Annotated in this window: 448 protein-coding genes, 7 tRNA genes, 12 pseudogenes, 1 CRISPR repeat array, 4 riboswitches and 1 other annotated feature (1 of these 473 running past the window's edge); of the genes and pseudogenes, 102 read left to right on the top strand and 365 right to left on the bottom strand. The window is 41.1% G+C overall.

Translation table 11 applies throughout. The features are described 5' to 3' along the window. Positions 1 to 12: 12 nt before the first annotated feature. Entirely contained in the window at positions 13 to 723 is a 711-nt protein-coding gene (locus UB51_RS15430; RefSeq protein WP_044878063.1) for a YceI family protein, read from the bottom strand. Between the two features lie 141 nt (positions 724 to 864). Between UB51_RS15430 and UB51_RS15435 the strand changes: the two genes are divergently transcribed. From UB51_RS15435 to yhbH, 3 genes are all read left to right on the top strand, one after another. Then, positions 865 to 1,545 (top strand): response regulator transcription factor, encoded by a 681-nt coding sequence (locus UB51_RS15435; protein ID WP_044878064.1) that lies wholly within the window; start codon positions 865 to 867, stop codon positions 1,543 to 1,545. Continuing rightward, the gene (locus UB51_RS15440; RefSeq protein WP_044878065.1) at positions 1,533 to 2,939 is read left to right on the top strand and encodes a HAMP domain-containing sensor histidine kinase; all 1,407 of its coding nucleotides are present in this window, start codon (positions 1,533 to 1,535) and stop codon (positions 2,937 to 2,939) included. Before UB51_RS15435 ends, UB51_RS15440 begins: the two co-directional genes overlap by 13 nt. A 256-nt stretch (positions 2,940 to 3,195) precedes the next feature. Then, entirely contained in the window at positions 3,196 to 4,350 is a 1,155-nt protein-coding gene (yhbH, locus tag UB51_RS15445) for a sporulation protein YhbH (protein ID WP_044878066.1), read from the top strand. A 147-nt stretch (positions 4,351 to 4,497) separates the two neighbouring features. On the opposite strand, the gene UB51_RS15450 is transcribed toward yhbH, so the two are convergent. Both UB51_RS15450 and UB51_RS15455 read right to left on the bottom strand, forming a co-directional pair. Then, positions 4,498 to 5,151 (bottom strand): deoxynucleoside kinase, encoded by a 654-nt coding sequence (locus UB51_RS15450; protein WP_044878067.1) that lies wholly within the window; start codon positions 5,149 to 5,151, stop codon positions 4,498 to 4,500. Next, the gene (locus tag UB51_RS15455; protein WP_044878068.1) at positions 5,148 to 5,768 is read right to left on the bottom strand and encodes a deoxynucleoside kinase; all 621 of its coding nucleotides are present in this window, start codon (positions 5,766 to 5,768) and stop codon (positions 5,148 to 5,150) included. The genes UB51_RS15450 and UB51_RS15455 overlap by 4 nt, the downstream gene beginning before the upstream one ends. Before the next feature lie 276 nt (positions 5,769 to 6,044). Between UB51_RS15455 and UB51_RS15460 the strand changes: the two genes are divergently transcribed. Next, positions 6,045 to 7,484, top strand: coding sequence for a SpoVR family protein (locus tag UB51_RS15460; RefSeq protein WP_044878069.1), 1,440 nt, complete (start codon positions 6,045 to 6,047; stop codon positions 7,482 to 7,484). Between the two features lie 197 nt (positions 7,485 to 7,681). Here UB51_RS15460 and UB51_RS15465 read toward each other — a convergent pair whose 3' ends face one another. Next, positions 7,682 to 9,577, bottom strand: coding sequence for a PrkA family serine protein kinase (locus UB51_RS15465; RefSeq protein ID WP_044878070.1), 1,896 nt, complete (start codon positions 9,575 to 9,577; stop codon positions 7,682 to 7,684). Between the two features lie 386 nt (positions 9,578 to 9,963). Here UB51_RS15465 and UB51_RS15470 point away from each other — a divergent pair, with 386 nt between their 5' ends. Next, a complete protein-coding gene (locus tag UB51_RS15470) occupies positions 9,964 to 10,731 on the top strand; it encodes a DUF2161 domain-containing phosphodiesterase (RefSeq protein ID WP_044878071.1) in 768 nt (255 codons plus the stop codon). Here the strand turns inward: UB51_RS15470 and UB51_RS15475 are convergent. Together UB51_RS15475 and UB51_RS15480 are read right to left on the bottom strand one after the other, a co-directional pair. Beyond that, the gene (locus tag UB51_RS15475; protein WP_044878072.1) at positions 10,728 to 11,951 is read right to left on the bottom strand and encodes an aminotransferase-like domain-containing protein; all 1,224 of its coding nucleotides are present in this window, start codon (positions 11,949 to 11,951) and stop codon (positions 10,728 to 10,730) included. The genes UB51_RS15470 and UB51_RS15475 overlap by 4 nt on opposite strands. A 101-nt stretch (positions 11,952 to 12,052) precedes the next feature. Beyond that, positions 12,053 to 12,709 carry a response regulator transcription factor gene (locus UB51_RS15480; RefSeq protein ID WP_044878073.1) on the bottom strand — a complete coding sequence of 219 codons (657 nt, stop codon included), beginning with the start codon at positions 12,707 to 12,709 and terminating at the stop codon, positions 12,053 to 12,055. Between the two features lie 174 nt (positions 12,710 to 12,883). On the opposite strand from UB51_RS15480, the gene UB51_RS15485 reads away from it, so the two are divergent. Next, the gene (locus UB51_RS15485) at positions 12,884 to 13,291 is read left to right on the top strand and encodes a hypothetical protein (protein WP_044878074.1); all 408 of its coding nucleotides are present in this window, start codon (positions 12,884 to 12,886) and stop codon (positions 13,289 to 13,291) included. Further along, on the top strand, positions 13,288 to 14,355 hold the full coding sequence (locus tag UB51_RS15490; RefSeq protein WP_044878075.1) for a phosphodiester glycosidase family protein: 1,068 nt from the start codon (positions 13,288 to 13,290) through the stop codon (positions 14,353 to 14,355). Before UB51_RS15485 ends, UB51_RS15490 begins: the two co-directional genes overlap by 4 nt. A 379-nt stretch (positions 14,356 to 14,734) precedes the next feature. Here UB51_RS15490 and UB51_RS15495 read toward each other — a convergent pair whose 3' ends face one another. From UB51_RS15495 to metA, 20 genes are all read right to left on the bottom strand, one after another. Next, a complete protein-coding gene (locus tag UB51_RS15495; protein ID WP_044878076.1) occupies positions 14,735 to 14,986 on the bottom strand; it encodes an AbrB/MazE/SpoVT family DNA-binding domain-containing protein in 252 nt (83 codons plus the stop codon). A 197-nt stretch (positions 14,987 to 15,183) separates the two neighbouring features. Next, positions 15,184 to 15,648, bottom strand: a complete 465-nt coding sequence (trmL, locus tag UB51_RS15500; RefSeq protein WP_044878077.1) for a tRNA (uridine(34)/cytosine(34)/5-carboxymethylaminomethyluridine(34)-2'-O)-methyltransferase TrmL — start codon at positions 15,646 to 15,648, stop codon at positions 15,184 to 15,186. Between the two features lie 163 nt (positions 15,649 to 15,811). Continuing rightward, positions 15,812 to 16,900 carry a 3-phosphoserine/phosphohydroxythreonine transaminase gene (gene serC / locus UB51_RS15505; RefSeq protein ID WP_044878078.1) on the bottom strand — a complete coding sequence of 363 codons (1,089 nt, stop codon included), beginning with the start codon at positions 16,898 to 16,900 and terminating at the stop codon, positions 15,812 to 15,814. A 286-nt stretch (positions 16,901 to 17,186) separates the two neighbouring features. Then, complete coding sequence (glnA, locus tag UB51_RS15510) at positions 17,187 to 18,611, bottom strand: type I glutamate--ammonia ligase (RefSeq protein ID WP_044878079.1); 1,425 nt, start codon at positions 18,609 to 18,611, stop codon at positions 17,187 to 17,189. A 257-nt stretch (positions 18,612 to 18,868) separates the two neighbouring features. Further along, complete coding sequence (aroF, locus tag UB51_RS15515) at positions 18,869 to 19,927, bottom strand: 3-deoxy-7-phosphoheptulonate synthase (protein ID WP_044878080.1); 1,059 nt, start codon at positions 19,925 to 19,927, stop codon at positions 18,869 to 18,871. A gap of 217 nt (positions 19,928 to 20,144) precedes the next feature. Beyond that, positions 20,145 to 21,104 (bottom strand): 4-hydroxy-3-methylbut-2-enyl diphosphate reductase, encoded by a 960-nt coding sequence (locus tag UB51_RS15520; protein WP_044878081.1) that lies wholly within the window; start codon positions 21,102 to 21,104, stop codon positions 20,145 to 20,147. A gap of 46 nt (positions 21,105 to 21,150) precedes the next feature. Then, on the bottom strand, positions 21,151 to 22,620 hold the full coding sequence (locus tag UB51_RS15525; protein ID WP_044878082.1) for a sensor histidine kinase: 1,470 nt from the start codon (positions 22,618 to 22,620) through the stop codon (positions 21,151 to 21,153). Between the two features lie 2 nt (positions 22,621 to 22,622). After that, on the bottom strand, positions 22,623 to 23,312 hold the full coding sequence (locus tag UB51_RS15530) for a response regulator transcription factor (protein WP_044878083.1): 690 nt from the start codon (positions 23,310 to 23,312) through the stop codon (positions 22,623 to 22,625). Positions 23,313 to 23,454: 142 nt separating this feature from the next. Further along, the gene (locus UB51_RS15535) at positions 23,455 to 25,089 is read right to left on the bottom strand and encodes a S1C family serine protease (protein ID WP_044878084.1); all 1,635 of its coding nucleotides are present in this window, start codon (positions 25,087 to 25,089) and stop codon (positions 23,455 to 23,457) included. Between the two features lie 146 nt (positions 25,090 to 25,235). Then, positions 25,236 to 25,886: a response regulator gene (locus UB51_RS15540; RefSeq protein WP_044878085.1), complete on the bottom strand. Its 651-nt coding sequence runs from the start codon at positions 25,884 to 25,886 to the stop codon at positions 25,236 to 25,238. Further along, entirely contained in the window at positions 25,887 to 26,945 is a 1,059-nt protein-coding gene (locus UB51_RS15545; RefSeq protein WP_044878086.1) for a sensor histidine kinase, read from the bottom strand. Positions 26,946 to 26,949: 4 nt separating this feature from the next. After that, complete coding sequence (gene liaF, locus UB51_RS15550) at positions 26,950 to 27,921, bottom strand: cell wall-active antibiotics response protein LiaF (RefSeq protein WP_052675961.1); 972 nt, start codon at positions 27,919 to 27,921, stop codon at positions 26,950 to 26,952. 223 nt (positions 27,922 to 28,144) lie between these two features. Next, complete coding sequence (locus UB51_RS15555; RefSeq protein ID WP_044878088.1) at positions 28,145 to 28,330, bottom strand: hypothetical protein; 186 nt, start codon at positions 28,328 to 28,330, stop codon at positions 28,145 to 28,147. A 132-nt stretch (positions 28,331 to 28,462) separates the two neighbouring features. Further along, on the bottom strand, positions 28,463 to 29,134 hold the full coding sequence (locus tag UB51_RS29455; RefSeq protein WP_324607714.1) for a 3D domain-containing protein: 672 nt from the start codon (positions 29,132 to 29,134) through the stop codon (positions 28,463 to 28,465). Between the two features lie 237 nt (positions 29,135 to 29,371). After that, positions 29,372 to 31,309 carry a threonine--tRNA ligase gene (thrS, locus tag UB51_RS15565; protein ID WP_044878089.1) on the bottom strand — a complete coding sequence of 646 codons (1,938 nt, stop codon included), beginning with the start codon at positions 31,307 to 31,309 and terminating at the stop codon, positions 29,372 to 29,374. A gap of 369 nt (positions 31,310 to 31,678) precedes the next feature. Next, entirely contained in the window at positions 31,679 to 32,584 is a 906-nt protein-coding gene (gene ytxC / locus UB51_RS15570; protein ID WP_044878090.1) for a putative sporulation protein YtxC, read from the bottom strand. A 267-nt stretch (positions 32,585 to 32,851) separates the two neighbouring features. Further along, a complete protein-coding gene (gene mqnC, locus UB51_RS15575) occupies positions 32,852 to 33,988 on the bottom strand; it encodes a cyclic dehypoxanthinyl futalosine synthase (RefSeq protein WP_044878091.1) in 1,137 nt (378 codons plus the stop codon). A 201-nt stretch (positions 33,989 to 34,189) separates the two neighbouring features. Next, on the bottom strand, positions 34,190 to 35,359 hold the full coding sequence (locus tag UB51_RS15580; RefSeq protein WP_044878092.1) for a trans-sulfuration enzyme family protein: 1,170 nt from the start codon (positions 35,357 to 35,359) through the stop codon (positions 34,190 to 34,192). Further along, the gene (locus UB51_RS15585) at positions 35,356 to 36,540 is read right to left on the bottom strand and encodes an aminotransferase class I/II-fold pyridoxal phosphate-dependent enzyme (protein WP_044878093.1); all 1,185 of its coding nucleotides are present in this window, start codon (positions 36,538 to 36,540) and stop codon (positions 35,356 to 35,358) included. Before UB51_RS15585 ends, UB51_RS15580 begins: the two co-directional genes overlap by 4 nt. Before the next feature lie 25 nt (positions 36,541 to 36,565). After that, positions 36,566 to 37,501: a homoserine O-acetyltransferase MetA gene (gene metA, locus UB51_RS15590; protein ID WP_044878094.1), complete on the bottom strand. Its 936-nt coding sequence runs from the start codon at positions 37,499 to 37,501 to the stop codon at positions 36,566 to 36,568. A 121-nt stretch (positions 37,502 to 37,622) separates the two neighbouring features. Further along, a riboswitch (SAM riboswitch) is annotated at positions 37,623 to 37,747 on the bottom strand. A gap of 470 nt (positions 37,748 to 38,217) precedes the next feature. Here metA and corA point away from each other — a divergent pair. Continuing rightward, positions 38,218 to 39,153 carry a magnesium/cobalt transporter CorA gene (gene corA, locus UB51_RS15595; RefSeq protein WP_044878095.1) on the top strand — a complete coding sequence of 312 codons (936 nt, stop codon included), beginning with the start codon at positions 38,218 to 38,220 and terminating at the stop codon, positions 39,151 to 39,153. Between the two features lie 64 nt (positions 39,154 to 39,217). On the opposite strand, the gene UB51_RS15600 is transcribed toward corA, so the two are convergent. The 13 genes from UB51_RS15600 to UB51_RS15660 form a co-directional block, all read right to left on the bottom strand. Further along, positions 39,218 to 40,231 carry an HRDC domain-containing protein gene (locus UB51_RS15600; protein WP_044878096.1) on the bottom strand — a complete coding sequence of 338 codons (1,014 nt, stop codon included), beginning with the start codon at positions 40,229 to 40,231 and terminating at the stop codon, positions 39,218 to 39,220. A 156-nt stretch (positions 40,232 to 40,387) separates the two neighbouring features. Further along, entirely contained in the window at positions 40,388 to 41,263 is an 876-nt protein-coding gene (locus UB51_RS15605; protein ID WP_044878097.1) for an ROK family protein, read from the bottom strand. Between the two features lie 60 nt (positions 41,264 to 41,323). Continuing rightward, positions 41,324 to 42,433: a phosphodiester glycosidase family protein gene (locus UB51_RS15610; RefSeq protein WP_052676123.1), complete on the bottom strand. Its 1,110-nt coding sequence runs from the start codon at positions 42,431 to 42,433 to the stop codon at positions 41,324 to 41,326. A gap of 5 nt (positions 42,434 to 42,438) precedes the next feature. After that, positions 42,439 to 43,326, bottom strand: coding sequence for a 5'-3' exonuclease (locus UB51_RS15615; RefSeq protein ID WP_082063157.1), 888 nt, complete (start codon positions 43,324 to 43,326; stop codon positions 42,439 to 42,441). Positions 43,327 to 43,411: 85 nt separating this feature from the next. After that, complete coding sequence (locus UB51_RS15620) at positions 43,412 to 43,777, bottom strand: arsenate reductase family protein (protein ID WP_044878098.1); 366 nt, start codon at positions 43,775 to 43,777, stop codon at positions 43,412 to 43,414. Between the two features lie 36 nt (positions 43,778 to 43,813). Next, positions 43,814 to 44,800, bottom strand: coding sequence for an RluA family pseudouridine synthase (locus UB51_RS15625; RefSeq protein WP_044878099.1), 987 nt, complete (start codon positions 44,798 to 44,800; stop codon positions 43,814 to 43,816). Continuing rightward, complete coding sequence (locus UB51_RS15630; protein ID WP_044878100.1) at positions 44,797 to 45,369, bottom strand: cob(I)yrinic acid a,c-diamide adenosyltransferase; 573 nt, start codon at positions 45,367 to 45,369, stop codon at positions 44,797 to 44,799. Before UB51_RS15630 ends, UB51_RS15625 begins: the two co-directional genes overlap by 4 nt. A 55-nt stretch (positions 45,370 to 45,424) precedes the next feature. After that, positions 45,425 to 45,961 carry a hypothetical protein gene (locus UB51_RS15635; protein ID WP_052675962.1) on the bottom strand — a complete coding sequence of 179 codons (537 nt, stop codon included), beginning with the start codon at positions 45,959 to 45,961 and terminating at the stop codon, positions 45,425 to 45,427. A 95-nt stretch (positions 45,962 to 46,056) separates the two neighbouring features. Continuing rightward, complete coding sequence (locus tag UB51_RS15640) at positions 46,057 to 46,317, bottom strand: aspartyl-phosphate phosphatase Spo0E family protein (RefSeq protein WP_044878101.1); 261 nt, start codon at positions 46,315 to 46,317, stop codon at positions 46,057 to 46,059. 102 nt (positions 46,318 to 46,419) lie between these two features. Further along, positions 46,420 to 47,628, bottom strand: coding sequence for an aminotransferase class I/II-fold pyridoxal phosphate-dependent enzyme (locus UB51_RS15645; protein WP_044878102.1), 1,209 nt, complete (start codon positions 47,626 to 47,628; stop codon positions 46,420 to 46,422). A gap of 17 nt (positions 47,629 to 47,645) precedes the next feature. Beyond that, complete coding sequence (locus tag UB51_RS15650) at positions 47,646 to 48,146, bottom strand: Lrp/AsnC family transcriptional regulator (RefSeq protein WP_044878103.1); 501 nt, start codon at positions 48,144 to 48,146, stop codon at positions 47,646 to 47,648. A gap of 186 nt (positions 48,147 to 48,332) precedes the next feature. Further along, entirely contained in the window at positions 48,333 to 48,707 is a 375-nt protein-coding gene (locus tag UB51_RS15655) for a spore coat protein (protein WP_445322331.1), read from the bottom strand. 32 nt (positions 48,708 to 48,739) lie between these two features. Beyond that, entirely contained in the window at positions 48,740 to 48,976 is a 237-nt protein-coding gene (locus UB51_RS15660; protein WP_044878105.1) for a hypothetical protein, read from the bottom strand. 112 nt (positions 48,977 to 49,088) lie between these two features. Between UB51_RS15660 and UB51_RS15665 the strand changes: the two genes are divergently transcribed. Continuing rightward, positions 49,089 to 50,315 (top strand): NAD(P)/FAD-dependent oxidoreductase, encoded by a 1,227-nt coding sequence (locus UB51_RS15665; protein ID WP_044878106.1) that lies wholly within the window; start codon positions 49,089 to 49,091, stop codon positions 50,313 to 50,315. Positions 50,316 to 50,409: 94 nt separating this feature from the next. Here the strand turns inward: UB51_RS15665 and UB51_RS15670 are convergent, their stop codons facing one another. The 3 genes from UB51_RS15670 to UB51_RS15680 all read right to left on the bottom strand — a co-directional run bounded on the left by UB51_RS15670 (position 50,410) and on the right by UB51_RS15680 (position 53,951). Then, positions 50,410 to 50,964 carry a hypothetical protein gene (locus UB51_RS15670; RefSeq protein ID WP_052675963.1) on the bottom strand — a complete coding sequence of 185 codons (555 nt, stop codon included), beginning with the start codon at positions 50,962 to 50,964 and terminating at the stop codon, positions 50,410 to 50,412. Positions 50,965 to 51,122: 158 nt separating this feature from the next. Continuing rightward, positions 51,123 to 51,542 carry a DUF350 domain-containing protein gene (locus UB51_RS15675; RefSeq protein WP_044878108.1) on the bottom strand — a complete coding sequence of 140 codons (420 nt, stop codon included), beginning with the start codon at positions 51,540 to 51,542 and terminating at the stop codon, positions 51,123 to 51,125. Between the two features lie 39 nt (positions 51,543 to 51,581). Then, on the bottom strand, positions 51,582 to 53,951 hold the full coding sequence (locus tag UB51_RS15680; RefSeq protein WP_044878109.1) for an endonuclease MutS2: 2,370 nt from the start codon (positions 53,949 to 53,951) through the stop codon (positions 51,582 to 51,584). A 151-nt stretch (positions 53,952 to 54,102) separates the two neighbouring features. On the opposite strand from UB51_RS15680, the gene UB51_RS15685 reads away from it, so the two are divergent. Beyond that, positions 54,103 to 54,459, top strand: a complete 357-nt coding sequence (locus UB51_RS15685; protein WP_044878110.1) for a phage holin family protein — start codon at positions 54,103 to 54,105, stop codon at positions 54,457 to 54,459. Between the two features lie 90 nt (positions 54,460 to 54,549). Here the strand turns inward: UB51_RS15685 and UB51_RS26535 are convergent, their stop codons facing one another. Beyond that, a complete protein-coding gene (locus tag UB51_RS26535) occupies positions 54,550 to 55,656 on the bottom strand; it encodes a GGDEF domain-containing protein (RefSeq protein ID WP_052675964.1) in 1,107 nt (368 codons plus the stop codon). Positions 55,657 to 55,831: 175 nt separating this feature from the next. On the opposite strand from UB51_RS26535, the gene UB51_RS15695 reads away from it, so the two are divergent. Further along, on the top strand, positions 55,832 to 56,218 hold the full coding sequence (locus UB51_RS15695; protein WP_044878111.1) for a cupredoxin domain-containing protein: 387 nt from the start codon (positions 55,832 to 55,834) through the stop codon (positions 56,216 to 56,218). Positions 56,219 to 56,284: 66 nt separating this feature from the next. Here the strand turns inward: UB51_RS15695 and zapA are convergent, their stop codons facing one another. The 4 genes from zapA to abc-f form a co-directional block, all read right to left on the bottom strand. Next, entirely contained in the window at positions 56,285 to 57,763 is a 1,479-nt protein-coding gene (gene zapA / locus UB51_RS15700) for a cell division protein ZapA (protein WP_044878112.1), read from the bottom strand. 141 nt (positions 57,764 to 57,904) lie between these two features. Next, the gene (pheT, locus tag UB51_RS15705) at positions 57,905 to 60,355 is read right to left on the bottom strand and encodes a phenylalanine--tRNA ligase subunit beta (protein ID WP_044878113.1); all 2,451 of its coding nucleotides are present in this window, start codon (positions 60,353 to 60,355) and stop codon (positions 57,905 to 57,907) included. Between the two features lie 27 nt (positions 60,356 to 60,382). Then, positions 60,383 to 61,417 carry a phenylalanine--tRNA ligase subunit alpha gene (gene pheS / locus UB51_RS15710; protein ID WP_044878114.1) on the bottom strand — a complete coding sequence of 345 codons (1,035 nt, stop codon included), beginning with the start codon at positions 61,415 to 61,417 and terminating at the stop codon, positions 60,383 to 60,385. A gap of 115 nt (positions 61,418 to 61,532) precedes the next feature. Further along, positions 61,533 to 61,831: a binding site (T-box leader), on the bottom strand. A gap of 110 nt (positions 61,832 to 61,941) precedes the next feature. Further along, positions 61,942 to 63,789 carry a ribosomal protection-like ABC-F family protein gene (gene abc-f / locus UB51_RS15715; RefSeq protein ID WP_044878115.1) on the bottom strand — a complete coding sequence of 616 codons (1,848 nt, stop codon included), beginning with the start codon at positions 63,787 to 63,789 and terminating at the stop codon, positions 61,942 to 61,944. 884 nt (positions 63,790 to 64,673) lie between these two features. Here abc-f and UB51_RS15730 point away from each other — a divergent pair. After that, positions 64,674 to 64,886: a hypothetical protein gene (locus UB51_RS15730; RefSeq protein WP_044878118.1), complete on the top strand. Its 213-nt coding sequence runs from the start codon at positions 64,674 to 64,676 to the stop codon at positions 64,884 to 64,886. Positions 64,887 to 65,649: 763 nt separating this feature from the next. On the opposite strand, the gene UB51_RS15735 is transcribed toward UB51_RS15730, so the two are convergent. The 4 genes from UB51_RS15735 to UB51_RS15750 form a co-directional block, all read right to left on the bottom strand. After that, complete coding sequence (locus tag UB51_RS15735) at positions 65,650 to 67,134, bottom strand: DUF4179 domain-containing protein (protein WP_044878119.1); 1,485 nt, start codon at positions 67,132 to 67,134, stop codon at positions 65,650 to 65,652. After that, positions 67,127 to 67,696 carry an RNA polymerase sigma factor gene (locus tag UB51_RS15740; protein WP_044878120.1) on the bottom strand — a complete coding sequence of 190 codons (570 nt, stop codon included), beginning with the start codon at positions 67,694 to 67,696 and terminating at the stop codon, positions 67,127 to 67,129. Before UB51_RS15740 ends, UB51_RS15735 begins: the two co-directional genes overlap by 8 nt. Before the next feature lie 1,016 nt (positions 67,697 to 68,712). Then, entirely contained in the window at positions 68,713 to 68,997 is a 285-nt protein-coding gene (locus UB51_RS15745) for a hypothetical protein (protein WP_044878121.1), read from the bottom strand. After that, complete coding sequence (locus tag UB51_RS15750; protein WP_044878122.1) at positions 68,997 to 69,296, bottom strand: DUF2089 family protein; 300 nt, start codon at positions 69,294 to 69,296, stop codon at positions 68,997 to 68,999. The genes UB51_RS15745 and UB51_RS15750 overlap by 1 nt, the downstream gene beginning before the upstream one ends. Before the next feature lie 837 nt (positions 69,297 to 70,133). Here UB51_RS15750 and UB51_RS15755 point away from each other — a divergent pair. The 3 genes and pseudogenes from UB51_RS15755 to UB51_RS29775 all read left to right on the top strand — a co-directional run. After that, positions 70,134 to 70,514, top strand: a complete 381-nt coding sequence (locus tag UB51_RS15755; protein ID WP_044878123.1) for a tyrosine-type recombinase/integrase — start codon at positions 70,134 to 70,136, stop codon at positions 70,512 to 70,514. A 34-nt stretch (positions 70,515 to 70,548) separates the two neighbouring features. Then, positions 70,549 to 71,055 (top strand): site-specific integrase, encoded by a 507-nt coding sequence (locus UB51_RS15760; RefSeq protein ID WP_044878124.1) that lies wholly within the window; start codon positions 70,549 to 70,551, stop codon positions 71,053 to 71,055. A 27-nt stretch (positions 71,056 to 71,082) separates the two neighbouring features. Beyond that, positions 71,083 to 71,373, top strand: a pseudogene (locus UB51_RS29775) (tyrosine-type recombinase/integrase); the annotation flags it as partial. A gap of 72 nt (positions 71,374 to 71,445) precedes the next feature. On the opposite strand, the gene UB51_RS15770 reads toward UB51_RS29775, so the two are convergent. The 17 genes and pseudogenes from UB51_RS15770 to ilvB all read right to left on the bottom strand — a co-directional run bounded on the left by UB51_RS15770 (position 71,446) and on the right by ilvB (position 88,651). Next, positions 71,446 to 71,516, bottom strand: a tRNA-Gly gene (locus UB51_RS15770). A gap of 10 nt (positions 71,517 to 71,526) precedes the next feature. Beyond that, positions 71,527 to 71,600, bottom strand: a tRNA-Pro gene (locus UB51_RS15775). A gap of 285 nt (positions 71,601 to 71,885) precedes the next feature. Further along, a complete protein-coding gene (locus UB51_RS15780; protein ID WP_044878126.1) occupies positions 71,886 to 72,845 on the bottom strand; it encodes an aldolase catalytic domain-containing protein in 960 nt (319 codons plus the stop codon). A 354-nt stretch (positions 72,846 to 73,199) separates the two neighbouring features. After that, the gene (feoB, locus tag UB51_RS15785) at positions 73,200 to 75,248 is read right to left on the bottom strand and encodes a ferrous iron transport protein B (RefSeq protein WP_044878127.1); all 2,049 of its coding nucleotides are present in this window, start codon (positions 75,246 to 75,248) and stop codon (positions 73,200 to 73,202) included. A gap of 21 nt (positions 75,249 to 75,269) precedes the next feature. Next, on the bottom strand, positions 75,270 to 75,500 hold the full coding sequence (locus UB51_RS15790) for a FeoA family protein (RefSeq protein ID WP_044878128.1): 231 nt from the start codon (positions 75,498 to 75,500) through the stop codon (positions 75,270 to 75,272). A gap of 21 nt (positions 75,501 to 75,521) precedes the next feature. Further along, on the bottom strand, positions 75,522 to 75,737 hold the full coding sequence (locus UB51_RS15795) for a FeoA family protein (RefSeq protein ID WP_234405451.1): 216 nt from the start codon (positions 75,735 to 75,737) through the stop codon (positions 75,522 to 75,524). A gap of 338 nt (positions 75,738 to 76,075) precedes the next feature. Further along, positions 76,076 to 77,344 (bottom strand): DUF4129 domain-containing protein, encoded by a 1,269-nt coding sequence (locus tag UB51_RS15800; protein ID WP_044878130.1) that lies wholly within the window; start codon positions 77,342 to 77,344, stop codon positions 76,076 to 76,078. Then, positions 77,341 to 78,462 (bottom strand): DUF58 domain-containing protein, encoded by a 1,122-nt coding sequence (locus UB51_RS15805; RefSeq protein WP_044878131.1) that lies wholly within the window; start codon positions 78,460 to 78,462, stop codon positions 77,341 to 77,343. Before UB51_RS15805 ends, UB51_RS15800 begins: the two co-directional genes overlap by 4 nt. A gap of 2 nt (positions 78,463 to 78,464) precedes the next feature. Then, positions 78,465 to 79,410: pseudogene (locus tag UB51_RS29780) on the bottom strand (AAA family ATPase). 171 nt (positions 79,411 to 79,581) lie between these two features. Beyond that, positions 79,582 to 80,688 carry an ATP-binding protein gene (locus UB51_RS15815; protein ID WP_044878132.1) on the bottom strand — a complete coding sequence of 369 codons (1,107 nt, stop codon included), beginning with the start codon at positions 80,686 to 80,688 and terminating at the stop codon, positions 79,582 to 79,584. A gap of 240 nt (positions 80,689 to 80,928) precedes the next feature. Beyond that, positions 80,929 to 81,336 carry a hypothetical protein gene (locus UB51_RS15820; RefSeq protein WP_044878133.1) on the bottom strand — a complete coding sequence of 136 codons (408 nt, stop codon included), beginning with the start codon at positions 81,334 to 81,336 and terminating at the stop codon, positions 80,929 to 80,931. A gap of 240 nt (positions 81,337 to 81,576) precedes the next feature. Then, positions 81,577 to 82,116, bottom strand: a complete 540-nt coding sequence (locus UB51_RS15825; RefSeq protein WP_044878134.1) for a peroxiredoxin — start codon at positions 82,114 to 82,116, stop codon at positions 81,577 to 81,579. A 157-nt stretch (positions 82,117 to 82,273) separates the two neighbouring features. After that, positions 82,274 to 83,353: a 3-isopropylmalate dehydrogenase gene (gene leuB, locus UB51_RS15830; protein WP_044878135.1), complete on the bottom strand. Its 1,080-nt coding sequence runs from the start codon at positions 83,351 to 83,353 to the stop codon at positions 82,274 to 82,276. A 233-nt stretch (positions 83,354 to 83,586) separates the two neighbouring features. Then, the gene (locus UB51_RS15835) at positions 83,587 to 85,104 is read right to left on the bottom strand and encodes a 2-isopropylmalate synthase (protein ID WP_044878136.1); all 1,518 of its coding nucleotides are present in this window, start codon (positions 85,102 to 85,104) and stop codon (positions 83,587 to 83,589) included. Between the two features lie 184 nt (positions 85,105 to 85,288). Further along, positions 85,289 to 86,284 carry a ketol-acid reductoisomerase gene (gene ilvC, locus UB51_RS15840; protein ID WP_044878137.1) on the bottom strand — a complete coding sequence of 332 codons (996 nt, stop codon included), beginning with the start codon at positions 86,282 to 86,284 and terminating at the stop codon, positions 85,289 to 85,291. A 136-nt stretch (positions 86,285 to 86,420) separates the two neighbouring features. Next, a complete protein-coding gene (gene ilvN, locus UB51_RS15845) occupies positions 86,421 to 86,906 on the bottom strand; it encodes an acetolactate synthase small subunit (protein WP_044878138.1) in 486 nt (161 codons plus the stop codon). Next, positions 86,903 to 88,651, bottom strand: a complete 1,749-nt coding sequence (gene ilvB, locus UB51_RS15850; protein WP_044878139.1) for a biosynthetic-type acetolactate synthase large subunit — start codon at positions 88,649 to 88,651, stop codon at positions 86,903 to 86,905. The genes ilvN and ilvB overlap by 4 nt, the downstream gene beginning before the upstream one ends. 541 nt (positions 88,652 to 89,192) lie before the next feature. Between ilvB and UB51_RS15860 the strand changes: the two genes are divergently transcribed. Beyond that, positions 89,193 to 89,636 (top strand): GNAT family N-acetyltransferase, encoded by a 444-nt coding sequence (locus tag UB51_RS15860; RefSeq protein WP_044878141.1) that lies wholly within the window; start codon positions 89,193 to 89,195, stop codon positions 89,634 to 89,636. A gap of 9 nt (positions 89,637 to 89,645) precedes the next feature. Here UB51_RS15860 and UB51_RS15865 read toward each other — a convergent pair whose 3' ends face one another. The 9 genes from UB51_RS15865 to UB51_RS15905 all read right to left on the bottom strand — a co-directional run bounded on the left by UB51_RS15865 (position 89,646) and on the right by UB51_RS15905 (position 97,821). After that, a complete protein-coding gene (locus UB51_RS15865; protein ID WP_044878142.1) occupies positions 89,646 to 89,957 on the bottom strand; it encodes a hypothetical protein in 312 nt (103 codons plus the stop codon). A gap of 235 nt (positions 89,958 to 90,192) precedes the next feature. Then, the gene (locus UB51_RS15870) at positions 90,193 to 91,155 is read right to left on the bottom strand and encodes an ABC transporter permease (protein ID WP_044878143.1); all 963 of its coding nucleotides are present in this window, start codon (positions 91,153 to 91,155) and stop codon (positions 90,193 to 90,195) included. Then, positions 91,156 to 92,235, bottom strand: coding sequence for an ABC transporter permease (locus tag UB51_RS15875; protein ID WP_044878144.1), 1,080 nt, complete (start codon positions 92,233 to 92,235; stop codon positions 91,156 to 91,158). Beyond that, positions 92,228 to 93,769 (bottom strand): ABC transporter ATP-binding protein, encoded by a 1,542-nt coding sequence (locus UB51_RS15880; protein ID WP_044878145.1) that lies wholly within the window; start codon positions 93,767 to 93,769, stop codon positions 92,228 to 92,230. The genes UB51_RS15875 and UB51_RS15880 overlap by 8 nt, the downstream gene beginning before the upstream one ends. Before the next feature lie 121 nt (positions 93,770 to 93,890). After that, positions 93,891 to 94,919 (bottom strand): BMP family lipoprotein, encoded by a 1,029-nt coding sequence (locus UB51_RS15885; protein WP_044878146.1) that lies wholly within the window; start codon positions 94,917 to 94,919, stop codon positions 93,891 to 93,893. A 277-nt stretch (positions 94,920 to 95,196) separates the two neighbouring features. After that, positions 95,197 to 95,556 (bottom strand): 50S ribosomal protein L20, encoded by a 360-nt coding sequence (gene rplT, locus UB51_RS15890; protein ID WP_044878147.1) that lies wholly within the window; start codon positions 95,554 to 95,556, stop codon positions 95,197 to 95,199. Positions 95,557 to 95,586: 30 nt separating this feature from the next. After that, the gene (gene rpmI, locus UB51_RS15895) at positions 95,587 to 95,787 is read right to left on the bottom strand and encodes a 50S ribosomal protein L35 (RefSeq protein WP_044878148.1); all 201 of its coding nucleotides are present in this window, start codon (positions 95,785 to 95,787) and stop codon (positions 95,587 to 95,589) included. A gap of 18 nt (positions 95,788 to 95,805) precedes the next feature. Further along, positions 95,806 to 96,303: a translation initiation factor IF-3 gene (gene infC, locus UB51_RS15900; RefSeq protein WP_044878149.1), complete on the bottom strand. Its 498-nt coding sequence runs from the start codon at positions 96,301 to 96,303 to the stop codon at positions 95,806 to 95,808. Between the two features lie 276 nt (positions 96,304 to 96,579). Beyond that, positions 96,580 to 97,821, bottom strand: a complete 1,242-nt coding sequence (locus tag UB51_RS15905) for a glycosyltransferase family 2 protein (protein ID WP_044878150.1) — start codon at positions 97,819 to 97,821, stop codon at positions 96,580 to 96,582. A gap of 603 nt (positions 97,822 to 98,424) precedes the next feature. Here UB51_RS15905 and UB51_RS15910 point away from each other — a divergent pair. After that, positions 98,425 to 98,952, top strand: a complete 528-nt coding sequence (locus UB51_RS15910) for a phosphatase PAP2 family protein (protein ID WP_044878151.1) — start codon at positions 98,425 to 98,427, stop codon at positions 98,950 to 98,952. 52 nt (positions 98,953 to 99,004) lie between these two features. Beyond that, a complete protein-coding gene (locus UB51_RS15915) occupies positions 99,005 to 100,138 on the top strand; it encodes a UDP-N-acetylglucosamine--LPS N-acetylglucosamine transferase (RefSeq protein WP_044880201.1) in 1,134 nt (377 codons plus the stop codon). Positions 100,139 to 100,176: 38 nt separating this feature from the next. Here the strand turns inward: UB51_RS15915 and trmB are convergent, their stop codons facing one another. Together trmB and UB51_RS15925 are read right to left on the bottom strand one after the other, a co-directional pair. Further along, positions 100,177 to 100,929: a tRNA (guanosine(46)-N7)-methyltransferase TrmB gene (trmB, locus tag UB51_RS15920; RefSeq protein WP_044878152.1), complete on the bottom strand. Its 753-nt coding sequence runs from the start codon at positions 100,927 to 100,929 to the stop codon at positions 100,177 to 100,179. 204 nt (positions 100,930 to 101,133) lie between these two features. Then, entirely contained in the window at positions 101,134 to 101,322 is a 189-nt protein-coding gene (locus tag UB51_RS15925) for a hypothetical protein (RefSeq protein WP_044878153.1), read from the bottom strand. A gap of 247 nt (positions 101,323 to 101,569) precedes the next feature. On the opposite strand from UB51_RS15925, the gene UB51_RS15930 reads away from it, so the two are divergent. From UB51_RS15930 to UB51_RS15945, 4 genes are read left to right on the top strand one after another with little or no spacing between them, the layout of a single operon-like run. Beyond that, positions 101,570 to 102,523: a tRNA modification radical SAM protein MnmL/YtqA gene (locus UB51_RS15930; RefSeq protein WP_044878154.1), complete on the top strand. Its 954-nt coding sequence runs from the start codon at positions 101,570 to 101,572 to the stop codon at positions 102,521 to 102,523. A 1-nt stretch (position 102,524) separates the two neighbouring features. Then, the gene (locus UB51_RS15935) at positions 102,525 to 103,106 is read left to right on the top strand and encodes a tRNA 5-(aminomethyl)-2-thiouridylate-methyltransferase MnmM (RefSeq protein WP_044878155.1); all 582 of its coding nucleotides are present in this window, start codon (positions 102,525 to 102,527) and stop codon (positions 103,104 to 103,106) included. A gap of 21 nt (positions 103,107 to 103,127) precedes the next feature. Then, the gene (locus UB51_RS15940) at positions 103,128 to 104,096 is read left to right on the top strand and encodes a type I phosphomannose isomerase catalytic subunit (protein ID WP_044880202.1); all 969 of its coding nucleotides are present in this window, start codon (positions 103,128 to 103,130) and stop codon (positions 104,094 to 104,096) included. Between the two features lie 47 nt (positions 104,097 to 104,143). Continuing rightward, the gene (locus UB51_RS15945) at positions 104,144 to 105,073 is read left to right on the top strand and encodes an alpha/beta hydrolase (protein ID WP_199924942.1); all 930 of its coding nucleotides are present in this window, start codon (positions 104,144 to 104,146) and stop codon (positions 105,071 to 105,073) included. A gap of 193 nt (positions 105,074 to 105,266) precedes the next feature. Here UB51_RS15945 and UB51_RS15950 read toward each other — a convergent pair whose 3' ends face one another. Next, the gene (locus UB51_RS15950) at positions 105,267 to 107,048 is read right to left on the bottom strand and encodes a B12-binding domain-containing radical SAM protein (protein WP_044880204.1); all 1,782 of its coding nucleotides are present in this window, start codon (positions 107,046 to 107,048) and stop codon (positions 105,267 to 105,269) included. Between the two features lie 16 nt (positions 107,049 to 107,064). Further along, positions 107,065 to 108,933 carry a DNA helicase RecQ gene (gene recQ, locus UB51_RS15955; protein ID WP_044878156.1) on the bottom strand — a complete coding sequence of 623 codons (1,869 nt, stop codon included), beginning with the start codon at positions 108,931 to 108,933 and terminating at the stop codon, positions 107,065 to 107,067. A gap of 277 nt (positions 108,934 to 109,210) precedes the next feature. Between recQ and UB51_RS15960 the strand changes: the two genes are divergently transcribed. From UB51_RS15960 to UB51_RS15970, 3 genes are all read left to right on the top strand, one after another. Continuing rightward, positions 109,211 to 110,221 (top strand): RluA family pseudouridine synthase, encoded by a 1,011-nt coding sequence (locus tag UB51_RS15960; RefSeq protein ID WP_082063322.1) that lies wholly within the window; start codon positions 109,211 to 109,213, stop codon positions 110,219 to 110,221. 137 nt (positions 110,222 to 110,358) lie between these two features. Further along, positions 110,359 to 110,622: a SemiSWEET family sugar transporter gene (locus UB51_RS15965; RefSeq protein ID WP_044878157.1), complete on the top strand. Its 264-nt coding sequence runs from the start codon at positions 110,359 to 110,361 to the stop codon at positions 110,620 to 110,622. A 116-nt stretch (positions 110,623 to 110,738) separates the two neighbouring features. Then, positions 110,739 to 111,083, top strand: coding sequence for a hypothetical protein (locus UB51_RS15970; RefSeq protein WP_044878158.1), 345 nt, complete (start codon positions 110,739 to 110,741; stop codon positions 111,081 to 111,083). Positions 111,084 to 111,164: 81 nt separating this feature from the next. On the opposite strand, the gene UB51_RS29310 is transcribed toward UB51_RS15970, so the two are convergent. The 6 genes from UB51_RS29310 to UB51_RS15990 all read right to left on the bottom strand — a co-directional run bounded on the left by UB51_RS29310 (position 111,165) and on the right by UB51_RS15990 (position 118,628). After that, on the bottom strand, positions 111,165 to 111,299 hold the full coding sequence (locus UB51_RS29310; protein ID WP_267884707.1) for a hypothetical protein: 135 nt from the start codon (positions 111,297 to 111,299) through the stop codon (positions 111,165 to 111,167). A gap of 142 nt (positions 111,300 to 111,441) precedes the next feature. After that, the gene (locus UB51_RS28325) at positions 111,442 to 111,618 is read right to left on the bottom strand and encodes a hypothetical protein (RefSeq protein ID WP_160297276.1); all 177 of its coding nucleotides are present in this window, start codon (positions 111,616 to 111,618) and stop codon (positions 111,442 to 111,444) included. A gap of 79 nt (positions 111,619 to 111,697) precedes the next feature. Beyond that, positions 111,698 to 112,015, bottom strand: coding sequence for a rhodanese-like domain-containing protein (locus UB51_RS15975; RefSeq protein WP_082063161.1), 318 nt, complete (start codon positions 112,013 to 112,015; stop codon positions 111,698 to 111,700). Positions 112,016 to 112,153: 138 nt separating this feature from the next. Further along, a complete protein-coding gene (gene odhB, locus UB51_RS15980; protein ID WP_044878159.1) occupies positions 112,154 to 113,473 on the bottom strand; it encodes a 2-oxoglutarate dehydrogenase complex dihydrolipoyllysine-residue succinyltransferase in 1,320 nt (439 codons plus the stop codon). 5 nt (positions 113,474 to 113,478) lie between these two features. Then, positions 113,479 to 116,355: a 2-oxoglutarate dehydrogenase E1 component gene (locus UB51_RS15985; RefSeq protein WP_044878160.1), complete on the bottom strand. Its 2,877-nt coding sequence runs from the start codon at positions 116,353 to 116,355 to the stop codon at positions 113,479 to 113,481. A gap of 653 nt (positions 116,356 to 117,008) precedes the next feature. Further along, on the bottom strand, positions 117,009 to 118,628 hold the full coding sequence (locus UB51_RS15990) for an S-layer homology domain-containing protein (RefSeq protein WP_160297277.1): 1,620 nt from the start codon (positions 118,626 to 118,628) through the stop codon (positions 117,009 to 117,011). A 190-nt stretch (positions 118,629 to 118,818) separates the two neighbouring features. Between UB51_RS15990 and UB51_RS15995 the strand changes: the two genes are divergently transcribed. Beyond that, a complete protein-coding gene (locus tag UB51_RS15995; protein ID WP_044878161.1) occupies positions 118,819 to 119,583 on the top strand; it encodes a YwaF family protein in 765 nt (254 codons plus the stop codon). Between the two features lie 73 nt (positions 119,584 to 119,656). On the opposite strand, the gene UB51_RS16000 is transcribed toward UB51_RS15995, so the two are convergent. The 3 genes from UB51_RS16000 to UB51_RS16010 all read right to left on the bottom strand — a co-directional run bounded on the left by UB51_RS16000 (position 119,657) and on the right by UB51_RS16010 (position 122,807). Then, a complete protein-coding gene (locus UB51_RS16000) occupies positions 119,657 to 121,249 on the bottom strand; it encodes a copper amine oxidase N-terminal domain-containing protein (protein ID WP_044878162.1) in 1,593 nt (530 codons plus the stop codon). A 121-nt stretch (positions 121,250 to 121,370) separates the two neighbouring features. Beyond that, a complete protein-coding gene (locus UB51_RS16005; protein ID WP_044878163.1) occupies positions 121,371 to 122,045 on the bottom strand; it encodes a VOC family protein in 675 nt (224 codons plus the stop codon). A 15-nt stretch (positions 122,046 to 122,060) separates the two neighbouring features. Continuing rightward, positions 122,061 to 122,807, bottom strand: a complete 747-nt coding sequence (locus UB51_RS16010) for a GTP cyclohydrolase II (protein ID WP_044878164.1) — start codon at positions 122,805 to 122,807, stop codon at positions 122,061 to 122,063. 170 nt (positions 122,808 to 122,977) lie between these two features. Here UB51_RS16010 and UB51_RS16015 point away from each other — a divergent pair, with 170 nt between their 5' ends. Continuing rightward, positions 122,978 to 123,322: a winged helix-turn-helix transcriptional regulator gene (locus UB51_RS16015; RefSeq protein WP_044878165.1), complete on the top strand. Its 345-nt coding sequence runs from the start codon at positions 122,978 to 122,980 to the stop codon at positions 123,320 to 123,322. Positions 123,323 to 123,459: 137 nt separating this feature from the next. Here UB51_RS16015 and UB51_RS16020 read toward each other — a convergent pair whose 3' ends face one another. Continuing rightward, the gene (locus tag UB51_RS16020; RefSeq protein WP_044878166.1) at positions 123,460 to 123,972 is read right to left on the bottom strand and encodes a GNAT family N-acetyltransferase; all 513 of its coding nucleotides are present in this window, start codon (positions 123,970 to 123,972) and stop codon (positions 123,460 to 123,462) included. A gap of 96 nt (positions 123,973 to 124,068) precedes the next feature. Next, complete coding sequence (locus UB51_RS16025) at positions 124,069 to 124,908, bottom strand: SDR family oxidoreductase (protein ID WP_044878167.1); 840 nt, start codon at positions 124,906 to 124,908, stop codon at positions 124,069 to 124,071. 213 nt (positions 124,909 to 125,121) lie between these two features. Between UB51_RS16025 and UB51_RS16030 the strand changes: the two genes are divergently transcribed. Then, positions 125,122 to 126,210 (top strand): M24 family metallopeptidase, encoded by a 1,089-nt coding sequence (locus tag UB51_RS16030; RefSeq protein WP_044878168.1) that lies wholly within the window; start codon positions 125,122 to 125,124, stop codon positions 126,208 to 126,210. Between the two features lie 144 nt (positions 126,211 to 126,354). Here the strand turns inward: UB51_RS16030 and UB51_RS16035 are convergent, their stop codons facing one another. The 3 genes from UB51_RS16035 to UB51_RS16045 all read right to left on the bottom strand — a co-directional run bounded on the left by UB51_RS16035 (position 126,355) and on the right by UB51_RS16045 (position 130,558). Continuing rightward, the gene (locus tag UB51_RS16035; protein ID WP_044878169.1) at positions 126,355 to 127,038 is read right to left on the bottom strand and encodes a queuosine precursor transporter; all 684 of its coding nucleotides are present in this window, start codon (positions 127,036 to 127,038) and stop codon (positions 126,355 to 126,357) included. A 215-nt stretch (positions 127,039 to 127,253) separates the two neighbouring features. After that, entirely contained in the window at positions 127,254 to 128,813 is a 1,560-nt protein-coding gene (locus tag UB51_RS16040) for an IS1182 family transposase (RefSeq protein WP_044878170.1), read from the bottom strand. 350 nt (positions 128,814 to 129,163) lie between these two features. Next, a complete protein-coding gene (locus tag UB51_RS16045) occupies positions 129,164 to 130,558 on the bottom strand; it encodes an L-cystine transporter (protein ID WP_044878171.1) in 1,395 nt (464 codons plus the stop codon). Between the two features lie 372 nt (positions 130,559 to 130,930). On the opposite strand from UB51_RS16045, the gene UB51_RS16050 reads away from it, so the two are divergent. Next, entirely contained in the window at positions 130,931 to 132,619 is a 1,689-nt protein-coding gene (locus tag UB51_RS16050; RefSeq protein WP_044878172.1) for a methyl-accepting chemotaxis protein, read from the top strand. Positions 132,620 to 132,709: 90 nt separating this feature from the next. On the opposite strand, the gene UB51_RS16055 is transcribed toward UB51_RS16050, so the two are convergent. The 12 genes from UB51_RS16055 to cobD all read right to left on the bottom strand — a co-directional run bounded on the left by UB51_RS16055 (position 132,710) and on the right by cobD (position 145,681). Beyond that, positions 132,710 to 134,290: a cobyric acid synthase gene (locus UB51_RS16055; protein WP_044878173.1), complete on the bottom strand. Its 1,581-nt coding sequence runs from the start codon at positions 134,288 to 134,290 to the stop codon at positions 132,710 to 132,712. A gap of 12 nt (positions 134,291 to 134,302) precedes the next feature. Beyond that, positions 134,303 to 135,109, bottom strand: a complete 807-nt coding sequence (gene cobS / locus UB51_RS16060) for an adenosylcobinamide-GDP ribazoletransferase (RefSeq protein WP_044878174.1) — start codon at positions 135,107 to 135,109, stop codon at positions 134,303 to 134,305. Further along, a complete protein-coding gene (gene cobU / locus UB51_RS16065; protein ID WP_044878175.1) occupies positions 135,106 to 135,678 on the bottom strand; it encodes a bifunctional adenosylcobinamide kinase/adenosylcobinamide-phosphate guanylyltransferase in 573 nt (190 codons plus the stop codon). Before cobU ends, cobS begins: the two co-directional genes overlap by 4 nt. Beyond that, entirely contained in the window at positions 135,675 to 136,745 is a 1,071-nt protein-coding gene (gene cobT / locus UB51_RS16070; RefSeq protein WP_044880208.1) for a nicotinate-nucleotide--dimethylbenzimidazole phosphoribosyltransferase, read from the bottom strand. Before cobT ends, cobU begins: the two co-directional genes overlap by 4 nt. 134 nt (positions 136,746 to 136,879) lie before the next feature. Continuing rightward, positions 136,880 to 137,665: an ABC transporter ATP-binding protein gene (locus UB51_RS16075; RefSeq protein WP_044880209.1), complete on the bottom strand. Its 786-nt coding sequence runs from the start codon at positions 137,663 to 137,665 to the stop codon at positions 136,880 to 136,882. A 195-nt stretch (positions 137,666 to 137,860) separates the two neighbouring features. Next, entirely contained in the window at positions 137,861 to 139,489 is a 1,629-nt protein-coding gene (locus UB51_RS16080; protein ID WP_044878176.1) for an alkaline phosphatase, read from the bottom strand. Positions 139,490 to 139,666: 177 nt separating this feature from the next. Beyond that, positions 139,667 to 140,710, bottom strand: coding sequence for a FecCD family ABC transporter permease (locus tag UB51_RS16085; protein WP_044878177.1), 1,044 nt, complete (start codon positions 140,708 to 140,710; stop codon positions 139,667 to 139,669). Beyond that, the gene (locus UB51_RS16090) at positions 140,710 to 141,711 is read right to left on the bottom strand and encodes an ABC transporter substrate-binding protein (RefSeq protein WP_044878178.1); all 1,002 of its coding nucleotides are present in this window, start codon (positions 141,709 to 141,711) and stop codon (positions 140,710 to 140,712) included. The genes UB51_RS16085 and UB51_RS16090 overlap by 1 nt, the downstream gene beginning before the upstream one ends. Before the next feature lie 185 nt (positions 141,712 to 141,896). After that, a riboswitch (cobalamin riboswitch) is annotated at positions 141,897 to 142,107 on the bottom strand. A 147-nt stretch (positions 142,108 to 142,254) separates the two neighbouring features. Further along, entirely contained in the window at positions 142,255 to 142,872 is a 618-nt protein-coding gene (locus UB51_RS16095) for a histidine phosphatase family protein (protein WP_052675966.1), read from the bottom strand. Further along, positions 142,863 to 143,831, bottom strand: a complete 969-nt coding sequence (cbiB, locus tag UB51_RS16100; protein WP_044880210.1) for an adenosylcobinamide-phosphate synthase CbiB — start codon at positions 143,829 to 143,831, stop codon at positions 142,863 to 142,865. The genes UB51_RS16095 and cbiB overlap by 10 nt, the downstream gene beginning before the upstream one ends. Positions 143,832 to 143,836: 5 nt before the next feature. Beyond that, positions 143,837 to 144,562, bottom strand: coding sequence for an adenosylcobinamide amidohydrolase (locus UB51_RS16105; protein WP_324607717.1), 726 nt, complete (start codon positions 144,560 to 144,562; stop codon positions 143,837 to 143,839). A 33-nt stretch (positions 144,563 to 144,595) separates the two neighbouring features. Further along, positions 144,596 to 145,681, bottom strand: a complete 1,086-nt coding sequence (gene cobD, locus UB51_RS16110; protein WP_044878181.1) for a threonine-phosphate decarboxylase CobD — start codon at positions 145,679 to 145,681, stop codon at positions 144,596 to 144,598. Positions 145,682 to 145,854: 173 nt separating this feature from the next. Here cobD and UB51_RS16115 point away from each other — a divergent pair, with 173 nt between their 5' ends. Further along, the gene (locus UB51_RS16115; protein WP_044878182.1) at positions 145,855 to 146,856 is read left to right on the top strand and encodes a lipoate--protein ligase; all 1,002 of its coding nucleotides are present in this window, start codon (positions 145,855 to 145,857) and stop codon (positions 146,854 to 146,856) included. A 119-nt stretch (positions 146,857 to 146,975) separates the two neighbouring features. Here UB51_RS16115 and UB51_RS16120 read toward each other — a convergent pair whose 3' ends face one another. From UB51_RS16120 to UB51_RS16145, 6 genes are all read right to left on the bottom strand, one after another. Continuing rightward, on the bottom strand, positions 146,976 to 147,236 hold the full coding sequence (locus UB51_RS16120) for a YqkE family protein (protein WP_044878183.1): 261 nt from the start codon (positions 147,234 to 147,236) through the stop codon (positions 146,976 to 146,978). Positions 147,237 to 147,355: 119 nt separating this feature from the next. Continuing rightward, positions 147,356 to 148,435 (bottom strand): HAMP domain-containing sensor histidine kinase, encoded by a 1,080-nt coding sequence (locus UB51_RS16125; RefSeq protein ID WP_234405452.1) that lies wholly within the window; start codon positions 148,433 to 148,435, stop codon positions 147,356 to 147,358. Further along, positions 148,425 to 149,123, bottom strand: coding sequence for a response regulator transcription factor (locus tag UB51_RS16130; RefSeq protein WP_044878184.1), 699 nt, complete (start codon positions 149,121 to 149,123; stop codon positions 148,425 to 148,427). Before UB51_RS16130 ends, UB51_RS16125 begins: the two co-directional genes overlap by 11 nt. A 212-nt stretch (positions 149,124 to 149,335) precedes the next feature. Continuing rightward, positions 149,336 to 149,989 carry a phosphatase PAP2 family protein gene (locus tag UB51_RS16135; RefSeq protein WP_044878185.1) on the bottom strand — a complete coding sequence of 218 codons (654 nt, stop codon included), beginning with the start codon at positions 149,987 to 149,989 and terminating at the stop codon, positions 149,336 to 149,338. Then, positions 149,979 to 150,572: a class I SAM-dependent methyltransferase gene (locus UB51_RS16140; protein WP_044878186.1), complete on the bottom strand. Its 594-nt coding sequence runs from the start codon at positions 150,570 to 150,572 to the stop codon at positions 149,979 to 149,981. The genes UB51_RS16135 and UB51_RS16140 overlap by 11 nt, the downstream gene beginning before the upstream one ends. 250 nt (positions 150,573 to 150,822) lie before the next feature. Continuing rightward, on the bottom strand, positions 150,823 to 151,839 hold the full coding sequence (locus UB51_RS16145) for an alpha/beta hydrolase (RefSeq protein ID WP_234405453.1): 1,017 nt from the start codon (positions 151,837 to 151,839) through the stop codon (positions 150,823 to 150,825). 149 nt (positions 151,840 to 151,988) lie between these two features. Here UB51_RS16145 and UB51_RS16150 point away from each other — a divergent pair, with 149 nt between their 5' ends. Further along, a complete protein-coding gene (locus UB51_RS16150) occupies positions 151,989 to 152,699 on the top strand; it encodes a Dph6-related ATP pyrophosphatase (RefSeq protein ID WP_044878187.1) in 711 nt (236 codons plus the stop codon). A gap of 356 nt (positions 152,700 to 153,055) precedes the next feature. Here UB51_RS16150 and UB51_RS16155 read toward each other — a convergent pair whose 3' ends face one another. From UB51_RS16155 to UB51_RS16205, 11 genes are all read right to left on the bottom strand, one after another. Continuing rightward, positions 153,056 to 154,807: a methyl-accepting chemotaxis protein gene (locus UB51_RS16155; RefSeq protein ID WP_052675967.1), complete on the bottom strand. Its 1,752-nt coding sequence runs from the start codon at positions 154,805 to 154,807 to the stop codon at positions 153,056 to 153,058. 868 nt (positions 154,808 to 155,675) lie between these two features. Then, positions 155,676 to 156,263 carry a DUF4291 domain-containing protein gene (locus tag UB51_RS16160; RefSeq protein WP_044878188.1) on the bottom strand — a complete coding sequence of 196 codons (588 nt, stop codon included), beginning with the start codon at positions 156,261 to 156,263 and terminating at the stop codon, positions 155,676 to 155,678. 76 nt (positions 156,264 to 156,339) lie between these two features. Continuing rightward, positions 156,340 to 157,152, bottom strand: a complete 813-nt coding sequence (locus UB51_RS16165) for a stalk domain-containing protein (RefSeq protein ID WP_044878189.1) — start codon at positions 157,150 to 157,152, stop codon at positions 156,340 to 156,342. 406 nt (positions 157,153 to 157,558) lie between these two features. After that, entirely contained in the window at positions 157,559 to 158,392 is an 834-nt protein-coding gene (locus UB51_RS16170) for a TIGR02452 family protein (protein ID WP_044878190.1), read from the bottom strand. 46 nt (positions 158,393 to 158,438) lie between these two features. After that, positions 158,439 to 158,990, bottom strand: a complete 552-nt coding sequence (locus UB51_RS16175; protein WP_044878191.1) for a riboflavin biosynthesis intermediates N-glycosidase — start codon at positions 158,988 to 158,990, stop codon at positions 158,439 to 158,441. Beyond that, a complete protein-coding gene (locus UB51_RS16180) occupies positions 158,987 to 159,880 on the bottom strand; it encodes an NUDIX domain-containing protein (protein WP_044878192.1) in 894 nt (297 codons plus the stop codon). Before UB51_RS16180 ends, UB51_RS16175 begins: the two co-directional genes overlap by 4 nt. 850 nt (positions 159,881 to 160,730) lie before the next feature. Next, the gene (locus tag UB51_RS16190; protein WP_044878194.1) at positions 160,731 to 161,324 is read right to left on the bottom strand and encodes a DUF1349 domain-containing protein; all 594 of its coding nucleotides are present in this window, start codon (positions 161,322 to 161,324) and stop codon (positions 160,731 to 160,733) included. Between the two features lie 128 nt (positions 161,325 to 161,452). Next, positions 161,453 to 162,160: a DNA alkylation repair protein gene (locus UB51_RS16195; protein WP_044878195.1), complete on the bottom strand. Its 708-nt coding sequence runs from the start codon at positions 162,158 to 162,160 to the stop codon at positions 161,453 to 161,455. A 344-nt stretch (positions 162,161 to 162,504) separates the two neighbouring features. Further along, a complete protein-coding gene (locus UB51_RS16200) occupies positions 162,505 to 163,833 on the bottom strand; it encodes an SMI1/KNR4 family protein (RefSeq protein ID WP_044878196.1) in 1,329 nt (442 codons plus the stop codon). Further along, positions 163,794 to 163,997: a RhuM family protein gene (rhuM, locus tag UB51_RS27230; RefSeq protein ID WP_082063162.1), complete on the bottom strand. Its 204-nt coding sequence runs from the start codon at positions 163,995 to 163,997 to the stop codon at positions 163,794 to 163,796. The genes UB51_RS16200 and rhuM overlap by 40 nt, the downstream gene beginning before the upstream one ends. Positions 163,998 to 164,055: 58 nt before the next feature. Then, entirely contained in the window at positions 164,056 to 164,985 is a 930-nt protein-coding gene (locus UB51_RS16205; protein WP_044878197.1) for a helix-turn-helix transcriptional regulator, read from the bottom strand. Between the two features lie 98 nt (positions 164,986 to 165,083). Here UB51_RS16205 and UB51_RS16210 point away from each other — a divergent pair, with 98 nt between their 5' ends. Both UB51_RS16210 and UB51_RS27940 read left to right on the top strand, forming a co-directional pair. Continuing rightward, positions 165,084 to 165,518, top strand: a complete 435-nt coding sequence (locus UB51_RS16210; protein WP_044878198.1) for a pyridoxamine 5'-phosphate oxidase family protein — start codon at positions 165,084 to 165,086, stop codon at positions 165,516 to 165,518. A gap of 462 nt (positions 165,519 to 165,980) precedes the next feature. After that, positions 165,981 to 166,166: pseudogene (locus UB51_RS27940) on the top strand (IS5/IS1182 family transposase); the annotation flags it as partial. Between the two features lie 190 nt (positions 166,167 to 166,356). Here UB51_RS27940 and UB51_RS16215 read toward each other — a convergent pair. Both UB51_RS16215 and UB51_RS16220 read right to left on the bottom strand, forming a co-directional pair. Further along, complete coding sequence (locus UB51_RS16215; protein ID WP_044878199.1) at positions 166,357 to 169,503, bottom strand: hybrid sensor histidine kinase/response regulator; 3,147 nt, start codon at positions 169,501 to 169,503, stop codon at positions 166,357 to 166,359. A gap of 756 nt (positions 169,504 to 170,259) precedes the next feature. Then, positions 170,260 to 172,107, bottom strand: coding sequence for a P-loop ATPase, Sll1717 family (locus UB51_RS16220; protein WP_044878200.1), 1,848 nt, complete (start codon positions 172,105 to 172,107; stop codon positions 170,260 to 170,262). 517 nt (positions 172,108 to 172,624) lie between these two features. On the opposite strand from UB51_RS16220, the gene UB51_RS16225 reads away from it, so the two are divergent. The 3 genes from UB51_RS16225 (at position 172,625) to UB51_RS16230 (ending at position 175,543) form a co-directional block, all read left to right on the top strand. Then, on the top strand, positions 172,625 to 173,443 hold the full coding sequence (locus tag UB51_RS16225) for an amidohydrolase family protein (protein ID WP_052675968.1): 819 nt from the start codon (positions 172,625 to 172,627) through the stop codon (positions 173,441 to 173,443). Positions 173,444 to 173,461: 18 nt separating this feature from the next. After that, positions 173,462 to 173,737, top strand: a complete 276-nt coding sequence (locus UB51_RS29055; protein ID WP_052675969.1) for a hypothetical protein — start codon at positions 173,462 to 173,464, stop codon at positions 173,735 to 173,737. 156 nt (positions 173,738 to 173,893) lie between these two features. Then, positions 173,894 to 175,543 (top strand): glycoside hydrolase family 19 protein, encoded by a 1,650-nt coding sequence (locus tag UB51_RS16230; protein WP_044878201.1) that lies wholly within the window; start codon positions 173,894 to 173,896, stop codon positions 175,541 to 175,543. A 109-nt stretch (positions 175,544 to 175,652) separates the two neighbouring features. Here UB51_RS16230 and UB51_RS16235 read toward each other — a convergent pair whose 3' ends face one another. Next, positions 175,653 to 176,138 (bottom strand): SRPBCC family protein, encoded by a 486-nt coding sequence (locus UB51_RS16235; RefSeq protein ID WP_044878202.1) that lies wholly within the window; start codon positions 176,136 to 176,138, stop codon positions 175,653 to 175,655. Positions 176,139 to 176,499: 361 nt separating this feature from the next. Next, positions 176,500 to 176,599: riboswitch (purine riboswitch) on the top strand. 165 nt (positions 176,600 to 176,764) lie between these two features. On the opposite strand from UB51_RS16235, the gene UB51_RS16240 reads away from it, so the two are divergent. Continuing rightward, positions 176,765 to 177,964, top strand: a complete 1,200-nt coding sequence (locus tag UB51_RS16240; protein WP_044878203.1) for a NupC/NupG family nucleoside CNT transporter — start codon at positions 176,765 to 176,767, stop codon at positions 177,962 to 177,964. Positions 177,965 to 178,006: 42 nt separating this feature from the next. Beyond that, positions 178,007 to 178,528, top strand: coding sequence for a cupin domain-containing protein (locus UB51_RS16245; protein WP_044878204.1), 522 nt, complete (start codon positions 178,007 to 178,009; stop codon positions 178,526 to 178,528). A 307-nt stretch (positions 178,529 to 178,835) separates the two neighbouring features. On the opposite strand, the gene UB51_RS16250 is transcribed toward UB51_RS16245, so the two are convergent. The 4 genes and pseudogenes from UB51_RS16250 to UB51_RS16270 form a co-directional block, all read right to left on the bottom strand. Then, positions 178,836 to 179,228, bottom strand: coding sequence for a hypothetical protein (locus UB51_RS16250; protein WP_044878205.1), 393 nt, complete (start codon positions 179,226 to 179,228; stop codon positions 178,836 to 178,838). Positions 179,229 to 179,276: 48 nt separating this feature from the next. Next, positions 179,277 to 180,172, bottom strand: a pseudogene (locus tag UB51_RS29060) (Imm51 family immunity protein). A gap of 103 nt (positions 180,173 to 180,275) precedes the next feature. Next, positions 180,276 to 181,097 carry a hypothetical protein gene (locus UB51_RS16265; RefSeq protein WP_044878207.1) on the bottom strand — a complete coding sequence of 274 codons (822 nt, stop codon included), beginning with the start codon at positions 181,095 to 181,097 and terminating at the stop codon, positions 180,276 to 180,278. Then, complete coding sequence (locus UB51_RS16270) at positions 181,098 to 181,997, bottom strand: LysR family transcriptional regulator (protein WP_044878208.1); 900 nt, start codon at positions 181,995 to 181,997, stop codon at positions 181,098 to 181,100. A gap of 120 nt (positions 181,998 to 182,117) precedes the next feature. Here UB51_RS16270 and UB51_RS16275 point away from each other — a divergent pair, with 120 nt between their 5' ends. Continuing rightward, the gene (locus tag UB51_RS16275) at positions 182,118 to 183,308 is read left to right on the top strand and encodes a coenzyme F420-0:L-glutamate ligase (protein WP_044878209.1); all 1,191 of its coding nucleotides are present in this window, start codon (positions 182,118 to 182,120) and stop codon (positions 183,306 to 183,308) included. A 190-nt stretch (positions 183,309 to 183,498) separates the two neighbouring features. Here UB51_RS16275 and UB51_RS16280 read toward each other — a convergent pair whose 3' ends face one another. From UB51_RS16280 to UB51_RS16385, 24 genes and pseudogenes are all read right to left on the bottom strand, one after another. Beyond that, on the bottom strand, positions 183,499 to 186,030 hold the full coding sequence (locus UB51_RS16280; RefSeq protein WP_044878210.1) for a hypothetical protein: 2,532 nt from the start codon (positions 186,028 to 186,030) through the stop codon (positions 183,499 to 183,501). A 304-nt stretch (positions 186,031 to 186,334) separates the two neighbouring features. Beyond that, the gene (locus tag UB51_RS16285; protein ID WP_234405454.1) at positions 186,335 to 187,486 is read right to left on the bottom strand and encodes an efflux RND transporter periplasmic adaptor subunit; all 1,152 of its coding nucleotides are present in this window, start codon (positions 187,484 to 187,486) and stop codon (positions 186,335 to 186,337) included. A 48-nt stretch (positions 187,487 to 187,534) separates the two neighbouring features. Beyond that, a complete protein-coding gene (locus UB51_RS16290) occupies positions 187,535 to 188,368 on the bottom strand; it encodes a carbohydrate ABC transporter permease (protein ID WP_044880215.1) in 834 nt (277 codons plus the stop codon). A gap of 56 nt (positions 188,369 to 188,424) precedes the next feature. Further along, positions 188,425 to 189,318 (bottom strand): carbohydrate ABC transporter permease, encoded by an 894-nt coding sequence (locus tag UB51_RS16295; RefSeq protein WP_044878212.1) that lies wholly within the window; start codon positions 189,316 to 189,318, stop codon positions 188,425 to 188,427. Between the two features lie 87 nt (positions 189,319 to 189,405). After that, positions 189,406 to 189,936: an N-acetylmuramoyl-L-alanine amidase family protein gene (locus tag UB51_RS16300; RefSeq protein ID WP_234405455.1), complete on the bottom strand. Its 531-nt coding sequence runs from the start codon at positions 189,934 to 189,936 to the stop codon at positions 189,406 to 189,408. Positions 189,937 to 190,164: 228 nt separating this feature from the next. Beyond that, positions 190,165 to 190,326, bottom strand: a complete 162-nt coding sequence (locus tag UB51_RS29315; RefSeq protein WP_082063325.1) for a D-alanyl-D-alanine carboxypeptidase family protein — start codon at positions 190,324 to 190,326, stop codon at positions 190,165 to 190,167. A gap of 333 nt (positions 190,327 to 190,659) precedes the next feature. Beyond that, positions 190,660 to 191,985: an ABC transporter substrate-binding protein gene (locus tag UB51_RS16305; protein ID WP_044878213.1), complete on the bottom strand. Its 1,326-nt coding sequence runs from the start codon at positions 191,983 to 191,985 to the stop codon at positions 190,660 to 190,662. A 32-nt stretch (positions 191,986 to 192,017) separates the two neighbouring features. Next, a complete protein-coding gene (locus tag UB51_RS16310; protein ID WP_044878214.1) occupies positions 192,018 to 192,344 on the bottom strand; it encodes an efflux RND transporter periplasmic adaptor subunit in 327 nt (108 codons plus the stop codon). A 76-nt stretch (positions 192,345 to 192,420) separates the two neighbouring features. After that, a complete protein-coding gene (locus tag UB51_RS16315; protein WP_044878215.1) occupies positions 192,421 to 193,155 on the bottom strand; it encodes an N-acetylmuramoyl-L-alanine amidase family protein in 735 nt (244 codons plus the stop codon). A 26-nt stretch (positions 193,156 to 193,181) separates the two neighbouring features. Continuing rightward, a complete protein-coding gene (locus UB51_RS29320) occupies positions 193,182 to 193,343 on the bottom strand; it encodes a D-alanyl-D-alanine carboxypeptidase family protein (protein ID WP_082063326.1) in 162 nt (53 codons plus the stop codon). Between the two features lie 230 nt (positions 193,344 to 193,573). Continuing rightward, positions 193,574 to 194,407: a polysaccharide deacetylase family protein gene (locus UB51_RS16320; RefSeq protein ID WP_044878216.1), complete on the bottom strand. Its 834-nt coding sequence runs from the start codon at positions 194,405 to 194,407 to the stop codon at positions 193,574 to 193,576. 31 nt (positions 194,408 to 194,438) lie between these two features. Beyond that, positions 194,439 to 195,836, bottom strand: coding sequence for an ABC transporter substrate-binding protein (locus UB51_RS16325; RefSeq protein WP_044878217.1), 1,398 nt, complete (start codon positions 195,834 to 195,836; stop codon positions 194,439 to 194,441). A 223-nt stretch (positions 195,837 to 196,059) separates the two neighbouring features. Next, a complete protein-coding gene (locus tag UB51_RS16330) occupies positions 196,060 to 196,962 on the bottom strand; it encodes a hypothetical protein (protein ID WP_044878218.1) in 903 nt (300 codons plus the stop codon). Continuing rightward, positions 196,959 to 198,398: a sensor histidine kinase gene (locus UB51_RS16335; RefSeq protein WP_044878219.1), complete on the bottom strand. Its 1,440-nt coding sequence runs from the start codon at positions 198,396 to 198,398 to the stop codon at positions 196,959 to 196,961. Before UB51_RS16335 ends, UB51_RS16330 begins: the two co-directional genes overlap by 4 nt. Positions 198,399 to 198,401: 3 nt before the next feature. Further along, entirely contained in the window at positions 198,402 to 199,058 is a 657-nt protein-coding gene (locus UB51_RS16340) for a response regulator transcription factor (protein ID WP_044878220.1), read from the bottom strand. Positions 199,059 to 199,318: 260 nt separating this feature from the next. Continuing rightward, positions 199,319 to 202,246: a hypothetical protein gene (locus UB51_RS16345; protein ID WP_044878221.1), complete on the bottom strand. Its 2,928-nt coding sequence runs from the start codon at positions 202,244 to 202,246 to the stop codon at positions 199,319 to 199,321. 130 nt (positions 202,247 to 202,376) lie between these two features. Continuing rightward, entirely contained in the window at positions 202,377 to 202,907 is a 531-nt protein-coding gene (locus tag UB51_RS16350) for a VanZ family protein (protein WP_052675970.1), read from the bottom strand. A 28-nt stretch (positions 202,908 to 202,935) separates the two neighbouring features. After that, positions 202,936 to 203,325, bottom strand: a pseudogene (locus UB51_RS16355) (M15 family metallopeptidase); the annotation flags it as partial. Positions 203,326 to 203,440: 115 nt separating this feature from the next. Then, a complete protein-coding gene (locus tag UB51_RS16360) occupies positions 203,441 to 204,538 on the bottom strand; it encodes a sensor histidine kinase (RefSeq protein WP_044878222.1) in 1,098 nt (365 codons plus the stop codon). After that, positions 204,531 to 205,226, bottom strand: coding sequence for a response regulator transcription factor (locus tag UB51_RS16365; protein WP_044878223.1), 696 nt, complete (start codon positions 205,224 to 205,226; stop codon positions 204,531 to 204,533). Before UB51_RS16365 ends, UB51_RS16360 begins: the two co-directional genes overlap by 8 nt. A 102-nt stretch (positions 205,227 to 205,328) precedes the next feature. Further along, complete coding sequence (locus UB51_RS16370; RefSeq protein WP_044878224.1) at positions 205,329 to 206,645, bottom strand: ABC transporter substrate-binding protein; 1,317 nt, start codon at positions 206,643 to 206,645, stop codon at positions 205,329 to 205,331. A 42-nt stretch (positions 206,646 to 206,687) separates the two neighbouring features. After that, positions 206,688 to 207,848, bottom strand: a complete 1,161-nt coding sequence (locus tag UB51_RS16375) for an efflux RND transporter periplasmic adaptor subunit (protein WP_044878225.1) — start codon at positions 207,846 to 207,848, stop codon at positions 206,688 to 206,690. A 133-nt stretch (positions 207,849 to 207,981) separates the two neighbouring features. Next, positions 207,982 to 208,812, bottom strand: coding sequence for a carbohydrate ABC transporter permease (locus tag UB51_RS16380; protein ID WP_199925042.1), 831 nt, complete (start codon positions 208,810 to 208,812; stop codon positions 207,982 to 207,984). Positions 208,813 to 208,873: 61 nt separating this feature from the next. After that, positions 208,874 to 209,740, bottom strand: coding sequence for a carbohydrate ABC transporter permease (locus UB51_RS16385; RefSeq protein ID WP_044878227.1), 867 nt, complete (start codon positions 209,738 to 209,740; stop codon positions 208,874 to 208,876). Positions 209,741 to 210,313: 573 nt separating this feature from the next. On the opposite strand from UB51_RS16385, the gene UB51_RS16390 reads away from it, so the two are divergent. Together UB51_RS16390 and UB51_RS16395 are read left to right on the top strand one after the other, a co-directional pair. Continuing rightward, positions 210,314 to 210,667, top strand: coding sequence for a hypothetical protein (locus tag UB51_RS16390; protein WP_044878228.1), 354 nt, complete (start codon positions 210,314 to 210,316; stop codon positions 210,665 to 210,667). Between the two features lie 261 nt (positions 210,668 to 210,928). After that, complete coding sequence (locus UB51_RS16395; protein ID WP_044878229.1) at positions 210,929 to 211,837, top strand: Gfo/Idh/MocA family protein; 909 nt, start codon at positions 210,929 to 210,931, stop codon at positions 211,835 to 211,837. Positions 211,838 to 211,955: 118 nt separating this feature from the next. Here UB51_RS16395 and UB51_RS16400 read toward each other — a convergent pair whose 3' ends face one another. The 3 genes from UB51_RS16400 to UB51_RS16410 are packed head-to-tail and all read right to left on the bottom strand — an operon-like array spanning position 211,956 to position 213,422. After that, positions 211,956 to 212,522 (bottom strand): DUF6677 family protein, encoded by a 567-nt coding sequence (locus UB51_RS16400; protein ID WP_044878230.1) that lies wholly within the window; start codon positions 212,520 to 212,522, stop codon positions 211,956 to 211,958. 26 nt (positions 212,523 to 212,548) lie between these two features. Next, entirely contained in the window at positions 212,549 to 212,869 is a 321-nt protein-coding gene (locus UB51_RS16405; protein WP_044878231.1) for a hypothetical protein, read from the bottom strand. Beyond that, positions 212,820 to 213,422, bottom strand: coding sequence for an RNA polymerase sigma factor (locus UB51_RS16410; protein ID WP_044878232.1), 603 nt, complete (start codon positions 213,420 to 213,422; stop codon positions 212,820 to 212,822). Before UB51_RS16410 ends, UB51_RS16405 begins: the two co-directional genes overlap by 50 nt. A 95-nt stretch (positions 213,423 to 213,517) precedes the next feature. Between UB51_RS16410 and UB51_RS27945 the strand changes: the two are divergent. Beyond that, positions 213,518 to 213,727 (top strand): annotated as a pseudogene (locus tag UB51_RS27945) (methylglyoxal synthase); the annotation flags it as partial. A 166-nt stretch (positions 213,728 to 213,893) separates the two neighbouring features. Here UB51_RS27945 and UB51_RS16415 read toward each other — a convergent pair. Next, on the bottom strand, positions 213,894 to 215,312 hold the full coding sequence (locus UB51_RS16415) for an RtcB family protein (RefSeq protein WP_044878233.1): 1,419 nt from the start codon (positions 215,310 to 215,312) through the stop codon (positions 213,894 to 213,896). A gap of 217 nt (positions 215,313 to 215,529) precedes the next feature. On the opposite strand from UB51_RS16415, the gene UB51_RS16420 reads away from it, so the two are divergent. Both UB51_RS16420 and UB51_RS16425 read left to right on the top strand, forming a co-directional pair. Then, positions 215,530 to 216,438 carry a DMT family transporter gene (locus UB51_RS16420; protein ID WP_082063163.1) on the top strand — a complete coding sequence of 303 codons (909 nt, stop codon included), beginning with the start codon at positions 215,530 to 215,532 and terminating at the stop codon, positions 216,436 to 216,438. A gap of 47 nt (positions 216,439 to 216,485) precedes the next feature. Continuing rightward, the gene (locus tag UB51_RS16425) at positions 216,486 to 217,286 is read left to right on the top strand and encodes a Cof-type HAD-IIB family hydrolase (RefSeq protein WP_044878234.1); all 801 of its coding nucleotides are present in this window, start codon (positions 216,486 to 216,488) and stop codon (positions 217,284 to 217,286) included. 56 nt (positions 217,287 to 217,342) lie between these two features. On the opposite strand, the gene UB51_RS16430 is transcribed toward UB51_RS16425, so the two are convergent. The 12 genes from UB51_RS16430 to UB51_RS16485 all read right to left on the bottom strand — a co-directional run bounded on the left by UB51_RS16430 (position 217,343) and on the right by UB51_RS16485 (position 229,457). Then, the gene (locus UB51_RS16430; protein WP_199924943.1) at positions 217,343 to 218,137 is read right to left on the bottom strand and encodes an MBL fold metallo-hydrolase; all 795 of its coding nucleotides are present in this window, start codon (positions 218,135 to 218,137) and stop codon (positions 217,343 to 217,345) included. Positions 218,138 to 218,272: 135 nt separating this feature from the next. After that, entirely contained in the window at positions 218,273 to 219,337 is a 1,065-nt protein-coding gene (locus UB51_RS16435; protein ID WP_044878235.1) for a sulfate ABC transporter substrate-binding protein, read from the bottom strand. Positions 219,338 to 219,370: 33 nt separating this feature from the next. After that, positions 219,371 to 220,435 (bottom strand): sulfate/molybdate ABC transporter ATP-binding protein, encoded by a 1,065-nt coding sequence (locus UB51_RS16440; RefSeq protein ID WP_044878236.1) that lies wholly within the window; start codon positions 220,433 to 220,435, stop codon positions 219,371 to 219,373. A 1-nt stretch (position 220,436) separates the two neighbouring features. After that, a complete protein-coding gene (locus tag UB51_RS16445; protein WP_044878237.1) occupies positions 220,437 to 221,234 on the bottom strand; it encodes a sulfate ABC transporter permease subunit in 798 nt (265 codons plus the stop codon). After that, positions 221,231 to 222,046 carry a sulfate ABC transporter permease subunit CysT gene (cysT, locus tag UB51_RS16450; protein ID WP_044878238.1) on the bottom strand — a complete coding sequence of 272 codons (816 nt, stop codon included), beginning with the start codon at positions 222,044 to 222,046 and terminating at the stop codon, positions 221,231 to 221,233. The genes UB51_RS16445 and cysT overlap by 4 nt, the downstream gene beginning before the upstream one ends. A gap of 378 nt (positions 222,047 to 222,424) precedes the next feature. Continuing rightward, positions 222,425 to 223,006, bottom strand: coding sequence for a TetR/AcrR family transcriptional regulator (locus UB51_RS16455; protein WP_044878239.1), 582 nt, complete (start codon positions 223,004 to 223,006; stop codon positions 222,425 to 222,427). Between the two features lie 5 nt (positions 223,007 to 223,011). Beyond that, positions 223,012 to 223,644, bottom strand: coding sequence for a YigZ family protein (locus UB51_RS16460; protein WP_044878240.1), 633 nt, complete (start codon positions 223,642 to 223,644; stop codon positions 223,012 to 223,014). Between the two features lie 184 nt (positions 223,645 to 223,828). Next, positions 223,829 to 225,184, bottom strand: a complete 1,356-nt coding sequence (locus UB51_RS16465) for a glucose-6-phosphate isomerase (RefSeq protein WP_044878241.1) — start codon at positions 225,182 to 225,184, stop codon at positions 223,829 to 223,831. A 365-nt stretch (positions 225,185 to 225,549) separates the two neighbouring features. Then, positions 225,550 to 225,861: a pyrimidine/purine nucleoside phosphorylase gene (gene ppnP / locus UB51_RS16470; RefSeq protein ID WP_044878242.1), complete on the bottom strand. Its 312-nt coding sequence runs from the start codon at positions 225,859 to 225,861 to the stop codon at positions 225,550 to 225,552. Between the two features lie 41 nt (positions 225,862 to 225,902). Further along, positions 225,903 to 227,945 carry a transketolase gene (tkt, locus tag UB51_RS16475; protein WP_044878243.1) on the bottom strand — a complete coding sequence of 681 codons (2,043 nt, stop codon included), beginning with the start codon at positions 227,943 to 227,945 and terminating at the stop codon, positions 225,903 to 225,905. A 194-nt stretch (positions 227,946 to 228,139) separates the two neighbouring features. Next, positions 228,140 to 228,889, bottom strand: a complete 750-nt coding sequence (locus tag UB51_RS16480; protein ID WP_044878244.1) for an AAA family ATPase — start codon at positions 228,887 to 228,889, stop codon at positions 228,140 to 228,142. A gap of 73 nt (positions 228,890 to 228,962) precedes the next feature. Continuing rightward, entirely contained in the window at positions 228,963 to 229,457 is a 495-nt protein-coding gene (locus UB51_RS16485; protein WP_044878245.1) for a flavin reductase family protein, read from the bottom strand. Positions 229,458 to 229,731: 274 nt separating this feature from the next. Here UB51_RS16485 and UB51_RS16490 point away from each other — a divergent pair, with 274 nt between their 5' ends. Further along, on the top strand, positions 229,732 to 230,670 hold the full coding sequence (locus tag UB51_RS16490) for an alpha/beta hydrolase (RefSeq protein ID WP_044878246.1): 939 nt from the start codon (positions 229,732 to 229,734) through the stop codon (positions 230,668 to 230,670). 31 nt (positions 230,671 to 230,701) lie between these two features. On the opposite strand, the gene UB51_RS16495 is transcribed toward UB51_RS16490, so the two are convergent. From UB51_RS16495 to UB51_RS16565, 15 genes are all read right to left on the bottom strand, one after another. Continuing rightward, a complete protein-coding gene (locus UB51_RS16495) occupies positions 230,702 to 232,888 on the bottom strand; it encodes an MMPL family transporter (protein ID WP_052675971.1) in 2,187 nt (728 codons plus the stop codon). 26 nt (positions 232,889 to 232,914) lie between these two features. Continuing rightward, positions 232,915 to 234,063 (bottom strand): NAD(P)/FAD-dependent oxidoreductase, encoded by a 1,149-nt coding sequence (locus tag UB51_RS16500; protein WP_044878247.1) that lies wholly within the window; start codon positions 234,061 to 234,063, stop codon positions 232,915 to 232,917. Further along, positions 234,051 to 234,806, bottom strand: coding sequence for a methyltransferase domain-containing protein (locus UB51_RS16505; RefSeq protein ID WP_044878248.1), 756 nt, complete (start codon positions 234,804 to 234,806; stop codon positions 234,051 to 234,053). The genes UB51_RS16500 and UB51_RS16505 overlap by 13 nt, the downstream gene beginning before the upstream one ends. Continuing rightward, on the bottom strand, positions 234,793 to 235,947 hold the full coding sequence (locus UB51_RS16510) for a type III polyketide synthase (protein ID WP_044878249.1): 1,155 nt from the start codon (positions 235,945 to 235,947) through the stop codon (positions 234,793 to 234,795). Before UB51_RS16510 ends, UB51_RS16505 begins: the two co-directional genes overlap by 14 nt. 270 nt (positions 235,948 to 236,217) lie before the next feature. After that, entirely contained in the window at positions 236,218 to 236,676 is a 459-nt protein-coding gene (locus UB51_RS16515) for a macro domain-containing protein (RefSeq protein WP_044878250.1), read from the bottom strand. 306 nt (positions 236,677 to 236,982) lie between these two features. Then, positions 236,983 to 239,811 (bottom strand): VWA domain-containing protein, encoded by a 2,829-nt coding sequence (locus UB51_RS16520; RefSeq protein ID WP_052675972.1) that lies wholly within the window; start codon positions 239,809 to 239,811, stop codon positions 236,983 to 236,985. Next, complete coding sequence (locus tag UB51_RS16525) at positions 239,795 to 241,774, bottom strand: vWA domain-containing protein (RefSeq protein ID WP_044878251.1); 1,980 nt, start codon at positions 241,772 to 241,774, stop codon at positions 239,795 to 239,797. The genes UB51_RS16520 and UB51_RS16525 overlap by 17 nt, the downstream gene beginning before the upstream one ends. A 169-nt stretch (positions 241,775 to 241,943) precedes the next feature. Continuing rightward, positions 241,944 to 242,879 (bottom strand): DUF58 domain-containing protein, encoded by a 936-nt coding sequence (locus UB51_RS16530; RefSeq protein ID WP_044878252.1) that lies wholly within the window; start codon positions 242,877 to 242,879, stop codon positions 241,944 to 241,946. Further along, positions 242,876 to 243,865, bottom strand: coding sequence for an AAA family ATPase (locus UB51_RS16535; RefSeq protein WP_044878253.1), 990 nt, complete (start codon positions 243,863 to 243,865; stop codon positions 242,876 to 242,878). The genes UB51_RS16530 and UB51_RS16535 overlap by 4 nt, the downstream gene beginning before the upstream one ends. A 44-nt stretch (positions 243,866 to 243,909) precedes the next feature. Next, positions 243,910 to 245,601: a hypothetical protein gene (locus UB51_RS16540; RefSeq protein ID WP_052675973.1), complete on the bottom strand. Its 1,692-nt coding sequence runs from the start codon at positions 245,599 to 245,601 to the stop codon at positions 243,910 to 243,912. A gap of 46 nt (positions 245,602 to 245,647) precedes the next feature. After that, a complete protein-coding gene (locus UB51_RS16545) occupies positions 245,648 to 246,595 on the bottom strand; it encodes an ABC transporter permease (protein WP_044878254.1) in 948 nt (315 codons plus the stop codon). Next, on the bottom strand, positions 246,582 to 247,520 hold the full coding sequence (locus UB51_RS16550; RefSeq protein ID WP_044878255.1) for an ABC transporter ATP-binding protein: 939 nt from the start codon (positions 247,518 to 247,520) through the stop codon (positions 246,582 to 246,584). The genes UB51_RS16545 and UB51_RS16550 overlap by 14 nt, the downstream gene beginning before the upstream one ends. Beyond that, entirely contained in the window at positions 247,517 to 249,895 is a 2,379-nt protein-coding gene (locus UB51_RS16555; RefSeq protein ID WP_044878256.1) for a DUF7408 domain-containing protein, read from the bottom strand. Before UB51_RS16555 ends, UB51_RS16550 begins: the two co-directional genes overlap by 4 nt. A gap of 254 nt (positions 249,896 to 250,149) precedes the next feature. Next, complete coding sequence (purU, locus tag UB51_RS16560) at positions 250,150 to 251,049, bottom strand: formyltetrahydrofolate deformylase (RefSeq protein WP_044878257.1); 900 nt, start codon at positions 251,047 to 251,049, stop codon at positions 250,150 to 250,152. A 54-nt stretch (positions 251,050 to 251,103) separates the two neighbouring features. Beyond that, positions 251,104 to 252,213: a deoxyribonuclease IV gene (locus UB51_RS16565; protein WP_044878258.1), complete on the bottom strand. Its 1,110-nt coding sequence runs from the start codon at positions 252,211 to 252,213 to the stop codon at positions 251,104 to 251,106. Between the two features lie 127 nt (positions 252,214 to 252,340). Here UB51_RS16565 and UB51_RS16570 point away from each other — a divergent pair, with 127 nt between their 5' ends. Next, entirely contained in the window at positions 252,341 to 252,811 is a 471-nt protein-coding gene (locus UB51_RS16570) for a DUF2621 domain-containing protein (RefSeq protein WP_044878259.1), read from the top strand. A 115-nt stretch (positions 252,812 to 252,926) separates the two neighbouring features. Further along, positions 252,927 to 253,841 carry a TIGR01777 family oxidoreductase gene (locus UB51_RS16575; protein WP_044878260.1) on the top strand — a complete coding sequence of 305 codons (915 nt, stop codon included), beginning with the start codon at positions 252,927 to 252,929 and terminating at the stop codon, positions 253,839 to 253,841. 52 nt (positions 253,842 to 253,893) lie between these two features. Here UB51_RS16575 and UB51_RS16580 read toward each other — a convergent pair whose 3' ends face one another. The 11 genes and pseudogenes from UB51_RS16580 to UB51_RS16630 all read right to left on the bottom strand — a co-directional run bounded on the left by UB51_RS16580 (position 253,894) and on the right by UB51_RS16630 (position 263,160). Continuing rightward, positions 253,894 to 255,657 (bottom strand): DUF6382 domain-containing protein, encoded by a 1,764-nt coding sequence (locus UB51_RS16580; protein ID WP_044880222.1) that lies wholly within the window; start codon positions 255,655 to 255,657, stop codon positions 253,894 to 253,896. A gap of 28 nt (positions 255,658 to 255,685) precedes the next feature. Continuing rightward, positions 255,686 to 256,198 (bottom strand): A24 family peptidase, encoded by a 513-nt coding sequence (locus UB51_RS16585; RefSeq protein ID WP_044878261.1) that lies wholly within the window; start codon positions 256,196 to 256,198, stop codon positions 255,686 to 255,688. 28 nt (positions 256,199 to 256,226) lie between these two features. Further along, on the bottom strand, positions 256,227 to 257,198 hold the full coding sequence (locus UB51_RS16590; protein WP_044878262.1) for a pilus assembly protein: 972 nt from the start codon (positions 257,196 to 257,198) through the stop codon (positions 256,227 to 256,229). After that, on the bottom strand, positions 257,167 to 259,443 hold the full coding sequence (locus UB51_RS16595) for a TadE/TadG family type IV pilus assembly protein (protein WP_044878263.1): 2,277 nt from the start codon (positions 259,441 to 259,443) through the stop codon (positions 257,167 to 257,169). The genes UB51_RS16590 and UB51_RS16595 overlap by 32 nt, the downstream gene beginning before the upstream one ends. 65 nt (positions 259,444 to 259,508) lie before the next feature. Beyond that, positions 259,509 to 260,183: a TadE family protein gene (locus UB51_RS16600; RefSeq protein WP_044878264.1), complete on the bottom strand. Its 675-nt coding sequence runs from the start codon at positions 260,181 to 260,183 to the stop codon at positions 259,509 to 259,511. Beyond that, positions 260,164 to 260,355 (bottom strand): Flp1 family type IVb pilin, encoded by a 192-nt coding sequence (locus UB51_RS16605; RefSeq protein ID WP_044878265.1) that lies wholly within the window; start codon positions 260,353 to 260,355, stop codon positions 260,164 to 260,166. Before UB51_RS16605 ends, UB51_RS16600 begins: the two co-directional genes overlap by 20 nt. 13 nt (positions 260,356 to 260,368) lie before the next feature. Next, a complete protein-coding gene (locus tag UB51_RS16610) occupies positions 260,369 to 261,241 on the bottom strand; it encodes a type II secretion system F family protein (RefSeq protein WP_044878266.1) in 873 nt (290 codons plus the stop codon). Between the two features lie 14 nt (positions 261,242 to 261,255). Next, positions 261,256 to 262,053, bottom strand: a complete 798-nt coding sequence (locus tag UB51_RS16615) for a type II secretion system F family protein (RefSeq protein ID WP_044880223.1) — start codon at positions 262,051 to 262,053, stop codon at positions 261,256 to 261,258. A 32-nt stretch (positions 262,054 to 262,085) separates the two neighbouring features. Next, positions 262,086 to 262,460: pseudogene (locus UB51_RS16620) on the bottom strand (hypothetical protein); the annotation flags it as partial. A gap of 279 nt (positions 262,461 to 262,739) precedes the next feature. Further along, complete coding sequence (locus UB51_RS16625) at positions 262,740 to 262,955, bottom strand: helix-turn-helix domain-containing protein (protein ID WP_044880224.1); 216 nt, start codon at positions 262,953 to 262,955, stop codon at positions 262,740 to 262,742. 10 nt (positions 262,956 to 262,965) lie between these two features. Next, the gene (locus UB51_RS16630) at positions 262,966 to 263,160 is read right to left on the bottom strand and encodes a hypothetical protein (RefSeq protein ID WP_044878268.1); all 195 of its coding nucleotides are present in this window, start codon (positions 263,158 to 263,160) and stop codon (positions 262,966 to 262,968) included. Between the two features lie 401 nt (positions 263,161 to 263,561). On the opposite strand from UB51_RS16630, the gene UB51_RS26545 reads away from it, so the two are divergent. Then, on the top strand, positions 263,562 to 264,314 hold the full coding sequence (locus UB51_RS26545) for a hypothetical protein (protein ID WP_052675976.1): 753 nt from the start codon (positions 263,562 to 263,564) through the stop codon (positions 264,312 to 264,314). Positions 264,315 to 264,328: 14 nt separating this feature from the next. Continuing rightward, positions 264,329 to 264,532 (top strand): hypothetical protein, encoded by a 204-nt coding sequence (locus UB51_RS16640; protein ID WP_044878269.1) that lies wholly within the window; start codon positions 264,329 to 264,331, stop codon positions 264,530 to 264,532. 94 nt (positions 264,533 to 264,626) lie between these two features. On the opposite strand, the gene UB51_RS29785 is transcribed toward UB51_RS16640, so the two are convergent. Continuing rightward, positions 264,627 to 265,100: an S-Ena type endospore appendage gene (locus UB51_RS29785; RefSeq protein WP_445322332.1), complete on the bottom strand. Its 474-nt coding sequence runs from the start codon at positions 265,098 to 265,100 to the stop codon at positions 264,627 to 264,629. A 152-nt stretch (positions 265,101 to 265,252) separates the two neighbouring features. On the opposite strand from UB51_RS29785, the gene UB51_RS16645 reads away from it, so the two are divergent. Further along, the gene (locus UB51_RS16645) at positions 265,253 to 265,630 is read left to right on the top strand and encodes an S-Ena type endospore appendage (RefSeq protein ID WP_044878270.1); all 378 of its coding nucleotides are present in this window, start codon (positions 265,253 to 265,255) and stop codon (positions 265,628 to 265,630) included. A 183-nt stretch (positions 265,631 to 265,813) separates the two neighbouring features. On the opposite strand, the gene UB51_RS16650 is transcribed toward UB51_RS16645, so the two are convergent. The 70 genes from UB51_RS16650 to UB51_RS16985 all read right to left on the bottom strand — a co-directional run bounded on the left by UB51_RS16650 (position 265,814) and on the right by UB51_RS16985 (position 311,694). Then, on the bottom strand, positions 265,814 to 266,227 hold the full coding sequence (locus UB51_RS16650; protein WP_044878271.1) for a GNAT family N-acetyltransferase: 414 nt from the start codon (positions 266,225 to 266,227) through the stop codon (positions 265,814 to 265,816). A 665-nt stretch (positions 266,228 to 266,892) separates the two neighbouring features. Next, positions 266,893 to 267,438 (bottom strand): DUF7010 family protein, encoded by a 546-nt coding sequence (locus UB51_RS16655; RefSeq protein WP_044878272.1) that lies wholly within the window; start codon positions 267,436 to 267,438, stop codon positions 266,893 to 266,895. 149 nt (positions 267,439 to 267,587) lie between these two features. After that, positions 267,588 to 268,124, bottom strand: a complete 537-nt coding sequence (locus UB51_RS16660) for a hypothetical protein (protein WP_044878273.1) — start codon at positions 268,122 to 268,124, stop codon at positions 267,588 to 267,590. Beyond that, positions 268,117 to 268,575: a hypothetical protein gene (locus UB51_RS16665; RefSeq protein ID WP_044878274.1), complete on the bottom strand. Its 459-nt coding sequence runs from the start codon at positions 268,573 to 268,575 to the stop codon at positions 268,117 to 268,119. Before UB51_RS16665 ends, UB51_RS16660 begins: the two co-directional genes overlap by 8 nt. A gap of 134 nt (positions 268,576 to 268,709) precedes the next feature. Then, positions 268,710 to 269,552, bottom strand: a complete 843-nt coding sequence (locus UB51_RS16670; protein WP_052675977.1) for a glycoside hydrolase family 25 protein — start codon at positions 269,550 to 269,552, stop codon at positions 268,710 to 268,712. Further along, entirely contained in the window at positions 269,542 to 269,973 is a 432-nt protein-coding gene (locus UB51_RS16675; RefSeq protein WP_044878275.1) for a phage holin family protein, read from the bottom strand. Before UB51_RS16675 ends, UB51_RS16670 begins: the two co-directional genes overlap by 11 nt. Before the next feature lie 78 nt (positions 269,974 to 270,051). Then, positions 270,052 to 270,306 (bottom strand): hypothetical protein, encoded by a 255-nt coding sequence (locus UB51_RS16680; protein WP_044878276.1) that lies wholly within the window; start codon positions 270,304 to 270,306, stop codon positions 270,052 to 270,054. Between the two features lie 11 nt (positions 270,307 to 270,317). Then, on the bottom strand, positions 270,318 to 271,265 hold the full coding sequence (locus tag UB51_RS16685; RefSeq protein WP_044878277.1) for a phage tail protein: 948 nt from the start codon (positions 271,263 to 271,265) through the stop codon (positions 270,318 to 270,320). Continuing rightward, complete coding sequence (locus tag UB51_RS16690; RefSeq protein ID WP_234405668.1) at positions 271,258 to 271,803, bottom strand: putative phage tail protein; 546 nt, start codon at positions 271,801 to 271,803, stop codon at positions 271,258 to 271,260. The genes UB51_RS16685 and UB51_RS16690 overlap by 8 nt, the downstream gene beginning before the upstream one ends. 5 nt (positions 271,804 to 271,808) lie before the next feature. After that, positions 271,809 to 272,867, bottom strand: coding sequence for a baseplate J/gp47 family protein (locus tag UB51_RS16695; RefSeq protein WP_044878279.1), 1,059 nt, complete (start codon positions 272,865 to 272,867; stop codon positions 271,809 to 271,811). Beyond that, a complete protein-coding gene (locus UB51_RS16700) occupies positions 272,860 to 273,273 on the bottom strand; it encodes a DUF2634 domain-containing protein (RefSeq protein ID WP_044878280.1) in 414 nt (137 codons plus the stop codon). The genes UB51_RS16695 and UB51_RS16700 overlap by 8 nt, the downstream gene beginning before the upstream one ends. Next, positions 273,270 to 273,608: a DUF2577 domain-containing protein gene (locus UB51_RS16705; RefSeq protein WP_044878281.1), complete on the bottom strand. Its 339-nt coding sequence runs from the start codon at positions 273,606 to 273,608 to the stop codon at positions 273,270 to 273,272. Before UB51_RS16705 ends, UB51_RS16700 begins: the two co-directional genes overlap by 4 nt. Continuing rightward, positions 273,608 to 274,573, bottom strand: coding sequence for an XkdQ/YqbQ family protein (locus tag UB51_RS16710; protein WP_044878282.1), 966 nt, complete (start codon positions 274,571 to 274,573; stop codon positions 273,608 to 273,610). Before UB51_RS16710 ends, UB51_RS16705 begins: the two co-directional genes overlap by 1 nt. Positions 274,574 to 274,577: 4 nt before the next feature. Then, the gene (locus UB51_RS16715; RefSeq protein WP_044878283.1) at positions 274,578 to 275,255 is read right to left on the bottom strand and encodes a LysM peptidoglycan-binding domain-containing protein; all 678 of its coding nucleotides are present in this window, start codon (positions 275,253 to 275,255) and stop codon (positions 274,578 to 274,580) included. Further along, on the bottom strand, positions 275,248 to 277,689 hold the full coding sequence (locus UB51_RS16720; protein WP_052675978.1) for a hypothetical protein: 2,442 nt from the start codon (positions 277,687 to 277,689) through the stop codon (positions 275,248 to 275,250). The genes UB51_RS16715 and UB51_RS16720 overlap by 8 nt, the downstream gene beginning before the upstream one ends. Before the next feature lie 266 nt (positions 277,690 to 277,955). Next, positions 277,956 to 278,378 carry a phage tail assembly chaperone gene (locus tag UB51_RS16725; RefSeq protein WP_044878284.1) on the bottom strand — a complete coding sequence of 141 codons (423 nt, stop codon included), beginning with the start codon at positions 278,376 to 278,378 and terminating at the stop codon, positions 277,956 to 277,958. A gap of 23 nt (positions 278,379 to 278,401) precedes the next feature. After that, complete coding sequence (locus UB51_RS16730; RefSeq protein ID WP_044878285.1) at positions 278,402 to 278,866, bottom strand: phage tail tube protein; 465 nt, start codon at positions 278,864 to 278,866, stop codon at positions 278,402 to 278,404. A 1-nt stretch (position 278,867) separates the two neighbouring features. Next, on the bottom strand, positions 278,868 to 280,184 hold the full coding sequence (locus tag UB51_RS16735; RefSeq protein ID WP_044878286.1) for a phage tail sheath family protein: 1,317 nt from the start codon (positions 280,182 to 280,184) through the stop codon (positions 278,868 to 278,870). A gap of 1 nt (position 280,185) precedes the next feature. After that, positions 280,186 to 280,368 carry a hypothetical protein gene (locus tag UB51_RS16740; protein WP_044878287.1) on the bottom strand — a complete coding sequence of 61 codons (183 nt, stop codon included), beginning with the start codon at positions 280,366 to 280,368 and terminating at the stop codon, positions 280,186 to 280,188. Continuing rightward, complete coding sequence (locus UB51_RS16745) at positions 280,361 to 280,786, bottom strand: phage tail terminator family protein (protein ID WP_044878288.1); 426 nt, start codon at positions 280,784 to 280,786, stop codon at positions 280,361 to 280,363. Before UB51_RS16745 ends, UB51_RS16740 begins: the two co-directional genes overlap by 8 nt. 13 nt (positions 280,787 to 280,799) lie before the next feature. Then, on the bottom strand, positions 280,800 to 281,213 hold the full coding sequence (locus UB51_RS16750) for an HK97 gp10 family phage protein (RefSeq protein WP_044878289.1): 414 nt from the start codon (positions 281,211 to 281,213) through the stop codon (positions 280,800 to 280,802). After that, positions 281,213 to 281,569 carry a hypothetical protein gene (locus tag UB51_RS16755; RefSeq protein WP_044878290.1) on the bottom strand — a complete coding sequence of 119 codons (357 nt, stop codon included), beginning with the start codon at positions 281,567 to 281,569 and terminating at the stop codon, positions 281,213 to 281,215. Before UB51_RS16755 ends, UB51_RS16750 begins: the two co-directional genes overlap by 1 nt. After that, on the bottom strand, positions 281,570 to 281,947 hold the full coding sequence (locus tag UB51_RS16760; RefSeq protein WP_044878291.1) for a hypothetical protein: 378 nt from the start codon (positions 281,945 to 281,947) through the stop codon (positions 281,570 to 281,572). A 30-nt stretch (positions 281,948 to 281,977) separates the two neighbouring features. Next, complete coding sequence (locus UB51_RS16765; protein WP_044880228.1) at positions 281,978 to 282,244, bottom strand: hypothetical protein; 267 nt, start codon at positions 282,242 to 282,244, stop codon at positions 281,978 to 281,980. A 12-nt stretch (positions 282,245 to 282,256) separates the two neighbouring features. Next, positions 282,257 to 283,249: a major capsid protein gene (locus UB51_RS16770; RefSeq protein ID WP_044878292.1), complete on the bottom strand. Its 993-nt coding sequence runs from the start codon at positions 283,247 to 283,249 to the stop codon at positions 282,257 to 282,259. 26 nt (positions 283,250 to 283,275) lie between these two features. Then, the gene (locus UB51_RS16775; RefSeq protein ID WP_044878293.1) at positions 283,276 to 283,629 is read right to left on the bottom strand and encodes a hypothetical protein; all 354 of its coding nucleotides are present in this window, start codon (positions 283,627 to 283,629) and stop codon (positions 283,276 to 283,278) included. Positions 283,630 to 283,631: 2 nt separating this feature from the next. After that, entirely contained in the window at positions 283,632 to 284,225 is a 594-nt protein-coding gene (locus UB51_RS16780; RefSeq protein ID WP_044878294.1) for a phage scaffolding protein, read from the bottom strand. A gap of 135 nt (positions 284,226 to 284,360) precedes the next feature. Further along, the gene (locus UB51_RS16785) at positions 284,361 to 284,594 is read right to left on the bottom strand and encodes a hypothetical protein (protein WP_044878295.1); all 234 of its coding nucleotides are present in this window, start codon (positions 284,592 to 284,594) and stop codon (positions 284,361 to 284,363) included. A 2-nt stretch (positions 284,595 to 284,596) separates the two neighbouring features. Beyond that, positions 284,597 to 286,174 (bottom strand): minor capsid protein, encoded by a 1,578-nt coding sequence (locus UB51_RS27250; protein ID WP_082063166.1) that lies wholly within the window; start codon positions 286,172 to 286,174, stop codon positions 284,597 to 284,599. After that, a complete protein-coding gene (locus tag UB51_RS16795; protein WP_234405456.1) occupies positions 286,171 to 287,637 on the bottom strand; it encodes a phage portal protein in 1,467 nt (488 codons plus the stop codon). The genes UB51_RS27250 and UB51_RS16795 overlap by 4 nt, the downstream gene beginning before the upstream one ends. Positions 287,638 to 287,652: 15 nt before the next feature. Further along, positions 287,653 to 288,927, bottom strand: coding sequence for a PBSX family phage terminase large subunit (locus UB51_RS16800; RefSeq protein WP_044878296.1), 1,275 nt, complete (start codon positions 288,925 to 288,927; stop codon positions 287,653 to 287,655). Continuing rightward, on the bottom strand, positions 288,914 to 289,819 hold the full coding sequence (gene terS / locus UB51_RS16805) for a phage terminase small subunit (RefSeq protein ID WP_082063167.1): 906 nt from the start codon (positions 289,817 to 289,819) through the stop codon (positions 288,914 to 288,916). The genes UB51_RS16800 and terS overlap by 14 nt, the downstream gene beginning before the upstream one ends. A 281-nt stretch (positions 289,820 to 290,100) precedes the next feature. Beyond that, a complete protein-coding gene (locus tag UB51_RS16810; RefSeq protein WP_044878297.1) occupies positions 290,101 to 290,316 on the bottom strand; it encodes a hypothetical protein in 216 nt (71 codons plus the stop codon). Positions 290,317 to 290,532: 216 nt separating this feature from the next. Further along, positions 290,533 to 291,405, bottom strand: a complete 873-nt coding sequence (locus UB51_RS16815) for a phosphotransferase family protein (RefSeq protein WP_044878298.1) — start codon at positions 291,403 to 291,405, stop codon at positions 290,533 to 290,535. Positions 291,406 to 291,538: 133 nt separating this feature from the next. Then, positions 291,539 to 292,837 carry a site-specific DNA-methyltransferase gene (locus UB51_RS16820; protein WP_044878299.1) on the bottom strand — a complete coding sequence of 433 codons (1,299 nt, stop codon included), beginning with the start codon at positions 292,835 to 292,837 and terminating at the stop codon, positions 291,539 to 291,541. 200 nt (positions 292,838 to 293,037) lie between these two features. Then, positions 293,038 to 293,712 carry a hypothetical protein gene (locus tag UB51_RS16825; protein ID WP_234405457.1) on the bottom strand — a complete coding sequence of 225 codons (675 nt, stop codon included), beginning with the start codon at positions 293,710 to 293,712 and terminating at the stop codon, positions 293,038 to 293,040. A 54-nt stretch (positions 293,713 to 293,766) separates the two neighbouring features. Next, a complete protein-coding gene (locus tag UB51_RS16830; protein WP_044878301.1) occupies positions 293,767 to 294,051 on the bottom strand; it encodes a hypothetical protein in 285 nt (94 codons plus the stop codon). Positions 294,052 to 294,353: 302 nt separating this feature from the next. Further along, complete coding sequence (locus UB51_RS16835; RefSeq protein WP_052675979.1) at positions 294,354 to 295,106, bottom strand: TRADD-N-associated membrane domain-containing protein; 753 nt, start codon at positions 295,104 to 295,106, stop codon at positions 294,354 to 294,356. A gap of 204 nt (positions 295,107 to 295,310) precedes the next feature. Next, on the bottom strand, positions 295,311 to 295,802 hold the full coding sequence (locus UB51_RS16840; protein ID WP_044878302.1) for a hypothetical protein: 492 nt from the start codon (positions 295,800 to 295,802) through the stop codon (positions 295,311 to 295,313). Between the two features lie 137 nt (positions 295,803 to 295,939). Further along, on the bottom strand, positions 295,940 to 296,356 hold the full coding sequence (locus tag UB51_RS29065) for a hypothetical protein (RefSeq protein ID WP_234405458.1): 417 nt from the start codon (positions 296,354 to 296,356) through the stop codon (positions 295,940 to 295,942). Positions 296,357 to 296,372: 16 nt separating this feature from the next. Next, complete coding sequence (locus UB51_RS28330) at positions 296,373 to 296,540, bottom strand: hypothetical protein (protein ID WP_160297279.1); 168 nt, start codon at positions 296,538 to 296,540, stop codon at positions 296,373 to 296,375. Between the two features lie 28 nt (positions 296,541 to 296,568). Next, positions 296,569 to 296,736 carry a hypothetical protein gene (locus UB51_RS28335; RefSeq protein ID WP_160297280.1) on the bottom strand — a complete coding sequence of 56 codons (168 nt, stop codon included), beginning with the start codon at positions 296,734 to 296,736 and terminating at the stop codon, positions 296,569 to 296,571. Positions 296,737 to 296,799: 63 nt separating this feature from the next. After that, positions 296,800 to 297,321, bottom strand: coding sequence for a LexA family protein (locus UB51_RS26550; protein ID WP_052675980.1), 522 nt, complete (start codon positions 297,319 to 297,321; stop codon positions 296,800 to 296,802). 2 nt (positions 297,322 to 297,323) lie between these two features. After that, positions 297,324 to 297,533: a hypothetical protein gene (locus tag UB51_RS16860; RefSeq protein ID WP_044878303.1), complete on the bottom strand. Its 210-nt coding sequence runs from the start codon at positions 297,531 to 297,533 to the stop codon at positions 297,324 to 297,326. Between the two features lie 45 nt (positions 297,534 to 297,578). Continuing rightward, positions 297,579 to 297,941: a hypothetical protein gene (locus UB51_RS16865; RefSeq protein WP_044878304.1), complete on the bottom strand. Its 363-nt coding sequence runs from the start codon at positions 297,939 to 297,941 to the stop codon at positions 297,579 to 297,581. Next, the gene (locus UB51_RS29070; protein WP_082063168.1) at positions 297,938 to 298,771 is read right to left on the bottom strand and encodes an HNH endonuclease signature motif containing protein; all 834 of its coding nucleotides are present in this window, start codon (positions 298,769 to 298,771) and stop codon (positions 297,938 to 297,940) included. Before UB51_RS29070 ends, UB51_RS16865 begins: the two co-directional genes overlap by 4 nt. Positions 298,772 to 298,773: 2 nt before the next feature. After that, positions 298,774 to 299,004 (bottom strand): hypothetical protein, encoded by a 231-nt coding sequence (locus tag UB51_RS16875; protein ID WP_044878305.1) that lies wholly within the window; start codon positions 299,002 to 299,004, stop codon positions 298,774 to 298,776. Between the two features lie 2 nt (positions 299,005 to 299,006). Beyond that, positions 299,007 to 299,273, bottom strand: a complete 267-nt coding sequence (locus tag UB51_RS16880) for a hypothetical protein (RefSeq protein WP_044878306.1) — start codon at positions 299,271 to 299,273, stop codon at positions 299,007 to 299,009. Positions 299,274 to 299,296: 23 nt separating this feature from the next. Continuing rightward, the gene (locus UB51_RS16885) at positions 299,297 to 299,746 is read right to left on the bottom strand and encodes a DUF5348 domain-containing protein (RefSeq protein ID WP_052675981.1); all 450 of its coding nucleotides are present in this window, start codon (positions 299,744 to 299,746) and stop codon (positions 299,297 to 299,299) included. A gap of 9 nt (positions 299,747 to 299,755) precedes the next feature. After that, entirely contained in the window at positions 299,756 to 300,193 is a 438-nt protein-coding gene (locus UB51_RS29075) for a hypothetical protein (protein WP_234405459.1), read from the bottom strand. A gap of 102 nt (positions 300,194 to 300,295) precedes the next feature. Further along, positions 300,296 to 301,105: a hypothetical protein gene (locus UB51_RS26555; RefSeq protein WP_052675982.1), complete on the bottom strand. Its 810-nt coding sequence runs from the start codon at positions 301,103 to 301,105 to the stop codon at positions 300,296 to 300,298. Between the two features lie 18 nt (positions 301,106 to 301,123). Then, positions 301,124 to 301,549: a RusA family crossover junction endodeoxyribonuclease gene (locus tag UB51_RS16900; protein ID WP_044878307.1), complete on the bottom strand. Its 426-nt coding sequence runs from the start codon at positions 301,547 to 301,549 to the stop codon at positions 301,124 to 301,126. Between the two features lie 113 nt (positions 301,550 to 301,662). Continuing rightward, positions 301,663 to 301,866: a hypothetical protein gene (locus tag UB51_RS16905; protein WP_044878308.1), complete on the bottom strand. Its 204-nt coding sequence runs from the start codon at positions 301,864 to 301,866 to the stop codon at positions 301,663 to 301,665. Beyond that, positions 301,863 to 302,021, bottom strand: coding sequence for a DUF6906 family protein (locus tag UB51_RS28560; protein WP_199924944.1), 159 nt, complete (start codon positions 302,019 to 302,021; stop codon positions 301,863 to 301,865). The genes UB51_RS16905 and UB51_RS28560 overlap by 4 nt, the downstream gene beginning before the upstream one ends. Positions 302,022 to 302,032: 11 nt before the next feature. After that, complete coding sequence (gene dnaB, locus UB51_RS16910) at positions 302,033 to 303,433, bottom strand: replicative DNA helicase (protein WP_044878309.1); 1,401 nt, start codon at positions 303,431 to 303,433, stop codon at positions 302,033 to 302,035. Continuing rightward, positions 303,402 to 303,746 carry a hypothetical protein gene (locus UB51_RS16915; protein ID WP_044878310.1) on the bottom strand — a complete coding sequence of 115 codons (345 nt, stop codon included), beginning with the start codon at positions 303,744 to 303,746 and terminating at the stop codon, positions 303,402 to 303,404. Before UB51_RS16915 ends, dnaB begins: the two co-directional genes overlap by 32 nt. After that, positions 303,739 to 304,653, bottom strand: a complete 915-nt coding sequence (locus UB51_RS16920) for a hypothetical protein (RefSeq protein ID WP_044878311.1) — start codon at positions 304,651 to 304,653, stop codon at positions 303,739 to 303,741. Before UB51_RS16920 ends, UB51_RS16915 begins: the two co-directional genes overlap by 8 nt. Positions 304,654 to 304,685: 32 nt before the next feature. Next, on the bottom strand, positions 304,686 to 304,958 hold the full coding sequence (locus UB51_RS16925) for a hypothetical protein (RefSeq protein ID WP_044878312.1): 273 nt from the start codon (positions 304,956 to 304,958) through the stop codon (positions 304,686 to 304,688). Then, entirely contained in the window at positions 304,955 to 305,149 is a 195-nt protein-coding gene (locus UB51_RS16930) for a hypothetical protein (RefSeq protein WP_044878313.1), read from the bottom strand. The genes UB51_RS16925 and UB51_RS16930 overlap by 4 nt, the downstream gene beginning before the upstream one ends. Before the next feature lie 196 nt (positions 305,150 to 305,345). Further along, positions 305,346 to 306,053 (bottom strand): MBL fold metallo-hydrolase, encoded by a 708-nt coding sequence (locus UB51_RS16940; protein WP_044878315.1) that lies wholly within the window; start codon positions 306,051 to 306,053, stop codon positions 305,346 to 305,348. Then, positions 306,053 to 306,967, bottom strand: a complete 915-nt coding sequence (locus tag UB51_RS16945; RefSeq protein ID WP_044878316.1) for a recombinase RecT — start codon at positions 306,965 to 306,967, stop codon at positions 306,053 to 306,055. The genes UB51_RS16940 and UB51_RS16945 overlap by 1 nt, the downstream gene beginning before the upstream one ends. Beyond that, complete coding sequence (locus UB51_RS16950; RefSeq protein WP_044878317.1) at positions 306,968 to 309,046, bottom strand: AAA family ATPase; 2,079 nt, start codon at positions 309,044 to 309,046, stop codon at positions 306,968 to 306,970. Further along, a complete protein-coding gene (locus UB51_RS16955; protein ID WP_044878318.1) occupies positions 309,043 to 309,375 on the bottom strand; it encodes a hypothetical protein in 333 nt (110 codons plus the stop codon). Before UB51_RS16955 ends, UB51_RS16950 begins: the two co-directional genes overlap by 4 nt. After that, positions 309,372 to 309,821, bottom strand: coding sequence for a hypothetical protein (locus tag UB51_RS29080; RefSeq protein ID WP_234405460.1), 450 nt, complete (start codon positions 309,819 to 309,821; stop codon positions 309,372 to 309,374). Before UB51_RS29080 ends, UB51_RS16955 begins: the two co-directional genes overlap by 4 nt. A gap of 17 nt (positions 309,822 to 309,838) precedes the next feature. After that, the gene (locus tag UB51_RS16965; protein WP_044878319.1) at positions 309,839 to 310,072 is read right to left on the bottom strand and encodes a hypothetical protein; all 234 of its coding nucleotides are present in this window, start codon (positions 310,070 to 310,072) and stop codon (positions 309,839 to 309,841) included. Between the two features lie 116 nt (positions 310,073 to 310,188). Then, positions 310,189 to 310,443 carry a hypothetical protein gene (locus UB51_RS16970; protein ID WP_044878320.1) on the bottom strand — a complete coding sequence of 85 codons (255 nt, stop codon included), beginning with the start codon at positions 310,441 to 310,443 and terminating at the stop codon, positions 310,189 to 310,191. Beyond that, positions 310,440 to 310,709: a hypothetical protein gene (locus tag UB51_RS16975; protein ID WP_044878321.1), complete on the bottom strand. Its 270-nt coding sequence runs from the start codon at positions 310,707 to 310,709 to the stop codon at positions 310,440 to 310,442. The genes UB51_RS16970 and UB51_RS16975 overlap by 4 nt, the downstream gene beginning before the upstream one ends. Positions 310,710 to 310,714: 5 nt before the next feature. Beyond that, positions 310,715 to 310,963 carry a helix-turn-helix domain-containing protein gene (locus tag UB51_RS16980; RefSeq protein WP_044878322.1) on the bottom strand — a complete coding sequence of 83 codons (249 nt, stop codon included), beginning with the start codon at positions 310,961 to 310,963 and terminating at the stop codon, positions 310,715 to 310,717. A gap of 135 nt (positions 310,964 to 311,098) precedes the next feature. Continuing rightward, a complete protein-coding gene (locus tag UB51_RS28340) occupies positions 311,099 to 311,248 on the bottom strand; it encodes a hypothetical protein (RefSeq protein ID WP_160297281.1) in 150 nt (49 codons plus the stop codon). Positions 311,249 to 311,406: 158 nt separating this feature from the next. Continuing rightward, the gene (locus UB51_RS16985; RefSeq protein ID WP_324607718.1) at positions 311,407 to 311,694 is read right to left on the bottom strand and encodes an XRE family transcriptional regulator; all 288 of its coding nucleotides are present in this window, start codon (positions 311,692 to 311,694) and stop codon (positions 311,407 to 311,409) included. 163 nt (positions 311,695 to 311,857) lie between these two features. On the opposite strand from UB51_RS16985, the gene UB51_RS16990 reads away from it, so the two are divergent. The 3 genes from UB51_RS16990 (at position 311,858) to UB51_RS26565 (ending at position 314,654) form a co-directional block, all read left to right on the top strand. Then, positions 311,858 to 312,208 carry a helix-turn-helix domain-containing protein gene (locus tag UB51_RS16990; protein ID WP_044878323.1) on the top strand — a complete coding sequence of 117 codons (351 nt, stop codon included), beginning with the start codon at positions 311,858 to 311,860 and terminating at the stop codon, positions 312,206 to 312,208. 66 nt (positions 312,209 to 312,274) lie between these two features. Next, on the top strand, positions 312,275 to 313,153 hold the full coding sequence (locus UB51_RS26560) for an ImmA/IrrE family metallo-endopeptidase (protein WP_052675983.1): 879 nt from the start codon (positions 312,275 to 312,277) through the stop codon (positions 313,151 to 313,153). Between the two features lie 16 nt (positions 313,154 to 313,169). Continuing rightward, a complete protein-coding gene (locus tag UB51_RS26565) occupies positions 313,170 to 314,654 on the top strand; it encodes a recombinase family protein (protein ID WP_052675984.1) in 1,485 nt (494 codons plus the stop codon). Positions 314,655 to 314,733: 79 nt separating this feature from the next. Here the strand turns inward: UB51_RS26565 and UB51_RS17005 are convergent. From UB51_RS17005 to UB51_RS17015, 4 genes and pseudogenes are all read right to left on the bottom strand, one after another. After that, a pseudogene (locus tag UB51_RS17005) lies at positions 314,734 to 315,627 on the bottom strand (CpaF family protein); the annotation flags it as partial. Further along, positions 315,617 to 316,771, bottom strand: a complete 1,155-nt coding sequence (locus UB51_RS17010) for an AAA family ATPase (protein WP_044878324.1) — start codon at positions 316,769 to 316,771, stop codon at positions 315,617 to 315,619. The pseudogene UB51_RS17005 and the gene UB51_RS17010, both read right to left, overlap by 11 nt. Before the next feature lie 224 nt (positions 316,772 to 316,995). After that, positions 316,996 to 317,226 carry a hypothetical protein gene (locus UB51_RS29085; protein WP_082063173.1) on the bottom strand — a complete coding sequence of 77 codons (231 nt, stop codon included), beginning with the start codon at positions 317,224 to 317,226 and terminating at the stop codon, positions 316,996 to 316,998. 635 nt (positions 317,227 to 317,861) lie between these two features. After that, positions 317,862 to 318,170, bottom strand: coding sequence for a hypothetical protein (locus tag UB51_RS17015; protein WP_044878325.1), 309 nt, complete (start codon positions 318,168 to 318,170; stop codon positions 317,862 to 317,864). Between the two features lie 511 nt (positions 318,171 to 318,681). Here UB51_RS17015 and UB51_RS17020 point away from each other — a divergent pair. Then, positions 318,682 to 320,601, top strand: a complete 1,920-nt coding sequence (locus UB51_RS17020; protein ID WP_044878326.1) for an LTA synthase family protein — start codon at positions 318,682 to 318,684, stop codon at positions 320,599 to 320,601. Here the strand turns inward: UB51_RS17020 and UB51_RS17025 are convergent. Together UB51_RS17025 and UB51_RS17030 are read right to left on the bottom strand one after the other, a co-directional pair. After that, positions 320,598 to 321,011, bottom strand: coding sequence for a thiol-disulfide oxidoreductase DCC family protein (locus UB51_RS17025; RefSeq protein ID WP_044878327.1), 414 nt, complete (start codon positions 321,009 to 321,011; stop codon positions 320,598 to 320,600). The genes UB51_RS17020 and UB51_RS17025 overlap by 4 nt on opposite strands. Before the next feature lie 121 nt (positions 321,012 to 321,132). After that, positions 321,133 to 321,411, bottom strand: a complete 279-nt coding sequence (locus UB51_RS17030; RefSeq protein ID WP_044878328.1) for a hypothetical protein — start codon at positions 321,409 to 321,411, stop codon at positions 321,133 to 321,135. A gap of 365 nt (positions 321,412 to 321,776) precedes the next feature. On the opposite strand from UB51_RS17030, the gene UB51_RS17035 reads away from it, so the two are divergent. Further along, entirely contained in the window at positions 321,777 to 322,259 is a 483-nt protein-coding gene (locus UB51_RS17035) for a glutathione peroxidase (protein WP_044878329.1), read from the top strand. Positions 322,260 to 322,336: 77 nt separating this feature from the next. On the opposite strand, the gene UB51_RS17040 is transcribed toward UB51_RS17035, so the two are convergent. After that, a tRNA-Leu gene (locus UB51_RS17040) sits at positions 322,337 to 322,419 on the bottom strand. Positions 322,420 to 322,685: 266 nt separating this feature from the next. Between UB51_RS17040 and UB51_RS17045 the strand changes: the two genes are divergently transcribed. Next, complete coding sequence (locus UB51_RS17045) at positions 322,686 to 323,324, top strand: urease accessory protein UreF (protein WP_052675985.1); 639 nt, start codon at positions 322,686 to 322,688, stop codon at positions 323,322 to 323,324. A gap of 431 nt (positions 323,325 to 323,755) precedes the next feature. Beyond that, complete coding sequence (locus UB51_RS17050; protein WP_044878330.1) at positions 323,756 to 324,076, top strand: hypothetical protein; 321 nt, start codon at positions 323,756 to 323,758, stop codon at positions 324,074 to 324,076. A 331-nt stretch (positions 324,077 to 324,407) separates the two neighbouring features. Here the strand turns inward: UB51_RS17050 and UB51_RS17055 are convergent. The 5 genes from UB51_RS17055 to UB51_RS17075 all read right to left on the bottom strand — a co-directional run bounded on the left by UB51_RS17055 (position 324,408) and on the right by UB51_RS17075 (position 325,705). Further along, a tRNA-Leu gene (locus UB51_RS17055) sits at positions 324,408 to 324,490 on the bottom strand. A 48-nt stretch (positions 324,491 to 324,538) separates the two neighbouring features. After that, positions 324,539 to 324,610: transfer RNA gene (locus UB51_RS17060), tRNA-Glu, on the bottom strand. Between the two features lie 369 nt (positions 324,611 to 324,979). Then, positions 324,980 to 325,071 (bottom strand) — tRNA-Ser (locus UB51_RS17065). A gap of 10 nt (positions 325,072 to 325,081) precedes the next feature. Then, a tRNA-Asn gene (locus tag UB51_RS17070) sits at positions 325,082 to 325,157 on the bottom strand. 83 nt (positions 325,158 to 325,240) lie between these two features. After that, on the bottom strand, positions 325,241 to 325,705 hold the full coding sequence (locus UB51_RS17075) for a SprT family protein (protein WP_082063330.1): 465 nt from the start codon (positions 325,703 to 325,705) through the stop codon (positions 325,241 to 325,243). Positions 325,706 to 325,893: 188 nt separating this feature from the next. On the opposite strand from UB51_RS17075, the gene UB51_RS17080 reads away from it, so the two are divergent. Together UB51_RS17080 and cmpA are read left to right on the top strand one after the other, a co-directional pair. After that, entirely contained in the window at positions 325,894 to 326,244 is a 351-nt protein-coding gene (locus tag UB51_RS17080; protein WP_044878332.1) for a hypothetical protein, read from the top strand. Between the two features lie 80 nt (positions 326,245 to 326,324). Next, a complete protein-coding gene (gene cmpA, locus UB51_RS27960; protein ID WP_144407029.1) occupies positions 326,325 to 326,438 on the top strand; it encodes a cortex morphogenetic protein CmpA in 114 nt (37 codons plus the stop codon). Between the two features lie 104 nt (positions 326,439 to 326,542). On the opposite strand, the gene UB51_RS17085 is transcribed toward cmpA, so the two are convergent. Both UB51_RS17085 and UB51_RS17090 read right to left on the bottom strand, forming a co-directional pair. Further along, positions 326,543 to 328,714 carry a Tex family protein gene (locus UB51_RS17085; RefSeq protein ID WP_144407120.1) on the bottom strand — a complete coding sequence of 724 codons (2,172 nt, stop codon included), beginning with the start codon at positions 328,712 to 328,714 and terminating at the stop codon, positions 326,543 to 326,545. A gap of 286 nt (positions 328,715 to 329,000) precedes the next feature. Next, on the bottom strand, positions 329,001 to 329,945 hold the full coding sequence (locus UB51_RS17090) for a helix-turn-helix transcriptional regulator (RefSeq protein WP_044878334.1): 945 nt from the start codon (positions 329,943 to 329,945) through the stop codon (positions 329,001 to 329,003). 142 nt (positions 329,946 to 330,087) lie between these two features. Here UB51_RS17090 and UB51_RS17095 point away from each other — a divergent pair, with 142 nt between their 5' ends. Next, positions 330,088 to 330,411 (top strand): hypothetical protein, encoded by a 324-nt coding sequence (locus tag UB51_RS17095; protein ID WP_044878335.1) that lies wholly within the window; start codon positions 330,088 to 330,090, stop codon positions 330,409 to 330,411. Positions 330,412 to 330,539: 128 nt separating this feature from the next. Further along, positions 330,540 to 331,403, top strand: coding sequence for an NAD(P)-dependent oxidoreductase (locus UB51_RS17100; protein ID WP_044878336.1), 864 nt, complete (start codon positions 330,540 to 330,542; stop codon positions 331,401 to 331,403). A gap of 279 nt (positions 331,404 to 331,682) precedes the next feature. Here the strand turns inward: UB51_RS17100 and UB51_RS17105 are convergent, their stop codons facing one another. Then, complete coding sequence (locus tag UB51_RS17105) at positions 331,683 to 332,456, bottom strand: alpha/beta fold hydrolase (RefSeq protein WP_044878337.1); 774 nt, start codon at positions 332,454 to 332,456, stop codon at positions 331,683 to 331,685. A 303-nt stretch (positions 332,457 to 332,759) separates the two neighbouring features. Between UB51_RS17105 and UB51_RS17110 the strand changes: the two genes are divergently transcribed. Further along, the gene (locus UB51_RS17110) at positions 332,760 to 334,373 is read left to right on the top strand and encodes an alkaline phosphatase family protein (protein ID WP_044878338.1); all 1,614 of its coding nucleotides are present in this window, start codon (positions 332,760 to 332,762) and stop codon (positions 334,371 to 334,373) included. A 163-nt stretch (positions 334,374 to 334,536) separates the two neighbouring features. On the opposite strand, the gene UB51_RS17115 is transcribed toward UB51_RS17110, so the two are convergent. The 5 genes from UB51_RS17115 to UB51_RS17135 all read right to left on the bottom strand — a co-directional run bounded on the left by UB51_RS17115 (position 334,537) and on the right by UB51_RS17135 (position 338,422). Continuing rightward, positions 334,537 to 334,887, bottom strand: a complete 351-nt coding sequence (locus UB51_RS17115) for a type II toxin-antitoxin system PemK/MazF family toxin (RefSeq protein WP_044878339.1) — start codon at positions 334,885 to 334,887, stop codon at positions 334,537 to 334,539. Between the two features lie 3 nt (positions 334,888 to 334,890). Beyond that, complete coding sequence (locus tag UB51_RS17120) at positions 334,891 to 335,172, bottom strand: CopG family ribbon-helix-helix protein (RefSeq protein WP_044880246.1); 282 nt, start codon at positions 335,170 to 335,172, stop codon at positions 334,891 to 334,893. Positions 335,173 to 335,377: 205 nt separating this feature from the next. Beyond that, on the bottom strand, positions 335,378 to 336,562 hold the full coding sequence (gene alr, locus UB51_RS17125) for an alanine racemase (protein WP_044880247.1): 1,185 nt from the start codon (positions 336,560 to 336,562) through the stop codon (positions 335,378 to 335,380). 217 nt (positions 336,563 to 336,779) lie between these two features. Further along, on the bottom strand, positions 336,780 to 337,874 hold the full coding sequence (locus UB51_RS17130; protein ID WP_044878340.1) for a LolA family protein: 1,095 nt from the start codon (positions 337,872 to 337,874) through the stop codon (positions 336,780 to 336,782). A 224-nt stretch (positions 337,875 to 338,098) separates the two neighbouring features. Continuing rightward, a complete protein-coding gene (locus UB51_RS17135; RefSeq protein ID WP_044878341.1) occupies positions 338,099 to 338,422 on the bottom strand; it encodes a 2Fe-2S iron-sulfur cluster-binding protein in 324 nt (107 codons plus the stop codon). Positions 338,423 to 338,698: 276 nt separating this feature from the next. Between UB51_RS17135 and UB51_RS17140 the strand changes: the two genes are divergently transcribed. From UB51_RS17140 to UB51_RS17175, 8 genes are all read left to right on the top strand, one after another. Next, positions 338,699 to 339,883, top strand: coding sequence for an IS256 family transposase (locus UB51_RS17140; protein WP_044876240.1), 1,185 nt, complete (start codon positions 338,699 to 338,701; stop codon positions 339,881 to 339,883). Between the two features lie 137 nt (positions 339,884 to 340,020). Then, positions 340,021 to 340,848, top strand: coding sequence for a PPK2 family polyphosphate kinase (locus tag UB51_RS17145; protein WP_044878342.1), 828 nt, complete (start codon positions 340,021 to 340,023; stop codon positions 340,846 to 340,848). 277 nt (positions 340,849 to 341,125) lie between these two features. Beyond that, positions 341,126 to 342,727 carry an ABC transporter substrate-binding protein gene (locus UB51_RS17150; RefSeq protein ID WP_044878343.1) on the top strand — a complete coding sequence of 534 codons (1,602 nt, stop codon included), beginning with the start codon at positions 341,126 to 341,128 and terminating at the stop codon, positions 342,725 to 342,727. A gap of 63 nt (positions 342,728 to 342,790) precedes the next feature. Continuing rightward, on the top strand, positions 342,791 to 343,738 hold the full coding sequence (locus UB51_RS17155; protein WP_044878344.1) for an ABC transporter permease: 948 nt from the start codon (positions 342,791 to 342,793) through the stop codon (positions 343,736 to 343,738). Positions 343,739 to 343,746: 8 nt separating this feature from the next. Next, positions 343,747 to 344,592, top strand: coding sequence for an ABC transporter permease (locus UB51_RS17160; RefSeq protein ID WP_044878345.1), 846 nt, complete (start codon positions 343,747 to 343,749; stop codon positions 344,590 to 344,592). Positions 344,593 to 344,634: 42 nt separating this feature from the next. Continuing rightward, entirely contained in the window at positions 344,635 to 345,642 is a 1,008-nt protein-coding gene (locus UB51_RS17165; protein ID WP_044878346.1) for an ABC transporter ATP-binding protein, read from the top strand. Beyond that, positions 345,639 to 346,625: an ABC transporter ATP-binding protein gene (locus UB51_RS17170; protein WP_044878347.1), complete on the top strand. Its 987-nt coding sequence runs from the start codon at positions 345,639 to 345,641 to the stop codon at positions 346,623 to 346,625. Before UB51_RS17165 ends, UB51_RS17170 begins: the two co-directional genes overlap by 4 nt. Positions 346,626 to 346,716: 91 nt before the next feature. Beyond that, positions 346,717 to 347,166: a hypothetical protein gene (locus tag UB51_RS17175; RefSeq protein WP_044878348.1), complete on the top strand. Its 450-nt coding sequence runs from the start codon at positions 346,717 to 346,719 to the stop codon at positions 347,164 to 347,166. A 528-nt stretch (positions 347,167 to 347,694) separates the two neighbouring features. On the opposite strand, the gene UB51_RS27965 is transcribed toward UB51_RS17175, so the two are convergent. Beyond that, complete coding sequence (locus tag UB51_RS27965) at positions 347,695 to 347,871, bottom strand: helix-turn-helix domain-containing protein (protein ID WP_144407030.1); 177 nt, start codon at positions 347,869 to 347,871, stop codon at positions 347,695 to 347,697. A 163-nt stretch (positions 347,872 to 348,034) separates the two neighbouring features. Here UB51_RS27965 and UB51_RS17180 point away from each other — a divergent pair, with 163 nt between their 5' ends. Continuing rightward, on the top strand, positions 348,035 to 348,868 hold the full coding sequence (locus tag UB51_RS17180; RefSeq protein ID WP_044878349.1) for a hypothetical protein: 834 nt from the start codon (positions 348,035 to 348,037) through the stop codon (positions 348,866 to 348,868). 751 nt (positions 348,869 to 349,619) lie between these two features. Here the strand turns inward: UB51_RS17180 and cysC are convergent. The 9 genes from cysC to UB51_RS17225 form a co-directional block, all read right to left on the bottom strand. After that, entirely contained in the window at positions 349,620 to 350,153 is a 534-nt protein-coding gene (gene cysC / locus UB51_RS17185) for an adenylyl-sulfate kinase (protein WP_234405461.1), read from the bottom strand. Beyond that, complete coding sequence (locus UB51_RS17190; RefSeq protein ID WP_044878351.1) at positions 350,146 to 351,036, bottom strand: STM4011 family radical SAM protein; 891 nt, start codon at positions 351,034 to 351,036, stop codon at positions 350,146 to 350,148. The genes cysC and UB51_RS17190 overlap by 8 nt, the downstream gene beginning before the upstream one ends. Beyond that, positions 351,033 to 352,385, bottom strand: a complete 1,353-nt coding sequence (locus tag UB51_RS17195; protein WP_044880248.1) for an STM4012 family radical SAM protein — start codon at positions 352,383 to 352,385, stop codon at positions 351,033 to 351,035. Before UB51_RS17195 ends, UB51_RS17190 begins: the two co-directional genes overlap by 4 nt. A gap of 23 nt (positions 352,386 to 352,408) precedes the next feature. Further along, the gene (locus UB51_RS17200; protein WP_044880249.1) at positions 352,409 to 353,191 is read right to left on the bottom strand and encodes an STM4013/SEN3800 family hydrolase; all 783 of its coding nucleotides are present in this window, start codon (positions 353,189 to 353,191) and stop codon (positions 352,409 to 352,411) included. 8 nt (positions 353,192 to 353,199) lie between these two features. Next, complete coding sequence (locus UB51_RS17205; RefSeq protein ID WP_324607719.1) at positions 353,200 to 354,486, bottom strand: STM4014 family protein; 1,287 nt, start codon at positions 354,484 to 354,486, stop codon at positions 353,200 to 353,202. After that, a complete protein-coding gene (locus tag UB51_RS17210; RefSeq protein WP_199925043.1) occupies positions 354,459 to 355,295 on the bottom strand; it encodes an STM4015 family protein in 837 nt (278 codons plus the stop codon). The genes UB51_RS17205 and UB51_RS17210 overlap by 28 nt, the downstream gene beginning before the upstream one ends. A 128-nt stretch (positions 355,296 to 355,423) precedes the next feature. Beyond that, positions 355,424 to 356,362: a helix-turn-helix transcriptional regulator gene (locus UB51_RS17215; RefSeq protein ID WP_044878354.1), complete on the bottom strand. Its 939-nt coding sequence runs from the start codon at positions 356,360 to 356,362 to the stop codon at positions 355,424 to 355,426. Positions 356,363 to 356,805: 443 nt separating this feature from the next. After that, the gene (locus UB51_RS17220; RefSeq protein ID WP_044878355.1) at positions 356,806 to 357,825 is read right to left on the bottom strand and encodes a phosphotransferase enzyme family protein; all 1,020 of its coding nucleotides are present in this window, start codon (positions 357,823 to 357,825) and stop codon (positions 356,806 to 356,808) included. A 175-nt stretch (positions 357,826 to 358,000) separates the two neighbouring features. Next, positions 358,001 to 358,267, bottom strand: a complete 267-nt coding sequence (locus tag UB51_RS17225; protein ID WP_044878356.1) for a CD3324 family protein — start codon at positions 358,265 to 358,267, stop codon at positions 358,001 to 358,003. A gap of 515 nt (positions 358,268 to 358,782) precedes the next feature. On the opposite strand from UB51_RS17225, the gene UB51_RS17230 reads away from it, so the two are divergent. Continuing rightward, complete coding sequence (locus UB51_RS17230; RefSeq protein WP_044878357.1) at positions 358,783 to 361,047, top strand: poly(ethylene terephthalate) hydrolase family protein; 2,265 nt, start codon at positions 358,783 to 358,785, stop codon at positions 361,045 to 361,047. Here the strand turns inward: UB51_RS17230 and UB51_RS17235 are convergent. The 7 genes from UB51_RS17235 to UB51_RS17265 all read right to left on the bottom strand — a co-directional run bounded on the left by UB51_RS17235 (position 361,013) and on the right by UB51_RS17265 (position 370,592). Then, on the bottom strand, positions 361,013 to 362,239 hold the full coding sequence (locus UB51_RS17235) for an MFS transporter (protein WP_044878358.1): 1,227 nt from the start codon (positions 362,237 to 362,239) through the stop codon (positions 361,013 to 361,015). The genes UB51_RS17230 and UB51_RS17235 overlap by 35 nt on opposite strands. A 6-nt stretch (positions 362,240 to 362,245) precedes the next feature. Further along, positions 362,246 to 363,298 (bottom strand): ROK family transcriptional regulator, encoded by a 1,053-nt coding sequence (locus tag UB51_RS17240; RefSeq protein ID WP_044878359.1) that lies wholly within the window; start codon positions 363,296 to 363,298, stop codon positions 362,246 to 362,248. A 282-nt stretch (positions 363,299 to 363,580) separates the two neighbouring features. Continuing rightward, entirely contained in the window at positions 363,581 to 364,852 is a 1,272-nt protein-coding gene (locus tag UB51_RS17245; protein WP_044878360.1) for a PTS ascorbate transporter subunit IIC, read from the bottom strand. 27 nt (positions 364,853 to 364,879) lie between these two features. Then, on the bottom strand, positions 364,880 to 365,146 hold the full coding sequence (locus UB51_RS17250; RefSeq protein WP_044878361.1) for a PTS sugar transporter subunit IIB: 267 nt from the start codon (positions 365,144 to 365,146) through the stop codon (positions 364,880 to 364,882). Continuing rightward, positions 365,143 to 367,209 carry a BglG family transcription antiterminator gene (locus UB51_RS17255; protein ID WP_044878362.1) on the bottom strand — a complete coding sequence of 689 codons (2,067 nt, stop codon included), beginning with the start codon at positions 367,207 to 367,209 and terminating at the stop codon, positions 365,143 to 365,145. Before UB51_RS17255 ends, UB51_RS17250 begins: the two co-directional genes overlap by 4 nt. Positions 367,210 to 367,711: 502 nt before the next feature. Then, positions 367,712 to 368,770 (bottom strand): glycosyltransferase family 2 protein, encoded by a 1,059-nt coding sequence (locus UB51_RS17260; protein ID WP_044878363.1) that lies wholly within the window; start codon positions 368,768 to 368,770, stop codon positions 367,712 to 367,714. 478 nt (positions 368,771 to 369,248) lie between these two features. Continuing rightward, complete coding sequence (locus UB51_RS17265; RefSeq protein WP_234405462.1) at positions 369,249 to 370,592, bottom strand: lytic polysaccharide monooxygenase; 1,344 nt, start codon at positions 370,590 to 370,592, stop codon at positions 369,249 to 369,251. 963 nt (positions 370,593 to 371,555) lie between these two features. On the opposite strand from UB51_RS17265, the gene UB51_RS17270 reads away from it, so the two are divergent. Then, positions 371,556 to 372,926, top strand: coding sequence for a transposase (locus tag UB51_RS17270; protein WP_044878364.1), 1,371 nt, complete (start codon positions 371,556 to 371,558; stop codon positions 372,924 to 372,926). A 319-nt stretch (positions 372,927 to 373,245) separates the two neighbouring features. Here the strand turns inward: UB51_RS17270 and UB51_RS17275 are convergent, their stop codons facing one another. Continuing rightward, positions 373,246 to 374,919: an alpha/beta hydrolase family protein gene (locus tag UB51_RS17275; protein ID WP_052675987.1), complete on the bottom strand. Its 1,674-nt coding sequence runs from the start codon at positions 374,917 to 374,919 to the stop codon at positions 373,246 to 373,248. 671 nt (positions 374,920 to 375,590) lie between these two features. On the opposite strand from UB51_RS17275, the gene UB51_RS17280 reads away from it, so the two are divergent. From UB51_RS17280 to UB51_RS17305, 5 genes are all read left to right on the top strand, one after another. Beyond that, entirely contained in the window at positions 375,591 to 376,139 is a 549-nt protein-coding gene (locus UB51_RS17280; protein ID WP_044878365.1) for an SdpA family antimicrobial peptide system protein, read from the top strand. Next, a complete protein-coding gene (locus UB51_RS17285; protein ID WP_052675988.1) occupies positions 376,124 to 377,113 on the top strand; it encodes a sporulation-delaying protein SdpB family protein in 990 nt (329 codons plus the stop codon). The genes UB51_RS17280 and UB51_RS17285 overlap by 16 nt, the downstream gene beginning before the upstream one ends. A gap of 80 nt (positions 377,114 to 377,193) precedes the next feature. Next, complete coding sequence (locus UB51_RS17290) at positions 377,194 to 377,814, top strand: sporulation delaying protein family toxin (protein WP_044878366.1); 621 nt, start codon at positions 377,194 to 377,196, stop codon at positions 377,812 to 377,814. 481 nt (positions 377,815 to 378,295) lie between these two features. Then, positions 378,296 to 378,673 carry a thiol-disulfide oxidoreductase DCC family protein gene (locus UB51_RS17300; protein ID WP_044878368.1) on the top strand — a complete coding sequence of 126 codons (378 nt, stop codon included), beginning with the start codon at positions 378,296 to 378,298 and terminating at the stop codon, positions 378,671 to 378,673. A gap of 225 nt (positions 378,674 to 378,898) precedes the next feature. After that, entirely contained in the window at positions 378,899 to 379,999 is a 1,101-nt protein-coding gene (locus tag UB51_RS17305) for a DUF1648 domain-containing protein (RefSeq protein WP_044878369.1), read from the top strand. 232 nt (positions 380,000 to 380,231) lie between these two features. Here the strand turns inward: UB51_RS17305 and UB51_RS17310 are convergent, their stop codons facing one another. Continuing rightward, a complete protein-coding gene (locus tag UB51_RS17310; protein ID WP_044878370.1) occupies positions 380,232 to 380,585 on the bottom strand; it encodes a hypothetical protein in 354 nt (117 codons plus the stop codon). A 244-nt stretch (positions 380,586 to 380,829) separates the two neighbouring features. Continuing rightward, complete coding sequence (locus tag UB51_RS17315; protein ID WP_044878371.1) at positions 380,830 to 381,447, bottom strand: RNA polymerase sigma factor; 618 nt, start codon at positions 381,445 to 381,447, stop codon at positions 380,830 to 380,832. A 238-nt stretch (positions 381,448 to 381,685) separates the two neighbouring features. Between UB51_RS17315 and UB51_RS17320 the strand changes: the two are divergent. Beyond that, positions 381,686 to 383,048 (top strand): annotated as a pseudogene (locus tag UB51_RS17320) (transposase). Between the two features lie 161 nt (positions 383,049 to 383,209). Continuing rightward, positions 383,210 to 383,570: a CRISPR direct-repeat array (repeat unit 32 nt; unit sequence ATTTCAATCCACGCTCCCGCGTAGGGAGCGAC). A 272-nt stretch (positions 383,571 to 383,842) separates the two neighbouring features. Here UB51_RS17320 and UB51_RS17325 read toward each other — a convergent pair. From UB51_RS17325 to UB51_RS17340, 4 genes are all read right to left on the bottom strand, one after another. Further along, on the bottom strand, positions 383,843 to 384,526 hold the full coding sequence (locus tag UB51_RS17325) for an ABC transporter permease (RefSeq protein WP_044878372.1): 684 nt from the start codon (positions 384,524 to 384,526) through the stop codon (positions 383,843 to 383,845). Continuing rightward, on the bottom strand, positions 384,519 to 385,442 hold the full coding sequence (locus UB51_RS17330; RefSeq protein WP_044878373.1) for an ABC transporter ATP-binding protein: 924 nt from the start codon (positions 385,440 to 385,442) through the stop codon (positions 384,519 to 384,521). The genes UB51_RS17325 and UB51_RS17330 overlap by 8 nt, the downstream gene beginning before the upstream one ends. Before the next feature lie 123 nt (positions 385,443 to 385,565). Next, on the bottom strand, positions 385,566 to 386,501 hold the full coding sequence (locus UB51_RS17335; RefSeq protein ID WP_160297282.1) for a sensor histidine kinase: 936 nt from the start codon (positions 386,499 to 386,501) through the stop codon (positions 385,566 to 385,568). Between the two features lies 1 nt (position 386,502). Next, positions 386,503 to 387,201 carry a response regulator transcription factor gene (locus tag UB51_RS17340; RefSeq protein WP_044878374.1) on the bottom strand — a complete coding sequence of 233 codons (699 nt, stop codon included), beginning with the start codon at positions 387,199 to 387,201 and terminating at the stop codon, positions 386,503 to 386,505. Between the two features lie 175 nt (positions 387,202 to 387,376). Here UB51_RS17340 and UB51_RS17345 point away from each other — a divergent pair, with 175 nt between their 5' ends. Next, positions 387,377 to 388,807, top strand: a complete 1,431-nt coding sequence (locus UB51_RS17345; protein WP_234405463.1) for a glycosyl hydrolase — start codon at positions 387,377 to 387,379, stop codon at positions 388,805 to 388,807. An 87-nt stretch (positions 388,808 to 388,894) separates the two neighbouring features. Here the strand turns inward: UB51_RS17345 and UB51_RS17350 are convergent, their stop codons facing one another. Next, positions 388,895 to 389,626, bottom strand: a complete 732-nt coding sequence (locus UB51_RS17350) for a DUF6081 family protein (RefSeq protein WP_044878375.1) — start codon at positions 389,624 to 389,626, stop codon at positions 388,895 to 388,897. A 28-nt stretch (positions 389,627 to 389,654) separates the two neighbouring features. Beyond that, positions 389,655 to 390,572 (bottom strand): prenyltransferase, encoded by a 918-nt coding sequence (locus UB51_RS17355; RefSeq protein WP_044878376.1) that lies wholly within the window; start codon positions 390,570 to 390,572, stop codon positions 389,655 to 389,657. 185 nt (positions 390,573 to 390,757) lie between these two features. Here UB51_RS17355 and UB51_RS17360 point away from each other — a divergent pair, with 185 nt between their 5' ends. After that, positions 390,758 to 391,780 carry a PHP domain-containing protein gene (locus UB51_RS17360; protein ID WP_044878377.1) on the top strand — a complete coding sequence of 341 codons (1,023 nt, stop codon included), beginning with the start codon at positions 390,758 to 390,760 and terminating at the stop codon, positions 391,778 to 391,780. Positions 391,781 to 391,948: 168 nt separating this feature from the next. On the opposite strand, the gene UB51_RS17365 is transcribed toward UB51_RS17360, so the two are convergent. Both UB51_RS17365 and UB51_RS17370 read right to left on the bottom strand, forming a co-directional pair. After that, complete coding sequence (locus UB51_RS17365; protein WP_044878378.1) at positions 391,949 to 392,158, bottom strand: hypothetical protein; 210 nt, start codon at positions 392,156 to 392,158, stop codon at positions 391,949 to 391,951. Between the two features lie 109 nt (positions 392,159 to 392,267). Next, a complete protein-coding gene (locus UB51_RS17370) occupies positions 392,268 to 393,680 on the bottom strand; it encodes an aminotransferase-like domain-containing protein (RefSeq protein ID WP_044878379.1) in 1,413 nt (470 codons plus the stop codon). Positions 393,681 to 393,839: 159 nt separating this feature from the next. On the opposite strand from UB51_RS17370, the gene UB51_RS17375 reads away from it, so the two are divergent. Beyond that, a complete protein-coding gene (locus UB51_RS17375) occupies positions 393,840 to 394,766 on the top strand; it encodes a DMT family transporter (RefSeq protein WP_044878380.1) in 927 nt (308 codons plus the stop codon). 128 nt (positions 394,767 to 394,894) lie between these two features. Here UB51_RS17375 and UB51_RS17380 read toward each other — a convergent pair whose 3' ends face one another. The 9 genes from UB51_RS17380 to UB51_RS26570 form a co-directional block, all read right to left on the bottom strand. Continuing rightward, positions 394,895 to 396,736 carry a fibronectin type III domain-containing protein gene (locus tag UB51_RS17380; protein ID WP_052675990.1) on the bottom strand — a complete coding sequence of 614 codons (1,842 nt, stop codon included), beginning with the start codon at positions 396,734 to 396,736 and terminating at the stop codon, positions 394,895 to 394,897. A gap of 18 nt (positions 396,737 to 396,754) precedes the next feature. After that, positions 396,755 to 399,526: a glycosyl hydrolase family 18 protein gene (locus UB51_RS17385; protein WP_044878381.1), complete on the bottom strand. Its 2,772-nt coding sequence runs from the start codon at positions 399,524 to 399,526 to the stop codon at positions 396,755 to 396,757. 446 nt (positions 399,527 to 399,972) lie between these two features. Continuing rightward, positions 399,973 to 400,809: a dTDP-4-dehydrorhamnose reductase gene (gene rfbD, locus UB51_RS17390; protein WP_044878382.1), complete on the bottom strand. Its 837-nt coding sequence runs from the start codon at positions 400,807 to 400,809 to the stop codon at positions 399,973 to 399,975. Between the two features lie 365 nt (positions 400,810 to 401,174). Next, complete coding sequence (locus UB51_RS17395) at positions 401,175 to 402,857, bottom strand: glycoside hydrolase family 13 protein (RefSeq protein ID WP_044878383.1); 1,683 nt, start codon at positions 402,855 to 402,857, stop codon at positions 401,175 to 401,177. A gap of 32 nt (positions 402,858 to 402,889) precedes the next feature. After that, positions 402,890 to 403,708, bottom strand: coding sequence for a carbohydrate ABC transporter permease (locus UB51_RS17400; RefSeq protein WP_044878384.1), 819 nt, complete (start codon positions 403,706 to 403,708; stop codon positions 402,890 to 402,892). Next, on the bottom strand, positions 403,708 to 404,574 hold the full coding sequence (locus tag UB51_RS17405) for a carbohydrate ABC transporter permease (protein WP_044878385.1): 867 nt from the start codon (positions 404,572 to 404,574) through the stop codon (positions 403,708 to 403,710). The genes UB51_RS17400 and UB51_RS17405 overlap by 1 nt, the downstream gene beginning before the upstream one ends. A gap of 69 nt (positions 404,575 to 404,643) precedes the next feature. Further along, positions 404,644 to 405,885 (bottom strand): ABC transporter substrate-binding protein, encoded by a 1,242-nt coding sequence (locus UB51_RS17410; protein ID WP_445322333.1) that lies wholly within the window; start codon positions 405,883 to 405,885, stop codon positions 404,644 to 404,646. A gap of 192 nt (positions 405,886 to 406,077) precedes the next feature. After that, positions 406,078 to 407,100 (bottom strand): LacI family DNA-binding transcriptional regulator, encoded by a 1,023-nt coding sequence (locus UB51_RS17415; protein WP_044878387.1) that lies wholly within the window; start codon positions 407,098 to 407,100, stop codon positions 406,078 to 406,080. Between the two features lie 207 nt (positions 407,101 to 407,307). Then, positions 407,308 to 407,769, bottom strand: coding sequence for a hypothetical protein (locus UB51_RS26570; RefSeq protein WP_052675991.1), 462 nt, complete (start codon positions 407,767 to 407,769; stop codon positions 407,308 to 407,310). Between the two features lie 445 nt (positions 407,770 to 408,214). On the opposite strand from UB51_RS26570, the gene UB51_RS17425 reads away from it, so the two are divergent. Next, on the top strand, positions 408,215 to 408,391 hold the full coding sequence (locus UB51_RS17425) for an H-type small acid-soluble spore protein (RefSeq protein WP_044878388.1): 177 nt from the start codon (positions 408,215 to 408,217) through the stop codon (positions 408,389 to 408,391). Positions 408,392 to 408,398: 7 nt separating this feature from the next. Beyond that, positions 408,399 to 408,596: a hypothetical protein gene (locus tag UB51_RS17430; protein ID WP_044878389.1), complete on the top strand. Its 198-nt coding sequence runs from the start codon at positions 408,399 to 408,401 to the stop codon at positions 408,594 to 408,596. A 315-nt stretch (positions 408,597 to 408,911) separates the two neighbouring features. Here UB51_RS17430 and UB51_RS27970 read toward each other — a convergent pair whose 3' ends face one another. Next, a complete protein-coding gene (locus tag UB51_RS27970; RefSeq protein ID WP_144407031.1) occupies positions 408,912 to 409,091 on the bottom strand; it encodes a hypothetical protein in 180 nt (59 codons plus the stop codon). Positions 409,092 to 409,163: 72 nt separating this feature from the next. Then, positions 409,164 to 409,346 (bottom strand): hypothetical protein, encoded by a 183-nt coding sequence (locus UB51_RS17440; RefSeq protein ID WP_044878390.1) that lies wholly within the window; start codon positions 409,344 to 409,346, stop codon positions 409,164 to 409,166. A 305-nt stretch (positions 409,347 to 409,651) separates the two neighbouring features. On the opposite strand from UB51_RS17440, the gene UB51_RS17445 reads away from it, so the two are divergent. Further along, the gene (locus UB51_RS17445) at positions 409,652 to 409,837 is read left to right on the top strand and encodes a hypothetical protein (protein ID WP_082063176.1); all 186 of its coding nucleotides are present in this window, start codon (positions 409,652 to 409,654) and stop codon (positions 409,835 to 409,837) included. A gap of 120 nt (positions 409,838 to 409,957) precedes the next feature. Here UB51_RS17445 and UB51_RS17450 read toward each other — a convergent pair whose 3' ends face one another. The 16 genes from UB51_RS17450 to UB51_RS17525 all read right to left on the bottom strand — a co-directional run bounded on the left by UB51_RS17450 (position 409,958) and on the right by UB51_RS17525 (position 426,788). Further along, complete coding sequence (locus tag UB51_RS17450; protein ID WP_044878391.1) at positions 409,958 to 411,763, bottom strand: ABC transporter ATP-binding protein; 1,806 nt, start codon at positions 411,761 to 411,763, stop codon at positions 409,958 to 409,960. Positions 411,764 to 411,785: 22 nt separating this feature from the next. Then, the gene (locus UB51_RS17455; RefSeq protein WP_044878392.1) at positions 411,786 to 412,268 is read right to left on the bottom strand and encodes a lasso peptide biosynthesis B2 protein; all 483 of its coding nucleotides are present in this window, start codon (positions 412,266 to 412,268) and stop codon (positions 411,786 to 411,788) included. Next, positions 412,268 to 412,561, bottom strand: a complete 294-nt coding sequence (locus UB51_RS17460; RefSeq protein ID WP_044878393.1) for a lasso peptide biosynthesis PqqD family chaperone — start codon at positions 412,559 to 412,561, stop codon at positions 412,268 to 412,270. The genes UB51_RS17455 and UB51_RS17460 overlap by 1 nt, the downstream gene beginning before the upstream one ends. Positions 412,562 to 412,653: 92 nt before the next feature. Next, positions 412,654 to 413,883, bottom strand: coding sequence for a nucleotidyltransferase domain-containing protein (locus UB51_RS17465; protein WP_052675992.1), 1,230 nt, complete (start codon positions 413,881 to 413,883; stop codon positions 412,654 to 412,656). Positions 413,884 to 413,906: 23 nt separating this feature from the next. Then, the gene (locus tag UB51_RS17470; RefSeq protein WP_234405464.1) at positions 413,907 to 415,016 is read right to left on the bottom strand and encodes a glycosyltransferase; all 1,110 of its coding nucleotides are present in this window, start codon (positions 415,014 to 415,016) and stop codon (positions 413,907 to 413,909) included. After that, entirely contained in the window at positions 415,016 to 416,212 is a 1,197-nt protein-coding gene (locus tag UB51_RS17475) for a glycosyltransferase family 4 protein (RefSeq protein ID WP_044878394.1), read from the bottom strand. The genes UB51_RS17470 and UB51_RS17475 overlap by 1 nt, the downstream gene beginning before the upstream one ends. After that, positions 416,209 to 417,399, bottom strand: a complete 1,191-nt coding sequence (locus tag UB51_RS17480; protein ID WP_044878395.1) for a glycosyltransferase family 4 protein — start codon at positions 417,397 to 417,399, stop codon at positions 416,209 to 416,211. The genes UB51_RS17475 and UB51_RS17480 overlap by 4 nt, the downstream gene beginning before the upstream one ends. Positions 417,400 to 417,426: 27 nt before the next feature. Beyond that, positions 417,427 to 418,479, bottom strand: a complete 1,053-nt coding sequence (locus UB51_RS17485) for a glycosyltransferase family 4 protein (RefSeq protein ID WP_044878396.1) — start codon at positions 418,477 to 418,479, stop codon at positions 417,427 to 417,429. Between the two features lie 47 nt (positions 418,480 to 418,526). After that, positions 418,527 to 419,870 carry a lipopolysaccharide biosynthesis protein gene (locus UB51_RS17490; RefSeq protein WP_044878397.1) on the bottom strand — a complete coding sequence of 448 codons (1,344 nt, stop codon included), beginning with the start codon at positions 419,868 to 419,870 and terminating at the stop codon, positions 418,527 to 418,529. 24 nt (positions 419,871 to 419,894) lie between these two features. Continuing rightward, a complete protein-coding gene (locus UB51_RS17495) occupies positions 419,895 to 421,034 on the bottom strand; it encodes a glycosyltransferase family 4 protein (RefSeq protein ID WP_044878398.1) in 1,140 nt (379 codons plus the stop codon). Further along, on the bottom strand, positions 421,031 to 421,816 hold the full coding sequence (locus UB51_RS17500; RefSeq protein WP_044878399.1) for an SGNH/GDSL hydrolase family protein: 786 nt from the start codon (positions 421,814 to 421,816) through the stop codon (positions 421,031 to 421,033). Before UB51_RS17500 ends, UB51_RS17495 begins: the two co-directional genes overlap by 4 nt. Before the next feature lies 1 nt (position 421,817). Next, positions 421,818 to 423,242, bottom strand: a complete 1,425-nt coding sequence (locus UB51_RS17505) for an O-antigen ligase family protein (protein WP_052675993.1) — start codon at positions 423,240 to 423,242, stop codon at positions 421,818 to 421,820. Then, positions 423,221 to 424,144: a glycosyltransferase family 2 protein gene (locus UB51_RS17510; protein ID WP_044878400.1), complete on the bottom strand. Its 924-nt coding sequence runs from the start codon at positions 424,142 to 424,144 to the stop codon at positions 423,221 to 423,223. Before UB51_RS17510 ends, UB51_RS17505 begins: the two co-directional genes overlap by 22 nt. A gap of 65 nt (positions 424,145 to 424,209) precedes the next feature. Then, positions 424,210 to 425,100, bottom strand: a complete 891-nt coding sequence (gene galU / locus UB51_RS17515; RefSeq protein ID WP_044878401.1) for a UTP--glucose-1-phosphate uridylyltransferase GalU — start codon at positions 425,098 to 425,100, stop codon at positions 424,210 to 424,212. A 262-nt stretch (positions 425,101 to 425,362) separates the two neighbouring features. Then, on the bottom strand, positions 425,363 to 426,052 hold the full coding sequence (locus tag UB51_RS17520; protein WP_044878402.1) for a CpsD/CapB family tyrosine-protein kinase: 690 nt from the start codon (positions 426,050 to 426,052) through the stop codon (positions 425,363 to 425,365). Further along, positions 426,033 to 426,788 (bottom strand): YveK family protein, encoded by a 756-nt coding sequence (locus UB51_RS17525; RefSeq protein ID WP_044878403.1) that lies wholly within the window; start codon positions 426,786 to 426,788, stop codon positions 426,033 to 426,035. The genes UB51_RS17520 and UB51_RS17525 overlap by 20 nt, the downstream gene beginning before the upstream one ends. Positions 426,789 to 427,210: 422 nt before the next feature. Here UB51_RS17525 and UB51_RS17530 point away from each other — a divergent pair, with 422 nt between their 5' ends. The 4 genes from UB51_RS17530 (at position 427,211) to UB51_RS17545 (ending at position 430,886) form a co-directional block, all read left to right on the top strand. Then, on the top strand, positions 427,211 to 427,633 hold the full coding sequence (locus UB51_RS17530; protein ID WP_052675994.1) for a VanZ family protein: 423 nt from the start codon (positions 427,211 to 427,213) through the stop codon (positions 427,631 to 427,633). A 141-nt stretch (positions 427,634 to 427,774) separates the two neighbouring features. Next, positions 427,775 to 429,724: an asparagine synthase-related protein gene (locus UB51_RS17535; protein WP_044878404.1), complete on the top strand. Its 1,950-nt coding sequence runs from the start codon at positions 427,775 to 427,777 to the stop codon at positions 429,722 to 429,724. A gap of 15 nt (positions 429,725 to 429,739) precedes the next feature. Continuing rightward, positions 429,740 to 429,865, top strand: coding sequence for a paeninodin family lasso peptide (locus UB51_RS27975; RefSeq protein WP_044878405.1), 126 nt, complete (start codon positions 429,740 to 429,742; stop codon positions 429,863 to 429,865). A 100-nt stretch (positions 429,866 to 429,965) separates the two neighbouring features. Next, positions 429,966 to 430,886: an aldolase gene (locus UB51_RS17545; protein WP_044878406.1), complete on the top strand. Its 921-nt coding sequence runs from the start codon at positions 429,966 to 429,968 to the stop codon at positions 430,884 to 430,886. A gap of 134 nt (positions 430,887 to 431,020) precedes the next feature. On the opposite strand, the gene UB51_RS17550 is transcribed toward UB51_RS17545, so the two are convergent. The 3 genes from UB51_RS17550 to UB51_RS17555 all read right to left on the bottom strand — a co-directional run bounded on the left by UB51_RS17550 (position 431,021) and on the right by UB51_RS17555 (position 435,698). Beyond that, positions 431,021 to 433,960, bottom strand: coding sequence for a hypothetical protein (locus UB51_RS17550; RefSeq protein ID WP_044878407.1), 2,940 nt, complete (start codon positions 433,958 to 433,960; stop codon positions 431,021 to 431,023). 182 nt (positions 433,961 to 434,142) lie between these two features. Continuing rightward, positions 434,143 to 434,289, bottom strand: a complete 147-nt coding sequence (locus UB51_RS28345) for a hypothetical protein (protein WP_160297283.1) — start codon at positions 434,287 to 434,289, stop codon at positions 434,143 to 434,145. A gap of 359 nt (positions 434,290 to 434,648) precedes the next feature. Then, positions 434,649 to 435,698, bottom strand: coding sequence for a 2,3-butanediol dehydrogenase (locus UB51_RS17555; RefSeq protein ID WP_044878408.1), 1,050 nt, complete (start codon positions 435,696 to 435,698; stop codon positions 434,649 to 434,651). A gap of 237 nt (positions 435,699 to 435,935) precedes the next feature. Between UB51_RS17555 and UB51_RS17560 the strand changes: the two genes are divergently transcribed. Continuing rightward, entirely contained in the window at positions 435,936 to 436,964 is a 1,029-nt protein-coding gene (locus UB51_RS17560; RefSeq protein ID WP_044878409.1) for a LacI family DNA-binding transcriptional regulator, read from the top strand. A 242-nt stretch (positions 436,965 to 437,206) separates the two neighbouring features. Here UB51_RS17560 and UB51_RS17565 read toward each other — a convergent pair whose 3' ends face one another. The 4 genes from UB51_RS17565 to UB51_RS17575 all read right to left on the bottom strand — a co-directional run bounded on the left by UB51_RS17565 (position 437,207) and on the right by UB51_RS17575 (position 441,192). Then, positions 437,207 to 438,406 carry a CynX/NimT family MFS transporter gene (locus UB51_RS17565; RefSeq protein WP_044878410.1) on the bottom strand — a complete coding sequence of 400 codons (1,200 nt, stop codon included), beginning with the start codon at positions 438,404 to 438,406 and terminating at the stop codon, positions 437,207 to 437,209. Between the two features lie 103 nt (positions 438,407 to 438,509). Beyond that, positions 438,510 to 438,620 (bottom strand): AsnC family transcriptional regulator, encoded by a 111-nt coding sequence (locus tag UB51_RS29325; RefSeq protein WP_082063179.1) that lies wholly within the window; start codon positions 438,618 to 438,620, stop codon positions 438,510 to 438,512. 367 nt (positions 438,621 to 438,987) lie between these two features. Further along, the gene (locus tag UB51_RS17570; RefSeq protein WP_044878411.1) at positions 438,988 to 439,695 is read right to left on the bottom strand and encodes a GntR family transcriptional regulator; all 708 of its coding nucleotides are present in this window, start codon (positions 439,693 to 439,695) and stop codon (positions 438,988 to 438,990) included. 87 nt (positions 439,696 to 439,782) lie between these two features. Continuing rightward, the gene (locus UB51_RS17575) at positions 439,783 to 441,192 is read right to left on the bottom strand and encodes a glycoside hydrolase family 1 protein (protein WP_044878412.1); all 1,410 of its coding nucleotides are present in this window, start codon (positions 441,190 to 441,192) and stop codon (positions 439,783 to 439,785) included. Between the two features lie 232 nt (positions 441,193 to 441,424). Between UB51_RS17575 and UB51_RS29095 the strand changes: the two are divergent. Then, a pseudogene (locus UB51_RS29095) lies at positions 441,425 to 441,592 on the top strand (VOC family protein); the annotation flags it as partial. Between the two features lie 586 nt (positions 441,593 to 442,178). Here the strand turns inward: UB51_RS29095 and yjcZ are convergent. From yjcZ to UB51_RS29105, 4 genes are all read right to left on the bottom strand, one after another. Continuing rightward, on the bottom strand, positions 442,179 to 442,292 hold the full coding sequence (gene yjcZ, locus UB51_RS27275; protein ID WP_082063180.1) for a sporulation protein YjcZ: 114 nt from the start codon (positions 442,290 to 442,292) through the stop codon (positions 442,179 to 442,181). A 90-nt stretch (positions 442,293 to 442,382) separates the two neighbouring features. Next, entirely contained in the window at positions 442,383 to 442,577 is a 195-nt protein-coding gene (locus tag UB51_RS17585; protein WP_044878413.1) for a hypothetical protein, read from the bottom strand. Positions 442,578 to 442,756: 179 nt separating this feature from the next. Then, entirely contained in the window at positions 442,757 to 443,125 is a 369-nt protein-coding gene (locus UB51_RS29100; RefSeq protein ID WP_234405465.1) for a DNA methyltransferase, read from the bottom strand. A 46-nt stretch (positions 443,126 to 443,171) separates the two neighbouring features. After that, positions 443,172 to 443,492 (bottom strand): class I SAM-dependent methyltransferase, encoded by a 321-nt coding sequence (locus UB51_RS29105; RefSeq protein WP_234405466.1) that lies wholly within the window; start codon positions 443,490 to 443,492, stop codon positions 443,172 to 443,174. Between the two features lie 36 nt (positions 443,493 to 443,528). On the opposite strand from UB51_RS29105, the gene UB51_RS17595 reads away from it, so the two are divergent. Continuing rightward, the gene (locus tag UB51_RS17595; protein WP_044878414.1) at positions 443,529 to 443,738 is read left to right on the top strand and encodes a DUF6199 family natural product biosynthesis protein; all 210 of its coding nucleotides are present in this window, start codon (positions 443,529 to 443,531) and stop codon (positions 443,736 to 443,738) included. 255 nt (positions 443,739 to 443,993) lie between these two features. Here the strand turns inward: UB51_RS17595 and UB51_RS29790 are convergent, their stop codons facing one another. Beyond that, the gene (locus UB51_RS29790) at positions 443,994 to 444,083 is read right to left on the bottom strand and encodes a putative holin-like toxin (protein WP_445322334.1); all 90 of its coding nucleotides are present in this window, start codon (positions 444,081 to 444,083) and stop codon (positions 443,994 to 443,996) included. 143 nt (positions 444,084 to 444,226) lie between these two features. Between UB51_RS29790 and UB51_RS28565 the strand changes: the two genes are divergently transcribed. Then, the gene (locus UB51_RS28565) at positions 444,227 to 444,427 is read left to right on the top strand and encodes a hypothetical protein (RefSeq protein ID WP_044878415.1); all 201 of its coding nucleotides are present in this window, start codon (positions 444,227 to 444,229) and stop codon (positions 444,425 to 444,427) included. Positions 444,428 to 444,467: 40 nt separating this feature from the next. Then, positions 444,468 to 444,767 (top strand): tyrosine-type recombinase/integrase, encoded by a 300-nt coding sequence (locus tag UB51_RS28570; protein WP_234405467.1) that lies wholly within the window; start codon positions 444,468 to 444,470, stop codon positions 444,765 to 444,767. 340 nt (positions 444,768 to 445,107) lie between these two features. Here the strand turns inward: UB51_RS28570 and UB51_RS17610 are convergent, their stop codons facing one another. Beyond that, positions 445,108 to 446,559, bottom strand: coding sequence for an amino acid permease (locus UB51_RS17610; RefSeq protein ID WP_044878416.1), 1,452 nt, complete (start codon positions 446,557 to 446,559; stop codon positions 445,108 to 445,110). 152 nt (positions 446,560 to 446,711) lie between these two features. Next, a riboswitch (Lysine riboswitch) is annotated at positions 446,712 to 446,900 on the bottom strand. Between the two features lie 195 nt (positions 446,901 to 447,095). Between UB51_RS17610 and UB51_RS27985 the strand changes: the two genes are divergently transcribed. Further along, complete coding sequence (locus tag UB51_RS27985; protein ID WP_144407032.1) at positions 447,096 to 447,296, top strand: hypothetical protein; 201 nt, start codon at positions 447,096 to 447,098, stop codon at positions 447,294 to 447,296. 354 nt (positions 447,297 to 447,650) lie between these two features. On the opposite strand, the pseudogene UB51_RS27285 reads toward UB51_RS27985, so the two are convergent. Then, positions 447,651 to 448,493 (bottom strand): annotated as a pseudogene (locus tag UB51_RS27285) (class I SAM-dependent RNA methyltransferase); the annotation flags it as partial. 350 nt (positions 448,494 to 448,843) lie between these two features. Here UB51_RS27285 and UB51_RS17620 point away from each other — a divergent pair. Beyond that, entirely contained in the window at positions 448,844 to 449,821 is a 978-nt protein-coding gene (locus tag UB51_RS17620; protein WP_044878417.1) for a tRNA dihydrouridine synthase, read from the top strand. Positions 449,822 to 450,144: 323 nt separating this feature from the next. Here UB51_RS17620 and UB51_RS29330 read toward each other — a convergent pair whose 3' ends face one another. Both UB51_RS29330 and UB51_RS17625 read right to left on the bottom strand, forming a co-directional pair. Continuing rightward, entirely contained in the window at positions 450,145 to 450,276 is a 132-nt protein-coding gene (locus UB51_RS29330) for a hypothetical protein (protein ID WP_267884708.1), read from the bottom strand. 205 nt (positions 450,277 to 450,481) lie between these two features. After that, positions 450,482 to 451,474 (bottom strand): hypothetical protein, encoded by a 993-nt coding sequence (locus UB51_RS17625; RefSeq protein WP_044878418.1) that lies wholly within the window; start codon positions 451,472 to 451,474, stop codon positions 450,482 to 450,484. Positions 451,475 to 451,826: 352 nt separating this feature from the next. On the opposite strand from UB51_RS17625, the pseudogene UB51_RS29795 reads away from it, so the two are divergent. Continuing rightward, positions 451,827 to 452,024: pseudogene (locus tag UB51_RS29795) on the top strand (IS3 family transposase); the annotation flags it as partial. Positions 452,025 to 452,162: 138 nt separating this feature from the next. On the opposite strand, the gene UB51_RS17630 reads toward UB51_RS29795, so the two are convergent. From UB51_RS17630 to UB51_RS26585, 3 genes are all read right to left on the bottom strand, one after another. Next, positions 452,163 to 452,351 carry a hypothetical protein gene (locus UB51_RS17630; RefSeq protein WP_044878419.1) on the bottom strand — a complete coding sequence of 63 codons (189 nt, stop codon included), beginning with the start codon at positions 452,349 to 452,351 and terminating at the stop codon, positions 452,163 to 452,165. A gap of 183 nt (positions 452,352 to 452,534) precedes the next feature. Then, entirely contained in the window at positions 452,535 to 452,747 is a 213-nt protein-coding gene (locus UB51_RS17635; protein WP_044878420.1) for a DUF3006 family protein, read from the bottom strand. Positions 452,748 to 452,764: 17 nt separating this feature from the next. After that, positions 452,765 to 454,297, bottom strand: a complete 1,533-nt coding sequence (locus UB51_RS26585) for an excalibur calcium-binding domain-containing protein (protein ID WP_052675997.1) — start codon at positions 454,295 to 454,297, stop codon at positions 452,765 to 452,767. 378 nt (positions 454,298 to 454,675) lie between these two features. On the opposite strand from UB51_RS26585, the gene UB51_RS17645 reads away from it, so the two are divergent. After that, the gene (locus tag UB51_RS17645) at positions 454,676 to 454,936 is read left to right on the top strand and encodes a hypothetical protein (protein WP_044878421.1); all 261 of its coding nucleotides are present in this window, start codon (positions 454,676 to 454,678) and stop codon (positions 454,934 to 454,936) included. Between the two features lie 19 nt (positions 454,937 to 454,955). Next, positions 454,956 to 455,489, top strand: coding sequence for a hypothetical protein (locus tag UB51_RS17650; RefSeq protein WP_044878422.1), 534 nt, complete (start codon positions 454,956 to 454,958; stop codon positions 455,487 to 455,489). A 287-nt stretch (positions 455,490 to 455,776) separates the two neighbouring features. Here the strand turns inward: UB51_RS17650 and UB51_RS17655 are convergent, their stop codons facing one another. The 3 genes from UB51_RS17655 to UB51_RS17665 all read right to left on the bottom strand — a co-directional run bounded on the left by UB51_RS17655 (position 455,777) and on the right by UB51_RS17665 (position 457,714). Beyond that, a complete protein-coding gene (locus tag UB51_RS17655; RefSeq protein WP_044878423.1) occupies positions 455,777 to 455,959 on the bottom strand; it encodes a hypothetical protein in 183 nt (60 codons plus the stop codon). A gap of 34 nt (positions 455,960 to 455,993) precedes the next feature. Further along, on the bottom strand, positions 455,994 to 456,644 hold the full coding sequence (locus UB51_RS17660; protein ID WP_144407033.1) for a hypothetical protein: 651 nt from the start codon (positions 456,642 to 456,644) through the stop codon (positions 455,994 to 455,996). A 470-nt stretch (positions 456,645 to 457,114) separates the two neighbouring features. Then, positions 457,115 to 457,714, bottom strand: a complete 600-nt coding sequence (locus UB51_RS17665; RefSeq protein ID WP_044878425.1) for a hypothetical protein — start codon at positions 457,712 to 457,714, stop codon at positions 457,115 to 457,117. A gap of 474 nt (positions 457,715 to 458,188) precedes the next feature. On the opposite strand from UB51_RS17665, the gene UB51_RS17670 reads away from it, so the two are divergent. From UB51_RS17670 to UB51_RS17680, 3 genes are all read left to right on the top strand, one after another. Then, positions 458,189 to 459,067: a tyrosine-type recombinase/integrase gene (locus tag UB51_RS17670; RefSeq protein WP_044878426.1), complete on the top strand. Its 879-nt coding sequence runs from the start codon at positions 458,189 to 458,191 to the stop codon at positions 459,065 to 459,067. A gap of 360 nt (positions 459,068 to 459,427) precedes the next feature. Beyond that, on the top strand, positions 459,428 to 459,913 hold the full coding sequence (locus UB51_RS17675) for a hypothetical protein (RefSeq protein ID WP_044878427.1): 486 nt from the start codon (positions 459,428 to 459,430) through the stop codon (positions 459,911 to 459,913). A 155-nt stretch (positions 459,914 to 460,068) separates the two neighbouring features. Then, on the top strand, positions 460,069 to 461,373 hold the 5' portion of the coding sequence (locus tag UB51_RS17680; protein ID WP_144407034.1) for a hypothetical protein. 42 nt of this gene lie beyond the right edge of the window; the window shows 1,305 of its 1,347 coding nt (coding positions 1-1,305); its start codon is at positions 460,069 to 460,071; its stop codon lies off the right edge, out of view.

Raw genomic sequence — 461,373 nt, forward strand, 5'->3', positions numbered from 1 at the left:
CGAAAGTAAATTTTAGTGTGCCTTAGTTAATACAAGCTCTAACCGAACACCAAGGTCATTCTCCGTATTTAGAACTACCGTATGTGGATTCTTCATACCAAAATCGGAGAAAGTTACATTAGTTGTACCTGATAGCAATAGTTGGTCTTCACGATATGCAACTTCAGAAATGAAGGATACTTCCTTCTCCACTCCTTTTACCGTTAGCTTACCTTTCATTTCAACAAGCACCGGTGTACCTTCTGTCCATTCAGTCGGAATATCAGAGAAAGATTCTGCCTTGAATGATGCTTCCGGATATGTTCCAATAGCTAAGTAGTCATCGCTCTTCACATGCTCATCACGCTGTCCATTACCCGAATCCAGTTGGGCCATATCAATAGACCCTTCGCCTGACATAGAAGCCTTATCATCCACATTAACACTCCAATTACCCTTTACGGCTGTATCCACGAAGTTAACGGTTTCTTTGGATGTTGTCACAGACCAGTAAACCTTGGACGTGTCTTCAATCATCCAATCACCATTTAATTGAGTTGATGTAACCTTTGCACCTGTCGATGCTGTATCTACGGTCTCAGCACTAGAAACTTGACCTTGCACTGGAATCACCGATTCAATCTCTACATTGTTACCCATATACTGATTGAAGAATAAATATCCTCCAATTGCACCCATAACAACGACTACACCTACCACACCTAGTATGTTTTTCTTCTTCATAAATTCCCTCCATTATCTCTATATAGAATTCTTATTTATATATATTAACAAGCTAATAAGTCAGGAAGATGTCAAAGTGCTGCCAATTACAGGATGTGATAGAATAGTCGTACCATTCAGCTGAAGGAGGATATGTAATATATGAAATCCATCTTGATCGTCGAAGATGAAGAAGCAATATCAAGAGTACTAAGCGCGTATTTGAAAAAGGCTGGCTTCAACGTCATTCGCGCTTTAGACGGTCAGCAGGCATTGGATTCATTCGATGAATCCCATCCTTCTCTTATTCTTCTTGATATTATGCTCCCCGAGATAGACGGCTTCGAGCTATTAAATCTCATTCGTACAAAAAGTAGTTGTCCCGTGATTATGTTGACTGCTCGTGAAGGCATTGATGACCGCCTAGCTGGTCTAAACGGGGGCGCTGATGATTATATGACCAAACCTTTTATTCCCGAAGAAGTTGTAGCCCGTGTCAATGCTGTATTGCGTAGACCATCACAATGGTCAGATGGTAAGCGTAAGCGCCATTTCGGAAGTTTATTCGTGGATTACTCGGCTAGACAAATCTACTTAAATGGAGCTGAAGTCAATTTAACTCCACGTGATTTATCACTACTCCTCTTCTTAACAGAGCATCCCAATCAGATATATACGAGAGAACAACTGATTGAGCATGTATGGGGAATGGATTACGAGGGTAGCGATCGAGCTGTAGATCTCTCCATTAAAAGACTTCGTCAGGCACTTTCACATTGGTCCTCAAAGGAAGGAGAAATTAGAACATTAAGAGGAACGGGGTATCAATTATGGACAGGATAAAAAAACAAACCTCTATCTTGTCCTATTGGACTTTTCGCTATTTACTGATCCTATGTATCGGATTGTTAGTGATCGCTATCACTTCTATATGTTGGATTAGACAAGAATCGATGAATAATCGCTTACAAACTACTGCACTGCTTGCACAGGAAATTGCTGACCGTATCGTAAATCCAGACGGCTCCATTGTAGTCGGAGAAAGTCTTCGCGAATTAATTGAGAACCGTAAACGTTTTTTCAAAATGACCAATGAAATGTGTGTCATTGTGACAGATAACAAGGGTAAAATGCTGTTCTCTATGCCTAAGCTGACACAAGAAGATTTACTCCACAAGTTAGATGACGAACTCAATGAATCTCGTAGCCCAGAGTTCAAAGCAGCAAAGGCGCACATTGAATACGGTGGGGAGCCGATTGGTCAAGTTACATTGCTACAAGCAAAAAATGAGCTAAAATACATTCCAACAGAAGAGAAATGGTTCTTTGCCATTATGTTGGTTAGTTTAGCAAGTCTCAGCTGGTTAACCATTTATCTACTTTCACGTAAACTCACAAGGCCTATACGCAGAGTCGTGGATGCTGCGGCACAGATCAGCCGAGGACAATATGATATTCGACTAGAAGCAGATGCTAATGAGCGTGAAATTAACGAACTGCTTCTCTCCTTTCAACAAATGGCAGGACGGCTAAAGCGGTTAGAACATTCACGTGCGATTATGCTTGCGGGAGTTTCACATGAGTTAAAAACCCCAGTCACTTCCATTAAGGGCCTTGTCCATGCCGTTCGTGAGAATGTGGTAAACGGTGAGGAAGCCGATGAATTTCTCGATATTGCCCTCTTAGAAACCGATCGTCTCCAGCGAATGGTCGCTGATTTACTCGATTATAATGCACTAGCTGCTGGCATTGTACAGGTTCGCCATGAACAACTCGCAGCTATTCCACTTATTTCGGAAATTGTTTATCAGTGGAAGCTGACACAAGGAGAACACGTCGATGAACCCAAGCTAATCATGCCTACGAAGCCTTTTAATCTAATGGGTGATCCACTTCGTATCCAACAAATTATTGTTAATTTGCTCAATAACAGTGTACATGCCAAACATCCTAACAGAACTGTTCATATCCAAATTGAGCTTATTGAACATCCTAATGGATCAGCTGAAGTCATCGTAACGGATAACGGCAACGGTATTTGTACGGAGGATCAAGACTTTGTTTTTGAACGATTCTTCCGTAGCGGCAATCAAAAGAACCGCGTCCGTGGACTCGGTCTTGGTCTTACCTTCAGTCGACTACTAGCGGGTGCAATGGGAGGCGATGTAATACTACGAAATAGCTCCGAGAAAGGGAGCAGCTTCGTTCTTTTGTTACCTATTCATGACATCCTTTAACAGCCCAAGAACAGACGGATAAGCCATAGAGAAACTTCTTCTCAAACGCTAAAGCATGGGTGAGTGTTTCATATTAAAGTAATATAATGAGGGTCTCCTATCAAGATGGAGCCCTCTTAGTGTTCTCATAAAATGGATGTATTCAATTATTCTTCTAATTTATTCTCTTATACCATCACATATCGTCCTTCCCCATGAATATACTTTACAACAGACTATACTGTGCCGAGCACATACCATAATGGAGGTGCCTACCATGCCGGAATCACGCTATCCATATAGCTTCGTTGTATCGAAAGAAGACTGGTCTCTACACCGCAAAGGGTACCAAGACCAAGTCCGTCATCAGCAAAAGGTGCGAGATGTGATTAAGCAGAATCTGCCCGACCTGATTACCGAAGAAAATATTATCATGTCTGACGGTAAACAAATTATCAAGGTGCCCATCCGAAGTCTAGACGAATATCGCTTTGTGTATAATTATCAGAAACAAAAACATGTCGGTCAGGGGGATGGAGACAGCCAAGTTGGAGATGTTCTCGGCCGTGACCCCGCCCAAAAGCCAGGCAAAGGTGAGAAGCCTGGTGACCAACCCGGACATGATATTATGGAAGCCGAAGTGAGCATTGAAGACGTGGAAGAAATGCTATTCGATCAGATGGAACTTCCTAATTTAAAACAGAAAGAAAAAGATCAAATGGAGACACAAACCGTTATTTTTAATGATGTTCGCAAGAAAGGCATGATGTCCAACCTCGATAAAAAAAGAACGATTCTTGAAAATTTACGAAGAAATGCTTCAGCTGGTGACCCCGGCATTCATGGCATTAATCCCGATGATCTCAGATACAAAACATGGGACGATGTTGTGACTCCAGATTCCAACGCTGTCATCATCGCTATGATGGATACGTCAGGTTCTATGGGTTCTTTTGAGAAATACTGTGCTCGTAGTTTCTTTTTCTGGATGACCCGCTTCCTACGTCGTCAATATGAGAAAGTTGAAATTGTATTCATCGCTCACCACACAGAAGCTAAAGAGGTTACTGAAGATGAGTTTTTCAATCGTGGGGAAAGTGGCGGGACCATCTGTTCATCTGCTTATCAGAAAGCTCTTGATATCATCGATCAACGGTACCCCACTGCAAGATATAACATCTATCCCTTCCATTTCTCTGACGGAGATAATCTAACTTCGGATAATGAACGGTGCGTCAAGCTGATCGGTGAGCTGCTGAAGGTATCTAATATGTTCGGTTATGGTGAAGTAAACCAATATAATCGTAGCAGTACTCTAATGTCAGCTTACAGAAATATTAAGCTAGACCCATTTATGTACTATGTCATTAAGGAAAAAGGTGAGGTATACCAAGCCTTAAAAGCCTTCTTTCGTAAACGCGAAAATGCCTAAATATGCTGTTCTCCCATTACTAAAGCCCTTAGCTCTCCTAGTAGGAGGACCAAGGGCTTTAATGGTATTAAAATCTAATATTATTATTCATTTCAATCTTTATATTCCGTGTGCTTTAACGTTATCTAGAAGTTGTTCCCACAACCTTTACCTTACTCCGTTCTTGTTGGTAATAGCCTTACTAATTTTCTCAATAATATGATCCATAGAAGCAGAATCATGAACATCATATTCATCAATATTTAGCCGCAGCACTGGACATGCTGTGAAATTGGTTATCCAAGTTGAGTACCTGCTATGCATATGTTCCCAATACGAAGGATCTGTCTGAATTTCCATCTCACGTCCACGCTCCTCAATACGTGTCAGGATGGAGGGGAGACTGCCTTCAAGGTAAACCAGCACATCTGGATGTGGAAAATACGGTGTCATCACCATAGCCTCGAACAGACTTGTGTACGTCTCGTAATCCGTACTAGACATGGTACCTTGATCTGCATGCATCTTGGCAAATATGCCGGTGTCTTCATATATAGAACGGTCCTGAACGAATCCGCCCCCTGCTTCAAAAATGCCTTTTTGTTCTTTAAAGCGTTCTGCTAAGAAATAAATCTGTAAATGAAAACTCCATCTTTCAAAATCATGATAAAATTTCTCCAAATAAGGATTATCATCCACTTGTTCCAGCGATGTTCTAAAGCCAAGACGTTTTGCCAATTCAGCTGTTAATGTAGACTTTCCGACACCTACCGTGCCCGCTACAGTGATCAGCGCATTTTGAGGTATGTTGTATTTATTCATTGTATGAACTCCTTTACATTTGAAGCGATTTGCACGAACTGTTCTCTATTCTCAACAAAATCAATCAAATTGCCATCAATGGTTATAACGGTTGTAGAATCGTCTTTGGCCAGAAATGTCATAGCAGCATCGTAGTCTTCCATTAATTGCTGCAAGTAAGCTGTATCCATCGTCTGTTCAAAAGAACGTCCACGTTTCTTAATCCGCTGTAACAGCGTATCTAAATCCGCCTTAATATAGAGGATGATATTGGGTTTCGGCAAATCATCTGTTAGCAAATGATAAATCTGTCGGTATTTACCCCTTTTTACCCCTGTCAATGTCCGTTCAGAAAATATGAGATTTTTATAAATATGATAATCAGCAATAACCGGCTTGTTCAGATCAATATACTGCAATCTAGTATCTTCTAGCTGCTTGTACCGATTGCAGAGAAAGAACATTTCCGTCTGGAAACTCCATTCATCTATATTGTCATAAAATTTATCAAGAAACGGATTAGCCTCGACAATCTCTTTAATGATTGGGATATTTAATTCTTCAGATAGCATTGAAGCGAGTGTTGTTTTCCCTGCTCCAATCGGACCTTCAACGGCAATAAATGATCCTTGTTTCATTACTTTCCTCCTATGCAGTATTCACACCTGTAACAAACCACAACATATTGTACCATATGAGTAATCTTCCCACGAGAGAAATTCTTGTGAACATAAACAGACTCACTTACTACAAGAAGGGTGAGAACAGCATAATCCCCTCTTGTTCAGAATCACACTGAGGCTGTCTCCCATCGTAAATGGGTTTCAAATCCCCATATTCTCTTCGCATAACCCTTCTTCCTTTACATATATATGATAAGAAGCATTTTTGAATTTAATAAATGGGGGGATCACATGCACCAAGATGAGATGGCCGGTCTGGAGCGCGCCATTGCAGAAATTACGGAGATTGCTGTAGGGTTCGGTCTTGATTTTTATCCCATGCGATATGAAATTTGTCCCGCAGACATCATTTACACCTTCGGAGCCTACGGTATGCCAACACGCTTTAGCCACTGGAGCTTCGGTAAAACTTTTCACAAAATGAAGACGCAATATGACTTCGGCCTCAGCAAAATTTATGAGCTCGTTATCAATTCTAATCCCTGCTATGCCTTTCTTTTAGATGGTAACTCTTTGATTCAGAATAAGCTCATTGTCGCTCATGTGCTTGCACACTGCGATTTTTTCAAGAACAACGCCCGCTTCTCGGCTTCTAATCGCAACATGCTAGAGAGTATGTCCGCCACAGCAGAAAGAATTAGTCGTTACGAAATGGAACATGGGACAGAAGCTGTGGAGTCATTCATAGATGCCGTACTTGGCATTCAAGAGCATGTGGATCCACAGATTATTAAACCACAGCGCCTTGATAAACAGCGGTATATAGAAAGAAAAATTCGAGAGCAACGAGATCCCAGTCGGTCTACCGCCGCTCCTCACGAGTACGATGATATATGGAAGATCAATGAGCCTCAAGAATCTCATATCAAAAAAACATTGGCCGAATTACCATTTCCGCCTGAGCCAGAGAAGGATGTCGTCTGGTTCATTCAAGAATACTCGGAAATACTCGAAGAATGGCAACGGGATATCATGAGTATGCTACGTGATGAAATGTTATATTTCTGGCCGCAAATGGAAACGAAAATCATGAATGAAGGCTGGGCTTCCTACTGGCATCAACGTATCATTCGTGAGTTGGATCTTACTAGTGAGGAAACCATTGAGTTCGCCAAGCTCAATTCATCCGTTGTACAGCCTTCACAGCAGAGTCTCAACCCTTATTATCTGGGACTCAAAATATTTGAAGATATCGAACATCGGTGGGAACATCCTACCAAGGAAGAATTAGAGGTACCTGGTCGAAAACCAGGCCAAGGCCGCGCAAAAATGTTCGAGGTTCGTGAATTCGATTCCGATATCTCGTTTTTACGTAACTATTTAACCAAAAAATTAACAGAAGACCTCGATCTATACGTCTTTGAGAAAAAAGGACCTGAATGGAAAATTACAGATAAATCATGGGAGAATGTTCGTGATCAAATGGTATTATCTAAAGTTAACGGGGGAAGTCCTTACCTAGTCGTAAAAGATGCTAATTACATGCGTACAGGGGAATTAGTATTGAAACATCAATATGAAGGTATTGAGCTTGATCTCAAATATATGGAGCGTACACTCCCTTATGTTTATAAACTATGGGGGAAAAGCGTTCACTTAGAGACCGTAGTTGAAGATAAGAAAGCTATCTTCATGTATGACGGTACGAAACATCATCGTAAATTTATATAGATCCATAAAAGCCCCTCTCATCTTCACTTGAATAAGTGATTGATGAGAGAGGCTCTTGTATGTTTTTCGGTATGTATTATCAACCCCACAACCGAAATCGTTGAAACTTTTACTTTCTCATATTTAAAAAAACTGCCCTAGAGTACGATACTCTCCACAGGCAGCAGTCTTAAAGGAGTTTCTAATTAACGTGACACTTATCTGTTAAGCAAACTACCCACATACCGTAGCAACTCATTAGCACATATAGGGCAATATCCATGGTCATCAATGAGTCTCTTACTGACCTCATTAATTCGTTTCAACTGATTGCCATCAGGTGTCGTAGTTGACGTTGTAATCTTAACGATATCTTTCAGATCTACAAAAAGCTTCTTCTCGATGGCTTCCCGAAGTCTATCGTGATTGTTGTATTCAAATTTCTTCCCTTTACGTGAATACGCAGAGATGCGAATTAGAATTTCTTCACGGAAAGCCTTTTTAGCATTCTCAGATACTCCAATCTGTTCTTCTATGGAACGCATGAGTCTTTCATCTGGATCCATCTCTTCGTCGGTAAGCGGATCACGAATTTTAGACCAATTGCAGAATGCTTCTATGTTATCCAAATAATTCTCGAATAGAGTCTTAGCCGACTCTTCATAAGAATATACAAATGCCCGCTGTATTTCCTTCTTAGCTAACTCATCATATTCTTTACGTGCAACGGCTATAAAATTAAGATACCGATCTCGTTCTTCCTTCGTAATGGAAGCATGCTGATCTAAGCCGTCTTTGATAGCCCGTAATACATCTAGAGCATTAATGCATTGTGTATCCTGCTTAATGAGCGCACTCGAAATCCGGTTAATGACATAGCGGGGGTCGACGCCTGACATCCCTTCCTCCAGATACTCATTCTGCATTTCCTTAAGATCCGCCTCTTTGTAACCTTCCACTTCTTCCCCATCGTACATCCGCATCTTCTTAACGAGATCCATCCCCTGCTTCTTTGTCTCTTTAAGTCTTGTCAGAATAGAGAATATTGCAGCAGACCTAAGCGCATGAGGGGCGATGTGAATATGCAGCATGTCACTTTGCTCAATTAATTTCGTATAAATTTTTTCTTCTTCCGACACCTTCAGATTGTATGGAATAGCCATAACGATCATCCGTGACTGTAAGGCTTCATTCTTTTTGTTGGATATAAAAGACTTATACTCTGATTCGTTCGTGTGAGCAATAATCATCTCATCAGCCGAAATTAACGCAAATCTCCCTGCCTTGAAATTCCCTTCCTGTGTCAATGATAACAAATTCCACAGGAACTTCTCATCGCACTTAAGCATTTCTTGGAACTCCATTAAACCACGATTCGCCTTATTCAGCTCACCGTCGAAACGATAAGCCCGTGGGTCCGACTCCGAACCAAATTCCGTAATCGTTGAGAAATCTATACTCCCTGTAAGATCAGCAATATCTTGCGACTTCGGATCAGAAGGACTGAATGTACCAATCCCTATACGGCCCTCTTCAGAGATGATTACACGGTTTACCCTTACCTGCTCAATATCTCCACCATATTCTGTCTTCAGTCTCATTTGGCAAGAAGGGCACAGGCTTCCTTCAATTCTAACTCCAAGTTCCTTCTCTACTTCAGACCGAAGATCTAGCGGAATCAAATGCAGAGGTTCTTCATGCATCGGGCAGCCTTCAATGGCGTAGACGGCACCCTTATCTGTCTTCGAGAACCTCTCCAGCCCACGCTTCAAGAGTGTAACCAATGTCGATTTACCACCACTGACAGGCCCCATAAGCAGCAATATTCGTTTACGAACATCTAGCCGCCTTGCTGAGGAATGGAAATACTCTTCCACCAGTTTCTCTACCGCTCGATCTAATCCAAAAATCTCCTGTTCAAAAAACTTATACCGCTTATGTCCATTAACCACTTCTGCGCCATATGCTTCGATCATTTCATACACACGAGCATGCGCAGTCATGGCAGGCGTGGGATCAATGCGTAGCAAATCAATATATTGCTTAAATGTGCCACTCCACTCCAACTGTCCGCTCTCTGCCCGATACGCTGCCACGCGTTCGAAAATATCCATGATTGCTACCTCCTATGACTATGTTATGAACTGGCATCACCAAGGATAATCTGCTACGACATCATTTAAACGCCGTACGTTTACCGATGGACGATTTAGAAAGAATGCATTAAATATCATCATTTCTAATCGTTGTGAAAATGTGTCAAGGGTCAACCCCATAGCGTTTAAAAAGTGTATTACATACCTATGCAAGAAAGGACGATTAGTTGACCTCTTTTTTCAATAATCTGGAGTTTGTCTTTTGCTAATGATATATTAAATGATCATCCGTCCATTTCTTTTTCTCAAATCGATTATACAAAGTATTCTAACGAGGCGACAATAAAGTGGTAATATAGAAATACACTATGCTGTATTTAACTTAGAAGAAAGGGGGGCTCGATATGGCTGTCAAGCATGAGACCGAGCTGTATGGCCCTTTGAAAACATTTTTTGAGCAGCACGGATATGTCATCAAAGGAGAAGTCCGACACTGTGATCTCGTTGGTGTACGAGAAGATATGGCTGAACCTCTCATCGTAGAAATGAAAAAGACGTTCAACCTCTCGCTGCTGTTGCAAGGGATAGAACGTCTTAAATTAAGTTCAAATGTATACTTGGCCGTGGAACGGAGCCGGGCTAAGCGTGGAGCTGTCAACCAACGTTGGGGTGACCTATCCAGCCTATGTCAGCGACTGGGACTTGGACTCATCACCATAACCTTTTATAAGACGAAAAATCCAATAGTAGAAATCATTACTCAACCCAATGCATCACTAACATATCCACGGAGCAATAAACGACGGAAGTCACAACTCATTGAAGAATTCCATGAACGGAGCGGTGACTACAATACGGGAGGAAGCAATCGCGCCAAATTGGTCACAGCATACCGTGAGAAGGCGCTACGACTCGCCCACTCTTTAAGAGATGTTGATGCCGTTGGAGTCTCTCCAGCTTATTTACGCAATCTCACGGGACTAAGCAATGCCTCCTCCATCCTTCAGAACAACTATTATGGTTGGTTTGAACGAATTTCACGGGGACGCTACGTCCTAACAGACGTTGGAATTGCTGCTTTAGAGCAATACGTAGATGTGTTAGAGGCATGTTCTACAAGCCCTATCCTATTAACGGAACCTCTCACTATAACAATATCCGAGTCCAATTAGCTCCGAGCTGTAAATTCATTAATGGCCTCACTTATTAGATTCATTCCTAGCCATAACTCATCTCGACCTGGATGGGTGAAATTAAGACGGATGTAATCCATCCCTCCCTTACCTGCATAGCAGAGTCTACCTGGTAAGAAACTAACCCCTTTTCCAATGGAACACTTCAACAGTGCTTCACCCTGAAGTCCAGCCGGAAGCTGCACCCATAGAAACATTCCACCAACAGGAAGCGTATAATAGACACCTTTCCAAGCTGGACGCTTCAATAGCTCTGCCATCAATTTCAGACGAATATTATATTCACGGTTTAGAAGAGCTAAATGTTTATTCCAGTCGAACAATGTCGATTCTAGTAATTGATGTAACAGCCTCTGGTTCAGATTACTAGACTGCCAATCCGCCAGTTGTTTAGCTGTAGCCATAACTTCAATCAATTGCCGATTACCCGCCGCCCAGCCCGTACGTAGTCCAGGGGCTACTGTCTTGCTGAAAGAACCTACATATAACACTTGTCCACCTGCCCCATGACCATCCAAGGCGAAGAGAGAAGGATAACGTTTCGCAAAAGGAGCTTCCTTCTCATTCATGAAATAGAGATCACCATACGAGTCATCTTCCACAATGAGAATTTCATGCTTCTGGCATAACTCAAGTACCTCTTTTCGTCTTTCTAAACTCCATAGAATGCCTGTTGGATTTGCGAAATTAGGAGCGACGAAGAGAACTTTAGGTTGATGCGATTCAATCTGTTGTTGTAAATGTTCGAGGAGAATCCCTTCTTCGTTCCCTTCCACGGGAATAATATTTGCACCCTGCATTCTTAATACTCGTAGACATCCCGGAGACGTAGGATTCTCTACAAGGACTGCATCCCCTGGATCAACATACACTCTGCTCAAAAGATCCATTGCCTGTTGACTGCCTGTTGTAAGTAGAATTCCACTCACGTTTACCTCTATATCTTTATGTAGTCTCCATTCTTCTCTAAGCCAATTACGTAGTGGGGTATACCCTTCTGGGTCACCATATTGTAGAGCCATAGGGTTACTAGATAGAACAGCAGCTGCAGCTGATTTCAGCTGTGTAAGCGGAAACAGGTCTTCTGCTGGTAGCTCTTCTGCAAAAGATATAAATGAATCCTGCCGTGGATATGACTTGATATACTCAAGCGGAGATAACATCATCCATTCCGCTCTCGAAGCAAAAGAGTACCGCATGATTTCTCCTCCTCCATTGAACTGATCTTATCTTTTGGTTAACCCATCAAGCGTATTCGCTATTAGCTTTAAATATGCATAACCCTCACGTAATGGTTGCCTTAAGCGTAAATCTGACTGTGCATCTGCGAATGAAGTGTGAACTTCTCTATGGCTTGTGCCCGTGTTGAAACATTAAGCTTCACATAAATTTTTCGTAAATAATTGTCGATAGATCTTCTGCTAACCTCAATCTCTAAAGCTATTTTATCGTATGTAATTCCTTGAACAATTCGTTCCATTATAAATATTTCCATCTCAGTTAATTCAAATAGCTCTTGCTTGGACATTGGACCAACAATAGGCCAAATACCGTGTCTGAGCCACTCTAGTGGTAATAACGTGAACCCTGCACGCAAACCTTCAATAAGGAGAATAAGCTGTGAAGAAGTTGCCTGTTTGGACAGTACACCACTTGCTCCTAAACTAAACATGGTATGAACCACAGTAAGCCCTTCCTCGTCTGTATATACAATTACCTCACTTTCTGGAGACTGATACCTAATTTGCCCCAGCAATAGCTCTGATCTTCCTTCAGGTAAATCATCATCTAATAATATGAGTTCTGGCTTCAACTCTTTAATTAATTGCATCCCCTCTGCACAAGAGGATACCATCCCCTGAACCCGTAAATGCGCTTGTTCCTCTAAGATTAGTTTAGTTCCTAGCATTCGTGTCGGTTGACTATCCATAATTACAACTCGCCAAACCTTTGGCATTGTAAAAAACCCCCTGAACTTATGATGAATAAACAACAAAAAGATTGTATCTCAATTTTTCCATAATTGGCAATCCCATTCTAGTCATTGTTGTGTCACAAAGTGTTGTTTTGCGAAATGAATAGGGGAATGATAGAATAGAAACTTGATAAAAAAAAGCATTGAGGTGATAAAATGCAATCTTCCACGGAGACCACTTCACATTATAACCAACGCAAAACAACCAAAAGTGGCCCCTCTGTAAAACTATTTTTGCTGGTATGGTTCTTACTGATCGCATTGGGTATTACGGTTACCTATTTATATAGCAATCACTTGAAGCAAGACATGCTCCAGCAATTACAGCGGGAAACACAGAAACAAATGACACTATTAAAAGCTGATTATGAGAAACAGCTAAGCATCATATCTACTGAAGTAGGTGAACTTGATAGCAAGGTGCAGTCTTTCAATGAACTTCTTACATTTACGAAAGATAATGCTACAAGTAAAACCGACAATAGCAACAAGTTATATACTCAGCTGAATGATGTCAAGAATCAGTTGAACACGTTGCAGAAAAAAATGGATCTTCTCAAATGACATTGCAAGTTAAACAAGTCAATCGTTTTTTTCTAATATTAACAGCACCTTTCCTTGGTCTTTTTCTGTGGCTCATCATCAGCTCTGCACCTCTGCAATGGAGTACAGATACCGAGGCATTTGTTCCTACAATAACTTTAGATACACAGACTCAATCGATATCCAAGCAATTAAGCCTAGCCGAGAATACTGCCCAAGGGACTCTGTCCTCCATCCGTAAATCAGCGAAAATTTATCAAAGCACACTAGATACAACATCATCTATCGTTAAACAAGCACGTATACAAGCCCTAATCCCTGAGCGTATCTATAATCAAAAGATTTCTGCAAAGCTAGGCACACCTTATGAACGAGTGAATAGCGACCGTATCTCGATTGAACTTTTCAAAGTGAATACTGGCTATTATCGCGGACATGCCATGAAGGTCAAGCTGAAAGACCCCACAGCGATGCAAATGAGCTTAGGTAATGATACTGTAGGTGGCTCGGAGACGACCTTACAAGCTGTTAAGCGTACTCGTGCCATAGCTGGAATTAATGCTGGAGGCTTTGCAGATGGTGGTGGCAAACGTTATCCTCTTAGTACAACCGTGATGAACGGCCAATATCTAACCGGATTTGAATCCAGTTACAAAGATCTTTCCTTTGTAGGACTTGATCAATCGGGTAAACTTATCGGCGGTAAATTTCACAACAAGCAAGATTTAGATGTACTTGAGCCTTCATTTGGTGCCACATTTGTACCCACATTACTTGAAAATGGTCAAATCGTTCCCATTCCTGTGAAATGGCAAACTTCACCGGTCAGAGCGCCACGTACAGTGATCGGAAACTATAAGGATGACCAAATACTCATTCTTGTCATCGATGGATACAATGAGAATGGAAGTTCCGGCGCTACGTTGAAAGAACTTCAAAGTAAGATGTTCCATTTAGGCGTTCGCAATGCCTATAATTTGGATGGTGGAGGTTCATCTTCCCTTATTCTTAATGACAAAATCATTAATAAACCATCTGATGGTAACCTTCGTCAGCTTCCTACAAATTTCTTATTTTTTAAATAATGAGTTTCTCATTTATTTTTTTGATAAGGCTGGTTATAATAGTAATTATAAGTGCACTTGTAAGTAGTATGAGCAGGAGGTGGCTTTGATGTCTTTCTCGTTAACTTTTTGGATTATCATGCTTGTTCTTGCCTTATTCTTGACAGGCATTCTTACATCCTCTTACAACGAAGATAAAACTAAAGGTCTGTAAGAACCGTAAAGCTTCCTCCTCGTGAGGAAGCTTTTTTTAATTATTTTAACTTTCATCCCTATTTCATTGCTAAACGAATGCCGTCCCTTTAAGGACGACGAAGCCGTTTCTTCTTGTTATGATTGGTTCGGGTTACACTTTATAAAAAAAGCATCGCGAATATTCGCGATGCAACTTTCCATGTGACTATGCTTGTAGCAATTGTGTCATTTCAGACAGACATGGGGCACAGATATAACGATCTTTGAAATCACTTACTTCTTCTATTGAACCACAAAAAACACATTTTGGACGGTAACGCTCCAAAATAATATGTTCTCCTTGCACCAAAATTTCAACTGGGTCCCCTTCATTCATCTGATATCTTTTTCTCAGTGATTTGGGTAAGACAATTCTTCCCAGCTGATCCACCTTACGAACTACACCAGCAGGTTTCATAACGGAAGTAACACCTCTCCTATTAACTATTATATGAATCTTAACAAATTAGAAAGTAGTTCCTAGTACAGGAATCATACTTTCTCAAAAAAAATGAGTCTTTATTAATAGTTCGATATAAGGATGTCGAATCCTGCTATCTAACTATTTTTTTATTATACACATACCTCATAAGCTAAAAATCCTCGACCGTGCTCTTACTCCATGCCTGGAAAATCTAACTGACGCAATGCTTCATAGATGATAATAGCAGCAGAATTAGAAAGATTCAAGGAGCGAACCTTATTTGACATAGGTAAAGTCATGCAAGTATCTGGATTCGCCGCAAGCAACTCTGGGGGTAGTCCTTTAGTCTCTTTACCAAATACGAAGAAGTCCTCATCCTGAAAGCTGAAATCAGTGAACTTCTGATCAACCTTAGTTGTAGCGTAGAAAAAACGACTTCCTGCATACTTTTCTTGAACCTCTGCAAAAGAATCATGGTATTCAACATGAACTGCATGCCAATAATCTAGTCCAGCTCTCTTCAAAGTAGCATCATCTGTTCGAAATCCTAAGGGATGCACCAGATGCAGATGTGCACCTGTTGCGGCACAAGTTCTAGCAATATTACCAGTATTAGCTGGTATTTCGGGTTCAACTAGCACAATATGTAAAGCCATGATGTCCTCATCCACCTATCTTTTCCAACATATTTGAAACATGAACACGGAACGATTACAAAGCATCCCTGAAATCAGAAGGATATAATCGCTTCAAAAAAACCTTCCGCCTTATGGCGGAAGGTTGAAAACTCGAATTAAAAATTCATCACCTTGTTACCTGTTACCCATTGTCCTTGTGGAAGCGTACCATGAAATCAGCCAGAGCCTTACAATTGTCATAAGGAACGGCATTGTAGATTGAAGCACGCAAACCACCTACACTCCGATGTCCCTTAAGACCTATAAAACCCTCCTGCTCCGATTCCTTAATGAACTTGTTCTCTAATTCTTCGGAAGGCAGTCGGAACGTAATATTCATGATAGAACGACTAGCTGGATCAACGGGTCCTCGGTAAAAGCCATCACTGTTATCTATTGTATCATAGATTAGACTAGCTTTCTTCCTATTGTTCGCTTCTATACCTTCAAGTCCACCTTGCTCTTCTACCCATTTAAGAACTTCATTAACCAGATATACAGAGAAGGAAGGCGGTGTATTGTAAAGAGAATTATTTGAAAGATGAGTATCATAACGTAGCATTGACGGTATACCCTTAGGTGAATCATTGATCAATTCTTCCTTAGCAATAACGACCGTCACTCCTGAAGGACCTAAGTTCTTTTGCGCCCCTGCATAAATAAGATCGAACTGAGTAATATCAAGTTTACGACTCAGAATGTCACTAGACATATCAACAATTAGGGGTATATTCCCTGTATCTGGATACGTCTGGTACTGAGTTCCCTCAATAGTCTCATTAGAAGTAACGTGTACATAAGCTGCGTTCTCAGGCACAACAACTTGACTGAAATCAGGAATAGTCATAAACTTGTCAGCTGCTGAAGTAGCCAATACAGCAGTCTCACCTATTAACTTAGCTTCTTTTATGGCTTTGTCAGCCCAGCTACCTGAATGTACATAAGTAGCCACTTTACCTTCGCTCAAGAAATTCATCGGAATCATTGCGAATTGTGTGCTTGCTCCACCTTGCAGGAACAGAACTTTGTAACCTTTCGGATTTCCAAGTAAAGAAAGTAGTCGAGTAATCGCTTCGTTGTGCACCTCTTCGTAGACTTTACCACGGTGGGACATTTCCATAATAGACATGCCTGTGTTGTGGAAATCCACAAATTCAGCTTGTGCACGTTCCAGTACTTCCAATGGCAATGCGGCTGGTCCAGCATTAAAATTATAAGCTCTCTTAGTCACGTATATTCCCCACTCTCTCTTATTCTCGAAATATGATATCGCTATGATAGCAGTAATACTGTAGGCCATCAAGTACGATCTGCACAAACTTACATATAACGATACATTTAATTTATTTATAGGCCTGCTACGTTTTGTTTATCGAACTAAAGCGACACCGTACGAAAAGAATAACTAACCAAGAAGAAACGTATCGTTGAAACTTGTACCTTATTATATTTAAATAAAATCCCTCGGGCATAACCCGAAGGATTTATTCAATAACATTATGACTCCAATATGATTCTTAACAATCGAAGTAAAGACCATATTCATGTGGATGAACACGAATCGCTACTGATTTAGCTTCAGCACGCTTCAGAGAAATGAAGTTGTCGATGAAAGATTTAGTGAACACGTCACCCTCAGTAAGGAATTCGAAATCTGCTTCCAATGAATCTAATGCTTCATCCAAAGTAGCTGGAACACTGCGGATCTTAGATTTCTCATCTTCAGATAGTTCATAGATGTTAGTATCCATAGGACCATACCCAAGCTCAACGGGATCAATCTTTCTCTTGATACCATCTAGACCAGCCATCAGCATAGCTGAGAATGCTAGATAAGGATTTGCAGTAGAGTCAGGTGTACGGAATTCAACACGACAACCTTTAGGTGTTACAGCAGCCACTGGGATACGAATCGCTGCAGAACGGTTACCTTTGGAGTACACCAGATTTACAGGAGCTTCATAACCAGGAACTAAACGTTTGAATGAGTTCGTAGATGGATTAGTCAACGCAATCAATGCAGGAGCATGATATAGAATACCCCCAATATAATGTAACGCCATCTCACTCATGTTAGCATATCCACCTTTTTCATAGAAAAGTGGCGTGTCGCCATTAAAGATGGATTGGTGAACGTGCATTCCGCTTCCGTTATCACCAAAAATAGGTTTTGGCATAAAGGTTGCTACTTTACCATATTGGCGTGCCGTGTTGTGTACAATATATTTATATTTGAGAAGATTATCAGCTGTCTTCTTCAATGTATCGAAACGGAAATTAATCTCTGCTTGACCCGCAGTTGCTACTTCATGGTGATGGCGCTCAATACGTAGTCCTGATTCTTCAAGCAAACGACACATTTCACTACGAATATCTTGTTGTTTGTCTATAGGAGCAACCGGTACGTATCCTCCCTTAACGCCAACCTTGAAACCAAGGTTACCTCCTTCTTCCTTACGATTCGTGTTCCAAGCCGCTTCTTCGGAATCTACAAAGAAAGAAGAACTGTTCATACCACTTTCATAACGTACATCGTCAAAAATAAAGAATTCGGATTCTGGGGCAAAGAATGCTGTAGTTCCTACACCACTTTTTTGTAGAAATTCTTCTGCCTTAGCGGCAATACCACGTGGGTCACGCTCATAGGCTTCACCATCCGGTGTATGAATATTACACATAATATTTAACGTAGGGTGCGCAGTAAAAGCATCAATGAATGTTGATTCTGGATCTGGCATCATAACCATATCTGATTCTTCAATACCACGAAAGCCAGCAATAGAAGAACCGTCAAATGCTACTCCGTTAACAAACGTTTCTTCATCAACTTCGGAAGATGGTAAACTAATGTGGTGAGCACGTCCTGCTAAATCTACAAAACGAAAATCAACCCATTCAATGTTGTTATTCTGGATACTTTTCAATACATTTTCAACTGACATGTCTTTTTTCCTCCCAATTTCCGAACATTAACTAGTATTACCAATTCAAATGTTCATGAACGTTTGTTTTCTGTCGTCATTATAAAACGCACATTTTTCAGCGTCAATATGTATGTAAGGTATTTTTTTTGTTCATGTTAGCTATTCTTACATTTCAATAGAGATCTGCCCTTATTCATCACAAAGAACCCACAATCCCTGATTTTTCAGAGGTGGGCTCATGTAATGATTATTTCAGTTATTAGTTCTGCGGAAAATTAACTTCTACCTGCGAATACTTCAGCAGCTGCCTTCTCAGTATTAAATGTTCTACCCATGATAGGAGCTAATTTCTCAATGTCTTTCAATAGTGCTGCAAACTGATCCGGGAACAGTGATTGCACACCATCACCTGTCATCGAATTGTCTGGATCTGTGTGCATTTCAATAATCATACCATCTGCACCAGCAGCTACGGATGCCTTAGCCATAGGTTCTACCAGCTCTCTGCGTCCCGTACCATGGCTTGGATCGGAAATCACAGGTAAATGACTCAGTTGTTGTAGAACTGGAATAGCGGCTAAGTCTAGTGTGTTACGAGTGTATGATTCAAATGTACGAATGCCTCGTTCGCAAAGCATAACATCAGGGTTCCCGCCAGCAAGAATATACTCCGCTGCATTCAGTAATTCATCATAAGTCGCACTGAAACCTCTCTTTAGTAGCACGGGTCTACCGCATGTTCCGAGCTTCCGAAGCAAATCAAAGTTTTGCATATTCCGAGTTCCAATTTGCAAAATGTCAGCATATTCAGCACAGACATCAACATATTCCGGTGTCATGACCTCAGTAATCGTTAATAAACCATGTTTCTTCCCTGCTTCTGCCATCATAATTAAACCTTCGACACCTACACCTTGGAAACTATATGGCCCCGTGCGTGGCTTGAATGCCCCACCACGAAGAACTTGTCCTCCAGCTGCCTTAACTAATCGCGCTATTTCATCAATCTGCTCAGCCGATTCTACAGCACAAGGACCGCCCATAATGACGATTTCCTCTCCACCAATCTTTACATCCTTTATGTTAATAACGGTGTTCTCCGGATGGAAATCACGGCTAGCCAATTTATAAGATTTAGAAATCTTAACCACATTATCCACACCGTTCATTTGACGAAGATGCTCTGCAAGCTTTGGTGTTACTGAACCAATTAAACCAACAACAGTACGATCCGCACCTCTAGATACATGTACTTGTAACCCTTCCTGTTCAATGACCTTCACAATTTCTTGAACTTGCTCATCTGATGTAGCATTAGACATAATTACGATCATTTTTATTCCGTCCTTTCGAATGTGAGTTATATAATAGAATTACTTCTTCACTTAAACGCTTGTTCGCTTTTATGCTTTTAATCACTAAAGTAAATATAACGCATAAGGCCATTCTCCGTCAAGCCCCATTCCTCCATGAGCATACTATAACAAAGAAAAGACAGACTCGTATTATCAATCTAAGTCTGCCTTCTCATTTCTATGAATAGTATTGTAATTATGATGTAGAAGTACTACTTTTCACCTTCACGGATGGAAGAAGCTTCTTCATATTCACAGTCCGCTTAATCTCCCATGTATCTGGATTCGCTGCATCATACTGCTCAAGATACGCAATGACTTCCTTCGTAATAGGTGTTGGAGTAGATGCGCCTGAGGTTACGGCGACTCTGCTGATCCCTTGTAGCCAAGCCTGATCTATTTCGGTTACATCACCTACACGGTAAGCCTTGACGTTAGCTATTTCTTCTGACACTTGCGCAAGTCGGTTGGAGTTATTACTCCGAGGATCTCCGACAACGATGACTAATTGCGCCTGTCCTGCTTGTTCAGCTACCGCTTCTTGTCTAACTTGAGTAGCCAGACAGATTTCATTATGAACTTCTGCTGTAGGGAATTTTACTAACAATTGCTTCATGATATGCTTAATATCCCATTGGCTCATCGTCGTCTGATTGGTAATCACGATTCGTGTTGTATTAAGAACAAGATCATGGATTTCCTCTTCCTTCTCAATGAGATGAACATGCCCAGGAGCAACACCAAGGGCACCCTCTGGTTCCGGATGATCCTTCTTACCAATATAAATAACCTCGTACCCGTCACTAACCTTTTCTTCTATAAGGACATGCGTCTTCGTCACATCAGGACAAGTTGCATCTACAGTCGTTAATCCTTTGTCACGAGCAATCTTACGTACCTCTGGTGATACGCCATGAGCGGTAAAGATAATGGTTCCTTTGTCTACTTGGTCCAGAATATCCAACCGATTAGAACCATCCAACGTAATAATGCCATCATCTTCAAACGAATTGGTTACATGAGCATTATGCACGATCATACCCAGTATATATATAGGCCGAGGAAGATCTAAATTCTGAGCCGCTTGGCGTGCTAACACCATCGCATCTACGACTCCATAACAGTATCCCCGAGGAGAAATTTTAAGAACCTCCACAAGTCTCACCCTCTTTTCTTTAACTTGCTTTCCCTACTATTATAGCCTATTCAAGGGGAGCATGAAAGATCGTTGGTAACCAGATGATGAATGTCGTTCCTTCACCAAGGCGTGTAACGACTTCCACTGATCCACCCATCTCATCTATAATCCATTTAGCGATAGATAAACCTAATCCTATTCCTTCCGTGACACCTCTGGATTGATCTGCACGATAGAACCGTTCGAATATGAGCGGCACATCATTCTTATCCATCCCAATCCCTGTATCAGATACACGAATTCCGACTTGATCCTGATAACGGAACGCATCTAAAAGCACATGACCTTCAGGCGTATATTTGAATGCATTCTCAATAAAAATGAACAACATTTGCTGTAAGTAATCCTTATTTCCATAGACATACAAACCATTCAGGGTAGATAAATCACCGGTTATCCATTCAACAGCATGGGGTAAAAATTGAGCGCGACGCGCTACTTCTTCAACCAAAACCTCGAGTGGTATAGGCTCCTTATCAAAGGTATGCCCTGTATCTGCCCTTGCTAGTGAGAGCATATCACTCACAAGCCGACTCATTCGTTTGGCTTCATCCGCTATATCCCCAACCGCTTCAATTGACATTTGCTTTAATGCCTCTTCATCTAGATTAGAACGATCTTCGGGTTCCTTACTCCACATTCTCTGCAACAGATCCACATTGCCACGAATCGTAGTAAGCGGTGTTCTCAATTCGTGTGAAGCGTCCGATACAAAACGTCTCTGAGCTGCATAAGAGTCTTCTAATTCTTTGTAGAATCCATCCATTCGTTCCAGCATATTGTTGACAGTTCCAATCAACTGGCCAATTTCGTCTTCTGGACCCTCATACTCGATACGAACGCTAAGATCGGCACCCTTCTGAATCTGATTGGCCGCTTCTATCACTTTGCCGATCGGTCGCATAGATTTGCGAGCAAGAAACAACCCTAAAGTTGTTGCAAAAATAATCATAATCATAGAACCAAGAAACAATATATTCTGTAGTCGAGTAAGCAGAGCCTTTTCAGGTCCAGTAAATGATGCTACTTGAAGAAGTCCAACCATTTGTCCCTTCATAGGTCCTTCCAGCGCGATAATTGCCTGTTGGTATAACATAAAGGGATAACCGTCAATCTGGATATGACTCAATTCACCTTTTAGCTCTTCGCCTTTTGCCATAGGAATAGGTAATTGCATACCCACCCGCTTTAAAATATCATTCGATATAATGTCACCATTGGTATAGTTATATACTTGAATAAATGTTAGAGAATCCTGAAAATCAATTGGAGATTTAAACAAGAAATCATAGGTCCCATCATTTAAACTTAAAATCGTTGTTGGCTTAGTTTTTTTAATTTGCTGATTAATTCTTTTCTCAACTTCAGAATACGAATTATAGTATATTACGCCATAAATAAAGAAGCCAAATACAATAAGCGTAACGGCTAGAATTCCTGTATACCAAGCGGTCAACCGCAGTCGTATGGACATACTTAGTTGTCACCTCTTAGAATGTATCCAGCTCCCCGGATCGTTTGAATAAGCCGAGTCCTTCCATTCTCCTCCATCTTCTGACGAAGCATGGCGATATATACTTCAAGTACGTTCGATTCACCACTATAGTCATATCCCCATATTTTATCCATAATTAAATCTCGAGATAACACACGCTTCGGATTCTGCATGAACAAATTCAGAAGTTCAAATTCCTTAGCTGTCAGTTCTACTCTTTCCCCTGAACGCAACACTTCTCTTGCATCCATATCTAGAATGATATCTGCGTAGGTCAACTTATTGTCTCCAGCTTCATTCTGTTCAGGCTTGCGTCTTAGCAAGGCTCTTACACGGGCTAACATTTCCTCTAGCGCAAATGGCTTAACCAAATAATCATCCGCTCCGAGATCTAATCCCTTCACTCTATGCTCCACTTCGTCCTTCGCTGTAAGCATCAGTATGGGTAACTTGCTACCCCCTTCTCGCATCCGACGACACACTTCAAAGCCATCTACCTTCGGCATCATGACATCCAGTACAACGAGATCAGGTTCTCCTTCAAGGATAATATTAAGTCCCTCTGCCCCATTACTTGCTGTAACAACATCATAACCCTCAAAAGCAAGTCCTCTGCGAAGCATGGATATAATTTTCTCATCATCATCAATAATTAATATAGTCGAACGCATAAATCTAGCCCCTTTAATAACAACTATTTATAAACATTGTTAAGTTTATTCCTATCTCTATTCTAAGATATGATACAGCAATAGCGAAAGGAGAGACACCCTTCCGCTATTGCTATTACAAATTCAAGCTATCACCCTGTTATTATTGTTTTTTAGTTGTCGTTGTATCGAAATCATTTTTATTTCCAATAGTAACAGAAAGATCAATTTCTTTTCCATCCCGAACAATATTTAGAGTAATCTTCGCTCCCACTTCTTTCGTCTGAATGAACTCGATGAGATCCTGACTCGTAGGATACTTCGTATCATTGATCCCTACGATGATATCATACGGACGAACATCTGCAACGTAGGCAGGTGATTTAAAAATAACATCAGAAACGAAGGAACCTTCTTTCACCGTTGACCCCATTTGGTTAGCAACTTCATCTGTCATTGTCATTAAAGTAGCACCAATGAAGGGTACAGGTGTTTTAGGGATCTCTTGATTGCTCTCAAGCTTATCTACAACTTGTGAAATCACACTTGTAGGAATCGCAAATCCAATACCTTGTGCATCTGCGCTTACAGCGACATTAATCCCTATAACTTGACCACTAAGGTTCAGCAATGGTCCACCCGAGTTACCTGGATTAATCGATGCATCCGTTTGAAGTAAATGTTCATATTTACGAGTTCCACTACCGTCTTCTTCATTTATATCAATACTACGCTCCATTGCACTTAGTACACCCGCAGTAACCGTATGATCAAAGCCTTGTGGATTACCAATAGCTACAACCGGCTCACCCACTTTAGCACTATTAGAGTCTCCCAAAGGAACGATTGGGAAATCAGTACCTTCAATCTTCAGAACAGCTAAATCCAGTTCCTTACTTGATCCTAACAGCTTAGCTTCATAAGGTTTTTTATTGTTCTCAAGTGTCACTTGGATCACATCTGCTCCATCAATAACATGTTGATTCGTTAGAATGTAGCCCTCTTTATCGTAGATAAAGCCAGAACCTATACCATGAGGGACTAATTGATCCGCAGTGCCACTGTCAGACGGTGTAGAGGAATCTTCACTATTTCCTCTCCCACCACTACCAAATTGATCTCCGAAGAAATAAGAGAATGGATCAGTAGAATTAGGATTTATCTGTTGTCCTCTTCTGTTACTAGATTTAACTAACGTTGCAATCTTAACAACTGCAGGGCTCGCTTCTTGAACTACTGTGGATACATCGGTTGGCTTCGATAGCGGAAGCGATGTATTGACAGCTGTCGAAGGAGCTACATCTGCCATAGCTTGCTGACTTGGAGGAGTCGATGATGACAACTCATTTCCAGTAAACATATTCGTGTAATCTGCTGTAAACATCAGACCACTAATGACAACCATACCTGCTAGAAAAGAAATCGCGATGCTCTTGAATGAGCTCTTTGGACGTTTACTATATTGCCAATTTCCATTACCGCCGGAACCGTTATTTCCCATACCATTGCCCCCTTTATTCATTTCTCCATCTTGCTCACCACTTGATGCTCGAAATGAATTCACTATGGGCAGAGGTCTCACTGGCTGTGGTGTAGTAATTTCTACATCGTCATCGTACCTACGCGGGTATGAATCTGCTCCGTTATTTGTCCCATTGTCTTTGCCAATGGACTGAAAAGGCCCATAAGAATAATAATATGAAGAACCCGATTCAGAAGATTCCTGGCGTTTGTTCATTTCCCGTTCCAACTCTTCGTCCGAATGTTCGGATCTGTTATTGTTATTACGATCATCCATATATAATACCTCCCATACCCTAACCTCGCTTTGTGGAGGAGGGATATTATTTAACTGTTCTTATCATGTACTATAAACCTTAATGGCACATTAAAAACAATTTAAAGGTAGATAAAACATATGAAATAATTTAAATATGTATCGTACTAAGCCCACCCTTTACGATGGGCAAATATAGCAAGCTGAGTTCGATCATCAAGTTCACATTTCATCAGTAAGTTACTTACGTGTGTTTTAACCGTTTTGATACTTATATGCAATTCCTCTGCAATATCCTTATTATTCTTCCCTTCAGCAATTAATAATAATACTTCCTTCTCTCGTTCCGTTAGACTTGAAGAATCGGTCTGTACCATACGTTGCCTTATTCCACGTGTTAACGCTTGGGAGATATCACCTGTCATGACTGGCATCCCTCTATTTGCACTCTTTAAAGCATAAATCAATTCATCTGCTGACACTGTTTTTAGCACATAACTCACAGCACCTGCATCAATAGCATCTACCACAAGATCATCTTCAAGAAAACTAGTTAAAATCACGATCTTAATATTCGGATGCTCCGCTAGAACTGCTCGTGTCGTCTCCACGCCATTCATGATCGGCATCATCATATCCATTAATATTAAATCTGGAGGGCCTTTAGGGATTCCAGTCCGTAGCATCTCGATCACTTCCTGACCGTTGCTCGCTTCTCCAATCACCTCAAAGGTTGGCTCAAGCATTAAATACGTTTTGAGACCCATTCGGACCATGTCATGATCATCCACAATCAGCACTTTAATCCTATTCTCCATCTACTCCTCCACCTCATTTGATTGGTTATCTTGTTTACTATCACTTTGGCTAAACTTCGGAATATGTACGCGGATTGTAGTTCCTGCACCCTTCTTACTTATAATCTCCACTTGCCCGCCAAGCTTCTCAGCTCGTTCACGCATCGTTAATAAACCATAAGATCCCTGCTTATGTGATTTTCCATCAAAACCCTGTCCATCATCACTAATGCTAAGCACAACCTGATGGGTACCCTCTCGTAGTGACATACTAACCAATACCGCATGTGCATGCTTCACAATGTTCGCCATCGCTTCCTGTATAATGAGAAAGAGTTGATGCTCAATCGCCTCTGACATATCCCCCTGTAGCTCAAGTTCATTCACGCCCTTAAGCCCATTCTGACGACAATAATCAGGGAACCACTTCTCAATAGCTTGAGACAGGCTTTTCCCTTCCAATTCGACTGGACGAAGCTGGGCGATCAGGGCGCGCATTTGCTTTTGGGCCATATGTGACATCTCAATTAATTGCTCTAACACCATTTTGCCTTGCTCTTCATTCTTAACCAGCACTTTAGGTAATGCCGAAGCAGACATATGAATCGCAAAAAGTTGCTGACTCACCGTATCATGTAAATCACGAGCCATACGGCGCCGTTCTTCTAGCACAGCATTCTCTGATGCCTTTTCCTTCTCCATCACTTCCTGCTCACCTAATCGCTGAAGTAACTTCATTTTCTTCTCCACGGTTTCCATCATCATATTGAACTCATGATATACGCGAGCAAAAGATTGGTCCTCCACCACCGGCATCCGAACCGACAAATTACCTTTGGCTACCTGTAGCATATTAAGATCCAGCAAATCTATGCCTCGCTGAATTCGCTGTCCCGCTATATAACCAATCACTACTATGAAAACAACGATACCAAGCGAGTAATATAACCACATCCGATTATCCTTAATCTCAATGTATCCCATGTAGTCGCCCATATAGATGACCCCTGCCATGACTACGCCACTTAGTAAGAAATAGAACAACAGTACCCATTTTGTACTCTTAAATATAGTCACCATCTATTTATCCTACCTTGGTCACTTTAATATCACCAATAAATGCACTCACATTAATGATCACTTTCTTCTGTGCTTCTCTAAAATATGGGGTGGACGATTGTATCGAGCTTATGAATCCGCTACGCGATTCAGATAAAACAGACATATCTCCAATAAAAGAGCTAGAGTTTACCTTTACTCCTAGATCCATATCATCAGGTACATACACTTTGATGTCACCGATAAACGCAGAGATATTAATTTTTGTCTTACCATATGGAATTTGAGCATTTGTAAGATCAATGACTGTATCCCCAATAAATTGTGATACATTCGTTGGTTTGAGTTCGAAATAATCCCGACCCATATGCACATCTCCGATAAAAGTAGACTTATTCACTTTCTCGCGGGAATCAAATCCCTTAGTATCTTCATAACGACTATAACGCCGATGCTCTTCTGCCTCGCTTTCACGACGATGGCGATCCTTAGCTTCTTGTGCTTGTTCCTTCTTCTCGTCCGCAAAAGATATACCGAACTTCTCTTCAAACTGTTGATCGAGTGTCGATTCAGTTGGTGTTTCAGGCAGCTCTGATGGATTCGGTGGGAAGACGTCAGGCTTGATAGGATGCTCCATGTGTTTACTACGCTTTACCCGACGTGGTTTCAATATCACATAAACACCACATATGATTAAAACAGCAGGAATTAGCGACCTAAAAAAATCACCCGGTGATACCCCAATCCAGCCTAATGCACGTGATTGGAAATATCCCCCCACGGCAATCATGATAAATCCCCCAAGAAATGAACCCTTTTCATCATGTGAAGTCACAAGATTCTTGAATCCCATATATACTAAAATAAGCGGCCAATAAGTTGAGATAATGCTCCCAATACTTATGTTGACTATATTCATCTGTTGAAGCAAAAATATTGTACCGATACCGATCAAAACTACTCCGCCAAATATGCGATCTAACCATCCTCTTTTCATCACCATATCCCCTTATCCTTTTCGTTATCTAAATTGTACATCAGATTCATGCTTTACAATAGCGGCGGAGGAATGATCATGTTCTCGGTCTAGAGGCTGAGACAAATGTTAAATTATTACATTGAATTCATGTAACTTTTATACATAAAGAAAGAGGGTATCCCCTAACCAATTACTTGGCTTTGGAGATACCCTCTTTCTAACAAGCTCTGTGAAACTTTATTTAAGAATTAGATTTTTCATTCGGAGTTTTGTAGTTTTCTTGCACTTTGTTTGGTTTCTGGATTTTTGGAGTTGCAGCACCATTATCTTCAGCAAACTCTGCATTGAACTTTTCATCTGGAGTTTTGTAATTTTCTTGCACTTTCTGCTTGCTTTGGTTCTGGTTTTGATTTTGATTGTTAGCCATGAGATCCACCTCCTCTTAAACTGGATATACTGACATACATAAATGGGGCTTATGAAGTTACCCCAGTCCATAGTATGTGGAATTCCCAGTTTATTATGCAGGAGGCGACAAAACATTTATGAATGTTACATTTTATATAGCTTCTTCCAGTACAAATGCTGGCAACGATTTATAGTTTTGAATAGCATCACCTAGTGTTGCTAACATTTTTTCCGTACATTTTCCATTTCCACGCTTAATAATAAGCACATCCACATCTTTCTTGCCCCACTCCTTATAGACCTGCTTAACGGAATTGAAATACAGATCTATCTTTCTCCCCTTAATGGCAGAACCTGTATCTGCAACAATGCCATATCCATATCCCGGGATATATAGAATACTCCCTAGAGGAAACACTTTAGGATCGGCTGCAATCGTGGATACGGTATTTTTGTCGCGCTTCACTTTTACACCTGAGTAGGTGATTCCATATTGAGGATGACTTGGCCTTTTGCCAGTAGACTCATATCCGGGGCTGTACCCTGTCGCTGACACTTTAACGACATCAATAACTTGCTCTGCTCGTGGAGCTGACACCGCTATGGATGGTAATTGTCTCTTAGGTGTTGGCTTTGCTATCGGCTTCTTCGTACCGTTCGTATATATGCTAGCAAATGAGTAATCATTATTGATCTTCTGCATATATGAATCCTCATGAACTCCTTTAATCATCGCAAATGCGTGTGACTTACTTTCCCCTGCAAGCATACCTAGCAATCCAACACATAACAAAATCCTCTGCCATGTTTTTACCTGATTCATAAGTAAATCTCCCCCTTACTAGGGAGGTTACCCTTAATTACAGGTTTATATACATGACAGAGGATTTATTAAACATTATTAAAGGCCCAGAACCAATATTTCTACCGCTATAAGCGGTATTCAATCAAGAAATCTGAGGGCAACAGCGATCGTAACAATAATCCGTCATCGTAGCGGTCTTCCTTCACGACTTTTTCAAGCACTAGTTTTAGTATTGATTCTTAATAAGCACGATAATTAAACAATATGGTTTGAAATTTCTTCTTTTAGAATGGCGATCATCTCAGAAAGTGGTTTAGCTCCGATATCACCTTCGCCTCGCTTACGTACCGATACAGATTGATCATTCATCTCATTCTCACCGATAACGAACATGTAAGGGACCTTCTCAAGCTGTCCTTCACGAATCTTATAACCCAGTTTTTCATTACGAAGATCGGCTTCTACAGAAATACCCGCAAGCTTCAGCTTATCTACCACTTCGTTGGCATAACCTTCAAAAGCTCCTGATACAGGTATAACCTTAACCTGAACTGGAGACAACCATAGCGGCAAGGCTCCCGCAAAGTTCTCAAGCAAGAACGCAGTCATCCGTTCCATTGTTCCTAGAATACCTCGATGGATTACGACAGGACGATGCTTCTGTCCATCATCACCGATATACTCTAGCTCAAAGCGTTCAGGAAGCAAGAAATCAAGCTGTCCAGTTGATAACGTCTCTTCCTTACCAAGTGCAGTCTTCACTTGTACATCTAACTTAGGACCATAGAAAGCAGCTTCTCCTACAGCTTCAAAGAATGGAAGACCCACTTCTTCGACAACTTCACGCAGCATACGCTGAGACATCTCCCACATCTCATCATTAGGGAAGTACTTCTCCGTATCCTCTGGATCACGATAAGACAAGCGGAAGCGATATTCCTTAATACCAAAGTCTTCATATACTTTAGAGATCAATTCAATAACACGCTTAAACTCTTCTTTAATCTGATCTGGTCTACAGAATATATGTGCATCATTCAGTGTCATTGCCCGTACACGGTGTAATCCTGTGAGCGCTCCAGACATTTCATAACGATGTTGCATACCAAGCTCTGCAATACGGATCGGAAGATCACGATAGCTACGCATGTCACTCTTATACACCATCATGTGATGCGGACAGTTCATAGGACGGAGTACCAGTTCCTCGTTATCGAGTACCATTTTCGGGAACATGTCGTCTTGATAGTGCTCCCAGTGACCAGAAGTCTTGTACAACTCAACATTACCCAAAACCGGTGTATATACATGATCGTAACCTAAGCTTTCTTCCAAATCTACAATATAACGTTCCAGTGTACGGCGCAGCTTAGCCCCTTTTGGAAGCCAAAGAGGAAGCCCTTGACCCACAAGTGGTGAGAAAGTAAAAATCTCTAATTCTTTACCTAGTTTACGGTGATCACGTTTCTTAGCTTCTTCTAGAAAGTGCAAATGCTCCTCTAACTGAGCTTTTTTAACAAAAGCTGTTCCGTAAATCCGTTGCAACATTTTATTCTTACTGTCCCCGCGCCAGTAGGCACCAGCTACATTCATAAGTTTAAAAATCTTGATCTTGCTTGTGGATGGTACGTGAGGTCCCCGGCATAAATCGAAAAACTCACCTTGTTCATACATCGAAATAATGCTATCTTCAGGCAAATTATTAATGAGCTCCAGCTTGTATGGATCACCAAGTTCACCGAATATTTGTAGAGCCTCTTCACGACTGATCTCTTTACGAGTAATCGGTAAGTTCTCATTAATAATCCGTTCCATTTCCTTCTCAATCTTCTGCAAGTCCTCCGGGTTAAGAGCATGCTCTAGATCCATATCATAATAGAATCCGTCTTCAATAACGGGTCCAATACCTAAATGAACTTCCTTATTACCAAACAATCGTTTCACCGCTTGGGCCATCAAATGTGCTGTACTGTGACGCATAACCTCTAAGCCCTCGGCAGAATCCAAAGTCACGATTTCAATGAGCGCTCCCTCTTCTAGGGTTGTGGATAAGTCCACTACTTGCCCATTTAACTTACCTGCTACAGCACTCTTCTTAAGCCCACTACTAATCGATGCTGCAACATCTTCAATACTACTACCCTCTGCATACTCTCGAACCGAACCGTCTGGTAATTTGATATTAACTGCCACGTCAATTCCTCCTTCATATTCTATAAAAAGACAACAAAAAAAACACTCATCCCAGTAAGGGACGAGTGTTATACCCGTGGTTCCACCCTAATTCAACAGTTGATATACACTCATTAAAGCTATGTATATTCAAGTCCTTCATCAGCATTATATAACGGAATGACCCGGCAATTCTTACTGTTCAACCAATATTCTCGGCAGAGTTTCATAATCGCAGCTACAAAGGGGTAAACCATAGCTGGTAACCGAAGGGAATTTCAGCCTCTGTTCCCTCTCTCTAAACGGTCCTTGTCTAAATGGCTCATGTCTTTGTCATAGCTTTTGGTGAATTCATCAATCATTATAATTCTGCCTTCACGAATCGTCAAGTTATATCTTCTCTTTTTCTTTGAAGAAAGCTTGGCATTCTGGACAAGACCGACAAATCTCAACTCTTTTATCAAAAATTTGGATGATGGTATTTATCGCTGGCATGTGAGGTTCGCGCGTGTGGATAATCACTTTAGCAGGGCAAACAGAAATGAGTGTGCTTACAACCACATCTTCCATTTCCATATCCTTCTGATCTAATCTTTCCACAATTACGCCATCTTCTGGCTTTTTCTCTAGTGGATTCATGACTTCGTCAAACAATAACAACTCCTGCCCACTCTTATGGATCACATGTACTACAGGAATCTGTGGCTCTTGGAAATATACAAAGTACTTCAGTAAACTTACAAATTCCTCGTACTGTCGATCGACTAAGAATTCATCCACCGCATATTCCACAATTTCTCTTAGTTCGGAGGCGTATTCCCTTTGTCTGAACATAATAAATCCATCCAGATTAAAGGTTGAATACTCCAACAGACATTTTTCTATTGGCTTAATCAGCTTTTTATGTCGACGTTTCCATGAATCATTGGGTGATTCTTCCCCTTTGGCCAATAACGATAAACAATGTTCTACGACGCGTTCGAGTTCCTCCTTACCAGAGAAATCAAATTCTTTATCGAGAAGCCCCTCCACTATTTGTTTTTCCTTAATTTCTAATATGATTTCAGCGACTGCTTCCGCCACCGAATGAAATAAGGAGGATTTCTCATCTCCCATGGATACTTTCTGTTCACTCCCCGTGCATTTCCATACTGATATTCCATCTTGGGTAGCGTGACTCAACTTCAACGATCTGAATTTTTTATGTAGTTCCTTATTTTTCTTTGTAACGATACGGTAGAATGAATCCTCTTCTTGTGAGGAACCTGTCTTAACAGTTATTCTGAACCATTCCATGGAGATCACTCCTTTCGTTATCCTTGTTAAGTATATGGTCTCTGAACAAGGGATATACGGAAGGGGTTAATGGAAAACAAGCTAAGATTTCTCAGGTAGTACTTCTTGCTACGTTTGAAGGGTTCGTTATCGGATTTGTAGCGCTGTCAGCCGATCATAGATAACCTTTATCCCCTTTACTCACATTCCTTCTGTTTCATTTCTTTTCAAAAAATGACGTAAAAAATCCCCGCTCTCAATGAAGAAAGCGGGGTTAAAATATAAAGATTAGTTCTGCATCACGAAATCACGATCAGCATGAGTGCCTTCTTCGAATACTTTTAATATATCGTATCTTGTATTGCGTTGTGCTGGAATTTTACCTGCTTCACGGATCAAGGTAAGAATGGATTCAATGTTCACTTTATGAACAGCTCCCGCTGAAGAAACCACGTTCTCTTCCATCATGGTACTACCGAAATCGTTACAGCCATAGCTCAGAGACAATTTACCTATTTCAGGACCCATCGTTACCCATGAAGACTGTAAGTGTGGCACATTATCAAGTATGATTCGTCCCATTGCTACAGTCTTTAGGTAGGCTTCAGGGGTTTCACGTTCACGGACAAGATTCGTATTATCGGGCTGGAAAGTAAATGGAATGAATGCCAAAAAGCCTTTAGAGTTATACTTATTACTAATACACTCATCTTGGGCTTGACGAATTCGCAGCATGTGCAAAGCTCGTTCTTCCATCGTCTCACCGAATCCAATAACCATCGTTGCACTTGTATTCATGCCTTGTCTGTGTGCAATTTGCATAATATCCATCCACTCACGCCAAGTTCCCTTAAGACGGCTAATCTTCGAACGGATGCGATCATCCAGAATTTCAGCTCCGCCCCCAGGAAGAGAATCTAGTCCAGCTTCATGAAGCAGACGAACGACCTCTTCCAACGACAGACCTCCTGAAACTTCCTGCATCTTAGTAATTTCGGCAGGTGAGAAGGAATGCATCGTAACATTAGGGAAACGTTGCTTAATCGCCTTAAGAAGATCTGTATAATAGCTGAATGGAAGATCTGGATTGGTTCCACCCTGCATTAGAATTTCTGTACCCCCAACATCTTCGGTTTCTTTGATTTTCTGAAAAATCACTTCATCCGGTAATACATATCCTTCAGGTGAACCCGGCTTACGATAAAATGCACAAAAGCGGCAATATGTATCACATATATTGGTATAGTTCACATTACGACCTATAACAAAAGTTGTGATCGGATCCGGATGTTTCCGTTTCATGAGAATATCCGCTGTGTGCCCTAACTTCTCAATCTCATCGCTTTCAAACAATCTAACACTATCTTCCAGTTCAAGGCGTTCGCCTTTTAGTACTCTATCTAGGATACGGTCTACCGTACTCATCGACTGGTAACCTCCCTTAATAAATTTATAGATATTTAGACATGATATCATATGGTGACTTTTCCATATTAACATATTGTGTAGGATAGAAAAACTTAAATCATAAACAATAAACCTCTTCCCAAAATTCAAGAAAAGAAAAAAGGGACTATCTTAAGTCCTGTGTCAGTATAGACACCCACTTTGGACAGCCCTTCTTCCTTATCCTCGTAAAGCTTGGTCAAGATCCTGGATTAAATCCTCAATATGCTCAAGTCCAACCGAGAATCGAAGTAATCCATCAGTAATCCCACGTGCAGCTCGAACTTCAATTGGCATAGCCGCATGAGACATCATGGCTGGGTAAGACAATATACTCTCAACAGCACCTAAACTTACTGCAACTAAAGGTATTTTAACACTGTTTAACACTTGTTTAGCCCGCTCACCAGAGCCCACGTCGAAGGAGACCACTGCCCCATAACCTGTAGACTGCTTCTCATGATTCTCACGCCCTGGATGATTGGTTAAACCAGGATAGTATACGTTCACGATATCACTACGCTCATCTAGCCAAGTTGCTAGCTTCATGGCACTAATCTCACTATGATTCATCCTCGCTTCTAACGTTTTCATTCCACGAATAAGTAGCCAAGAGTCTTGAGGTCCAAGAACCGTACCTAGTCCATTCTGTAATTGCTTCAATTCATTTCCTAGCGAAGCTGTGCGAGCTACGGCTAAACCTGCAAGAACGTCACTGTGACCCCCAAGAAATTTGGTAGCACTATGTAACACAATATCCACACCTTGCTCTATTGGACGCTGAAATAGCGGTGTCATGAACGTATTATCTAGCAGAGTAATGAGCTCATGCTCCTTAGCCCAATTCGTAACCGCAGCAACATCCGTAATTTTCAAGGTAGGATTAGAAGGAGTCTCCATATATACCGCTTTTGTATTAGGTCTCAACGCTGCCTTAACGTTCTCTAGATCTGTCATATCAACAAAGGTAGTCTCAATACCGAGTCTACTTAAAATACTCGTTAATAAGCGGTATGTCCCCCCATAAACGTCTTCCGTCACGATCATGTGGTCTCCCGATGAGAACATCATAAATGTGCTAGAAATCGCCGCCATTCCGGAAGAGTATGCGAATCCTCGTTCCCCACCTTCCAACAAGGCAATATAATCTTCCAATGCTTGACGCGTTGGATTCCCTGAACGACTATAATCATGCTGTGGTGGGTTAAAAATATCTTCATGATGAAACGTTGATGCCTGATATATCGGTACACTCGAAGCTCCAGTAGTACGATCAAATTCTGACCCGAAATGGAGTAATTTCGTTGCAAAGTTCAACTCGTTACGGGACGGATCTTTGGGTTCACTCATCGCTGTTCTCCTCCTTCGATTTCTTGACGAGCTGCATCAAGAGCCCCACCAAGATCTGCAATCAAATCATCCACGTGCTCAATCCCAACCGAAAAGCGAAGAAGACGGTCATCTACGCCAATAGCTTCACGAATCTCAAGTGGAATGTCTGCATGAGTCTGCACAGCTGGATAGGTCATTAAGGATTCTACGCCACCTAAGCTTTCTGCAAAAGCAATCAGACGAATATGTCTTAATAGCGGTTCTACATAGCGGGCATCCTTCACTTTGAATGAGAATATTCCTGTGTTCCCACTACATTGCTTTTTCTGAATATCGTGACCTGGATGATCAGGTAGAACAGGATGGAACACCTCAGCAACAGCTGAGTGAGTGAGCAAATATTGAGCCATTTGGATGGCATTACTTTCATGACGTTCCATCCGAAGTGCTAAAGTCTTCATTCCACGCATTAATTGGTATGCATCCGTTGGACCAAGAACAGCCCCGATGGAATTGTGTAAGAAGAACATTTCTTCAGATAACTCTTGTCCTTTAGTAATAATTAGACCGGCTAGGACATCGTTATGGCCACCCAAATATTTGGTAGCACTGTGAACGATAATATCAGCTCCTAATTCAATTGGACGTTGAAAGAACGGCGTCATCAGCGTGTTATCCACAATGGTAAGTAACTTATGTCGTTGTGCCCATGTACAGACAGCTTCAATATCCGTAATCATCATTAATGGATTCGTCGGCGTCTCTATAAAAACAGCTTTCGTATTAGGGCGTCTGGCGGTCTCCAGAGCATCTAGATCATTCGTATCTACATATGAAGCACTTACGCCGAATTTAGAAAGAATTCGTTCTAATAGACGGTATGTCCCTCCATACAAGTCCAGAGATACAATCAAATGATCCCCCTGTCCAAATAGTGCAAAAACGGTCTGCAATGCAGCCATTCCTGAGCTACATGCGAACCCTGCATCCCCTGATTCTAGTTCAGCAGCGGCATCTTCTAATACTTTACGTGTTGGATTCTTCGTACGAGAATAATCAAATCCTGTGCTCTTCCCAAGTCCAGGATGACGGAATGCAGTAGCTTGATAGATCGGAAAATTAACAGCTCCTGTCACAGGTTCTTCAATTGAACCCATTTGCGCCAATCTACTCTCAATTTGTAATGATTTCTTCTCCATACCATATCCCCCTTATTATCCGTCACTATATTTGTGGCCACACTTCAGCAGTCTCGCCTATATCAAAAGGTGTTTCTTGGTATACATAGTAATTGAGCCAGTTTGCGAATAATAAATTAGCATGCGCTCTCCATACAGCAGGCGGAGTACGATTAGGATCATTGTTAGGATAATAATGTTGTGGAAGTGCCATAGTCATGCCTTTCGCAATGTCCCGTTCATACTCCCATTTCAACGTGAAAGGATCATACTCAGCATGACCGGTAACAAAGATTTGTTTACCATCCTTTGTAGCTACTAAATATATTCCAGCCTCTTCAGACTCAGATAAAATCTCTAATTCATCGATCCCTTCGATATCCTCCCGGCGAACCTCTGTATGACGGGAATGAGGAACATGAAATAATTCATCAAATCCTCTCAACAGTTTCACATTAGGCAAGGCCACTGTATGTGAGAATACGCCAAATATTTTCTCGTCCATATCCCACTTAGGAACGCCGAAATGATGATACAGTCCAGCTTGAGAAGCCCAACAAATGTGGAGAGTTGAAGTAACATGCGTCTTACTCCATTCAAATATTTCTTGTAGCTCACCCCAATAATTAACTTCCTCGAAATCCATTTGCTCGACAGGAGCCCCCGTAATAATCAAACCATCGAATCGACTGTATTTCACTTCATCGAATGTTTTGTAGAAGGTTCTCAAATACTCCTTAGAAGTATTCTTAGACGTATGGGAACTCGGATGAAGTAGCACAATATCTACTTGAAGGGGTGAGTTTCCAAGCAGACGAAGAATTTGAGCTTCTGTTGTTTCTTTCGTAGGCATTAAGTTAAGAATAGCAATACGTAGTGGGCGTATGTCTTGATGATAAGCAAGGCTCTCATCCATGACAAAAATATTTTCCCCCATAAGAATTTCTTTAGCAGGTAAAGCGTCTGGAATCTTGATTGGCATTATGATTACACTCCTTTGGCTGAAGCTGGCGATAACCATATCTGAGGAAAGCCATTTATAAACAAAAATGACCCTTATCCAAATTTAGGAGAAAGGTCATAATTGCTTAATATATGCGCCTCTCTCATCTCTCAGCAAATGAAGCCACCATGGGCATCATTTCCTGCAAGAATTAGCACCGTGCGTCGTTAAACGCCGGTTGCCGGGTTTCATCGGGCCTGTCCCTCCACCTGCTCTTGATAAGATTTCGCTGTATTCATTTATTTTAATATTTAATAAATTAAATTACATTTAACATGTAATTATGACTAACTTTAAATCATCTATCCTGCTTCGTCAAGAACCGAAATTCATTTTCATTTTCCCCACTCACATTTGCCTTACGGATGCATAGTCTATAGACTAGAAATAGATGATTATAATTCTTCTTGTAAGGTCGATGACCCGGCGTTATACTATACAAGTATTGAAACTCGGTAATGAAAGAGGTGACATGGAAGATGGATGGCGACCCCAGGCCTGAGCTGTTTCAACTTGCAGTACAACCGCATACAATGAGAATAAGCTTATCGGTAGTGGGCAATATTCATTTCCATGTGAAGAGTATGTAGCTTATACTTTCTCTTTAAAATCTCCCCCTGATAAAGCATTCTCTTTCGTATGCGCGTAATTGGCGCTTCCCCACGCAACCTTTGGGGATGAAGGAGTGATACTAGATGAAGATACGTTTGGTAAATGAGGGTGTGTTCACCCCAATTGACAACATTGAACTTACATTAACCCCACCTACAGAAGGATTCTACTGGATTGATGCTGACGCACAAGACCTCATAGAGCTACAACCCTTATTCTCACTACATGACTTAGCAGTAGAAGATTGCCTACATGAAGATGAACAACGTCCTAAAATTGAAATATATGAGAGCCATTACTTCATAGTCATCAATAGCATTCGATTCGATGATGAGGAAATATTCTTACGCGCACTTAGCGTATTCTTGGGTAGACATTATATTATTACGATCACGAATCAGAAAATTAATGAACTTCGCACATTAAAACCCATACTTTGGGAACAAGAAGTTAGCGAACCCGATCGATTCCTATATCTACTCATCGACTTAGTTGTAGACAACTATTTCTCCGTTGGTGACCGAATTGAAGCCAAGATTGAGAAATTAGAAGAAGATATCCTGATGCGCACCAAGAAAACTCATCTGATTGAAATTATTGGGCTCCGAAGTGAAATATTATGGCTGAAGAAATCACTCGTGCCACAAAAAGAAGTAATTAATATCCTTAACAAGAAAGATCTCCGACTAATCGACGATCAGTTGCAAAAATATTTTAGTGACATTTATGAAAACACAGTAAAAATATCCGAAACTTTTGAAACGTATCGCGATCTCATGGGTAACTTACGTGAAGCATATCAGTCCAGTATTGACAATCGTGCCAACGAAATCATGAGAGTTCTAACAGCAATTACCATCATATTCATGCCCCTAACACTTATCACTGGTATCTTTGGTATGAACTTCGTCCATATGCCTGAGCTAGAATGGAAATACGGTTATTATGTGGTCCTTGGCTTTATGGTGGCTTTAGGTTTCGGGATGTTCTATATGTTCCGCAAAAAAGATTGGATCTAAATAGTACAACAGATGGACGAAGAAATGCTCTAAATGCAGAAATTTCTTCGTCCTTTTGTTTATGCTAGCTTACGTTTCTCCTAGAGTCCAACATTCTACGAAAGCGGATGCGGATCATCCGTATACGTTCATATAGCAGTTCAGTACTTCCAATCTTTACAGATTCCTTATCCGTCCCATAAACACGTTGCAGTACAGGCTTCAAGAATGTATCCCCTAACTCCTCAAAAGCTGACCATACAGCCACTTGTTCCTCATGATTCATACCCTGTAACTCAATCTCTATCAAGGTCTCTGTACTATACCCCGCCTTCTCTAGCTCCTCCAAAGCTTCAATTAACTCTTTACGTTTCACATTGCATTCTTGTCTTAATTGATCCAAATTCTTCTTCTCTGAAATACCTTGTAGTAGTTTATGATGCATTCTATATTTATCAAGCTCATCTTTATACTTCTGCTCCTTCTGCTTAAATACCCATGCTGTATACACTTCTTCACTTAATGAGGTGTATACCCAATCCAACGGAAACCGATGACGCCGTTCAACGAGAGAAGTAATCTCCAATATATCTGTTCCGTACTCTTCTACTTTATTCACTCCAACTCCAGGTAGTTGTAACAACTCCTCCACGTTATGTGGTATGAAAGTACTAATAAGTCGAAGGACTTTGTTGCTTGCAATGAAATAGGGTGCTTTATGTTCAGTTCCTGCCCTCTTGCGTCTCCATGAACTTAATTGTACATATAGTTCCTCACGTAAATGGAGCTCACTGTAACAATATAACTTCTGCACTGTACTCCCTTTGCCTCGTAGTTCCTCATCTTCATGGAATACACCTTCAATTAAGGGCCTATACCCCTCCACTAACTTCATTGCCAGACCATGTCGATAAATGCACAACATTTCATTCCACGATATCCCTTCATACCATATGCTATCATTTGTTTCATCACCTATAAGTAAATCTCTCCAACCTAGATGCCATATTCCTTCCTCTTCTCCAATCCATACCTGTGCTGCTAATACTTCATCGCTTCCCAATTCCTTCACCAGACGATTCATAAATACGATTTGCATGACACACGCCTCCCTTGTTTCAGTACAACACAAAAAAAGCACCCCTCTTACATAAAAGTAAGAGAGGTGCTTCCTCATTATTTCACTGCTATACTGTTAAACCAATAATAACATAAACTATCCTATCGTCAATCATCTTATACAAAATGGGTGAAATTATGACAACGCCATCTTGGCTAATGCCAATGCACCACAAAGACCTGCATTATCACCCAGTTGTGGCGAGACAATATACTGTTCAATATCGTCATTTAGAGCTGAATGTTGAACATAACCATTCAACAGATTTTTAAGTTCCTTATGAATAAGTGGGAACAACTGTGGCTGCTTCATAACGCCACCACCCATTATAATCTTCTCAGGTGATACAATCAATATGTAATTCATTATGGCTTGGGCTAAGTAATAAGCCTCCATTTGCCATGCAGGATGATCAGCACTTAGTTCAACGGCTGGGACACCCCAACGCTTACTAATGGCCGGACCTGCTGCAAGCCCTTCCAAACAATCTCCATGATAAGGACAGAATCCCTCGTAGGAATCTTCTGGATGACGACGTACTAATATATGACCCATCTCAGGATGAGATAAACCGTGTATTAGCTCTCCATTAACAACTATACCCGCTCCAATGCCAGTACCTACAGTAATATAAAGACAACTGTCTTTTCCCTGTCCAGCACCCCATAGATGTTCACCCAGAGCAGCTCCATTCACATCCGTATCAAAGCCAATAGGAACGTTAAATTGTGAACTCAGATGTCCTACAATATCGTACTGACTCCAATGCGGCTTAGGTGTTGTAGTTATATAACCGTAAGTAGCACTTCCCTTCACAGGGTCGATCGGACCGAATGATCCCACTCCGATAGCTTGTACTCCTTTACCTTCAAAAAAAGAGTCCACCTTTGCCATCGTCTCAGCGGGTGTTGTTGTCGGGAAACTTACCCGTTCCTCAACCTTTCCATCTTCCGTTCCTATTCCACATACAAATTTAGTGCCTCCAGCTTCAATAGCTCCCAGTAAATTCATTCTAAATACCTCCTATATGCTTTAGATACCTGGTGAATTACATCAACAATTCATTTATTTCTATTTATTCAGGCTATTTCCGAAAACTAACGTATTACTTAGCAATCTACCCGCTTTGGTTATAGTTCTTCCATTACCATACATTGCAGAGGAAGCCCCACCGTCCAGATTCATAGCCTGTTTGACACCCATCTTACTCATAATTTCAGCCCATTGTTTCATAGTGGCTCCAGATACAGTTGCAATCATGACTGAGCCATCTGCTTTAACGGCAATACCGCTACGCGCAGCAGAACTACTCAAAATTTTCTGATCCTGAAATCCTTCTCCAGCAGGCGATAAAGAAACCTTACCATCCTTCACGAGGCGTGGTCCCGCTCCAACAGCGGTAACAACATCTTCCCATGGGATAGACTTTCCATTAGGATCTTTATAAGCAACATTCATCTCTACCGTTGCTCCAATCTCGAAACGATCTGCCATTGACTTTTGTGTGCCACTATACACAATAACATAACCTTTTGGAGGAATAGCCACATTATTATTAGACATTATATCTTTCACCTTACCATCCACAATCACAACAGCAATCCCACCCTTAAAGCCTACACGTGCTCCACGATCTTGGGTAAATAATATACTGTTACTTGCGTTGACCGCAGGGGTACGATTGACAAAGGTTGCATACCAGCTCTGAGAACGCCCTTTTGTTCCTGTAACCTTCCCTGTAATACTGATATACAAGTTATCCATTAGCACTGAACCATCGGTTTTGAAGCCGATGGTCGTGCCGTAACGTCCAATATGTGCGACCCTACCATCCACGATCAAATTACCATAAGAATCTGTTGGGCCACCATAAGCTTCGAAGAAAGCCCCATTAATAGCAGCCTGAGCTCCATATGCTTTTACAATAGCGTTGAAATTCTGTGTTGCTCCGACTTGGCCTTTGGCAAGCCCTAAGGTAACAGGCGTACCTTTAGGAATCGTCACTGTCTGAACTGTGAAGGTTCGACCGCTAACGGTTACCTTCTTTGTTTCACTTTTAACTGTGGCTTTAGAAGCGGCATAAGAAGTATCCACACTACCAGACAGTAACCAAGATCCTATAAATAGCATGGCTAACATACCTATGCTTATATTCTTTCTGTTGAGTTTCCCCCAAGACATCTTCACTAAACGACTTCCACTCCTATCAGTCCACATAGACTACTCATTTCAAGCTCTTCAAATTTAGATGTTATGAGAAATTGATCAAGTTCTAGCATACAACCATCCAGTTGGCATTCGATAGGAACGTTACAATGAATCTCGGCAAGTCTACGCGACAAATGTAACATTTCCAGATCATTCTCAATCTTAGTTCGCACACTAGCTGATAACTGATTAAGATTCTCTAGAACGCTCTCTACGGACCCATACTCTTGAATTAGCTTCATCGCCGTCTTCTCACCTATCCCACGTACGCCTGGGTAATTGTCACTAGCATCACCCATCAATGCCTTAACATCAATAATTTGACGAGGAAGTAATTGCTTCTCTTCGTACAAAGATTCGGGTGTATATACTTTGTAATTTCCATGCCCTTTTTTCATAATAATCACACTCGTTTGCGGGCTCACAAGCTGCAATAAATCATGATCCCCCGTTAAGATTGTCACGTTCATATCTTCGCTATAATGTGATGCTAATGTACCTATACAATCATCTGCTTCAAAACCTTGGTAACTAATATTTGGAATACCGAAACTATCCACCACTTCACGAATCAAGGCGAACTGAGGCACAAGATCATCAGGCGCTTCCGATCGATTCCCTTTATAAGCTGCAAATTCCTCGGCACGGAAAGTCCCACCACCAAGATCCCAGCAGCAAACGACATGACTCGGATTAAAAGTCTGTACAGCATCCCAAAAATAACGAACGAAGCCATAGACGGCATTCGTAGGAATTCCAGCCTTAGTCCGGCGGATATAACCGCTAGTAGCTGTTGCAAAATAAGCTCGAAATAATATGGCCATTCCATCGACCAGCATAATAGATTGTTGATTATTGCGTGTCACTCTTTACCGCTCCTTGTATCCTGTAATTCACCTACAATTAAAGTGATTCAACTAGTATATCATAACTATCAAACCCTTGGGGTGTTTAAACATCACCCCACAAATTGTCATATTGATCTTCTTTAAATCCAACTGTAACCTGACTCCCATCTGTCACGATCGGGCGCTTAATAAGCATGCCATTCGAAGAAAGGAGTTCGATCTGTTCATCCGTACTAAGTTCTGCAAGTTTATCTTTTAGACCCATTTGTTTATAGACCTCTCCACTTACATTGAAAAATTTTTTGAGTTCTAAACCACTATTGGGGATAAGTTGCTTCAGCTCTGACACCGTAGGTGGTTCCTCGACGATATGTCGTAGTTCAAGTTCATGTGCATGAGCTTGTAACCATTTCACAGCATTTCGACATGTGCTGCATTTAGGATATTGATACACTGTTAATTTCGCCATATTGTATTATTCCTCCCGTCAAATTCATATTGATCATCACACCGAACCAAGCAATTTATGAAGAAGTTGCTGCATATCTAGCGGTAGAGGAGCCTTAAAGGTCATAAATTGATGCAATATAGGATGAAAAAATGATAATTCATTTGCATGTAAGGCTTGACGCCCCATATATTGATCAAGCTCCCTTACCTCGGTCTCGGTCTGGGTCTCTGTCTTCTCTTCCTGATCTTTCTTTTCACTATAATAAGGGTGTTGATAGAATGTATCTCCGATAAGCGGACAACCTATAGATGTCATATGAACACGAATCTGATGCGTCCGACCACTTTCTAGTTTCAATGTTACCATGGACGCATTCTTATATTTTTCAAGAAGTCTATAACGCGTCAAAGAAGCATACCCCGTTTCCGTCACGATTCTACGATGAGGATCTTCAGGATCTCTATCAATCGGACCGTCAATGATCCCCTCCGAAGGATGAGGCGTACCATGAACTAGCGCAATATAGTTTTTGTCTACTTTATTATCTGCCATTTGCTCAGAAATATGTTGGTGTACATATGGATTCTTAGCAATGACGATAACGCCAGAAGTGTCCTGATCCAGCCTATGTACGGGTCGAAACCGAAACCGTTGTCCTTGTTCAAGCCAATAATGGACCACACCATTAGCAAGCGTATTTGTATAGTGACCCTTTGTAGGATGAACGATCACTCCTGCTTCCTTGTTCACTACTAGCAAATGCTCATCCTCAAACAATATATCAAAAGGAATGGGCTGTGGTAAAATATCATCCGAGGATTCCTGCTCCATTCGGATCTCCACCACATCTCCACTCCTAACTGAAACACTAATATAGACTCTTTCACCATTCAAGTGAATACCTTCTTCGCTCTGTTTCAAACGAGATAGCAATTTACGAGATACACCTAACCTTCGCTGCAATATATCCTTGAGCTTCCATCCCTCTTCTTCTGTGGGAATCACATATGTTATTGGATTATAGTATTGTGATTGTGTCATTTGCCTGATCGAAATACCTTTTTACTACGTACATACTCAATATCAGCCACCCCACTACGCACATTCACCGTTCTAGCTATGACGAAGAAGTAGTCAGATAGACGATTCAGATATTTACGTACTGCAGGATTGATTTCCTTACCCTTTCCTAATGTAACGGTCCTGCGTTCTGCGCGGCGACACACCGTCCGACATACGTGAAGTGTAGACGCGAGCAAAGTTCCTCCGGGTAGAATGAAACGTTCCAGTTGTGGATTCTCTTGTTCACAAGTGTCGAGCCAAAGCTCAAGCCGCTCAGACATCGATTCAGATACTTTGTACTTACTCTCGCTGAGATTCACAAAGGCCAAGTCTGAACCGCAATCGAATAGCTCCTGTTGAATCTCTAGCAGTTGCTCCTTCAGATCAGTAAATTGCTCATCGTCAACCATTAAACTAATCGCTTGTCCAACAAAACTATTTAATTCATCGATTGTTCCATAAGCCTCTACCTGATTATCGTCTTTGGTCACCCTAGCCCCGATTACTGATGTTTCTCCTTCATCACCCGATCGTGTGTAAACTTTCATCTGTATCCCTCCAAAATTGTTTAATATGCATAAATAATGGTTATCATTCTGAGTTTTATTCAGTCAACGCTTTCAATACTTTAACAGCATTCTCTTTAGAATCGGCAGAAGGTACAATCGTAGCGTACAATTCCTCACCGGTGTATTGTAAATCTTGAAAGGCTTTCATCTGAGAAACTGGAATACCATATAGATGCTTCTCTAGCTTGATATTATTCTCAGCATCCAAGGAGCCACCCTCAAATACACCATCTGAATACATTTCTGTATCGAAATACGAATCAAGGGCAATATTTGTCCCCTCTTTACCATATCTCTTCATTTCATTCTCTGGCAAAATGATAATGTCATTCTCACCAGCCGCATACTCCACCATTAACTTCTGCTGAACGAACATCGGAGCGGCTACGATTTGAACCGTAAGCTCCTCCCCTAACTTCTCCTGTAATCTCTGTTCTAGCTCCTCGCTGATCAGAGAAGGGTTAGCTTTATCGTCTGTAATAAAAATCGTTACATCGGCCTTATCCTGTCCACATGCAGTTAGCATGATTAATGCCGACAAAATAACAATGAGCCTACCTATAATTTTCAACGTCTGCTCCCCCTTATAACTAGTTACTCTAATATATCATATCTGCAATAGATATAAAAAGAAGACCCGACATCATCGGATCTTCTTTAATGACACTATTTTTTGGCGCCACATATTCTCATATATTCATTAATTTTTTGGTCTAGCATTATACTGATTTCAATAACAATATCGGAAGTAAATGACTTCTCCTGAGTAAATGTTTGTTCCATTTTACTACGAAGAACTTGGATCTCATCTTCCAGCACATTGTCCCTTAGAGAAGAATCAGTTGCATGCGTTGACCATTTATTACGATTTCCTTCGGCAGCATAACTTCCGAGATATGTGGGTAGATCATAATCAGTACACAACATAAGAGCCCCCCTAGATAGTCTAATTATGCTCACAGAGGAAAATTATAACATAATATCAAATAAATTAAAGAGAAATATTTATGAACTCAAAAATTACATTATTCACTCTTTTTTTAATTGATCCACAAATCGGCCAATTCGATCCAGCGCTTCATTCAATTGAGTAACTGAAGTTGCATATGAACATCGGAGAAATCCATCTCCACCTAGACCAAATACATTGCCAGGTACAGCAGCCACTTTCGCTTCTACAAGTAACCTTTGTGCGAAATCATCTGAAGATAATCCTGTACTCTCAATACTAGGAAAAGCATAGAAGGCACCTTGAGGTTCATGACAATCTAGGCCTATATCACGGAAACCTTGAACAATTAGACGTCTTCTTTGATTGTAAGAATCAACCATACGATCTTTTTCTTCAAGACCATTAGTTAACGCCTCCAAAGCAGCTACTTGACCCATCACTGGAGCGCACATTACAGTATATTGGTGAATTTTGAGCATCGCTGCAATAATATCCTTATGACCACAAGCATAGCCCATTCTCCAACCTGTCATGGCAAATGCCTTCGAGAAACCACTTACTAAGATCGTTCTGTCGATCATTCCTGGAATAGATGCAAAACTAACATGCTTTTCGTTATACGTAAGTTCTGCATAGATTTCATCTGAAATGACGATCAAGTCATGCTTCTCTACCACTTTAGCTATTGGAAGCCAATCCTCATATGTCATAATGGCACCCGTAGGATTACTTGGATAGCTTAGAATCAGTACCTTAGACTTAGATGTAATCCTCGCCTCCAGCGCTTCAGCAGTCAGCTTAAAGCCATTCTCAGCATTCGTCTCAATTCCTACCGGAACGCCTCCTCCAATTGAAGTAATTGGAGAATACGATACATAGCAAGGTTCCGGTATGAGAATTTCATCGCCAGGAACAATGAGTGCTCGAAGGGCTAGATCTATCGCTTCACTGCCCCCAACTGTCACTAAAATTTGCTGCTGCGGTTCGTAAGATACACGAAAACTGTCATACAGATATTTCCCAATAGCTTCACGTAACTCTGGCATACCTGCATTAGAAGTATATCTTGTATATCCACGTTCTAATGAGTAAACACAAGCCTCACGAACATGCCATGGAGTAATAAAGTCTGGCTCTCCTACTCCTAGCGTAATAATGTCTTTGCTAGCAGATACAAGATCAAAAAATTTACGAATACCCGAAGGAGCAATATCCCTAACGAGCGGCGCTAAATATGATTCCATGGATTTGTTATTTTCTTTTGCAAGATCTTCATTTAAGATCATGACACTCACATCTTCCTTCACGGTGAAATCATGAGGCGGTTATCTTCTTCATGTTCGTCTAAGATAATACCATCTTGTTTGTATTTTTTTAGAATAAAGTTGGTTTTGGTGGATAGTACAGAATCAATCGTCGATAACTTCTCAGAAACAAAATTCGCTACATCTCTTAAATTACGCCCTTCTACTTCAACAAGTAAGTCATAAGCGCCCGACATCAAGTATACCGATTTAACCTGAGGAAACAAATAAATACGTTCAGAAATCCCTTCGAATCCACGTCCCCGCTCTGGCGTAATCTGCACTTCAATTAGCGCAGTAACCTTCTCATCTTCTATTTTACTCCAGTTAACAACTGCGGCGTACTTCACAATGACATGATCACTCTCAAGCTCGGCTATTGTCGTCTTGACCTCATCTTCACTTACACCAAGAAGTGTAGACAGTAAAGCAGGGGATCTTCTCGCATCCTCTTTCAAAAGCTCTAACAGCTTCAACTTTAGATCGTTCAGTTCCTTCATAAGTCATCCTCCAGCACTTGCCTCCCACAGGTATTCTTATTCATAATTTCATATTCATGAATGCCTGCGGAAAGAGATTAATACTTATATTACAATAATTAAGAGTTTGTGCATAGAAAAACCATTCCTCTTTTTTATAACTCAAGGAATGGTCCACTAAACATACTTGATAATCTCAAGAAAAAGCTACATGTAATTAGAATTCTGAGAATTAGGTTGTTGCTGAGCCATAGGTTGAAATTGTCCCACTCCGTCTAACGTCTGCTGAACGAATTGGCGAGATTGCTGTTGTGTTTTTTGAGATTGCTGTATCTGCTTGTCAAGTTCTTCACGCAACGCTTTACTAGGGACTACATACTGATTCTGTTGTTGCATTAATTGAAACACTTCTCCCTGTAGCCGTAGTGTATCATTCGTAAGGTGGGTGAACATTTGACGTACCGTGGGACAGGCAGATTCGGTTGTAGCCGTTGTATATTCTCCTACTGTTCTTTTCAAATCGCATAGGATCGTATTTAGTAAATCTTGTTCGGGCAAAGATGCTGAGTTGCTCTGATTCATTATTTTATTTCCTCCTTTTGTTATTTATTTCATTATTGTTGCATATGTGTAGGTGCTACTTGTTGATGCTGCTGTAACGTTTGAACAAGCGTATCTAAATGATGTTCCATACTTTGAATATAGCTTCGGCAGGCCTGTTGAACATTCTGGTTCTGCGAATTAGCCGCTGTGACTGTACATTGTTTAATCAACATATCTTCATTGGAAATAGAATCCATAATATAATCCAATTCTTTATTTGTAAGTGGCTGCATTTGCGTAGACTGCATATTTTTATTTCCCTCCTGAGTAAATAATTTTGGACAAGGAATAGTATATCCAGAGCATATATTTCTATGTGAAAAATTCTCAGTTCGTAATTTATTATAGGGAGCGTTGAAGATGCATTTAAATATAGGATCTCTTGCTTGGTCCACAACCATGCAGGAACTCCCACAATATCCTGTTCTGGATCACGATATCACTTGTGATTGTCTTGTGATTGGTGGGGGAATAGCAGGCGCATTAGTCTCTTACTTACTCTCATTACAGCAAGTGAATACCGTTCTAGTGGATAAAAGAGATATTGGTAAAGGTACAACAGCTGCCAACGCTGGATTACTGCAATTTGCAAATGATAAATCGCTAACCTCCTTCATGCACTCATTCGGTGAAGAGGTAGGCGTATCGTACTATAAAATGTGCAGAGAAGCTCTTAATAAGTTACGCGCCATTCAAGATAAGCTCATATTCGAAACGCAGTTTATACCGCGTAGCAGTTTTTATTTTGCAAGTAGTGAAGAAGACATCACCATACTCAAGGAAGAATACATGAATCTTATGAAGCATGGCTTCGATGTAGAATATTGGAACGAACAGCGAATCGTCTCCTCCTTCCCCTTCTCTAAACATGCTGCGCTTTGCACCCATGGAGATGCGGAGGTGAACGCCATTCAATTGTGCCAAGCACTAGTAGCCAGCGCTCATAAGCAAGGTGTTCCAGTTTTCGTTAATTCAGAAATCAATTCATATGAATATAAACAAGACGGTGTCATATGTCACACCAACAATCACCAAATTTATGCTAAAAAGGTTGTGTTTGCGTTAGGATACGAGACACAGGAGTTCAAACCAGACGCTAATGCGTATTTAAATACCACTTATGCTATCGTAACTAATCCTGTCGTAGATTTGAGTGAATGGCACGAACGATGTCTCATATGGGAAACGGCTCGCCCTTATCTGTATATGAGAACAACTCCTGAAGGTAGAATTGTAGCTGGAGGACTGGATGAAGTCGTTATTGACCCTGAAGATCGAGAAGTAAGACTTATCCATCAGAGCCAAAAGTTGCTCCATGAAGTTAAATCACTATTTCCTAATTTCGGTCCACTTACCATTGACTATTCCTGGGCTTCCATCTTCGGATCAACTCATGATGGACTTCCAATGATTGGCCCACATCCACGATACCCTCACTGCTATTTTATAGAAGGTTATGGAGGTAATGGAACGATCACTAGTATGATTGCAGCGGATTTACTTGCTGATGTTATATCAGGTAACCCCCGACCAGAGATGGAACTGTTCTCCCTTACTAGAACGACTAAACCCTTGCCCAATCGATGACTATACTCGAAGATATACACAGCAGAGTACAAACAATAAACAGCCCTCACCAATGGTAAGGGCTAAATTTCAACTTTATTTATATCGCTAAGACTTAAAGCTTCTTAGCATTTAACCCTTCAATGAAACGTATACGATCTTCATTATTTAATGAGCTCTCAACATGGAAGCAACCGGAGCAAATATACATATTAATCGTAAAAGGTGCACTCAGTATAGGAGCTTGAAGTGCATTAAATACGAAAGGTTTATAGTCTGAATTCGTAACCTTCTGTTGACCTGCAAGTAACATGTATTCGTGACAGTGTGGACATTCAAGCACTTCCAACTGCTCGTCCAACACTTTAGCAACCGTCGCATCATAATCAATCAAGTCATGCGTCGTCTCATATTTATCTAGCGCACGGAAAGCTGCAATGCCCCCATTAATATCCTCATCCCAGTAATCCTCAGAATCTAGATCATCTTCTGGACTGTTCGGGACAAACTTCGGCTCTAGTTGTTGTTGCTCTTCATCCTCATCAAGTCCGATGTTAATCGTACGGTATTCATTTAATTCATTCTGACAATGAGGGCATTCCGCTTCGGGACCTATTTCTTCATCCCATACAATTTCAGTTTGACACCATGGACAAATATTGGTTTGCATAATTAAGCCTCCTAGACATTCATTAAATAAATGATTCCTGTTGCAAAAAAAACTATTGCAGCCACAAATAAAATACGTACCAAATTTTTCATTAGGTAATGCCCTCCTAGAAGTTCTCCTTAAGAGAACTCCTTCCTAAGATAAACTTAGTGTTCAAGTTAATAAATACAAGCTCCAATTAAGTAAGAAAGTGAAATAGAGATCATCATTGAGATTACCCCTACCGCCCGATTATCCTTCTTTATTTCTTCATCAATTGAAAAAACAGGCGTTAAAAACTCAAATAGAAAATAAGAAAGCAACAGTAATAAAAAACCTAAGAAGGTCCATTTCATCGAATCGTAAATCGAAACTTTAGCCTCGATACTGAATCTCAGCACATTACAGATTCCGAATATTTTACCGCCTGTTGCCATAGCTACAGATATATTTCCTCGTTTAATTTCATCCCAGCACTTGTATTTCGTAACCAATTCAAAACATGAGAGAAACACAATTAACGCCAATATTCCCACTGAAAAATAACCAATCAGTGTGCCAATAGGGTGTGCGAGCAATCGATCAATCGCATTAAACATGTATCACATAAACCTCCTTGTATCCAGTTCTGAATCTATCTATTTCAGTTCGGCTACGGTCACTCCGTTTCCACCTTCTCCGTAATTGCCCAATCGATAACTTTTTACATGTTTGTGCTTACGAAGATATTCCTGCATTCCCGTACGTAATATTCCAGTTCCCTTACCGTGAATAATGTAAACCAATGTTAAATTGCCAAGAAAAGCCTCATCGATGAAGCGATCTACTTCCATCAGTGCTTCTTCTAGATTAGACCCCCGTAAATCCAGCTCGGATCGAATATGTTCATCCCTCGTACGATTAAGAGTCGTCACGTTCCGCTGCTTTTGCTGCTGGTTCTCTGTTTTAGCAGAGCTCATCAATTCTAGATCGTCAAGACTTACCTTCATCTTCATAATTCCCATCTGAACAAGAGCTTCTTTGTTCCCTGCAAGTTCGACTACATGGCCTTTCTGGTTCAGACTATACACTCTAACCTCATCCCCTGCTTCAATAGCACGAGGAGCTTTCGTCTGCGTTTTACTGGGGCCCTTCTTCCGAGCCTTCGGCTCCGCTTCCTCAAGCTGTTTACGAATAGCAATCAACTTGTGTTCCTTGACCGCTGCTCCTTCTGCTTGAGCTAACTCTCGCAGTTCTGATATGATCTTCTCCGCTTCTGTACGTGCTTTATCAATAATCACCAAGGCGTCGAATTCCGCTTTCTCCAATAGCTTATCACGTTGCTGCTCCAGCTTCTCAAGCTCACGTTGGTGAAGCGTACGTAATTTCTCCATCTCTTGCCGTAGTTGCTCTGCATGCTCACGTTCATTCTCCGCACCTAAACGATTCTCTTCAAGCGAAGCAATCATATGCTCCACACGCATATCATCCTCTTTCACTTCACCTCGAGCATAATCCAGTATACTCTCTTGTAGCCCAAGACGTTCTGCAATGGCAAAAGCGTTACTTCTTCCTGGTACACCGATCAGTAAGCGATATGTTGGACTCAGCGTGTTTACATCAAACTCCATACTAGCATTAATAATACCTGAGCGTTCATACGCATACGCCTTCAACTCACTATAGTGCGTTGTGGCCACCATACGACATCCAGATCTATGAATATATTCTAGGATAGAGATCGCTAATGCTGAACCTTCTGCAGGGTCTGTACCTGCCCCTACCTCATCAAGAAGCACAAGACTTCGAGGAGTCATTTGCTTCAGAATACGTATAATATTAGTCATGTGACTTGAGAATGTACTCAAATTTTGTTCAATGCTCTGCTCATCACCAATATCTGCATAGATCGCATCGAACATACATAATTGACTACCTTCCTCTGCAGGAATGAATAATCCTGACATCGCCATTAGACTGAGTAGACCGATCGTCTTGAGTGTAACGGTCTTTCCTCCTGTATTCGGTCCCGTCACAATGATCGAGGTGTGCTCACTACCTAACTCAACATCAATCGGAACGACTTGTTCTAGCGGAATTAAGGGGTGTCTCCCTTTCTTCAACTTGAGGTAGCCCTCATTGTTCATCTTCGGCATTGAAGCTTTCATCACATGCGCCAATCGAGCCTTCGCAAATATGAAATCCAAGTCACCTACTAATCCAAGATCAATACCAAGCAACTCGGATTGATCCCCCACTAAAGCAGTTAGTTTCTGCAAAATAACTTCTATCTCTCGCTCTTCCTTCATACGTAATTCACGTAACTTGTTATTCATATTCATGATGGCTTCTGGCTCAATGAATAATGTCGCTCCAGAACCGGATTGATCATGAACGATACCTCCGAAATAAGAACGATGTTCCGCCTTTACCGGAATAACAAAATGATCACCACGAATCGTAACTAGTTGATCCTGTAACATCTTAGAGACTGTTGAAGAACGTATCATAGAATCTAGTTTCTCACGAATCCGCGCCTCTCCAGTTCTTAATTCACGGCGGATTTGCGCTAGTTCAGAACTCGCCGAGTCCATAACCTCCGAACTATCGTCAATACACGCTCTAATAGCATCCTCCATCGGCTTCTGTTCTGAAATTCCATCACTAAGCGTGTATAGAATTCTCACTTCCTGTTCATCGTGAACGCTTGCAACAAAACGCTTGATCCTTCTTGATCCATAAGTCATATTACTAACGAACAGAAGTTCATGCGGATTTAATGTGCCTCCAATACGAGCGCGCTTCAAAGCTTCAGTGATATCTGTAATACCAGCAAAGGAAGGTGTTCCCTTCAATCGATCTACCGTATAAGCTTCATCCGTCGCTTGTAACAATAGTTCAACAGACTCCAACTGAGTAACTGGTTTAAGATCCTCCACTGCCTGCTTTCCCATCGTTGTCTGGGTATAATCGGCACATTTATTTAAAATTTTACGATATTCCAATGTTTTGAAAATTTTATCGTCCAAGAATGTTCACTACTCCTTTCAATCATCAGTTTATTATAACGAAATTAGAACAAATTCGCCATTTACGAACCATCAATACATAACATTTGTAGAAATTGAATACACTAACTCTCGAATACCATAGTTCTAATGTCTAAAGGAGGTCATTTGCATGCATTTCTTAGGGCATGTCGTCCGATTTATTGTAGCTGCAATCGTATTGATGATTGTAGGATGGATCGTACCTCAATTCTCTGTTGGTGGATTCTGGAGCGCATTGATGTTGGCTCTGGTCATCGCCTTACTTAGTTGGGTAGTAGAAGGAATATTCGGCAAAAAGATTAACCCCTTCGGTCGGGGGATTGTCGGATTTATAATCAGTGCCTTGGTAATCTATATTGCTCAATTCGTTGTGAGTGGTATTAGCGTTACTATGCTCGGCGCTATACTCGCTGCACTGGTCATTGGGATTATCGATCTGTTCATTCCGGTCTCCACACCCTACGAAGCCGGTCGCAGCACACGTTAAAATGTACAGCTAGTTTATTTCAACACACACGACAAGCCCCTGTGTAATGACAGGGGCTTGTCTAATATTACCACTTTGCAGCTTTACTTGTCACACACATTCATCTGCTGTTACTACGCGATTCTTCCCCATACGCTTTGCTTCATAAAGTGCCTGATCTGCATTACGAAACAACTTCTCTTTACCATAACCTTGGTGGTATACACATAATCCAATACTGACCGTTATAGGCTTGTTCTCCATATCAGGATGATTCAGTTGTTCAATTCCCTTACGAATATCTTCTGCCATCGTTACAGATTCAGTTGCTGTTTTCTCAGTAAATATAACAGCAAATTCTTCACCACCATAACGTGCTGCGAAATCATTGGGCATCATAAGAGACGCTAACTTATTCGCTGAATCTTCTAATACTAAATCCCCTATCCTATGACCATAGGTATCATTAACCTGTTTGAAATTATCAATATCAATCAGCGCAATAGAAAGAGACAGCTGATTGTTCTCACATTGTTCCAGTAGTACTTCTAAATATTCATGGAATGTTTTGTGATTATATAAACCTGTTAAAGCATCTATTTTTAATAACTTGTCAGAGATCGTCTTTTCAACCATCAGCTGTTGCTCCGATTTAATGACGTTCTCCAAATGTTCTCTGAATTCGTCTATACGAATAAGAATGGTCCTCACAATAATAATACACACGATAAATACACACTCAGTATATACAAACTCATAAATAGGCTTCTCATATATTGGAAGTTCAAGCAAGAAATAAATAACACCATATAACAGGATGCAAGAAACTGAATATCTAAATACTAATTTCCAGTCTAGGTATATCATAGAAACAAGCACAGGCAATAATAAGCCAAATTGCGAGATATGCATCATAGGTCCAATGAAATAAAAGAAATAGGATAATAAAAACCCACACATAACAATCTTCTGTTTATTAAAATTGGTTCCATAATAAAACCAAATTTCCATGGATATCATAAATAACAGCATAATCCCATTAAGAATAACACGCCAATTCAATGAGATATACAATCTGCTTAATTCGACAATGCCTAGTCCCTCAGGCATAATTATAATAAATTGTGCAACTAAAAGCATAACTAACATAATCCAATACGAATTTATTATTTTGCGGTGCCAAGCATTTTCTAGTATGACTTCCGTATGAATTCTCATCCCCTACTTTTATCCAGTATCATGTAATATCCATTATAACTGAATCTATATACCTGTAAATCATTTTGTTACTTCTCGTTCACTAATCCTTCAAATCAACGATATGCGATTGATCTCATAGTAAGGTATAATATTGCTATATTTGTCACATTATTAGTTTAATAGGAGGGAATTCATGAGAAAAACACTTGCAATTATTATATCATGCTTACTTATTCTAACTTTAGCAGCATGTGGAGGTAACAAAGACAACTCAGCTCCAGCAGATAGTGGACTAACGGAAACAGGAGTTGCTCCAAGCGAGGAGTTAGTCATCACGGCAACTAACTATACCTTCGATCAGAAGGAATACCATTTGAAGAAGGATGTACCTGTCAAAATCATTTTTGATAACGCTGAAGGAAACCATGGCGTACTTATACCAGGCTTAAATCTTCAACTTGATCAAAAAAAATCTTCAAAAGTTATTACACCAGATAAAGTCGGCAGATATGAAATAAGCTGCTCTATCTTCTGTGGTCCAGGCCATACAACGATGATTTCAGAAATCGTTGTCGAATAATATAAATCCCCTTATTATCATACCAAGGAATACATCCTTTTCTGAGATAATAAGGGGATTTTCCGTTTAGTTCTTATCCTGTTCAATCAATTCGATCCACTCGTTATATTCACTTTGCAATTTAGCATATTCCTCACGGAGAAGACGATGCTCTTCTTCAATCTGAGCCGCCTGTTCTACCTGCATTTCATGCTCTACTTGCAATAGACGGTACTGATTAGCTACTAGCTCGAATGATTCGCCTATCTCTCGTAGTTCTGTCGATACAGTCTCCTTCTCTCCTTGAAGCACTTCTACCTGTTGCTCTGAAGCCGCGATCTCTTGCTGCCAAATATCCAGCTCTTCTTGTAGCTTCAATTGCTCAACATTCCAGACGGATTGTTGCCTTGTTAGTTCTTCATTCTGATTTTTCCAGGTATGGAGATCTTGGTTAGATACCTGTAGTAATCCTTGCACCTCTTCATATTGTTTAGTGAGATCGACTAATTCGCTCTCAAACGATTGACATCTACGCTTAGCTTGCTCATGCAACTCTTTCTGAACAGTGAGTTCATCATGAAGTGATTTCATTCCCGCTTCAAGGGTCTCATTCTGCTCGGTACTTTCTAGAATCCTTGATTCTAGTTCAGCAATCTCTTCGCTTCGTTTGTCTGCAAGCATCTTCCACGATGTTAATTCAGCCGTTAATTTGTGTACCTCACCTTCCAATTTACGGGAAGAGTCACTATACTCACCAACCGTCTTCTCTAAAGATTGACGTTTACTTTCAGACTTTGTTAAATCATTCTTTATTTGATTCAATTCTGTTTCCAGCTTCGTAACTTTACTTAATAGGGACTGTTGTTCAGTCTTCGAAGCCTGTTCACGATGTACAACCTGCTTATGCTGTTCGGTCAATTGAGTATGTGCCTCTTGACTCTTCTTTAAATCCTGCTCCATATTGCGAAGCTTCACCTGTTGCTGCGAATGATTACTTCGTAATTCAACCATTTGCTTGTCCAAATTCTGAATATTCTGTTTGTGCTTCTGCTCCTGACTCGCCTGACTCTGCACTAACTGATCTTTCTTAAGACTCTCCTCTTTAAGAAGAGACTTATGCTGTTCAAGCTGCTGCATTAGGTCAGCCTTATCCTGTTCAAGTTGCTGTAGAAGTTCATCCTTAGCCTGTTCCAGCTGAGCATAAACTCCCCCTTGTTCCTTGAGCTTACTCTCATATTCTTCCTGCTGCTTCACGAGCCGTTCCTGTTGTTCCACGCGTGTTGCCTGAAGCTGAGAGATCTCAACCCTTAATTCACTCCGCTCACCCGTCAATAATTTCACTTCTTGACGGACTTCCTGCGTTTGAATAGCCTCCTCAGCCATGTGAACAGCTGCTAGCACTGCAATTTTAGGTGTATCTAACCGCGAATGATTCTTCGATATGCTGTTCATCCTTTCATCCACGTAACTAGCAATTTTTTTCATATAATCTGAACTACTTCCAACCAGTTTATAAGAAGTCCCGTAGATTTCCACGGTGACACGTGTACGATCAGGTATATTCACTGTTTCGCCCTCCTTCTCATGGGTGTTTATTCTCGCTGTCCATTTATCATGAATAAGTTCTTATATCCTATATTTACTAGGAAAAAAAGTCACACCGAATCTCTATTTCTATGGATTCGATGTGACTTCGTTTAATTCCTGCTATTTTCTTAATTCAGCTGCAAAAGTTTGTTCAAGAGCTGTAACAACATGACCATGCAACGTAGTCACTTCCTCATCTGTCAACGTACGCTCCTGATGACGATATACAAGTGAAATCGCTACGCTCTTCTTGTTATCGCCAAGTTTACTGCCTGTGTACACATCGAATACTTGCACAGTCTGCAGCAAATCACCTGCGGTTTCACGGATCAACGCTAGAAGAGCACCCGCTTCTACCTGCGAGTCTACAACTACGGCGATATCACGCACAACAGATGGATAGCGAGGCAATTCACGATATCTTACATCATAATGAGTATAGTCATAAAGAGGTTGAAGCAATATTTCTGCCACGTAGACATCTTCCAGACCTCGATCAAGCTGAAGCTGAGGATGAACTTGACCTAGAGTCCCTAATAATACCTTACTCCCCCCATTGTTCTCCAAATAGATGGAAGCTGATCGACCTGGATGATAGCCCTCAGGCTTATTAGCAACATAAGATATGGACTGTTGAAGACCCAGATGCTCAACCAATGTTTCTAGCGCACCCTTAAGATCAAAGAAGTCTACCTTCACCGGATTTACATTCCATTGCTTCTGCCCAAGGTTCCCACTAAGAAGAAATGCAAGTACGGGTATTTCCTTCGGTTGCGTCGTTATTCGTTCTTCCTCAGAGAAAAATACATGACCCATCTCAAATAATGCCAAATCCGATTGTTTGCGGTTGACGTTATATGCCATAGCATCAAGTAATTGAGGGATAATACTCGTACGAAGAACACTACGTTCCTCACTCATAGGCATAGATAATCTAACAGGTCTACTTCCCTCGGTTAACGCGGGGAATACAGCCGCCTGATCAGGGTGAGTAAAAGAGTAACTCATTAACTCCTGCCATCCTCCATGCGTTAGTAATCTACGTAAATCACGTCTTAAAGCTTGTGGCTTCGTATATGCACCAGGCGTTGTTGGTCCTTGAATAGGTGTAGTAGGAATATTGTCATACCCATATAAACGAGCGATCTCTTCTATAATGTCAACGTCACTTCTAATATCGCCACGCCGTGTAGGCACTAGAACTTCGACCAAGCCATGTGCTGTATCCGCACAATCGAAATGGAGGCGAGTCAAAATCGTTTTCACTTCCAACAGTGACAATTCCGTACCCAATACCCGATTCAATTTATCCAGTGTGATCGAAATACTAAGCTCTTGCGTAGGGGTAACTGTGGTTTCAACTACACCTTGATGTACCGAACCGCCGGCATGAACAGCGATTAAATAAGCCGCTCTGTTCAATGCAGAAATAACTACACCCGGATCGACTTCTTTCTCAAAACGTAGGCTCGCTTCAGAACGAAGACCTAATTGACGCGAAGTTTTACGTACTGTACCTCCATCGAATTTAGCCGATTCTAACAGTATATTTACTGTCTTCTCCGTAACTTCAGAATTAGCTCCACCCATGACACCGGCAAGCGCTACTGGCTTCACACCATCTGTAATCAATAGCATGTGAGGCTCAAGCTTCCGCTCTTGTCCGTCCAAAGTCGTTAACGTCTCTCCAGCTTGGGCTAAACGAACATCAATTGCCCCGTTCGCAAGTTTATCAGCATCAAAAGCATGAAGGGGTTGGCCATATTCAAGCATGACGTAATTCGTAATATCTACAATGTTATTAATTGGGCGTACGCCTGCGGCCATAAGCCGATTCTGCAGCCACTGTGGTGAAGTCTTAATGGTTACATTTGTAATATATCTAGCAGCATAGTGGCTACAATGATCAGGCGCACTAACGCTTACTGAGATATGATCTGCAGCTGCATCACTAACTTCCACAAGATCTTTCTCAGGCGTTGGCATCTTCACTTCGCGTCCTAGAATAGCTCCTACTTCGTAGGCAGCACCACGCATGCTAAGACAATCAGAGCGATTCGGTGTTAAATCGAATTCTAGTACATAATCATCTAGACCCAGCACCTGACTTATCGGGGTACCCACCTCTACAGATTCTGGAAGCACTAGAATTCCTTCTTGTTGTTCTTTCGGAAGCAACTTGTCATTGATACCTAATTCTTTAGCTGAACAGATCATACCGTGAGATGCTGCACCACGTAGCTTCGCCTTCTTGATCTCCATACCTCCAGGCATGACAGCTCCCACGAGGGCTACAGGAACCTTCTGACCCGCATCCACATTCTTAGCCCCACACACAATCTGTAAATCCTCGTTCTGTCCTGCATCTACGATACAAATATTTAACTTATCCGCATCAGGGTGTTTCTCCTTGCTCTTCACGTAACCGACAACTACCTTGTCTACGCCCTTATTGCGGTTCTCAATCTCATCGATTTCTATTCCCGCACGTGTAATCTGTTCAGCTAAATCCTCAGCCGTAACATTATCTAGCGCAACATATTCCTTTAACCATGCCGTTGATACCTTCATATCTATCTCCCTTCCTTCTTGTCGAAATTAGATCCGTGCGAATTGCTTTAAGAAACTCATATCACTATTGTAAAAATGACGAATATCGTCAATTCCATATTTCAAAATGGCAATTCGTTCAACACCCATGCCAAAGGCGAATCCACTATACTCTTCCGGATCATAACCACCCATTTCAAGCACCTTCGGGTGAACCATACCGCATCCTAGAATTTCAAGCCAGCCCGTATGCTTACACATCCGGCAACCACTTCCGCCACACTTCACACAGGTAACATCCACTTCAGCACTAGGCTCTGTGAATGGGAAGAAGCTAGGACGCAAACGAATTTGAGTGTTAGGACCGAACATTTCTTGCACGAACTGCTGCAATGTTCCTTTTAGATCACTCATACGAATGTTCTTATCAATAACAAGGCCCTCAATTTGATTGAACTGGAAAGAGTGAGTCGCATCATCATCATCACGACGATATACCTTACCAGGGCAAATGATTTTGACTGGAACCTCACCTTCCATCGCCTGCATTGTACGAATTTGTACTGGAGACGTCTGAGTGCGCATCAATAACTCCTCAGTAATATAGAACGTATCCTGCATATCACGAGCTGGGTGATCCTTAGGAAGATTTAATGCCTCAAAGTTATAATAATCCGTCTCCACTTCAGGTCCTTCAGCGATGCTATAACCCATGCCAATGAAGATTTCTTCCATATCCTGAATAACCTTATTGAGAGGATGGATAGCTCCTTGAGTCATTCTTCTACCTGGCAACGTAACATCCACTTGTTCAGCTTGAAGACGTTGTTCTGTTTCTGCCCGTTGAAAAGCGTTCTGCTTAACCTCAATGACTTCCTCAATCGCTGCGCGAACCTCATTGCCGACTTGCCCTAGAAGAGGTCTTTCTTCAGCACTTAAAGAGCCCATTCCTCGCAAAATCTCTGTTAATGCGCCCTTCTTACCCAAATATTTCACACGTAAATCGTTTAATGTTTGAGGATCTAACACATCCTGCAAATGGGCCAACGCCTCAATCTTTAATTCTTTTAACTTTTCTCTCATAGCCTTTCATGCCCCCTTGATTTCACTTCATTTCAATGAATAATGAACATTCATAACCCATTCCTGCTACAAATAAAAGCAAAGCATTATAACAAAAAAGGCCTCTCCTCCCCAAAAAAGGGACGAAAAGACCGTGGTACCACCCTTGTTAGAAATCATGCTCAGTAGAAGCAAAATAGCCTCTGGCTTCTGCCTATCCAAACATCATTTTCTCACTTTAAACGATTATAACGGATCGTGAACCGATATCCTCTACGCTTACCCTATAATTTAAAAAGTCTAAATTACGAACAAGTTCAAGGAACTGCTCCGGAGGGAACTTCGGTAGCCTGTATCTGTAGAAACGCTCTCAATCTAAAGGCGTTTCCTCCCTGTATAGAGGCACTACTTACTCTTCTCCATCATTGCATTTCATTAATAACAAAAACACACTCTATAGACCATTATTATATGCATAATTGTGAATGCTGGCAAGTCTAGTTCGCTTTTCAATCTTAAAATTATTCTTATATTGAGTATAGAACCTACAGCGCTTCAAGGTCTTTACGAAGCATGCGAATTTTCTCCATTCTTGTAGCATTCTCCTGTTCCGTTCCTTCCTCTTCATTCAGCAATCTTGAGAGCTCCCACGCTAATTCAATTCTTTCATTGTCATTGGATGAATTCCCTACCCGTGACTGCCCCTTCATAGCGATAGATTCTTCCTCTTCTTCAATCGTCCCTTCGAACAACTGTGGCACATGCTCGCTAGATAGCATCAACAATCGATTCGCTAGCTTTCGTACAAGCATTCGGTCATGGGAGACGACAACAAGTGCGCCAGGGTATCCTTGAAGTACATCTTCAATAACTTCACGTGTCGATATATCTAAATAATTCGTTGGTTCATCGAGTACAAGCAGATTGGCCCCACTGAAATAAAGCTGTAAAAAAGCTGCCCGACATCGTTCCCCCATACTTAAGAGTCCTACCTTCTTGAATACATCCTCACGCGAAAAGAGAAAGCACCCTAGAATGGTCCGTGCATGAGTCTCCGTCATATCTGGTAAGCATAACAAGGTTTCCAGTAACGTCTGTTCATCATCCAAGCCATCTAGTTCTTGTGAGAAATAGCCGATCTTCATCGCTGGATGATGCCGAACTTCGCCTGTAATAGGAACTATATGCCCCATCATCAGCTTCAATAGCGTCGATTTCCCTGTACCATTAGCCCCTCTAACCGCAAGCCGATCCCCTCGAGCAAGGACATAATCTAACCTGTTAAACAAAGGACTATGTCCCTCAAATCCATAAGTAACCTGCTCAAGTCTTACTAGATTACGTGCAGCAAAAGAACCCGCCCCCATCTGCATATTTAATTTGGAACCATTTCGTGGTTTCTGTACACTCTCTGCATCAAGTCTTTCCATTTCCTTCTGCTTAGCATGATAACGAGAAGTGTTCTTCTTCGCTTTCGCTTTATAATAACTAACCGCACTTGGCATTTCTTGTTTAGATGCTGCGCTATCCGCTTTATTGAACCACTCCTGATATCTTCGTATCGATTCTTCTAGTGCTTCACGAGCCTGTTGTTGCTTCTTATGAAGTGCTTCTTGTTCCCTCAATTCTCTTTCTTTTTCACGTCGATAATCACTATAATTCCCCTTATATTTCTTCAAGCCCACTTCAGTTAACTCACAAATCCCGGTAGCCACTCGATCTAAGAATGTTCTATCATGAGATACGAACAATACGGTTCCCTCATAGTGTAACAACCATTGCTCCAACCACAACATACTAGACTCATCCAAATGGTTCGTTGGCTCATCTAACATGAGGAACTGGGGTCTGCGAACGAGGAGTGAAGCCAGACGCACTCTCGTTTTTTGACCTCCACTTAACTGGGCGAATGGAACTTCCCATAGCTCAGAGCCAATCTGAAGCATCGTCAAGATCTTCTCTAGTTCAACTTCCCACCTAAAGCCATCTAATTGCTCGTATCGTCCTATCCAATGCCCGTAAGCCTCAAGCAATGATTGACTCTGATCTAAGGAAATATTCTGAAGCTCATTCTCGTATCTTATAAGTTGCTGTTTGATCTCACAGAGTTCTTGACTGTCATGCTGAGCTGCTTGATACGTCGTTAGATCCAATAAGCCATCTCCATGCTGTTCCATAACTCCCCAGTGTTCTACTGGCAAACCACGCTCAACCGTACCTTCATTGGGCTCAACCTCACCTGTTAACATTTGAAAAAGAGTACTTTTCCCCACGCCATTACTTCCAAACAGGGCGATCCTTTCTCCTTCATAAATATCTATGTCTACATGCTCAAAACACAATTTACCATTCCATTCTTTTCCTAAACCCCTACCACGTAAGATGCTCCTCATAAATATCACCCCTTCTTAAATATCAGTAACTATAAACTTCACGGACATTTAACCCTGAAACACAAAAAAACCGCAGGCACAGGCCTACAGTGGGATGTTAAAGATGATATGGCTCAACAAAGAAGGATCGTCAGTAATCCAAAAAGGCCCTTGCCTCATGGTGACGATAACACCTGAATTGGACACACCTATCCTCTCCCCTACACACTGTAGAGACTGCCTGTTTCATTTACATGCAGTTTATAGAGAAATAGATGGTTTACTTCATCGGCGTCGTGGTTACCTCTTCTTTACCTGAATTTATTATACGCTTACATTCTATCAGGCTAAGCTCAATAGTTCAACTTAATTCCTAAATGATCATAAATTATATTTATCGTCTGCCCCATAAGTGGAAACAAGCCAGTCGTTTTCGAATTTTTTGCAAAGAAAAAACCCTTTCGCGAGAAGGGTTTTCGGTACTTTTTGGATAAAAGCGGGTGATGGGAATCGAACCCACGCTATCAGCTTGGGAGGCTGACCGCCCCCGTGTATGTATCAAGACTGCGCGTAATTGGTGCCTGATGAAAGAGGATCCTATCCCAAGTTATAAGGTTGGTAACGTCCGTCGAATCCGAAAAGAAGTTCTTGTTTCTTGGATCGAAGATAGAGAGAAAGCAGAGCTCAGATGAAAATTTTATCTACCAAAGGGAATGTTATAGAAACATTTAAGTTAGGTAACACAACCATTCATATCTGTGATGATTTTATCGTTTCTGATTTCGAGGTTGACACTGTGGTCAAAGAACTTTACGCAATTGGATGGAGGATTCTTACTCAAAGCGCAACAAAGCCTTATAATACTTTTTAGATAGGACAATCCTAAATTTGGAAGGAGCGAACATATGAACAAATTAGTATTAAGCGAAGAATTCTCACACCTCAATTATGAGCAGTCAAATTACCAAATGAACGAGATTGTTGATCCTTTTCTTTATACAAATAATAGTACCATTGAAAATCGAAAGATGATTGATCGTCGAGAACTTCCCAACTACTTAACAGCTAAGGGATATCAAAATTCACCAGTATTTCACTTCGTAGGGTTTATGAATTAATTAATACAAATCCCGATCACGGAAGTATACCAAGCTTCCGTGTGGGAACCAAGAGTTTGTTGGTAGAACGAAAGGAATTTTTGAAGTGGTGGGATGAAACGAACATCAAGGGTAGACAAACATACTCAAATTGATTGAGAGGAGAATAACTAGCCACTAAGCTCGAATATCAGCTTCAGCTATTTGCCAGAGAGTGACTTTAAAGCTTAGTAACGGCGAAACAATAAGCGGAGTGGCAGAAGTATTCACCGCCTCTAATCGTGCCAAAATTCGGACGTCAGAAGGCCCTACGTGGGTGCCTTATGCGGATATTGCTAACATAGAATGGATTGATTAAGATTAATAGAAAGAAAAACAGAGGACTACATTGGCACTATGCCTTTGTGGTCCTCTTGGATTTTTATTTAATCCTTATAAACAAAAGCGAGTCAAATTCTTGAAGTATCGTACCAGTTAGCCATACATGCAGCGCAAACGCCGCACCCCAGATGATAGAAGTTAATGAGTTCTTCCATTAGAGTTGAACAGGCTCGAGAAGGACATTACAAAATTCAAGATTTTGTGCAGATGTACCCGCGGCTACTACCAGACACTGTTAAACAATTAAAAGGCCCTGATTTTCCACTTTCGCTTTTCTATCGAAGGTGCCACACAACTCTTAATTTTATATGTACCGACTGCGATGTTTCCTGTTCTTTTTTTAGTTATACATATTTAGTATTATTTCCCTTTCCTTAATTGCTTTTCTCGCTTCCATTGCTTCTCATTTGTCTTCTTTTGGCATTGGCAATGGTACTTTCCAATCCAGGTCATAGCTCTTTTTTGCCAATTCTGAAGTAAGACTGATCTTTTGAGGGAGTTCTTTCATTTCATAACTTTGCAATTTTATTCGGATATGATTTCTGCCTTGTTCATCCTTTCCTATCATTTTAAAATCTCCACCTGTTACATCGTATATTTTGCCCTTTTCATCCTTTATAGTCCAACCAAAACGATTAATAATTTTATCTGTGTCATCATCCATTAAAATCGTATCTGCTAGATTAATATATGATATATCCTTCAAGTAAGCCTCTAGTAAAATAGTAGCGTGCTTCTCATTCTTTGGAGATGCTTCATTTAATGGTTCGTCAAGTGTTACTGACATGATCTCAATCGTTTTGCCATCCTTATCTACTCTTACAGGTTTTTCGGCAAGCTGTTTTGGCTCAAATGATACGCCCAGCTCATACGGTTCTGTTTTTTCTAAAGAATCCAATACTAGTATATATTGATGATCAGGAGGCAGTGGAGCAAATCCATACTTCCGATTAGAATGACCGTATTCTCCTACGGCTTTGCGTGGAGTATCAAGCACCCTAGTTAAATCTTTTACTTTCTCTCCTTTTTCATTTTCAATATGAAAATTCAGTTTATAATCATCATAGCGAACATAAGGATCAGCTGAATCTACTTTTCCTTTCACTTGTTTGCTTTCCTGTACTAATCTTTTCTTTGCCTCTTCCGTCCATTTCGTTTCATAATCCACACGAGCAGCAGTCGGTGAATGCATAATGCTATTTAGATTGATTTGCAGTCCCTGTGGTGTGGTATACGTCTTATCGATTGCTAGCACCTTTGAAGCCTTAATTGTTTTTTCTAAATCAAAAGGAATCTTTAAGGCCCAATTTCCTTTAACAGAGTCGATCTGATTCCCCTCGAACTGTAATAAAAGCTTCTGTTCTTCTGTTTCCCCGGGTTTTTTTAGAGTGAGATATCCGTAATTTTCTTGGATTTCTATCCCATACGTTTTAGTTTCTTTAATTACATTCCCTTTCAAATCTGTTACCTCTACGTTACTTATGTGAAGTTTATCCGGATGAATAAAGTTCTTTTGCTGATCCTTGATCGAATAAACGGCCACAATTCTCATCGGATCAGCCAATATCTCCTCTATTTCAAGAGTATAGCCCCGATCAGTAACAGAGGCATTTACCTTCTGTGAAAAACCCTCCTGTGCTGCATATTGCAGTTCTTTATCAGAACCATCAAATAAAGATTTAACATAGGCCGCAAAGGTAGGACTCACCGATATTGTTAAAAGCAAAGCGCAGCTAATTGAGACAGTAAGTACCAAAGTGCCTAGTAAACGTGACCTTTTTCTTTTATAGGCTACCACTTGGTCAGGCATCACAAAATTAGGCTGATCCAATTCTCCAGCTACCTTTTTTAGAGTTTGTGTAATCTGTTTGTCAAGATTATTAGTCATGCATGATCGCTCCCATCTCGGAAATTACGTGTGTTTCTTTCTTAACTTGTATTTTTTCAGCAATTAACTTTCTGGCCTTATGTAGCCTTGATTTTACCGTACCCTCAAACACACCAAGGATTTTTGCAATTTCAGCTATACTAAACTCTTCATAATAGTAAAGAATAACTGCAGAGCGATGCTTCGGCGTCATCAACTGAATCGCTTGCCAAATCTGTTGCTCTTTCTCCTTTTGAAGAATACTCTCCAATGGGTTTTGCCCAAGGTCAATAGAGTCCATATATTCTTCCGTTTTTTTCTTTCTACGCACCATATTAAGTGCACGATGTGTCACAATTTTCATAAACCAAGCTCGAAACGATGTCCCTTTTCGTGTATCATATCGATAAAGTGATTGATACGCTTCCCATAGTGCTTCTTGAACGGAATCCTGAGCTAGATGGTAATCATGGACGATCAAAAAAGCGACTCGAAATGCACTAGTTAAGTGAGGTTGAACAAGTGTTTCAAAATCAACTGGACCTCCTTCCTTGGGTATTGGAAAATGATTATTTTCTTGCACTTAAAAGACCTCCTCGTTTTTCCTTTCACTTCTTATTCACCAGTTCTCGTATTTTGGTTCATAAAAAGAGGAAAAAACTTTTCCCTCACTTGGGTGAACTGCTACTTGCGAGGTTATCAATAAATTTTCCCATTTAATCACATATACGAGTGCTGTTAGCTTCGCTGGTACTACCCCGATTAAGAAAAAGAATATGGAATATATTTCTTTTTTGGGGCACTTGTCGGCATTTCATCTATAGACACATCGGCAAATTCGGTTGACAGGTCAAATTGAATAAACCCATAAACCCCAAACTCATTACCTTCTTTGCTTCTAAGCCATAGTTTGAATTTCTCTTCAGCCTTTTTTTGGCGTTAGTTCAGTACGACACAGCGGAAACAATAAACAGAGCTATTAGTGAAATCACCAATCTTTTCATAATAACCGCCTATCTGAAGAAGTTTTCAGACTACATTATCTAGATGTATACTTTAAACTAACCTGTCCGTTAGCTTAATCTCGAACATAAACTACCCTTCCAAAACTGACAAGGTACGGTCCTTACATATAATGTAAGATCAATATTCATTTGGGATCATGTAAATGAAGATTATCATACGCTCAGGAAAATTTTCCTTACCGAAACAAAAAAAATACCCCACCGACCAATTAAGGTTAGCGGGGTATTTACCGATGTTTTCGGATTTCGAAAAAAAACTACACTTCCGCTGATATAATATCCTCGAACTTAATCCACTCCCAATCATCACTGGCAGCCCCTACGTTTTCCTCTTGTCGCTCCGTAGCATCGCTTGTTATACGGGATCTTACGTCCCAACCAGAAAGAACTGGTTGATCTCATAATACGAACGGGCAGGTTAGTTAACAAAGAGTTTCATCATTCATTATCTTTAACTAGTCTAGAAGATAGAAATCAGAAAGGCAAAAACATTTTAAGGAATACCATTTACATGAAAGGAAAGATCATCTAATTCCAAGAGATAGTCTTTTTGTTATTATTCTTTAAAATTAAACTACTTCATATCGTGAGTTTTTATCTTATCCAATTCTTTTTTTCTTTTCTGGTTAAGGGCTTTTCTTCCTGCACTCCATTCTGCAATAAGGAAAAGTAACCCTAATAGTAGATAAAGGATAAACCCTACAGTACTTTCGGTACGATCCGTAACAAACATCCATGTTGAAAACACAATATAGGCTGCTGGTATAATCGCTCCCCAAAAAACGTTGTTCCGAGTTGAGAAAAAGTATTGGACTGCTAATATCCCGACAATAATTAAAAGTCTATATATATCATCCATTATGGTTCTTTCCTTTCTTGTTTGTATTTTTCAATGATCAGTTTTGCGTCCTCTACGCTTATGCGATCATCAATCGAGAGATTTTTGATAAATTTGATGAATTCCTCGTTATCTATAGCGTCATTGATTTTTATTTTCTCGATTAATCTATCGAGCTTTAGCCTTACTGTTGGATAAGACACTTCATATACTTTTGCAATTTCTTTCAATGAACCTGATTTGAGTACAAAATTTTTAATGAATTCCATGTCTTCATTGTCCAAGGATAATATCCAATTCGGCACATTTCTAATATCCATATTCCCCTCCTTTTTCAATAGATTAACACACAGATTTAATAAAATCAAAAATAATTTTAATATTATTAAAATTAATATTTATTAAATGTTTAATTATTTACTTATAGAAGTTAAAGTTAAAGTTATTTTTCTTATATTTGCAGGTGGAGAGAATAGAAACACTTATAAAATGATTCTGTTTTTGGATAGTGTAAAGTTATCAATTTTCCAGATGTTTTTTTGCAGACTTGATGTTTTTCAACAGGCATTTTACGGAAAAGCTGCAGGGGTAGAGTTTGTAATTCATCCATTGTGGAGCGTTATACAGGTTATCTTCCCATACTGGTTCTCCTGATCAGGTACGTGCTGGGTTCTTTGCTTCTGCCTTATCCGTCCACACCCAAAATGTCTTAGCTTTCACATTCAATGGTTGCATCCTCCCCTTTCTTTACTCTCTTGCAACCGTTGACAAAGAGTTTCATATTTTCTCAGAGCTGCTTAGTAATGCGGATGTGTGGGTCCGATCAAATCTATATATTCCGCCCCTTGATGATTTGGGTTTGCAATCGTTCTTGATGATAGTCTGCAAGTCTTATAGATAATTGTTGGAAGTAATCAAGAATCTCATCAGTTGTCTCAGCGTTACAGCGTTCGGATCGGACAACCAATCCCAACTTAGTGGGATCCCTGTATTGCCTTGCGATATTAGAAGTATTAACGGGAAAATAACAATATTTCTATCCCGAATATCTGAAAGCTATGGACAGTCCGTAAAGAAATTCTTAATCCAAATGAAGGACGTTAATGATCTATTAAGTTTTGAAAACCGTTTTTGAATTTTGGAAGGAGAGAGATTAATTGGCGAATTGGGTATCACGAGGAGAAAACAAGTTCAGGCTAATTGCGGAGTTAGGTTATGATGCTAAGGGTGAGCGCATTCGGAAGACTACAACCCTTACACTGGATCATAAGCCTAAGAAAGGAGAACTGGATCTTGCTGCAGCTAAGTTCGAAGAGGACGTAAAGGGAGGTAAATGGATTAAACCCGGAGCTATCGGATTCGAAGATTTTGTTAATGGGAAGTGGAAAGAGAATTACGCTAACGTGAATTTAGGAGATTACACTCGAAAGAATTACATGGCCGTTATCAAAACGCATCTCTTCCCTACTTTTGGTCGCTACCATTTGGACAAGATAACCACCATGCAGATAGTATCCTTCTTTAACCGGATTACGTAGTGTTGAAGCTCGCAAAGATGGTCGAAAGAAACCCTTGGCCACAAATACTATTCTAAACATTTATAAAGCACTAAAGGCAATTATCGATGCAGCTCATGAATGGCATTTGTTAGTGGACAACCCTATGATCGGAGTAAAGCGTCCCGCTGCAGACAAAGCGGAAAAGAGACAACTCAAGACACGTAAAAAGTCATATGACCCAGCAGAAGCAGGTGATGTAATTACAGCCTTGTATTCTGAACCTGCTCAGTGGAAACTTTACTATATCGGCGTGCTACTAGGAGGATTCCGAAGGGGTGAATTCTTAGCCGTAGAATTGGATAACATCAATATGCTGAATGGTGGTTTCCACATAGACAAACAAATTACCTTTGATGAATTCGGAAAATCCGTGGAGGGAGAATTGAAGACAGTCGAGTCTGAAGCATTTGTTCCCATGCCAAGGTGGTACATGAATGAAATAGCATTATACAAACGAGAATGGCTCAAGAACAGAATGTCATGCGCTCCTGGCGATTGGAAAGGCGGAGACAAGCAATAACTATTTCACCCAGGACACGGTGACAAGTATTATCCGAATACTCCATCACGCCGCTGGCGTACGTTCCTAGATGACCATGACCTCCCACGTGTTCGACTACACGATTTGAGACATACTACCGCTATGTTGTTACGTTTATACGGTGCTGACCTTAAAACAGTGCAAGAACTACTCAGACATACCAAACTTGCAACGACATCAGATATCTATATGGAAAGAGGTACAGAAATTAATAGAGGGAGTTCTGATCTCTTTGACATCTTAGATCCCAAGAGAAAAGACCATGGACACCAAACAGACACCACGGAGGTATTTTAGCATGTGTTTGTCGAATTTTTCGCAAAGAAAAAACCCTTGCGGACCAAGGGTTTCAGGCTTTAAAACATATGAAGCGGGTGATGGGAATCGAACCCACGCTATCAGCTTGGAAGGCTGAAGTTCTACCATTGAACTACACCCGCGAAGATCGTATCGGGACGACACGATTTGAACATGCGACCCCCTGGTCCCAAACCAGGTGCTCTACCAAGCTGAGCTACGTCCCGTTGTGCTCTTCGGAAATAAATACTACTTATGAAGACAAGAAATAATATATCATGCTTACCCGATATTTGCAAGCTTTTTTTGACAAGTTAAAATATCAAGAAGAAACGACTTCGTTGCCCTTAAAGGGGCAGTAACCATTTTTCGTAGAAATATACGCAAAGTGTAGTGAAAACTTAACCTTACTTAAATACTTAAAAAAAGGTAATCAATGAGCATATTCCCCTCACTGATACCTCAGTATCTTAACTGTATATGAAACGATACAATATGTTCACAAGCAACTCTTATTTCTGTTCGAATGTTACTTCTGGAGTCGTCAATTTATCATAGAAATCGACTGATTTATCTTTATCTTTAGAAGCCCGTAGAGCCATAGCAGAACGTGGATGCTCGTCCAATGAACCTGTAATCATATAAGGCATAATGTAGCCCCACTCTTCCTTCTCACGTAAAGGAATCATTAGTCGTTCGATGACATCTAGTACAGGACGAAGCTTATAAGGTGTATTCTTCAACTGTGAAACTAACAATTCCGTAGGACAGTTACCCGCTGCACGTCCCATACCATATACCGATGCATCTAGAAGCTCAACACCAAGCTCAGAAGCTACAAGTGTATTAGAGAAAGCAAGTTGCAAATTGTTATGAGCATGTATACCTAGACGCTTGTTCGGAAGGTGAGTCTTAAACTTGTCTACCAAAAATTCAACATCCTTGTGATCCAAACTTCCGTAGGAATCGACAATGTATACAACATCAACAACACTATCTTTAATCATCTCAAAAGCTTCAATTAACTCATTCTCCATCACATTGGACAAAGCCATGATATTTAATGTCGTCTCATAACCACGTTCATGGAACAATGTCACAAGCTGAATCGCTTTATCTACATCTTTAACATAACAAGCCACCCGAATCAGATCAATCATACTATCAGCTCGATTTAGGATGTCACTTTCATCAACGCGTCCAATATCTACTAAAGCAGATAATTTAGTTTTTCCTTTTTGCGGAATGACTTCCCGCAGGAAATCATCGTTCAGGAATCTCCAAGGACCTGCATTCTCAGCACCGCTCAACAACTTAGGAGAGTTCTTGTATCCAATTTCCATATAATCAACCCCAGCCTCATTTAGACCGGCATATAAATTCTGCACAAACTCAACACTGAAGTCCCAATTATTAACTAATCCTCCATCACGAATTGTACAATCAACAATTTTACTGTGGTTTACTTTCATTAATACTTTCTCCTTTCAGCCTTGCAATATTAGTTCATCATACTTTAATGCAGATCGCGATGTAAAGCATTATAAAAACCACCGAATTATTCGTTCGGTGGCTGTGTCTGAGTACAGGAACAATTGGAAGTTTCTTGGAGAGAACATCCTGAACAATTTGATTCTCCCTTGTGTAGACTTTGAACTTTCTTAAAGATAATCCATAACACGAAAAATACAATTAATCCGCCAAGAATCCAATTTATCATCGTCATCTCTTCTTTCTCATAAATTGAGGTTCAACACCGAAATCAGTATTCAATAGATCTCATTCTATTGATAATGAGCACTACGCGGATAGATTGTCCCCTCCGCTCAACTTAACCCTAGCAATCTTCCCCCCTGATAGACGATGAAGGCTACGATCCAAGCCGTTGCCGTCTGATAACCCACCGCAAAGAGTGTCCATTTCCATGAGTTCATTTCTCGCTTAATCGCTGCAAATGCAGCTATACAAGGCATGTAGAGCAACGTAAATGTCATGAAGGCATAAGCCTTCAGCGGGGTGAAATACAGCTGGAGCGAAGCCATAAGCTGTACCGAATCTTCTCCCACTTCACCTAGATTGTTGAGAATACCCATTGTAGCTACAACAGCCTCCTTTGCTACGAAGCCCGTTAGCAACGCAACCGAGGATCTCCAATCTCCAAATCCAAGCGGTGCGAAAAAGGGGGCAATGAAACTGCCTACAGCTCCAAAAATACTGTTACTCACATCGTCAACCTCACTCAAGGAGAAGCTGAATGTTTGTCCAAACCATATAATAACGGATGCAGCAAAGATGACAGTACCCGCTTTTTTAATAAAACCTTTCCCTCGGTCCCACATACGAATCATCAGACCTTTAATTGTAGGAATACGATACGGCGGAAGCTCCATCACAAAAGGTTCGGCTTCTCCTTTAAAGATCGTTTTCTTAAGTAAAATACCCGAAAGTATAGCTACAACCACACCTAGAATATAAAGCGAAAAAATGACTGTACTTTGAGAATTCGCGAAGAATGCAGCTGCAAACAATGCATAAACAGGCAGACGTGCTCCACAAGACATAAATGGTGTCAAAATGATCGTCAATCTTCTGTCCTTCTCATTCTCCAAAGTTCTTGTTGCCATGATGGCTGGAACACTACATCCGATTCCCATAATCATTGGAATAAAGGATTTACCACTAAGTCCTATTTTCCTTAGTAATCGATCCATAATAAAAGCAGCCCTAGACATATAACCACTGTCTTCTAAGATCGCTAGAAAGAAGAATAAAATCATAATCTGGGGTACGAATACAAGAATACTACCAAGACCGGCTATTATACCTCCAACGATGAGTGACTCAAGCCAGTCCGCAGCCCCAGCATGATGTAACAATGTAGTCACAGCATCCGCTAATGAAACATTAATCAATTGATCAATGAAATCGATGGTGAAGTTACCTATAAACCCAAAAGTAATCGTAAACACCACATACATTACCAATAGAAACAGAGGAATCGCCAGAATTCGGTTTGTTAAGATTTTATCTATTTTGTCAGAGACCGTTAACTCTCCCGAAATCCTTTTCTTTTTAACCGACTTACCTACAATCTTAGAAATATACTTGTATCGATAGTCGGCAAAAATGGACTCGATGTCATTGTCGTATTCTTTCTCCAGTTGATCACGTAATGTATCAACAGATTCTAAAGCTTCATTACCCAGTCCAGTTTTGACAATTACCGTTTCATCACCTTCCAATAATTTCACCGCGCCCCAGCGAAGAGGGTAACTATGATATGCCCCTCGATCTGTGATTGCATCCCTTACATCATCTATACTCGCTTCAAGCTTCTCATCAAAAATTTGTAAAGAAGAAGAACTTGGAGTTCCTGTAGCGACACTTTGAGCCACTTGAAGAGCCTTCTCTACTAATTCTCTTGAACCCAAACCTTTGTTAGCTGATGTGGGAATGATCGGGATACCCAATTGTTTCTCTAATCTTGTAATTTCAATCGTATCGCCTTTTGCCTCGAGCGCATCCATCATATTCAGAGCAACGACAACGGGGATACCGAGTTCGATAAGCTGTGTCGTTAAATATAGATTTCTTTCTATATTTGTTGCATCCACAATATTAATGAGTACATCAGGCTTCTCATCCAATATGTAATCTCTTGCAATCATTTCTTCTAATGAATATGGAGATAAAGAGTAAATACCTGGGAGATCTATAATCTGAATATTTTCTTTGAATCTCCTGGCATTACCCACTTTCTTCTCCACGGTTACTCCCGGCCAGTTTCCCACATGCTGCGTACTCCCTGTAACCTCATTGAACATGGTTGTTTTTCCGCAATTCGGATTACCTACAAGTGCAAATCTATAGGACATTTACAATCCTCCTAAGGTTTATCATCGTTTCTGAATCACAATATTATCTGCTTCTGCCTTACGAAAGGTTAACTCGTATCCTCTTATATTCACTTCAATGGGGTCGCCCATAGGAGCTACTTTCCGAACGATGACCTCTGTTCCTCTAGTCACACCCATATCCATTAGACGTCTTCTAACAGGTCCTTCCCCTTTAATTGCTATGATGACGGCTTTATCTCCCGGACTACAGTCTTTTAATGTTAGTTCCATCCTAATCCCTCCATTACTCATCTACACCACAACCCATAATTGCTGTGCAACACCCTTGCCTATCGCTAATCTGGAATCCTTCACACGCACAATCAGGTTGCCACCGTTCTCTGAAATGACTGTAATCTGGGTACCTGGCACCATCCCTAATCCTTCTAGAAATTTCTTAGTAGAATCTTTTCCTCTGCACTCTTTAATGATTGCTGATTTGCCTATAGAGAGCATGGTCAATGGCATAATTTCATCCCTTTCTATCCACGAGGACCTATTTTAAAGTGATATTGATAACCGCTATCAGTAAATGCTGCGCTTATAAATGTAAGTCTCGCTTCTAAAAACTGTCAATTATAAATATCACTTTCTAATAATCACAAAAAAATGTATAAAAGTACCAGAAACCCTGTGTAGCAAGTACTCTTGGAGGTACCACATCGAATTAGACACAAATATTTCATATAATAGACTTACTTTTTGACACAAAAAATGTAACGGAACACAAAAAAACCATGTTGTAATTGGCTCTAAAGCCGTTTCAACATAGTTACTCAATTCTTATTAGCCTGATCCTTATCTCCCTATTCCCCCTTCTTCCAATGATCATGAATGTGTCTTAGTTGAGATTCATCTATCGTCTTATTTCCGTATCGAACGTCATTGTATAACGAAATAACCTCCTGCGCGAGTGATCCCGAGGTCCGGGTTGTCCCTAGCTGACTAGCAACCTCGTTAGGGGTCTGAGATGTAGAATACGATAGCCCATTCTTGATGGCTTTCCTAATCACATTTCGGTAATAATATCTTATTTGATCGCGTCCATTAACTGGAAGTATATCTCTCTGACGAAACATAAACCGAGGACGTGTTGGGATTTCTAATTGTTCAGCTTGATCCACGTAAGGAGGCGCCTGTTCTCTCATAACGGAAGAGGCTATTCCCCATAGACGCTCAATTCTACTCATCCATCTCCGAATGCCTCTCAAGGCAATTCTGCCTATATAATAAGCCGTAATAACGATCAGAATGACTACGAATATTTGAATTATTACATTGACCCATTCCCCACCGTCGCTAGGTGAATAATCTGTCAGTAAAAGTGACAAATCCAATGGATTCTGCTCCTCAGAAGCAGTGATATTATTTGATTCTTGGGATGACGCTAACCACCCGAATAGCCATTGTACGGCTGAACGAAACAACCAATATATCCCTCCAGCGAGCTCACTATACGATGCAATCAAGATTATCGACAATATAATGATGAACATCCAGATGTGATTAATAACCCGGAGTGGACGAAGGGCAACTGATGCCCAACTATCACCAATAGCTGCGGTCTGCAGTTGCCTAGATTGTAAGCTCACCAGATAAGAACAGAGGATCAGCAACGCAGATATGTATAATCCAGCCTTCATAACAATAGATAGTACTGTTGCAGCAAATAAGGAGATGACTATTGTTATCAATAGAGCCATAAGCTGAGCACGAATAGGAAACCTTTCATTCCAATCCTTTAACGAACTACCCCGAAGTGAAGAAATCAACACTAGTATAATAACGATCCATTCGCTCCACGCGGACGTCCACCCTTCTACAGCGATAAAAAAAACAAGGCATACAGCTATGCTACAGAGCCAAGAAGCCCCCCTTTGTTTAACCGATTGGAAACAAATTCTACCGATTATACTGCCAAGCCACATAAGAGCTGCTGCTACCATTGCATTGATATCCATAACATAAATAGATAACAACAATAATAGTGGATAAACTGCCGCTATTTCCAACAAAGCATATAACCCAGACTTAGCATATAACATAACTAGATCTTTCGTTCGTTGACGGCTCATGCCGTCCCCTCCTTGTATTGATCATATGATCTATCTGTCTCTATTGGCATAATCGAAATGCTATGACCACGTGAGCGTAGGTACGCAATTTGCTCCTCCATCTGTGGAGAGACAAAAGCTGTGATTAATAAATAATCCCATGTTTCTTGACAATCTCGTTCCAATTCTTCAACTAAGTATTGTTCAAATGGCTTCTTACATTTCATTTGTACTTCTGCCATAGACTGGAGTATATCTTCTAAATGAGGTTGCCCACCCGCCGGCACCATCCTTATTGAGTTATTATCATCCTTCGAAGACTCCGTATGACCATTATGACCGAATCCCACTTTCATGCCTCGATCAGTAATCCAGACCGCTGCAGTAGCTGCATAAGAGAGTGCCCATTCGACCATTTCTGGATTGCTCACAACATTCCACATATTCGGAGATACTTGAACGTTCACACAAATGAACACTTCAGGGTTCGAGCTGTAACCTTGTTTATATACTTGCAGAGCTTCAGATCGAGCGCTTGCCTTCCAATGAATGCGGTTCATAGGTTCCTGTCCTGTATATTCACGAGTCCCTGTGGTTAAGAATGGGTCCTCAACGACCCAGCGAGATACTTCCAATTCTCCTTGCCATGTTCGATATGAGGGAGGTAGCTCATTTAATTCAAGGAGAGATGGATATACAATGAGAGACATATGCACGGACACCGACTGAGTGGAATTGAAGACGCCCAGCAAATCTCCACCTGTCATTGCTACTGTATCTTGAGTATAGATACCCCGCTGTAACGCTGTAACAGGATGACGACGTATTATTCTATAATAGGGTTGTAACGTAAATACACTTCGATGATTCTGATATATATTTCCTTGGCTAATTTCTCCTGGTTCCACCGACTGGAAATGAAAAGACGCAGGTAACATGGCCTCAATCCGCAACCACAATACGGGAATTCTCTTGGAGTTGAAAATCGTTTCCACCATTTCAAACGAATCACCTTCAAAGCAACGATCAAGGCTCAGAACACGATTATAGGTAATACCTCGTAACACTGGAACACCAGATATTAGCCCTTGAAGCACAACAATGAAAACTGCTGACAGGCACAGCCACAATACTGCCATCGCTATTTCACGCTGCTTTCCAATTGGTCTTCACTAGGAACCGGCAGTGCCTCTATAATCTCCATTAATAACCTCTCTGCTCGCCCTCCTTGCTGTTGGAGACGGTTACGGAATACCAGTCTATGACTCAGCACGAAGGGTGCTAATACTTTAATATCATCTGGTAATACGTAGTCCCTCCCATGAATAGCAGCTCTCGCCTGAACGGCTCTTACCAGGGCCTGAGAGCCTCGTGGACTAACGCCGAGCACCAGATCATTATGCTGTCTGGTAGATTCGCTTATATTGACAATATATCGTAATAAATCTTCATGAATGTGAACAGCCCTGTAAGATTCTTGCATATCTACAATCTGCTCAAGGGTCACTACAGGTTGAATAGACCTTACAGTATCTCCCTGAGTAGTCGTTCGCCGAAGGATATCCAAGCTTCATCCTCATCATAAAGCGGTCCATTTGAGCTTCTGGCAGTGGAAATGTACCTTGATTATCGATCGGATTCTGAGTAGCAAGTACGATAAATGGTCTCTCTAGTTGATGCGTCTCTCCATCTACGCTTATTTGACGTTCCTCCATACATTCAAGCAGACTTGATTGAGTTCTGGGGGTCGCTCGATTAATTTCATCAGCCAACACGAAGTTGGCAAACAATGGCCCTGGGCGAAAGTTAAACTCACCTTCTTTTTGATTATAGAAATGTATCCCTGTTAAATCTGTTGGCAGTAAGTCTGGCGTAAATTGGATACGCTGAAATCTACAAGCCATAGATGCCGATAGCGTTTTTGCTAATCGTGTTTTTCCCGTACCTGGCACATCTTCCAAGAGTACATGACCCGATGCAATAAGCGCTGTTAACAGTAACTCAATCTCGTTTTCTTTACCTACAATAACACGGCCAACGTTGTGCTTGAGTTCGTTAGTTATTGCTTGGATTTGCTTTACCTCCATCTTCCCATCTCCATAGGTAACCGTTTACAATCTCTGGATACTTGTGTAGCTACTTATCCTAAATTTAGGGTTATTATACCATTCGGGAGACACTATTTCATCCACATTAACAATAGAGAACAAGGTGATACTCTCATAAATCACCAAGAATATCACGGCTTTTGATCCCATTCACTTAGCCTTTGGTAGAGAGATGACGAACTTCGTACCTTCCCCTACACTACTATCTACAGAAATAGTTCCACCGTGATTCTTAATGATTCGATAACTCACAGAGAGACCAAGTCCTGTACCACTAAGCTTTGTTGTGAAAAAAGGATCAAACAATCGAGTCAGAGTATTATGATCCATGCCCTTACCATTGTCAGAAATATGAATATCAACGTTATTTCGTTCTTCCTTCACCTCTAGCTTAATCATCCCGACGTGATAATGACCTACATCACCAATAGCATCAAGAGCATTCTTGATAAGATTGAGTATAACCTGCTTAATCTGCTTCACATCAACCAGAATATTCAAGGATAGTTGTCCCTCATCAAGAACGATCTGACAGCCCTTCAAGAGTGCTTCACTTTCTGTTAACAGGACTACTTCTTTCAGTAGGGGGATGACAGGAACGGAAATAGTCTGCGGGGCAGATGGTTTAGAAGAGTTCAAAAATTCGCATATAATGTCATTGGCTCGATCAATTTCCATTAGAATAATCCGTGTATATTCATCCTTACCCAATTGGAGTAAATGTGGCCGAAGTAACTGAATAAAACCTCGAATAGCTGTAAGAGGATTACGAATTTCATGAGCAATAGATGCTGAAATTTTACCTAACATAGCTAATTTATCATTCTGATATGCGGTCTGTTCAATTTGTTTATGTTCGGAAACATCCTTGGCACTAAGTAAAAAATCACCGTCCATTTGATCTCCATAAGTGACTGTTAATAACCAGTAACGTCCATTCTCATCACTTAATTCATGATGTCTTTTCCGATAAAAAATAGTCTCTTTATATATTCGTAGAATCTTCCGTTTATTAAAACGGCTCAACTGTGATTGGCGTAATATTTGCGTTAAACTACACCCCATAATTGAACTGCGAGAAGCGCCTAACAACCTAGCCATTTGTACATTAATAAAGGTCAACATTCCATGTCGGTTAAAGAGAATAATTCCACTGTCAAGATGCTCCAATATGTTTTCGTATTTATCTTTAACCAGCTGTGTCGATTGAAAAGTCTGAAGGGACCCCACCCTTGTTTCTTGGATTTCACTCAACACGATGTTCCTCCCTTATCTGGAATTATGATTTATACTAAGTAATGTCACCTATGTCAGAATTGAATCATCTTTACTTGTTTTTCCTAATTAATCATAGACATTCAGAATGAGCATCGTCAATCAGAGAAACTGTCGAAAAAGAGGGAAACTCAAAAAAAATCCATTTTTTACATATAATAATAAAAAAACCTCTGCAAAAGCAGAGATTTTTAATGTCACTTTATTGAGATCTGGCGAAAATTATGCTTTATGCTGCAAACGTAACCTTCTCTGGCTCATCACAGCTAGTCTTTGTTTTAGCTCTCTTTCCCACTTTTCATCCTCGATCTGCTTAGCAACTGAGAGTAAATCCAGCGCCATATCAATCTGATTCTGAACAATACTATTAGGATCCTCGGTTTCGCGATTGACCACATTTTCGAAGATTTCCTCTTCATCCTCCATGACATAGTCTTGGAAGTCCACTTCGAATGCTCCATCTCCATGGGCATATTCTGCCAGAATTTCGTATTCGTTCTCCACTTTATAATGAACCTCTACCCGGTGACAGACCGGACAAAAAAGCAGGGGAACATTATGGACTTGGGTGCGGTAATGCTTTAACGTTCCTTTCGTACCAACCATACTCGCTCCACAGCAAAAACTCATTGTAGTTCACCCTCCTCTAATATCCACCGTTATTCCTAATTTAAAATATTCGCTATAGTAACAGACAATTCCTTTTTTTCTTATTACAATGTATGTTATATATCAATTGAATTTGTCCGACTTTAAACTATTTTTATAGAATAGATGAAAAACCCCCCTCTACCAGCATTATTAGCAGGCAAGGGGGATGATATTACAATCGAAGTACTGTAAATTAATGAAATAAAGACAAGATAGAAATTATAGGTTCTTGTCGCCTGGTTTCCAGTTCATTGCACATAGTCCGCCTGATTGTAGAGCTTGAAGAACACGAATGGTTTCTTCTACACTACGACCCACATCGTTATGATTAACAACTTGATATTTCAATTCACCTTCTGGATCGATAATGAATAGACCACGAAGTGCAATACCTTCTTCTTCGATAAGAATACCGTAATCACTAGCTACCTTCTTCGTAATATCTGAAGCTAATGGGAAATTAATGTTACCTAGTCCATTATAATCTCTAGGAGTAGTTAACCATGCTTTGTGACTGTGGATAGAATCTGTGCTTGCACCCAATACTTCCGCATCTAGTGCTTTAAATTGATCATAAGCGTCACTTAGTGCTGTAATTTCAGTAGGGCATACAAATGTGAAATCCAATGGATAAAAGAAAAGCACTAACCATTTCCCTTTATAATCGGTCAAACTTACTTTACCGAAATCTTTACCATCACCCGTTACTGTCTCCATTGTGAAGTCCGGAGCTTGTCTACCTACTAAACGTTCTGCCATGCTAAATTCCTCCTTTAAAATATGTAAGAAAAACCCAAAGTTTCTCTTGTTCAGATAGTTAAGAATCACATGCGGATTCTACATTTCAAATGGTATCATTCAGTGAAATCAAAGTCAAGATTATATCTATTATTTTTTTATAATAATTATAATCAAGCTATTTTTTCATGGCCGCAACGATTAAATCGCCCATTTGGCTTGTTCCGATAGCTTTGCTCTTATCCACTGCAATATCACTTGTCCGATGACCTGCATTTAGTACATCAGATACAGCTGCCTCAATCGAATCTGCTGCATCACTATATCCAAAGGTTAAGCGGAACATAAGCGCAACTGACAATATTGTAGCAATAGGATTGGCTAGTTCTTGGCCTGCGATATCAGGTGCAGAACCATGTACCGGCTCGTATAATCCATAACTACCTTCCCCCATAGAAGCCGATGACAACATTCCAATAGAACCTGTTAGCATAGCTGCTTCATCACTCAAAATATCACCGAACATGTTCTCAGTTACGATAACATCAAAACTTGCAGGACGACGTAATAGCTGCATAGCACAGTTATCGACAAGAATGTGCTCTAGCTCAACATCTGGATATTCCGGTGCAACACGGTTTACAACTTCGCGCCATAGCCGAGAGGTTTCAAGAACGTTTGCTTTATCTACGGATGCTAACTTCTTACGACGTTTTTGTGCGATTTCAAAAGCTTGGCGGACGATACGCTCTATTTCCATAACATTGTATGCGCACGTATCTACTGCTTCTTCTCCATGTTCACCTTGACGTCTGAATTTCTCACCGAAGTAAATACCGCCTGTCAATTCACGTACGACCATCAGATCTGTACCTTCAAGAACTTCTGGTTTCAATGTAGAAGCATCCTTCAAACAATCAAATACGACAGCTGGACGAAGATTAGAGAACAATCCAAGTTCTTTACGAATACCAAGCAATCCTGTCTCTGGTCGAAGTTCTTTAGAGTTGTTGTCCCATTTAGGTCCACCAACAGCACCTAGAAGAACTGCATCAGCCTTTTTACAAATATCAAGTGTCTCTAGCGGCAATGGTGTTCCTCTCTCATCAATTGCAATCCCACCGAATAGTGCATGCTCTGTTTCAAACGAATATCCGAATAATTCCTCTGTGCGTTTCAATACTTTCTCTGCTTCTGCAACAACCTCTGGTCCAATGCCATCTCCTGAAATGACTGCTATCTTCTTAACTTCTGACATCATCATCGCTCCTTCTCTATTTAACTACACGAATTGAATTCTCCTCTTATTGTTGTAACATACTTACAATGCATTGACAAAGATATAGAATCTATGAGATTGATAGTTTAAGCCTATAAGAGCAAAAAGTTGGAACTGCTTCTCAGGATATGTCATTAACAAATAAGGCAGGCCCTATCCATGAGCTACTCATGTTGGGCCTGCCTTATTATATTTAGATCATGAAAATTTAATTACAATGTGTTACGCTTCTCAATCAATTTATTAACAGCGTCCACATAAGCACGTGCGCTAGCCTCCAAGATATCAGTGCTTAATCCACGTCCCTGTGCTGCGATATCATTCTGAGCTAGAATAACGTGTACTTCACCTAGTGCATCTTTACCTTGTGAAACTGACTTAATAGAATAATCCTCAAGTCTCACTTCTTCTTGGGTAGCTTTATCAATGGCATTGTATATAGCATCTACCGATCCATTTCCTTCAGCTTCCTCAATAATGACTTGATTCTCTTCTTTTAAGATGTGTACTTTAGCTGTGGGTACAGATTCATTACCATAAGTAACATAAATCGTCTCCAGCTTAAATACTTCCGGTGTATCAATCAGCTTCTCTTCCAATAGCGCAAGAAGATCATCATCAGATACTTCCTTCTTCTTATCAGCAAGCTCTTTGAACTTAGCAAAGGCACGATTCAATTGCTCGTCTTCTAGCTTATAACCGAGCTCATCTAGTTTCTCACGGAATGCATGCCGTCCCGAATGCTTACCAAGGACAAGTTTACTTTCCTTAAGACCAATAGATTCAGGTGTCATAATCTCATATGTTGTCTTTTCCTTCAGCATTCCATCCTGATGAATACCCGATTCATGGGCGAATGCATTAGCGCCGACAATAGCTTTGTTACCTGGAACAACCATCCCTGTTAGCTTACTGACAAGTCTACTTGTGCGGGCAATTTCAGACAATTTCAAGGATGTAGTTGCATTGAAGAATTCCTGACGCGTTGCTAAAGCCATAGCTATTTCTTCAATTGCCGTATTTCCAGCTCGCTCACCAATGCCATTGATCGTGCCTTCAATCTGATCTGCCCCATTCTGAATGGCTGCAAGCGTATTCGCAGTTGCCATTCCTAAGTCATTATGGCAATGAGCACTTAGCTGTATCTTCTCAACGTCAGGTACATTTTCCTTAACATATTTGAAGATAGCACCATACTCGGCTGGATTCAGATATCCAACTGTATCCGGAATGTTAACGACAGAAGCGCCTTCCCTTATAGCCATTCCTACCATTTCGGCCACAAAATCAAGCTCTGTGCGTCCTGCATCCTCCAGTGAAAACTCCACTTTAGAGAAATATTTCTTCGCATAACGAATCGAAGATTGTGCAGTCTCAAGTACCTGATTCTTATCCATACGTAACTTATGTTTGCGATGAATTGGAGAAGTCGCCAGAAAGATGTGAATACATGGATCTTGGGCTCCTTGCAATGCTTCGCGAACAGCCTCAATATCTTGTTCACGAGAACGTGAGAGGCCAATTACAGTCACATTCTTGACGGCCTTTGCTACAGCATTAACCGCTGCTAAATCGCCAGGCGAAGCCGCCGGAAAACCTGCTTCCATCCGGTCAATGCCTAGTTTTTCAAGTTGGTATGCAATCTCTACCTTTTCACGGGTATTTAAGTTCACGCCCGGAGATTGTTCTCCATCTCTCAGCGTAGTGTCAAAAACATAAATTTTGCGCACTACCGGCACCTCCTACAAATAATAATATGTCCATAGAAACTTCCAATGCGGCTCACGCATGTGCACGGCCGCATTGGATAAAGGTTATACTGCTTTAGCCCTCCGCCGCCTTAAAGTAAAGGCTTGACAAAAAGAAGGTAGCTTGTTGAGGATTCTAGATTATATCAAATAATTTCATCAAATATTATTTTTTATCAATCCAATGCATCATTTCACGTAGTTGTGCTCCCACAATTTCGATAGGATGATTAGCTTCATTACGACGAGTCGCTGTCATGAAGGCATTGTTAGATTGATTCTCAAGAATAAAGTCACGTGCAAATTTACCTTGTTGAATATCAGTCAATACAGCTTTCATTGCTTTCTTCGTTTCGTCTGTAACTACACGTGGACCTGTAACATAATCACCATACTCTGCTGTGTTAGAGATGGAATCACGCATGTTAGCCATACCGCCTTCATAAATCATGTCCACGATAAGTTTCATTTCATGCAAACATTCAAAGTATGCCATTTCTGGTGCATATCCTGCTTCTGTCAATGTTTCAAAACCTGCTTTAATTAGAGCTGTTACTCCACCACATAGTACAGCTTGCTCACCGAACAAATCTGTCTCTGTTTCTTCACGGAATGAAGTTTCAATAACACCTGCACGTGTACAGCCGATTCCTTTAGCATATGCAAGACCGATTTCTTTGGCATTACCTGTTGCATCTTGTTCAATTGCGATCAATCCAGGAACCCCAAAACCCTCTACATACGTACGACGAACCATGTGTCCTGGTGATTTAGGAGCAATTAATAGTACGTCTGTACCCTTAGGAGCTGTGATTTGTCCGAAATGGATGTTGAAGCCGTGAGAGAACATCAATGCTGCGCCTTCTTTAAGGTTCGGTTCAATATCATTGTGGTATACAGATGCTTGGGTTTCATCTGGCATAAGGATTTGTACCACATCTGCACGACGAGTTGCTTCAGCTACTGAAAGAACTTCAAAACCATCATTTTTAGCTTTTTCGAATGATTTACCTTCACGTAGACCAATAACAACGCTCAATCCACTATCACGTAAGTTTTGTGCTTGTGCATGACCTTGGCTACCGTAACCGATAACCGCCACTGTTTTTCCTTTCAACACGCTAAGCTCTGCATCTTTTTCATAATAAGTTGTAATTGCCATTTTGTAATTCCTCCTTTAATTTTTAAAAAAACCCTTCATAAAGAGCGGGTGTTTCAAAGGTCCTTAAACTTCTTGCTTATGAACCTCTCAAGCCCCCGCTCTTCAAGCAGGGATTATACATTTATTTCAAATACATTCACACATTACCACGAATCATAGCAGTAACCCCGGTGCGTGACAACTCACGAATACCGTATGGCTTCAACAATTCAATCATCGCGTCAATTTTAATCGTATCTCCAACCACTTGTACCATCATACTGTCACTACCAATGTCCACTACGGATGCACGGAACGTTTCAACTACACCCATAATTTCTGGTCGTTCTGATGTTTCTGATTTCACCTTGATCAAGGCTAACTCACGAGCTACCATCGGTTTATAACCTAGATTAATAACCTTAATAACGTCAATTAACTTATAGAGCTGTTTCTCAATCTGTTCTAGTGTCGTATCATCACCAATCGTGACAATGACCATGCGTGAAAGTCCAACTTCCTCGGATTGACCGACTGTAATACTTTCAATATTGAATCCTCTTCGTCCAAATAATCCCGAAACACGTTGTAACACACCTGGTTGGTCATTTACAAGGACAGCAATCGTATGTCTCATACTCATACTGATTCATCTCCCAACAACATTTGATCAATAGTCGAGCCCTGCGTAACCATTGGATAGACATTCTCGTATTTTTCAACTATGAACTCCACCACAACGGGCCCCGGGGTATCAAGTGCTTCTTGCCATACCTTACGTGCTTCTTCTTTATTACTTGCTCGAAGTCCCTTCACACCGTATGCTTCAGCCAGTTTCACGAAATCTGGACTTCCAGCAAGATCGATATGACTGTATCGAGTATCATAAATAAGCTCTTGCCATTGGCGTACCATCCCAAGCACTTGATTATTAATAATCACGACTTTAACAGGTATATTGTTAATCGCACATATGGCTAATTCCTGAGAACACATCTGAATGCCTCCATCTCCATTAATAGAGATAACCAGACGTTCCGGCTCTGCCATCTGAGCACCTATAGCGGATGGAAGACCAAAGCCCATAGTTCCAAGTCCACCTGATGTAATCCATGACCGTGGGTTATTGAACTTATAGTATTGCGCCGCCCACATTTGATGTTGTCCAACATCCGTTGTAACGATCGCTTCCCCCTTCGTTGTTTCGTTCAGCATTTCAATAACCCACTGCGGTTTCAATACTTCTTCGGAATCTTTATATCTAAAAGGTTGCTCCTGCTTCCATTGTTTAACTTGCGCTCTCCAAGCATCTGCTTTATCTGTACGCTTCACATCACCATTGATCATTTCTAGTGCCGTCTTCACATCACCTACGATGGGAATGTCTGTCGGTACATTTTTGCCTATTTCAGCAGGATCAATGTCAATATGAACAATTTTGGCTAACGGTGCAAATCCATTCAGTTTCCCTGTCACACGGTCATCGAAGCGAGCTCCGATATTAATCAACAAGTCACATTGCTGTATCGCATGATTCGAACCATAAGTTCCATGCATTCCCGGCATTCCTGTCCACAACTCATGTCCACTTGGAAATGCTCCAAGTCCCAGTAGTGTAGTCGTAATTGGAATCTCAGTTTTAGTAACGAACTCGTGAAGAGCTTCATGTGCTCCTGAGTATATAACTCCGCCACCTGCAAGAATGAATGGGCGCTCAGCTTGTTCAATAGCTGCGACTAGCTTATCTAACTGTAATTTATTAGGCACGGTTCGCGGGTTATATCCACGAAGATTAATGGATTCACCTGGTTGGAACAACGTTTTAGCTGCAGATACATCTTTAGGGATATCGATTAGGACTGGTCCTTTACGACCCGTTGATGCGATATGAAAAGCTTCATGGATGACTCTTGGTAAATCCTCAACATCTCTTACCAAGTAACTATGTTTCGTGATTGGCATTGTAATACCTGTAATATCAGCCTCTTGGAATGCATCTGTCCCAATTAGGGTCGTTGCAACGTTACCTGTAATAACTACCATGGGTACGGAGTCCATGTATGCAGTAGCAATACCCGTAACTAAATTCGTTGCCCCAGGTCCAGAAGTAGCAATACATACTCCAACTTTCCCACTTGCTCGCGCATATCCATCCGCGGCGTGGATGGCCCCTTGCTCATGTCGTGTCAATACATGTTTGAAATCATCGAATCCATACATCGCATCATAAATGTAAAGTACGGCACCACCAGGGTAACCAAAAACACATTCAACACCCTCCAATAGAAGACTGCGGAGCAATATTTCCGAGCCACTAATGACTTCCGGCTTCATCCATTTCTCACGTAATTGTTCTGTCGACTGTTTTGCAGGAATTTGCTCACTCATTAGTCATCCTCCTCTCAAAATTACATCCATGTAACATGAATCTAAAACAAAAAACCTTCCATCCTTCACAACAGACTTCTCTCTGTGTGAGGGACGAAAGGTTGTTTCTTCCGTGGTACCACCCATGTTTGCTCTGCATTTCGCAACACAAAGCCTTATCAGGTATAACTTCTTATACCTATGGCCTGTAACGTGGACCATTCGATTCTCCCTAATAAGCAAGATTGCTTTTCAGGAGAACAGCTCCGAGGTGAGCTCGTATAAAAGGGATTCTGGTGGAGGTTTCAGCAAATCCTCTCACTCTCTGAACAAAAGAGCCCTTATAACTTCGTCCTCTTCATTGCCGATGCATATATATTCGTTAAAATGTTACAAACATTATATGATTCATCGACCACTATAGTCAATACCCTTATTTATTATTAAAAAAATGAATCTCTAACCTGACTCTTTCATACCCAAATATGAGCACACCGTTTGCTTTTTCAAACATATGATGGATTAAATTTATCTACAGGCTAAGAAGGGAGGAACAAACGGTATGATTCGCTACCGAAGACCTAAACAGGATGATGCTGTCATTATGCATTTGATTGAAACAGAGCTTGTCCCTCTATCAAGTATGACTCCCAAACAGCTCGATGAGATTAAAAAAGAAATGCCCAAAAGATTGAGTCAAGGGGTCACTTTAGTCGCCTCCTCTTGTTATGAGGGAGATGCTATAGGTTTCGTCCACTTCATGTTACATGGCGATTTATTATATATTGATATGTTGGCCGTTGCACCCGCCGCGAAGCGTAAACGTTGGGGAATTTTACTTATGATTCAAGCAGAGCGCTTTGCGAAATCCCGCGGATGCAAACGATCCAAACTAATGGTGGATACAGTAAATTCAAGCGGTCTCGTCTTTTATTCTAAGTTAGGCTATTCTACTATCCGCTTACACAGCAGTAGTCAATCCTATGAACTCGAGAAATTTCTTTAATATTTAAATTTAAAAGAAAAATGGATTATAACCACCGTATCCATATCCTGGTCCTACACCTGGTGCTCCAACTGGTCCTGCATAAGGAGTACCATATCCGTACCCAGCATAAGGAGCCGTACCGATCGCTAATAAATCGAACAAGACTAACGGGATGATCGCTTTAGTCTGTACCTTTTTACCAACATTTCGTTGTAAGATAAGACGGTTCCCTGAAATACGTACCAGTTTACCAGTTACAAAGCTACCATTTTTTCTAGTGGCTACAATATTTTTTCCTATCAGCTTTTTAACTTCTGTCTTACTCACATGACTTTTCATGTAATCCCTCCTCTCATCCGTTTCATCACAGTCTATTCCAGTAAATCATGAATCGCTTGTTCCATAGCCCTTAAGTGGACCAACTAACCAAATATAATCTATCGGTTCAGGCAAAATATTCACTCATAAAAAAAGCCACATTCCCTAATAGGAATGCAGCTTGAGAGCTATAAATACTTTCTTCTAGCGTTTCTTCGTCATCCATAGATGACTTTTTGAACAACCTCTTATATCTTTATCGTTTACCCGGATCGTAAGGTTCACCTAATGCAGATGGAGCAGAGGATCTTCCTACTGCAGCTACAAGTACAATAATCGTTAACACATACGGTAGCATATAGATAAATTCTTGTGGAACATTTTGCGACCAATCGAACAGACGCACATAGTTACCGATCGCTTGAGAGAATCCAAAGAATACAGCCGCACCAAAAGCACCCAATGGATTCCATTTCCCGAAAATTACTGCAGCTATGGCAATAAATCCTTGGCCTGAAATCGTGTTATGAGTAAAGACACTCGTCGTTGTTAACGTCACTGTAGCTCCACCTAGAGCAGCTAATGCACCACTCATCATAACGCCAATATAGCGCATCCGGTTTACCTTAACACCTACAGTATCTGCAGCACTCGGGTGCTCACCTACTGCGCGCAAACGCATACCGAATGGGGTTTTGAACAGTACGTAATACGAAATAATAACAACTGCGACCGCAATATAGGTTGTTGGATAATGGTGAAAGAAAATCTCACCAATTAAAGGTATCTCTGACAAACCGAAGAAATCGGATTTAATAAATACTTCTGTCAATCGAGTTGTTTCTCCCTCACCATTGAACAGAAGTCTAACCATATAGAGTGTACTCCCTGCAGCCAGAAAGTTAATGACTACTCCACTAACTACTTGATCAGCTTTAAATGTTATAGAAGCTACTGCATGGATAAGGGATGCAATAATCCCTAGCACTATAGCTGCTAAGAGACCGATATATGGAGATGCAGCACCCATTCCAGCACCTTCAGCATAGAAAGTTGCTACCGCAGCGGCAAAAGCTCCAAAGGTCATTAATCCCTCGATACCGATATTAACAACACCAGAACGTTCCGAGAAGACTCCTCCCATAGACGCAAAGATAAGCGCAGTCGAAAAAACGAGTGCCGTGTTGATCAATTGGCCGAGCGTTGTTATCCAATCCATTTACAACACCTTCTCTTTCTTGCGTTTGAGATAGATAGGTTTAAGCACCAACCGTACAATTCCTTGTGCGGCAATAAAGAAAATGATGGAACCTATTACAATTCGGATAAGCTCTGGAGGAACTCCAGCACCGAAACTCATGCCATCCGATCCGTAGGTCAACGTTCCAAACAAACCAGCACCGAGTAATATACCGAAGGGATGGCTCATCCCAATTAGAGATACCGCTATTCCGTCAAATCCTACTCCTGGACTACCTGACATGATGGTTTGGTAATGGAAGACACCCAAGACTTGAAAGGCACCTCCAAGACCTGCAAACACACCACTAACAAACATAGCTTTGACAATATTGCGACTCACATTCATCCCTGCATATTCTGCTGCATTCGGATTCTGTCCAACCGCTCTAAGCTCATAGCCTTGTTTGCTCTTCCACATATACACATAAAAGAAAACGGCAGCTAGTACTGCAAGCCCTGTTCCTAAGTGCATACGTGCATCACTAAACATGACAGACAACCAGTCCATAGATATAGATGCTGTAGGTTGTATATCCATTGATCTTTGTTGACCTTTTAGAAGCATGAAATTATTAACCATATAGTTCCCTAAGTAAAGCGCTGTCCAGTTCAACATAATACAGACAATAACCTCATTCACACCACGCTTGGCTTTTAGATACCCAGCAATACCTGCCCACAATCCTCCACATATACCACCTACAATAATAGCAAGTGGGGCATGAATTAGGGTTGGAAGACCCGTAACTTTGATACCAATAAAAGAAGCAGCTGTCATTCCTACTATATACTGACCTTCTGCACCAATATTGAATAGACCAGCACGAGCAGCAAAACCAACAGCAAGACCCGTCATAATAAGCGGTGTGATCTCACGAATGGTCTCTCCAAAATCATAGCTACTTCCAAAAACGGATGTTAGCAATGAACTATAAGCTACAATCGGATCATAACCACCTAATAGCATAATTAGTGCTCCGACAATAAGACCGAATATAACAGCAACTATAGGAATAATCAGGCTATCTAGGGTGAAAAATTTGAGTATTTTATTCATGTCCCTTACCTCCTGACGTCGTGCTACCAGACATCATTAAGCCTAGTTGCTGATCATTGGTCTCTTCCGGCAATACCTCACCGACAATTCGCCCCTCATAGATGACTAATATTCGATCCGATACATTCATAATCTCATCTAGTTCAAAAGATATAAGCAGTACAGCTTTACCTTGATCACGTTGAGCTATGAGCTGTTGCTGTACAAATTCAATAGCACCTACATCCAAGCCACGCGTAGGTTGAGCCGCAATAAGCAATTCTGGATTTTTATCTATTTCCCGGGCTATAATCGCCTTTTGCTGATTTCCTCCAGATAAGGACCTAGCTTTCGTCTCAGTACTCGGTGTTCTTACATCAAATTGTTTAATTAATCGTTCAGCTTGCTCTGTAATCGCTTGCTGATTTAGGAAACCATGTTTATTGTAAGGAGCCTTATAATACGTTTCTAGCACCATATTGTCACCTACAGAGAAATCAAGAACTAGTCCATGCTTATGTCGATCCTCAGGAATATGAGAGACACCGCTTTCTGTAATCTGACGCGGCTTCCCATTCGTAATTTCAGTACCCATCATCGTAATTGTTCCACTATCCGCTTTTTTGAGTCCTGTCAAAGCTTCAATTAGCTCGCTTTGACCGTTGCCATCAACACCAGCTATACCTAATATTTCTCCAGCCTTTACTTCCATAGTAAGGCCATTTAGAACAGAAATATTATCTTTATTCTTCAGCTTTAAATCCTTAACTGTAAGAACAGGTTCGCCCGGAGACGCAGGCTTCTTATCAACCTTGAATGAAACACTACGGCCGACCATTAATTCGGCTAGTATATTAGGATTCGTATCCACAGTCTTTACTGAATCGATTACTTTACCACGTCGGATAATGGTCACTGTATCAGAAATTTGCATAATTTCTTTCAACTTATGAGTAATCAGAATAATTGATTTTCCTTCATCTACCAAACGTCTCATAATAATCATTAGTTCGGTGATTTCTTGAGGTGTTAATACAGCAGTAGGCTCGTCAAAAATAAGGATATCCGCTCCACGATAAAGCGTCTTCAATATTTCTACACGTTGTTGCATTCCTACTGAAATATCCTGAATCTTCGCATTCGGGTTTACTTTTAGCCCGTACTGATCAGAGAGCTTTTTAATCTTAGCTACCGCTGTTTTGTAATCAACATGAACACCAAGCTTCTTCGGCTCTTTCCCAAGAATAATATTCTCAGTGACTGTAAAGGGTTGGACTAGCTTGAAATGCTGATGCACCATCCCGATTCCTATAGCAATTGCCTTATTGGGGCTATCAATGACTACAGGTTCACCATTTAATTCAATACTTCCTTCATCAGGCTGGTACAGTCCAAATAAAATATTCATTAAAGTGGATTTCCCCGCGCCATTCTCTCCTAGGAGTGCATGTATCTCTCCCTTATGCAATTTTAAGCTAATGGAGTCGTTGGCGACAATGCCAGGAAAACGTTTCGTAATTTGCTTCAACTCAACGACAGGGATTGCTGCATCCATGAGATCACCCTTATTCCTTATTTTCATTTACAAGCTAACACGTAAGAACAAGGCCAGTCATAGCAACCAGCCTTGTTCTATAACACTATTATAGAGCTGCATTCAAAGATTTATTTAATGACTATTCTTGAGGTACTGTGATCTCACCGCTAATAATTTTAGCTTTGTAATCTTCTACTTTAGCTAGAACATCAGCCGGAACATTCTTAGTAGATGTATCTGCAATACCTACTGCATTATCTTTAAGAGAAAGCGTTACAAGACCACCCTTAAATGTACCATCAATAACTTCTTGAGATACTTTTTTCACGGCTTCGTCTACGCGTTTAACCATGGATGTCAATGTAACTTCATCACCAAATTCTATTGATTGGTCTTTATCTACACCAATAACCCATACCTTTTGTCCTGCTTTAACACGTGCAGTAGCTTCATTAAATACACCCGTACCCGTTGCGCCAGCAGCATGGAAAATAATGTCTACACCATCATTGTACATTGTTGCAGCTGCTGCTTTACCTTGGTCAGGCTTATCAAAAGCACCCGTGTAGTTAATAGTTACTTTAGCATCTGGATTAGCAGCTTTTACACCAGCTTCGAAACCTGCTGCAAATCGAGTAATAACCGGAATCTTAGATCCACCAACGAAACCAATTTTGTTGGTTTTAGTCATAGAAGCCGCCACAACACCTACCAAAAAAGATCCTTCCTGTTCAGCAAAAGTAACCGATTGCACGTTAGGTGCATCAACAACACCATCAACAATCGCAAATTTAGCATCCGGATTCTTATCAGCTACTACTTTCACTGCATCACCAAGATCAAATCCAATTCCCCAAGTAAGAGCGTATCCATCCTTTACAAACTTGTTAAGATTAGGGATATAATTATCAGGTGATTTACTTTGTAAATATTGTACATCTGCTCCACCAGCTGCCTTCAAAGCTTGAAGAGCTTCCCAAGCAGATTCGTTAAACGACTTGTCATTAACTCCGCCTACGTCAGTTACCATTCCTACTTTGGCAACTGTTTTAGTCTCACCAGTTGGTGCGCCGCCTTCTGTTGCTTTTTCTTCATTTTTACCACATCCAGCAAGCACTACAGACAATGCCAATACCATTACCAGTGACAAATTAAATAACTTCTTCATTTCTTTTCCCCCTTTAAGAGTTGAGTCTCTAGTATACCCTTTTTCCTTAACAACATGAAAATTATACAATCTATACTATATAAAATCTAGTCCTAACGTAATTTAATGTTACATATTTCCAACATTTATTTATTTGTAAGCGCTTGAGAGCTTTTAATATTACTTAATATGTTAATTCTATGTAACAAAAAATTACATATAAGTATATTTAGTTCAGAATTTCATTCTTCTCAGTAAAAAAACCGCCGATTATGGCGGTTTCTAAAATTAATAACAATTACGCGTTAATCTTCTCTTTAGCTGCAGTAGCAATAGAGTTGAAAGCAGGAAGATCATGCACTGCCAAATCAGCAAGCATTTTACGGTTAACATCAATACCTGCTAATTTCAAACCATGCATCAATTTGCTATAAGACAAGCCGTTCAAACGAGCAGCCGCATTGATACGAACGATCCATAATCTGCGGAAGTTACGTTTGTTCTGACGACGGTCACGGTATGCATATACCAATGATTTCATCACTTGTTCATTTGCTGTTTTAAAAATACGGTGTTTCGATCCAAAATAACCTTTAGCGAGTTTCAATACTTTCTTATGTCTACGACGAACTACAAATCCGCCCTTTACTCTTGCCATATTCGTAAACCTCCCAATAAGTGTTGTTAATTATTTCAAGTTAGACAAACCTTGTTTCAAACGTTTTACATCTCCTGGAGCCATGACTGGGTTTGTGCCAAGCACACGTTTTTGACGTTTGGATTTATGAGACAAAAGATGGTTTTTGAAAGCTTTATAACGCATTACTTTACCAGTTCCGGTAATTTTAAAGCGGCCTTTAAGGCTGCTATGTGTTTTCATTTTAGGCATTATATTTCCTCCTCGGGATTATTGGGGCTTAGAAGCCAAAATCATAATCATGCTGCGACCTTCGAGCTTAGGAAAACGCTCAACTACGGAATACTCAGCAACTTCTTCCTTCACACGTTCCAGAATTTTCTGGCCAATGCTTGCGTGAGCAATCTCACGACCACGGAATCTTACAGAGCACTTCACTTTGTCGCCTTCTTTTAAGAATTTAACAACATTGCGAAGCTTCGTTTGATAATCATGTTCATCGATGTTGGCTCTGAACCATACTTCTTTGATATCCACAACTTTCTGATTCTTACGAGCTTCTTTCTCTTTCTTCTGTTGTTCATAGCGGAACTTACCGTAATCCATGATGCGGCACACCGGTGGTTTTGCCTGAGGCGCCATATTCACCAAATCGAGATTAAGATCCGTTGCCATCTGCAGTGCTTCACGTATCGGTGTAATACCGATTTGTTCTCCTTCTGCGCCTACCAACCGGACCTCTTTGGCCCGAATTTCGTCATTGATCATATGTTCCTTACTGATAACCGTCCACCTCCAGATTCTTTATCTAATATTTATTGTGTAAACAAAATAAAGGGATGCTGGTTCAATCTACCAGCATCCCATATTGATCAATAGTTCATGAAATATTACATTCATAAATCATTGGATCAAATACCAGCCGATATAAAATCGGTCAGGTGAGAAGCCGGTGCTTCTGCTTAAATCCAAATATTCTTCTAACGTACTAAAATAATATATCATACAACATATTGAATGTCAAACTATTTCTATAGTAAATTGTTATACTTGTTTGCTTTGAACGACTTCTTCCAATCTTACCACACGTGTATGCTCTGTATGACTCCATTGTTTGTTGTTCTGTGTGAAGAAAGCGTAGAAAGTAATTGGATACCAAGAAATCAAATAAATAGGGAACAATATTAGATAAGCATACACTTTCTTGAAGGTAACCTTCTCAAGAGCCATGGCAGCCATGAACGTAAGAATACTAGCTCCCACTGCAACAAAACTCAAGCCCAATGGTAAATATCCATAGATGTTAGCAATGTTAGGTCCATTAAATACAGCTGCATCTATACCCATAATGGCTGTCATGAGAAATGTTAGCAATACAATGTATACATTGACGCTATACAGCGCTAAGTCAAACTTAACGAGGTTTCGTTCTTTAATACTTTGCCACAACAAAGGAAAAAAGTAACGCCGTGCAACCGTAAAGTGACCTTGCATCCAACGAAGCCGTTGTCTAGAAGAAGCTTTAAAAGTTAAAGGCTTCTCATCAAATACTTTGGCATCGTAATTGAATTTCGGATAAATCCCTTTTTGAACACTTCGCATTGTAAATTCAAGATCTTCTACAAGGCTTGTTGCTCCCCATCCTATTTCTTTCAACATCTTAGTCTCAAAGCACATTCCTGTGCCCCCTAAGAAATTGGCCATATTCACATTATGACGAGAAAGCTGCCATAACCGATTAATATACCAATAGGAAATACCATAAGCTGCTGTAATCCAAGAATCCTCAGGATTCTTGGTATCAATATAACCCTGAATAACACGTGCTCCACCGCTCAGGTCATCATTCATTTCACTTAAGAAATTAGGTGCAGCTAAATTGTCAGCATCAAACATAACAACAGCATCATATTGACGAGGCATATCCCAAAGTTCCTTCAACATCCACTCAATCGCATAACCTTTACCCCGAAGATTGGTATTCGTACGGACGCATGCTTGTATACCATGTTCACGTACAATATCCGCAGTACCATCTGTGCAATTATCACAAATTACGAACACATCATATAATTCTTTCGGATAGTCTAAATTTTTCAAATTCTCCATTAGAGCCCCAACAACCTGCTCTTCATTATGCGCCGCGACCAATACGGCAAATGATTTGGTAGCAGGAAAATGTGCTTTCTTTTTCTTCCTGTACATACCAAATAGAGAGAATACGAATTGGTACACAGCAATCACGGCCAAGATGACTTGGAGCGTGATAAATAAGGCGTCCATCATAATTCTCTATACCCCCTTTTTAACCCCTACACATCATTTTTTCTATCTCTAGTTTTCTTTTTTCTTTCTGCACTGTTTCTCTTTATGACCCTTTTTATACATGTGCATTGAGATTGCCCTATTTGATTCTGTATGTTTTTTACGTTTTTGTCAAAATCCTTGTAGCACGATCTAAGCCAAAAAAGTCAATAATAATCGTGATCTACAGGTACTGTAAGCTTTCTGTCTCCTAATCGTGAGACCTAGTTCTTATTTTCATCATTTTGCTACCTTTTTATTTCTAAAGTCCCCCCTAATTTAAATTTACTATTCCTAAATAGTAGTATCTATATAATACAAACGGAATAAACAACGAAATTCGGATCTCACCTTAACAATTTAAACTGAATTATTTGCATTTGAATCATTGTACGTGTTAAATAGGGTGAAAGTCAAAAAGTCAGAAATTCCCCCCTCATTTGATTTAGTGTCTAAATTGAAAATAATTTCAAATTTAACTATGATAAAATGATAAAATGAATGATCTGTGTAAAGATTAATTTAAGTACTGTAGCCCACTAACGAACGTGATTTTATGCGTTCAGGCGATAGCGGAGGAATGGCATGAGACGTTTATTCTTGAGATTTCAATTATGGGACCGACACTTATTTCAATGGATCAACGGACGGCTTCATAACCCCTTTCTTAATTTCTGGTTGTACCATCTCACCTTTATGGGTGGAGCATCCTTTACGATTAGTATTAGTCTACTGACCTGGATATTCTTACCTATTCCTTGGAGTACAGCGGGCGCACAAGCAGCGGTGGCACTTGCAGTCAGTCACATTCCTGTAGCCATAGCTAAGAAAATATATCCGCGAGTCAGGCCTTACATTGCTTTACCGGATAGTAAAACATTTCGCAATCCTTTAAGTGATTATTCTTTTCCATCCGGTCATACTACAGCGGCTTTTGCCACTGCACTTCCTTTCATGCTGTCATTTCCGAATTTCGCACCACTTTTTTGTGGCCTCAGTGTACTGGTGGGATTCTCACGAATATACTTAGGATTACACTATCCTTCGGATGTTCTCGCAGGTGTCGCTATTGGAAGTTCTGTAGCGTCAATGACTGTTGCAATATGGTCCTAAAAATAAATATGGTAAAATAATGAAAAAACCTGTAGGGATAGGTGAAAGAAAAGTGACTAAAAAAAGAGTTTTATTATTGTCAGAAGGTTTTGGTGCAGGGCATACTCAAGCCGCCTATGCTCTATCCAGCAGTTTACGCAAACTGTCACCGGATATTCAGACAAAGGTGCTTGAGCTCGGCAGCTTCTTAAATCCCAAAGTTGCTCCTTTAATTATTACAGCCTACAAAAAAACGATCATTTCGCAACCTCGTCTAGTTGGAATGATGTATAGACATCAATATAAGAAATCACTCAATAGGCTTACTACTTTAGCACTACATCGTATCTTTTATACTCATACCAAATATATTGTCAAACAACTGCGACCTGATATCATCGTCTGTACACATCCCATCCCTAGTGCAGTCATTTCTCGATTGAAAAGACTCGGTATTAATGTGCCCTTGTGTACCGTTATTACTGACTACGACGCGCATGGAACATGGATTAGTCCTGAAGTTGATCAGTTCCTAGTTTCCACATCTAACGTAAAGTATAAACTTATGAGACATGGTGTGCCTTTGTCGAATATTCAGGTAACGGGCATCCCGGTTCACCCTGATTTCTGGGAACACCCAAGTAAGGAACATATTCGAGAGGAATTCAAGTTACTCGATATGCCTACTGTACTAGTGATGGCAGGGGGATGGGGAATCATTACGGATGACGTCGTCAATAACACCCTAGTACGATGGGCGGACGACATCCAAATCATTTTTTGCCTGGGGAATAACGATAAAACCCGTACACAAATGGAAAATAATAGTCAATACAACCACCCTAATATCCATTTACTAGGATTCACTCGTGAAGTCGATAAACTTATGGAAATCTCCGATATGCTAATAACTAAACCGGGAGGTATGACTTGTTCAGAAGGATTAGCCAAAGGTATTCCCATGCTATTCCACCACCCTCTACCAGGACAGGAAGAGGAGAACTCTCAATACTTTACTGCGCAGGGATTTGGTGAACCTATCACTTCAATTGAAGTCATTATCAAGTGGATGAACAAACTCATTCATGAATATGATCAGATCCGCTCCCGCCGAAATGAATATCTAGATCAGATCGCTAAGTACCACCCTATGCAAAGTGCTCAAAGCATTATTGATATGCTTGAATTAAACAAGGTGCCCTCCTAATAATAGAGGACACCTTGTTTTGGAGCTTCATACATTAGTTAATCAATCTCAGATTCAGTAAGAGCTGGTTTGTTCTCATTGAGACGATACTTTTGCATTTTCCCCTCATGATACCTTTGTAACGCAATCTCACCCACAATAACTTCACATCGATGGATCTGCATCCCTTTACCTACGAACTTGGATTCATACTCTGTCATGACATTCCATTCCTGAAGACCATCTCTGTGAAGATTCAATGAGATGTTGTTCATCTGTAGACCATAATCAGCAAACGAATTTAATGAAAATTCAAATAACGTTTCTGAGTCTGTCTTAAGATGAATCTCACCATTAGCGTTCAAGAATGATGCATATTTCTCCAAAAAACGAGGATGCGTCAAACGACGTCTTGCATGCTTACTTTTAGGCCATGGGTCACTAAAGTTAAGATATACACGTTCGAGTTCACCTGGGGTGAATACTTCTTCAGCATATTCAACGTTGGCTAAAGCCAATCGAAGATTAGGAGGAAGCTCTATTTGACGTTCAGACCAAGCAGCAATAGCTTTCTCGCTGGCACGGCGAACTAATTCATCATACATATCGATTCCTATGAAATTAATATCTGGGTTATTGTAACTCATTCCACTAATAAATTGACCTTTACCCATTCCAAATTCAACATGAATAGGATTGTCATTCCCAAATAACGCGGACCATTTCCCTTTATGCATTCGAGGGTCCAAAATAACAAGTTCCTTCTGTTCCTCCAGACTTTCCCGAATTCCTTTTCTTCCACGTAAACGCATGTCATTCCTCCACTTTCATTTCTATAAGGGAATCATTCCCGTAAGGTTGAGTAGTCACTATTGCAATATTGTGCCGAACTTATTGACAAATGTAAAGGGTATTATCATATATGACCACAGAAAAAGGAATTCCACTCTCCATTTTAAGGAGTTAACAGAATTCCTTTTTCAATTTATATTTGGAATTGGGGTCCAACAATTTGATTATTCACAGTCTCGTGAGTTGGCATGCTCGAATTTGAATGTCTTCTCAAAAGCAATGCGAATCTTACGACGGGCAGTCGCCTTCACTTCACGGTTTCCATTAAACCCTACACCCGTTAACGCAAGTGCTTCATCCGGCGTAAGTTGTACCGAAATGTTCTTACCCTCTAATTGAGCTATTGAATTCATGAATATCACCTCACGGTATTATTGTGTTCCATGACGCCATGAAATTTGAATTCTATTATAAATATACCCTCTAAGCTGCTATTTGAATCCATTTAAAACATAACATAAAATGTAAGTTCCAACAAGGAACATATCTCCTATTTTCAGCCTTTAATTCCACAGCACTAACATTAACTTTTATCTTTTTTTTTGTTACAATAGATGATGTGTATGTATTCTAGACAAAGCGCTTCAAGAAGGAGTCCTCATGAATTATTCAGCTAGTCCTATTCCACTTCTGTGGAAGGATAAAAAATTTCATACCTGGAATTACGAAATGCACCAACAGTTTAACGATAAAGTTTTTAAGGTCATGCTTGATGCTGGATTCACTTGTCCGAATCGCGACGGTTCTATAGCTAAGGGTGGCTGTACTTTCTGTAGTGCTCGAGGATCTGGAGACTTTGCCGGTAGTCGGCGTGACGACCTCGTGACCCAATTTAACAACATTCGTGATAAGCAGCATTTAAAATGGCCTAATGCACAATATATCGGCTATTTCCAAGCCTATACGAACACCTACGCTCCTGTGGAGCAGTTAAGAGAATACTTTGAAGTTATTTTGGAACAGCCTGGAGTCGTTGGTCTGTCCATCGCGACACGACCTGACTGCTTGCCTGATGATGTAGTCGAATATTTAGCAGAACTGAACGAACGAACCTACCTGTGGGTGGAAATGGGACTTCAGACCATACATGATTCCACTTCAGACCTTATTAATCGGGCTCATGATACACAGTGCTATTTAGACGCAGTAGCTAAGCTACGTAAACATAATATACGTGTCTGTACACATATTATCTACGGACTCCCTGGTGAAGACCATGATATGATGCTAGATACGGGCCGCGCTGTTGCACAGATGGATGTTCAGGGTATCAAAATCCATTTACTACACCTTATGCGCAAAACACCTATGGTGAAGCAATATGAGGCAGGACTACTTCGTTTCCTAGAGAAAGATGACTATGTCAAATTAATCGTCGATACATTAGAGATACTTCCTCCCGAAATAGTCGTTCATCGATTAACAGGTGATGCGCCACGTGACCTTCTGATTGGCCCCATGTGGAGCCTCAAAAAGTGGGAAGTTCTAAATGCCTTCGATGATGAACTTAAACGGCGTGATACTTGGCAAGGAAAGTATTGGAGGAAAGCTTAATATGGGGTTTCTATCCGTCCTTAGCTTTGCTCACAAACTAGTCTCAGAGCGAATTACTTCAGGAGATGTCGTGGTGGATGCTACGATTGGAACGGGCACAGATACACTATTCCTATCCCGCTCAGTAGGACCACGTGGACATGTGTTCGGATTTGATATTCAACAGGAAGCTTTAGTTCTCACTCAACAAAGACTAGATCACAATGCACACATGCCCCTGTCCCCTGTCACATTGTTCGCCCAAAGTCATGCAGATATGAATATAGCCATATCCACTCAGCATCACGGTCATCTCGCTGCAGTGATGTTCAATCTTGGCTACTTACCTTCGGGAACGTCAGATAAACAAATTATTACGATGGCAGACAGCAGTATCATGGCGCTTGATGCAGCACTATCCCTTCTCAAACCCGGCGGTATTATTACAGTGGTTCTGTATCCAGGTCACCCAGGTGGGGAACAAGAGGCAGATGCCGTAACGGCGTGGGCATCTTATATAGAACAATCTGTAGCACAATCGATTATCTATCGACAATTGCAGCGTTCAGATGCCCCCTATGTCATAGCATTGGAGAAAAAATAAAACACCGAGAGGAAGATAATGATGACTAAACCGTATCCGTTACGATTTCAACCTGAATTCAAAGAAAGAGTGTGGGGTGGACGAGCACTGGAGCAATTCGGACTTGAACTACCTGAAGGACACATTGGTGAGGGGTGGATGATCGCTGACCACCCAAACGGTATAAGCATTGTCAATAACGGTAAACTGGCTGGACAAGGTCTTGATCAAATTCGTGAACAATATGGTAAGGAATGGTTTGGAACTAAGGGCTTTTCTGAGGTCAATGGTCGATTCCCACTACTCATTAAATTGTTGGACTGTAACGATGACTTATCTGTGCAAGTCCATCCTACAGATGATTATGAAGGCTTACCAAAGGGTGAATTAGGCAAAACAGAAATGTGGTATGTTCTTGATGCTAAACCAGGTGCCACGATCATATATGGTTTAAATGATGGTGTTACGAGAGAAAGCTTAAAAGAAGCTTTACTACACGGGACTGTTCTTGACTGTCTAAGAGAAGTTCCTGTGGCAACAGGTGATACCTTCTATATCCCTGCTGGCACAGTCCATGCTCTATGTGCTGGAGTAGTGGTTGCCGAGATTCAACAGAATTCCGATACAACCTATCGTCTATATGACTACAATCGTCCAGGATTGGATGGCAAACCTCGTGATATCCACATTGAAGATTCATTGAATGTAACTGCTTATGAAGGCTCTGGAGCTTCCATGATGAAGACAGATGCAACTCAAGCAGGAGAATGGCTTCAACTCGCACACTCACCTTATTTTGTAGTTGAGAAGGGAATTGTGTCTGGAAGTTGGAAGCTTGCGACTCAACCTGAGAGTTTCACCATCCTCGTCATCTGTGAAGGTAGTGGTACGTTGGCTTGGGCTGGAGAATCACAAGACTACAAAGCAGGTGAGTGTTTTCTTCTACCTGCTAATCTAGAACAATATGAGCTTAAGGGAAATGCTACTGTACTTCGCTCATATTTGCCTTAATCCCTTAAAGAAGGTACTTGATTCTCATCGAAAGGAGTAGATATTCTTTGCAACAACAATCATTTACGATGATCAATAATCAACAAATGAATATCCATGTATACGAATGGCTCCCAGAGAATTCTATGCCGATCAAGGGTATTGTTCAAATTGCTCATGGAATGGCAGAAACAGCGAAACGATACGAACGGCTAGCTCTCGTACTTACCGAGATAGGCTATGCAGTCTATGCTCATGACCAACGTGGTCATGGCCAAACTGCATCAACCGTCGAACGCTTGGGAGACTGTGGTATAGATGGATTCAATGGCATGGTACAAGACATTCTAGATCTTAACGGTGTTATAGAAGACAAACACGAGGGTCTTCCCCATTTTTTACTTGGTCACAGTATGGGGTCTTTTCTGACACAGCGTATTATGGAGTGCCATGGGGAATTATTCTCAGGTTATATGCTATCTGGAAGCAATGGTCCTCGTAGTAACCTATCACTGGGGAAAAATTTAGCTCATTTACTCATTAGAATACAAGGTGTATCTCATCATAGTTTACTTATGAACGCCCTCATATTTGGTCAATATAATCGCCACATATCTCCTTCTCGTACTCCATTTGATTGGTTATCTCGAGATGAGAAAGAGGTGGACAAGTACATTAATGACCCATTCTGTGGTGAGGTCTGTACGGCTAGATTCTTCCGTGATTTCTTCAAATTATTACAAGGGATTCAGAAACCCTCTGCCTATGATAGCATTCCAAAACATAAACCTATCTATATGTTTTCTGGCGATGACGACCCGGTTGGAATGTACGGAAAAGGTGTATCTCGCCTCCATGATATATACTGCAAACTAAATATTGCAGACGTTGAATTTCATTTATATCCAGGTGGACGACACGAGATGCTGAATGAAACCAATCGTGATGAAGTCACTGCTGATCTTGTAAATTGGCTAGAGAAGCATGTACAGTGTTGATAAATGATCCGCTACGTGGGAATATCTTCAGTGAACGCTAGATTATGAATTAGAGTCTTAATTCGTTCCACGTAAGTATGAGTTACATAAATCAACAAAAAGGCTGCATAGTCCATAATGGATTGTGCAGCCTTTTCATCTATTTATCATATCAGGAAGATCAATATGGTTACTAAGTATACTCTACTCTCTGCTATGACTGAATCACTTCAGAAGCAATAGTACTAGTAAAGTAAAGTGGACGCTGACTCTCATCTTGTTGGTAGAGAACAATCAATAACGTCTGCTGATCTGATCCTTTAAGCTCAGTACCAGTAACCACCGATTGAATCACTTCCTCTAAATTGAAAGGAAGGTTGTCCACAACCATATGTTTCTGTAGATCACGTTCTTGAAGTCCCAAAGCTGCAAATTCCTGCGACACTTCACTTGGACGCTCAATAAGCATCTTGAGGTGAGCGTTCCATTCCTCTTTAGACAATCTTGAATCCCACCAAATTTTACGTGGCTTGTATTTGTGATTCATGAAATAATCCAGCTTCATAAGCCCTAGAATTATTTCCATACGCTGAACACCGCGATACTCAAGGAATGACTGAAGACGGGTAAACAAATCTTCTAGCTGATGACCAATCTTCTGCCAACCTTGTCCTTCCCAGTAATCACCGAAATCCTGGAAGAAGTCAAATGGTGTCTGGAATTCATACTTCATCAAATACTTCAATGTATGATCCATCCGATGAGCGTTCCAATATTTCTCAAGAACATCCTCGAGCCGCTTCAGATGGATTATATCGGCAAATGAAAGCTTATGACTGCTTAGAATTTCATATGGGGCATTCTCCATATATATATATTGATATTTCTCTGCGTCGTTACGAAGCCCTGTTCCTCTAAGCATTTTGAGAAAACCAAGCTGTAATTCTTCTGGTTCCATAGCAAATACATCATTGAATGTTTTACGGAATGTGTCGTAGTCCTCTTCCGGTAATCCTGCAATAAGATCAAGATGTTGATCAATGTTCCCACTAGCTTTGATCGTATTAACTGTTCTAGACAACTTCGTGAAATTCTGACGACGCTTCACTAATTCGTTCGTTGGATCATTCGTAGACTGAACACCAATCTCAAAACGAAATACCCCTGGTGGAGCATTCTCAGCCAAATAATCTAGCACCTCTGGCCGCATAATGTCAGCTGTAATCTCAAACTGGAATACACAGCCCCCATGGTTCTCAATGAGGAACTCGAACATTTCCATAGCATAACTACGATTGATGTTAAATGTGCGATCTAGAAACTTAATAATTTTGGCCCCATTATCGATCAGGTAAAGGAGATCAGATTTCACATGTTCAATATCGTAATAACGAACTCCTACCTCAATACTGGAAAGGCAAAATTGGCAGTTAAAAGGACAACCTCGACTGGTCTCGAAATAAACAATACGTTTACCTAGATCGGGAATATCTTCTGCGAAACGGTGTGGCGTAGGTAGCGTATTCAAGTCGCTCTTAGGACGAGAAGGATTGATGATAATTTCCTCTTCCTTGCGGTAAGAAGCACCATATACATAATGGAATTTCCGATCCCCTGCAATGGTCTGTAGCAAATGATGAAAGGTTTCCTCACCATCGCCCATTACGATATGATCAATATTCTTCACTCGATCCATCCAATAACTCGTATCATAGGAAACCTCAGGTCCTCCTACAACAACGGTAACTCCAGGCATCACTTTTTTGACGATATCAATAACTTTAATGGTCTCTTCGATATTCCAAATATAGCAGGAGAACCCAATGACATCGGGCTTTCTCTGATACAGATCAGATACAATATTCATCACAGGATCTTTAATCGTATATTCGGCCAATTCAATATCGAACTCTTTCTCGCTATAAGCCTTCAAAAGACGGATGGCCAGCGATGTATGGATATATTTTGCGTTTAAAGTAGACAGTACAACTTTCATCATTCACGACCCTCTTTTATTCATAGTCATCCTCTGTGTAGCTTCCATTATTCTGAGCTTGAAAGAAATCCATGAATGGTTTCCCATATTTACGGAACTTCACTTCACCCACGCCTTTGATATTAAGCATTTCACTTTCAGACTGTGGACATACCACACTCATCTCACGAAGAGTAGCATCATTAAAGATAATATAGGAAGGCACATGCTCTTTACCTGCAAGCTCACGTCGAACAAGACGTAATTGCTCGAATATCGTTTCATTGACAGCAGATGGGGATTGATCACGACTGCGCGAACGGCTACTTCCACTAGCAGCGCCACCTGTTGTACGTGCCGGTCTAGCGACCCTCTGCATCACTTGACGTTGACCCTTCAGCACTTCAGCAGCCAGCGGCTGTAATTTAAGAACGGGATATTGCCCTTCTGATAGAGATAAGTATCCATCAGATGCCATCACATTGATAACTTCTGAAATTTCCTTTTCAGTCATGCTCGACATCGCACCATAGGTAGATAGGCTGTCAAACCCATATTGTAACACTTTTTTGTTACGTGATCCTTTAAGAACTGAAGCTACCATGGATACCCCGAAACGTTCACGCATACGGTGAATACATGAGAATATTTTTTGCGCATTCACCGTCATATCTACGAGTTCCCTCTCATCCGTACAAGAGCTACAGATGCCACAAGTTGCTCCATCATGCACTTCGCCAAAATAGTCTAACATCGCACTCCGAAGACAACGATTGGTATAGCAATAATCTAACATCTGCTGTAACTTACGATAATCGTTGTGCTTACGCTCAGAATCCTGCTGATTCTGCTCAATCAAGAATTTCTGCGTCATAATATCCTGCGCACTAAACAGTAGAATACATTGACTCGGTTCACCGTCACGCCCTGCACGTCCAGCCTCCTGAATGTAAGCTTCCATGTTCTTGGGCATGTTGTAATGAATGACATATCTGACGTTAGACTTATCAATTCCCATACCGAAGGCATTCGTCGCAACCATTACCCGTATATCATCATATAGAAAGGCTTCCTGACTGTTCGCACGCTCTGTATCACTCATCCCAGCGTGATAACGACCTGCTGCAATACCAGCAACCTGTAGCCGCTGATAAAGATCGTCTACATCCTTACGTGTAGCAGAGTAGATGATACCCGACTGATGAGCATGTTCAGCCGTATAGTTCATAGTAAATTCCCGCTTGTTCTCACCTCTAAGTACGGACATTGCCAAATTGTCACGTCCAAGTCCAGTGACAAATACCTGCGGCTCTCTTAAGCGTAGAAGCTTCACTATGTCATCCATGACTTCTGGGGTCGCTGTTGCCGTAAATGCAGCTACAATCGGACGCTGTGGCAATCCCTCTACAAATGGAGAAACGGATAAATAACTTGTCCGAAAATCATGACCCCATTGTGAGACGCAGTGTGCTTCATCGACAGCAACACAGGAAATAGGAAGATTAGCCATCTCATCGCGAAACCAGTCCAGCTCTAGCCGTTCTGGAGCGACGTATAAGAGCTTTAAATCTCCCTGTCTAGCGGCTCGAATTCGCTCATTAACTTCCTTGCCACTAAGTGTGCTATTGATATACGCAGCGGCGATCCCTGCTGTCGTCAATGCATCAACCTGATCCTTCATTAAGGAAATCAGTGGCGATACGACGATTGTTAGTCCTGGCATCATCAATGCAGGAATTTGATAACAGATCGATTTACCACCACCTGTAGGCATAATGCCCAGCGTATCTGTGCTCGAAAGTAGACTGGATACGATATTCCTTTGGCCTTCACGGAAATCCGGATAACCATAATATTTCTGCAGATAACTCTGCGCTTTGTCTATTGTCATCGAATCCATTGTCATTTTACATACTCCTTACTGCACCTTCTAGATCGAATGAACTAAAGGAAAATCCTTTTATTATTAATTTTCTTTGCAATCTATAGAACTTGGGAGCCCAAACTTTAGTTCAATCTATATAGATCTGCAAATTGGTATCGACTATTCTATATATAAGTTTACTGGGCTTTGCAGGATTGAGCAACCTGAGATCTCATATTCAATTTTCCTAATATGGCAATGCATGAACACACATGGTATTATTGGACTGAAAACCAAACAGGATGGAGAAAATACTGAAATGAAGAATAATCAGCGTCCTAGCCAAGGACATCAATCATATAACAAACCTAATTCACCGAAACGAAAAACAAGTGAAGGCAAGCAAGTGAGTAAACATCCACAGACGAACCGTACTAAAACTCAAACACCTAATAAACAATATACGGTTAAGGAACAGGCTGAACTATTGTCCTTCTTACTGAGCCATGTGTCTGGTGTCGGCCGTAATTCCATTAAATCTATGCTTGCCCGTGGGCAAATACTGGTTAATGACAAAGCCGTGACTGCATTTAATTACCCGCTTCAACCAGGCCACACTGTAACTATCTCCAAAGATAGAATTGTTGAAGAAACACCTCTTTTTGGACTTCGTATCATGTATGAGGATGACGACATCATCGTCATTAATAAGGAGTCTGGGCTACTATCTATTGCATCTCCTCAGGAGAATGAAGTGACAGCCTATCGACAGTTAACAACCTATGTACGTGAGAAGAATCCGAACCATCGTATATTTGTGGTGCATCGTCTTGACCGTGATACCTCTGGTGTGATGATGTTCGCTAAGAGTGAGGAGATCCAGCAGAAGTTGCAAAACTCGTGGCAGGACATGGTCAAAGAACGGACCTACGTTGCTCTAGTCGAAGGCAAGATCAAAAGACCAACAGGAACGATTAAATCATGGTTGAAGGAAAATAGTACATTCAAAATGTATTCGAGTATTCATCCGAACGAGGGGCAATTAGCAATTACACATTACAAAGTAGTTCAGTCGAATAGCCATTTCTCATTACTTGAAGTGAATCTCGAAACAGGACGTAAGAATCAGATTCGTGTCCATATGCAGGATATTGGCCATTCTGTTGTAGGTGATAAGAAATATGGTGCCAAAACTAAAGCCATTGGCAGACTCGGACTACATGCGCAAGTGTTAGCGTTCGAACATCCTACCAAAGGTGAAGTCATGACCTTCAAAACGGATACTCCTAAACCTTTCTTACGTACCAGCGCCCCTGTAGAAACAACATAGAACGATATCTTGAATAAAGGAACCTCAACCTACTACTGTAGCGTGAGGTTCCTTTTTTTATATTTCTTTGGCCCATCATTTGCATCCTCAGCGGAGCATCGTGCATATACTGAGCTCAACAGAGGAGGTTTTAGGCTATGATCTATGCTTTGATGCAGCTACTTGGGGGAATCATTCTATCCTTTGGCTGGGTGCCCCAAATTATACAGATTGTCAGAACAAAGTCCGTTCAAGATTTAAATAAGAAGACGTTTATTTTATTGTTTGTGGGGATCAGCTTAATGGAGGTATATGGGGTGCACTTAGCATTAGATGGTGTAGGATACGCCTTCCTCGTTACAAATACACTGTCTTTATGCTTGATCATGCTTATCTTATCCCTCGTTTGGAAATACAGATAACAGTGCTATTCATTACCACATTGCAAAAAAGTATAGAAAAATTGAAATTCCCCTTGTTTTTCTCACTATACCCAGTATAATACTTGGTATAAACTTTAAAAAAGGAGATTATAATCATGATAATGACCCCTACTTTATATGCTTCCTTGTGGACAGATGATTATTTGGATCTTCTTAATTATGCTAAAGAAATTGGAGATCTGGCGTGGCAAGAAGAAATCATTCTTAAACTCGCATCCACTACCGAAGAAACCATTCAATCCCTCATTCTAGATGAGGAGAAGAACGTATTATGGAGCAAATTTGATGCCATTAATGACGAACTACTTGAACTATATGCAACAATAGAACATTCGAAAAACGATGCGGAAAAACTACGCTTATCGCAGAAAGTGTGGGATTTGAAGCTCCAACGGGTTCATATTCATAATAAAATTAAATCAATAGATACTCAAAAATAGAAAAAGAGGCCTACGGTTGAGTGCTTAGCCAAGATGAATGAAAAGTTGCAAATGAATTTAAGGGATTCATTACGTAACTACTTAAAAACTCTGACGGGCTATATTTATATCCATGTCCTTCATACTCATGATGGACATTTTTTCCATCCCCATCTTCATGCTCTTCATCTTACTCATCATTTCTTCCATACACATTGCCATCATCGTCATTTCCATTATATATTCCTCCCCTGCAAACTTTATTTCAAATTCATATGAGAAACATTATCAATTAGAATGAGAGTATGCTACAATAGATTTCGAATCCACTAAAGAAGGAGTCGAACATATGGTCACTACCACAACGAAATATGCTACATTACGGATTGATGATTACTTGGATCTTTTGAATTTTGCTAAGGAAATAAATGACGTTAAATGGCAAAAAGAAATTATCCGTAAACTTAAAAGAATGAACGATTCTTCCCCCTCTCATAATGTATACGAGTGCAGCTAACATAAATAAACATCTGACAGTCACTGTTATCTTCTTCATACAGAAAAACCTCCTACACTCAGGAGGTTTTTCTGTATGAAGAACAGGATTTACTTTTATGTCAACAGTAATAGATTTATTATTTACCGTATTGGACATCGCCTTGCCAATTTAACATACCGCCAGTCATATTAATCACTTCATACCCAAGCTCAGCGAGGTATTCACAGGCTCTTCCACTACGTGCTCCACTTCTGCACACAATGACTGTACGCTGATCCAGATTAAGCTCCTTATAACGCTCAGGAAGTGTCCCTAACGGAATGTGCTTAGCCTCAGAAATATGTCCTGATTCCCACTCCTCATCTTCACGAACATCAATGATTCTGATCTCACCTTGGGCAAGCTTTTCTTGGACCTCTGATGGTTCCCATTCATGAATTGGCATCTCGTTCATCCTATATAACACTCCTCTGATTAGTATATATCCTATTGATTCTTCCCTATTGTAATTCAGCACTGTACTCCATGTAAAATAAGCAGGCCTAGACGGCCTGCTTCTACAAAAAGTTATTAACAATACTTTTAAAGAAAATTAACCTTCTAACAATAACGATTCTGGATCTTCCAACATTTCTTTGATTGCGACCAAGAAACGTACTGCCTCGCTACCGTCTACAATACGATGATCATAAGAAAGTGCAATATACATCATAGGACGATTTTCCATTCTTTCTTGATCGATAGCAATCGGACGTAGTTGAATTTTGTGCATCCCTAGAATGCCCACTTGAGGGGTATTAAGAATAGGGGTAGATAACAGAGAACCGAACACACCACCGTTAGTAATAGTGAAAGTTCCCCCTTGCAGTTCAGAGATAGCAAGTGAATTGTTACGTGCCTTACCTGCCAGATCAACGATTTGCTTCTCGATGTCAGCAAATCCTAGACGATCTGCATCACGAACTACAGGAACTACCAAACCTTCCTTCGCAGATACTGCAATCCCTATGTCAAAATATTTCTTAACAATAATATCTTCCCCATCAATTTCAGCGTTAAGAAGCGGGAATGCTTTGAGTGCTCCTACAACAGCCTTCGTAAAAAAAGACATAAAGCCAAGACTTACATCATGTTTCTCTTGGAAAGCTTGCTTACGACGCTTCCGAAGGTCAAGTATGGCCGTCATGTCCACTTCATTAAATGTAGTGAGCATCGCTGCCGTTCTTTGAGCTTCTACCAGACGCTTCGCAATCGTCACACGACGCCGAGACATCCGTTGTCTCTCCGATGGCTTATCGCCACCCGTCACACTTGCTGATGGTGAGGTAGCAGGTGCCTTAGCTGCAGGTGCTGCCTTACTTCCTTGTGCACCCACTGTAGCCTTAAACGCTTCAGCTGACTTCTCAGAGAAATTACGAACATTCTCTTGATAAATCCGCCCCTTAGTATCCCGATCCTGAACTTGTTCCAGATCAATGCCTCGTTCTCTAGCTAACTTTCTAGCGGAAGGTGAAGCTGCTAAGAAGGTTCCATTATCAGTTGAAGAAGCTTCTTCTCGATTCGCTGGGTTACTCCGAGACGGCGAGCTTTCCACAGGTGGAGCAGTCTGCTGTTGAGCCAGTTGGTTCTCCTTAGTCTCCACAGGCATACTTTTCACAGATGTATTAGATGCTTCGCCACCCGATTGAATTCTACCAATAACTTCACCGATCTGAACTGTGTCTCCTTCTTGTCTGAGAATTTTCTCAACGACACCGTCATGTTCAGCACTAATTTCAAGATTAACTTTATCCGTTTCAAGCTCAAGGAGTACATCTCCTTGGTTAACCGAATTACCTTCCTCTACATGCCATTTAAAAATCGTTCCCTCAGTGATAGACTCACCCATTGCAGGTACTATAATTTCATTCAAATCAGCTACCTCCTCATGGAAATATTGGTATTAGATATGATAGGACGGAGTGCCGATGAAATAATCTGTTGCTGTTCATAGGCATGAACCTTTTGATAACCACTCGCCGTACTTGCTCGTTCTGGCCGACCATTATACGTAATAGGTATTCCTTCTTTAGCAATTTCACGAATACGCGGCTCAATATAACGCCAAGCTCCCATATTTTTAGGTTCTTCTTGAGCCCACACAATTTCTTTCAAATGTGGAAATCTACTAAGTATGCCTTTGAGCTCATGATCTGGGAATGGATAGAGCTGTTCAACTCTCGCAACATGTAGCCACTCTGGACGCTTATTCTCACCTTGATCCAATGCTTCTTCCAACTCAACAGCTATTTTACCTGAACATAAAATTAATCTTTCTACTAACTCAGGTCTGCTAGCAAGTCCTGACTGCTCAACGACAGGTTGAAAGGACCCTGTGCTGAAGTCAGTAGCTGATGAAGCTACTCTTGGATTACGAATGAGACTCTTAGGAGACATAATAACTAATGGACGAGCTTGTTCCGTCTCGGTAAATGCTGCTTGACGACGCAGCAAATGGAAATACTGTGAGGCGCTAGTCAGATTAGCTACTGTCCAGTTATCCTCTCCCGCCAGTTGTAGGAACCGTTCTAATCTTGCACTTGAATGCTCTGGACCTTGTCCTTCATATCCGTGCGGCAGTAACATAACTAAGCTTGATTTCTGTGTCCATTTCGTACGTCCAGCAGATATGAACTGATCCATGATCACTTGGGCACAGTTGGAGAAATCTCCATACTGGGCTTCCCAGATCACTAACGTCTCAGGTGAATATACATTGTATCCATACTCAAAACCTAATACAGAAGCTTCTGAGAGTGGACTGTTATGAATAGCAAATGAAGCTTTCGCTTCTGGAAGTAAATGAAGCGGACAGTAAGTTGCACCTGAAGTCGGATCATGTAGTACTAGATTACGATGAGCAAAGGTCGCCCGTTCTGCATCCTGACCACTAATACGAATCGGTTTGCCATCTGCCAATATTGTGGCAAATGCTAACGTCTCTGCGAGTCCCCAATCTACTTTTTCACCCTCATTTAGAGCCGTTTCACGGCGCTCTAGAATACGCTGTAGCTTCGGATATACGTTGAAACCCACCGGACGCTGTAGTAATCCCTTGTTAATCTCACGTAATTTATTGAGTGGCACAGCTGTAGCTACCTTTTTTTCCTCCGAAGGCACTAACACAGCATATGACTGATGCTTTGCTTCTTGAGCTTCATTATTCTTAATTTCATCATAAGCAGTCTTCAAACGATCTATAACGCCCTGCTTCAATTGTTCAGCTTGGTCTTCACTCAAATAGCCTTCTGATTGAAGTTTAGATGCATATAGGTTACTTACACGCTGATGATTCTTCACTTTATGATACGTTAAAGGTTGTGTAGTTTCTGGATCATCTGTTTCGTTATGACCATATCTGCGATACCCTACAAGATCTATCACGAAGTCTTTTTTGAAACGATTGCGATAGTCACTTGCCAAACGCATGGCGGCAATACATGCTTCAGGATCATCTGCATTAACGTGCACGATTGGAATTTCATATCCTTTGGCTAAATCACTTGCGTAATGTGTTGAACGTGAATCCTTACTTTCGGTAGTAAAACCGAGATTATTATTCACAATAATATGAATCGTACCACCATTCTGATATCCTGGTAGCTTCGTAAAATTTAAGGTTTCGGCTACAATTCCTTCTCCAGGGAAAGCTGCATCACCATGAATAAGAACGGTCGCTGCTTTATTCACATCCTGTTGCGGATAACCCGGTTGTCCCCGATCTTCTTGTGCTGCCCGTGCAAATCCCTCAACGACAGGATTCACAAATTCCAAGTGACTTGGATTGTTGGCTAAAGTGATCCGTGCCTCTAGCTCATTTCCTTCCTTCATCAAACGCTTAGCTCCTAGATGATACTTCACATCGCCAGTCCAACCATAATTAATACCTGTTGAACCTTCGGATGGAATTAACTTCTTATTCGGAGAATGATGAAATTCAGAGAAAATTTTATTATATGGTTTGCCTAACACATGAGCTAATACATTCAAACGTCCGCGGTGTGCCATACCCATCAAGATATGTTTAGCACCGCCGACAATCATGGCATGGATCATCTCATCAAGCATAGGAACAAGTACATCGTTTCCTTCAATAGAGAAACGTTTCTGTCCAACAAAGGTACGATGTAGAAATTCTTCGAATTGTTCCACTTCATACAACCGCTCAAGCAGCGCAGAACGCTCCTCAGAAGTTAAAGAATATGAAGTAGACGCAGCTTCTGCTTGATTATTCAACCAGTTCCGTTCTTCTTCTTCATGTACATGACTGAATTCATAGGCAATGGTACCCGTATATAACTGGCGTAAGCGAAGAATCGCATCCCATCCAGTCAATACATCAGTTGGCGCAAACTCCCATATTAAGGAAGATGGAAACGCTTTTAAATCTTCTCTTGTAAGATTATATTGCTCAGGTTCAAGCAATCTTGTATCGGAAGCGGGTATAAGACCGAGTGGATCGATGTCTGCCGCTAGATGTCCATATGTTCGAATGTTCCACACGAGCTTGCCAGCGTCTACCCCTTTCTTCAACAAATTCCGATCCCATGAAATTCTTTCTGCAGGCACTTTAGATGTCGGCTCCAAATCAGCAATACTAGGAGGAGCTCCCCATAAACTGAATAAGTGTACAAATGTCTCATCCACAGACTCTGGATCATTCATGTACCGTTCATATTGTTCTTGTACGTAACCTAGATTGGGACCGTAATACGTCTGCCAGGGGTCGCTTGTGTTATGCTCATTGGTTATCATTGTCGGATAATACCTCCGTCTTGATTTATAATAGGTCAACACTTGGACGGAAATTGTAAAGATGTTTCTCTACTCATTATAAACAAAAGAATGTAATAGCTAAAATAACCATTTAGTATAGTTATGATCTAAAAAACAGATGGATCACACTAGTATTCAATAACGCTATCAACAAACTTACGTCCAATAAAATAAAAAGGGTATCTCCACACTACGTCAACCGATTTTGTCGAAATGCTGTTTCACATCCTCATGGGAAATGTGGATATTTTCATGCTGAGCCATATCTCCGATGAGATTATATCCAAAGTAGGCGTGTTTCGGCAATGGATTGAGTTACGGCTTCAGCTCTCTCATTCCATCTCATATTTGGAATCGGACTCAGTCTAATATTCATACTCAACTGCGACTTCCTATTATCATTCTACCATATCCCAACTGCAATTGAAGAATATGCCGAAGTCTAATGCTGACTATCAGGGATATGTCGTTCTAGGCGTCTGATCATGAGGAGCTACGGCATGAACCCCTATCAGGGTAACCTAAAACTCTTGTATGTAAACCCAACCTTCACTTCCATCACTACTCTTTGAAAAAGGGAACGCCCATCCATTATGGGCGTTCCCTTCGTATATTAGTCTATGTGATCTCTATTAATTACTAACTCTAGCAAAATTATACCCATCAAAACGTTCAGCGTTATGTAAAGCACTCCAGACATCGGGTGTTTCAGCACCTGTCCACCAATAAGCGAACCCTGCAATATTACGCTGTAATCCCATTTGATATTTGCCGGTAAGTGAACGACTTTCTTCTAACCATATACGGTGCTGTACTGAATTCTGTTGATAGCTAGCTGTATACTGTTGAATTGTCTTATTCCATACTGGCTTCAAACGATAAGTAGCCACTCTACTCGCTTGTTCTCCAAGTGTCATATCCGTTGAATGAATAGTCGATCCGCTACTACTCACTTTCCAATCTCTACTATAGAACGGAAGCGCAAGAATCACCTTTTTTGACGATACCTGCTGTAAAAGAGAGTCCAGTCCGCTCGTGATCCATGGCAACGATGATACCGAACCCGGATTAGGCGCTCCTGACCAATGTTCGTCATAGCCCATTAATAAGATATAATCAGCCGCCTTTCCTAGAGCAGCATAATCAAATACCTCTGTCCAATCTGTTCCTAAATCAGGAGATACGTTAACAGACAACGATACGCCAGCTTTATGAAGCTTATCCGCTAATGTTGAAATAAATATCGTGAAATAAGCCTTATCTTGACCAGACACATTCTCAAAATCTATATTTAGTCCATCTAAGCCATTATCTCTGGCGATTTGGGTCAATTCTACAATTACCTTAGATCGCTTAGTAGAATCAGATAATACTTGATGAGATGCCACAGCATCTGAATGATTGCCTACCATGCCCCAGACTTGTTTATTATTCTTATGAGCCCATTTAACAAGGGATGGATCGACAAGATTCGTAACAGAGCCATCTTTCTTAACGTAAAGCCAACGTGGTGATAACGTATTAATGTTGGACGAGAGAATGGATTGTTTATACTCCTCTGTTGTTTGTCCGTATTGCCAGCCTAGTTGGACACTTCCCTGTAAAGCTGACTCAATCGATGTCATCCAGCTCTTCTGCTGCATCATCCGATATAACAACGTAGCTGTTTCTTGCCTTGTGAGTAAGTGCTTAGGAAGGAAAAAACCTTCCGCTCCGTTCATCAGGCCCAGCTCATGAATAGTCTGAACATCATGTTTGACCCATGAAGCAATATCTTGATCATCACTAAAAGTCGTTGTACTGACACTCGCTGTAGCCTTAAACTTCAGTGCTCTCATCAGCATGACAGCGGCTTCTTCACGAGTAACAGGGTGGTTAGGCTCAAAGTTTGAACTACTTCTACCCGATGTAAGTCCAAGTAAATACCCTGCCTCGACCCATCCATAATACCAACTGCTTTTAGCTACATCCTTAAATGAAGGTATCGTAGACTTCACTTCCTTCATAGCTAACAGCCGTTCCAGCACCGTGATCCATTCCGCGCGAGTAATGGGCTTAGTAGGTTGAAATCTAGTAGCGTCAGTTCCGTTCATCAGGCCCTTGCTATAGACTGCCTGTATAGCACTCTCTGCATAGCTTCCCGAAATATCATTAAATGACTTACTTGATTTAGCTCCCACGGATAGCGGTAGGACGTTTACCATAATAAATACAATACAACAACTCCATATAACTCTAGTGATCTTGTTCACAATAACCCTCATTCCTAATATATAAGGTCTACAACCTCCTTATGCTAACAAAAGAATGGTCATCCCACATCCTTGAAATATTGGTATGTAAGGGTATAAAAGGATGTTTAGAAATGGTATACATATTGTGGTAAAGTCAATAACAAGAATATATCTATCCTACTTATTCAGCTGAAATGAGGAGATCCCTATGTTCCGCTCTTTTTTTGACTATGATCATTCATTACGTTTCCAGATGTTCTCAACATCTCATTGGGTTTCTTTGAGTGTGTTTATGATTCTAGTAGTACTATTGTTTGTGTTCAAGCAGTTTATAAAAAAGAAAATCAGAGTAAAAACCATCATTCGGTGGTCTATTGCTGTTATTCTGATTATGTCTGAGGTCACTTTAGAACTATGGTATCTTGTACAAGGAAGATGGGATATGAAGCATACCCTTCCCCTTGAACTATGTAGTATCACCCTACTTCTTGCCATTGTTATGCTGTTAACACGCAATCGATTACTATACCAAATTGTATTCTTTGCTGGCATTGCAGGTGCTGTTCAAGCTTTACTCACACCCAATCTAATCTATGCTTATCCACACTTTCGATTCAACCAATTCTTCGTCGCACATATCGCCATTATTATCGCCGCATTGTACATGACTTGGATTGAAGAATATAAACCAACTTGGAAGTCTATTGGAATAGTGATGATTGTCCTAAATATACTTGCCCTCCTAGTTGGAGTAATCAACTATTACATAGGGGCTAATTATATGTTCCTAATGCATAAGCCATCTACATCTTCTATTCTTGATTTACTAGGACCACACCCCTACTATTTAATAGCTGAAGAACTTATTGCGCTGTTTACATTTGTCACGCTCCACCTAGCATTCTTTGTGATCCCTAACTTATTCAAGCAATATTCCACAAGAACATCGCGTAATCATAAATTGAATGGGTAGCTTTGTCTGAAGCAAGAAGAAACGGTTACTGCCCTTAAAGGGACGGTAACCGTTTCTCGTAGAAATATACACCTTATTTACGTTCAATCACAATATATTGATCATCTGCATTCAAATTATAGGTTGCTCCTAAAGCCTCTGTAATGAAGCGTAAGGGAACGTAAGCCTCCCTATCCACAATAGTAACAGGTTGAGCCAGTGTCACGGATGCACCATTCACAAGCGCCTGTTTCGAGTTATGTTTAAGGACAATCTTTGAGCCCGTTAAATCTTCCGTTATTGTAGTCGTCTTAGATGCTCCGTCCCACTCTAATTGCGCATCTAGTTGTTCAGCAACATATCTGAGAGGTACCATCGTTGTATTCTTGATACTAAATGCCAATGCATAATATCCATAATCATCATCGTTGTCATCAGCATAATTTACAGTATCTAGGGTGATATACTTGTGGCCAATGCCCATGTCTTCTTTTAGAAAACGGTAGACCTCCGACTTTTGGTCAAAGTTACGAAGAGTCTTTCCTGGTGTCATCCCCATCATATCGTTCAAGTCTAGCTCCATTACCCCTTTACTTGTATCAACCTTATTCACGGTAACGGGTTCATTCACATGCCAGATTTCACTTGTAGAATGGATCTTAAATTGTTTAATCGGCATACCTTCCACATCAGGAATTTGTACCGTTAAATCCATATTCTGTTTACGAATATTTAATTTACTATCCACCATGACATCCATTGAGAGTACCGTGTCTTTACCAAATAACTCATTCAGTTCCGGAGTCTCTGTAAACAAATCCTGAACTTCCTTATCATAATCCACAAGCAACTTATCCAATGATTTCTGTAATTGGTTTGCTAAGTAAATCACGGTAGCTTCCTTATCTTGAATGATGCTCTCCAAGGTACCAAAGGTAGCTGATTCCTTGTACTCACTATAATATCCTTCGTAATCATCAGCATACATTGGAATCAAAGTTTCGATGATCGGATAGTACACATCATACAATGTACCGATTAGCTCTTTCACGCCTTCTTTATCCTTAGATACACTTGTCAGGAATGACTTCACTAGTCCTACTAATTCATCGCCGTGAATTTCCATATGCAATTTTTGAAGATTAACCGCTTCACCGTTCACCTTCTCATTTACAGAAGCAACAGAGATTTTTGCTGGATTAGCCACATTTTTGAAGAAGAACTTGCCTACATCTTTCATTAATGCAAGTGACTTCTCATTAGACAACTCTAGCTCAGACAAATCTGCTCCCTCAATAGCATCAAGTGAAATGGATAGTGGTTGTTTAGCTCCCTCAACCCATAGCAATATAGTCTTCTTATCCATAGAGAGATGGAAAGGAAGCTTGATGCCATCCAAGCTGATTGCGCCTTCAACAGATCCTGTCGAGGAATCTTGCGTAATCGCATGATCAATACTGATAGAGAATGAGTTCAATAAATCAATCATTTTTTTGTCTTCTTTACTGAGATCTGAACTCGTAGGCACAATCTCAAGCGACATTGTTTGTTTAGACTCGGATGATTTAACAGTAAGACTGTCTACCAAAGCCTTGTTAATGTCCAATCCTCCAACTGCTTGACATCCTGCTAACACAACTAACAAGAATGCCATGGATATAGCTAAACCTATCTTAAAACGCTTCATCACATTACCCTCCCCAAGTGGACACTAAAAATGTCTATTTCCCAATTATGCCAGCGGGAGTGGATGTATGTAAAGGTAAATTTTCTCACTACATTATATAAATTATATCTTCTGGCTCTGATTAGCTTGGATGGAATATAATTTGATCTCCATTATTCATAAATGTCAAGTGACCTATTCCTCTAATTGTCAGCTTCACGGGGAAGAACAAGGCTTGTTTATTCGAAAAAAGCCATCTTCTCCCCTGCTTCACGACAATAATTAAACCATTCTCATTACCAAGGGGAGTAAAGTGCTCATCATCCTGTTTCCAATTCGCAATTCCTATATCGTTCATATCACGTACAAATGGTACGACTTCAGGGACCACGATTCCTATTTCACTAATACATAACAAATCTACCTTCATCTTAAAAGGACGTTCTATTGCGTTATCTAGTGAATGGCGGGCGATAAGTTCTACAATATTACCCGAAGGATCATAGAAATAAATAGAGTGTGAATTCCACTCTGGACAATCATATTCTATCTTGTTTGCTTCCTCCGCCAGTGGAATATGATCAGCCATCCAAGCCCGAGCTTCTTCCAACGTATTGTGCGGGATATTCATTGTAAAATGATAAAAAGGATTCTCATGCAACTGTTCATGCTGTTCAAATATAAGTAGGGATTGTCCCACTCTAACCGTAAAGGCATGATCATCACTACCTTCACAGTCACACTGCATAATATCAGTATAAAATGCCTTGGTTTCTTCTAATCGGTTCGTACATAGTGTTATTGTATCAATATGCATGCCATTCAACCTTTGCTATATACTCATTGCTTGGGGGTCATCTGGAATATGCCCTGATTTATTAATTTTTGTGGATAGGTAACGACGATTATAATCACTAATATCTCCCCACAACGAGACATGGTCAATAGCTGAGAGCCCATTCTCACGTAATGCCTTCAGTTTCTTAGGATTATTCGTGATCAGTGTAACAGGGGACTTACGAAGTGTCCTCAATACCCCAATTGCTTCATCATAAGAACGAACATCATCTTCGAAACCTAGAGCATTGTTGGCTTCTACTGTATCATAGCCCTCCTGCTGTAAAATATATGCCAATGATTTAGAGAACAACCCGATACCTCTACCTTCATGATTAGCTAAATAAAATAGAGCACCACTTCCTTGTTCCACAATCATTCTCATGGACTGGTGAAGCTGAAATCCACAGTCACAGCGCTTGCTACCAAAAATATCACCCGTATGACATATGCTATGCATCCGTACTAACGCTTTATCTGAGTGCTCAAAATCACCATATACAAGTACAGAGGATTGTTGATATTCCGCAAGGTTCGCATGCACCAGTTCATTCAGAATATCTTCCTTCGCACTGGACTTACCATTTAGGTTCAGCCATGTATACCATTTGAAATGTACAACCTCTTCATCTAATTGCACTGGAAGTTCTATGGGACCGACAAGGCATAAATCTTGACCTTTCGGATTCGTTATAACATTCATTTTATGAGATAAAAGATTTAATACTTCCGTTGTAATCATATCTATCCTCTACCTCTTTTCTAAACATTTAATAATAATGGTTATCAGTTACTTTATGTAAGTTAGTATATAATCATTATTTGTGTATGTCAAGTAACTAACTTTTTATTCATTACTATATATTTAAAAGTAGTTTAAGGTTATACTATACACATAAAGAGGTGAATGCTATGAATCCATCTGAACTATGTCCTCGATTTGAGAAGGGGATGGAGATTATTAACCGACGCTGGACTGGGTTTATTATTTATAAGCTGTTGTCAGGACCGCAGCGTTTCTCTGCGATCGAGACCTCTATTCCCATTAGCGGCAGACTTTTATCAGAAAGATTAAAGGATTTAGAACAAAGTGGAGTCGTGAAAAGAGAGGTTTTTCCAGAGACTCCTGTACGTATAGAGTACTCCTTGACAGAAAAGGGACGTGCTCTGGAGCCTATCCTTCGAGGAATTGAGCAATGGTCTCAAGCATGGGTAACGATTGATCATGAGTCTAAAGATGACATCGTAGATAGATAAGATGAATACAAGGATCAACGAGGTTCGTCGTCCAAAAGGACAGCCATTCGTTTACCGATGAAATATGGTTGAAAGTTTATACTTTCTAATAATATAAATAGAAGGTACCTACTTAATGCAGATGCCTTCTATTTATATCATTTACTTAACTTCTTACCAACAATGACTAAATCACGCTCTACACCATCAAGTACAGCTACATTTGGAAGGAGTCCCCATTGAATGAAACCATACTTAGTGAGGAGCTTCAGACTCGCTTCATTATGCCCGAATACGAATCCTACTAAATTGGTAATGCCAAGTCTTGGGCATTCAATCATGGCTTTATCCAGCAATATACTACCCACGCCAGCTCCACGATACTCGTCAGCCACATAGATACTAATTTCAGCAGTACCATTATAAGCAGGTCTTCCATAAAAGGATTGAAAACTCATCCAGCCGATCATATGATCACCGTTCTTCATCACCCACAGTGGTCTATGATAGTCATTATGTTCATGAAACCATGTCAATCTGCTGTCCACAGTGACTGGTTCTAAATCAGCTGTGACCACTCTTCCTGATATAGTTGAATTGTAGATAGCAATGATTTCACTTAAATCTTCAATTTGGGCATAATCTATCGTATATTCTTGTAGTCTCAACATTTTCTCCTCCGATATTTAAATAATATATACTCAACTCTAAAATCAGTGCTTGAACAAGTGTAATACTTCGGTAGATATTTTCAGATGAAGATGGACTTATAGTCCAACCTGCTGTTCGCTCCATATCCACAGCTTCTCGGCTTCCTGCATGTTCATTGCACGTGGTTTGAGGGGCTGTATTTCTTTTTTATAATAATACTCACCACTCACTTCGCTCAGCTCAGAAGCTGTAGCTAAATAAATGCCTGTCTCAGCGCCTTGCTCCGGTGTTAAGAAGAAAGGTCTGAGCAGCCTATGTACACTTTTGCCAAACCCCGTCTGACGATCCACGCCAAGACTCGTTCCTACTGCACCTGGGTGTAAACAATTCGCAGTAACATTTGTACCTTTCAGCCTCACAGCTAGCTGTTTGGTGAACAAAATATTAGCCAGCTTCGACCTAGCATACCCCTTCGCCACATTATAACCTCGCTCCAACGTGAGATCTTCAAAATGAATTTTCCCTACTTTGTATACACCAGAAGATACATTCACCACTCTACCCTGCTTAGCCGCTTGAAGTGGACCTAAGAGAAGATTTGTAAGGAGAAAATGCCCTAGATGATTAACTCCAAGTTGCATTTCAAACCCATCCACCGTTAATTGACGTTTCAAAGAGACAACCCCTGCGTTGTTAATCAATACATCTAAAATTGGGTACTTGGCTTCAAATTCAACAGCTAATCGGCGAATACTACCTAGATCGCCTAAATCACATAACATCAGCTCAATCCGCTTCGAGCCACTCTGTCTAATCGTCTCTTCCATAGCCTTTCTACCACGTTCTGCATTTCTGCACACCATAATAACATGAGCACCTCGTCGTGCCAATTCTACTGACGTCGAAAGCCCCATTCCTGAGTTGGCTCCGGTTACTAGGACTATTTTATCATGCATATTGTTATCTTCCTCCCTTACTGATCTTCGATATATGATTTTAGTTGACTTCATTATATAGAAGAAGCTACACGACATCACTTGATTTTTCTTTTTATCGATTAGAAGTCTATAATATAAAAATAACACTTATAGAAGGTGGAACAAATTGCTGAGCTAGCAGCTCAAAATCTTGCAAATACGAATACGAATTAAGAAAGGATATACAATCTTATGAATGAACGATTAACACAACTTGACTCAACCATGCAGCAACAAGGCTTAGATAGCCTGCTGATTACAGATCCCAAGCACGTCTATTACTTAACAGGATTCGCCAGTGATCCACATGAACGATTCTTAGGATTAACCCTTACTCGCGGGGAAGAGCCTGTATTAATCGTGCCAGCACTTGATGAAGAGGCCGCACATGCCGCTTCTTCTGTTCAACATATTGTAAGCCACACCGATACAGATAACCCATACTTACTCCTTCAGCAACATTTGAAGGGGAGCATCCACTCACTAGGAATCGAGAAAGATCAACTTACTGTTGCTAAATTTGAGCTACTACAGCGGTTTCTTCAAGTTCAAAGCTATCAAGATGTTGGTCCTTTGCTTCGAGATATTAGAGTGCTGAAAACACCCGAAGAATTGGTGCGGATGAAACACGCTATTCATCTCATTGAAGAAGTACTCCGTCAAGGTCTGACACAAGTCAAAGTAGGCGTGACCGAAATCGAGCTCGTTGCTGAATTAGAGTATTTGATGAAAAAACTTGGCGCAGATGGCCCTTCTTTTCAAACGATGGTCCTCTCTGGACCTAATACGGCTCTACCGCATGGCTCGGCCGGAACACGTAAAATTCAGGATGGCGATCTATTGATGTTCGATATGGGTGTATTTGCGAATGGTTATGCTTCAGATATTACGCGTACATTCGCTATAGGGGATATTAGCCAAGAACTAACCACTATTTATAACACCGTACTAGAAGCAAATCTTCAAGGAATTCAAGCCATTAAACCAGGTGTAACCTTAGCCTCCATTGACCAAGCAGCACGCAACGTCATTAATCTTGCAGGTTATGGTCCACAGTTCATGCATCGGCTCGGACACGGACTTGGAATGGATGTTCATGAATATCCTTCCGTTCATGGAAGCAACCAAGATCTTGTACAAGCCGGAATGGTATTCACGGTAGAGCCTGGAGTGTATGTGTCAGGGCTTGGCGGCGTACGGATCGAAGATGATATTGTGGTTACTAAAGAGGGCGTAGAAGTATTAACCTCATTCCCTAAAGAACTGACTGTTATAGGCTAGCTGTAATTAGAGAGTCTCCCGCACATAGTCAATCTTCAGTGGAGACGCTCTCCAGATAAGACATAGACTAATATACAGGAATGGCCGACCCAGGAGATGATCCTTGGTCGGCCATTTTGTATAACTTATAAGACACCCACTAACTTACTTATCTTCAGCAAACTTAAAGTTCCGCGCAACATATAGAAAAGGTGTTCCTACAGCCGTCAATACGAACTTGATGAGATATGTGGTGATTAGAATCTCAAACCATATATTCCATTCATATTCACCCGCAAAAGCAATCGTGCAGAAGATTAACGTATCCACAAAGGAGCTAATCATGGTACTGACATTATTCCGAATCCAGAATTGCCCCTTCGTGGGATAATATTTACGAATCCAGCTATACAGCCTCACATCAAGGAATTGACTGATGAAGTAAGCTGTAAGGCTAGCTATAGCTAATCGCGGCATAAGCCCAAATATTTGCTTGAGCGAAGTCTGAGCCATATCTCCCTCTTGCGGTGTAAAGACAAGTGCCATCTGCATGATGACCGTTGTCATTAGCAGGGTAAAGAATCCGAACCATACCGCCTTACGGGCTTCTTCACGACCATACTTCTCATTAAGCAGATCACTGGTCATATAAAGACTGACATACATCGTATTGCCGAGCGTCATGACAATTCCGAACATATCAATCGTCTTCGTGACTTGAATATTAGCAATGACCGTAGCTACACCGATCCAGGCATACAGCCCTTTTTTGCCAAATAGACGGTAACACAATACAAAAAGCGAAAAATTTACGAGCACATAAATGATGCCCCATATGAAATTAAACATGAATAATCCTCCTAGTTTTGATTACGCGGGATGGTTACGAACCGCGGATTGATCACCCCAAAGCGACCAAAACATGTATCACTCTATCACAGAAATGATTCGTTGGCTAGACTGTAACAGAAAAAGGGGCTGTCTCATAAGTAGATTAATTTTCTTATGAGACACTCACTTTTCTAAAAAAGAGACTGATGTCCAAAAAAAGAAGGTCAAGGTAGTTATTCTTGACCTTCTTTTTTGTATTTTTGTTCCATTGCGGCTTGCTTCAGTAGATTATGGGCGAGAGAAAGCCACCCGACCTCAAGGTTAACTTTTTGTAAACCTCGTAGCAGAAAACGCCGGAATCCCCGGTTATTCTTTATTTGTCCAAACACACTTTCAGGTTCCGTCATTCGACGTACAGAAAGTGCATACCCTTCTTCGCTTTGCAAGATTTCCCGTGCCTCATTCTTGTGGCGAAGATATTCTATACTCACTTTCACTTCCCGATTTCCTGGCGCCTTCGTGCAGGCAGCTTTCAGTGGACAGCCTGCGCAACTTGCGCTTCGGTAGTGCCGGTGGCGAATCTCATAACCGCTTTCTGTGATCTCCTTGCTCTCGTAACGAAAATGAAGTATCTGACCTGCCTTACACGTCCAAGTATCTTCGCCTTTATCGTATGTCCAATTGTCGATTTTTCCGATATTCGTCTTCCATGCCTTGCTTTTCTCTTTGTGGTACGTGTTGTATTTGACGACAGCATCAACCTCTTCAGCTTCTAAATAGGCGTAGTTTTCTTCTCCGCCATACCCTGCATCAGCAATGACTGTCTTTGGTAGAACGCCTAATGTGGCTTTTATCTTCTCCAAATGTGGTTTCAGACAACGCGTATCCGTTGGTCTTTGGTGAATACTGTATCCCACAATAAATTGATTTTCTGTCCCGATCTGTACGTTGTATCCGGGTTTCAACTGTCCGTTCCGCATGTGGTCTTCTTTCATCCGCATGAACGTCGCGTCCGGATCCGTTTTGCTGAAACTGTTGCGACTGCCGAGCGTTTCCTGATATCTTTCGTACTTTTGCAGACGAGGGAGCAGATCTTTGCGAAGCGTTCGCACCGCTCTTTTCAGCGGCTTATCTTTTGGACTTTCCAGAAGTCGATTTTCAAGTTGTTGAACGGTTGTCTCTAGCTTATGACTTGTAAGCTCATCTTGCTCACCTAGCTCTGCAAGATCCTGACCTTTATATTCCTGATCTTCATGTTTCTGCGTTTCTTCGATGGCAGCAAACAGGGTCTGTACTTTCTCCTGAAGCTTGGCCTTATGTTTGACGACAGCTTTGCCCCAAACAAATGTGTAGCGATTCGCATTGGCTTCGATCTTAGTGCCATCCACAAAGTAGTGTTCCAACGAAACGTACTTTTCTTCGATGAGAAACTGAAGTACGGCAGTGAATACAGATTCAAGCACGTCTTTCATGCGCTCAGAACGAAAGCGGTTGATGGTGCGGAAGTCCGGGCGTTGTCGTCCGGCTAACCACATCAAAGGAATTTGTTCCCGAATACCTTTGGCGATTAGGCGAGAAGAGTACATGCGCTGAGTGTATGCATAAATGATAACTTTAGTGAGCATTTTGGGGTGATAACTATCCCTGCCGCCGCCAGAGTAAGCAACGTCAAAAATAGAGTCATCCAGCTGATTTACAGCGGTATTTACAAGACGAACGAGGTGATTTGGAGGAATGTCTTCTTCCAAATCCATTGGCAGATAAAGTTGGTCCATGGTATATTGAATGTACAAAGAAATCGCTCCTTTTGAATGGTTGCTGGTACTTCCATTTTATCAAAAAGAGCGATTTCTTTGTGTTGTTGTGGATGAGAAAAGTTGACAATTTATGCTCAAAATAGCGCAGAGGACGGAACGATTTCGGAAAAGCGGTAGCGGTCGCCTTGGTCTCCTAATTTCAACCGCTGAGCGGTTTCAAACCAGAAATTTGGAGACCACAGCGATTGGAGAAACGATCCGTTCGCGGAGCGTCTCTCAGAACATCTAACTTTCGCCTTCAAAAAACAAATGGGGTGTCCCTAGCCATTTTCACGACTTATGGGACAGCCCCTTTTCACGTATTCGATGATTTCAGACCCACTTGCTTAAGCTTGTGCGGTATCTAAATCTATATTTCGTTCATTGTATACTTTGGTATCATTCTCTTTTAATATTTTGCTGGAAATAAGACCTGAAGTCATGGAATCATTCACATTCAGTGCTGTACGTCCCATATCAATTAGAGGTTCCACAGAGATCAGTAGACCCGCTAATGCAACTGGTAGGCCCATCGTAGAAAGGACAATCAACGATGCGAAGGTTGCACCACCCCCGACTCCTGCGACACCGAAGGAGCTAATAACGACAACAAGAATCAATTTCAGAATGAAATCCCAGCTCGTTGGATCAATACCTACTGTTGGAGCAATCATCACAGCGAGCATGGCTGGATAAATTCCGGCACAACCATTCTGACCAATCGTAGCCCCAAAGGTAGCTGACAGATTCGCGATTCCTGTTGATACTCCAAGTTTCTTCGTTTGAGTCTCCACATTAAGTGGAATGGCAGCTGCGCTAGAGCGTGAAGTGAATGCGAATGTCAGCGTAGGCAGTACTTTTCTAAGATATATCAGTGGGTTGAACCCGAACAGTGCAAGCAATACTAAATGAATAATAAACATAACAATCAAAGCGACATAAGAAGCGATTACGAAGTTAAACAGCTTTAATATTTCTTCTACATTCGTCGTAGCGATCGTCTTGGTGATCAACGCCAATATACCGTAAGGAGTCAGTCTTAACACAAGTGTAACCATTCGCATAACAACAGCATACACCGCATCGATCATATCGCGGAAGGTTTGAGCTTGCTTTGGTTTTTTACGATCTAGTCCAAGAACAGCTACACCGATAAAGGCTGAGAAAATAACGACAGCAAGCGTAGATGAACGGCGGGCCCCCGTCATATCCTCAAATGGATTGCTCGGAATAAACTCAAGTATTTGCTGCGGAATCGATTTGTCTTCCACATCGCCAAGTCTCTCCTCTAATTTCAAGCCCTGTGCCTGTTCTCTGTCACCGCTCTGAATCTCAATAGCCTGTAAATTAAAGCTCAGCGTGGTGATAATACTAACAGATGCTGCAATCGCAGTTGTAATAAGGAGAACCGCAATAATAGAAATACTCATTTTCCCAAGATTCTGAACACCATTCAAATTCATGATCGCTGAAATAATTGACACCATGATTAGCGGGATCACGATCATTTGGAGCAATCCAACGTAACCGTAGCCTACCAAGTTGAACCATTCCGTGGACTTACCTATAACATAGGAGTCCGGTTTGAAGCAGAATTGCAGAATGACTCCAAATACGATTCCTAACCCTAATCCTGTAAATACACGCTTAGTGAAGGAAATACGCTTCTTCTGCATCCATACCAGTAACCCAATCAGTACCAGCATGACTACGATATTAATGATAATCCATAAGGTATTCATTATGAATCTTCCCCCTAAATAAAATATATAATTTCATATAACATGTCAGAGCTTTAAGTCGATTCATATCATAACACATAACCTAGTATTTAGGTAGGTTTAATTAAAATACATGAAATTTATGTAATTTTTTTTCTAACACACTTTAGATTTGTAGAAATTCCTCCAAAAATAGATGTAACATATGACTTTTCATTTTCCAAATAATTCTGTAGACTAGTAGTTTAGTTACTTTCTCCTACCTACAGCCTCTATCCTTATTCCTATGTATGCTGAGGTGCCTCCTCACATTCGTAAAAATTTAGGATATAGTCTGTGATATGAAAGAACTAAATTAGAGAAATAATTATGGTTAAGGAGATGGTCAGGCCTATGTTTCGAATTTCGTATTCTATAGGACGTAAGTTTATGCTCACTGTTTTTGCGGTATTGTTGTTATCTTCTTTGCTATTCAGCATATCTTTTTACATCATCTCTATGGATATCTTTAAAGACCATGTCTTGCCTGAAATCGATAAAAATCTTAAGGTGAGCTCTCAGGGTACATACAAAAATTTAGACTCCTCTCAAGCACTTCAAACACAGCAAGGTAATGAGGGGTCCATGTCCACTATCTCATATTATTTCCAACAACAGGTTGAAATATATGGCCTAGACAATATCTATCTAGCTGATATAAAAGACGACAAAGCCATCGTTCTAGCTGCGAATAGTAAATCAGACATTAAAGTGCAACAACCTATTGAGATTCAACAAGCTATGAGAGATGCTATTAAAGGTTCCGAATCTTCAAGTGATGTATACAGCAATCAATATGGAACATTCAAGACTACATATATGCCTTTGGCAGGAAGTACGATGGTGCTTGCCATTAACATGAATGCAGACTTTGTTACACATGAAACGCAAAATATATTTTGGATTTGTATCGTGATTACCCTCATAGTCATGATTCTAGGGCAGAGTATTGCCTACTTTATTGGCCGCCGTATTACACGTCCTATCACACAACTTGCAGCCCATAGTAATCTTTTGGCACAGGGTGATTTACAACAAGATATTGCCGTTAAAGGACATGACGAAGTATCTCAACTGGCTACAAGCTTCCAAACGATGACGCACAATCTAAAAGAAATGATCGAACATGTTCAGCAAACTTCTGTGGAAGTACTGAATGGTTCAGATGAGTTGATTAAACATGCAGAAACAATGAAGGTAATGGTTGGAACTTCAGATTCAGCTCTCAAGGAAATTGATCAAGGGAGCGAGAATATCGCTATCTCTTCAAGAGAAAATTCCAAAGCGATGAATGAGATTACGCAAGGTATTATGCATATTGCCACTTCATCTAGTGAGGTATCAGAACAAGTTGCTCAAGCTTCCAATGAAGCCATCAATGGTAACTCACTAGCTCAACATGCCGTAGAGCAAATGCAGCAGCTTGAACAAACATCTTTGGATTCACTTGAATCATTCCGTACAATGAATCAGCGTTCTCAAGTCATTGGACAAGTGGTGACTGCCATCTCAGAGATTACCACACAGATTCAAATGCTGTCACTAAATGCATCTATTGAAGCCGCAAGAGCTGGCGAGCATGGTCGTGGCTTTGCCGTTGTTGCAGGGGAAGTTCGAAAATTAGCAGAGCAGTCCCGTACCGCAACGCAGCAAATTGAAGAGCATTTATTAATGATTCAGAATGACACTGAAAATTCAGTGAGTACGATGAATCGTGTAAACCAAGAGATCCGTTCAGGTACAGATTTAGTTCAGAACGCTGGAAATGCCTTCAATCAATTGATGACACTCATTCAAAATGTAAATGAGACTATACAGTCCGTATCTGCAGCAACTCAACAAGTATCTGCTGGTGCCGAGGAAGTTAGTGCTTCTGTTGAAGAGGCGGCGTTGATTACATCAAGATCACGTGACAGTATGAGCGAAATTTCCACGACAAGTCATTTACAACTCGTTGAAATGGATGGACACCGCACAACGGTCATGAGACTTCATGAGCATGCGACTCAGCTTCAGAAAGCAATAGAGCAGTTCAAAATATAAAATTAGATATACAAAAAGGGTGTCTCTTCAGGTTATACAGACCTGAGAGGCACCCTTTTATATTACCTTTATGAAGACCTTCCCAATGTTTTACTTATGGATACCCATTATCGAATACACAGCCTTCATATCAACATGGCTACGAACGATATCCGCGACACGGTCAAATTCCTGCTCCTTGCGTGCACTAGTGCTGAAAGTCCGACCTACTGGCGAGAGCCCTTTGTCCACACGAAGACGATTAAGCCAAGCACCTCGGAAAGAGTCATTATGGAATATTCCATGCAGATATGTGCCCCATTTACTCCCGTCAGGTGTTCCCCAGCCTTCACTCTCAACTTGCCCATTTAAACGCTGAAGATGAAATAAGGGCACGGCCTGACCGCGTTCCATGCATACCGTTTCACCCATGTGAATCTCATAACCCTCCACGGCAATAGCCCTACTGTACGCTTCCATGAATAATGCATGTTCTGGAGCAAGGCTTCCTTTTACACGCACCGTTGTTTTCTCCTTCAGAAAAGTAGTCGATACAGGAAGATAGCTAAGCCCTTCCGCGCTACGAGGTTCACCTGCCTCCACTGCATACGGATCATGCAACTCTTCACCAAGCATTTGGTACCCACCGCATATGCCCACGATCTGTGTTGCATTCATCTGTATCGCACGCTCTATGGCCTCTTCAAATCCCTGATTACGAAGATACTCTAAATCTCCGATCGTATCTTTCGTACCAGGTAAAATTATGACATCAGGATGTCCAAGCTCGTCTACTGTTCTCACATAGCGGAGTGCTACATCTTGTTCCTCTCTTAATGGATCAAAGTCCGTAAAGTTAGAGATACGTGGATATTGAATGACGGCAATATCGATGTCATGATTATCGTTATTAAGCATACGTAGTGCTTCAAGGGCAACAGAATCCTCAGCCTCAATCTTTATTTCTTCAATAAAAGGAAGCACACCGAGCACCGGAATCCCCGTCCGTTCCGTTAGCCATTCCAATCCGGGTTCCAGTAAAGATACGTCTCCTCTGAATTTATTGATAATAAATCCTTTCACTCTATCACGCTCATGTGGCTCAAGTAACTCTAAAGTTCCAACTATAAAAGCAAATACTCCTCCACGATCAATATCTGCGATTAGGATCACTGGGGCATCTGCCCAACCTGCCAAATTCATATTGACAATATCATTGTTTTTGAGATTGATTTCTGCCGGACTTCCTGCACCCTCCATCACCACGATGTCATATTGCTCACGCAAACGTCCTAGCGCATCCATCACCATGTCTTTAGCTTTCGTCAAAAACAGACTACGATAATCTGAAGCACTCATCGTCTGTAAGGGAGACCCATGGACTACAATCTGTGAATGCATATCCTTAATGGGTTTGATCAGAATAGGATTCATATCCGTCGTAGCTTGAATTCCACATGCCTCAGCCTGTACCCCTTGCGCGCGGCCGATCTCTTTACCATCCTGCGTCACATAAGAATTGAGAGCCATATTTTGTGACTTATATGGAGCCGTAAGATAGCCATCTTGAGTGAAAATACGGCACAATGCCGTAGTGATGACGCTCTTCCCCACGTCTGAGGCTGTTCCCTGCATCATCAGCACTGTAGCTTGTTTACTACCTTCAGGTTTATTTGACTCTGTGTTCTGCATATTCTCCACTTCCTATATGTGATAATGTAACATTACAAGCAGTAGCAGCATAACCACTTCTAAAAATTCATTGAGTGCCCCGTAGGTATCTCCAGTTAATCCTTCTAACTTCGCGATCATCCGCTTGACCATCCATACACCTGTCATCCATGCGATAAGTGGAAGTAAGATCCAACCTATGAATGAAGTCGTCCATAGATGGTCTCCTGTCCCAATCAACGGAAGCACGATTGCTGCAATGCCTGACAACAGAATCGCCCACAACAAAGTCAAACGTGATTGCCCTTGAGCTAATCCTTTGAAATTCGCAGCTAGACCCTCCTTACCGCGCGCAGTCGGCCAAGCCGACATCGCGTACACCATAAACCAACGACTCCAAATCATAGGTAACAACAGAAGACCCGAGTAACTTCTATCAATAAGAAGGGAATAAATTAACGAAACCTTTAGCATAAGAAGTAACACACACGCCAGAACACCCATCGCTCCGACCCGACTATCCTTCATGATCTCTAGCATTTGATCACGGGAACGGTAACTTAGAAGCCCATCCGCTGTATCCATCCAGCCATCCAAATGCAGTCCACCTGTCACTCCAACCCATAATAGAAGAGTCAAGACAGCGGCCGGAAGTGGAGGAAGTAATAAGGAGAATACCGCAGCACCTAACCATACGAACAAGCCGATAACTGCACCGACGAGTGGATAGAATTTCACACTTTGACGAAACAACTCAGGCGAATAATCAAGATTCCCACGTACGGGGAACCGAGTTAGAAATTGAAAAGCGGCCGTAGCCGCTTGCCCCTGTCTGCTCATAACTTATACTCCAAGCTCTTCAGTTCTATTGGAATCCCTACCGTAACTAAAAATACCTGTGAGCAAATGCGAGCCATTGCCTGATTCATAAACCCAGCAAGATCACGGTACAGTCTCCCAAGCGGATATTCCGGCACGATGCCATCGCCCACTTCATTCGTTACGAGAATGATATGTCCTGGATAAGACGCCACTTGTTCTACGAGCCTCTGTATTTCATCTTTCACCTTCTGGGCCACATCCTGCTGTTCATCTATAGACAACAATACATTGGTTAACCATATTGTGAGACAATCCACCATGATCGTTGGAGCCTTATCACCATTAGAACGATCAATATTTCCCCATTCTTGAAGAAGCTCAGGAAGGCGGATTGGTTCTTCCACTGTTGTCCAAGTATAGTCTGCTTGACTGCGCTCCATCGTATGAAGTGCAATCCGCTCCCTCATCTCATCATCGTAAGCTTGCGCCGTAGCGATATAGATCGCCTCAGGCGCTAATGTCATGCACAGCTTCTCAGCGAAAGTACTCTTCCCACTGCGTGCACCCCCAGTTACGAGAATACTCATCCCCTATTCTCCTGTGTTCCTGATGAAATTCCAGCACTCTCGAAGGTAGCCATTTCACTTACAATTTTACAGGCTGCATCAATAAGATGTAGGCAGATCACTCCACCGGTTCCTTCACCAATTCGCATATCTAAATGTAAGGCAGGACTTAAATTTAGTTGTTCAAGAAGCAAACGATGTCCCTGTTCATGAGAAACATGAGACACGATCATATATTCAGATGCTATGGGTGAGATTCTCTGAGCTATCAAGGCCGCCGCACTAGAAATGAAGCCATCAATAACAACTGGGCAACGATGAGCCGCGGCTCCTAGAATAACACCTACAAGCCCTCCAATCTCAAGCCCACCTACCTTGGCAAGCACATCCAGAGGATCTGATGCATCCGGCGAGTTAACACGAAGTGCTTGCTCTACTACATTTATCTTATGTAACAGCTTCGCATCATCCAACCCTGTTCCTCGTCCGACAGCGTCTTGTACTTCTATGTTCGAAAGAGCACACATCACAGCAGCACTTGCTGTCGTATTACCAATCCCCATTTCTCCCGTTACGAATAGACGAACGCCTCGTTGAACAGCTTCTTGTACAACTTGAACTCCTGTGAGAATGGACTGAATTGCTTCATCATGTGTCATGGCTGGACCTTTAGCCATATTTGCCGTACCATAACGGACCTTTCGACTTAGAAGGTTAGGATGAGACAAATCACTCATAACACCTATATCCACACATGCCACTTCAGCATCTGCATGACGGGCAAGTACATTAACAGCGGCTCCACCCGCTAGGAAATTAAGAATCATCTGTGGCGTCACTTCCTGTGGGAAGGCACTAACGCCCTCTTCACATACCCCATGGTCTGCTGCCATAATAATAACTTCGCGTTTCGTGAACGTTGGCTTCACTTCACCTGTAATTCCCGCAAGTTGAACAGCTAATTTCTCTAGCTTCCCTAAACTACCGGGAGGCACAGTCAAATTGGCAATATGTGCTTGTGCTGCTACCATAGCTTCCGTATCTAGTTGACTTATTACACCAATTTTTTCCATGAAATCATATTTCATCATTCATCATCCTCCAATTAATTTCGTAATATTGTTATATCCAAAATCAAAATCAGTGTTTAAAAAAGTAACGCTGTTAATAGAAGACCGCTACGATGACAGATTGTTCGTAACATCACTGTATATTCCATCGTTCACTTTAGCTTGCGACGAGTAAGAAGCACTTGAGGGACTTCAATATCAGGATGAGTCACAATGACAGGATCTACCTCATACACATCTCGAATGTTGCTGGCAGTAAGTATGTCCTGAGGTGTACCCATTCCTGCAACTTGACCATCTTCTAACACCAACAGCTTGTCACAGAATTGCGCAGCTAAATTCAGGTCATGTAACACAGCAATGACTGTAATACCTGAACTAGCACGCCAGTCCGCCACTAGCTCCATAAATTGAAGTTGATAATGAATATCCAGATATGTAGTAGGTTCATCAAGTAACAGTATTTGCGGCTCCTGCGCCATCACCTTGCCTAGTGCCACTCGCTGTCTTTGTCCTCCACTTAATTCAGCAACGGAACGATCCGAAAGCTCCAGCAACTCTAATTTTGCCATAATCCCCTCAACAAGAATATCAACATTGTCACCTTGATCGCGACCTAGCCAATCCTGAAAAGGAAATCTCCCCATCTCCAGCACATCCCGAACGGGGTAATCCATTGCTGGTAGTCCATCCTGCTCCAGCACCGCCATCATCTGAGAAAGAACTTTACGACTATAGCTTTTAATATCCTTACCTTTGATAGTAATGTTACCCGAGGTGGCTATCTCCACACCTGATAACATCTGTAACAATGTCGATTTACCGCTCCCATTAGGACCAATAATCCCCCACCATTCACCTTCCTGCACAGTCCAATTTACATCTTGAAGTGCCATAAAGCCACCATAACTCTTCTCTACACGATTCACTTGAATCATAGCATTGTTCCTTTCCACATTGCGTATCCCCTACTCCTCATTATAAGTGGAACAAGAACTCATTTCATCCCTTCGAACAATAATCCTCATCCTCGCAACAAGCTGCGGGGAATTTGACGCACTAAAATTAAAAAAAAGCTCAGGTTGTCGAGGCATCCTCATTAACCTGAGCGTGAATAGAGTCATGTAATTATACTATTTGATTAAATCAACAGCTTCTTGCGAAAGCCAAGTCTTACCGCCAATTAATAATGTAAGCGTATTAAGCTTTATCGTCTTACCATCGATTAATGCGATATTTTTATCTAGCGGCAGTTTCAATGTTTGATTCCCTTTTTTTACAACGATAACTGGATTCTCTTTATTCGCATAATCAATTTTGACCGTTGCACCTTTAGCGATAAAGGCAGCACCGGATACATATAATGTTTTTTCTAAGGCTGGCACATCAAGGCCCGAAACATGCTGTATATATTTCCCTATATCCGAATTCATAATAACTCCGCTTCCCATAAAATCAGTAGGTTTGAAGTTTCTCGGGTGATAAGCGAATATACCGACTTCATCAGTCGTGTGGTCTTCCGTCGAAAAAGATACGCCAATTCTCTCTCCGATCATATGTCCAATTACGGGAGAGAGATTATCCTTCAGCCCTACTTTGACGGCTGCCACCTCTTCTTTGGTCAGATCCGTAAGTCCATACTCTTCTTTCAGCACTTTCTTCATATTGGATTCGTTAATTGAACCCTCTATGCCATAGCTAGTATGTTTAACGCCTTTTAAAGCCGATCTCAGATCGTTCATTGTATCATAATTTGTCATATTCAGACCGCCTGTGGCATGATCTGAGGTAGATACGACAACCGTATTGCCATCTTTTTCTGCGAATTCGACCGCCACTTTAAAAGCTTTATCAAAAGCTAAAATTTCGCTTATCATACCAATCGGGTCATTGTCATGACCAAACCAGTCAATTTGGCTCGCTTCCACCATCATGAAAAATCCATTCTCGTTGGTGGCTAGTTTGTCGATAGCTACTTTTGTCATTTCAGCTAGGTTCGGCTGTTCCTTTGGATTAAGGTCAAAATCAGCGTCTAACGCTTCCGATTGAAAAAGACCCCAAATTTTATTCGTTTTCGATTTTAATAACTCATTTTTGTTGGTCACATACTCATAACCGTTAGTCTTTAAAACTTTTGTAAGATCTTCGCCATCTTTTCTATTGTTGTCTTTCTTACCAGGTACAAGGTAGTCTGAACCCCCACCAAGCAATACGTCGACCCCATCATATACCATTTGTTCGGCAATAGACCCCGCAAATTCCCGACTGGCGGCATGACTAGCAAACACAGCAGGTGTAGCATCCGTAAGCTCACATGTAAATACCAATCCCGTTCCTTTTCCCTCGAGTCTAGCCGCTTCAAGTATCGTAGGAAGGGGTTTATTCGCCTCGTTCAGCTTCGTTGGCTCTATGAATGGCATAGTGATCTTATCCGGAAGAATCGAAACCGTTTCGCTCTTAATTTTATGCCCTGTAGCTAAGGCTGTGGCACCTGCAGCGGAATCCGTAGTTAGAGAATCGGCAGAGTAGGTTCTTGACAATCCGGTAAAGTATTTATCTATGAAGAGCGGTTCCCCTCCTTGATACCACCTAGCCAAATTAACACCGTTCAGACTCATTCCGTCCGTAACAAATAGAATAACATTCTTCACAGCATGATCCCCGGCACTCGCATTACTACCATAAGAAACACTGCCGCCAGCAAAAACGCTACATAAAAGCATAAAACTAGAGATACCGCAGAATAACTTTCTTCCTTTCATATCCATGCCCCCTCTACCCTAATTATTGTGTGAATTAGTCTGTTCACCATATTAGACCATCACAGATAGAGTGTAGCGTAGGATGATAAGAATTTACTGTACTTATACGGTACAAAATACAATTTTTCTACAAATCTTGCTTTTAAATCATGATAGAAAAAGAATTGTGCTCGACTTTTATTTATCCATTCGTGCGTTAATTTTATTACGATATAACAAATAAGCAAAGAAAGGCGCCCCCACAAAAGCAGTAACTACACCCAGTGGAATTTCAGTCGGTGCAAGTAAGGAACGGGCAACCGTATCCGCCAACACCATGAATATTCCCCCACCGATCGCAGACAAGGGAACAATTAGCCTATAATCTGGGCCCACAATCAGCCGAATCATATGAGGAATAACTAGGCCGACAAATCCGATAATGCCAGAGACCGACACGGCAGCTGCTGTTAGTAGGGTAGACACTAACAAGACACCCATTTTGAGCCCTTCCACATGAAGTCCTAAATGAGCTGCTTGACGCTCTCCGAGTGATAACAAATTAAGTGACCTAGCTCGACTCCATATGAATATTAATCCGATTAATAAGTATGGGAAAAGGATGGCCGTATACGACCACCCTCGCAAGCTAAGACTTCCCATCGTCCAGAATAAAATTTCGTTAATGGTTTTGTTCGACATCGCTGACAGAAAGGATACAATCGCTCCCAGAAAAGATTGCATCACCACACCTGACAGAATCAGACGATTCGTAGGGATCTTCCCACCTTCTCTTGCTAGAGCCAATACACCCCACAACGTAATTACTCCTGCGACAAAAGCCACAAGAGGCAACGTCCATATACCAAATAGAGAATATTGGAGACCGAAAAAGATAAGAACAGACGCCCCAACAGCCGCACCTGAGGATACCCCAAGGGTATACGGATCGGCTAATGGATTCCTAAGAACACCCTGAAATCCAGAACCCGCTACAGCCAGTGCCGCTCCCACTAACATGCCTAGGATAATCCGAGGAAGTCGCACTTTGATCAATATTTGTTCAAAAGAGGGGCTCCAAGTAGGTGTCACAGCATCTCCAATCCATGGTAGCTGATGCACTAAAATCATAACGATATCTTTAATCGGTAGCTTTACTGAACCAATTCCGAGACAGATCAGTAAAGTTAGCACTAGCAGTATGATCCCTACTCCGCTATAACCCGCTAGCTTCTTGCTCATTATTTAAACAAGTCCGGATAGATAGCTTTTGCTACTTCTTTAAGCCCTGCCGTAGCTCTAGGCCCTGGACGGCTCAGCAAGTTATCATCCAATCCGAATATAGCTTCATTCTTCACAGCCGCTATTTGATCCCAACCACTGCGGCCTTTAATCATGTCATCCAGACCCTTTTTAGTCACATCATCAATGACATTCTTGGAATACAGAATGACATCAGGATTATCCTGTATAATCTTCTCTTCACTAATCTTATTCCAACCTACTGTATCGGAAGCTACGTTAATCCCACCCGCAAGAGTGATCAACTCATCCATAAATTCTCCCTTACCTACGGTCCAACCAGGGGAAAATTCTACATATACCTTCTTCTTTTGCTCGGGTGTAACAGATTTAACAGCTTCAATCACTTCATCACGTTCTTGTTTCATGTGATCCGTCACCACTTTAGCTTGTGCTTGATGATCCGTAATCTGGCCATATAATTCAATATTACTTAAGATATCATCTACTGTCTTGGGGTCTGTCTTAAAGATTCGAATTCCAAGATCACGTAGCTTCTTTACCGCTTCTTCGCTCATTGAAATACCTGTAAATACGATATCCGCTTCAGATGCAATAATAGCTTCCTCATTCGGCTTCATAACACCACCCATCTTAGGCTTGGACACCACAGCCTCCGGATAATCATCATAATCAGACACGCCTACAATTTCGTTATCAAGACCAATAGCGAATAGCGCCTCCGTCTCTGCAGGAGACACGGATACAATACGTTTAGGAGCCTCAGCGAAAGTGAAAGACTCTCCTGTTGAATCCTTTACGGTTAATGGATATACCGTTTTCAATTCCTCTGTTGCCTCTGGCTGTTCCGTAGTCGTTACAGGTTGCTCTACTGCTGGTGCATTCTGTGCTTGTTTGTTGTCTGCACCACATCCAGCAAGTGATAACGCTAGTACGAGTGCAAGTAGACCTGAGGTCCACAACTTCATTAATTTGTTCATAAGATTTCTGATCTCCCTTTCTATCTTGACTGGCTTATAACAACAAAAAAAACCTGATCCATTGTTCACAGAATCAGGGATTACGTCTACAAGACTTTATGTTGCTCATAAATGTCGAGAGTACTCTAGCTGGAGCTTTCACCCGTAAGTACTTATTTGCACACGTAACCCTTTCCACGAAGGACCGTCATTCTTCTCATAAGGCAGGTCTCCTGACTTACAGGTAAATCATATCCTAGCCTTCCCATTCTACCTTAGGGCAGAACAGTGACATATAAGGATATTCCCTGTTACACAGTGGCGGGACCGTACTGGATTTACACCAGCTTCCCTTTTAACCCGATTGAACAGCAAGTTAGAGAACTTACTCTCGGGACCTTAAGAATCAACAATATTAAATTTATTGTTTAAGCTACACATCTCTGTTGATTATAGGTGAAAAGCATAGCTGTTACAACCAAGTTTTTGTTGTTTCACCTTGTTGGTTCAATCTACTCGAGCAAAAATATATGATAATTCACATTCTATACAAATATGGATAGCTCAATATTCACTATGCAAAGTACCTGTCCAGCATCCATCATCTAAAGTAAGTAGCAACCTAACTAAGCTACCTGGTTCCACAGACATATCCCAAAAGGATAGCTGAGGAACACTCATCGTTATCAGCTGCCTAATCACCCCACCATGCGTAACAACGAACACCGATGGGATCGTACGATCTCGCCTATCCTCAAACGTCAATGGGATTAAGCTATTCAGAAAGTCCCTGATTCTTGCCTGAAAAAGATCCCAAGCCTCCCCATTTGGTGGAAAAACCGCCTGTGGGTGATCCAGCCATTCACAATACAGAGGGAGTCCGTTTAACTCTTCATATGTCTTTCCTTCCCAATCTCCAAAGTCCATCTCTCTCAAACGATTATCATAAATGGCAACGTCTAGAAGCTCAGGAGCTACGAAGGCTAGACTCTCTTGGCAACGTTTAAGATCACTACAGGCTACTTTACTAAACGTTCTACCGATGAGCTGTCTTCGCAGGGGGATCAGCTCCGCACGCGCTTCCCTTGTAATACTTATATCGCTGTGCCCTAAGTACCGTTTATCCACATTCCAGTGTGTTTTTCCATGGCGCATCAATAATAGCTCCAACGTCACTGCCATAATGTCCCTCCTACAACCCAGATAAGAAGTAGACCTACAACTATAAATGTCAAAGATGTCAGGATCATGAGTCTAATTGTAGCTTTAATATCACTAGCATTCATAACCCGAGTAGCTTCTCCCATATAAGCTCTGAAAGACACGATCCCTTGGTAACTATTCTCGCCACCCATTCGTATACCTAAGGCTCCAGCAACTGCTGATTCTGGATAGCCACTATTAGGACTAGGATGGAGTCTAGCATCATGCTTTACAGTTCTATACGCTCTCTTATCATCTAGTCGCATTATTCTAGCGCTAAAGATCAGTAATATAGCTGTTATTCTTGCTGGGATATAGTTGGCTATATCATCGAATCTAGCCGAAGCCCAGCCTAAATTCATGTACTTATCATTCTTGTAACCTACCATTGAATCCAACGTATTCACTGCTCGATATGCCATAGCAAGGGGAGCTCCACCAATCAGAGCATAGAATAAAGGAGATACAATGGCATCTACGATATTCTCAGCTACTGTCTCCACCGTTCCACGCACAACTTCTGGCTCCTCCAGATGTTCCGTGTCACGACCAACAATCATGCTAAGTGCCTGTCTAGCAGCAGGTAAGTCACCACGACTGAGGTGACCGAATACTTCCATACCCGCATCTTTTAATCCTTTAATGGCAATGGTTGTAGCTATAAGTATCGATTCTGCTATCCATGCAGCCCACGGATGGATCATATACAACCCTTTCAAAAGTCCCCAAGTCAGGGCAAAAGAACCCCCTACCACAACAATCGGTAAAAGTATGCCTGCCTTTTTTAGTGCTGTAGGACGGCTAAAGAACCTCCGTATCCACTTTTCTATACGTTTTATTGCTTTACCCATAAAAATAACAGGATGGGGTAGCCAGCGCGGGTCACCTATCCATAGATCTATAACATACGCAATTAGCACAATCCATATGGCATTCATAGCCATTATCGAAGACTTGCCCTTGCTGCTAGAAGGCTCTCCTTCACGGTCCCGTAGACAATACGTCCAATAGCCGCCCCTAGATCAGTCGCCGTTCCAGCATATGCATGAGTGGCTTCATATGACTTGTTCTGACTAACTCCAAGCACAATCGCATCCGTAGTCGTTCCCGTCGCAACTAGATCATTTTCAACATCGCGTATATCAAGATCAGCAAGCGCCGCCGCCTTGGCTTCTACCGCTGTCATGACTGCATTTACCATCGCGGCTTGCGTTAATTGACCATCAATCATTAACATGATATTGATCGTTCCCGGTCTGTAAGCAGCAAAAGTAGTCCGCTCTGATCCAGCGCGTGCGCCATTCGATACTCCCGCTGTCGTGCAACAAAAGAGAGAAGCAGCCTCCCCTTTCTCTTCCAACACTGCAGCATGTTCTAACTTAACAGCCGTTAGCAATCCTGCTGTCGATTCAAGAGGGTATTTCCACTCTCCGAGCCAATTCGCAATATCTCGCTCTGGATTATCGCATTCATAGAATCGATCCACGTAAATATTAGTAATGCGGTTAATATACCCCTTACCTCCACCGTGAACTGCACTACTAAGACTATCTAAATGAATTGGCGAATGCAGTAATAGATGTTGATCTTCTCTAGTCAAAGTGAGTTCAGGCCATACTGTAGAATGATATTGCTTCGTTACGCCATCCACAAAAGGTGTTGTCATCATTACAGCTCCTATTCTTGTAATTCTTTTCTCAGATTATTCCTCTAATACGCTTGTCATTTCCTTAAGCAATCTCAGATTAGCTTCATGTCCCTTTACTGCTAATCTGATATACCGTGGTCCAAGCCCAGGATACATCGCGCAACTACGAATGAGTATACCTCGCAATCCTAGTTCACGCTGCATATCTTCAGCACTCCAAGAAGGTGGTAGCTCCACCAATAGGAAATTTGCCTCTCCTGGACTTACCTCGCAGCCCATATCCTTGAGTCCAGTAGTCAGAACATTACGTTCCGAAGAGATTAGATCCATCGTCTTCTGTTCGTATTCCTCACTAATTTGCAGACATATCTCACCTGCTAGCAATGCAAGTCCATTCACACTCCATGTGACTTGTTTTCCCTGCATGAGCTTAATGATATTAGGATGTGCCAATGCGTAGCCTAATCTTAAGCCAGGAATGGCATAGAACTTCGTCATGGAGCGCACTAAGAGAAGATGCGGAAATGGAGTAAGCTCTAGCAGAAGCGAATTCCGCTGTTCTTCTGGAATGAAATCTATAAAGGCTTCGTCCACTACGAGATATGTATCATATTCCTCAGCCGTTTCCGCCAAAGCACGTAACTCTTCCAACTTATACTGCACACCATTCGGATTATTCGGCTGTCCAAGGAATAGAAGGTCAACCTGTTGTATTAACTCCGCGACATCACTCACCGAGGCCGTCCAATCGTGTTCTTTAATGCCATATACAGCGAATACCTCTGCGCCAAACTGCTCCGATAATTGGCGATATTCTGAGAAACACGGCTCCACAATCCCCACCTTCCGTGGATGAAGTGCTAGTAACAGGAGTGCCATACATTCAGCCGCACCATTCCCTACACAGATGGCATCTGTTGCAACATCAAGTTTGGCTGCTAGAATCTCTTTGAACTCACGATGACCGGGATCAGGATAACGGATAATAGAGGCTACAGCGTCCTGAAGTCTCTTTAATACTTCCTGAGGAGGTCCCAACGGATTGATATTGGCACTGAAATCAAGGAAAGTGTCTACTCCTCTTCCATAAAGTTGAGCAGCGCTCTCCAGATCACCACCATGTCCATATACTTCGAGCATTTCTTATTTCCCCCTACGCCATAAATTTAACGATGATCTTGTTATTATCATGCCGCTGATTAACGTACGTCAATGTCTCTTCCATTTTCCCTTTTGTTTCTCCACAACATTTCGTTTACAATTACAATGGATATACTAACTAAGATCAGTTCATATCAATGGAGGCGTTAACCATGCTATTTATCGATAATCAGGGTATTCATGACCCTGCCATTAATCTCGCCATAGAAGAATATGCATTACGGCATTTACCTATGGAAGAAAGCTATTTGCTTTTCTATATTAACCGTCCTTCTATCATTATTGGCAAACATCAAAACACGATTGAGGAAATCAATCAGGAATATTGCAAAGACAACAATGTACAAGTCGTACGTCGTTTATCTGGCGGCGGTGCTGTATACCACGACCTTGGTAACCTTAACTTCAGTTTCATTACCAAGGATGATGGACAATCTTTTCATAACTTCTTGAAATTCACCCAACCCGTCATCGATGCGCTACATCAGATGGGCGTCAATGCTGAAATGACAGGTCGTAACGATCTTCAAGTCGGTGAACAAAAGATTTCGGGTAACGCTCAATTCTCTACACGAGGTCGCATGTTCAGCCATGGTACATTAATGTTTAATCTTAATTTGGATGATGTACAAGCTTCACTACGTGTCAATCCTGAGAAGTTCAAATCCAAGAGTACCAAATCGGTACGTAGCCGTGTAGCTAACATTAGTGATCTGATGGAAGGTACCATGACGATTGAAGAGTTCCGATCCGAACTACTACGTTCGATCTTCGGCATGGACCCCGTGGATATTCCTCAGTACCATTTAACAGATAAAGATTGGGAGAAGATCCACGAGATCTCCAAAGAACACTACCAGAATTGGGAGTGGAACTATGGTAATTCACCTGAGTCAAATGTGAAGCATACAAAGAAATTCCCAGCAGGCATTATCGATATACGCATGAATATCAACGAGGGCCGTATCCATGATATCAAGATTTATGGTGATTTCTTCGGCGTAGGCGATGTTGCTGATATTGAGAATACGTTACGCGATAAGCGTTATCAAGAAGCTGAGGTTAGAGAAGCTTTAGACAAATTTGAGATCAAACACTACTTCGGTAACATCGAACTAGAAGATTTTATCGGGCTGGTATTTCTGGAAGAATAGAATATTTCCAAATAGAAGGAGCGGGTTCCACATAGGAATCTGCTCCTTATTCCTATTACAACAACAAAAGGCTACCCAAGCTCGCGATTGAATGAGCTCTATGGATAGCCAATCTATATTTATTTATATTTGCGCCAATCTTGACTACTATTCTCTAGTAAATGTTCGAAGCTATTTTCCAGCTTCTTCTGTTCAGCTTGACGAGCCTCTTCAATCTTAAGTTGCTCCGTTTCCTTCTTCTTCTTTTCCTCCGCCTTCATCTCATCTGCCTGAGCCTTCAATTGCTCAAGTATTTCACCACTTAGTAAATCCTTTAACGTGGTTGGTGCATAGTCAGAAGCAGGCTTTGGAGAATTTGTAGGTCTTTTCTTCTTTGCCATAGAATCATCTCCATTTCCAACCACATTATATCAGTTTTAGATAGCTCATTCTAGGATTAAAGATGGGCATACCTCATCATTCTCATGATTGTTTGGATTAAATTCTCCTTTTAGTAACGTTATATTGTAGAGTGGGTCTTGTTAATCTCAATACAAAACTTGTAATGGCCCTCATGATGCTCCAGCCAAATTCGTCCGCCATGCAGTTCGACAATATGTTTAGCAATCGAAAGTCCTAGTCCGGAACCGGCCGGCGTATTGTACTCGTATCGGGAGGGCTCCATCTTGTAGAAACGCTCAAATAATTGATGCTCCTGTTCAAGTGAAATGGGTTTACCCACATTCTCAACAGATAGGATGACGTGTTCTTCCTGAGCAGTGAGCTGAACCTTGATTTCCCCGGGACGAATGGAGAATTTCAGGGCATTCGTTAACAGGTTATCAATGGTTCTGACCATTTTTTCAATATCCATGTGAATGAGGAGGGGCAGGGGAGAGATATCTTGTACGATGGTGATCTGCTGCTCGTTCGCAACGGGTTCGAATTCGGAAATGATTTGTTTCAGTAAACTATGATAATCGACTTCTTGAAAAGATAATCGAACATCGCCATTGGTCAGCCGGGTGTATTCAAATAAGTCATCAATCAGTTTCTTTAGCTGTTGAGTTTTGTTATAGGCATTATTAATAAAGCGTGCTTGCTCCGCTTCATCATGGTATTTAGGTGTCTTAAGTAAATCCAGATAGCCGATAATGCTGGTCAATGGAGTTCTTAGATCATGAGAGACGTATGTGATTAGCTCCATTTTCGATTGTTCAATTTGGCGTTCTTTTTCCATTTGCTGCTGTAATTGTTCAGCCATATGATTAATATTGTGTGCAACATTTCCGAGCTCATCTTGCCTAGACAAAGGAATGCGATATTTCAAATTTCCGCCTGCGATGGACTGCAAGCCATCCGTGATGACCCCAAAGTATCGGATGGTACGGCTGGTTAGCACAAAAAAGAAGAAAATGAACAACGCAAAAAAAAGAGTAAAAGATGAGACTTCAAAAAAAGAATCAGGAAATAATCGGCGGGAAATCTCGATAATGGTTCTGGAAATAGAAGTGAGGATAAGGCTGAGAATGCATGCCCAGAGCATTTGAACGCGAATGCTTCGTTTGCCATTCAATACGGACCAAATTTTATTTATCAATCTTATACCCTACTCCCCAGACGGTCTTAATATACGGCGGCTCTCGCGGTTTGATTTCAATTTTCTCACGGATATTCCGAATATGGACCATCACTGTGTTTTCGGAGTAAAAAGCCGTTTGGTCCTTCCAGACCTTTTGATAAATGTTATCTATGTTGAATACTTGCCCCCGATCTGTGGCCAACAATACTAGGATGGAAAATTCAATCGGGGTTAGAGATACCTCTTGGCCGTGAACGGTAATCGTATGCTGCTTCTTATTAATAATAAGATCATCAATAACAATTTCTGATGGGTCTGAGGTATGTCTTGAGGTAATGAATTGCTGCCTTCTTAACTGGGCTTTCACCCTGGCGATTAGCTCTAGAGGATTAAACGGTTTGGTTACATAATCATCTGCCCCCGTTGAAAGACCTGTGATTTTGTCTAGAGGCTCTTCTTTGGCTGAAAGCATAATAATAGGGATGTCAGATTCCTCCCTGATCCGGAGACAGGCATTAATTCCATCCAAATGCGGCATCATCACATCCAGAATGATCAAATGAATCTTCTCACGCTGCAGAATTCCCAGAGCCTGCACACCGTCTTCAGCTTCCAAAACGAGATACCCTTCATTACGTAAATACATATGAAGAACATCCCGAATTTCGGGGTCGTCATCCACGACTAAAATGTTCATGCGTATCATAGGCGGTCTCCTCCACGTATTTTTTTATACCGAAAAGTCAGTTTAACGATCACAACGATAATGATGACTGGGGTAAGGAGCAGCAGCACCTTTATTCCATAATTATAAACCAGAGAGCCCACTTCTTGTACATGATTTCCCACATAAGGTCCCGCCATAAAGAAAAAAATAGTGCAAGGTATCCGAAATGCTGGATCAAGGATAACAGCCTATCATAATCCATTCGATTCACTCCACTCTGAAGCAGGATTACTTTTCGCTTGTGAAGGCATCCATTTACGAACCGCGTAATACAGCATTTCTGCTAAAATAATTCCTCCAACGATGTCCAATATAACATGCTGTTTCACAAAGAGCGTTGAAAGGATAATCGACCATGAAGTGATCTTGACGAGTACTAGGGACCGAAGGGGCCAATTTCTGCAATCAGCCATCCCTTTCAGCATTAAATAACTGCTTAGTACATGAATGCTGGGAAAGCAATTATAAGGACCATCAGTCTGGTAAATCAGTTGTACGAGCCAATTCAATAGGCCATGACCTGTAACCTGCGGGCGCACAATGGAGGTCTGGTAAACATAAAAGGTGATATAGCTCACGATCAGACCGAGACATAAGGTGAGCAGGGTTCGGTAATAAACACGTCTATTTTTCACACAGAACGTAATAAGCATGATGATTATAAAGGGATACCATAACAAATACGGAATAATGAAGGCTGGAACAAAGGGGATTTGTGCATCCAGTTTTGTCATCATACTGCTGACGTTCGAACCGCCGTGGTTTAATATGCCGTAAAAAATGTTTAAGACGGGAATCACCAATATCCATAACAACGGTTTATACTCAGCCATTTTATCTTTCATCCGTTGAGGCTCCTTTTTGACAGACATAAATAAATGCCGGTGGAACGTTCATAGGGACAAACAGAATTTCCTTGATTTCAAAATTATCGCTTAGTTGTTGTTTCATCTGTAAGGAGTATTGAAAAGCAATAAACAGGCCACCGGGCTTAAGTGATAATCGAATTTGTTCGATTAACCGATCTCTCAAAGGTTTAGGAAAGTTATAAAAGGGTAGTCCGCTTAGAATGCAGTCGAATTGAACGATATCTTCTTGTTCCAAGGCAGATTGGATTTCACATCCATCCGTATAACTTGTGAATTTCGGGAATTGATGTTGCAATTTCTTTTGCAGATAGGGATCTTTTTCAAAGAGAACAACTTTGGTGCCTTCACTGACGGCAGCTTGAATATATTTCGTGATTGCCCCTGTACCCGCACCCAGTTCGGCAACGGCCTGCACTTGGTTCCATGGAACAGCATCAATCATTTTTCGGGCTAAATATTTGGAGCTCGGGGTCACACTCCCGATTTGTCCTGGCGAATGTATAAAACGGGATATGAATAGAAGTTTTTCTTGGACTTGTGATTTTATATTTAATACCATATGAGGTTGCCTCCCCTTGTTTAACACTTCTTATGCTATCTAATAAATCTGCAGATAAAGTGAGGGAGATTCTGAATTTATTCTGAAGAATTGCTTGATCATAATATTGCACAAAAAAATGAACCTATGCGAAAAATGGTAAAATGGAGGTATCCCGACCACCATAAAACCAATAACGCAAGGTTCATTTTCATGGACTTACAGCTTAACTGCGTATAAATTCTGGGAACAACACACTGAAGGCCAAAAGTTATCTACTATGTTTCTTTAAGAATTTAAGTGTCTTATCGAATGTTTGTTCTGCGTGTGGAAGGGTAAAATCGAATTGGTACTCATGATTTAAGTCCGTATTTGTTCCGTCAAATAGAACACTTTCTACTTCCACGTCATTCTTTTTGAGAACATCTATAAGTTCTGCTGATTGTGGTGCTAGTGGATCAGCATCTCCAACTGTCAAAAAGGTAGGTGGATAATTAGGTGTTATATGTTTAACTGTAGACAGCTCATCCAGTCTAGAGAAGGAATGGAAATCTTTTTTTCCTGTATATGCCCAAAACACCGACTGAATCCCCTTCTTTATTACTGGAGATGACTGAATACCCATTTTATCCATGTTATAAATCCCACAGTATAAAAGAGCTCCTTTTAACTGTTCTTTATCAACAGAAGATTGAATATCCATTGACTTTGCTAGTGCTTCATTCGTTATAATCGCAATGGTTTGACTGGCGATTTGAGCACCTGCTGAATCACCTCCAATAAATAACTGATTCATATCACCACCGTATTTCGCGATATTGTCCTGCAAATATGTGAGAGCCTGATTAGCTTGTATGATTGGACCCGGATATTGTTGTCCCGGAGCAATGGCATAATTTATATTTGCCACAACATAACCCTCATTGGCTAATGCCATTCCATATTCTTGCGTTTGTTCTTTACTACCTGATACAAAAGCACCTCCATGTATCCACACGATAACGGGGAGCTCTTTCATCATATTTGTCGGATAATAGATATCTAATAGACTATTCTCTATTCCATGTTTATCATAGATAATATCTTTCTCGACATGGACTTGTTTTTTTATTGTTTCCATGTTCTTAGGGGATGCAAAAGAATCAGCTTCGAAAAGTTGCTTGATCATGAAGGTATTAAGTACTGGTGTAAACTGTCCAATTATTAAAACAAGAAATATAGGAATGACAATGATAGAGATAGGAATCATCCATCGTTTTTTCTGATAAAACTTTTTCTTTGTTTTCAATTGATTCAACCCCTTTTTATTAATTATAATTGATACTATATTGCAGCCCCACAACTGGCAGCATAAAGCAATACAAATTGGGACTATCAGTTTAACACAGATCAGGCATCGTTCGTGCAAAAGTCATAAACAACAAGGGGAAGATATGAATGTCAGAAGTTATTGATTGGAAAAATGGTGCTAACGGACATAAGTTTATAGCTTCTTTTAGCGGAGGAAAAGATAGTGTATTAGCACTATATAAAGCAATGAAGGTTGGAGAAGCAGTTGGACTAATCGTGATGTTGGAGGAAGAAGGGAAACGTTCCAGATCGCATGGAATGCCACCAGATCTAATACGTGCCCAAGCTGAATCTATAGGTTTACCTGTATCTACTGCAGCTACAAGTTGGACAGATTATGAAGAAATCTTTATGCGTCTTTTAGAAAAAGCTAAAAATCAGGGAGTAGAAGTGTTAGTAACTGGAGATTTGGATGTGCCTGTTCATGGTTGTTGGCATGATAAGGTTACAAAAAATGCTGGATTAAAGCTTGGGATGCCTCTATGGGAAATGAATCATCGTGAAGTTGTCGAAGAGTTCATAAATCTAGGATTTGTAACGATCATTGTAACTGTAAATTTATCATTAGGAATGAGAGAAGACGATTTAGGGCGAACTTTAACCCATGAATATGTGAAGGAGCTTGAAGCTCGTGGTATTGACCCGTGTGGAGAAGGTGGAGAGTTCCATACCACAGTAATAGATGGTCCAATTTTTAAAACTCCTATTCCCGTTCGTAAATGTGAGATCCTTAAGGATGGAAATTATGCTTTTTTGCCATTAGAGCTAGATAAGATGGCGGATATGGGCACATTATAAATACGGTACAGCATTGACAACGCTGATTATCTTGGAATTATACCTAGGGGAATTGGATTATCCAATTCCCTATTCATTTTTTTAGCTGATTAATAAATCAAAAAAAAGGATTCACTAAGCCTTGCCTTTGATCTGGGCGAAGCTATGGCACGAGTAGAATCCAATCTGCGGCGTGCTCATAAGCAAGTACAAGAAAGCAAGGTTTTTACAAAATCGAACCTTTATGAATCAGTAAAAGACTCCTCTGCACAGGTCGCAGAAGAGTCAGCGGTCAAAAAATAATATACTGTGTTCTCGTCGAAGTTCATTTCAATCTGGTCGATGGTTCGCGTAACATGCCCTTCATACCATTTCTTTTACACGCGAAATCTGCTGATGCCATTGTTCAGATTGCTGGCCAATTCAAGCAGCTGCTCAGATGAACTCGCTACCTCCTCCATCGAGGTAAGCTGCTCCTCGGAGGAAGCGGCGACGCGCTGCGAGTGAAGCGCGGACGAGGAAGAGATGCGCCCAAGCTCATCAAGCGAAGCGGCGATTTGCTCACTGCCGGCCGACATTTGTTCGGAAGCGGCCGATACTTCCTGCACCTGATCGGATACTTGGCGAATAGCCTGAACAATCGCGCGGAAGCTGTCGCCAGCCTCGGTCGTAATCTTCGTCCCAATGTGTGCTTCAGCCGCAGAATACTCTAGCGATTCGACCACTCTGCCGGTTCTGACTCTGATTCCTTCCAGGATCTCTCCGATCTGCCCAGAGGATGACATGGACCGTTCAGCGAGCTTGCGAATCTCATGTGCGACAACTGCGAAGCCTTTACCATGCTCCCCGGCTCGCGCCGCTTCGATTGAGGCATTAAGTGCCAGCAGGTTCGTCTGGCTAGAGACATCCGCGATCATCGAGAGAATATCCCCGATTCGGCCACTCAGTTCCTCAAGCTCCTTCATTGTTCCTACCGTCGAAGATAGATTTACTTCAATCGTCTGCATCTGATCAACAGCGTTCATAACTATAGTGTCGCCGGTTGCAGCCCGTTTTGTCGTATCTGCTGCAAGCTCCGAAACGACGCTGGATGACTCGGCAATTCGCTGGATGCCGATGGCCATCTCCGTCATCGCCTTTTGACATTCCTGCGTGCTTTGGAGTTGCGTATCGGAATCGAATGCTATTTGTTCAATCGCTTCGGATATTTCGTTAGTCGCATGTGCTGTCTGTTCGGCGCTTCTCTGCAAATTTGTCGCCGATTCGGACACTTCGAGCGACGAATGCTGTATGCTGTTCGTCAGCTCGCGCAAGCTGACCATCATGATATTGAATGCCGAAGCTGCCTGGCCGATTTCATTCATGCTTGTTACCGGCAAGGTTACGGTCAAGTCGCCTTGCGCGGCTAGTTTCGACACTTCTGCAAGACGATGAAGTGGACGAAGTGCGATCCGTACCATAAACGCAATGATCACGATGGCAATAACAGAAAATATTCCCCCGCGTATGATGTTGCTCCAGAGCATGCTCGATAAGCTTTTCTGGACGACTGCGTAATCAAAATCGATGCCTAAGATTGCGATGACTTTCCCTTTATCGTCCTTAATCGATGATACATATGTCACCCAAGTACCTTCGACGTCCGTGTAGGAGGGAGTTATCGTGAAATCGTCTTTAATAGCCCGGTCAAGAGCAGTCTCGAATGTGGCGTTCATTTCATATTCCGTACCCGGCAGCGTCGTTTCTATGTCAATTTCAGTTTGCAGATTAACGAGGAATTTTTTGCCGTCTCGTTCGACTTTATCGGGTAACATGAGATAAACGCTGGGAATATTCACATCACTATCCGTCATGGCAAAAAGCTGGTTTCTCAAAAGAACGAAAGCATCCGCGGTTGGAGACTGTTTGTTAACGACAATTTGGCTGGCCTCTTGAATGAGGCTAAGATTTGTTTCTATTTGCCTCTTTAAAACTGTACCGTACCCGTAGAACTGCTCTTCGTATGCCTTTTTTTGCCCTTGGTAGGAGAATACAACGTTTAAGCTGATGATACCGATAAATACGATCGCCAACAACAGATTACTCGTTAGGATCAAGCTTTTTGATTTTGAGATTTTTTTTAAATCCATAAGCCTCTGCTCCTCTCGTTTGTAATGTTACTATTTCTGCCTTCGAAGCTTGAATATCTAGAGAGGAAGACCCGAATGGCATTGTTTACCTCACCGGCTTCCCTACTTCACATAGCTTCCGTGAAAATAGTTGACTTAGCGGTCATCCCTTTCCGGCTCGACGTGCTAGTCAAGATCATGAGACCCTGTCCTGTGATGGTCACGATGAACATTTTTTGTGCGTCAGACAGTCCGACCTATGATGTCAACGCTCTTTAAGTTATCTTGGATCAATGTTTCACCTTGTATAACTTGTCCTTTTCTACATGCCAGGCCCTGGATATTTCATATCGATAATCTCCATACTTGTCTGCAAATCAGATTGTGCCTTCATTATAGGGTTAGCATCTACTTATGCAGTATCGTGACTGTACATTTAGCGTTATGTGACAAGCCATGAGTATATAGATCCGCCTATTTTACCACGATTATCCTGAAGGAAGCGAGAGTAAAACAAAAAGTGTAACGATAGATAAAGTCCCTTAAACCCACTATTTTACATTCATTTCAACATTCCCTAAACTTTCCCCAATAGAATCTTTCGCAGTCATTTATGGTACGGTTCAGCTTAATATCTATAGGGCGAAATTTAAATAGGCCCTTCTCCTTGGGCCTATCTTTGACTTCCATACAGGAAATATATTATCTATTTGCTTTAGCCAATGTATATTCAAGATCCTGTGATACGGTTCTCCTCAACAGAGATAACGGCGAACTTAAATGAAAACTTACTATGATACAGTCAAATTTGTAAAATGCTCATTATGTACGCTTTTTACCATTAAGGTGAACGTAATGACGATCCGACAAACTGAAATTTAGTTTGTTGTCACATATCCAGCCTTATTCTAATTTCGTTGTTTTTAATAGGGTAAATTCTTTCTATTGGTAAATTTTTAGAGTTTAGTTTTCCCTGCTTTCGCTGTACATTCCATTTCTTCACAAGCGGTGTCAAATCCTCAATGCGGTAAATTCCATCGGCCAGAAATTCTTTTAAAGTGGTTCCTTTTAGACCGATTTGAATTGCTGCACGATTTATGGAATTGCCATTTACATTTCTATCGGGATCCCATTGGCAATAAACTGTTGTTTCCTCAAATGCTTTTTCCCATTGAGTTGAACCTTTGTAAATCATTGAGTCTGGTGAAGTTAGCACCGCTTCCCTCAACAATTCATTAAATTTTTCCATATATACATCCAAAGCCAAAATACATTCCTGATTTTTCTTTGTTCCCCAATTAGACCGATACATCATCCACAAAAAGGAAGGTTTTATCCATGTCATGCGATTGAGATTAAAGTTTTCGCCAAAAGTCTGTAAGGCAACTGCTTCTTTTGCAATTACTGGATTATAAGCCTGATAAACCCGAATACATTGTCTATCTGATTGTGCAAATACCTCTTTTATATATTCCATGTTGTCTCCCTAAATTCCGATTTGTCGCACTGCGTCTTATCTGCCTTATGTGTAATGTGTAATGTGTCTATGATGCTCACTTCTTCTCAATAAACTTTCCCTGTTGAAGATTAAAAATCTTCATCGTGGTCTTTGAGTCTCCCTCTTGCTTGTTGTCCTCTAAGGATGCGTCCATTTCGGTCTGCCAATAGAAAAGTTCCCCATTATCATCATTGAACTGGTAACTACCCATGGCAACATGATATTTACCTTGAAATACAGAGCGGTCTTTAAGAGTACCTTTCCAAGCTTCTGTCCATACTCCAGAATCGTTCATATACATTAGATGAGATTCCCTAACATCGACATCTGCTCCGCCTGTGCGCGTGACTATATTAAATAAAGGATTCATTCCATCAGCACGAAAATTCTCAATGTTCCAAGATTCGACATGCCACGGTTGCTCAAAGATTAATTTATATGAACCGTTGGACTGTTTGTCAAAGATGAAGAAATCACCAAGATGTACCCCTCCATCAATTCTCACAAGTACTTCTGGTTCGGAATCCCCATCTACATTCATTTCTTCAAAGGATAAACCATCAAAATAATAGTCCCTCTTTTCATTGCCTTGCTTTCGTATCCAATCTTCAACCATATCCTTTGTAATTCCTGTATGAATGTTTACTAAATGAGTCTCTTTATCCCATGTTACGTCACCGCCCATTGCTTCCGCCAAATCTCGTACTGGGGCAATAACCTTTCCATTTTCAAGTCTAGTTTCTTTAGGACTCAGCGCTTTACCATTAACGAACAGACCAACAGAATTGCTAGCCACAGCAGTTCCGACAAAGATCGTACACGCCCCCAAAATTGGAAGTAACACTCGCAAACTTCTTTTTACTTTCATAGCCCTCTTCTCCTTCTAGAACGATTATATTATTTAGACGCTTTACGTTAATCTAAAGTTTCCTTAAAGACCCCATCCCGCTTCACAATCGTTATCTGAAGCAGTGCTTCCTTGCCGACGGAAAAACCGAAAGTTGCATCGGGCTGGCTGACAGCATTGTCAGCTCTAACACTTTTCTTCCCGTGACAAAATCCCTCGATCCTCCCCTCTGAAACCGTGGGATGTGGTAGGGATAGTCCATGTTTCCGGATAGCAACGTAAAGTGGAACTCTAGAAAAACACCAAAAAAACTTTCAAACCTCATGCAAAACAAGCAATTCCGCAAAAAAACTTGCCCTTATTTATGATACGGTTCACCGTATCATAAGTAGTGCGAATTAAAATGAGCACCTAATCGGCCATTATGTTAGCTGTACCCATTGAACTTCTTTTCAAAAGCATGAATGCACTTACCCTCTTTGGAAGTGTCCAATACCGCAAAGCGAATTTCCGAAAACAGTAATCCCAAGCCTTCATCCTCCAGAAGCTCTCGCCACCATCCTGCCACCTTCACCGGTTCGTTCCGGAAAACGCCGCAGCCGTAGGCACCCAAGATGAGGTTCATATCGCCTTTTTGGGCGAATATTGCTAAGGCCAGTCGCATCCGGTCTTTCATCATACATTCCGCCTTCCGGGGGTCCTCTCCCTTAAGCAGAACCTGCCCATAATTCACGGCGGGCAGAGTCAATACTGAAGCTGTCACCGGCCGCTCTATAAGGTCGAACCGCTGGTCACGGAAAAACACTACGTCAGGCGAATAGATGGCGTGATTAGTATACATCATCGATTTCCAGGCCCGATTAGCCTTGTAGTAGCTTTCATTGCGCAGCTGCGTTTCATATAATCCGCTGGAGGCAGCCAGGCTTTCTTCCTGAGCCATCGCCCCGTTTAAAAATCCTCCTCCGGGATTTTTTGCGCTAGCGAAGTTTAACACGCCGACGCGCCCTTTCCCTGTCTCCGCAAAATCCAAAATCGCCTTTACTGTGGTCTCGTTGGTGACAAAATAAGCGGCTCCTTGCGGCAGCCTAGGCAGCCCGGCGATTCCCCGCACCAGTGTTTCTCCATATTCCGGTGTAATCAGCTCGCTGTTTTCCTCCGAATGCTTTTGTGCAGTGGCGAATTCTACCCGTCGCCCCTTATATTCATAGAAGCCTTGGCGCTGTATTCGTAATGTTTCCTCGGCAATTTCTTTTCGTTTCATTTCATTTCATCCCCTCTTCTTCCATCAATAACAATTCCGGTAGATGTTAATCCCGCAGCAATTCGTCCCTCGCTTCGGTCAGCACAAATCCGAGTAAGTTCCTACCACGCCATTTTATGGGATTCTCCACGTCCGGGTTGGACTGCCCCATGCCGATCCCCCAAATGCGATCCCGTGGGCTGGCTTCGACGAGAATACGGTTTTTCGTTGACTTGAGATATTCGCCAAGCTTCGGATTCTGCGAAAATTTGGCCAAATTGCCTCTCTTAACGATGCCATAGCATTCGTTGTCCCAAGTGTCCTTATCGAAGTTTCTAACTGCACGCCCGTAGGCTTTCATCTCCTTGGGATGCTTAGCTTTCCGAATCGCGTCCAACATTTCGTCATCTCCAAACAGTCTTGCTTTCTCGGACATCATAAACTGCTCGACACAGGAATACTCGTTCCCCTCTACCACGAAAGGGCTCATCCACCATTGGCTGAAGCAGCTTTTGTCGACGCCGCCGTCTTTTGGCGGTGTATGGCCCCAGAAGAACACAAACTTGAACGTTTTGCCCGCGTTATATGCTTTTCTTAACTGCTCAATATTGTATATCATCGATATTCCTCCAAATTTCTCCGAAACAAGCGGGAAGGACGGTGTCCCGCATTTTCAGTATAATGATCGGTCTCCGCCACGAGATACGCCACTTTACGCCGGAAGGCGGCTTTCAGTAGCTCTTTGTCCAAGATCACCTCGTAAACCTGCTGCAGCTCCGTCAAAGTAAAGAGGTGCGGCATCAAGTGTAGCGCAATATCGGTATAATTCACTTTTCCCCGCAGTCGCTCAATAGCGCAAGCGATAATCTTCGCATGATCGAAAGCCAATCCGTCATTCGATACGATGGAGTAGGCGGTTGACATCGAGGTCGGCTTTGACGTCATCGTCCGATCCACAACTGCCGTAAGCTCTTCCTCTTCGCTGCTTAGCTTGAGCTCGTATTCCATCGTTTTCACATACCCATTCTCAATAAGCTCTTTCCGCTCACGCAGGAGCCGATAGGTTACCTTGAACCAGGCTACGCCGACAGCGTCATCCCCTGCTTTCAGCTGTACCTGATCGCTGTTAATTAAGGCCATGTAGCTGCAGCTCATCACCCAGGTGCGAGGGTCCCTTCCAACATCGCTGAAGGTGTACAACTGCTCCAAATATACGTCATCCACACCGGTTTCCTCACGCAGCTCCCTCACCGCCGCCTGCTCCGTCGCCTCATTCGGCCGGACGAAGCCGCCCGGAAGCGCCCAATTGCCCAGGAACGGGTGACCTCCGCGGCGAATGAGCAGAATTCGCAGCTCTTTTTCCGGAAGCTTGCGGTAGCTGTCCGCCTCCGTGTCTGTGACGGTGAATATGACCACGTCCGCCGCCACCGAAGGCCGCTCGTAATCCCCTGCACGGTACTGCTCGAAAAATTCACGTTCCGTAAGTCCATCGCGATCCAATAAATTCAAGGGTCCTCACCTCCATTGTTATTTATTCTAGCCGTACAGCTCTCCGAAATAGTTCCGGTAGGACTCGAACTTCGCCAAGACCTCGTTTACTTTGTGCATTTGTTCCTCCTGGCTTCCTCGCAGCGTGATAAAGGGAATCCGCCGTTCTTTCAAATCGCAATGATTTGCTTATGAAAAATATGCCGCTTCTGATCCCCACTTACGGGCTTCATCTACCCGCCGGTCCGCCGCGCCTAAGCGACACTCATATGCTCGCCGTAAAACTCGCTGGAGTAAAAATGCGTCACTTGCTCGCCCTTCAGCCGCCCCATATTTTATCCACTTTCATTCAATTTCTGAACCTTTACCATCCAGTTATAGTTAGTAACATTTTGATAATAACATTTTATTAATATCAAATATTGCAAAAATGCAAGGGAGATGCAAGAAAAAACGTGAAGATGATTCCCCATAAATCTGGCCCTGCCCCATTGGCCCGTGATGGTGTTCACCATTGCAAAAAGCACCCCTTATCGTCTTCATCGTCCTAAGCATCAGGGTTGTCCAATGTCGACTATATGGGGTGCACTAAGGGCTAGAACTACTATAATGTCAACTATCAAGCATTGGACATAACAGGATAATGGTCGACAAGTAAACGACCGAACCCAGTTAGTCCATTTCAATCCTTGGATCAATCACTCTTTGCTTTCCGGTTATCACAGACAATATTTTTTCTGAATTTCGCAAATGACCTTAACAAGTTAATTTACAGAACCTCCTTTTTTTTGTTACGCTCCATCAAAAAAATAAAAGAGGGTATCCCTCGGTCATATGACTTTGGGACACCCTCTAGTTAAACTGAAATTTGTTACTTGTGTTCTTTCCATTGACATTCAGTAAATTTCATTTCTGTGAAAATGGCTTTAAACGAAGATTCTTCTGGACTGCAAGCATAAATACCAATCTGTATATCGTCGGCTCCTTCAAAAAGGTGTGCAATACGCATTTGCTTATAGTGAATACCATCATAAGAATTTTCAATACAATAATCGCTTTCACGTCGGCTTAATCTGTAATACATAAATTTCTGTGTTGCAGCAATATCCGTAGTTGCCCAATCAGAATATCCTAAGTTCGTTACAACACTTCCCAATTTCTGATATTCTTCATTTTCATATTCGATAGAAGCCTTTATCCAGTTATCACTATTTTGATAGATGATTACGCCGCACTGGTCGAAGCGTTGTTTACTGTCAAATTCAGTTTTCACTAAAAAAGAAAAGTATTTCTCATTGGTTTTTATTAACAGAGCAGGAGCATTATTGTTTTGAAATCCATAATATGTTCTTTGCCAAAAATCTGTTCCAGCTTCTGTTTTAATCACAATTTCTCCATTACTAATGGTATATTCATTAGGCTCATGTACCCAGAATAAGTTATCTTTTTGAAATGTTAACTCCATATTGATTCCTCCATAAGTTCTAATTTATCCATCAGCTGAATTAGAATACATTTCTATTGATATAATTAAACCTTACGGTTCACCATATCCCTTTAAAGGCGAGCTCTTCTTAAATATAAAAGTACTTTCTAACACCTTACATATTTGCGTTTGAAGCCGAGCCGCTCTTTTTCTACTGCCTTTTGTATATTAACGGAAGCATTCAAGAACTTGCTTTTTGCGGTACCCCGATTGACTTCTACCGGACCTACTTCCTTCGCCACTTCGACCGCCTTATCATGAAGCGGCAGATAGGATACCGCCACAGTATATATGAAATTGTTCATCGCGTATTTTGTGCGTTCGGGAGCATCATGAATTGTATTTTTGATAATTTCTAACATATCAGCGATTTTCTCTTCGGAAAATTCACTGTCCGGACGATTACCGAGCAGCCAGCAGTAACAGCTCCAGCCCGCCGACATTCTCAGCTCTATATCGCTTGCAATCCATTTATCAGCAACTTCTTGCGCAATATCCGTTTCTGCCAAAGTTACTGCTACCACAAAATCCGATAGCATATAGAAATAAGCTCCATCAATCCACCGTTCAAAATCCGACTCAGACATTGCCTTCGGATCGGCGATCACCCCCGCAAAGTACATGGCGTCGTAATTCCCTGTGGCATAAAGCTGCTCGGCCAATGATTGATTGCGTTTTATTTTCCTGAAGATGGGCTTCATCTGGCCTGTAGCCACACCAAAAAGCGGTTCGTGTGCGCCATTGGATTGGTATATCTTCTTGGTGCGTTCCTTGCCGAGAGCTTCAAGTTCTTGCATGACCGATTCTAGGTTCATTATTCGCACTCCTTTTTGATGGTTTGTCCTTAGAGATAAGCCGTCTTTACTTGAATATATCATAAAACGGCCTTAATCCAATGAAACCAGAACCAAGACCGCTTGATTTCTTTCGCCCTACTTATGATACGGTTCAGCTTAACGGATCTATCGACGAAAAATCCGCCGCGGCACATAGTTACCAAACGTTTCTTTGTTTGGTCCAGGACTATGATCCTCATACACACAGAAGGCCGTCGAAAGATCTTGTGGTTATTAGACCCACTAACATTTTTACGATTACGATAATCTAAAGTTCGATTTATAGTCATGCATCCGCATTGTATGGATATTGAGTAGTTAAATTATTCTTTGTCAAAATGATCATCTGGCAAATTTAATTCTTTCAAACAACCTATAAATTTTTCCCTGAAATTATTTTTGCTTTTATATTCCGGCCATACAGCCTTATAATAAGGCAATAACTTCTTATGAGGGATAATGCCCCAAAATAAAATAGTGTTTTTCACAACCTCCTTGTCGCCACTCATTAACATCTGTTCAATGGTTTCCCAACTTTCCGATTTGTCATTGCAATTGCGTGTGGCATAGATTGCGGCAGTTTGTATATTCGAGTCGGTGTGGCACAAAAAGGGCGCAAAGTTTTGGAGTGTAATCGCGCCGGATGATTCCAAAACATACCCCACATGACGTAACGTTTCCGGGTCGTGAACCCTGTCAAGACCTTGCAATATCACTTTTATAAATTCTGCTAAATCAAAAGATTTACCGTACCAGTTCAGAATATTTAAAGCTTGTAAATAATCCTCATTTCTTTCAGAATGCAACAGCTCGAGAAGAAAATCTCTTCCCGCGTCAACAGAGGTTTTACAGATTAGCTGAATGGCTGTGGTGCGATCATTTTGTCTTTGCTCAGCAATGCTTTTTAAAAAATCAATGGTTGGCTGGGGGATTTTCTTAAACTTGAACATTGCATCAAGCGCTTTTGATTTGATTTCTTCGTTTGAGGCGTTTTGATAAACCTGCATCAACGCATTTTCATCGCCCGGCATTCTGCTACCAAACCACGCGATATCATAATCCAGAATAATTTCGTCCAGCCAGCGCTCATACCAGTCCAGAAAGTTGTCTTCATAGACAAAGAAAAAGGGATGATCAGGATAAAAATCTGAAGTGTAAACGATTTTCCCCCTGTGTTTTCCTTCAAGTACAAGATACATATCGTATTCGCAGCCTTGTGTACCAATACACAACATGCCGCCCACCACTATATCACGGGCTGCGTCGTATTCCAGATCGGAGATGTCCTCATCATTGATCAGGGGCTCGGTCAGATGGTTCCATTCCTTTTTTGTCATTCTGGGGTGCAGAACACATTTTGTAGTGAGTGCATTTCTATCGGTATAGGAAGTTGCCTTTTCAATCGAATAAATCCCGCAATACGGCCCGGCACCTCCATTTCCGACTTTCGTTAAAAACTGCGTATAAGGCTCCGGGAGTGTGACCTGATTCTTTGCTTGCCAGTCCGCAAGCTCTTTTGCTGTAAGCTTTTCATAAACCCTGTATTTGTGTGAGGATGCTCCAAACACCATAAAAGCCGTATCTTTGCGCATGGCCTTTTCGAGTTTGTTTTTTATTCGATCAAGTTGCGTTTCTTTCTTCCAAAACAACATATTGAATCCCCCTGTTGATTAGCACTTGCTCTGTTTACTATTAGTTCACTCGCTATTTGACCATGTATCGCATTGTGAAGTTTGTTTTGCACCGTAGCGAAAAAATCTTTTGTAATTTCAGCTTTTGAATCATAATCAACAGCAATAACATGGATAGCCGTAATTTTTCGGACTGCTTGCTATCCTTGGACCTTATAAGGAGAAGGTTAATTGCTTTGTATTTCAAAAATATGCTTTTATTGAATCATTGAGCCGTCTCTTCATTTCATTGCGCACATGCTCAGGTTCAATGCATTGGCATTTATCTCCGAAACTCATTAGGATTCCGTAACCATAATCATCTTCAATAAAATCAAGATATGCATAGAATTCGCCATTGCCGAGGGGAGTAATGTTCTCTTCTCCGCAATAATCCAACATCCGGTCGAGGATGGAATGGTTAAGCTGCAATTTTATTTTTTGCATCTTCCTGGACATGGTATCTGTAAACTCTGAAAAAGCCGGGGGAATCTCACGCATGGTAAAGCGGTCTTCCATTCTCTCCAGTTCAGATATGCGGGATAGCTTGAATACCCGAAATTGCTGCCGGTTCAAACAATACCCCTGCACATACCAATGATTTTCTTTCAATAATAGACGATGAGGTTCCAGGGTCCGCATGACCTTGTCTCCTTTAGGGCTTAGATACATAAAAGACAGTATGCTGCAATGCTCCAAGGCTGTTCGAATCACTTCAACTTTGGTCTGCAGATCATTGCTGCCCAGCCAAGCGGATAAGTCAAAAGAGATTTGGTTGGCTTTCAGCGTAATTTCATGCTGTTTATCCTCCGGGATAAAGCTTTTTACTTTGGCCAGGGTAGCAGTGGTTTCCTCACCGGATAATGTATTGGATATAAAGCCAACCCCCATCAGCATAGCGGTAATGTCCTTGACGGTAAAAAAACCTTTTTCTATCTTATACTCATTCATGATCCCAATTCCCCCGCCTACACCGGAGCTGGTCACAATCGGGATACCTGCTTGATTAATTGTTTCAATGTCACGATAAATGGTTCTCAGTGAAACTTCAAACAGCTCGGCCAGCTCTTTCCCGCCCATCTTCTCTCTTTGCAAGAGCAGCATAATGATAGCGATCATTCGTTCCAGCTTCATAAATCATCCCCCTGAAATTTATATACTATGACTGACATAAAAGCTGTCAGCGATACATTGCTATACTAAGTTTATCAAATGCTAAGGAGGAAATATAAGTGGATTACAAGAATGAATTTTACCACACATTAGACAAGACCAACGAAATTGCTCTGGCAACAGCGGTAGCAGGCCTACCCAATGTAAGGATTGTCAACTTCTGCTATGATGCCAGCAAGCCGGGAATCCTGTATTTTGCGACAGATAGGGAGAATCAGAAGGTGGCTGAGTTTGCTCAAAATAACAATGTTGCCTTCACAACCGTCCCCTCTGACGGGTCTTCCGTGCCGCATGCCCGCTCCAATCATGCAGTTGTACATAAGAGCCGGTACACCATAGAAGAGATCAAGGAGCTGTTTATCCAAAAAAATCCAGGATATGATGAGACGCTCGCAGCCATTGGCGACACATTGGATGTTTTTGAAATTCACATCAAGGATGTTTTTGTCATCGTGGATTATAAGACTGCCGGACCGGTTTCTTTTGAGGTATAGCACTGCCAGAAATTCAGCATTCGACGTTTGTTATCGCAGTGTATACGGACTCAAGATAAAACTCTGTTGCTTCGGAAGCATCGGGACCACCAGCCTTTGATTGGATGATCTGATTATACCGAAAAAAAGAAACAGCCTCCTCTAAAAAATAGGAAGCTGTCTCTTTTTGGGTTGAGGGACTTTTTCAGTGGCCTCCAGATACCGCATCGTTCTTTGACCCCAAAAAAGGACGCTGAAGCCCGTTTTCGCTGACTTTTCCGCCGAGGATGGCCCATCCCAAACCCATGTCGGTTAACGCGCTTTTGAAGGTACCTACTCCCTTCCGCACTGTCTGAAATGGCTGGCTTGAGACTAAAGTAGGCTAAGGCGAGCGATTACTCCCTCGGACTCCCCGTCAAATCGTGCATGCGGGTTTCCTTCGCCAGTTCCCCATCTTCAGGAGTGAGTTCTCTTCATTTCTCGCACGAAACCCTAAAATACACGCAGCCAAAAGAGTGTAAAGAATGTCCGTTTAACGATGGACCATGCCAGAAGGTCTTCAAGAAAAAGATCAACGGTAACCCAAGAAAATACACCGTTCCAGCTCGTGGTAGCGACAGTTATTACGATCTGTACAAGAAGAGAACAGCAGTTGAACGCGTGAATGCTGGTGAGTAGCTCGATTCGATATTCTCCGATAACATCGAGTTCACGCTGAAGATTAGCACTTCAAACAAGCTAATCGGGCCTTCTATTTCATCCTCTCTCTATCCAACTTAGCTCCTTCGGGATGAATAGGACATGCCGAAAAATTGCTTTTTACCGCAATTATCTATCCTATATGTACCAGTCACCTAGATTAATCCCCGCTATTCAACCTGTTATGTACATGAAAAGTTACCTTTGTCCCTATACCTAACGTACTTTTGATATGAAGTCCTGTTCCGAAGTGCCGTTTTAATCGCTGATCCGTATTTATCAATCCGACACCTGAACGACTATCTGCTTTTCTTTCTAATATTCGTTGCAATTTAACCTCGTCCATTCCAACCCCATCGTCTTCAACGGTTATCTCTGCATGCGTCTCATAAACAGAAATCCGAATAAAAATCTTTCCCCCACGAATGCGCTTCATAACGCCATGTGTTATCGCATTTTCAACGAGAGGCTGGATCGTAAGAAATGGGACTTTTATTTCCTCGCAGCCATCTATCTCCCAAATAACCTGTAACCTTTCTTCAAACCGAACCTTTTCAATATATAGATAAGAACGCATCAGACTTAACTCCTCTTCGATCGGAACAAGCCTACCCATATCTTGAAATTTAAATTTATTCCTCAGAAAATTGCTGAACTCATCGAGCAAATTACGCATTTTATCCAAATTAATATCGCTTAAAGCTATTACAGCGTTCAACGCATTAAATATAAAATGAGGCTGGATTTGCGCTTGCAGCCATGCAGCTTCTAATCGCAGTTGTTCCCGAACGGATTGTTTAATCGTAGTTAACGCCTCGATCCGTGATTTTATTTCTACTGCTTCCACTGGCTTCGTCACATAATCGTTTGCCCCCGCTATAAAACCGCTCTGAATATCTTTCGGTTGGCTTCTTGCGGTAAGGAGCAATACAGGGAGCTCCGTGAGTGTAAACCGCTCGCGGATCATTCGTGTCAGCTCATAACCGGACATCTGCGGCATCATGATATCGGATATGACCAAATCCCATTCCTTTGTATCCAGTACAGCCAACACTTCTTTACCGCTCGTTACCATCGTTACCTCATATTCGTCCGGCGGTAGTATAGATTCAAGCACTTGAAGATTGACAGGATCATCATCAACAATTAATAGGTGCGGACGATCGCGATCCATTTCTAGTAAAGTTGGTTGTTTCGCAGCTTGCGGGATTCCCACTTTGTCCAAATCGACCGAGGAGGCAATTTCTTGAATCGCCATAGATTGTAATGTATACGGTTTGAATGAGTTGGATACATCATTTTCTTCTTCCGCTTTCAAGTCTGCTAGCTTTAATGAAAATGTAAATGTTGAGCCTTCTCCTAAAGCAGAGGACACATCTAACGCACCTCCATGAAGCTCAACCAGTTGCTTGCTTATACTTAAACCTAACCCAAAGCCACCTTCAATCATGGTCTCACTCGCGCTGGCTTGCTCGTATGGGCGGAAAAGGCGCTTAAGCATGTCCTCGTCCATTCCGATTCCGGTATCGGTAATAACGATATAAGCTCGTCCATCCTTTGCAAAAGCTTGAATCGAAATAACCCCATCATTCGTATATTTCACAGCATTATGAAGTAAATTGAACACGATTTGGATCACCCTATTCTCATCCGCAATTACTGGGGGGAAATCTTCCGAAATCTGATTTGCAATTTGGACAGACTTTACTCCTGCATTAAATTGCAGCATATCCATTACTCCGGTCATGATTGGCTGGATAAATATGGCTCTTTCCTGTAGACGCGGATTGCCTTCCTGTAAACTCATCACATCAATCAAATCGTTCAATATCAATGTCAACCGACGTCCTACGGATAATACCGTTTCAAGCTCCTTGATGCTCCGTTCCTGCAATAAATGCTGTTCCCTTTTTAAAACGGATTGTGACATGTTAAGCATGCTATGCAGCGGATTTTTAAATTCATGCGATGTGTTTGCCAGAAATTGATCCTTATGGTCATTCATTCTTTGCAAGGTTGCAGCAAGCTCTTTGGTGTTCGCATGCATGATAAAGTAGCCCTTAAACCATTCAGAGGCTAAACAACCCATCGCAATAATCATATCGAACGGATAGTAGACAAGACTCAAACCGCTATCCAGCAAGATTAACGACCAAAGAGAATGGTTCATCAACGCAAGAAAAGAGAAAAGCAGTAAAAGATTGCTCTTTAAACATTTTACTTTTTTAAATATTGTAATCAACGTGATAACTGCAGCAATACCAACTAATAGATAATAAACCGGAAAGAGCATAATCACTTGAGATGGATCTAAAAACAAAGTGATGCCGGCAGTCCCTAGATTCATTACTTTATAGACAGGGTACATCCTACGCCAATATGGAAGCTCGCGATGATTCGTACACTGGAGCAAAGCATAGGCTGCAATAACGAAAGCAATATTAGTCAGCCTAAAATCCCAATTAATCCCAATGTAAAATAATTGATGGAACAACTTCTCATCCGTACTAAAGACACTCGTGATCGTTACACATAATGCAAGCAAACTGAAATAAAGCAGCTTCTTTTCCTTATTTCCTAGTAAATACAAAATAAGTGCATAGACAGCATGCATAATAAATATAATCGCTGCCAAAAACTGCATAGAAACGGAAGCTTTCATCTCTTTGGCAATGGCTTCTTCTGAACCAAATTTAATGGATCGGACAATGCCCCCGCTTCGACTATCCACATAATTTGCCGCCTGAATGACGAGTTCGATTACACCGTTTTCGTCTGCTGTAAAGGTTGTAGAATAAGGTAGATCCTTCGAAATATATTCATCCTTTGTTGTCGCCACCTGTCCGGATTTAGTAAGCAATCGACCGTTTACATATAATTCTGATGCAGTGCGTACGCTGGGTACACGAATACTATAATTAAGGTTCTTTGCCGGGTCTACATAAAGACGCAAACGATAAGAACCATACCCGTATAGAGATGGCTTGTCAGCATGCAAAGCTTCATTCCATCCTCCCGGTACCTGAATATGCCTTGGCGCATTATCGCCTAACAATTGTTGCCGACTACCATCTATCAACCATTGCGAGGGATAAAACTCCCATTCCCCATCAAGTAAGAGAATGCTGCCATCTTCTGCATTCCAATTGCGCAAATCGAATTGCCCGTTTTTAATTAGCTCCTGTTTGTGATCACGAAACGATTCCATCCATAAAATACGCGAACCAGATAAAATAGCTAACAGTAACCCTAGTAATAATATAGTATGACTCTTTTTCATTTGGTATTTTGGTGAATGATTTGCCAAGAAGTATTCCTCTCCTAGTCATTTTCTTCTAAGACATTTATGTAGGTCCTAACCCATAGTTTACCTCAATATACATGACAGAGAAACGGACGATAGAGATGTCCTTATGTCTATTATACAGCAATACCTACTTGGAAAACTTTAGTTATTCAAATCGGATATAAAAAAGAATGAACAAAGTATGTCCTTCGTTCATTCCCTCATGACTTGAATTATTTTCACCACACTTTTATCTCTTCAAGGTTAAGTGTTTATTATTTATGATACGGTTCACCGTATCATAAGTAGGGCGAAAACAAAAAGCCCTCCGAGTTAGAGAGCTTTTACCATTGTATCAACCTTTGTACATTTAACTTTTTCATATTGACCTCTGAGCACTGACGAACTTTTTATCACAATGGATTGTGCCAAAGTGTAGATTTTGTCTACTCTCATAAATAGCTAGAGAACATCGGTATAAATCAAAATTTCTACCTAATCATCAATGTGATTGTTCCAAAAGCATCTTGTACAAAGTTTCTTTCGAAATGCTCAAACCCATGACCCCTCAATTTGTTTCAAATCCTGTTAACGCATTTCGTATTGTAACAAAGCAAGCTATTTATATTCCTGTAAGGAAGATCTTACAAAGAAATTCTAGAAGAAGTGGCTGTTACTTGTGAATGGATTCGTCTTTAAGAGTTGAAAGGAAAATGGCACTCCATGTAGGAACCCGAAATAAAGAAGTAGTGCTGCATATGTTTAGTAACAACCTAATTAACCGATGTCTCTTACTTCTTCAGGAACTTTCCTTAACGACCAGTTGGAACTTTTCTCATCGTACTCAATAATTACTGTCTGTAGTTCCTCACCTTCAGTCACAATATCTGTTAAATTATTAATATAAGTTTCCGCCATATTTCTAATATGTATATATGCGGGATAGGACTTTCCATAAAATTTTATTGATCCATATACAAAAGATTTGTTTATACGCTTAACATTAAAAGAAACTACGTCACCTATCTGTGGTTCTTCAAAACGCTTCATGCTGTAATCTAGCTTTTTGCCAACAGATAAAGCACTTTGAAGAGCCTGATGAATCATGATTCTCCATTCATCTGAGATTATTAACCTATCATCCCCCTTATGTTGCCATCTATACATCTGAGATGCTGGCAAGTAGTTTCCTATAAACCCCAATCTATACAAATCATTTAAAACAGAATTAAAATTAGTATCCATAATACTATTACCAAAGAACTTGTTTATCCTTGTTCTTAATTGATTAACAGAAAAAATTGATTTGAATCCAGTAAATATATTAATTATGTCTTCTATTTGTTCAGAAGTATATAAAGCTCTCATTTCTTCTTTGATTTCAACTAGACTATCTATAGAATATTGCTTATGTAAACTAGAAAAAACCGCTTGCGAAAAAGATGTACTATCATTATTAATACTGTTTTGTGCGGATATTATAAATCTTACAATATCGCGTGGTTTGTGCCAGCTATTATTAAGAACATAACTAGAAGGATCAATTTCATGAATGTTTTCCGGAAACCACTGTGCAATAATCTCTTTATCACTTCTAAATTTCTCTTGTTCTTCAGACTCACTTAATGCAATTCTTCTTAATAAAATTTGCATTATAGGATGACTAAATGAATTGGTATTATTGTAGTTCCATTTTAAAGGTATCTCAAAACCAGAGGTAACTTTATTTAATTCTTTTGTTACAATGAATCTTGAAATTGCATTTACAATTTCAGATCTAATAGAACATATTATTTTTATATTGCTCATATTAGATGAAGAAAAAATCGAGTTAAACCTTTTAATTGTAAAAATTAAATCTCTAATTAAATATAAATCCCTTTTAAATACTTCTTGATCTCCGAAATATGCTTCAAGTTCGTCAACAAAAATATGATAAGGGATATCTGTTTTTGTTAGTTTTGATAGAGCATCCTCTGCATCATCAATCAATTTTACAAAACTTGAATAATTGTTTTCCTTCGTATCTTTGCCGAGATCAACCTCCATTTCAGTTGCTATTGACATTCCTGATGGATCTTTGTAAGGAATTCCTATCTTTACTTTATTTGGAATTATGCTTTTTTTGGTATTCAATGGTCCCTTAATGGTAGATACTATTTTCCTAAATTTGATCCAGTATTCATTATCCTCAAACAAACCACCGTTAAATTCTTCATTATCTGCTACTATTCTTTTAAATAACAACCATCTCCATACATATTCAAATTCGGAATTATTTAAAAGCGTATCTTTGTCAATTGTTATTGAGGATAGATTTCTCTTTGAGTATTTCTCAAACTCATCCCTTTTCAAATCAGCAAATTCTTCTTTAAAGAAAACAAATGATGAGCAAGCACTACTATCTCTTTCTTTAATCAAGTTATCCAAGTAGAACAATAGAGCTGTTTTTCCAGTTCCTTTATATCCCGATATAAAACAATGGTTACCATTTAATAATGATTCTAAATTAATGTTTTGAGGTACTATAAATGTTTTAATAAAACCAGATATGCCATCAAAATTTATTTCGTCCTTGGCATCAGGTTTCCCTGAGTATATATCCTTTACTGCTATTTTTCTCATAATAAGTATCTCCCAATGTTATGTCATTATAGAAAACCTAAATCTTCGACAATCGCTTTTATTTCTGGTCGAAGCGAAATATTGTCTTTCAAGAACGATTTCCCTAACCCATCATACTCTAATCACATTACTAATTATACCAAATTATTCTAAAAGGGGATTGAAAAATTTCGCCTCATTTATGGTACGGTTCCCTCCGATTTATCTTAAACCCATGATAAATCTACCTTTAATACAAATACGAGCTTGCTAGGTGATCCGAATGGATTGAAAACAGCTCTGCAATAACCCATGACTGAATCAACAGACCTTGACTTAGGGATTCCAAATAGGATCATCGTTCACGTTGTTACTTTGCTCAGCTATCAAAAATAGTTGAGTTTATTTCTGTTTTATACCATACTTTATTTAGTTGGAAATGTTTCCAAAATTGATGAGATATAGACAAAAACTAATAGTTTTGATAGAAGCAAATCTCTCAATCTGATAAAACAATTGTGTTCAGGGAGGAATGAATATGTCGCCGAAAAAATTGCAGTCTGTACTTTGCACTTTAAGTCTTGTTGTTCTAGTTGTAACCGGGTGTTCAACAGGATCGAACAGCGAAGTAATCGTTGAACCTCTTACTGTGTATGAACCGAAGCCAGAACTAGAATGGGTTCATTCGATTCGTAGTGCTAAAGATACCCGTAAGAAATTATCCGAGTTGTATCAGGATATTACCCTCATTGACATTCACAACCATGCCGCAGAGAATCCAAGTGCTGTGAATGAGTGGACGAAATATGGGATCGACCGGATCGTATTATTCGGGGATATTTCTGAGCCGAGCGCCCAAGCTACCGATCAACTCGCTTGGGAACATTATCGCAAAGACCCGTCACACGTCTATCCATCCTTCGCAGGGTTTCCAATCTATGAAGAAGAAGGCCTATCCATTGTGCAGGAGAAATTAGAGCAGGGTTATCTCAACATCGGAGAGGTCGCTGCGGCATCAAGCTTTTCACCCGTTGTATCTCAAGTGAAGTGGAAAGCCAAACACCCCAACGATGGCAATCTTCCACAAATCTATGAACTGGCAGCCAAATATCACGTCCCTGTCCTGCTACATATCGATCCTCCGAATGGTCAGCCCATTGAACACCTAGAGAAAGCACTGGAACAGCATCTGGATACAACACTTATTTTTGGACATGCCAATGCTTACAATACGCCTGAAAATATTAAGCACTTATTAGACAAGCATCCCAATTTGTACATCGATTTTTTTGCAGGGTTTACCGCTTATAGTCCAGATAGCACCCTTACGCTGAAGGATTTTGTACCTCTAATGTAGCAGTATCCGGATCGGTTTATGTTATCTACTGACTCAGGCTTCGGTTTAGAGCCGGGCCAAGCTGCGGACGCCTTATATGAAACTATTGATCTTCTTTCCGCAGAAACCGCACTGAAAGTCGCTTATCTCAACTATGAACGAATGATTGAACTCCAGCCACCCACGGACACTCAGATCGCGAAGATCAAGGAGCTTGCTTCAAACCTTGGCGAAACCCAAACCTATCGCTTGAACAAACGGATGGCAAATGAACTCATATTTGAGCTAGAGCAAAAAGTAAAGAAAATGAAATAAACCATCGATGCATGGAGTGCAATTCAATTTTACATGATTATCCATAACAAATTATTCAAAATTAATCTAATATAGTCTTTATTGACTATAGATAATAGATTTGGAGTCTATTATAGTAAATAGTGTGATATAACTCACTAGTATAGGAGGATTACTATGAAAAGTAAGTTGACAAGTAACAAGCTAAAGCACGTAAGTATCACTTTACTGTCCGCCTTGTTAGTATTTGCACCTTTGGAAGCGGTTACAAACACTGTCTCCGCAAATGCCGTAGAGCAACAAGAACAGCAAGCTTCATTAACCGCATCGCCTTGGGTGTCCACTCAAGTGTACTTGACAGGTAATAAGGTCAGCTATAACAACAATGTGTACCAGGCTAAATGGTGGACGCAGGGCGATGTACCTGGTGCTTCATCAAGCTCACCTTGGCTGTTACTTGGTCCGGATACGGGGGGCGAGCCAGATCCTACCCCTCCTACAGCTCCAATGAATCTTGTATCAGCGGGGCAAACAGCTAACACGATCACATTGACTTGGGATGCCGCAACAGACAACATTGCTGTGACGGGTTATGATGTTTACCGTAACGAGACGAAGGTCGGCTCCTCGGCCAACGCATCCACGCTGACTTACACCGACACAGACTTGCAGCAGGATACCCAATACACATATTATGTAAAATCAAAAGATGGCGCAAATAACACGACAGCAAGTTCGAGCATCGACGTAAAAACGTCTCTCGGCGAATTAAACTCTGGCCAGAGTCGTGTACTAACCGATGCGCAAGTCACATCGCTATGGGGCGGTATAGATCCACAATTTTCGCCAGCCAATGCGATTGCAGCCGTACAGAGCGCACTACCACAGGCGGAATACGAAGCGCTGTTCCCTATGCGCATCGGCACGCCTGCGTGGCACACATTTGCCGCAAGTAAGCCGTATTACAAACCTGGACAAGTAGACTATTATTCGTATAGTAATCTGATCGCAGCGGTAACCGATGTGGCAAATATCAAGTACAAGCTTGAATACCGGCAGGGAGCTACATGGAACAATCGCGTATTCCGATTAGACAAGACAACAAAGACAGAAACACTTATCTATCAAAATGCTGACTTTAACGCTTCGTGGAACTTGACGGTTCCGATCATCTCCAAAACAGTCGATTTTGGTTCATTTATTAAAGAAGGTTCTGCTGTGGACCGCAAGCGCGAACTGGCGGCTTTCCTCTCCAATATTGCGCACGAAACGGGCGGAGGTTGGGCAACAGCGCCTGGCGGCGAACTCAGTTGGGGATTATTTTGGAATGAAGAAGTATCGTATATCAATTCTACCAACATCGGTTACGTTCAGACTCATGCTGACTTCCCGCCAGTTCCGGGCAAATCATATCATGGACGCGGACCGATTCAATTGAGCTGGAACTACAATTACGGACTCATTAGCGGAATTATTCATGGGAATCAAAATACACTGCTCCAACAACCGGAGCTTATTGTGAACGACGGCAAATTGGGCTTTATGACCGCTATCCTGTTCTGGATGACACCACAACCGCCGAAACCTTCGGCTCATGATGTGATCGTTGGCAATTGGACACCTTCGGCAGCGGAAATATCCAAAGGATTAACACCTGCGGGTTTTGGTATTACCATTATGATCATCAACGGCAGCTTTGAAGGAAACAAAGATGAAACTGACTATCGGGTCGGCCGCCGCGTTGGTCATTACCGTGACATTACGACGAGAATGGGTGTCGATATTACAGGCGAGAAATTGAATACGATCGGCATGAGTCCGTTCTAGAACGGGGCTACACCTGCAAAAGAGGCTGACCTATACGCGTCCCTTCATCAAGCGCATCGCAATTAGCGCTTAATGGAGACGTGTGACGGTCAGCCTCTTTGTATGTCACTTAACTATTTTCAAGGAACTTTTTGATTAGTTGTACATATTGTTCATGCCATCTTTTCCATTCACTGTCCCGTGATTCTAGTGTCCTTCCTTCCAATAATTTGCTAATGACTTCCAAACAAACATGCCACCCAGCAAGATCCTTTGAGGTATGATCCGTAATTTTATTAATCTTTTCTATTAAGACCAAGCGACACCCATTGGGCTCTAGATATAACTCGAAACGAACACGATCCTCACCCCATGTATATTCCAAAATAGAACACATCTTCAGCTCGATAATTTCAAGTTCCTCAAATATATCATCCTGCATATTGAACTTAATAATCCCTCCTTCACGGAGGTCATCGACTCGAAGCTCAGAAAACCATTTCTCCAACTTATCATTCTCAGTCAACGAAGACCATACCTTTTCAACAGAATGCTTTAGATGCCTCTCAAAACATGCGATATATCCGTTTTCAACGCATTGTATGACTGCTAACATATTATTCCTCCTTATCAAAATGATTTCCTAAATTATACAATTTGTTAGACCGAAGTTGTCAAAAAGGCTCAAATCTATCGTAAAACCAGTCGAAAAAAGCAATGCGGGATGACCCCGAAAATATGTCAGTGTCTGTGTGCAACGTACGTCCTCATATTCGTCTATTGATGATCAATCATAAATATTAACATTAATTTGTAATTCAGAGAAGTTTGTATCATATATATCCATTATATTCGATTCTGACCTATATAAACGTTATAAGGAGGATGTTCTTTGTAGCGTTCTTCAGGTGTAGAAGCGATAAATGAAGTCAATACTTTATTATTTTTATACATTCTGCTATAATTCAACCGAACATTAAAAGTGAATAGTTTTCTCTCATATAATCGCAGGAATATGGCCTGCGAGTTTCTACCGAACCCCGTAAAGGCTCGACTATGAGTAGCGATATATTGGTGTTGCAGATTCCTATGCACGATTATTAGGAGTCTGGATTTATTTGAGCCCCAGAAAATATTGTTTACTTCATAGAGTGAACATATTTTCTGGGGCTTTCTGTTGATCTATCGAGAGATTCATTTTTAATGTGTACAACTTAGAAAATTCAAAAGGAGCATACCCCAATGTATTTTATGATTAATGTTCTTGGAATTATTATCTTATTAGGCGGAAGCTATCTTTTGTCGTTCAACAAAAAGGAAGTGGCAGTAAAGCCAATCATGATCTTGCTTGTCTTGCAACTAGCCACAACTTGGTTTATGTTATCGACCGATATTGGCGCAAACGTGATTTCGTGGATTTCCGATTTTTTCTTATGGTTAATCAATAGTTCAATGTCCGGCGTGAATTTCGTATTTGGAGAGTTGGCACCTCTTGATGGTTCCACATTCACGTTCTTTATGAATGTATTAATGCCGATTATTTTTGTTGTGGTATTCTTTGATATATTAACGTACTTTGGCATTTTGCCAGCCCTTATAAATGGGATAGGATGGGTCTTTTCTAAAATTACGAAAACTCCTCGCTTTGAGAGTTTTTATGCTATACAAGTTATGTTCTTAGGGAATAATGAGGCATTGGCGGTAACACGTAGTCAATTAAGTAAAATGAATGACAAACGGTTGTTAACGGTTGCGATGATTAGTATGTCTTGTGTTAGTGCCGGGATGCTAGGTGGATATTTACAACTATTAGACGCAAAATATGTGTTAACGGCCATTCCTTTGAATGCAATCGGTGCGTTGATTATTACCTCTTTAATTAATCCGTATCGTCTTACAAAAGAAGAGGATATCGTTTATTCTCCAACAAAATCTGAAAAAGGCAATTTCTTTGATATGATTTCAAAAAGTATGATGACTGGCGGTAAACTAGCATTAATTATTGCCGTTATGCTTATTGGATTCGTCTCCCTTATTACAGCTATGAACTCCTTCTTAGGATTGTTCAATGCTAACCTCACGCTGGAAAATATCTTTGGGGTGATTTTTTCGCCAATCAGCTTCTTAATGGGCGTTGATTTTTCTCAAATATTCACTGTGGGTCAATTAATGGGTGTGAAAATTGTTCTAAATGAGTTTGTTGCTATGACCAATTTAAGTGAAATTCTCTCTAGCTTAAATCCGCATACCGAAGCTGTAGCTTCTACGTTTCTTGTTTCTTTCTGTAACTTTACGACAATTGGGATTATTCTTGGGAGTATGCAAGCATTATTTGGAGATCAAAAATCTAAATACATCGCAAAGTATACATGGTTATTATTGGTGAGCGGTCTTCTTGTTTCTACTTTAACTGCAATGGTTGTAGGGTTATTCGTTTGGTGATTTTAAGGAATATATTACACATCTAATAGGAGGCATAATGCTATGAAAGAACATGACGCAAAGTACTATGTAACAAAACTTGGACTAGATCCGCATCCAGAGGGTGGGTATTATAAAAGAACATTTGAATCTAAGGAACAAACTTCAGATCGAGAATTAACAGTAAATTTTGATGGGAAAAGAAATCTTTATACAAGTATCTTCTTTCTATTAGGTTCTAATGACATCTCACATTTCCATCGTTTGAAATCGGATGAATTATGGTATTACCACGCTGGAAGTCCTTTAACCGTTCATATTATTGATGAAAATGGGGATTATAAAGAGTTTAAATTAGGAATAAACTTAGATCTAGGCGAAGTCCCACAAGTACAAGTTCCAAAAAATAGTACATTTGGTTCATCTGTTACAGATGAAGATACATTCTCTTTAGTAGGGTGTATGGTTTCGCCTGGGTTTGACTTTCAAGACTTTGAGTTGTTTACACAGGATGAACTTTTGTCTAAATATCCTCAACATAAAGATATAATAATGAAGTTGGCCTATGAATCCATTCCAGTTTAATTTTACTGACTAAAAAAATGAAACAAATAAAAACACCTTCCGTTGAAAAATAATTCAATGTGGAGGTGTTTTTTCTATCATCAAGACATCCGGAAAAGTCTGTTTTGTTCATGCTGTGCTGCATCCTCCTCGTGAAATCGTACCTCATTTTACCATTCTAACCCAAAAACGAACAAAAAATCGATAGATTCAGCTCAAGCATGGGTTCTTGAGTTGTTAGTAGAAAGATATCCGTCATTTAATGTTGTCTTGCTCTCGTGTTCCGAACCTTTGGCGGGGTGTAATGCTCTCCTGTATCTCACTCTACTTATAATACGATTTCTCCATTACCACTAACATCGAAAAAACCTACTCCATGCTTTTGAGCCAGATTCCGTACCGTTTTGTATGCATCATCAGCACATGACCATGCAAAACAAATATAGATGATATCTCGGCCCATGGAATAGTCAGACACCCTGTGATCTTCTGCCTCCTCTAAAGCATCCAATATATCGTCAGAAGGAGCATATGGTCCATTCATTTGTGGAAATGATTCCTTCATATCAAAGAACCAGTTCCGTAGAGCCTCTGACGAAACAGATGGATCATTATAGCTATGCTCCTCTGCCCATTCTGTCTGTTGCTCATACCACTCCATAAAACTCTTCTTGTCTTTAGGTGCAGAAGTTTTCTCAAATACCATCAAATCATAGCTCATTCTACTTCCCCCTATACATAAAATATGAGCATACAGTACATTCCCTGATTAATCTAATTCAGCGCGAGACAATAAATCCCTAATTACAACATCATCCTCACAAGCATCTTTAAACCCCATCATAAAACTTTCTATAGCCTCTTTTTTGTCAGAATAAGCACAGAACATATCCGCTTCTGAATCAAAACGCACTATGTCTACTAAATGCGGCATTCTTTCCTCCAGAAAAACAGCCGCCACAGATCCCCAATCATAACCGTTGCCTTCAAATCCCTCATCAGCCCGTGATTGGAAAATTTCAGCTTTATACGTACCCACATTCAGAATCACGGACACATTACCACTATCATGCTCTACTAACAGAAACGGTTTGATTTTCTCCGCAACATTCATTACGATTCCATCTCCTCAAAAAGATCATAAACTTCCTCATTTACCAAGCCTCGAATAAAGCTCTCAAAATTTTTGGCCAAAAACGTAATTTTGTAATCATCTTCTTGGTCAACATGAATAACCTCGGGTTCCCCATCCCTACCGCATGTTCGATAATCCAACATCACCACATCATGACCTGCAGAAGGACAGTCACAAATAACGACACCAATGTCGGGATAGCCCCATTCTTCAATCATAAACTGGCTACCGAATCCTCCACACAGAGAATATGTCTTCTTACGTCCGATACCCATAATACCCGTAATAGCAATATGATCTATTGCCCATGAGGTTCCTTCCTCTGTAGGGAAGCAAGTGTTGATTGGTATAACGCCGTTACGTAATTTCATCATAGCAATATAGGAAGCTGGCAATGTATAACCTAGTTCTTCTTCTACTGAAGCAATCAACTCGTCTGTAGGCGGCTCAGCAACATATTTTTTTAAAGCATAATCGCGATCAACCCAAAAGTTTGTGAAGTCAAAATCTTCAAAGGGGACTTTGTCCATTACTCTACCTCTATTCGTTTATAGGATACGAAACACTACTAATAAGATGATACATTAATATTAAAACGTGATGAAGCAGTAGATTCAAATATAGTGAAACATTCTATAACCATTGGGCAAAATAATCCTGCACCGCTTGCTTGGAATACCCATCTATCCCCCTCCAGTGTACAATAGCCCAAAAGTCGTTTTTTCCTCCTCTTCCAGGTCTGTCTTCTTCTGCGTTCAAAATCCCGGCATACGCCATTATTTCCATCAAAAAATCACGTTCACCTTTATTAGAGGGTAAAATACCATTCAGTCTTTTCTCTAGTTGCCGTGGAGCATCTGTTGGATCGCAACTTGTAATGGTAGCCAGTATATTTGTAAATATGACCACGTCCTCTTTATTTACTACTATATCTGCCTCTGTTAGCAATTGTTCAAGATCAAGCATGCAATACAGCATATGATTCAAGCGTACTCCGCCCCACTTGATTCTCTCAAAATTCAACACATTGATATCTTCATTCGTATAATCTTCATGAACAGCTACGCCATATGTATCGCAGACATAACACTCGCCAAAACAAGCATAGGTACTGCCATTGTTGTTAGTCGTATACTTCCCGACATTACTCTCAAAAGGATGGGCAACCATTCGATGAGTCAACGCCCAACTAGAGAGTGCGCTTCTCAAGTACACCTTTCTGGTAGACAGACTATGCAAAAAAGCTCGCGCCACAATTTCCTTCGTAATCACCTTATGCAATTCAATTATTCGAAGCACACATTCATCATGGCTCATCGTAATCGGATCAAACATCAGGCCTTTATCTTTCGCATATTCAAAATCTTCCCCCGCGAAAAAGCGCGTGCCGGTATTCTTCCAGCCATTGCTGCTCCAAAAGGTTTTCATTAATATTAGCTTAGCTTTCTTATCCATTCAGAACACACCTGCCTGTTTATTTTCTATAATCTCAACAAATTTTGTTGAAGCTGGTGATAGAGACACACTTTTTAGAAAACATACTCCGATATTTCTCTTTGGTATTTCTTCATTTAGTTGTACTTCATATAATAATCCTTTATTTAAATACTCTTGGGAAAATTCTTTCGTCACACATGCGATCCCTAAATTTATTTTAGCAAACTCCAATAATAAATCATGTGAACCTAATTCAAATTCTGGCGAAATCTTTATACCTCTAGATATCAGATAATCCTCTACATACCTTCTGGAATTTGATTTGGTCTCAAGTAATATTAATGGCAGTTTCACTACTTCATCAAGGCTTAATGGTTTAGATAATATATTCTTATACTTCTCCCCACAAACAAAAATATCATGGATATCAATACATGGTCTTAGTTCTAATGTAGCATCATTAAGCGGAAAATTACAAATTGCAATATCGACCTCTCCTGATTTCAATATAGAACAGAGCTCTAATGTTGTACCATTAACAATCTTAAACTTAATATTCGGATATTTATTATGAAAAACCTCCAAATATGGAAGTAAAAAATATCTGGAAATCGTATCTCCTACACCTATCTTTAATTCCCCTGTCGTTAAGTTCTTAAATTCTAAAATCTTCTCTTCCCCAACATCAATTAAATTAATAGCCGAATTTACATATTCAAATAGAAGACTGCCTTCATTTGTTAAAGATACCCCTTTAGGTGTTCTATTAAAAAGACGTATATCTAATTCTCTTTCTAATTGCATGATTGCCTGACTAACAGCGGGTTGTGTCATATAAAGATCTTTGGCTGCCTTAGAAAAACTTTCACTTTTTCCTACCCTACAAAATACTTTATATAAATCTAATTTACTTATCATATAAGCACCCCTAATACCTATCATTCAATATATTAATTTTACTTATACCACTCAACCGATGTATATTACAAGTACATAAGTAATTTGTATAAACTTTAGTCCTTATAAGGAGCGATTATATTGGAAAGAGTAGTTGGAACCGTTGTTAGAGGTCTTCGTTGTCCCATCATAAATCAAGGGGACAACATAGAGGAAATCGTTGTAGATAGTGTACTAAAAGCTTCAGAAGTTGAAGGCTTTAACATTAATGATAAAGATATCGTTACTGTAACAGAATCAATTGTTGCTCGCGCTCAAGGTAACTACGCTACTATTGATCATATAGCTAAAGATGTTAGTTCAAAATTTGGAGAAGAAACGGTTGGAGTCATATTCCCTATCTTAAGTCGTAATCGTTTTGCAATCTGTCTCCGTGGTATTGCAAAAGGCGCTAAAAAAATTGTTTTAATGTTAAGCTATCCATCTGATGAAGTTGGTAATCACTTAGTGGATCTAGACATGCTTGATGAAAAAGGAGTTAATCCTTGGACAGATGTTCTAACAGAACAACAATTCCGTGATCATTTTGGATACAATAAACATACTTTTACGGGTGTTGATTATATTGATTATTATAAATCGTTAGTTGAAGAATATGGTGTCTCATGTGAAGTTATATTCTCCAATAATCCCAAGACCATTTTAGATTACACAAAAAATGTTCTGACTTGTGATATACATACAAGATTCAGAACAAAAAAAATATTAAAAGCAAATGGTGGAGTCAACATTTATAGTCTCGATGACATATTAGCAGAATCTGTTGACGGCAGTGGATGTAATGAAGCCTATGGTCTACTAGGATCAAATAAATCAACAGAAAATAGTGTTAAACTGTTCCCACGTAATTGCCAACCTATTGTTGATACAATACAACATATGCTCAAAGAAAAGACTGGCAAACATGTTGAAGTCATGATTTATGGCGATGGAGCATTCAAAGACCCAGTAGGTAAAATATGGGAACTCGCTGATCCAGTTGTCTCACCAGCTTACACATCAGGACTTGATGGTACACCTAATGAAGTAAAGTTAAAATATCTTGCTGATAATAACTTTGCTGATTTAAGAGGCGAAGAACTTAAACAAGCGATATCTCAATACATTAACAATAAAGATTCTGATCTTGTAGGATCGATGGAAGCACAAGGTACTACACCTAGAAAACTTACTGATCTTATAGGTTCTCTATCCGATTTAACTTCAGGAAGCGGAGATAAAGGTACACCTGTTGTCTTTATACAAGGTTATTTTGATAACTATACAAAATAATATGAATTAGATGATTGTATATAAAAAATAAGCAATGCTAGCTTTTACTAGTATTGCTTATTTTAGTGCTTCCAAAAGATTAGAATAGAACTAAAGCAACCCTCCATTCGTTTACACTAACTTTCTTTGCGAAAACAATTGGCGGAGCCGAAAACTATGGATATACCCTCAAATTAGTACCGCTTGTACTTTAACTTCCTGCGCTACCAGTGCCATCGGTTGACGTTGTTGGTAATTCTTCGTAAGTAAGTGAATAGGATTGGCTGCCTAGCAACATTCTTTGACCTTGGAACTCATCGTACAGATTCATGCGAATGCCGCCCCCTCTTAATTTTTTGTATAGGTTACTTTTAAACGTTGTTGCGTACGATTTATTATTACCGATGAACAAATCAGTCCCGAGTGTCAACGTCTTCTCCATCGATTGTCCATTCGGATCTATGATTTCCAAGACTAGCTTGTGCTCGTATTCACCTGCTTCGTAAGCTTCATTTTTGGATAAGTTGTACGTTACGACTGTATCCAATGTATCCTCACCTTCCCTAACGGTACCCACTACATTGGTAAGCGAAAGACTGTAAGGGAACAACTCCACACTCCTTAGATTGGACTGCGGCGTTACTCCGGCAGTGTTCAGTGATAATCTAACTGTATTGATATATCCCGTTGATTTACCACCTATAGCTGTCAGTTTACCGTCAGCTACGCCTTCGCCAATATGAAGCACAAGCTCTGAAGTATTCACACTCAATGGAATCTTACTCCAGACGGTAACCACATTTTTACCATTTGGGCTTGTTGCCTTGGACGATTGGCTAACTTCGGCCTCATAATATTCATTCTCAGGTGTTCTGTAGTAAGCAACAAGCTGAGCCTGTTCCGATTTACGTGGTTCTTTGCTGTTCATTTCTAGCTCTGTATACATCATATTGGAGCTACTTCCATTATAAACGGTTGTCCGACGTTCGCGGATTTCTGCTTTTTTACCTGTAAAATCAATAGGGAAGGAGCCACCTGCAACCACGGTATTCATCACATTATTTAGTAGAGAGGTGTTCAAAGTGAGAAAGTTCGTAACGTCATCACCTGAGGTTTCCTGCAGCACAATCCTTAATTGCTTGATACTAGAGGAATAAGGAACCTTGGTTATCACATATATCTCTGCCGTTTCATGAGGCGCGAGAGACGTTTGAGCATTTTTTGCCACGATCTGGGTCGTGCTGCTGAGATCGCTAAGTCCTGCTTTGACCAGAGCTTTGAGCGCAGGCAGTTTTACTGTCGTGGATTTGGTGTTGCGAATGCTGATTTTGGCTACGATTTGATCTTCATCTGCCCATGGCAGCCTCTGAATGGAATCAATCTTTACCCCAAACGTTCCATGTCGGTTCTCCAACATGTTCTCTAATCCCAAACGGTTGTTACTTTCCTGAGAATAAGGGATTTGATAATACGCAGTCGGAAAAATAATCTTGTCGGTCGCAGCGGGTTCCGTTAACTGCAGCATTAACTTACTTTGATTTAGATCTAATCTCACATCCGCGCTTAGTTCAATGATTTTCTCTTCTAGCGGCTTTAAGGTTAGATTGGCAAGCGCCTTTGTATCCACCGGAATGCTATATCCTTCAGCGGCTTTAATTGCCAGCTCGTAAGCGGGTAGAGCTACAGATTTATTACCGAGATTTTTAATACGGAATAGAAGGTTCCATTTCGCGGTGTCGTTCTCTGAATATACGGAAGCGCTTTTCAGCTGCGTTTCTACAGTATTATGGTTAATGGAAATTTTCTTAACCGCGTAATCAGCCACGGCTGAGTCAGAAGCTGTTAACGCTGGAAGTGTGAAGGTAATAACCGGAAGATTTATTTTCAAAGTTGAGTCTTCCTCCGCGAATTGCAGCGTCATATTATCCGTTTTTATATAGGAAGGAATTTCTGCCAAATAGTAGATCATTTTCTTCTCCTGAGGCTGTACCTTGTAACCACTGCTGGCATCATCCAGCGTGAGCTCGAATACCGAACCACTGGCTGATGCCAGATATGCTTTAAAGCCGGGATCGCTAAGCACCTTTGTATCCGAATTCGTGAGACTGATACCTATCCTCATGTATACTTTTCCATTAATCTGAATTTTTTGCAGACTTTCCGCCTTGGTCGTTATAGGCAGATTATTCATCGTGATCTTCTTGCTCTGGCCTTTAGCAGCTACCATGGAATAATTGGTCGGAACCGTGAAAACACCCAGCCTCTTCTGATAATCCGCGCTGTTGAAATCCCACCCGAATATTGAAACTTTGGCTCCGGTTACTTTTGTAGCCTTGCCGATATTCACATAATAAGTTACGGTTTGGCCGCTCTTGGAGGGCACCGATTCTTTGGTCGCATCACTCGTGATAGGGCTTCCCTGTACAGTTGTACCCCCTGTTGTGGTCACCTTGGAGAAATAATCGATAAGACTTACATTGCTACCACTACCGTTGCTATAACGAAGCGTGTATGTAAGTATATTACCGCTCGGCTGCTCAGAAATGTTGATATCCATCAGCTTCACGCTGACATTGCTCTTCAAAACTATAGACCCCAGTTTGTCCAGATTGAATACTGCCTTTGTTGATTTAGCGACGGGTGAAGTGCCTGCCGATGCTGCGTAAGCTTCGTATGCCATAGACTGGCTTAGAAGCACTGTGGTGAGCAGTACTGCAGCATACGTTTTTCTTCGTTTGTGCATAAATTTCCCTCCCTGATTAAAAGTCCTTACACTTAAGACTGTCTGGTCAAACAAACCCCTCTTTACCTATAATTCCCCTTCAGGTTCACACTCTCACACTCTTTTCCCAAGTGAATACATGGTTTCTCTAGATTATCTACTTAAGGCCAGGATATTGCCTATCAGGTTCGTAGATGCGAATGGATTCGAGATGGATATCCTATGAATTCACTTTTTCACAGTTACAATGACTTCTTCGACATGCGGGTGTGGAATTCATTACCCTACTTCTTTAATCCTTAGTTCAACTTATATAGTATGAACTTTACTGCGTCCGAACCTTGTTGCCATCCTGCAGCGGCTCGCTGCTGTCGACTACGACTTGATCTTGTTCGAATATACCTCCGGTTACAGCTGATTCTTGATCATTAGAATCAACGACGGTAATTGATACTCTACGAATGTAAAATGTGTTGCCGAGTGGACTGTCTCTTACTTCAATTCTAAAGACATACTTTCCGCTACCATCTTCGTGAATGGCTTTATTGGATATTAATATCGTATTACCGGCCGACGGTTTAGTCAGCTCCACCTTAACAATGTCCCCTCTTTTGAAACTATCATCTTGTATTGTGATCAGAAGTCGTTTCATTTGAGAGTTCAAAGTTGTAGTCTCGCCTTGACCTGTAGTTCCTTCCTCGACAGAATTTGCATCTTGGATTTCTGCAATTTGGCCCTCGACTTGTTTGATTTGACTTCCATCCCCTTGAACATCGATCTTTTCTCCTATCTTCAACATGCTAGCTATATTAGCAGGGGCTAATAACTCAAACATAAATCCAAGACTTCCGTTGGACATTTGCACATCTGGCCCGCCATTTGATGAGATAAGGCCCTCCGTCGCATTTACTTTCGTAACTATTCCATCAAACGGAGCAGCAATTGTGCTATTATTTATCAAATATTCCTGTAACTTTTGTATTTTTCGTTGCTGAACCCCCTGATCGATTTTGCTGATCTCTATCTCGCGTTTAGTGTTACCTATGCTATTCTCATCTCTACTCCACGAAGCTTCCTTAAAACTGCCCTGCAGCTCTTCCATTGTGAGCTTAAGTTTTTTAAGACTCGCTTGTTCGTCCAGAATCTGTTGCTCCGCCTCTTTTCTGTCGTAAGTCACCAGTGTCTGCCCTTTCTTCACAAGATCCCCTTCTTTTACATCTACTTTTGTAACTTTCCACCCCGTACTATTCGTTAATGCAACTTCTGCCTTCCACATTAATACACTACTACTCTGAAACATATGAACAAGCTGTCCCCGTTTCGGTTCTACTACCGCTACCTTTGGTAAAGTCAGAGACATCAACGTGTTGCTAAGCAGCGTAAATACAATTAGGAGACCGATAAACAAGCCGGAGAAGATTCGAATCGTTCGTTTACGTCCTGAATTCGCTTGTTCGCTATGTTGTAATCCCATCATGATCACCCCTATAATTTTCCGAAATATAGATTATATCCTAAATGTTAACTATCCTTTGATTCCTGATAGCTGAATTCCTTCGATAAAGTAAGACTCTGCATATAAAAACAACAGCACCATTGGGGCCATATACAGCACAGATGCAGCAAAGGCGACACCCCGGGCTCCTTCGTTGATACGCGATAAATAAAGCGATAATGGCTGCTTGAATGAATCCTCTATAAAAATAAGCGGCTGCTCGATCATATTCCAATTGTCAACAAATAGTAATACAATCAGTGCAGCGATTCCAGGTTGAATAAGAGGAACGATAATCTTATAAAAAATCCTCAAATGTCCAGCTCCGTCCATTTTGGCAGCTTCGATATACGAGTTCGGAATATGCAGCATGAACTGTCTTAGCATAAATACGCCGAAAGCACTGAAAATTCCCGGTAAAATAATCGCAGATGTTGTGTTCATTAGTCCAAGTTTCTCCGCAATAATGTAGTTGGGAACCAATGTGACTTGAAACGGCATAATCATGGTCATTAAATAAATGACAAACAACTTATCCCGCCCCCAAAATCGGAGCTTGGCAAAAGCATAGGCCGCCAGAGATGCGACTAGCACTTGCCCTGCGATGATAGGTGTGACCATCAATACGGAATTCCAAAACATCTGAAGGAACACAGGTTTATGAACCAACACCTCCGCATATTGATGAAATGTCAGCCAATCGGGAAATAGCTTCAAGTTAACAAATCCGTCTTTCTCTCCTACTGCAGTATTGATCATCACGCCAATGAGATTATAGTTATGGTCAATCTCACCTTCCGTCATCAACGAGTTTGTGAATGTGATAACAATAGGAAATAGCATCATCGCGGCGATAATTGCCATCACCAACGTTAACGCAAACTTACGAAATAAAGCCAACAATATCACCGTCCTTACACTTAATCCATGAATTGCCGAAAACGGCGTTCTATTGAAAGCATGACTGTCACACTGATTAGAATGCAGCCTACCATCAAGGTGGCAGCGGCCGTCAGTTTCTGAATATCGAGTGATAGAAACATGTTGTTCATATAATGTTGCAGCATATAAATACGGTCATGTGGATAATCTCCTGCGATCAGATACGCTTCACGGAAAACTTTGAAAGAATTAATAATGGACATTAAAATGACAAAGAACATTGTCGGAGTCAAGTAGACCAACGTAATATGAATCAATTTATGAAATCCCCCTGCACCTTCGATATCCGCAGTTTCATAGTAATCCTTAGGAATACTTTGTAGTCCGGCCAAGAATAAAATGATGTTGTACCCAATATTTTTCCATGTGTACACGATAACCAACACACCCATGGACCAATCTGATTTCATCCAATCGATCCGTTCTATATGCATGCTTTGCATCCATACATTTACTGTACCATTCCAGTCGAACAATATTTGCCACATCATTACGATAGAGGCGACGGGTACCACAAGTGGCAATACAAAAGCCGTCTGCAGCCAATTCTGAATAAATAATTTTTGATTAAGCAAAATCGCAAATAATAAGGATAAAACAACGATGAGCGGTACGCTTATACCGGTAAATAGGAATGTATTTGTTGCTGCTTTACGGAAGGAATCGCTAGCATACAGTTCATTATAATTATCCAAACCTACAAAAGAGCCATCCACCGTGCTATCTTGGAAAGAATAGAAAAATCCCATGACAAACGGAATAAGATAAAAAATTGCGAAGCCTATCAAGCTCGGCGCCAAGAAAAGAACAGCCACCGGCCAATCTCGTCGTAGCAACTTAAATATTTTGCCCCGATAACACTTGCCTACCATGTTTAACATCTCCTAAATCCAATTCGAATGAGAAAAATGAACCCTGCATTGTCGTTCACAGTTCATTACCAGCAGTTGGTTATACATTCAACCTTCTCTATCCACGAAATACTTTTTAATTCCTTTTACAATGGCTTGAGCGGTTCGATTCTGATGCATTTCACTGAGCATATTCGTTTCATTGCTGGGGTTCGTGAGGAACCCCAGCTCCAGTAAAATCGCGAGATTGTTGCTGAGCTTCAGCACCCCCAAGCCTTCCTTTTTCACGCCGCGGTCCTTGAATCCAGTAGCCTCTGCCAGTTGTTCGTGCACCTCGCTTGCGAACAAAAAACTTTCGTCCGCATAATAATACGTTTCTGTGCCAGATACATCCGGATCACTGTATGTGTTCCCATGAATGGAGACAAATGCGTCCGCATCGAGATCATTTGCGATTTGGGCGCGATCCTCCAGCTTGACAGAGCTATTATCCGTACGTGTCCTGTGTGCCTCGAACATCGGCTCCTGCTGGAGCAAGTCATACACCTTCGTAGACAGCGCTAGGGTGTACGCTCGCTCTAGGTTCCCGCTTGCACCTTCCGCGCCGGGATCCTTGCCTCCATGCCCCGCATCGATCACAATTTTGTAGCGTTGGGATACTTTGCGGCGTTGCCATATTCTTGTTCAGCGAAACTGTCGACTCCCCCGAAGTTGTGATTCGATTCCCCGAAATCGGGGATGATAACGCATATATCGACCAGACTATTCCCATAAAAACAACGATGCTTATCATAAATATCGCTTGGCGGCGTTGAAGCTGTTTTCTCCTTATCCTTTTCATGCTGTCTCCTTACTCATGGCCGCTCTCTATGCCTCATTAAACCCAGATTGGAACATAGTCGACCGCCACGGCTTGTACTTATATTGTTTTACAGCTTCCTTGTCCCTCGGATATCGAATAATAAAACCGTATAGATGAGCATTTTCGCTAACCCATCGGCCCTCCTCCTTCTCACCGGACTTCTCGATTCATTGACGATTCAGGCTTTCTCCATCATCACTCGGGTTGCGCCACTGCCTACGGTGGTCTTCTACCAGTGTAGTACGCGAATATATGATAAGTGAGATGGACTTGTATTGAAGTTGTAAAGAACTGAATTCAACAGGCAACACAGCACAAAAAAAACCAACTGCGGTTGCAGCTGGCTTTGGTTCTGTCGGCCCCTGAATTGTCGTTCAAAGTCATTACGAAAAATTGTAATCTTGAATTCTTTGCCTATGAACCTGCTTCATATTCTGAACAGACTGCGTATTTTCCTCATTCACACCTGTCTTCCTTTATCTCTTAGAAGTTATTTATTCTTACTCATTCAAGTACGTCGTCACACGATTCGCGACAAGTTCTGCGACCGCTTGTGCCGATTTTTGACCGCTATAGTAAGCTTTCACTTCCTCTGTAATAATCGTTCGGATCTTCGAATCATTCTTCTCCGGTGTGGTTGCATTTACCATCATCTGCTTGATCATATCAATGTCCGCCTTCTGAACCGGTATCGTGGAGCCCGTAAGCGATTCAATCGAGCCTTTGTTCTGGAGGTCTTGTAATGTCTTCTCGTTCACCGTTTTATGGATAGAGAAACTCTGATGATCTGGCATCGTCTGGATCTCCTCGGACATTAAGAACTTCATGAAATCCCAAGCTTCCGCCTGAACGGCCGAATTCGCATTCAACCCCAATGTCATCTGCATCGTGAACGAATCTCCCGCTTGTTGACCGGTAGCGACCGGCTTGTTATAGATTTTCCCTTTCCCTTTCTCAAAGATTAGCGATGGCATTTCAAAATAATCTGCAGGATAGTTAATCCAAACAGACGAAAAGAAATAATCCCCTGCATCGACTTCGGCATCCGTCACTACCTTTTCCTCAAACAACGTTTTCACTTGCTCCATGAGTAAGGCGAATTCATTTGTATCGAAACTAACAGGGCGCTTCTCTTCATTCACAATTCGCTTATAGTTATCAGTAAACAAATCGTACAGCATCTGTTCTCGAGACGTATTCCCTATCGAATAGGTATGGCCGCCGGATGCCGCTAGACTTTTGCCCACAGTTATGAACTCACTCCATGTCCATTTGCTGTCATCGAATTTCACTCCGGATTCCTCAATCGCCTTCGCATCCCCCATAAAACCGTTAAGGGAGAACCGCAGCGGCAACGTATAGAGACCTCCATTCATCTTGGCCCCATCCAAAATGTTCATCTCATATTGACTGGAATCAAATGTAGCATCCTCCTTCATCAAGCTACTCAAGTTCACCAGCACTTTTTTGTCCACATATTTTCTAACGGGCAAATCCTTCACATTCAGGGAAATCAAATCGGCCCCTTTACCGGATAGGAGCTCTGTATTGGTGGTGTTCACATATTTCTCGATATCACCTTCTTGATTCGAGCCTTCCCCCTTGCTATATTCTTTAATTTGAATATCTACATTCGGATGTTTCTCTTCATACTGCTTCTCTGCCAGAGAATACACAGGATCAGCTCCGAGTACGGATAAGACGACGGTCTTCTTCCCATCTTGTCCCTGTTGCCCCTCTTTCTTCTCAAGACTGGCTCCGCCAGAGCATGCTGCCAAAGTCATGGTTAATGCAACGATCAAACTGAATACACATCTTTTTTTCATCGTAAAACGCTCCTCTCTATTTTCCGTGCTATCTACGAACAAGCACACCAGACTCTCAGACGATTACCTTCTGTTAGCGGCTCGCTGCTCTCCACAATAATGATATCTTTCATTGTTACCCCTTGTAACACCAGGGTTTCTTGACCATTCGATCCCCCTAATTTAACCGGGGACTTCCGAACGGTAAAGGTATTCCCCAGAGATCCTGAATGCTCTTCTATCACAAGCACATAGCTGTTCTTCCCTTCACGATGAATCGCTTGGTTCGATACGAGCATGCTTCCATTGTTCTTCTCCGATTGCGTTAATTCAACGCTCACGAGTTCATTCGCTTGGACATCCTTATGCTGAGCCTTCACAACGAACAGTTGACTCGAAGCCGTGTCCTGGAATTCATGCTCGGCAGAAGGATTCTCATAGGCTTCCTTCCTTTTTCTAACCCTCTCTATCCACGAAATACTTTTTAATTCCTTTTACAATGGCTTGGGCGGTTCGATTCTGATGCATTTCACTGAGCATATCCGCTTCATCGCTCGGGTTCGTGAGGTACCCCATCTCCAGTAAAATCGCGAGATTGTTGCTGAGCTTCAGCACATTCCAGCCTTCCTTTTTCACGCCGCGGTCCCTGAATCCAGTAGCCTCTGCCAGTTGTTCGTGCACCTCGCTTGCGAACAAAAAACTTTCGTCCGCATAATAATACGTTTCTGTGCCAGATACATCCGGATCACTGTATGTGTTCCCATGAATGGAGACAAATACGTCCGCATCGAGATCATTTGCGATTTGGGCGCGATCCTCCAGCTTGACAAAGGTGTCATCCGTACGTGTTCTGTGCGCCTCGAACCTCGGCTCTTGCTGGAGCAGGTCGAACACCTTCGTAGACAGCGCTAGGGTGTACGCTCGCTCTAGGTTCCCGCTTGCACCTTCCGCGCCGGGGTCCTTGCCTCCATGCCCCGCATCGATCACAATTTTGTAGCGTTTGGATACTTCTTGCGGCGTTGCCATATGTTTGTTCAGCGAAACTGTCGACTCCGCCGAAGTTGTGATTCGATTCCCCGAAATCGGGGATGATAACGCATATATCGACCAGACCATTCCCATAAAAACAACGATGCTTATCATAAATATCGCTTGGCGGAGTTGAAGCTGCTTTCTCCTTACCCTTTTCATGCTGTCTCCTTACTCATGGCCGCTCTCTATGCCTCATTAAACCCAGATTGGAACATAGTCGACCGCCACGGCTTGTACTTATATTGCTTTACAGCTTCCTTGTCCCTCGGATATCGAATAATACAACCGTATAGATGAGCTTTTTCGCTAACCCATCGTCCCTCCTCCTTCTCACCGAACTTCTCGATTCATTGACGATTCAGGCTTTCTCCATCATCACTCGGGTTGCACCACTGCCTGCGGTGGTATTCTACCAGTGTAGTACGCGAATATATGATAAGTGAGATGGACTTGTATTGAAGTTGTAAAAAGATGAATTCAACAGGCAACACAGCACAAAAAGGCCAACTGCGGTTGCAGCTGGCCTTGGTTCTGTCGGCCCAAGGGTAGTCGGTTTTCGATGCTTCTCAGCCGATAATTACAGATATTTATCTTGATAGAAATTAAGACTGAAATGGTCAGCGTCATTATATACACCAAACTCGTATCCTTTTTCCCTATAAAATGCAATTATTTCTGGAAGCGCTTGTAATGTTTGTGATTTTTCATGCATGAGAACGACTTCTACGTCATTTTTAGTTCCCTTTTTAACATTTTCTACAATTTGGTTTGGATTATCTTTTAACACCCAGTCGTTAGAATCAATTGTCCAATCCCATATTTTAATTCCAGCCTCTACAATCTGATTACGAATCTGTTCACTTTCCAATCCTGGTGCTGAACCATAAGGTGGACGAGCCAACTTAGGATTCGTACCTGTAATATCCTGAATAAGAGATAATGTTTCGTTCATCTCTGGTACAAACTGCTCATTATCGTAAAGCCTTTTGTAAATATGTGTCATACTATGCGCACCAACATAATGACCTTCTTTTGTTGCTCGTTTTACATTTTCTTGTAAACTTGTTTTTTGTAGATTACTTCCCTGCATAAAAAATATTGCTTTTACATCTTGCTCTTTTAATACATCTAAGAATTGATTCGTTAATATACTAGGGCCATCATCAAATGTTAGGTAAACAACTTTTCCGATTGGCTTTCCATCCGGTCTTTTTTTTTCTGGTTGTATAGTCTCTTGTATGATACTTTGTTCTGCTACACTTGTGGCAACTTGATGGATACTTTCTTCAGGATCAGAAGTCAATTTCCCTATTAAAAAGATCATAAGAAAAACAGTTGCTACAATAAGTCCTAATCTTCTTCTTTTCTTTTTCATCCTTATTTTTACATTGTCATTTCGTGATGTTTTCATTATTTATCTAAACCTTTCTCTGAATAGCTGGTTATTCATTTAAGACAGTCGTCACTCTATTTTGAATCAACCTCGCCACGACTTCGGCTGATTTCTGTCCACTGAAATAGGCTTTGGATTCTTCTGAAATGATCTCTTCGACCTTAGAAGGCTTGAATGCAACGGGATGGATTGCTCCAGAAAGGAGTTGATCTAATCCTTGAATATCCTTTGCCGTTACCTCGAAGACTTTGCCACTCATAGCTCCCATTTCTTGACTAACCGTAACCTTCCCTTCCTCTAATAGTTGCTGCTTTTGCTTCTCATATAAGTTTTTATTTAAAGGAAAACCCGTTCCTGGAGCTTGTATCTCATCAGACAACATAAATTTAAGGAAGTCCCATGCTTCCTCTTTGACAGAAGACTTCTCATTGATGCCAATGGTTTTGTACGGTCTAAAATAACCTCCAGCTTGCTGATCATTTGCATTTGGTTTGGCATACAGCTTGGATTTAAATACATAGCCCTTCGGATAAAATTCACTCTCTTTTAAGGTATTAATATAATCAGTTGGTGAATTAATAGAAACCGTTCTGAATAGAGGGTGTACTTGTTCTTGAGTGATCATGTGTTCATCGGACAAGGACTTTACCTGCTTGAGTAATTTAGTAAAGGGTTCCGAATCGAAATTCACCTTTCCATTGACCTCATCTACAAACGTCGGGTATTGATCTTTGACCATTTCATTTAATAGAGCATCCGGTGAACTAAACACTCCATATTTGCCATTGTTCTCTCCAAACTTCATTAGTTGTCTGATTACATCGGTATATTGACTCCAATTCCAAGTCTTGTCGTCAAACTTCACCCCGCTTTTCTCAATCAATGTTTCGTTCCCCATCAGACCATACATAATAAATCCCAAGGGCATCCCATAAATTCCGCTGTTTATCTTAACATTGTCCAAAATATTGTTCAAATATTGCTCTTTCTTAAAGGTTGGATCCTTCTCTAGGATTTCACTCATGTTGACTAATAAATTATTTTTCACATACTTATCCATTGGCAATTGATCCATTTCAATCATATCAGGACCTTTACCTGATAACATGGCCGTGTTCGTCGTTTTGACGAATTTCTCATGAGCCGCTGCTCCTTTTTCACCATCACCACTCTCTAGATATTTAAGCTCAATCGTGATATTAGGATGCTTAGCTTCATATTTCTTCTTAGCTTCCTCAAAGACTTCATCAGGAAAAAATGTAGAGAACACAATCGTTTTTTTGCCACCACTGGGTTTCGTTCCTTCTTTCTTTTCCCCGTTTGGCGTTTTTGTTGTCTTACTCTCGTTTTGTGTTTGCGCTACATCTCCATTGCCCGCACGGCTACTACAAGCAGAGACAGAGATCATGAGTATAATCGTTAGTAACATCAACAACATTTTTTTCATTTTTATTCTTCCTTCCTTTTTCTAACCTTCTCTATCCACGAAATACTTTTTAATTCCTTTTACAATGGCGCTGCTACCTACGGGGTATTCTACCAGTGTAGTACGCGAATATATGATAAGTGAGATGGACTTGTATTGAAGTTGTAAAAAACTGAATTCAACAGGCAGCACAGCGCAAAAAGGCCAGCTGCGGCTGTAGCTGGCCTTGGTTCTGTCGGTCGGCTTACGACTCTGAAAAATAACTGAGCATCGCCATCACATCTTTGTTGAACCCAACCACTTGCTTCGTTCTCACATTAACCCTGACACTGTAGTTCAGCGATTGTTTATCCTTACTCCTATAATACAATTCCGCTACGATGCCCCAACGGATGCCTTTCTTGTCCAAGGTCAGATCGGGCAAGACATAACTTCCCTTTTCCTGAATAAACCGATTGGCGATCCCGATTACCTCATCCATAATCACTTCCGCGTCCTCGTTCTTATCCAAGGTCAGATCGGGTAAGACATAACTTCCCTTTTCCTGAACAAACGGATTATCGATCACGATTACCTCATCCATAATCACTTCCGCGTCCTCGTTCTTATCCCTATTATAAGCATACTTCTTTTTCATATCCCTATTATAAGCATACTTTGGATTCTGGTTTACTTTAGAAATTTTAATTACATCGCCGTCTCTAGCGTTCAAAACAATATCATAGACTTCATTGGGATCGGCTGATTGGATCAGGGTCATATAAAACAGACCGCTAGGAATTTTATTCAGCTCTGTTTCGGAATTCACTTTGAACCCCTGATTCTGCTTCGATCGCGAAATGACGTCGTATTCCAGCTTGTTCAGCAGTTCTTTAAGCTTCTTCTGATCTACCGCCATCAACTCGAATTGGACTTCGTCCATAGTCAGCTTCTCGTTATAGTACTTGTTGACCGCATTCAGGCTGAGCGTCTTCACAGTATCCTGCGAAAGAACGCCTTCGTATTTCACTTCGTTGCTTTTGTGCTCTATGGTTATTTTTTTTACCATGACGGTGTCTTTTTCGATGGCATTGAATAATCCCCCGCACCCCGTCGTCAGGATCATGAACGCCGCACATACGATAACCACCACAACGAGCTTGTTCATGGATTCAACCCTCCTTTCGGACCTATCTGATCGAAAATGACTCTAATCGTCGTTCCCTGATTTTCTTTGCTGGTCACTTCGATGACAGCATGGTGTATGCTCGCCACGCTTTGACATATGGAGAGACCTAAGCCCGCCCCATTATTGATTTTCGTTCTAGCTTTATCCGCCATGTAGAACGGTTCAAAAATTTTGTCCCGATGCTCTTTCGCAATACCGATGCCTTGGTCGATCACTTCAAGAGTGTAACGGCTGTCGCGCCAGTAAGTACAGATGGTAATACTCTGTTGTTCGGCAGAAGCTTTAAGCGCATTGTCTACGAGATTGAAGATCAGAACTTTGGTCAAATCCTTCTCCAGCAGCAGCCTGCCCTCTTCATAATCGGTGACGATCACAATCCGCTTCTCCTTGGCTTTCATCTTGAGCGCAGGCTCAATCTCGGCAATAATGGCTCCCAAATCATGCTCCTCCATCTGAAAATGATTCTCCTGAAGCAAAATCAAATCCATTAGCTTGATTGAAAGCGACTCTAAGCGCTTACCTTCCGAGTAAATGATATTTAGTCCATCTACGAACAGATCTTCGTTGTATTTGGTCGTCCTCAGGAAATTTGCATATCCGATAATCGAAGTTAACGGCGTTTTTAATTCATGGGTAAAATTATTGATGAACCTTTGCTTCTCTTGATTGTTCCGCTCCAGGTCATTGATTTTATCCTCGACAACCGAGGCCATATCATTAAAATTTCGTGCCAGAACGCCTATTTCATCCTTCGATTTCAGACGAACCCGTTCCGAAAATCCGCCCTGCGCAATGACTTGAGCCGTACGGTTGAGTCGATCGATCGGCTTCGTCAGTCCTCTACTCACGAAAAACATGATAAGCATATAGAGTAAACATGCGGCCATATCCACTTTGACGAAAAAATGGTACTGATCCACGCGCTCCTGATACAACGAAGTCACGTCCTTCATGTAGGTGAATACATATTTTTTATGATTAATATCCGTAATGTTCGATGTGAATAGTATCGTACGCTGGTCGATATCTCGCAAAATATATTTGATTTCCTCCACGGCCAGCTTGTCCAATTCCTCGCGATGCGTCGGCATCTTGAAATCGGTATTGCTGAAGATCGTCTGGTTCGTATCGTTCATGATATCCAAATAAATACGATCGTCGCTATTCTTCTCAACAAATTCTTTGGCGATGTTCGTTAATATCGTTTTCTCGTAATCAATAGAATCATAGATGCGAAGGATCGGAACAATCGCATTGACGCTGGAATGAATGCTCATATTTTGGCTTAACGCACTGTTGATTTCCTGCCCTAGCATTGTATTATGGCTCCGCTCAATGACCATAATGGAAGCTGCATTAAAGATGAGGACGAAGACCAGAATAGAGAACAAATAAATTTTTTGCCAAAATTTCATCTATCAATCCTCCAGTCGGTAACCAATTTTGTAAATGGTCTTGATATGATCCTGCAGCTGAAGCTTCTTACGCAGCGATTTGATATGCATATCGACCGTTCTCGTTTCGCCGTAATACTCCCCGCCCCATACTTTATCGATGAACTGCTCTCTAGACAGCGCGATATTCTTATTTTTCAGCAGCACGACAATCAAATCGTATTCCTTCGGCGTCAGTTCGACGGGCTCCCCCTGTATAGTCACTTCTCTTTTGTCCAAGTCTACTTGAATGTTTTGAAACTCCATCACGTGTTCTTCTTTGCCGTATCTTCGCAATACAGTTTCGATCCGGGCCAACAGCTCGATCGCTTCGAAAGGCTTGACCATGTAGTCGTCTGCCCCCAGCTTCAGTCCGTTGACTTTGTCGTAAACCGAGTTTTTAGCCGTCAGGAAAATGACCGGAATGCCGTAGGGCTGAATTTTTTCCATCAGTGTAAACCCGTCCATCCGTGGAATCATGACATCCAGCAGGATGAGATCGAACTTCTCCTGCTTCATCGCCTCCAGCGCCGCCAAGCCGTCGTAAACCTCCGTTGTCACATAGTTCACGATGTTGAGATTCATTTTAATGATTTTGGATATATGAATATCGTCTTCAACAATCAAAATCTTTTTTTGCATACTTGAAAGTCTCCTGACGTGTAATGTTGTGTGTTGCTTCATTGATTCTATACGATAACGAAGCGTTATTAAAGATGCAATATCTGTTCCCGTTACCGTGAAACGATAGATCCGTGGTTCAACCATATGTAAAATGCCCAGTACCATGATCGGTACTGGGTTTGTTGTTTAATAGAAGAAAAGTAAAAATGAGATAAGCCTGTTGTTGCACACCGACTGCGGTACTATGGATCTACACTTAAATTAGTGCCGGTTGTACTTTAACTTCCTGCGCTACCAGTACCATCAGTTGACGTTGTTGGTAATGCTTCGTAAGTAAGTGAATAGGATTGGCTGCCTAGCAACATTCTTTGACCTTGGAACTCATCGTACAGATTCATGCGAATGCCGCCCCCTCTTAATTTTTTGTATAGGTTACTATTAAGCGTAATTGCGTACGATTTATTATTACCGATGAACAAATCAGTCCCGAGTGTCAACGTCTTCTCCATCGATTGTCCATTCGGATCTATGATTTCCAAGACTAGCTTGTGCTCGTAAGCCCCTGCTTCGTAAGCTTCATTTTTGGATAAGTTGTACGTTACGACTGTATCCAATGTATCCTCACCTTCCCTAACGGTACCCACTACATTGGTAAGCGAAAGACTGTAAGGGAACAACTCCACACTCCTTAGATTAGACTGCGGCGTTACTCCGGCAGTGTTCAGTGATAATCTAACTGTATTGATATATCCCGTTGATTTACCACCTATAGCTGTCAGCTTACCGTCAGCTACACCTTCGCCAATATGAAGCGCTAGCTGTGAAGTATTCACATTCAGCGGAAGCTTACTCCAGACAGTAACCACATTTTTACCGTTTGGGCTTGTTGCCTTGGACGATTGACCAACTTCGGCCTCATAATATTCATTCTCAGGTGTTCTGTAGTAAGCAACAAGCTGAGCCTGTTCCGATTTACGTGGTTCTTCGCTATTCATTTCTAGCTCTGTATACATTATATTTGAGCTGCTTCCATTATAGACGGTTGACCGACGTTCGCGGATTTCTGCTTTTTTACCTGTAAAATCAATAGGGAAGGAGCCACCTGCAACCACGGTATTCATCACATTATTTAGTAGAGAGGTGTTCAAAGTGAGAAAGTTCGTAACGTCATCACCTGAGGTTTCCTGCAGCACAATCCTTAATTGCTTGATACTCGTGGAATAAGGAACCTTGGTTATCACATATATCTCTGCCGTTTCTTGAGGCGCGAGAGACGTTTGAGCATTTTTTGCCACGATCTGGGTCGTGCTGCTGAGATCGCTAAGTCCTGCTTTGACCAGAGCTTTGAGCGCAGGCAGTTTTACTGTCGTGGATTTGGTGTTGCGAATGCTGATTTTGGCTACGATTTGATCTTCATCTGCCCATGGCAGCCGTTGAATGGAGTCAATCTTTACCCCAAACGTTCCATGTCGGTTCTCCAACATGTTCTCTAATCCCAAACCGCTATTACTTTCCTGAGAATAAGGGATTTGATAATACGCCGTCGGAAAAATAATCTTGTCGGCAACCGCGTGTTCAGTTAATTGCAACTGCAACATATTTTGATTTAGATTTAATGGCACATCCGCGCTGAGATCAATGATCTTCTCATCAAGCGGCTTTAAGGTTAGATTCGCAAGCGCCTTAGAATCCACTGGAATGCTGTATCCTTCAGTGGCTTTAATTGAAAACTCATAAGTTGATAGAGTTACAGTTTTTTTACCGAGATTTTTAATACGGAATTGAAGGCTCCATTCCGCGGAGTCGTTCTCCGAATATACGGAAGCGCTCTTCAGCTGTGTTTCTACTGTATTATTGTCTATGGAAATTTTCTCAACAGCGTAATTGGCCACGGCTTTAGAAGTTGTTGCTGCAGGAAGTTTGAAGGATTTAACCGGAAGATTAATTTTCAAAGATGAGTCTTCCTGCGTGAATTGTAGCGTCATATTAACAGTTTTTATATTGGAAGAAACCTCTGCCAAATAGTAGATCGTTTTCTTCTCCTGAGGCTGTACCTTGTAACTACTACTGGCATCATCTAGCTTGAGCTCGAATACCGAGCCACCGGCTGATTTCAGGTATGCTTTATAGCCGGGATCACTAAGCACCGTTGCACCCGAATTAGAGAGACTGACGCCTACCTTCATGTATACTTTTCCATTAAGTTTAATCATTTGCAGACTTTCCGCTTTGGTCGTTACAGACAGATTATTCATCGCGATCTTCTTGCTCTGGTCTTTAGCCACGGCTAAGTCAGAAGTTGCTGCAGGAAGTCTGAAGGATTTAACCGGAAGAATAATGTTCAAAGTTGAGTCTTCCTGCGTGAATTGCAGTGTCATATTAACAGTTTTTATATTGGAAGAAACTTCTGCCAAATAGTAGATCGTTTTCTTCTCCTGAGGCTGCACTTTGTAACTATTGCTGGCATCATCTAGCTTGAGTTCGAATACCGAGCCACCGGCTGATTTCAGGTATGCTTTATAGCCGGGATCGCTAAGCACCGTTGCACCCGAATTAGCGAGACTGACGCCTACCCTCATGTATACTTTTCCACTAAGTTTAATCATTTTCAGACTTTCCGCTTTGATCGTTACAGGCAGGTTATTCATCGTGATCTTCTTGCTCTGGTCTTTAGGAACTACAAATGAATAATTGTCCGGAATCTTGAAAACACCCAGCCTCTTCTGATAATCCGCACTGCTGAAATCCCACCCAAATGTTGAAACTTTGGCTCCGTCTGCATTTGTAGCCTTGCCGATATTCACATAATAAGTTATGGATTGGCTGCTCTTGGAGGGCACCGTTTTTTTTGTTGCATCACTCGTGATAGGTCTTCCTTGTACGACCGTACCCCCTTTAGTGGTAACCTTGGAGAAATAATCGATAAGATCTACACTACTACCACTACCATTGCTATAACTAAGCGTGTATATAAGTATATTACCGCTCGGCTGCGCAAGTATGTCCATATCGATCAGCTTTACGCTGACATTGCTCTTCAAAGCTATAGACCCCAGTTTGTCCAGATTGAATACCTCTGCTGCCTTTGTTGATTTAGCGACGGGTGAAGTCCCTGCCGATGCTGCGTAAGCTTCATATGCAATAGACTGGCTTAGAAGTACTGTGGTGAGCAGCACTGCAGCATACGTTTTTCTTCGTTTGTGCATGAATTTCCCTCCCTGATTAAAAGTCCTTACACTTGAGACTGTCTGGTCAACCCCTTCCAAGTAAATAGATGAAAAAGATAAACTTAAATAGCTGGTATTTCAAATCATGTGAATACATGGTTTCTCTAGATTATCTACTTGATGGGGATAACACTAAATCTTCATTGGATTGGGGTTTATTTCCTATCATAAATAGTCTCAAGATACCGTAACCAACGATTCCGCCGAAGGTATTCAATATGAGGTCATCCACATCAAATGTGCCAATACACAAGAGTAGCTGTGTAACTTCGAAACATAAGCTTAAAGAAAGGGAGAGAAAACACACATTTATGAATGATGCACCTCTTACTGTAAATAGTTTAGGAATGAAGATACCCAGCGGAATAAAGGCCAGGATATTGCCTATCAGGTTCGTAGATAAGAATGGATTCGAGAGTGACATGCTGTGAATCCCTCTTAAGATCTCCTTGAGCGGAGTATAGTTGCCGGGTCGATCAAAAATACGATGAGGTTGGTGTACCGTGTGCTGAAATTGATAAAACAGCATATGGACATCAACAGAACCCCACTTAAATAGGATCAGCTTGATTAATACATACAGATACATAACAAACCCCACTGCCAAAACCATCTTCATCTTAGGTGTCGTGTGTTTCAATAGTTAACCTCCTTCGTTCTTTATGAGTTCACTTTTTCACAGTTACAATAACTCCATCTATATTGTTTCCTGATATCTCATATGGGCCGTTCTCCGGTACTTTAAGAATCGTCTTTTTGGAAACCGAATAATAGCTAACGTTATATTCTTCACCCTCTACAACTGTCGAAATACTCTTCTTTTCCTTCAAGAAATCCAAATATTGCTCCAGCACGAGGTTACTTTCCTGCATGATGGCACTGTGAGGCAACCCAACTTAACGAAAGTGCCACGGTTCATATTGAATACCTGTAATTTCGATTTTGTCTTTGGGATAACGTAGAATAAAACCGTATTTCCATGCGTTTTTTTTCAACCATTTCCCTTCATCCGCTTTAATCATCTTAGTCTGCGTAGATCCTATATCAAGGGATAAACCTTGTTAACCAACAATAAATCCCCACTTCTTCATCAACTATTTCCTCCTTAACACCTCATATAATCAGGATAGAGAAAACTAGTTAAAAAAAAGCAGGACAAATATAAAGTTTTTCTTAAATTATGGACTCTTGTGGCAGTTGAATCTCAAACAGTGTTCGAACCACATTACTCTCGACCGAAACGGTTCCATCATGCTGCTCCACAATATTCCTTGCAATGAACAGTCCAAGACCTGTGCCACCCTCTTGATGCGTTCGTGCCCGATCACTCGTATAATACATATCGAAGATATGCGGCAATTCCTCTGGAGCGATATGGCCCCCGTAGTTGACGATCTGAATCACCACATGCCCTGAATCAAGATGGCTATTAATATCTACATACAGTCCATCCTTCCCGTAACGAGTGGCATTGGTCAATAGATTCTCAAATACACGGACCAACAGTTCTCCATCGCCAGAAATGTATATGTTAGGTGCTATATTCAATCTGGAAATCAGGTGGTTTTTCTCAAAAACAGGGTATAATTCCTCATTCAATTGCATCAGAAGCTCACCGATGTCTATTCGCTTCTTTTCAACGGGCAGCCTGCCAAAGTTCATTCTAGTGATATCGAACAATCCATCGATTAGCTTTTCTAGACGTTGAGACTTGGTGAAGGCAATGGATGTAAAATGTCTGACTTGCTCCTCTGTCAAATGATCATCCTTAAGAATTAAATCTAAATAACCCAATACAGAAGTAAGTGGCGTGCGTAAATCATGAGCTAAATTTACGACCAACTGATCCTTACTGTTCTCTGCAAAATCCCCTCTTTCCACCGCCTCTTGCAGTTTTTCACTCGCCAGATTAAGATCCTCCGCAATGATACTGAACTCATCATTCGAGGAAATATGTATATGATTCTTAAATTCACCATTGGCAAGATGACGAATCCCCTTGGAAATTTCATTAAAGTAGGTGGCATACGGCTTAGTGAACACAAAGAAAAATAATATAGCCAGCGGTATAAAAATAATCAGAAAAAAATAAATATCCCCTATGTTATTCATGAAGCGACGATACTGGGCCACCGGATCTTCTAGGCGAACAGTGGAATAATACAATTTAAGGATTCTATAAATCCCATAAGTGATAATACCGGACAGAAGCATACTTAACCCCAGCAGCAGAATCATTTTTGTCCGAAAGCTTCGGATTCGCTTATTCATTGATCGTATACCCCACACCCCAAATGGTTTTGATGAATTTATTTTTGCTGATATCTTCTCCAAGCTTCTTCCGCAGGGTGCGGATATGTACCATGACCGTATTGCCTCTTTCATAGTATGCTTCGCCCCACACCTGTTGGAATATACTTTCCACGCTAAAGATTTGCTTTGGATGACTTGTTAACAGATATAGGATGTCAAATTCCTTCGGCGTTAACTCGATAACCTCGCCATATAAGGTAACGGTATGCTGATCAGGCGAAATCGTTAATCCACCGGCTTCCAGTACCCTTTTATTCGCTGCTGCAGGTTGATTGAACAACTTGGAACGGCGCAGTTGAGAATTCACACGAGCCATCAATTCCATAGGATTGAACGGTTTAGTCATATAGTCGTCTGCCCCCATCACCAGTCCTGTGATCTTATCAAGATCAGAGGTCTTGGCACTTAGAAAAATGATCGGCAGATGATACTTTTCCCGAATTTGACGGGTGACCTTGTAACCATCCAGCTCAGGCATCATAATATCCAAAATGGCCAAATCTATCGATTGCGATTGAATAGCATGAATAGCTGCTTTCCCATCGGATGCTTTGACAATATGATATCCCTCTTTCTGTAAGTGCAAGGCAACCAGATCAGCGATCTCCACCTCATCATCTGCTATCAAAATCGTGATACGCCTCATTCCTATTCCACTCCTAATAAGATGATTAACAATATATATTTTCCTTGTTGATAGCTTTAAAAAAGCAGCTCACAGGTGGGCTGCTTTTAGTTTCATTGTTTCCTATTCGTTTAAATAGATTGTCACCTTGTTCTGGATCAGCTTGGCAACTTCCTCTGCGGACTTTTGTCCACTGAAGAAGAATACGGAATCTTCGTATATCATGTTAAATACTTTAACATCCGCGTCCTCGTATCGATACGTGCCATTAACTAAATGTTTGAACTGCATAAATTCTTCATCCGATACCTTGGGCTTTTTGCCGTCCAAGAACTTGTATGTTCCGCTTTTAACTTGTTCCTGAATCTCGTTCAGTTTTTTATCGTTCACAGATGCTAGCAGGGAGAAACCTTCTCTCGCTTGCAGCGATTGTGCCTCGTCAGATAATAGGAAGGAAATGAACTTCCACGCTTCGTCCTTCACCGGAGAATTGGCCCGGATCGCAATTTGGGATAAAGGATGGATCGGCGTTCCTTCTGATTTCCCTATATGCGGCTGTTGCAGCAGTACCGGATTTTCAAAGTGTGAATATAAATATAAGCCGCCGATAAAGTCTACCGACGTTAAATTGGCGTGAGAAAACAACTGATTGTCCGTTTTCCCTAGCTGCTCAGTCATGACTTTTTCATCGAACATTTTTTTGATATTCTGCATCAGTTCCACGAATTCGGGGGAGTCGAACTTTGCCTTTTTCGCCGTGAGGTCGACGAACTCCGCGTAATTGTCCGAGACCATTTTCGTGAGAATGCTATCCGCCGGGTAATTCGCCAAGGCATAAAACTGTTTCTTTCCGCCCTTCTCTGCCTGTTGAATGAGTTCCTTCGAGATCTCCTCAAAGGTACTCCAGTTCCAGCTCTTATCGTCAATCTTCACAGTGGAGTTCTTAATCGCGTTCCCGTCGCCTACGAATACACTCATCCCGAATCCGAGAGGCATGGCATACATACCGCCATTCACCTTCAATAGTTCCAATACGTTCATTTTCAAATCGCTTTTATTCAACGTTTTGTCTTGTTCCATGGAATCATCCATGTTCAGGAGAAGCTTTTTGCTCAAGTAATCATCGATAGGCAAGCCGCTTATTCCGAAGATATCCGGACCCTTCCCTGATAGCAGCGCTGTATTCGTCGTTTTTGTGTATGTTTCATAATCCTCTGTAGTCTGAATTTGAAGATCAATCTCCGGATACTTTTCTTCAAACTTCTTCTCTGCTATCTGTATAAATTCGCTCGGTTGTTGTATAGACAAAGTAACGATTGTTTTCCCCTCTTTGATTACCGGTTTCTCCTTACTTGCCAATTCCTTGCTACCTCCAGAACCACATGCAGTCGTTGTCGTCATTAAAATACCAATACATATCATCCCTAGCCACTTTTTCATCGTATAAATTCCTCCTATAATTTTTATCGCATACATGCTTAACTATTCCATTCGAATACGGTTTCCGTCTTGTAAAGGCTCACTGCTTTCCAGAATAATCAGTTCTTCCTCATAGAGGCTATCCGATTGGATCATCGTTTCTTTGTCATTCGTTTCACTTGTATGAATGAGGACTTTACGGGCAACAAAGACATTGCCTAATGCCCCTCTCTGCTCTTCAATTTTATAAACAAACATGCCGCCACGATCCTCATGAATAGCCTTATTGGAAACGAGCCATCCCTCTTGCCGTGAACCTTTCTCAAGTTTTATCTTTGCCTGCTCACCCCCTTTCAGTTCAGAGTTAACGACCTTTATACGAAGAAGCTTCTGAGGGATCGTTATGGTCTGGCCCCCCTCTTCACTAGATGAGCTCTCGATACGCGGTTGTTCATTCGCCACTTCCTCAATCGTGCCTTCGATCATACGGGCCTGTTGTTCTTGGACAGTATTTACCTCGACCTCAATCTTCTCTCCGATCGAAATCCCTAAGCTGGACAACACCTTTGAATCAGCAGATATGTCGAATCGATAACCTAGGCTGCTGTTCGAGACAAGAACATCCGGTTCTCCCGCTGATGTTAACCCTTCAACGGCATTCAATTTCGCTATAATACCATCGAAAGGAGCGGTAATATCTTGTTGGCTTGTCAGTTTATCTCTCATCTCGTTAATTTTACGTTCCTGCGTATGTAGATTAAGTTTACCTGTCTCGATCGTACGTCTTGCATTCCGAATCTTGAGTTCGTCCCCTTCCATGCTCGACTGAATGAACTGATCTTGAATATTCTGCTGCTCGATTTGCTGTTTTTCTAAATTGGTTATTTCATCTTCCAATTCTCGTTCGGCAGATTTGCTGTCATAGATGATTAACTTCTGCCCCTTCTTCACACGATCTCCCTCTTTCACGAGAATCTTCTGGACCTTCCAGCCGGCAGCATTCGATAGTTTAGCTTCGGCGAGCGGTTGCAGTATTCCGCTACCTTCGATCGTAAATACAAGACTTCCAGCAGCCGGCTTTTCCGTTCTCACTTTCGGCAAGGTCAGCGACTGTAGCGTGTTGCTGAACAACGTAAAGAAAATTAACAATCCAATAAAAATAATGAACATGATCTGAATGTTTCGTTTGCGCCTACGATCAACTGACTCTTTTGCTAACTCCATATCCCGTTCCTCTCCTCCTAAGAACTTTCCGTAGGAAAGTTTACTTCGTAAGCATTATCTGAACTTTCCGTAGAAAAGTTTACTTCGTAAGCATTATCTGAACTTTCCGTGGGAAAGTTTACTTCGCCAAAAGTTACCCCTTGATGCCAGACAATTGAATGCCTTCAATGAAATACGACTCTGCATACAGAAACAACAGCACCATCGGAGACATGTAAAGCATCGATGCAGCGAAAGCAATCCCCTTCTCTTTAATGATCATGGATAAATAAACCGATAGCGGCTGCTTGAACGGATCGTCCAGAAAAATAAGCGGCTGCTCCACCATGTTCCAATAGTCGACAAACAATAAAATAACGAGTGAAGCCAGACCCGGCTTGATCATCGGGATAATAATGGTGTAGAATATCCGCAAATGTCCGGCTCCATCGATCTTGGCCGCTTCGATGTAGGCATATGGAATAGCCAGCATGAACTGCCTGAGCATAAATACACCAAAAGCTGCGAAAATCCCAGGTAATATAATCGCATTCGGACTATTCAGCAGCCCAAGCTTATCCGCCATAATGTAATTCGGTACTAGCGTCACTTGGAATGGCATGAGCATCGTCAAGACATAGACGAGAAACAAGGGATCCCGGCCGCGAAATTGCAGCTTGGAGAACGCGTATGCAGCCAGTGCTGCTACGAGGGTCTGCCCTGCGATGATCGGCACCACCATGAATACCGAATTCCAGAACATCATCAGATATTTTGGGCTACCCACCAAAATCTTGTCATACTGCTCCAAGGACACTTTATCCGGTAGCAATTTTAAATTCACAAAAGGATTTGCTCTCCCTGCAACCGCTTCGTTCATCTGCCCTATGGGCCCATAATTGATGCCAATTTCTTGTTCTGTCATGATCGAATTTGTGAAAGTGATTACAATCGGAAATAATAACATGACCGCAATAGCGCCCATGACGACCGTTAACGCAATTTTTTTCAATACTTTAGCAACTGGCACAACCCTTCTCTACCCCCTATTCCATGAACTGCCGATGCCGGCGTTCAATCGCAAACAATCCCATGACGATCAGAAAAATACAACCAAACATCAAGGTCGCAGCCGCAGTCAGCTTCTGAATGTCCAACGACATGAACATGTTGTTCATATAGTGCTGCATCATGTATATACTGTCATGCGGATAATCGCCTGCGATCAAATACGTTTCCCGAAATACTTTAAATGAGTTAATGATCGACATGATCACTACAAAGAACATCGTGGATGTTAGATAGACAAGTGTAATACTGCGAAACTGCCGTAAACGCCCTGCCCCTTCAATTTGGGCGGTTTCGTAATAATCCTTCGGGATTTGTTGCAGTCCCGCCAAGAATAATATGACGTTATAGCCGATGTTCTTCCATAAATACACGATAATGACTACATTTCGGGCGGCATCGGTCTTCATCCAATCCACACGTTCGGATCCGAAGTAACTCAACCAGGCGTTCAGGGAACCGTTCCAATCGAACAGCATCTGCCAGATCAGAATAATCGAGGCGACTGGAACGACAAGCGGTAACACAAATGCAGTCCGCAGCCATTTTCGAAAATATATATTTTGGTTCAGCAGAATTGCCAAACCTAGCGACAGCACAAGCATAAGCGGCACACTAACCGCGCTAAAATAAAACGTATTGGATGCTGCCTGTCTGAAGGAATTGCTCGCGAGCAGCTCACGGTAATTATCCAACCCTACAAATTGGCTATCTACCGTACTGTCCATAAAAGAATAGAACACTCCCATGGCAAACGGAATAAGGTAGAACATCGCAAATCCGACACCACTCGGCGCGAGGAACATCATTGCCGCTGATGTATCCTTCCGGATCCATTTCTTCATCGTTGTCTTCATCATCCTTTCAATAACTACTACTTAAGGGTCTAAACCCATTTCTTTGTAAACCCAGAAGCAAAAGTATAACAAGCAAAAAAAACCTACTTCTTCATCCTCAGTTTTCTCCTTCATTCATTTAGAATAGGGAAAACTGTTTAAAAAGAAGTAGGGTAATTGTTAAATTTTTCTTAAATTTCCTGCTTGGATCTGTACTAGATTCTTTTGATCAATCATGAACATTAACATTAATTTGTAATTATGGAAAATTTGCATCATAAAAGATCGTATACATTCACTCTATTCGATTCAGACCGATATAAACGTTTTAAGGAGGTGGTAAATGGTTAATCACTTCTTCATTATCCTCACACAGTCCTTCCCAACTCATCAGGTGCTTCATACCAAATGAGTAATGGTTTGTGCTTCCCTTCATTGTATGTCACTTCATTATCACCAACCCATCCGCCTATTCAAAACACAATTCTTTATTATGCGTGGTTACCCACATTTGTTCAGAGAAGGTATGCTAACGTTCATTTTTTGCTGTTCAATAACCCCATTCTAAGGAGGAATTTTGTAATGAGAAAATTCAAATTAAGTTTGCTAGTTTTCGTGATGCTATTCACTTTTGCCTCAACAGCGTTCGCCGATCAACGGGAATCAACAGGAACTTATACACACTCAGGTGGCAATCTCCAAGTCAATTATTATGCCTATGATTCACATGTCAGCGGGTACTTGTCTGTTTATATTTATAAAGAAACGGCGAATGGCGATGTCCTTATTAATTCATTCTATGAAGAAGGCGGCAGACCAGGCCACGATACTCATCAGGGCACCTGGTACCTTGGCAATCAGCCTGCCGGAACGTATAAATATTTTGCCTTCGTTCCAAGCGACTGGATGGGACCTTCAATTGGGTTCAGTAGTTGATTTGAAAGGAAATTCGAGTAAGCGACGTTTGCGAACATATTCAGTTTAGGTGAATCCAGGCAACCGGATACTGCCATACGGCTTATTCGGTTCTTTTGATTTCAAACCACACAAACATACTTCGTCTCAACTATCACTTTTATAATATTAATTTCTGCTATAGTTATTAAAATGAAGGCAAGAATACGTATGTAAGCTTAGAACGTCGAAACGTTGGACATAGGAGCAATTAGCTTCAAAAATACTAGTGGGGTGATACAAATGAGGATTGGTATTATTGGATTGGGTGATATTTCCACAAAATCATACTTACCTGTGCTTTCAGAAAAAGAAGGTATAGAACTTGTGCTTTGTACGAGAGATCTGGACACTCTAAACAACTTATCACAAAAGTATAGGATTCAGGAAAAGGTTCAGACTGTGGAGGAACTGATAACAAAAAATATCGATGCAGCATTTGTGAGTACGGCTACAGAAGCGCATTTTGAAATAGCTGAAAAATTACTTGAAAGTAGCATAAACATATATATAGACAAGCCCATATCGATGAGTTTTCATGAAACTGAAAGAATCGTGAGACTCTCCCAAGAGAGCGGAAAAATAGTCATGGTTGGTTTCAACAGAAGATTTATACCTAGAGTTAAAGAGCTTAAGGAACATGGTAAAGCTAGCTTGATTATCATGCAAAAAAATAGATTCGCTGCTCCAGACTATATAAGAAGAGTTGTTGTAGAGGATTTTATACACGTTGTAGATACGCTTAGATTTTTAATGGATACCGAGGTCAAGGATGTAAAGGTAGAGTACCTTAGAAAAGGTGACATGCTTGATCATTTGGTGATACAGCTTATTGGAGAAGGGTGTACTGCTATAGGCGTAATGAACAGAAATGGTGGTGTTACAGAGGAAATCATTGAGTATATGACCGGCCATAATAAATATGTAGTAAACAGTCTTGTTGAAACCACTCACTTTCATAATAAAGAAATACGTATATCTAAATTCGGGGATTGGGAACCCACACTGTATAAACGCGGCTTCTATCAAATAGTAGATCATTTTATTGATTGCGTTAAAAATAACTCGATACCTGATCCATCTATTGATGATTCGCTCTTAACACATGAAATTTGCGAAAGAATAGTTAAGTACATTGATTCTGATGTTTAAAGCAAGACCCATTTGGATTTAGATCTTTGTTAGGGATCTTTTCACTCAACTTTCGCACTTCGAAAATTGCCAATTTCGATGTGCGAAAGTTGAGCTATTTAGATATGTACTACATGCGCTACTTTTTTCGCGATTCCAGAAGAAACAAAACAAGACCTGCACATATAAGCACCAAAGCCCCTACATAGGAGCCAACGACTTCGAAAATACCCTCAAACCACCTTGGCTTCATACTTACCATAAAAAAGAGAGCCCCAGCGCCAACCAAAATAACAGCCAAATTATTGCCCCTCATCAGATTTGTCAGTGGATCACCAGGATTCTCACCCACTTCCAATTCCCCACGTTCGTAGCGAACATTAATCCGATTCGTCGATTGTAAAGCATCAAAAATATTATAAAAATAAATAACGGGGATAATTAATGAAAATAAAGTGATTAAAGGGATACTCCCTCCCCCATCAGCACCCACTAAAGAAACAACAGCAAAGATATCTAATATCACAAGCACCATAATCAAAAGCCCTCGCTGCATAAGACCCAGATAGAGATGCCCTATGCCTGGTACAAACATGGAAAGCAAACAGGCGAGCCATTTTTTCTTTCTTGGAGGTTTCCGATAAAAGGGCGGGTATGGCATTTGATTGTAATCAGGGAAACGATCCATGTCGTTAGGGTTATTCATCACAACTTCCTCCTTCTACACATTGATTAGGATACTAAATAAAGAGAGATTTTTTCAATATAGGCCGAAAGCTGAACCATCTGATCATTAATAGTTAGCACTTTATGAAAAGCACCCGTACTTACAAACAATACGGTAGCCGCTGCTGCTACGCATCCATGAAAAGCATTTTGCTTCCACTTAGGTCCTGCACTAGTGTAACGTGCTGTAGAACTAGAATCTATTGAACCTATTGCCTGCATGACCTTATCAGTAAAACCATGCTTAGGCTCCAATAAGGGCAACTCATCGAGCTTATCATTTAAATATTGCTGAAGCTGCTTGTTTTCCTGATGTCTCGGATTCATGATGGTTCACCTCCAACCATTTTTGTTTCAGCATAGCTTTTCCGCGATATAATCGGGTTTCTAGCGTCTTGATAGGAAGTCCTGTTGCATCGGACATTTCTTGATAAGAGAGCTGCTTATAGTGGTACAAATAGAGGATTACTCTATATTTATCTGGAAGCTCAGAGAGCATTTGCAGCATGTCGGCTTGAGCCTCTTTATGCAGCAGTTGTTCCTCCGGCTGTTCCTTAGCATCGCTAAACCACCCCCCCACCTTATCAATTAGGACACTATAAGGCTTTCTACGTTGAGCACGTTGATGATCGATCACAACATTGAGGGCCAATCGATACAGCCAAGTCGTAAATCTGGCATCTCCACGGAAAAGCCCCAAGGAACGATACAACTTCACAAAAACTTCTTGTGAAAGATCCTCAGCCGTTTCATGATGTTCTACCATACGGTAAATCAGCGTATAGATATAGCTCTTATGTCGATCCACCAGTATTCGGTAGGCCTCCGAATGACCTTGACGGATCTCATTAATTAGCTGCTCATCCGTCAAATCTTCCATAGCTGCCTCCCCCCTTTGTTCCATTCCAAAACTTAGACGACAAGGTTACCAATTCCCCTTCAAATAGTACATAAAAAAAATAAATAAATGAATAGGTGGCAAAAAAATTCATTATTACTTATCAGTCATTATTCGAAGAGCATACCTTACTCGATGGCACAACTGGCACATTGATTATAGAAAATACAACATTGGATATTGTGAGATTCATGTCAGGACCACTTGGCGGCGACCAACAAATCGGAGCCATCGTGGCTCAGAATGAACTAGACTTGTTAATTTTCTTTCGTGATCCCCTTGTCTCTCACATGAGATCAAGTTTATTGGGTAAGCTCTAGCAGCCTCCGCAATGACTAGAATAATTGAATTGTTAATACTAAAAAGCCATGGATTTATTTCCATGGCTTTTTAGTATTCTCTCATTTAAAAATTCCAGGAAGCAATCGCTGCTTCCTGCCGTTACTTAAGACATTAAACTCCCTTAATCGCTGCCATAGGCTTACATGTTGCCACTACATCAGCTAGGGATGCCCCCACCACACTGTCAATAATTTGATCAACGTCTTTATATGCTTGTGGACATTCATCCAGAATCGTTGCTAGGGAACGGTGGTTGACCAGGATCTCTTCATCGGACCCCACTTTCATAGATCGCTGGAATTCATCAACTGTCACCAATTCCTTAGTAGCTTTCCTTGATCTCGCTCTCCCTGCTCCGTGACAGATGGAATAAAAATTCTTCGTCCCTTCTTCTTTACCTATCATAATGTAAGAGGAAGTTCCCATTGAGCCTGGAATTAATGCCGGATGCCCCGTTTCTCTATAGGCAGCTGTGTTGAGGAAATGTCCTGGTGGCAACGCGCGTGTTGCTCCTTTCCGGTGAACAAGCATCGCCTCATTCCGATGATATTCCTTCAAGGCATAGTTATGCATTAAGTCATACAACACTGGAAACTCAATTTCTCCCCCGAATAATTCGCGGAAAGCCTCTCGAACACCGAATGCAATCATATGCCTGTTGCTAACCGCGAAATTTAATGCGGAGTACATCAGATTGAGATAGCTTTGCCCTTCATCGCTCGAAATCGGTGCATAGATCAGACTACGATCTGGATTTTCTATACCCCAGTTGAACATCGATGCTCGGAATAGCTTCGTATACTCTTGACCGAGTTTAGCACCCCATGCCCGGGAACCAGAATGAATCATTACGATGACTTGCCCATCGAATAATCCCCATTGTGTCGCTAAATCCTTCTGTGCTTCTTCTATTTCTAGGTACAGTATCTCGATAAAATGATTTCCACCGCCTAATGTCCCTAATTGACCGTGAGCATATTTGTGAATGTCATCTGGTAGCTTATCAAGATATTGATGATCATACTTAAATGTCGACTGCTCTACGTGTGTCAGCCATTGCTCATGTGGAACATAGGCACTCGGAAGTCCTCTCAGACCATACTTCACGACTTCCCTAATATCTATATCTACATAATGAGAGTTCGTACGTTCATTCGTCGGAACATATTTCTCAATCGTCTTAATTAGCGCTCTCCGCACACCTTTATCCTGAATGTCCTTCTTGTGTAGAGGTGTCGTATGCACACGCATCCCACAGCCAATATCCACACCCACAATTGAAGGAGATACAAATCCATCCTTCATATTCCAAACCGCAGTTGTTCCGATACAGGTTCCAATGCCTACATGCGCATCTGGCGTATAGCTCATATATACATTACGTGGAATTATTAAGTTGTTATCGGCCATCTCAAATGGTCTGGAATCAAACGATTGATAAATGTCCGGATTAGCAAATACATGTAGATTGCCGTTAGGTAGATCGATCTCATAATGATTATTTCCGTGGAACTTTTCTATTCTTTCCATCTTGTAACCTCCAGGTTCCTATTTGATCTGAACCCATCATCGCTGATTTTAACGGCTACGAACATGGTAAAAGTATTACGACCATCAAAATATTTGGTACAATATAGAAATATCTATATGTGAAGAGACGACCTCTTCACCTTTCATCCCTCTCCCTTGTCCAGCTCCCTTTTTTGAGATACAATTTGATCACTTGCCTATGGAAAGGATGACATTTGTGAACCGTTCTCGTGTTGCTGATCTGGGTCTTCTTCTTGTAGCTATGATGTGGGGATCTACTTTTCTCATTGTTCAGCACGCGGTTAGAGTACTTCCACCACTTGCTTTTAACGGCATTCGGTTTCTTGGGGCAGGCTTGCTTCTAGCTATCATAACTACTTTATTTTATCGGAGAGAATGGAAGGAACTACGTGTAGGAATATTAGTACATGCTAGTTTGCTTGGTGTTTTTTTATTTTTGGGATATGCGTTTCAGACGGTGGGACTACTCTATACCACAACATCTAACGCTGGATTCATCACTGGACTTTCGGTCATCCTTGTACCTTTTCTAGCTCTGTTTCTGCTACGACATCCTATTTCCAGCTATACCTGGCTAAGCGCCTTACTTGCAGCCATAGGGTTATATTTATTGGCATTTGCTGGTTCTGCTTTTGCCTTGAATCGGGGTGATTTCCTCGTATTTCTATGTGCTATCGCTTTTGCCTTACATGTCGCTTACACTGCGATGTATGCCCCCAAGTACCCTGCGCTCTTACTGGCTACGCTCCAAATGACTGTTGTGGGCTTGCTAAGTCTGGGATCATCACTCCTATTTGAAGATATTGGACCGATCCATCAACTATCAGACAAACTCCTTCAACCTGAAGTTTTATGGGCTTTGTTCATATCAATTGGGCCTACAAGTGCTTTAGCCTTCTGGATTCAGACGGTGTGTCAGAAATTCACTTCCCCTTCTCGAGTAGCTATTATTTTTGCAACGGAGCCCGTTTTTGCAGCCATTACAGGTGTGCTATTTGGAGGAGAAGTACTCGGCATAGTCGCCATGATCGGGTGCTTATGTATTTTTACAGGTATGATAATGGCAGAATTGAAATCTTCACCGAGCACATTACAATCAATCTAGGGTACAATAGAGATAGACCATATTAGATATAATAAGGAGAGAACATCATGTACAAACTGATTGCTATCGATATCGACGACACATTGATTAACGAAGACAAGGAAGTATTGCCATCTACACAAACAGCACTCGAACAAGCTGTGGCTAAAGATGTTATCGTTACACTTGCTACTGGACGTGCTTATGCTTCTGCGAAGAACCTTGCGCGCCAAACAGGTCTAAACGTTCCTATCATTACATATCAAGGTGCGTTAATTAAGAATCTTATGGATGAAAAAGTACTCTATGAGCGTTTCGTACCTAAAGATGCTGCACGTAAATTATTTCATTACTGTATTGAACATGATCTGCATGTGCAGACCTATATTGATGATAAACTTTATGCAAGAGAAGAGAATCAGAAATTAATCGATTACTGTGCACTCAATGGTACACCTTATTATATTGAACCCGATCTAGCCAAAATGGTAGAGCAACCCACTCCCAAAATGTTGATTATCGACGATCCTGCTTATTTGGATGAGATATCACCGATTCTACGTGAATTGCTAGGTGATCAAGTTCATATTACGAAGTCTAAACCACACTTTTTGGAAATCATGCATCATGAAGGTACGAAGGGTCATGCCCTAACCTTCTTGGCCGATCATTTTAATTGTGATCTCTCGGAGACGATCGCTATTGGCGACTCTTGGAATGACCATGAAATGCTAGAAGCTGCAGGTCTTGGTGTAGCTATGGGTAACGCTATTGATGCACTTAAGGAAATTGCAGACTATGTAACCTTAAGTAATAATGAAGATGGCATTAAGCAGGTCATTGAGAAGTTCGTGTTGAACGCAGAGTAAATGACTTGAAGTCATCTAAATATTAGAGAGTAACAATAACCTTCAATATCACTGTCCTAGTGTTGTTGAAGGTTATTTGTGTTGCTAAGAGGTACAACTAAGCCCGTTCGCGCGAGCATCACTTGCGCTGGAAGCTGATATTTCTGATGTAGATCCACATCATGAGACATATGCGTATATATTGCCTTGCTCGGCTTAATCTCCTTCAATAGAAGAGCTGCCTCTTGCATATCATAGACAGAGCGCGTCGAGAACTCAGCCTTTTCATGATAGAAGCTAGTCCCTAATACTAGTAAATCTAAATCATATAAAGGCTGCTTCTCATCATCGCTCAGATTAATGCTGTCTGAGCAATAAATCCATGTATAACCTTCCTTCTTGAAACGATAGGCATAAGAATACCCATTCTTACCATGACAAACTTTCCAGCCTGTAACCGACCAGTTACTGAGCTGAATTCCTTCATCGACCGAAATGAAATCCAATTGCATATTCAACCATGGGAATTGGGTTAGGATGATTGTTATAACTTCCTGTGGTGCATATAATTGCCCCTTCTGGCCTGTCCATCTACAAGCATCAGCCCATTCAGGAAGCCCCCCCATATGATCGAAGTGTGCGTGTGTGATTAGAATCTTATAGGTCATTCGTTGACCCAGTGCTTCCATTTGACTACGCCAATCCGGCCCACAATCAATAAGGAATGACCCATCACTGCCGTTGACAAGTACGGATGAGCGCAACCTGCGATTAACGCCCTGCTCTCTCGCCTCTGTGCATACGTCACAATCACAGTAAACACGAGGGACGCCCATCGCATCACCTGTACCTAGAAAAACTAATGTATCCATACTCATTTGCTCCTTATGCTTATGTCTTAAAGATGCTCCTGTTAAACCAATGAAATTATTATAATCCATAAATCGCTAATACAACAGAAGGATTCACCTTCTCTGAGGTGAATCCTTCTGCTTATCTCACTCCTATTAAATTCCTGCCAACACCTGATACCATACTCCGCGCTTAGAGTATAGTGTCTCTCTGACCTCATTCCAGCCTCCGAGGTATTCAATATCAAACAACCCTTCAGGAATAGGATAATGGCTCTTATTCTCGTCATAGATCTTCTTATTTACAGGTCGGAACCCATGCTCTGTAAATACACGCTGCGCCTCCTCAGTCCACAAATAATCTACAAACGCCTCAGCTACTTCACGTGTGCCATGCTTATCAGCATATTTATCTACGACAGCAGCCGGATTCTCAATCAATATCGTATGCTGTGGAATCACTACCTCATATTTCACGCCCTTCTGAATACGTGCAAGTAATTCATTCTCATACGTGACAATGACATCACCTACGCCATATTCGAATGCGGCCATTGAAGATCTTCCACTCTTGTCGAGTGATTCGATGTTATTGTGTACTTGTTCCAAAAATGCTTTACCCGCAGCTGGATCTTTATGCCCTTGCTCCTCTGACATTTTCAATCCCGCACCATAAATGGCGTTAATGTCCCACTGTGCTCCACCCGAAGTTTTCGGATTAGGATAGAGTACCTTTACCCCCGGCTTGGTCAAATCTGTGAAATCATGGATGGCTAGTGGATTACCTTCACGTGTCCCAAGTACAACAATTGACCGTGTGACCATACCCTTCTCAGGCTTGCTCTTCCAATCAGCAGTAATCAGCTTCGCCTTGATTAGCTTATCCACATCACCCTCCATCGCTAGGAGTGTAACATCCGCTTCAAAACCACCTACAATCGAACGTGCTTGAGTTCCCGAAGCTTCATACGATTCTTGAAACTTCACATCTTGGCCTGTCTTCGCTTTCCAGTCTTGTTGAAATTTCGGCAAGATATCTGTTAAAGCATCCTTAGCCACACTATAGGCTCCGATGACAAGCGTGACATCCCCTTCCTGAGCAGAGGCTGTCCCTGAAATCGTAAGATCATTGTTATTACATCCAACCAATAATAGAGTTAGAACTAGCGTCATACTCATCCATTGTATATATCGTAGCGGTAATTTCCTTGTGATCTTCATGAGTACGTCACTTCCCTTGTACAAGATAACAGATTAGATCATCATGGGCATCGGATCATCCTTCAGCTTGTTCTCCATAATCCAGCTGCGATCATCATTGAATAAATAAGCACGATGTACTAATACACTGACTTCCTCACCGATCTTCAACGTTTCTTTCTCAAGTGAACGATAGGTAATCAGCTTATGGGCACCCACTTCCACTTCAACCAGCCATTCACTGCCCCGGAAATGAAGATGCTTCACGAAACCTTGTTCTGTAGCTGAAGCTAGTATAAATTCATGTTTGTGACCGACCTCAATATATTCTGGTCTTATAAGTGCGCGCGTCCCTCCGTGCTTGCCTACTTCTTCAAACCCTTTCAATTCAGCAGCATTCTCAATGACGGTTGATTCTCCAATGAATGACGCTACAAAAGGAGTTTTGGGCTCTTTATAGATATCCCATGGTGTTCCCTTCTGTTCCACACGTCCTTGATTAATTACCATAATCTCATCTGCTACTTCAATCGCTTCATCTTGGTCATGAGTTACGAAGATGGATGTGATACCTACGCGTTCAATAAGGTCCCTAAGCCACGTACGTAGCTCCTGCCTAATCTTCGCATCAATAGCTGCAAAGGGCTCATCCAGTAGCAATAGCTGCGGCTCTGGGGCTAATGCTCGTGCAAAGGCAACCCTCTGCCGTTGTCCACCAGATAGTTGATGTGGATAACGCTTCTCGAAACCCTTCAGACCCGTTAATTCAACCAACTCCATGACACGATCCTTCACTTTAGCCTTTGGCATTTTCTTCACATTTAACCCGAATGCAATGTTATCAAATACGGACATATGCTTGAATAATGCATAGTTCTGGAATACGAACCCAATCCCTCTCTCTTGTGGTGGAAGTCCATTCACCAATTCACCATGAAAACGTATTTCACCAGAATCTAAATCTTCAAGACCTGCCAGCATTCGCAATATTGATGTTTTACCTCCACCACTCGGTCCCAATAGCCCAATGAGGTGCCCTTTCTCAATCTCAAAACTAACGTCCTTTACGGCATGGAAATCTCCAAAATGTTTGTTAAGGTTGCGGACTTCAATATGCATATCAGGACACGCCCTTTCTTTTTTTCGCCCACTCCATTAATAGAAGTAGTCCAACCGAGAATGCAATAAGCACTAGCGCTACACTATTTGCCGCTGTCACATTGAAATTCTCAACATCTTGATACACAAGTGTTGTTGCCGTCTGAGTCTTGTTCATAATGTTACCCGAGACGACCAGTACCGCACCGAACTCCCCAACCGAGCGAGCTACGGTTAGTACCACGCCATAGACAACTGCCCATTGAATCGAAGGCCAAGTTACCTTCCAGAATGTCGTCCATGGGTAAGCCCCAAGTGTGGATGCAGCCTCTTCTTGCTGTGAGCCAATCTCTTGTAAGACAGGCATAACCTCTCTTACCATGAGTGGAAAAGTCACGAACAAGGTTGCAATCACCATGCCTGGAAATGCGTAAACAATTTTGAACCCTATATTCTCAAAAAAAGCTCCCATCACACTGCTAGGTCCTAGCAATAACACAATCATTAATCCACCTATAATCGGAGAAACCGCAAAAGGCAAATCTACAATGCTATTTAGGAAGCTCTTCAATCTTTTACTAAGCCAAGTACCTCTAACCAAATAGATAGCCATCATAATACCGAACAACGTATTAATAAGTGTTACTACAACAACGATGAGTCCCGTCATCATCAGTGCATGTAGGGCTTCTGGTCTGAGTAAAGCATCACCTAAACCACTAAAGCCATCGTTAAAGGCACCTGTGGTAATTTTAATAAGTGGAGCAATTAAGAGTAATGTGAATACTAGATATGTCAGTGTTATCCACCATCTCCTCATGATCGTCTCCCCCTCATCTGCACCATGTTAATACACCACAGGATTGCGAAGGATAAGGTAAGCAGAATGATAGAGACAGCTGCGGCACCTACCGTATTGTCACTTTCAACTTCACCATAAATAAATACAGAAGCAATCAAGGTTTTCCCTGGAATATTACCCGCGACCAACACAACAGCTCCAAATTCAGCCAAAGCTCTAGAGAAAGCAAGCATACCTCCACTAATCATACCTGGTGCCATGGATGGCAATAGAATCGAACGAAATACGCGCGTGTTGGAGGCCCCCATCGTATAAGCAGCTTCCTCTTCTGAGTGATCCATCTCTTCCAAAAGAGGCTGTACTGCCCGAATAACAAACGGAAAGGTTACGAATACCATAGCAATCACGATAGCTGGTTGATGAAATACAATTTCAAAACCGATAGACTCCGCAGCAGAGCCAATGAGACTACCGGGTCCTAGTAATAGCAAGATCATAAGTCCCCCTACAGCAGTAGGTAAGGCGAAGGGTAGATCCACTAAACTATTAAGAAACGATTTGCCCCAAAAGTCATATCGAATCAGCACCCAAGCAATCATGGTCCCTATAACTACGTTAATGAGGGTGGAGAACACAGCTAGCTTCAACGTTAAAAGAACCGCTCTCCATGCGATTGGGTCGATAACGCTCTCAACAAACGATTGCCAACCGAGTGAGAATGAATTGTAATACACACCGAGTAATGGGAGCACAACTAATAATATAAAATAAAGTAATATCGTACTTCGAAATCCCCAAGTCCAACCTCTATGGCGTAATATTGTGCCCATACTAGTTCCCCCTGCCTCCAAAATGTGAGTTGGTCGGCTCATCCGTGAAGCCTAATCAATAATTCCCATTAGACTACTTGGTTTTACTTATGAGTACTTTACCAAATATTTACGGAAGTCGTCAATAGCCGATATCGTTTTAAATAAACTTTTTTCGGTACAATAGCATCAATCACATCTGTTTTATAGGTTTTATACGGGAAATTTTAACATAAAGGAATTTCATAGTTAATCTATGATTAAAAGGCATGCAAAATAGGCGATCGGTCGTGAAGGACTGTCCCCTCTTACCCTCGCCTTTTTGCGAAATTTTCTTTTGTACGGTAAAGATGCAACGATTCAACGTTATAAAGTATGTTTATAAAAAAAAGAAAATTATTACAAATTACGGCACATCAGCTTTACATGGGACAACGCTGCTGGCTTAACTTCTTCGAAGGTTAAACGATCCTGGATATAATACGAAATAAATCCATGCATGGATAGGAATAAGGTAAGTGGTAGATTATGTTGACCTTCCAGATTGCAACCTTCGTCTGTCAAGTGTTGATGAACAATAGACGAGAACAGTTCAAAGCATTGTCCCTGTTCAGAGCGACAATAGGACAAAACCTCTTCATCCCGAATCATAAACATAATCTCATATTGGTGGGGATGGTCCATTCCGAAAGAAATAAACTCTAGCATGAGATGCTCTACCTTAGTGAGTCCTTCAGCGGATGGGTTGTCCATGGCTTGAATCAATAGGTATGCTAGACGTTTGAAGTCCTCTACAACTATAGCATAGAACAATTCTGCTTTCTCCTTGAAATGATAATACAAGGAACCGTGACTATAACCGAGATGTTGACCAATGCTACGCATAGAAATCGCATGATAGCCTTTGGTAATAAACAAATGCCTGGCTGCTTCCAAAATTCGTTCCCTCGATAACTCCTGCTCCACTGCTCTTCTTGCCATAGACGTTATTCCCCTTCAATATAATAAAGCTGTTCTCCCTCTGATATCACGGACTGACCTTGGGTCATATCAACAATCCACGATTTAAACGCCTCTGCCTCAGAATTTCGTGGTAGACAAACTATTGTGACCTTATCGGTAAAAAAAGTTTCTCCAACTCGAATTTCATGATTACGCAGTTCATTCTCTACTTTACCTAACCAAGTATAATCTACTTCCACCAAAATTTGTTGATGCAATACACGATTGACCCGTTCTCCGGCTTCAATAGCGGCAACTGCTCCATCTGTGTATGCCCGGATTAAACCTCCTGCACCTAACATAATACCACCAAAATACCGTGTGACAACAATAGCAACATTCTTAAGTCCTTGATTACGGATCACTTCAAGAATGGGTTTCCCCGCTGTACCACTTGGTTCTCCATCATCTGATTGTTTCTGAATCTCATCTCTCTCACCAATCATGTAGGCTGAACAATTATGTGTGGCATTCCAATGTCCTTTCTTCATATCCTCAATGAATGCTGTAGCTTCCATCTCATTCTCTACTGGCATTACATGACCGATGAATCTAGACTTCTTGATGACGATTTCCTTTGCTCCGCTCTGACGAACGGTAAGATAGCTTTCAATCATTAGTTAATCCATCCCCTGTATGGTTAAGAAAGCAGTTCCCCGCTATGGTGCAATCGGTGAACTGCTTCTTTAACTGTGGTTCTATATAGAATGAACAAAAGACGAACCCTCATATTCATGATTTTCACTAGAATTTATAGAGATTGAGGGAGCGCAAACTTTAGTACAATCTATATAACTAGAGTTATTCGGTAAGTCTAGCTTCAAGCTCAGCCTTTTCTTTCTCATAACCTGGCTTACCAAGCAAAGCGAACATATTTTTCTTGTATGCTTCAACACCTGGTTGGTCGAAAGGATTAACACCAAGTAGATAACCACTAATTCCGCATGCTTTTTCAAAGAAATACACTAGATAACCAAAAGAGTAAGGAGTCATATTAGGAACCGTTACAATAAGGTTAGGAACTTGTCCATCCGTATGTGCAAGCATTGTTCCTTGGAATGCCTTCTTATTAACGAAATCCATGGTCTTTCCAGCTAAGAAGTTCAAGCCATCAAGATCATTTGGATCGTTCTCAATCGTAATGTGCTCTGCTACGTTCTCTACCTGAATGATAGTTTCGAAAATATTACGACTGCCTTCTTGAATAAATTGTCCCATAGAGTGCAAATCAGTGGAGAAATCAACAGACGCTGGGTAGATTCCTTTGTAGTCCTTACCTTCACTTTCACCGAAAAGTTGTTTCCACCATTCTGACACATAGTGCAGAGAAGGCTCATAATTCACAAGAATTTCGATAGCTTTACCTTTACGATACAAAGCATTACGTACTGCAGCATATTGATAGCTCAAATTCTCAGCAACGTTAGGATTGCTGAATTCTTTGGAAGCATCTGCTGCGCCTTGCATCATTTCCTCAATGTTAATACCTGCTGTTGCAATCGGTAGAAGTCCTACTGGAGTTAGAACAGAATAACGTCCACCTACATCATCAGGAATGATAAAAGATTCGTATCCTTCTTCATTAGCCAGCTTCTTCAAGGCACCCTGTTCTTTATCCGTTGTAGCATAGATCCGTTTACGAGCTTCTTCTTTACCATACTTCTTCTCTAGATCCGCACGGAGAATACGGAATGCCACCGCAGGCTCGGTTGTTGTACCTGATTTGGAGATAACGTTAACAGAGTAATCCTTACCTTCAACCAGATCTAACAGATGAGTAAGATATGTAGAACTGATATTGTTACCTGCGAAATAAATTTCAGGCGTTTTACGTTTGTCTTTAGGTAGCATGTTATAGAACGAGTGCGACAATGCTTCAATAGCTGCACGAGCACCTAGGTAAGAACCACCGATTCCGATGACGATAAGCACCTCAGAGTCGCTTTGAATCTTGCTAGCGGCCTTCTGAATGCGAGCAAATTCTTCTTTATCATATTGTGTAGGCAGATCGATCCAACCTAAGTAGTCAGATCCAGTTCCCGTTCCGTTATGCAACTGTTCGTGTGCCAACTTGATTGGCTCCGCTAAATAATCAATTTCGTGTTGATTAATGAAGGAAAGTGCTTTGCTGTAATCAAAATTAATATTTTTAGACATGAGTATGGACAGCCTCCTATGTGATCTTTATTTCTATTTCCGTAAACTTCTTTAGAAATAGGATACTTTAAATTCATATTACTGGCAAGGTCATAACCTGACACTAGATCTTGTCTTGGATCTGATACTCTACCTCCCATGGATTGTACCAGAACCCCATATTAAAATAAATGAGATTTGTATCCTTGAGCCAACATTCTAATTGTTCAAAAAAGGGTAGCTTGGATTTCACTCCACGCCTACCCTCTTTTGTTATATCTACAATCAGAGCTACTTAGTGTCCACATGTTGAAATGGAGTTTAGCGCTTCTTCATTTCATTACTGTGTACACTTAATGAAATGTAGGTTAGCCTTCTTCATTTCATTAAGTGTAGGAGCAGCAGTAGTCCGTTACACTCCGGATTTCCAGTGAGAACTTAGAATGTGCTGGCACATGAAAAGTAGCCTGCCCCTCAATCTTGAGCCAATCACTCTCACCCGGAAGCAGTACATCGAGGTCTCCAGACAGGATTTCCATAATCTCCGCTCCATCTGTGCCAAATTCATAAGTACCTGGCAACATAATTCCAAGCGTTACTTTACTTCCATCCTGCTGAATCACCGTACGGCTTGTAACTTTACCGTCATAATAAACGTTCGCGGCTTTAACAATAGTTGCATTGTTGAACTGTGACATCGGCTCCACTACTCCTTATATTAAGCTAGCTAAGGGTACGATTATAGCAACGCCTTAACGCGGCTAACTACATTCTCTACCGTAAAGCCGTATTCTTTAATGACACGATCACCTGGTGCGGATGCTCCGAAAGTGGAAATGCCTAGAATATCACCTTGATCACCGACATATTTCTCCCAACCTAGAGGATAAGCCATTTCTATTGCAAGACGGGCTTTAACTTCTGGTAGGATAACGGAATCTTTATAAGCTTTATCTTGTTTCTCGAACAAGTCCCAACTTGGCATACTAATGACACGCACTTCAATACCTTCATTAGCCAAAGCTTCCTGAGCTTTAACTGCCAATTGTACTTCAGAACCTGTAGCAATAATTTGAGCAACAGGCTTGCCATTCTTAGCATCTGCTACTACATAAGCGCCATGCTTGATTCCTTCGCGAGCACCTTCAACAGAAGCTGCAAGAATCGGTAGATTCTGACGAGTCAATACTAGGGCTACTGGATTAGATTTGTTCTCAACCGTATAAGCCCATGCTGCTGAAGTCTCATTCGCATCCGCAGGGCGAATAACCGTAAGACCTGGGATAATACGTAATGAAGCCAATTGTTCGATAGGTTCATGCGTTGGACCATCTTCACCAACAGCGATACTATCATGTGTCAATACATAAGTCACAGGAAGACCCATAATAGCCGCTAGACGAATTGCTGGACGTAAATAGTCTGTGAATACGAAGAATGTACCCCCGAAAATTTTGAGTCCTTGATGAAGTGCAATCCCGTTCATTGCTGCAGCCATACCGAATTCACGTACACCGTAGTATACATTGCGTCCTTCATAGCTCTCCGATGTAAATGAAGAAAGACCGTTCAGGTGAGTCATCGTTGAGCTCTCCAAGTCAGCAGATCCACCTAGAAGTTGTGGTACACGACCAACTAGACCATTCAAAGCATTACCAGAAGCTACACGAGTAGATACTGCTTTATCTTCCACTCCATACTTAGGAAGATCTGTATCCCAACCTTGTGGTAACTCGCCTGCAACAGCTTGTTCGAATTGAGCTGCAAGTTCAGGATGCGCTTGTTTGTACTTCGTGAACTGCTCATCCCACGCTTTATTAACAGCAATGCCATGCTCTTTCACTTTAGCGAAATGCTCACGTACTTCTTGAGGTACATAAAAATCTTCTTCATATACCCATTTGTAGAAATCCTTCGTCAATTTAGCTTCTTCAGCACCTAATGGAGAACCATGAGTACCACCGTGTCCGCCTTTACCTTGTTTGTTCGGACTTCCGTAACCGATCACAGTCTTCACTTCGATCAATGTAGGACGGTCAGGATCCGCTTGTGCTTCAGCAATCGCCTTTTCAATCGCTGGAAGATCGTTACCGTCTTCTACGCGAAGTACTTGCCAGCCGTAAGCTTCAAAACGTTGCTGAACATTCTCAGAGAATGACAAATTCAATTTACCATCCAAAGAAATATCATTGGAATCATACAGCGTGATCAGTTTACCTAGTTTAAGATGTGCAGCTAGAGATGCGGCTTCGCTAGAAATACCCTCCATCAAATCTCCATCACCACAAATGGCATAAGTAAAGTGATCCACTACGTTATAGTTATCTTTATTGTAAGTTGCCCCAAGCTGAGCTTCAGCCATAGCCATACCTACAGCCATACCAATACCTTGTCCAAGTGGACCTGTTGTTGCATCAACACCAGCTGTGTGGCCGTATTCAGGATGACCTGGTGTCAAGCTTCCCCATTGACGGAACTGTTTCAATTCTTCCATCGGAAGATTATATCCACTCAAGTGTAACAAGCTGTATAGCAACATTGAGCCATGTCCAGCAGATAGCACAAAACGGTCACGGTTGATCCATGTAGGATGGTCAGGATTATGGTTCATCGTCTTAGCAAACAATTGGTAACCCATAGGAGCGGATCCCATTGGCATACCCGGATGTCCGGAATTTGCTTTCTCGATGGCATCAATTGCCAAGGTACGGATCGTTGTAATAGATAAATTATCGATTGTTTCGTTCACATCTTTGTTAATAGCTTCAGTCTTATCAGTCATTGTTATCCTCCTCTTACATCTATAAAATCAGTGATACGGAGCCTTCCATAACGTGATACAGTGCGTTATTATGAAATAAATCCGCTTTGAATGTTTCAATATGACTTATTGTAACACTTGGAGGTCTTCTTTTCCATAACCATGTTCAGTTTTTACATTCTAGCCATTCATTATTCAAAGGTCAGTTTAATGGTTCACTCGTCATCCGAGAACAACATGTCGAAATACCGTTCACGATGATTCAAGAAATCTCGGGTCAAGCTATAATGTTCTGTCTCTTCGTATTCTATAGGATCAATAGATGATTCTGAGAAATGTAATATTTCAGCATGGGGGTATGCCATAAGCATCGGAGAATGCGTCGCAATAATAAATTGAGCTTGTCCACTCTGCTCCATTTCCCAAATCAACCTCATAAAGGTTAGCTGATTCTGCGGAGATAATGCCGACTCTGGTTCATCCAACAGATACAACCCTTTCTTATCTAATCGATTGCTAAAAAAGGTTAGAAAGGCTTGTCCATGCGAGCGTTCGTTCAGAGATTTCCCACCATATGGGCCATAGGCAGACTTACCAATAAAGGGGTCATTAGCTAACTCATCAATATAATTCGCAAACGTGTCGAACGTTTCTGCTCGGAAATAAACCCCACTGTTTACTTTAGGCATCCAGCTTAACTTCATTATAGAAGCAAGTGATCCGTTATCCTTCTCCTTTTGGATGACCAGATCTTTTCCCCCAATAATACTGAAACCACAACGGAGACCGATTGATTCCAATAATGTGGATTTACCTGATCCATTCTCTCCGGTTAGAAAGGTCACGTTACGCTCAAAATTCAAGGTACTTAAGCTGCGTAGCGCAGGTATTTGAAATGGAAATTGATGCTCATTCTCATGGGACAAGCTTTCCCAATCTAGGGTTATCCTCTTTAGAAAAGACATATGCCCTCCTTCAAGTCACTTTATGACATCTGAAACAAAGAATCCTCCCACAAAAGTAGGAGGAAGATGTAGTCTAAATATAAAACGCATCAGGAATTTTTCCGAATTTCCTTTTATGATATAAGAGTGGTTCTTTGTTTTCACTAACAATATCTACTACTTCACCTATCAAAATAATATGGTCTCCAGCTTCAATTGTTTTAAAAGTTTTACATTGCATTACTCCAGAAGCTCCTGAAATAATCGGAAGATTGTGCTCGGATAGCTTCCATTCACAATTTCCAAATCGGTCAGTATCTCTACTTGCAAATAAGGAACATATATCGCCCTGATCAGCAGATAGAACATGTACAGCGAATTTATCAGTTTTTATAAAAGTCTGATAGGTTGAAACTCTTTTGTCTATTGACCATAAGACAAGTAAGGGATCTAAAGATACGGATGCAAATGAATTAACTGTAAGTCCCAGAGGAACTCCATGTTCATCAACTGTTGTTATGACGGTCACTCCGGTAGGGTAATTCCCCATGACTTCTTTGAATCGTGATATATTCGTACTGTTATCCATATTCGAATCCACCTTTCAACGTATATAACAAGATAATTAATAAATTATAACTCAAACAACAAAAAAAGACTCGAAATATTAATAAGATGTATTCCCATTTACCTACTTCCATATGTAAGTAAAAGGATAAAAACAATCTTCTCTGCCCAACTATTGTCGATTATCATTATCATGGAAGTAGTCTGCCTTTCAAAATAGGAAAATTACCAAAAAAAGCTTCTCTTTTAATCATCTGGTTTCTACCTTTTAATTGAAGGAGGAGGTGGTTATAACCATGATATCTTTCTCAGATCGATTTATTCGTGCAGCTCTGTCGGTAATAGGCTTTCCTTTGTCCTTGTTTCAGACAATGTCCTCTACATATCAGGGTTACCAATATAGACCTAGTGGACAAATGATTAAGCTTAATCAACAAAAATGGCATGTAAACGTATCCGGTCAAGGCTCGCCGACTATTATTTTGGAGTCAGGAATGGGCGGCTGCTCATTAGATTGGTGTCACGTCCAACCCGAACTAGCAAAGATAGCGACCGTTATCGCTTATGACCGCTCAGGTTTTGGCTGGAGCAACCCATCTCTTTCAGAACCAACCTGCCAACAATATGTGGACGATCTTCGTTTGTTATTGACTAAACTGGACCGAAAGCCACCGTTCTTACTTGTTGGACATTCATACGGTGGAATGATCATGAGATTATTTGCCGCCACATATCCGGAGGAAGTCATGGGTCTAGTGCTGGTGGATTCCACGCATGAGAACAGATACTTATCTGATCAGACCCATCCAGTTAGAAGGAAGCAACGGGAGAAGCATTTGAAAATATACAGACTTGGTTATTTATTGTCTCCGATAGCTATACCTCGACTGTTGAGAATGCATATTGGCTCCAAGCGATTACCTCCCGATATTCTAAAAAAGGCTCGCGCTTTGGGTTATCGAACAACTGCTTATAAGTCCTTATATTCGGAACTGCTGCATACGGGAGAAAGTAGCATCCAATTACAACAAGCACAACCCTTGAGAAAAGACTTAGCTGTCATTGTATTAAGTGCTGGGAAACAGCATGATGAATGGAAAAGAGGTCAAGAGGATCTACTGCAACTTACTGAATTAACCATACAAATTGTAGTAGATGATAGCTGGCATTCTATTCAAATACATAGACCTGATGTGGTCATAGACTCCGTGAAACGTTTATTGAACATGAGCTAGTAACATGATCCATAGGATCAGATCATCAATCCTATCGTTTGTATTTTCTTTGAAATGGCATCCACCAATTCATTCGCCCGAGAAGTGTCATTAATGAAGGAACAAGGATCAATCGAATGATTGTGGCATCAATGAATATGGCTGCTGCAATTCCGATTCCGAGTTGCTTCACCCCTACGACATCAGCGAAGGCGAATGGTAAAGTTACAGCTATCATAATCGCTGCCGCTGAAGTGATCATCCGACCCGTTGAAGATAATCCTGACGTGACGGCTACAACGTGATCCCCGGTTCGTTCGTACACTTCAGACATTCGAGATAGAAGAAACACACCATAGTCCATACTAATTCCAAATACCAGACCAAATACAAAGACAGGAATCATAACGGCTATAGGACTAGCCTCTAATCCAAGTCTTCCCTTCTCAAAGATAAAGACCAGAATACCGAACGAAGCACCTAGACTTAATAGATTCATCACAATCGCTTTGAGTGGAATAAGAATGGACCGGAACGCAATGCACAGAACAATAAAGTTCGTCACTGCGATAAATAATAGAATAGAACCGATATGACTCGAAATTTCATCAAATACTTCCTGCTGATATTTCGCCTCTCCCCCAACAATCAATGGAAGTTCCGCAGCAGCACCTTCTGCTTCTAAATTCCGCAACCACTCCCCTGTTTCCTTGGAGCCGGCGGCACCTTGTATAGTCAACCGTAAGAGCATCTTATTAGCGCTTAGTACAGATTGTAATTTGGGTTTGATTTTACTCATAAAAGGAGGATTCTGAATCAACTGAAGTAATTGTCCCTCTGTTAACAATGGAAAGCGATCAAAAACAGATTCAATCCTGATCACTTCTGGATCTTGTTTCAGACGTTTCACCCAATGATAGGCATGGAGCCAATCTTGTACTGTAAATGTGGGATTATTCCCTTCCGCAATCACAACAACTTCTGAGCTGGATGTCGAGGTAAAGTGATCATTGTAGAGTTCCATGGTTGTACGTGACTCATATCCCCTAGGGAGGGAGGAGGCATCCGGTATGTTTATGATCATATGACGTAATGGCAAGAGACAGCTAAGTAACACCATGGATGCAACCAGTACCGATAGGACAGGTTTTTTCATGATAGTGAGTGACCAACGTTCCCAGAAGCCTGGGGTTAAGAGACTCTTGGAATTCTGCCTTTTAGTAACTATACTTTTACTTACTATTCTTTTATTTAATATAAATGGAGCTACGATACCTAATAGAGCTGGAAGTAAGGTTAAATTCAGTAGGAGCGATATGATAAGAACAACCATTGCACCTAATGCGACGGTTGTGAAGATAGGGATATGAATAAACTGAATAGCCAACAGACCCAGAATAACACAAGCTGCCGAGAATACCACGGCTCTTCCCGCTGTGCTCATCGATGTTATTAACGTCTGTTCTACACTCTGTCCGGGGAGTTCCTCCTGAAATCGACTGATGATCATAAGTGCAAAATCAATACTCAGTGCTAATCCCACCATAGGGATCACACTTAATACAAAATTGGATAGTTCCATCATCGTACCCACCAAAGTCATGATTCCAAGCGTCCCTATTACCCCAATAATTCCTACGATAAGTGGAAGTAATGCAAAGAGGACACCTCTAAACGCAAATAACAATATAACAAAGGCTATAGGTAACCCGATAAGCTCCGCTATCTCCAATCCTTGGCGACTTGCTAGATTCACATCGTATTGAATAACGGATTTCCCCGTCACCCCCACTGAAATATGCGAGGATGTAGGAAGTTGCTGTCTAATCTGTTCCAATACAGGTCCTATCTGATAGGCGTGCTGACGAAAGCCAAGCAAAGCATAGGCCACATTTTCGTGAAACATCCCTTCCCTTTCAAGCGGAGATACTAGTGAAGATAGACCCTCGATGGAGCGCATTCTCAACAGGATGTTCCCAATATGCTGATGAAACTGCTGAGTTGTTACCGATGTTTCTTTCTCAAAGACAAGCATAATGGGTTCATCAGGTATTCCGAAATCTGAGGATAATACTTTCTGAACATGTGTAAAGCTACCTTTAGTCACTAACCCGTGATCTTTGAGCACCGCTGGTAACTTGGTAGCATACGTACCAAAGATGACAAAAAATGCTGTCCACAACACAATAATCCATGTCGGGAACCGAAGTGAAAGCTTAGCAAGCATACGGTATCCCATAACCCAGCTCTCCTAGAAAATAATAGCTAACCTTTATAAGATTTCAATCGCGTGGCCTTAACGAGATACTGCCCAAGTGGCGGACACAACCTTACAGCACTTGGGAACCATCGCGTAACGCTAGGCATCGAACACAAAGTGTGTGCAATCCTTCCGCGTCTAATAAGACCTGCGAATTCATGCTGAATCACCTGTGTATATTCTTCTTGCCAGCGAGCAAGAGATATCTCTCTGCGAAGATAACGATCGGCGAGAACACTGCATAGGAAAGACGAACGCAGAGCAATAGACATCCCATCCCCGCATAAAGGTGGAATCACTACGGCTGCATCTCCGAGATGTGGAATGACATGCCAAGCAAGTGGCTTAAGAGACAAATGTACTGGAGCTATAGAGACTTGAGTACCCTCAATGGGAACAGCATGTTTCATTCTCTCCATCAAGTGAGGATTCTCCCTTGAAGCCGCTTCAAGGATAGCGGGAACGGTAGTCCCCGTTCCCTTGACTACTTCCTTGTCTAATAGCGCAGCCACATTCGAATAATCATTCTCGACAGGAGAAATACCAACATAACCACCCTTTACGAAATACAGCTCCGTAACAAGCTCAGGATCAATACCTGAATAATGTGATTTGATCCCGACATAGGAATGCTTACTTGAATCTAATGTGTACGGTTCAGCGAACATACTCGCATGACGATGAGATCCCCAAGCAGCATATACGGTACGAGCTTGAATAACTTCCACTTCACCCCTGTGCTTTATCTTCACTTCGTACCCATCATCCTGTTGCTTAATCGACGTCACTGTCATCCCCGTTCGTATGATTGCCCCTGCTTGAACAATCGCTTCATGAAGTGCGGAGTCAAGCTTGTAGCGGCTTATTCCCCATGCTATACCAGGCAAGGAAACTTCTACAGAACCACCTTGCTCAAATATCAATCTCGCTTTCGTTATGAACTGAGGCTGTAATGATTCCATAACGGTATCTAGTCCAAGCTTACTAAACATCTCTTGAGATTCTGGAGACAGAAATTCGCCACAAGCTTTGTGGCGTGGGAATGATTGCCGATCTAACAACATCGTTCTCCATCCCAGATCTGTTAATTTCTTCGCAAGACTACATCCAGCAACTCCCCCACCAATCACGACCGCATCCATTATTGGCTCCATCGACTCCCGCTCCCCTCTTCCCCCTGAGAAGAATGCTGTGGAATGACAACAGCATATCGAAATAAAGGACGCCATGAATAGATAAGCCCGGGAATGCCTAAGGCTTCCCTTAACTTAATCCAATCTGCAGCACGAAACCCTTTGGCTACGGACAGAGGTCCATCATGCCGTATATAACGGTTAGTGGACACCACGTGACTGACAATCCATACTGCCAACCAAGGAATCCATTGTCGGTGGATATCGTTAATCACAACGCCAAGCTTGGACGCTTTATACATATGAATGACGACAGTATGAAGCTCATCTCCGATAAAGTGATGAATGAATTGTGATCCGGTCACGATATCAACACAAGCTTCTGATAAGTTCTTCACGTCAACTAGTTGAACAGTTATCCGCGGTTCGTCGTGAAAGAATTGCCGTGCCTCTTCACATGCTTCCTTCGTGACATCTACTAATTGAATCGTCACATCAATGCCTTTCTTATCTGCCCACCTAAGAATATGCCTATTCACATCTCCTGAACCTGCACCCACATCAAGAATAGATAATTGTGTCGGACGATCTGCGAGAATCCATAACCGCTCAACACCATAGATCGTAGGACTCGAAGCAGCAAATATTTGATTTAGCAGCCTTAAATCTCGTAATGCTTCGTGAAGATCATCTCCGCCCATGCTGAAATCATCCATCAATTCAGGTTCTTCGGCCCGGTTCTGTAACTTCTTAAAGATAAACATGATCTATAACCCATTCTTGTAGAATGCTAGAAGGAAGATACGTAAACTTAAGTAGTTCTGCTGTTAACCCAGGACCGAAGGCTAATGCAACACCGCTTGACGAACCTACTTGCCGAGTTTGAAGATCCTCACGCATCGCTTGTAAAACAAACAAAATCGTGACTGAAGACAAATTTCCATAATCACGTAGAACACTTCGGCTAAACTGAACCTGATCGTCGCTTAGTTCGAACATCTGTTGTACGATATCCACAATTCCTCGGCCTCCAGGATGAATGGCCCATAAGCTTGGTGCTTCTTCTCCATCTAAGAGCGATTCCATTTCCGTCGTTAGATAGCGCCCTAACAATTTGGGAATATTCGTTGACAGATAAAGGTCAAATCCATAATTACCAACTTCCCATATCATTTCCTCACTACACTCAGGTAGTAGAACCGAATGACCATCTCCTAATTGAAACAAACCTTTACTATTCTTATCCGCCATTCCTATAACGCATGCTGAAGCCCCATCCCCGAAGAATGACGCACCAAACAAAGCTTCTCGGTCACTTGAAGGCTGAAAATGAAGTGTGCACAGTTCCACGCATACAATTAAAATCTGTCTGCTTGACTGCCCTTCCACCAAAGTCCTAGCCAATTGAATTGCCTTCAGCCCAGCAGCACATCCCTGAAAAGTTAATGGGATCCGCTGTACTCGTGGAGATAGACCCATTTCCTTAACAAGAACAGCATCCAATCCCGGAAGGAATTGCCCTGTACAGCTTACCGTTATAAGATGAGTAATCTCTGAACCCTCAATCTCTCCATCAAGTAAGGCACCCTTCGCCGCTTGTAGCGCCAAAGGAATGGACTCTCTTTTATATATTCCCATCCGTTCTGCGGTGGAAGGAGCATCTCCTTGTCCTTCTGATGGCAAATAACGGCTTCTAGAACCATGTCCAAGGAGGCCCGGTTCACAGGTATATCGTGTTGCCACACCACATTGTTTAAATATTCTTCTAGCCCATCTTACTGAATTGGGAGAATCATGTAACGCTTCTTCTAGTTTATCTAACACCTCATCTTGTTCGATTCGGTGGGCAGGAAGAGCCGTACCTATGCCTAGTATAGAAATGCTCGGAGATTTCGTATCTATCATGTGTTCACAACTCCTTGTCCATGGTTTACGCCAAACTTCCGTTATGGAACAAGTTTATTCTTTAAACAGCTCGTATATGCATGAACGCTCAACTATCATCTATGTATCACACACAATAACTCTAAATGGGAGGTGCGCTTGAAATCTATTAGAAATTCTGCGAAAGCTATGTAAGTTCTACAAGAAATGAAATAAGCTGCCCTAGGGCAGCTTATCGTTGTTAAATCTCGGCTCTGCTCATATCCAAGGATTGCCCCCTGTCACGAGTCCCTAACCGAGCTTATATAAAGTCACTTCATAATCATTAAAAATATCCCCGATCATCTTCTCAACCACATTCCAATCCCCATTTGCCATTCCACAGCCCAGGTTATAGGGAAGAGCGACGCTAAGCTTCGACTCTATGGCTTTGTTCTTCAACTGTGTTAACGCGCTTTCAAGTGCTTCGTAATCTGTATATTGCTCCGATGTTTTACCATACTTAAATTGACCAAATAAATTAGCAATCATCGTACCATTCTGGCACTGAACGAGCTGACATCGACCAAGCAAAGATTTCTTATCTACTGCATTCATATACTCATTTTGATAAAAGGTGTAGGCTTCAGGAAACTTATCTCGTATTCCTTTTGCTGCTCCACTTCCCATGACCCCTTGGCAATTCACTTGATGGCCCAGAATATCTTCCTTTGCTTGAAAAAAATCTCCACTCACTACTTTAACTGTCATCCGATATTCCTCATCTCTTCAAAAATAAATAGAAAGATTATAATTTAACAATTATAATTGAATATATATTCTACCATTATTCACCATGTTGTTCTATAGTAAATGCTCTGGGATATCTAAGGAAGAGCCTCGAACTCTTCCAGATGCCAGATTTAGTATTTTGCTTCAACAACAACGGGTGAGTGAACATTTAAAATAAGAGCCATCCATAAAGTATATCTGGATGGCTCTTAACTATATTCTAGCGCTCTTCGCGAATATCCAGACTAGATTAGCAGACACAAGCTAAGCTACTACCCACTTCAATCAGCGCAGATTGCGCTTCTTGGCAGCTAGCAGGCGGTCCATCGACGTAGACCGCTCCTGTTCCCGCGGCGGCTCTGCCGATGCCGCTGCTTCTTGCGCCCCACCCGGCTGCGACTGCCGGGGCTTCGGTGCAGTTGGCGGCGCTGCGGAGCCGCCGCCATAAAAGGCTGCGGCGCGTTCCTTGCGCGCCGCTAGCCGAGTGAGCCCAGCGGCTGGCGTAGCCTCGCCGGGCTCACTCGCACGAGCAGGCCGCCGCCGCAAGGCCGCGGCGAGGCGTTCTGCCATTGCGCGCCATGGCAACGCCAAGCGGCGCACCGCAATATCTGCTACCCATAGCAGCAGAACAGCTACAAGTAACCTATAGTTCCAATCTTGTAGCGATTTAGTCGCCCTCGCTTTGGGTGCGAATAACTCCTCAGGGTGATCCCAAGATAGTATACGTCCACCCGTTAGTTCAGCAAGTCGACTCAACTCCTGCTGAGAGTCTCCAATTGTAATACGGTACTCTGGAGAATAAGGGACAATTAACCCACTTCCAGGTGCTACAACTTTGTCGCTTTTCCCGCTATCATCTACCAAAGACAACATGAAGGCTCCTGGTTTATCTACCGTCATATCCCCTGTGTAATGACCTGGAGATTCCTGAACAAGCATCACCTTTCGTTCCTTCAGATCTTCCCCAGTAACGACCGCTTGTAATGAATCGGGTACAGGTTCATCACCGTTAACAGCTACTTCTAAATGAACTTGATTTCCTTCAACCTCACTCTTTATTTCGTAAGGGGAAGCTGTAAACTGTGGAAAGGTCCATTTAATCATCTGTGTTAACACATCAGAGAAACCTGCCCAAGATACCCATTCCTTTGACCATTTTCCAGTTAAATCACTAGTCCAAGCTACAGTTCGGCCTGAACCGTACTGCCATCTAGACAATAGTGGATCTGGTTCTGGACTAACAAGCGCTGTCTGTGCAGTAGATTTCGAAGTTGTCGCTATATAACCATAAATCGTTGGTACGCCATTCTCAAAAAGAGTATTCCATTCCCCAGTATCCTGCAATGCAGGGATAAATGGCTTATCTACAATGTATGACTGGGCCATCATCACCGCTTCACGACTGAAAATAGCCGGTATCGTTGTTTCATCCTGAACGAAATAATAACGCCCTTTAGAAGACTCTGCTAAAGTTTGCAACAGCACAGTATCCGCATCCTGACCTACAGCCACTGAAGATAGTGTGATTTTATCCTTCTTCATTTGTTCTACAAGACCTTGATATGCCCCATTACCTGCTGACTGACCATCTGTCATTAGAATAATATGCTTACGCTGTGCTGTAACTGCTAACAATTTCTGTACAGCTGAATTTAATGCAGGATAAATATCTGTTCCTCCATTACTTGGAATGGATTGGATCTGACTTAATATGTCTTTCTTATCCGATACCTTTTGCGGTTCAACAACCCACCAAGGCTGATCGTCAAAAGCAACAACACCCACAGTATCTTTAGGCCGTAACAATTCAACAGTGCGCATTGCCGCTTCCTTGGCTAGCTCGATCTTAGCTCCACTCATACTCCCTGAACGGTCAATGACTAGAATTAGCCCAAGGGAAGGGATCTCACGCTTTCCTTCTAAATCCATCGACACAGGCAGTAGCTTCTCAATGGGAGTCTTGAAATACCCCCCCATACCGAAACTATCTTCACCACCTGCCATCATGAACCCGATCCCGTAGCTACGAACTGCCTGCTCAATGAGATCCATCTGACGCCCACTAACCCTGTCTCCCGACACATTGTTAAAAACGATACTATCATAGGCGCCATATTTAGCCAGTTCACTAGGTAAAAGTTCCGGCGCTATCACCTCGTATTGAATAAGTCCTGATAATAAAGCCGCCGTGATATTGTTAGAAGTTCCTTGCTCGCCTTCTACAATGAGCACTTTTGGGGGTCCATCTACGCGGGTAAAGGCATAACCTGTATTATTCGCAGACTGATCGTCACCCTCCATGAAGATTTCAGCACGATAACGATGTAATCCCGTTGTTTTAGCTAATCCCTTCAAACCATAGCGGTTATCTCCAGACGATACCTCGACCTTTTGCCTACCAATTTCTCGATTATCTTCATATAAACGTAGCTCTCCAGAGGCCTCGTAGGTGCTACGCAACAACACCTCGAAATAAAAAGATTCCGCTTGATAGAGCTTATCTGGTACAACAAGTTCTTCAACGGATACATCACGAATGGCTGGCTGAGGTGCTTCTAGAACATCAACTGCGATCCCTCGATCCTTAAGCAATCTTCCAGCGGAAAGCATACTCCCCACATTTTCTTCTCCATCTGAAACCATCACAATCCGTGAATCTCCAATCTGACTGAGAAGACTGCTCCCGAGCTGTAACCCTGCTTCCAAATTACTGAATTCTCGTTTCAACGAAGCATCGAATTGAACCTCATTAACCTCAGCCGAAGATAGCCGTCGTTCAACGGCAGAATCAAGACCAGCGGATACAAGGGACGTTTGATCTTCCTTGTCTTTACGCTTCGCTGATTCCTGAATCCACGCGACTAACTGATCTTCATCTGCCATGCTGTAGGAACGATCGACAAGATACACGACTTCCTTTTGATATACAAGGTTGTATGTTTGTATTCCTGAAAGCATCAGAACTAGCAATAATAGAATCGTCGACCTTATACCAATGGCCCATTTCTTACGCGAACCAGATAATCGGAAATCAGATTTATAGGCGTATACCATGAGTACAATCAACGGAATAAGTAGCAATAATAGCCATGGATGACTAAATTGAATGCCCACGTTGGTACACCCCCCATTCCAGCAATATGACAGTAAGTACAGCTGCAGCCAATATCCACATCAAAGATCTAGCGACCTGTGTCCCATTAGCGTGCCCCTTCTCCCCATCACCATGATTCTGTACCACAGCATCGGATGAAACATCAACGCCCTGTGTTAACAAAAGCTCCGTCTTCTGATCAACAGCTCCTTCGCTCGGATCAGTCGTCACCTCTACCCAGTAACGTGGAATATAACCATCTGCTCCCTGTTGCTCAAATGCGTATAATCCAGGTGTAGAAGGTACTCGTTGTAGAGCTATAAATCCTTGCGACCCTCGATCTGCTGCTATGGGTTCAATACCTGCTGATAAGGCTAGTCCAGCTTTAGCAACCCATTGTGCTTTCGCCGCTTCAACTGAGATGGGCACATCGATATGACTGCCTGCAATCACGCGTCCAAGTCCAGAACCTTCCCCACTAGTCAACCATGTTACCGCATTGTTAATGAGTATTGGAAATTCAGCAGATAACGGAAGATCACTATCCTCTAACTTAAAGAGAAAAGAAAGACGCGCATATCCTCCCTCTTTGCCAGCATATATAGCCGGCTTATCACCGATCTCAGCAATGGAATTTCCCCATACAGGTGGACTCTGGTCAAGCACAGTTCCGAAATACAACCCCGCTAAGGTCATATATTTCGTAACCGGATGATTTAATGGCTTTGCCTTCTCTCCACCGACTTTCACTTCTTGTCCCTCGCCACCAATGGTCCATAGAGGCGACTTACCTAACAATTTCGCCCACTCCCCCTGCTGCACAAATGCGGGAGCTATGCCTTCGATAATAACCAGATCAGGAGCTTGCTTGGGCACGGGAGGCTCTGACATATCCTTAGAATCCTCTGCTTGTTCACTCTTATCTATCGTCATCTTCGTAATTTCTGCACCCGTTAGTTGTAGTGCTCGCTCCAGAAATAAATTCCCGGAGCTTAAGTACAACACGCGAGGCGTAGTACTTCTACTTCCGAATGCAAAGGAAACGTTATCCGCCTCGTAATCATCACTCACCTGCAATTCAAGACGATATACCTCCGCGTCCTCTAGCTCTTGTAGATTGATCGTCGTATTCCCATCCGTCCGCCATTCTATAGTCTGTGTTCTTAGCAGTTTATCGTCCCCATAAAGCTCATACTCCACAGGTTCATTGTTTAGGCGGGTACTTTCTACCACTGCGACCGCTGTATTCCCTGCTTGGCCTTGCTGGACACCGAACTGTTTAATTGAAACATTATAGATCGCCGTTCCACCAATATCGATGACTTGACTCGCAACTTGAAAAGGAATCCCTTCCCCGTCACCCTTCCATTCTCCATCTGTAAATACCACAACTTCAGCATCTTGTTCCTCGCGAGTTAGCGCTGAGGCTAATGATAGCGTCTCACGATAGGCAGACTTACCGTAATAGGGTTCAAGTCCATCTATAGCTTCATTCAGCCTTGTCTGATCCTTCTCCCTAGAGATGACAATATTAGGATCGGATTCAAGACTGAGTAGCGTTATCTCACTTCCTTGAGCGTACTCTTCGATGTATTCCTTCACCTTAGCTTTCAATGCATCCATTCTTCTATATCCATCATCTACAGATTCATTGACCTCTGATGAATCTGTCGTTCTTGCACTCATGCTGCCGGAGGTATCCGCAACGATAACCACATGCCCTTTAGCATCAGCAGACACCCACCAATACGGCTGCATCAATGCAAATACAAGTAGGGCCGCTGCCAAGAGCTGCAACCACAACAGCAGACGACTCTGTAATTTCTGCCATGGACGGTTCGCCTCAATGTTGCGAAGAACCCGCTCCCATAACATATGGCTCGGTACCAACGTATCTATGAATTTCCGTTTCAACAAATACATGAGCAGAATGGCCGGTATACTCAAGCCAAATACCAGACCGAGCCACGACCCAATTCCCATGATTGATCCTCCTCAAAGCTTTGCGTAGCAAAGCTATCTTCGTAAGCATATACCAAACTTTGCATAGCAAAGTTATCTTCGTAAGCATATACAAAGCTTTGCGTAGCAAAGCTATCTTCGTAAGCATTATCCAAACTTTGCGTAGCAAAGTTATCTTCGTCACTCTATATTAAGTCATCACTAGTCCAGACTCTGCCAAGATGCCGAATACAGCCTCTTCAATCGGCATATCATTCGGAATCAGCACATAGGAAATGCCTCGTTCAGTTGCATAACTAGATAGGAAGTGCTGGTAGTTTTCCCATTCCTTTTTATATGTCTGTAGCACTTTCCCAGTCAAGGACACGTCCTTACCCGTCCCAATCTCACTATCTACAAGACGTAAATCTCCGCTGAACACCGGATTCATTTCTTCTTGAGATACAATATGCACAAGGACAACTTCTTGCCCAGCTCCTGCTAGACGAGATAATGCATTCCCAATTTCCTCTTCACCTTCATTTAGCCAAAAATCCGAAAATATCCAAGTCATCCCTGGAAGCCTTGGAATAGCGCCCGGTTCACTGAGACAGCTAGCTAGACTTCCTTCTCCTCCTACAGATGCCTCTTCAAGGAATTGAAACAATCGATGAATTGCTCCCCGTCCTCTTAGAATAGGAAGACGTGAGTCCAGAGAACGGCTATAATTTACTGCCTGTAAGCGTTCATATGAACAGAGTGCAATGTATCCAATGCTAGCGGCCAGTTGTTTAGCATACAATAGCTTACTCGGAACTTCGCTTACCCCATCGGTATTAGCTTTCGCTTTACGCTCTCCAAAATCCATCGATGTTGAACAGTCCACATACAGACTGACCATCAATTCCTGCTCATCCATGAACTGTCGGATAAACGGCTTACCTGTGCGAGAATATACACTCCAATCGAATCGCCGTATATCATCCCCGGGGGAGTATGGACGATAATCTGCAAATTCCAAGGAAGAACCTAAACGACGTGAACGCCGCTTCCCCTGAAGCGTGCCTGCCACCCTCCTGCCCGCACCCAGACTTAATCGTTCTAGGCGAGGAAGGATTTGTGGTGAGAGTAGATAGTGCCCACTCATGCCGTTCCCTCAAGACGATTCAGGATTTCCTGAACGATATGATCTGTTGAAATCCCCCTTGCTTGTGCTTCGAAGTTCAAGAACAGGCGATGCCGTAACGCTGGAATGGCTACGGCATGAATATCTCCAGTGGAGAGATGCATTCTACCTTGACATATAGCTCGTACTTTCCCTGTTGAGATAATCGATTGAATCCCACGTGGTCCTGATCCGAATCGGACGTACTTACGGACATCTTCTGGTGCAGATGATTCTTCTGGATGAGTCATCATAAGTAACTTCACAGCATAATCTAGCACTTCTTCTGCAACTAGCACTTCTTTGGCCCCTTGTTGTATTTCAATTAGCTCCGCACCAGTAGCTTGTTTATTCGCGACCGAGACATGTGATGAAGTTGTTCGACGCACAATTTCCTTCAATTCATCTGCGTTGGGATAAGGAACAAGAATCTTTAATAAGAACCGATCTAGTTGAGCTTCTGGAAGAGGATAGGTTCCCTCATTCTCCAGAGGATTCTGTGTAGCTAACACGAAAAATGGCTTGGGTAACACATGTGTATCATTTCCAATGGTAACCGTCTGCTCCTGCATCGCCTCTAGTAAAGCACTTTGCGTCTTCGGTGTTGCCCGGTTAATTTCATCTGCTAACACGATGCTACTAAATATCGGACCGCTCTGGAATGTCATCCCCGTCACCCCTTGATTACCAAAGGAAAGCACCTGTGTTCCTGTGATATCACTAGGCATTAAATCAGGTGTAAACTGAATCCGTGAGAAAGATAAGTCCAGACTATCAGCAATCGTACGCACTAACATAGTTTTCCCAAGGCCAGGTATACCTTCGAGTAAAGCATGACCTCCAGCAAAAATACACCAAAGCATCTGTTCTACTACCTCTTGCTGGCCTACAATCACTTCACCAATTTGAGCTCTTACGCGAGCTATCGTTTCCTTCCAAGCTTCTGGCTGTATACTTATATCGGACATGTCCAATCCTCCTCGTTCAACATCTCATGGTTAAATCTACTACTCTATGGATTAGGATTAATTGATGTGAAGTAACTCTCTACCAATCCCTGCATCTGCTGTGGAAGATCGCTGCGCCCCAGCGATTTCTTAGCCTCCTCAGCATAATTCTCATATACTTCTGCATAAGGTCGGCTAGCTCCATCCATAGTTGGAGACGTTCCACCCTTCTGAATGTCTCCGCCCCCTTGAGTAGGCCCTCCGTCACGCTGTACTCCACCTTTGCCAGCAAGATCACGCGGTGTAGTCACAAGTTCACGTCCACCCGTGCCTAATCCTGCCCCAGCACCTTGACCGCTTCCTGCTCCTCCACTACCGCCAGTACCCTGTCCAGAACCACTGCCTTGTCCACCCGAACCAGCTCCTTGGCCTTGACCTGCAGTGGAACCTTCCCCACCCTGACCTGTCGGAACATCTTGGACCTCACTCGGCTCACTTTCACTGGGTTCGCCACTCGAGCCCGCTTGGGCAAGCATTTCCCCGCTTCCCCCACTGCTCCAAGTGTCAGAATAGGATAGCCCTGCAGCTGCCATCTGATTAGCTAGACCCATTCCTTGTTTGGCTAATGCTGCGCTTAAAGCGGAAGCAGCGGCAGATTGCTGAGAGGCTAGCGACTTCGACGCCATAGCTTTCCCTAATTCTTCAGCTAATTGCTTCAATGCTTCGTCTTGCTTAGCTGAATCTCCCTTTTCTAATGCTTGCTCAAGCTTCTTCAACGCTTCCTTAAGCTGCTTATTCTCCGGATTTTCAGGAATCTCATCTGCTAATTTCTTCATAACTTCCCTCAACTTATCTTTCTCTGTGGGAGATAGCTTCTTCATTTTCTGCTTCAATTCATTTATAGCTTGATCAAGCTTTTCCGGGTTATTCTGCTGTAAGCTTTGTGCAAGTGCAGACATTTGTTTCAATTGACGCATTTTTTCTGCTATCTGAGCTAAAGGTTTTGCCTTTTCTTCTTGCTGCTTCGCCAATTTCTCCATAGCCTTCATGCTCTTCTCTAATTCATCTAGCGCTTTAAGAGGATCTTTTTGCCCAGCCAGTTCTTTCTGCAACCTATTCACTTGATCTAACAATGGCTTCTTGACGATGGGTACAAGCTTCTCAGCCTGAAGTTTCTTCGACAACTCTTCCGTTTGCTTCTCCTGTGCCTTGACCCATTCCTGCTGTTGCCTAGCTTCAGCTAATATTGTATCTTTCGGATTAGGAAGAAGGGTCAGTATTAGAACCAAGACGGCTAAAGATGCACAACTGATCCATATCCGCCGCTCTACAGGTAAAGGAAGTCGCCTTTTGATATCAGCCATAAAACGCTGTCCATACTTTGCTGCCTGCTCTCTTTGCCAATGCACAGCCGCATGATCCTGTTCCGCGAATGAAAGAGCCGTTACCATCATATCCCTACGCTCAGGTCCTTCTTCAGAAGCATCCATAGCGAAGGCAGCCTCAGTCAACGAAATACGATGAAGAAAGCCCCATAGCGTTCCAGCAATAAAACCTAGAAGGAATAAACCAAGAGCCATCCATATGACTCTATCTATCGGCCATATTCTAGCGACAACTAGTAGAATAATCCCCGCTGATAATCCACCAATACATCCATACCCAGCATATTGTAGAACACGAAATAATTGCAGTCTTCTTCGTACTGACATAACCGATTTATTAACCGTTAGCATACTTTGTTGTATCTGCTTCATTCTTCTCACCCTCCTTCCTTATAGAGAAATGATCATCGTTCACCACTTATTTGTCATGAAAATCTGAATCGACTCGTTCCATTGTTATTTCTTCTGTTGTCACCTCTGGTGATGTACTTCTCTTTCTTCGGCGCACCGGTCGAATCTTACGAATGCTAATGAATAAAGAGACGATAATCACAACAGAATAGACGATTACAAATTCCAACCATAATTGGATCGGAGCATCTGCTTGCATAGAGGAACCGTACACATGGAATATATTTCGTGAAAAGCTAGGGTCAAATATACTTAACATCGCCCCCGCAGGATTTAGCCCCAATATATATCCAACCCAAGAATACCCTGAGACTGTAATCCCACCATATTGCTGTTGCCACATACTTGAGAAGAACAGATATAAGAGTCCTGTAATTAGAAAAATAAATATACCTGTTCCATACGTAACAATGACTGAAATCATAGTCCGTTTAAACAACGTAGAGAACATCACACCAAGTGACCCTAGGAGAATCATTATGAATAAATAAAATAAGAACATATATACTAATTGCTGGGGTGAAATCCCACCATACAGAAATACAATACTGTACACAGGCATCGTTGCAACTACGATCAAGGCCATAAAACTAAGAGATGAGAATAACTTGCTAAAAATAATCGTGGCCGAGCTTTGCTGCGTTGTCAGTAGCATGCTAAGTGTCTGTTTCTCGCGTTCACTACTGATAACGCCTGCAGTAAGTGCAGGGGCCATAAAAGCAATCATTAATAGCTGTGCAAAACCCAACACATAGAACATCGTCTGGCTCATTCCTGAATTGAATCGTTGATTTCCACCATTGTTCACATACATCGTTATATATATAAAACCCATGGCAACGAACCCTAAGGCAAAGATATACAACATCACCGATACCATAGAACGTGGTGTACGCATTCTAAGGCGGAATTCTTTATCCAGTACAGGATTTATCCATCTCCTAGACCAATTCACTACCCATTCCCCCTTTGGTAATTTCTAAGAATACATCCTCCAGGTTAGTCTGCGCCTCATGGAAAGTAAGAACCTGAAAATCCCAAGAGATAATTTGCTGCAGTAGCTGACTTTGCTGCTCATCGTTCCCACTAAAGTGTGCATGTACGCCCGTGTTATCTGCTAGTACACCACTGACATATGCTTCATCACGCAAACGTACTGCAAGCTCCTCTTCTCTTCCGAGCGTCCGAATATGAAGCACCTTTTTGACACGAAGACTATTCTGGATATCAGATACTTTCCCTTGTGCCACCATGACACCATGCTCAATTACGCCGATCTCATCTACCATCTCTGCAAGCTCAGGCAGAATATGCGAAGAAATAATGATGGTCTTTCCCATTAACTTTAATTCTTTCAGTATTTCTCTCATTTCGATACGCGCTCTCGGATCTAATCCCGAAGCAGGTTCATCCAGAATCAACACCTCAGGATCATGCACGAGACAACGAGCTAGACATAACCGCTGCTTCATTCCTCTAGACAAACTATCTACGTAAAAGTCCTTCTTATCGCTAAGATTCACCAAATCTAGCAATTGTGGAATCAGCTTCTCTCGTTCACTACGCGGGATATTATAGCTCGCCCCATAGAAATGGAGATATTCCGTGGTTTTCAACTGATCATATACACCGAAGAAATCCGGCATATAACCGATCTTTTTACGAACTTCTTTAGGATATTCTGTTACCTCATAGCCATCCACCTTGGCTATACCCGAACTAGGTAACACAAGTGTCGCTAGTATAGACATGGTTGTTGACTTACCAGCACCATTAGGACCCACGAATCCGAATACCGTTCCTTTAGAAATGGTAAGATTGATATCCTTCAAGGCATCGAAGTTGCCATAACGTTTACTCAGATTTGTAATTTCAATCATGGTTTCACCGTTCCCTTCAGTCTCAATTGCGGTAGCATTAACGTAGTTTGGCTCTTGGTTGACACCATAAGTCGAATGACTTTGCCGTCCTCTATATACTTGTCGATGTTCTTAGCGACTGTCCATGCCCCATTGATCCACACAAGTTCTTGCCAATCCTGTTGTAATGTATCCCAAATTTTATACTCTGTATCTTGACCTGGATTCCCTGTATTTAAGGTCATCTCTTGAAATTGGGTAGCTTCGTCTAATTCAGGTAAGCTAAATTCGAAATTAGCGGTTCCCTGAGAAGTATCAATGAAACCATTCATCACCTGGTTCCATGAACCTGCAGTTACTTGCGTTACAATGGGAGGAATGAAGCCAAATGGAATATTAATTTTACTATTCTGCATTAACGCTACATTCACAGGCTGTGTCCACAAATTTAATTGATCACTCTTCATTTCTTTCCCTTTGTTCGAATAATTCAACATCGGATCTTTACTCCATCCAATAATATATGATCCTGTAGCATACCAAGACGTATTGGGTACGTAGTTCATCAACAACTCTCGCTCACGATTGAAGTTATTTCCCAAATTAGAGTTTGTATAAGGAAAGAGCAGTTGTCCAATATTTCCTCCATTTGAATTTGTACTTTGGCTTAAGGTAGTGTTGAGAATCTTCGCTTTTTCGTTCTTCCCAAGATCCCCAAGCTTATAGACTTGATCCCCAAGAACTAAAACTACATTGGATAGATCACTTGTCGTTCCATTGGTAATTTCCCCTTCAATTTCACCTTGATCATTCAAGGATAACTGAGTGTCCAATTGGCCGACTTGGTTCGTATTTCGTTGTTGTGCCCATATCTTAGCGAGCGACCATTGTGGCATATTTAATAGATTTAATTGCGTGCTCTGATCCGTTACTTCAATGAAACTATTACTTTCCCTACTATTCCCAAATGAGCCACTTTGACGATCGATTCTTAGATAAGTTCCCTTGGGGAATTCCAAACTATAGTCTCCACTACTTGGTGTGAAGAATGCCGAAGCACTCATCGTTGTTCCACTGCCATGTCCATCTAGCTCCAATATATTAATAGTATGTGCAAGTTCCTTCGTCTTATCTGCTGAACCTATCGTATATACCGCCCCACTAGCAATAACCGCAATCAAAGGTATAATCCACCATGCCCATTCCCGCTTGTCCACTTTTTTTAATATAAAATAAAGTAGCGGAGCAACAATAATGACATAGATGATTAGCATCCATAACAATATGCTGAACTGAGGCATTTTGAGAGATGGAAAGTACTCGAGGATATAACTAAGATTATTCATTGAATTTCCTGAATTCATCCCTCCTCCATTCTGCTGGAGGGGTAAATCAGCCCGCAATAGAGAAGCCCATACAAAAGGATGACCGCTCCAAGAAGCTACAGGGGCCATCGCAATATCGTATGCCGCATACAGGACAGTACCCTTCTCCACTTGCTTAGACACGAATAAAGGTTTGGTCCCTGCACTATACAGCACTTGACTTCCTTCTAATGGCTGCGCTTCAGATAAAGTAAACTCTCCTTCAAGGTCTAATGGCTTGCCACCAAGCTTCGCAAGCTCTGGTAATGTCGTCACAGCAAATGTACCCTTATACTCAACAGGTGATAAATCCGCGAAAGCCGCTGCTGTCTTCGGATAACCTGCTCCACCAGCAAGGACTAGCGTCCCTCCTGACTTAACCCACTCAGATATACTTGCCGTTTGTTTCTTACTAAGACTATCTGAAGCAAACCGATTAATAACCAATATATCAAGACTATCAAGAAGCATAGGATCATATGGAATATCAGCGCGATTCAAAGAAACGATATCCAAATGATAACCGCTTCCAAGCAAGACGTTCATGAAATTCATTGTATCAGGGTCATCAGATAACACACCTATAACTCCTGTGCCCATGACGGATATACCTTCAAGATAACTTTTGCCAGATTTAAAAGGTATGTACTTTCCTTTCTCCACAGAATCTTGGTAGAACCTTATCTCATTGTTATCCTTATTATAGTGATTTCCTGGTATACCTAACGTTATTTCTTTCTCTGTATCCTTGGGCAATTCTACATGCTGAACATAAGATGCGTTGCCCATCATATAAATATCTGAACTTTGAATCACAATATCTCCAGAAATGTCGGTATCACTTGTTAATGTGATCTTAACTGGATTCCAGCGCCCATCCTTTAACTTGCTCCCATAACCCAGATCAATATCTATTGTAATAGATGGATCATCAGCATAGACAGTACTAGGAATCACCCACGATTGAACCATCATAGCTAACACGATTAAGGGCAGTATCATAACCTTAATATTTCTAATATACGAAGACAAAATCTATTCCCCTCCTAAAAGTCTATTTCTCTCACTAGTAATGACGTATAAACTTTGATAAAGTTTGCAATGCTTTCAAAAAAGATTGATTACAACATTTGATTTCTACATAAGTTATATTAAGCAAACTCATAGTTAAGTGAACCGAATGCGCTAGATGCATCATTAATGGAAATACAAAGAACCTTCAACACCCTTAATCCGTGAAGTCGAAGGTTCTTTTGTGTTTATTCTATTGTGTTATCATTTATAAATTAGTTAAACACTACGGTCTTATTCTCGTGTACCAGAATACGATCTTCAATATGCCATTTCACAGCTCTCGCTAATACGACACGTTCAATTGTCCGTCCAATCCGTTTCAGCTCACTCACATCGTCGCGATGGCTAACCCGCTGCACATCCTGTTCAATAATGGGTCCTCCATCAAGTTCCTCTGTCACATAGTGTGCCGTTGCCCCAATAATCTTAACGCCCCGTTGGTAGGCTTGTGCATAAGGCTTGCCTCCTACAAAAGCTGGTAAGAATGAGTGATGGATGTTAATGATCTGATTACGATAATGATGAATAAATGTAGGAGAAATGATCTGCATATATCTAGCAAGAATAATCACATCGATATCATCACCAATAACTTCAAGCTGTTTCTGCTCAGCTTCCTTCTTCGTCTCAGCCGTTACCGTTATCAAATGATAAGGGATGCCAAAGGATTCTACATATTCCTTCATATCAGGATGGTTACTAATGACCATCGCTATTTCGGCATCAAGATCTCCCGCTTGCCATTGCCATAGGAGTTCTACCAAGCAATGATCCTCCTTAGATACGAAGATAGCGAGTCTTTTCTTACGGCTTACATTATGGATCTTCCAATCCATGGTGAATTTAGAGGCAATAACTTTGAATTCAGCCTCAAGTTCAGGTAACTTACTGTCTAACTCGTGAAGATCAAACTCTACACGCATAAAGAACATGCCACCCGAAGGGTCCATCGTATACTGATCAGATTGGATGATATTCGCCCCATGCTGATACAGAAAATCCGATACAGCAGCTACAATACCAGGTCCATCAGGACAAGATATGAGCATCCGTGCACGCTCCTTGTGTGGATTTTTGGACAGCGATAGATTCTTGTTAATATGTACCTCCATGTGTATCCCCAACCTCTCTCCACAAAATAATGCCAATCATTCTGTACGTGATCTTTACTTACCAGCTAACCAAGCAATAATCCGATGGTTAATTTGTTCTTCACTCAATTCTGGGAAAAGATCGGCTTCCATAACCATATCATATAAGCGTTCTAAGGGTTCTCGTGGATCAGCCTTCTTCGCCTTTGCATCATTCTTAAGCAAGTTCCATACATCTAGAACATACTGGCGAGAGTCAATATGCTGTTCATTAAAGAACTCACGAAGTTTGTCCACCTGGTTATGAAATTCTGATCCGAATCTCTCCGCAGTATTTCCACGTAAAAGCGCAATCTCCACTTCGTACATTGGACGCTGAGTTTTGGCATCTTTTCCAATCCAAGGCGTCTCTAAGATAAAAGGCTTCCCTTGAAGCAACTCATGGTGCACAATACGGTTAATGGTGTCAAACCCAATATAACCACTACCAATCGGAGTATGTCGGTCTTTACCGGCTCCACGTGAGTTCTTACTATCATTTAAATGGATAACACCGATTCTATCTATTCCTATTGTCTTATCAAACTCAGCAAGTACACCATCTAGATCATCTACTATGTCATACCCCGCATCATGAATGTGACAAGTATCCAGACAAACCGTTAGACGCTCGTTATGTTTCACTTTTTCAATAATTTGAGCAATCTCTTGGAAACTACGACCTATTTCTGTTCCTTTACCAGCCATCGTCTCTAATGCAATATGAACATCTGTCTCACTCGTACCCTCTAATACATCGTTCAGTCCATCCGCGATACGTTGAATTCCATATTCAGCATCCTTGTCTGTAAAAGCCCCAGGATGTAGGACGATATTCTTAACACCAATCGCATGTGTACGACGAATTTCTTCCTGCAGAAAGCTCACAGCAAGTTCATAGATATTCTCCTTATATGAAGCCAAGTTGACAATATACGGAGCATGGACAACAATCTCATCCATCCCATTCTGTTCCATTACCTGCTTGCCTTCTTCAATGTGCATAGAATCAATCGGCTTGCGACGCGTATTCTGTGGTGCACCTGTATATATCATAAACGAACTAGAACCGTAGGTATTTGCTTCTTTCGCTGCACTTAATAGGCCCTTGTCCGAAAAGGACACATGGGAACCAATCTTCAACATACGCTCCATCTCCCTTTATAATCGAATAACCTTTATTTTAACTCCAATATCGAAATAAATCTAGAAATGCGTTATAATTCAGATGAAGGTTTCTGAATATGATTAATATCATTGAGGTGAACAATATATGCATTCGACATTTGTTATTCATATTTTGTCCAGCACTACCCCCAACCGATGGTTCATGAACTCTATCGCTTTCTGGACGGTTGTCATGATGGGAGCTATGTGTATAGGCGGCTTCTTCATGTTTCGTAAGTTCTTGAAAGTGCTTCCTAAAGCGGATGGTAAGTCTAAACTGGATTGGCAGAACTACTGGGTTGAGCAAAGTCGCTCGTTATGGACTACCGAATCCCTAGCTTTCTTAGATCAGCTAGTGGCACCTGTACCTACTCCTTTTCGTGATATTGCGAAACATTCAATTTCAGCTGAGATTGGTAAGATTGCCGTTGAGAGCAAAGCATCGGAAGTAACTAGAGATCACTGTATTAAAGGATATATTGTAGCTACACCTAAACGTGATAACAAGTTCTTGGTCACTTTTTTGAAGAAAAGCAACATTGATTACACGCCTTACAAGCATCTCATAAATAAATAAGTATAACTATACCCCCTACAGACAAAATCGCATTGAGGAAATTAAACCTTCAACAATATGATTTCCTAGTAGGGGGTATTCTATAATCAGGAATGGATAAGGGAGGGTATTCAACATGAAGATTGTAGTTTGTGGGGGAACAGGCTTTATAGGAAAAGCTTTGACTGAATATTTACTCAAAGAGCAATCTGAACAAAGTCACCGAGTGATTATCGTTACTCGTAACCAGCCAAAGAACACCATGCATCACCCACAGCTGGAATATATGACTTGGGATCAAATACATAACAATCCGTCTTTACTAGAAGGTATTGATACCCTCGTCAATTTAGCTGGCGCTTCCCTAAGTCAATTATGGACTCGACAAGCTAAAGAACGAATTATTCAATCCAGAATGAAGACAGTCTCAGCAGTAGCCAAGCTAATAGCATCCTTGAAAAGAAAGCCACCTGTCGTTATTCAGGCTTCGGCTATTGCTATTTATGGCACTTCATTTCATGAAACATTTGATGAGACACACCAACCGCGTGTGAACGATTTCCCTTCAGACGTTGTAGAACAATGGGAACATGCAGCGGACAACATTCAGAATGTAAGACTCGTGAAGCTACGAGTGAGTGTTGTACTTGGTAATGAGGGTGGTGCCTTCCCTATGATGAAGCTTCCCTACATGCTTGGGGCAGGTGGAAGAATAGGAAGTGGGCAACAGTGGATGTCATGGATTCATATTCATGATATCGTTCGATTAATCGAGTTCTGTATTATCAATCCAAACATCGAGGGACCCGTTAATGCCTCTTCTCCTGAACCTGTAACGAATGATAAATTCGGTAGATCTGTTGGAGCCGTATATCACCGGCCTCACTGGTTTCCTGTACCCAGCTTTTTGCTAAAAACCATTGTTGGCGAGTTATCACTTATCCTGCTCCAAGGACAACGTGTGATCCCAGCGAAGGCTCTAAACCATGGTTTTATGTTCACTTATCCTCGATTAAAGACTGCACTTGAAGAACTTAAAACTAGTAAATAAATATAGAGTTCAATACCAAACCTTAGGACTTCAGATACCATCAAGCGATCCGTCATGCACTACGATAAGTATATTCTCCACGGACAATCGTGAATACGTCACCGTCTTGAAGAGTGTATTCTTTGTAAGATACCATAGACTGTTTATTCAGTATCGTTCCGTTCTTAGAGCCTAAGTCTTTAATCACATACCCTCCTCCACTTACTCTGGATAGCTCCACATGAGCTCTTGAAGTACCCGGCATCTCTTCAACAAATTGAGCAACGTCAGTGGACCTTCCAATAATGAAGTGGGGACAATGAAGCTCAATCACTTCCAAAGGCCTCCCTTCTGGAACATCTTGACCCTCTTCTCTGCGCTCCAAGTACGAACAGGGCTGAGGTGATTTCAAAGAATTCACTTTATCTATTGATATTTCTGGCTTAAGAAGAACCGTTGCTTGCGTCCGTGACGAGGATAGCATCTCTGTTCTATGACCTAATTGGGCATAGTAATTCCCTTCCTCATCATCCTTATGGAATGAAGTAACATGCTTTGGCTCTGGCTCCCACAATGGCTCCTTCGAACCTAAGTTTGGAGACTCTGGAAACGTCCATTTCTCACGTAATAGCTTCATTTCATTCCTTTCCTGTTCTTTCAGCTTGTTTTTCCCCTTCTCTTTGGGAGACCCACTAAAGAAACCAGTCAGCCTTTCTACTTGAAATGGTGTGTTATGCTTCTTAACTGGACTTGAGTCCACCAATTCACCCGAATCAAACATAGATAGAGAATGATGCAACGGTTCCTCTTGATCAGCCCCACTTCGTAGATGTAGCTTCCCTCTCCATCCCATCCACGTTAGAATTCCTAGAGAAACCGTCAACACTATACTGACAAAAAGCATTAATTTACTTGGATTGTTCATATATAGAAATTTCCACAATAAAGCACTAACTAACATATAACCCACCATTAGATATGTTCTGATGGCAGAGTTACGCTCACTATCCTCTTCCATTTCTGATTCATCAGATTCATTCATCCTTGTGGACGATGGCATCTTCATCTGATGATGTGACAGCTCCACCCCATTCTTCACAGGTCGTCGTTCTAATTGATTCATTACCAATCTATCATCATCAATTTGATTGGAAGCAGTATGGATCTCACGATCCACCGCAAATCTCTGACTATGAGATTCTATCGATGGATGTGTGGAGACCCTTGGAGGAGAATTAATACGCCGCTGCTCATGTGAAACAGATTGTTCTCCATCCTCAGCAAGTAGATTTAGAAGCATTCTCCGCAACCCTAGCAATGTGAAACCATCATCGGCGACATATTGAAGCAAACGCTGAACACCATTTCCTTGTAATGCAGACACCGCTGTCATAAGTCTAGTTATTAAATGGCTCAAGGAAGCCCCTACAGACACACTTTCCATATTCAATACAGGGACATAAGTTAAATAAAGTGAGCCTATTTGAAGTGTTCCTTCAACAAAAATATAATCCTCATTCAGCTTGTATTTATCTGGCTGTAACATATACAACTTACTTTCTTCAAGCGTACTCACAATTTGAAGTAGCAACCCATAATACTCAGCCATATTCAGCTTCTCACTTTTCAGCAAGTGGGATAACATTTTTTTGTCCGTAATATCATATTGAAGTACCACTTTGAAATCTAACTCTTTCAATCTTAGTGTCAAATGATGAGGAATTCGAGCCGCGGAGATCATGTTTGTCTGAACTCGAATGATGTGCGAAGATGGAAAACCCTCCACTCCACCTAGCACCATATAGGTACCCCCATTATGGATAAAGTCACGTTGCATATCAGTCAATTTAGACACCCCTTATTTATTAAGAAACGATATATAAATAAGCACTAATTACTCCCGGCACAACCGCTAGCATAAAGGGAAATCTAAGTGGCTCCTTACCGCTATTCTTTAATATGCTAATATCTTTCATGATAAAGAATCCTGCTATCCCTTTAGATATATTTCTAATTCTAGAGAGGGTCTCTCTTCGCCATAATAATATAATGATTCCTATCAGGCTTGCGTATAAGATAGAATACAACATAGCTTGGACTGTAAAAAGAACTCCTGTCCACGTACCAATTCCTCCAAATAATTTGACATCTCCTGCACCCACGGCCCCCATCCAATACATGAATAACAGTATTCCGAATCCAGCTAGAAAACCTTTTCCTGAGAATAGAAATCCCTCCCAGCCCGCATTTATTATTTGATACAGCATGCCGGAAGCCATTGCAGGAATGGTAAGTTTATTCGGTATTTTCATCGTTCTGACATCTGTAATAAATGCAACGATTACAAGCAATGCACATCCCCAATAGGCGAACTCCATCTCTTATCTTCCCTTCTTCGTAATTCCATTAATCCCGGTCAACCACGGTGAACGTCACTTCCATACTTTTTCCGTCTTCTGCCTTAACAACAAAGGACCATGTGCCTGGTGTCGTATTCGGACCCACAGACCACTCCCACTCTATATAGCCATCTGCATCTGCACGACTCCAGCCAAGATACTTCGCGGTACTCTCGCCACTTTTATAAAAAACAGAAAGATGTGCATGACTGTCCGGAGCTACCTTCACCCTAACTTTAGTCTTCTTGCTAACTACCGCAGGATTAGGTTTTTCTATCAATTGAATAGATCCCGAATCTTCTGTAGACTCTTCATGACTTCCATCTGAAGCATCTGATGTATCCCCAATCCACAGGCGCTCTTCCGATCTAGCCTGTAATACTATCTTTTTATTAATAAAAGGAACCCTCATAGGTAACTCATAACTTACTTCTATTCCGAAATACGGATTGTTCCTAGTCTTCATATCAGGCACATGAATGTTAGAAACGTGGATTCGACCATAACTTAGCATTTGGCTCTGCATGAAGGGCTTTAGAAGAGGTTTTACGATTGGATCAAGAACTGCCTCTGCCGTGCTATTCTTCAAGTTTTGTAATGGCTCGTCTCCCGTAGCTGCAGCTGCCATTATCCAATCACTAAGTGGTGCAGGGAGAGATTTACTATACTCAGATGCCCAATCTGTAACGGAGAGCTTAGGTATAATCCAATTCCCAGTTAGCTTTGATCCACCTTCCACATCCTCCGTAGCATCAGGTGTAACAGCCAACGCAACAGGATACATATGTGTAGATACCATCTTGACAGTATCCGATACTGTGCTTTGTAATGCCGTAGAAATCAAAGTCATCTGAACCATATAAATAAGAAATAATATAAAAAATATAAACAGCGGAAATACTAGAGCAGCCTCAAGTACGATGCTCCCCTGTTCACTTGATGTTTTTCTAATATGAAAAGTCCGCTTTCTTAGTAACATAATAACGGTTCCCTTCCACTTCATCTTGGCTACCAGAAACAAATCCAACCATCTTCATGACTCCGGGGAGAAACCACAGTCTCATCCCTATTCTGGCTTCACTAGAGGCATAAGTAGCTCTTTCCGCAGGATTAATCCCCGTATTAAAACGAATCAGTGAGAGTATCCGCGACATTTTTTTATCATTGTTACTATGAATAAACAGAAATAGTCTCAAATAATCTCGATAAGTTATCCTGACTCTCAAGTACGCGGATAACTCTACCGATCCTTTTTGACATAACTCAATCATGTCTGCTATCGCCATTTCAATACCGTATAACAACGCAGCTGCCAAAATTAACAATGGATTTCCCAGCTTACTATTCTTCACTAATCCCTCCATCGTACGTATCGCCAATCGAGTTGCAAAAATCTCTGCATAAGCAGCGGATACATTACCTACTGGATTATGAAATCCATACAGAATATACTCCAACTCCTGATTATGAATACTAAGCTGATCCACTATATCATCTCCGATTGAGCTTTCAGGATTACTCACTATTGACCCCAAGCGACTGACATCAAAGTGATGAAAATAGTTCGCTGCATATTCATTCTGATAGAATTCATCTGATAACATAGACATGATGCTACCCATAGAACCATATAAATCGTCCATATCATTCATAGCAGATTTACCCGCATCATATGGATCGTTATCTAGATCTGATCCTTTATAAGAGTCCCCTTGTGTTCCCTTATTAAAGGCTAAACTTTCCTCATAATACTGCTGAACCGTTCGATACTCTTCCAAATAGGCTTGTGCTTTATCATCCAACTCATGAATACTATTCAGAATCTTGGCTGCATCCTTTAGTTTTGCTTTAGCTTTCTTCTCTGTCGCCTTACGTTCTTTGTCTGAAGAACGATTCATCTCCAATTTCTTAATTTGCGTCTCAATAATGTTGCTTGAACCCGATAAGAAATAATTATGTAAGTAAGTTTCTAGTTGACGACTTATCTGGATTACAGTTGACTTCATTTGACTACTATTTCCGTAAATATCGGTGGCACTTCCTAGCTCAGAGTTAAACCGCATAAGCTGACTGTCAAGAGATTGATAGGCAGAGGTCTGAACCTCTATTTCCTTCTTCAATTCCTGTAACAATGATTCTGATAACAATACTTTCTGCGTCTGCTGGCGGATCTGTCCTATTGTATCAGCATCTTCCTTGCTTACATCCTCTTCACTTCCTGGTGAATTTCCACGGGTCACCTGATCATAACCTTCATTTACAGAACGACTCTCTGATTCTGCGATAACCTGTTTCATTTGTTCATTATAGCCATACGCTTCTTCCCACAATTCAAGCGACTGGGGCAGCATCTTCGCATGATTATCCCGAGCAGAGTTCTGTTTATTTGAAATTTGTGATAACAAGTTGGAGACTCCCCGTTGATATTCTTCAATCTTTTCCACGATATTGTCATCATCCGTATCACTATCATCGTCGTCATTTTCTTCATCACCGTCTTTATTTACCGCTGCAATTATTAATGATTGAGTAACATAGTCTTGATATTGCGCAGCAACATGGTTTCCAGCACGAATGCCACTGTTACCCAACGCTTCATCAGATATAAAACTACTTCCTTTTGAATCCATGATCAACTCCGAAAGAACTTTCGTACTTTGAGCAGCCTTCTTCTGTTTAACTAACATATCGTCTAGTGCCTCTTCACGTTTGTCATATAGCTTTTGAAGTTTTCTAAGTACATCTACAGTATTGGATGCTTCCTTCATTGATTTCGATAATGGTTTAAACTTATTCAATAATTCCAATGTGAAATCTATCGGAGCTTTATATTTCATTTCCTCACTAATTTGGCGATTGAATATATCATATTGTCCTAGCATACGGTCCATTTGCAAAGTGGAGGTGTCCAATTTAAGAGGAAGCACTGAAAATGCATCACTTCTATCCCCATGCTCCATACCTCCATTCAATACGGTAGCCATAATCTGATCGCCATTACTCTCACCAAATGCATACAAGCCGTAATTTTGCTGTAATTTCTGATCATAAGCAGACATTACTGAACGAACTCCTGAACGAATCAACCGTTCACTCTGAACCTTCATCGCAGCAATACGAGCATAATCAATAAAAATAGCTACGAAAACAAAGACGATCGTGAAAATCATAATCAGGAAAATCGAGACCGACCCTCTCTGCTCAGAATGCCATTTGCGAAGCATCTTCATTCTCCTCCCCTATTAACGGATACCCGTGTCTTCGCTGACGAAAGTTCATTCCACTAAAGCTATTTACCTGTTGATCCATACTTTGTCAGAACTTGAGCCGCATCGCTTTTATTCGTAGATTCCTCACCCATTCCTTTAAATTTAGCTCCGTAATAGCGCATTAGATCAACCGTACGAATAAATTCAACAGGTTCAACAACGATAGATTTAGCACTTACCTCAATACTAGAGCCACCCGATAATACTTTGTCCAACGGGGATAAATGAATATTCTGGTTTAATTGAGTGCTGACTTTACGCAGCAGTAGTGTATTCTGATAGGATATCTCCCCCTGGATGCTCCCTGTCATAAGTGGGCTCATTTTCGATAATTTCATAGTTGCAAGGGATCCATTCGAACCGTTACCTGGTAAATCAATAGACGCTGTATTCCCTACTCCTGCCCAACCGAAGATAGCACTTAGCATCTGGTCATCTGATATTCTCCAATACAGCGAGTCATAATTCCCTTTCGCAAAAGCTCCATTCGACGTATTTTTGTGACTGTTATCCCAACTATATGCCGACCTCTCGACCGCAATAGAGGCGACTTGTTGTAATATAGACTGCTGGTAAATATACATACAGAAGAACATTAGAATGAGCGTCACCATCAACACAATAGGCATAACAAGAGAAGCTTCAACAGTGAAGCTCCCCTCGTCATCTTTAAGCTTATCCATCAATAAATTCATTACTTTTCGTACCAATCTTCTCTAACAAGCTTTTAACAATATCAGATAGCTGTTTTCTAAAGATAACAGCTATAACAATAATTGCAGCTATAATCAAAATCATTTCCAGCATTCCTAGCCCATCTTCTTCTTCCCATAATCCTTTGGCTTGTCCTTGTATCATTGTTAACATTTCATCATTCCCCCTACATATTCATCATCATAAATGCTGGCGAACCTACTAGAACAACCACAACCAAAAATATAACGACCATCGGAAATACCAACTTGGATGATGCCTGTTCACCTCGCGTGCGAGTGATTACCTTACGTTTCTCCCATAGCACTCGGGATAAATCTCGTAAGGCAACTACAAAATCATTACCTCCCCTTCGAAAATTTAGTAGCACTGTGGTCGTGAAGACAGATACCTCTTGTAATGTACAGCGTTTACTAAAGTTCTCAAATGACTGCTGGAATGAGTAGCCACTATCCCAGTCCCCGATCATGCGAATCAATTCACGATATAAGGGATGATCTTTGTGCTCTTTCTTCCGTTCGACACAATGGACGATCGCCTTCTGTACCGTTTCACCCGCTCCTACAAGCAACACCATTTTGTTCAGCAGCTCCGTCAATTCCATCAGCATATCCTGATCTCGGTTCTGGACCTTTTTGTGAAGATCCTTGATCATTGCTGCGGGTAATAGAAGTGACATAACCCCTCCGAAAATCAGTCCAGTCTGTTCTCCCATTCCTATGGACAATAAACACCCAGCACATAGCAGAAGCCAGCTATAACACAACATTTCCCCCAAATAAAGTAACGTCATTTCACCACTGTATCTCATACCGTGAATCTTCTGAATTGACCGCTGAACCTTAAAGAAGAAGAATGGAAATCGAGTGGAAAGTTTAAATTTGTCCAATATCCACAACATAGGGGGTACCAACTTACTTAATCGTATTCCCTCCATAGGAAGCTTACTAAGTCGTTGATACTTGTCACCACCAAGCTGATTCAGCACCACCCAACCTCCCACTAGCAGAACCAGCATCACACTGCATATCACAATCATATCTATCCACCCCCTTACAATTTGATATCCATAATTTTTGAAATCCAGATAGAGCAAACCCCTAGTCCAATTAGGCAAAATGTTGAAATGATGTATCCAACCCCACTGTACATCGGCAGCATGTATTCTGGGGATGTTACATTCATAAATATGATCATCACAATAGGTGCAACAAGAATCGCCTTGGATTCGAATCTTTTCTGTGCAATGATGACGGAAATTTCCTGCTGGATATCGAGCTTCTCACTAATGATCGAAGACGTTCGACGTACTACCTCAACTAGATCTCCACCCGTTCTTTTACAAGAAGTAAATACATCAGCAAAATTTGTGATATCCTCCATATTAGCGCGGCGACTAAAATCCTGTAGAGCTTCCTCTATCGGCTCACCGTACTCCATGCGAGCACAAATAATGTTGAGCTCTCTAATTAAATCGTTCTCAGCTTCCGGATCAAGCATTCGTAAATCTTGAACGGCTTCTCTAAATCCATTCTCAACAGAACGTCCTGCGGATAGGGATGAAGATAAAGAATACAGTGCCTGTTTAAAATGTAGGCTCATGCTTGCTCTGCGGCGTTCTAGCATATGTTTCCTCCAGAAACGAGGAATGAGTAAGCCTGCACAAGAAAACAGCAGTGAAATAATCCATTGATGATAGAACAGATAACCCACAACGTAGAAAAGACCCCCACTAATCACAATACACATGCCTTTTTCAACACTACCCAGCTCGTAGTTACTATAGTCAGGGAGGTTCGTTCTGTGCGATGCTCTTAGCGGATCTAAGTGTTCACCCTCTTCTCTATGTATGGAGTTGGCCTTCTTTCTAACCCTAGCCGTACTCAACACTTCACCTCCTCGTCGCTTCCCATCTGTATTCCATTCTGCATACCAGCCATACGAAGCTTCTCCACATGCTGCATGGAATTACCGCAAGACTCTAATTGTCCAATAATTCGGCCTTCTCTCTCTCCCGTTTCTAGAAATTGATAGAGTGGATTAAGTCTGATTTCCCCATTCTCCATCCCCAATACCTCACTAATTTCCATCACCTTCCGTGAATGATCACGAAGTCTGGATAAATGAACAAGTATATCTATGGCCGAACTAATCTGCTGACGAACAACAAGAATAGGTAAATCTGCACCACTCAACACCATCGTCTCTAACCTACTCATCATGTCCCGTGTACTGTTAGCATGACCGGTCGAAAGACTCCTATATAGTACATAGTGGTATTCAAAAGTTATCAACAGTTGTGGATAAACAAAGAGCCATTTAGGATTACTCCTACGGCTCTTTGTTTTATCAACTATAGGTGTCATTTAATTGGTTGTGGAAGACTTGTTAGGAATCTCGCATATCCGTTCTTACTCTTCAAGAGATTCATGCTTTTGAATCGCGGCACCGGAAAAGGTCTTCAAGCTCGAACGGAGATAGTTCGTCTTTTAGCTCTGCATAGCTCTTTTTGTCGCAGCCACTGATCGGCTACTATTTCACTCCCAAGCTTCCATGATGATAATCCCGTCTACTCTACTTTTATCTTCCCAACTAATGTACATCTTCTTCTCAAGCTCCATTAGCACGTGTTTAATGCGCTCTGCTCTCTTGCCGGTCTTTATTTCTAATTCCCTCATTGTTGGCATCGTTTGATGCATGGAAGAAAAGTTACAAAGTATTCTTAATACCTTCCGTTCAAGATCCTCCAACATACTTTCACCTCTAAGCTGTTTTGTTGATTGGCTGCCATGCCAGCACATTGTCCAAGCGAAATGTTCGTGGCGATCTAGTCATTAGACAAGTAGCTTTAATTAATCCATTACGGATACTATTCACTTCGATGCGCCGCTGCGTGATCTTTCCTGATTGGTCCATATACATGATTTCGATGATTTTCCCAAGATACTTCACTGGCATGTTTTTCACTCCTAATAGGAACATTTGTTTGTATTATATGCGAACGAGTGTTCTTTATTCAAGCAAATTGTTTTTCCAAGGAAGAAGGGTTTATTCTTGATTTGGGAGAATATTGAATGTATGAACGGAGTGATTGAATGAACTTTAGAGAAGAAATACATATAGCCGCTGAGATGAATCAGAAGGTAACCGTAAAGCTTTCTAACGGCGAGGTAATAACCGGAGTGGTTGAAGTATCGATATTTTGATATAAGTGGGTATAAAAAAGTAACAGTATCGGAACATCTGAGAGATCACTAAGAATTTTAGATCCTTTTGTCGAAATACTATGTAGATACATTTTCCTAGTTTTGGTAGACTGGGCATTATAGATAATTCATACCATTAAAGGAGGCAATTTTGTGGGGGTAGTTATTGGAGTACTTTGTTTTATAGGATTTCCGATTTTTCTAGTGCTAGGTATTATATCTGCTATCAAAAAGAATGGATCGTCAAAAAAACATTTTATAGTTTCAGCGGTTCTTCTTGCTGGCATTGTTCTCGCTAGTGTTTTAGCAAATAATGATACTGACGCACCTAATAAGCTAGCAGTTAATAAAAAAGAGAACACTAATGCTTCCAAAGTTGATGCCAAGGTTGAACCCAAGGCTAAAGAAGGGGATGCCACTAAAGCTAAAGCCACCTCTGAAAAGGCTAATCAAAAAGAGCAACAACAAGCCGTACTGGATTTCGAAAAGGAAGTTTATGCTTCTGAAGAGGAAGCTTCTCCAATTTTTGATAATTACCAAAAGTCAATTGAAGCATTTTCTGCTGGAACTACCGACCTATTAAGTGTTTACAATGCAGCCGAGACCGCTAGAGATGCATCTGGAACTCTAATGTCACGTACCAATAACCTTAAGACACCTAAAAACGTTTCAAAGGAAGTTCAAAAGATACTCAATGGAGCAAAAAACGATCTCCGTCTGGCCTATTTGTCCAAAAAGGATGCGTATAAAGTTGTCTTGTCTTATATTGACGATCAAAAGGTTAGTGATATGAGTAAATTTCAAGACCTTATCAATACAGCTGATCAATATATGTATTCAGCTATGTCGGAAATAGCCGATGCTAAAAGTAAAGTTGGAATTAAAATAACCAACGATAAGAAATAATTAGGTGGGATCTGATGAACGTAAAACAAGAATTACATATAGCTGCATCCAGTAATCAAAGGGTAACTGTAAAGCTCACTAGCGGCGAGGTAATTAACGGATTTGCAGAAGTATCAACAGATGCTGAACGGGCTAAGATACGCACGTCAGAAGGTCCTATGTGGGTGCCTTATGAGGATATCGAAGACATAGAACGAATTGCTCAGATGCTACATTAATAGCAAAAGAAACCGCAGTGGTGTTATACCTCTGTGGTCTTTTTGGTGTTGATTGATTCAATCCTTATAAACAAAAGCTAGTAAAATTTTTGAACTAGAACAATGCAATGTAATGGATATCCAATTCCAGTGAACCAGTACACTCATGATTGGACTGACCCTTACATAAGATTTTCACGGATTTTGCATTAGAGACAATTGTCGTGAATGACGAATTCGGACCTACATCAGCGACATCGTGATCGTTGGACGATTTGGACGATCTCTGTATCATAATTTGCATTGTACAGGACTTACTAGTATTTAATATTGTAATGGTTCCCGAGGGGGATTTTATAAATGAATTTGATGAAACACAAAAATACGTTTGAGTTGTACTGTTATCACATGCTTGTTTAATGGGCACACATTTGTGTATACAAATAAGTTTTTTTATTAATCTATTTTCCTTCTTTCTACATCTTCTCTTCCTTGAACTTGAACGTCGGGGGCAATTTATTGTAAGTTTTCTCTTTTTGGAGTGCCGTTTACACCTTATTGTTCGTCTTGATTTAAACTTCATTGCCATAATCCCCCCTTATTATGGTTTATGAAGATTTGAGCCAAATGACCTCAGTCAAACATCCATTTTTTTGAGATATAAAGGAATTGTGATGTTAAACCAGATATTTATAATACAAGCATGCATATCATAAAAGAAAATAGAAAGGGTGATTCACTATGTGTGGAAATTCCTCAAATTCAGCCGTGTTTAATTTTTGTAATAATGTGGCTAAACAAATTGTCAATATCCAACAATGTAATCCCATTTTTCAACCTACCCCGAGTGTTACTGCTCTTACTTACTTTACAAATCAAACAGGGTTAGTAATAAATGGTTCATTTACAGTGGTTAATACCAGTACTTCTTCCGTCTTTAATGTTAACTATACCATGGGTATCGCGCTATCAACCATCGTTGTTACAGCTGGTCGTTCGGAAACGATCTTCGTTGAAGATTTGAGTACCATTACGATCGAAAGTCTTACAGGAGTACTACCTGAAGCAACCGCTACAGGAAGTTTAGTATTAGATTTGCACTATTGCGTAACATGCTAATTAAGTTGCAAATGTATTTCTTTAGGGCATAGATAAACATATGTACATTACCTACTTTTAGATTCTTATTTATAAAAATCAAATAAGACCACATTGGCGTTATGCCTTTGTGGTCTCTTCATTGCACTATCGTTCCTCGTTAGCTTAATCATCCGACACTGGAGTTTGCATAAAACATTGATCTCAATATTTCTTATACATACCTACAGACTTGGGATCTGTATATTCAAAACCATATCTTTTATATAATTTATCTGCTGGTACATCGGCGATTAAACTAACATATGAACCCTTTGGGGCTTCTTCATCTAAGTAGTTCATGATTTCGGTCATAATCAGCTTACCAAGTCCTTTTCCTTGATAGATTGGATCGACTGCAATATCAACAATATGAAAGAAACAACCGCCATCTCCGATAATTCGTCCCATCCCAATGAGCCGTTTATCCAAATGTCTCAAAGTGACCACGAAGAGAGAGTTCTGGAGTGCTATTTTAGAGCCAGTTAAATCTTTCGGACTTAAACCTGCTGCTATTCTTAAGGAAATATATTCCTCAGGTTCGGGTGGGCTATAAGAAATCTCAATGTTGTTTTCCACTCAAATCCTCCGTTCGATCTTTATAAAAATTTTAGTTACCTAAAGTTGAAATTCACGAGTAAGTCGTGCCCTCATCGCTCTGGTTGTATCATTAATATTTCCCTCGAGTATTAATTTACTGTCACTGTTCGACAGGAAGCCATCTATTACCTTCCTAATACTTTTAGAATTCCACATTTGGACACTTTCCATGTCATCCTGCCCGTTAGCTTAATCACTAACATAACTAAACTAACCTTCAAAAACTAGCAATGGACGTCGCTCACATATAATATAACATCAATAATTCATTTGGGATATCGTGTAAATGAAGATTATCATCTGCTCAGGAAAAGTTTCCTTACCAAAACAAAAAAAGACCCCGCCGACCAATTAGGCTAGTAGGATATGATTTTCATTATTGGGAAATGTTTCATGTTAAGATATTTAATACTGTGCTACTATGCAATTGAGGGGCATCTCCCCCTCATAATACCCATTCAGCTAAACGCCTCCGCGTCCGGTTGAGTGGGTATTTGTTTGATTCTAGTGTTAACTTGCCATGATATTGCTAAATAGGAGTGTTCCGTTAGCACAATAAGGATTTATGAGTATTGTACAGTTGACAAAAAATGCTGTAGCAGAAATCTCTTCTTTCATATAAAAAATCAACTAATTAATGGTGATTAAACAAGACTAGCTTTAAGTTCTCTAAGAATTAAAAGAACACCAATTCCATACACAATAGATATTGCTAAAGGCACTATAGTGAATGCTTGATCAACAAGGAATCCACCTAAGATTAGGGCAGAAAAACACGCACCTAATGTAACAAAGAGATAAGCTTTACTTTTATAAATCCACATGTAAGGTAGAAAATGAGAGCCTGCTAGTAAACCGATGGTGAAGGGAAGGTATTCAGGTATATTCATATATACAATTACAAATACAGGTATGTAAAAAGCTTGGGGAGCTGCAACTATTCCGCCTAAAGTTCCTACAGGATTGTTGGTAGTGAATAAATTAATACGAAGCATTTTACTAATTAAAATTCCAATAGGAAAAATAGCACCTAAGCCAAATATCCAAACTAAATGCACAGTTTCTATTGGGAAAACTAAGGGTAAAAAGGTGAAGATTAAAAAGACAATTACACCAGCCAACAAAATTGGGAACCCTTTTCTTGCTTCAACTATCATTTCTGTTTGTAATTCCTCGAGTGTTCTACTCATAAATACACTCCTCAATAAGTTTAGTAGACTATCTCCAATACTGGTAAGGTATGGTGCTTACGTACAATGTTAATTAGTATAACTTATTGGGGACATTTTGTGAATATATACCAAACTTATGCTTAGAGAATACACCTACTTAAGGTAAACTATAAGAATAGTTTCAGCAATCCCACGGCTATAGCTATTAACCCAGGAACACCTAACCCAATAATCCACCTTAGGTTCGTATTGCTAGCTTTACTGATTTCAGCACTGACATAGGTCTTTGTTGCGATACCATTGTCCCTAACTTGTTCCGAGATAATTGTTTTCATTCGATCATCGTTTGGCAGAGATGATGTTTTAATATCAACGTTTTCTCTAATTTCTTTCGTTTGATTTTGCATTTCAATAATCAAACTTTTTTGGAGTAGTTCAAGATGGGCAGTAGTTGGTAATCCTTTAATGTCTTGCTTTAATTCTTTGAATCCATCCTCAAGATTTTCAATCCTTCTCAAAAGTTCATCCATTCCTCCGCCACCCCCTCCGTTATGTGTATGTTCAGAAGTTGCTGCTGTTTCTAGTATGGTATACCCAGTTTGTTTTAACCGTGCTTGTTTAGAAGCATCTCTTCTCATTCGGTAGTCGTCTAAAAAAGTAGCATGATTATTGTTTTCTTTTTGGACAGGGAGAAATTCACTCATCTAACTCACCTATTTCTGCAGCTATCATAAAGAAGGTTTCTCCTATAACAATGTTATTCACAAAAACTTTGATGTAGTATTCTCCCTCATCGTCAAAAAGTACACCGTCATCACTGGTCATCTCTATCCGAATTCCAATAATCGTATCAATTCTTGATCCATCTTCATTAAGACATTTTTCGTTGGTGAAGTATAGCTCCTTTAAATCCAGCTCGGAAATGACTTCTAATGAAGGATTAAATACTTTCATTTCGGCAGATTCCAAAGTTAAGTTATTCACTCGAAGGCCCATGGCGATAGAAAATACAAATTTGATTGGAAGAGCTAGTCTTTTCATCATAAATGGATTGAATAACAGGCTATTATCATTCCCGATTTTTGAAATATCTTCACAAATAACTATGTAAGAGGCCTTGTTTTCATAAAGTTGTTCCGTCAATTTTATCACCATTATGTAACTCCATCGGTTGGAGGATTTGCTTGTATATGCTAGTTATCAATATTGTACTCTATATCTATTAATATAGCGATATCAGTATTTACATAGCCCCACCGACCGAAGTCAGCAGGGCTATACGAATTTGATTATCCATTTTGCTTCACTTGTCCAGAAGCCACTCTCAACTCATCAGCCAATCTTCCGATCTCTTTCTTATCTCCTGGTGTTTTGGCTGTCCCGTAAGCAGGCTTGAGGTAAGTATTAATGATCTTATTTGCATCAGTTGCTTTCATTTCGTACCCATCCTTTATAGGTTCTTTTTTCTTAGCATACCGCGCTCGAAGCTCGTCCACAGTACCGTCAAACTCATTCAGATCAACTTGCCCCGCAATACCGTTCACCTTACGTGATCCACTTGGAAGCATCCCGCCTGCAGTTCCGTCACTGTACTGCCAGAAATCCCAACGAGTCCAGCCCGATGCGTTATCAGGCGCAGTTGAAGCATTGTAACGTGCAATCCACAAAGGGTAGTCACTCAAACCCGTGAAATTGCCTATGAATGACGGATAGGTGTATACCAAAGGCTTGACGCCTGTAAGCCGGTGGATCTCTTCCAAAAATGATTTCGCAACAGCGGTAATGGCTGCTCTACTCAGATTGCTTTTATTACTCTCATAATCCATTATAAGTGGAAGATCAAAAACACTAACGCCGCCCGCGTTTTGAATTGCTTTATAAAAGGTTTGAGCTGCCGCTTTGGCTTTGTCTGCTGTCGTTACTGAGTCGTCAATGTAATGGTACGCCCCTACCAGCAATCCAGCCGCCTTTGCACCCTTGACGTTATCAATAAATTTCTTATCCATGCTATTCTGTGTGGCTTTGATAAACACAAATGATATTCCTGAAGCAACTACCTTTTTCCAGTCAATCGTGCCTTGCCAGTGGGATACGTCGATCCCTTGCGCGTTACCCTTACTCCTATTTTGCATTTGTGCCATCTCCTTTGTCGTTGTTACCAGCCTTTCCTTTTAACACTTCTACAGCCTGAATGATAATTGGAGGAATTGGAGCGCCAAGTTTACCGCCGTTCTCGATAATACTTAGGACTTCATTAGCAATGTAAAAATAGGCAGCAGCATCCCTGAACATATGAGCATCCCCCAAAATCCCATCTACCAAGTGAGCTACTGCCACCATTGCGAAGATGAAAACCTTCCGGGCAATGCCTATGAGCCCAACTCTACTTTTTAGTTCTCCCTTGCTCCCAGCTGCAGCTACACCCGTGCCGTAGTCAATTACGACAAATACCAACAGTGCGCTTAATACTCCCGACCACCCACCGTAAAAATATGTAGCAGCACTAACGCCCCAAGCTGCCCCCCACTTTAAAACCTCATTCCATTTATCCACTTCATTTCCCCACTTTCATATATAAAAATAGCCCCCATGGTTATGAGGGCATAAAAAATACACCATCTAAGGTGCTGTCTATACTATATTTTTCAACAGATAATCTCTGAACCCCATTACATTGTTTGGATCAACCTCGGCAGCCGCTACAGCAACCTCTTCATCTGACAAACCTGCACTTAAGGCACTTTCAATCGCTTTCCCAAAGTGTGAATAAAAGAAACTAAACGGTGTATACACGGTACCATACTGAACCGTCCATGTAACATAGGGTAATCCGTCATAATCGCCATAACCATAAGCTCTTGAAACAAATTCTATAGCTTTTTCCATGAAATACCTCCCTATTTTTTAGCAGACATATAATACATTGTAGAACTAGCAACACTACTGTTAGTGACCGATAACGAATTACTATCGCCTTCGATTAAGCTAACAACAGCTAAGTTATTGAAGGGACTATATAGAAAAGTACCTGTCCCGACACCTCCGTTAATTTCACCCTTCTTTACAAATGCTTGTGCGATACGTTCGGGTTCAAATTCAAACGTAAATTCGAAAGATATCATCCCCCACTCTCCAGGCGAAAAGGTTATACGAGACTGTCCAGGAATCGTAGTACTACTTCTGGTTACTGCTCCCGGATCATACGTACCTACTAAATCAATGATAGTTACTCCCTTTTTAATATTTTCAGGCAAAAGGGTAGGCACTATATTACCTACTTTATTGTTACCAGGATAATACCCAGCAGGAGGGTTAACTTCTATCCTTTTTGTACTTGCATTTGACGTAAGAGTGCCATTTATAGTTCCACTCCGATTTGGCATAGTTCCAGTCAATGGCCCATTTTGATTGGATGCAGTCTTGCCCACTAGTACATCGGCTGCCGTTGCGTTTCCGGTCGCCTTAATAACCGTTGCCATCTTCGTAATTAACTGCGCCCATGTTTCACTCGTGGTTGCTGGAATGCCAACGGCAACAAGCGCGGCAACCACTTCCGCTTTTCGCTCATTGCCAGCTTGCTTTCCCGCTTGTGCTTCTAACATAACTAACCCTAATGCCTTCTCGGTGGGGGCTAACGTCTCTCGTGTGCCGTTTGTGGCATTACTGAGTTGTACGATACCCTTTTGCGTGAGAGATGCTTCAGGGATATCTACGTCAATATTGCCCATAGCTTCATCAATCTTATCCCAGTTGTCGTTCATCATCGTTTTGATATTAAACGTGTCATTACCGTCAGTTATAGGGTCCATTTTCAGTAAATCTAAATTTGGCGTATTGCTAGACAATAGCTGCACCTCCTGCAAAGTTTGATAATTTGATTTCTTGAATCTGGTTTAGCGTTAGGACGTTGTGTATTTCACGTATTAATAGATAACGGAATTTATATTCAAGCTTCATGTGTGCTGGTTTGATATCCTCTAATGCTTGTTTAAGATCATCAAGGTTCGGTGGAATGCCCAAGGAATCAATGAACGTAATTACGATCGTATAATGAGGCACATCAACAGCTACATTAACCGTTCCACCATCGTAAGCCTGAGCGACATTTTTAAGCATCGACCCTGACACCTTACCGCTACCACGCATCTTAGATATGATTACAGACCGTCTCTGATTTGCTGGTTTAGTAGGGTCAATAGGTATTTGTAGGTCCCGTTCATATCGGTCTAGAAATATGGTAGATGACTCAGGATACGACTCATTCAACAATCTTTCAATATCCGAATATAACCCATCAAACTCCATACCTTCTGTAGCTGTCAGAGCGTCAAACTCTACGATTTCATCATAGTATTCAGGTAAATAGTTCCTCAATCTTTCCACGCCTGTCATGACACGCTCACTGTGCCTAAAACCGCAACTGAATCCAGTGGAATTTCAATATTTTGCGTTCCTCCGTTTACCAATAAGTTACTGTAGTCAATTACTGGCGGTATCCCTAAGATGATACTTTGAATCCGTGTATACCTTACTAACGGATCGTTAAAGGCTAGGTCCTTTAAATACGCCTTGGTCCCTGTCTCAATCTGCTCTTTGATGTCCTGAATGGTTGCACCCGTAGCTAGCACAACTGTAACTGATATATTAATAGGCACCTCGGAAGCTCCAACAACTTTTGCCTTAGCTCCTATGGGTGATGCTCCTTCACCCATACCATCCTGAGTAGGATCAATATATGCTTGTACAGCATTCACTATAGCCGTTGCAGGGGTACGCATATCATTATCTAATATGACCACTTTAACAGTGCCTTCACCGTCCCAAATGGGAAATGCTCTAGCTCTGCCTACTCCTGGTATCTCTCGTGCCCATAACTCATACTGATATCTGTTACCCGAAGTTATCGGACGTGAAATTCTTTCTTGGTAGTAGTCATAAAGAGATCCATCGGTTTCTCGGTCTTCCCCTGCAACAAGCAACTCCATAATTTCTCCGCGTCCAAGATCGTTAATGTAATCAATTGGTATGACTGCCCCAAAATGACGGTTGCCTTCAGATCCAGTTGTTTCACATTCCATGCGGTAGTTACCTAAAGATAGTTTTTCAACTGCCTTATAATTCAATTCCCCTAACGAAAAACGGCTACCAATTGGTATATCTAGTAACGCATTACTTCCGTTGTAAAACACACCTCTCAACTTGGCCTTGCTTGCCTTCTTCCGCGCAATTCCCGACCACGCAATTGAACGATCTAGATATTCATCTGTTGCCGTATCTGGAAAGCGAAGGTTGGCATTAATCTCTAGCTCAATGTAGGCTTGTGCAAATTCCGCGGCTGCTGGTGCTAGGGCATCATAGATGATACTTCCTTCTCTTTTGTCTATACCATCAGGTACTATATCCAGCATTCGCTCTAATATATTTTCAAAGGTGCGGTCCTCATACAACGGCTCCTACCTCCTTTGTCTCTTGATATCTCCCAAACTCCGATTCAACAGTGAAATTAACCAACGCACTATCAAGCTCATAGACGAAACTAAAGCCCGTTACAGCGACAATGCGATCATCTTGGGTTAATGCTTCTTTGACCCACCGTTGGACCTCAGATTCAAACACAGAGCGCCCACGATTGGCAGATAGATCCACCTCACTACCAAAGTCATTGCTGTAAATAAGATGCTCAAAACGAGTAGTGGAAAGAATCTTGAACACTACTTGCTTGATTGCATCCAGTCCGTCAATAGTTTGACTGCTGATTCTTTTGTTCACTAGATCAAGCTTATATGTTCTACTTGGTAGAGAGACTGGTTCTAATTCCTCATCTGACATTTCAAAATCGCCTTGTGGAATCATTCGCCCACCACCTTGTCCAAAACAACATACTGTTGACCGCCTTGCACACGTAAGAGAATCACCATGTCACCGTTCTCTAATCCCGTCCTAATCACTATTTTATCCAGTAAGGAATCTTCCGTATCAGGAAGACTATTCATTTTATGAACATGCTTTAAATCAATCTCATAGCGCATCATCGACTCGGGTACAACTAAAAAAGCCTCTGTTAGAGTTAGGCGCTGGTCCACGCTAATTTCTAAAGGGCTTGTAGATAATACCGTTCCAAATTGTATGGCTGTGGGACTACCAGCCTTAACTGCATCGAGTGCAGCCTGCTTAATAATATCCAGCATTATACCAACCTCAATTCTAATGACATCGTGTGATTAGCCCCACTCTTTTTATGTGTGCATTCATCGACTAGAAAGAATTTATTAATGCCAAAACGTTCAATATATATATTTACGTACATACCAGCACGCAACCGAAAATCACCAATAGCTTCTATTTTCATTGTTCTATTTTCTCGGTTCTTGACTGCTATTAATCTTGTGAGCATATCGTTAATTTGAGCTGTATTTAATTTTTCATCGACATTTTGGTAGAGCTGTAAAAGCCCCCACTTTTTAATAGTGTTGCTGTCTTTTATTTTAAAAGTCTCGCGCTTGCCTGATTTCTTGTTGTCCTTATACAAAACAATTTGATTGTATGTGTCGTCATCAATAGATTTGGAATAAGTGTAGTCTGTCATCAAACTTCCTTCGCCGATCATAAAACCATACTTCATATCAGACGTATTTCGAAGTGTGAGCTTTCCAAAATCGTCAAAAAAAACGAAATTAGTCGTGTTAGCTATAAGGGTCTTATCTAGTGACTCACAAATCATATCGAATAAAGTTTTGTTATCAAACAGCAATGCTGGTATCTTATAGGCGGTATCATCCAAACTACCAACTTTCAATTCAAAGTCCTTGGCGATTTTTTGAATGATTTGTGTTGCCGCCATCTTCTCAAACTTATAAGTATGGCTTACATTCAAATACCTCATCTGATCGTAAGCTAAAATCTTTGCTTCTCCATTAAGCCCTGTTTCAAGTTTGAATATATACCCGAGAAATACATTGTTGGACCCATCCTTGAACCTCACAATATCGCCATTTTGATACTTGAATTTTTTGTTCTGGTATATTCCTTGGTCGATAATTGTAAACTCCAATGAAGATGCTTTACCGATTCGGCTAGTACGATAGCTGATATCCGTCGCGATGTCTGATACATCCCATACATTCCCGTCTTTGTTATCAATCAGTAATTCCATGTGATCACCCCGGGAGTTTAATTACGGTCCCTATTTTCAGTTTTTTGGACTGGGCATCCGTAATACCGTTTAATTTCTGAATCTCTTTATATCTCGATCCGTCACCTAAATTCTTTTTAGCGATAATGAATAAGGTATCACCACTCTTAACGGTGACCGTTTTCGCCTTAGCTCTTTCATCAGCTCTCTTAGGTTTCGTTTTGGTTGCGGTCTTCTTAGTGCCACTTGCCGTTGCTTTCTTGGCAAATGTCACCTTCTTAGCAGCGTAAAATACAAATTCTTTCAATGAAATTTCGTATTCCCAATCGCCCACTGCGCCCCCGACCTCTTTGTAATTAAAGTCTTCTATTGATGCAGGGATATTTATTTGTAAACTGTCACTCACGTAAATAAAACGTATTGGACGCTTTTTGTTCATCCAATCTTCAATGCGTTGGATAAAATCCGCTGGACCATCAAAACCGCCGGACTGTATTGCATTTGACATATCAGCAGGGAATACACCACTAAAACTAATCTCTTTCAGTTTGGGAGCTTTGATAACGTTTATTTCACCTAATCCTGCAACATCATGCGTTTCTCCCTGTCCTGCCCCCTCAATCTCTATTTCCTCAGGGAGGACAGGGATTTGAAAGAACACCTCATGGTTGTTATAACTCAATTCAATACTATACTCAGCCATTGGAGAACACCCCTTTAGCACTCGCCGCAATCTCATTCTGAAGTCCAGTTTTAATTTTTGATACAATGGAATCTAGGTTGTCTCCGTTTGTTATCGGGCCTGTTTTAACTTGTACGGTAGGTGTCAAGGTTGTGAAGTATTGAATATTTTTCATCTCCGCAAGGTCACGCATTACTTTTAAGTCCTCACTAGAGATATCAACCGGCTTTTCGACTTTACCGACTTTATCTACTTTGCCGATATTCTTTTTCTTTTTACCGTCGTCCCCGTTTGCCTTTTGTGCTGCATCTGCGGCTTTGTTCCAAGCTGATAAATCATTATTTTTATTCACTTTCGGCAATGACATATCTAAACTCTTTGAAAAATTAGAACCACTTTTGTATCCAGAGTCGAATTGATTTTTGAGATTTTTAGCCTCCATCCGATCAAAGTTAACAACATTCTTGGTGCTTGTCGGCTTTTCCCAACTATCAATCATGCCTTGCATCTTGTCGGACACAGAGTTGATATTTTCAACGTCAAACATGTCTGCTGTTCCTAAATCAACGCCTGTCATGTCTGATATTTTCTTACTCAGCCAGTTAAAACCTTTAAGCACGCCATTTATTCCACCAAGGATTGTTTTCATAAACCCACCAGCAAAATCTTCTGCACTACGAAGCATGTTAACCATCTGGCCACCGAACGTTACAGCCAAATCGTAAATGAGCTTTTCTATTGCGTACACAGGATCAATGAATATATTGTTCATAAATTCCGCAACAGACGCAATGATGTTCCATATTAGCGCCACTTTATTATAGATGACAGCATACAGAATCCCGAACAATCCTCCGATGAACCCAAGCACGTCCGAAAATGTAAAGCCAGCTCTTTGTATCATAAATACAAGTCCGCCGATTGCAGCGGCAACAACGAGGATAGGCCATGTAACTGCTAGCCAAGCCACGGCCGATGCAATGAGAGGCGGTATCATGGCCCAGAGCCATGGTATAACTAACATAGCGATTGCTGCACCTATTCCGGCTAGGATTGAACTGACCAACGACCAGTGAGTCTGAATAACTTCCCACAGCCACATTGCACCATTCGCAAAGCCCACTACAAGTGTTGTCACCCATGCTAGCCCAGTACTTAATCCATCGAAAAATGACTGGAATGTTCCAGCCTTAAAAGCTTCATTAATCATTGTAATTAACGGTAGGAGGGCCTGAACCGCTGCGTCGCCAGCATTCGCAAATGTGGATCTAACATTATTCCCTAAGGTTTCCAATTGCTTGGCTGGACTTGCCATCATAGTATCAAAAGCCGCTTGACCCATCTTTTGTTTTTCAAGTAGTTTATCGAACGCTTTGATAAATCCATCCATGTCACCAGCTTTACCAAGATCATCAATGTTAAAGGCTCTAATGTCTGTCTTAGACATATTAAAGCGTTCGGCAAGTGAAACAATGTCACCTGACATAGCTTCTTTCAACGCAAATGTAGCTCCTTCTATGCCGTTGCCCGCACTATCAAAAGCGTTCATTCGTTGAGCAAGATTATTAAGTTGTTTGAGGTGGTCTGTATTTTGGGTCGTTGAGAAGAATGACAGCGTCCCTTGAAGCGACTTGTTAACATCTTGACCAGCGGCTAATGCATCCTTTTTAAATTGGTCAAACATCGCCGTACCGATTCGAGCGTCGCCAGTCCGTGCAATGAACATATCTTGCATTTTCTGCTGTTCCATTGATCCACCAATTGTTGATTCAATTAGTTTCTTAGCACCAGCAATTGATAAGTAGGTAGCTGCAATCGCTTTTAAATTTGATAGCATTCCACCCGATGCCCGCCCACCGTCTCGGATTCGATCATTGAGTTGATCCTGCAACCTAATAAGTTGAGCTTCAAGAGCGGCAATTCTTTGTAGTGCGTTTTGAAGCTGCGCAGCATCTGCTCCACTTGTCGTGCGTAACTGTCTGACTGCTCGGATCAATTGGAGCACCAACCGTTGTAGATTTCCAAACATAGCTTCTAGCTGCGCCGGCATCTCCAAACGTATCCGCGCAATAATGTTGTTTAACTGTTGGTCTATTTGAGACCGTATAAGTCGCGCTTGCCCCACAATGTCTCCAGCATTTAACGTTATGTTAACAACAGACTGCGTGAACATGCCTCTCACTCGATTTTGTATCTGTACTATTTTTCGCTCAACATCTTGTGCATTTATCATTATGTTTATAACGGCGCCTGATCCCAATCTACTTGCTTGATTGCGAATTTGCTCTACTTGTCGTAACGCGCTAGATGCATCTATGTTTACCGTCATTTGTCGTGAGAGTGATGCTTGTAACTTATTGCTCTCCCTGACTGTATTCTGCAAAGCCGTATTTACCGCATTTAGTGGTCTAGAAAACCTATCAAACAGCTCTAACCCAGTGCTTACTGTACCCAAGGCCATTCTCCTTTCCACATAGAAAAAGCGCCTGTTCTTAGGCGCCTTAATGTAATAATAATAATAATAATTGCAATGCTATCAATTTTTACGACTCTTACCTTTATTCTTTGCTTGTTCTTTTTTTTCGGCTTCGATTTTAACTGCGATCATGGCATATATTGCTGCTCTTTCCTCTATCCGCATGTTCATTAAATCGTGAGGGAGGATTTTTAATTCATGGAGAGCGTAGTAAGCTAGATTAGCCTCACTATCGCCCTCCTCTATTAGTTTTTTACTTCTTCAATCAACCCGTTTACGTCACGGTCAAAACCGTTCATTTCCGTGATCCTTTCCATCAGGTTTCCAAACTCTCCTGGTAGCAACATTACACGCAATAACTTCTCTGCCCCTATTACACCGTAAGATTTTTGAATCTCTGCATTCTTTAGATCTGGAAAAGTCACACAAGCAACAACCAATTTCGAAAGATATTCATTCTGATCAACATCAGATGTATAAACGCCGCCCTTACCCTTCGTTTTCTTAGTTGCAGACTTTCTTAACTCTTGGTTCTCTTCCTCGCTGATCGAACGTAGTTTCCACTTCACTGGCTTATCATCTTTATCCTTGAACCTTGGAGATACTGCAAATTCTTCTGCCACCTCAACTGCTACATTTTGCGCAAAAAACATACTTAAATCATTCATACATAATTCCTCCTATTATTTTATTAACCCAATGTTGGGGCTTTGAATTGGTCTAGCACATCTACATCGTCAAACGTAAAGTCAGCATCTTCTTCAAGTATTTCGCTTTCTGTATCGACTTTCGTCATGATCACACTATCTAAGTTAACGCTTCTCAGAACTACAGTTTGCTTACCGATAGAGGATCCTCCATCCTCATTTACAACCGTGATATCAAAGTAGGTATCTTTACCTGTCTTGATATAGTCCAGCATCATTTGTCGGAAGCGAGAAGTAACATAATAGATCGTCATGCTTCCTGTGCCTGTCCAGCCATTAGCTTTATGCTGTGTTCCGCGTTTACCTAACATTTTTGCATCGGTTTTGTTTTTCTCAACGGTGGCTTCTAAAGTTTTAACGTAAAACATTTCTTCTACCTGACCATTGATCGTGGCGTACGCTCGTCCCTCTTGTCCGCTGATCGTGTCTCCTGCTTTAAGAAATGACATATTACTTCACCTTCAATCTAAAGTATATTTTTTCGATAGAATCTACTGGCTGAGGGAAGCTTTCTGCATATACTGAGTCAGATTCATCACCTTGAACAAATGTAATGTCGTTCTGTGCATCGAAATTTTGAATGGCGTTAATCTCTTGATATTTATTAAATAAGCTGATTGATTCACTTCTTAGTAAATTACGGCCATCACTAGTATTGTCTATTTGACCAACATAGAATTTCTCAAATATCCTCTTAATATCATTCGCTAAACCATCTAGTACCCTGATAACACGATTCTTTCTAAATCTTTTATCCTTTTTAACCGTGAAGCTGTGCAAAGTATTGATATCCTGTTCTACAATCGCTCTGCCATCACTTGCAGTAAATACAAACTCTCCAGCGTTTAAGGCTGCTATGATCTGACTGTTGGTGTAACGTGGTATAACGTCTACTGCATCGTCATAAGCACTATAGGTGAGCGCTTCATTAACATTAGCTGCTGCTGTGGCTCCTGCCACCCACGCGACTGCTTGTGCGTTCGTTATTGTTGTGCCATCGGATAAGATGACACCGTTTTTGACGCTTATCACGCCTTCGTAATCAGCCAGAGGGTAGCTCGGCATTACTACTTGTATGTTTTTGCCTTCATCTTCTTTCAGACGCTTAACAAAGGCTGTGTACACTGATTTCAGTTGTGCTTCATCGGTAGTAAGTCCAACGGTGTTGAAGTCTTGCAACTCAACTGCGGCAAGGAATGCTGTGTGATCTGCATTTGTCACTGTGCCATTGGCACCACCTGTAAGCGGAAGCCCTGCTGTAACCGATAAGTTGCCTGTGTCGCTAAACACTACCCAATCATTTGACTCAAGCCCTGAAATGCCTGAAACGATTTGCGTGTCTACTACTACTCCTGAAACGAGCGTATTAACGTCGAACTTATCAGGGTCATCTATGTTGGTCTGGATGATGACTGAAACATCATTGCCGCGCACGCCACTGTATTTAGCCGTTACAGTCAAATCAGTTAGTGTTGCGATAGCCTTAACGCCTTCGTTCAAACGATACAAGAGCAATGTCTTAGCTCGTTTAAGTGACTCTTTGACTAATAGTAATGAAGTATCTGTTATGTCATATCCAAGCGCGTCGAAGGTGTCGGCTCCTGACTCTACAGTAATAAGCTGTTTAGATGGCCCCCAAGGCAATGTAAGAGCTAATGCTGTAATGCCACGCTCCCCTAAAGTTCCAAGCGGTTTCGGCACTGAGCTAGTTTCGATATATACACCTGGTCTTACTTTGTTTTGAGTTACGAATGTTCCTCCAGCCACGTTACTTCACTTCCTTCTTTAAAAAAGTATTTGTGATCGCCTTAACCTCTTCAATCGTGTATGTCTTACCATCTTCTAAGAGTCCGTTCAGAACATCTTGATTCTCTGCGAACTTCTTAGATTCCGTAATCTGTGACTTGGTATACCCTTGGGTAACTACCGGCTTATCTTCAGCTTTAGCCATTTTTAATAAATCCCTCCTCAGTGAGAGTTTGCATTTTCGGTACAGCTTCTTTAGGTCTCATAATGTGGAAATCGTATGAGACGAAAAAGTGAAGCACACCGTCAATAATTTCGTGATTCATCTTAGACCCATGGTGTGGACCTGATATCCATTCCAGTACGTCATATAACTTTTCAGCTACATCATGCATCTCCTTATTGGCATCTTCCACTGACAAAGGGAAGTAATGCACATCGAATGTGTGATAGCGTTTATAGCGTCTGCCAAACTCCTTATCCTGCGCGACGGGAAAAAGCTTAACAAAAAAGCAAGGCTCAACTAAGCCCTGCTTGATCTCTTCTTCATAAATGGTTGCACTAGGAAAGCTCTGGCTCAACTTTAATATCACACCATCAAGCACATTGTTTATAGTTACCATGGCTTCACCTCTATTAACCTCCTAGTAATCTTTCGATAAATTCAACTTGCCTCATCTCAAGATATCTAGGTAATTCACGTTCTATTTCCTGCATAGATATCGTCGCCATGAATCGTCCAGATACCCAACCAGTTAAGTCTTTACCAGTACGGTGACCATTCTCGATATAGCTTGCATATTCAAGGTTGTTGGATATCTCAACAACATACGCGTTCCCAACCTTTCTTACCTCGCCAACCTTCCAACGCCTCCGTAGGTCGCCTGTATCCACAGGGGTACGCATCTTAATCTTTCCTTCAGCACGGTATGCCATTTCAAAAAGAAAATCATGCATAAACTGATCTGCAAGGTTTCGATCTACTGCCCCTTTGAACCTAGCAGCCAATTGTTCTAGTTGAGAGAAGTCAAAGCTCCCTAAGCCTGACATTAGGCTTTATCCTTACGCTGTAAACTAACTTCTTGGTGTGTTGAGTAGGGGAAAGGTTCTCCAGCCACGTATAGGTGTGCTAGAGTCCCACGCGTTACGTTAATAGTGTCACCTTGCTTGATCTCTATGTCAGGTGAGATAAAAAGCTTTGTTTCGTACGAGATGTTGTTGGATGATTCGGTTTGTCCATTACTACCTAAGGCCTTTTGAGAGATTCGGCAAGGCGTGTCCGCATGAACCATTTGAAGTTCTTGCTTAGTGCTTCCATTTGGCTGTTTAACGGGCCCATATCGACTAATTGTACATTTGTCCTCGTATAACTTCTCTATTGCCCTACGTTGCCTTCTTACGTTCATTTACCACACCACCCTGCGATAGCGTACTAGGTCGTTGTGGTGACCTATCATTGCCGTTTGGACAGCAGAGCCAATTGAACCATTCGATCCCGAACCAGCAGCTACTGAAGTGTCACCGATCTTCACTGTTTCCCCACCACCTAAGAAGTCGTCTAACTCTTCGATGTGGCCTTGTTGTGCAGAAAAGGCACCCATTGTAATGGATGCCCATGTGTATAGTAGTGCTTCAGGTATCTGACTGATCGATGAACAATTAATATAATTCATGATGTGATATCCAGCCTCGTCAATATAGGAACTCATGAGAAGGTCATGCTTTTCTGGTAGGTTCCAACGCCGCTTAATGATTGCTTCTACCTTTTCGGTGAGCTCATCCATACTTTAGCCCTCCTAAGAGAGCAGGGGTTATTAAACCGCTGCCGCTTTTTCTAATATAATTGCAAGGATGTCCTCTTTCTTGGTCGCCTTACCCAGATCGATTTCTTTTGACTTGGCATATTCCCTGAGTTCGTCTAGGCTCATTTCAGAAATGTTAGTCTCGATAGGTTGTTCCATGTTTTCAATAGCCTTCAACCCAATCAAACGCTCAGCATCTTCAATGTTCAATTCTATTTCTCCGGATGCAAGAATAACCCCAGCATGAAGCACCGGGGCAATGATATTATATTTTTTCATCTCTTTTCCTCCTTAGACCGTTAGGCGATAAACTTCGCTCGGTTTTTTAATACCTACAAACGCCGATTCACCAACATAAATTTCTTCGGATGGTGGTGGTCCTTCTTTGACAATTGGTAACACGTAGATACCAGGTTCGAAATTCTTCTCTACTGTCGGTCCGTGTACTGTGATAATTGGCTGTGCGCCTAGTAACACAACTGTACGCGCTTGTAATAGGCGGGTTGGAGTTTCACCCTCTACCGAGATCTGATCATCATTAACGCGGATGACAATAGGGGCATCAGCAATTTGCGTGATCAACGCTTCAACTTGTGCCCGTGAAGGCAACATTGAGTTATTAACCCCGAAAATAGCGCCTCTCACTTGTTGATTAAGAGTGATGTCCATAAGAGCATCGCCCGACATATCGATGTAGCGTGGAGCCACACCGGCATTTTTATCTTTGTATGCTTTTACCGCAACTCTTAAATCATCAATCGGTGTGGATGTAGCTCGGTTAGTCCAAGGTGTTGTAACTGCCACCTTTGGAACCAATCCAAAGTTTACATCTACTTTAATATTGTTTTGAGATGTAAAGGTGATAATACCCTCGTACAAAGCTTGTGCTCGCAACCATTCCTCTGCATCATTAACACCTTCGATCAATCTATCAGTTTGATCGTAAATTCGTTGGATTGCTCGTTCGCGCTCGTTATTAACTCGTGGATTGGTGAACTTAAGCTGTTCGCGTTCATCGATTCGGATACCGTGTTGAATCTTTGCCACATCCTGCGTAACTGTCTTGAGTCCTTGTTTGTCACGCAAAGGCGCGCCTGAATTCCAACCTGTAATAGCAGCACTAGGAGCATACGTTTGAGTAAATACATCATAGTCAAAGCTAAGATCGTAAGTTGTATCAAACTCACTAAGTGCTTTAAGTAAATATTGACGTGGCATAAGCCTATTTTCTACGTACCCCAAAAATTGCGGCTGTTTAAATTGATCAAGAGATAAAATTCCCATTATTTATTTCACCCTTCCTTTTCTGTTTAGAAGTAGCGGTAACGTGGTCCCGCCGTTGTTTTGAATTTTTCTGTAACACCTGTGAGTTTACTTGCAACAACAAGAGCCTCTTCCCAAGCACCTACAATGACAGTTTCTTGAGCAGACGCAATAAACACATCGTGATTAGTCAGGTATGGTTTGCCTACATCTGCATCATCCCATGGTTTGCATAGGCTGTTTGCCCCCATCGATACAGCGGTACCAGCTTTAACCATTGCCCCTGCTGTAAACTTCGAACCGTCCAACGTAAGCCCTGCAACCTTCGCAATAGATCCGTTAACGGTATATAAAATTTCCACTTGCGAACCATATTCTTTAACTCTTGGATTCAAATTCATTGTTATTCACTACCTTTCTGGTTTCTTTGTTCTGCAAATGACTTTCCGACTGCATATCCTTCTGTTGGCGCTTCTGTCTTTGCGCTGCCTTCTGGTGGCTTGGCACCTTTAAACATCGGTGCTGTTTCTTCCTTTTTCTCAGCAAACAAAAAAGCCTTCGATTCACGAAGACTCTTGATCTGTTCGTCCAGTCCTGATTTAACATTACCGGAGTCATCTAATTCAATTTTCCCTCGATCTAGCAATCCAGCGACTAAATCAGGATCGTGTGTATCAGAAGCAAGCGCCAGCTTTAACGCTGTGTTGATTCTTAATGTCTTTACCTCAGCTTCGTACTTCTCGGATGCAATTTTGTTATCATCCTGCAGCTTCGTGATCTGCTCTTTCAGCTCCTCACTGGTTCCTGCTGTTGTCTTGAGCACTTCAAGTTGCTTCTCGTTTTCCTTTACAGTTCCTTTAAGTGTCTTATTCTCCTCGGACACCTCTTCGAAGCGATGTTTAGGAATATACGTCTTAAGTTCTTCCTGTGAAGCATTTGCTGCTTTTGTGGCTTGCTCCTCACTAATTCCTAATGCTATAAATTGGTCCTTGTTCATATTCTTTCCCTCCATCTTCGCTTTTGTATCCCGGTCTCGTCCGGTGATGGCCGCCCTGTTATATGCCATACGACAGGGCAGAGTCTTTAGTAGACATAATAAAAAGCACCCCTACCAGTTATGGTTGAAAGTGCTTTATTTGAAGAATTGTTCTAAATCTATTTCGGATTTCACATAGACCGCATTCACGTAATAGTCATTATGGACAGTAACCGAGGATTCGCCGAGTTTGTAATATTGAACTTTACTATCATCAACATCATGTAATAGTTCCTTTTTAATTAGCCCTGGAATCTTCTTTTCAAAAGCAAAACATTGTTTTTCAAAGATAGCCTCGTCTGCTTGATTACATATGTTGTATTCAATCATGGTCAATCCTCCAATCCTAAGGATTTATTAACTTGCTTGTTCACCGTCTGTGAGCTCCTGATTATATCTGTGTATGAGTCCGTCTCATTGAGTCCGTATTTCTTTTTCTTATGAGCTATCAATTCCTCAAAGGTTTGATTCGGACGTGTTTCATTTAATGTGTCTGCACCTACTCTATCACTCATCATTGACCGCGCTTCAGTCCTGTATTTATTCCTTAAGGAGTGCGCTTGGATAGCTTGTTCCTTAATACTTTTACTTGTGTTTAGTTTATTTGGGATATTTTTATCATGATGCATATACCACTCTCTTACTTCCTTATCCCCAAACATACCGTAAAAGGATTTTCGATAATCTTTAGAGTTCAAAACTTTTTGTTTTTGACCTTTTAATGTGTTCCATTTCTCACTATTAGTATACTTTAAATCTTGATATTCAACAAAGTTTTTCGCTCCCAAGTCTTTGCCAAATATACGTTTATATTTATCGTACTCTTTCTTATCATTAGCTTCATTAGTAGCTTTCTTTTTCATGGTCTCTACTTCGTCTTTGCCGTATTTATCTACAACATGTTTTTGATACCATTCTTCATACTTCATATCAGCAGGTACATTATAGGTGCTACCGTCAGGATCACGTGCAATCCGTTCGCCAACACTCTCATCATCAAAGGATGCAACAGTCGTTGTACGGCATCGTGGATGAAAGGGAGGATAATTAACATTAACTTCTCTTTCAGACAATAGAAACACCTTTCCATCCATACTACGACAGATAGAGCTTGTCCGAAGATCCAGTGTTGCCAATACCTCGTATCGCTTAACAACACCACTTTCTTTATACCCCTCCGCTGTTGCTTGACCAGCGAAAAAAGCACTCTCGGTCTGAATCAATCGTTCCGCATTAGAGCGTGATACATCAAATCGTCCCATCATGTCTTTTACCATGCGGTCAATTGAATCACCACGGATAAACGACTGTGAAAGCTTAGTGGATAACTCTTGTCTAAGCTTAGTTCTATCACCCCAAATCCTTTGTGACCAGTTGTTACCATCTAGCTGAGCACCTAATACAGCAATCAACCCGGTTTGCTCTATAGCAGCAAAAGGAACGCCCATTCCAACTCCGGTCTGGACTGCATGGAGTGTGCGGTAATAAGTATCTGTATAGACATCCCCAAGTAGTTTCTCCGTACTTTGTTGACGGCTTCCTACCAATATCTCAACCTGCTGGTTGATCTGAGTTTGTAACGCCTCTAGCCGAGTCACACGAGTCTTATAGTAAACATTATTTAACTCTTGTGTCCATTTGCCATCTACATTATCTTTTGCTTTCTCGGTAAATTCTTCTAGAGTCATTTTAAACTCTTTCAATTCGCCCTTAGTTAGCTGCTTACGAGCTTCCGCCATCGTAACTTCATTGTTGGTCGCATAGCGTTGATAGAAGACCTCAATGTCTCTTTGCATGCTCTTCATAGCTCTGTCGTATTCTTTGCGTTGTGCAACCTCAAAAGCATCTGCCTTTATAAATTGGCGACGAGCTATCTGCTCACTCCGCTTTTTCCAGTAGTCTGGCTTCATTCTTCATCAGCTACTTTTGGGATAGATGTTTGACCAGTAACACCCAAGCTAGGGTAATCATCCATGACCGACTCTTGATCTTTCTTTTTGCGATCTAACTCAGCTTGTGTATCGGTTGTCCATGGATGATTAGCAACGATGGTTTCATCTGAAAGTATCCCTACACTATCTTTAGCATTTTTCACAGCCTCAGTTTCATTGATCAAGATATCCCTATTAAATAGGATGTCTACGCTAATATCTGAGTAGTCAACCTTAGTAGTATTAAATAAGTGTTGATCAATAAACCATATCAACTGCTCTAATCCGGCTTGGAACTCACTTTCTATATCATTAGCATCTAAGTCTAGATCCCCATAACTGAAGCGAATGGCCGTGCCTGATTTATCCTGAGCAAAGTCCTCTGATTGTGTATCTAGCCCACGCCCAAACTCATAGATGCTTTTACGCAACATACCTACATGAGTCTTAAAGGCTTCAGTGTCGATATCAAGGCTGAGTGTGTCTACGTCTCCATCACCACTAACTTTAATAGCTCGATACAGCGATACATTCTTCCGGAACTCTCCTAAGTTAGCACCATCATAGTTTTTTAACACAAAGATATCCTCAGGCAAATCCTCGATGTTATCGGCATTTCCTGACATGGTTTTATCGTAGTTATCTACTAATGACTTCACCACTTGCACTAGGGGCATTTCCAAGTCGTTGTATTTAAACGGTATGAAGGGTATCTGTTCCCAATTCAAAGGTTGTTCAACACCTTCTCCCACAACGGCGAAATGGCTTGTATCTGCACCTACATCTTCATCAGGGATGAGCTGACCTGTAACGCGCGGATCTATCTTGTATCTCTTTACGCCTTCCAGACTCCAGAACTCAACCTTGGTAATCGTGATTTTATTCTTAGCCTCATAGACTTCAACCTCGTAGAACCTTATGATTGCGTCCAATTCTGTGTGTGCTGCATCCTTCCACAATGGCACAACTTCCTCAGATGGTATGAGCTTAAAAGAAAGCTCCCCTTTATCGTTGTAATATACCTGAATCCACCCGATGCCTTTATTGATGGCATTCCTGCCTACATTACGTAGTAGTCGCTTGAATGATTTACCTAGATAGCCCTCTAATGCTGTCTTATAGGCTTCATTTCCATCCGCTTGAATGCCGAACGGTTTAGATAGTAGATAGCCTACCTTTTGATCAACTAACTTACGGACATAGCCGTGCACTAGTTTGTTATTAGCTAGGTGAGGCACTTCCACTATGCGACCACCTTCGCCTATCCCTGTTCTGCGCTTCTCTAAAATATCGTGGTCCAGCCCATAATACTCTTGTCCGATAAGCATTAACTTACGACGATTCGAACCTTTGAAATCATTCATTTCCTGAGTAATGATCTCCCGCAATGTCATTGGTGCATTGTCATCTAGATTACGAATAATATCCTGTGTTGTATTCAAATTTTAGCCTCCTATCTAATCGAATGAGAATGTTGCTTCACGGAATAGAATTGTATTAACGAAATAACGATCACCATCCATTTGGTGGTCGTTTTCCTTTAACGGTTTGTCCTCGCCACGATCCGCTGCCTTGTCGTCCCAGACATAGGAATTGTACTCACGAAACGTTTCTGTGCAGCAATCGTTATACATAATCATTTCTTGATTTAGTGCGGTAGCCACATTACGTATTCCGTCAATAACATCATTGTTTGCCTTAATAACACGAAACTTTGCACGTTTTTTTATTGTGGCAATAAAAGAAGCAGCTGAAGGGTCAACAATCACACCTTTCACTGCTTTATTTCCAATAAAATCTATGAGATCGTCATAATATTCCTCATCCGTCTTTTGTTTGCCTTTAGAACGTCCGTCATAGTGGTACTCCTTTGCCTTGTACCATACGCCCTTATGAATACCCCACAGTCCAAACGTAGTGGGATTCTGCGTGCCATAGTCACAACTGATGTAGTATTGAGAATATGGCCGATCGATAGTCGGTTTTATGTGCTTGTCACTATCGAACATGTCATAGATGACACCTTCAGCCATTACCCAAAGTCCAAGGATGTAACGTTTAAAGAACACGCCTGAAAACATACGCTTGAATCGCTCTTTGACTCTATCAGACAATGACAAATTGTCCTCCAATGTAAAATGCAGGACATATGCTTTCTTCTGTTTATGTTTATCAATAAACTCTTTCTTAAACCAGTGATATGGTCCTTCTGGGTTGCAGTTAAAGAATTGTTTTGCTCCATTACCATCAGTCTCAGCCGAACACCGACCAATTGCCTGATCAACAAACGATCGAGGAAATAACGCTACCTCATCCAGGTATGCACCTGCTGCTGTTAAGCCTTGCAGTGTATCTTGACTAGACTCATTGTTTGCCCCAAATAGATAATAAGTGTTTGTGCCAATAACAACATGGGGATTTTCCGACCTATGATAGTAATAATCTATGTCTTTAGCTGTCAGTATCTTAAACATTGGCTCTAGTACGTTACGTTTCAGCGCACCCATTGATTTACCTGCGAGGATAAAGTTCTGATCTCGATGTTTAGCTAACGACCAAGTTATGAACGAATCAATGCAAGCAATTGTCTTGCCTGATCTGATAGCTCCCTCAGCTATGACCATATCATAATCCTTATAAGGGCTATCATTCGTCCACCACATAAGCAACTTCTTTTGTTTTAAGCTAAATGGCTTAAATTTAAATGAGGTGGTTCGCTTACGTCTCTTCATCGTTGTTCACCTCATCTGCAAAGACTGCTGCAGCTTGGGCATTCAATGCATTTTCGTAATTGTTGCCCTGCTCATGCGGATCTACATCATCTTCACCTCTTAATTCACGCAGCTCAAGCTTCAATTTATCAATACGAAGTTGTTTTTCCTCGTCGACGGCAATCAGCCTGTTCTTAAGTTCTATAGCCTTAATCTTCTGATTCTGAACACGAGTAAGAGCTTCCTCCAGCTTAATGATGTCGTCGATGGTCCTGTACTCAGTCTCTTCGACTTGTGTCTCTACCATCTCAGTCTTGGTGACTGGTACCGACTTTGTTATACCGGTCTTTTCGTCATGGACTGTCATGACATCCTTGATAGCCTTGAGTTCATTCAATACCCGACGTTGTCTCTCGGTTAGTCCATTCATGAGACGTTGGATCCGCTGCAGCATACGCCGTTCTCGAATAGTAAGAAGATAGATCGTTTCATCAGCTTGTTGAATCGGATCAGTATCGATAAGCTCAATCAGGTCCTGCTCGTCCTCCTCTAATGCGTCCATCCAGATCGTTTCATACTCTCCAGTAGTGACAGCCTTCTTATTACCAAGAGGGCCACCCGATCCCCCCTTATTACCGATGGCATTCTGGTTTCCAGGCGGTGCGCCCCCACGATTTCCTACAGCGTTTGTGTTCCCTTTGGGAGCACCACGTTTATGTGGAACGTTCCCTTTAGTCTCAAGTGGAGCGTTCCCTTTGAGATCGTCTTCCCATCGGTCCAGTGATTTCCACTTCCGGACCTTACTTTCCCCAACAGAAAGAGCAGCGGCGATGTCTTTAAGCTTCATCGTCCCGCTGCTCTCCAGCCACATCTTTTTAGCCTTGTCCCGTTCAGGACTTCGTTCTCTGGCCATGTTACATTTCACCACCCCCAAATTCTTCGAAAAGTGAAACTATTTGAATTATTATGCGTAAATATATGTGTAAGAGGAAGGGGTCGATTATTTTGGGCAAACTTTTGACCGTCTCTCACCTCCAACAATTTTACTCGCTACTGCGAGTTGCGATCTTTCAAGAGAGATATTGACCGTTTTGACCATGTTAGGTCAGAAAAACATTTGAAAGAGGGGCTAAATCGGCGACGATTAGTTCTCGGAGGTTACTTCTATTAATATAGGCCAAATTGGCCTTTTTTTTATATTTCATCCTTCTGCAATTCGATATCTATTTCAATCAATTTCTTCAGGTCATCCACCGTCTTGATCTCAATCCGTCCATCCTGAAAGTCCTTGACCCACTTGGCTATTCCAGCCTTAACGATCTTCCGATACTGTGCTTTTGACTCCAGGATACCGGCCATGATTTCAAGCTCATGCTGCAACATTAAATTATTTTCATCTGGTGTTCCCATTTACGTATCCCTCAGCTTTCCGTTATGATGGAATGCGAGATAGCGGATCTCTGCAAAATGCCACGCGTGGCGCGCCGCTATCTCAGCCGGGGGATACCCTGGGTGATTCGGAGGACGTTAACGCGTCCTCCTTTTAATTTGTCTGGGTATAAGAAAACCGCCCCATATCAGGCGGTTGATTCTAAACTATCGTTCCTCGTTAGTGGAGCAAGACATCTATCTATAATCTTTAATTCCATTTTCAAAGGCTTGCCTATCGTTATTCTCAAACCCATGTAGTGCTTCTTGCAATGCAAATGTACTTTTATAAAATTTCACACGCTCAAAAATTTCAGTTCCGTTGGGATATAGGTTAATGCACATATTGAAAAAATCTTCACCGTAGCTGGAAAATATTCCAGCAAAGTCATACGCTGGGTCTCCTAAACCAGAACCACCAAAATCTATTATCCCTGAAATCATACTTGTTTCTGGATTCCATAAGATGTTAGATGCTCCGAAATCTCCGTGTAAAAGCGTTATATTTAAATTTGAGAATGCTTCCCCTTTTAGAAACGTTTCAAAAGATTGTGATATTTCATTTTGAGCGTCTTTTCTGATAAAAGGAAATAATTTATTTTGAATCTTATCATACAGGTTATACATCTCTTCACGAGGATTACGAACCTTTAGATTCAAATCTCGACTTGCTTTTTCTCCTGGAATAGAATGGAGTTCTACAAGAAAAGAAACAAGTTGTTTTGCCAACCCTTTAACCAATTCAACACTCTTAACACCTGTTAAACTTTCCTTCCACAAAGGAACACCATCTATTAGGTTATAGCCAGTGAAGACCTTACCTGGTTCTAACTCTTCAAAAGACTGATAAATTGGATTCGGAATAGAAGTGGAGACGATACCTTTAATGTATTTCAAAATTTCCGTCTCTCTTCTTAATTGAATTATTCCATTTTTATATTTCGGAAATCTAAATACCAAAGATTTATTAACAATTAACACATCATTGTTTTGTCCAATGTCATTAAGATAATAGTCTTCAATGCATAGGTCAGGATAAACCCCTTTAATGATTTCAATAAATTTATTCATAAAAAAACTCCCTTTAATGGTTATTTCTATTGGTCGAATTCTACATTTCCTGTCCAAACCCTTCTTTCTGATTTCTTCACTAAACTGCCCGTTAGCTTAATAAGAAAATAAACAACAAAACTTAAGCCTATTTTTAAGCTACGGGATCAGCATGATGAATCAGAACTGGATCAACACCGGTGGCTTCCTGGTATCGCTTTTTAATGACATCACAGAAGATCGGATCCAGTTCCATTGTCCGGCATGTCCGACCAAGCTGGTCACAAGTCATTAGAGTGGATCCACTACCACCGAAGAAATCTAGAACCTCATCGCCTTGCTTGCTGCTGTTCCTAATTGGAATAGCTAGGAGCTCTAGTGGCTTCTGTGTAGGATGCACGTATTTACTAACGTCACCTTTTGAAACCTCCCAAATCGTCTCAGGCAACTGCTCCTCCATTGGTAAACCAGACTTCCAAACTGTAGTCTGACAACGATCGCCATACCAAGCAGGAGCCTTCCCTTTAATATGTGCATAAAACACTGGCTCATGTTTGAAGCGATACTGTGCCCATCCGAACGTGGCCGCATTCTTTACCCAAATGCACTGGCAGCGAGCGATAATACCTGCAGCGTTCATAGCTTCCTCAAACTCCCGTTGATAGGATGAGGGATGAAAGACATATATAGCTGCAGTCGGATCCATGACAGCAGCATATCGCTCGAAGACTGCATGCAAAAAGCCCACAAATTCCTCTGCAGGCATATCATCGTTTATTATGGAGCTGCGACCGTCGGCTGATAAACGAGCAGAACTGCTTTCTACTGCTACATTGTAAGGCGGGTCCGTTACAACCAGTGCCGTCTTCTTACCGTCCATAAGCCGGTTAACATCTTCCTCACTAGTAGAGTCACCACACATTAGGATATGTCGGCCAAGTTGCCACACATCACCACGTTGCGTCTCGGGTTCTTTGATGTTATCCAGGGCTTGCTGTACGTCGAAATCATCCTCAGTGACTGGTTTCTGTATATCAGGAGTATCCGACAGGCTACTAATCAACTCTTCTATTTCCTCAAACTCAAATCCTGATAAAGAAATATCGGCTCCACTTACCTGCAGGTCATCCAATAATCTGGCCAGTGCTTCATCATCCCAGCGACCAGAGACTTTATTTAGCGCAATGTTCAGTAGCTTCTCTTGTTGATCGTCTAAGTCCACAACGGATACGTCAAGCTCTGTATGACCCAGCTCATTAACCATAATCTTATAACGTTGATGACCGCCAACCATATTCCCTGTACGTTCATTCCAAATGATCGGATCGATGTAACCGAATTGTTCAATGGATCTCTTTAATTTCTCATATTCGGGATCTCCTGGCTGAAGGTCAACACGAGGGTTATAAGTAGCTGCATTAATCTTATCGATAGTAATAGTCCTGATGTCCATATTTATGACTCCTTTGAGTTAAGTTGGTTTTTCATATAGGTGAGACGAAAACAGACTCACACGCCAACGCAATGGCACGTTCCTGACGTTTTCTATCCTTCGTCCAGTATTTATATAATAAGAACACACGCTCCTGAAATGAGCTTATACAGTGTCAAGAAGACAAAAGAAAAAGCACCCGTTAAAGGTGCCACTTGTTTTCAAAAGGAATCTAATCCCTCTTTAACTATTTGAGCTCTTTCGTACCCAGCTATACGATGGATAATAATAACAAAATAGAAAATCAAAAGAACAAAAAGAAATACCATTTCGATAGCAGCGCCAATTATATTAATTTCCTTGCCTTCTGTGGGATATAAAGCAATTCCTAAAGATGGAAAAATAAATCCGGTCACAATCGCCATAGCTATCGAAACCACAGCCACAATAACTGGCAGCCCGTTTTTTCTTATTTCAACATCAGCGTTAACATATTTTTTTAATTTTAAGATTTCATCGTCTTCCAATCTCTCTTTTTTTAAAATATCAATTACTTGATTAAGATAATCCCATTGTGAAACTCTACGTTTCTTTTTTAATAATTTCCCTCGATAAATTTCATAGATTCTATGGTCTTTATCTGGTGTCGCATCTTTATAAAACATCAGGTACATAGTAGCAAATGGACCACCAATAAAGCACCAGACAAACCTATGAAATCCTCTCATATTTTTCAATGAATAGATATAAATATTCGCTACACCTAGAAAACAATAAATAATATACGCCCAAATGTTAATATCTATCTCCCCCCAAATAACATCTTTCGACATCAGGAAGGATTCACCTTCTTCACACACTTCTGCCAACTGCAAAATTGCTTTGTTCCGGTCCATTCTCCCCAATAGCACCGCTGGCATTTCTTAGGCTGCTTAAAATCCGGTGGATCCTTAAGCCTCTTTAACTTCTTCATCACTTTTCCTCCGTTTTAAAATTACCGCCTGTCCTTCACTCTCAGGAATTTGATCTAGCTTTTTATTCAGAGAGCGTTGGGTCTTGTAAAGAAGTGTCCTTGGTGTAGTCTTCAACGCCTTACATACATCACCGATCTTCCTGCTATTACCTTCTTCCAGCAAATAAGCAAGTAATCGCTGCTCTTTCTTTGTAAGCCCATACGGATCTGTCAAAATCTCTGCAACCTCAGTACAGGTCATTTCAACTTCTTCTAAAACCACTGTTATCACCTTCCTTAATAAAAATGAACAATAAAAAAGCCGCCCCATTAGGAACGACTTCGTCTGAATATGTACGATATTTGTTAAAACAATTTCGATAATTGAAAATTACGATACGTTTCTAATGAATTGCGTCCGTATCGTCCGCAGCAAAAACGCTTTGCTCTTTGCTTTAAAGGCATACGTACTTTGTTACAAAGAAGGACAAGAACATTTTAACAAGCTTCTGAAACTTGAGTCAAACTAAGCATCGCTAGTTTTATGACAGTTAGTTCGATCAATCGGCTTTTCTCTTAGAATCTTTAACTTTTTTCAAAAGTTTCTTCATTCTCAGTTCTAATTGTAGATAGTGCCAATTTGGCCCATGTACGCTCTCTTAAACTTTCATCAAAAATTTGGGAAATTAAAAAATTACTAAAATGTAGGTGATGAGTTGCTACTAGTCTATTATGAAAAATATTAAGCGATTTAACAGTTTCAGAGTACATCTTCAAAAATATCACTGCAATAAAATTTGTCAAAATACCTGTTATTCCGCCTGTTGTTGCAATTATCACATTATTACCACTTTCGGAGCCATTAAATACAAGAACTAATGTTAGTATAATTATTGCCATACCAGCAACTAGACTTATTATTCCTACTAGGAAAATCCATTTGCTTTGGCTCAAAGACTGATCATAATATCTTTTTATCTCACTTTGATGTACTCTGAATTGTTTTTCTGCTCTTAACTCCATAGAATCTGTCCCTATTCTAAGGAGATCAATTTCATTTTTTATATCAAATATTTGTTTATCAAATTGTGAACTTGGATCAATAATAACCATAATGGGATACATAAAAGTTGCAATCCCTAACCCTATTGCACTTATTGTATTGGTTTTACTATCCATTCCAAGAGAAAACAAGAAGCTTACAATAATTAAAATAAGGACGAAGCAAAACATCAACATTATAAGTCGATTTATTTGTTTCTTCCTTCTCTTTCTTTTCTCCAACAATGTCAATTCTTCCTGCAAAAAGACAGACCTGATTTCACCAAAATCGTCCACTAGATTTTCACTCTCCTTACTTCTATTTATCGGAGAATGTAATCTGTTTTTTTATAGAATTAAAGACGAGAAGAGTTACGCCCCAGTTAAGTGCCACATTCATGCAGCTGTGCGTGTCATTCTCGCCTATTTCTACAATACAAATATAACAAATTAGAATCATCAAGTGGTCTTCAATAAGTCCCGAAATATCCCACATTGTCGTCAAAATTTCTCGCTAATTTCTTCAAAGAATCCTGAGAGCTTCAAAGTGTTGGCAATTGATACAATGCCGTCATCGATGCGCCGATCCACTGTACTATGAGCAACCCCTCGACGCATAAACATAATTGTCTCTTTGCGGCTGTAACCTTTAATGAATCTGATATCTATTGCTTCTTTGGCATCATCGTCCAGAATCTGACTATGTGCCCGATCGATCATAAGCTTATATTTACGGTACTGGTTGTACACCCACTTTTGCTTTTCTATAAGAATAACAGCGTTGGCCGTTTTATCAGCATGAAGATCTTCCTGATCTATCCGTCTTGCTACCTCGCCATCTATGGCCACTTGTTTCATTTCTCTTTCATAGTTCTCAAAATCAGTCATGAAGAGTGTCATAGATTTATATTTTCCGAGGTAGAATTCGGTTTGCTGTATTTCTTCCTTCGACGCTATTGCAAAGAGCTCCCCTTGTCCCCACACCATAGCCATTCCCCTCATTCCCCTTCGTATGTTATATTTGAATGAGGATGAAGGAACCATTTACCGATTGACCCCCACGCCCGGCCAGGTATTGGGGGTCTTTGCTGTTTGGTTATTTTTATTGTGTATAAATTTCATACTGTGCATTAAGATACGCTTCTACTTTCGATTAAGCTTGTGACGCTCACTTTGCAATCTTCGGGGTATAAATCGTCATCGTTTGCGATGTCCTCCACATCGGTAAACATTCGGTATGTCAAGTCACAGAAAAGTTCATAGCTAACTAACCCTTCCCTCTTGAATACCTTAATCCGGTTCTTGTATTTGTAGATATACTCAATACCGAACTCAGCCCACATCTTCAAAAGCAACAATTCCAATTCATTCATAGATTTAACATCCCCCGGCTTAATGGTTGGTAATGGGATAGGATCCGGTGCCAACTCTCCAAGCGTGATCGCATCTGTGAGGTTGTCAAATGCTACAGTGGCGTTCTTGCTTTCCCAAAACCCTTCTGCTAATGGGCTAGTTTCGATCCATTCTAGAATTTTAGCTGCATCCACCGTCATCCTTGGTTGTTTATCTATTACTCTCTACCTCCAATTCATTCACTTTGTCTGTGAGCTCATTGACCTTATCCGCAAGCTCATTGCAAAACTTTGCTAAGGCAGCCACGTCCTCACGAGAATTATGAAATAAGCCACCCTCATTAGATGGTCTGAAACGTTTTGTTATTTTCTTGATCATGTGCTTCTTCCTCCAGCACAGTTTATATCTATTTGAATTCTACTGTCAGGTGTGATAAGTTCATTTCGTCGATTTGATTCAGCAAATCATCCCTGCCTTTATCAGTTCTCACTAACTCACGTTCATTACCGTTGTCCTCGACAAGAACAGCTATAAGTTTCGATTTACTACCATTTTCAAAAACTACAATTTCCACTTCCACGCACGCTCCCTATTCATTTTGATACTTCGCAATATGTGTCATGACTCTACCTCTTCCTTAATCCCTTTTAAAGGCATCTGACAATATAAATCCGACTGCAAGCGGTTGATTGTTACACATGCGTTGATATGCTTCTTTAATTTCCTTCCGTAGTCTGCATACTTCAATGTAATATCCAGCAGCGTCTGGAGACTTATCTTCAAGTTTAAGGAGCAGACCGTCCATTTCCCCATTCAATTGTTCGTTCTCATTTTTAAGTTTGGCTATGGTCTTTTGTGCCTCTGCCAGAGCAGCCAAAGCATCATCTCGTTCTTTTTTATATTTACCGCCTGGTTGCTTCCGAACGGGTTCTTCCAACTCTCCCCGATCAATAACTCGAATTGTCCGAGCACTATCGCCTCTGGTGACGAATCCCTTTCGGACCAGTTGCTCAATCAGATGGAATGCCGTTGAAGTTGATTGATACTTCATGTACTCTGCAACCTCGCGAACTGTTGGGGGATAGCCTTCTTTTCCAATAAAAAATTTAATGAAGTCCAACACCTCGGACTGGCGCTGAGTTAGAGGTTTGATGATCATGTTTAAACTCCTTCCTCTGCTCCTTCTAGGTGATCCAAGGGATACCACTTCCTCCGACCGGGTCCCGATCCATACTTAACAGTATCTACGTTTACGAATGCTACTAGAGCCATGTCGGATTCTGGCTTAACGTCGTAAACGTTCCCTACTCCCCACTCAGGGTAAATCTGATGCTCAACCTGTATCAGAACTTTATTATTGTCTTGTGCCATTTCTGTTCATCCTCCTTAGGTGGGAGAGGTGTATAATCTCTCCCCTTAAAACAACTCCATCTGACCCAACTCTAAATCTTTAAGTTGTACAAAATTGGGTGCCTGTTCCCATGCGTCACCGCCGTACCCACGAAACCCATGTTCCCTTCGTATCCATCCACCGTTATCATCACAGATACGGTAACTGTACAACTGCCCCTCATGCCTACATACACAGTGTGATTTGTATAATTTATTGACTGCCACCAATATGATGCCTTGACCGGACTTGTCGATAATCGCCTGCAATTGCTTAGCATGCTCCGACATCTGCGGTTTACTTGCCTCTAACGCGTGATCAACATAACCGTAAAAAGCTTTGCTTATAAAGGTGGATTCGATCTGCGCCTGCTTATTAGATTGGCTCATTTCCCCGCAACCTCCTTTGGTTGCCTTTTAATCCTACGACCGTTATTCATCTTTTTTCGTTCACCGATTTTACCGTAGATGTCTGCCATAATAATGCCGGTCTTAGTCAATTCGGCATTATTCGAAAGTAAATTATTTTGATTTAAACGGGCCAACTGCTTACGGGTCACCAACATCAAATTTTCTGATACTATATTTTGTTTGTTTTGATCAATGAATAATAAAGCATGACCCGATGGTACTGGACCATTTATTTCCTCCCACATCACTTTATGTTTGTGCCGCCATCTCTTCTGCCAAGGACCGTCATCCTGTACTTTAACCAACACATAGCCGTCTCGATCAATTCTTTCATATCCAACTGGCTTGTAATTTAAAGCTGGCTGCCCTGGCTTAAATGAAGTGCTGTTACCTCCGACATTATACAATCCCTTTGTCCCTTTGTTTGCCGGTTTGTCCCCTTTCCGGAAGCGACAATCCAATCCGCTGACCAAACCGTGATTTTTTTTAAACGTATTCATTTGCCTGACTGTGATCTGCAGACTAAACTTTTTATTGACAAGTTCAGCAAGTTCTTGATTCAAGCGGCCCTCAACATTTTTTTTGATGAAATCTTTTTGTTCTTGTGTGAACAACCCTTCATCACCGGTTATCCGTTTCCTTGGAACGTTACTCTTAATCTTGTGATTGGCTTTGTAGCTTTTGATCTGTCCTTCTGTGATGTCAGTCCCAAACCTATCATTAAACAATTTAGTAATTTCTTCGTTATACTTTTCAGGAGCATTGCTTCGTATGAATTCTCGCTGTTCTTGTGTGTACCGATGAGCCATATCTACCCCTCCAGCATCTTAGGCAATTCAGTATTTGCATTCATTCTGTCATCGATAAGCTTTCTGCCCTCCAGCACTAATGTTCCATTCGCTATGATTTGAGAAGCTACACTTGTCACAGACTTCGCTCTGCTGATTTCGTTTGCCAATTTTTCTCCTGTCAGTTCTTCGTCACTCAATCGCTCCAATTGTGCAAATAAGTGATCATTCAAATCTTTCAAAGTGTTTTTCATGTTCACACCCCCAATGATTGAAGTTCCGCACCTTCTGTTTCGTCCATCGTAATTGTGGCCATACCATCCCATTGCTCACGGATCTCTGTTGCTTTTGCTGTAACTGCAGCCGCTTGCTTGGGCTGTAATACAATCGCCATAGCTTCCTGGTAATGTTGCTCTGCCTTGGCGTAAGCTCTGGAATGCATGACGTTCATCCAATCCCAAAACTTTTTATTGCTATAAGTTTTGACCTTTTGAAATGCTCGTCTACGAGTTTGTTCGTTCATGATCATCGGCCCCTTCGCTTTAGTTAAAACCGAACCCACTTAATCCGAACTCGCAAACCTTCCAATGGTAGTCCGGGGTTGTTCCAGAGATAATAGTTTTCTCCGTTGTGATCGATGCGGGAGAGTATCCAACGGTCGCCGTATTCCGGATCCTGAAGCAGATATTCAACAGGTTCTCCTGTCGTAAGCTCAACATCTCCGAAGCCATAACGTCCATTAGGCTTCTTCTTTAATACACCCTCTGCATTCACCTCAGTAAGTGCCCTACCAATCAAGCGACCGCCATCCTGCAGCTCGTTACTAATCAGATAAAACATGCCCTGCAGATATAAGTCCTCTGGATTGTTACGATCGTAATGAGTTGTCCAGTCTTCCTCAGCAGCGTTGATCATAAGAGTTATTTTCTTGATTTGTGGTAGCAGCTCCTCGAGCTCCGCTTTTATTTTATCTTTCACTTCTATCAATCCTTCCATATTTTCTCATTACCAACGACCAATCTTTTCTAGATCCTTCATAAACTTCTCTTCATCCATTTCAATGATTGCTGAATGCCGAATAAAAATATGAGATCGAATAAGGTGTTTCCCTTTTAACCCAAACACAGTCCCGAAATGATAGGTATACCGACCTCGATGATCATCACTTTCCGCTTGAAGCACTTGGCCACAGTGTCTCTTAAAATAATCTCTTATCCGAATAACCAACTGATCCCAATCCTTTTCGGCAAAAGAGCAGCTACCGTTCTTCTTCCAATCCTTAGAATAATAGTCCGTAGAGTCATCAGGATCACTTGTACATGGACGTTCCTTGTGCTCTCGTTCCAACTCATCAGCAAGCGTTAAAAGTGCTTCATGATAAATATCAACGTGGTAGTGATAGCCTTTATCTACTGGCTTGGGGTTGTAGAATTGTATCCCCACATGTTCCATCTCCCTCCAAAAACAAGAATGTATGTTTGGTCATAAGGCAGTAGCCTACCCGTTCCGGATCCGCTTGACCCCAGTTTGTAAGGAAGAAGCAGCCTAAGCCGCTCCCCCACCTCTCATTTGACTTGCCACACGCTTCTTATAAACCGTCCACTTACTACTTATTTGAGTACTTGGTATGCCAACACCCTTAGCGATTTGCATCCATGTCATGCCATCTTCACGTCGCTGTCTCAGGAATGTAGGGAAATCAAAAGGTATGTCTTCAAACATCGGCTTATTATCAAGAATGAACTGCTCAAGCTCTTCTTTATCCACTACGACATTTGCAGTCGGTTCTGCTGACTCTTTCACCGTTTCAGTTTCAGAAGTTGAGGTTTTACTGATTGGTTCGCCGAAATCCATTTCCTTATCACCAGCGGAGTCACTACCTTCTTGCATCCAATCTGGTAGTTCAGAGTTTAGATTATTTTCACTCTCACCCTCAGTTTCAGTGGTTGCATCTGTATCAGATTCAGCCACTTCACCAACGCTACCCTCAACTTCCGGATCATCTCCTTCTGCAGCAGGCTCGCTTCCTTCCTCCTGATTCTCTACAAACAGATTCGCTTGGTTCGGGTCTTCATCATGAGATTCTACCCGCGTGACTATGCCAGAAGCATCGGCTGTCACGCGACGACCAGTAAAGACTCTGTACATATCTTCATTATCTTCGCCGAAATCCATGGAAGCCTGTGGATCACCAAAGATTACATTGATTTTTTCACCTTGATTTGTGCTTAAAAACATAAAGTTCTCCTGGACAACTTTCAAAGGCAACATAAGTTTAATTTCAACATCCGCATCTCCAACTTTGATCCCCTTACCCATTGTTGCTGTAAACTTCGCATGATTTTTAATAAACATTATCATCACTCTCCCGATTTATAATTTAGATAAGTCCTTGATCTTGACCTCAATGCGCGGTCTTGCGCTGTATCGCTTCCGGACAAATGCATCTACAACTTGACTGTCGTCCCTCCAAATCACGCCTTTAAGCGCATCCTTCACACCTTTGAGATAATTGTCAGCATCAGGCTTTGATAACGGAAGGATTTCGCCTCGCTCAGCTGCAGCTGCCTTTTTAGGATGCTTGCTTAAATACTTCGGCATCGATCTATATGCAACGACCATTATACCTACCGGCCCTTCAAGCAAAGCAGCCGGTGCATGTTCGCTGGCTGCCAATCTTACGTAGTCTTTATAATCCCTAGACTTCTCTGGATCGTACATTTTAATAAATCCGCCTTGTTGGGTTGCTCTTGGTCTCCCTTGTGCCACGGGCTCGCCGTACACGGTGAACTGAATCATGTGACTTCCCCTCTTTCTGTCTTGGCATCCACTCGTAAAGCATGTATACCTCACCGATCACGCGCCCGTTATCGTCCTTGATAATGTCCCAAGGGATATCTTGAAAATAAGGATCAACTAACTTTGGTTTCATTCCTTCCACCACTCCCTCTATCACAAATCACAGACTCAAATTCTGCAATTCCCTCGAGTAATATTGAAGGATCGATTCCCTCGAATTCAGTCTCCAGCTCAACATGGGTTGGAACTTGTCCCGTACAAAGGAACCTACGCTTCATGTACTCGTAAACGGACCAACAACTCCATGGTCCACTCATGCGCCCCACCGGAGCCTACGAACCTGCCCCTTCTCCTTGCTGACTATAACCAACTCCCTACCATCGTCTCGTTCGACCAGCCAACTACCAGGAATCAACTTTCGACTTGCTATCTCCAATTTCTGACGCCGTGTTGGTTTCTTTAGATGTTTCATATGCCATCCTCCTAATTCGCCCATTTTCGCTTATCATCATTTTTAGGTTGTTTATACGATTGTTCATCATGCGATCTTTCGTAATTCACAAATTTATTAAAGTTCTTCAGGAATACCAGCTCTACTGTTCCGACTGGACCGTTACGCTGCTTGGCAATAATGATTTCGATGATGTTCTTTTTCTCGGTATCTGCGTTGTAGTAATCATCCCGATACAAGAAGGCAACGATATCTGCGTCCTGCTCGATGGATCCGGACTCTCTCAAATCACTCATCATCGGGCGCTTATCTTGGCGTTGCTCTACTCCCCGACTTAGCTGGGATAATGCCACTACTGGCACTTCCAGTTCCCTAGCAATCTGCTTGAGAGTACGAGAGATTTCAGACACTTCTTGCTGCCTGTTTTCTCCTCGTTTACCAGAGCCAGCGATCAGCTGCAGGTAATCGATAACAATAAGTCCTAATCCATGCTTTTTCTTCAACCTACGACATTTATTACGGATCTCCTGAACGTTTAAAACTGGAGAGTCATCGATGAAGATATTTGTTTCTCCTAAGATACCGACTGCGATCGCTGTCTTTTCCCAATCCCCGTCCTCATATTTGCCTGTTTTGATTTTACTGGCATCCAGATTACCCTCTGCACTGACCATTCGATCTCCTAGTTGCCTATCTGACATCTCTAGGCTGAATAATGCCACGGTCTCTTTCGTCTTAACTGCAACGTTCTTAGCTATATTAAGTGCAAATGCTGTCTTACCAACGGAAGGCCTAGCGGCAACAATGATTAATTCCCCATCCTGAAACCCAGCTGTCATATTATCCAGATCATCGAATCCTGTTGCGATTCCCGTTACATTTCCATTGTCCTTATTGGCAAAACGTTGTTCTATTCCGTCGTAAACATCCATCATCACTTCACGTATCGGCTTGAATTCTTGAGCAGGTGCAGCTTGATCTGAAAGTTTTGCAGCAACTACTTGCATACTGGCGATAACTTGCTGCACATCGCCACTCTCAACCGCATCGATGAACTGTTTCCGAGCCGCATCGATAAGCTGACGTAACAGGTACTTATCTTGCAAAATGACAACGTATTGATCGATATTAGCTGCCGTAGGAACAGAGTGAGCAACTCGGGCTAAGTAACTCACCCCACCAATTGTCTCTAGTTGTCCATGATCCTCCAGACGGGACGTTAAGGTTACAATGTCTATTGACTCGCCTGCTTCAAACAATTCAAGCATCGATTCATAGATAATCCTGTGCGGTGAGCTGAAAAATGCCTTGGGTTTCAGTATCGATGCTTCTTCCATAGCTGCTGGATCGATCAAGACGGCCCCTAAGACAGATGTTTCAGCGTCCTGGCTATTTGGAGGTTCAATCTTCTCTAGTTCTGCTAAGCTTCGCATGAAGTGCCTCCCTCATTCCTGCTGGTGGTGGACACGCAGCCTTTTCCCAAAGTTCTAGTTTCGCAAGATGTGCCTGTGTTTCGGTTTTGAGCCGATCATACTCTTGCTGCTCAGGAAGCTTGCCACGAATCTGTGAAATGATGGGAGGAAAGTCATTAGTCAAAATGTGTACCTCAACATTTTTTAAAGCGACTGGATAAGGGAAATCGTGTAGCTTCTTCAAGTGAAAATCTATGTTTTCATCACTCGTATCAAACCAAGAATAGTTTTTTTTGATGGCAATCAACAGCGCCGCAACTTCACCTCTATGCACGTTTTGCTTCCTCCTCTCTCATGATGGATTCCAATCTTTCAATCTCCTGCTGTTGTTTGCTTTTTCGTTTTGATGGCTCCGGCGCTCTCGGGGCGACTCCAGCCATCGGCGTGCTGGTAGTTTGAGAGTTTAGCCAGGCTTCTTCAATGGCATCCACGTAGTATAAAAAACTGGTAGGAAGCTTAAATCTACTTCCTTCACGCTTGCGCTTTTCCTCAAGGAGGAACGTCATAGTTTGGATGGTAAAAGGGTTAGGCATACCTCCGGCGACCATCTTACCCATGGCTTCACGCTCTCGTGGTTTTACATGAAAATCAAACTTGCCGTGCAATTTGCTATAAGCGTTTAAAATACCAATCATTCCATCTGCTTTTGAATCTTCTGAAAATTCTTCTGCAAACTCAGAAGTAATAGGAGTAGTAGTAATAGTAATAAGATCTTTTAATACAGTGTCCAAATTTTGGACCACTTTCTCGTCTACTTTGCTAAAGCTGTCCAAATTTTGAACAGGTTCATGGACTACTTTTTTATAGTGGTTCAAATTTTGGACTACTTCACCAACAACCATGTCCAAATTTTGAACCACTTCTTCGACAGCTATCAGATCAAAACTTACTATATAATCACCTCTGGAACCTCCGCGTGGGGGAGAGGTGTAACCGATAATTCCGGCACTGACGAGTTTACTCCTGTGTGTGTTAATGGTGCTCCGACTCTTTATTCCGCTCTGAACCATTAGTTCCGTATTAGTCATCTGGAATGCTGATCTCCAACCTAGCTTGCAAGACTTACGCCACAAGGCGACCATGATTGCTAATCCTTCAGGACCATATTCTTCCGGTCCACTAATGGCTTCAAATTGATTTAGAAGGTCGGATATATTTGGTTCTCTGGCTGATTCCGTCATGCACTTCCCCCTTCCGCAGCCCCCATTTACATTTATCTCTTAACGATCTTTGTGAATGCCCCCTTGGCTCCTACAGCTTGCATACCAGCCTGTACACCATCCGTAAGGGCATCTACTAGGTGAGTAATCATATGACCGTAACTTCGCTCATCCAGAGCAACTGGAATGTGACTGCCAAGGAAAAAAGATAACGATGTGAAGAAGTGGTCAAGTTGATCTTCTCCAGCATTACTTGCTTCTTTGAATTTTTCTTGAAACATTTTAAAAAGCTCACAGGTTCTCTCTACTTCTTCGACCTTATTCATATGCTCCGCTCCCTTATGGTTTTTTCCTTCCAGGCCTCATCTCCTAGACAACGACTTGGAGTAACTTCGAAATGCCGACGGCCGAGTACGTAAGATACGAATCTATTAGTGCTTTGCTCGTAGTACATGCCGTTCAGTACAGGCTTTGAATCAATTACTGCAAACAGATCAAGCTGCTCAACAGCACTCATCGATATAGCCCCCTATCGTCTTGCAAATAAACAATTGGATACTTGACTCTCTTGACTGTAAAGTTAGGATATCCAAGGGCGAAGTATGCCCTGGTCTCCCGTTTAAACTCTTCCGGATCCGTCTGCATTAACCGCCAAATCCGATCACCCATCATGCTTTTCATCAAGGGCTTGTCCTCGATCAATGGTGTATCACCTACCTGTCAGCCACATAAACCAACTTGCCAGTAGTCTCTTGTATCTCTTGCTTGAATCTAGCAGCGTCACTATTTCCGTCTGATAGATGAAGTAGCCATATTTCCTGTACCTTGCTGATATCGTTAGCTCTGAGAAATCCTTTTACATGTTCTAAACCAAAGTGTGACCTGAGAAGTCGCTTCTTCTGTGCTGGATGGAGATCACCTTTAGCAACTCGGCTGTTTATGATATCTAATGAATAATTGCATTCGACCATGATGTGCGTGAGTCCAACGAACCGGTACCTGCAGTAATAGGTGTCGGTAAGGAATACTAGTTTATCCCCTGCTTGATTAGCTAGGACAAACCCTAGTGGCTCTTCAGCGTCGTGTTCAATCTCAAACGGCTTAATGGTCCAAGTACCAATTGCGAATTGCCCATGGGCCGTAATTACTTTTAAGCGATATCCAGATAACTTCAGAGCATCGGCTGTGCCCTGACTGGTATAAATGTTTACGCCAGCTTTCATAACGTCCTTAGCAGCCTTTGAATGATCACTATGCTCATGTGTAATGAGACAACCCTCAATATCCGACATGCGAAACTCCAGGGAACGCTGGAGAGATTTATATGGGAACCCTGCTTCTAGTAGGAGAGCAGTATGTCCATCCGTAATTCGATAGGCATTACCAGCGCTACTGGATCCGAGACAAGTAATATCAATCATCAGAAGTCAGGTCCGTCACTGGTCTTTTTCATAGGAGGAACATCATCGGAAAAGTCCATTACATCCTGATTCGGTCCCTCTTGCTGTAGGTTAGGATCAGTATCTTGTGAAGTCTTAATTACTGGATCGGGTGTAACATCGATAATGTCTCCATTGGCATTATCTGCAATCTCAGCTTCTACCTCAGCTTCTGCAATAAACTCGTCTTGACGGTTAAAGTGTTTCATTATTAGGCTGCTGTCATTCGATGTATTCATATAAGCCTTACATGTGCGATTAATAACCGTGCGTTTAGCCATTTCACCAGGGAACTCATTATGAGTACTCCCTTCCTTATCAGGATTCTGCTTTGATTTCTTCCACGACTGTCGAATCTCTTTGATAGTCATGATCTCTGTATATTCCCGATCATCAGGCCAATAAATTGTACAGTAAGCACCAGCGATCTTTTCATCATCAATATTCTTGAAATCCGATTTGTGCAAAGTTACTCTTTTACGACCACGTACTATTTCGAACTCAAACTGATCATCTTCATAAATAATTTGAGTATCTATATCCTCTGCACTGGTAACATCCTTTGTTACAGTCATCGTTCCAAAGTAACTACGTTGAAACGCAAGACTCTTACCGTAAGCAATAAAATAACCTTGCTTTTTTGATGGGTTCAGACCTTGTACAACCATATCTAGAAGGGCATTCGCAATACTGTCACGAGTACAAGTTTCCAATACAGGTTTGTAATTCTTATCCTGCGTGTTCTGGAGGATCAACCAGGCTGATTTCATAGCATTCTCCGGACTGTAATTCGCAGGGAAGTGAATCTCCCCACGTTCTTGGAACTGTCGTACTTTATCAGCCACAATATCGACTGTATCCCGTTTTACCATCGCTAGTTGATTTGCATTACTCAATTAGATCGCCTCCTGAAATTGTTGTTCTTTCGTTTCGATGCGAAGCTGCTTGTTTTTATTTTTCCAAACAGCACTTGCTTCTTCATAACTTCCATACAGTTTAACTAGTTCTTCCTGTGTCTCAACTGGCAAGCTATCAAACGTCGGAGGAACTACTAACCGAATAACTTGAGCGTCCGTATCGATCAGCTTTGTCACCGACTCAGCATTATCGAAGAAGATTGGGACTGATACCTCGTAGTACTCACTGAGCGTGTTAATGATATCCAAACCAACGTTGTACTCAGCCGCATTGTTTAACCCACTTCCATAAGGAACACCATTGAATAACGTGTCACAGACTTCCTTCAGCCCACCATTGATTTGTTCATCAAACAATCGAAATCGAGCATATTTGAATTTGGAATTGATCTTCGAATCTAGAAGAGATACCTTAGTTCTAGTAAATTCTTCTGTTAGGAATAATTCCTCTTGTAATCTCTCGTATTCAGAAGCAAGTTCTTTTTCTTGTTGATCCAGTACAGAGATTCGATCCTCAGTCTTACGCACCTGAGCAAATTTAGCATTGTCCTCTTCAAGATTACGAAGGTCTGTACTTAAGGATGTAATACTAGACTGTACTTTAGAGATTGTTTCTTTTGCAGAATCCCGCAGTAATGTGATCTCTTGCTTAATCATTGCTGACTCTTCAAGTAATCGTTGATACTCCGGATCCGCCCCAGGGTCCTGAATACCAGAACGTAAATCAGTAAGTTGAGCTTCAGCTGCTGTTAGATCAGTTTGTAAACTAGCTAACTTATCAGTCAAAACATTTATTTCATCAGTCAGGCGGCTATTATTCTGCTCTAGCTGACGAGCTTCTTCAGTGGCAACCTTGCCCTTAGCGCTGATTTGTTCCAACCGTTCTGATTTGCTTTTATTGAAAGAAGCGACTGCCTTTTGAAACGCTTCTTGGATTTGTTCTTGTGGCAGGGTTTGTCTGCAAGTGGGACAATTCTCATCATGTTCATGTCCCACGAATGCCGACCCGTTCACTTCCGTCCAATCTGTTCTTAATCGTTCTGACTCCTGCTTACGGGAATCAATCGTACGCTCATTTGTCTTAATCCGATGTTGCTTATCATCTATCTGCCGACGTAATGCATCAAACTCAGATTGTAGTTGCCCAACCTCATCACGTTTCACAGATACTTTATCCAGTACTGTTGACTGTAGTCGATTCTTGATAGAGATCAGCTTAGCTTCGATCTCATGAAGCCTCTTTTCCTTAATTGCTGACTCTCCACCGTTCTGAATCCGGAAGAGTTCCGATTCCTTCGCCTTGATCTGACTGCGAATATGATCGATGTCATCCAGCAGTAGTTCCTGGTCCAGATCGGTAACGTCTGGCTGACTCCGTTGCGCTTCACTGATACGGATTGGAATATCCTTAATCTCGTCGTTGATTGCTTTGCATCGAGCTGCCACAACCTTGCGGTGAGCATCAACATCCCTATCTCTCAAAATAGATGGGAGACGTTCCAGGGCGTCGTTCGAATGAATAACTTCTGCATCTGTGATATTTCCACATATCTGCAGTAATACCTTACGGCGTTCATCCTTCTTCAATTGCTCATTAAAGAATGTTGGCGATGTGAGAAGCTTGAACAGATCCTCTTTGATGATTGCGTCCACTTCTGCTTTATACTCACCTGCTGGGACTGATACACCATCGATGTGATAGCTCGTTGTATGTCCAGTGAATTCTGAGGTTAGTGCTCCACGCTTCTTTGTCCATTGTTCACTAAATACTCTACGAAAGGTTTTACGACGACCATTGATCAATAAGTCACCTTCTACTTCATGTTCCAACTTGTGCTGCCTTACCTTACCTAAAGCATCTAGTTCCTTAATCTCGAAATCAGATTTATTTCTACTGTCCTTTCCAAACAGCAACCAGATGAATCCATCGAACAAGGTTGTCTTCCCAGTACCGTTATCACCGTAGACGTCTGTATTTCCGCCCTTGGTACTCAAGACAAACTCACGGAACCCTTTAAAATTACGAAACGTCAAACGCTCCAATACAATTTTCTTCATGCAACATCCCCCTTAAGCAATGAAGATACAGCTTGCAGCGCTCTAAGCTCATCCCTGCATTTACCCAAACGTGCCGCTTCATTTCGTAGATTAAGTTCGTTATCAGTTAAAATTTCACGCTCACTCACCGTATTTTGACGCATCTGAGCCGCCCTTATTTCAGCGTTTTTGCCATCAATCTTATTACCGAGTAACAGATCGTCCTCTTTTTGCTGAAGCACTTCCTTTGCCGACACCAACTGCATACTTGCCTGTAACAGCGATTCCTCGGCTACCGCGATCTCCTTAGGTAGCGACAATAGTCTGTTTACAATCTCTTGTTTAGTCATGCGATTGCCTCCTCTATAGATTGATTTATCTCAGCATTCAATATCTGCTGTTGATCTGGCGTTTCTGGATAGCGAATGCCATCCAAGTATTGATTAAATACATAAGCTGCTTCCGCAATTTGTTCATCCGTTAGATGGAGATTAACGCAATCAGTAAACGTCCTGAAGGATACAATTGCAGGTGAATAATGGTTTTTAGGTGTGATCCCTACGTCAATTGACTCACCATTTGAATTAAAAGATGTAGACATTCCCATGAGACAACGCTCCCTCTCTTGTGTAGTGAGCCCCCAATCTGCTAATATGGGGGCAAGTGAATTTAAAGAATTAGTTATGACCCTCTGCAAAGGGTCATTTTTCGTTTTAGCAATCCTCGCAAGTTCTTGGATGTCCTGGTTCTTCATCATCGATGTAAGATCCGCAACATTCACATAGCGTACCGTCAAGCGTCATATCCGCAATTTCACCCATTTGTCTGTACCTCACCATGTTCTACAATCTCCTGGTACTCAACAATCACCGGACATTTCTCAATACTGACAATCAAATTCTCATCTTCGTTATTGATGATGAATTCCGAGAAGTTTTCTTCTCCTACTTGTTTGATCTCGATCACTTCACGTCCGTTTAACTCAGTCCCAACTTCAAATACTCGCGTTGGGTTGCTAACCACTGTTAACTTTTGAATGATTTGCATTGTCTTGTTCGCCTCCTTTCATATGTATTGATGCGTCAGCCGCATCTCACAACGCCGAGTGGGAGTAGATTATGAAACCGCCCGACGCTGTGAGACAAGGCCGAAAGGCCTGTCCTTTATTGAGTTACATGAGTTCGCAAGCGTTCAATTTCTTTATAAGTAGTTAAAGCATCCTCCAGAGGTAGCTCACGTAATAGTGCAGTTGCATTGTTCAATGACAGGTATAAGGAGTCTCTCTCAATCCAGAGCTTTCGAAACTCATCACTCTCTACATGACCTTCTGCAAGAGCTTCAACCACTATTTTGGTGTTGGTCTGCATAGCCTTTGAAGCGACAACGTATGCCTGTGCTAGTTGATTTGTATGGGTCATACTACTTCACCCTTGCCCTTATTGCTCTCAGGGGTTAAAATAGACGTAACGAGATTCTTTAACTGGGTTCTCAATTGTGTCCGCCCTGCCAGGCGGGCATTTTCTATTTCTGCTTCTGCGAATGTAATCATCATATTTAGATACGATTCTGCATTATCCATTTTTCCTGGTAACATCTTTGTTGGGTTATTCTTAATTACCTGCAGGTTATGATTCGAATTCTTTGCCACACGTAATGCTTCCGCTACTAACAACTCTCTTGTCATTTCAATCAACCTCCTATAAGTGGCATAATGTTTTGCATAATACTCAGCCCGTCCATTCCATACAGGAATGCGACCAACACTTCTTTTCCTCCTGTCGCATCCATCCACTGCATCATGGTAGACATGTCCGGTATCTTATGATCATTTTCAAATTTACTTACGCAAGCCTGTGTCCGATTCAGTTTGTCTGCTATCTGTTCCTGTGTCAGTCCAGCCCGTTCTCTACAAGCTTGCATAATTGCACCAAATTTCAATTTTATTTCACCTCCCGAATATTCCAATTTGGAATAGGCAAGTGAGGTTCAGAGTATTAATATGTAGTTAAGAGCTTTCCCCACTTACTTATCCCCTTTGCCGCTGGCAGCCGGTACAGCTCCGGCGGCTTTCTTCTATCCCACACTTTCTTTCTTAGCTACTTCACGACCAGCAGCGATTTCAGCCTGATACTTGATGTTTGTCTCCGCCAACATGCGGTGGAGTTTATCCCAAGCCTTTTCAGAAAGCCCGGGATTAAGTGGTTCTTTAGTTTTATTTGACATACTATCTGCCTCCTTACTTGAATTTAATAAGTACATACCGTATACAGCTTTGTTCATTGACGAAAGTCGATAACCCATCCGTCTTTCAATAGTTGATTAACTACGTCGAAATTTTGTGTTTCCTTGACTTCTTTAATGTCACTGATTGTATATTCCAGTTAGATCACCTCCTTCCGTTCAGTTATTGCGGATTCCTCAAATTTTGCTAATTCAGCAAGTGACTCTTCAAAAAAATTTCTGAGTTTACATTTCAATTTGTTTGCCAATGTAGGCAAGTGATTAGCTTTAAACAAATACACTCCATCTTCATATTTCATATATGTCGAAGCATTTTTAAACCCTAATGATTCAGCCATATCTTGCAGCGACAAGTTCAATTCCAATCTACGATATTTTACATATGACAAGTTAACTTTATCCATTGTAATTCTGGTTTCTTTTTTCATCTTGCACCTCCAATATTTGCTGATTTAGCAAATCCAATAACATAAATATACTTTGCTATTTTAGCAATGTCAATACTTTTTTTGTTATTTCAGCAAAAACATTTTTTCTAAATCAGAAAGATGGTATTATATAATTGCTATAATGGAAAATAGGTGGTGGGAAATGTCGATTACAGGGGATCGTATAAAAAAGCTGAGAGAGTCAAAGAAACTTAGACAATTGGACCTAGCGGATAAAGTAGATATGAACAATAGCGTTTTATCTCGTATTGAGGCAGGAAAGCGTCCAGTAGAGGATAATGAATTAATTAAGTTCGCAGATTTTTTCGATGTCGATGGTGACTATCTCCTTGGACGAACTGACAAGCCGCGTTCCATAGAAGCTAATATGTCTTTTCTTGGTGGTCCTGATAATTACACTGAAGACGAAATTGAGGAAATGGAAGCTGCATTGTTCCGGTATAGAAAGACTAAAGAACGACTCAAAAAACAAATGGAAGATAATGAAAAATAATTAAGCCAGAGATGGCTTTTCTTTTTACCATAAAACCAAACATACGTTCCTAGCGAGGTGCTAATTATGAATTTCTCTTACTATAAAGAAACTGTACTTGAGCAAATGATCAATGAATTATATTTATCGAATTGTATTCGAACCCATGAAGATCTCAATGATATCGAAGCCATTGCCGAAAGCTTTAACTCGGAAATATTCTATGACACTTGTAAACCGTTCTCGGATAATGAAAGACGTGTTATTTTCCTAAATAAGAAAGATAGCAACATTTCCTCTCGACTGAACTTCTTTCACGAACTATGTCATGTCATTCGTCACTTTGGAGATCAGAGAAACATGCCTAAATTATTTAAAGAAGCACAGGAGGCCGAAGCTCAACAATTTGTTTTTTATGCAGCAATTCCTTTTTTCATGCTCCAAAACCTACCAATTCCCGATAGGAGAGGAGAAGCAATTCAGTACATAGCTAAAATATTTCATGTCACACCTAAGTTCTCCAAGCAACGCCTAGATCAGATCGACCGTCGTGTCTTACAGGGTGAGTTTGATGCCTTAACCACTAAGTGTGTAATGGCAAATCATGACCTTGCTGCTGCTACAGATATACCTATTGAGGATGGCATCACACTTTACGCCTATTACGACACCAATGCAGACATCCCTGGACCATCTCAGATCGTCATTGAAGCCGACTCAGTAGCAATGAATTCTGAATCAGGATTCTTCTTCCCTGTTGATGGACCTTTTGAGCGTTTGGAGATCGAAGACTTCTATGGATATAAATGCACCCAATTGTCTGTTAATGATTTGAGATATAAAGATGAGCAGATCGGCATCGACTTCCCCACTATCAGTTTAAAATACGGTGGAGCAGCGAATCGCTTTGTGATGCAGATGAAAGACATCGAACAAGTTTTAATATTTGAAAATGGAGATTTTTGAGGAGGAAAACTTTACTATGAGAGCAGCCATTTATATTCGAGTCTCTACTGATATGCAAGTTGAAGACGGTTTCTCTATCGAGGGACAACGCACTCGATTAAATAGCTTTGCAGCATCGCAAGATTGGGAGATTTATGATACCTATATAGATGACGGGTATTCTGCAAAGGATCTCAATCGACCCGAAATGAAACGTATGCTGCAGGACATGGAAGATAAAAAGTTCGATGTTATCCTAGTATACAAACTTGACCGGCTTACTCGATCTGTTGCTGACCTTCATGCGCTGCTGAAAACTTTTGATCTGTACAGCGTCAAATTCAAGTCCGCTACAGAAATCTTTGAGACAACTACGGCAATGGGTAGATTCTTTATCACACTGGTTGGCGCAATGGCTGAGTGGGAGCGTGGTACGATCTCGGAACGCGTCCGCTTCGGAGTGGAGCAAATGGTCGTGGAAGGTCGACGTCCTGGGGGGGTGCTTCCTTACGGATACACTAAAGAGGAAATTCTTATTCCCGAGGAAGCCGTGCTTATACGCGAGGTCAGAAACTTGTACCTCTCTGGCTTGGGTTATAAAGCAGTCGCCATAAAGATGAATCGCGAAGGAAAATTGCGTCGTGGAAACGATTGGACAGCGGCTACAGTTGCTTATACGATAGAAAACCCTTACTATGCTGGAATACTTCGTTTGGGATCTAAAACTCCATCAGGTAATTATGTAAACAGTAAACGAGACGACAAGGTTAATTGCATCTATGGCGACGGATCACATGAACCTGTATTTACACGCTTAGAATATGAAGTAACAAAAGAATATATGGCTAGAAAGTCTCATGGTGGATACAGCCAAATCAAAACATACTGGTTCTCAGGCGTGCTTCGCTGTGGTCGTTGTGGCGCTGCTATGTTTGGTAGATTAACAAACAAGAGGTCATTGAAGTCAGGTGAGACCGTGCGTACGCAGTATTATATTTGCTCTAACAAGCATTCCAATAATTCGTGTGACCTCCCAACCTTTCGCCAGGTGCATGTTGAACATTTAGTAATGGAATACATCAGCAGAGTACAAGCAGATATGGACAAGCTTAAAATGGAATCGCTTGAGATGGTCGCTGAGGAAAGTAAAAAGACCAGCGAGATAGACAAGGCCAAACGAGAGCTTTCTAAGATAACTGAGCGTCGGGAGAAATGGCAGTACATGTTTGTCGAAGGGTTGATCACAAAGGATGGAATCCGACACAAGATGTTAGAGGAAGATGCCTCCGAACAAGAAACCCGGCAACGGATTGCTAACAACCAGAAGTCTCTATCTGGCATTCCGAAACTTGTAGAACTGGCCGGCTTGGCTGAAGCATGGACTTATCTTGATGATCAAGAAAAGAAGGATTATGTTTTCACGCTGTTCAACCGTATTGAGATCAATACTAACGTCACCAAGCCAAAGGGCGTCAAGAACCAATTCTTTCCGGCTTACATCCAGGAGGTTTTGTTTAATTAAATCCACTTTGTACTATATAGAGAACTATCTAAGATAATATGGTACTGGTATGCTTCTCCGTTCGCATCCACTTTGTGATAGATAGACTTCCATCATGCCCAGTATTCATCGCTTGTAGCATATCTAAAGACTCACTTCCGCGTACCTCGCCCACAATAATACGATTGGGCCGCATCCGCAAAGAAGATCGGATTAAGTCTCGTATCGTAATTTCCCCTCGTCCCTCCGTATTCGCATTACGAGTCTCTAAGGACACAAGATTGGGAACGGTCAAGATCTGTAATTCCGCCGAATCCTCAATCGTAATCACACGTTCATCTACCGGTATATACTGAGACAAGGCATTTAGAAATGTCGTCTTCCCTGAGCCCGTACCTCCACTAATAAAAATGTTGTACTTTCCTACAACTAACCTTTGTAAAAAAACAGCCGTCTCCTCACTCAACGCCCCTCGCTTCACTAAATCATTCATTGTCATCGGTGACGCAGGAAATTTACGAATCGTCATCGTAGGTCCCTTTAGTGATACAGGCGGGAGAACAATATTAACGCGTGATCCATCCTTCAATCTTGCATCAACAATTGGAGTGGATTCATTAACGACTCGGTTCACGCCCGCTACGATCGTCTGAATAATATCCTCTAGACGATTCTGTGATTCAAACTGCACATTCAGGCGCTTCACTTCACCTTCTTCCTCTATAAAAATCTCCTCGTGACTGTTAATCATAATCTCTGTGATGGATGGATTATCCACCAAAGGCTGTAGTACATCTAATCCACGGAAGGAATCAAAGATTCGACGTACCAGCGTACGCTTCTCTATTGCCGTTAAATCTTGAAGATCTTTCTGTCCAAACACCGTACGTTCGATATCTGACATTAATTCGGTATTATCTACCACGGAAATTATATCTAGGCCAGCCCGAATATGGCTTCGTAACGATTGAAATATCTCATCCTCATCCATCATGATTAGCCCCAGATGTCGTAGGTAAAAGATTACCTACCAAATCTCTACACAACTTAAGAATATCTCGCTGAAAGATAGGAGAACTAAGCATAAGCTCTTCATTACTTACTTGTTTCCAAGAAGGGATATAGGGGAGAACACCATCCATTTCACCAACAAGTGAAGGAAGAGAATTAGCTAAGCTTCCTACATATCGATTCACAATGAATTTACTTTTACCCATGATGTTAACGAATAAGGAGGGATTACTCTTCTCTGCATAAGAGAACCATTGTTCGTTCTTGTACATACTGATCAAATCATCAAGTAACAGCCATACCAAATTCCCACAGGACTCAAGTACCGCATCAAAACGAACTCCAGCACCCGATTCGGTATCCACAATAATGACATCATATTCTCCACTACCTTCAACTAAGCTCAACAATTGGCATGTATCCGATTTGCTCATCTGAATCCATTCCTTCATATTACTAAGGGGTTCAAACATGTCAGCCTTGATTCCTTCATGTCTGACCACATATGGCGTAATAGAAAGAACAGAAGCATTCTTAACTTCCTGAGCTGCCTTCATCTCATACAAGAGCCTCGCCAAACCCTGATTCCCCTCTCGATTCCTAGACCTGCTTGGGAAAACAGCACTGCTATTTATCGTTTCCAAGCTAAGATAGAACACCGATAACCCATACGTACTAAGCTGTTTAGCCATATTTAAGGCCGTTGTAGTCTTCCCACTTCCCCCAACAGCAGAAACGATACCGATCATCGTCGTAGTTCCGGATTTCCCTTGCACTACCCCACTTCCCTGACTTCGACACAATACAAGGATTGACGTCAGTAATTGTGATAAGGGCTGATACTTTACAAGTACGGGTCCTTCTAAAGAACTCTTACCGGTCTCTTCCAGTACAATCCAAGGGACATCCTGTTCTCCTTGCTGCAACCAGCCTTCTAGAAACACAGCTTCGCCAACAACCATCTCCGTTCGTTCACTTCCGTTATTCATGTATTGCAGAAAGTGCTCCATGTGTGTAAAGGCCTTAATCTGCACCTTATCTCCAAAATCACTACTATGTACATAATGGAGTAGCGCCTCAATATACTCACTTTCCTGCACAACCATAACCATTCTCACAGGGATCATGCCTTCCTCCTTTCCAAAATAAAACAAAAAAAGCACCGTTCAAAAACCGCAATTACGCGATTAGTGAACGGTGCTTCCGTTAACATATTTTAAAAAATATTAGAAAATATAAAGTTTCATCAGTATTCCATCGGTAAACGAATATCATCCTTTTGGGACTACTAAATCGTTTATCCTTGTTTAAAATTAGAATATCACAGTTTGTTAAAGGGTTCAAGGGGGAATTAGATCAATGCAATAGCCAACAAGGTAAATAAACTCAAAGTTAAAATGTCCCCAGCATATGGATTAAATAAACCTGAGGTGTGCACTCTTCTTTTACAATCCACTTTTAGGTACACATGACAGTTGTCTACTTTTACTATTGTTCCTTCGTGTGTATGCCCCTCAGTCGTCAATATACGGACTCTGCAATTCATGCATCGCATACAGTTATGATAAGCATTTTCGATCATTTATATACGCCCTCCCTTCGTGTCATATCCATATCGTATGAATTTAAGGACAACAGTGTAACGGCAGGGGTACATTTTATGAATAAAACTCTAATATAGTTCATAAAAAAAAGCATCCCTCATAAACCGTGATTAAACGATTAATGAGCGATGCTATGATACATAGGTTCAGCTTAGCCTATGTCATTGTGAGCAGGATTAGCTATAGGAAATTAGGTCAAATCCCATTCACAAGCTTAAGATCTGTGAGAGATAGGTTATATTCTAATATACGTGGTGTGGTGTGGTCACCAACATTTACAATGTCTTTTAGGTCTACAGTGATGTTCAGGGCGTTTTTTGCAAGGATTGCAGAAATGGCGATCTGTGTGGTGGTGGTGGTCGTGGTGTCTATGAGAACATTTATGGCATGGTACACGAGTAACTTTAAAACAGATTTTTTTACAAACTCTCTTGGTAAAGAATCTAGGTTTTTCAATGTGATGACAGCCGCACTTATGATGTCTTTTCATTTTCATTACCACCTTCTAATTTTTTTTAGATTCGTGATAATGTATGTTTGATTCTGAAAATGAAAACGGCGATTGGCTGTCCCATCAGAAAATTGAGTTATTAACTAAAAAATCAACTAAAAACTACTCAATAATTTCTGTTTTGAATACTGTATCTAATTTCCCCTCGAGTCTTTTCTTCAAAGGAATCTTAATATCTCTTCCTAATTCTTTGAAAAATACCTCAACATCACATTTCACATTCTCAGCCATAACGATTAAAGAACTATCTGTGATAATATTCTGATTGACTTCAACTGGAACAATAATATCAATGTTATATTTCTTAGTTAATGTATTCATATATCTGCTGAAAATTTCAATTAATTCATCGTTGCTGAAATTTTCGATAGCCACTTGCCCTTTATTGGTAAAATTTAAATTTATTCTCATTTTCACATATCCCCTTAATAAAACCATTATTTTGTGTTGATGTCTGGCTGCTGTTCTTATGGTTCTTGCAAAAATCCCCTGCACCCTCTTCATTCTTCATTGCTCTATATTAAGTAGTTTTCCTAAAACAAGATATCTATCCACTACCAATTTTTGGTTAGTGCAATTTACCTTTCATTCGCTCTTTCGTGCATAAAATGGTTCCTTAAATACTCCCTCTCCACTAGCCCCTCCTATATCATAACATTTGATACATAAAAAAAGGAACTTTGACTAACAAGTGTTTTACAAATTATTTTTGCCCTACTATATATAATAACTCATAATTCACAAATGAAGTAGATACGTGCCGTATTAAATATCTCAAATTGAAGGTATTATCCATATATTAACTTTTATTATTACAATAGCTACGTACAGTTCAAACCTGAACATTGGTTTATGATATAATGGTGGGATGATAATAAATAGCATGTAATCAAAATTAATATCAAGAAGGAAATGAAACCAAATGAACTATAAATCAAAGCTCTTCCCATTGCCATCCATAGCTTTAACCGTGCTGTTGCTGGTAGCCAAATTATCCATGCTTCGTATTTTCTTTTTTAATGCGACCAGCATGGGTGGAATTCTCAAGGATACTTTGTCCATACTTGTCATCTTGTGCTTATTAGAACTCTTGCTACCCCGCAAGGCGAAGGCTCCCACATATTGGATATTTAATGCTATCTTCTCATTCATTCTTTTCGCGGCTACGCTTTACCAAATCCATTTTGGTTCCGTGCCTACTTATGCAGTACTAGGGGAAATGGGGCAGGTTCCTCAAATACGTGCCAGCATTACGCCTTTAATCAAGCCGTATCACTTTTTATTGTTTGTCGATTTATTGATTGCAGCCGTTATAGGTATTATACGTTTCTCCAGACGAAACCGAGATTTCCGTATTCATACCTCAGGCCTAACGTTTGGTCTCACTCGAAGAATTAATTACCGAGTCAAGATCATGACTGCCATCATACTCATTGTTTGTGTGAGTCTGTCTACATTATTCATTCATCGAGGACAAGCTATTGATAACGAGTGGGTTCAAGCTGAGAATGTAGGATTTCTGAATTACCAAGTGTCGACTGCGCTCAAGAATAAGCAGGTGAGCAACGCGATTGCGAACGGAGATCTACAACAAACAATAACAGATGTGGAGAAGCTCCAATCCACCTATCCTTACAACAATAATCAATCAACAACAGCCACCCCAGCTCATTTTGCTTCAGCGAAAGGGATGAATGTCATTGTTGTTCAGTTGGAGTCATTCCAGAATTTTCCTATAAATTTAAAAGTACAACAGCAAGAAGTCACACCAATACTGAACAAACTTGCTAAAGAGAGCTATTACTTTCCATATGTATATCAGCAAATTGGACAAGGTAATACATCTGATGCGGAGTTTATATCAAATACATCCATATATCCTACGGGTTCGGAGGCTATGTCTGTAGGGTTTGGTAATAGAGAATTACCTAGTGTGCCAAGATTATTAAAGAAATATAATTATCAATCCGCAACTTTCCATATCAATAGCGTTGATTTTTGGAGCCGTAATTTATTATATCCTGGACTTGCTTTTGATAATTATTATGATAAGCCTTTTTATACGAATGATCATTTCAATGATTTTGGTGCTTCTGATGAAGAATTATATCGTGTTGGAATGGATAAGTTGACTGAAATATCTGCTGAAAAGAAGCCATTCTATGCTCAATTCGTTACAACATCTAGTCATGCTCCATTTGTCGTTCCAGAAGAATTCTTAAAAATGAAAATACCTGCCGATATGCAAGGAACACAGTTGGGTAACTATTTGTCAGCTGTAAATTATACAGACTATGCTCTAGGACAACTCATTGAACAACTGAAGGAGAAAGGTCTATGGGATAATACGGTTCTCGTAGCCTATGGCGATCACTTTGGAATTCAACCCAAGGAAACCGATGGCGCTGAGATTACAGCTAAGCTTGGCATTCCTTATGATAACCAGATTAGCCGATTTAACATCCCACTCATGATTCATGTTCCTAATCAGAAGGGACAAGTCGTTGAACTTACAGGTGGACAGTTGGACATTATGCCAACTATTTCTAATCTCTTGGGGATTTCACTTAAGAAAGAACAATATACAGCATTCGGACGCGACCTACTAAACACTGATAACAATGTCTTCGGTATGCGGTATTATTTACCTACAGGTTCATTCTTTAATAATGATGTGATGTTCGTTCCAGGAAAAGGATTTGAAGACGGAACAGCCATTTCCCTAAAAACGCTACAACCTGTTCAAGATATTACTACTTATGGTGAGGACTATGATTACATTAGATCACTGATGAAGTTATCGGATGAATATGTTCAATTATTGCCGAGACGAACACCTTAATCTTCATCCATGAATCTTGCTCTATCTTTAGGAGCTGGAAGCATGCACTGGTCAGATTGGCCGAACCAACGGTAGCGATTTCTTGCTACGAATCGATATGTACCATCCCTTATAAATTTAGGAATAACCCTTAATATATACATCCAAGGCCAAGGAGCCTGCAATTGCCTAACCACACGCAAGGCTCCTGTGGACTCGGTATAATATACCCCGTTCTCAATCAGAACAAACGTATCTAATGACTGAGTGGAAAGTCCTCCTCGTTCAAGTAGTTTTTTTCCCATATCAGATTGCATAGAAGCGAAGTAGAACCTTACTTTTGGGTCTCTTTTAATAATAAACTTCGTTATTCCCTGACATAATAGACATACTCCATCTATAAGTACAATAGAACGTGAATCATCCTTCATCCTATTCTGCCCCCTCCTTCAAACAATATTCCAATATTCCAACGCTTAACTATATAAATATAGAAAAAAAGCGCAGGATCATCTCCCACGCTTCATATCTCTTTGCTTTTAATGCTACTGCTTACTTGGCAATAGCCTTGTCAATCCAATGGTTATCGTCGATTTGCTGCTGAAACACATCTGCGAAGCTATCCATGCATTTGCAAATGAAGTCTTTGCGGCATACAGGACAAGGTGTTTTTTGCAGTCTACTGATGTTAGTCATTTTCCATTCAGGATTTCGAGTGTAGAACGCACGACACACCGTTCCATCTGCCAGATTGATGATGAATTCATACAATCCATCCTTCTCATTGCTACTAGCTTCTGTCATGCTCGAAATAATCGGTCTGTAAGACATAAGTATCACCCGTTTATATTAAATTTGCTAACTAAGCCTTAGATCATCAACAAGTACTTAGACATTCTAATGAATTTTGGACATGATGTCAATTTATTATAGCATGTTCACACCATTAAACCGAATAATAACCTATATTAATTCATTCTAAAGACCTTTAGAAGGTCTTCTTTATCTGAAGTTAATCAATCCATGAAATTTCCACGAAACGGTTGACGATCTCCTTCAATCTCTATCCAGCAAGTATTGAATCTATTTCTAATTATTCAGACTTTTACTGGCTTACCGCGATATATTTTGATTGACTTCCACAATTGGTTGTATAAAATTAAATTATAAACAATATTATAAAGGAGGAATACAAGATGAGCATCTATGATTTCCAAGTGAATACCATTGCTGGTGAAGAGATCTCTTTATCGGAATATGAAGGAAAAGTATTACTTATCGTCAATACCGCAAGCAAATGTGGATTCACTCCTCAATACAAAGGCCTTCAAGAATTATATGAAAAATTTAAAGACCATAACTTTGAAATATTAGGTTTCCCAAGTAATCAGTTTAAAGAGCAGGAACCTGGATCAGCCGATGAAATTGAACAATTCTGTCAAATTAACTATGGCGTAACCTTCCCTCTTTTCGAGAAAGTTGATGTGAAGGGGAACACTGCTCATCCGCTTTTCCAATACTTATCTAAAGAAGCACCAGGTGTACTCGGTTCCAAAGCAGTCAAATGGAATTTCACTAAATTTTTAGTTGATAGTCAAGGGAAGGTTCTAGACCGTTATGCGCCAGCAACGACTCCTGAAAAAATTGAAAGTGTTATTGAAGGACTCCTAGAAGATTAAATTAATTATTACAATTCAATAAAAATATAACAAAAAACCCTTGCTAAATTAGCAAGGGTTTTTCACTTTCACTATGATGCGGTCGAGAGGACTCGAACCTCCACGGAGTTGCCCCCACTACCACCTCAAGGTAGCGTGTCTGCCATTCCACCACGACCGCAAATATTAAAGGCGATCATTAAACAACATTGATAATTATACATGTATTTTTTTTCAAAGTAAAGGGAGGAAAATAATTTTCAGTATATGTAAGTATAAATAACATTATTGGTTCTAAAATTTGTAATTTATCATATACATTGACATTATATGGTTCTTTGAGTAATATAAATCTACACATTAACTTCAACTTTTTTATATGTGTATATACATGTTATTTTATATAACTCAAAAAGGATATATATACTTATTGGGGGTGCGTTTTTTTTGGATAAAGGCAGGAAATTACTTGATTATGTACAACGATTAGATTCCTCCCTTTCAGTAGGTGGATTCAAACATACTCTCGAGTTGGAATCCCAAATGACAGAAGGAAATATCCAGAACTGCGATGATCTAGAATCATTCATGCGGGGCCAATTACCTAAACAATTACTTAGAAGAGATGGTTGGGCAATTAAGGAAATTTATGCAGCAGCAGATGGTAAGGATTCGCAGAGGATTGCTTTGATTGATAGAGCGGTCCAGGGTACAAGAAGTACCGATCAGGAAACGAATAACGCTCAGAGGTCAGGAAAACGACTCTTTAAATTAGCTCGTGCGCTATACCCTTGGATGGATTTCGATGAACTGGAACATTCCTTATATGATCACGATGCGGTCGGTTGTCTCACTACAATTCACGCTTGGATCAATAATAGGCTTCAAATTAATTGTGATCAGGCTGTACAAGGTTATATGTATTCTGCCGTTTCATCCTATGTCAGTAGAGCTTCTACCCTGATCCAACTGCCAAGAAAGGAAGCTGATCTTCTCACTCAGACCTTCATTGAGGAATTAGAACAAGAATGGCATTCCATTAAAAAGAACTCCCCTGAAGTACTACAGCACTCTCCAACAAGCTAGGAACGCACTCTCTACCCAAGCCATATCCATATAACCCAAGATGAAACGGATACCGTCCTTAATAGACCGATAACTATTTCAAGTAAAATATAATAAAGTATAGTTGAAACTAATACTTTATTATATTTTAAAAAAGGCACCCCTTTAACGTTAACGTGGGCGTGCCTTTTTTTGCATTATCCAACAAGTTAAGATTATTTTTTCAAGTTATGATTTCGTCTATAGTCTGTAAACTCAATATACAATTGGAGCTATTTAATTGCTGTAATTCATCTAACAAATAAATACCTCTGCCTTCCCTTAACAATCCATATTGAGGACCCTTCCCAAGAATAATCCAGTCTAGACTAACATCGAAATAGGCTACTATACCATAAAAAACTCACTCATTTTGAAAATAACCCCATTCATATGACAGGGAGCGATGATCTTTGTATAATTCTGATAATTCACTTTATCACGAAGTGATTTATTCTCTACAGCAAGGCATTGCTGTCATCGATACAGATGGTTACATCATTGCCACTAACCATGCTTGGAACCATTTATTAATTCAAAATGAAAGTCCCTCCGAGTTCGATTGGCATGGAATTAATTTCTTCCATCCTCATGATTACCTATCCCCCATGCAACAAAATCATCATATTCTAACAGCTAGTCTTCTATGTATTCTTCAGGGTCACCAATATTCTTATTCATATTTCTCAGATTCGAACCCTTCGAGGCTTTCTCCCCATCTGCGCTGTATGTAAGAGCATCCGAGATGAAGAGGACCTATGGAAATCCGTCGAAACTTTCTTAGAGAAACATACCCATGCTGAATTCACGCATGATATTTGCCCTGATTGCATTCGGCGTCTATATCCCAAGTATTCTTCAGTTCTTGAACGTCCACCTGAACCTTGATCGTCGTCTCCTTTCTCAGGTTTTGGCGTGTCCAGATATTCTTCTCCAGAACAATCCATTGGATTTAAATATGCTAATGCCTTTCAAAAAATTAGTAATCTATTCGCAAATTCGATCGTTTAAATAGACAACAAAAAACCCTTGCTAGAAGCAAGGGTCCATCTGTTTAACTTATGATGCGGGCGAGAGGACTTGAACCTCCACGGGGTTGCCCCCACTACCCCCTCAAGGTAGCGTGTCTGCCGTTCCACCACGACCGCGTATTAAATGAGCTATACATGAATGTATGTCATATGAGGAAAGAATAATGACCCGTATGGGATTCGAACCCATGTTACCTCCGTGAAAGGGAGGTGTCTTAACCCCTTGACCAACGGGCCTTAATGTCACACATACTCGTGGCGACAAAAATAAGTATAGCAAAAACCGATCTTTGTGGCAACTATTTTTTTTCGTAAAGTAGAACAGTCTTTCGGCTTACGAAATGTGTCGAAAGAAACGCCCTCGATAAGGACACTGCAATACATATCAATGAGCCTAATGGAACAAGCTCTGTGACGTTCATTACCTCGTCTATTCTCTCTTTTAACAAGCTTCGCACCAAGAAGGAAACGGTTACCGTCCTTAAAGGGATGGTAACCGTTTCTCGTAGAAATATAAGAACGTATAGTGAAAACTTATACTTGCTTATATTATAAAAAACCGCTATATCATTTAGAATGATATAGCGGTTTCGATTTAAAATATTATGGCGGAGAGAGTGGGATTCGAACCCACGCACCGCTTACGCAGTCTAACCCCTTAGCAGAGGGTCCCCTTATAGCCACTTGGGTATCTCTCCAAAAAATATATGGCTCCCCGAACAGGGCTCGAACCTGTGACAACTCGATTAACAGTCGAGTGCTCTACCAACTGAGCTATCAGGGAACAACAAGCTTTCAATATCACATAATTTATCATGATTTCATGGCAGAGTCAAGAGAGATACGAAACTACATACGTAATATTTTTTAATTTAGTAAACTTATGGTTAACTTCCCTGTGCATTTACCACAGCGATAACGCTTAGGATCTACTTTACGTTTACGTAAATATTCCTGAGCACAGGCGGTGCAAACGAGTTTGTAGCGATAGGGCTGTGGCTTGCGAGCCTTGGCGCCAGGCAACGATTGGCAGTAGCGACTTCCCCCCACCTGCTTCAGCAATTGCTTAAAATCAACATCGCGATGGCGATATCCACGTCCGGCTAAATGTAAATGGTAATGACACAACTCATGCTTTATAATTTTCTCCACTTCTTCTATTCCATGATTGTCCAATTGATGCGGATTAATCTCGATGTTGTGTCCCTTCAGGAAATACCGTCCTCCCGTAGTCGATAACCGTGCATTAAACAACGCCTGATGCCGAAAAGGAACCCCAAAACTTTCCATAGAGATGGCTTCTACCCACACTTGAAGTTGTTCATTGCTCATATCCTTCATCATAATCTACTTTTCCCTTCCTAATCATGTAAGACATATATGTGTACATATAACATATAAGAGATGATACTTGAATTTTAACTTCACCATACGCTACACTGTCAAGTATAAGATGTGAACGAGAGTACTTTGGCTTTAGTTCATCAACCAATTTTAACAGAGGGGGAGTCCACTACAATATGTCAAAGATGCGATACGTTATTTTACAGCAACAACAAGACCTACGATTTGTGGAAATGCCAGCAGATTATGCTTATCAGCTGAGTGCACTAAATCTACGCCTAAATAAAGAAATCGACAAACTAACGGCAATCGAAATACCCAAATTACCTCTAGCTGTTGCGGAATGTGACAATTTGGACCTTTTGCAGGAACACCATACCATGCAGAATGGATTAGATTATGTTAATGAGCTAGAGAACTCCTTCGCCACCATTGACGAGAAGAACTATCCACTGATCTCCCTACTTACTGAAATACGTGCACTCCAGGCTCAATTGGAGCAATGGTACGAAGAAGAAATGGAATAATTATCTTGTAGACATGCACACTCTAGGCGTCTCCTCCATATGCTAACCTTACATATGGAATTGCAAGAGGAGGGATACCCTTGCCGCAGTGGCTTTGCAGTCAATTAATGAAAGCTTTTAGCAGAAGAGATAGTCGACAAATCAAGATTCTCAATGAATGTTGGTTCTATTATCGAACGAGTTCGGATGACTAATCTATATTTAAGGTACTCCCATGAAATATTGCATCTCAATATTTCGCACAAAAGCTTCGCTACCCACGATGGGTAGCGAAGCTTTTGTATTAACCATGAAGCCATTATTGCTCTTTATGTGGATTTCTCATCGTTAGTCCAACACGACCTTTTTTGAGATCAATATTCAACACCCATACTGTCACATTATCACCTACAGAGACGACGTCCATCGGATGCTTCACATAACCGTTACTGAGCTGTGAAATGTGAACCAGACCATCACTCTTAATCCCAATATCAACAAAAGCTCCGAAATCGATCACGTTGCGAACGGTACCTTGTAATTCCATACCCGCTGCAAGGTCTTCAAGCTTCAATACATCGGTGCGGAAAATGGGCAATGGTAGCTCTTCACGTGGGTCACGCCCAGGACGCTGTAAGCTTTCAATAATGTCTCGCAGCGTAGGTACCCCAACTTCAAGTCTCGTAGCAAGGTTCTCGATATCCTGCTCTGCCAGCATGGTGTTCAGCTCTTGACTTCCTAGCCTGTTCAACTCAACATTCAATTCCTTGAATATCTTATCCACGACTGCATAGGACTCCGGATGGATAGGCGTACTATCTAGCGCATTATCGCCCTCAGAGATACGCATAAACCCGATACATTGCTCATAGGTTTTGGCACCCAGACGTGGCACGCTTTGAAGCTGTTTACGAGTACTAAATTTACCATTGGATTCCCGATACTTAACGATGTTCTTCGCTGTTGTCGCGTTAACACCCGCTACATAAGACAATAATGACGGGGAAGCTGTATTCACATCTACACCAACGTGGTTGACCGCAGATTCAACAACAGCTTTCAAGCTCTCTTCTAGATGCTTCTGAGTAACATCATGTTGGTATTGACCGACGCCAATAGCTTTAGGATCAATCTTCACCAGCTCAGCTAATGGATCTTGCACACGGCGAGCAATCGATACTGCACTTCGTTCTGCAACATCTAGATCTGGAAACTCTTCCTGTGCTAGCTTGGATGCAGAGTATACACTCGCCCCCGCTTCATTCACGATCAGATAGGCCAGATCCTTCTGATTCAACTCGCTAATAATCTCTGACACGAATTGTTCAGTCTCCCTAGAAGCCGTTCCGTTCCCGATGACGATCAATTGTATACTGTATTTCGTAATAAGCTCGCGGATTTTATCTGCCGCTTCTTTTCTCTTATTATGAGGTGGCGTTGGATAAGTAACCGCTACTTCTAGCATCTTCCCTGTATCATCTACTACAGCCAATTTACATCCTGTACGGAACGCTGGATCTACTCCGAGTACACAACGTCCCTTCACTGGCGGCTGAAGCAAAAGACTTCGCAGGTTACCTGAGAATATCGAAATCGCCTGATTCTCACCCTTCTCCGTCAATTCAGCACGAATTTCTCGTTCAATGGACGGTGCAATCAAGCGTTTATAAGCATCTTCAAAAATGGATTCTAGCACTGATTTCACTATCGAACTGCCTTTTAACAACTGAGATCCCATGTAAGTATGAACTGACTCCGCAGGCACCTCTAAACCAACCTTAAGGATATTCTCCCGTTCACCACGGTTAATGGCTAGAATACGGTGAGGTGGCATTTTCTTGGCTACTTCACGGTAACTATAGTAATTCTCATACACAGACTCCAACTCAGCATCTTTGGCCTCAGACGTCAGCACGCCATGATCCATAGCATACCGGCGTACCCACGCACGAATAGCAGCATCATCTGCAACATTCTCAGCGATAATATCCATAGCACCTTGAACGGCATCCTCGCTTGTCTCTACACCCTTATCTGTATCTACATACTTAGCGGCTTCTGCAAGCAAATCACCTTGCTTGGGCTGATCCCATATCCAGTTCGCCAAAGGCTCTAAACCTTTCTCCTTCGCCATACTTGCGCGTGTTTTGCGCTTTTGTCGATACGGGCGATATAGATCCTCCACTTCCTGCAACTTCACGGCTTGTACGATAGATGCCTTCAATTCAGCCGTCAATTTACCTTGCTCATTAATAATCCGGATGACTTCCCGCTTACGTTCTTCTAAATTCCGTAAATATCCCGTACGTTCTTCGATGTCACGTAATTGATTCTCGTCAAGTTCTCCCGTCATTTCTTTACGGTAACGTGCGATAAAAGGAATCGTATTCCCTTCATCCAACAAACCGACCGTTGTACGCACTTGCTTCAAGGACAAGGAGAGTTCCTTGGCTATCTGCTTAACTATACGCTCTTGCTCTTCTGCTTTCATCTGAACTTCATTTATCTCTACAACTGCTTCTTGTTCTGACAATGATATCCCTCTTTCCAACTTAGCTATAGACCCTATTATCACAAACTTTCGAGTATATTTCCAGCGTACGAACTTTAAGTGCCCCGATCCACCCCTCACGCGCTTGATCATGCTTGAGTTGAATTTGATGATACTCTGACCCAAGGGAATATAAATTTAAGATAATCCAAAAAAATATGACCTCGAATGAACTTCTTTGGGGCCATACTTTTTATTATGATTCTAGTTTGTCATTGTACTCTCTCTAACTATTATATTGTTCACGTAGCTCCTGAAGCTTGCTCCGTATTCGTTCTCGCAACACTGGAGGATTCTTTACATTTGCCTCCATACCGAACCCGAGAAAAAAGTGTACCGCCCACTTTATATAAGAAGTGCTCATCATTGTACGAATAGTGCCAGATCCATCGTCTTGTAACTTGATCGACTGGGCTAGCCACAATTCGGATTGACATCGTCTGACACCTTCTGGCGTTAGTTCCACCTCTAGCTCTAGCGTATCGTTCTCATCCATCCGCATGATCCACGTTTGAATATGATCCTCGGTAGTATCCAGTCGTACGCTCTGGTCGGCCTCTGACGAGAACTTCTTCACTCGATCCACGCGAAACACTCGATAATCCTCTGCTAAGAAGCAGTAAGCTTGACAGTACCATAACCCACTCATCGTATATAAACCGATCGGCTGGATCATTCGTTCTCGACGCGACGCTGCTTCATACATAATCGTAACCACACGCTGGTCTATCGCAGCCTCAAGTAACTCTTTCATAAAAGGCAACTCCATTTCATGCGGAGGCACCCAGAATACAAGCCGTTGTTGCATTCTTTCCATCTTTTGTTTGAGATCACTTGATAAGTAATGTAAAAACTTGTGCAATGCGGCATTAACTTCATTCTCAAAAGGGAGAAACTTGTAATTCCGTAACGATTGGCAGGCGAAAAACAACGCAGTTGCCTCATGCTCTGTAAAGCTGATCGGCGGCAGCATCTTCTCGCGCAAGATACGATACCCACCTCCCAAACCTACCTGAGAATAGAGCGGCACTCCCAATTCACTAAGATCCATCAAATCGCGAATCATCGTTCGACGTGAAACGCCGCATTCATCGGCCATTTCCTGTATCGTGAACTTTTTACGTTCATTGACCAACATCATAAGATGAATAAGTCGCTGTGCTTTGTTCATAGAGGGCTCCTTTCTCAATTATATATATCTAATTTTATAATAGTGCCATTAGTTGGCACTATTATTCCTTATAGTTAACCATGTAGTCAAGCATAGGAGATCGCATACACCTCCATTACCACAATAAAAGGGGATAACGAAGATGAAGCAAGATAATAAACAATTTGTAATGGAACTCGTTTTATTCAAACTAAATAAAGGGACGGATAAACAACAATTTAATCAGGCAGCCCAAATGCTAAGCGAGGTACTAGAAACTGATATATCTGGGTTTAAAGGGCGAACTCTGCTTCATACGGTGGATGAAATTCATTGGACAGATATAGTGTACTGGTCCGATATGGAAGCGGCGATGGCGGCAATGGAGCAGCTCAAGTCCGTACCAGCCTTTCAATCGTTTGTCTCGATGATCGATTCCCGGGAGATAACGCTACGGCATCTGATCCCAGCTGATCTGGGCGCGTAATATCGTTATCGTGAGGAACACCGGGTTACAGAGACTTCAAGAGAACACGGACATTAGGAACGTTCACAACTGAAAGGAACGCTATCCATATCTGAAGAATTAGAAGCACATAACAAGGAGGAAATAAGATGAATGATGTATCAGTCATTGGTTTAGGATCAATGGGTGGGACAATAGCTTCAGTATTGCTTCAAAAAGGTTATCGAGTCACAGTATGGAACCGGTCAAGTTCAAAGGCAGAACCTCTTGTCAAAGAGGGTGCTATTCTTGCCCCCAGTGTTATTTCTGCGGTAAGCGCAAGCCCAGTGTCGATCATCTGTGTATCTAGCTATAAGACTTCATATCATATTTTGGATACAGAAGATGTCAAATCGGCTCTCGCAGGTCGTGTTCTGGTGCAATTGAGCACTGGCAGTCCCAAGCAAGCACGTGACAACGAAGCATGGGCTCAAGAACAGGGTGCCTACTATCTCGACGGAGCCATAGTTGCTTCACCGTCTCAGATGGGCAAATCGGACGCTACAATCTTCACATCTGGTTCCCTTACCGCTTTTCAACAGAGTGAGCCATTTCTTAAAAGCCTTGCCGGAAATGTGCCTTATCTTGGCGAGCAAGTTAGTGCAGCATCTTCGACGGATTTGGCATTCCTTTCCTATCTCTTTGGTTCGTATCTCGGTTTTTTCCATGCAGCACGTATCCTTGAATCAGACGGCCTTCAAGTGGATGCTTTCGGGTGCATGATAGCCAATATCTCGCCTGTTATCGGAGAGGTAATGAAGTATGAGAGCGAAGTGATTCAAACAGAAACATATGATAATCCACAGAGTTCTCTCAATATGTGTATGGTGACTATAGAACTCCTCATGGAACAAGCTCGTGAAGCTGGCATTAACAATGCATTTCCAGTATTTGCTGAGAGTCTTTTCAAGAGGGCCTTGGATGCGGGCTACGGAGAGGAGGAAGTGGGCGCCCTTATTAAAGTAATGCGATAAGACACTGGTGAAGATCTTTATTGGGTTAAATAGATAAAATTAACAAATAGAGCACTTCTGTAAACCGTTTTTTAGCGGAGTACAGAAGTGCTTTTTGTATTCAACAATCTTACGGTATAAAAAAAGAAAGCTGCACGAAGCAGCCTTCTTCTCTTTCAATATTTATAATTTCAGTTCGCCGATTTTCCTAAATGCAAAGGCTAGACTGTGAGGCACACGAAAAAGGATGTTACCTACTCTGTAATATTAAAGAGAGAATAACTCTCCATCTACCGGTGGTTAGTGGCTGAAGCGACGTACGAACTGATTGATCTGTTCGTTCAATGGTTCAGGGGCTTTTGTCGGAATCCTGTGATCGACGTTTTTAATGAAAATCAGCTCACTCTTTGGTAATCGTTGATGCAGCATTTGAGCGTAAGGATGGAAGTGCTTGTCCTTTTCCCCATAGATGAGCAGGACAGGAAGATGGATATCCCGAAGCTGCGATGTACAATTATAATTCAAGCTATATCGGTAATATTGTTCCGCATTTCTGGCATTTCCTTTTTTCGCATCGTTGAATAACTCACGGAATAAAGAAAGATTTTTAGTTTGCGACCAAGCATTGGACAACGCGATCGTGCCGACTGCTCCGATTTTAGAGAAACCAATACCCAACGATATTTTGTTTCTTAGACGCCTTTCGTTTACTTCCGACATTCCGCCGATGACGACACCTCCCCATGCCCGATCGGGATGAGTTAAGAGAAACTCAAGCACAACCGAACCACCAGTAGAATATCCACACAAGAATATTTTTTCGATGTTCAACTCGTCTATCAACCGTTTGATATCCTGAACGATTAAAGGATAAGTAACCGCATGTTTGGAAGGCTGGCTCTTGCCGTGTCCTCTGATGTCAAAAGCAATGGTTCGAAAATGAGGAGACAGCCCTTGGATTTGGTATACGAAATTTAAGCTTGTAAGTACCGGAGGATGAATAAAGAGAATGGCGGTTCCTTTTCCGCAATCGATATAATACATCGAATATCCGTTTATGTTAGCGGTAGTCATTTTATCGTCACACTCCATGTTAAACCATAAGTTGGTTGTCTGCACAATTATAATATAGAGTGTCCAGATTGAAGGAAAGTACTCCTGAATTTTAACCGCATATAGCGGTATATTCAAAAAAATTTGAGGGCAACAGCGATTCGGTTGGGCAATCCATCCGCATAGCTTTCATTTATCAACTTGTTCAACATATGTGTATAATTCTGCCAGCAAACTGCAACAATACATCATATTGAATATGCTTCGTCTTATGACATCGTTGGTAGCTCGAAAAAAAAACGTATTTCAAGAACGGGGATTAATATGAGAAAAAAATGGTGCTGGTATTTGCTGATCATCTTCATACTTACCACTTCCTTTGGATGCCATAGACAGGAATCAAAACCGAAAGAACAAGATTTATTGCATGTAAAATCCATTAAGGGGGAAAATTCAAAGAAAGTCATTTTTCTGTTGATCGACTCTTTAATGGCTCAATCGATTGATAGAGGCCTTCAACAAAAAGAGCTTCCCGCGTTTCAATTTCTAATTGAGCATGGCCAATATTATAAGGATATGGTTAGCTCTTTTCCTACGATGTCCGTCTCAATCGACAGCTCACTGCTTACTGGAGCATACCCGAATGACCATCGTGTGCCAGGACTTACTTGGTATTCCTCAAACGAAAAGAAAGTCATCAACTACGGAACCGGACCGATGGAAATATTCAAACATGGAATCAATCCGGTCTTGGTCGATGCATTAATCAACTTAAACGGCAAACATCTGAATCCACAAGTGCCTACCATCTTCGAAGACTTGGCCCGACATGGGCTGAAATCGGGTTCCATTAACGGTTTGATTTATCGAGGAACCATTGATCATACGCTATCGATTCCTACATGGGTTAAAGGTCCTACCTCTTTACCTAGAAAAATTAAAGTGAAAGGACCTGATTACTTCGCTTTGGGTTCATTGTCCAATCCACTTCAAGACATTAAAAATCTGCCTGACGGTCTAACTCGCCGTTTCGGCTTAAATAATACATATTCCGTTGAAACGGTCAAATATTTGATGAAAAAAAATCAACTACCAGATTTTCTATATGTATATTTACCTGATTTGGATCAGAAGCTTCATAAAAAAGGTCCCTCTGATTTAAACGGAGTCAAAGAAGTGGATCGACAGCTTCACTCTTTGTTACAAACATTCGGTTCACCGGAAGAAGCCTTAAGCAAAGCGATTTTTATAATCGCAGGGGATAGTGGAATGACTCAAATTCTGCCTGTCGAAGAAAATCCAGTTATCGATCTGCCCTCCTTTTTCAAGGACTACCATGTTCTGCGTCCAGGTGAAACCGTTTCTCAAGAAACGGATATCATCCTCGCTGTAAATGAAACTATGGCTTATGTATATAAGCTTCAAACGGACAAATCACTAAGAGACATTGCCAACCTATTAATAGTTGATCCGCGTATCGATTTCATTTCATGGAAAGAAAAAGATTGGATTTACGCAGTCCAAGGGAAAACAGCCAAAGAGCTTAAGTTTAAAGCTAACGGAAAAATAATCGATCCTTACCAACAAAAATGGAGGGTAGAACAGGACTTCGAGGTATTGGATTTAAAAGTAAATCTCAAAAATCATTCATTGGATTACGGTCAATACCCTGATGCATTACAACGCTTGTCCGGAGCTTTAAATTCTCATCCAGGGGAATATTTAGTTGTTACCGCAAAGCCGGGATATGAATTGGCAGATAGAAGCTCACCGACCCACAAGGGCGGCGGAGGGCACGGATCTCTTCGTCAAGAGGAATCGCTGATTCCCCTGATCATAAGCGGAACCGATCAAAAACCGCAGTATTTGCGCATTATCGATTTAAAATCATTCTTGCTTAAGCTACTAATAAAGAAAAATGAGCAACAGAGCAGATAAATTCGATGCCCATTGCTCTTCGTTCATAGCAGACGGATAGGATACAATAATAAAAGCCGATAATTCCTGAGCATAGGAATTATCGGCTTTTTCCATCCAAAAATGGATAGAGTACCAGATGGTCTCTGACGACTCTATCCATTCTTATTACGCAGACACTTTCCTAAAAATCAATTAAACTCAAACTGATTTGTAAGGCTTCATCTACTTTTTTCATTGTTTCGTCGTCAAGATGAGTAATCTTATCCGTTAGTCTTTGTTTGTCAATGGTCCGAACCTGTTCAAGCAGAATAACGGAATCACGATCGAATCCATGGGATGCTGCGTCAATCTCCACATGGGTGGGCAGCTTTGCCTTCTGGATTTGAGCCGTAATAGCCGCCACAATAACCGTCGGACTAAACCGATTACCAATGTCATTCTGAATGATCAATACTGGCCTGACCCCTCCCTGTTCGGAACCAACAACAGGAGAAAGGTCCGCGAAAAATACGTCGCCGCGTTTAAAAATCAATGTCTACACCCCGCTTACTGAGCGGCCTAGAGTGCTGTCTGCATCTTCTTCCGCATGAAAGGCCTCAGACGCCATGGTCAAGTTAATCTTGGCCATTTCCATATAACCACGCTGCATAGACTCTCGGATGTACCGTTTCTTCCGTTCTGTCAGATACAGTTTCATGGCTTGCCTGATAAGTTCACTACGGTTGGAATTCTCCAGCTGAGCAATCCCGTCCACTTCCTGCAAAAGATGATCTGGCAAACTGATCATTATTCTCTTGGTGTTCTGCATATTGGCCACCTTCTCTTCCACCCCCACAACACCTTCTGCAAAGTATAACTTTATTTAAAGGAATTTATACAAAAGAATATATATGCCGATCGTATATCAGTTATGCTATATCCCATTATAAACTACAAATGGCATATTAGTATAGATATTCTATTCCATATGTCATATTATTCTTTATTCCCTAAATATAAGTGACTAAGCATTATATCTTCCCTTATCTCAATAAAGGATTGATAAGTTGTTGAATGGAACCGTTTCGAGTATACACTCTTGGAATTCGAGCAGCTAACATACAGACTACTTCGTAGTGGATGGTGCCCATCTGGGATGCCAACTCATCTGCCGTAATACACGCGTCAGATTGTTGGCCGATGAGAACAACCTCTTCACCGACTTGAATTTCTTCCGCTTGTTCAGCAAAAGATTGCAGCGATATCATACACTGGTCCATGCAGATCGTTCCGACGACAGGAACGCGGCGTCCGCGTATCAGTACTTCCGCTTTGCCAGTCAACATTCGAGAATATCCATCGGCGTAGCCAATAGGAAGGGTAGCAATGACTTCATCATGTTCGGTCACATATCTACTTCCATAACTAATGCCCGAATGAGAGGGGAGCGTTTTGATAAATACTGCTTGCGTCTTTAGCGTCAATACCGGGGTTAATACCACATAGCGACGATTCACTTCATCCGAAGGATAAAACCCGTATAAGCTAATACCAATACGAACCATATTATAAGATAAAAGTGGAGTATCAATCGCGGTGGCACTATTTCCCGTATGTATAATTGGGATTGTATAGTCCTTCTCCCTTAGTTCGTCCACCATGCCTTGAAACCGTCGGAACTGTTCCAGTGTGTAATCTTTGTCTTCTTCATCTGCTCTAGCGAAATGGGTAAACATTCCTTCAACTTGAACTTGTGGCAATGAAAAAGCTTCTTCAATGAAAGATATAGCCTCTTCACCTGGAAACAACCCAAGACGTCCCATTCCGCTATCAATCTTGATGTGTACTTTCAGTGTCTTAGAAGTATTCTGAATAGGTAGTTGAGTAATCGCCTCTAAAACTTCTGGAGTAAAAATAGTAATGGTAATATTGTTCTCCCAGGCCGTCACAATCCCCTTAGGGGACGTGTAACCTAGAACCAGAATCGGTAGTGTAATACCTGCTTCTCGAAGTTCTAGGGCTTCATCCAAAAAAGCAACACTGAGGTAATTAGCACCCAGAATTTCCATCTCTCTAGCTACTTCCACCGCACCATGTCCGTATGCATTCGCTTTGACACATGCTAGGATCATCATGTCTTCTGGCAATGCTGAACGGAAGGCTTCATAATTAGCTCGCAGATGATCTAGATTAATCTCCGCTAATGTAGGTCGATAATGCACTTGCAATTCCATTCACCTTCTCCAAATTTTTAAGCATCTTGATTCATGATGTTCTGCACTTATTACAACTAATGTTAAATGTTCGAGAAGGTGCCTGTCAAATCACAGGTAATTATCATACATCGTTTTTATTGTGCTATACAACAACGGATAAGGAATAGGCGGACGTCCGATATGTAGAGGGATTAATAGCCCTAACCATAATGGAATCCGCCTACACTCATTACTTACCCGATTGTTCGCCTAAAGAAGCGGCGATTTGCATCATTTCGCTAACTGGGAGATTTGCACTAGTAATTCGGAATTCAATTCCGTTATCCATCCACGTTAGTGTCTGCTGCTCACCTTCAGTTAATGCACCCATTGTGAAGCCTAAATCAATACCAGTTGCTGGAGCAAGAGAGGTTACACGATCCACAGGACGAGCTTCTATGATTGTGAATTGATAAGTGCCATCATACCGCAGCAATACCGAATGATCTTTGCTATCGGCTACCTGATTCTCGTCCTTGAGCTCCACTCCAGCCGGTATATAGCCTGGGATAATGGTGCCAAATCCGCCTAGCTCCTTCGTTACAACCTCAGTCTTCGTGCCTTCTGTTCCCTCATCTTCCGTAACTACCACATTTCCGTTCTCATCTACTTCTGCAATCGCTCCAACAGATGATGTATTTAATGCGGTCATGTTGTGCTGCATATCGAATGAATCTTTATCAAACTTCGCATCAAAAGCAAACTCATTGAATTTTACTTCCACAACAACACGTGCTTCAGAATCGGACACTTGAACTTGCTTAGGCTCATAGTTATCTTTGCTAAGCCAGATCTTTTGCCGTACTAACGATTGACTGTGATAATTAGCAGCAACCTCAAACACATAGCTGTCCTTGTCATCGGCGAATTGACGTGTTTTATCACCTATAATTCCCCGAAGAAGCGTCTGATACAAATATACCTGCCCTTGATTCTCTGGCCAATCACTTTGAAATCTGAAGCTTTTGTTCAAGCTCGGCGTAAGTACGAAGACACCGTCATCATTTCGCAGGACAATCTGGGTAACATTCTTCTGAGCATTCTTCAGACTGATCCGGTAGTAGGACGGATTCTGATACCACACTTCCACTTGATACTGCTGCGGACTTTCTCCTGTATACAGCGTCATGGTGCCTGAACCTTGATAAGATCCCGTTTTACTCTCCAGCTTATCTGACACGTCGTTCAGATCCTTAACTACAGCAGAGGCGTCCTTTTTCCCGCATCCTGCCAACACGACGGTAACGCATAACAACACGGCGAGCACCCATGATATCCGGCGCATGACATCATCCCCTTCAGCACATAAATTGAATTGATTAGTACATGTCTATGAGGGACTTGTTCACAATATGCAGACTAGCATGACAAGCTTGAAAAATGGGAGTTATAATTTAAAAAAAATGCATCCCCTTGAATTTCATCGGTTAACCCCAACGGTTATTCCAATGTCTACTCTAAGGAATGCACTTCAGATACATTATGCAGTTGTCTTACGCTGTAATTCTTCTATTCTTGTGGTCGTCCACCCGGTTCCAAACCAGATTCGGAAGCTGTCATCAATGGTTTCACAGTTAGATCTGTGTGTACGCGAACCTGACAGGATATACGGATATTGGGATCCGTGATTTCTTTTTTCGCAAGAAGTTCTGCTTCCAACGGCTCAACAGGTCCTGCATCTCCCTCCACAATCTCAACACGACAAGTTGTACATCTAGCGTTTCCACCACAACGGTGTAATATATCTACACCATTGTCTTCAAGAACAAGTACTAATTTTCTTTTTTCTTCGGCTTGAAATGAGCCTCTTCCTACTACTTCAATAGTTGGCATATTAATTACCCCCTTCGTTACTACTTTTCTATTTTACCCGAACTTGACATCGATAAGCGAGAAGCTATTCTCTTACCCATAACGAGGCAAAAAGTAGTAGATTAAATCTTGTAGATGTGATACGAAATACGTATATCCTTAGATAATAAGAAGTAAATTAATATGAACTGATTCCTCTGATTAGAGAGCGTAAAATATTTTGTGTAAATAGAAAAAGGAAGACCTTTTCTTGTAGAATTGAGTTACCACACAACAATTCAAAGAGAGGTCTTCCCTATGAATCATTTTACAACAGATTTAGTCCAAGCTCTAGTCACAAAGCAAGATGTAACGGAAGTATTTCGCAGTCACTTAGAGTCTGCCATGAATCATCTGCTAGAGACGGAGCTTACTGCATTCCTAGACTATGAAAAATATGACCGTATAGGCGTGAATTCAGGTAATTCTCGAAACGGTGGCTACTGCCGAACGCTTCATACCGAGTATGGGGACCTGCAGTTAAACATTCCCCGAGATCGTAATGGAGAGTTTAAGCAACAGACCGTAGCACCGTATAAACGCTCGAATGACACGCTAGAATCCTTCGTCATTCACATGTTTCAAAAGGGCGTAACGATGACGGAGATTGCCGACCTAATCGAGAAAATGTATGGTCACCATTACACGCCACAAACCATATCTAACATGACAAAAGTAATGGTCGAACATGTCGACGCTTTTATGAAACGCCCACTTGAGAAGCGATATGTATGCGTCTATATCGATGCTACATATATCGCAGTTAAGCGTGAAACTGTATCTAAGGAAGCTGTCTATCTTGCCGTGGGAATTCGTGAGGATGGTTCTAAGGAAGTACTCGCGTACGCCATTGCACCAACCGAATCAGCGTACATCTGGAAAGAACTGCTCCATGACGTGAAACAGCGTGGTACTGAACAAATCCTTCTCTTTATCTCCGATGGACTCACAGGTATTGTGAATGCGATTCAGGAGATCTATCCGCAGGCAAAGTACCAAACATGCTGTGTTCATTTAGCTCGTAATATAGCCCATAAAGTTCGCGTCTCAGATCGAGCAGAGATCTGCGAAGACTTCAAATCCGTCTATCGATCCGATGATGAAGAAGCTGGTAAAGCAGCTCTAGCAACCTTTTGTGACAAGTGGAGGGCTGCTTATCCTAAGGTCGTTAAATCCCTACAAGAAAATCCCTACATCTTTACGTTTTATAGCTTTCCAAAGCCTATTTGGAGAAGCATTTATTCGACGAATTTAATCGAATCGTTTAACAAACAGATTAAGAAATACACAAATCGTAAAGAGCAATTCCCCAATGAAGAAGCACTTGAAAAGTTCTTGGTTTCACAGTTTGAAAGCTATAACCAACGCTTTGCTACACGTTGTCATATTGGTTTTGATCAAGCTCGCTCAGAACTGCTAGCTATGTTCTCGACCAAAGACTAATCCTAGTTCTTCAAGACAAGGTTATTTTTATTTACACATAAATCTTGACGCTCCCTCTGATTATCGTGTACTCATTATTTCATTATATTTATGTTATATATGTTGATAATACTTTTCTAATGGAGGATGTGAAGCCAATGCCTAACCCGTTCGCACTACCCGTAAAGAAAAAGGTTGATTTAACAGCCATTGACCCTAGAGGTACAGGCAACTTCCAGCAAAAAGAGGACGTTGCAGAGGAAGTCGAAAAATTGAGAAAAGAGTTTCAAGAGTTGCAGGAGAAACTTGCTGCGGGTAAGAAGGAAGCCATTCTATTCGTATTTCAAGGAATGGATTGTAGCGGAAAAGACGGTGTCATCAAACATGTCTTCTCGGGAATCAATCCACAAGGGGTTAACGCCTACAGTTTCAAAGTACCAACTGTAGAAGAAAGCCAGCATGATTTCTTGTGGAGAGCCCATAGTAAAATTCCTACTCCTGGCCAAATTGTAACCTTCAATCGTTCGTATTATGAAGACGTACTCATTACACGTGTCCACGATAATATCACGGATAAAGAAGCAAACCGTAGATTCAAGCATATTAATCACTTCGAGTCACTATTAGACGATAATCATGTGAAGATCGTGAAAATCTTCCTCCACATTTCGAAAGAATTCCAGTTAGAGAAACTAAAAAGCCGTATTGAAGATCCCAGTAAAAATTGGAAGTTCGATCCTAACGATTTAGCGGAACGCAAATCTTGGAAGAAATACCGTAAATTTTATGAAGAAGCGTTAGAGAAGTGTAGTACCGTTACCCCATGGCACGTAGTACCGTCAGACCATAGATGGTATCGTAATTATGCTGTCTTAACTATTGTAGTAGAATCTTTAAGAAGGCTACATTTACAGGAGCCTGAGGCTAACCCTGAGCTACTCTCATACCTAGACGAACTTATACAAGGAGATAAAGATAATAAATAACTTCTTTAAGACACTCTCTCGGAGTGTCTTTTTTTCTCGACCGATTCGCTACTTCACCCTATGGCACTGTCAAAATCATTAGACTTCTTGGGATCTCTCAGTTCAGACGGTGTCCAACTAACTCACATTCTTACTAGTTTTTTATTGTCTTTTGTACATAAATAATTACCTTTTAAATATAACCCAATAAGAAAACTTGGTTTAAATGTCTTGTTTTGTCGAAGAAGCTTGATATAATAGAGTATAAATGACAAACAAACATCTTAGGGGGATTTACATGAAACACAGAAAGCTTTGGTTAACCGCTGCTCTTGCTCTTATATTGGTACTTAGTGCATGTGGTGGTAACAACACAGCACAAACAGATTCAGGGGCGCCACAAGATACTGCTTCCACAGACTCAGGACAACCGAAAGATGGCGGTTCGATCATCATCGCAGTACAAGATGATCCTAAGGTTATGAATCCAATCTATGCGGGCGACCGAGTGACACTTACTATCGATCAATCCTTATACGCTCCATTGTTTAAAATTAATAACGGTAAGAAAACTTATGTACTTGCTGAAGACGTAACTGTATCGGACGATAACCTGACTTATACTGTTAAACTACGTAACGGATTGAAATGGCATGATGGTGAAGCACTCAATGCGGATGATATCGTATTTACAGCTAATAGCATTATAGATGAGAATCAACATAGCTTCCTTCGTAGCCAATTCATATTGAATGATAAGCCGGTCAAAGTAAATAAAGTAGATGATTTGACTGTAGAATTTATACTTCCAGAGGTAACCGCTGCTTTTGACGGAGCTCTTGTACAATTCTTCCCGATTCCAGAACATATTTTTGCCGGTGTTGCAGATATTGAGAAGAGCGACAAGAACAATGCTCCTGTAGGTTCAGGACCATTCAAGTTCAAAGAGTACCGCGCTGGTGAATATGTGACGTTGGAAAGATTTGATGATTATTTTGCAGGAAAAGCTCACTTGGATACGGTAACTTATCGTGTCGCTAAGGATACGAATGCAGCTAATCTCGCGCTTCAGAATGGCGAAATTCAAATGCGTATGGTAGATACACAAGATTACAAAAAGCTCAATGATACGAATAAGTTCAATTTGCTAACTTATTCTGAAGGTCGACTTCAATATATGGCCTTCAATCTAAATACCGATGCAATGAAGAAGAAAGAAGTTCGTCAAGCGATTGCTTATGCACTAGATAAGAACGAGATCATTACGGCTTCCTATACTTCAAATGAATTTGCAGAACCAGCAACTTCTATTCTTACACCAGATACGTTGTATCAAACGGACGATGTTGAGAAGTATGACTACAACCTAGATAAAGCTAAACAATTACTTGCCGACGCAGGCGTTAGTAACTTAAAGATTCGCCTTGCTTATACTAATACCAACAAACCACAAGAAAGTCAGGCTCTATACATTCAACAAAAACTAAAAGATGTTGGGATCGAAGTGGAATTGTTGCCAATGGATGGTACAGCATACGGTAACAGAACATTAGATTTGAATAACAAGGATTTCGACCTATCCTTTGGTGGCTACATTATGGGATTTGAACCTGACTCCTATAAGACACTCTTCCAAAGTAATGCCGCTTACAACTATTCACATTATAAGAATGCTGAATTCGATAAACTATGGGATAATGCAGCTATAGAAGTTGATGTTACGAAACGTGAGGAATTGTACAAGCAAATCCAACAAACCGTAGCAAATGAAATGACTGTCTACCCAATCGCTTATACCAAGGCTATTGTTGCTGTAGACAACACCTATGGGGGTACAGAAGAAGCTACACCGAAACCTGTCGTTATGCTTGATGATTTATCCCAAATATACAAAAAATAAATATAGCTTTCTTACTATACACGCCGGCCGGCAACGGCCGGCGTTGGTCCGGAGGGGTATTGCTTGAAAAGATATATCTTGCGAAGGGTTGGACAAGCCGTCCCCCTTCTTTTGTTTATTTCAATTATTTCGTTCGCACTTATCAAGCTTGCACCGGGTGATCCTGTTCTTTCTTTTGTTACTCCCAATATGGGAGCTGAAGACGTTGAGCGTATTCGGCAGAATTTAGGTCTTGATAAACCTGTGTATGTTCAGTATTTATTATGGCTCAAAAATGTATTTTCGGGTGATCTTGGCTACTCATTAGTTAATCATCGTCCTGTGATGGAGCAAATATTAGACCGTCTTCCTGCTACAATAGGGCTTATGGGTGCAGGGTTATTCCTGTCTCTGCTCATTGCCATTCCATTAAGCATGTATGCAGGATCACGTAAGAATCGCCCCATTGACCGGATTCTTAGCTTATTCTCTTATATAGGCATTTCCATTCCAAGCTTTTGGTTCGGCATTATGCTAATCTATTTGTTCTCAGTAAAGCTCCATTGGCTTCCTAGTATGGGCATGCGAACGATAGGTTCTGACTCCATCCTAGATATTATGAAGCACGGTATTCTCCCTGTGACAGTACTCCTCTATATGAACGTTTCTGTCTATATGAGATATATTCGTTCTAATACAATCAGTCAGTTGGAAGAGGATTATGTGCAAATTCAATATGCCTATGGTTCTACTACGGGAACCGTACTGTGGAAGCATGTACTCAAGAATGTGCTCCTACCCGTCATTACCATTCTAGGGATGTCTCTTCCAGAGCTCATTGCAGGAGCCTTCATTACAGAATCCGTATTCTCTTGGCCTGGCATGGGTTCACTAGGCATTACAGCAGTACATGGGCTCGATTATCCCATTATTATGGGCATTACGATGCTCTCCTCCATCATGCTCGTTGTGGGTAATCTGGTGGCGGACATCTTATACGGCGTGGTCGATCCACGTATTAAAACGGGGTGAGAAGCAACATGAATTCAATTAGATGGCGTAATATAACAACACAATTACGCGAACAAAAAATAGGCATAGCTGCCATAGCTATTCTGGTGCTATTTGTGATTGCCGCGGCATTTGCTTTCCTATCTCGACACGACCCCAATCAAATCGTTGTGCTTGATCGATTAAAGCAACCTGATGCTAACCATTGGTTCGGAACAGATGATTACGGACGGGATTATTTTGCCAGAGCTTTATATGGAGGCCGAGTATCTCTAAGTGTCGGTTTTCTCTCTATGGTTATCTCCGTTTCGCTAGGAATGGCGGTAGGAACGATCAGCGGTTATTTCGGAGGTTGGGTAGATACTCTACTTATGCGATCGGTTGACGTACTTATGGCCATCCCTTCTTTCTTTCTTATGCTTATATTGAATGCATATATGAAACCGGGAATTGGAACGATCATTGTCATCATAGGTGCACTCAGCTGGATGGGTATTGCCAGAATCGTAAGAGCTGAGACACTCTCGGTTAAAGAACGCGAATATGTGCTATATGCCCGTGTATCGGGTCAAAGCAAGTTCCGCATCATTCTTAAGCATATTATCCCGAATATTATGCCTACTATTATTGTATCAGCCACGATTAATATCGCTTCAGCGATCCTAATGGAATCTTCCCTTAGCTTTTTGGGACTTGGTGTGAAGCAACCTAATTCCTCTTGGGGAAGTATGTTAAATGATGCACAGGGCTTCATTAGTGAAGCTCCCTATCTAGCTATTATTCCTGGGATATTTATATTGCTGACTGTGCTATCTTTTAATTTTCTTGGTGATGTATTCAGAGTAGCCTTTGAACCGAAAGCGAATAAACGTTAATTAACCTTATGGAATATTTAGATATATTGGAGTGAGGAGTATATGAACGACTTACTATCTGTTAGAAATTTGAAGACCTCGTTTATGACCCGCGCTGGCGAAGTCCAGTCTGTCAGAGGAGTTAGCTTTAATGTACAAGCTGGAGATGTTATAGGCATTGTTGGGGAATCTGGAAGTGGTAAAAGCGTAACCGCGAAATCGATTATTAGATTAATTCAACCTCCAGGTAAAATTATAGACGGACAAGTCATCTTTAACGGTAAGAATCTAGCATCGATGTCAGACAAAGAATTACGCCAAATTCGTGGCAATCAAATATCAATGATCTTTCAAGATCCTATGACTTCTCTTAATCCTGTTATTCGTGTTGGGAAGCAATTAATTGAGGTCATCCGGCGTCACCGCAAGTTAGACAAACATGCCGCAAGACAACGGGCTATCGAATTACTTCGTGAAGTTGGAATTCCTTCACCCGAACAACGAATTGACCAGTATCCGCATGAGTTCAGCGGTGGTATGCGACAACGAGTGATGATTGCTATGGCTCTTTCTTGTAATCCTCAACTTCTGATTGCAGACGAACCAACTACAGCACTAGATGTCACCATCCAGGCGCAAATTCTAGGACTCATGAAGCAACTTAAGGAACAAACCAATACAGCTATTTTATTAATTACACATGATCTCGGTGTTGTTGCTCAGGTATGTACCCGAGTCATCGTCATGTATGGTGGCCTAATCATGGAAGAAGGAACCGTGGAGGAAATCTTCGAACAGCCACGTCATCCTTATACACAAGGATTATTGAAATCCATTCCGCGCGTTACCTCTGGTGGACGGCAGCGGTTATCTACGATAGAAGGTACCCCACCGGATCTTCTTAACCCTCCTTCGGGTTGTCCTTTCATGGAGAGATGTCCACATGCAGGAGACATATGTAAGACTATGCCTCGATATGTCGATTTCAATGAGCAGCACCGCGCTCTTTGCTGGCTATATGGACCTGCTGAAGACAATGATGCGAAATGGAGAGAGGAGGCTACAACATGAATGCAAATTCAGAGATCCTACTAGACGTACGCGGATTAAAGAAGTATTTCCCCGCGCGTGGAGCTGGAAGTAGTGGAAGAAATATGCTCAAGGCTGTAGATGACCTCAACTTTCACATCAATCGAGGGGAAACCTTCGGATTAGTTGGGGAATCTGGATGCGGTAAATCAACGACAGGTCGAAGTATCGTACGCTTATATGATGTGACGGATGGTGAGATTCATTTCGATGGACATAATATTGCTACGATGAATGAACGTCAATTGAAGCCTTTCCGTAAAAGAATGCAGACGATATTTCAAGATCCCTATTCCTCACTGAATCCAGGTATGAATGTCGCACAGCTCATTAGCGAACCGATGGAGATTCACGGGATCGGAAGCAAACAAGATCGCCGGGATACCGTATTAGAATTACTTGAGAAGGTTGGTCTGAAAACGGAGCATGCCCTACGGTATCCACATGAATTCAGTGGAGGTCAACGCCAACGGATCAGTATTGCAAGAGCCCTATCCGTTCGTCCTGAATTTATATTATGTGACGAGCCAATATCTGCGCTCGACGTGTCGGTCCAAGCTCAAGTTGTCAATATGCTTGAAGATCTTCAAGCAGAATATGGCTTAACCTATCTGTTCATTGCCCATGATCTATCCATGGTGCGCCATATTTCAGATCGTATCGGAGTGATGTATCTCGGTAAACTTGTCGAGCTTGCTCCAAGTGATGAGCTGTATGACCACCCAGCTCACCCTTACACTCAAGCTCTGCTTGAAGCCATTCCGCAACCCGATCCAAAACTGGCTCAGCAACTATCCTCACCTCCGATTACAGGTGATTTGCCAAGCCCGATGCTGGATTTTCAAGGCTGTAAGTTCGCCTCAAGATGTCCATTTGCTCAGGATCGGTGTCGCCAAGAGGAACCTCAATGGCTTGAAATTTCACCAGGTCATTACACAGCTTGTCATCTATATGAAATGAACTAAATACGATTCAGAAGTGTAAACTTTAGTTCAATCCATCTATATGACAACTAGTAAATATATAAGAATATAGATAGGAAGGCGGAATCATAACATGAGTAATGAAATCAAAATCTCACAACACACTGCGATTTTACTTGAACACGCTAGAAAGGCGCTGATCGATGAGGCGCTGATCAGAGAAGCTGTGCGCTTAAAGGATGCCACACTTCTTAAGAATGCAGAAGAAGAACATTATCAATACGAAGACTTTTTCACCTATGCTGAGGAGCATGGTGAAGAGCTGGAACAGGCGCTTGAAGGTTATCGTATGACTTTTAACACCCGAAACGGTCTGAAAATCTGGGTTGAGGAGAAATTTAATCTTCAATCCCATGTAGACTTCAAGTTTGGTGACAACAGAATGGATGAAATTCATCTTGATGAACACCAAGTAGCCCAATTAAAACAGTCTCTTGCAGTGAATTGGGTTGTACTAGAAAAGCCGCTTCATGAAGGAATCCAAGAAGTGTCCTTAGTTCTACGTGGACAAGAAAATCAATAAAGTTAATGTAATAGTGTTGATCGATGACCGCTACGATCCAGCATAGACTTATTTATTGATATGTGGAGACCTAAAAAAAACTATACAATGCCTAGATTTCATACTAACAAGGGTATATTTTCAGTCCCTTCAACCCCTCGATGGTTGCACAATGGTCTTTAAGAACCTTCATCAATTTAAAGTTAACCTTGTAAATATGAATGAAATCACTTTTGTAATAGAGATAGAATCTGCTCTAACAGCTCAATTTGAAAATTGCACTGGCACAGCTGCCATACCAAGCGACAAAAGATCCCTTGTATCTCATTTAATAAAAATGACTTAGCTTATTTCAAGCTAAGTCATTTTTCATTCATACTCTTATATTTTTGCAATACAAATCTATACTCGTCTCGTTCTTCAGAAGAAAGGTCGGAATGCCGATATAAAATAATTGAGAACAATTGGGAACTCCAAATTGTTAGCTGATAGTAAAGTACTTTAGCAAGGGAGGGCTTTCGCTCTCACTGTTTGCTTCAATTCTTAGTCTTACCAAGCAAATAGATCTTCCATTTTACATTTTAAAAGTTTTGCAGCTCTAGCAGCCATAAGGTAGAAAAAATTTATTTTTCCACTTATAACCTGAGATACAGAACCCTCAGCAATTTTTAACTCTCTTGCAAATTCAGCTGTTGTTAAATTTTTACTAATCAGTAATTCAGGCAAACGACTCCTCGCTGAGTAGTATAAATAAAGAGCTCGTCTGGATTCATGAAATGAGTATTTTGAAAATCTTGTTTAAAGTAATACAAATAAAAGAATGGTACTATATGAAATAACCGTTAATTCATCACAAACTTAACGGTTATTTATTACTTCTAGAAGGGACGTGAATTATATTAATTATTTATTCTCTAATAATCATTCAAGATTTTTACTCGCGATATGTCTAATTGTTATATTGTCTGGTTGCGGTACTAAGCAACTAGATGCTATCCAAGCTACCAATACTCAAGCTACCAGTACCGAAATTCAAGATAGTGATGATGCTTACGCATTAGAGGGAAATAATCAAAAACAAATTAATTATCTCTTTTATAATGAAGCAGATGAAGTTAATAACATTATTTTATCATTTTATGGTAATTATAATAAACGAAAGATTACTAAAATTGAATTGTTACAAGGTGATACATTAGTCACTACTAATGTTGAAATTCGTGATACAACTATTAATAATAATGGACAATTTATAATCATATTACCTACGTACGTTGCAGAATTTAATAGAGCACGAATGTTTGATGAACATAATGATCTTATTTTCACTCTTAATACAGGTCAGTATTATCTTGAAAAAATTAATTTGAAAAATCAATCTAAAGGTAATGAATGGTATTTGGATTCATATACGACAAAGGAACATATTAATACATTTAACATGGATGCTGTTTTGAGAAAAAAAGGAATTGAATCATATAAAGTTCAAATTCTTGTACCTAGAAAACTTGAGAAACAAAATATTTTGAAGCAGAAAGCAGATTTTCCAATTGAAAATAATAATATGAATTTTCATTATGAGAGCCAAATTTCATTAAGTGATTTTGAAGAATATGTTACTATTGCATACGACATGTTGGCAATTCAAAAAGACAATCAAGGAAACCAGATTCCTTTAATGAATACAAACATTCCTTTATCAATCACGGATGTTATTGAATAAAACAGTTATAAACTCGACTTCAGAAAAAGAATATTCAGGGAAGCATTCTGAAAGTATTTTTACTCTACCTAGTGAAGTATCACGATCTCTATATAGACTATGCACTAGCTTGCCTAAGATTGGATGAGAATAAAGAAGATTATGTTCTGCTCTCTTAACTTATTTGATCTTCGTTACTCGTCACTATCATAATTATAGCGAAAATAGAAGAGATGACTATAATCTTGCTACGATTTAAGCGTAAAGTCGAAGCACTTACGACAGCAATCCATGAACTAATGAAGTCTTTTGAAGAAACGAAGAAGAAATGAATTGTATTAGAATAGGTTGATCCATGCAGAAAAAGAGAACTGGCTACGGCCAGTTCTCTCCTTATTTAATATACAGATTACTTTCAAGGATATCTACACACTAAAAAACCACCGGGTTTTCGGCTACTCGTTTCAGCGTACACCATTTCAAGGCATGGTCTGCAATTCGATGTGGACTAAATTTTCATACATCTTCGAAGTTTAGTCTATACAACCAGGTATTCATTTTTTAGCCTTATTTCCGTTCTCAAAAACTTCTGTAATGAATCTCGAAATATGTTTGCATGTATGTTCTTCTATACCCGATAGCCATTCCATAGTTATTGCTTCCTTGATTTGTTAAATCTCTACCCATGCAATGTTCTGCATCAGATTCTATAACGTGCTACTTGCCATTCTTCCATTACTATTCCAAATGAAACCATGGGTTCTTCTTTTATTTAAACAACCAAATTCCGTTCCTTCAAATACTCTAATAGTGATTGCACTGAATCTTCGACTGAATCTCGCTGCGTATGCAAGGTGACCTCAGGAAATTGTGGAGGTTCATACACATCTGAAATCCCTGTAAACATAGGGATTTCACCTTGTCTTGCTCGTGCATATAGCCCCTTCACATCTCTCCGCTCACATTCTTCCAGTGGACAATCTACGAAAACCTCCACAAAAGGAGTTAACTCTCGCCGTGCAAGCTCCCTCATCTCACGATAAGGACTAATCACAGATACAATAGGAATAACACCATTCCGAGCTAGTAACCTACTAATGTAGATGATCCGGCGAATGTTCTCCATTCGATCCTCACGGCTAAATCCCAGACCTTTTCCAATCGCTGCTCGAAGCTCATCACCATCAAGGCACTCCACCTTATAACCAAGACTTCGTAAAGCTATCGCTGTAGCGTTAGCCAACGTTGTCTTACCAGCGCCAGAATAACCTGTCAACCATAATGTGTATGTTGAATGTTCAGACAAGTGCTTCTCCCTCCCTATGAGCATGGACATATCCCGTCGGAATCCGTTCCAGCAGCCCATCACCATATACTTCTCGAATAGGCATCTCTGGCATATGAATATATCCAATGTAACACCCACACTTCTTCATTCCACAGAGACGTTCCGCAGATAATCCTTCTAGACCTTCTCGGTATAAATGTCCAATGACTCTTCGATCCTTATAGCAACGTTTGACGAGCCCCGGGCCCTGAACATAAAACACATTAGAACCTGCTCCGCATTTCTTGCCTAAACTATCGTAATCTCTTACATTCCACTCAAAATACGGATCAACCCGGCTTAATCTCTCAATTTCTTCCTGTGTATAATAGTTACTTCGATCCTTGAAGGCATTCACCCATACGTACACATCTTTAGGAAGCACTTTACGTATATGCTCAATGTCTTCAAATGCACTTCTCAAACCTACCGTTCCTACACTGAAAGAAATACCCTGCTCGTATAATTTCATACACTGAGATACGAAGAAGGACTCCTTCGTCTGTCCCGGATGATAAGTAACCCAGAAGGCAGCTTTCTTCTTGTTCAGTTCTGTGGTCCAATCCAGTTTAACGGAGAGATTTGTCTGCACCGCTACCTTATTTACATGAGAGAGATTAGACAATTCTGTAATAGCCTCTCTATACCAGCGATGAACAAGAGCCTCCCCATAGGGATTGAAAAAGATAGAGAGCTCATGCCGCTCCACCTCCTGATCCCGAACCCAACTCACGAAAGTTTCAAGTTGCTGTTTATCTTTCATAAGCGTTTCTTTGCTATCCTTATTTTTGCTGAAAGGACAGTACGGACAGTCATAATTGCAAGAAGACAAGGAACCTCGGTAATAGAGTACTGCCTTCATCGCATTTCATAACCTTCCATCAGCGTTCTTACATCACCAGATATCATCTCATCCCCAATAGCATCGGAATGAGCCATTCCAAGCGTTGTAAGACGTAATACGCCTGCCTCTACTACAGCAAATCCGATCTCCAGAAGTTGTCCTAAATCTGCATGATCCGCCATCGCATCACTCCTGAAACGCTGATGATAAGAAGCAAGCTCAAGACCTTCACGATGAAGAAGTGCCTTCAATATGAAGCGCCGCTTCTGCTCCACCTCATTCAGAACAAACCCATAGTCCGCTTTATCATAAGCCTCTGTCGTCACATAATCCGCAATAATACTTCTTGTTGTCGCTGCACTCACACCATAGTGTGACGCATAATGCACCCCTCTTGTATACGAACGGGCCCCACAACCAAGACCCGCCATGCCTTCTTCTTGGCAACTGAAGGGTAGTATTTCTTTATGTGTAAAATCGATCTCCCTAGCAAATCGGCGCATCGAATACTGTTTAAAGCCTGCCGCCTCTAATGTCTGACGAGCGATATGATAGAGATCCATCCGGATATCATTTCCCTGCTTATGTATCTGATCTGGCTTCAGTATCGTATTCTCCCGAGTATATAGGGGATAGATAAATATCTCTCCTGGCTCGTAACTGAGCGCCTTCTCTAATGAATAAAGCCATGAATCTGCCGTTTGTCCGGGCAATCCATAAATCAAGTCGATGTTCAGCAGTGGAAAGTCATAACTTTTCAATTTCTCCAACGCTTCTTCCGCAATTCGAGGATTCTGAGGACGATAAATCGCCGCTGCCTCTTCTGTAACAAAGCTCTGAACCCCGATGCTAACCCGATCTGTCTGACGATCCTTCAGTACTCGCAGCCGATCCTCTGTTACCGTCTCTGGTGAAGTCTCCACGGATATCGAAGCCTGCGTTGGATCAAGTCCCATGATGCCTTCTGCAATGTCAAACAATCGATTCAATTGCTTAGCCACTAGGAGTGTAGGCGTCCCCCCTCCAATGGCAAATCTGGAGAAAGGTCTTCCTGCGAACCAAGGTGACCACTGCTCTGCTTGCCGTTGTAGAGCATCCACGTACCGTTCGTGTACATCTGCACGACGGTCTGGAAGTGTAAACAAGTTACAAAACCCACAGCGAGCTCCGCAAAAGGGAATATGCATATACAAAAAATAATAGTCCGTTTGTTCCTGCTCCCAAAGCTCCTGTAAAGAAAGTCCTGGCTCTAACGAACGATAGGCTGTCTTGTGAGGGTAAGAATACAGGTAAGAACGATAAGGGGCTTGTAACCAGCGTTGCCCCCATTCTGGTAGTTCAGCAGATGTTAATAACGAAGATGGCATAGACACGTTGCATCCCCTCCTTTTCACAATACAAATTCACGATACGGTACGTTCCATACGACTTCATGAGCTAAGCGGTGACCCTCATATCCATCCTCACCGTAGGCGGTTCCATGATCACTAAATACCATACAGAACGTTTTCCCTCGTTTACGTAATGCTTCGAACAAGATTCCAAGTTGCGCATCCACATAACGAAGTGCTGCTCTTTGCGTCTCCACCGAGTCCTGCTTGGCTCCAGGAACAAACATATGATTCGGCCCATGGATTGCAGAGACATTCATAAACAAGAATAGCCGCTGTGCGGGGTCTGCCCCCTCTAGCAGCTTAAGTGCATGATTGACCTGATGCTCTGTGGAACGAGGATTCGTTACACCAAAGGTCATACGCCAATAACTTTCCTGGAAATAACTAGGCAGAACTTTCGCTAGTTTATTCTTCTTGGTGAAAAAGATTACCCCACCAATACAGATCGTCCTATAACCCACTTCCTGTAATCCAGACACGATATCCGGTGCGTCAAATTGCCATGTATACGGATGAGTCTTCAATCCTGTGTTCCGAGTATGAAATAACCTCACATGAGACGACTTATCTGTATTCGCAGGCGTAGGTAGAAAACCACCAAAAAAAGCATGATGCGCTGCATATGTGAAACTTCCCGGTGTATGCCTTTTCTCCCATGGACCAAGTGCGCACAGGTTAGGACAGTTAGACTCCTCTAGCTTGGCGACATCATAACGAAGGGTATCTAGCGTGATCATCACAATATCATGAGAACCAACGATTTCATTCATATCTATCATAGAATAGGCTAATCCTTTCCTTGCAGCTGTTGCATCTGCCATTCATAGGTGTTCAACCCAAGGTAATCTACATTATATAGAAGGTCACCAAAAGGATTAATATCCACAACATAAGTTTCATGACTACCACGACGAACAAGCACATCTACTCCAGCAACAGAAGAATTAGAGAAGGCAGATAGCGCCGATATTGCCGTCCTTTCTACCTGCTGCTTCAATCCCGAGGAAAGAATCTCCTCTGTCATCATTTGCCGTTCGTTACGTAAGTGTAAATTCGTAATAGGGGTAGAACTCAGCCGAAGAACAGCATGACAAGCTTCACCATTCACAACCAACTGACGTACATCAAACGATTTACCCCTAAGACTTTCCTTCTCAATCCAGCGTTCTACATGAGCACCCTCTAGACATAACCAATTGACGATCCTTCGAATGACCGCCTTATCTGAATAACGCCTTAAGATTCCACTATTGTAATACACTCGCTCTCCTTCACGTTCCTCGAACCCAATCGTCGTGACAGCAAGCTCTGCCCCAGTTACAGGGTGAATCTGATAAGCCATTACACCCGCTGCTCCTGAACCACAGGCCAACTTAATAAACAGACGATTCATACCACTCAAGGCTATGGCTTCTTGTAACGTATCATAATCCACAATAGAACCTGCTGGAGCAGGAAGTGCCGGCATCCTAACACCATGTTTAGTTAGAAGCTGTGAACAGCTCCTTTTATCGAACATCACTGCTATATCAGCAGGATCATTCACCCAGACAATAGGGAAACCTGCGTTCTCTGCTTCTTTTTTGATAAAATACAGGAATCTACAGTACCCACGGAACCATTGTGCTGGATACAGAATCCTTCCCTGCTGGACAGGAAGCTGTCGTGCCTCCTCAGCTGTAATGAATACTCCATCTGAGACAAATTCGAAAGGGCAAAAAGCATCATTCTCAGTGAAGTTGGGCGCTCCCCAAGCAATAAATTCTCTTTCGACTTCGGGATCTTCCCCTGGCGCATCAAGGCGTATTATAGGTGATACGCTAGATGAACAATCTCTATCACACCATTGATGAACCGTATCATATAGAACGTCCCCAATCCGAAGAGAACGCTGGAGAAGTGCCTGATAAGGTACCAAGACAGATTGCTTGAGTCCCTGAGAACTTCTTGCTTCCTGCAAGCCAAGTGTTCGTTTATTACCAGGATTCCCAATCAATATGAACGGTTGCTCATTAGCGGGCTTCTGTGTAACTACATAACTTATCATTATTCCGTCAAAAACGGATAACGCCACTCATCTTCCTCAACCTGTTGGTCACTTACATCTACCGACATCCCTGAATCCTGCCAACGCTTGACCATAGATTCAGACATGTAGTGATAACTTAGATTAAGATGCTGTAGCTTCTTAATACGTTCACTAGCAATCAGCGCCTCTGAGCCTGTGTCAGATAACGTTCCGTAGGATAAATCAAGCGTCTCTAATTGATCAAGAATAGGGACATCCGCTATCGCAATAGCGATTTCATCTTGGATCTCACTATCTTTAAGACCCAAATATTTCAGCTTAGGAAATAAACCACTCTGCAACATTGGGAGCACGTCTTCAACTGAACCAGAGAATCCATAGTCATCTACACCTAAATAGAGCTCTAGCTTTTGCAATTCAGGTAACTTAGCATTCGTAATTTGGTGTATCACTTCTTGTGGAAGTCCACCACAAATGATAATGAGCTCCTGTAGATTCTCATGTTCTAATGGATCTAAGCTTAAATCGGTACTCCCTTTTATCGTTAATGATTGAAGTTTAGGAAAAGCGACTAGAAGCGGAGATAAGTTCGTCTGATTAATCCAAGAGACTTCACATTCTTCAGAGTCCATGTCTCCAATAAATATTTTGCGCAAAAGAGGGAAGCTATCCCGGTGTTGTACTAATGTATCCAGAAAAGAGTCTGGAGAATTCTCGTACGCCTGTCCCCAATCACCAATGGTTAATATGGACAGTTTCTCGGCATCTGGACTCGCTGCCAAATTCTCAATCAATGTTGTCATTCTCTCGCCATTCTCATACTCGTCATAACCTACGGATAACCGAATTTCTATCAATTATATCCCTCCATTTTTTTCTATATAATTTAGCCTAACATGGCGTACAAAGCCCGTCAATCCCTTGAAAAACCTATTGTGAATATAGTATTTAATGTTAAATTATTACATATTTGCACTTCTTCTCATGACCCATATTGATCTGATATTCTCTTAGCTATTCCTTGGATGATATTCCGGATATGACTGGGTTCTACCACCTCTACGTCTTGTCCGAAGCTAAGAATAAATCCATATAGCCACGGGTCCTCGGGAAAAGAAACCGTTACCGTATAGAAACCATTAGTCTCTTCTCTAAGCTCCTCTACTCCAAACTGTTCCTCTGCCAGATGCCTACCCTTCTCGTTAAAACGAAGAACAAGCCGAATACCATTCTCTTGTGCAATCCAATCCTGTTGCCAAGGAAGGGGATCAAACGAAACAGGTTGTCTCTCATAAGAAATTTCCTCGTCTATAACATCCTTCATTCGTAATAACTTAAATAGCCGGAAATCCTGGCGATATTGGCAGTAAGCATATAAATACCAATGTTGATTCTTCATAACTATCGTATAGGGTTCTACAGATCGCCGCTGCTCCTCCCCCTTAGCATTACAATACGTGAAAGATGTGACATGTATATTCTCAATAGCTTGTTTAAGAATTTTGAGATTCTTCTCCAATTGCCCATGTTGACCCCATGAAGAGAAATCGACGATGAACTGACTCGTCTGAAAGTCGAACTGTTCCATGTGAGAACGCAGAATGACACCGTTGATTTTGTCCAATAAGATTTGATGACTCGTGCTAAAAGAAGAAGTAGAAATACTCTGTAGCGCTGTGACAATATTCGCCATATCATCATTTGTTAATACATTACGATCCAGACGATAGCCTTCTGCTAGTCCGATCCCGCCATTGGCGCCTTGATAAGTGATCACTGGAATACCTGCTTGATTAATAGCATCTACATCGCGATAAATAGTCCGAATAGACACTTCAAACAATTCTGCTAATTCTTTAGCTTGAACTCTTCCACGGTTCACCAGCAATATAACGATCGAAAGCAATCGATCAAGCTTCATCTATATCTCTCATTTCTATGATTATTTCTGGCTTGATGAAAATAACCGCTACGCGGACAGATTATCCAACCGAATCGCTGTTGCTCTCAAATTTTTTTGAATATACCGCTATAGCGGTAAACATTCAGAGGTAATGCATATGCATTCGAAGTAGCTTTCCAAGGGAAAGCTTTTAGGCGAACGTTTCGCTTCTCCACGACAATTCCGGTATCGAAGCTAACATCAATATAGGATTCTAATCTTCAGTAAGTACTCATTATGAATTAGAACCATGTTTCTATCAATAAAGTATTAGATTGTTGGAATCTAATAAACAAAAACCAGTCCATAACACCAAAAATAAAGTGTTAGACTGGTTTTGTTTATTGCGCTATGATTTTCCTTTAGCTTAACAATGATGCCACATCGTAATCGATTACCAGCATATTCATCCAAATAGTTGATTAATCCATTTGCACAGGTTCGATCACATCGAAGAGAAATGGAATATCATTTAAATATTCTCTTATGTAAGCTTGGGCGTACTCTTGTTCATCCATTAAACTGGATGCTTCTCTTGGATCGGAGGCATGATGGCAGTAATTCTCGATCATGAACATGACGAAGAAGCATTCCAGATACCGAACATAGTCCGTTTCTAGCTTTCTTATACTCTCGTATCCTTGGATAAACATCCATCGATGCTTAGGATAAAGCTCTAATAACGCGCCTGCCATATCATATAGAAAATACCCGTAACCACACCTTCCAAAATCAATCGGATAAGGGTGCTCATCATTGAAAACAATGTTGCCCGTATGTAAATCTGCATGAATGAGTCCGTAGTTATTGTCGCTCCGATGCATTACATCGAGTTCGGATATGATCTTCTCAGCAGCAGCTTGGTACAATCTCCATGCCTCATCCGATAAAAAACATGTGTAATAATGTCCTAACTTAGCCATTTCAAGTCTAAAACTTTCTGTTCCCCATATAGGTCGAATAAATTCAGGAGGTGGTATGAAACTCGCAGCTACTTCGTGAAGTCTACCCATCATTACGCCCATACTATATGCACATCTATCCGTCATTTCCCCAGTAGCATGCTCTCCCTCTACCCACTGCATCATCGTAACATAAGGACGCTTATATCCCTCTTCGGTATCAATCTCCAATACATAAGAGCCATTAGAGTTTGCCAGCCCTTCTGGTACAGTTAGATCATCCGATTTATTCAATGTCTGGAGCAAAGCAAGTTCTGAATGAATTTCTTCTTTGCTTAATCGATCCGAATGAATGCGAAGCAAATAACTTGTAGCTGTACTTGTCTCAATTTTATACGTGATCGTATCGGATAGTTGGATAAATTGAATACGTTCCCATTCCAGATCGTACTGTTGCAATGCTGCTAAAGCAACTTTCCTCGCTCTAACTAGCAAAGACCGCCTATTTTCATCCGTATCATATCGAAAAAATTCACGCATATTATCCCCCTTAACTGTTATAAAATTATCACATAAAAGTAAAAACTAAATACTTGTTGTACATGTAATTATACTAGTAGCAACACTTTGAAAATATATAATAAACATTTAGAAACTAAATATTACACAAACAAGTCACATCAGAATTTAATCCAACGTGACTTGTCTGTGTAAGCTATTTTTTTGAATAAACAATTTTTTTAATACTATCGTAGGAAAGACAGAATTGATCTGAAAGTTGATCCATAGTGACACCCACAGAAAATTTTTGGCGGATCTCATTGTTTCTATCGTTCAAATACTTTCTACTACCTGAATTTTCGCCCCATTTCTTACGTAATCCTTCAGGTTTAGGGACATACACCATTCCACCATGTACATACTTCTGTATTTCCTTTAGTAATTCTTCTGGAAAAATGATATCAGCGTTTACATATTTCATGATAGCTTCGCTCCTTAAATAGTTGAACTTTTTAAGGTAGCAAAGTCTATACTATAAACAATTATCACCATGTAAGTAATGAAGGCAGTAACTTATTTCTAGCTCTATACAAACAACTGCCGTTGTTTATAATGTAGACTTTGCATAGAGCTTATCTTAAACCTAGTCATAATGACCACCCTTTCTAGAATATCGTTTCAAGCATACGAACAGAATACTTCTACCATAATATAACTTCGATATAGATATTTATAGAGCTTGTTCAAAAAACTCATAAAATCACAAAGATTAATTAAAATGATGAGCATTAGAATTGTACTGTGACCCGTTGGACAACTACCATTATATCAGCATCATCAATTCCCAGAGATATATCCTCAGGAATTCGAATATGATATGTACTAGAGTATTCAGCATCTCTGCGAAAAGCAAAAACACAATGCTGTTACCTAACGCTTCATACCATGATACAATAATATTCTAATGAAATTTTGATACTTTACTAGGGAGACATCATGGAACCTGAAATCTTATATCCTCTCATTCCAACTAAATTACCCATCCGCTCGCGTATACAACAGCAGATTAAAACTACTTATGCTCTAGATCTTCCCTTTTGGCGAATGGCTATGGGGGGGCTATGGATATTTAGTTGCTATATTTTCTCGCTATCAGCAATCAGTATGCCAACTGGGCTTGGTTCAACACTAGATATTATGCTGACCATCACACTCGGTACGGTGTTATTTACCTTGTCGTCCCATCTTATTGCGCTCCTGCTTACACTCATGTGGCTTCCTATTCCACGTCTGTTCACTGGTGGAGTATTATTTAACTTGATTTCTTTCTATTTGGTATTTTGGGTTCCTGGGAGTGGCATCCTTGTATCGATTATTTCCTCCATTGTTGCCACATTACTAAGTGTTCTGCTGGGTTTTTTCATAGGAATCATACATAGCAAAAACAACTCCACACGTATCAAAATAATGATTACAATCGGCGTGTTATTAAGTCTATTCTCTGTTCAGATTATCCAAGATCCTAATCATGTAGACCTCACGACACAACCATCACAACCCATAACACCAGCCACACAACCGATCGTATCTACGATTCCCTATACTAATCCAGCTGAACCTGGGCCTTATCCATTTCAATATTTCACTTATGGCAGTGGATTCGATCTGCACCGTTCAGAATTCGACACGGACGTAAATCTCTTATCCTCATCTGTTAACGCTTCTGCTCATATTAAAAAATGGTCTTTCATGCGCACTTTATTCTGGGGATTCAATCAAAATCAGTTACCTATCAATGGGAGAGTCTGGATGCCTGAGGGTGCAGGTCCTTTTCCACTCATACTCATGGTTCATGGCAATCATTTAATGGAGGATTACTCAGACGAAGGTTATGGTTATCTTGGTGAATTACTTGCCAGTAGGGGCTTCATTACGGTATCTGTGGATGAGAATTTCTTGAATTACTCAGTGTGGTCCAACATCCCAGATAACGATATGAAAATGCGGGCTTGGGTTCTGCTCAAGCACCTTCAGCAGATCCGAACCTTTGCAGAACAAACAGATACTCCCTTCTCCGGTAAGGTTGATCTCGACAATATTGCAATGATTGGACATTCTAGAGGGGGGCAGGCCGTGGCTATGGCTGCTGATTCTACGCTCTGGTTCAATACGGATGCAGGCCTTAAAGATGATCTCCATTCTTTCGGAATTCAAGGAATCATTGCCCTAGCACCCACAGATTCAGTCGTCGACAGTAAACAAACAAAGCTTAACCATATCAGCTACATGGCGCTCCAAGGAGCAAAAGATGGAGATCTCAATGAATATTTCGGCGAACGCCATTACGCTCGTACCACTTTCAACCCTACTGATTCTGGATTCAAAACTTATCTTCACATTGCAGATGCGAACCATGCTCAATTTAATTCAACTTGGGGAGATCTTGATCTGGGTGTACCTAAGGGCCTTTTTCTCAATCAACGACAGTTAATGGAAGGAACAGATCAGAGACAAATTACTAAAGTTTATGTCTCCGCTTTTCTAGAAACCGTTCTTCATAAGAAAGAGGACTATATGGCGTTGTTCCAAGACTATCGTTCAGGAGCGCAGTGGTTACCGAACTCTACTTATTTCAACAAATATGAGGATGGCAAATTCGAACGACTAGCCCGATACGAAGAGGATGGAGACAAAGCGACCTTATTATATGGAGGAACAGCTGCGGCAATCGGTCTCAACTGGTCTGAAAAAGCTTATCTTCCCAAAAACGATGCTGTCGTGCTGGAATGGAACGAGGCAATCTCCGGAGGTCGCTCCTCAGATGCGTCTTATTCCCTAGTGTGGGATAATAGCAGCTTACTCAATCGTCTAGCTAGAGCCGATGGATTATCTTTCTCTATTGCTGACCAAAGTGCAGACATGAAACAAAAACAAGGAGAGCAACCTTCTACACCCGACATTAAGGTTGCTCTACAGACGCATAACAACTTAACCGTGATTGTATCTTTATCACAATTCATGAATCTTAAGTCCCCGGATATGACTTATTTCACGAAAAGTAAATGGCTTGAGAAGCACTTCGACAGTGGTAAATACAACCTTCCAGAGCAGCCTATATTTCAAACTGTCCGACTGCCTTTTGACGCATTCCAAAAAGTTAATCCTAGCTTTAATCCTGCTAATCTCAAACGAATCACCTTTTATTTCAGTGGAGGACCTGGCAAGATCATGCTGGATGATTTGGGGTTATATCGTGATTAACCCCTCGCGAGAATTCGCGTCTTATTAATGAATTAAATTTCTCCGAAAACAAAAGCATAGCCGCAGCACATCCTACAACATAAAATGGAAAAATACCAATCGTTAAGTGGGAAGCTAGGAATCCAAGAAGTGGAGGCACCAAGGTCGTCCCCGTAAAGGCCATAGCCATTTGGTACCCCATGATACTCTGAGAATGCTTCCTCCCAAAACGTACTGGTGTTTCATGCAGCATACAGGGGAAAATGGGTGCTAGCCCTAATCCCATGATAATAAAACCAGCAAGCGAGAACGCGGACGACAAAGGTAGGAGAAGAAGTACAGCACCAGCGAGAGCAATAATCTGACCTCCCCTAATGAGCATTCGATTGCTGATCTTAAGGGTAATAAAGCCAGTAATGAATCGTCCAACGGTGATTCCCCCGAAATAAAGAGAAACCCATTGGGCGGCAACTGCTGCCGGCAAATCCTTTACATTTACCAGATAGCTGCTTCCCCACAGACTTACGGTTGCTTCGACACCACTGAAAAAGAAAAAAGTTACCATAGCCAGCTTCACGCCTTTAATTTGCAATGGTTTTGCCGATTTGGAGTCACTATCCCCTACTTCTTCATAGTCTTCATTTGAAACAACATTGCTATTTTGTTCCACCCGTTTCCATAACGGAAGCGTGAAGGCAAGAATAACAACCAATACCAACTGAATGCCGGAAACCGTAAGATATCCATATCTCCAATGGTTTTGTCCTGAAATAAACTGCGCCATAATCACAGGACCAAGCGTAGCACCTACTCCCCAGAAACAATGCAGCCAACTCATGTGATGCGCCTTGTAATTCGCAGCAACGTAATTGTTGAGTCCCGCATCTACGGAACCACCTCCGAGTCCAAGCGGGATTGCAAATAGAATTAACCACACAAGTGAGGGAGCAAAAGCGAAACCTAATAAAGCACCAGCGGTCATCATGCAGCTCACCAATGTAACTTTGCCCGTTCCAAATCGTTTAAGTACCGCTCCACTTGCCAAACTGGATATAATCGTCCCGCCTGAGATGACCATAAAAAGCAAACCAGCGGTCTCCAGCGGTGCTTCAAATTCCAAGCGCATTACCGGCCACCCCGCACCCAGCAATGAATCGGGCAATCCCAAACTGATAAATGCTAAATAGATAATAATTAAAAAGAAAGTAGCCATAAATGTTCACCCATTCTCCTCGTTGATGTGAATGCTTGTTGCCGAAACCATGAGGTCAAGTCCAAGGCTCTGTAATCCATATAAATAATCTTGCATCCAGTTACTTATTGTAAGTTCTGGCAGATGCTCGTCGGGAATATAAGTGGCACTCCTGTTGGCAATTTGATTGATAGTGGATTCGTCCACTTCATCTGAATTAAAAATAATGGAGTGAGGGTTAAGCATGGCGGTAAATGTCGCTACCATCCGACTAATGGAATCAATCTCCTTTTCCTTCTGAAGATTGGTTTTGTCTAATTCTGTTCTATCCTTTAATGCTTCCCCAAAATTTCGGTCATCGTACTGGGGAACGAATCCAATCTCCCCTGAAAAAAATGTGTTTCCTCGTATTACATCACCATTGACGATAATACCCGCACCGGGACCATTTTGCCCAAGATACAAATAGATTAATGACGGATTGTTTTCAATTTTGTTGTTATTGCTATATCCGAGAACCGCCGCATTCATATCGTTCTCTACGACAACAGGAATGGAAAAACGCTTCTCAAAGTATCCTTTCAAATCAAAATGACGAAACTGCTCATAGTTATGTATATAAATGATTCGACCATTCTTGACCGAGCCCGGTACGCCGATTGCGATTGAACGGATCTTAGGATATTTCTCTATAATTTTCTCAATATGCTTTGTAACGCTTGGCGCATCCTCCATTAATGCACTTGCTGTTTTACCCTGTTCTTTTAATTCTCCCAAACAATTAAAAACGGTATAATTCGTTTCATTTTTCTCTAAAAAAATAGCTAAACCCAACATACATTCGGGATTGTACCTATATCTTTTTGCCCGCCTACCACCGCTTGAATCATCCATACCCGATAAAATAACTTCACCGATTGTTTCCATTTCAGATAAAAACTTGCTAATAGTTGGGAAACTGATTCCTAGCTTTTGACTAAGTTCAACTTTCGTTGAACTTCCAAGTTCTAAAAGAAGGGTACGTATACTTTGGAGGATGGCTTTTTTCATATCTTTAGAATTTGTGAATAGATCATTCATAAGTATCATCACCTCATCCAGTAACTTATTTAACACGTTTAATATGTTATCAAGATAATACCAGAAACTAATTTTATAAGCAATGAAGAGAAATCTGTCATTTTATCCAAGACAGCCTCTGCGCCCAAGGCCTTGAAAATGTAACCTTGAACACTAAGAACCTAACTTCCCAATAGTTATTAACCACATCACATGCAACAAAAAAAGAACAGATCACGTTCCGCCCAAAGGAGGTCATGGTCTGTTCTATCGTGTTGTGTTAGGTCATAGCTTGTGATATTTCTATTGTGCTAATCCAAAAAACCTCATAATACTCAAGATCAATATTCCAACTACTCCAAAGTCTGAATCACCAAATGTGACACCCTCAAATCCGATATTCCCCAATAAAACTAATAATATCGCCGGGATGAAACTAATGATAAGTCCATTAGCAAAGGATCCTAGTACAGCTCCACGTCGACCCCCCGTACTATTTCCGAATACCCCTGCGGCTGCCCCCGTAAAGAAATGGGGTACTAGACCTGGAACGATTACTTTCAACCCTACTAAAGGAAGAATAAACATCGATAAAAGCCCCGCTATAAAGCTAACTAGAAATCCGATAATCACGGCATTCGGTGCAAATGGGAAGACCGTTGGAACATCTAACGCCGGCTTCGTATTAGGTGCGATTTTCTCAGCAATTCCCTTAAATGCAGGCACAATTTCGGCAATTAACATACGTACGCCAGCGAGAATAATGTATACCCCTGCGGCAAATGTGATCGCTTGCATTAATGAGAATACAATATAATTGGAGCCGCCTGAGAGCTCTGATTCAATATATCCTTGGCCCGCAAACAAAGCTACAATAACAAAGAATATGGCCATAGTCAGTGAGACTGCTACGGACGTATCTCGTAAAAACCCAAGAGATTTAGGAACTTTAATCTGTTCTGTTGTTTTTTCCTTATTACCAAACCATTTCCCAACATTTGCAGAAACAAAGTATCCCAATGTACCAAAGTGCCCAATGGCGAAGTCATCGCTTCCTGTGATTTGTCGTACATAGGGTTGTAGCATCGCAGGGAAAATGACCATACATAACCCCAAGATGATAGAACCAACTAGGATAAGGGGAAATCCACTTAGTCCTCCCACAGATAATGTAACAGCAATTAAGCAAGCCATAAATAAGGTATGGTGACCTGTTAAAAAGATATATTTAAACCGAGTATATCGAGCAAGTATGATGTTAACAACCATCCCGAACACCATTATAAGTGCCGTTGAGGTTCCAAACTTACTTTGTGCAGCAGCTACAATCGCTTCATTATTTGGAATAACACCTGTAACATGAAAGGCATGATCAAACACTTTACTAAATATATCAAGAGCGCCAATCAGAACCGTTGCACCAGCGCCGATAATCACAAAGCCCATTATCGTCTTTAACGTACCCGATACAATATCTGTAGTGGATTTACGCTGTAATACTAATCCTATCAGAGCAAAGAGACCAACTAAAATGGAAGGTGTACCTAGAATATCCTTCATAATGAGGTCTAACATAACTTAATCCCCCTTTTCTAATGTACTTTATACTAAGTGTGGCTCTAATTTAGAGGTAATTTCCGGGATGCTCATCATATTTTCCAAAGTAACAATAATACGACTTCCATCATCCAGCTGATTTACAATATCCGCAGCTCCAATGAAAATATCTGCTTGCACCGTTTTAGCTGATGCTAAATCCGTATGATCTACCTCTGCCGTCTTCCCCATTTGTGTTAACGCTTTCTTCACATTGATCTCCATAATAAAACTGCTTCCTAATCCATTTCCACAAACAACCATGATCTTCATATTGTTTCCTCCTTCGAATATTTATGAATATAATCTAATATCACTGATTTACCTGAACTCTGTAAAATATCCTCAATGTTTGAGGGTTCACTTAGTATCTCTGATAACTGAACTAACGCACGCAAATGCGATTCACGATCAGCGGCAGCCAATACAATAATAAGTCGAACAGGCTTATCTGGTGAGAATGCTACGGCTTCATCTAGTCTTAAAAGGCTCATAGATAAAGAACGTACCCCCTGTTGAGGGCGTGCATGAGGAATGGCTACCCCTGGTGTAAGAACGACGTATGGTCCATTCGTTTCAATCGATTCAATCATGGCCTCTACATATCTTTCTTCTATCGTTCCTAATTCTAATAAAGGCTGCGATGCGACTCGAATAGCTTCTCTCCAATCAGAAACACGGGCTTGAAGTTGAATGGTCTGCGATGTTAACAATTGTTCTAACACTGGTTTTTCTGCCCCCTCCAATGAATGTTTGTTTATTTTTTGTGTATGAGTATAGATATGTGATTGAAGGGCCTTCTCAAGTTGATCTGGCTCATGAACTGTAGCGTACTGAGAAATAACTTTTAACAAAGACGAAACATCCAAGTTCTGCGTTGTAAATCCATACAACTCTTGCATAACTTGCTGACGTAGCTTTTGCTTATCCTGCATTTCTAAAATGGGTGGCACTACAAATAATGCTGCTTTGGTTCTGAGGTACACAGTTGAGAACACAATATCATAGGATAACGGATAATTGGCCGCATCCCGAACTGATAAAGAATCTAAGAATAAAATATCTGGAAATAACTCCCGTAAGGTATAGACTAAGATACTACTAATACCAACCCCGTTCGGGCAGACAACAATAGCTCTCTTTCGATCATCCAGTCTAGTTCCTTGTCTTCGAAGCCATCCTCCAAAATGAATGGTGAAATATGCGACCTCATCGTCTGGAACAGAATAATTTATCACTTGTTCCATGGGCCGCAAAGATTTCTTCGTGAGATGGTATAACTCGGGATACACCCTTTGAATCTGCTCAGTCATTGTGTTTTTAAGAGAAATACGATACCTCATGCGGTAATAAGCGGGTCTAAAATGAACATATAGCTGTTGATACAAGAGTACCTTCTCATGCAAGATTATGCACGCTAACCTCTCAAACTCTTCCACAATTTCTCGCAAGAGCTCTTGAATGACATCATCGTCTTGCAAAGGGGATACATCTCTTGTCCGATTCATGCTTAATAGATGTAACGTTGCATACAAGCATTCCGTTTGATTCCAATCCGATTGAAATGCATCGGTTAACGTCATTTGCTCGACCAGCTTATATTCTTTAGTAGAAGTCAATTCACCCCAGCTATGAATAGAGTGTAAAACTTCTCCCTTTTCAATGAGTTGTTCTGTACATAAAAACAGATAGGTCAATTCTTGTAGTCGTTCATCGGTAAACGTAAAGTCCAGTTGCCTTTCAATCTGTTCCAATTGCAAGTGTATAGATTGAATCTGTTCTTCTCGATCTCCCCAAATACATTTAATGATGAGATTATTTGTACTACTATGCAATACATCATGAACGAGTTGTTCTACGACGTATCGCTTTATATTAGTATCACCTTTTATCAAATAACCATTCAGTTTAGAATATTGGATTTGAAGTTGTTGTAATTGCGCCTTTTCCTTAAGTCGTTGCAGATCTTTCAATACCGTATTGCGAGAAACTCCTGTGATGTATTGAAAGTGATACACAGACAGCGACTCCTGATTGAGTAAAAGCATTAGATAAAAGACCTTTTCTCGATCCACCTCGGAAAAGACATAAGTACGTTTATTCAGCTTTATCTGCAAATCCTCATCTCGAATTTTATCAGACAAATAATATCCAACTTTTCGATCATAACCTATAGGTTGATATCCATGGGATGTAAGCCAATTATTAGCTTTTTCTGTGCTATATTGCAGTTGTCTTCGAGTTAGCCCGGTTAGTGCTTCAAGTTCATCCATCTTCAGAACGGATGATTGTTGTAATAGTTGTAGTAAGTTAGCACTCCGTTCATCTAAAAACATCCGTTTGTCCTCCCCTGTCTATACAATACAGCACACTTTGCGAGAACAGTATTGTATTTGGGTCCCTATATTGTTGAACCGTCTGCACATCAATATACTCTATATGTTGTAATCATGAATTGTATTCTTTTACTAGTGCCCCATTTAAGGTGAAAGTATGATTGCTTGCACACAAGAAGAAACGGTTTCGCCGTCCTAAAAGGGAGGGTAACCGTTTCTCGTAGTAAAATTTTACTATAGTATCCGTTAGCTCAACATCAATGCGATTAATGTTTATTTTACCATGTAGTAGCATACTTTTTACGATATTTGATATTTTCTTCAGATTCGATCAATTGCAAAGCTATTTGCTTACAATGATATCGTACCGAATCAATGTATAATTCTTCTCATTGGAGCATGTCACCTTCCATAACTTTGAAAAATCATTGAGAATTCGACGCGGATGCATCGGGCCGCGCCGTCAAATAAGCTATTCATTAGCGTTGTTCGCATATTGATGCTACCACAGATTAAGCGCCTTTTTTAAGAAACCGCTTCCTCCCTTTATCGACAAAAAGAGGCGTAGCCAGAGCAGAAAATTAAAAATCGTCACTTTGCTCTTCAAGGATGAGCGGCAATAACTTAGCGCCTTCCCTCTGTCCAGTCTATTAATATAGCTTAAGGTGAAATATTTACTAGCTATACCTATATCAATATTTTGCAGGCATCTCCTCTTGCTCTTCAAGTTATTCGCATGCTCCACCCTATTTCTTATAAGTGTCCTTACTTGAATAGACTTATGTGCTAGCGCCTCCAACTTCTCCATAACTTCCCTGTTCGTATGCAGCATATCGGGATCAAGCTGCCATCTGTTGCAGAAGAAATAAAGGCTGTCCGGCGATTGATTATATATAGAATGTGGTTTCGTAATTAACGCAATCTTACAACGATCGAAAAACTGAATCAAAAAGGTAGTGTCCTCGCCAAGATACAACTCCTCATTAAAGAGTCTGAAGGTCTGGAGCAATTCTCTCTTAAATAACATCGTATTTAATTGAAAGAAGTTTCTAGTATGCAACAGAAATTGCTCGAATAATCCCTCATCAAATAGGATCGCGTCAGGATGGAATGTATTGATCTCTCTCATCTTGCTTATAAGCTGCTGCTCCACTTTATTATCAAAATTATGTACAGTCTCAGGACCATGCTTCTCCACCCACAATGCAAAGCTGATATCAGCTTTGGTTCGATGAAGCACATCTAAGCTATCCTGAAGATGATACTTGTACCATTGGTCATCAGAATCAAGAAAGGATAGCAGCTCCCCCTTCGCATTTAACATCCCGAAGTTTCTCGCTCCACCAGGCCCTTTGGATCTATCATTAACTACATAATTGATTCTGGCGTCTTGTCGCACAAATTGCTCCACAACTTCCTTTGTGTTATCTGTGCTGCGATCATCAACGACAATTAACTCCCAATGCGTATAGGTCTGCTCGAGAATCGACTGGATCGATGCTGAAATTACGTTCGCTCTGTTATATGTAGGCATCACAATACTAATTAAAGGCTGGTTCATCAATTTCTCCTCTCTATTCGTAGCCCGCGTAACGGCATGTCCACGAAAATTTCGTGCGTGGGCGGTTGATAGATTCATATAAAGGTTCAAAGTTAGTTTAGTATTCACCTTTTTACAAGTCAAGGAATAACTGGAAATCAGATTGTGAGATTTCAAAATTTACATTCGACTAGTTCTTATACTTGAATTGCCCGGTCTCTTGCCCATGCTTCTCCCATAACTGGTAAAAATAATTCAGATAAATGTTGGCCAATAACGGTGAGATTCACTGCATCTTCTTTCATATCGTCACTCCTATATGCCGGAGGATTCTTCGCTAATCACTCCAAGTTGTAGACAGCCCCTCCCGTGACCGGACTTTCACCGGCTAGAACATGCGTGCTTATCTGGGCAGGCAACACAATAAAAAAGATGACTCCTGATAAAGATAAAATCAGAAGTCATCTACATGATGAATTAAAATAAAGGCTATCTAAGCTTAAGGAATCAATTTCCAAACGTCAGCTCCAGCGGAACCCGGCATTTCGCCTTGGGTCCACCATTTGGCTTCATAGTTAGCTCCATTATGCGTAACCTTGTTGCCACCGACATAGACCGTTGAAGCGTTCCATTCCGTATAAGTTATAGGAGCAGCAGGCGTCGTAACGTTAACCGTATTACTTTCTGCTGACACATTGCCACTGGCATCAACGGCCTTTACGGTAAAGGTGTAGGCTGTATTTGCCGTCAGATTGCTGACGAGATATTCCAGAGTCGATCCAGAGACGGTAGCCACGAGAGTGGTGCCGCGGAATACTTGGTACCCCGTCACTGCTACGTTATCACTCGATGCACTCCACACCAAAGGCACCGTTGTCGAGGTTGTGCTACCCATTACATGTAAGCTTGTTGGAGCTGTTGGTGGAACAATATCCGGTCCTGTAATGGTAAGAGTCGTGAAGGGAGCCGAATTACTCTCTGCGGATACGTTCCCAGCTGCATCGAATGCTTTCACAGTAATGTTGTACGATGTATTGGACGTTAGACCTGTCAAATTGTAGCTGATAGCTCCATTGGTGGAAGCAATCTGTGTCGAACCGTTGAAGATCCGATAGCCGGCTACGCCAACATTGTCCGTGGAAGCTGTCCAGGTAACTGTTGCACTTGTCGTTGCGATATTGGATACTGTTACGCTAGCAGGTGCAGTTGGAGCTATGTTATCAAGATTGCCAGCAAAGTTTACATCTATGACATTATAGAAAGCGTTGGCTGTATCTGCAATTTCCCATACGGCCAGAATGACCTGATATCCCGTTCTGTTAGGAACGTTGCAAGTGTCCGAATAAGTGCCCCCCGGCGTCCCATGATAGGATACGCTGCAGAAAGGCGCCAAATCGAAGGAAGCACGGCTAAGCGGTGCATTTGGATTCCAGTCTTGCTTAGTAATGTAATATTTCCAGCTCGATGTAGCGTGAGGGACTTTAATATTCCAATTGAACGTAGTCGTACCCGGACTTAAGTTTACCTTAGACCAACGGGTCGCTGATTGATCGTCGAGTGGAGCAAACTGACCGTTAGCGCTTGCAATTTTACCGTCTGCCGGACCCGCTGCGGGAAATCCTTTAAGCGCTTCAAGACTGTATGGCTCATAAATGATAAGACCACAATTTTTATTGACTCCACTGGCACATAGAGCTGCACGGCTAGATGGACTATTTACGTAACCGTGTGCAGAGGCTTTGCCCTCTAACCCAAAGAACATAGCCATAGCCAGCATCAGCATCATGCCACTAGCGACTAGTAATTTTATCTTTCCTGGTCTAGTTAAACTTAGAATTGTCAATCTAAATATCCTCCTCTTAATGTTCTTAATGGTGTAACCAGAGCTAAGTTTCCTTCACAAATGATCGAGCGCCACCTCCCCTTCAACCTGATTGTCAATAATCAGCAGGATTTCATGGTGAAAGTTATCCTATCCTCCTAAGCAAGAACATGTATATAAACTCTTTATGAGTTTATAACGATACTCAGAAACCAACATATGAAAGCGATTACAATAAGAGAGCAGGTTCAAACATGTACAAAATGCAACCACTTATGCGAAGTAAATTATGCTGTGGCATTAATCACATTTTAAATATACATAAAATGTATTATTTTATAATAATTATTATTACAAATATTTTCTTTTCTTTCTCTTCGTCTCATTAGAACAACAAGAACAGGCTACCTAGCTTAGATAGCCTGTTGGTTACTAATCAGTCGTATTAAGTCGATAAGAAAAACGTCAATTAACATACTTTCACGGAAGGCAGACCGTACTTAGAGGAAGTTTATTCTTGCGATATCAGGAAGATTATCTTGAAAATTTATACGAGGAAAAATAAGCACTTGATAAATATATCGAGTTGATAGATGACCGCTACGCGGATGGATTGTCCAAGCGAATCGCTGTTGCCCCCAATTTTTTTAATATAGCGCTGCAGCAGTTAAAATTCAGGGGTAAAGCGTATGCTTTCGAAGTAGCTTTCCAAGGGAAAGCTTTTAGGCGAACGCTACGCTTCACCACGACAATTCATCCTCTCCGCTACCATCAGCATTGATTTGTATTGTCTGCAAGCATTGATTATGAATTAGAGCCGCTAAATACATATTAAATCTTATGTTTATGTTTATATTCGAATGAATTTCATAAATCCAAAGCCTTACTGGGCTTGGGTTTTTGAGGCGTGAAAAAAGGAGTACCTCCCCAGATCTCGAAGTGTTTAGTACCGCTACTTCACACAGAGAGAAGGTTGGAACTCCCATGTATGGTATTCAACAAGAAAGTCTATTTTCCTTGGAGCATTTATTGGAAATGTCACCCAAGGATACGTATGGCCACCTTTTTGAGACGTTAGACATCAATCCCTTTTTACGTGCGGTATCGAAAAAAGCATTTCTAGGGGCACCGACGCAGCTGAATTACGTGGCCATGCTGCAATCCCTTTTCATCCGAATTGTCGAACGCATTCCGACGATCAAGGATCTTAGAAAACGCCTGAAGCGAAGTATTGAATTCAGCACGGATTGCGGCTTTACCGGATCGGATCGGATTCCAAGCGAAGCTTCGTATACGCGGCTTATTCAAAAACTTCAAACGTCCCCTGTTTTTCAGCAATCGCAAGAAAGCATCGTGCAACAAGCCTTTCAAGAAGGCTTTATCGATGGATCCAACGCCGCGGTGGATGCCACGCACGTTGAAGCTAGGGATCGTGGACCAGGCAAGAAAAAAGACGATGTGGATGCATTGGAAACGGAAATACCCACGAAGAAACGCGGACGCAAATCGAAGGCTGAGCGCGAGCAATGGATAAAGGAACAACTTGAACTGGAAGAAAATCGTCCCCTTTTCGAGAAGAAAGTAGAAGCCCAATTGCCCTACTCATACGACGAGTTGGTAGCGGAAATTCCACTGAATCCTGCCTGGGGTGTGAAGAAGAATTCGGAAGGGAAAAACGTGTTCTGGTACGGGTTTAAAGCCCATCTATTGGTGGATTGCAAAAGCCAATATCTCCTTACCGCCTTGCTTTCTTCCGGCAACATCAACGATGGCAAGATGGCGATTCCCTTACTAAAAGGACTCGCCGAAAGACATCCTGAACTGCCTGTAATGCATGTGCTTGAAGATGCCGGTTATGATTTAGTTCCGATTTACAAGCAAGTCGAAACCATGGGCGCACGAGCACTCATCGACTACAACCGCCGCAATGAAAAGCAGGATGAAGACATGGACAACTACTTTCGTCCGATCTGTAAAGAAGGGCACGCTTATCGGTATAACAGCTTTGACGCGAAATACGGCACCATTAAATATACGCAGCCCAAAGCGTGCCAGGACTGTCCGTTGAACGACGGGCAATGCCAAAATGTCTTTAAAAAGAAAGTGGAAGACAATCCAAGAAGATATACCGTTCCTGCTCGCGGCAGCGACAGTTACTATGAGCTGTACAAGAAAAGAACAGCCGTAGAACGAGTAAATGCGTATTTGAAAGAATACTTTCAGTTGAACAACATTCGTCATCGTGGGGCACTAGCGAAAGTGGATTTCGAGCTTGCTTGTCTCACCTATAATGCCTGCAAATTGACCGTTGATCGCTTAAACCACCGATTGAGAACACAAAGAGTAGCCGCATAACTCCCAATTTAAAAAATTGCAGGTTGTACGATTCGGTTAATCTGATCACTGAGAAATCGATTTATGAAATTGATTCGAATCTCTACTAATAATTTTGGAGCGAGTAGTCGGATCAGCTTCTCATTAAGTCCTGAAGGAGCAAATTCTAACAACCTTGACTGCCCGTTCGCTTAACAGGCTGCCGATGTCCCGGCAGCCTGTTGTTGTCATTGCGCTATCGTTCTCCGTAATTTTTTCCGTTTCATGAGCCAACCCCAGATTAGCGCTGTAAGACAAGAGCGCCGATCCTATGGATCGGCGCTTGTCCGTTTACGCTTGCTTATTGCGGTTCTGCTGCAGACACACCGTTCAGCCAATCCGCGATATCCGAGATAACTTGATACGGAATATTGCCAGGTATGGCGTACTCGGCGCCTGTTGATGGCTGGTCAACGGATACGAAGAAGTGATTCAGCTTCGGATATAATTTGTAGGATACGTCCGTTCGTGCGGTCAGCGCCTTTTTCCAGCCTTCCAACTGGTCGGGACCGACCTGGAAATCGTTCTCGCCCTGCATGATCAACATAGGCGTTTTTTGGTCCTTGGCGAACTCTCCAGCGTAATAGTTGCGGAAATCGAACCACCAGACCGGATTTTGCACGGCGAAATTTTTAGGAATATGGGTGACGGAATATTGTGGATCCTTCAGCAGTGCCATCTGCTGTTCCCATATTTGTACCTGCCGTTCCAGCGCATCGGTCGGTTGTCCCGCCTGCTTGGCGCGTTCCGCCGCTTGTTGGTACTGAGTAAGGAGTAGGTCCTCGAACGGTTCCGAGGGGCCAGCCATGACGATTGCGCCGGCGATGGAGCCGGTACTGTCCTGCTGCACGATTCGTGGAACGAGCATTCCGCCCTGGCTGTGGCCCAGCACGAATATTTGTGCGGCATCCACTTCTGGTTGCTGCTGCAGGACCTTCACCGCCGCCAACGCATCGTCCACCGATTCATCCTTGACGGTAAACTGCGGATTCAGCGCGCTTTGAAGCGTATGCTCATAGGTCCGTTTCTCAAATCTTAGCACGGCAATATGTTGGGCTGCCAGACCGGCCGCCAGATCACGGAACGGCATGTAAGCGCCGGTCGACTCATCCCGATCCCCCGGTCCGGAGCCATGCACAAGAACTACAGCGGTGAAAGGCCCTTCCCCTTTCGGAAGGGTTAACGTACCTGGCAGCGAACGCTCCCCTTCGCCGACAACGACTTGCCGCTCCACGTATAGCGCCGGGTTATCGTAGGATGGTTTCTGATAAGCGCCGGATGGCAAATAGGGCAAATATAAATCATCGATTTTTCCGGTGTCATCGAAACGGATGATGATACCGAAAGGCGTCTGCTGCGGTGTAGCGTAACCGAGCATCGCATTATTATGTACCACTGTCTTCTCTTGATCGAGCATAAGCAATTGAGTCGGGGAGCCGTATACGGTAGTATTGCTGACCCAGTACGTCTGCAGCAATTGCTCCGGTAGCTGCTGCTGCAATCGCTGGTTCATCATCGCTCTCGCATCTTCAAACTGGCCTGATTGCAGCAAGTGTACAAAATAGCTGCCCCGCGTCTTGACATCTTTCGGTCCAACGAGGAGACCAGCTTGCGGATCCCAGTCCACGTCAACGTCGAATGCTTGTCTGATCGTGTCCAGCGATATGAGCATTTGGCCGCCCGACAAACCCGCCTTGCTGTCCATCGTCCGCGCTTGCCGATTCACAAGGGCCGTATCAGCGCCAAGCGTGACCACAAGCTCCACCTGTCCGCGAGTGACGACCGCTTGCCGATTGTCCGCATTCCAATCCACGACCGCGCCGATCGATTCCGCAACTGTCCTCAACGGCACCTTCTCTGTTCCGTCATCCCTCCCTGCGCCCGCAGCCCAAGCCTGCAAAGGCAGCAAAGTTAAAAGTATCAGCGTTGCTCCAGCAGTACGCCATTTTATCCTTGTCCGTCCCATTGTCGCCATCCATAATCACCTCGGATTGATTAATAGTTTGTCTATTTCATACAGAATATAACAGAAAGAACAAAAAATATCAACAATCTCATCCGCCGCGCAAAAAAGACCGTTACTTCTATGAAAAAGCAGAGTGCCGGAGTGCTATACTTTTTCAACTATCGTTCGACGTTAGTTCAAAGAACAGTTCATCAACAAATTATCACTTCACTTTTTTAGAAATATTTTTACTTATTTCTTCAGGATTTTCAATACCAATTGGGTTGCACCCGTGTCGGTATCTAGAGTACCTGTTTGAGCAACTGCCACAGCTAAATAATTTTGGAGATTCCGAAGCACTAGAGCCATTCATGCCTTGGTCTACTTCGTTGCCGGATACATACCGAGTGAAGTAAGCTTTAAATAATTATATCACAGCTCTTATCTTTTAGGTGGGGGCTACTTGACGTTTACCTTAAGAATATCTTGATGCATTCGAAGAGGAATGTCAGAAGAATTTCTGTTATTTGTTAGTTGATTATGATGTTGTATTTTTTTGGAAATTGTCCACTTTTGTCAATTTTTAGACACAATATATATGAACGACAAAATTGATTGATAAAACTCTAGTACAGCCTAAATGGTAGCCAGACAGATTAGGTTGGGAAGGAGGTGAAAAAACAGAAAGGATTGGTATTAATATGAAGCAGAGAAGTAGGGGTTTATTTGTAACGTTATGTGTCACCTCGTTAGTCGTTCTTGTATTATTCTTCTATAGCTGGCTAAATTTCTTGTCCGAAAGTGTGGTCAGCGCAAGTAGCGAGAAGAACGTTCTGCTTAAGATTATGCCGCAAGGCTGGTCGTTCTTTAGTAAGTCGCCACGTGATGATGAATTTGTTGTCCTTGATCCTGAAACACTGGAACTTGCTGTGCAATGGCCGAATGCATCAGCAGCGAACTTCTTTGGATTAAGCCGTTATGGCAGAGCACAAGGAATTGAGGCTGGAACACTCAGTTTCCAAGTGCCTCATGATCAGTGGCAAGTGTGTTCTGGGGATCTGAAAGGTTGTATGCAACAAGGTGAACGCACGGTAATTGAAGTAGTGAATAGCACACCTAACCCTAGTTTGTGTGCTAGTTATCTTCTTGTACAACGTAAACCTGTACCATGGGCATGGGCAAGCATTACCACACCTGAGGAACAACCATCGCAGTATGTGGAGGTGATTGTAAATTGCTCACGAGATTAAACGAGAAGCTCCTGAACTATGTGAGCAAGCACAGTCCATGGACAAACGTGTATGGATTCGCGCGAAGTCTGATTGCATTGGTTACGCTCACATTGTTCTTGTTCAATGACACATGGACAATATTTAGACCGATTGCTGGAGTTGCAGAGTTTCCGAATTGTTCGATATATCCGATCAGTGCCTTCTGTATACTACCGAGCGATTACTTGCCACTCACCAAGTGGATAGTCATTGTCTTGTTAGCTGTTATTGTTAGTGGATGGCGTCCAAGGTATACAGGAATTATTCACTGGTGGATTGCGTCCTCCTTACTAAATACTGGTTCAACATTGGATGGTGGAGAGCAGGTAGCAACAGTGATCACCTTACTACTCATCCCTATTACTCTGCTGGATAATCGAAAGTGGCACTGGCAAGCCCCTCAGTTTTCAAACTTACGGTGGGGACAGCATTCAAGTGTGATAGCATTTGTATTCTTATTCGCAATAAAGGTACAGATGTCAGTTATTTACTTTAATGCTGGTATTGCGAGGCTGAAAAATCCAGAATGGATAGACGGCTCAGCCGTGTATTATTACTTCACTAGTACCATGCTGGGTTTTAATGACACAGCGCTGTCGCTGTTTAAGCCCCTTCTTATATCACCATTTGTGTTTGTGATCACATGGGGAACGACGGTGGCAGAGTTGCTTCTGGCAGCAGCATTGTTGGCACCGATCAAACACTACAGGTGGTATTTTTGGATTGGTTTTCTGCTTCATGCATTAATTGCTGTATTCCTAGGACTGTGGACGTTCTCTATGATTATGATTGCTAGTCTAATCCTTTCTTTCAGAGACTATGACGATGTATTCCATTTCGAATGGCTGAAGAAGTTAGGGCAGAAAAGTAGGCGAGAACACAAACCACAGGAAGCTATGATTCTAGAAGTTGTACAAGCGACAGGTATCCAAACGACATCGGACGTCCAGTAGTTGGTGCGTAAAGCGGGTTTACGTTACTAAAACTCCTAAAGATGGTTGTTAAAAATTAAAATTTCAGGGAGATGAAGATTATGCAGGTAACAAGTATATTCAAGCGTTCAGTCGTGGTGACCCTTGTGTTTGCAATGTTGGCAATGATGATGATTTTAAAACCTGTTAGTGCCCAGGATTTACCTACGAACAAGACGGATTTTTCAGGTGAGGAGTTGTTTCGCGGGATTGTCTTCTTACAAGGGGATGTAGTTAATTACATTCCTGAATTGAAGAAATTGAAAGATTCTGTTCCTAATGCAGAACCGCAAGGTGAAGAGCTTGAGCTTATGGATTCTATTATTTTAGCGATTAATGAACTAGATGCGGCATATTTTAACAATTTGAAAAATGCTATCGATTCAAATAATCCAAATCAGATTAAGTCAGAACTTGATTACGGTGGCGAATTGTTAGTTAAGACAAACTTGCTTCCTTTAAGTGACCTTGCTTACAAAGATAATGGTGTTGGCGTAGGTCTCTGTGCTGTAGCTACAGTCTTTTCAGTCGCAATTGGTGCAGTTTCAATTGCTCTCGTAGCGGGTGTGGACACCTATGTAGTAGTTACTAGAGAATTTTGGTGGGGGAGTTCGGTTGCATCAATCAACGGAAACAGCATATCAGGCGAACGCCTTATTTCAAGTTTAGCTGTTAACCTTTAAAATCGGACACTTAAATTATTGAGAGTATAGTTTTATTGCTTCTTCGCTATACCTTGTGGATTTCCTTACAGTGATTTTGCATGGAGTGCGGGCGTGATTCATACAAAAGACCGAAGTCCTTGTGGCTTCACCCCTTCGTATGAATCATGCACGTAGAGGCTCCATGTCAAATCACTCTATCAAATGGTCAACATGCAATCTTGTCCGCAAAGATAAGCACTATGACTGGTATAATAAGCGATCGGCACAAATAAATATTAAACACTGCGCCACTCTGTTGTTGGTTGGGTGTGCTAAGAGAGATGCACAATCATCAGAACAAAGCACTTCTGATGGAAATAAGGAGCCACCAAGTGTAGGAAAGGCAATAGTATCTTTTTTAAAAGAAGTGCAGGCAACGGAAAGGTAGCCTTTGCTATGATTGCTGGTATAGTTAGATCAGTCTATCGTTAATTGATGCATTTGAAAGCAGGTGATCATCATGCAAGTTCTCATCTATGATGGGGAATGCTCTATGTGCAGTTCACTGATCCATAAAATGGTTACGAGTTGCCGGAACGATGCCTTGCGCATCACAGACTTCCATAGCACATGGACACAGGAACATGTGGAGTTGGATGAAAGTGTGGACAGCATGTACTATCTTAAGCATGGACGCACTTATTTATATTCTGACGCAGTAATCCGTGCCATTGCAGATACGAGGCGAGCATTTATCCCAATTTTGCTACTGCTAGTTATCCCACCCTTCATCCGAAATCCTGTCTATCGTATCGTGGCTAAGCATCGAAAAAAAATTGGGATAACGAAAACCTGTCCTTTACCTACACAGAATTTCAAACAGATGTACTTGCCATAATTCATTTGTCAATTGAATAGCTCTGCGTAACAAAAGATCTGAATAAATGTTAATTTCACCCATGCAGTCACTGAAATCGATTTTAATTAAATTTATGTTCAAGTCGATTACCTATCCTAAGTTAATAGGATAATCATACGCAAAAAGGCATAGTGATGAATCGCCTATGCATAAGGTTTATAGAGGTTTCGACTACACACTTATGTATGAGAGGAGGCGAATGATATGACGATAATGCCTGTTATAATGATGATCTTTGTATTTGTACCTACAATTGTACTCATGGTAAGCATGCCTTTTTTAACAAGAGAGACGATTAGTTTTGGAGTCACTGTCAGCGCTGTACAATTCCACAGTGAGCCTCTGCGCCAGATGCGGAAGTCATGTGCTAGGATTAGTGCCATCTTGCATACCATGCTATTCATTGTTTGTATCATCTGCCTAATATACGGTGATGAACATTCCAAGCAACAAAGTTGGATCATTGTCACTTATTCTCTCGCCATAGTCGTAATCTCCCTAGTCATAAACATTAGCTATCATTTCAAAATGAAAAGTTTACTACCTATGCTGCCGATTGCTCAGGAACCATCAATAATGGCAGAGGACACTGGTTTTTGGAAAAGAAACAGTGGCTTGTCTAATAATTGGTTCCTCATTCATGTTTTAATTATTGTTGTTAGTATTGTAACTGTGCTACTCAACTACGATCAGATTCCTGATCAGATTCCGATCCATTTCAACAGTAGTTGGAACGTAGACCGCTATGCAGCTAAATCTTATAGTCTTGTGCTTATTCCTACGATAATACAAGTGTTCATAACACTTTTGTTCATATTTGAGAAATGGAGTATTCGCAGAGTGAAGCAGCAGGTTCAACCCACTGATCCGAACCGTTCCATTAGACAAGACGTAACTTTCCGCCGTACTTGGTCATGTTTTATGATTACAGCAAGCTTCTTATTAGTTATCCTGTTTTCCGTCGTGCAACTAAACATGATATCTCTGCTTAACATCAATTTCGCTATCCCCATTATCCTAATCATAATAGCCTTTATCATGCTATACGGCTTCGCCTTATCGTTCTGGGCTGGTCAGGGCGGAAGCCGCTTGGAGCGATCTGCCGATTACTCCAATGTCAGACCTGTTCATGATGATGATAAATGGCTGTTAGGTATGATTTATTTCAATCGTAAGGATCCAAACCTAATCGTCGAGAAAAGGTTCGGAGTCGGCTGGGGATTAAATTTCGGTCACCCAGTAAGCTGGCTGATTTTGCTCGGAATTATTGTACTGTTAGTTGTGGTAACAAGGCTTAGAGGTTAGTACTCACCGGAGTATTCTAGTGTTGCGAGAAAATAAAGTGTTAGACTGACATCCTTGAATATTGCTGTAATTACTTTCGATAAAGTTGTCAGCTATCGGGAATTAAGTATTAGACTGAACTTAAAAATCGAAACAGCGACAGCCAAGGACGAGAAAATAAAGTCCTAGACTGTCGCTGTGTTATTGAACTAACGTGCTTCGTTAGTTCAAAGAACAGTTCATCAACAAATTATCACTTCACTCTTTCGGAAATGTTTTTACTTATTTCTTCAGGATTTTCAACACCAATGATCAACTTTGATATTTTGAACTTACCAACTTTAACGCTATTCAAATCTAAATGAAGAGTTTTAAGCTCATTTTCAAAAATGTGCAGTTGATAACCACCATTTGCTCTAAATAACCCATTTCTCATTCCTCCTAATAAAGCACCATATAGTTTAAAAGCATTTGGTATCGGTCTACCTGTTGTTATTCCCTTAATTGAAGAGTATGGAATTTGCAACCCTTTATCTAATTTTAAAAAGGGTGAGTTTCCAAAGTCGATATTTACGTAGGTATCCATTAGTTGAATTTTACGTTCCATATTTTGATTCCCCCATTTTCAAATAATCAATTTATTTCATAATCCATAATCACATATAATACCATAAATACCTCTTTTATTCATGGAAGTCTAAACTGCCCGTTAGCTTAATGACTCATCATTAGTCTAATACTATATTTTCTACAATTTAATTTACTGAGTGTAACACTTTATTTTTCAATCTAGAACTTTATTTTCTTTTGACATCAAGCGTTCAACAAATAAATATATTTTCGCTTCCAAATTAGACGCCATCCACATTAAGATTCTGTATATAGCCTTTCATTTTCTTCTTAGCTCGTTGAATTCTTTTTGTAACAGCAGCAACAGTATCATTAAAAGCATCAGCAATCTCCCTGCTCGTATAACTCCAAATCACATTCAATATTAAATACTGTCGCTCAATTATAGATAACTTATATAGCAATTCCTGCAATTCATCGTGGAATATATCAGCGGATAGACTGACAGTGATATTCATAGTGTCATACCCTATATAAGTACCACTCTCGGTACCTATCGTTACTGCAATCTCCTTTAATGCGGAATCTAGATTTGCTTGTTTGTTTTTCTTTTTTACATATTGACTGATGATGTTCTTCAGCATTTTCACTGCATAAGCTGCTGGATTGTCTGGCATTCTCAGAGATCTTGCTTGATACAGTGCATAAATCCAATCTTGAAAAGCATCTTCAGCATCATAAACACATTGTAGCTTCCACACAATAAAAGGGTAATAAATTACTCTTAACATTTGATAAAGTTCCGACAACTCTGTCTCTAATAGCTGCTCATTGAACATCTTTATAAGTAACTGATCTACTGACTCTTTTATGTCTATCTCTCTGTTCTTTTCAGCCATTTAATTATGTCCCCCCCTATTTAATAGAATATTAAACACTGTATATAGTGTAAAAATATTCTTGTATAACAAGATAATAACACATTATCCCAAATGTTACTTTAAATTTAAGCGTTTTTATAAATCCAAAGCTTTACTGGGCTTGGGTTTTTAGAATATAAAAAAGGAGTACCTCCCCAAATCTCGAAGTGTTTAGTACCCCTACCAGACACTTATGAGAAGAAAGGAGCATCTCTCAATGTACACTATTCAACAAGAAAGCCTGTTTTCCTTGCAAGACTTATTGGAAATGTCATCCAAAGATGGCTATCTCTTTGAGACGTTAGATATTAATCCTTTCTTACGTGTCGTATCGAAGAAAGCCTTTCTAGGGGCGCCGACTCAGCTCAATTATGCTGCTATGCTTCACTCGCTGTTCATTCGGATCGTCGAACGTATCCCGACGATTAAAGATCTAAGAAATCGCTTGAAATAGAAGTATTGAATTCAGTATGGACTGTGGCTTTACCGGTTCCGATCGGATTCCAAGTGAATCTTCATATACACGGTTAATCCAAAAGCTTCAAAAGTCCCAAATTTTTCAGCAGTCACATGAAAAATTAGTTCAACAGGCCTTTCAAGAAGGGTTTATTGATGCATCCGAGATCGCTATGGATGCCACTCATGTTGAAGCTAGAGATCGCCAGCCAGAGAAGAAAGACGATCCCGACCCATTAGCAACTGAACTTCCCAAGAAAAAACGTGGCCGAAAATCCAAGGATGAGCGAGAGCAATGGTTAAGAGAACAATTAGAACTTGAAGAGAATCGTCCCCTGTTCGACAAAAAGGTAGAAGCACAATTGTGTTACTCGTATGAAGAGTTGGTGAAGGAAATCCCACTGAACCCAACCTGGGGTGTAAAGAAGAATTCCAAAGGAAAAAATGTATTCTGGTATGGCTTTAAAGCACATCTTCTCGTCGATTGTAAAAAGCAATATATCCTTACAGCATTACTTTCTTCTGGTAACATTAATGATGGCAAGATGGCGATCCCCTTACTTAAAGGACTGGCCGAAAGGCACCCTGACTTACCTGTTTCTCACGTGCTCGCGGATGCAGGTTATGATTTAGTACCCATTTACAAGCAAGTTCAGGGAATGGGAGCTAGAGCGCTCATTGATTACAACCGTCGTAACGAAGAACCGGATCCCGATGCGGACAAGTACTTTCGTCCAATCTGTAAAGAGGGTCATTCTTACCGATATGATAGTTTTGACTCAACATATGAAACCATAAAATACACGCAGCCCAAAGAGTGCAAGGAGTGTCCCTTTAACGATGGACAATGCCAGAAGGTATTCAAGAAAAAAGTCGAAGATCATCCAAGAAGATACACCGTCCCTGCTCGAGGAAGTGATAGTTACTATGAACAATATAAAAAAAGAACGGCTGTAGAACGTGTGAATGCTTATTTGAAGGAATACTTTCAACTGAACAACATTCGTCATCGCGGTGCATTGGCTAAAGTCGATTTTGAACTAGCTTGTCTGACGTACAACGCTTGTAAACTTACCATTGACCGCTTGAACCAAAGTATTAAAGCGAATAAATTAACGGCGTAGCTCCTAATTTTAAAAATGATGGCGTAAATATTGGGTTAATCTGATTAGTGAGAGAACGATTTATGAAATTGATTCATTCATAAATGTATTCAGTTCAGTTTCAATCCACTGGCAGCATAGGGAGCGACCTTTCTTCATTATTTTTCCCCCTTGGTTGTCGTGTTTCAATCCACACTCCCGCATAGGGAGCGACTCGTTATGTTTGGTTCTCTTCTGCTTTTGCCATATTTCAATCCACGCTCCCGTGTAGGGAGCGACAAGAAATGCGTCAGATTTTTAAGATACTACAAGAATTTCAATCCACGCTCCCGCATAGGGAGCGACAATAATGGCACTCTACGTTCTTCATCTCTATTGGAATTTCAATCCACGCTCCCGCGTAGGGAGCGACTAGGAAAATAACCCCGACTGCCGCAACCTTATTATTTCAATCCACGCTCCCGCGTAGGGAGCGACGTTTAAGGCCTCCCAGATCTTAAACTGTACTATGATTTCAATCCACGCTCCCGCACGGGGAGCGACAGCACCCCGAAAGGGTGCTTGCTACGTAAGGGCTGCAAGGTCCAAAAGTGCGATCCTCTATCACAGTTACTTTCCTGACGGCCTTTCTGATCAAGATATCTTAAAAATCCTTATCACGCAAGAGGTGCGAACCTTCCAGCGATTTCATGTGAGCTTGGGGTTCGAACTTTTCTCCAGAATTACTGTTCTTTTCGTTCTACACAGAATCTTTCCACGTCTAAACTACATCGATAATGTTTACACCATTAACTTATTTTAACGCCACAGATGGATTACACAATATCCTTACTTTCAATATTTCTAATAGACAGATAGGCTATTAGAATCCCAATCAGCCCAAATGAAATGGGAACCGCTATAATCGAACTGATATTGAATCCATTCAAATTCTGTGTGTTTAATGCAACGACTAATATAGAAGATACGATGGTTATGGGTACTGATTTCTTACGCATACCGAAGTATAAACAAATGAGGCTAAATCCAGTCGCGGCAACAGCTTGAACAATGATACTGATCCCCTGCTCGATTAGAAGATCTGTAGGAACCATCCCTGGTTTGAAATGAAAGAACGAGTTCATTGCTAAATATCCAAGTACTACGATCACATTTGAAATCATAATGGTTATAAAAGTAAGCCCACTAACAATCAACAATTTGGAGAACATTAATTTCTTACGGCTGATCGGATATGTGAATAAAAGTGATATGGTCTTGCTGTTATATTCATTAATGATCATCTTAGCAATGAGAACCCCTGCAAATATAGCAAAGGTGGCTCTGACAAATAACCCTGCTGAGCTGATCGCTTCTGCATAGTCTGCAAATCCAGACTCATCATCTGTATACTCTATAAGCCACATGAGGAATATGATCACCACAGTGGCAATCGCCGCCCCTTTATAATACCATCCCAATTTATTCTTTTTGAGCTCAAGTTTCATTAGATTAAGCATATTTCTCAACTCCATCTATTTGATCTATGAAATATTCTTCTAAGGATACGCTCTTCTTGTTGATGGATTCGATAGCTACATCCCCTAATATTAATGCTTTGGATATATCCGATTGGGATAGGGAGGACTCATAAATACGGATAACAAAATCACTCATCACTTTGAAGTTGTTAATTTGAAGTCTATTCTCCAAGATGGAAGCAGCCTTCTTCAGATCAGGTGTCTCAAGCTCAATATACGCCGTATTCTTTCCTCTAAGGTTGTCTATTGATATCTCCTGAATAAATCGCCCTTCCTTAATAATTCCAACGGTGTCGGCTATGAGTTCGATCTCCCCCAATAGGTGACTAGATATGAGCAAAGTCATCCTATATTCTTTACTCAACATACTAAATATATCTCTCATTTCTTTCATTCCGACAGGGTCTAGGCCATTGATGGGCTCATCAAGAATCAACAAATCCGGTTTCGTTGTAATGGCTCTTGCAATCCCAAGACGTTGCTTCATCCCTAAAGAGAAATTTTTAACTGCTTTACCTTCAACACCTACGAGATTTACGATTTCCAGTGCTTCCTTAATCGCCTTCTTATTGTAAAATCCCATATACTCACAATGAAGTTCTAAATTGTCCATCGCCGTTAATTTATCATAAAATATAGGATACTCAATAATACTGCCTATTCGCTTAAGATAATCTTTAGATGAATGATTTATCTTCTCACCAAACATTTCTATTTCACCATGAGTTGGCTTTACTAAATTAAGCAGCATCTTCATAATGGTTGTTTTACCTGCCCCATTGGGTCCAAGAAATCCGTATATTTGCCCTTGCTCAATGCTCATACTCACATCAGATACAACTTCTTTTTCTTGAAAAACTTTCGTTAAATGGTTCGTTCTTACGATAACGCTCATAATGTTGAGCTCCTTTATTTAAGATTAACTTTAGTTTAGGCGAAAACATTTTCTTTTTTATTTCTTAATTCTTAAGAAAATCTTACGAATGCTTAACACATGATTAACGCGTTTGAACAACCTCTAATATGTAGCTCTTGGAAGTTGCACTGTAAAGACCGTTTTCTTATATGGTTTGCTATGAAGATGGATTTCCCCACCTAATTGTTCAACCAATCTTTTCGTTATCGTGAGACCGAGTCCGCTTCCCTGAAAAGATTTATTCCTAGAATCTTCGAGTGTATACATTCTTTCAAAGATAAGATCATGATGTTGCTCGTTAATTCCCTTCCCCTGATCCCACACATCAATATATACATAAGTTTCGTCACTTCTTAACGTGATACCAATGACCTTACCATCTGCTCCATATCGGATCGCATTGTCCATTAAATTATTCAATATTCGCTCTAAAGCTTCTTCATTAGCATACGCATATATCAGCGCTTCTGGTATTACAATAGCCGCTTCTAGATTCCTTGAATGGATTAGATCATAGAATGACAGAATACTATTCTTACAAACCGTATTCATATTTACACGTGTTAAAGCAAAGTCCTTATCACCAGATTCTAATTTGGCCAAGTCAAAAAATTTGTTGATTAACTTTACAATCTCTTCCGATTTTTGATGAACAAGTATTAATAAACGTTCCCGCTCTCCATCGTCAAGATTAGGATCATGTAGAATCGTCTCAATCGTTCCAAGAACGACAGTCAAGGGTGTTTTTAGATCATGAGATACATTAGCTAACATTCTTCTCATCACTAACTCAGTTCTTGTGAAATGAGCTGTTAATTCCTGATTTGAATCAAGTAATGAATTAATAGCTGTAAGTAATAATTGCATGGCTGGATCATATGTAATTCTTAGCAGCTTCTCAGAAGATTTCTGCTCCAAGATATGGTTGATCGTAGTGTAGCTATATTTCAAATCAGCCGTTCTTCTCTTCGCCGACATGTACTGAAAGACAATGATTATAATCAAAAGAATAATAATACCAATCCAAAGAATAGTCACATCAGAACTCTCCTAATCGATAACCGATTCCCCACAGGGTTTTAATATATTTGGGCTCAGAGGGAGTATCTTCAATCTTCTCTCTCAATCTACTCATATGGACATTGATGATATTCTCATCTCCGTGATAGGGTTCATCCCATATCGTTTGGTAAATATGCTCTTTGGTAAATACCTTCTTGGGGTTAGTCAAGAATAGCTTAAGTATTTGTAACTCCTTCGAAGTTAACTTTACTTCTTTCCCGTTCTTGCTAATGGTTAAGTTGTCGAGATCCAACTCTATCTCGTGAATCGTAACTATGTTCGCTCTATGATCTGCAGGGACATTGGCATAATAACTTACTCTCCTGAGAGCCGCTTTCACTCTAGCAGAAAGTTCAATCATAGAGAATGGCTTGGCAATGTAGTCGTCTGCCCCAAAACCAAGACCTAGCGCTTTGTCCACTTCACCATCCTTAGCAGATACGATCAGAATCGGAATCAAACTCTTCTCTCTGATTAGTCTTAAGAAATCCATACCACTTAGCTTCGGAATCATCAGGTCTAGAAGAATCAAATCGAATGGTTCTTGAGCAAATATTCGTAACGCTTCTTCTCCATCCTTCGCGTGGACGACAGAGAATCCTTCTTTCTCCAAGTAATTCACTACCATCTCACCGATGGCAGGTTCATCTTCTACGAGTAATATTGTTGCTGACATCTTGTCTCTTCACCCACCCATCTTGTTGTTATATCCATGATTGTATCTTAATTTGTTTACAATATCATCCTAATCATTCTCATCAACTTGCTATGCCATCTGCATGGATGAATAATCTATTTACTAGGGATAAGCAGGCATTTATGATTAATGCAATAGGAGTGTGAGGATCGACATGAAGAAAACGTTCATCATTACAGTAGCTTCAATTATGACTTTAGTAGCCATTACAATATGGTTCTTCGTTAACCAAGAGCAGCCTATCTACACTTTCGAAGCAGAAAACGGTATCCTGCAAGGAGTTACTACAAGTCAAGAGGTCACTGGATTCTCTGGAAGCGGATACGTGACAGGGTTTGATCAATCTGAGAATTCTTTATCTATGACTATCACAGCACCCAAAGAAGATATGTATCAATTATGGACTGGATATAACGGACCGCATGGGAATAAAAACAGCAGATTGATGCTAAACGATCAGCCGTTTGGTGAAGTGAAATTCCCTCCTACCTTAACCTTCTCCGAGATTAACTACGGTAGAGTGAAATTAAATAAAGGAGCTAACCAGCTCAAATTCACAATGGGCTGGGGATGGTACGATATTGATTATGTCAAAATCCAAAGCGCTCCCTCCAGAGAGGATCATCAAATAGAGAATACGTTAGTTAGCCCTAACGCCTCAGAGGAAGCACTTAGTTTACATCGGTTTTTAGTGGATCAATATGGTGAATCCATTTTATCGGGACAACAAACACTCCTCCATGCGTTAGAGATCCAAGAAAAGTACGGTAAACTTCCTGCTATGGTTGGATTCGATCTGATTGAATACTCACCCACTCGCGTTCAGCGCGGATCGGATTCGAAGGAAGTCGAGAATATATTTCAGTGGCACGATCTTGGGGGGATAACGACTCTTGCTTGGCACTGGAATGCTCCTACAGATCTGATCGACACCGATGAACAGCCTTGGTATAGAGGCTTCTATACTGAAGGAACCACATTCGATATTGAGAAGGCACTAGCTAACCCAGATTCAGAACAATATCAGCTTCTTCTTAGTGACATAGATGCCATTGCGAAGCAACTTAAGCGTCTACAGGATGCCCATATTCCAGTTCTTTGGAGACCCCTACATGAGGCAGAGGGTGAATGGTTCTGGTGGGGGGCGAAAGGTCCAGAACCGGCCAAGAAACTGTATCGTCTACTATATGACCGTTTGACCAACGTCCATCACATCAATAACTTAATCTGGATCTGGAATTCAGAATCACCTGAATGGTATCCAGGAGATGATGTAGTGGATATTGTGAGTGTTGATTCCTATCCACCCGCTGGTGATTACAGTCCCATCGATAATCGCTACGATAATCTCGTAGAGCTTGTCCAGGATCGTAAGCTTGTAGCCTTAACGGAGAATGGCCCCATCCCCGATCCAGATCTCCTTCAGGACTATCAGACTCATTGGAGCTGGTTCTGTACATGGGGTGAACACTTCATTCAAGATGGCTTACAGAACAGCCAAGAGCATATCCAGCAAATCTATGATCATCCCTATGTTCTCACTTTGGATGAACTCCCAGATTGGAAGACTTCCCGTTTCCCTTAACTTGAGCTAGTTCTCTTCTATAAAAAATGACCATCAGGATCATCCTGATGGTCATTCCTTGAGTTGCTATATTGGCAACTGGTAATATTAATTTCCAGTCGTAGTAACCGTTACAGGTGACCATTCCGCAATCACAGTCTGTCCGTGAACGGATACACTGCCTTGTGGAGACAGGTCCTTCTCTGTCATAATGCCCAGTGCGATGGTGAATTGATTCAATTTCATCGGTATATTCTGCTCACGTCTAATCTCTACACCATTCAAATAAAATACAGCTTCATCGTTAGCTCGATTATACGTAATCTTATAGGTGTTAAATTCACGTGGTTTGAAATTCGTATCTTCTTTAAAAATACAGAAGTACCTTGTCTTATCTGATGGAGGAACTTCAACACCCGGAAATGGAAGAATGCCAAAGACGCTTGCGTATTTGTCATTACCCGCAAAGAAATCTAGCGCGGCTCCGGTTGTGAAATCAAGCAGATTCAGCGAGACATAACCATCATATAAATCCCCTGGCGTCGTATTCTGCGAACGAGCACGGATCTGAAGCTCAAAACTAACTTCCCCTTCCTCAGGGACCTCTACAGAATCAACGGAGTAATACATGTGTTTAGCATTATCTAGAATTTGAATTTGGTTATGTTGCCGGCTTAAAGGCGCACGAACATATAAGATACCGTTACGTACAATAACCACGGCATCTGGTTCACGATATTCCCAGAACGTTCCGTCTGGCAACGGAAATCCACCTATTTTCCAAACATGCCCTTCCGATAATATCGTATGAAAATCTCCAAATATCCGTTGTTGTTCCATCTCTAATCCCTCTTCTTTCATTATATATTTAGATGAATCCTTGAATAATCATGATCACGATAAGTACCATTCCGAAACGAAGCGTTGTCTTCACGGAATTGCCCATCAAAGGTAAATAAGCTTGCGAGGGGTTCTGCTCCTTCAGCCTACCGTATACCCGATACAGCGGAATGAACGTGAGGAACGCAATAATAGCGTAGTAAGGAAGCGCCCCACCGAACATGCAAACCACAAGCGAGATTGCGGCGAGTAATAATAGAAGTCGTGAGAAGCGAAGCGCTTTGGATTCACCCCACACAACGATTAGCGTATTTTTACCAGCCTGACGATCTAATCTCCAATGTAAAAAATGATGATTGAACAAAATAAGTGTCGTCAGCAGTCCAATGGGTAAAGATAGTAGTAACGCCCGAATATCCATATGTGACGTCTGTACATAATAAGCTCCCATAACAGGTAATAAACCAAAAGAAAGAAAAATAGCAACCTCACTGAATCCTTTGCCTCGATATCCAAGTCTCAGTGGAGGGGCAACATAGAAATAAGCGATCATTCCTCCAAGTAAACCTAGAATTAATGCCCACCAACCACTATATAGGCTAAGAATAATACCTGATAGTAAGGCAATTCCGAATAGGCTCCACGTCACAACTGTAAAAGTACGTAGACTCCATGTCCCATTCGTCAGAAATCCAGAGTGGCTGGTGATCGCATCCACCTCTTCCTCCACTGCCGTGTCGGCCCCATTCTTATAGTCCCATAAATCATTTATCATATTAGAAAAAAGATGGGCTACCGCCGATCCAATTAACGTTAAAATAAATAATCCAATGTGAAACACGTCATTCCATACGAATGCCCCTAGCGCTCCTAGTGCAACTGGAATGAGCATGACAAGAATAATTGAAGCTCGTGATGCCTTCATAAATTGTCTAAACTTGTCCACTACATAACCCTCCTGTTCTCTAAATCTCTTCATTTAAAGAATATCATATCTTGTAGGATAGTGTCACATATGTGGAGCTAGTTTAATGTTCCGCTTATTTAACATGTCTTTTACAATTGTCTGAGTTAGAGCTAACGGTTGATCGATATAATGAATGAAGTGTTACAACTAAAGGAGGCTACGCATTGAAAATTGATTTTCACTTTCATCTAGAAGAAGGAGCTTATTCTCTGTCATGGCTTAACCGTACAGGGTTAGCGCTAGAACAGACCTCTCGAAATCATTCGAGTCATACGGATTGTGAATCCCGTGCTTGGATTGAACATATCACAAGAAGTCTCTCCCGTAGAATGAAAGAAGGCTGTTACTCAGAGGATTGGATTACAAGATATCTAGAACAAGGTCGTAAGAAGGGGATCACCAAATTCGGTGTTGTCGATCATTTATATCGCTTCCAGGAGTTTAAAAGCTACTATGAAGAATTCATGCGATTAGATGACAGTCCATTAGGAAAAGTGCAACGGCAATGGTTAGATAGGGTATGTACTTACTCAATAGAAGATTACTTATCCGGAACGCGGAATGCAGCGAGGTTCTATGAGGAACTATCTATTGGTATTGAGGCAGACTACTTCCCTGGTAGTCAAGAGAAACTTAAAACCCTTCTTGCCCCTTATCAGCTTGATTATGTCATCGGCTCTGTTCATTTTTACGAGGGCTGGAAATTCGATAATCCTGATACGCAGAGTCAATTTGAAACTTATGATCTTGATTCACTCTATAAGCAACATTATCAAACCGTGATTGAAGCCATACACAGTGGACTTTTTCAATTCATGGCGCATTTGGATCATATAAAGGTGCTCGGTCATCGTCCTACAGTAGATGAACTAACCGTTCACTATAACGATGTCGCTGCTGCCCTTGCTATTGCCGATGTCGCTACAGAAGTAAATACAGGGTTAGCCTATCGCTATCCAGCAAAGGAAATAAGCCCGAGTGCTTCATTTTTATCTATTCTAAAGGATTATGAAGTGCCCATCACACTCTCATCCGATGCGCATTTTCCAGATGAATTAGGCACGATGCTAGATGATGCCATCCAACTCGCTAAAGAGACTGGCTATGAAGAAATCGTTTATTTCAAAAATAAACAACGACTCGTTATCCCCTTATATTCTTCTGCAAACATCCCCGTGTTAGCCTAGCACCTAGCATAATAAAAGCTTACTATCCTTAGATAATTCCATCATCCTTTTCCTAAAAGCACACAGATCCCCTATGTACGATAGTAGGGGATCTTTCATTGGATCATGTATTCATATAATATCCTTAACCTCACAAAAAAGCCGCCTTAAAGGCGACTTGTGGGAGAGTTATTCAAGTTCTTTTGCAGGATCTTGTTTGGATGAATTCTTAACTTTAATATAGGTAATATTGCACAGATTAAACGTGTAATCTTCGTAAGTAACCCAGCCCTTTTGCTTTTCCGTCAGTAACTTAATCAACTTGTCAGGATCATTTGTTCTAATGATTACGCTGTGTTCATTACCGAAGAATATGCTAACCTTTCTCTCATCAGCCACTGTATACCACCTCCATTACTCTCTCATTTCGACGTGATACAGCTAATTCCTTTATTGGATACTGTCTGGAGAACCATCAAGTTTTTTATCATTTTACAGATTTGATGGATCACAAAGTCCGCGCCAATGCCGTCAATCGCTGCATGCCTTCACGTAGTAATACCTCATTAGCAAAGGAGTAACTGAGGCGTATCCATGACTTCAGCTCCCCCAGTGGATCACATATCTCACCAGGAACAAAGGAGATCGAATGCTCTATACTTTTTCTGAAAAGCGCTTCCGCTGAGAGCTGATCCGGCAGTTTGACCCACAGATTCAGCCCCCCTTTTGGAGCCGTCCATTCCCAACCTGCCATCAACAATTCTTCCTCCATAATCTCTTTATGAACCTGTAGTGCAATTCGCAGCTTGCCGAGATGCTGCTGAAGTCGTGGTGAGGTGTAATAATGTAGAAAAATTTTCTGATTGAGCAACGGAGTACCATTATCCGCTAGCGATTTGGCCGTAATCAACCGCTCCATGAACGGAAAGCGGCAGGCCACTGCACAGATCCGTAAGCCTGGAGCAACATACTTGCTGAAGCTGCTGATATATATCACCCAGCCCTCTGTATCATAGGCGAAAAAAGGCAGCGGTGGCTTCTTACCAAAATATATATCCCTGAATGGATCATCCTCCACCAGCAGACAGCGGTAGCGCTCCGCCAGCTCCACCAACAATTTGCGCTGCCACGCTGGTACCGTATATCCGGTTGGATTATGGTGAGTCGGATTCATATAGAACATACGAGGCTTATGCTTCGCCATCAGAGCTTCCACTTCATCTAGATCATATCCGCTTGGAGTGATATTCACAGGAATAAGCCTCGCACCTTCAAGGCGAAAAATATCCATAGCAACACCGAAAGTCGGCCGCTCCACAAGCACCGTGTCCATGGGTCCTAGCATAATTTTGGCTATCAGATTAATAGCCTGCTGTGCTCCTGAAGTGATCAGCAATTCCTCTGCTGATAGCTGTAGCCGATGATGCTCCCTGAAATGTCGGCTCAGCGACTCCCGGAGCTCATCATCACCCTGTACAGTGGAATAGGTACCCATTACCTTCGGATACAGATCGAACACTTTCTTAACATAGTCCGATAAATACAGGTTCGGCAGTAGATTGGGATCAATCAATGCCTGTGAGAACTGGTACTTAACTGGGTTACGCTGTATATCGGAAAGCGAGTTGGAGAGCAAATACGAAGAAACTACGGCGCCTTCTTCAACATCTTCGTAACATACGCTTTCCGCCGACACGTAATAGCCGGATTTATCCTTTACATAAACTTTGCCATCTTCAGTCAACCGTCTATATGCCTTAAACACCGTCAGCCGATGCACTTTAATTTCTTCAGCAAGCAGCCGAATGGACGGCAGTTTATCATGCGCTTTCCACTCCCCCCGCTCCATGCGGTTCAAAACCAACTCATACACTTGCCGGAATAAGGGATGACTCTGCTCAGCTCCCGCCACTTTTTTCATACAGACACAACTCCTCTCTTGAACAGCTATTTACAGTATTGTACACGATTTCCGGTATGATCTGTTCTACGGTGTATAATCTGTTCTGTTACCTAGCCTATATGATTAACGAAGTGATCAAAGCACCACGGTTGCAACACATCTAAAGGGGAAATGAACATGATTCTTTTGGCTTATGCTCTTGTATGTCTTATATTTGGTACAACCTTTTTGGCGATCAAAATCGGTGTGGATGCCGGTGCGCCACCCTTCCTCTCTGCGGGACTGCGGTTTTTTCTGGCGGGCACTATTCTGTTCCTGTGGATGGTGTGGAAACGCAAGGCTAGCTTCTCTCTGCTGCTACGCAAAGAAATGCTGTTCACCGGGGCTGCGCTGACATTTGGAACCTTCTCTGCCCTGTATTGGGCTGAACAATATGTATCTTCGGGACTCGCCGCGGTGCTATCGGCTACCGGGCCAATCATGATTTTGCTCATGCAGACCGCTTTTCTTCGTCAAAAAGCCCCTTTACATTCAATATATGGTGGCATTATCGGTTTCATAGGTGTGCTGCTACTGGTTCTACCGAACCTTTCAATGGATATTTCTCCACTATGGCTCATCGGCTGCGCCGTCGTTCTGATCGGGGAATGCTGCTACGCAGCTGGAGCAATCTATTCCAAAAAAGTAATTACTAGCCTGTCTGACGTCTCACCCATCGCACTAAATGCGGCACAAATGATGTATGGTGGAGCGTTGCTGTTCATTCTATCTTTGGCTACTGAAGATGTGCAACTCGAATTTCTTTTCTCTTTCCAAACAGCCGGTTCACTGCTCTATCTAACCGTAATCGGCTCCATGGTCGGGCACACCTTGTTCTACTGGCTCGTAGCCAAAACGAATCCCGTCTTCCCCTCAACCTGGCTCTATATTTCTCCTCCAATTGCCGTCGGCGTAGGCTTCCTATTTTACAATGAGACTGTCTCTTGGGTAACGATTCTTGGTGTGGTTACCATCATTGCCGGTACCGTGCTTGTGAATACGAGCGCATTGAAGCAATTAATACTAAAACGACAACTTAGAGCCGATTCATTCACAAAAATCTGATATAGCACATACGCCTAGTCTAGTCCGATCAGGCAAGAGTAGTTTCAAAATAATAAATAGCTGCCGAGAAATTCTCGGCAGCTATTTATCCTAATTGTGTTCTTTTACATAAAATGATGTTCTTTCATTTACTGTAACAACCACAATGCTGGCACGTTTGATGGCTCCCATCCTTGGAGTGAGGTGTGGCTTTGTCTACAAGAATAAGTTGCGCCTCCGTAGGTCACTAATTTCCCTACTGTATAACTGACGCCCGCTGCCCATGGATCGGTTCCAGACTGATTATTATCCGTTGTTGACTGTATTGATGTACCCGTGGATACATTGCCAGCCGCGTCTTTAGCCGTTACGGTAAACGTGTAAGCTGTATTAGCATTTAGTCCGTTAACCGTTGCAGTTGTTCCCATTACTGACGTTACTAAACTCGAACCATTAAACACATCGTATCCTGTAACACCCACATTATCTGTCGATGCTGTCCAACTCAAGCTTACGCTGGAGGCTGTTTTTCCGCTCACCTGTAGATTCGTTGGCGCCGTTGGAGCCGTTGTATCCACACTCGAAGCATTCGTCGTTACCGTTAACGCGTTACTTGCAACCGATTGGTTCCCTGCTGCGTCTTTGGCCTTCACCGTGAACGTGTAGGCTGTGTTAGCAGACAATCCACTAATCGTTGTGGATGTACCTGCAACGTTTATTGAGTTACTACCATATGATACCGTATATCCTGTCACACCTACATTGTCAGTAGATGCATTCCATGATAGGTTCACACTGTTTGATGTTTTGGATGGAGAACTCAAATTACCCGGTACGGACGGAGGAATAAGATCCTCTACTCCACCTGGTTCGAATTGGTTCAAATAAGTGCGGTGATTGCTAGAAAACTCGAAATTATTGAATTTATCCCAGTTGATCGACCAAGTCATCAGACCTCTCATACCGGGATGCGCTCCGTTACGCAGCTGGTAGCCTCCTCCGTACGAAACACCCTTCATTAAATAGTTCAACGCTTTATGCACTTCCGCTACAGAAGTAAATCCTCCTCCAGCATTTGCGTTAGCAGGAAGTCCTATGACGACCTGATCAGGACGTAGTGCCGGGAAAAGATTGTTAGGATTTCTTCCTACCGGGAAGCCCGTAAGCATCATATCCACCATAGCGACATGGAAATCAGCACTGCCCATGGAATAATATCGATCATCAAGAGCGGTGATTGAGCCGGAATTATAATGCTGTACCTGCAGCCAATCTAGAATATCACGCAGCGCATAGATGACAGGCAGATATGATCCAGCCCTATTGTCGCATGAAATACAGCTTCCTCCATAGAAGGAATACCCTAGCTGAACAAAGAAAGTCTCCGGCGCCATCGTCAGCATGAAGCTCTCACCATAGAAATCATGCAGCTCTCTTACCGCAGAGATCAGATTAGTAATGACCGGTGTCTGAGGACTGCGGAAATCACTATCCCCAGCATTAAGATAGAGCGAATGCCCTTCGAAATCAATATCAAAACCGTTAAAGCCGTATTTCGTAATGATCCCCTTCATGGTAGAAACGAATTTGTCACGTGCCTGCGTATTAACTAACTGTACCTGCCCGTTGGCACCTCCGATTGAGATCATGACTTTCTTCCCTTGACTTTGCAGATATTGAACATCTGCAATGAAATCAGCTTCCGTTGCATTGTATGGAGCGAAGCCAATCGTCCCGCCCTGCGCCCCATTGATAGGCTCAGCAAAAGAAACGTTGATAACGTCAAAGTCGGATGATACGTCCCGAAGTCTTATATTGCCTGATCCGTTATCGAAGTTATGCCAATACCCTACGATCAACTTCTTGCTCACTGGAATGGAAGCATACGCTTGTGGAGCATGCCATTGGTACCCCGTAAACAGAAGGGCAATAATCAATGTGAACATAATTGCACGTAGAAATGGACGAGTCATTCTTAGGTTCTCCCTCATGGCTATTTGTCCCCCTTCTTATTGCACTCTCCATAAAGCCGGTACATTGCTAGGCTCCCAGCCCCCAAGAGAGGTATGCGGCTGATTGCAAATATAAGTCTTGCCTCCGTACGTCACTATATCATTGACTTTGTAGCTGACATTCGTCGCCCATGCGGTCGGACCACCAGTCGCATCCGTCGTCTCATCGATGGATGCTCCGGCCGAAATATTACCCGCTGCATCCCTTGCTGTTACTGTGAACGTATAGGTCGTGCTTGCCGAAAGACCGCTTACTGCAGCCGTCGTTCCTGTTACATTCACGCTCGTCGTACCATAAGTTACCGTATAGCCCGTCACCCCAACATTATCTGTGGAAGCATTCCATGACAGATTAACGATAGAGGCACTCTTCCCTGTTACTTGCAGATTCGCAGGTTGCGTCGGAGCTATCGTATCCACCGGTACTGCTGTCGTTGATGCTTGCACAGGAGTACTCGCGGCAGATACATTGCCTGCTGCATCTCTGGCCTTAACTGTAAAGGTATACGCTGTATCCGCATTCAGCCCAGACACCGTAGTCGATGTCTCTGTTACATTCAGCGTTGTTGTACCATACGTCAATGTGTAGCCCGTCACCCCAACATTATCCGTCGAAGCATCCCACGTAAGGCTGATTGTGGAGGCCGTTGCTCCGGTTGCGCTAAGATTACTCGGTACCGATGGCGCAATCGTGTCGCCTGCTTCGCCGCATAGACCGATCAGCTTCCATACACCCGCTGTCCCGCTTTGATCCGGCTGGTCTCCTCTCGTCCACCACTTGGCTTCATAGCTATTACCGTTATACGATGCGCGCTGTCCACCCGTATACACCGAATTCGCATTCCACGCTGCAACGGAGCATACGGTAGCCGCGTCCGTTGTTACGGACAGGGGGGAGCTTGCGCCCGATACATTCCCTGCTGCATCTTTTGCCTTCACCGTGAAGGTATACGCCGTATTAGCAGATAGTCCGCTAATCGTTGTGCTTGTTCCAGTTACATTCACATTCGTTGTTCCGTATGTTACCGTATAGCCCGCCACACCCACATTATCCGTGGAAGCATTCCACGACAGACTAACGCTGGATGAAGATTTTCCCGTCGTCTGCAAATTTCCCGGCACAGTCGGCGGTGTCGTATCTACTACGGCGGCTTCGGTCGTTACTTGAAGTGGAGCACTTGCAACCGATTGATTTCCTGCTGCGTCTTTGGCCTTCACAGTAAACGTATAGGCTGTGTTGGCAGACAATCCACTAATCGTTGTCGATGTACCTGCTACGTTTACAGAGTTATTACCATAGGACACGGTATACCCTGTTACACCTACATTGTCGGTAGATGCATTCCATGATAGGTTCACACTGTTTGATGTTTTGGATGGAGAACTCAAATTACCCGGTACAGTTGGTGCTTGATTGTCAATGACGGTTGTACCCTGCAAATCACTGGCTAATTTATTCAGCAATACTTTATTACGATCTCCGCTGAAATCCCAGAACATCGCACCGCCTAAACCCTTAGACTTAATGAAATTTGTTTTATGACCAAAAGATTCTACATCATCATAGCTGATGAAGTTACCATTGGATGGGTTAAACAAGTAAGGCACTTTGGCAACATCGTTCCAATAACGTGTATATCCATTTTTATTGATATAGCTATTTTGGAGATCCGTGAAATCATACACACCTTTCTCCCATGTTCCTGTGGTTGCGGCACTACAATTCTGATATTGGCCATTGCCTGAATTCTGACAGCTACTCCAACCACGACCATAGAATGGGGTACCCAAAACAATTTTGTTTGCGGGTACACCTGCATTCAGATAATTTTGAACGCCTGCTTGAATATTGAAGTCTGCAGCATCCGGTACACCTGCTGCAGCGGCAGCTGGATCGCTATATAATGGCGAATTGTGAGCGCTGACCGTTTGCCAACCCCCGTTAAAATCGTATGTCATGATATTGATCCAATCCAGAATATTGGCAATACTACTCAATTCGTTATTCGCTACATAAGTAGGACTAGCCCCTGAAGCAATGGTCAGTAAGTATTGTTTACCATCAACTATTTCTGCGGCATTCAGCTTATCTCGGACCGCTTGCAGTAACAGCGTATGATTTTGTTTATCTGCCGGACGATAGCTATTACCTGCTAGACCGCCACCAACCGGGTATTCCCAGTCCAGATCGATACCATCAAATTGATATTTACGTAAAAATTCAACAGCAGAGTTGGCAAAAACTTCACGGGTCGCTGCCGTTGCTGCGACGTCAGAGAAGCGGTTAGACCAAGACCATCCACCTACCGAAATAATCGTTTTAAGCTGCGGATTCGCTTTTTTCAAATTGATCAGCTGCCCAAAGCTCCCCTTAATGGGTTTATCCCAAGTATCGCCTGCCATGCTCTTTTGAACATCAACCCACGGATCGCCTACGACGATCGTTCCGTTGGGAACATTGATCGTTCCAACTTCATCCTGACAAGTCCATGTTACCGGATTCGGACCTGTTGGATCTGGGTTACCATGTTTACCGTTCCAGCATATGTCTGCAAATGCAAAATTAATATGAGTTACTTTAGAAGCGTCTATATCACTAACCAGATAATTACGGCCATACGCACCCCAAGATGGGTAGTATCCTACTACTTTATAACCTTCTGCAGCTTGAACCCTCACAGCACCAAAAAATTGAAACATGGATAGAATCAACGCAGCAATTAAAACTAAAATAGTAGATTTTCGAAATAATTTTACCTTTACTATCATTTCTAAAAGCCTCCTTGTTTTTTAAAAGATTTAATGATAACGCTTACAAATTAACAACAACTTACCTCCTTTAAAAAATTTATTTCATCCTTGTATGACAGAAATATTAATTTCGTTCACAACAAGAAAGGAAACCAATAATAGGTATTTGAACAAAATTTGGAAAGTTACATCTTACATGTGTATTTTCTATGAAATTTAAGCAAAATAACAGGGATAATATTCCATTATAAGGGATATATTCTTCTAAAATTAAACGATATCTCATTAGAATAAAAAAACGGACAAGCATAGGCTCGTCCGTTAATAAGCTTTAAAGATATCGCTATAGAGTCGAATGGTGAAAAATACTACTGAATCCGTGAGATGACGTCCACTGCCAATACAAAATTATAACGCAAAAAAGCCAGAGTGAATGCTCTGGCTTTTCCGCATTATAATTTTGCTTATATTTTCAAAAAACACTCCAGCGCCTCTCTCCAAGGAGGTAAATCTGTAAACCCATTCCTCTTAATCGCGCTGTGCCCTAATACTGAATTACGTGGCCTTGCTGCTGGTCTTGGAAACTCCTCAGTTGAACAGGCTTCTACGGTCACATCATTCATTTCCTGTATTTCAAATATAGCTTTCGCCAAATCATACCAAGTACATTGTCCGACATTGGTGGCATGATATACTCCATATTTATCAGATTCAATTAATTCCAATAGAAAATGTACCAAATCGACCGTATACGTAGGAGAACCTGTTTGATCGTTAACTACTCGAATGCTCTTCCGTTCTTTTCCTAATTGAATCATCGTTTTGACAAAGTTGTTCCCATATTTCCCGTAAACCCATGAAGTGCGAACAATAAAGTGGGATAAGCATAATGAAGCGGCATATTGTTCACCCGCATATTTAGATTCTCCATAAACCCCTAGTGGTGATGGAACATCATGTTCGCTATAAGGTTCATCGTTTGTGCCATCGAACACATAGTCCGTGCTAATATAAACCAGTTTTGCTCCTACATCCTCTGCAGCAATAGCGACATTGCGTGTACCATATGCATTGACTTCGAAAGCATCTTCCAAATTGGATTCCGCTTGATCAACAGCTGTATACGCTGCCGCGTGAATAATAACATCAGGTTTGATTTCCCTAGCTATTCTTGTTATCTCTTCAATATTCGTAATATCCAATGTATCCCTACCAAAAGCGAATACTTGGTGAATAGAATTGAAGATATCGACAATATCAGAGCCTAGCTGTCCATTGGCACCGGTGATTAATACCCTCATTATGCCCCTCCCCATTCCTGCTCCATCTTCGAAGGAGCCTTGAAACTCGTCCCACCCGTAACTAGAGTATTCATATTCATTGTCGGGCCTCCTGTATAAAGTTAATCTCAGCATTGAATATTTTCTGTCTTTGTCTGACAGGATCAGCATCGATATAACTCTCTTTTGCGTTATTCGATACTGATAGTATCACATATCCCGCACTAATATACAATTGGTATCACAACAACATAATGGTCAATCCAAGGAACAATCAGCACTTGCATAAAAAGCGAAGTCCCACCGAAAGCTTTATAGCTTAAAGCTCCTATTAAAAAAACAGGAAGCTAGGATCCCCCCCAGCTTCCTGTTTTTTATTAATCGTTCTATTGCAATTGATACACCCTAGCTTCATAGGGTTTCAGACTGAATGCGGCAATCTCTTCATCAGGATTAACCTCATAGTTAGCAATAAGCAATTCCTTGTCCGAGAATTTTATATCATTCGGTAATTTAAACAAGGCTTGTTCTTCAGAGAAGTTGCATATAATCAATAGTTTCTCATCGTTCAGGCTTCTAGTAAAAGCATATATTTGTTCATTATCAGCTAAGAGTAGCTCATATTTTCCATAGACGATATTGAGGTTTTCCTTACGTAACTTGATCAATTTTTTATAATAATGATATATTGAATCTTTATCCTCAACTGCCGCATCCGCATTAATTACTTTATAATTAGGATTCACAGCTATCCAAGGCTGCCCTGTTGTGAAGCCTGCATTAGATTCCTTGGACCATTGAACCGGTGTTCGAGCATTATCTCTTCCCCGTTCATGGATCGCATGCATGATTTCTTGCGAAGTAAGATGCTTGCTTTCCGTATAATCCCTGTATACATTCAGTGATTCGATGTCCCGGTATTCATCAATAGATTCAAACGTAACATTGGTCATACCAATCTCTTCACCTTGATAAATATAGGGTGTCCCTTTCAGCATATGAAGGCAAGTGGCGAGCATTTTTCCGGATATAACCCGATACTCTTCACAATCATTTCCAAAACGTGAGATAGCCCTTGGCTGGTCATGATTACTCCAGTACAAGCTGTTCCATCCATCTTCTTCAAGCCCGACTTGCCATCTGGAGAAGATCGTCTTCAGATCCGTCAGCTTCCATGGCCCCGGTGTCCACTTACCAAACCTACCATTGCCTATATCCACGTGTTCAAAATGGAAGACCATATCAAGCTCATTACGCGCACTCCCTGTGTAAAGCTTCGCTTCTTCCGAACTTACACCGGGCATTTCACCTACCGTGATAGTATCGTATTTCGATAATACTTCCCTATTCATCTCTTGCATAAATTCATGGATTCGTGGTCCGTTCATGTAATATGGGCCACCATTACCATATGGGGTACCATTCATTGTTCCATCTAGGAAACGCTGGTCCTTGGATATAAAGTTAACTACATCCATTCGGAAACCATCGACGCCCTTGTCCAACCAGTACACCATCATGTCGTAAACTTCTTTTCGTAAATCGGGGTTCTCCCAATTTAAGTCAGGCTGTTTTTTACTAAATAGGTGCAAATAATATTCGTCCGTAGATGGGTCATACTCCCACGTACTCCCCCCAAAAGCAGCACCCCAATTGGTCGGAGGCTTACCTTCTTTACCAGGTCTCCAAATGTAATAATCACGATAAGGGCTATCCTTGGCCGATCGGGATTCGAAGAACCAGTCATGCTCATCCGAGGTATGATTCACGACAAGATCCAACATGATTTTGATATTGTGCTTGTGAGCCTCCTCCAGCATTTCATCAAAATCACTCATCGTTCCGAACTCATCCATAATGTCTCGATAATCATTAATATCATAACCATTATCATCATTCGGTGATTTATAGACTGGGGACAACCAGATGACATCAATACCTAAATCCTGTAAATGGGCCAATTTTTGAGTAATTCCCTTGATGTCACCGATGCCATCACCGTTACTGTCCTTGAAGCTGCGAGGGTATATTTGATACACTACGCTTTCTTTCCACCATTTTCTTTCCATCTCTACTCTCTCCTATCTATACGTAGGGTTCATTATTTAATCGCACCCTGAGTGATGCCGTTAATAATCCATTTTTGCGCGAACAGATACACGATGACCATCGGCGTTAAAGCAAGCAGGTAAGAAGCGAACGCGAGATTGAAATCGGTGCCGAATTGTCCTTGGAACACATATTGCACAAGAGGAAGCGTGTAGGAATCTTGATCTCCCAGCAAAATGAGCGGTAGCATGAAGTCATTCCAAGTCGACAAACAGGATAAAATTCCAATCGTTGCGCTGATTGGCGCGAGGAGAGGGAAAATGATTTTCCAATACGTCCCCCACGTCGAGGCACCATCCATCGTCGCCGCTTCTTCAAGCTCATACGGAATAGAACGGATATATCCAACATACACGAAAATATTAAAGGCAAGGCCGTACACGACATAGAGAATGATTAACCCCGTAATATTATTCATATGAAAGTCCGTCGTTACCTTAACCACAGGTAGCATAATGATCTGGAAAGGAATGAACATCGCACTAATGAAATAGAAATACAGTACTTTGAAGAATTTCATGTTCATATTTCGCGCAATCGCATAAGCCACCATCGAGTTTGTCAGCAGAATGAATACCACTGAAATGATAGTTATCACCGCACTATTCTTTAAGGCATTGAAAAAATTCGTCGCCTCGATCGCATTGCGGAAATTCTCAAAGTGAAGCCCCGTTGGCAGCGAGAAGATCGAAAGAGCCATTTCCTCTGGGTTCTTCAATGCGATGCTGATCGTCATATAGAGCGGGAACAAAATGAGCAGAGAACCCAACGCAATAAGTATAGTAACGGTCCAATTCGTTGTCTTTCTCATCACATATCCATCTCCCGTTTCTGTAAAAATTTAAGCTGTAGCACGGAGATTACAACGATAACAATAAAGTAAATGACAGCGTTCGCCGATTGATAGGCAAATTCTCCGCCCTGAAATCCCCCCGTATAAATAAGCAACGCAATGGATTGTGTCGAGCGTCCCGGGCCGCCTCCCGTCAGAGCAACGATCTGATCGAATACCATCAGTCCGCTCTTCATGGCAAGCACCATATTGATGGTGAAGAAGGAAGCAAGTAATGGGAAAGTAATGCTCCAAAATTCTCTGAATTTACTTGCCCCATCCAGATTCGATGCCTCATACAAGTCCTTCGGAATCGTCTGAAGTCCAGCCAAATACAAAATCGTATTAAACGCGATACCCTGCCATACAGCAACTATAACAATCCCTATCCACGCCCAATCGGCGTTACCGAGAATATTTTGCGAAAGAAATTCACTACCCAGTTTTGCTCCCCAGACAGTGAAAACATTAGAGAACAAGTAGTTGAAGATGAAGCCGACAATTAGTACGCTGAGAATGTTGGGCAGGAAGTATACTCCCCGAAAAAAGTTCTTGAATTTAATCTTCGCGTTCAGTCCCAGCGCAATAATCAGGCTGAGTATATTAACAAAGATGGTCATAATAATGGCATATTTGAAAGTGAATAAATAGGAATTAATCACATTCTCATCCTTAAAGATGTTCACAAAGTTCTTGAATCCTACATAATCGTAACTCTCGCTGAAGCCATCCCAGTTCGTAAACGCATAAAAGATCCCTTGAATCGCAGGGAATGTATGAAAAGTAAAGAACAGCAACAAAGCGGGTACTGTCATCAGGTAAAAGGCAATGCGGCGTTTAGCCATAAGTGGGTCTCCCTTCTGAAAAGCAGCGGAGAAAAGAATACTACATACTCCTCTCCGCGCATTTCCGTATTATTTACGGTTGCTAACTTTGTCCCACTCAGTGTCGAGTTTGGTCAGATAAGCGTCAATATCCTTCTTTTGCAAAAATTCTTGAAAAATTGTATCTACTTTCATACCAGCAGGGATATAATGATCCGAGAAATCAACCAAGTTACCGCTTTCGAAAGATTCCTTCAGGCCAGCCACACTGACATCATCTTGTGTAACACCTGTCACAGCTGAGAACGCCTTTTGCTCGGATATATATTGTTTCACGTTGTCCGGCTGGAGCAGAAAGTCTACAAATTTCTTGGCCTCTTCTTTGTGCTTCGAGCTCTTAGCAACAGTCAGCAGTGTATCAACACCGGAAACGAGCTTATTCTTTGCTGGATCATTCGTGCTTGGGAAGGGGAATACACCCAATTCAATATCCGGATTGGCTTTTACAATTTCCGGAATGGCCCATACGCCCTGCAAATACATGGCAGACTCACCTTTAGCAAAAGCGATGTTGCCGTCATTATAACCTTTACCAAAAATATCCTTTTGTGCAAAATCAAGCAGCTTTATCTGCTTCTCAGCTACCTCACGATACGTATCCTTGAACGTCACAGTGCCTGCCGCACGTTGGGTGAAGAAATCAAGACCTACGATGTTGCTCTCCAGAGGATTGAACGATGGAAGTGTTGTCCACGAATCCTTTAGTGTGAGATAAAAAGCGTTCTGGCCAGAATCCTTAATCTTTTGGGCAACTGCTATGAACTCGTCCCAGGTTTTCGGAATCGTAAGGTTCATCTCTTTGAAGATCGCCTTGTTATAAATAACACCGTTCGCATTGGTTGAGAAAGGAATACCATTCATCTCTGTCAACCCAGTCATACTTTTCAGCATCTCTAGATATGCTGGTTGAATATTATCAATAAGCGGGTCATTCGTAAAATCTTCGAATAGTCCGCTTTTAGAAAGAGTCGAGAACGTATCCGTTGCACCTATTCCGACTACGTCAGGAATATCCTTTTTCGCTACGCGCGTCTTCAGAACCGTTTCTGCATCCGGTGGATTCACTTGGGATACCTTAATGTTTGGGTTAGCTTCATTGAACTTGGCGACTAACTTGTCGAAAGTGGCTTTAGCTTCAGACTTGTTCTGGAAGAATTCAATTTCTACCGTGCTGCCTGAAGCACCTTCGGAATTACCGTTATTACCACATGCACTAAGCAAAGAGATCGCGAGCACGCCTGCCAAAAGAGGTTTAATTACTTTTTTCATCATCTAATCCCCCTGAGAAAATTAATTTGGTGGTTATTCTGGTTTGTAGTTATTCCTTAATCTCCCACTTAACCAAAAAGTAAACGTTTACGTTCTATTCATATGTCTACCATTCTCTTGTGCCAGATCCCTCCCAGTCTCAAATGTACATTTAACATCTTAACAGTAAACGTTTACGTCTATTGGAAAAAGGACTCAAGTAAGTCGCCTTACCGTCTGTCTTTCAACAATCCTATGGGGCATAATACTACTGTCCGCCACGCAGTGATTCTCAATCATATCAATCAGCTTCCCGGAAGCCAACTTCCCCATGTCATAAAGCCGCTGATCCACTGTTGTTAAAGGCGGCACTGCCATTTCAGCAAGCTTCAGATTATCGTAACCGATCACAGAAATGTCGTCAGGAACTTTGAGGCCATGCTTGGCAGCAACGGACAGAACTGCAACCGCCATCTCGTCACTTGCCGCAAAGATAGCCGTAGCCTCAGGCGCAGTCTGAATCAGCTTCTCCATAGCTATACACCCCTTATCAAACCTGAAATTCCCATAGACTAGATAATGCTCTTTAAAAGGAATTCCGTAATCCTGTAACGCCTTCTGGTAGCCTTCTATTCTGGTTGCTCCCGCCATTTTATCAGTCTCGGTTCCGCTAACCATGGCAATTTCCCGGTGACCATTTAAGATCAAATATTCCACCGCATCATACGCTGCCTGCTTATCGTCCACTTTGATGTAGGGCACGGAAGCATAATCCGCTTTGGAGGATACCAGTACAACAGGAACTTTCATCGCTTGTAGTACTTCATAATACTCTTCCTTCAGCATTTCGCTGGAGAATATGATACCATCCACCTGCTTCTCCCGAAGCACGTCCAGGTATTTCATCGTACGCTTGCCATCCTCATCCGTATTGCAGACAAAGACACTGTAGTTGTGGTCGTTGGCATACTCTTCTATACCGTGAAGAATGTCCGAGGAGAAATAACTCGATACACTCGGAAACATAACCCCGATCGTCTGCGTGCGCTTATTAATGAGGCCGCGGGCGATTGCATTGGGTTGATATCCTATTTCTTTAATAACTTGATTTACCTTTTGCTTCGTTTTGTCCGAGTACCCGGAAAGATTATTAAGCACCCGAGAGACAGTGGCAATAGAGACATTAGCTTCCCTTGCTACATCTTTAATCGTTGGATTGTTTGAAGAGTTTGAATTCATATCGATTCCTCTTTTACCTTTCATGTAGAACATGAATGTAAACGTTTACTGTTCGTTTATAAAATATAAGCAATTCCATACGTAAACGCTTACCTAAAATATAAATCTTCATGTACTTTTTGTCAACTATTAATGACATAGACCCTTTTGGCTACTTGGAGTATACAAGCTTATTTGAATAAAACGATAAAAAAGGGGCTCCTATATCTAGGAAACCCCCTTTACATCTTCAAAACTCATATGCATTGTATGAAATAATTTTCCTTCTTCTGTCTTCGGATCAAAAGGATTGGATTGGGGTAATCCAACTAAATATACCAAGTCTCCTTTTTCACCAAGGTATTCGCCAATACTTGGACCTTCTTCTTTTTCTGATTCAGCATATACGTTCTTATCCATTACAGAGAAAGATAATAAAACTTCTCGGTTTTCATCTTTACTATCTTTAGGACTGAGTAAGAAGCTGACTTCTCCTTTTATATTTTCTTCGTTCTCAATCTCTTTAACTTGGTAATTCTTTTCCCATATTGATGGGATTTTAAATTCAAACCCTAATTTTTCATTTTTATACACATTCTCATTTAAGGATTTATCCTTAGTTTCCTTCCCACATGCAATTAAAGATACGCTAAGAACAAAAATCATAAATAATACTACAAACTTTTTCATACATACTCATCCCTTTTCTATTAAACTACTATGGAGCATATACTTTTTATTCTATAGAAGGGTAACGAAAAGATTACACCTATGTAATTAATCTAGGGAAGGAGCTGCTAGCATTTAACTAGTTTAGACACCTTAAGCTACATAATCAGAAATAAACAAATAATGTTTAGAAATTCTTGAATAATAATGATACATACTTATGCGTACGCTTTTGTTTATGGGCTCTACCAGTAATATACAGGTAAAGCTTTTTTAAAGTGAACAAAATCATCATTAATCCTCAATCCAATAATAGGTGTTGGCATTCGATGCCAGAGGAGCTAAAGGTTTGTTCTCCTCTCTCCCCCATCCCTCTGCAAGAAGTTAGATATTCACAATTCTTATATGGATAAATTAACTTACTAATCCACAAACTACATATAATTTGAAATGAAGGAGAGTAATTATGCACAAACAACGAGCAATTGAAATTTCCGAATCACCAATAATGGAAAATGTGACTTACCAAGGAACTCCTGTATTTATTCAACATGTTAATGATGACGGCACAGCGAGGATATATCCACTTGATAAATCAGAGCAAGAACTGACTGTATCCTTAGAAAGTCTGATTGAGAATTAAATGAAACATGCTACTTGTATACTGGATCTGGCGTTTTGGAGCTGCCTATGCATTAGAATTTATTGGAGTAATTGGAGCTATACCTTTTGCAAATGCAATAGCCACAGTAGCCGCTGGTGGGGTGATAGTAGCTACTGCCTACCAAGGGTATAGCAGTTGGAATACCCTAAATAAAGCAATGGCAAACGCATATTCAATTATTTGATTTGATCTATAAGAAAAAATCTGCATTTATGATGCAGATTTTTTTGTTTATATACATTTTTAGATTAGTTAGTTAAGATAAACTCAAATAAACTAGTGAGGTATTATGCATGAAGAAGACTTCTAAATGGATCGTTTATTTATGTTGGTATGGGGCTTTAGGAATTAACATACATCTTCTAATAAAATCAGTTTCAAATAACGAGCCCATATTCACTAATGTTGTAGGAGTGGTTTTATTGATCATTTTTATTTTGGTTTTACACTTTAGTATTAAGAATAAATAAAATAGTTTCTGTCTATTCTTATGAATAACTCATTTAAATTCCATCAAGTCCTCAAAGAACCCCATAATCTTCAGCGTGTTCGGAATCGTCGATACACCTTCTTCAATTCGACGGTCTACAGTGCTGTGAGCTACCTCACGACGCATAAACAGAATCGCTTCTTTAACTTCCGGATCAATAATCTGATTGTGCGCTCGTAAAAACATCACAGTATATAATCTATACCTACCATACCCACTTTTGTTTACGGTTTGCAGCCTTGTTTACACGTACTATATCGATTATTTCAATGTCAAAACCACAGGATTCAAAAATCTCTCTCGGCAGTCGATCCGACTCATAATCTTCAATAAATAAGCGTTTGAATTCATCTGTGTACGTAATGCTTTTTTGCTGACATTTTTCACATACGGGTTAGCTTTTAACTTGTTCACATCATGTTGACTAAATAATTTGACACTCATAGCTCTCTCTCCGAATTCCTATTATTTTTATTCTTTAAGTAGGCTCTAATTCATAATCAGTGCTTGCAGAAAATAGAATCTATCCTGATCGTAGCGGAGAGGATGGAATTGTCGTGGAGAAGCGTAGCGTTCGCCTTTGCCCCTGAATTTTTACCACAAAGAGCAGTAAATTCAAAGAAAATTTGGGGGCAACAGCGATCGGAAGGACAATCCATCCGCGTAGCGGTCATCTATCAACTTGATACATTTGTCAGGCACTGATTTTGGTGTTGAGCCTTTAAGTATATACAAAAGTGAATCATTTCATGAACAAAGCGAGAGGAACTTCAAAGATATTTAACGAACATGAGATCAAGCAATTGGAAGTGAATCCCCATGTTCAGAACGCCACGGAGAAGAGCGTTACTTATTCACCCGCCTTTAAGCTGGCTGCAGTGAAAGCCTACGAGAAAGGACCAAAAGATTCGGAGGGTGGAACGAAGGCGGTATAACGGAGGTCATGGCGGTGACTATCTTGGGGGGATCCATGATTCGATTTTTGAAAAGGCAGCTACTCTCTGTATGAAGGAGCGGCTGCCTTTATCCTATCCTGCTTATCTCCTCAAGGCTATTTACATCTGAGCACCCCTTTGATAATTGAGTAGCTGCCTGAAGGTGCCTTTGCTCTCCTGCGACAGCTGCTGATAGCCGCCTTGCTGAATAACCTCACCCTGCTCCATGACAATCACCTGATCCGCATTGCGAATGGTAGATAGCCGGTGAGCGATGACGATAATGGTCATGCTTCCTTTCAGAAGCTCCAGCGACTCTTGAATCAGCCGTTCGTTCTCACTGTCCAGCGCGCTTGTCGCTTCATCCAGCACAAGAATAGCAGGACGCTTCAAGATCGCTCTTGCCAGCACAATCCGCTGCCGTTCTCCTCCTGACAACCGGATACCCCGGTCACCAATTACCGTATCCAGACCTTGCGGAAGCTTGCGCACAAATTCTTCAGAGGCCGAAAATTTCAAAGCTTTCCACAGCTCGGCATCATTAGCGAAAGGATCGACCAGCTTCAGATTATCCCGAATGCTCTCATTGAAGAGAAAGGGATCCTGCGCCACATATCCGATCGAACTACGCAGAGACAGAAGTTGCAGCTCATCTCTAAGAGACACGCCGTCAATCATCACCTGCCCATTCTCTGGATGAATCAGCCCCATCAACATATCGATGAGCGTGCTTTTGCCCGCACCTGATTTGCCAACGATTGCCGTCATGCGGTTAGCAGGAATATGTATATTAATGTCACTCAAAGCGAATACGAGTGTATTGGAATCGTATCGGTAGTTCACATCCCGAAATTCTATTCCGTCCTGCATATTCAAACGGGCAGGTTCACTCATAGAGGCAATTTCTCCGATTTCCCTGTCTGCCTCGTATTCCATTTGCAGCTTGCGCATCGCTTGAAAGGCTGGAAAATTGGATACAAGCTGCTCGGTATTCGATTGAATGCCAATAAACCTCGGCCACAGCCGCGAGAAGATAAGAACAACGATAATTAATTGTTCAGCTGGTGTATGGATAACCTCAAGTGCCAGATAGACGAAACCGGCAACTAATACAACAGCGGATAGGCGATAAATAAGCTGAGACAGAGAATTAACCCTCCCCAATTGGATAAAGTTATTTTCCATTTTTTCAGACAGATTTTGGAACCAGTAAATATGAGACTGCTCCAGTCTATTGCTTTTAATATCCTTAATACCATTGAAATGATCGCTGATCCCTGCAAAATAGTGCTTAGACAGTTCTGTTGTCTGTTCACCAATAAGCTTCGACTTCTTAATGAATTTACGTGAGTAAAGAGCTAGTAGCCCGCCGCTGACCAGAACAACCAACGTTAGTAGAGGAGACAACCATAAGGCAAGGCCAATCTGTATGATTGTGAAAATTACGGAAGAAATCATCTGCAAGAATAAGGAAGTGCCGTAATTTACGCGCCCGAGTTCATTAGACATAATATGGTTAAAGTCTGACTTGCGCTTGCGAAGGTAGAACTCCCATTTCGCTTGTAGCAATCCTCGATACGTCTCGATCCGAAGCGTACGAATAAACCCTTGTAGAATCCTCGAATTCAACAAGGTCTGACTTCGTTGGAGCAGTGCCTGGCCCCCCACAATGACGACATATACAGCCAGCACAATTGGCAAATTCAACTCAAACGACCATGACTCGATTAGGGCTAGAAGAGAAGAGATCAGCGGTATTCCATCCATATTCATTTGAAATACACCTATTATGCTGAGCAGGGGAACGATCAAATAAATGCCAATGCCATCCAATAAACTTATTAGCAGAGTCAGCGACATATTGATGTACAGTCTGATCCCTGCGACATGATGCATTTTACGAATAAAATAAAATAGATCCTTCATTAAGAATAACCCCTTATGCGGATTACCGCCTCATAGTCGCTAGAGTTTCAGCCTGTTTACCATTCCCGAAAATCCCTACGACCGCATACCTTTCGTGTCCTTCTTTACCTGTTAATATGTAAGTGCCGCTACGCAGCCAAGCATGCGCAACCATCTGTCCCTTGTCATCCCGGCCGCTTCCCAGATACAAGGTGCTTGGAATTCCTCTTCGCTCAAGCATCTTCATCGCGGCGATGGCCTTGACCAAGCACTGGCTCTCCCACCATGTTACTCGGCTCATTGCATGGACGGCCTTCGACACTTTACGCAGCAGTAAGAAGTCGTGCTCCGTATAGCTCGTATACGGCGTTTCCTTCATATATTCCCCAAAGGAAGGAGCTACTTTGGAGAAAGGCAGTAGCTTAAGCATCCTCCCCCACGCCAAATAGAAATAAGCTTCTGCGAACATCCGCTTTACATCAAGAGGATAAGTACTAAATCTGCGCACTTTCTTATACAAGCTCATTATTGCTTTCTCACCTGTACGAGTCCTTCGGCTGCAAGCTGATGCAGGAATGTGTATACTTGCTGCTCGCATACGTCAGGTTCGATTTCATACTCCATCACTAATTGCTCAACCATGCCAGCAATGGTGGCATGTGAAGCAACAAGCTCCCATATCCGGCCACCGATCTGACCGAGATTATAGTATTTTCCGTTTTCGATGCTCAGCATCACTTTCTCGCCATCCATATCGCTTACCAGGAAACCTTCAGATTGTAAGATAAGATCATCAGCTGCGATTAATTCAATGCTCATGAATAGTAGCCTCCTCTATTGAAATAAAATACATAATTCCACATGATATAAATTGTCATTAATTTGAAATTAGGGAAAGTATCTCACAACGTTTATACGGATTGTTGTTTCATACGCCGCCAGAACCATAGAAAAGGCCGAAGTGGGAAATAGAGAAAATGGAGCGATTTAGGTAGTGGTAACAATATGGCATCTCGTGAGCTAGGATGAAGCCTGTTTAACAAGTAAGCTATTTTCTGTTTTCCCGACATCAATGAAAATAGGTAGCGATTATAATGCCGTGCTACACTTTTCTCCGGTACCGGGTTTAATTTAACTATTCTTTTAATATAATAGAGGGCCATTTCTGCTAGTCGATGAGATTTAGAACTAATCGTTAATAATTCTAAATCATGAGGAATCTCCGTTGAAAGCAGGTTCGATAATAAGATGAATGCCTGCCCTGCGTTATGCTGTCCTCCATATTGATCGAAATGAATTTTCATATTTCCACTGCTTATTTTAGGTAGCAACCGTTCAATATCAATTAACCAACGTAATCGAAACCAGCCATGCCTAGCACCATGGTCCGTAAGATAGTAGAGCAGATCTTCATTTCCCAAATAGTGAAAAGTTTGATTGGATGTCACATCATTTTTACGTTCCCACAGTTGATCGAATGAGAATGACTCGCTGAAATGAGGATTCAATCGCCAGTGAATTTCAACTTGTGCAAAGTGCTCCTTATGCTCGAAGGATAGGTGATGTGATTTCTTCTTCCAATTGTCCAATATATGCTCATCCTTCGACTCGTAACCAAGCTGTGCCAATATTTCCTCTGCCTTCTCCACGTCTTCTGCATGAACTAGAATATCTAGATCTTTGGATGTCCTGTGCGCCAGATCTCCATATAGCTGTATAGCAAGAATAGGCCCCTTCAACAAAAGGGTACGTATTCCACTGTTGGTTAATGCTTTGCAAATATGACTCATTTCCCTGCTAAGATGCAGCATCTTAATTGTGTTGTTATTATATTGATGATGAAGTGTTTCCATAACGTTAGCTGGAATGAGTGAGGGCTCAAGTCCTTTCAATTTCAAATAGACAAGAGGATAAACACGATGATGCACAACAAGCTTCACAAACAATTTCCAGTCCAAATTGGAGGTGTTTTGCTTAACGATAATCTCATCCAGCAAATCATCGCGTAAAATAAATATTAAAAATAATAATTCTTTTGATACATCACTCAGGTCCAATTTAATTGCATCTAATATCAATGTACCCACCCCACTATCTAACAGATAGATTTTGTCATAACGAAATAATCGGCACTTGTTCACTCACGATGTCATCCTCAATCAATTCACTGCCTGTCTGCACAGACCATAAGACCATCAATACTGGACTGCAGCCGTTCTATAAATAAATGCTCACTGAATTTCTCAGCATGCTGCCGAATAAGTTCTGGATTCCAATGATATTGATCGAACCGTTCGATCGTTGCCATCAATGAGCTTACCGACTGCTCCTCGAAAAATAACCCTGTCTGTTCAGCTACAACCGTGTCCAGGGCTCCGCCCACACAATAAGCAATGATCGGCCTGCCGCATGCATTGACTTCAAGCGGTGTTATGCCAAAATCTTCAATGCCGGGAAAGATCAGCGCTTTGCAATGCTGCATGTAACGGACGACCTCTTCATCACTTCTCCTCCCAAGAAAAGTAACGGTATCGTCTGCAAGCTGCTCAAGCCTCTGCCGATCTGGGCCATCTCCAACTACGAGCAAACGCTGACCCATCCGGGTACAAGCCTCTACGGCCAAATCAATTTTTTTGTACGATACCAACCTGGAGACAACAAGAAAATAATCCTCTGGCTCCCCTTCATTGACGCTAAACCGGCTAATTTCTACGGGAGGGAAAATAATCTGGGCATTCATTCCATAACAATCTCTGATTCGCTCTTTCACAATGGTAGAATTAGCAATCAGGTGATCAACCCACTTGGAATTGTTCTTATCCCATGTCTGAAGAGGGTAGATCAACCATTTCGCAAGTTTTTTCACATAATTCGGCACTTGAACGCTCTCCATATACGCTTCATAATTCCATGCAAATCGCATGGGTGTATGGCAGTAGCAGATATGGACACTCTTCCTATCCTTACGCACCCCTTTGGCATAAGCACTGCTGGAACTGAGAATGAGGTCATAACCCTTCACGTTCATTGAACGTACCGCGAACGGGTATAACCAGAAGAACATTTTGAATTTTCCTAATATTCCTGGAATTCGCTGCATCCAAGACGTCCTGATGTCAGCGTCCTTTAATTCTGGAAAAAGTTTATTTCGATCTACAATCGTTGTATAAATCGGTGCTTCGGGGAACATTTTGTGGAATACAGCCACTACCCGTTCCGCGCCGCCCATTTGATTGAGATAATCATGCACAATGGCTACTTTCAGATCCCGCATTACATCATCTCCCTTGCACGCTGATGTTCCAACAATTTGCCGCCGGGTCTCGCCAATAGCTGCTGATAAATCAATTCGATCTTTTGAGACGTCTGTACGATGGAGAACCTATCTTTTGCCTGCTCCTGTCCATTGTGACTAAGCGTAGACCATACGATCTCATCATCGAGCACCTGACGGATGCAATGTGTGAGTTTCTCGATATTTCCGATCTCATACATCAATCCACTCACACCATGTTGAATGATCTCTTGTACGCCTCCCCCTCGTGTCCCCACGACAGGCGTCCCTTGTGACATAGCTTCAATAATGACCCTGCCGAAGGGTTCATTATCTGAACATAATAAAAGGAGATCTGCTGCACAGCAGATCTCCAATACATCTTCTCTGAATCCTGTAAACATAACTTTATCTTCAAGGTTTAAAGATTTAACCTTCTCTTTCAGTTTGTCGAGATATCGTTCGTTCTCTTGCCTAAACTTGGCTTCTCCGACAATCCATAGAACCGTGTTCCGCTCCTCACGAACAAGACTGGCGAATGCTTCTATTGCATCTTCTTGTCTCTTCCACGGAGCAATCTGACCTATAATCACCAACACTCGTGCTTCCTGCGGTGTTCTTAATTCTAAACGGATTGTTTCTCTTAACACTTGTCTTACCTCGGAATTAAAACTCCTTAGTTCCACACCGTTATGCACGAGATGGCACCGTCCTGCTACAGAAGGATGATCTATACCTTGAATGACAGATTCGGAAATACCGATGAGTGCCTGAGCGCTACTCCCTGCGAACTTTCGAACGAGCATGCCAATATAACCCTGCGGAGGCATGTCTCGTAGATGCCACACAACCGGTAATCGGTGGTACCATCTGAATAAGCCTGCCATAATTCCTGCTCTTATAGAATTGGCATGTATGAGATCCACCCGACTTTTTTTCATAAGAAGAGCAAGCCTCCATCCTGCCCACAGCATCCCAATAACATAGATAACAAGAAGGAGCGGATTTCTGGTCATTCTCGCCCGGAAGCTGGGCAGAGCAACGACTTCGAGTCCTTGGCTGCGCGCTCTCTGCAGCAAATCTCCCTCTGGTGCAAACAATATCGGATGGGCTTTTGTTATATGTTTTGCAGTCAACAACAGACTGATCTCCGCTCCGCTGATTGTACTCGTATGGTTATAAAAGGCGATTCTCATCTTCTGAATTCCTTTCTTTTACCAATTTCTTCTGTGAATACATTGGTCACAGCTTCCGCGACTCTCCCCCATGTATATTGATTCAGTACATGTTCTCTGCATGCTTCCCGAGAAGGAAGGAATGAATCCTTATTCAGGACATCAATAATCTTCTTACTTATAGACTCAGATGTTCCGTCTTTAAACATTAAATCGTCGGATATTTGATGTAAAATCTCTTTCGTTCCCCCGTAAGGAGTTCCCAACACTGGCGTTCCACAGGCAAGAGACTCTACGGTAATAAGACCGAAGCCCTCTAGTGTGAGGGTTGGAACTAAGCTAACATCTGCTGCTTGGTAATACTGCACAAGTTCCTCATTTGAAATTCTGCCGAGCAATTTAACATTGGAAGAAAGCCCAAGTTGATTGATTAGTGCTTCATATTCCGCTCGCATTGGTCCATCTCCTCCGATGAACAATCGAACATTAGGGGATATACGGACAACATCAGCCATGGCATGAATCAAACGGTCAATCCCCATCCTTCGGACCAGCCTTCTTATGCAGAAGAGCAAAGGTTGATTAGACGATATGCCTAGTTGTGTTCTTAGTTCCTCACGATTCGGATGAGGTCGGAAGCGATTATGATCAACTGCACCTGGTATAATGTGAATTTTCTTCTCATCCACTCCGTAGGTTTCGGTCAATATATCTCGAAAGTACTCGCTAAGTACAATAAAGCTATCAGAACGGCGGTAAGTCAATTGTTCTACTTGCTTCTTCATCCACAACCTTGCTTCCTTAACGACTTTAGTCGCTGAATTCGTCTGTTGTACCTCCGTTTCCAATGCCCAAGGACCATGGAAATGAGAAACAATTGGTATGTGTGATGGAATCAGATTTCTCGTGACCATCGTAGTATAGAAAGCAAAATGGGGATTGAATACGTCCGGATGAAAAGAGCCCATCGCTTGATGTGTATGTTTCCGAATGGATTTCATTCGGGATAGATAATGTTTAATGTCCATTTCATGCGTAACATTTCTAATATTAAGATCAGTACTTATATGAGACCCTTTTGGTGCAAATACGAAGCCAAGTTCGGAATGACCATGTTCTTTCATGGCAGTAGAGTAATCGGCAAAATAACGATTCAGCCCACCATACTGGACATCTATCCAACCCATTCCAGTCGAAAGTACATTCATAATTATCTCTCTTTTCTTCAGTATGATTTAACTAATTAGTAGTTCCTCATAAATCTTTAACGTGTCTCTCGCCACTCTTTCTACTGAATAATATTCCAGTCCTTGCAGAGCACGCTTTCGGTATTTGTCACTCATTTCTGAGTTCTGAAGCATCGAAATGATAGCTTCCGCCAACCTTTCTGGTGATTTAGGCGGTACTAACATACCTGATTCCCCGAAATCAAGAGCCTCAGGAATTCCATCAACATCAGTTGCGACGATCGCACAACCCGCCTCCCGAGCCTCAATCAATACTAGGCCAAATGATTCTTTGTGCGATGCTAATACAAAAATATCAGCTGCTTCCATATAATTGTGCGGATTAGATTGATAGCCCATAAAGTGAATGTTATCTTTTCCAATAGATTGGTTAGCTTTCAATTCAAATTTAGATCTGTCTGGACCCTCGCCTAAAACATACAAATTAGCTTCAGGATATTTCGCAACAACAATTTCGAATGCTTCAATTAAATCAATAATTCCTTTCCGTTCATACAGGCCAGCAACCGTTACTATGGATAGCCCTTTGAGACATGCTCCGCCCTTATCACCTTTCCGCGAACTTCCAATCGTTCCATTTAAAACAATGTGAAGTTTTTGCTTCTGCACCCCTCGGCTCACCATTGATGTGGCTACCGCCTGACTTACAGCTATTACTGAATCGCCAACTTTCATAAAGTTCGCGCTCTTCTGAAACTCATTATGTACATGCGTTACAATTTTATATTTCTGGAACCCTTTCAAATATCTTGAGAGCAAAGCTCCAGTCATCATATGTGCATGGATTATATCTGGCTTAAATTGTTTGACCATTTTCCGAAAATTAAAAAAAGCCTGCATCATTTGTGCGGGCTTTCTCGTCTGATCAAGTTTATAATGTTGAATATTGTTCTTTAACAGCAGTTCTATATACTCACCACCCTCAGATGCAACCGCCACATTGTGACCTAGTTTTGCTTGCTCGCAAGCTAAGTCGATCATGACATTTACGATTCCGTTACCGCACTGCTTGACATGATTGGCTATATGAAGAATATTCATGCTCTCACCCCATTTCGATTTCACTTTAATCGGTTTATTAGCTCCTACTACATAGATTCTTTACTTCGACCTTTCTGAATACGGATACGCTGAAGTAACCATAAGATATCCTTCTTTGAAACGATCCAATCTTCGAATTTAACATTATACTTAATGGTATATATAAGAAAAACTACAAGTAATTCAACAAGCGATGTTATTAGCAATGATATCGCTGCTCCTTCTATGCCTAAAGGAGGAATTAATAAGTTTAACAATATTACGTTTAATCCAAGTGATGTTATTCGAATAATGGTTACAGATCCTGGTTTGCCAATCGACATAAAGCCTTGGGAGAGTATCCATGAGGTACTCGTTATCGCCGTTTGAAAAATTAATATTCTAAATACTCCTATTGCTTCAATAAATGATTGCCCATACAGGATTATTAAAAGATACGGGGCTACAATAAAAATCCCAATACCTAATATAATTGTTATTACAGTACTAATTCTAAATACTTTAAAAGTTAGATTAAGAGCATCCGCTTGTTCAAGCCCTGATGCTTTGGGAAACAATACCGAGGTAATTGCATTTTGAATCGTATTTAACATATTAGAAAGATTCAGAGAGACTACATAGAGTCCTAGACTGCTTGGAGACAACAATCCAACAACTAATATCTGGTCAATGTACCCAGAGAATGTTCCCGCAACGTCTGTACCATAGGATCTAATTCCATATCCAAGCAGCTTTTTTCCGGATTCAATCTTGTTCTTCTGCTTCAGCTTATATTTTAAGATGAATTTTATTGTTATCCATATTGCAACTGGGATTGCAGGGAATAGATATGCCACTGATGTATAGAACGGTGTGACGTGACCTGTAATGACAAGACCATAAAGAAGGATTAATGTGCTAAATACGGGAACATATCTGATAAAGTTATAAAGATGATATTCTTCTCTAGATTGAAGAGTAGCGACGTTGATCGTCCCAAGCATTGCGATTGGCGACATTATTAATGCCCAAGTTGCAAATTCAATAACTTCCTTAGAATAGCCTTTCATCCAATATGGAATAATGACAGACCCAATTGCCATCGCAACACAACCGAGTATTAAACTCATATACAAAGATGTGATATACAATGATCCCTGATTTCCGTCCTTTTTCTTCATATAATAAACTAATGAGGCCGGAATCCCTAAAGTTAACGTATAAGCCAGAAATCTTGGCCACATAATCATCGCCGCTTGTTCTCCACGCCCCTCTGGCCCTAGATACCTCGCGATGATAATACCTGTTAATACATTTAATCCAAGTATAAAAACATTAGATACAAAAATTTGTAAAACATTTCCTAAACTCCCCAATTTACTTCTTTGTTTAATCAAATTTACTATAGCCATATGTTTTATCCCTTCAGGCCTGCTTCACTGGTATTTAACTTTTGAAGTGTAGTTGATTATTTGCAAGTATTTATATGACATGTTTCCCCATGAATTTTTTTGGGCATCTTCCCTTGCTCTCAATGCCATCATCTTTAATCCTTCTTTATTAGAAAGAAGTTCCCTAATGACGTTTATTAAAGTTGCTGTATCCTCTGGATCTTCAATAACAACTGCAGAATGATCAGACAAAAGTTCAACTGCACCACATCTGCTACTTGTTATAACCGGTAATCCTGAAGCCATTGCCTCTAATATAACAAGCGAAAACGGTTCATATTTCGAGGGAAAAACAAACAAATCAGCGAGTGACATGATTTCCGCGATATCTTTTCTGTGTCCTAGAAAATGAACACGATGACCTATACCTAAATCTTTTGCTATACCGGGGTAATTACTCTTTTCAGTATTTCCAAGCACGATTAGGTTTACATTCTCTACCATAGCCATAGCACGAAGTACCGTATCTAAATTCTTCCTTTTAGATTTCAAGTCTCCAGCAAACAAAGCATATGTTGTATTTGTATCCAGATGAAAATCTGCCCGATTAACCGATCGTGGATAAAACTCATTCAAATCAACACCATTTGAAATAACTGAGATACGGTTAGACTGTATTTTTGCATCCTGCACTAGTTCTTGTTTAACCTGTTCGGACACTGCAATGATTTGTTTGGTACGTTTCAGTGCAATACGCTCTAAGAAAGAATTTAAGCTATTGTATAATAACTGATAAAGGCTTTTTACATTTTTTTGATCCCGATACGGATGATACTCTGACTTTACCCATGCACTATGGACAAAATGAATGCAATTAATATCAGAACGTGCATAGGTAATAAACCCATTAACCACGATAAGATCCATCTTTTTCTGATGAGTCCATATCCAGATAGCAGAGAACAACGCAAATAATTGATACTGCAATAAAGCTGTCGGAATTTTTAACACATTCATTATTTTAATCCATTTTATTTGGCTATGGTTCCGAAGTTCTTCTGATAGCTCTGTAGATATAACTATGATTTCGTGTCCTTGTTTTAAAGCCTCTATGATCACCTCATAATTTACTCTTCCTTGTCCGTCTCCTTTCTTCACCACGTGTGTAACGAAACAGATTTTCATGGGCTCACCCCTCTCATTACATTGTTATTACTCAAAAGAGAATGCTGGATGATTGTGCCCAAGAGTGCCTCGGCAATTTGGTTATGACCCTGTTCATTAGGATGAAAGCGATCCATAAAATAATCATTCCATTTATGTAAATACTGTGATGAGTCACACATAAATATTCTGTCACTAGATTTATTCAGCTCAGATAGCTCTTTGAATACCTCTCTATATTTCCTCATAGATTCCGGTGATCCCGGGAAATATCTTTCTTCGATATCACCTGGCATTAGAAATATAATATTTGTTTGTTTATTGTGATTAAGGATCGTCATAGTAAAATCTGTTGTTTGTTTTTTAAATTCCGTTAGACTCATCCACTGTTTTCCACCAAATACTTTAATAAGGGTAACTTTTACCCTCCATCGGAGCCCTGACTCTATCTTTTCCAACCATTTCCTAGTCTTTCGGGTCGAATAGTAGGGTCTTGGGTCCATCCACCCCGCTCTCCTCCACCTTTTAGGTACTAACTTTAGGTACTTTGTTTGTTCTCTTACGAGGGATTCAGTATTCCCATGCGCAAAAACGATAATGTCCGGTTGTAATTCTAGAATTTCTTCCTCATATTTCTCTCTGGACTCATTAACCTGCATTGCACTAGCTCCATAATTAATGATCTGAACGGATTGTGAATAAGAAGAATTCAGTTTCAATTTTAATAAATCTGCATAGCTTGTTCTAAATCGAATTACGCCCAATCCTTCTGTAATTGAATCACCTAAAAAAACGATTAACATGCTATGTCTCCTCTCCATTTGAGGACTTGGGTATGTAAGCGAGTGAAATAATAAACAACAGAATAAATCCACTTAATCCACGCAATATATTACTTGCAAATAAAAGAAATAAAACGGCACTAATGGCAGCAAATGAAATAGGAGAATAGACTTTCTCTGTTTTACTTAACTTGAAAAGGTTAACAAAGAGGTATCCCAATGATATTGTTATAGCTAATCCCAATGGGAGTCCAAATGTATAAAATAAGTTTAAATAACCATTATCAAATGCTGCTAGCGTATCTGCATTTTGCGTTAATTTCACTCCTTGCCCTGAACTTCCCAAACCCCTTCCTACAGGATTAGCCAATACTTCTGATAATATATTGCTTGAAAAGCTCATTCTTTCATTGAATGAATGATCTTCTTCTAATGATCCAAATGTATTAATACGAGATGTCACATTATTAGCGCCCGGTAGTATTGGAAGGATAAATATGTAAGCCGATAGAATGATGACACACAGAAGAAGCAATTGTATTTTATTTCTTATGTGAGATCTGATAAAGTAGGCGATCACCATAATTATATAGGCAATCCATCCAACACGAACCAGAGTAAGAAGCAATGCAAATGCTACAATCATCATTCCAATGATTCCAAATCCTCTCCATTTTTTCTGAACGGTCATTATAGCCAATGCTAATCCAAAAAACACACCTGCTGGTCCTGGTGAATTCAGGAAAGAAAAGACTCGAAAGTTCTGAGACTCAGGAAGCCCAATGGAATTCATCTCAGCATTTACCATCCAAAATTTATCCCACGGGGGAAGAACAGTATATTGATATATTCCATATGCAGCAATGATTACTGCAAGATAAGAGAAACTTCTCAGCCACTTAGCACGGACATCCCTATCGAAACAGCTTACATTCACATAAATTAAAACAAGAAACGGAACAATATAATTTAGTAAATCATATACTGATGCTAGTCCATATTTTAGAAATCCGATGCAAAATCCATAAAGTAAAGCTACTCCCATAATTTTAGATATGAAGCTAATTCTACGGTCAATTAGCTTGATGTTTTTGATAATTGGTAATAATATCGTCAAACTTACACAATAGGGTATTAGCGAAATGATGGAGGTATCGCTGTACAACTGAAAGGACCAATCCATTAAGCGCCTTATTTCTGGACTCACTACCCATATCAGTAGACTATATGGAAGTAATAAGTTTGATCTATAGGCATAGATTTGCAATGAAATTAACATACTCAGGAGCAGAAATGTAAATTCTAGAAGCTTCATATGGAGTGAATCTATTGAACCAGCAACTCCAACAATTGAGCCAAGAGCGATTACTCCCGCAAGTTTTATTAGTCCATATAAAAACATTCTAATACCTGGCCTTAAAGTACTTATTCCAAAGATCCTCTCCACGTTTTCCAACCACCCCATCTACCTTTATATGAAATAATTATTTTTTTAAAACTATTGTATTTCTCTTTTGGCAGTATTCTAATAAATTGAACAACTCCGGGTGAGGACTTGCTTCCAATCAGAATGATCCATCCGATAAATAACAATCTCCTTTTCCAATTCAGATGTTTAAGTAAAGTATACGTCTCATTATGTGCCGTATTGAAAAAGGCTGTTTCATTGAAGCTATTTCTTTTATCCTCATCAAATCTTTCAGCTGGAAAATGATCAACGCATACTAGTGGATCATAAATAAGTTTCCAGCCTTTCTTTTTAACGGATAGACTGAACTCCATTTCATTATAAATTTGAGCACCTGTACCCTTTAACTTCTCGTCAAATTTCAAATCTAGAATTGCATCTTTCCTAAAGCTCATATTGGCACCTTTAAGAATATCCACCTCACGAGTGTTTCCCAGTCCAATATGATGATTCCCTATGATTCGGCCATAGGGCTTTATAATACCAACCTGTTGTTTAATAGCTGGAACCGGTTCGCCACGAAAGTGTACGATATCTCTACCTCCAACTCCGCCTATATCAGGTTTCGTTATATAATAATTCTCTATTTTTTCAAGCCAATTAGAATAGGGAACGGTATCATCATCGGTTAAAACCACAATAGATCCTGTGCTTTGCTTAATCCCCAAATTCAATGCAGCTATCACGCCTGTCTGTTCTATGAGAACAACCTTTAAGTTTTTTATGGAAATAGATGATAAATATTCCAATGTACTGTCATCTGTGTTTCTTACAACGACTATGATTTCATCAGGGTATCTCGTTTGTTTTTTAATTCCTTCTATACAGTTCAATAAAGCGTCTACCCTTTGATACGACGGTACAATTACACTAATTTTCATATTAATCCCTCTAATTGAATTTATATTAATACAAGAAACTTGGAGATATGATTAGAAAGAGCACCTCAGCGATTTATTCTGACAAGATGTTCACGTTGGAGAATACTTTCCATACCTTGCAGCAGCGGTTTACGCAGCTCTTCATTCTGAAGCGCAAAGTTAAGCGTAGTCATTATAAAGCCCATTTTCTCGCCTACATCATAACGAATTCCCTCGAAGTCGTATGCATACACTCCTTGACTCTCATTCAGCTTTTGTATAGCATCCGTCAACTGAATTTCTCCACCAGCCCCTTCCTCCTGATATTCCAGAAACCCGAATATTTCCGGAGTCAATATGTATCTGCCCATAATCGCCAGATTAGACGGTGCTTTGCCTGCTGACGGCTTCTCTACCAAATAATCCACCTCATATAAACGGCCGAACCTTTCCAGTGCGGCTACTATGCCATAGCGTTGCGTTTGGTCACGGGGAACCGTTTGAACGCCAATCACAGATTTTTGTACTTGCTCGAACTGCTCCGCCAGCTGCCGGATGCAAGGTGTCTGTGATTGTACGATATCATCCCCGAGTAGCACGGCAAACGGCTCGTTACCGATAAAGTTACGGGCGCACCATACGGCATGGCCAAGTCCTTTCGCTTCCTTTTGGCGTATGTAATGAATTTCTACATTTGAGGAACGGCGCACTTCGTCAAGCAGATCAAACTTTCCTTTGCTGAACAAATTATTTTCTAGCTCGAAAGCATGATCAAAGTGGTCTTCAATGGCGCGTTTACCTTTGCCTGTCACAATAATAATATCCTCAATGCCTGAAGCCACCGCTTCTTCCACAATGTATTGAATAGTGGGTTTATCGACAATCGGAAGCATTTCCTTCGGCATGGCTTTTGTTGCGGGTAAGAAGCGCGTCCCAAGACCCGCTGCAGGAATAATTGCTTTTTTCACTTTTTTCATTCTTCATCCACTACCTCTCTCTATTTATTCTTTTGACTAATGCCAATATGAATGTCTTAGTAGTAGAAAAGCCTAGCTATATACTCTTCGATTAGAAAAGAACATAGCTAAACTTTCTAAATTAGGGCATTCAACCCTGCCTCACATCACACCCTTGACAATGATGTCTAAGGTCCTTAAGACCCACAGCGTGAACGAGTGTCTACAGTGATAGAGGTGCAGTAGACATTACCTTTACTCCCGATAGTACCTCGCTAGTTGTCTAACCTTTCATTCCGTAATAATTCATATAGAAGTTCGATTGGTTATCTCTATTCATACGGTTAAGCACAATACCCAACAATCGAGCGTTGACATGATCCAACTGCCCTTTAGCTTTCTTCAAATGAACTTTCTTCACCTTCCCTGCGGCAACCACCATAATAACGCCATCGCACAAAGTGCTGGCTATGACACTATCCGTTACAGACAATACCGGCGGGGAATCCATGAGAATAACATCATATTCTTGTTCCAGCTGCTCCAGCATTTCCCGCATTGCTGTAGAATCAATGAGATCTGACGGATTTCCAGGTATCGGTCCGGAAGAAAGCAGCGATAAATGACTGACCATAGTTTCCTGGATCGCGTCTTGTACACTTGTGTGTCCTGTTAACACCGTGCTTAAGCCTTGACGATTCGATTGGGAGAAAATATGGTGCAGTGACGGCTTACGCATATCCATATCAATAAGAAGCACATTCTTACCTTCCTGTGCATAGGTGATTGCCAAGTTGCTTATCGTTGTGGTTTTCCCTTCTCCTGCCTGAGCGGAAGTGACCATGATGGTCTTCAATGCCTGATCTATAGAAGAATAATGGATATTGGTTCGAAGCAGCCGATACACTTCCGATATAGGCGATTCGGGATTCATGGAAACAATTAAGCTGCTATCATTGATTGATCGACGCATACTTGCTCTCACCTACTTTTGGTTTTTGTAATGCCTTCGTCCTCCGGGAGATCTTCAGATCACCCTTTGTGATCTTCCCTACAACGGCAAGCACTGAAACGTCCATGATTTCAACAATTTCGGCTTCTGTCTTCAATGTATCGTCAAGATAATCGAGCAGAAATACCAGTCCAATCGCCAGCATAAGCGAAACAACAAGGCTGATTAGAATGTTCATGATCGGATTAATATTGATCGGAGAAGGGGATGCTGTCGTGTCTGCCTCGCTTAAGATGGTGATGTTGTCTGCATTCATAATGTGAGGTATTTCAGCTTTAAATACTGTGGAGACAGCATTTACGATTGCGGCGGCCTTGGCGTAGGATGTATCCTCATAGACTAAATTCATCACTTGTGAATTGTTTGCCGAAGTGACAGATATCTTTGAAGACATTTCCCTGGAATTTGATCCTAATTCAGGGAATTTTTCAACAACTTTATTCATAATGGCAGATGATCTGATAATCTCTTTATAAGAATTAATAAGGATGATGCTTGTTTGTATAGTACCCGCATTAAGTGTTTCCACTTCACCCACCGAAGCTGACTGATTAACGATAAGCTTGGCGTTGGCCGAATAGATCGGTATCGTAAAGTACAAGCTTTTGACTAATGTCGCTGCGATCGCGATGATAATAATGGCTACTATCAGCCACCATTTCTTCTGAATAATTCTAAAGTACTGTTTGAGTTCCATCCCCTTGCAACCCCTCGCTCAATTTGTAGAATATGTGTAGCAGAAAGGGTTGTATTTGACTTCCATCTTAGATGATCTGACAAATATTCCCCGAATTCACTCACAGAAACTTTTTGTGATACATTATGTATCATTTATATCCCATACTTTACGATACGGTTTGTATCATGTCAAGAATATATTTCAACCTGTTTTTCTGTTAGCGCTTACTAATTAGCTTCATGATTTGATACATCAAAGAAGCTGATTCTTTAGAGTCCCCACAGTACTTCTAATAAAACAGTCAATTTCGATCTTGAACCGGTACTAGAACTCCTATATACTGACTTGATTAGTTACAATTCGTATCAACATTTTTATCATATTCCGATATCATAAAATCATGTATATAATAGAAGCGCTTTCACAAAAGGAGATGTCATATGCGTATTATTCTTACTGTTATATGGGCTTTCGTCCTGTTCGTTTTCACTTGCTCGGTTAACCTTCATCTGCTCATCAAATATCATATTGTTGATTTCCATTTCAATCCGATTCCGGATTGGTCGGAGCTGTTTAGGCTTGATTTTCAATGGACAAATCATGATTGGGTTCAGCGAAAAATAGGACATTTCTTCGGTTTCTTTATCCTCGCTCTTCTCGCATCAAACTTTGGTAAATACAAGTCCGCCTTCTACCTCTCTGTCTTCTATGCAGCCCTAACCGAAATTCTTCAGCTATTCTTCTTCCGGGGCGGTCGGGTCTATGACATTGCCAGCGATTCAGCCGGCATTCTCTTTGCTTATTTATTATGTCTAATCCTGTTCCGCAAAAGCTCAAGGCGTACAAGATACATAAACAAATAAAATAAATTATGAATTTTTTTATTCATTATACATATTATTAGAAAAATTAACTTGATACATATCGTATACTTGTTATATGATGATGACGATACAAATTGTATCAATTACTATAATTGATCGTTCATAACGGAGGAAGACCGAATGAGTGCAATAGCCGGTATTTATAGATTCAATGGAGAACCCGTTCAAATCGAACAAGGCGGCTTTATGATGGAAGCGCTGAAGCAGTATCCGGCTAATCAGAGCGCACTATGGCATAAGGATCACATTATGCTTGGATGCCATGCACAATGGATCACAGAGCAATCCATTCACGAAACACTGCCTTACTACGACCCGAATCGAGGACTTGCCATAACGGCAGATGCCATCATTGACAACCGGGATGAATTAATGGATCAATTGCAAGTCTTACATAACCTTAGGAAAAACATGACAGATAGTGAAGTTATACTGCTCGCGTATGAGCAGTGGGGTGAACGAATGCCCGAACGATTGGTCGGAGATTTTGCCTTCGTAATCTGGGATGAGAGAAAGAAGCACCTTTTTGGAGCAAGGGATTTCTCAGGTGCTCGTACGCTCTATTATCACCGCAATGAAGAACAGTTATCTTTCTGCACCGTGGTCAATTCATTGTTGTCATTGCCTTATATACATAAAGAGCTTAACGAAGAATGGCTCGCCGAATTCCTCGCGATTAGCGGTGTTTTCGAACCACCAGATCTTTCAACTACTATTTATAAGCATATTGAGCAGTTACCGCCGTCTCATACGATAAGCATCAAGCATAATAGGGTAGTTATCACCAAATACAATGCCCTTACGGATATAACTCCTTTGCAGCTTGCATCATCGCAAGATTATGAAGAAGCGTTCCGGGACGTGTTCAATAGAGCCGTTACGACAAGGCTCCAACGAAGCAACCGAAATGTCGGTTCTCATCTTAGCGGAGGATTAGACTCAGGAGCAGTCGTTAGCTTTGCTGCTAGAGCCTTGAAGAAGGATAACCGTACACTTCATACATTCAGTTACGTCCCTGATGATGGATTCGTCGATTGGACACCGAAGCACAGATTTGCGGACGAAAGACCCCTCATACAGCAGACGGTACAGTATGTAGGGAACATTAACGATAATTACTTGGATTTCAAAGGAAGAAGCTCTTTCTCGGAAATCGATGATTGGCTTGATATTATGGAGTCGCCCTACAAGTTCTTCGATAATTCATTCTGGTTGAGAGGAATCTATGAACAAGCACAGCAGCGCGGAATCGGTATTCTGCTCAATGGTGCCAGAGGGAATTACAGTATCTCTTGGGGTCCCGCAATCGAGTATTATGCCAAACTTATGAAGAAGTTCGAATGGCTTCGCTTATCTAGAGAAATCAATCTCTTCAGCAAGAATGTCGGAGTCGGACGCAAGCGTGTCTATTCCATTGTCAGCCGTAAGGCATACCCGATTCTGGAACGAGTAAGACCTTCCAGAGTACCCTATGTTTATCCGCAATTAATAAATACAGATTATGCGAAGCTAACCGGAATCTATGACAAGCTTTACGATCATAAATTCACTGGTATTGGATCTACAAAAGATCTTCCAGCAGATCCGCTTGAAGCGAGAAAGCAACATTTCGATCGTGTAAATATGTGGAGTATGACAGGGACAAGTGGGTGTAAGCTCTCTCTTCGTTATTCGGTCTGGAGCCATGATCCAACCAATGATCTACGGGTAATTCGATTCTGCCTCTCAACTCCGATGGAACAATTCGTTCAGGATGGCATCGATCGATCATTAGTTAGACGGTCTACGAAAGGCTGGCTCCCTGATTCCATCCGGCTCAATCAACGTACCCGAGGGACACAAGCAGCCGATTCTATTCATCGAATGTCTAAGGAATGGCCTGTTTTTTTCGAGGAGCTTGAGCATCTGAGCCGTGATTCTCGAATGCAGCATATCATCAACATGCCTGTCTTCCATGATGCACTAGCAGAAGCCTGCAATGGCCTTAATCCGAATCAGGCCTACAGTCCTACCATCAAGCTGTTAATGCGCAGCTTAATCGTGTACCGATTTCTTCAAAAAAACTTTTGAAAGGAGGTGATACATATGAAAAAAGAGTGGAACGTACCTGCATTGGAAGTACTTAGTATAAACATGACGATGGCTGGTCCTGGTGATTCAAGACCGGATGGGGTACAACCGGACCCTGATGAAAGTGTACACTACAGCTAAACATAAGATATCATTCTGATTGAAGCACAGCCCTTATAGACCTTAATGGGTATAAGGGCTATCTTATTTTATTCGTATATTAAGCAATGGGGTGAGAACAGTGGTTCATACAATTAGCAATACTATATATAAAGCCTTCGGGTATTCCATACAAAGTGACATCCCCCTGCCTGAACTGCAGCAGATAGACAATCCTGAAAGTGATATCAATATTACCATCCATTGTGCTGACTTAACCGAAAGATGGTTAGAACTTTCTGTCTCACCTAAGAAATTCGTAGTGACCAAGAATTTGATTATGTTCTGGATACCGGATCTGGCCGTCTTCGCCGTGGAAGGTGGAACAACCATCACTATTTCACCCGAGAAAGGTGCGGACGAAGATAAAATTCGACTATATATTCTTGGATCATGCATGGGCGCTATTTTACTACAGAGAAGAATCCTCCCTTTGCATGGCAGTGCGGTAGTTATTGATCATAAAGCTTACGCTTTCATAGGTGATTCCGGCCACGGCAAGTCTACCCTTGCATCCTCTTTTATCCAGCGGGGATTCCAGCTGTTAACCGACGACGTCATCGCCGTTACTCTGGATATCCACAATATCCCTTATGTGACGCCAGCTTATCCTCAACAGAAGCTTTGGCAAGAGAGCCTCGATACCTTCGGCATGAATTCGGATCAATTCCGTCCGTTATTCGAACGCGAAACCAAATATGCAATCCCCGTTGCCTCCCACTTTTCAGCCGACACCCTTCCTCTAGCCGGTATATTTGAGCTGATCAAGATGGATTGCAGCCACACCGGGATTCGAGCAATAGAGAAGTTAGAGCGGCTTCCGCTCCTGTATCGTCATACATACCGTAATTTTTTTCTTCCAGACAGCGGGTTAACCCAATGGCATTTTGAGACGACAGCCCGTATGTCCGGCAGTATCGAAATTTACCAACTGCGGCGCCCACTAAACGAGTCTACAGTTCATCAGTTGACCGATATGATTCTATCTGCAATCGGGAAATAAAAAGAGTTGCATGCGCTACTAATAACCAAGAGAAAGGGTGTCCGCCGTCAGGCGGACTCTGTAAATAGTTTGAGCCATTGGATAGAGAACTACGTGAAACTTTATAATGATTCCGGCCATACTGTCATCCCCCTTTATATTCCTTCTACTACAAAATTATTAAACCTTGTCGGAGGCGGAGTAGATATAGTTCCAACACTGCGATGTCTCAAGCCTACATTTTGAGACGATCCAAACACTGTTATGTCTACAGGAGTGAGCTTATAAATGAGTTTTAAATCCCCGTTAAGGTATACAGATATAACATTGTCCTTAACTGCCACCCTCATTTTGAAATAGACATCATCTACTGGAGTGAACGCTTCGGATGCAAGCTGTGCCCCTAATCCGTCCAACCTTTTAGAAATTATTAAAGCTATGTTTGTGAGTTCGACCCAAAAGTAGTTATTCGTGTCTATATATTTAATCATAATACCAGGTCTGCTATAATTCGAACCATCTGCTGATTGACCTTTCATAGTGCACCCAACATTGTAATTCGTGGTTCCTACAGATAGGAATGCAAGTTGTGTTGATCTAGCATCAATAGGATAAGCTTCATTTGATAATGTTCCCCATTTCCCGGAAACGGTCCATGTCCCACCAATGATACTGCCTAATGAAGTCGTGCTATCAGCTTGGTCAAATGAAGCATAAGCCAAAGCATCTAATGTTGTTGTTAAAGTACCATCGTCAGCTACACTTAATTTGTAAGGTACTCCACTCGGTGAATACACCTTTGTTTTGATGTTCGTATTTTCAGACTGTAGAGATCCATTTGTTAGGGTTAGTTTACTTCTATTCCCGTCAACGGTGTCCGTCAATATTAATCCGCTTTTATCTCCTATTTCAAAATCTGCATTTGTATATGCATGATGAACAGGGGAATAAGTTCCTGTGTGGTCATAACTAACCATTACTCCAGCCATATAAATTGGGGTCGTCTTGTTAAAACCACCAAATTGTGCCTGTGAAAAGGTACCACTAGGTTGTTTCAGTCCTCTATTTCGTATTCTTAACCATTTGAGAGCAGGAACAGCGTAAGTTTGATCATATAACGAAGGAGCTGAAACGAACCCAAGTCTAGTTCTGATACTTGTTTGCACTTCACACAATACAAAATATTCAAAGCATATTTCTCTTCCTGTATCTGCAACGGGAGGAAAGATACCGGAAGTTAAATATAAAGATGGATTATTTATACCATCTGGTTTTACTTTTAGTATTTTAGCGTTCTCTCCTAAATATGATTTAGCTTCACCGCTCAAGCCTATAGGAAGTTGCGATAAGTCCGTCACCATAGATAACGTAGTCCCATTATTTGTAATCCAACTTGATAATAATTCAGGATTTTTTGATAATTGTCCATGACTTATAGGGTTGTATGCTCTAGCATGTATCACGTCTTCCACTGCTTTGGGAGTTGTTAATGTCAAGGATGCCGTTTCCTTTTTCCTCCTAACCGTGATCTGACTTGGATCATTGCCAAGTCCATCCAACATGATATCATCCGTTGCTATATGATCAAAATAGGCAACCCCTATCGCTCCTGCTGAATAAGGCGATTTATAAGCACCGCCCGCATCCCAATTATCCATGATTAGCTTGTTATTGATTTTACCAAAATGAAAGCAATATTTTTGTTTTTCTGCGGGGTTCATTAAATCATCAGGGAGGGAATACTGCCATCTGCCTGGCTCGTCTGTATAGTTAATAGGGGACCAAGTTAAACCCGATCCTGAATAGTGACCGCTTGAATCGGATTTTGGTAATAATTTAATGCATGCTTCACCCGTCATTTCAAACCGTACTGATTCAAACGCACCGTTTAACCCGGCACAGTTAACAAGTGAGTCATAATCATCAGTATCTTTGACTTGATAAAAACAGTATGGACTAAAGCCCATATGGACTCTATTCATCCTTACCAACATTCCACCACGATGATTAGAAGTGTTGATTATGCCCAACATTATACCGCAAAATGAACCACTTACACTCCCACCTTGAAAGAAATAGTCCCCGCTGTTTCTGCGGCAATAGACACCAATCAGGCCATTCCAACCACAATCATAGCTTGTTATATGACCTTTCATACTGTTTAATAACAGTCCAACTTTTACCGATGTAGTCGAAATATTCCGAAACATGGGGGTAGCCGACCCAGATATATCTATAGCAACAACACCCTTAGCAAACATATCGTAGGTCCCTGCTTCGAACTTACTTTTATCGACCCATCTAGATAGATACCGCGAATTATAAGCCACGACACCTGATATTCTAAAGTTCTCAAATACCGCACTTACACCTGCGTTTGAAATTCTTATACATGGGAGTAAATCGGTTGTTGTATCGATAGGGTCAAACAATATCAAAGTTCCGCTATTTCCGCTATCAATATATGTTTCTACTCCTTTTATTCCTCTAGAATTGTTTTCTATGGTGGACTTAACCTTGTACGTTTTCGCACCCAATAGCACTTTTCTCTTTTTTGCACATAGAGTCATGGCGTCATTAAATGCTTTTGCATCATCAGTAATTCCGTCACCTTTCGCTCCTGTCCATTCAGGGCATATTCCATTAACTTTGAAATCCCCACCGATAACACCACTTAGAGACATATCAAATATCCAATCATCATCACTTGCAACCCATGTACCATTAATGGTGATCGTCACTCCATTAGCAGGTTTTAATCTAGCATTACGACCAAATACTAGTTTCTTATTTGTAGGAATGGTTATATTGTGCCCAATTAGATAAACTCCTTTTGGGATAAATATTTGGTCACAAGATGCTGTTAGTGCTGATATTAATCCTCCATAGCTATCTAGTACACCTGTTGGATCAACGTTATATTTACTAATGCTTACCCCATATTTGTCTAATTTATTTTGTTGTCTCATCTCTGATTCTTGAATTTCAATGCTAATTATTCCATTAGCGACTTCCATAGTCCTCAAATCTAAATCTTCCGAAGCTAGCATATCGTCTTTAATTTCATTTGAATTGACTCCTTGCTCTTCTGTCATTGCTATCCCCCCCTGATTACGTGATCGTTATAAACTTACCGATACTAATAGCCCTTATGAACTACCCTTCATCCCTTTCCTGGCTGTCAGCGGGGTTGTTAGTAACCACTTGGAAATATCCAGAGGTGTTCCCTTTGAACGATGAAAATTGGTGGACTCCTTCAGTAGTTCAACCTTCTGAGCTAAAGTAAAGGACGTATCATAGAAGCTAATCCGATATTGCCATGCCCTTTAATCCGCTTTGCTAGACCCCGTATTTGACCAGTTAGAGAACCAGTAACTCCAGAAACGGGTGGATTATTTCGTACTTCACATTCCATCGAATGCAATGTTATCACTCCTGACTTGTTACCGTACCATTTATATTCAGATTGCCGTTAAATGTAACCATTAGAGCATTCTGAACAACGCCTAAAGCCGTTACATTAGGGGAACCGCTTGAGTCAATGGATACAATCACCCACATGGATTTAATCATGAGCTAGTGATGTTGCCGACGACACTATAGATGATATTCATTCCACTGGTAGAATGATCTTCAAATATGCGGGCGCATTGAGGCAATTGATATTAAAGCGAAGATTGAGGATGGATTGCTGCAATAGAAAAAGATAGACGCGTTTCAAGGAGTTCTAAGAACCCTTGAAACGCGTCTTATATGTTTGCTCTACCCTACCTGTAATAACTGTTATTCAGCTTTCACAAGAATTTTCACATGATTTTTTTCTTTCAAAAGTGCTTCAAAGCCTTCTTCAACAACTTCATCAAGCCTAATCCGTTTCGTTACAAGTTTCTCAGCGGAGAAGTAGCCTTGAGCCATCAAACTGATAACAGCAGGAAATACGTTGCGATAACCTATAATCCCTTTGATGGTGCGTTCCATCATAACAATGTTATTAGGTTTAATAGGCGCTTCTTTCTCAAAAATGCTGACAATCATCAATTCGCCGCCTACTTTCGTCGAATTAAGGGCCTGTGTAAGGACAGGGGGAACACCGGTGACTTCATAAGCGACGTCTGCACCGCCGTTCGTGCGTTTGTGGATTTCTTCCACAACATCATATTGTTTAGGATCAATTACGATTGCGCCAAGTTCAGTCGCTTTTTGCTTCCGTTCGGCGGACAACTCAACAGCATAAATCTCTGCTGCGCCGGAGGCTTTCAATGCTTCAATAACGAGCAAGCCGATTGGACCTGCACCGAATACTACAGCTTTATCGCCAACTTTAAGTTTGCTTTGACGGACGGCATGAAGTGCAACTGCGGAAGGTTCAACAAGTGCACCTTGCTCATAGGAGACGCTATCTGGAATTTTGTGGACCATATATTCTTCAGCAGCCACGTATTCAGAGAAACCTCCTCCGCCTCCCGCAAGACCGAGGAAGCCCATTGTGGAGCAAAGGTTATAGTAACCTGTTTTACAGGCATCGCATTTACCACATGAATAGATAGGTTCTACAACGACACGATCGCCAACGTTCACTTTGGTTACACCTTCGCCAACCTCTACGACTTTCCCGGAAAATTCATGTCCCATAACGATAGGGGCCTTTTCTCCAGTGATTGGATGTGATGCACCCTCTGGAATGAAGATTGGACCTGCTGTATATTCGTGCAAGTCGCTGCCGCAAATACCGCACCACTCGACTTTGATTTTGACTTTACCTGGTAGAGCGGTTGGTTCTTCAATGTTCTCTAAACGCAAATCTTTTAGTCCATGCCATCTTAATGCTTTCATTTGTTTCATCTCCCTAGATAAGTAGAATTACGAATAATACTCTATTAATTACGGAAATATAATGACTATTTAGGAAACGTTTCCACGCACTACTATGTCACATTATCGACAAATTGTCAATGTTAATGTCGTATGAATATGACAATGTTCATATTAAAACCAGTTATGGTATAATAAATATGTAGTTTATGTATACTATTGTGGAAACAATTTCATATCAGTTGGGAAGTGCTGGGATTGGGAAATAATAAAGTTACGATAGAAGATGTAGCTGCCCGAGCGGGTGTTGGGATCGCTACAGTTTCTAGAGCCATTAATAATACGGGCGGAATTAGTCCAAAGACAAAGGAAAAAGTACTGGCTGCTGTCGAGGAGCTTGGATTTATTCCAAATTCATTTGCACAAAACTTGAAGTTTCGTCAAACCAAACAAATTGCCTTGGCTGTACCTGATATTCGCAACGCTTTTATTCCGGAAATTGCCTATTCGGTCGAACAGGCGGCGAAGCATTATGGCTATCGTGTCGTTCAGATTAATACATTAGGGAATATAAGATCGGAGTTAGAGCTGCTGCGTGATATGAAGAAGCTTCATGTGGATGGCCTAATTATTTTGCCGCTTGCTTATCCCAAAACACTCAAAGATCTCATTAATAAAGCCAGCCTTCCAATCTCCATCATCAATTACGGGAAAACATTAGATACAGATGTTAAGGCGGATATTGTAAGTCTCTCCACGCAAGAGGGCAAGCTAGTCATGGAGCACTTGATTAGCATAGGAAGAACGAGAATTGGCTATGCTGGTGCTCCAAAAGAGATCATTGAGGAGAGATTCTTTGCCTATGAGGATGCACTAGATCAATTCGACCGATCATTAGTCTATTTCGGCGACGATTTCTCACTGCAGACGGGAGCTAAAGCAGCGGATTACTTTGTTAGTCTTACTCATATGCCCGATGCCATCTATGCAGGAAATGATATGGTCGCGATTGGGCTGCTGAATCGCTTCAAAGAATTGGACGTTCGTGTGCCAGAAGATATTGCTATCGTTGGAGTCGATAACAATTTATTATGTAAAATCACGACTCCGAAGATTAGCTCAGTCTCCATCATGGGGGCGGAAGTAGCCAAGGTGGCGACGGAGCTTCTGCTGCAGCGTATAGTTGAGCAGAAAAAAGGTCTTTATGAGAGGGTACAGTTCGAGCCAAGACTGATCGTTAGAGAATCCAGCTTAAGCCGGACTCGCACCACTCAGCAAATTGAATAGAGCAGAATAACGAATGGACTTGATGACAGTGGTGCAAGAATTCTTGCAGTTTGATGATATACGTTTATAATTAAAACAAATAAAGAAGCATCGCGTAAGTTTACTACTCTTACGTGATGCTTCTTCACAATGCCATGCCTCTAAATAATCATCTTACACTGATAAACGATAATTAGCGGAGCATGATACACTGACTGTTTCAACCATTTCCCTCATTCATCATTATTTATTCTAACGAAATCTTATACATACTGATCTCGACCGGAGAACATACCAAGTGCCATAACTAGGCCAGAGATAATGATTAATGTGATGATTGGAATGGTCCATATTTGGGCCATATCATACAAATATCCAATAAATATGGGCCCTACTGCTGCAAGTAAATAACCCGTTGATTGTGCCATTCCAGATAACTCTGCAGATTGACTTGCGTTCCGAGTACGAATTCCTAAATAACTTAGAGCCAATGGGAAGTTTCCTCCCAATGCAATACCAATTAAAATTATACTTATAATCATAATAGGATATGATGCACCTAACAATAATCCTCCATAACCAACAATCGAGCACATACCTAATGTGAATGCAATCCACACCTGTGAGCGTACCCGTCCTGCGATAATAGGAATGAGGAAACTAGCCGGTAATCCCACTAGTTGTGTAAACGAAAGCAACCAGCCTGCTGTCCCTCTACTTATTCCATAATTATGTAAGATTTCAGGTAACCAAGACATTGTTACATAAAATAGCGAAGACTGGAATCCCATGAATAAGGCTATTTTCCAGGCAAGAGGTGAACGCCAGATTCGACTAGCGCTGGTACTAACACGTTTTATTGCTTTATCCTTTCCTCGATTTAATTTGAGAAGAAAGGTCCAGACCAAGATAGCTATTACTGCCGGTATACCCCATACGATTAAGGCCCCCTGCCACCCAAGGTTCAAATCACTTGCTAAAGGAACACTAACCCCTGATGCTAACGATGCAAACAATCCCATTGAAGTTGAATATACACTTGTCATCAGACCGAATTTATGTGGAAATTTATCCTTAACAACGACCGGTAAAAGAACATTTCCAATAGCTATGCCCACTCCAACCAATAGAGTTCCAGAGAAAAGAAACAACGTTATTGAAATAGATCGAATGCATATACCGATTAAAAGAACAATCAAACCTAATAGTAACGTTTTCTCATTGGTTAAACGATTGGCGATTTTGGGAACAAGGGACGACATTACGGCAAAAGATATTAAAGGAATACTCATTAATAATCCTGCACTCCAATGTGCTAGACCAACATCTTCCTGTATGATACCAACTAATGGACCTACGGATGTAATAGCTGGCCGTAAATTAAAGGCCATCAGTATAATACCCGTAATGAGTAAAACCATATATAACGATTTCTTTTTAATATTTGAATGTTGTAATTCCATTAAACACAATCTCCCCTCAAATAATCCAACTTACTAAAGGATCCGTAGATACCTTCACAAGCGCATAAGAATGAATCCCAATAGAGTCTCCTCTAATGGGATTCTAAATTCTCTTTGGTACGTAAAGTTGAACATGTTCCCCAATATCCTTCCAACTTATACGTGAATTCCCTTTCAATAATTCTAATATTTCTAAGTCTACTTGATCTAACATGATGTAATTTTTTCGAAGTGAAATCAAAAGACTCTAAAGACATTCACTAGCTTATTCTGCGTTTTTCAGATGATCATTATCCTTTTTATAGTGCACTGACCAGTGCAGAATTAGTTATAACATATAAGAACAAAGAATGAAAGTATAAGCTACCTAGAGTTTGCTAACATACGTAAATGCTTTTCCTAGTTGACTCTTTGCAGCGTTAAACGTGACCAGTTCTCATACACTGAGTGGAAATAGCTTACACTATTTATCCCATGTTATAAGGCTTTTCAGCCTATATTACATCATGCCGCCCGTGATTCTAACGCATTAACCCCTAAAGTTTAGACACAAGTTCTCTTAATCTTAGGATATCTTATTTTTATTTAAAATTGATTCGATTTAATATTTTTGCTTTTTGATAATGAAATATTGATTCAGATAATTCAAAGATGATTCCGTTAGTTAAGCATACCGTATTTTCGATAATCAATGCTGGATCTAGTGGATTAACATGCAACAATCCCGCACTTTCTTCATCAATTCTTTCACAGTTAATGACTTTGTCCGCAAAACCAATACTTAATTTCAAGTCGTCTATAAGGTAATTATAAATAGAACTCGATGCAATATCTTCATTTAAATAGGGCACAATATCTTTTTTAAAGTAACTTATTTCGATTGAAAAGGGTTCTTTATCTACAATTCGCAGCCGCTTAATATAATAAAGTTTTGCTCCTACTTCACAACGCATTTGTTCTGCTTTTACTTCATCAGCTTCTAGCACATGTAAATCTAGAATTTTCGTCTCAATTATTTTTGAATTCAAATCTTTTGTTAATCCTCTAAGACTGCCTAAATTGATATAATCTGTTACCGATTTTTCCCGTAAAAACATTCCACTTCCTTGCACCTGATAGATATATCCGCGATTGACCAACTGATTAATTGCTTTTCGAATCGTATTTCGGCTCACTTCAAATTGTTTTATCAGTTCTTCTTCAGTCGGCAACTTTTTCAATTTGTCAAATTTCCCATCCTGAATTTCCCGTTCTAAACAATCAGCTATTTCTTTATATTTTATAGCCATATAATCTCCCTATTTTCGTTCAATCATTTACTGTCTCTATTATACACACAACCTTTCAATTCATATCAAAAGGTTTTTCTGGGTTACTTACAGCTCTTCTCCTCTCGTCTCAATAATATGCTTATACCAATGAAACGACAGCTTTTTCTTTCGGTTTAAGTTATTATTATGATCCACATAAATAAATCCGTATTGCTTTTTATACCCGTTTAACCAGCTTAGTAGATCAATGACTGACCATGCGTAATACCCTTTTAAATGAATACCTTCTTCGATTGCACGCTTGATCACTTGTAAATGTTGCTCAATATATTTAATACGAGGAACATCCACTACTTCATCATCAATAATCGGATCCTCATCACCAAGTCCGTTTTCTGTTACATACATTTTAATATCACCATAACGCTCTTTTAACATATGCAGCCCGACTAGGAATCCTTCAGGTGAGATCTCCCATCCCCATCTTGTATATGTTTTATCTTCCATTTTTACAGTCCGATAAAAACCATCAAAAGACGGGTTGCCTGGAGTTAGAGTAGATGTTTCTCTTGAATGTTCCATAGATGAAACAGCTTCGTGATTTTTTGCTACTCGAATGGGCTGGTAATAATTAAGTCCAATAAAATCATTTTTTCCCGCATTTCTTTTTAACATTTCTAGTTCTTCTTCTGTCCAACTTGGTGTCCAGCCTTTCTCCTTTAATTGCTCAACCACATACGACGGATATTCTCCTTTTAAAATAGGGTCATAGTACCAAAAAGTTTCATATTCATTGGCATGTCGAGCAGCTAATACATTCTCTTTATTGTCATCTACACTGTAAGCTGGTAAGAAAACATGGGTAATACCAATCATACCGTAATGATTCAGTGCCTTATAGACTTCTACGGCTTTTGCATGTGCATAAAACACGTAATGTGTCGCTTGAAAGTATTTATTCTCATCGTTTTGGATACCAGGAGGATGTGCCCCTTTTAAATAGCCTAATCCGCAAAACATAACCGTTTCATTAAACGTAATCCAATGTTTGACACGGTCTCCGAATGCCCGAAAACAAACTTCTGCATACTTAACGAAGGCTTCAGCTGTTCGCTTATTCGTCCATCCCCCATCTTCTTCAAGCATCAGAGGCAAATCCCAATGATACAGCGTAACAAATGGAACAATCCCATATTTTAAACATTCATTAATGACATGATTATAAAATTTCAAGCCTTTTTCATTGACTTCTCCGTCTCCTGTTGGCAAAATACGTGCCCATGAAATGGAGAATCGGTACGATTCAAGTCCCATCTCCGCCATTAATTTAATGTCTTCTTTATATCGATGATAATGATCTATGGCTACGTCTCCGTTTGTGCCCTCATATGTTTTCCCAGGAATCTTTGAAAAGACATCCCAATTCGTTAACCCTTTACCATCTTCATTCCATGCTCCTTCTATTTGATAAGAAGCAGATGCTGCTCCAAATAAAAAATCATGTGGAAACTTCATTAATAAACCCTCCATTTTTATACCAACTCATTTAATTTATTACTATATATTTTATTTATAGGTACAAATTATAAAGAGATTATACACTTATTATCGACATTTAACAATTGAAATATACTAATATTTATGCTCATCTCACCAGTTCAGTAAACTATGATACGGACACTCTTATATTGGAGATGGGGAAGTTGATTCAACTTACTTAATTTGATAATAATGTATAGTAATATATCTAGGAACCCCTTCATTATTGTTTTTCTCGGAAGACCTTGATCAACTATATAAGGACTTTTCAGATAAAAAAATAACCGTCGGAGAAATTGTCAATGTGCCTGAGGGAAGAGTATTTAACTTTGCTGATGATGAAGACAATTATTTTGCTGTGGTGGAAAAAAAGTAACCCATACAAAATATATTTTAGCTGAGCTTCCTCTAATGGAAGCCTTTTTCACTAAGAAACAAGATTGAGCATAAATTTATTCTTACTAAGAATACTGTCAGTTCAGAATATACAGTTACAACTAGAAGAGGCTTCTCATGAAGTTCAACTCATGTGAAGCCTCTTATTTAAATCTATGTTGACAAGCAAGTTCCCTTACGGGAATCACTTGATGCATAAGGGTTTAAACCCCTTATTACATCATGCCGCCCATCTTTTTTTATGTTTCAGTTCTGTTCGTCTGAATTCATTACCCTAATCGCAGCAAGGTTTTATATATCACTTTAAAATATAAGTATCGTTCTCATTCAAGTTTGTATGCAGAAGATGTGATTTTCTCGTGACTTTTTGAGAAGCGGAAGTATCAACCTATCCTGAACGCGCTAAGATTCGAACGTCAGAAGGTCCAACGTGGATTCCTTACGAGGATTACTAACATAGAACGGGTTGTTCAGACGCTCATTGAATATAAACAGGAGACCACATTGGCGTTATGCCTTTGTGGTCTTGTTGTATCGTATAAGGTTATTTAAGAATACACATTAGTTTAGTAACAGAACGCACTGGTAATGATAACCAACAAAATGAACAGAACTAAAATTGCCCCTGTACTTCCACCAACACCACAACCTCTGCCGTATCCTCCAACAGCTTCTCCCATAGTAATTCCTCCTTTCCAATCGGGTACAGATTACTATATGTAAAAACTTAAAATGGAGATTGGGTTTAATGGTAAGGAAGATTCTGATCTTTATGTCGGGTTATTTTTTTGTTCAGGAAAATTATCCTTACCTAGATGATCCAAGGGATACCACTTTCTCCGAACGGGTCCTGATCCATACTTAACAGTATCTACGTTTTCGAATGCTACTAGAGCCATATCTGTTTGTGGCATAACGTCGTAAACATTTCCTATGCCCCACTCTTGATAAATCTGATGCTTCACCTGTCTTCCTAAATTAATTTGAACAATTAACTTTTTCGTAACTTTGCTGTATAATTCAGGAAATTGTAGATTTTATAGACGTGACCGATTTGAAACAATATTCTCGTTTGGAAAAGGTTGTTATCTTTTCTCTGTTAGGATTAGCCGCTCTTTTTTAGGAGGTCCTTTTATTTAAGTGCTTATATATTCAATACAGGGGTGTAACCTAAAATAATGTAAGTTGCATAATGAGAATCTTTTTCTATAATGATATGATTTCTTTTGGTCCGCTCTGCTGCTTCTGCAGTCACACAACTACCACCACAATTATCAAGAACTGTTTCTCCTTCATTCGTGTACGTTTTGATCAAGTACTCGCACAATTCAACAGGATTTTGGTTGGGGTGTACACGTTCTGAATCGTCATTATTGACTACTGGGTAGTAAAGCACGCTTCGCGGATATCGTTCTGTCTTCCCTGCCTCATTCGACCAAGGGATTCCGTCTCCATAAACAGTTGATTTGTGATTGTTCGTTGCTGCATTCATCGGCTTGTGACCCTGTGACATTTGAGGGTTATAAGTTGGCGTTCGTTTATAAAAGACAAGAATGTTCTCATGTGCCTATTAACGGCATCAATCCTTTGTTCAGATAATCTGTAGCCTTGTTCTTTTCCCATATCCATTCATACCGGAACAATCTCATATTGCTTGCAGCTAGGACCTTATCAAAGGGCGCTTTAGCAAATAAAACAATGGCTTCGTGATCCTTAATCATCCGCTCATAGTGAAACCACAATAGATCAAATGGTAGTACTGAATCCCAAGGGCTCTTTGTAGTCCCATAAGGCAAATCACAAAAGATCATATCCACGCTTCTGTCAGGGATTTGAGGGAAGACATCAAAACAGTCAGCATTTATGATTTGGTTCAGCATGACTTTTTACGTCTTATCTATAAAGGAGTTGATCAAATGTTCATTTTTTATTTTTTACTTGGTAGTGCAGTGATTGCTCTTGGTATTTTTGCTATTAAGCATCCAGATTCATGGTGGTTTAAAAGGATAGGTGACGACCGTGAACGCAGCAATATGTGGATATCATATATAAAATTTGCTGGAAAAATAACTATAGGATTCGGTGCATTAATCATCCTGTTAAGCACACAACACCTCTTTTTTTAATGCGAGTGAATGAACTATATTTCGGTTTTTTATATGCTCTAATCGAGTTGATTATATTTGTACCTTATTTTCTTAAATCTAAAAGAGTAGCTATCACTTTTTCAAAATGATCAAATATTGATGTATTTTTTTGACTGTGCTAAGATAAACTTAAATAAGGAGCCGTGCGCTAACACGACTCCAGAGTACAATCCGCTATAAGAGCGGTTGGCTGGCAAGGTGATCAAAAATAGACCGAATCCTTACCGGGGCGGTCTATTTCCTTTTATGGAAAGAAAGTATCAACACAACCAAAGTCGCAAATGAAATCATTAACGTCAAAGCTTGGTGTACCTCCATTAGCATTACCTCCCTTCCGGGAGATTAGCCGACCGCCCTTATGCCATTGTACTCGCCTATTATATCAGACCATACCCGAGTTGAGTATGGTCTTTTTGATGTACCTCACCTACAATATAGACAAGAACCCACTAGAAGAAGAGTCGACTATGAAAGGTAGTTTTGTTGAGGAAAAAAATATCACGTTCAAAGAATTTTCAGCCACTTGGTTGGATTTATCAGATATTGATTTAGTTGAACATCGAATTTCAATTACTAAGACATATTACAACCCAACTAATAACATCAAAGAATATACTCTTCTTACGCCAAATACTAAGAAGTCAATTCGTTTCATTGAAATAGTATGAAGAACTCATAAATGATCTGATTAAGCACCGGAATTACAGGATGAGAAGCGCGAGGAATACGGAGATAGATATCACGATAAAGGTTGTTATTGCTAAAATGGACGATGATAATCCGGATATCCTGAAAAAGATTGCAGGACTAAAAACAAACCTTACACCACACTCTCTGAGACATACACATGTTTCTCTTCTAGCTGAGGCTGGAGTAAATCTTCAAGACATCATGGATCGGCTCGGACACAAGGATGACGACACAGCTAAAAACGTTTATTTACATGTTACTAAACCGAAAAAGAAAGAGGCTTCTCACAAGTTCCGCGAACTCATGAAAAACCTCTAAGAAATCCTTTTGTTACCTTTTTAGTGTTTTTCAACTAAGAAAGGTTGATGCAACAAGGGGTTTTTGACCCTTATTACATCATGCCGCTTATGATATTAGGTGAGTTTTTTGTGTATTTTAGGTCTTATCATAGGTTTTCTATCCGAATCCCCTTAAAAATCAGTCCTATATTTCCAAGTAAATATGATGTGTTTGGTATGCGGGAACATATTAACCTAGAGTTTGAGCAACTCAAGTTATTCAAAAGACTGTATTGTAGATCTACATTTCCAGCTCCAACCAAGCCACACACTCAACATGACTTGTCTGCCTGTCCCATTGCTCATGACTCTCCTTCATTCTAGTCAAATTTACAATCTTTAAGAGGAATGACTTTGGTCTTGTACACAAATTTATAGCCTAGCCATACACCTAAGAATAACGGAATTCCGATATAGGAAACAAGCACGCCATACCAATCGATCGTTTCTCCAGTGAAAGCTTTAAAGTTCTGGCCGATAATAACGAACATGCATAATGCAAAGGCAAATAGTGGACCTAACGGGAACCACTTGGCTTTATAAGGAAGTTCACTTAAATCCCGACCTTGTGCAACGAATGCCCTACGGAAACGGTAATGACTAATTGCGATTCCAAGCCATGTAATAAATCCGCACATGCCAGAAGCATTCAGCAGCCATAAATACACAACCCCATCACCGAAGAAGGAAGCTAGGAACGCAAGCATGCCGACTGCACAAGTGACCAGCAGCGCATTAATAGGAATACCGCGTTTGTTTAATTTCTCTAGAAACTTAGGTGCTTTGCCCTCTTTGGCAAGTACCCACAGTACACGTGTAGATGCATACATCCCCGAGTTACCAGCAGACAGCACCGAAGTCAAAATGACGGCATTCATAATAGCAGCCGCGAAGGCGAATCCCGCTTTCTCAAAAACAAGGGTGAACGGACTAACTGCAATATTCTCAATACCAGCTTGCATCAAGCTCGGATGTGTAAAAGGAACCAACATGCCAATTACGAAGATTGCAAAAATATAGAAAAGCAGAATACGCCAGAAGATTTGTTTAATGGCCTTCGGTACGTTCTCACGTGGGTTCTCACTTTCACCCGCTGCAATGCCGACAAGCTCGGTTCCTTGGAACGAATAACCCGCTGCCATAAAGATACCAAGAAACGCTAGAAAACCACCATGGAACGGTCCACCGTCTAGTGTGAAATTACTGAAGCCAGTTGGCTTCGAGCCGCCCATTATTCCAAATATCATAAGCACCCCAACAATCAAGAAGATGATGACAACGGCAATTTTGATCAATGCAAACCAGTATTCCGATTCACCATATCCTTTGACAGACAGTAAATTCAAACCGAAAATAATGGCAAGGAACAGGAAGCTCCACAGATAAGAAGGACTATCAGGAAACCAATATTTAATAATAAGAGTTGCTGCTGCAAGCTCAGAGGCAATCGTAATCGCCCAGTTAAACCAGAAATTCCATCCCAGGGCGAAGCCCAAAGAAGGATCCACGAAGCGGCTCGCATATGTGTTAAAAGATCCAGATTCTGGCATATAGGTTGCAAGTTCTCCCAAACTAGTCATAAGGAAGTACACCATAATACCCACCGCTATATAAGCGAGAAGAGCTCCCCCTGGACCAGCTTCTGCTATTGCACTACCACTAGCAAGGAACAAGCCTGTACCAATGGAGCCTCCAAGTGCAATCATCGTGAGGTGACGAGCCTTGAGCCCGCGTTTCAACTGCTGTGGCTCAGTCGAATTGTTTGATGACATTAAAAACACTCCTTAATCATGATGTCGATCCATTGTTCTGGAGTGGGAAACAAGAAGAAACGGTGACACTTTCTTTCAGAACATACGTTTCTTATGGTCACAAAAAAACGCTCACAGCGGTGAACGTTTTATATCATTCCCATCTTATCTTCTTTGAAGATAGCTCATCACAAATTTACTTATCATAAATTTGTGACAGTTCTGCACCTTCCGGCAACAGTCCCAGCCCAATTGCCCAGAGCAGCAATCAAACTTCGGCGGTAGTTCCTTTCAACAGTTTCAATGACGTTCTCTGCGTCTCCACTGATTTACTTCTAACAACCGCGACCTCTACCTCACCGTTTGATAGGATGAGGGTTGTATTCAATTCAATTTAATTTAATTTACAAGAACATTATAGCGAACATTGAGAGGGTAAACAATGGTATAAAAAGTATATTAGAACCTAAAACCGATGGAGAGTAACATAATGTGAAATAAGAGGGTGTCCAATAAACTGGACATTATTTTCTGTCATTAGTCTTGCAGACATGTCGGTGGGATTTTGGCTCTTCGTTATTGTTGCTATTATTACTGGCGTAATCTTGTATAATGTTCATCCAAGCAAACAAACCGTGTTCTCATTCGTTGCAGTTGGAGGGGGTGCCGCTATGGGATGGTTCGTTGGAGGGATCTTGTCTTTCATAGTGTCGCTATTCGCTGTAACTGAAAAGATAGGAAATAAAGTGAATAAGTAGCTAGATGAGTAGGGATTAGAAGCAGATTATTGACCAAAAAAATCAATGAACAAGAAGTAAAAGAAGGGTGCACGACTACTCGGCGCCCTTCCATTTTATTAACACTGTACACTCCACATGCATCGAATATGTATACTTAAGCCCCAACATGGATATTTAACATCCACGCCTCAACCCTTAACACATATTTCTGGTTTACCATCACTTGTGATAAGGCTCCCCGCAGTTGATCTTAAATCTGTTTAGCAAAACATCAGCAAAGAACTTAACAGAGCCTTTTAAGAAAAAAAGGCTCAAGCGTTATGTCCGCTTGGATACGAATAGATATTACACTCAGGTAAATGTGGCGAAAAATTATAACTTTCTCACTACCGACACACAGCACTCAACGTGCACGGTATGCGGAAACAGGTCGACAGGTTGCAGGGTTTGAAGCGTGTAGCCCCGAATGGTGCAATTCAGTTACATCCGTTGCGAATGTGTCAGGATTGCATGATACATAGACGATCCGTTTTAGTTTAGAGCGTCCAATGCGGCGCATCACTTTTCCGCCAACTCCGCTACATGGTGGGTCTATCAACAGAATATCTGCGAATCCTAAATGATCATGAATCTCATCTAGTCCCCTGCGTGCATCACGAGCAAGGAATGTCCTGTTATGCAAATCATTATCGATGGCATTCCATTTTGCGGATTCAATCGATGTCTCGACAGTCTCGATTCCTGCCAATTCACCGTCAGGCGTATTTGTAGCAAACAATGCCAACATCATTTCGCCGGTCGCAAACGATTCCCGCACCATCAAATGACGAAGAAGCCCATCATGTGCATCTTTGTCACAGTCTTTAAGGCCGAACTCTTTTACCCATTCCCTGACTTCCAACATGCCATCTCCCATATTCCGGCCTGCAATCAGACACGTTTCCAATGGGATGATCTTACGAAATTTCCTTGTTCATGCATTCCAATATCCCATACACAACCTCCGCAAAGCTCAAAATGAGGACAAGGTGCATCCGTCCGTTCGTGGCTTGCAGCTAGAATCTCTACAGGCATTACTTTTCTTCGTTTCTTATCGGGATCATCGACGACAACCTGCACTGACTCCCCTATAAGTGTCTGCGGAATCGTTAGTTTCAACTTTCTAAAATTGGAACCTGTATCACTCTCACGCCAAATCACAACTATTCCATTGCCTTATTCATCTAAATGGTCAATTTCCGCGACGAGCGTTTGTTCTTTTATATTAGTCAAGAAATGATTCTCTTTTCAACAGTCCATTCATGTATTGAAGGATTATTCCCACAATGCTTCTGTACCTCTTCAAAACAGACATACCTTATCATTATCACGAGAATGGGGCAGAATGAACATGCACTTCATACAAATTCAACAACATCAAGTGTGATGGGTGACAGACACCAAAAATATGTCTGTCGCTCACACAATTGATTCTGTGCTTCAAACGAAAAAAAATGATACTATGTATGATGGGTAAAGGACTTTGCTACATATCGTTTTTATATGTTGCAACAGGAGGAGATAATATGAGTAACGAACAAAATTTTTGGCTTGACTTACCAAAGCCGTTTTTTATATTAGCACCAATGGAAGATGTTACAGATGTTGTATTTCGTCACGTCATTAGTGAAGCTGCAAAACCTGACGTGTTTTTCACGGAATTCACAAATACAGAAAGTTATTGTCACCCTTTAGGAAAAGACAGTGTACGTGGTCGATTAACGTTCACAGAAGATGAGCAACCGATTGTCGCTCATATTTGGGGCAATAAACCTGCATTTTTTGAACAGATGAGTATTGATATGAAAAAACTTGGTTTTCGTGGTATCGATTTAAACATGGGATGCCCAGTACAAAACGTAGCATCCAATGGAAAAGGGGCTGGATTAATACATCATCCTGAAGTTGCAGCAGAAATTATTCAAGCAGCAAAAGCAGGTGGATTGCCGGTTAGTGTTAAAACAAGATTGGGTTACTTTGATATTGACGAGTGGCGCGATTGGTTAGGACATATATTGAAACAAGATATTGCGAATCTTTCCATTCACCTTCGTACAAAAAAAGAGATGAGTAAAGTAGATGCACACTGGGAACTAATCCCTGAAATAAAAAAATTACGCGATGAAATTGCTCCAAATACGTTGATAACCATTAATGGAGATATTCCTGACCGCGCAACAGGATTAAAATTAGTAGAACAATACGGCGTTGATGGAGTCATGATTGGCCGCGGTATTTTCACCAATCCATTTGCTTTTGAAAAAGACGCTAAAGAACATAGCGCGAAGGATTTTCTCAATTTACTTCTTTTACAGTTGGATCTTCACGATAAATATTCAAAAGAAACCGAACCACGTCCATTTAAACCACTTCTTCGCTTTTTCAAAATCTATGTTCGTGGATTTAGAGGCGCAGGCGAACTAAGAAACCAATTAATGGATACCAAGTCAACAGATGAAGTACGTCGTTTAGTAAAAAATGTTTTAGATGAAGTATTAGATTGAGACATACCCACCTGTTCATGTTTAAAAAGACTTGCTGTTAAAACAAGTCTTTTTAAGGAATTATAGTTTTATTCTAAATAGAATTCCAGTTCCGATAACTTCATTATCAAAAATAATGAGAGACCTCCCAAAAGTTCAATGAACTCTTGAAAGGTCTCTCATTTTTGCACTATGTGGTCAAACGGTGTTTCCTCACAAGGAAACTCTTGATGTACAGACTTCTCAGCCTGATTACCGCATGGAGCGAAATCTGCTCCATCGGCGATGAAATCTACCGCTTAAGCGCGGTCGCTCATCATCGAATTACTTCGATAATGATTTCATCACATCATGCCGCCCATTCCACCCATGCCGCCCATATCAGGCATTCCGCCGGCTTTTTCTGGCTCTGGCTTGTCAGCAATGACAGCTTCAGTAGTCAAGAACATAGCTGCTACAGATGCTGCATTTTGCAATGCGGAACGCTGCTTCTGTTGGTATAATCACGTATATTATCTATTTAAAGAATATAGACTACTTCTCGTATTGTTGTTACTATTTTAATTATAAAGTGGTGATGAATTTATGTAAAGTAGTCAAAAAATAGATTTCTATAGCCCGACTTCCTAATAACTGACTCAACAATTTGGTTTTAGTGTTGGCAATTCCTAAGGACTCATCCTAGTTAACTATAATATCGTTCATTTCTTCTTTTTCCACCTCATAAATTTCTAAAAAACTGCACATTATACTTTTCCCTAACTTTTTATAACTTACTTCGTTTAAAGGTTGTAAATGATAATATTCACCCAATAAACTCCTTATCGACTTAACATAATTAGAAAACTTATCATTGCCACCAATATGATTTAGATGTTCCTCTTCATTTCCCGACACATCTGCAAAAGCACTTCTTGTTGCAATAGTATAATTCAGATGATGAATATACATATAGGTATTCGAATCCATTAATACTTTTTCTTTTTCTTTATTCTTTAAAACCCCCTTCATTATACTTGTGTACATGAATTTTTCAGATTCTCCTATTCTTTCTACTGAGTCAAATGAATTATATTGCTCAGCAGTTTCCCTACAAGCTGAATACTCATCTAATATATTCCATGCAATTGATAGAAGTTTATTCTTACTTTCTCGAATAGCTTTATACTCTTCAATTCCAAACTTTCTTATAAAATTCACATGATTCTTTGCATGTACTAATTCATGTGCTAGAGTTTCAGTAAATTTTCTACATTTTTCTTCAGTATATTTATGTACGTACCCGCTGTGACCTATAATTCCCATCTCTTTGGAAGCAATTCGAACTATTATCTGCAACTTATCATTTTCAACGTATGATTGACATTCTCCTAAACCATCAAGGTTGCCCTTAATTTCTATTCTCTTTATATATTCCCCTATATTTGCCGAGTCATATACCCTTCGGGCAGAACTAAAATACTTGTCTTTTTCAAAGACAGTTAACTTACCATCTACGTGTTCATACTTTTCAGGAAAATCAATTATTCTATTTTCTTTCATATAAACTATTTTTTTTTCAAAAGGTATTACAGAGAAATTTTCTAGTTCTTGTTCCTTTTTTTCTTCATTAGAATCTACTTTATTACTGCACTTAGGAAACCCTTTAATTTTTTTTCTGAAAATTTTAAACATCGCAATTCCTCCATCTGCTATATTAGCCTTTAGTTAATCACTTCATCATTCATTATAAAATACTTTTTAGATTATCAACACAAAATTAGACATTTTTTATGATGTTCTATTAAGCACTCATCATACCTTATGTTGGTATGTTTATCTTTATCGTTCCGCTCCAAAATTACTATCGAGTTTCAGGCTGTATGTGTTAAGACCTTCATACAGACCGTGTGAATGAGTTTAAAAACAAACTCATAGACGAGCCTTAGAAATGTTAAGATTAAACGATCTTTGAGTATGAAAGGTTGTCCTTACGACAATTCGGTTGCTGAAGCAACTTTAAAACTCTTCTGTAAAGCAACGCCATTTCGAAATCCTTACAGAACTAACGAGAGAAGTACATGACTATGTACATTGGTTCAACCACATTCGGATTCACGGGACTCTTGGCTACAAAAGTCCTATTGATTACAAGATGGAACACCATAGAAAAGCTGTCTTGTTTAATGTTGACAATCCACATTGTTACTTGCTTGCTATGGATCTTATTAGTTCATTCTACTAATATATTGTATAAACTATTGAATCTACCTTCACGACATTAAAGTCGAAGGAATATTTCATTAAGCTGTCAACATCAACTTACTATGAGTGAATTGGGATGTTTTTTTCTACTTAGAAATACCTTTTAGACCGCCCCCTTCTACGCTATTCGTATTGTAATGTTACTTCGCAAGAAAGAGAACCCATCAGAAACCCTTACCATTTCATCATTGAAGTCCACTATCTTATAGGTCTCATCAATCTCAATGTCTTCACCAACCCATACCTCCACATTCTGCTGAAAATAAATACAATTCTGTAAATCGGCGTCAGATGTAATAATTCTCATTGATCATTACCTCCCTTTCAATTAAAAACGCAAAAAAAGCACCATTCATAAACACAGCTTAAATAGACTGTGATTTGAACGGTGCTTCCGTTTCAATCATTTCGATAGATATAATTTATCTCATATCCTAAAAAATTACAACAACAAAATAATTATCTGCGTTTTTCCTCAACTTATCCCTATTTAGTCTTCCCAGACATCGTTTATTAGCTTCTTTATCTTCTGTTCTCGTAGTTCTGTCTCCGTTAAATCAGTTGTCCATACTCCAGAAACTAATACAACGACATCACCAACTTTGACGGATATATCAACATCAGATTTAAGAATGTCCCTTGTTTGACCATCAATCTCGATAATCACATAATTCCCTTCGAAACTATCAACGATACCCTTCATAGAAAGACCTCCTAATATTACTCACATGCTACTCCATCGCCATCTCGATCTAACTTTCTACTATAACCTGGCTCTCCTTCATAAATAGGGTCAGCCCCTGCATCTCTAACTGCCGTACAGTTTTTGTAGTAAACGTTTGTTGTTTCTTTCTTCTTAGGGGCTTTAACTACTGGAGTTTCTGTCTTAGGTTTTGTCTGTGTTGTTGATGATGAGCTTGATTCACATGCAACTCCGTCACCATCTCGATCTAGCTTAGTGCTATATCCAGCATCACCCTTATGCAATGGAGCCTTTCCTGCTTCCCTCACAGCCGTACAATTAGCGTAGATGACTGCTGATTGCTTTGGCACTTCTGCAACCTTAGGAGTGGCTGAAGGAGCTTCAGTTACCGTTGGTCTAATGGTAGTCTTTGATTCACTTTGTGAAGTTGTAATCTTCTTCCCATCAGATGTAAAGATAATATTTCCCTGTTCATCATTTCGATATATTTTGATCTTTTTGTCAGCTAGTCGTTTCAGAATATTACTTGTTGGATGCCCATAGTTGTTCTCTCCTACTTGAATTACTGCATAGGCAGGATTAACAGCATTTAAGAATGACTGACTTGTGGACGAGTTAGAACCATGATGCCCAACCAATAGCACATCAGATTTTAAATTAGTACCGTTAGCCAGCAAGTCCTTCTCGCTTTTCGCTTCTGCATCACCAGTGAAGAGGAAGGAGTTACTTCCAAATGTAATTTTGATTACAGCACTCATATCATTTGTATCATCATAAGTGTTAACTGGAGCAATCATATTTACAATCAGTTGATCATCAAGCTTGAGATCAATTCCAGCTTTTGCTGTGGTAACTTTCAAGTTTTTATTCGCTATGGAAGTAAGCAAGGATTCAAATGTTTTTGTATTGGAAGAAACCTTTGGCATGTATATGCTACCAATTTCAAATGCATTCACTACAGCATCTAAGCCACCTATATGATCAGCATCAGGATGTGTCCCAATTAGAATATCTACTTTCTTAACGCCTTGCTTTTTAAGGTAATTAACAATACGCTGTTCATCATCATTGTTGCCACCGTCTATGAGCATAGTTTTGCCACTAGGTGTCAGAATCAATTGAGATGCACCTTGTCCAACATCAATATAATGCACTGTGAGAATACCTGTAGGTGTTGATGGAGTCTGTATCGCCTTTTTCTCTTCTTTAGTTGTTACTTCTTTTGGTGTTGTCGATGGTGCCACTACAACTTGTTTATTATCAGTTGTCTTAACACTGTCACCATCTGACTTTTCACTAATAGTTGAAGTGACAACTGCTTTCTCTTTCTGAGAAGCATTGTTTTGAAGAGCAACTGTACTGTTATCTTTATCTACAGGTGCTAGAGTTCCTCCAATAGTAGCTAGTACGAAAAAAGCAATTACTAGAAATAAGCTATTCTTCCTACCTTTTATCCTGAGGAACTTGATACTTCCTTTGATAACTCCTACAATACCTAGAATAATCCCAACCATAGACAATAGTATTAATATTGTTGTAAAAGTCTCCATTATGTATTTCCCCCATTTGTATTAGTTCAATAATCTTATATCTAACTGGATGAATATAGCAATGAATAAAGATCAGATGATGGATTCCCATCGTAAACCATCAACCCTCTTTATTACTAGTTTCCTTCTTTGAGGATGGCACTCACTCTTTAACCTTAACTAGCCCACCATTTCTAATAATCGAACTACCTTTAATCCTCATATTCCTCTATATATTCAAAACCTATAAATTATTTTAATTTTATTCCATACTTGTAAATTAATTCATGGAAATATCTGAGGTGTTCACGTTTCTCGATATCTACTATATTATAACTTCTGTACTCTTTTTAGATTGAACAAAAAAAGGTACCAGTGAAAAGGAAGGAGACAACTATTATGCAAAAGCTATTGCTAGGTAACGTTACAATATCCAAAAGAGCATTAAAAAAATTCGGAACTAAATCAATTGAAGATTGCTTAAAATTACATCAGATGAAGAAATGGGGAGATTCATGTCCACCGAATATTCGTGTCTGGAACAGAGCAAATCTCAAGCACAAGGTTATGTCTATTCATAAGATAGCCTCGGAACACTGTTATATTTACACTGACTTTATCAGATATCAAACAAAAGTCTTTATTCAAGAAGACTATTAAGGAGTAGTGATAGCTTATAATGTTAGACTTTAAACCTCAGAATAAACATCCAATGATTCACTCTAAAAATTTTGGAGAAATAGAAATATTGAACCCACGATCTACTTTGGGCATTTCAATTTGCTCTAATAACAAGGCACGGGTTAACAAATACGTTCGTGATACTGGAAACAAATCCCACCAACTACGCTATGAACTATCTACCAAAGATTGGAGGAACATATTCTTTGAAGACTTCAACATGAGTTGCCCAATAACCCAACTTCCTGCTCCCTTTCACGAGATTCATCTAGGACATTTTATACCTATTCACTGGGGTGTTGGCGGTTCTTTTGTTGGCAACGTATTTCCTATATATGGTCCATTGAACATCTCTATGAGAGATTATAATCCATTAGACTATTTGGAATGGGAAAACCCTGATTTCCCCATCCATCCCGAAGGAGTAGACTTTTTAGTAGATTATCTAGCTAGGTGCAATGGTCTTACAGTAGAAGAATATAAGGACTATGTAAATAGTTGCTACGTAAAATACCGTAAAGGAAGATATTAGTACCCCTCTTTACCAGCCACACGAATTATCGTGGCTGTTCAGCACAAGTGTAGAATATAATGAAATAAACTCAACAGATATCCCTAGCTTTCTGGAAAATTGAAGCTATTGCTCTATAGTTAATACCACCAAAACGCCTTACATAGATTCAACCTATCGTATCTAAGTTCAAAGTAGCATGTGACCCCATAAGAAATACCTTACATATAAACACAAAACCACTCCATAATATAGAGTGGCTTACTAAATGAAACTTCTCTTTCATTCAACTAGCTTGTTCCGTTGGCTCAATCATTAAAATGCTTCAACTTAACATGTTTCGCAAAATCATGCAATTCAGGCTGATATACTTCGTAACCATCAAAAGCGAACGGGTTGATATACTTAGCCAATTGAATGTGTCCCTGAATCCGATTCTCAGAAATCCCTCTTGGCAAATGAGGAGCTTTTGTTATGTGATGTTTAGCCATCCTGAAATTGTCCGAAAATCTGATTTTAAATTTATTAACTTTCTTTTTTCAAATTACGAACTACTTTATTCACAACATTCTCTATATCTGTTTTTTCAAATTCATCCATAACTAGATTCTTAATCAGTTCTTTGGTTTCTGGGCTATTTGCAAATTCCCTTGATATTTTTTCTCCTACTGCATCGGCAATCTCTTTAAACTCCTTATCTTGCATTCTCTTTGACTTTAATCCTATTAAACTTATCGCAATTCCTAAACCCGATAATGTTAACATATCGTTAATTGATGTTAGTTCATTAACGGAGAAGATTCTAGAAAGGTCTAAATAAGGAATCACAATTAAAGAAATTGCAGATAATGCAACAAGTGCTGAATGTAGTAATGAAATAAGAAAAAGAAGAATCTTATCTTTCTTCAAAGTTTCTGTTCCATATTCCTCTAAGTTCTCTAAGTTATCGTATTTTTCAGAAATAAACTGTGTAAAATCTGAGAGAATTAGAAGGAAAGCCGTTAATGTAAATGCTAGTAACGAGTCAGAAACAAGCTTATATAAAGGAGTTAACCTAACAACTCCAAGAATAATGAATCCTACTCCCAAAAAATTTATTAATGTATTACTAGTTCTAAATTTGAGTAACAATCTTAATTTCCCCTTAATCTCTTTTTTATTTAAGCTAAAATTCACATAACTCCTAATCTACGAAATCACATATACCTCTTAAATGGTAGGACAGGCGAGTTCGTGTAATCACCCTATGTAGAATGATAGACGAAGCTATTCAACATCCTCTGCCCCATAGTCATCCGATCTAATGGACTCTGATGCGACGGATATATTTGTTCTGACACGAGTGTAGATTTCCTAGCGAACATAATCATACCATATATTGTAATTGTACTCCTTGATTAAGTTTCACCCTCATCGTATCGTTAAATTTCATTATTGAGTCGCTGGCTGTATGTGCTATGCCCTTATCAGTATTACGATAACTCTGTTTAAGTGAAAACTATCCCCCACCCATTCCTATGTATCAAATGAATCACCCTTCACAGGTGACTAGTCCTTAAATATACGATCTACTGCTTTCTGTTTATCTTCCTCGAATGGCATACTGCATCTTAAAAGGAACATTGCTTGTGATAACATTGTTCACTCTACCAAAAATCAGCCGCTTTACCGAACTCATCCACATCAGGACGCACCTTATCAATCTTCGACGCATCCAAAACAGAATGAATAAAATTATCTCCTGCCTTAAACTTCGTCACATCAACTGTGAATTGAAATACTCGAAATTCCCCTGACATTAATCCAATTGTTACGTTCTTTGCACCTTTAATGTCACCTTGTTGTAAGAAATCATATGTTTGTATAATAATACGTTGTGTCGCTGTTCCGACTGCCATATTTTCATTTACAAATACAACCAGATCAATATTTTCTGTAATGTCTCTAGAATCCGTCACCTCAACCTTCTCCGCATAGACAAAAACAGATGTGTTAATCTCTGGCTTTATATCAGCTACTTCTTCCTCTACAGGTACTTCAGGAGTAATAGTAGTTTCAACTTGAATCTCTGGCACAACTTCAGATACAACTTCTGGAATTGGTTCTGGTTTAACTTCTGGTGTAATCTTAGCTGTCTCTTGTGTCGAAGTCGTATTGGCTGGTGCTGATTCATTATCAGAGCAACCTTGCAACAGTAGTAGTGAGACAGAAATAGCAGAAACAAAAATGACACTTGATTTTTTCATAAACTTTAAGCACCTCTGATGTTATATTTTGTGATAATTGTTAATTTCGACATTCTTTATTCTAAATCCTTGTATTGAGGTTCTGGATATCGTTTAAATACACCTATTTCACCAACATCAATAGCCTGATCCCGAAGATGTACCAGAGATTACTCATTCAATATCAAATAAAAGCTATTATGTACAAGTAAGACTATCCTCTCAATACTTTATAAGTCGAGCGACTGTAGTGCCTAGTCCCCTTCAGAAGTTAATACTTATCTCCGAAAGTGATTACCACCTCCCCTACCTGTCAGCATATACTCCCTTGCCATACACTGATAAAGTATTAAAACCTTAAATCAAAAACCATTCATAATATAAATTATGTTTACTTTCATATTTCCTAATGCTAGAATCAGAATACAAAACCATACATAACTTATTAATAAAGTGGCTAATTGGAAGTAAACATAATTTATGGAGGATTGAAATATGAACTTAATCGAAGGATTTACCGAACAGCTTCGAGAAGAAGAACGATCACAGAATACCATCTACAACTACCTATTAGTTATCAAAGACTTCTTTAAATGGTTTGAAGGCACATACGATAAAGAACCAACCATTCTGTATGCACAAAACGTCAAGGACTATGTTCAGTTCCTACAAACGGTCAAACGTCGAGTACCGACAGCGAAAACAATCAATGCTAAGATCGCCTCTCTACAAAAATACAATGTGTACCTTGTGTCAATTGGTGTACAAACTGATATAGTCGTTACCCAGAGTCACCGACGAAAGGTACAGCAACAATTTGCTTCCCCTGCTAAATTCACCGAGAAAGATGTTAATAAATTCATGCTAGTTGTGATTGAGAAAGGCAACTCTAGGAACCTCGCCCTTGTTACATTGCTAGCGTATACTGGTTGTCGCATTAGCGAAGCACTTAATATTATTATTGATAAGGACTTATATCTTTCTTCTAATGAATTGGTCATTCGGGAGGGCAAAGGTGATAAGGAAAGAACCGTTTTGTTGAATGACAAAGTGGTCGATGCTATTAAGGAATACTTGAAGATCAGGCAGGAACACAAACATGCGGATAGTCCATATCTGTTTGTGTCTAATAAAAGGGAACGAATGAGCCGTATTACCGCTAATGATGTGTTTACCCAATACAGTCAGAAGGCTGGATTTGAACACGTCCTTTCACCACATGATCTGCGTCATTACTTCTGCTCCAATGCCCTTGAGAATGGCTTTGATGTTCATGAAGTGGCAAACATAGTTGGGCATAGCAACATTCACACTACGCTTTTATACACCAATCCCACACGCAAGAAGATGCTCGACAAACTAAATAAGTTATAAGAACAGTAAAAAAACATAAGGACACTAAGTCTTGTGTTTTTTACTTTTTAGACATATAAAATAAGCCAGAACCTTAGATAAGGCTCTGACTATCTCCTTCCAAATATGCATCACCTAACTATATTGAATAGCTATACATATGAGCCCCGTAAATCCGACACTTCAACTATTGATGATACATAAAGTTCATTATGTCCCATAAGGTGTACTCAAAATTGGGATTATACTCATGACCATATTCGACAAAATTTCCCTTTATTCACCTAGTAATATATAATGTGTTTTGGTAGTAATTTGTTTATGAACTTATAGTTAGATGATAATTTATTATTCAAAAATACATTTACAAGGGGACTTTTTATGAACTGGGAAATGACAGACGAAGATTATGAGATTATAAAAAAAAATCTTAACAAACAATTAAATGAAGATCAGGTTTCACCAATTCACATTCATCAATTATTTGAAACTTTGGATAATCCTGATTCCACTGAAGAGGATTATAATAGTATCGGATTAAGAATATGTAGTAGTTTATTCAACCCGAATAACACAAATTTTTATCTTGATAATTCTGATAAAAATATTATTAAGTCCATAAAAAAGGAGATACATAAGGTTATCTGTAAAAATAATGATGATTATTCGAAAGATAGAAGTACCTTCGTCCAAAACTTTAATAGCGCTATTCTTATTGTGTCAACTACAATTGCTGCAAAGTTTGGTGATGGTACGGAATCAGTTTTTATTACTGGAATAGTTTCCTCCGCTTTACTCTTTGTATTCAAATTCGGAAAAAACATTTGGTGTGAATATAATAACGATTTTTCTAAGGAAAACAATTAATGAGAGACATACTAGCACAATATAGTTTTGTTAACTTTACTCATATCGAATCTAATCAACATCATTCCGATTCCAACGAAATCATTCTTCAAAGTATACATGAATTTTCTCACATGTACTTAACACGGGGCACAAGCTTCGGAGCGTTTAATTTTTTGATTGAACAAGTAAAAAATCATTGTATAAACAACCTCCAAATCCAAAATATGCACCGATTAAATTTATTATCAAGACGATTAGTTGAAGCGTCAGATATAGTTCATGAATGTTTGTCATACTATTCACAGTTCGTTGCTATAAAGTATAACAAACCCGATCAATTTAAAGATAAGTTAGAGGATTTAAAAAGGAAAAATGCTTATACGGCTCAAAAAGTTTACACCATAACAGAGTTCTTAGAATCAGAAAATTGGCAAGAAATATTTAATTCAACATTAATAAACCGTATTGCTAGGCTTGCTATGAATATAAAAAGCCAACTTCTCTTTAGTGAAAATTTACTCAATGAAGAGTATTTGGTTCAATCATTATTAATTGAGCAAAGCTTAGACTTCAACCCCAATACTCGTTTTCCTAAATTAGTTAGTTCATTAAAAAAATTATTGCAAAGTTCCCCTGTAGAATCAATAACAGATGAGATGTTATTGGCTGAAGCCAACTTAATATCTAACGAATGCAATAAAGCTAATCTATTGGAATTTTTCAACTTTGCAAAGAGTCAATTCATTAAGTATAGCTACCCCATTAATCCAGTCGATTCTGTAATTGAAAATACCATAAATAATACCCAAGAAATAATTGATAATATCGATGACATCTCTGAGGAAGAGAGATTGGAAATATTTGATCTTATTAGACCAGCAGTAATTAATACAAACTATGAACATATTTTTTTATCATCATTGGATGATATGAAGGATATAAAGGGAATATTTAGTTCGTTTTGGATTATTGTCACTGATAATCTTTACAATATAATGTTTGATGACATAGCATTAGGAAAGCGTTACTTTTTTATAACTGATAAGAAGGGTTGCATTTCAACATTAGCAAGATACGATCTACCTGTAACTGTGTTTACAGAAGACTATGAAGAACTTCTGAGAAGGTTCCCCGAACTTATTCAAAGGGAGATATTTATATATAATGATCAACCTTATTTAAGTAGTAAAGAATTTATAACAAGCCATCTATCTGCACAACATGAAATAATGTTTTACCAATTAAATAACGATATTTTTGTTGTTTTTATTAAGCTAAAAGATAATTCTATTATTACGATGTTACATACTAAATATTCACTTAAATTAATAATCGGTGATATTCAAAATAAGTTGTATAAATATATTAACACTGACGGTGTAATTGATGGTGTATTTTGGAAACATGATAGAGACTGGTGGAAGTATGAAGATATAATCAAATCATTTACACAGACTCAAATATTTAGCCAAGACTTA

Source organism: Paenibacillus sp. IHBB 10380 (genome assembly GCF_000949425.1).
Taxonomy (GTDB): domain Bacteria; phylum Bacillota; class Bacilli; order Paenibacillales; family Paenibacillaceae; genus Paenibacillus_AQ.

What these genes read in the sequence shown, in the direction of transcription:
- UB51_RS15430 (WP_044878063.1), bottom strand. Translation starts at nt 723, where the DNA reads ATGAAGAAGAAAAACATACTAGGTGTGGTAGGTGTAGTCGTTGTTATG.
- UB51_RS15435 (WP_044878064.1), top strand. Translation starts at nt 865, where the DNA reads ATGAAATCCATCTTGATCGTCGAAGATGAAGAAGCAATATCAAGAGTA.
- UB51_RS15440 (WP_044878065.1), top strand. Translation starts at nt 1,533, where the DNA reads ATGGACAGGATAAAAAAACAAACCTCTATCTTGTCCTATTGGACTTTT.
- yhbH (WP_044878066.1), top strand. Translation starts at nt 3,196, where the DNA reads ATGCCGGAATCACGCTATCCATATAGCTTCGTTGTATCGAAAGAAGAC.
- UB51_RS15450 (WP_044878067.1), bottom strand. Translation starts at nt 5,151, where the DNA reads ATGAATAAATACAACATACCTCAAAATGCGCTGATCACTGTAGCGGGC.
- UB51_RS15455 (WP_044878068.1), bottom strand. Translation starts at nt 5,768, where the DNA reads ATGAAACAAGGATCATTTATTGCCGTTGAAGGTCCGATTGGAGCAGGG.
- UB51_RS15460 (WP_044878069.1), top strand. Translation starts at nt 6,045, where the DNA reads ATGCACCAAGATGAGATGGCCGGTCTGGAGCGCGCCATTGCAGAAATT.
- UB51_RS15465 (WP_044878070.1), bottom strand. Translation starts at nt 9,577, where the DNA reads ATGGATATTTTCGAACGCGTGGCAGCGTATCGGGCAGAGAGCGGACAG.
- UB51_RS15470 (WP_044878071.1), top strand. Translation starts at nt 9,964, where the DNA reads ATGGCTGTCAAGCATGAGACCGAGCTGTATGGCCCTTTGAAAACATTT.
- UB51_RS15475 (WP_044878072.1), bottom strand. Translation starts at nt 11,951, where the DNA reads ATGCGGTACTCTTTTGCTTCGAGAGCGGAATGGATGATGTTATCTCCG.
- UB51_RS15480 (WP_044878073.1), bottom strand. Translation starts at nt 12,709, where the DNA reads ATGCCAAAGGTTTGGCGAGTTGTAATTATGGATAGTCAACCGACACGA.
- UB51_RS15485 (WP_044878074.1), top strand. Translation starts at nt 12,884, where the DNA reads ATGCAATCTTCCACGGAGACCACTTCACATTATAACCAACGCAAAACA.
- UB51_RS15490 (WP_044878075.1), top strand. Translation starts at nt 13,288, where the DNA reads ATGACATTGCAAGTTAAACAAGTCAATCGTTTTTTTCTAATATTAACA.
- UB51_RS15495 (WP_044878076.1), bottom strand. Translation starts at nt 14,986, where the DNA reads ATGAAACCTGCTGGTGTAGTTCGTAAGGTGGATCAGCTGGGAAGAATT.
- trmL (WP_044878077.1), bottom strand. Translation starts at nt 15,648, where the DNA reads ATGGCTTTACATATTGTGCTAGTTGAACCCGAAATACCAGCTAATACT.
- glnA (WP_044878079.1), bottom strand. Translation starts at nt 18,611, where the DNA reads ATGTCAGTTGAAAATGTATTGAAAAGTATCCAGAATAACAACATTGAA.
- aroF (WP_044878080.1), bottom strand. Translation starts at nt 19,927, where the DNA reads ATGATCGTAATTATGTCTAATGCTACATCAGATGAGCAAGTTCAAGAA.
- UB51_RS15525 (WP_044878082.1), bottom strand. Translation starts at nt 22,620, where the DNA reads ATGTCCATACGACTGCGGTTGACCGCTTGGTATACAGGAATTCTAGCC.
- UB51_RS15530 (WP_044878083.1), bottom strand. Translation starts at nt 23,312, where the DNA reads ATGCGTTCGACTATATTAATTATTGATGATGATGAGAAAATTATATCC.
- UB51_RS15535 (WP_044878084.1), bottom strand. Translation starts at nt 25,089, where the DNA reads ATGGATGATCGTAATAACAATAACAGATCCGAACATTCGGACGAAGAG.
- UB51_RS15540 (WP_044878085.1), bottom strand. Translation starts at nt 25,886, where the DNA reads ATGGAGAATAGGATTAAAGTGCTGATTGTGGATGATCATGACATGGTC.
- UB51_RS15545 (WP_044878086.1), bottom strand. Translation starts at nt 26,945, where the DNA reads ATGGTGACTATATTTAAGAGTACAAAATGGGTACTGTTGTTCTATTTC.
- liaF (WP_052675961.1), bottom strand. Translation starts at nt 27,921, where the DNA reads ATGAAAAGAGGATGGTTAGATCGCATATTTGGCGGAGTAGTTTTGATC.
- UB51_RS15555 (WP_044878088.1), bottom strand. Translation starts at nt 28,330, where the DNA reads ATGGCTAACAATCAAAATCAAAACCAGAACCAAAGCAAGCAGAAAGTG.
- UB51_RS29455 (WP_324607714.1), bottom strand. Translation starts at nt 29,134, where the DNA reads ATGAATCAGGTAAAAACATGGCAGAGGATTTTGTTATGTGTTGGATTG.
- ytxC (WP_044878090.1), bottom strand. Translation starts at nt 32,584, where the DNA reads ATGGAATGGTTCAGAATAACTGTTAAGACAGGTTCCTCACAAGAAGAG.
- mqnC (WP_044878091.1), bottom strand. Translation starts at nt 33,988, where the DNA reads ATGAGTACGGTAGACCGTATCCTAGATAGAGTACTAAAAGGCGAACGC.
- UB51_RS15580 (WP_044878092.1), bottom strand. Translation starts at nt 35,359, where the DNA reads ATGAGTGAACCCAAAGATCCGTCCCGTAACGAGTTGAACTTTGCAACG.
- UB51_RS15585 (WP_044878093.1), bottom strand. Translation starts at nt 36,540, where the DNA reads ATGGAGAAGAAATCATTACAAATTGAGAGTAGATTGGCGCAAATGGGT.
- metA (WP_044878094.1), bottom strand. Translation starts at nt 37,501, where the DNA reads ATGCCAATCAAGATTCCAGACGCTTTACCTGCTAAAGAAATTCTTATG.
- corA (WP_044878095.1), top strand. Translation starts at nt 38,218, where the DNA reads ATGAAGATACGTTTGGTAAATGAGGGTGTGTTCACCCCAATTGACAAC.
- UB51_RS15600 (WP_044878096.1), bottom strand. Translation starts at nt 40,231, where the DNA reads ATGCAAATCGTATTTATGAATCGTCTGGTGAAGGAATTGGGAAGCGAT.
- UB51_RS15605 (WP_044878097.1), bottom strand. Translation starts at nt 41,263, where the DNA reads ATGAATTTACTGGGAGCTATTGAAGCTGGAGGCACTAAATTTGTATGT.
- UB51_RS15610 (WP_052676123.1), bottom strand. Translation starts at nt 42,433, where the DNA reads ATGTCTTGGGGGAAACTCAACAGAAAGAATATAAGCATAGGTATGTTA.
- UB51_RS15620 (WP_044878098.1), bottom strand. Translation starts at nt 43,777, where the DNA reads ATGGCGAAATTAACAGTGTATCAATATCCTAAATGCAGCACATGTCGA.
- UB51_RS15625 (WP_044878099.1), bottom strand. Translation starts at nt 44,800, where the DNA reads ATGACACAATCACAATACTATAATCCAATAACATATGTGATTCCCACA.
- UB51_RS15630 (WP_044878100.1), bottom strand. Translation starts at nt 45,369, where the DNA reads ATGAAAGTTTACACACGATCGGGTGATGAAGGAGAAACATCAGTAATC.
- UB51_RS15640 (WP_044878101.1), bottom strand. Translation starts at nt 46,317, where the DNA reads ATGTTGTGTACTGATTATGATCTACCCACATATCTCGGAAGTTATGCT.
- UB51_RS15645 (WP_044878102.1), bottom strand. Translation starts at nt 47,628, where the DNA reads ATGATCTTAAATGAAGATCTTGCAAAAGAAAATAACAAATCCATGGAA.
- UB51_RS15650 (WP_044878103.1), bottom strand. Translation starts at nt 48,146, where the DNA reads ATGAAGGAACTGAACGATCTAAAGTTGAAGCTGTTAGAGCTTTTGAAA.
- UB51_RS15655 (WP_445322331.1), bottom strand. Translation starts at nt 48,707, where the DNA reads ATGAATCAGAGCAACTCAGCATCTTTGCCCGAACAAGATTTACTAAAT.
- UB51_RS15660 (WP_044878105.1), bottom strand. Translation starts at nt 48,976, where the DNA reads ATGCAGTCTACGCAAATGCAGCCACTTACAAATAAAGAATTGGATTAT.
- UB51_RS15665 (WP_044878106.1), top strand. Translation starts at nt 49,089, where the DNA reads ATGCATTTAAATATAGGATCTCTTGCTTGGTCCACAACCATGCAGGAA.
- UB51_RS15670 (WP_052675963.1), bottom strand. Translation starts at nt 50,964, where the DNA reads ATGCAAACCAATATTTGTCCATGGTGTCAAACTGAAATTGTATGGGAT.
- UB51_RS15675 (WP_044878108.1), bottom strand. Translation starts at nt 51,542, where the DNA reads ATGTTTAATGCGATTGATCGATTGCTCGCACACCCTATTGGCACACTG.
- UB51_RS15685 (WP_044878110.1), top strand. Translation starts at nt 54,103, where the DNA reads ATGCATTTCTTAGGGCATGTCGTCCGATTTATTGTAGCTGCAATCGTA.
- UB51_RS26535 (WP_052675964.1), bottom strand. Translation starts at nt 55,656, where the DNA reads ATGAGAATTCATACGGAAGTCATACTAGAAAATGCTTGGCACCGCAAA.
- UB51_RS15695 (WP_044878111.1), top strand. Translation starts at nt 55,832, where the DNA reads ATGAGAAAAACACTTGCAATTATTATATCATGCTTACTTATTCTAACT.
- pheT (WP_044878113.1), bottom strand. Translation starts at nt 60,355, where the DNA reads ATGAAGGTATCAACGGCATGGTTAAAGGAATATGTTGCGCTAGATAAT.
- pheS (WP_044878114.1), bottom strand. Translation starts at nt 61,417, where the DNA reads ATGAGAGAAAAGTTAAAAGAATTAAAGATTGAGGCGTTGGCCCATTTG.
- abc-f (WP_044878115.1), bottom strand. Translation starts at nt 63,789, where the DNA reads ATGAGGAGCATCTTACGTGGTAGGGGTTTAGGAAAAGAATGGAATGGT.
- UB51_RS15730 (WP_044878118.1), top strand. Translation starts at nt 64,674, where the DNA reads ATGAACAAATTAGTATTAAGCGAAGAATTCTCACACCTCAATTATGAG.
- UB51_RS15735 (WP_044878119.1), bottom strand. Translation starts at nt 67,134, where the DNA reads ATGACTAATAATCTTGACAAACAGATTACACAAACTCTAAAAAAGGTA.
- UB51_RS15745 (WP_044878121.1), bottom strand. Translation starts at nt 68,997, where the DNA reads ATGGATGATATATATAGACTTTTAATTATTGTCGGGATATTAGCAGTC.
- UB51_RS15750 (WP_044878122.1), bottom strand. Translation starts at nt 69,296, where the DNA reads ATGGATATTAGAAATGTGCCGAATTGGATATTATCCTTGGACAATGAA.
- UB51_RS15780 (WP_044878126.1), bottom strand. Translation starts at nt 72,845, where the DNA reads ATGAAAGTAAACCACAGTAAAATTGTTGATTGTACAATTCGTGATGGA.
- feoB (WP_044878127.1), bottom strand. Translation starts at nt 75,248, where the DNA reads ATGTCCTATAGATTTGCACTTGTAGGTAATCCGAATTGCGGAAAAACA.
- UB51_RS15790 (WP_044878128.1), bottom strand. Translation starts at nt 75,500, where the DNA reads ATGGAACTAACATTAAAAGACTGTAGTCCGGGAGATAAAGCCGTCATC.
- UB51_RS15795 (WP_234405451.1), bottom strand. Translation starts at nt 75,737, where the DNA reads ATGCCATTGACCATGCTCTCTATAGGCAAATCAGCAATCATTAAAGAG.
- UB51_RS15800 (WP_044878130.1), bottom strand. Translation starts at nt 77,344, where the DNA reads ATGAGCCGTCAACGAACGAAAGATCTAGTTATGTTATATGCTAAGTCT.
- UB51_RS15805 (WP_044878131.1), bottom strand. Translation starts at nt 78,462, where the DNA reads ATGGCAGTATTGTGGCTGTGCCTGTCAGCAGTTTTCATTGTTGTGCTT.
- UB51_RS15820 (WP_044878133.1), bottom strand. Translation starts at nt 81,336, where the DNA reads ATGAGTTTTTGCTGTGGAGCGAGTATGGTTGGTACGAAAGGAACGTTA.
- UB51_RS15825 (WP_044878134.1), bottom strand. Translation starts at nt 82,116, where the DNA reads ATGGCAGAACGTTTAGTAGGTAGACAAGCTCCGGACTTCACAATGGAG.
- leuB (WP_044878135.1), bottom strand. Translation starts at nt 83,353, where the DNA reads ATGTCAGAAGTTAAGAAGATAGCAGTCATTTCAGGAGATGGCATTGGA.
- ilvC (WP_044878137.1), bottom strand. Translation starts at nt 86,284, where the DNA reads ATGGCAATTACAACTTATTATGAAAAAGATGCAGAGCTTAGCGTGTTG.
- ilvN (WP_044878138.1), bottom strand. Translation starts at nt 86,906, where the DNA reads ATGAGTATGAGACATACGATTGCTGTCCTTGTAAATGACCAACCAGGT.
- ilvB (WP_044878139.1), bottom strand. Translation starts at nt 88,651, where the DNA reads ATGAGTGAGCAAATTCCTGCAAAACAGTCGACAGAACAATTACGTGAG.
- UB51_RS15860 (WP_044878141.1), top strand. Translation starts at nt 89,193, where the DNA reads ATGATTCGCTACCGAAGACCTAAACAGGATGATGCTGTCATTATGCAT.
- UB51_RS15865 (WP_044878142.1), bottom strand. Translation starts at nt 89,957, where the DNA reads ATGAAAAGTCATGTGAGTAAGACAGAAGTTAAAAAGCTGATAGGAAAA.
- UB51_RS15870 (WP_044878143.1), bottom strand. Translation starts at nt 91,155, where the DNA reads ATGGATTGGATAACAACGCTCGGCCAATTGATCAACACGGCACTCGTT.
- UB51_RS15875 (WP_044878144.1), bottom strand. Translation starts at nt 92,235, where the DNA reads ATGAATAAAATACTCAAATTTTTCACCCTAGATAGCCTGATTATTCCT.
- UB51_RS15880 (WP_044878145.1), bottom strand. Translation starts at nt 93,769, where the DNA reads ATGGATGCAGCAATCCCTGTCGTTGAGTTGAAGCAAATTACGAAACGT.
- UB51_RS15885 (WP_044878146.1), bottom strand. Translation starts at nt 94,919, where the DNA reads ATGAAGAAGTTATTTAATTTGTCACTGGTAATGGTATTGGCATTGTCT.
- rplT (WP_044878147.1), bottom strand. Translation starts at nt 95,556, where the DNA reads ATGGCAAGAGTAAAGGGCGGATTTGTAGTTCGTCGTAGACATAAGAAA.
- rpmI (WP_044878148.1), bottom strand. Translation starts at nt 95,787, where the DNA reads ATGCCTAAAATGAAAACACATAGCAGCCTTAAAGGCCGCTTTAAAATT.
- infC (WP_044878149.1), bottom strand. Translation starts at nt 96,303, where the DNA reads ATGATCAATGACGAAATTCGGGCCAAAGAGGTCCGGTTGGTAGGCGCA.
- UB51_RS15905 (WP_044878150.1), bottom strand. Translation starts at nt 97,821, where the DNA reads ATGATGGACGCCTTATTTATCACGCTCCAAGTCATCTTGGCCGTGATT.
- UB51_RS15910 (WP_044878151.1), top strand. Translation starts at nt 98,425, where the DNA reads ATGAGACGTTTATTCTTGAGATTTCAATTATGGGACCGACACTTATTT.
- trmB (WP_044878152.1), bottom strand. Translation starts at nt 100,929, where the DNA reads ATGCGTTTACGTGGAAGAAAAGGAATTCGGGAAAGTCTGGAGGAACAG.
- UB51_RS15925 (WP_044878153.1), bottom strand. Translation starts at nt 101,322, where the DNA reads ATGAATTCAATAGCTCAATTAGAGGGTAAGAACATTTCGGTACAACTT.
- UB51_RS15930 (WP_044878154.1), top strand. Translation starts at nt 101,570, where the DNA reads ATGAATTATTCAGCTAGTCCTATTCCACTTCTGTGGAAGGATAAAAAA.
- UB51_RS15935 (WP_044878155.1), top strand. Translation starts at nt 102,525, where the DNA reads ATGGGGTTTCTATCCGTCCTTAGCTTTGCTCACAAACTAGTCTCAGAG.
- UB51_RS15940 (WP_044880202.1), top strand. Translation starts at nt 103,128, where the DNA reads ATGACTAAACCGTATCCGTTACGATTTCAACCTGAATTCAAAGAAAGA.
- UB51_RS15950 (WP_044880204.1), bottom strand. Translation starts at nt 107,048, where the DNA reads ATGAAAGTTGTACTGTCTACTTTAAACGCAAAATATATCCATACATCG.
- recQ (WP_044878156.1), bottom strand. Translation starts at nt 108,933, where the DNA reads ATGACAATGGATTCGATGACAATAGACAAAGCGCAGAGTTATCTGCAG.
- UB51_RS15960 (WP_082063322.1), top strand. Translation starts at nt 109,211, where the DNA reads ATGAAGAATAATCAGCGTCCTAGCCAAGGACATCAATCATATAACAAA.
- UB51_RS15965 (WP_044878157.1), top strand. Translation starts at nt 110,359, where the DNA reads ATGATCTATGCTTTGATGCAGCTACTTGGGGGAATCATTCTATCCTTT.
- UB51_RS15970 (WP_044878158.1), top strand. Translation starts at nt 110,739, where the DNA reads ATGATAATGACCCCTACTTTATATGCTTCCTTGTGGACAGATGATTAT.
- UB51_RS29310 (WP_267884707.1), bottom strand. Translation starts at nt 111,299, where the DNA reads ATGGAAATGACGATGATGGCAATGTGTATGGAAGAAATGATGAGTAAG.
- UB51_RS28325 (WP_160297276.1), bottom strand. Translation starts at nt 111,618, where the DNA reads ATGAAGAAGATAACAGTGACTGTCAGATGTTTATTTATGTTAGCTGCA.
- UB51_RS15975 (WP_082063161.1), bottom strand. Translation starts at nt 112,015, where the DNA reads ATGAACGAGATGCCAATTCATGAATGGGAACCATCAGAGGTCCAAGAA.
- UB51_RS15985 (WP_044878160.1), bottom strand. Translation starts at nt 116,355, where the DNA reads ATGATAACCAATGAGCATAACACAAGCGACCCCTGGCAGACGTATTAC.
- UB51_RS15995 (WP_044878161.1), top strand. Translation starts at nt 118,819, where the DNA reads ATGTTCCGCTCTTTTTTTGACTATGATCATTCATTACGTTTCCAGATG.
- UB51_RS16000 (WP_044878162.1), bottom strand. Translation starts at nt 121,249, where the DNA reads ATGAAGCGTTTTAAGATAGGTTTAGCTATATCCATGGCATTCTTGTTA.
- UB51_RS16005 (WP_044878163.1), bottom strand. Translation starts at nt 122,045, where the DNA reads ATGCATATTGATACAATAACACTATGTACGAACCGATTAGAAGAAACC.
- UB51_RS16010 (WP_044878164.1), bottom strand. Translation starts at nt 122,807, where the DNA reads ATGATTACAACGGAAGTATTAAATCTTTTATCTCATAAAATGAATGTT.
- UB51_RS16015 (WP_044878165.1), top strand. Translation starts at nt 122,978, where the DNA reads ATGAATCCATCTGAACTATGTCCTCGATTTGAGAAGGGGATGGAGATT.
- UB51_RS16020 (WP_044878166.1), bottom strand. Translation starts at nt 123,972, where the DNA reads ATGTTGAGACTACAAGAATATACGATAGATTATGCCCAAATTGAAGAT.
- UB51_RS16025 (WP_044878167.1), bottom strand. Translation starts at nt 124,908, where the DNA reads ATGCATGATAAAATAGTCCTAGTAACCGGAGCCAACTCAGGAATGGGG.
- UB51_RS16030 (WP_044878168.1), top strand. Translation starts at nt 125,122, where the DNA reads ATGAATGAACGATTAACACAACTTGACTCAACCATGCAGCAACAAGGC.
- UB51_RS16035 (WP_044878169.1), bottom strand. Translation starts at nt 127,038, where the DNA reads ATGTTTAATTTCATATGGGGCATCATTTATGTGCTCGTAAATTTTTCG.
- UB51_RS16045 (WP_044878171.1), bottom strand. Translation starts at nt 130,558, where the DNA reads ATGAATACCTTATGGATTATCATTAATATCGTAGTCATGCTGGTACTG.
- UB51_RS16050 (WP_044878172.1), top strand. Translation starts at nt 130,931, where the DNA reads ATGTTTCGAATTTCGTATTCTATAGGACGTAAGTTTATGCTCACTGTT.
- UB51_RS16055 (WP_044878173.1), bottom strand. Translation starts at nt 134,290, where the DNA reads ATGCAGAACACAGAGTCAAATAAACCTGAAGGTAGTAAACAAGCTACA.
- cobS (WP_044878174.1), bottom strand. Translation starts at nt 135,109, where the DNA reads ATGAGCAGACAGGGGCAAGCGGCTACGGCCGCTTTTCAATTTCTAACT.
- cobU (WP_044878175.1), bottom strand. Translation starts at nt 135,678, where the DNA reads ATGAGTATTCTCGTAACTGGGGGTGCACGCAGTGGGAAGAGTACTTTC.
- cobT (WP_044880208.1), bottom strand. Translation starts at nt 136,745, where the DNA reads ATGAAATATGATTTCATGGAAAAAATTGGTGTAATAAGTCAACTAGAT.
- UB51_RS16075 (WP_044880209.1), bottom strand. Translation starts at nt 137,665, where the DNA reads ATGATTCAAGTGAATCGTGTAGAGAAGAGTTATGGTGGCTTTATGGCA.
- UB51_RS16080 (WP_044878176.1), bottom strand. Translation starts at nt 139,489, where the DNA reads ATGAAAGGAAGAAAGTTATTCTGCGGTATCTCTAGTTTTATGCTTTTA.
- UB51_RS16085 (WP_044878177.1), bottom strand. Translation starts at nt 140,710, where the DNA reads ATGAGCAAGAAGCTAGCGGGTTATAGCGGAGTAGGGATCATACTGCTA.
- UB51_RS16090 (WP_044878178.1), bottom strand. Translation starts at nt 141,711, where the DNA reads ATGAACAAATTAATGAAGTTGTGGACCTCAGGTCTACTTGCACTCGTA.
- UB51_RS16095 (WP_052675966.1), bottom strand. Translation starts at nt 142,872, where the DNA reads ATGGCAGTGACGTTGGAGCTATTATTGATGCGCCATGGAAAAACACAC.
- cbiB (WP_044880210.1), bottom strand. Translation starts at nt 143,831, where the DNA reads ATGAATGCCATATGGATTGTGCTAATTGCGTATGTTATAGATCTATGG.
- UB51_RS16105 (WP_324607717.1), bottom strand. Translation starts at nt 144,562, where the DNA reads ATGATGACAACACCTTTTGTGGATGGCGTAACGAAGCAATATCATTCT.
- cobD (WP_044878181.1), bottom strand. Translation starts at nt 145,681, where the DNA reads ATGCTCGAAGTATATGGACATGGTGGTGATCTGGAGAGCGCTGCTCAA.
- UB51_RS16115 (WP_044878182.1), top strand. Translation starts at nt 145,855, where the DNA reads ATGCTATTTATCGATAATCAGGGTATTCATGACCCTGCCATTAATCTC.
- UB51_RS16120 (WP_044878183.1), bottom strand. Translation starts at nt 147,236, where the DNA reads ATGGCAAAGAAGAAAAGACCTACAAATTCTCCAAAGCCTGCTTCTGAC.
- UB51_RS16130 (WP_044878184.1), bottom strand. Translation starts at nt 149,123, where the DNA reads ATGATACGCATGAACATTTTAGTCGTGGATGACGACCCCGAAATTCGG.
- UB51_RS16135 (WP_044878185.1), bottom strand. Translation starts at nt 149,989, where the DNA reads ATGAAAGATAAAATGGCTGAGTATAAACCGTTGTTATGGATATTGGTG.
- UB51_RS16140 (WP_044878186.1), bottom strand. Translation starts at nt 150,572, where the DNA reads ATGGTATTAAATATAAAATCACAAGTCCAAGAAAAACTTCTATTCATA.
- UB51_RS16150 (WP_044878187.1), top strand. Translation starts at nt 151,989, where the DNA reads ATGTCAGAAGTTATTGATTGGAAAAATGGTGCTAACGGACATAAGTTT.
- UB51_RS16155 (WP_052675967.1), bottom strand. Translation starts at nt 154,807, where the DNA reads ATGGATTTAAAAAAAATCTCAAAATCAAAAAGCTTGATCCTAACGAGT.
- UB51_RS16160 (WP_044878188.1), bottom strand. Translation starts at nt 156,263, where the DNA reads ATGGAATATATAAAAGAGGTATTTGCACAATCAGATAGACAATGTATT.
- UB51_RS16165 (WP_044878189.1), bottom strand. Translation starts at nt 157,152, where the DNA reads ATGAAAGTAAAAAGAAGTTTGCGAGTGTTACTTCCAATTTTGGGGGCG.
- UB51_RS16170 (WP_044878190.1), bottom strand. Translation starts at nt 158,392, where the DNA reads ATGAAACGAAAAGAAATTGCCGAGGAAACATTACGAATACAGCGCCAA.
- UB51_RS16175 (WP_044878191.1), bottom strand. Translation starts at nt 158,990, where the DNA reads ATGATATACAATATTGAGCAGTTAAGAAAAGCATATAACGCGGGCAAA.
- UB51_RS16190 (WP_044878194.1), bottom strand. Translation starts at nt 161,324, where the DNA reads ATGGAGTTAACATTTCAAAAAGATAACTTATTCTGGGTACATGAGCCT.
- UB51_RS16195 (WP_044878195.1), bottom strand. Translation starts at nt 162,160, where the DNA reads ATGAACCTAGAATCGGTCATGCAAGAACTTGAAGCTCTCGGCAAGGAA.
- UB51_RS16200 (WP_044878196.1), bottom strand. Translation starts at nt 163,833, where the DNA reads ATGTTGTTTTGGAAGAAAGAAACGCAACTTGATCGAATAAAAAACAAA.
- UB51_RS16205 (WP_044878197.1), bottom strand. Translation starts at nt 164,985, where the DNA reads ATGAAGCTGGAACGAATGATCGCTATCATTATGCTGCTCTTGCAAAGA.
- UB51_RS16220 (WP_044878200.1), bottom strand. Translation starts at nt 172,107, where the DNA reads ATGAGAAAAATAGCAGTAAAGGATATATACTCAGGGAAACCTGATGCC.
- UB51_RS16225 (WP_052675968.1), top strand. Translation starts at nt 172,625, where the DNA reads ATGTCGCCGAAAAAATTGCAGTCTGTACTTTGCACTTTAAGTCTTGTT.
- UB51_RS29055 (WP_052675969.1), top strand. Translation starts at nt 173,462, where the DNA reads ATGTTATCTACTGACTCAGGCTTCGGTTTAGAGCCGGGCCAAGCTGCG.
- UB51_RS16230 (WP_044878201.1), top strand. Translation starts at nt 173,894, where the DNA reads ATGAAAAGTAAGTTGACAAGTAACAAGCTAAAGCACGTAAGTATCACT.
- UB51_RS16235 (WP_044878202.1), bottom strand. Translation starts at nt 176,138, where the DNA reads ATGTTAGCAGTCATACAATGCGTTGAAAACGGATATATCGCATGTTTT.
- UB51_RS16240 (WP_044878203.1), top strand. Translation starts at nt 176,765, where the DNA reads ATGTATTTTATGATTAATGTTCTTGGAATTATTATCTTATTAGGCGGA.
- UB51_RS16245 (WP_044878204.1), top strand. Translation starts at nt 178,007, where the DNA reads ATGAAAGAACATGACGCAAAGTACTATGTAACAAAACTTGGACTAGAT.
- UB51_RS16250 (WP_044878205.1), bottom strand. Translation starts at nt 179,228, where the DNA reads ATGAGCTATGATTTGATGGTATTTGAGAAAACTTCTGCACCTAAAGAC.
- UB51_RS16265 (WP_044878207.1), bottom strand. Translation starts at nt 181,097, where the DNA reads ATGGATAAGAAAGCTAAGCTAATATTAATGAAAACCTTTTGGAGCAGC.
- UB51_RS16270 (WP_044878208.1), bottom strand. Translation starts at nt 181,997, where the DNA reads ATGATAAGTAAATTAGATTTATATAAAGTATTTTGTAGGGTAGGAAAA.
- UB51_RS16280 (WP_044878210.1), bottom strand. Translation starts at nt 186,030, where the DNA reads ATGCACAAACGAAGAAAAACGTATGCTGCAGTACTGCTCACCACAGTG.
- UB51_RS16285 (WP_234405454.1), bottom strand. Translation starts at nt 187,486, where the DNA reads ATGATGGGATTACAACATAGCGAACAAGCGAATTCAGGACGTAAACGA.
- UB51_RS16290 (WP_044880215.1), bottom strand. Translation starts at nt 188,368, where the DNA reads ATGGCAATTATCGCCGCGATGATGCTATTTCCTATTGTTATCACATTC.
- UB51_RS16295 (WP_044878212.1), bottom strand. Translation starts at nt 189,318, where the DNA reads ATGGTAGGCAAGTGTTATCGGGGCAAAATATTTAAGTTGCTACGACGA.
- UB51_RS16305 (WP_044878213.1), bottom strand. Translation starts at nt 191,985, where the DNA reads ATGAAAAAAAGATGTGTATTCAGTTTGATCGTTGCATTAACCATGACT.
- UB51_RS16315 (WP_044878215.1), bottom strand. Translation starts at nt 193,155, where the DNA reads ATGAAAAGGGTAAGGAGAAAGCAGCTTCAACTCCGCCAAGCGATATTT.
- UB51_RS16320 (WP_044878216.1), bottom strand. Translation starts at nt 194,407, where the DNA reads ATGAAAACATCACGAAATGACAATGTAAAAATAAGGATGAAAAAGAAA.
- UB51_RS16325 (WP_044878217.1), bottom strand. Translation starts at nt 195,836, where the DNA reads ATGAAAAAAATGTTGTTGATGTTACTAACGATTATACTCATGATCTCT.
- UB51_RS16330 (WP_044878218.1), bottom strand. Translation starts at nt 196,962, where the DNA reads ATGAACAAGCTCGTTGTGGTGGTTATCGTATGTGCGGCGTTCATGATC.
- UB51_RS16335 (WP_044878219.1), bottom strand. Translation starts at nt 198,398, where the DNA reads ATGAAATTTTGGCAAAAAATTTATTTGTTCTCTATTCTGGTCTTCGTC.
- UB51_RS16340 (WP_044878220.1), bottom strand. Translation starts at nt 199,058, where the DNA reads ATGCAAAAAAAGATTTTGATTGTTGAAGACGATATTCATATATCCAAA.
- UB51_RS16345 (WP_044878221.1), bottom strand. Translation starts at nt 202,246, where the DNA reads ATGCACAAACGAAGAAAAACGTATGCTGCAGTGCTGCTCACCACAGTA.
- UB51_RS16360 (WP_044878222.1), bottom strand. Translation starts at nt 204,538, where the DNA reads ATGAATAAGCGAATCCGAAGCTTTCGGACAAAAATGATTCTGCTGCTG.
- UB51_RS16365 (WP_044878223.1), bottom strand. Translation starts at nt 205,226, where the DNA reads ATGAGGCGTATCACGATTTTGATAGCAGATGATGAGGTGGAGATCGCT.
- UB51_RS16370 (WP_044878224.1), bottom strand. Translation starts at nt 206,645, where the DNA reads ATGAAAAAGTGGCTAGGGATGATATGTATTGGTATTTTAATGACGACA.
- UB51_RS16375 (WP_044878225.1), bottom strand. Translation starts at nt 207,848, where the DNA reads ATGGAGTTAGCAAAAGAGTCAGTTGATCGTAGGCGCAAACGAAACATT.
- UB51_RS16380 (WP_199925042.1), bottom strand. Translation starts at nt 208,812, where the DNA reads ATGGGCGCTATTGCGGTCATGTTATTATTTCCGATTGTAATCACTTTC.
- UB51_RS16385 (WP_044878227.1), bottom strand. Translation starts at nt 209,740, where the DNA reads ATGAAGAAATGGATCCGGAAGGATACATCAGCGGCAATGATGTTCCTC.
- UB51_RS16390 (WP_044878228.1), top strand. Translation starts at nt 210,314, where the DNA reads ATGAGAAAATTCAAATTAAGTTTGCTAGTTTTCGTGATGCTATTCACT.
- UB51_RS16395 (WP_044878229.1), top strand. Translation starts at nt 210,929, where the DNA reads ATGAGGATTGGTATTATTGGATTGGGTGATATTTCCACAAAATCATAC.
- UB51_RS16400 (WP_044878230.1), bottom strand. Translation starts at nt 212,522, where the DNA reads ATGAATAACCCTAACGACATGGATCGTTTCCCTGATTACAATCAAATG.
- UB51_RS16405 (WP_044878231.1), bottom strand. Translation starts at nt 212,869, where the DNA reads ATGAATCCGAGACATCAGGAAAACAAGCAGCTTCAGCAATATTTAAAT.
- UB51_RS16410 (WP_044878232.1), bottom strand. Translation starts at nt 213,422, where the DNA reads ATGGAAGATTTGACGGATGAGCAGCTAATTAATGAGATCCGTCAAGGT.
- UB51_RS16415 (WP_044878233.1), bottom strand. Translation starts at nt 215,312, where the DNA reads ATGGAAAGAATAGAAAAGTTCCACGGAAATAATCATTATGAGATCGAT.
- UB51_RS16425 (WP_044878234.1), top strand. Translation starts at nt 216,486, where the DNA reads ATGTACAAACTGATTGCTATCGATATCGACGACACATTGATTAACGAA.
- UB51_RS16430 (WP_199924943.1), bottom strand. Translation starts at nt 218,137, where the DNA reads ATGGATACATTAGTTTTTCTAGGTACAGGTGATGCGATGGGCGTCCCT.
- UB51_RS16435 (WP_044878235.1), bottom strand. Translation starts at nt 219,337, where the DNA reads ATGAAGATCACAAGGAAATTACCGCTACGATATATACAATGGATGAGT.
- UB51_RS16440 (WP_044878236.1), bottom strand. Translation starts at nt 220,435, where the DNA reads ATGCATATTGAAGTCCGCAACCTTAACAAACATTTTGGAGATTTCCAT.
- UB51_RS16445 (WP_044878237.1), bottom strand. Translation starts at nt 221,234, where the DNA reads ATGAGGAGATGGTGGATAACACTGACATATCTAGTATTCACATTACTC.
- cysT (WP_044878238.1), bottom strand. Translation starts at nt 222,046, where the DNA reads ATGGGCACAATATTACGCCATAGAGGTTGGACTTGGGGATTTCGAAGT.
- UB51_RS16455 (WP_044878239.1), bottom strand. Translation starts at nt 223,006, where the DNA reads ATGGCAAGAAGAGCAGTGGAGCAGGAGTTATCGAGGGAACGAATTTTG.
- UB51_RS16460 (WP_044878240.1), bottom strand. Translation starts at nt 223,644, where the DNA reads ATGATTGAAAGCTATCTTACCGTTCGTCAGAGCGGAGCAAAGGAAATC.
- UB51_RS16465 (WP_044878241.1), bottom strand. Translation starts at nt 225,184, where the DNA reads ATGTCTAAAAATATTAATTTTGATTACAGCAAAGCACTTTCCTTCATT.
- ppnP (WP_044878242.1), bottom strand. Translation starts at nt 225,861, where the DNA reads ATGTCACAGTTCAACAATGCAACTATTGTTAAAGCCGCGAACGTTTAT.
- tkt (WP_044878243.1), bottom strand. Translation starts at nt 227,945, where the DNA reads ATGACTGATAAGACTGAAGCTATTAACAAAGATGTGAACGAAACAATC.
- UB51_RS16480 (WP_044878244.1), bottom strand. Translation starts at nt 228,889, where the DNA reads ATGTCTTTTCTAAAGAGGATAACCCTAGATTGGGAAAGCTTGTCCCAT.
- UB51_RS16485 (WP_044878245.1), bottom strand. Translation starts at nt 229,457, where the DNA reads ATGGATAACAGTACGAATATATCACGATTCAAAGAAGTCATGGGGAAT.
- UB51_RS16490 (WP_044878246.1), top strand. Translation starts at nt 229,732, where the DNA reads ATGATATCTTTCTCAGATCGATTTATTCGTGCAGCTCTGTCGGTAATA.
- UB51_RS16495 (WP_052675971.1), bottom strand. Translation starts at nt 232,888, where the DNA reads ATGGGATACCGTATGCTTGCTAAGCTTTCACTTCGGTTCCCGACATGG.
- UB51_RS16500 (WP_044878247.1), bottom strand. Translation starts at nt 234,063, where the DNA reads ATGGAGCCAATAATGGATGCGGTCGTGATTGGTGGGGGAGTTGCTGGA.
- UB51_RS16505 (WP_044878248.1), bottom strand. Translation starts at nt 234,806, where the DNA reads ATGTTTATCTTTAAGAAGTTACAGAACCGGGCCGAAGAACCTGAATTG.
- UB51_RS16510 (WP_044878249.1), bottom strand. Translation starts at nt 235,947, where the DNA reads ATGATAGATACGAAATCTCCGAGCATTTCTATACTAGGCATAGGTACG.
- UB51_RS16515 (WP_044878250.1), bottom strand. Translation starts at nt 236,676, where the DNA reads ATGACAGTTAAAGTAGTGAGTGGAGATTTTTTTCAAGCAAAGGAAGAT.
- UB51_RS16525 (WP_044878251.1), bottom strand. Translation starts at nt 241,774, where the DNA reads ATGGGAATTGGGTCGTGGCTCGGTCTGGTATTTGGCTTGAGTATACCG.
- UB51_RS16530 (WP_044878252.1), bottom strand. Translation starts at nt 242,879, where the DNA reads ATGAGTGGGCACTATCTACTCTCACCACAAATCCTTCCTCGCCTAGAA.
- UB51_RS16535 (WP_044878253.1), bottom strand. Translation starts at nt 243,865, where the DNA reads ATGTCCGATATAAGTATACAGCCAGAAGCTTGGAAGGAAACGATAGCT.
- UB51_RS16540 (WP_052675973.1), bottom strand. Translation starts at nt 245,601, where the DNA reads ATGAAGCAGATACAACAAAGTATGCTAACGGTTAATAAATCGGTTATG.
- UB51_RS16550 (WP_044878255.1), bottom strand. Translation starts at nt 247,520, where the DNA reads ATGATTGAAATTACAAATCTGAGTAAACGTTATGGCAACTTCGATGCC.
- purU (WP_044878257.1), bottom strand. Translation starts at nt 251,049, where the DNA reads ATGGAGGTACATATTAACAAGAATCTATCGCTGTCCAAAAATCCACAC.
- UB51_RS16565 (WP_044878258.1), bottom strand. Translation starts at nt 252,213, where the DNA reads ATGTTGAAGATTGGTTCCCATGTGTCCTTTTCGGACAAGGGCCTATTA.
- UB51_RS16570 (WP_044878259.1), top strand. Translation starts at nt 252,341, where the DNA reads ATGCATTCGACATTTGTTATTCATATTTTGTCCAGCACTACCCCCAAC.
- UB51_RS16575 (WP_044878260.1), top strand. Translation starts at nt 252,927, where the DNA reads ATGAAGATTGTAGTTTGTGGGGGAACAGGCTTTATAGGAAAAGCTTTG.
- UB51_RS16580 (WP_044880222.1), bottom strand. Translation starts at nt 255,657, where the DNA reads ATGCAACGTGACTTTATCCATAATGGGGGTACCTATATGGTGCTAGGT.
- UB51_RS16585 (WP_044878261.1), bottom strand. Translation starts at nt 256,198, where the DNA reads ATGGAGTTCGCCTATTGGGGATGTGCATTGCTTGTAATCGTTGCATTT.
- UB51_RS16590 (WP_044878262.1), bottom strand. Translation starts at nt 257,198, where the DNA reads ATGTTACTAAGAAAGCGGACTTTTCATATTAGAAAAACATCAAGTGAA.
- UB51_RS16595 (WP_044878263.1), bottom strand. Translation starts at nt 259,443, where the DNA reads ATGCTTCGCAAATGGCATTCTGAGCAGAGAGGGTCGGTCTCGATTTTC.
- UB51_RS16600 (WP_044878264.1), bottom strand. Translation starts at nt 260,183, where the DNA reads ATGAATTTATTGATGGATAAGCTTAAAGATGACGAGGGGAGCTTCACT.
- UB51_RS16605 (WP_044878265.1), bottom strand. Translation starts at nt 260,355, where the DNA reads ATGTTAACAATGATACAAGGACAAGCCAAAGGATTATGGGAAGAAGAA.
- UB51_RS16610 (WP_044878266.1), bottom strand. Translation starts at nt 261,241, where the DNA reads ATGATTGTGATATGCAGTGTGATGCTGGTTCTGCTAGTGGGAGGTTGG.
- UB51_RS16625 (WP_044880224.1), bottom strand. Translation starts at nt 262,955, where the DNA reads ATGTTGGAGGATCTTGAACGGAAGGTATTAAGAATACTTTGTAACTTT.
- UB51_RS16630 (WP_044878268.1), bottom strand. Translation starts at nt 263,160, where the DNA reads ATGCCAGTGAAGTATCTTGGGAAAATCATCGAAATCATGTATATGGAC.
- UB51_RS16640 (WP_044878269.1), top strand. Translation starts at nt 264,329, where the DNA reads ATGAACGTAAAACAAGAATTACATATAGCTGCATCCAGTAATCAAAGG.
- UB51_RS29785 (WP_445322332.1), bottom strand. Translation starts at nt 265,100, where the DNA reads ATGGCAATGAAGTTTAAATCAAGACGAACAATAAGGTGTAAACGGCAC.
- UB51_RS16645 (WP_044878270.1), top strand. Translation starts at nt 265,253, where the DNA reads ATGTGTGGAAATTCCTCAAATTCAGCCGTGTTTAATTTTTGTAATAAT.
- UB51_RS16655 (WP_044878272.1), bottom strand. Translation starts at nt 267,438, where the DNA reads ATGAGTAGAACACTCGAGGAATTACAAACAGAAATGATAGTTGAAGCA.
- UB51_RS16660 (WP_044878273.1), bottom strand. Translation starts at nt 268,124, where the DNA reads ATGAGTGAATTTCTCCCTGTCCAAAAAGAAAACAATAATCATGCTACT.
- UB51_RS16665 (WP_044878274.1), bottom strand. Translation starts at nt 268,575, where the DNA reads ATGGTGATAAAATTGACGGAACAACTTTATGAAAACAAGGCCTCTTAC.
- UB51_RS16670 (WP_052675977.1), bottom strand. Translation starts at nt 269,552, where the DNA reads ATGCAAAATAGGAGTAAGGGTAACGCGCAAGGGATCGACGTATCCCAC.
- UB51_RS16680 (WP_044878276.1), bottom strand. Translation starts at nt 270,306, where the DNA reads ATGGAAAAAGCTATAGAATTTGTTTCAAGAGCTTATGGTTATGGCGAT.
- UB51_RS16700 (WP_044878280.1), bottom strand. Translation starts at nt 273,273, where the DNA reads ATGATTCCACAAGGCGATTTTGAAATGTCAGATGAGGAATTAGAACCA.
- UB51_RS16705 (WP_044878281.1), bottom strand. Translation starts at nt 273,608, where the DNA reads ATGCTGGATATTATTAAGCAGGCTGCACTCGATGCAGTTAAGGCTGGT.
- UB51_RS16710 (WP_044878282.1), bottom strand. Translation starts at nt 274,573, where the DNA reads ATGGAATTACTGATTGATAACAAAGACGGGAATGTATGGGATGTATCA.
- UB51_RS16715 (WP_044878283.1), bottom strand. Translation starts at nt 275,255, where the DNA reads ATGGCTGAGTATAGTATTGAATTGAGTTATAACAACCATGAGGTGTTC.
- UB51_RS16725 (WP_044878284.1), bottom strand. Translation starts at nt 278,378, where the DNA reads ATGAATGATTTAAGTATGTTTTTTGCGCAAAATGTAGCAGTTGAGGTG.
- UB51_RS16730 (WP_044878285.1), bottom strand. Translation starts at nt 278,866, where the DNA reads ATGTCATTTCTTAAAGCAGGAGACACGATCAGCGGACAAGAGGGACGA.
- UB51_RS16740 (WP_044878287.1), bottom strand. Translation starts at nt 280,368, where the DNA reads ATGGCTAAAGCTGAAGATAAGCCGGTAGTTACCCAAGGGTATACCAAG.
- UB51_RS16745 (WP_044878288.1), bottom strand. Translation starts at nt 280,786, where the DNA reads ATGGTAACTATAAACAATGTGCTTGATGGTGTGATATTAAAGTTGAGC.
- UB51_RS16750 (WP_044878289.1), bottom strand. Translation starts at nt 281,213, where the DNA reads ATGTCAGGCTTAGGGAGCTTTGACTTCTCTCAACTAGAACAATTGGCT.
- UB51_RS16755 (WP_044878290.1), bottom strand. Translation starts at nt 281,569, where the DNA reads ATGAACGTAAGAAGGCAACGTAGGGCAATAGAGAAGTTATACGAGGAC.
- UB51_RS16760 (WP_044878291.1), bottom strand. Translation starts at nt 281,947, where the DNA reads ATGGATGAGCTCACCGAAAAGGTAGAAGCAATCATTAAGCGGCGTTGG.
- UB51_RS16765 (WP_044880228.1), bottom strand. Translation starts at nt 282,244, where the DNA reads ATGAAAAAATATAATATCATTGCCCCGGTGCTTCATGCTGGGGTTATT.
- UB51_RS16770 (WP_044878292.1), bottom strand. Translation starts at nt 283,249, where the DNA reads ATGGGAATTTTATCTCTTGATCAATTTAAACAGCCGCAATTTTTGGGG.
- UB51_RS16775 (WP_044878293.1), bottom strand. Translation starts at nt 283,629, where the DNA reads ATGAATTTGAATCCAAGAGTTAAAGAATATGGTTCGCAAGTGGAAATT.
- UB51_RS16780 (WP_044878294.1), bottom strand. Translation starts at nt 284,225, where the DNA reads ATGAACAAGGACCAATTTATAGCATTAGGAATTAGTGAGGAGCAAGCC.
- UB51_RS16785 (WP_044878295.1), bottom strand. Translation starts at nt 284,594, where the DNA reads ATGATTGAATACAACATATGTAATCAAGCAGACGAGGCTATCTTTGAA.
- UB51_RS27250 (WP_082063166.1), bottom strand. Translation starts at nt 286,174, where the DNA reads ATGAAGCCAGACTACTGGAAAAAGCGGAGTGAGCAGATAGCTCGTCGC.
- UB51_RS16800 (WP_044878296.1), bottom strand. Translation starts at nt 288,927, where the DNA reads ATGAAGAGACGTAAGCGAACCACCTCATTTAAATTTAAGCCATTTAGC.
- terS (WP_082063167.1), bottom strand. Translation starts at nt 289,819, where the DNA reads ATGGCCAGAGAACGAAGTCCTGAACGGGACAAGGCTAAAAAGATGTGG.
- UB51_RS16810 (WP_044878297.1), bottom strand. Translation starts at nt 290,316, where the DNA reads ATGGGAACACCAGATGAAAATAATTTAATGTTGCAGCATGAGCTTGAA.
- UB51_RS16815 (WP_044878298.1), bottom strand. Translation starts at nt 291,405, where the DNA reads ATGAATAAATTTATTGAAATCATTAAAGGGGTTTATCCTGACCTATGC.
- UB51_RS16820 (WP_044878299.1), bottom strand. Translation starts at nt 292,837, where the DNA reads ATGGACATCAGGACTATTACTATCGATAAGATTAATGCAGCTACTTAT.
- UB51_RS16825 (WP_234405457.1), bottom strand. Translation starts at nt 293,712, where the DNA reads ATGGACCGGAACAAAGCAATTTTGCAGTTGGCAGAAGTGTGTGAAGAA.
- UB51_RS16840 (WP_044878302.1), bottom strand. Translation starts at nt 295,802, where the DNA reads ATGGCTATGGTGTGGGGACAAGGGGAGCTCTTTGCAATAGCGTCGAAG.
- UB51_RS28330 (WP_160297279.1), bottom strand. Translation starts at nt 296,540, where the DNA reads ATGATCAAGAAAATAACAAAACGTTTCAGACCATCTAATGAGGGTGGC.
- UB51_RS26550 (WP_052675980.1), bottom strand. Translation starts at nt 297,321, where the DNA reads ATGATCATCAAACCTCTAACTCAGCGCCAGTCCGAGGTGTTGGACTTC.
- UB51_RS16860 (WP_044878303.1), bottom strand. Translation starts at nt 297,533, where the DNA reads ATGGCACAAGACAATAATAAAGTTCTGATACAGGTTGAGCATCAGATT.
- UB51_RS16865 (WP_044878304.1), bottom strand. Translation starts at nt 297,941, where the DNA reads ATGAGCCAATCTAATAAGCAGGCGCAGATCGAATCCACCTTTATAAGC.
- UB51_RS29070 (WP_082063168.1), bottom strand. Translation starts at nt 298,771, where the DNA reads ATGGCTCATCGGTACACACAAGAACAGCGAGAATTCATACGAAGCAAT.
- UB51_RS16875 (WP_044878305.1), bottom strand. Translation starts at nt 299,004, where the DNA reads ATGAAAAACACTTTGAAAGATTTGAATGATCACTTATTTGCACAATTG.
- UB51_RS16880 (WP_044878306.1), bottom strand. Translation starts at nt 299,273, where the DNA reads ATGAACGAACAAACTCGTAGACGAGCATTTCAAAAGGTCAAAACTTAT.
- UB51_RS16885 (WP_052675981.1), bottom strand. Translation starts at nt 299,746, where the DNA reads ATGGAAGGATTGATAGAAGTGAAAGATAAAATAAAAGCGGAGCTCGAG.
- UB51_RS26555 (WP_052675982.1), bottom strand. Translation starts at nt 301,105, where the DNA reads ATGTTTATTAAAAATCATGCGAAGTTTACAGCAACAATGGGTAAGGGG.
- UB51_RS16900 (WP_044878307.1), bottom strand. Translation starts at nt 301,549, where the DNA reads ATGATTCAGTTCACCGTGTACGGCGAGCCCGTGGCACAAGGGAGACCA.
- UB51_RS16905 (WP_044878308.1), bottom strand. Translation starts at nt 301,866, where the DNA reads ATGAGTGGACCATGGAGTTGTTGGTCCGTTTACGAGTACATGAAGCGT.
- UB51_RS28560 (WP_199924944.1), bottom strand. Translation starts at nt 302,021, where the DNA reads ATGAAACATCTAAAGAAACCAACACGGCGTCAGAAATTGGAGATAGCA.
- dnaB (WP_044878309.1), bottom strand. Translation starts at nt 303,433, where the DNA reads ATGCGAAGCTTAGCAGAACTAGAGAAGATTGAACCTCCAAATAGCCAG.
- UB51_RS16920 (WP_044878311.1), bottom strand. Translation starts at nt 304,653, where the DNA reads ATGACGGAATCAGCCAGAGAACCAAATATATCCGACCTTCTAAATCAA.
- UB51_RS16925 (WP_044878312.1), bottom strand. Translation starts at nt 304,958, where the DNA reads ATGAATAAGGTCGAAGAAGTAGAGAGAACCTGTGAGCTTTTTAAAATG.
- UB51_RS16930 (WP_044878313.1), bottom strand. Translation starts at nt 305,149, where the DNA reads ATGAGTGCTGTTGAGCAGCTTGATCTGTTTGCAGTAATTGATTCAAAG.
- UB51_RS16940 (WP_044878315.1), bottom strand. Translation starts at nt 306,053, where the DNA reads ATGATTGATATTACTTGTCTCGGATCCAGTAGCGCTGGTAATGCCTAT.
- UB51_RS16950 (WP_044878317.1), bottom strand. Translation starts at nt 309,046, where the DNA reads ATGAAGAAAATTGTATTGGAGCGTTTGACGTTTCGTAATTTTAAAGGG.
- UB51_RS16955 (WP_044878318.1), bottom strand. Translation starts at nt 309,375, where the DNA reads ATGACTAAACAAGAGATTGTAAACAGACTATTGTCGCTACCTAAGGAG.
- UB51_RS16965 (WP_044878319.1), bottom strand. Translation starts at nt 310,072, where the DNA reads ATGCAAATCATTCAAAAGTTAACAGTGGTTAGCAACCCAACGCGAGTA.
- UB51_RS16970 (WP_044878320.1), bottom strand. Translation starts at nt 310,443, where the DNA reads ATGACCCATACAAATCAACTAGCACAGGCATACGTTGTCGCTTCAAAG.
- UB51_RS16975 (WP_044878321.1), bottom strand. Translation starts at nt 310,709, where the DNA reads ATGACAAGAGAGTTGTTAGTAGCGGAAGCATTACGTGTGGCAAAGAAT.
- UB51_RS28340 (WP_160297281.1), bottom strand. Translation starts at nt 311,248, where the DNA reads ATGTCAAATAAAACTAAAGAACCACTTAATCCCGGGCTTTCTGAAAAG.
- UB51_RS16985 (WP_324607718.1), bottom strand. Translation starts at nt 311,694, where the DNA reads ATGAAAAAAGAAACCAGAATTACAATGGATAAAGTTAACTTGTCATAT.
- UB51_RS16990 (WP_044878323.1), top strand. Translation starts at nt 311,858, where the DNA reads ATGTCGATTACAGGGGATCGTATAAAAAAGCTGAGAGAGTCAAAGAAA.
- UB51_RS26560 (WP_052675983.1), top strand. Translation starts at nt 312,275, where the DNA reads ATGAATTTCTCTTACTATAAAGAAACTGTACTTGAGCAAATGATCAAT.
- UB51_RS26565 (WP_052675984.1), top strand. Translation starts at nt 313,170, where the DNA reads ATGAGAGCAGCCATTTATATTCGAGTCTCTACTGATATGCAAGTTGAA.
- UB51_RS17010 (WP_044878324.1), bottom strand. Translation starts at nt 316,771, where the DNA reads ATGATCCCTGTGAGAATGGTTATGGTTGTGCAGGAAAGTGAGTATATT.
- UB51_RS29085 (WP_082063173.1), bottom strand. Translation starts at nt 317,226, where the DNA reads ATGATCGAAAATGCTTATCATAACTGTATGCGATGCATGAATTGCAGA.
- UB51_RS17015 (WP_044878325.1), bottom strand. Translation starts at nt 318,170, where the DNA reads ATGAGAATAAATTTAAATTTTACCAATAAAGGGCAAGTGGCTATCGAA.
- UB51_RS17020 (WP_044878326.1), top strand. Translation starts at nt 318,682, where the DNA reads ATGAACTATAAATCAAAGCTCTTCCCATTGCCATCCATAGCTTTAACC.
- UB51_RS17025 (WP_044878327.1), bottom strand. Translation starts at nt 321,011, where the DNA reads ATGAAGGATGATTCACGTTCTATTGTACTTATAGATGGAGTATGTCTA.
- UB51_RS17030 (WP_044878328.1), bottom strand. Translation starts at nt 321,411, where the DNA reads ATGTCTTACAGACCGATTATTTCGAGCATGACAGAAGCTAGTAGCAAT.
- UB51_RS17035 (WP_044878329.1), top strand. Translation starts at nt 321,777, where the DNA reads ATGAGCATCTATGATTTCCAAGTGAATACCATTGCTGGTGAAGAGATC.
- UB51_RS17075 (WP_082063330.1), bottom strand. Translation starts at nt 325,705, where the DNA reads ATGAGCAATGAACAACTTCAAGTGTGGGTAGAAGCCATCTCTATGGAA.
- UB51_RS17080 (WP_044878332.1), top strand. Translation starts at nt 325,894, where the DNA reads ATGTCAAAGATGCGATACGTTATTTTACAGCAACAACAAGACCTACGA.
- UB51_RS17085 (WP_144407120.1), bottom strand. Translation starts at nt 328,714, where the DNA reads ATGAAAGCAGAAGAGCAAGAGCGTATAGTTAAGCAGATAGCCAAGGAA.
- UB51_RS17090 (WP_044878334.1), bottom strand. Translation starts at nt 329,945, where the DNA reads ATGAACAAAGCACAGCGACTTATTCATCTTATGATGTTGGTCAATGAA.
- UB51_RS17095 (WP_044878335.1), top strand. Translation starts at nt 330,088, where the DNA reads ATGAAGCAAGATAATAAACAATTTGTAATGGAACTCGTTTTATTCAAA.
- UB51_RS17100 (WP_044878336.1), top strand. Translation starts at nt 330,540, where the DNA reads ATGAATGATGTATCAGTCATTGGTTTAGGATCAATGGGTGGGACAATA.
- UB51_RS17105 (WP_044878337.1), bottom strand. Translation starts at nt 332,456, where the DNA reads ATGACTACCGCTAACATAAACGGATATTCGATGTATTATATCGATTGC.
- UB51_RS17110 (WP_044878338.1), top strand. Translation starts at nt 332,760, where the DNA reads ATGAGAAAAAAATGGTGCTGGTATTTGCTGATCATCTTCATACTTACC.
- UB51_RS17130 (WP_044878340.1), bottom strand. Translation starts at nt 337,874, where the DNA reads ATGCGCCGGATATCATGGGTGCTCGCCGTGTTGTTATGCGTTACCGTC.
- UB51_RS17135 (WP_044878341.1), bottom strand. Translation starts at nt 338,422, where the DNA reads ATGCCAACTATTGAAGTAGTAGGAAGAGGCTCATTTCAAGCCGAAGAA.
- UB51_RS17140 (WP_044876240.1), top strand. Translation starts at nt 338,699, where the DNA reads ATGAATCATTTTACAACAGATTTAGTCCAAGCTCTAGTCACAAAGCAA.
- UB51_RS17145 (WP_044878342.1), top strand. Translation starts at nt 340,021, where the DNA reads ATGCCTAACCCGTTCGCACTACCCGTAAAGAAAAAGGTTGATTTAACA.
- UB51_RS17150 (WP_044878343.1), top strand. Translation starts at nt 341,126, where the DNA reads ATGAAACACAGAAAGCTTTGGTTAACCGCTGCTCTTGCTCTTATATTG.
- UB51_RS17160 (WP_044878345.1), top strand. Translation starts at nt 343,747, where the DNA reads ATGAATTCAATTAGATGGCGTAATATAACAACACAATTACGCGAACAA.
- UB51_RS17165 (WP_044878346.1), top strand. Translation starts at nt 344,635, where the DNA reads ATGAACGACTTACTATCTGTTAGAAATTTGAAGACCTCGTTTATGACC.
- UB51_RS17170 (WP_044878347.1), top strand. Translation starts at nt 345,639, where the DNA reads ATGAATGCAAATTCAGAGATCCTACTAGACGTACGCGGATTAAAGAAG.
- UB51_RS17175 (WP_044878348.1), top strand. Translation starts at nt 346,717, where the DNA reads ATGAGTAATGAAATCAAAATCTCACAACACACTGCGATTTTACTTGAA.
- UB51_RS17190 (WP_044878351.1), bottom strand. Translation starts at nt 351,036, where the DNA reads ATGAAGGCAGTACTCTATTACCGAGGTTCCTTGTCTTCTTGCAATTAT.
- UB51_RS17195 (WP_044880248.1), bottom strand. Translation starts at nt 352,385, where the DNA reads ATGCCATCTTCGTTATTAACATCTGCTGAACTACCAGAATGGGGGCAA.
- UB51_RS17200 (WP_044880249.1), bottom strand. Translation starts at nt 353,191, where the DNA reads ATGATAGATATGAATGAAATCGTTGGTTCTCATGATATTGTGATGATC.
- UB51_RS17215 (WP_044878354.1), bottom strand. Translation starts at nt 356,362, where the DNA reads ATGAAGCTTGATCGATTGCTTTCGATCGTTATATTGCTGGTGAACCGT.
- UB51_RS17220 (WP_044878355.1), bottom strand. Translation starts at nt 357,825, where the DNA reads ATGCGTGAATTTTTTCGATATGATACGGATGAAAATAGGCGGTCTTTG.
- UB51_RS17225 (WP_044878356.1), bottom strand. Translation starts at nt 358,267, where the DNA reads ATGAAATATGTAAACGCTGATATCATTTTTCCAGAAGAATTACTAAAG.
- UB51_RS17230 (WP_044878357.1), top strand. Translation starts at nt 358,783, where the DNA reads ATGGAACCTGAAATCTTATATCCTCTCATTCCAACTAAATTACCCATC.
- UB51_RS17235 (WP_044878358.1), bottom strand. Translation starts at nt 362,239, where the DNA reads ATGGCTACTTTCTTTTTAATTATTATCTATTTAGCATTTATCAGTTTG.
- UB51_RS17240 (WP_044878359.1), bottom strand. Translation starts at nt 363,298, where the DNA reads ATGAATGATCTATTCACAAATTCTAAAGATATGAAAAAAGCCATCCTC.
- UB51_RS17245 (WP_044878360.1), bottom strand. Translation starts at nt 364,852, where the DNA reads ATGTTAGACCTCATTATGAAGGATATTCTAGGTACACCTTCCATTTTA.
- UB51_RS17250 (WP_044878361.1), bottom strand. Translation starts at nt 365,146, where the DNA reads ATGAAGATCATGGTTGTTTGTGGAAATGGATTAGGAAGCAGTTTTATT.
- UB51_RS17255 (WP_044878362.1), bottom strand. Translation starts at nt 367,209, where the DNA reads ATGTTTTTAGATGAACGGAGTGCTAACTTACTACAACTATTACAACAA.
- UB51_RS17260 (WP_044878363.1), bottom strand. Translation starts at nt 368,770, where the DNA reads ATGAACCAGCCTTTAATTAGTATTGTGATGCCTACATATAACAGAGCG.
- UB51_RS17270 (WP_044878364.1), top strand. Translation starts at nt 371,556, where the DNA reads ATGTATGGTATTCAACAAGAAAGTCTATTTTCCTTGGAGCATTTATTG.
- UB51_RS17275 (WP_052675987.1), bottom strand. Translation starts at nt 374,919, where the DNA reads ATGGCGACAATGGGACGGACAAGGATAAAATGGCGTACTGCTGGAGCA.
- UB51_RS17280 (WP_044878365.1), top strand. Translation starts at nt 375,591, where the DNA reads ATGAAGCAGAGAAGTAGGGGTTTATTTGTAACGTTATGTGTCACCTCG.
- UB51_RS17290 (WP_044878366.1), top strand. Translation starts at nt 377,194, where the DNA reads ATGCAGGTAACAAGTATATTCAAGCGTTCAGTCGTGGTGACCCTTGTG.
- UB51_RS17300 (WP_044878368.1), top strand. Translation starts at nt 378,296, where the DNA reads ATGCAAGTTCTCATCTATGATGGGGAATGCTCTATGTGCAGTTCACTG.
- UB51_RS17305 (WP_044878369.1), top strand. Translation starts at nt 378,899, where the DNA reads ATGACGATAATGCCTGTTATAATGATGATCTTTGTATTTGTACCTACA.
- UB51_RS17310 (WP_044878370.1), bottom strand. Translation starts at nt 380,585, where the DNA reads ATGGAACGTAAAATTCAACTAATGGATACCTACGTAAATATCGACTTT.
- UB51_RS17315 (WP_044878371.1), bottom strand. Translation starts at nt 381,447, where the DNA reads ATGGCTGAAAAGAACAGAGAGATAGACATAAAAGAGTCAGTAGATCAG.
- UB51_RS17325 (WP_044878372.1), bottom strand. Translation starts at nt 384,526, where the DNA reads ATGCTTAATCTAATGAAACTTGAGCTCAAAAAGAATAAATTGGGATGG.
- UB51_RS17330 (WP_044878373.1), bottom strand. Translation starts at nt 385,442, where the DNA reads ATGAGCGTTATCGTAAGAACGAACCATTTAACGAAAGTTTTTCAAGAA.
- UB51_RS17340 (WP_044878374.1), bottom strand. Translation starts at nt 387,201, where the DNA reads ATGTCAGCAACAATATTACTCGTAGAAGATGAACCTGCCATCGGTGAG.
- UB51_RS17345 (WP_234405463.1), top strand. Translation starts at nt 387,377, where the DNA reads ATGAAGAAAACGTTCATCATTACAGTAGCTTCAATTATGACTTTAGTA.
- UB51_RS17350 (WP_044878375.1), bottom strand. Translation starts at nt 389,626, where the DNA reads ATGGAACAACAACGGATATTTGGAGATTTTCATACGATATTATCGGAA.
- UB51_RS17370 (WP_044878379.1), bottom strand. Translation starts at nt 393,680, where the DNA reads ATGAAAAAAGTGGCGGGAGCTGAGCAGAGTCATCCCTTATTCCGGCAA.
- UB51_RS17375 (WP_044878380.1), top strand. Translation starts at nt 393,840, where the DNA reads ATGATTCTTTTGGCTTATGCTCTTGTATGTCTTATATTTGGTACAACC.
- UB51_RS17380 (WP_052675990.1), bottom strand. Translation starts at nt 396,736, where the DNA reads ATGAGGGAGAACCTAAGAATGACTCGTCCATTTCTACGTGCAATTATG.
- UB51_RS17385 (WP_044878381.1), bottom strand. Translation starts at nt 399,526, where the DNA reads ATGATAGTAAAGGTAAAATTATTTCGAAAATCTACTATTTTAGTTTTA.
- rfbD (WP_044878382.1), bottom strand. Translation starts at nt 400,809, where the DNA reads ATGAGGGTATTAATCACCGGTGCCAATGGACAGCTAGGCTCTGATATT.
- UB51_RS17395 (WP_044878383.1), bottom strand. Translation starts at nt 402,857, where the DNA reads ATGGAAAGAAAATGGTGGAAAGAAAGCGTAGTGTATCAAATATACCCT.
- UB51_RS17400 (WP_044878384.1), bottom strand. Translation starts at nt 403,708, where the DNA reads ATGAGAAAGACAACGAATTGGACCGTTACTATACTTATTGCGTTGGGT.
- UB51_RS17405 (WP_044878385.1), bottom strand. Translation starts at nt 404,574, where the DNA reads ATGGCTAAACGCCGCATTGCCTTTTACCTGATGACAGTACCCGCTTTG.
- UB51_RS17410 (WP_445322333.1), bottom strand. Translation starts at nt 405,885, where the DNA reads ATGATGAAAAAAGTAATTAAACCTCTTTTGGCAGGCGTGCTCGCGATC.
- UB51_RS17415 (WP_044878387.1), bottom strand. Translation starts at nt 407,100, where the DNA reads ATGAATTCAAACTCTTCAAACAATCCAACGATTAAAGATGTAGCAAGG.
- UB51_RS26570 (WP_052675991.1), bottom strand. Translation starts at nt 407,769, where the DNA reads ATGAAAAAGTTTGTAGTATTATTTATGATTTTTGTTCTTAGCGTATCT.
- UB51_RS17425 (WP_044878388.1), top strand. Translation starts at nt 408,215, where the DNA reads ATGCACAAACAACGAGCAATTGAAATTTCCGAATCACCAATAATGGAA.
- UB51_RS17430 (WP_044878389.1), top strand. Translation starts at nt 408,399, where the DNA reads ATGCTACTTGTATACTGGATCTGGCGTTTTGGAGCTGCCTATGCATTA.
- UB51_RS17440 (WP_044878390.1), bottom strand. Translation starts at nt 409,346, where the DNA reads ATGAGTGTCAAATTATTTAGTCAACATGATGTGAACAAGTTAAAAGCT.
- UB51_RS17445 (WP_082063176.1), top strand. Translation starts at nt 409,652, where the DNA reads ATGAACAAAGCGAGAGGAACTTCAAAGATATTTAACGAACATGAGATC.
- UB51_RS17450 (WP_044878391.1), bottom strand. Translation starts at nt 411,763, where the DNA reads ATGAAGGATCTATTTTATTTTATTCGTAAAATGCATCATGTCGCAGGG.
- UB51_RS17455 (WP_044878392.1), bottom strand. Translation starts at nt 412,268, where the DNA reads ATGAGCTTGTATAAGAAAGTGCGCAGATTTAGTACTTATCCTCTTGAT.
- UB51_RS17460 (WP_044878393.1), bottom strand. Translation starts at nt 412,561, where the DNA reads ATGAGCATTGAATTAATCGCAGCTGATGATCTTATCTTACAATCTGAA.
- UB51_RS17470 (WP_234405464.1), bottom strand. Translation starts at nt 415,016, where the DNA reads ATGCGGGATCTGAAAGTAGCCATTGTGCATGATTATCTCAATCAAATG.
- UB51_RS17475 (WP_044878394.1), bottom strand. Translation starts at nt 416,212, where the DNA reads ATGAGAATCGCCTTTTATAACCATACGAGTACAATCAGCGGAGCGGAG.
- UB51_RS17480 (WP_044878395.1), bottom strand. Translation starts at nt 417,399, where the DNA reads ATGAATGTACTTTCGACTGGAATGGGTTGGATAGATGTCCAGTATGGT.
- UB51_RS17485 (WP_044878396.1), bottom strand. Translation starts at nt 418,479, where the DNA reads ATGAATATTCTTCATATAGCCAATCATGTCAAGCAGTGCGGTAACGGA.
- UB51_RS17490 (WP_044878397.1), bottom strand. Translation starts at nt 419,870, where the DNA reads ATGGCTATAGTAAATTTGATTAAACAAAGAAGTAAATTGGGGAGTTTA.
- UB51_RS17495 (WP_044878398.1), bottom strand. Translation starts at nt 421,034, where the DNA reads ATGAAAATCTGTTTCGTTACACACGTGGTGAAGAAAGGAGACGGACAA.
- UB51_RS17500 (WP_044878399.1), bottom strand. Translation starts at nt 421,816, where the DNA reads ATGTTAATCGTTTTTTTAGGTGATTCAATTACAGAAGGATTGGGCGTA.
- UB51_RS17510 (WP_044878400.1), bottom strand. Translation starts at nt 424,144, where the DNA reads ATGAAAATTAGTGTAATTGTACCGTCGTATCAAAGGGTAGACGCTTTA.
- galU (WP_044878401.1), bottom strand. Translation starts at nt 425,100, where the DNA reads ATGAAAAAAGTGAAAAAAGCAATTATTCCTGCAGCGGGTCTTGGGACG.
- UB51_RS17520 (WP_044878402.1), bottom strand. Translation starts at nt 426,052, where the DNA reads ATGCGTCGATCAATCAATGATAGCAGCTTAATTGTTTCCATGAATCCC.
- UB51_RS17525 (WP_044878403.1), bottom strand. Translation starts at nt 426,788, where the DNA reads ATGGAACTCAAACAGTACTTTAGAATTATTCAGAAGAAATGGTGGCTG.
- UB51_RS17530 (WP_052675994.1), top strand. Translation starts at nt 427,211, where the DNA reads ATGCGTATTATTCTTACTGTTATATGGGCTTTCGTCCTGTTCGTTTTC.
- UB51_RS17535 (WP_044878404.1), top strand. Translation starts at nt 427,775, where the DNA reads ATGAGTGCAATAGCCGGTATTTATAGATTCAATGGAGAACCCGTTCAA.
- UB51_RS27975 (WP_044878405.1), top strand. Translation starts at nt 429,740, where the DNA reads ATGAAAAAAGAGTGGAACGTACCTGCATTGGAAGTACTTAGTATAAAC.
- UB51_RS17550 (WP_044878407.1), bottom strand. Translation starts at nt 433,960, where the DNA reads ATGACAGAAGAGCAAGGAGTCAATTCAAATGAAATTAAAGACGATATG.
- UB51_RS17555 (WP_044878408.1), bottom strand. Translation starts at nt 435,698, where the DNA reads ATGAAAGCATTAAGATGGCATGGACTAAAAGATTTGCGTTTAGAGAAC.
- UB51_RS17565 (WP_044878410.1), bottom strand. Translation starts at nt 438,406, where the DNA reads ATGGAATTACAACATTCAAATATTAAAAAGAAATCGTTATATATGGTT.
- UB51_RS29325 (WP_082063179.1), bottom strand. Translation starts at nt 438,620, where the DNA reads ATGTTAGATCAAGTAGACTTAGAAATATTAGAATTATTGAAAGGGAAT.
- UB51_RS17570 (WP_044878411.1), bottom strand. Translation starts at nt 439,695, where the DNA reads ATGGCTATAAAATATAAAGAAATAGCTGATTGTTTAGAACGGGAAATT.
- UB51_RS17575 (WP_044878412.1), bottom strand. Translation starts at nt 441,192, where the DNA reads ATGAAGTTTCCACATGATTTTTTATTTGGAGCAGCATCTGCTTCTTAT.
- yjcZ (WP_082063180.1), bottom strand. Translation starts at nt 442,292, where the DNA reads ATGGGAGAAGCTGTTGGAGGATACGGCAGAGGTTGTGGTGTTGGTGGA.
- UB51_RS29100 (WP_234405465.1), bottom strand. Translation starts at nt 443,125, where the DNA reads ATGTCACAGGGTCACAAGCCGATGAATGCAGCAACGAACAATCACAAA.
- UB51_RS29105 (WP_234405466.1), bottom strand. Translation starts at nt 443,492, where the DNA reads ATGCTGAACCAAATCATAAATGCTGACTGTTTTGATGTCTTCCCTCAA.
- UB51_RS17595 (WP_044878414.1), top strand. Translation starts at nt 443,529, where the DNA reads ATGTTCATTTTTTATTTTTTACTTGGTAGTGCAGTGATTGCTCTTGGT.
- UB51_RS29790 (WP_445322334.1), bottom strand. Translation starts at nt 444,083, where the DNA reads ATGCTAATGGAGGTACACCAAGCTTTGACGTTAATGATTTCATTTGCG.
- UB51_RS28565 (WP_044878415.1), top strand. Translation starts at nt 444,227, where the DNA reads ATGAAAGGTAGTTTTGTTGAGGAAAAAAATATCACGTTCAAAGAATTT.
- UB51_RS28570 (WP_234405467.1), top strand. Translation starts at nt 444,468, where the DNA reads ATGAGAAGCGCGAGGAATACGGAGATAGATATCACGATAAAGGTTGTT.
- UB51_RS17610 (WP_044878416.1), bottom strand. Translation starts at nt 446,559, where the DNA reads ATGTCATCAAACAATTCGACTGAGCCACAGCAGTTGAAACGCGGGCTC.
- UB51_RS17620 (WP_044878417.1), top strand. Translation starts at nt 448,844, where the DNA reads ATGAGTAACGAACAAAATTTTTGGCTTGACTTACCAAAGCCGTTTTTT.
- UB51_RS17625 (WP_044878418.1), bottom strand. Translation starts at nt 451,474, where the DNA reads ATGTTTAAAATTTTCAGAAAAAAAATTAAAGGGTTTCCTAAGTGCAGT.
- UB51_RS17630 (WP_044878419.1), bottom strand. Translation starts at nt 452,351, where the DNA reads ATGAGAATTATTACATCTGACGCCGATTTACAGAATTGTATTTATTTT.
- UB51_RS17635 (WP_044878420.1), bottom strand. Translation starts at nt 452,747, where the DNA reads ATGAAGGGTATCGTTGATAGTTTCGAAGGGAATTATGTGATTATCGAG.
- UB51_RS26585 (WP_052675997.1), bottom strand. Translation starts at nt 454,297, where the DNA reads ATGGAGACTTTTACAACAATATTAATACTATTGTCTATGGTTGGGATT.
- UB51_RS17645 (WP_044878421.1), top strand. Translation starts at nt 454,676, where the DNA reads ATGCAAAAGCTATTGCTAGGTAACGTTACAATATCCAAAAGAGCATTA.
- UB51_RS17650 (WP_044878422.1), top strand. Translation starts at nt 454,956, where the DNA reads ATGTTAGACTTTAAACCTCAGAATAAACATCCAATGATTCACTCTAAA.
- UB51_RS17655 (WP_044878423.1), bottom strand. Translation starts at nt 455,959, where the DNA reads ATGGCTAAACATCACATAACAAAAGCTCCTCATTTGCCAAGAGGGATT.
- UB51_RS17665 (WP_044878425.1), bottom strand. Translation starts at nt 457,714, where the DNA reads ATGAAAAAATCAAGTGTCATTTTTGTTTCTGCTATTTCTGTCTCACTA.
- UB51_RS17670 (WP_044878426.1), top strand. Translation starts at nt 458,189, where the DNA reads ATGAACTTAATCGAAGGATTTACCGAACAGCTTCGAGAAGAAGAACGA.
- UB51_RS17675 (WP_044878427.1), top strand. Translation starts at nt 459,428, where the DNA reads ATGAACTGGGAAATGACAGACGAAGATTATGAGATTATAAAAAAAAAT.